This window comes from Brenneria rubrifaciens (assembly GCF_005484945.1).
GTDB classification, from domain to species: domain Bacteria; phylum Pseudomonadota; class Gammaproteobacteria; order Enterobacterales; family Enterobacteriaceae; genus Brenneria; species Brenneria rubrifaciens.
This window is the reverse complement of the sequence record NZ_CP034035.1, coordinates 288,358-749,730: the sequence shown is the minus strand read 5'-3', so window position 1 is coordinate 749,730 and position 461,373 is coordinate 288,358. Positions and strand designations below refer to the sequence as shown.

The following is a 461,373-nucleotide window of genomic DNA, read 5'->3' as shown; positions in this document are numbered from 1 at the left end:
TTGAGGAAACGCGCATTATGCAAGGATACCGTGGTTTAGCAAGCCCGCCGCCTCGGAAAGTTCCGGTTTACAGCACATTCACTCTGTGCTGGAATCGCTGTCAGACTTTTTACCTGTCGGATAGCGATCCCTTTTATGATGCAAGCGCAACAGTTCGCGCACCAGGTGCTGAACTGGTATCAGCGTTATGGCCGCAAAACCCTGCCCTGGCAGCTTGAGAAAACGCCGTATCAAGTATGGCTGTCCGAAGTGATGCTGCAACAGACGCAGGTCGCAACGGTCATTCCCTATTTTCAACGTTTCATGGCCCGCTTCCCGGATGTGAGCGCATTGGCGCAGGCGTCGCTGGACGAAGTGCTGCACCTGTGGACCGGGCTGGGCTATTACGCACGCGCCCGTAATCTGCATAAAGCCGCACAGATTGTGGCTACCCGACATGGCGGCATGTTCCCCGCCACATTCGATGAAGTGGCCGATTTACCCGGCGTAGGCCGTTCTACCGCTGGCGCAATCCTGTCCCTGTCGCTGGGACAGCGCTACCCGATTCTGGACGGTAACGTAAAACGCGTGTTGGCACGCTGCTACGCCATTGACGGCTGGCCGGGTAAAAAAGAGGTCGAAAAACGGCTGTGGGCGTTAAGCGAAGAGGTCACGCCAGCCGAGAGCGTCAGCCAGTTCAATCAGGCCATGATGGATCTCGGCGCGATGGTGTGTACCCGTAGCCGACCTAAATGCGAACTGTGTCCGCTGAATACCGGCTGCATTGCCTATAACAATCATAGCTGGGCGCAGTATCCCGGCAAAAAGCCCAAACAAACGCTGCCGGAAAAAACCGGCTGGTTCCTGCTGCTGCAACAGGGGTCGAAGGTATGGCTGCAACAGCGCCCTGCCGTCGGTTTGTGGGGCGGACTATTCTGCTTTCCGCAGTTCAGCGAACGCCGTGAATTGGAACTCTGGTTGCAACAGCGCGGTCTGAACGCTGATGGATTGCGGCAGCTCGTGGCATTCCGCCATACATTCAGCCATTTCCACCTGGATGTCGTCCCGCTCTGGCTGGATGTTTCAGCAATGGATATCTCACAAAAAGGAGCCTGCATGGATGAAATCGCGGGTCTCTGGTATAACTTAGCGCAGCCGCCTTCTGTCGGATTGGCGACCCCGGTTGAACGCCTGCTGCGGGAACTAGCCCGGCCGCAATCAGCACAAAGATACTCCCGCGCGATTAATGAGGAACAAGCATGAGCAGAACGATTTTTTGTACTTTTTTACAACGTGATGCTGAAGGACAGGATTTTCAGCTTTACCCAGGCGAGTTAGGCAAACGCATTTATAACGAGATCTCAAAAGAAGCCTGGGCGCAATGGCAAACCAAACAAACCATGCTGATTAACGAAAAGAAACTCAGCATGATGAACGTCGCCGATCGCAAATTGCTGGAACAGGAAATGATCAAATTCCTGTTTGAAGGAAAAGACGTGCATATCGAAGGCTATACGCCGCCGAGTCATTGATACCGCAGGGTCAGAGGATCCTGTTACGTCTTTATTCCGAAACGGCTTTTTATATGAAGAAAATTTTAGCTCTGCTGGTTATCGCACCGTTACTGGTTTCCTGCTCAGGAAGCAAAGATGTCGCTGACAACGAAGAATTTATCAAGGATACCAACGGTTTTGATATTCTGATGGGGCAATTCGCCCACAATATCGAGAATATCTGGGGCATGAACGAAGTGCTGATTGCCGGGCCGAAAGACTACGTAAAATATACCGACCAATACCAGACTCGCAGCCATATCAACTTTGATGCCGGCACCATCACCATTGAAACCATTTCGGCGACAGACGCTACCACAAGTCTGCGTCAAGCCATTATCACCACGCTGCTGATGGGCGACGACCCCACCAACACCGACCTTTACTCCGACGCCAATGATATTCAGATCAGCCGTGAGCCGATGCTGTACGGTCAGGTGCTGGATAACACCGGTCAGCCGATCCGCTGGGAAGGCCGCGCCGCCAGCTTCGCGGATTATCTGCTCCAGAACCGTTTGCAGAAACGAACTACCGGGCTGCATGTTATTTGGTCCGTCACTATTCAGTTGGTTCCCAACCATCTGGACAAGCGGGCGCATAAATACCTGCCGCTGGTGCGTAAAGCTTCCGAACGTTATGGTATTGAAGAGTCATTGATATTTGCCATCATGCAGACGGAATCCAGCTTCAACCCTTATGCGGTCAGCCGGTCCGACGCCCTCGGTTTGATGCAGGTGGTTCAGCACAGCGCGGGCCGCGACGTGTTTAAAATGAAAGGGAAATGGGGACAGCCAAGCCGCAACTACCTGTTCGACCCGGAAAACAATATCGATGTGGGCACCGCCTATCTGTCGATTCTGAAGAACAGCTATCTGGCGGGCATCGCGAATCCCACCTCGCGTCGTTATGCCGTTATCACCGCCTATAACGGCGGCGCAGGAAGCGTACTGCGGGTGTTCTCCAGCGATAGAAATCGTGCGGTAAATATTATCAACGGCATGTCGCCGGGCGAAGTATACGATATGCTGACCACCCAACATCCGTCAGGCGAGTCGCGCCGTTATCTGTATAAAGTGAATACGGCGCAGAAAAACTATCGCCGATAGCCTCCGCCGGGCTTCTGGTATGCATTTCCAGCGGCCCGGCCTTCATGCTTTTACTGTTCGATCACATAACCGTACAGGCGTTTGGCGCCATCCTCTTCGGCTACGCTGTAAACGCCCTGTAGCTCTGGCGAGAATCCCGGCAGCAGGTTAATCCCCGCTTCCAGCGCCAGGAAGTAGCGCTGAACCGCCCCGCCCCAGATTTCCCCCGGCACCACGCACAACACGCCCGGCGGATAAGGCAGCGCCCCTTCCGCCGCGATGCGCCCCTCGGCCTCAGAAATGGGCACCAGCTCGATATTTCCACGGACAAACGCACTGTTTGCGTCTTGCGGCAACATCTTCACCCGCGGGAAAGAATCTTTACGGAACATCGCTTTTTGCAGATCTTTCACATTATGGCTGGCATAAAAGTCATGTGCTTCCTGACAGAGTTGACGCAACGTATAGCCGCGATAACGCTGTTCATGCTTTTGATACAGGCTAGGCAATACTTCGCTCAGCGGCGCGTCACGGACAATCATTTCCTCGAAATAAACCAGCGCGTCCACCAGACGCTGCATTTTCAGACGGTCTTCCGCAGGCGTCAGCAGGAACAGGATCGAGTTCAGATCGCATTTCTCAGGAATAATGCCGTGTTCACGCAGGTAATTTGCCAGGATGGTGGCAGGAATACCAAAATCGGTATACTCGCCGCTGATCGCATCAATACCCGGCGTCGTTAACAGCAATTTGCACGGATCGATAACATACTGATCCTGCGCATACCCCTCAAACGAGTGCCATTTTGCGCCCGGCTCGAAGTTAAAGAAGCGCACATCATGAGCAATCACATCGGTATCATGCTCCTGCCAGGGAAGCCCCGCCACCGTGGTGGGAACAAACGGCTGGATCAAAGAACAGCGCAACAGCAACTGTTTGCGCGCATCAATACCTTGTTTCACACAGTCCAGCCACAAACAGCGTCCGCTATGGCCTTCATGCATTTTGGCATTCACGTCCAGCGCCGCGAACAGCGGATAGAACGGGCTGGTGGACGCGTGCAACATAAATGCGTTATTGAAGCGTTTATGGTTGCAAAAACGTTTTTGCCCTTTGATGTGCGTATCTTTTTTATGCACCTGCGAAGTCTGGGAAAATCCCGCCTGCTGTTTATGCACCGACTGAGTAACAAAGATCCCCGGATCGTTTTCATTCAGATCCAGCAGCAGCGGCGAGCACTGCTCCATCATGGGAATAAACTGTTCATACCCCACCCACGCGGAATCAAACAGGATGTAATCACACAGATGCCCGATGCTGTCCACCACCTGACGCGCATTGTAAACCGTGCCGTCATAGGTGCCGAGCTGAATCACGGCCAAACGGAATGGGCGTTGTTCGTCGGCCCGCTCCGGCGCGACTTCACGCACCAGATTGCGCAAATACGCCTCATTGAAACAGCGCGCATCAATCCCGCCGATAAAGCCGAAAGGATTACGTACCGTCTCAAGGTAGACAGGCGTGGCGCCAGCCTGAATCAGCGCGCCGTGATGGTTGGATTTGTGGTTGTTGCGATCGAATAACACCAGATCGCCGCGGGTCAGCAGCGCGTTTGTCACCACCTTATTGGCCGCCGAAGTGCCATTCAGCACAAAGTAGGTTTTATCGGCGTTAAATACGCGCGCGGCAAACTTCTGCGCCTTTTTTGCGGCCCCTTCATGGATCAGCAAATCGCCCAGTTTGACGTCGGCATTGCAGATATCCGAACGAAAAATATTTTCGCCATAAAAATCAAAAAACTGCCGCCCTGCGGGATGCTTGCGGAAAAACTGGCCGCCCTGATGACCCGGGCAAGCGAACGTTGTATTCTCCATCTCGACATATTTGATCAGCGTATCGAAAAACGGCGGCAGCAATGCATCCTGATAGCCTTGCGCAGTACGCTCCAGCACATCCGCATGTTCACCGGCATCATCCAACAGTAACCACTCGCTGCCCGTCGGCAACATTTCAGACAGTAAATCCGAGTCATTAACCCTGACAACAAATGCAGGAATGGCAAAGCCGGTATGATGAAGTATCGACAGAATCCCGCTACGGGCTTCCTCGACCGAAACCACCACTACCGCCACATCAGTAAAGTCAGTCTGACTCAGCGCAACAATTTCGCGTGTCGTGATTAAACGGCCGGCAACCGCCCCATTAGCCGCAATTTTTAACTGTTTCATTTAACCAAATCCAAGCGGTTAAGGATGAGTGAACGTGCCCGGAAGCACAACGCAGGGATAACTATCCCGACAAATTACAATATCAATCAATATCGACAAGCCTATGACTCCCACAATCATGACTGTAGGCTAAGAATGGAGAAACTGGCGCCAGCACCATCCGATAGACATCAGTAAAATCAGAGGAAGACTCTATTTTTACTCATGCCTAACAGCGAGCGTACGAACGCCTCACCGCATGGCGGCAAGGGATAATTGACGGGAAAATGCACGCACAACGAGGCTAAAACGTGAAAAAAGCCATGACATCATCAAAGATCCGGCGCAGTAGTTTTGCACCATGAACAATGAATCCGACATATCAGCAGTCCTCTTTAACCACAGGTGAACAGGGAGTTCAGGTGAGCTGTAAAGTTAAAAACCGCGCAATATTGGCATTATTTTTCATCAAATTCAAGAAACGTCAGGCCGCCTTTTTATAGCAAAATGTGACTCAGGGCAAAACCGCGGCGCGAGTCAAATGATAGCCATGCTGATAAGCGGAAAGGAGAGGCAAAACGGCTCAAGCGCACCACTTCTGCCTGAAAATAGAGCAAGCACGCGGGTTTATGACAGAAAGCCGTTGACGGCACACAACCAATACGGTTTAATGCGCCCCGTTGCCCGGATAGCTCAGTCGGTAGAGCAGAGGATTGAAAATCCTCGTGTCCTTGGTTCGATTCCGAGTCCGGGCACCACCTTTCCTTTTTTATGCCTCCTTATAAATCCCTATGTGTATGTAATTCAATAAGTTGGCGTAAAAATCTTTCCCGATGCGTTTTGATTTATCCCTTCGTATCCGGAAAATTTGGGGTCAGATTGCGGGTCGTTCAGTTCGATGAACGGGAGTGACCCTCACATGTTAACTGACAGCAAAGTCCGATCCGCGAAACCTCTCGCAAAATCTTACAAGCTCACTGACTCGCAAGGCCTATACCTGACGGTATCCACCAGCGGCGCTAAGCTATGGTATTTCCGCTATCGCCTCGGCGGTAAAGAAAACCGTCTGGCCTTTGGCCCCTACCCGCAAACTACGCTGGCGGAAGCCCGTGAAAAGCGCGATGCAGCGCGTAAGCTGTTGGCGTCCGGCATCAGCCCTTCTCAGCTTCGTAAATCGAACAACCCCGCCGTTGAGGAATCCCGCACCTTTCAGTATATCGCTCAGGCGTGGCACACCAGTAGCCTGAAACTCTGGTCGGACGCGCACGCCGATAAAATTCTTACCTGCCTGAAACGCTACGTTTTCCCCGCCATTGGCGCGATGGATATCGCGCAGGTTGAAACCCACCATCTGGCACAGTTGGTTAAGGCCATTGACGACAAAGGCGTGCATGACGTCGCCGGACGGGTACGCCAGCATCTGACCAAAATCATGCGTCATGCCGTCCAGCAGGGCGTGATTAAATATAATCCGGCTTACGATTTGGATGGCGTCGTGACCCCGGTCGTGACCCAACATCACCCCGCCCTGCCGCTGAAACGCCTGCCTGAGCTGCTGGAGCAGATGGATAACTACAAAGGCCGGGTGCTGACCCGTCTGGCGCTGGAGCTTAATCTGCATGTCTTTCTGCGTTCCAGCGAGCTACGGCTTGCCCGCTGGGATTGTAGTCCCCCCTGAATTTAGTCTTACTGCTTAATAGAGTTCTCTGGTTAAAATACAACCAGCGGAGGCTCATCATGAAGAAAGCGCGTTCCACTGAAACTCAGATCCTGCGGGTTCTAAAAGAAGTTGAAGGGGGTCGGCATGTGAAGGATGTGTGCCGCGAAAACGGTGTGTCGGAAGCCAGCTATTACAACTGGAAATCTAAATACGGCGGCATGGAGTCCTCTGATATCAAACGAATGAAAGAGCTGGAAGAGGAAAACCGCCGATTAAAGCAAATGTATGCCTCCTTGAGCTTAGATCATGAATTCTTAAGGATGTTGTTTCAAAAAAACTTTAACTGTGCCCGAAAAGCGTGAGTTGGTGCGTTACGTCATGACGGAACATCAGGCCAGCGAACGACGTGGGTGCCGGATTATGGGTATAAGTCGAAGCCTGTTGCATTATTTGCCCGAACACGGCACGGGATCTGCCCGTGGTCGAGGCACTGCAAAAATTGGCGCATCAGTATCCGGCCTATGGTTTTTGACTTATGTTCAATAAGTTACGCCAAGCAGGATTACTGTGGAATGCAAAACGGGTTTGCCGGATCTATCGATTGTTAAAACTGAACCTTCGGCGTAAAGGGAAAAAACGCTTACCTAACAGGTATCCACAGCCGTTGGTTATTCCGCATAAAATGAACCACTGTTGGTCAGTTGATTTTATGAGTGATGCCTTGATCGACGGGCGGCGATTCAGGTTATTTAACGTAGTCGATGATTTTAATCGGGAAGCGCTGGCAATCGAGGTTGATTTGAATATACCGGCTCATCGCGTTGTACGCATCTTGGAGCGGTTAAGTGCTGAAAGAGGCTATCCGGCTTTAATACGCAGTGATAATGGGCCAGAACTCACTGCCGCTGCTCTAGCCGAGTGGGCAGAATTGCACGGTGTGATACTCGATTTTATTCAGCCAGGCAGGCCGATGCAGAACGGATTGATTGAGCGATTTAACAAAACGCTACGAACAGAAATACTCGATATGTATCTGTTCGGAACACTGTCAGAAGTCCGCGTGCTAACAGAAGACTGGCGCGCAGAATATAACGAAGAACGTCCGCATAGCTCACTGGGTGATATGCCACCCGTTATCTATGCGAGGCAAAAACTGGCCGGAGATCCTCATTGGCGGTGGTACTAAAAACCGGAGGGACTACACAATGCCCCGGCAACCCTTTAACCAGCGCCAGATTGCGATCAGGCGACATCATCATTTCTGTCGCCAAGGTATGCCTGAATCGATGAGGACTCACCTAAAACCACACGCCTTTGTCAGTCTGGCGAAGAACGAACCGGCTGTATAGCAGGTTCGGGGCCGACTTCGCCTGATGGATTCGAAATCTTGCCACATCAAACAGGTAGCTTTCGCGTTCGGCGCCTAGCGCTATGGCGCGTTCAACCAGTATCCGCATACGCTCGCGGACAAAACTGAAGATAGGGAGCAGCCACTCGCGATGGGTGTAGTGGATCGGTAATTCAGGACACCTCCAAATCCTGTTAATGTTAAAACAGTGAACATGAGCCGCTTTATTATCAAGCCGGTGATCGCGTGGACGCTCACTTCTGAGAAAAAGCATTTAGTCGGATAAGAGAGCCACATTTCTGCACACCCTCTCCTCAGAGCCGTGCGCACAACTTACTACATAATTTGTTGGCTTTGGCTATACTCCGCGATTTAAAATCCAGTACCCATCCGACACCCACGTATCACGTGTGGTGGCAAACAGGTTTTTTTCAAGGGTTTCTTTTTTTAACGCCACACAGTAGACAGGGCGGTATCGTTCGAAACGCCAGCTATCCTTTAATAGACCTGCATCAACCGTATCGAAACCTAGTCCATGAATGAACTCAGCGACTTTCAGCTTCGCCGCTGCATTATCACCAGCTAGAGGGATAGCACGACGATCCTGGGCCCCTTCAGGCCGTGCATCACACCGTAAATCCTCAACCGTGATAGAGTTGAATGCCTTAACAATAATTGCCTCAGGTAAGTACCTCGCTAACAGTTCGCTAGTAGTCAGCACACCGTTTTTGAGATCAGCAATATTTCCATCCCGGTGGGGGAAATAATTGAGTGGATCTATGACCACTTTATCTTTTAAATACTCTTTAGGTAAGTAAGGAGCAGCATATAATGGCACAGCGACTATTACAATATCACCAAATATTGCGGCTTCGCTGGGAGTACCGGCCTGACATTCCAAGTCTCTAGCAATATAAGAAAGAGATCCTGCACCACGAGTGTTACTAAGCATAACACTGTGCCCCGAACGAACAGCATTAAGAGCAATAGCCTGCGCCATAGCACCAGCGCCAATAATTCCAATATTCATTTATATTCCTTTAGTTATTTGCAACGAAGAAACACAACCTACACTGCAATCACACCAATGACATTATGTTCATACTCGATGGGTAACAAATGCCAGATTTGAAAACCATCTTCATTACTGAACTGTTTGTATGCTAAAGAACTTTCATCTTTCAATGGAACTTTTATTTTTTTTGCATCGCCTATAAATCCGCAGCCGATGCATTTCAATACGGCTTCTTTTTTCGTCCATGCACGTAAAAAACAGTATTCCCAATCATCTTGCTTGATTATTTCATCGACTTCATCATTGGTAAAGATATAGTCAGTAAAATCTTGGGGGATAGGGCGTCCCTTTGATTCAATATCAATCCCAACTGGTTTGATGAATGAGAAAGCAATAGCAATGACATTACCCGTATGTGAAATGTTAAAATGAATATTTATTTTATCATTAGCAACATAAGGTTTACCAAATACATCCCTTTCCAACATACCTTTATATGGGCCTGAGTTTAGCATATGCCCAAGGGTCCTACGTAGAAATGCCCGCCCCGCCTGATAGCGGTTACGCCCCTTACTGCTTAAAAAAGTACCTGCCTTTACTTTTTCTTCTTCAGAAAGAAGTTCTATATCCTGAATAGTAAAATCTTCGTAATTTCCGAAAAAAACAGTTATATCATTATTATATTGATCTTTAAGGTGATTAATATCGCGCCAACGCATACATCTCTCATTCTTGTATGTAAAAAATGGAACTAGGCCCGATGCACCGGGCCTGACCGCTTTAACAAACAATAGATTGTTGAGCAGAATCTACTTTAAGGTTAATAAATGACAGCATAGAACCAAAGGTTTTAAAGGGTGACTCCTGAAAAGAAAGATCTTGCTCACTCGCTAGTTTTATTTTAATCCCCAGGGTTTCAAATAACTGCCGTTCAATATCAGCAATAATCGTAATTAAACTTAATGAATCTAATTGTCCAGCTGAAGAGTAAAGTTCTGTATCATCTCCTTCAGACCAATCTAATGGTTGATCCATAAAGGGCTCTTGCCGACAAATGGCACTAGTTAAAACATCTCTCAATTGATATCCCATATTTACCCTCAACATTTGTTAAATTAACTATTTTTATTCATAGTTATAAATATCATATCTAATAAGACAATTTCCGCATTTCAAAAAACTGACCACTGATTAAGCCAGCACAATGCTGCTCCACAATCAGCTGGTAAATTCCTTGCGCTCGCACTTCGGGGCTGACAACATAACCAGGTTGGGAAAATCTCTCCTTTAATTTTATATGCTCAGGAAATTCTGAAATCCGTGAATTTGATACTATCGCCTGAGATAAATTAGTTTGAACATTACACATTCCAAGCACAGCAAAGAAAATATCTGTATTCTCCCGAGAGTATACCCCACATAATGCATTTAGCGCTGCTTTAGACAGGCTGTATGGCAACATTCCAGCGCGGTAACGGATAGCAGCCATCGAAGATGATGCAACGACTATATCCGGACGTATGTCAAATGCCAGCAAGATATCCAGAATAGTCTTATTCACTAACGCATTAATAGTCAACGTCTGGAGTATATCAGTATCTGAATAATCCTCAGCACGGGCAGGTGCATTCGCTGACACCCCTGCATTCAGATGAACAATTGACACGCCCAGTGTCTTAATAGATGAAAACTCATCCTCAAATAATTGCTCTATATTAGATGTATTAATTAAATCACAGGATTTAAAAATAAATTTTTCATACTGGGATAATGCAACGGGCTTATGCCTAGCAGTACCATACACCGTCCAACCTTTAGATAAATAAAGAGTAGCAAGAGCTAGACCAATGCCATTACTGACCCCGGTAATAAATACTCGCTGCAGAGAGATCTTTGGGGGCATCTGTTCCGGGAGTTTTATAGTATTCATAATCGGTGTCAGAATTTACCGGCAGAAAATCCACCATCAACAGAAAGTAAAGTGCCAGTAACGTAGGAAGATTGTTTACTTAAAAGCCAAAGTATTGCTGCAGTGATCTCTTCAGGATTAGCAAATCGCTTCATAGCGGTTGACTGAATTTTCTCTGCAGTCGATGCTGGGTTAGCACGAAGGCGCTCTTCAGTATTCATCCCCCCCAAAGTTGGTCCGGGACAAACAGCATTAATACGCACCACATGCTCTCCTTCAGGAGGATTAGCACATTCGATAGCCGTAACCTGAGTGAGAGTATTTAATGCGGCTTTACTTGTAGAATAAGCACTCTGGCGCGGTTGCCCCAAAACGCCGCCACAGGATGAAACGTTGACAATTGATCCCTGTTCGCTTTGTGCCATCAATTGTATTTGATGTGACATCAATAGCAAGGGACCAACAAGGTTAATATTCAATACACGTGTCCATTCTTGCAAATCCAGTTCGCGAACTGAAGCCCTTTTCGTTGTCACGCCCGCATTATTTACTGCCAGATTTAACTGCCCGTGCTGAGTCTGAATAAGACTAAACAACTTATTTACTGCGTTCTCATCGGTGACATCCAATTGTACATAACGCGCGTTACGACCAAGTGTTTCTTGAGCACGTAAACCATCTTCTTTATTACGTCCCGTGATATAACAAAAAGCTCCCATTTCCACCAAGCTTTTACTTACATTAAATCCAATACCGCGAGTACCACCTGAAACTAATGCCACTTTTCCGCTATAAATCATTTTTCACTTCTCCTGATGTTTTTTCTGAATATGCTGAGGCCGTAAGTAACGGGGGTTTACACAGCAAAATACACGATCTGCTAGAGGCTCTTTCTTATCCAATAAGCAGTATGAATCCCAACGACAACGATGAATCTCATGAGAACGTCCAGATAATTCTTTACTTACGAAGTGATGATCTGCAACAATTGCTCGACCAAAACCTACAAAATCAGCATCTCCGCTATCCACTATTTCATCCGCTAACGTCAAACTATCTATATTTGCAGCAAAACCTATCGGTATACTAGTCCTCTGTTTAAAAAAACGACCGGCTTCACGTGATTTATTAATGGTATACGTTTTATCCCCTAGAAATTTAGCATATGTCTCTGCGATTCCTGTTGCACCAATAACAGCATCGGCTCCTGCTTCTTCAATGGCAATAATGACATCACTTAGCATGTCAATATGAATGCCTTCTTTACTAAGTCCATCATCAATTTGTAAACGAACAAAAATAGCCATCTGTTCTCCTACTAAGGTACGTATCCTCCGGATCACTTCCAGCAATATTTTCGCTCTTTTAATCGGTGAACCACCCCACTGATCATTTCGTCGATTAGTCCTCGGTGACAAAAATGAGCTCAAAAGATAACCATTAGCTGCATGTATTTGCAAAGCCGGAACACCAATTCTCAGCGCCTGGAGTGCTGCATTGTAGAATTGCTTTATGTAGCCTTCAATCTGATCATTAGACAAAAAAGTAACATCACCAGAGACTGCTGAACTAGTTGTTTGATCTGAAGCGGTTATATTACCATTAACCTTTACACCATAATGCTGTAATTGAACGCCTAAAAGAACCCCCTTCTCCTTAGCACTCAGAAAGGCTGGCAGCAAATCATTTGCATGGTCCTCCGATACCAGTTTCATACTCCGGTCAGTATATTGCGATTGAGGATCAACAGAAGCATTTCCAAGAAATCCAAAACCGCATCCTCCCTCCATTATGGAGTTATAAATTTCAAAAAACTCTGGTAAAGGTTTTCCCATAGAATCACAGAGATCAAAACCAATCGAAGAAAAATACATACGATTACTCGCGAATATATTCTTCCCAAAAGATATCGGTTGCTTCAAGCTGAAATAATCAGGCATATGTATATTCTTTTATTTCCTATTTGAAGGATTGTTAGATGCAGTAAATCCGCGTTTAATCATCTCTTTCAGCTTTTCCAATTCTTCGTATTCAATTCTTTCAAAAGACCAACAAATACCTTCTTCTACATTTCCAATTCTATAAATTGATGTACTGAAGCAAATCGATTTATCGTAAATAAAAGTGATAATTGCTTTTTCTATATTCTGTTTTTTAGGCTCTGTCGTCACACAACCAATAGAGCTAACCTTCTTTAAATTAACAATATTCTGACTTAAATCTTGCCCAGTAATCATTGTCACCAACGGAGATTTATGCAAAGGTTCAAAGTCTCCATCCCCAAGAAGGAATACATTCCGAGCTAGTTTAAATTTGTCAATTGAAATGACAGGTGCCCTGGTTGTGATTCTTGCAATAAGTTTACCCTGTTGATAAAAAGAAGTTGCATAAAATACTTCACCTGGCAGAAGAGAATCTGACTCTGTGAGGTCGTCAATAACTACTTCTATTGGGTACATCAACTCTCCATAGGTATAAAACTTGGCCTGCATTTCACTCAAGCTTACAGTAACCCTCCCCAATTTGTGATGGGAATAGGTATATAGTTGATAATAAATAGCCTGCCGTGCAGCCTCCATAAACATAATACCAGGAACATGTTCATGTTGTTTTCTATAGAAAAAATAATGATCTGCATTATTCACCAACTGGAAACTTGTCGAACAACGACTTATGTTATTAGACCGCAGAAAAAAATCCACTTCTTCATCATCAATGTTACCAGTCGGTTCCTTTTCCATTTTATCAAATGCGGAAGCCATATCCAATACTTGATAAGGAACGCCAAAACTTTTATCCTGAACTCGGCTTAACAATAACTTATCAAAAGATATTCTATTCTCATTCTTCTCTTTTGATATCTTGGATAGTTGGTATACTCCGTCTTTATTGATGCTATACAACTCTGCTAACCGGCTTTTTGTATTGAAATTATCTTTATTAATCCCCGTAAAAAACACTCTTGCAGGTAACGCTTTTCGTGGATGTGTCAGTAATACGTCGTCTACTGAATCTTTATGCAGTAACTTAGGCGTAATCACATTGTAATTATTCATAGCGGCTCCTGTCATACTGCCACAGACACTTGGTATTCATTCATCCATCTATTCATCCATAGCACCATTTCAATGCTACCACGATTATAAGGTTGACTGATTTCCGATGATTCTCTATTCAGCAAGGCGATAATTTTCTGTCGATCGATCAAGTCATAAACAGGGGAACGGTTGTTTTCAGCGATAACCGCAAGTTCCGCTCGCAGTCCCTTTTCGTACGCCCCATCCTGGGTAGCTGGATAAGGTGTTTTAATACGGTTAATAATACTTTCCGGTAATAAGCACTGCGTCGCGGCACGAAGTAAGCTTTTTTCTCGGCCATCAAAGCTTTTCATACTCCATGGCGTATTGAATACATATTCAACTAAACGATGGTCACAAAATGGAACGCGCACTTCCAATCCCACGGCCATACTCATCCGGTCATTTCTATCCAGTAATGTTGGCAGAAACCGGGTGATGGCCAGATACGAGATTTGGCGCATGCGCCGGTCATCAGCTGATTCTCCCTGAAGTAGTGGAACTTCCTGTAAAGCCTCCTGGTATCGTTCAGCCCTATATTTTTCTCGCTCTAATGAAGCAAGTAGATCACGGGAAAGTAACTGAATCCCGCCAAAATAGCGTGAAGAACCTGCAGTAAGCCATGGAAACGTTTCGGCATCTCGTGCGGCAGGGTTTCTGAACCACTGATAGCCACCGAAAATCTCATCAGCCCCTTCTCCAGATAATGCAACACTTGAATGCGTCTTCAGTTCACGAAATAGCAGATAAAGTGACGGCCACATATCCCCCCAATATGCAGGAGGGGCATCTACCGCTCGCAATACACTGTGTCTGATGGAGCCATGAAGCATTTCCTCGCTACGTAGCAGCAACTCAGTATGCTGTGTGCCAGCATACTCGGCCAACAGTCTGGCAAAAGGAGCGTCAGGAGCACCACGTACACCATCAGCCTGAAATAACTCAATATTATGAGTAAAATCAACAGAGAATGATGGAAGACTTCCTTGAGTCAGTTCTTTAGCCGCCATCGCAGTGATAGCGGAAGAATCCAAACCTCCTGACAACAAAGAACAGACAGGAACATCAGAAATGATTTGTCTCCTGACCGTATCAGTCAGTAAGTTTTTTACAGTATCAATGGTTAGGTCCAAACTATCATGATGAGCTTGCGCCTGCAGAGCCCAATACGTTTCTTTTCGCAGACCATTGCGATCAAAAATCAGCATGGAACCGGGACGAACCTCGAATACACCGTCATAAATAGTGCGCTCAGGTGTTTTGACCATATCCAGCAACTCACAAAAGCCATTCCTAGTCATGCGTGGTGCAACCATTGAGCTAATAAATAAGGCCTTCGGCTCTGAAGCAAACACGACCCCTGTCTCTGTCAGCGCATAATACAGCGGCTTGATACCCATGCGATCACGGAATAGAAGTAGCTGGCTATGCTTACAATCCCAAATAGAGACTGCGTACATACCATTAAGGTGATGCACAACATTCTCTCTCCAGTGCAAATAACCTTTAAGCAGAACTTCAGTGTCACTATTAGTATCGAATTGGTAACCAAAATTTTTAAGTTCTTCGCGCAATTCTTTGAAATTAAAAACTTGTCCGTTAAATGCAATCACAACATGGTTGCCAGCATGGTTTCTGGCTTCCATGGGTTGAGCACCATGTTCAATATCAATAATTGCCAGACGTTGATGCCCTAATGATGCGTATTTGTCATTCCACATCCCTTGCCCATCTGGACCACGATGCGCCAAAGAATGTGTCATAGCCTTAACAAGCTCTGTTCTTTCAGTATATTTATTTTTAAAATCCACCCAGCCACAAATACCACACATATATCATCCCTTGAATAAAGTCAAAAATCGTTATAGATAAAACACACTATAAATAATAAAAATTACAGACAGGTGACAATATAATTCAATCCCAAAAAATCAAATTACAAATTAAAATAGAATAAGAATAAGAATAAGAATAAGAATAAATCATTAGATCGCAGTATTATGGGTATACAGAAAAATATTTAAACTATAATCTCCATCGGTTCAATCATGATCGTATCATTAAGATTCAGCAACATTGAATTCCAAGAGAGACCAACACCAAAACCACAAATTAACACATTATCTTTTCGGCTATTCCATTTTTTTCGACATAAAAGTAACGGAATCGAGCTTGAGTTGGTATTGCCAATGCCATCCACGTCAGCTGGTAGTTTTTTATCATCCAGTTCGAGTATATCTCGGAGATAACCTAGTATAAACTCATTCGGTTGATGAAGTGCATATAAGTCTACATTCTCTTTTTTCACCTGTGTTTCTTCTAATAAAGTGTTAATTACTTCAGGTACACGTTTAAGCGCAAAACTCATTACTGCCGCACCATCCATCTTTAAGAATCCGATGCGACCCGATGTAAGATCATTTTTCTCATAATTTAGATTAGTACCCAGCAGCTCTCTCCCACTGCCGTCGGAACCATAAATAAAACTTATATTATCACTGCCTTTTGTGACTAACGATACCGTAGCCGCATCACCGAAGAGCATTCTGATTTGATAGTCTTTATCACTGATTAAACGGGTATTTATATCTCCTGTGCATACCATTACATTCTTGCATACATTTGAATTTATCAGTGCTGCTGCTTGAATAATTCCATTGGCATACCCCGAACAGCCTGAGTTTAAATCAAGTAGAAAACAATGCCGTGGTAACTCCAGTTTCTGATGAATACTAAATGCCGTACCCGGGCTCCAGTCATCTGGCGTTTGCGTAATCACAATCACCCCATCAATCTCACTTTTATCGAAATCGATATTTTTTGATAAATGTTCAATTGCGGATGATATCATATCGCTGGTTCGTAGCCCTTGTGCTACTCTTATAGACCTTATCCCGGTACCACGAATAACACGTGAAGTATTTTTTTCACCATATAATTCGACAAAGTCTTTTTCCCCCATAATAGTAGAAGGTATTGCCGCTGTTATCGCCTTAACACTAATCCCTGAAATAGATTTTGTATACATTAAAATATATCTCTTAAGCTTTTAAAAAAGCCACCAAGTCACCAACATTTGTTATTTTTTTCATTTCATCCACTGTCATTTGCTTTCCTGTATGCTTAGTCACTAATGCGACAGCAGCAAGAATAGCAAAAGAATCCCACTTTTCATTTTCTTTTAAATTTGTTTCAAGAGTAATATCTTTTTGATCCATATCTAAAACCAGTGAGATTTGCGGACGTACAACTTCAAGACTATTTTCCATATTATTCCCGATATTATAGAGCGAGATAGCGTGTCGTATTATTGTTGATATACGTGGTCACTATCTCGCTGTTTATAGAAAGAAGATAAAATATAATTTTATTTAAAATAACATAATCAACTTGAGATTTAAGTTAATCAGCAACAGAAAGTTTAGAGGACTGCTTTTCTGCAATAAACGAAGCCAACAATCCAATAATAACTGGTGCTAATGTTCCATATAATGTTACCCAACCTATACCATGTACAAATGCAGCATGAGCTGTATCTACAGTTATCCCATGAAGCTGTTCCTGATTAAAATTACCAGCCGCCACAGTATTTGCGATCCCAGCCAAAGTATTCCCTGGTACGGAATTGATCAAGCTAGCTGTAACACCTGAAATCAATATAAAGCCCATCACTGCGATATTAATTGCTAATGAGATCATTCTGGCACTAAATTCCATGCCTGAAGCCATTCCAGCACGCTCGGGAGGCAGAGAGCCGGTTGAGGTGTTGGTTACCGGGGTATTGGTCAACCCTAAGCCAATGCCAGCGATCAAGCATCCTGGCAGCAAAGTTAACCAACTTGAATTGCTTGAAGTAATTACAAAATGCAACAATGCGAAACCTACCCCAATAGTAAACAGACCAACTGGAATAACAAAGCCTGGTCCACGCTTTTGTAATAGACGCTCGGCGTAAGGTGGAATAACAATAGTAGGCAATGTATAAGCCAGCACAATCAGCCCTGCCGCCACGCTGCTGTAACCAAGCACAGACTGCAGATAAATCGGAAAATAGATAACGAATGGCCAGAAAGAGAAGTTCATCCCACTCGCCCCCAGCAAAGCAACAGAGAAATTACGAATGCGGAATGCTTTGAAGTCAAAGATTGGACGTTTGCTTTTTAACTCAATAAAAACGAACAGCAACAAACTGGCAACACTTATAGCGAGAATCCCTTTGCCTACGGAGGATGTTAGGTTCATCTCATTCCCCTGGGTTATCAGATAGACAAAGCCAAACACCGCAATAGGCAAAGTAATGATGCCGCCAAGATCAATTCTGACAACATGCGGGTCACCAGATTCCACTACCCCTACACGTGCTGCGGTCACTGTCGCAATAGCTATAACTACGTGGATGAGAAACACCCAATGCCAACTCAATATTGCAAGAATGGCACCACCAACAATCGGACCGAAACCCAATCCGAGGCCAAACATAATTCCCCACCAACCAAAGGCGATCCCCCTTTCTGGCCCATCCCTAAACTGATGCGATAGCACGGCAACCTGACAGGAGAGCATCGCTGCCGCACTGGCACCTTGCAGAAAACGAGCCCCTATCAATAACGCTGCACTAGTAGCCAAACCACAGATTAACGAGGCCACACCAAAAATGGTAATACCGACCATGAAAATGCGCTTCCGACCAAAGCGATCTGCTAATGCCCCCATTGCAACTAGGCTAGAACACATGGCAAGGGTATAGGCATTCATTATCCATTGTAATTGTCTGAATTCAGCGGGAAGCGTCTTTTCCAATGTAGGTAAAATTGAAGGAATACTGGTTATTTCTAAACCCAGCATTATCGCCGATAAGCACACCGCAGCAAGCGCTATCTTATTTTTCGATGATATGGTCGCGACCATTTACATTTCGCTCCGTAGTTCTGATGAAATGACACATTTATAAACAAACACTTATTGCAAGTAACAGATTGAATTTATTAAGTGTTCTAAAGGGAAGTAAAATGTAACATTTTTCTCGCTGTCCAGATATGGTGTAATGTCGTATATCTATGACAACAAAACGGAATAGATGACAACAAAACGGAATAGTTGAAATGATCTCTCTGGATATTGATGCCGTTAGGGTATTTGTCAAAATAGCAGAGTCTAAGAGTTTTACCCGAGCCGCCAGTGAATTGGGTTCAACGCAAGGTGCTTTAAGCGTTAAACTTAAACGCTTGGAGGACAGGTTAGGGCAAAAATTGATTGAGCGTACTCCTCGTCAAGTGCGCCTTTCGGTCTTTGGTAGAAGCTTTATCGAATCAGCTCAAGACCTCCTCAACTCTCATGAACGAGCTATTTTAAGCCTAACGACAACAGTAGATAGAAAATTCAAACTAGGAATTTCATGCTATGTCATGGGACCGGAAGTTCCGGAGATTTTCGCCAAGTTGAGATCACTCAATCCTTCACAGTTAATTGAGGTTAAAGTTGATAGTTCGCATGTGCTTATGCATGAGTTTGGTAATGACCAACTTGATGCGGTGATCGTGCGTAATGATGACGACAGGCGCGATGGCTTGGTTTTATGTCCAGAGCGCTTCGGATGGTTCGCCACCCCTGATTTTGCGCTATTCCCTAGTCAGCCTTTGCAACTAGCCAGTCTTTCTCCTGAATGTGGTATCCGTGATCAGGCTACACGACTGCTGCGCCAGTCAGGTATCGACTTCCAAGAAGTTTTTGTGGGCGTAGGTGTTCCTGCGGTAATTGCGGCTATATCAAGTGGAATTGCTGTTGGTGTATTACCCTATCGTCTGGCACCACCTCACTTAAACGAAGTGAGCGAAAAATTTGCCCTCCCTACGCTTCCTCCATTGGATATTGTTTTGCATTCTGCGTTATCAGACCAAAAAAGTCGTGCCACTATTCAGGCGATTGCGAAAGTTTATAAAAATTATCATCAAAAGAGTTGTGGTATATGAGAATATCGCACTGTTTTACGAAGTTAATGAGTCGCGGTCTTATGTTGGTAGCAAAGTAAATGTTCGCCAGAGGTACGCCACCGCATTCGAATGATATCTGGCAAGTAGCCCCTCCACCTACTCTGCCAGACGCATCGGGTTATATTCCAGCGTTGCATAACCCCCCTCGCGCATTGCACTAGTAGCTGTCTCAGGTTTTAATCTCCCCGTTTGCTGATACCCATCAGCGTTGTTTTTCCGCCGGTGCTGTACTGACGGACGGGAAACCTGTCCTGTCGATGATGAGGCAAACCCGCGGCTGCTGGCGTAGTTTTGCCCATCTCATCACCTGTTCGCAGAGGTAAACATAATGCCAGTGAAGTCAGCACCCCTTCTGTCAGCAACTGTCTTGAACGATAATTTTACATTGCCATTTGATGGTAAGACGCATCCCATTTCTCATTCTTTCTTACTATGGCATTCAGGATAATCAGAAGTTTGCGCATACAGGCAACCAACGCTACTTTTTTAGGCTTTCCGACTGTAGTGGATCACAAAATCAAGACACCGGAATAACCTGTTTCCATTTTTCTTCATGTAAGCAAGGGGATAAACCACCATTGTTCGTATGAGGGCGGTATGCGTTGTAATAACCATTTACCCACTGGTTTATATCGCGTACCGCATGGCTAAAATCACCATACCCGCCTTTTGGAAGCCATTCACTTTTAAGGCTACGAAAGACTCTTTCCATCGGCGAGTTATCCAGGCAATTCCCCCGGCGACTCATACTTTGCATTACCCCATAACGCCAGAGTAACTTTCTGTATTTATTGCTTTTATATTGAACCCCTTGATCTGAATGAAACAGCAGACGACCATCACGCGGTCGTGTTTCCAAAGCATTACACAACGCCCTGCACACCCAATCAGCATCAGCGGTTGATGAGAGGGCTGAACCGATAATCCGGCGTGAATATAAATCAACGACAAGCGCGAGATAGCACCATTTATCCTGCAGACGAATAAAACTGATGTCGCCGCACCAGACGCGATTTGGTGCGGCAGGGTTAAACTGCCGATTCAACAAGTTTGGCAATGGCGGACTGTTGTCTTCGTTTACCCGGTAGCGATGTTTAACCGGCTGGCGACTTGTCAGTCCGCATTCCTGCATCAGTCGTCGCGCCAGCCACCGGCCTGCATCAACGCCACTCTGTCGCAGCATCTGGCTGATTGCCCGACTACCCGCAGCGCCACGACTGAGAGAATGAAATGCTCTCACCCGACTTCGTAATTCAATTCTTTGCACATTAACAGGGCGCCTCAGGCTCTAAGAGGGACTCAATATCGTACTTAACCATTAAATAATATTATGAAACAAATAATCACGCTAACTATCGATTCCGAGTCTGCCACTCATTTAGAAATGGACATCTACTGACGTCCGTTTTGCTTTATAGAGCCAACAAGTTATCCCGTTCTGCCTGTCTACTACTCTCCGCGGCGAAGCCAGATCCTATGAACGCGACTGCTTTACGCTTCGCCAGGGGAAAATCAATACAACAAACGGCCTGATGGTCGTTTAATTGATTGATATATGAGGAGTTGGTAATCTGGTTGCGTCAAAATCGCTGGGTAATTATACCGTCAGTATCCCTTGGTAATCACAGATAGATTCTTTTTCGCCAATATCTCTCCGGGCCGTCGTAAGCAATGTTGAACACGACTCGCGGTGATTTTTTATTCAGCACAGTCGACTTCACTCAGCATTCTGACCCGGCTCATCGCCTGGGTGCGGCTGGTCACCTCCAGTTTGCCGTAAAGATTCTTTAAGTGCCATTTAACCGTATCAACCGAGATCGCCATGGTACGAGCGATCTCTTTGTTCGAACGGCCCTGAGCGATCAGCAGCAGCGTCTGGTTTTCCCGTTCGGTCAGGGGGGGCAACGGATTCCAATCGGCGATTGGGTCTACCTCAGCCCGGGGCGCATCGCCTAGCAAATTGGCGATATAGCTCCGATCGCCGATGGTCACTTTCCCTTGAATATGGTGAAGTATCGGGTAGATTTCGTCCCCGGCATCCAACAGGCTGCGTTTCAGATTTTGACTTTTTGCCAGCTTCATAACCGGCAACAGCACATCGCCGGCCCGCTGCCGATCTCCGTCCCGCCACCAGGCTACTGCGCACAAAGCCCGTTGCCTTAGCGCTTCCAGTATGCAACGGCGTTTTTCCAGTCGTTGCGCCAGCGACCACAGCAGGCGGGCCGCCTTACCAGCATGGCCGTCATCGATGAGCATCTGGGTCTGTGCGGTGATACGGCTGGTGTACAGGTAGTTGGCGAGTGGAAACGTTTGTTGGTTTTTTTCACTCAGCTCGATTAACTGGCACATCAATTCCTGTGCCTGACATCTTTGGTTGTGCAACACGGAGACTCGGATCTGTTCCGCCAGCAGCATCCCTTGCAGCCGCGGCCAACCACGGCCGATAACCACCTGTTGCGCGTGTTCCAGCAGCACTTTCGCCTGTCCCGCATCGCGCAGCAATTCCCGCCGGACCAACGCCCGATAGGCGCTCAGCAGGGCATCCGGCGGCGCGATAATATCGATTTTGGCTAAATGGGGGGCGACCTGCGAATCCAGCAGCAGGGTGTTATCCTGTTCGTAATGGATCTCCGCGAGCAGGGCTTGCAGCGTCGCGCTGCCGCAAGAGCCCGCGCCGGTCAGACGTTCGGCCTGGGTTAACGCCTGGCGGTAGTAAATTTCACCGGTGCGTAAATCCGCCTGACGCACATGATTGAGTCCCAGAATAAAGGCCCGGTAAACGCTAACGAACAGATGGTCCTGAGGAGTGGAAGGCTCAGGCATATGTTGTTGCACCTCGGCGGCTTCCTGGTAGCGATCCTGAGCCAGATAATTATAGCTGAGGACATTACACACCAGACCGTCCACCCAACTATCTCCGCAGGGGATCTGACTCAGCAACGGCCTGGTCAATGCTTCACTTGCCATGATATCTTCAGCGAAAGAAGCGGAAATCGCGCTGATAACCTGCCATTTAATGCGTAAATGCTTGCTTAATTGATGACGAGTGAAATAGGACTGTAGCCGGTTCAGCAGCGTTTGCGCTTCATCTAAACGAAAGTAGTGGGCCAGCGCCCAGGCCAGATTCAACTGTAGATCGATGTGCTCTTCGTGCGCCCCTTCGGTTAACGGCAACTGCTGTAGCCAGCGAACCAGCGTATCAAGATCGCCTTCTTCGGCCAGTGATTGCGCGCTTGGCGCGGCGTAGGCGGCGCTGTTGTCCAGCTTGCCCGCCGCCAGAGCGTGACGGATGGCTTCCGCCCAGTGACCATTGGCCGCCAGCCAGTTGCTGGCCCGTTCGTGCAGTTCGGCGATCTTTATCGGCCCGTTGACCAGCCGTTCATACTGCGCCTCGGCAAACAACACATGGTAGCGGAACCAGCCTCCTTGTTCGTCCAGCGGTGAAATGAACAGGTTATGCTGTTCGATGAAGGTCAGCATCTGTTTACCGTCATTACGCAGCGTTACCGCATTACACAGCTCCGGCGTGAAGCGATTGAGAATCGAGGTTTGTAGCAAAAACTGCTGTATTTCCGGCGGCAGCGGATTCAGCACGACTTCCTGCAAATAATGCGCCATCTGTTTGGTGCCGGCCGGACCTTCGAGCGTTTGAAATAATGCGTTGCCGTCGGCGGCGGCCGACGACAGGGCGGCAATCTGGATGCCGATGATCCAGCCTTCGGTGATATTCAGCAGCCGTTGAACCTCGGCCTGATCGAGATTCTGATGGGTGGTTTCGGTAAAATACGCCAGAATCTCCGACGGATTAAAGCGCAGATCGTTGATATCGATAATAACCATCTGATTGCCCGCCCGCATACGCGCCAGCGGCAGCGCCGGCAGGCTGCGGCTCCCCAGCAGCAGATGCAGACAGGCCGGGGCGTAGTTCACCAATTCGTTGATATCTTGCAGAATCACCGGATTACGAATCAGATGAAAATCGTCAAGTACCAGATACAGCGCGGTTTGGCGTTGGCTCAGGCTATTGATCAGGTTACGCATAAAGCCGTCCTCCGTGCAAAGCGAGGCGCCCGGCGATATGGGTTCAAGTTGACTGAACAGCCCGCGGCAGTATGGATGCAGGGCGGCTAACAGATAACGCCGGAAATCATGCAGGGCGTTGTCTTGTTCATCCAGACTCAGCCAGGCGGCGCAGTGGCCCTGAGAAATCAGCGCCCGATGCCATTGGCTGAGCAGGGTGGTTTTGCCGAACCCTGCGCCGGCACAGACCAGCGCCAGGCTGCGCTGATGAACCCAATCCAGACGTGACAGCAGCCGTTCGCGACGTAAAACGACCTCCGAGGTGCGCGGTGGACAGAGTTTCGTTGCTATCAGCGGCAAGCCGTGGCTGAGTGTAAATGATTTCTGGCGATAATCGACGACTGACGTTTGTGTCGGATACAAAAGGTTCTCATTCATGGGGCATCATCCTCATGTGGTCCTGTTGTCATCAGATTGTGATTCCCCGGCGTGACGGCTGTGCTTTTTATCCCCCCGATTTAGTGGCCTTACCCACCCGTAAGGGTAGTTACCCCCGCCGTTTTATCCCCCTATCTTAATCTCTGACGAGGGTGGATCCCGTGATAGGGGTCACCGTTAACAGCGGTAAACCAAGTGAGTGAGGGCAAAAACATGTCTTTAAGCAAGCAGGCATTATTGCAGGCCTATCGCAAAATGCGTGAGATCCGCGTTTTTGAGGAGCGGCTGCATCAGGAAAATACCACAGGGGATATTCCGGGGTTTATCCATCTGTATAGCGGTGAGGAAGCAATTGCTGTCGGCGTTTGTCAAAACCTGAGCGATCGGGACTATATCGGCTCCACCCACCGCGGACACGGACATTGCATTGCCAAAGGCTGTGATATCCACGGCATGATGGCGGAAATTTTTGGCCGGGATACCGGTTTGTGCCGGGGGAAAGGCGGTTCGATGCATATCGCCGATCTGACCAAAGGGATGCTCGGCGCCAATGCGATTGTCGGCGGGGCGCCGCCGCTGGTGATCGGGGCGGCGCTGACGGCCAAAACGCTGGGTACGAAGGATGTGGCCGTCTCCTTTACCGGCGATGGCGGCTCCAACCAGGGGCTGGTTTTCGAAGCCATCAATATGGCGGTGGTATTACAGTTGCCCGCCATCTTCGTGTTTGAAAATAACGGTTTTGGCGAAGGCACCGGCCATGACTATGCGGTGGCGGGACGGGATATCGCCGGTCGCGCCAGCGGTTTCGGCTTGCCGGCGGTGCGGGTGGACGGCACCGACTTTTTTGCCGTTTACCAGGCCGCCGAAGAAGCGGTGCGGCGTGCGCGCAGCGGCGGAGGACCCAGCGTCATTGAAGCGGTGGCAACCCGCTGGCACGGGCATTTCGAAGGCGACCCGATGCTTTACCGTCAGGAAGGCGAAGTCGACCGCCTGCGTGAAGACAAAGATCCTTTGAAAATCTTCAGTGAGAAAGTGAAAGGGAAGATTTCCGCCAGCGATCTGGCCGCCATCGATAGCGATGTTCAGACGCTGGTGGATGATGCGGTACTGAAAGCCCGGGCGGCGCCTCTCCCGACTGTGGAACAAGTACTTACCGACGTTTATGTCTCTTACTGAGGGCACGGCAATGGCAATCAAAACGTATCGTGAAGCGATAAGAGAAGCGCTGGCGCATGAAATGGAACGGGATGAGCGCGTGGTGCTGATTGGCGAAGATGTGTGCGGCGGTCAGGCCGGTACAGCGGAACTGGGATCCCGTGGCGAAGCGATGGGCGGAGTACTGGGCGTCACCAAAGGGTTGTGGACCAAGTTCGGCTCCTCCAGGGTAGTCGATACCCCGATAACCGAGTCCGCCATCATCGGCATGGCCGCTGGGGCGGCGCTGACCGGGCTGCGGCCGGTGGCGGAGCTGATGTTTATGGATTTTTTCGGCGTCAGTCATGACATGCTTTACAACCAGGCGGCGAAATTCCGCTATATGTTCGGCGGTAAGGCCAGGGCGCCGCTGGTGGTGCGCGGCATGATTGGCGCGGGCTTTTCGGCGGCGGCCCAGCACTCGCAATCCCCCTACAATATTTTTGCTTCCACGCCCGGTCTGAAAGTGGTGGTCCCGTCGTCGCCCTATGACGCCAAGGGCTTGCTGATCCAGTCTATCCGCGACGACGATCCGGTGGTGTTCTGCGAGCACAAGGTTTTGTACGACAGCAAAGGCGAAGTGCCGGAACAGGATTACACGATCCCGTTTGGCGTCGCCAACTACACCCGCGAAGGCACGGATGTCACCATTATTGCGCTGGCGGCGATGGTGCATAACGCCAATCAGACGGCGGATCAGTTGGCCAAAGAGGGGATCTCGGTGGAAGTTGTCGATCCGCGTACCGTTTCGCCGCTGGATGAGGACGGTATTCTTGAATCCGTTGCCGCCACCGGCCGTGTGGTGATCGTTGATGAGTCGGCGGCCAGATTTGGTTTTGCCCACGACGTCGCCGCGCTGATCGCCTCTAAAGGTTTCTACCTGCTAAAAGCGCCGATTGTGATGGTGACGCCGCCCCATACGCCGATTCCGTTCTCTCCGGTGCTGGAACAGGCCTGGATACCCAGCGTCGATCGCATCAAGACCGCGGTTCGCAAAGTGATGGAGGAGTGATTATGAGCGCCATTCGGGTAATCGAAGTACCTAAGTGGGGACTGTCGATGGAGGAAGGAACGCTTAATATCTGGCTGATTAACCTAGGGGAAAGTTTTACCGCCGGGCAGGAGGTTTGCGAGATTGAATCCAGCAAGATCACCAACGTGCTGGAAGCGCCCTTTGCGGGCGTGCTGCGACGTATTCTGGTACAGCCGGGCGAAACGGTGCCGGTCGGCGCGCCGTTGGCGCTGGCGGCTGACGCTGAGGTCGGCGATGACGAGCTCGATCGTTTTCTTGCCGACCTGACGGGTGGCGATAGCGCCGTGAGTCCGCCGCCGGCCGCCGCGCCGGTCGAGGTCGCCGCGCCGGTCGAGGTCGTTCCGGTCGCCAGTGTCAAAAAGACAAAGACAGAGACGCCGGTAGAGGCGTCCGCCGCTTATCAGGTGCCGGCGGCGCTGCTTGGCGACGGCGGAGCGGATAGCTTCGCCACGCCGCATGCGCGGCGTCTGGCAACGTCTTTGGGTATCGATCTGAGCAAGGTTGCCGGCAGCGGACGGGACGGGCGCATTTCGATCACCGATATTGATGCGGCCATCGTTCAACATGGCGGTAAAGTTAAAGCGCCTGAGCGTCAGGTACGGGCGACGCGCCAACCCGCTTCACGACAGGATGACAGTCAGGTAGCGGCGACGCCGGTTGCCCGCCGTCTGGCCGCCGGACTGGGGATCAATCTGCACGACTGCCGGGCCACGGGGAGCCGGGGGCGAGTGTGCCAGGCGGATGTCGAACAGGCCGCCGCGCGTTTGACTATCCCGCTGGCGGCGGACAATGCGACGGACGGAAACGTGCCAACGCCGGCCTATGAGGTTAGCGCCATGAGCGGCATGCGCCGGGCGATTGCCTCTCGTTTGCAAGAGTCGAAACGCAATGCGCCGCATTTTCGTCTGCAAATGGATTTGGCGCTGGATCGTCTGCTGGCGTTGCGTAAAGAGATCAACGGGGCGGTACCGTCGGTCAAATTATCGGTCACGGATATGCTGATTAAAGCCTGCGGTCTGGCATTGATTAAAGTGCCGGGCGTTAATGCGCTATTCGATCAGGATCGCCAGGAGATCCAGCATTACCACGACGCGGATATTTCGATTGCGGTGGCCCTGCCCGCGGGTTTGATTACCCCGATTATCCGGGCGGCGAATCGCAAGACGCTGGCTGAAATCGCCGGGGAAATGTTAACGCTGGTGACCAAGGCCAGAGCGGGAACCCTGAAGCCGGAGGAGTTCCAGGGCGGCACGTTCAGTATTTCCAATCTCGGGATGCATGGCGTGCGTCAGTTCGACGCCATTATCAATCCGCCGCAGGTCGCTATTCTGGCGATCGGCGCCGGTGAGCGCCGTGTGGCGGCGGATCAGGATCAGGTACTGGTGCGCACGTTGATGAGCGTCACGCTGTCCTGCGACCATCGGGTGGTTGATGGCGCCAGCGGGGCCGAATTTCTTAACCAACTGAAGCATCTGGTGGAAAATCCCACCGCGCTGCTGGTATAGGAGCGGAAATGAAAGATAACTATGACGTTTTGGTTATTGGCGGCGGACCGGGCGGCTATGTCGCCGCCATCCGCGCGGCGCAACTGGGACTCAGCACTGCGCTGGTGGAGAAGCAACATTTGGGGGGCGTATGCCTCAATTGGGGCTGTATCCCCACCAAGGCGCTGCTGCGCGGCGCAGAACTGGCCCATCAACTGGCGCATATGGATGAGTTCGGATTCAGCGCGGACGCGGTTCGTTTCGATATCGGTAAACTGGTGGCCCGCAGCCGCAGCGTGTCCGCCGGGCTGACCGCCGGCATTGCCTCGCTGCTGAAAAAAAACGGCGTTACCGTCATGACCGGTACGGCGACGCTGACCGGCAAAGGGGAAGTCAGCGTGAGAGCCGGCGGCGATGAACGGGGTTATCGCGCCGATCATATCATTCTGGCTACCGGTTCGCGGCCGCGCGGGTTGCCCGGCATCACGCCGGACGGCAAGCGCATCTGGAACTACATTAACGCCTTGATCCCCGAGGCGGTGCCGCCCTCATTGCTGATTGTCGGCACCGGCGCCATCGGCGTCGAGTTCGCCAGCCTGTATAACGATCTGGGCTGCGCGGTGACGCTGGTGGAGATCGCCGATCGCATTATGCCGCTGGAGGACGCCGAGGTTTCCGCGCTGGTTGCCCGTCAGTTTACCCAACGCGGCATCACCCTCCTGACCAATGCCGGCGTTACCGCGGTGGAAACGGATGCCGAGCGCGCCAGATGCGGTATTCGACTGGCGAACGGCAACCAGCAAACGGTCGATGTCAGCCAGGTGCTGCTGGCCGTCGGCGTGCGGGCCAACTATGAAGATCTTGGATTGGAAGCATTGGGGGTTGAGATCGAGGGCGGCTACATTAAAACCGACCCATGGTGCCGCACCAACGTTTTCGGCCTTTATGCCATCGGCGACGTCGCCGGCGCGCCCTGTCTGGCGCACAAGGCCAGCCATGAGGCGGTGATCTGTGTGGAAAAATTGGCAGGCGTTGCTCATGTCGCTCCGCTGGATAAGCGCGCGATCCCGGCCTGCACCTACTCCCGGCCGCAAGTGGCCAGTTTCGGCCTGAGTGAAGCGGCGGCGCGGGCGGACGGCCGGGCGATTTCAGTCGGCCGTTTCGACTATCGGGCCAACGGTAAAGCACTGGCGATGGGAGAAGCATTGGGCTTTGTGAAAACCATTTTTGATCGGGACAGCGGCGAACTGCTTGGCGCGCATATGGTGGGACCGGAGGTGACCGAACAGATCCAGGGATTCGGCATCGCTCATTATCTTGAAGCCACTGAAGAATCGTTGAGTCAGGTTATTTTCGCCCACCCGACGCTGAGCGAAGCGATGCACGAGGCGGTGCTGGCCGCCGGCGGCAAAGCATTACATCAATAATAAAGAAGGGGTTAAGAAGGGGCCGGCGCGATCTTCCCGTATGGTTGTAGCACAATAGCGCCGAGGTCTGTCGAATGATGCGCGCCAACTTGAATTGCGACGCTGCGCGTAAGCTACTGGCATCCGGCCTTTGCCCTTCCCTACCCCGCGAATCAGAAAAAACCACGTTTGCGACCCGCCGGGATCGAGAAGCATCGCAAGAATTCACGATGTCAGAAGGCGTGCGCTCAAGTAGCTGTCAATACCGATCGAACTGCGACCCACCGGGGGCGAACGAAAACCTGGACTGCTTGAATTCAGCCACCGCAACAATCATCTGCATCGTCATTTTCCAACTTAATAGAAAGCTGAATGATCCCGAGTCCGGCACCACCTTTCCTTTTTTTCGCCGCCTTGTAAATCTCTTTGTTTATGTCATTTAATAAGTTGGCGTAAAAACCTTTCCCGATACGTTTCGATTTATTTCTTCGTATCAGGAAAATGGCGTCAGATTACGGGTCATTCAGTTCATTCATGAGCCTTATATTTCATTCTTAACGGTAATCCCTGTTCGGCACGGATAGAGTTTTCAGATGGCTTTCCCGTTTTCGAATAACGGTAATCCCCAATCCCCACGGCTCTCAATTCTTCTTTCCCTGCACGACTACTCGGATCATAACGGTCTCCTTCCGCTCCGAAAGAACTGCCATTTAGCATATGCCTGGCATGAACCAATTCATGAGCCAAAACGGTGATATTATCATCACTGTCAGTTCCCACACCGGTGGGAGAACCATTCTGATTTAACCGAATACTGGCGTTATCCGGCGACCAGCCAACAATAGCGCTGACACCTGTTCCTTTGAATAACCTGCCTTTTCGCGATAACTCGCCAGCGATATTGGTATTTTCCGTAAAGGAGGAAGGGTCGTACTCCTCAATCTGGCTACGGGTGAGCACGGGGTTAGTATAAGCCTTTGCATTAATCTCAATTTCCCTCAATGTCACCTTTCTGTCATTACTGCTACTAAGTTTGGAAATTTTTGCCAGCAGTTTTCCACCTGAAGGGCCGGAATTAATTCTATCAAGCGCTTCTTCTGCTCGTTCTTTATAAGCACTGGCGCTGCTTGGTTCATCGCTCAGAGTGGAAACATAGATACCGGAATAATGGGTTGAGATTATCATTTGAAAGATCCTTCATAATGTCCACATGACAAATAAGCAATTATGTATCGAAAAACGCAATTCAGTTCCATCTACCCGCCGACACCTGTGCAAATAACCCGCCACTGAACGCTCATCGTCGAATTTAGGGAAGCGAAAATATCGACATTCAACGCGGTCATACCGTTAGGTTGAAAATCCGAAAAATTGGTTGAAATCTGTGAGAAATTTTCCCGATAAAGATGTTTAAAATTTATCCATGCTTTTGTAGCAATGACGCTTGTTCCGTGTATCGAACAGGGGCAGTGAGGAATGGCGGTTGCATAAAACTGATTTATTCAACGAAGCCTCATTTACGGTTTAAATTATAAAAAAACATTCACAGATAGCCAAAAAATATAAACCCAATGATAAAAAAATCATCTGGGATGGAACTAGAAACCTATTCATCTCACAAACACATAATTTTTTAAAACTGACGCAATAAATTAACAGCGTTCACACCCACTATTACGTCTAACCTACAGATCTTAGCCTTTATCAAAATGCCCTAAAGCATATATCGCTACAACGTCAAAGAAAAGAAACTGGCGTTTAGGCCGCTGTCTCTCTAGGGCTGGCGCAAACACGCGAACAGCGAAATAATGCCAAACCACGCTGAGTCAGGGAATTGGCAATCTGAGTTCCAAAAAGCTGACATAGTTCAGATTTTTTCTTTATTTTGAGTATTAGACTGATAATGTGACTATTTATTGCCTCACGTCTTGGTTTATTCACCTAAAAATATCAGTTAGCTCATTATAATATTTCTTAGCCTGGGAACTAATCCTGCCAATTAACCACTATTACTACTAACAACGATTTATGTTGCAAAACGAAGTAAAGCTGCTCGTTACGGTTGTTCCATCAAATCTGACATGTAATTTTTCCGCATACCCAGCGGCTGACGCTTAAAGTCTTTCCCTACTCAAATATGAGGTGTTCAATGCCCAAAATCTCTTCAACTGAGATTGCTCCGGTGCCCGTCCCCCAACATTTGGATTCAAACGAGCCAGCGTCTACGTCTTCGCAATATCCGTCTCCCGCACAATTTTTTTCACCCTCGCCCGCTGGGGCTGGCGCGGACTATGACCGGGGATTGGAATTACGCCCTCTTTCATTTCGCGCCGGGGAAAATGCTCGCACCCGCGGCAGAGGCGCATTGAGCGCAAACGTCCAGGCGATGGAATTACATACCCGCCCATCACGTGACGGAAGGCATATACGTATCCGCAACAATACTGATGCGGCTGCCGCCATCAATGCATGTCTGTCGAGACGTCCGCCGGTTCAGAGCGAATCCAGTCTCGATCATGGGGGTAAACTCGTCCGCTACGCTGCGGTGGCGGCCGAGCCGCATGCACCGCGCAACGAAGCCTTTTTTACCTCTGTACCCGGCATGCTATTGGCGGCATTAACCATCCATCCGGCCGTTGAGCAAGGCGCTGGAACAAACCTGACCGCCGACCATATAGCCGCCCGGCTTGGCGAGCCGCCGATCGGGCTGTTGACCGGCATCTGGCAAGCTTCCGATGGTCAGGCATATCTGGAACGCAGCGGCGTTGTGCATAAGGCGGGTATGGAAAATCAGTGGACGCCGATGGCGTTGCCGAGTGCGGATCCCCATGCGTTCGTGCGCATGATCGGGCGACAGGCCGATGGTGGCGTCTACCTTCATAATGGCGAGCAACTTTGGCGAGCCAACGGCACGAGCGGCGTGCCGTTGGAAACCGGTCCGCTCCCGAAAGGCGCGACACTCCGCGTCGATGCAGACGGTAAGGCGCAGGTACTGCATGATGGAGCAATTATTGCCGACGGCGCCGCACGTCCTGTCGAACTGTGGAGACCGACGGCCAACGGCCAGGGCTTCGAACAAAGTCCTGCCCGGCCTGTTGATCTGCTCCCGCTGCCGCACACCGATGCGGCGCTGATTCTGGACAATAGAGGACGCGTTTATCAAGCCAACCTACGCGGTGACGGACCGGTTGAAGCGCAGCGACTGACGCTGCCCGCCGACCTGGGGCAAAGAGACGGCTGGGCCGTGACCGCGATGGGGCTGGCCGGGGACAACACCGTCCATCTGATGCTGGAGGATCGCGGCGGGCGACGCATGAGCTTACAGCGAGCGGAAGAGACAGGAAGATTCCAGCCCGCGTACCTGCTGGATCGCCCTCTGTTGCTGATTCATACGGAAGGTCTGCATACCCCTTTGGAGATGGCGGTGCAATCGCGCATTCCGCTTGACGGACACGCGCAAGTCGGACACATCAATGGCGTTTTGCATTATCAAGCCGACCCCACTCAGCCCTGGGAACGATTAAAGCTTCCGGGGGGCGAGCCGTTGACCGGCGTTACCGAACTTCATTCCAATCCATCAGGTTTCATCGACCGGCGTCCGGTTTTCGCCTTCCTGGGCGATTCACACCAATTGGTCGAACTGAAACTGGAAGGCCGCACCTCATGGTTGCCAGCGGACGCTGACGCGCCGCGTCACCCGCCGGGGGGACCGCTCGCGATCGTGCCGGATACGGTTGAGGTACGCACCCAGCCGATCGCGCACTTCGATGAGCCTGTCAAGACGCTGGCTGTGCACAGTAATCGCCAAAGCGTCGCATTGACTGAAACGGGACAATTGATTAAGACAGGCGCGAACGGAGAACCGATCAAACTGCCTCAATTGGCGCGTCCGCTGGCGATAGCGATCGGGCTGGATGACCGGCTGCATGTACTGCATCAGCCCAATAACCAACCACCTCAATTAAAGCGCCTGAACAAAGAGGAGACCTGGGAACCGGTGCCCATCGTATTGCCCAGCGGCGCTCAGCCCACGGATTTGCACGCCACCCGAACCGGTCAGATTCAGTTACGGCTGGGAAACGACTGGCATACGTTGCTGCCGTCAATGACCGCATCCGATGGTCACCGTTTACCGGCACGCGTGGCGCCTGAGCCGACGAACGGCGAACCGGCATCGGCAGACTTTCTCTTCGGGACCGATGCTCAAATCAACCGGCAACAGGCCAGTCGTATCAGTACGCCACATCATGACGCCCTGGTGTCCACAACATTGCTGGGTACGACAGCGAATGATCCTTTAACGCCGACCTCAAACATACGGGCCGTCGCCACCACGACGCGTGCTCAGGCAGGCGCGCTGGCACGGGAGATTTTAGGCAAAGTCGCCGTGGAAACCCTATCGACGGTGGCAAGAAAGCTTGGCGTCCCGCTGCCGCCAACAGCGCAGGAAAAGCGTCTTTCCAATTTCCATGATGAGGCCAAGCAGACATACGGCATGGCCAAGGCACTTTTTCAGGCGCTGCCGACGCTGGCCGAAGTCCGTATCGCCTCAACGGTCGGGCCTGGCGATTACGAAAGGTTCGAGTTGTCACGGGAACAAGGAGACCGCTTACTGACGCTGCGTGAGACGAAGTTGGAAGCGATGCTACGCGACCTGCGTAAGATTGGCTTCCATGAAGGCGCAATTATGGGGGATCTGGGGTTTGGCGATAAGCTGGATGAACCCACCTCTACCACCTCTACGCCCACTTTCCATCTGGCTGAGCAGTGGCGACGTCAGCGTTCGAACATGGAAAAAACGCTCACAAACATCGGCCTGTCCAAAACGGAAGACGTACTGCCCGAAATGAGTCGCAGTCTGCAAGCCTTGAGCAGTGCCGCAACCCTCCATCCTGAGCGTCTTGGCGCCCGCGAAGCCGAATTGCTGAGTGTTTTGTCCGAGGTCAGCGAAAAAATGAAGCGTGCGGGCATACGTCTGCCCGCCGATGACGGACATGCCGGCAATGCCAACGCGGGCGCGCCGCATGGCCTGCGGACGGCGGGGTTGGTCGCCGGATTGGTCGAGTACGATGCGTTGTTGCGCACCACGGGCAGCGAGACGTTGGATCAAGTTGATCAGTCCCAGCAAGGATCGAGACTCTCGGCGTTGAGTAAGTTAGGGTTGTCCTCCTGGACCCAATTAAAGGCCTTCGACGATGTCGTGTCGACCTTCCGCGAACAGATAACGTTACCCGGCTCCGCGCGCCGGACACAGTTACTCAAGAACATGGAATTGCCGCAGGACGCGGTGCCAGACCAGATGGCCTCACGCATGTCTGAATTGCTGTTCGACCTCTTCAACCGCAGCACCTTTTTCTCTACGCAGACCCGCGGGCTCGAACTGCGCGGCTCACTCGGTTCATCCGCGTGGACGCACCTCAACGCAATAAGCGTCGGCATTACCGGCGAGGCGCTACACGTGCTCGGCGTGGAACGAATCGGCGACGGCAAGGACGCCGACGCGGGGCTGGTGGCATTTTTTGTCCGCCATGCAAAAGCGAGTTCGACTACATCCACCGGGGTGGGAATCGACTTCAAACCGGGTTCCGGCACCGGCACGCATAGCTACAACGAACGCCCAGGCCGTTCCATGATAGCGAGCTGGGGGGGGTCAGGCAATGCCTCGCTATCTGGCGCCTACCAACACGGCCAGGGCGCGGCGGTGATCATTTCGCCATCCACCATCCCCGATTTCGTGCGCCTGTTATTTGATGTTCACGCCCCAGACACCACTCAGCTTCTTCGTGCCGGCGTGAACGGCGGTTCCATTGGGCTGGATCTGTTCGAAACTAACCTGAACGCGTCGATGGGGTTGAGTGTAAACGTCTCGCCGTTCAACATCGGTCAGCGCTATGGCTCGCAGCAGCCATCGGCCAATTCCGCCAATGCTGAAGCGCCCAGCGCCAGCAATCGGCGCAACAACGCATCGGGTTTAGCAAGCGCGAACGGGACGTTTCAGGCTGGCGCCCACTGGGGGCAAATGGAGTTGCATCTGGATCATGCCTGGCAAGAAGCCATTGGTCTGGAATTCCAGGGGCGCACCGACTTTAACCTCGAGTTTAATTCCGGTCTGAACATAGGGGGCGCCTTGTCTTCGTCGCTCGGCGATAGACCCGCACGGCTGATCAACAGCGCCACCAACAGCGGCAACCTGCAACTGGCTGGCATTCGCGTAGCTTCCAGCGACGTGCAGTTGCCGACCGACGCCGCGGTGGACGACACGCACCGCGGGCCTTTCCTGTCGACAGCCAGCTACAAACGGACCTTCGATACGCTGGCCGCCAAGCCGATCACCACCCAGGAGTGGGATCAGATGCATAAGCAACTGGCCCACGTGTTCCCTCATCATATTGAAGAGTTCGGCGCACTGGATTATCCCTCCACGCCTACCGACCGTATTTCGACGATCACACGGCTGCTCGATCGCATCCAGAGTCCGGTGGCCCGCGCGATAGAAGCCGGCGGCGCCATGGAGGGCTCGACATTAAGGCATCAGCGTTTCCTTGCCGCCAGGGAGATGCGCTCCGCAGGGGCCAGCGTTTGGCAGGCCAGTTCTGAAATCGACCGTTCGTCCTCGGTAGAAATGCTGCATCAGTTGCGTCAGCAGGAACAGAGCGCTGCGCAACATCGCGCCAGAGTCATCCCCGGCGCGCGCGTGGAGTTCAACTTGTTCGGACGTGAATCGCTGGAAACCGTGGTGTTCCATGCGATCGGTCATCTGGGACTTGGCCGCAAACTGAACGACCTCGCCGATCTACGCCGAAAAGTGCCCGGCCTCGATCAAGTGATGCGAAATTTCCAGCACCTTCCCAAAGTCAATCAGGTGCGTTATGTCTTTGAGATGCGGCCACAGGCGAGATTCGCGATCAACGATGCATTGATGGCCAGAGAACATCAGGCCGCGGCTCGCTCGTTTGGATTGCCTGAACCGCAAAACAGTCTGGATTGGCGCACTGTGCTTGATAAAATCCGTACCACGCCTGACCTGTACCGGCTGGCGGCGATTGCGGTTCACAATACCGACGAAAACCCGGTGACCACCCGTTTGGGACTGCCGCTGCTGAATCTTACGTCCACTGGCGCCACCTCTCACCAGATGTTTGAAGCAGAGGTTCAGTTCCGCTACGGGCTGTATGACGACTTACAAGGCGTCGAAGTGCTGGAGGCCGCGAACAGGGCTCTGCAAATGCCGCTACGCACGCTACAGCAGGCCGGCATTCAGGCGCTTGGTCAGCGGACCAGCGCCGGAGAAGTGCCATACGGTCCGCCATCGCCGCGTAAAGAAACGGCGGAGCACGCCGGCATCCAGGCGTTTGGACAGCCGAGCAGCGCCGAAGCAGCGCCATCCACCCGGCCATTGCCGCCTATAGAAACGCTGAAGCAGGCCAGAGAGTTGGAACTCAGCCAGAACCAATCACTCATGTTGAAAGATAAAGTCCAGCGCATGCAATCGCTGCGCGCACATGAGACGAACGCGATGTCTACGTTCCAGAACTCTTATGTACGGGCGTCTGCACAAGCCGATATCGTGATGAGCAAAATCCCGACGGTACCGGAGATCAACTATGTCGACAATGAAGATGCTCCGTGGTCGGTGCAGAGAGCCCTGACGACCTTTAGGGAAATCCGGGGAATGGTGGACAAAGCGGCTGAATCAGTGCGCCAAACCGAAAAGAAATTGCATGAATTATCAAAGCAACAGGGGGGTAACCTGGCACGGGATCACCTCAATTCCCTGGATACGATCGAACAACGCCGACGTTCTCTCGGCCAGGCGATGATGCTACTGGCTAGCAAAGGGGCGGAAGCCTGTGAGGAAACCGAACGCGAGCTGGGCAACATATTTCAACGCGTGGATGAACTGAACACCCGCCGGGACGGGCTGTTGGAAAATATGAAACACAGCGCCGGGCATAGTGATGAAAGTAACCAGCAGCTCCATCACATCGACGCGGTCTTTCAACGTCTGCGCAACGGTTTGATCGGCGAAAAGCAGGCAATGCAAACGCTCGTCGAGGAGTTGAATGAGGCCAGCAAAGCTTCGGTCGTGGGCGATGTATGCTTCAGCGACGCAGTTCATGACGCCACCCAGAATCTGTTCGAAAAACATTAGGAGGCACCTATAATATAGGCATGCCGTCAGGCATCTGCAGTTGACCGACGTAGGCACTGGCGAACTTCGTCAGACTTCGTTGTTGCCGTTCGCTACGTTATAGATGTAGGGAAAGCCAGCTCCCGTACGTTTCCGCTCTGCGCCGTCTCTCTCCTTTCATACTGAAGAGAGGTGGGGTTAGCACCAAGGGAGCCAAAACGGGCCTATAGATTGAGCAGCATGACGATGGGCAATTTTACCTGGACGTTACCATCAAATAACGGTGAATTAACGTAAAGTTTGGAGAATCGAGGCCGATACTGAAACCATAGCGGATAAAAAACCCTTGTCGGTAACATGCAGCTTGATAAATAGAGAAGTTCATCTTTCTATTCAAGATACTAATCCGTTACATCATCCACCGTTGGGAGAGTACAATGGATGTTTCACAGATTGCATCACTCGCCACCAGCCTCAGTGATATGCAAACGCACAATGAGGTCGGCACCCTTGTGCTAAAAAAAACGCTCGACAATCAGGCTGCTGTGGCCACCAGTCTTCTTCAGGCGCTGCCGCCGCTGCCAGCCAACCCCGCTATCGGGCGCAACATCAACACCACCGCATGAAACACCCCGCCCGCGAAGATTTCGGGCGGGATTTCGTTTACATCGATATAAACACGTTTTCCCCGCGTCTCTTGCCCTTATCCAACGCCATGAAACCGCTTCTTCTGCACATTGCCGTCACAACCCAAGCAATTTATCCAGCATGACGTTTAATTGCAGCCAGAACGTATAGCCATTCTCAGACTTGACGCTGGCGTAAGGATACTGCCAGTTGCTGTTATTCCAGGTGCGGGCGCCGGTCATCTGCAAATTGACCTCCGGCGTCAGCATGATGGAGGCGTCGATGCTTAGCTGATACTCGTTGCGCGGCACTTGCCACCCCGTCCCGCCCAGCGAGTCGAACATATCTTGCAGGTAGCGTTGCTCATCGCCGGTCATCTTGCCCCAGCGGAAAGTCAGGCCGTAGCTGTCGTGAGGACGGCTTTGCCACGGACCGGACCAGATCAGCCCGACATCGGCCAGCGTGGAAATGCCGGTGTAGGCATCTGATTGCAGGGTCTGCGTCACGCTGCCGTGCAAACTGATGGCGCTGGGCGCAGGGTTTCGGGGATCGGCGCCGCCGTCGCGTCGCCACAGCGCTTTCTTGGCGGTGAGATAGATGCCGGAAACGCCCTCGTGGGTGCGCACCGCGGCGGCGCTGTCGTACACCTTGGAGGTGCCGTTCACCGTGTAATAGACGTCGTCATATTCCAGGTAGTTATGAAACGCCAGCACCTCCCAATTGAGGGGATAGAGCGCCTGTTGCCAGTTGACGCGCTGTGCGACATTGGCGACCAGCAAGGTGTTGCCGCTCTCAAAGTCATCGTCCCACCGTTCCCAGCCGTTGGTAAACGGAAACGCCTGATAGGTGCGCCAGACGCCAATGTTGGACTCCAGCACCGGCGTGAAACGGTAACCGACGCGTGCGCCCCAACCCGCATAGGGCGCCGGGGCGAACACCGCCGTTTTGTTCAGCACGGTGTTTACGCAGGACGACTGCACATTGCAGTTGGTGAAGCCGAAGAACGCGCCGGGGTTGCTTTTGCCGACCTCGATCGACAGCTTGTCGTCAAACAGCTTCTGCTCGTAGGTGAATCGCAGCAGGTGCGCCGTCTTGGGGATATAGGGCGGCGGGTCGCCGGCCAGCATCCCGCCCGCCTGATTGCCATAATCCAGATTATGGGTGAAGGGCACCCACAGTTGCATGAAGTGGATGCTTGCGCCGGGGATCAACCCCATGCGATCCAGATCGAAATCCGCGCCGGCGAAAAACATCGTCAGCGTTTCATGTTGGTCGGTGTTGGTCCCGGCGCTGGGGTTGCCCAGCCAATGCTGGGTGGCGAACAGGTGCGGGGTGACGCCATGCTCCGCCAGCCATGCCCCTGCCTCGGACAGCGGGCGCCCCGACGCTGGCGCATCGGCCGCCGCCGCGCCGTTCGCCAGCACCATGCCGGACATGACAACGCCCGCGGACAGCATGCTCGCCCACCGATGATGATGTGTAATTTTCATTGTTTTATCCCATCAAAAGCAATGAGACGGTTACCGCTGTCATTGAATGACAAAAAACGACAGAGCGAGCGCTCGCCCTTCAACGGGCGTTGAATAAGGTTTTACTCACACTCTTTTCAGTCATAAATAAACTTTAATGACGGCGCGGCGGTAATTATTCCGCTGGTGGTCAGCTTTATTATTTTTACCGCGTTGTTTCCGCCTCTGGTTTTCATGAATGCGGCACACGCTTCCGATGCCGCAGGGTTTATTATCAACAGCGATTTATTATTTTTTCAGAATATATTGCGCCGCGTGTTCACCGGCGATCCGGCCGGAGTTCAGCGCAAAGCCATTCGCCAATCCCTGATAGGGCGGATAACCCGGTACGCTATAAAAACCGGCCGCATTGTTTCCGACTGCATACAAACCGTCGATGGGTTTAAGATCCGCGTTGGTGACCTGCAAGTCGGCGTTCACCCGCACGCCGCCCAGCGAGCTCAGGCTGACCACGACTGCTTTAAATGCATAGAACGGCCCTTTTTCAACGCCGTATGCCAGATATGCTTTCTTCTTGCCGAAATCCTTATCCTGTTTGGTCTTCACATGGCCGTTATAACGATCAACGGTGGCTTTTAAACGCTCAGGCGCGATCCCCATCTGCGACGCCAGTTCGGCAATGTCCTTGCCTTTGAATAGGGTATCGCTCTTTCCGCCTTTGGTGCCCGCATCCGCCAGCGCGACAAAGTCGCCAGGTTTGGGGGGATTGGCCGGGCCAGCGCCCGACAGCGGGAACGGCATGGCGTTGGCGGTAAACGATTTCAGCGTGGGCGTATCGACGATGATGTAATAATGCCCGCCGACGGAATAGGCGACGTTGGCCCAGAACGCGGTATCGTAGATATGGCCTTCGTCGGCAAAACGCTCGCCGACGACATCCACCCACAGCAGCGGCGATTTCAACAACCAGATTAGCGGGCTGTCGCCTTTCGCCTCATCGCCGCCGCCATGATGCGCCGCCTCCGAAGGCTCGATCCCTACCAGTTGGGCGGCGTGAATCAATGCGGACTGCATATCCCATTTCGCGCCGCCGGCAGCCCAGGCCATTTGTAGCCCTTCACCCATGTTGGGCCATGCCAGCGGGAAAATGTTCGACGTCAGCATCACTTCATCCATCATCTTCTTGTTCGCCCCAAAACCGCCGCTGGCCAGAATGACCGCTTTGGCGTGCACGGTTAATTGACCGCCGTCCTCTTTTTCCGCGATCAGCCCTATCACTTTTCCGTTTTCATCCTGGATCAGCGATTTGCCGACGGTTTTGGTCATCACTTTTCCGCCCAGCTTATCGAATGCCGCATACAGCGTTTTGTAAGCCGCCTCCCCCCCGTTTTTGATACGGTGGTACACATCCGATTTGATCGGATCGTCAAGGTGCGCCTGCTGTACGGAACTTTTCTTGGCGTCACGCGTGGTTTCCATGATTTCCAGCGCCACGCCATGCTTGATCATCCAGTCGACGGTGGATGCCGATTTGTCGACGATCCGTTTCGTCAACGGCCCGTTGGACAGATACTGGTTATATTCCAGCAGCCGTTGCGTCAGCTCGGCGGCGGTATACTTCATGCCTTTCGCTTTCTGCAACGACGACTCCACCGCGGTAAAGCCGCTGGCCATCCGGCCCGCTCCCCCCAGCACAGGCATCTTCTCTATCACCAGCACGCTGGCGCCTTTTTCCGCCGCCGCCAGCGCAGCGGCAGTACCGGAGACGCCGCCGCCCATGACGACGATATCGACGCGGGTTTCTTCATCCTGCCCTTGCCTGACGACCTTGCCCTGATAGCGCGCCAGATCCGCCCCCGCCTGGCTCAGCGCGCTAGCAACGGCTTTTTTTACCGCGTTGCTGGTCATCGTCGCGCCGGTCACGCCGTCCACGCCCAGGCTTTGATGCTCGGCAATCGCCTTGCCCACCGCCGGGCCTGCCTCGCCGCCCAGTTCCGGCGTTTCCTGGCTGGCATCCACCGCGATATCCTTGATGACCCCGCCCGCGTCGACGGTGACCGTCACGCTGACCATCCCCTCGTTGCCTTTTTCCGTCGCGCTGTACTGACCGGCGGTAATCGCGGCCTGAACCGAACCGATCATGCCGCAGGCCAGCAACATCATGGCAAGCCGCCATTTATCGGTGCGCCCTCTCTTTTTCGTTATCATGATTTCACCTTTATAGAGATATTTTCATTATGTTCGCGTCTGTAGGGTGACCTTTTCCCACGCATCCTCCGATACGGCTAAACGCGCTCGACGATCGCCGCCACGCCCTGGCCGCCGCCGACGCAGAGCGTCGCCAGCCCCAGTGTTTTATCCCGCTCGGCCAGCGCATGTAACAGCGTCACCAGAATCCGCGCGCCGGACGCGCCAATCGGATGCCCCAGGGCGATGGCGCCGCCGTTGACGTTGGTTTTATCCCTATCCAGTTTCAGTTCGCGGCTGACGGCGACAAACTGGGCGGCGAAGGCCTCATTAGCTTCAACCAGATCGAGATCCTCCACCGTTAATCCTGCCCGGCTTAATGCCTGCCGGGTCGCCGATACCGGGCCGATGCCCATCACAGCGGGATCGACGCCGGTGGCGGCATAGCCGCGGATGCGCGCCAGCGGTTTAATCCCCTGCCGTTTCGCCCATGCCTCGCGCATCACCACCAGCGCCGCCGCGCCGTCGTTAATGCCTGATGCATTGCCTGCCGTCACCGAGCCTGCGGGATCAAAAGCCGGTGACAGTTTTGCCAGACTCGCCGCCGAGGTATCCGCCCGCAGGTGTTCATCCACGTCAAACACCCTGTCGCCCTGTTTGCTTTTCAGCGTGACCGGAATGATCTCCCGCCGGAATAGGCCGCGCTCAATCGCCGCCGCCGCTCGTTGCTGGGAAAGCAACGCCACTTCATCCTGCTCCCGGCGGCTGATATGCCAGCGCTGCGCGACATTTTCCGCGGTGACGCCCATGTGATAACGGTTGATGGCGCAGAACAGTCCGTCATTGACCATGCTGTCCGTCGCCGTCTGATCCCCCATCCGGTATCCCCAGCGCGCCTGCTTAAGCAGATAGGGCGCCGCCGACATATTTTCCATACCGCCTGCCAGCACCACATCCGCATTACCGGCGATAATGCTTTGCGCCGCGAAAATCACGCTTTGCAGGCCGGAGCCGCAGACCATATTGAGGCTGGTAGCCGGCGTGGCGTCCGGCAGCCCGGCGTGCAGCAGCGCCTGGCGAGCGGGATTCTGCCCCAGCCCGGCCTGAAGCACGTTGCCAAAAATCACCTCGCCGATCATCGAAGGTTCCAGCCCCGCCCGGCGCACCGCCGCCTCCATCACCAGCGCGCCCAGTTGTGGCGCGCTAAAGGTGCTCAGGCTGCCGCCGAATTTGCCAATCGCCGTACGTACCGCACTGGCAATAACAAGTGATGTCATACCTGCCTCTCATCGTTGAAATTAACACCTTGCCTACCCCGGCCCGCCGCCCACCGTCAGGCGTTTTATTTTCGATCGCCGGGAACCATCGCGCCCACGTTGACCGGCGTTACGTCGATCAACCAGATCAGCGCCAGCGCGACCACCCCGACGCCGATCAACAGCAGATAAGCGCCGGTGTAGCCGCCCAGATACGCCAGGCCGAAAGCCAGAATGGAAAAGGAAAAGCAGCGCACCACGGATTGAATCGGATGCACAATGCCGATGGCGCGAACATAGAGACGCCGGGGAAATTTAGAGGCAATCAGCGCGGTGCTTAAATTGGTGGCGCCCGGCAGACTAAAGCCGATCATCAGCAGCGAGATCCACAGCATGGCGCGCTGATGGGCGAACAGATTGATCGCCACGGCCGCCATCCACCAGAGGGTGTAAACCAGCAGCGCCCGCTTGACCCCGATCCGGTGATTGAGCCAGCCCCAGCCATACGCCCCCAGCGTGCCGAACAGCGCCGACAAGGTCATATAGAAGATGGCGGTCTTCAGCTCATAACCCATTTCCATCAACCGGGGAACGATCTGGCTGACCACCCCCACCAGCATGATGTAAATCGCGCCGGTGGCGATCCCCATGAACCAGACATCCCGCATGCGCAGCAATTGCCTGACGTCAAGCGGTCCCGCATCGTCGTCATGCGTCCGCTCGCCCGGTTCAGTGACGGAAAGCCGCGCGTTATCCGGGGCCAGGCCGACATCCTCGGGTTTATTGGCGACAAACAGCCGCACCAGCACGGCCATGATGAACATCATGACCGAAATGCCCCAGAAGCCATGCCGGACCCCCAGCCAGACGAACAACGCCGCCAGCGTGGGGACGAAAAACGCGCTGGAAAACGTCTGTCCCACCGTGCACCACCCCAACGCCAGCCCCGCCTTGCGAACAAACCAACTGGCCATGATGGACGTGCCGCCCACGTAGGCAAAGCCGGTGCCGAAGAAACACACGCCGGCGAACAGCAGGGTAAACCCGAGCAGCGAGCCGCAGTATCCCAGCAGACCGAAACACAATCCGCAGGCCACCAGACAGAATACGATGTTGAATCTGGCGCCTCGCTTCTCGCACAGCCAGGCGCACGCCGGGCCTGCGGGAATAGAAGCCCAGGAAGCCGGCGTCGCCAACGCCAGCAGCGCGCTGTAGTCCAGAGCGTAGGTCTGCGACAGCGCGGGCAACATCACGTTCAGGCCGTGGGTCACCGCGCCGGCGGCGATCCAGAACATCACCGCCTGAAAGACGATGATAGTCCAGCCGCGTACGCCGAAACCGTTGCCGCCGCCGACGGCGAGATCCACCGCCCCCTGGATAGAACGATTTGTGGTCTTATTGAGCGCCATATTATTTTCTTGCCCAGTCATAAGATATTGCTCCCGCGGCGCCGGTACTAGGCCTGCATGGTGACCAACTGTTCGGCGACGATCAGCCGGGGTTCGACCTGTCGTTGAATATCCTCCGGCGTCAACCCGTCCAGTACTTCGACCAGCATCAGCCCGTCGCGCGTCACGTCGATCACACACTGTTCGGTGACGATATGGTCCACACAACCTTTGCCGGTCAGCGGATAACTGCATGCATTGACGATTTTGGGTTTTCCATCCCGGGTACACAGCTCCATGGTGATAATCACTTTCCGGGCGCCGTTAACCAAATCCATCGCGCCGCCCATGCCGAACACACGGCCAGGCTGCGCCCAGTTAGCGAGATCGCCGTTTTCCGCCACCTGCAACGCCCCCAGCACCGACGCGGCCAGTTTGCCGGCGCGCACCAAAGCAAAGGATTCGGCGCTGTCAAACGCGCTGGCGCCGGGCACCGGCGTAAAACGCATGGCGGTGGCGTTGGAAAACCCCTCCACCGCCAACATCCCGGATACCAGCGGTCCCATGCCCACCAGACCGTTTTCGGTATGGAACATCACGCCGGACGGCGCGTAGTCGCTGCACAGACTGGGAATGCCGATCCCCAGGTTGACCACGTCGCCTGCTGAAAAGTATCCCGCGGCGCGGCGGGCGATTCTGTCACGCGCATTCATTGCCGTTCTCCCCGCATCGTCAGGATCTTGTCCACATACACGCCGGGCGTGACGATGCGATCCACGCCAAGCTCATCAATCTCCACCAGCATATCGGCATCCACCAGCGTCAAACGGGATGCTTTAGCCACCAGCGGATTGAAATTGCGCATTGTGCCGCGATAGGTCAGATTCCCCAGCGCATCGGCGGTACGGGCGCGCACCAGACCAATCTCCGCCTGCAACGCCGTTTCCAGAAGATAGCGCTCGCCATCGACCATGACGGACTGCTTGCCCTCTTCCACCACGGTGCCGATGCCGGTTTTGGTCAGCACGCCGCCCAGCCCGGAGCCGCCGCAGCGCATGCGTTCGGCCAGGCTGCCCTGCGGCACCAGTTCCAGTTCAATCTTTCCGGCGGCGACCAGCGCCACCGTTTCGGTATTGCGCCCGATATGCGAGGCGATCAGCTTGTCCACCAGACCGTGATGGATCAGACGGCCGACGGTGAGATCCGCGTCGCCGCTATCGTTGGCGATCAGGGTAAAGTGCCGCGCGCCGCTGTCGATCACGCATTGAATCAGGCGATTAGGTACGCCGTGGTTGGCAAAACCGCCGCACATCAGCGTTTGCCCATCCTGAAACAACCGGATGATTTCATCTGTTGAGGTGAATTTTCCCGACATCATCATTCCCTCGTCAGCAGGACCGCAACCCCCTGACCGCCGCCGACGCAAAAGGTAACGACGGCGTTGTTCAGATGACGGCGTTGCATGTCATAAACCGTTTTAGTGGCCAGAATCGCGCCGCTACCGGCCAGGGGATGTCCCAGCGCGATGGCGCCGCCGTTCGGATTAACGCGATCCGGTTCCATACCGATATCCCGAATACAGGCCAGCGACTGGGCGGCGAAAGCTTCATTCAGCTCCCACAGGTCAATGTCATTCACCGTCAACCCGGTCTGTTGCAGTAATTTGGCCGTGGCGGGCACCGGCCCCAGTCCCATGAAATGGGGGTCCACGCCGACGGCGGCATAACCGCGAAATACCGCCAGCACCGCCAGTCCCTGCGCTTTGGCCAGCGAACGCTCCATGACGACCAACGCGCCCGCGCCGTCGCTCATCGGCGAGCTATTGCCCGCAGTGACGATCCCGTCGTCGCGGAAACAGGGACGCAAAGAGGAAAGCGCCTCCAGCGAGCAGTCGGGACGCACCGACTCATCCTGCCGGACCTCGATCGCCTGTCCCCGGCGATCCGGCAGCGAAACCGGCACCACCTGCTCGTCAAAACGCCCCTCACGCCAGGCCGCGGCCGCCAACCGATGGCTGCGCAGCGAAAATTCATCCAGCGCTCCGCGGCGCAGCCCATAATGCCGGGCAATGTTTTCGGCGGTTATCCCCATGGAAGGGTTGCCCAGTCGATCCGGCGAGGTATGGATATCAACAAAACGCGGCGGCTGTACTGAGTATGCCGTTTCCGTTTTCTCCAGCGACCAGGTGCGCCTGGAATCGCTTTCCACGCCGCCAACCACCACGGTTTCGGCAAACCCCGCCATAATCTGGATCGCGCCATAGGCCAGCGCGTTAAGCGAGGCGGCGCACTGACGATCGAGCGTAATGCCCGGCACCGAGACGGGCAGCCCTGCTTCCAGCGCCACCATCCGCCCCATGTTGTTGATTTCATTGTTCATTAAATTGGCAAAGATAACGTCATCGATGCTTTCAGGGGCGATCCCGGCCCGGCGCACCGCTTCTTTCACCGACAGCGCGCCCAGCACATGCGCCGGCACCGGCGCCAGCGTACCGCGACACTTGCCGATCGGCGTGCGAGCCGCCGACACAATGACTGCTTCTTTCATAATCGTTTCCCGATGTGACCGCTTAGAGAGGGGACAATTACAGCGGACGGAGTCCCAGTATTTTCCTGGCGCCGGCAGGGGTGGCCACCTGTTTACCCGCCAGCCGGACGGCCTGCGCCGCGCGTTGCACCAGTTGCGGATTGGTGGCTTTCACGCCTTTGCTGAAATAGACATTGTCTTCCAGGCCCACCCGCACGTGTCCGCCCAGCGCCAGGGCAGCGAACAGTATCGGCAGATGATGCTTGCCGACGCCAAAGGCCGACCAGGTGGCGTCGGCAGGAAGATGCGAAACCAGATAGTTCAGATTCTCCACCGTGGCGGACATTCCCCCCGGCACGCCGAGACAGAATTGATAATGCAATGGGGACGGCAGTTTGCCCTGCTCGACAAAATAGCCGGCAACGCCCAGCATGCCGCTATCGAAGATCTCCACTTCCGGCTTAATCGCCCGCTCAGTGAGGATCTCACCCAATTTGCCGAGAAACTGCGGGGAATTGACGAACACGCCGCCGGGCATCCAGTTAAACGAGCCGGCATCCCAGGAGGCCATTTCAATCCCTTCCAGCCGGGAAACAGGTTCCATGCGTTGCGCGTCGCTGGCCCGGTGATCGCCGGACGTCGTACAGTTGATAATCACATCGCAGTCGCGGTAGTCGCGCAGCAGGCGGATGGTTTGGGCAAACTTGTCGCAGTCCATCGTGCCCATACCCCGATCGTCGCGCATGTGGAGATGCACGATGGCCGCGCCCTGTTGCCAGCAGCGATAAGCGTCCGCGGCAATTTCCTCGGGCGTCAGCGGAATATTTTCATTGATCTCTTTCGGTGTAACCGCACCGGTCAGGGCGGCGGAAATAATGACGTCGTTGCCTGTGCTCATGGACTTACCCCACTCACAGTTTATTTTTTTGATTTTTATTTGAATCAATGTATTACCCGATATCACTCACCATGCCGAGCAGCGCGCGGCCGCTGGCGATGAACCGTTTTATCATCAGGTTCGGTGACCGTTCGAACCGTCACCGCTAACCAAAACCGCTTACACTGAATCAGTTGAGATCGGCAGGCCGGTTACTTTATTTCGTCCTCTTCCTGGCCGCCGCCGATCCGCGGGCGTATCACTTTGCCTTTTTTCTCCGCCGCCTTGACCAGCTCAGCCTCTTCACATGCCCGGTTCCAGTAGTTGGCCTCGTGGGGAGAGTGCTCGGTGGCGGTCACGAACATTTCGGCGGCGAAGGCGTTGCGGAGTTCGTTGGCGATATCTTCCTTCCAGGCTTTGCGCAGTTGCTGAGTGGTGATGCGGCGGGTGACGCGCGTGCCGGTGCGCATGATAAGTTCGGCGATCTCCCACGCCCGGTCGTAACAGGATTCCGTATCGGGGCAAATTTCGTTGACCATGCCGAGGGCAAGCGCCTTACGGGCGGTGATGATCTCACCAGTCAATTCCGCGTAGGCGTAGCGCTTGCGGCCCATCAGTTCCCGCCACGCGATCTGGATACCATCACCGGGAACCATATTGACCCGGAAATGCATCTCCGTTGTCCACGCATCTTCGGTACACAGGGTGATATCGCTGAACAGGACGAGGTCGGTGTGAAAAGCGGCGCCGTTCCATACGCCGATGGTCGGCACCTCAATATCGAAGACCTGGCCCTCTATATCGTTCGTGCCGTCGTAATACTGATATTCATACATTTTCCATGCTTGTTCCGGCGCAGACGTAAACTCGGCGGCAGGCTGCCAATCGCCCTTATCATCAAGCCGGCCAATCCCCCGCATGAAATCCTTGCCCGTACCGCCCAGAATAATAATTTCATTGTCCGGGTCCCTGCCGGCCCAGTCGAAGAAGTAGTGAAGCGCCTGATGCGCCGGCGCGCCCCATTGCAGACTCTCGCCGTTGGTATGAAGCCGGGCTTCGAGAATGCCGTTCTTCCGCTTCATGGTGAAACAGTGTTTGAGCTTTTCTGAATATTCTTCAAACGGCATAGGGGGGATGGTTCCCAATTCCTTATGCGGCACTTCTTTACGCTTATCGTGATCGGACTCATAATTGGCTTTAATCACCATGAGTGACTCCTTTATTTCTTTTCTGTAATTTATGGAAAAAGATATTTTCTTAAATAGGATTCGCATTTCTTCTTTTTTTCCGACAAAAGAAACCTATCACCCCGGCAAAACCGGGAGAAATTCTTTTTATTTTTTCTATTATGCATTTTCAACATAACCCTGCTGAAACAGCGTTTATGGGTTATAAATCAATAATAACTGTGTTCGACAGTCTGGCAGATAAAATAATGACGAGTTAGTTCAGGGGGGTACTCTTTAAAAACACTTTAAAGGCATTCAGAAATAAGGTAATACAGGGATTGGTATTTTTATTATCCCACACCAGTTCCAGATTAAACCAGTAATCATCTTCAATCACTTCCAGTAATACACTGTTGTTACCCAGTAAATATTCCCGATGCTTCGGCATAAGTAATGCTACCCGGTCCCTGAACTCAAGATTAAAACAGCAGGTCTTAAGATTGGGGTACTCCTTGACCAGGGTAAACGGAATGTTGTAACAATCGAAGAATCGGGTACTGTATTCTTCGGATAATAAAAATTCACGGGGATCGACGCGGATAATCGGCCACTCGCTGACTTCCTTTAGCGACACGCGGCCTCGTCCGGCCAATGGGTGATGCTTGTTCACCGCGACGCACAGCGGATCGGTTTGAAACGGCAGGGAACAAAATTGTTTATTCTCCAGAAAATTAGGGCGAATCAAAAAACCCAAATCGCATTGGTGCTCTTCCAGAAAAAGCAGTGCTTCACCCAGTTCACTGTCACGGCATTCCACAATGATATCGGTATTATCCTGCCGAAATTGGGTTAAAAACTTAATCAGGACATGCTGAATAGCCTCGCCCAGAAAAGTAATGGCCAACCGGCGCCGGCTTTTGCCGGTAAAAGCGTTAACCACGGATAAGGAACTTTCATACTGATAGATTATTTTACGCGCTTCTACAGAGAGCAATTTTCCGGTAGACGTCAGTTCCACGCTGTGCGTATCACGTCTGAACAATTCCACGCCGAACAGTTCTTCAAGATATTTCATATGGCGGCTTAACACAGGCTGAGTGATATTCATTTTCTGTGCCGCCCTGCTGAAATTAAGCAATTCCGATAACAGAATAAATTCGTATAGAAGCCGTATTTTCATCATCATGCTCATTATGCTTATAAAGAATCTTATGTCTTTCCCACACTATAGCGGCATTGCGCCACATGAAATGTGAAAGCTATCAAATAGCGTTTATATTCATGGGGGGTTAAAAGGCTGCAAAGCGTTAGCCGTCCGGCTTATGCGTGGATGTCAAAAACAGACGACCAGCCGCTGTCTCGTTTGCAAAGAAAGGGAGTAAAGCGTCATATAAAGTATCGCGTTACTCCACTCAAGCGCTAAAGCTTGCAGGCTATAAAAGGAAGGCGTTCCCACAAACCGCCATCGCTTTTACGGGTGAACAAGAAAGAGAAACCGGCAAAATAGCGTCCATAGTCAAAAATTGAAGATAGCGTTAATAAACAATGCATTAGAATTATATTTACTTCCTGTGACAACAAGAGACCGCTTGTTTAGAGGGTCTTCGCCACATTTTCCCTGATGATGGCGATATTCACTTATTTTTGAGTTCCACATTGTGGAATGTATATAAAAACCTTTTTCTAATCATAACACAATATTTTTCTGTAAAAAAAGGTAAATTTACCTCTTGCCTGAGGGGAAAGTTTATATTCAAAAATGAATATTTGCATTAAAGAGATATTAACAAGCTAATAATAAGTAAGATATCATTAAATAAGCCTAAATATTGCCACGTAATCTAATCAGAGCACTTAAATTGATATCTTTTCCGAAAAATTGCCGACAGACACCACATATTAAAAAGAGACGCTAAAATATGGCTGGCACGAATGAACCACACTTTTTTTGTTAACCATCAAGGAGGAGGAATGCCATCATCAAGAAACGCGGCTAATTATATCCGTAGCCTGATCACTATGATGGAATACTTAAATGAACCATGGGGCATTAAAGATTTAGCGTCACGACATATTTATATGAACAAAACGGCGTACCTTTATACCAACACGCCCGCGCGATTCGATATTGAAGGTCGGTTTGATGCTGAGTTTCCAGCCAGTTGGAACGAGCTTTCCGACGATCTGAAAGAGCATGACAGACTGACGGAAAACAGCGAAAAACGCGTTATTGTCATTGAAACGCATTACTGGTATGGCAAGAAAACGCTGACGCCCTTTGTCAGCGAAAAGACGCCGATCTTTGACGAAAACAAAACCTGTATCGGGACGATGTGGAATGCCAGACTGCTGGATACCCTTTCCCCACTGTTGTATATCGATCAAAAAAAGCCAACTGTATTACAGACGCAAATAACCACGGATATTTTCACTCAGTCGGAACTCGATATTGTCTTTCTCATATTACAGCGTTTTTCTAATAAAGAGATCGCAAGAAAAATGAACTTATCACCTAAAACAATTGAGAACAGAGTTTACAACATGTTTCAAAAAGCCGAAGTCCATTCCCTGTCTCAGTTTGAAGAATTCTGTCGGCAGCGGGAAATAGACGGTTATATCCCCGAATCGCTTATCGGAAAAGGCATCCAGTTTATATAGGAGATGATCTCAATGGAAAGAGTAGAGGACTATCCGGTGAACCGCGTTCCTATGAATATGCGCCAGCCCTTTTTCAATGTGGCGTTAGTCCAAATCGGCATGCTGACCGCGCTGGATCAATTCATGCTGGGCGCCGTTCTGGGCAACGCGATGACATTAACCGATGCGTTTTTATCCATATTCATCGGCAGCGCGATGTTTGGCGTGGTGACATTGGGTCTGGGATATGCTGGGATGAAAGAGGGACTGTCGGGTAGCCTGCTGGCAAGGTGGTGCGGATTTGGACGCTTAGGCTCGGTGTTGCTCGGTGTTGTGATCGCCGTCAGTCTGCTAGGCTGGTTCGGGGTACAAAACGCGGTTTTCGCCAAAGCGCTTAACTTCGCACTGGGCGAAAAGCTGGGTTTTGGCTGGTCAGCCGCCCTCTCAGGCACCGTGCTGACAATCCTTGTCGCCTTCGGCTTCAACGCCCTGAAATTTACCGCAAAAATAGCGGTGCCAATGTTTATCCTGATCGTCGGCTTTCTCTCGTTCATGACCCTGACCGGGCATAATATCGCCGAACTCCTCCGTTCATCGCCGACAGAAAAAGCACTCTCAATCAGCGCCGGGGTCACCATGGTCGTGGGCGGTTGCATTGTGGCAAGCCTGATCACGCCAGATATGACCCGCTACTCCAGAAAAGGCCATCATGTTTTCTGGATTATCATCATGTCGATCCTCGCCGGTGAGTTTATCGTAAACGTTCTGGCCATATTGATTGCGCGGGCGCTGAATACGGCTGACGTGGTGACCATCATGTCTCAGATGTCAGGCGGTATCGGCCTCATCGCGGTGATTTTCTCCACATTGAGGATCAATGACATCAACCTATACTCTTCGTCGCTGGGTATCGCCAACGCCATCGAAGGGGTGTCCGGCAGAAAGCTCCGTTATCGGTCAATCACGCTGGTGAATGGCTTTATTGGCACCTTTCTTTCCGTGATTGGCATTCTGGACAGATTTATCGATTTTCTGACCCTGCTTGGCGTGCTGTTTCCCCCCATCATCGGCATTATGTTGGTCGATTACTATATTTTGCGCACCCACAGAAAACTGCTCGATGATAGCCGACGCGAAGGTAAGCTGCCGGAAGTGGAAGATACGCCATTTATCGGCTGGGCCGCGATAACAGTAAGCATTGCCGGCGCTCTCGTCGGTTTTACGATCGACTGGGGCGTACCGTCCATCAATTCGTTGCTCGCTGCCAGCCTGATCTATTGGCTGGTTAACGTCGTCTATAAACCTGTACGCCAGTTCGCCTGAATTTGGTTGTTTTTGCAGGGTATTTTTATATAAACCACAATTCATCACATGCCCAGCGGATGGTCTCCGGTGGACATGCGATATAAATTAATTAATACAAAAATACATAATAAGACCAAATAAATATAAAGCTCATTACCAATGCTATTATGCAAAATAAAATATCGGTTATGCATAAAATAATTGATGCGCAATAAAAATGAAAAATTCCTCGCCCCTCAGACAGACAACGGGCAGGTATATTAAATCGACAGGTGTTTTACAGAGAGAGTCAAAGAAATAAATGTGACTAAGAGCACAACGGCATTCCAGTCCCTATGGTCAAATAAAACTTCAATAAGAATACTGCCTTTAAGTCAATATGTTGTCTGAAATGCAATATTTTCAGTCAATATTCCCGTTCAAATTTCAAGGTACAAGACACCTGCGATTTGAAAGCTGACGGGAATAAATGATTTCTTATGCCAGGTGCCGTTTCAGTACGGCTACCCTTTCAATGTGAAGGTGATGTTATGGATGGATTTTCTCGCCGTCGTTTTATTGCTTACATGGGAAGTGCGATTGTCGTCACCGGGAACGCCAGCCTGACGCGGGCACAGGAAGAACCCGCGAAAACCGCCGGGTCAAGCGCGGTTAAATATGGACTATTACACAACGAACAACGCTGCATCGGCTGTAATGCCTGCATCGGTGCCTGTAAAACAGCCAATAGCGTGCCCGATGGCGTTACCCGTCTGGAAATACTGAAAACCGTCGAGATCCCCGCGACGGGAAAATCACGCGCATTCAAGCAGTATTTTCGTAAATCCTGTCAGCACTGCGAAAATCCGCCGTGTGTCACGGTCTGTCCGACCGGAGCATCGTTCAAGGACGCATTAACCGGCATCGTCGATGTCAACGACAAATGTTGTGTCGGCTGCCGTTACTGTATTGCCGCCTGCCCTTATCATGTTCGCTTTATCAACCCGGTCAGCAAGACGGCGGACAAATGCAACTTTTGCCGGGAAACCAATCTGGCCGCCGGAAAACAGCCTGCCTGTGTGGAAATATGCCCGACCAAAGCGCTGGTGTTTGGCGATCTGAACGATCCCGACAGCGATATTTCAAAAATGATCAAAAGCAATTCAACCTACCGGTCAAAAGTCTACCTCGGCACCGAACCGCAACTTTATCGTATTCCGGGTAGACGGGGAGAAATCGATAATGCATAGCGCCTTTGAATTCGACACCCTCGTCTGGGATTGGCCCATCGCCGTTTATCTCTTACTGGTGGGCATTTCAGCAGGCATGGTATCGCTGTCGATGCTGATAAAGCATTACGTCCCCGCCGAGTACAACGGCGGCAACATCATGATTAAATCCACCGCCATCATTGCGCCGCTGGCGGTCATTATCGGTCTGGTCATTCTGATTTTTCACCTGACACGGCCGATGACGTTCTGGTATCTGATGGTGTTTTACAACCCGATGTCCATCATGTCCCTTGGGGTGATGCTCTTTCAGGTTTATTTTGTGGTCATCCTGCTATGGATCGTCAATCTTTACCGGACAGGTTTACTCCATCTGATCGAAACCAAACTGCACCGCACGGCGTTGACGTCACTGGCGCGAAAAATAACGGCCGTCATTGCCGGAAAATCCGGTTTGATTGAAAACGTGCTGCTGGTGCTTGCGATCCTGCTGGGTTGCTATACCGGTTTTCTGCTCTCGGCGCTGAAATCCTTCCCGCTGCTGAACAACCCGGTTCTCCCGGTACTGTTTTTGGTCTCCGGGACAACGTCGGGCATTGCCGTGATGATGCTTACCGCCGCCCTGAGCAGCCAGTCTTCTGCCGACACGGCGACCCTGCGCTTCATTCATCGAATAGAAAACCCGGTTATCTATGCGGAACTGTTTCTGCTGTTTGCCTTATTTACCGGTTTGTTACTGGGGGGCGGACAGAAAACCGTTGCCGCGCATGCGGCGCTCAGCGGGTTCTGGGGGGGCGTCTTTTGGATCGGTATCATCGGCGCGGGCATTGTGGTCCCGCTGATTGCCCGTGTTATGCGCAATAAAAATGAGTGTCCCGGCAAGGCCAATCTCACTGTGATGGCGGCGTTGAGTCTGGCGGGCGTATTTCTGTTACGCCTGTTCGTGCTGTATGCCGGACAAATGACGGTGGCCTAGCCGGTGAATACGTCATGGACCTTATTCTGGATCGCCTCCGTCACCTTTTTTATGCAATCTCTGGATACCACCATGCTGTATATCGCTATTCCGGCTATCGCGGATTCACTGCATCAACCGGTGCTGCGTATGGAAACCATCGTGATTGCCTATGTCATTACCGTGGTGGCGTTTACGCCGGTTAATGGCTGGCTGGCGGAGCGTTTGGGAGAAAGGAAGACCTATTCACTGGCGATAGCCGTCTTTATGCTGGGTTCACTGTTATGCATTACGGCGAATACCGTTATCAGCTTAAGCGCCGCCCGTTTTATTCAGGGGATCGGCGGAGCACTGATGCTGCCCATCATCAGAACCGTGATATTGAGAACGACGCCGCAGACCATGAAATTGATCTTTCTCAATCGGATCACCCTGCTGGGTTTACTGGGAACGGTGGTTGGGCCGGTATTAGGCAGTCTTCTGGTTAATCTTTTTTCATGGCGGGTTATTTTTATAGCCAATATTCCACTGTCGCTGATGTGTCTTTTTTTAGCGGGAAAATATATTCCCGACGAAAAAACGGCGATTGAACGCCGTACCGATCCTTACGGCTTGATCCTGCTGGTGCTCATGTTATTTCTGGCTGCCTTCATCCTGACCGCCATGCCGAAAAACATGATTCCAGCACCCGTCGCCCTGTTACTCTGTTTATCCGCCGTCGGTTTAGCCTTTCTTTATTTTAAACAGGACATCACGAAAAAAGAGTCGATATTTCCCGCCTCGCTGTTTGAAATAAAAACATTCTCCATCGGCATGTTTGGCGGCATGTTAACCCGGATTCTATTATCGTCTATACCGGTGCTGCTCTCATTAATGTTGCAAACGACGCTGGCCTGTCAGCCGGTTGAAACCAGTATGATTCTGCTGTTGTTCTCCGCGGGGGCGTTGCTGTCAAAAGCGCTATTTGAACCGATGGTCAAGCGTACGGGCTATCGGCGTCTGCTGATGCTGACGACCGGGTTTACCTCACTATGCATCCTTGCCCTGAGTGTCGCCGTGCAGGAAAAATCAATGATGCAAATCGGGCTGATTGCGGCCATTTTGGGAATATTGATTTCAACATTGCATTCGGCGGAAAGTACGCTGGCCTTCAGTAATCTGAATAATGCCACCTATAACAGCGGCAATAATATGTTGACCATCACGCAACTCATTGCCGTTATGGTCAGTATGGCGCTAACGTTTCCGGCATTACGATTTCTTTCTCAATTTGAAGTCACTTTCAAATTAAATTGCTTCAGCCTGTTGTTCTTATTGCTGGGTTTCAGCCTGCCAATCTGCTGCCTGCTATTTAACGCCCTGAATGACGACGATGGTCATCATTTTATTCATGGGAGATAAGAGCGACGATCATCCCGCTTTACGGAACGTCAAATTAAAACGGTGTTCTCCGGGTACAAAATCTGGCACGGTTCCGCTTTTCAGCGGTAATACCCCATGGAAACGCCGCCGTGACTCACCGCCCCACACAACCACATCGCTGTGCAACAGTGAACAGCGTTGGACTTGATCACCGCGCTTCATCCCGCCGAATAAAAATGTGGCCCCCAGCCCCAGTGAGAGAGAGACGATGGGTTGCCTGAAATCGCACTCGTTCTTATCCTGATGCAGCGACATCCGCGCGCCAACATCGTAACGATTGATCAGGCAGGCGTCAGGCGCAAAATTCGCGAAACCGGCGGCGCTGGCCGCACGTTTCGCCAGGTCAGAAAAAACGGCCGGCATCGCGGGCCACGGCTTCCCGCTAAGCGGATCACGCGGTGAATAGCGGTAGCCGGACTCATCGGTGATCCAGCCCAGCGGCCCGCAGTTGCTCATCGCCACCGACATCACATACCCGCCCGGCGTCGTCATATGGCGAAACGGCGCGCGTTCCACGATCTCTATGATTGCCGACATCAACGCCTCTGCCTGTGGATAGGCAAATCCACGCAGGATAACCGCCCCCGGCGCCAGCGTTTCCGTCAGTTGCTGCGGTGTTTCGTGTGCGAATAAATCAAGATTCATGACGTTCAGATCCCTCGTCCTCCGTCCTCAAACGCTTTCTATCCGGCGTCGCGGCGGCCTTGAGTAATGTTTCTCTGGTCAACAAGGCTTGCTTGCGCTCAACGCCCCAACGATAGCCCGATAATGTCCCATCCCGGCGCACCACCCGGTGACAGGGAACTGCCACCGCCAGACGGTTTGCCGCGCAAGCGCCCGCGACCGCCCGGACAGCGGCGGGCGCGCCAATTTGAGCCGCAATAGCCTGATAGCTGGTCGTCTCGCCTACAGGAATATCCCGTAGCGCCTGCCATACCCGTTGCTGAAAGGCCGTGCCACGGATATCCAGCGGTAATGTCAGCCCGATATCCGGCGCATCAACAAAACCAACGACCTGGGCCACGCGTTGCTCAAAGGACGCGTCGCCGCCCACCAGCCGCGCCTGGGCGAACATATCCTGCAATTCATTCACCAATTGCTGCGGTTCGTCCCCTAACAGAATAGCGCAGATCCCCCGCTCACTTTCAGCCACCAGAATGTCACCCAGGGAACAGATACCCACGGCAAAGTGGATCGTCATGCCTTTTCCTTGGTTCTGAAACGCCGTCGGCGTCATGCCCAGCCGCGCATTGGCTTGCGAATAAAAACGCCCGTTGGCGCCAAAACCGGCGGCCAATACCGCCTCCATAACCGAACCATTTTCCGTCAGTGGCCGACGCGCCTGCTGGCGGCGGTAAGCGGTGGCATACTGTTTCGGCGTTACGCCCGTTATCGATTTAAACAGACGGTGAAAATGAAAAGTACTGACCCCCACCATCTTTGCCAATACCCCCAGCGCAGGCGCATTCTCTGACTGTTCGATGATACGGCAGGCGTGGGCAATCTGCTCCGTCTGCTGAGCCTCCCGCGAAATCCGTCTCTGACGGCACCGCTTGCAGGGACGAAACCCGGCGGCCTCCGCCTCGTCGGGCGTGTCAAAGAACACCACGTTTTCGCGCCTCGGCTGGCGCGAGGCGCAAGAGGGAGAGCAGTACACCCCGGTCGTTTTGACCGCATAAACAAAGCAGCCATCCGCCTCTTTGTTCCGGGTGCGCAGCGCCAGCCAGCGAGGAGCCTCATACTGACAGGGTTGATCGGCAGGTTCCATATTTCACCTCACGCATAACAATTAGCAGAAAGACTCTCACCTTAAGATAAAGCGTTATCGCGAACACGCCCAATGCTTGCTTTTTAATTCGATGAGCAGGGATGACGCCGCATAAGGTATGGCAGATCGTCATACGATCGCCTATGCTCGGACTCCCAAAATGTTATTTTACTACCGGGCAGGTAAACGCATTTATGACATCCGTTCGTCAACAAGATTTTTACCATCAGGCCAGATCGCACCTCAGCGCAATTAACGATCGCTGGGCCGGCCTGATCGCGCAAGTTGGCGACTGCCGTCTGCAAACCGCTCCGCACAGAGAACCTTACGAAGCATTAATTCGCGCCGTAGCTTATCAACAACTCACCTCCAAAGCCGGTGACGCTATGGTCGCAAAACTCCTGCGCGCACATGCCGATACCTTTCCCAGCGCGGCGCAAATGGCCCTCTGTTCAACGGATACGCTGCGGCAATGCGGCTTTTCCGCCCGCAAAGCAGAAACCCTGCTTGCTATTGCCCAGGGCGCACTTAGCGGGTGGGTTCCCAGCCTGCAACAAGCAGCGGCAATGGACGATGAAACCCTCATCGAGCGACTCTGTTCGTTAAAAGGCATTGGCCGCTGGACGGTGGAAATGTTTCTGATTTATTCGCTTGAGCGCACTGACATCATGCCGCTCGACGATCTGGGTATCAGACAGGGACTGCGCTACATCTACAATCTACCGACGATGCCGACTCGTTCTCTCCTGCGCGAACTGAGTGAACCTTGTCGCCCTTATCGCACGGTTGCATCGTGGTATTTATGGCGGGCGCTTGAACTGCCGGACTTTCAGGCGTTCAAGCTGACAATCCGGCCTGCTTGATTACAATCGTTTTACTTTTCTCCATCAAGACCCTGAGAGGAAGATAATCGCGTTATTTATTGTCAATTATGTGATGTACCGAAGTAGCACTGCCGATTACAAAACCATACTATCTATAAGGACTATTGCTTTTGTTTTTGCGCCGCAATAATAAAGAACCACGCCCGAGAGCCCTCGCAGGATAGATGTTCGGCCCGATACAAAAGTCATTTAATAGAGAATTGATCTACACAAGATGCAAACCTACTAATAATACGTAAGCGAGTGAAAAAATGTCGAATAAACCCTTTTATTACCAAGAGCCTTTTCCGCTGGGCCAAGATGACGCCGTGTATCGTTTGCTGAGCAGTGACTTGGTTTCTGTCACACAATTTGAAGGGGAGGATGTTCTCAAAATTGAGCCGGAAGCCCTTACCCTCCTTGCTCAACAAGCTTTCCATGATGCCTCCTTCATGCTCAGACCCTCCCATCAACAGCAAGTCGCCGACATCCTCCACGACCCGGAAGCCAGCGAAAATGACAAATACGTCGCCCTGCAATTCCTGCGCAACTCTGAAATTTCCGCCAAAGGCATTCTGCCAACCTGTCAGGATACCGGCACGGCGATTATCGTCGGCAAGAAAGGCCAGAAAGTCTGGACCGGCGGCAATGACGCCGAAGCCCTATCCCGCGGCGTGTACAACACCTTTATTGAAGATAACCTGCGCTATTCACAAAATGTGGCGCTGGATATGTACAAAGAGGTGAACACCGGCACCAACCTGCCGGCGCAGATCGACCTCTACAGCACCGACGGCGACGACTATAAATTCCTGTTTGTCTGCAAAGGCGGCGGTTCCGCGAACAAAACCTATCTGTATCAGGAAACCAAAGCGTTATTGACGCCAGAAAAATTGAAAAGCTTCCTGATTGAGAAAATGCGCTCGCTGGGTACCGCGGCCTGCCCGCCGTATCATATTGCGTTTGTCATTGGCGGCACCTCCGCTGAAACCACGCTCAAAACCGTCAAACTGGCCTCCACCAAATACTATGATGCCCTGCCTACCGAAGGGAATGAGCACGGTCAGGCGTTCCGCGACGTCGCGTTGGAGCAGGAATTAATGGAGGCGGCTCGCGATCTGGGGCTGGGTGCGCAGTTTGGCGGCAAATACTTTGCTCACGACGTGCGAATTATCCGCCTGCCGCGTCATGGCGCCTCCTGCCCGGTAGGAATGGGCGTATCCTGCTCGGCCGACCGTAACATCAAGGGTAAAATCAACCGTAAAGGGATCTGGCTGGAGCAACTGGAACAGAATCCTGGCAAATACATCCCTGAACATTTGCGTGAAGCGGGCGAAGGCGACGCGGTCAAAATCGACTTGAATCGTCCGATGGCGGATATTTTGAAAACGCTGTCTCAATATCCGGTGTCGACTCGTCTTTCCCTGACCGGCACCATTATCGTGGGTCGTGACATTGCGCATGCCAAGCTGAAAGAGCGTTTGGATAACGGCGAAGGTTTGCCGCAGTACATCAAAGATCACCCGATCTACTATGCTGGCCCGGCCAAAACCCCGGCAGGCTATGCATCCGGCTCGTTAGGCCCGACAACCGCCGGTCGAATGGACTCTTATGTTGATTTGCTGCAAGCCAACGGCGGCAGCATGATCATGCTGGCAAAAGGTAATCGCAGCCAGCAGGTGACCGACGCGTGTAAAAAACACGGCGGTTTCTATCTCGGCAGCATTGGCGGCCCGGCCGCTATTCTGGCTCAGAACAGCATCAAGAGCCTGACCTGCATTGAATACCCGGAACTGGGTATGGAAGCCATCTGGAAAATCGAAGTGGAAGACTTCCCGGCCTTTATTCTGGTGGATGATAAAGGGAACGATTTTTTCCAGATCATCCAGAACGCCAAATGTACGCAATGTGCATAACAACCTACCCCGCCGCGCCGAGGCGGGGGATTGCACTCATCGGTTAGCATTATTAGCCGCCGCCATGTCGATCGATGACTAACCATCCCCTCTCTTTGACCTTTAAAACGGCTGGCCTGGGAAAAGGCGCACTGGGAATGACAAAGGGTCGAGAATCTCGACCCTATTTTACAGGCGTTCAGGCAAGGTCAATCAGCTTGCTTTACGCTCCGCCACTTGACGGTAAACCACCAGATCTTCGATGGTTAACACCGGCATATCGTGTTGTCTGGCAAACGCGATCACTTCCGGCGCACGGGCCATAGATCCATCGTCGTTGGTCAATTCGCACAGCACCCCGGCTGGCTTCAGCCCCGCCAATGTCGCCAAATCGACCGAGGCTTCAGTGTGCCCGCCACGCGTCAACACGCCGCCCGGCTGCGCACGCAGCGGGAAAACATGCCCCGGATGATTCAGATCGCTTGGTTTCGCATCGTCCGCAATGGCCGCGCGGATGGTGGTGATACGGTCTGCGGCGCAAACTCCGGTGGTGACCCCTTTTGCTGCTTCAATCGAGATGGTAAAAGCCGTCTGGTAAGGGCTGGAGTTATTCGCCACCATCATCGGCAATTCCAGTTGTTGGCGACGTTCTTCGGTCAGGCACAGACAAACAATGCCGCTACCGTGGCGAATTGTCAGCGCCATTTGTTCTACGGTCATGTTTTCAGCCGCAAAAACAAGGTCACCTTCGTTCTCACGATCTTCATCGTCCAGTACCAAAACACCGCGGCCTTGACGCAACGCGTCGAGTGCACGTTCCACACGCTCGATGGGGCTGCCAAATTCAGAAAGTAATGTCTGATTCATGGTAAAAAACCTCAATATTTTTATGGATTACCAGAATCAGGGCGAACTTTGAGGAGTAACCATTACCACTGGTTCATGGCAATAGTTAACAAAAATAACGCGAGCGGGCAAACGCCCGACAGGTATCGTTACTCTCTCCCATCCGGACTATCACCGTCGGCCCCGGAATTACACCGGATCTGCTGACCTCATGTTGAAAAACCCGATGGTTTCGCCGGTAAATCAAACAATGAGCGCTCGCGGGCTTACCCGTTCATATACGTTATATACGACTGGTTTACCGCCGGTGGGGAATTACACCCCGCCCTGAGAATAAGCGGAATAACTATAACGCTAATAAAGTAGCAGGGCAATTGATTAGCCACAGGAAATGTGACAGGGGAACAAGGGATCTCAACGGTGCGGGAAGATGTTTTAGTTTATCCAATACTCAACTAGCATTACACTTACCAATATGATCATTCGACATAACGTATCAGGAAAGCGCCATGATTGACCCGAAGAAGATTGAGCAGATTGCCCGACAAGTGCATGAGTCCATGCCCAAAGGTATCCGGGAATTGGGCGATGATGTGGAGAAAAAAATCCGTCAGGTACTACAAACCCAGTTCACCCGGCTTGATTTGGTTAACCGCGAAGAATTCGACATCCAAACCCAGGTGCTGCTGCGCACCCGTGAGAAAATCGCGCAGTTGGAGCAACGTCTGAGCGAACTGGAAGCCAGACTGCCCGCGACAGAACAACCGGCCGCCGCGCCGGACAGCGAATAACCGCCTTGTCTGCGGCATCTCCAGCAGGCCGTTGGTTAGCGCGGCGCAGGTATATACGGTAATTAATAGAATCCGATAAAAAAAGCCTCCACGGTTGGAGGCTTTCGTTAGCGATCACATTATGATCATCAGGCATTGGCTTTCAGCACATCCCGAATGCGGGCCTTGTACGATTCCACTTTCTGCGGCGTCATCATCCGGCGTTCATCATCCAACACCACGCCGCCGACATCATCCGCGATACGCTGTGCGGATTGCAGCATCAACTTGAAATTCTGGTTGGCATCGCCATAGGACGGCACCATCATGAAAATGGACACGCCCGGCGTAGAAAACTCAGACATCTCATCCGGGTCAAACGAGCCCGGTTTCACCATATTCGCCAGACTGAACAACACCGGCCCGGTACCGGCAGGATTCACATGGCGATGGAAGATATTCATTTCGCCAAACTGGAAGCCTGACTGCAATACGCTTTGCAGCAATAACTCACCGCCTATCACGCCACCATGATGCGCGGCAACGTGCAGAACCAGAACCGCTTCTTTCGGCGGCGCATGTTCAACGGAATCAGTTTCAACAGGCTCCTGAGCTGGCTTCGCTTCTTCATGCGGACGCGCTTCTTCAGCGGGGGGGGCCTTTGAAAAGGCAGAGGGCTCGTGCACCGGTTCCGTTTTCAACGGCGCGGGACGAGAAGCGGACTCCGTACTCACAGGAGCAGACGGCACATTGTCCGGCGTCATTTCACCCAGCAACGGATCGTATGAAGACGGTGGCTTAACAGGCCGCTCCTTAAACGAAGGCTGAGATTCAGAACTCGCGTTTTCTTTCACGTCATAAGGCCCAAGCGAAGGCTCATCTTGCGGACGCGCGCTTCTGACACGCACCTCACCAACGCCTTCGTCCAACTCTTCAAGCGGGGTTTCATCACGCTCTCTTTTCAAACGCTTAACCGGGCGATCACGAAAAAGGGACGAACGCTCTTTGCGGCCGGTCCACAAGCCGTGCAGCAACAGCGCAATTATAGCGATCGCGCCAACGACGATTAATATCAGACGCAAGTCCTGCATCATTGCTATCCCAATGGTTTCAATACATTGCCACCACGGCAAATACTTATATATCACTAACTCTATTTGCCTGCGTACACAAGTGCAAGTCTGCACGGTATTTTATGACAATAAAGATAGATACAACGCATTTTTTTGCTGTTTTTTCATTCAAATGCAGACTGGTCAGTCTAAAATCATCCCGATATGATGCAACACACCACCAAACAATCAGGAACAATCACGATATGCCTTACTCAAAGCCCAGGAATAAATCGCATAGCGGAATACACTATTTTGTTGAGGGATGGCGTCTGATTTCGCTACCGGGTATCCGGCGTTTCATCATCCTGCCGTTGCTGGTCAATATTACGCTGATGGGCGGCGCATTCTGGTGGTTGTTCACCCGTCTCAATAACTGGATACCACAGTTGATGTCTCACGTCCCGAATTGGCTTCAATGGCTCAGCTATCTCATTTGGCCGCTTGCCGTGGTGTCGATCCTGCTGGTTTTCGGCTATCTGTTCAGCACTATCGCCAACTTTATCGCCGCGCCGTTTAACGGCCTGTTGGCGGAGCAACTGGAAGCCCGTTTGACCGGACAAACGTTGCCGGACAGCGGTATTTTCGGCATCGCTAAAGATGTACCGCGCATCATGAAACGCGAAGTCCAGAAACTGGCCTATTATTTACCTCGCGCCTGCGTGCTGATCTTGCTGTATTTTATTCCCGGCATCGGACAAACGATCGCACCGGTGCTTTGGTTCCTGTTCAGCGCCTGGATGCTGGCCATCCAATATTGCGATTACCCTTTTGATAACCATAAGGTCAGTTTCCCCACCATGCGCCAGGCATTGCGGCAGCATAAAGCCACCAATATGCAGTTTGGGGCTTTAATCAGCCTGTTTACCCTGATTCCTTTCCTCAATCTGGTGATTATGCCGATCGCCGTATGCGGCGCCACAGCTCTGTGGGTAGAGCGTTATAGGAACCTGTCCGCGACCCTACCCAAATAAATAGTGAGCGCGGGTTCACGGGAATGCATTCTGTCTATTGTAATGAAAAGATATTTCTTAAGAACATAACGATATAGCAATTCTTTACTTCACTGCCGGATGTGAACGAGTATTCTCTCTATGTTCGCAAAAATTTCATACAGTTATAAGGACAGGCTATGAGCAAGATCTACGAAGACAATTCTTTTACAATCGGCCATACGCCGCTGGTTCGCTTGAATCGCATCGGCAGCGGACGCATTCTGGTTAAAATTGAGTCTCGCAACCCCAGTTTTAGTGTTAAATGCCGTATCGGTTCCAATTTGATTTGGGATGCGGAAAAACGCGGCCTGCTAAAACCAGGCGTTGAACTGGTTGAGCCTACCAGCGGCAACACGGGTATCGCACTGGCGTATGTCGCCGCCGCCCGCGGCTATAAACTCACGCTGACCATGCCGGAAACTATGAGTATCGAACGCCGTAAGCTGCTGAAGGCGCTGGGCGCGAAACTGGTCCTGACCGAAGGTGCCAAAGGCATGAAAGGGGCGATTGCCAAAGCAGAAGAAATTGTCGCCGGCGATCCCGAACGTTTCCTGCTGCTCCAGCAGTTCAGCAATCCGGCCAACCCGGAAATTCACGAAAAAACCACCGGCCCGGAAATCTGGGAAGATACCGACGGCGCCGTTGACGTATTCATTGCCGGCGTAGGGACAGGCGGTACGCTGACTGGCGTCAGCCGTTACATCAAAAACACCCAAGGCAAAGCGATCACCAGCGTAGCGGTGGAACCGGCCGACTCTCCGGTCATCACTCAGGCACTGGCGGGTGAAGAACTGAAACCAGGCCCGCACAAAATTCAGGGGATCGGGGCCGGGTTCATTCCAGATAACCTGGATCTCAAACTGATCGACCGCGTTGAAAGGATTACCAACGAAGATGCCATTAGCACGGCGCGTCTTCTGATGGAAGAGGAAGGCATTCTGGCGGGCATTTCTTCTGGCGCCGCGGTAGCGGCCGCGCTTAATCTTCTTAAGGAAAGAGAATTCGAAGATAAAACCATCGTGGTGGTTCTGCCGTCGTCTGGCGAACGCTACCTGAGTACCGCGCTCTTCGCCGATCTCTTTACTGAACAGGAATTGCAGCAATAACCGCACTGTCATTATCGGATTAAAAAGTCGCCGCCTTGTCGAAAAAGCGCCTGTTAAGGTGCTTTTTTTGTGGCTTACGTCAAACTTTCCACCACATAAACATTGCATTTCCGGAGTAGGTTTAGTATTTAACCGAACAATTATTTTGATGCGTGAAATTAATATTCACCAAATATCACGGTCCCTCTTGCTCGTTTAGTTGAAACTGGCACAAGGTGGATCAATCATCGTTTTTCGTACCGGATTGGAACAATGATGCGAGAACATCGTGATAATTGATGGTATTTTATTCGGGAAACACGGTTCACCGTTTCTTTGCCGCATCCCGGCCCGGCCCTGTAATATGAACGCCAGGTGCTAACCGAACAGGTTGAAGTTCAGTGAATAAACTAAACTTTAGCTCCACAACATTAATTTAATCCATAAGTTGGGGAAAACAGAATGTTCCAGCAAGAAGTGACTATTACCGCTCCGAATGGCCTGCACACTCGTCCCGCCGCCCAGTTTGTCAAAGAAGCCAAAGGCTTTACTTCAGAAATCACTGTTACGTCCAACGGGAAAAGCGCCAGCGCCAAGAGCCTCTTCAAATTGCAAACCCTCGGATTGACTCAGGGAACCGTCGTCAGTATCGCCGCAGACGGCGAAGACGAACAAAAAGCCGTGGAACATCTGGTTAAGCTGATGGCAGAGCTTGAGTAACAGACAAGCCTTTTGAGTGAGCATCAGAATCGAGTAAGGTAGGGTTATGATTTCAGGCATATTAGTATCACCGGGTATTGCTTTTGGTAAGGCTCTGTTACTGAAAGAAGATGAAATAGTCATCAACCGGAAAAAAATTTCTGCAGATCAGGTAGAACAGGAAATTGAACGTTTTCTGACTGGCCGGGCCAAGGCCTCCAAACAGTTGGAAGCCATCAAGACCAAGGCTGGAGAAACGCTGGGCGCAGAAAAAGAAGCCATCTTCGAAGGCCACATCATGTTGCTTGAAGATGAAGAATTCGAGCAGGAAATCATAGCTCTGATTAAAGATGAACACGCTTCCGCTGATGCTGCCGCATTTTCAGTCATCGAAAATCAGGCTAAAGCACTAGAAGAACTTGATGATGAATATCTGAAAGAACGTGCGGCAGACATGCGCGATATCGGTAAACGTCTGCTGAAAAACATTCTGGATATGGCGATTGTCGATTTGGGCGATATTCAGGACGAAGTCATCCTGGTCGCGACCGACCTGACGCCGTCTGAAACCGCGCAGTTGAATCTGGACAAGGTTCTGGGCTTTATCACCGATCTTGGTGGTCGGACTTCCCATACCTCCATCATGGCCCGTTCGCTGGAATTGCCCGCAATCGTCGGCACAACCGACTGCACCAAACAGATCAAGAGCGGTGATTATCTGATTCTGGACGCGGTTAACAACAAAATTTATCAGAACCCGCCTCCTGAAATCATTGACGAACTCAAGGCCGTTCAGAAGCAATACAATTCTGAAAAACATGAACTCGCCAAACTGAAAGATTTACCCGCGGTCACACTGGACGGCCATCAGGTCGAGGTGTGCGCCAACATCGGTACAGTACGTGATGTTGCCGGCGCGGAACGTAATGGCGCTGAAGGTGTGGGCCTGTACCGAACCGAATTCCTGTTTATGGATCGCGACGCCCTGCCTACCGAAGAAGAGCAGTTCCAGGCTTACAAAGCCGTGGCAGAAGCCGTTGGCGCTCAGGCCGTCATCGTCCGTACCATGGATATCGGCGGCGACAAAGACCTGCCTTACCTGAATCTGCCGAAAGAGGAGAACCCGTTCCTTGGCTGGCGTGCAATCCGTATCTGTATGGATCGCAAAGATATTTTACATGCGCAGTTGCGCGCCATCCTGCGCGCGTCCAGCTTTGGCAAGCTGAGAATCATGTTCCCGATGATCATTTCCGTAGAAGAATTTCGTGAGCTGAAAGCCGAGCTGGAAATGCTGAAGGCGCAACTCAGAGAAGAAGACAAAACCTTCGATGAGTCTATCGAAGTCGGTGTAATGGTTGAAACGCCCGCGGCGGCGGCCATTGCCCATCACCTGGCGAAAGAAGTCGACTTCTTTAGTATTGGGACAAATGACTTAACCCAGTATACTCTGGCCGTTGATCGCGGTAATGAGCTGATTTCTCATCTCTATAACCCGATGTCCCCGGCAGTCCTGACCCTGATCAAACAGGTCATAGACGCATCCCATGTCGAAGGTAAATGGACAGGAATGTGTGGTGAGCTCGCTGGAGACGAACGTGCTACACTACTTTTATTGGGAATGGGTCTGGACGAATTCAGCATGAGTGCAATCTCTATCCCGAGCATCAAGAAAATTATCCGTAATGCAAATTACGAAGATGCAAAGGCGCTGGCGGAACAGGCTCTGGCCCAACCGACCGCCGAGGAATTGAGTAACCTGGTGAGCCGATTTATTGAAGAAAAAACGCTCTGCTGATTCAGCGCTACCCGATAAGTTTCAGGATGCAGCCAGGTGGCAAGCGAACAAATCCCCGGAAGTTTGATATCCCTTCCGGGAAAGTAAGGGAAGCCAACGTCGCGGCGACTTGAAAATAACGGGTGGATGCTGGCCCAATATTAATGCTTAGGAGAAAATCATGGGTTTGTTCGATAAATTGAAATCTCTGGTTTCTGATGACAAAAAAGACACAGGCAGCATCGAAATCATTGCTCCATTGTCCGGTGAAATCGTCAATATTGAAGATGTTCCTGATGTTGTATTTGCTGAAAAAATCGTGGGTGACGGTATCGCGATTAAGCCAACCGGTAACAAGATTGTTGCGCCAGTCGATGGCACCATCGGCAAGATTTTTGAAACCAACCATGCTTTTTCCATCGAATCAGACAACGGCATTGAATTATTTGTTCATTTTGGTATTGATACCGTTGAACTGAAAGGCGAAGGTTTCAAACGCATTGCCGAGGAAGGCCAGCGGGTTAAGAAAGGCGATCTGGTTATTGAGTTCGATCTGGCAGTGCTGGAAGAAAAAGCCAAGTCTACGTTGACGCCTGTCGTGATCTCTAATATGGATGAAATCAAAGAATTGACTAAGCTGAGCGGCACCGTTGTCGTAGGCGAAACCCCGGTTATCCGTATCAAGAAATAAATCACACACTGTTATTGATGTTTGACGATCGCTAGTCTTAAACGGCGCCCTCGGGTGCCGTTTTGAGTAATGCGATTCTAACCTAAATCAAATAACAGATTAGCGTGGCCGGAAACGCGGCACGCCCAGACGAATAGTCAAACCGCCCTGCTCTCCGTTTTCGGCTTCGATATTACCGCCATGCGCCAATATCACCTTGCGGGCAATCGCCAATCCCAGACCATATCCTTTCCCGGACAGCGGTGATTCGATACGAATAAAGGGATCAAAAATACTGGATAATTTGCCTTTCTCGACCCCCGGCCCCTGATCGGACACCCGGATCGTCCATTCATTGTCGTCACTGGTCAACGTCACGCGTACTTGCTGGGCAGGCTCAGAAAAACGCAGCGCGTTACGCACAATGTTGTCGACGGCTCGGCGCATCAGCTCCGCATTGCCCTTGACCGTGTAATCATCGTTCTCATCAGCCTGTAACAGAATCTCCACGCCAGGCACCTGCGCCTCGTAGCGGGCATCATTCACCACCGCGGTCACCAGCCCCAACAGGTCGAAATATTCCTCTTCGACGCCGATGTTTTGCGTGCGTGACAACGTCAGCAACTCACCGATCATCTTATCCATACGTTCCGCTTCCCGCGCTATCCGCAGCAGCGAGTTTTCAATGTTATCCGCATGCTGACGCGCCAGCCCAATCGCCAATTGCAGCCGAGCCAGCGGTGAACGCAGCTCATGGGATACATCGTGCAGCAGTTGTTCGCGAGCGCTCACCAATACATCCAACCGTTCCACCATCGAGTCGAAATCACGCGCCACCGCACTGATTTCGTCGTGCCGCCTGCGCATCGCCGGAAATAACCGCACGGTTAGATCGCCCTGCGCCACCTGTTCGAAACCGGCGCGCAGTTGACTCAACGGCCGCGCCAGATTCCAGGCCAGTAACCAACTGAATAGCAGCCCGCCAACCCCCGCGATCCATAGTAAAGGGGCCGGAACATTTAGAAACTCCATCGGACGCGGCGGCCGAAATTGGCTGCGCAGCCGCTCCACATCGTATCGAATCTGATACCACTCGCCATCCGGCCCACGCAGCCGCTCAACCCTATCCCTGGCGCGCTCCCCGGGACGGCCATTCGGCCCAACGAAACCGGAAGGCGGCATGCCAGGTTCGGTGCGCGCCTGCTCTGACTCCGGTAGTGGCGACATCGTGACCGAGATATATTGCCGTTCACGCTCTGGCAGCAGCAACATCACTTCACTAGCCTCAGGCAAACCGCCATGTTGCAATGCCGTCGACACCATTGCTATCTGCATGCTCGCAATCCGCATCACCGCCACTTCTTCCACTGGCTTCTGATGCATTCCATAGAAAGAAAACGTCAGCCACAGCAGTTGTGAAATAACAATAAACGTCAGCCAGAATCCCAGCAGTATTTTCCAGAAAAGCCGCCCGCGCATCATCATCAACGGATTCGGTATCCCACGCTGCGAACGGTTTCAATCGTCATAAAGTTGCCTTCCAGCGCACTGAGTTTCTGGCGGATATTACTGATATGCACATCCACACTGCGGTCGTAAGCTTCGCGCCGACGGCCCAGGCATTTTTCTGACAGTTCGTCCTTCGATACCACGCGATCCGGTGAGCGCAGCAGCAATTCCAGCAAATTGAATTCGGAGGCCGTCAGATCAAAAGTCTTGCCACGCCACTCGCTGGTGCGGGTTGCCGGATTGAGCAGCAGATCGCCCGACACCGCCAGGCTTTCATCCACCTTTTTGCTCGGCTGATCGTCATAACGGCGCAGCACCGCCCGCAGCCGGGCCACCAATTCCCGCGGATAACAGGGTTTTGGCATATAGTCATCCGCCCCCATTTCCAGTCCGATCACACGATCGATATTGTCCCCTTTCGCCGTCAGCATAATGACCGGCAGTTGCTGGTTTTTTCTTATCTGCCGCAGCACATCAATACCGCTCATGTCCGGCAGCATAATATCGAGAATAATCGCCGTGTATTCTCCTGACATCGCGCCATCAATCCCTTCTTTGCCGGTCAGTGCCCTCGATGTCGCAAACCCTTCGGCGCTCAGGTATTCGCCCAGCATATTTCCCAGCTCAACGTCATCATCGACCAGTAAGATTTTCATATCCTGTCCCCATTCTCGGATCTATCGTGTATTCTCAGTGCTGCAAAAAATCTTCGCAGCCGGATTTACCGAATCCTTACCATTTCTTTCAGTAAAGATTACCGATAATTGTATGTACTCAGAGTAGATTAGCCTTTTTGATATTCACGCTGACTCTGATGCATTTTTTAAGGACGATGACCCCCTGATGCAATCACAATTTCTAACAACCCGTAACGTTATTATTATGGTTGGCGTTGTTGCTATCGCCGTGCTCATATATTGGTTTATATCGCGGCCCGCTCCCGGATTAAACTATATCACCACAACGGCGGAAGTCGCCGATCTCGAACAAACCGTGTTGGCGGACGGTACGATTGAAGCGCAAAAGCTGGTTAGCGTTGGTGCACAGGCTTCGGGGCAAATCAAAGCGCTGCACGTCACATTAGGGGATAAAGTCAAAAAAGGTCAGTTGATCGCGGAGATCGATGACCTCACTCAACAGGATACGTTGAAAAACAGCGAAGCCGCATTGAAAAACGTCCAGGCGCAGCGGACAGCCAAACAAGCCGAATTACGCAATTACACCGTAAGCTGGCAGCGCCAGCAAATGCTGATGCAACGGGGCGTTGGCGCACAGGCCGATTACGATAGCGCCAAAGCGACGCTGGACGCCACCAAAGCCAACATCGACGCGCTGGACGCACAAATCGTACAGGCTCAAATTGCCGTCAACACCGCCCGGGTCAATCTGGGCTATACCAAGATCCTCGCCCCGATGGACGGGACGATCGTTTCCATTCCGGTGGAGGCAGGGCAAACCGTTAACGCGACGCAAAGTACGCCAACCATCGCCAAAGTCGCCAATTTGGACACCATGACGATCAAAGCCCAAATTTCAGAAGCTGATATCGTCAAAGTCAAAACCGGTATGCCGGTCTGGTTCAGTATTCTGGGAGAATCCAATAAACGCTATGAGGCAAAACTTAGCTCAATTGAACCGGCGCCAGACTCAATCGATGATGATGACACCAGTACGTCATCATCCAGTTCGAGCAGCAGCACCTCATCCAGCAACGCGATCTACTACAATGGCCTGTTTGATGTGCCAAACATTGACGGCGTACTGCGCATTTCAATGACGGCCCAGGTCTACATTCTGCTGTCGTCCGTTAAAAATGCCGTTGTCGTGCCGGCTACCGCGCTGAGCACGCGCGACGGCAAATGGGTTGTTCAGGTGGTTGACGCCAATAAAAGGGTTGAAGCACGGGCCGTTACTGTTGGGCTGAACGACAGTGTCCGAACCCAGATCCTCTCGGGCGTCAGCGCTGGCGAACAAGTGATTATCGGCCAGCAATTCGGCGACGCGGCCTCAAGCCGCCACGACTCGCCAATGGGGATGTAACGCATGTCCACACCATTACTCAAGCTGACCGATATCTCCCGGCGCTTCGCCAACGGCGAACAAACCGTCACCGTACTGAAAAACGTCAACCTGACGATCAATCAGGGCGAAATGGTGGCGATCGTCGGCGCATCAGGTTCAGGCAAATCCACGCTGATGAACATCCTGGGCTGCCTGGATAGACCCTCGTCAGGCACCTACCTGGTCGCCGGGCGCGCCGTCGGCAAACTGAATAGCGATCAACTGGCTGAACTGCGCCGCGAACATTTTGGTTTTATTTTCCAGCGCTATCACTTGCTGAGCGATCTGACCGCACAGGGCAATGTCGAAGTGCCGGCGATTTATGCCGGAAAAGATCGTGAGGCCAGACGCCGGCGGGCAACGGAGCTGCTTTCGCGGCTGGGGCTGGAAAATCGTCTCGATTACCGCCCCAATCAGCTCTCGGGCGGCCAGCAACAGCGGGTAAGTATTGCCAGAGCTTTGATGAACGGCGGCGGCGTCATGTTGGCGGATGAGCCCACCGGCGCCCTGGATACGCAAAGCGGCAACGAAGTGCTCAACATATTGGGCGACCTGCATGCGCAGGGCAACACGGTCATTATTGTGACGCACGATATGCAGATTGCGGAGCACGCTCAGCGGATCATTGAACTGCGCGATGGCGAGGTTATCGCCGATCGTATGATAAAACCGGCGATCGCCACCCGCTCACGGCAAGAAACCGCCACCCCGCCGGCGACCTCTGAGTTGAACCAATTTAAGGATCGCTTTGTTGATGCCTTCAAAATGGCGCTGCTGGCCATGAACGCCCAGCGGATGAGAACCTTTCTGACCATGCTGGGGATCATCATTGGTATCGCGTCAGTGGTTTCGGTGGTAGCGCTGGGCAAGGGATCTCAGGAGCAAGTGCTTGCCGACATCAATGCCATGGGCACCAGTACGCTGGAAATTTTCCCCGGTAAAGATTTTGGCGACATGGACGCCAGCGCGATTCAGACATTACGCGCCAGTGATATTTTACCTCTGGCGCAGCAGCCCTATGTTCACAGCGTGACGCCATCCATCTCAACCAGCGCCACGCTACGCTACGGCAATATCGCGGTATCGGCGAACGCCTCTGGCGTAGGTGAACAGTTCTTTACCGTGCGGGGATACACGCTGGATCGCGGCATCACATTTCCCCGCAGCAGTATCGACAATCTGACGCAGGACGCCGTGATCGATAACAACACCCGCGACAAACTCTTTCCGCATGGAGAAGATCCCATCGGCAAGGTGATTCTGCTGGATTCGCTTCCCTGCCGGATTATCGGCGTAGTCGTCAAGAGTCAAAGCGGCTTCGGCAGTGATGAAAATCTCAATGTCTGGGTGCCCTATACGACGGTCATGAAACGCATGGTCGGGCAGTCATACCTGAAGAGCATCACTATTCGGGTGAAAGACAACATCGACATGAGCGTTGCAGAGCAAGGCATTACGCAACTTCTGACGCAACGGCACGGCACAAAGGATTTCTTTGTCATAAATACCGACAGTATCCGCCAGATGATAGAGAAAACCACCACCACTTTGACGCTGCTTATTTCTATGATCGCCCTGATTTCCCTGCTGGTTGGCGGAATTGGCGTGATGAATATCATGCTGGTTTCGGTCACCGAACGCACCAGGGAAATTGGCGTACGCATGGCAGTCGGCGCCCGCACCAGCGATATCATGCAGCAGTTTCTCATTGAGGCCGTGCTGGTTTGTCTGTTTGGCGGGGTGTTGGGGGTCGCGCTTTCTCTGGCCATCGGCGTGCTATTTGGTCAGTTCAGCAACAGCTTCACGATGGTGTATTCCAACCTATCCATTGTGGCGGCCTTCCTGTGCTCCAGTCTGATCGGCGTCGTCTTTGGCTTCTTCCCTGCCCGCCGCGCCTCACGCATGGAACCCATTCATGCATTGGAAAGGGAATAATCGCATATTGCCCCTGAACGCCATAACAATCGGGGGCAGAGCGCGTTTAATCAAACACGCCGGTCGATAAGTAACGATCGCCGCGATCGCAGGCTATCGCCACGATCACACTACCGGGATTTTCAGCCGCCAATCGTAACGCGCCGGATACCGCGCCCCCCGTGCTGACGCCGCAGAAAATGCCCTCCTTACGGGCCAGATGGCGCAGCGTATTTTCCGCTTCGCCCTGCGAGATATCCATGATGCAATCGACGAGGTCGGCCCGGAAAATTCCCGGCATATAGTCCGCGTCCCAACGCCGGATGCCGGGGATATGGCTACCCTCCGCAGGCTGTAACCCCACCGTGCAGATTTCATGATTTTGTTGTTTCAGATAGCGGCTGACGCCGGAAATCGTGCCGGTCGTGCCCATGCTGGAAACAAAATGCGTCAGTTTTCCGGCGCTCTGTTGCCAGATTTCCGGGCCGGTAGTCAGAAAATGCGCCAGCGCATTGTCCTGATTATTAAATTGATCGAGGTTTTTTCCTTCGCCCGAACGCGCCATTTTCTGCGCCAAATCGCGCGCGCCTTCCATTCCCGTCTGTTGGTCGACCAGCACCAGTTCGGCGCCATAGGCACGCATCGCCATCTGGCGTTCATGGCTCATGTTCTCCGGCATCAGCAAACGCAGGCGATAACCTTTTACCGCCGCAATCATGGCCAGCGCAATACCGGTATTTCCGCTGGTCGCTTCAATCAACCGGTCGCCGGGAGCGATCTCGCCGCGTTTTTCCGCCTGCGTGATCATGGAAAGCGCCGCCCGATCTTTGACCGAACCCGCCGGGTTATTGCTTTCCAGCTTCAGCCAGATCTCACTGTCCAACCTTTGCGTCAAACGCTGTAACTTCACCAGCGGGGTATTGCCAATGCAATGTTCAAGAAAACAATGTTTAAGCGTTGTCACGAATGGAATCCTAGAAAGCAGCCGATGCCTGCACAAGCCAGCATCAGGAAACGCGCATTACGGATTACAGCGCCAGCAACCGGGTCAGGGAAGGCGCAAAGAAATAGCTGCCGCTCACCGCGCGGGTAAACCGCAGCATATCGTCACGTTTGCCATCCCGCTCGCCAAACATGCTGAGCAATTGCTGCTCAATGTTGTGCAGACGAGCACAATAGGCAATGAAGTATAACCCATGCTTACCGCTGGCCGTGCCATAGGGCAGGCTTTGACGCAGAATCTTCAGTCCTTTTCCGTCTTCTTGCAAATCGACACGGCTGAGATGCGAAGTCATAGGACGCCGATCGGCCTCCAACTCTTCATTATCCTGCTTCGTACGCCCAATCATCTGTTCCTGCCGCTCAACGCCAAGACGCTGCAACTGCTTCAGATTATGCTCCCAGCGCTGAACAAAAACATAGCTACCGCCCGCGTCGGGCTGCGCCTCGGGAATAATCGCCACGGCCCGGCGCGCTTCACCCTGCGGGTTTTCCGTGCCATCGATAAAGCCGCTCAGATCGCGCCCCTCTATCCAGCGGAAACCATGCGTTTCCTCTTCAACGTGAATGGCGTTGCCAAAAGCCGCCAGCGCCGCCAACGCCAGACTAAAATTGACGTCATGACACAGCGACTGAATATGGATCAGCAGGTCGCGCTGAGTCGCCGGCGCCAGCCCCTTGCCCAGCGGGGTGAAAGACTTAAGCTCAGTGGCGCTATTTTGGCAATCCAGATCGCGCCAGATATCATTGCCAAACGCCACAACCGCTCCCAGCCCGGCATCAGGAAACTGTTGCTGCAACGCCGACAGCGTCTGGCAAAACTTTTTGCATCCCTGGCGGATGGCATCAAATTCCCCTTGCACCATCGCTTCAATAAAAATGGCAAAACGGCGATGCTCCAGCAAAATACCGCTTTGAATTTGTGTCATTTCAGTTCCCTCAATATCAGATTCTTCTTTTGTTGTTGTTTTTAGTACAGTTGCGGCGTATGTCGACGCAGTACGGCTATCATACCGGAAGAAATCTGATTTTTATTTTGCGTGAAAACAAAATTAATCGCGTGCCTGCGCATGCCAGACAATTTTGCTCACCCGCCATGTTTTGAGAACATCGTCAGACGGCATCAGACCTTCCGGGCCGCGCCATTCGCCGCTGTACAGGTAGCTGACATGTTTACTCTGCGGCGCCGCACACTCGACGCTTTGCGCATCCTCACCCCGTCCCCGTTGGCAGGCGTCAAACGCCTTGCTGTAAGTGTCGCTGAATGCATCCCCGATCTTCACGCCCCATACGCTATCGATCGCCGCGTCCATCACCTCGACTTTCTTAACGCTGCTTTTAGGCTGGCCGCTGATCACTAGCTTCACCTCCCCGCCGTCCAACGCCTGAAAAAACGCCACCAGATCGCCATTGGACGTCCCCATGCCGCTGCGGAGTTGATAATCGCCGTTCAGCGCGCTTTGCAACGCGCTTTCCGATAGCGGCGTCCCGGCATTAATACCGCCGACACCCGCGTCCGATACCTGCAACGCCCTACCGAACCCGTCAAAAGGCGATAGGCTGGACCAGGAGAAATCGGACAATGTGCCGCACCCGGTCAGTAGCAGCGGTAACCCCAGTAACAGCGGGCGAAACTTCATGACATCTACTCCTCAATATTGAACGGCTTCCGGCGCCAGACACGACAAATTCAGTACTCCTGATCCTCGATCAGCCGTTTTCCCAGCGTCACGCAGTCGACGATTTCGTAATCCAGCTTTTCGTACATGCTAATCACCGCGTCGTTGTCTTCACGCACCATCAGGTGAATCTTCGGACAACCGCGGGCAATGAGCTTTTTTTCCAGTCGGCTGATCAGCGCGTTGGCAATACCGCGGCCACGGTAATCCGGGTGAACGCCCAGATAGTAGGCAGACCCGCGATGCCCATCGTATCCGCCCATCACCGAGCCAACCACTTCGCCACTCACTTCGGCGACCAGAAACAAATCAAGATCGTGATTCAGCTTACGTTCAATATCCATTTCAGGATCGTTCCACGGGCGCAATAAATCACAACGCTCCCACAGAGTGATCACTTCCTCAAAGTCATCTTGCCTGAATATGCGGATTTCCATCACGTTTGCCACTTTGTCATTAGATCTGTTCTGATTATCGCGTGATTTTTGCCAGACGCAATCTCAAATTGTCGCTCACCGACAGGCGGCAATCAGAGTCAGACGCGGTGGCCGTCTTTATTGCGCGTCAATAATCGTTATACTGGCCGCATTGTTGCCTTACCTTGTGCCCGATAAAAGGACGTACGCATGTTAAACATCAGCGCTGTAAAACAATTTCTTCTTAATATGCAGGATGAGATCTGCCGGCAGCTTGCAAAAACCGATGGCACAACCGATTTCGTTGAAGATATCTGGCAGCGGGCAGAAGGCGGCGGCGGACGCAGCCGCGTGTTATCCGGCGGCGGTGTCTTCGAACGGGCCGGGGTCAATTTCTCCCATGTCACCGGCAGTTCGCTTCCCTCTTCCGCCAGCGCCCATCGCCCCGAACTCGCGGGCCGGAATTATCAGGCGATGGGCGTATCGCTGGTTATTCACCCACAGAATCCCTATGTTCCCACCAGTCATGCCAACGTGCGCTTTTTTATCGCGGAAAAACCGGGCGAAGATCCCGTATGGTGGTTTGGCGGCGGCCTTGACTTAACCCCATTCTATGGCTTCAAGGAAGATGCGGTGCACTGGCACCGGACGACCCACGATTTGTGCCGTCCGTTCGGCGAAGATGTCTACCCGCGTTATAAAAAATGGTGTGACGACTATTTCTTCCTGAAGCATCGTAGTGAGGCGCGTGGCATTGGCGGGCTGTTCTTCGACGATCTGAACACACCCGATTTTGATAGCGCTTTCGCCTTTACCCGCGCGGTTGGAGAAGGCTTTCTGGATGCCTATCTGCCGATTGTCGAGCGCCGCAAAGCGTTGCCGTGGGGAGAGCGGGAACGCGAATTCCAGCTTTATCGCCGCGGGCGTTACGTGGAATTCAATCTGGTTTGGGACCGCGGGACGCTATTCGGCCTGCAAAGCGGTGGACGTACTGAATCGATCTTAATGTCCATGCCGCCGCTGGCGCGCTGGGAATATCAGTATCACCCTCAGCCTGATAGCCCGGAAGCGGCGCTGTACCGGGATTTTCTGCCCGCCAAAGACTGGCTGAGCGAAGATGACAGCCCTGCCGCCGAAACGGAGTAACACATCATGCAGATTTGGGTCGATGCCGACGCCTGTCCCAATGTCATCAAAGACGTGCTGTACCGTGCGGCAGAGCGCACGGAAACACCGACGACGCTGGTTGCCAATCAATCGCTGAAAGTGCCGGCGTCGCGTTTTATTCACACGCTGCGCGTTTCAGCCGGATTCGATGTCGCCGATAACGAAATTGTCCGCCGCGTCTCACCGGGCGATTTAGTGATAACCAGCGATATTCCGCTGGCAGCCGACGTAATCGAAAAAGGGGGCATCGCCTTAAATCCCCGCGGTGAACGCTACACGCCCGACACCATTCGCGAGCGGCTGAACATACGGGATTTTATGGACACCATGCGGGCCAGCGGGATACAAACCGGCGGGCCGAACGCGCTGAACCAGCGCGACCGTCAGCAGTTCGCCAATGAACTGGACAAATGGTTGCGGCAAAACCGGTGATGTCTTTTAAAGACGCGGTGGTTAAACAAAGACGGCGACGCCGGTTGAATCTTCGCAAAATAACTTGAATTTTACCCTGATGACAAAAAAACCCGGTAAAACAGACTTGCTACCGGGCTTTTTCTTATATTGGCAGAGGATTACAGCGGCTGCGTTTGCGCTTCCACCACCGCCAGCGCCACCATGTTGACGATACGGCGTACCGACGCGATCGGCGTCAGAATATGTACCGGTTTGGCAACTCCCATCAGTACCGGCCCAATCGTGACGCCTTCGGAAGAAGAGACACGCAGCAGGTTATAGCTGATACGCGCCGCTTCCATATTCGGCATAATCAGAATATTGGCCGAGCCTTTCAGCGGGCTGTCCGGCATTTGCTCGCGGCGGATCGCTTCGACCAACGCGGAGTCACCGTGCATTTCACCATCGATTTGCAATTCCGGCGCCAGTTTATTGACCCGCGCCAGCGTCTCGCGCATTTTCTGTGCCGTCGGCGAATCGGACGTGCCAAAACTGGAGTGGGACAGCAGCGCCACTTTAGGTTCAATACCGAAACGACGTACGGTCTGCGCCGCCATCAGCGTGATCTCCGCCAGTTGTTCCGACGTTGGATCGGCGTTGACATAGGTATCGGCGATGAAAGTATTACCGCTTGGCAACATCAATGCGTTCATGGCGCCGGCAACGTGAACGCCGTCGCGATAACCAAAGACTTTTTCCACCACGTCGAAATGTTCTTCGTACGTCCCGATGGTTCCGCAAATCAGCGCGTCTGCCTCACCGCGCAACACCATGATGGAGCCGATCAGCGTCGGATTGCCGATCACCGCGCGCTGCGCTTGTTCCTGCGACACGCCACGGCGTTTCATGAGATTGAAATACTCACTCCAATACTCCTTGAAACGCGGATCGGATTCATTGTTGACCACTTCAAAGTCTTTACCGATGGTCAGTTGCAGCCCCAGCTTTTGCAAACGCATCTCGATAACGCTGGGACGGCCAATCAGAATCGGGAACGCCAGCCCCAGCGTGACCAGCTCCTGCGTCGCGTGCAGCACGCGCGCGTCTTCACCTTCCGCAAACACAACCCGTTTTGGCTGCTGGCGCGCCTGAGAAAAAATCGGCTTCATGAACAGGTTGGTCTTGTAGACAAACTGCGTCAGTTTTTCGATATAGGCATCGAAATCCTCAATCGGACGCATTGCCACGCCGGATTCCATCGCCGCTTTCGCCACAGCCGGAGCAATTTTGATAATCAGACGCGGATCGAACGGTTTCGGAATCAGGTATTCCGGGCCGAATGACAGTTCCTGATCGCCATAGGCGGACGCCACCACTTCACTCTGCTCAGCCAGCGCGAGATTGGCGATAGCGTGAACGCAGGCCAGCTTCATCTCTTCGTTGATGGTGGTCGCTCCCACATCCAGCGCGCCGCGGAAGATGAATGGGAAGCACAGTACATTGTTCACCTGATTCGGATAGTCCGAACGACCGGTGCAGATAATGGCGTCCGGGCGTACCGCTTTCGCCAGCGGCGGCAGGATTTCCGGTTCCGGGTTCGCCAGCGCCATAATCAACGGACGCGGCGCCATGGTTTTCACCATATCCTGCGTCAACACGCCGGGGCCGGAGCAGCCAAGAAAGATATCGGCGTCAGGAATCACATCCGCCAGTTTGCGGGCGCCGTTATCCTGAACGGCATAAGCGGCTTTGGTTTCTTCCATGTTTTCGTCACGGCCCTGATAAATCACGCCGCGAGAATCGCAGACCACAATGTTGTGCTTCTGAAGGCCCAGCGCCACCAGCAGGTTCAGACAGGCGATCGACGCCGCCCCCGCGCCGGATACCACCAGACGGACATCGGAAATATTCTTTTCCACCACCCGCAACCCGTTAAGCACCGCGGCGGTACAGATGATGGCGGTGCCGTGCTGATCGTCGTGGAACACCGGGATCTTCATGCGCTCGCGCAGCTTTTTCTCAATGTAGAAACATTCCGGCGCTTTAATGTCTTCCAGGTTGATGCCGCCAAACGTCGGCTCCAGCGCGGCAACGACGTCGATAAGTTTATCCGGATCGAGTTCATCCACCTCAATGTCGAATACGTCAATGCCAGAGAATTTTTTAAACAGGACGCCCTTGCCTTCCATAACCGGCTTACCGGCCAGTGCGCCGATATTGCCCAGGCCAAGAACGGCGGTCCCGTTGGAGATAACCGCGACCAGATTGCCACGCGCGGTATACTTGTATGCGGCCAGCGGATCTTCAGCAATTTCCAGACAGGGTGCAGCCACACCGGGAGAATAAGCCAGCGCCAGATCGCGCTGAGTCGCCAGCGGCTTGGTTGGCGAAACCTGAATTTTTCCAGGAACCGGATATTGGTGAAAATCAAGCGCGCTTTGCTTTAGTTGTTCATCCATCTTTTAATCCTTTATCGGTTTTTGTTGTGTCGTGCATGTAGAGTCAGGAGTGCTCAGTATGAGTGTTTACTTATTGAGAAACTATGAAGAATGGCAAAAACAGGAAGTGAATACCGATTAATATAGTTATTTTATTGATTGCTTTTTATACCGGTGGCGTGTCGCTATTTAGACGCTATAGTTATGCGCATAAACATGCGCCAGCGCGTTAGAACGTCGGCGTTGCGGATCAAAATCATTACGCGCGGAGGCACGGAATATCGGTACTGAGCGGACAACAGAGTCCGTTTCTGTTTGGCGACTGCCTGCCCCCCGGCCTGTGACAGCCTTCCGGCCGCCCATCCGTTCTCACGATTTTTATCCGATCGTCGTAATCAGAAAAAGCGTATGTCATTTTGATCGTAAGTAGTGCAGTGTGGTGTCCTGCGTTACGGGCGCTGATTTCGCTTGTTTCCTCCTCTCTTTCACTTCTTATTACAAGGAGCTCAACCATGAATCAATTAGAAGCCCTTAAACAGTTTACCGTGGTTGTCGCCGATAGCGGTGATATCGACTCCATTCGCCAGTTTGCGCCGCAGGACGCCACCACCAATCCGTCTCTGATCTTGAAAGCCGCCAGTCTGCCTCAGTATCAGCCGCTATTCGATGAGGCCCTTGCCTACGCCCGGCAACAAGGCGGCGGCAAAGAAACTCAGCTCATCAATGCCAGCGACAGGCTGGCGGTGAACATTGGGGCGGAAGTGCTGAAAAGTATTCCGGGACGTATTTCCACCGAAGTGGATGCCCGACTCTCGTTCGATCGCGGGATGTGCGTCGCAAAAGCTCGTAAGCTCATTGGGATGTATCAGGAAAAAGAGATTCCGCGCTCGCGCATCCTGATAAAACTGGCCGCCACCTGGGAAGGCATCCGCGCCGCCGAAGAACTGGAAAAAGAAGGCATCAACTGTAACCTGACGCTGCTGTTCTCCTTTGCCCAGGCCCGTGCCTGCGCTGAAGCGGGCGTCTATCTGATTTCACCGTTCGTCGGACGCATTTATGACTGGTATCAGGCCAGGCAGCCCGCCGGTGATTATCAGGTCGAGAACGATCCCGGCGTTGAGTCGGTGCGCAATATTTATGCTTATTACAAGCGCTACCGTTATCCGACCGTGATCATGGGCGCCAGTTTCCGTAAAGTTGAACAGATTCTGGCGCTGGCAGGCTGCGATCGTCTGACCATTTCTCCTGCTCTGCTCGAACAGTTGAAAAACAATAATGACCCCGTAGAACGCCAGTTGACGCCGTCAACAGAAGCCTTCCATCAACCGCCGCCGTTATCCGAAGCAGAATTCCGCTGGGAGCATTACCAGGACCCGATGGCGGTGGAGAAACTGGCTGAAGGCATTCGTCTGTTCGCCGCTGACCAGCAAAAACTGGAAGCGATGCTGGCGCCTAAACTGTAATTTTCGGCGTAAGCGCAGGCGTTACCGCAGTCATTGCCTGACGCTAACGTAACGCTATGAAAACCGCCGCACGCATTACGGCGGTTTTATATTTCCTCCCGGTAAATCCCTATTGCGCACAGTATGATCGACACCGCTATAGAACATTTTCAGATTTGCTTTTCCATAATTCATCTTTGTGTTTTCCAGCAAAAAACAATACCTTTTATGATAAATAACCAATTGTTTTAAATAATAAAAAAGCAAATACAGGGATTCCTTGCGCAATTACTAAAGTAACAATATTCAACGGACATAAGATATAGCCTTTTTTTATTTGTCCTGTTTTAACAAGATGATTAAAAGGGGGAATACATCTGAGCGGCATTATCTGCCAGTCACACACAGCAGCTATCCGTTTTCTTTCCATAAGAAAAAACGATTTATTTTTTCAATGCCTTTTTAATAAAGGTGTTTTGGCTAACCCAGGTAAAGACAATGAAAAAACATCTATTCGCCTTTCCGTTATTGATGCTAGGCCTATTGCCGTCCGCATTCTCCGCTGACCAAAATGTTCCCACGACCCGAACGATTCAGGTACAGGAAGACGCCGCGTTAAAAGCCAAAGTACCGGAGTCAATCATCAAAAGAGGCTTTATTGTTGCGGGGACGAACCCGAATACGCCGCCCACGACATTTTATCAGGAAGATAATAAAACATTGGCAGGTCGGGAAATTGACATCATGAACGCCATCGGCGACCGTCTGGGCGTGCCGGTCAACTGGCGTGATACCGGCGGGTTTGACAACATTATTCCCGGCCTGAAATCCGGCCGTTACGATGTGGCGCTATCGAATATCAACGCCACGCAAAAACGGCTGGCGCAAATCGATTTCATCGGTTATTTCAACTCTACCAAACTGGCGATCATTTCCCTCAAAGATACGAAAGTGACGCCTTTTACGTCGCTAAGCGCGGTGTGCGGTAAAGAAGTGGGCGCCGGAGCAGGCACCACCCAGTTGCTGCGCTTGCAGGAAGCCGATAAAGCGTGCGTCGCGGCACAGAAACACCCCATCAAGATTGCGATCTTCCCGGATCGTCCGGCAGGCGTGCAGGCCGTTATCAGCGGACGCGTGCCGATGTTCTTCGGCCCTTATGAAGGATTGCGCTATCAGGTCAGCCAGGTGAAACGGTTGGAAATCAGTGGTGATATCGCCGTCAACGACGCGCCAGTTTCCATTGCGTTTCCTAAAAATTCTGAATTGGAAGACGCCGTTCAGGCCGCACTCAATTCACTGATCAAAGACGGCACCTATCAGAAGATCCTGGATAAATGGGATATCGGTTATGGCGCCGTTAACGAAGCGAAACGTAATGCAGAGATCTTCGGATGAGCAAGCCAACCCCTAATCAGGAACTGCACATCGTTGCCAACAGGCACTACGGGCGCTGGATAAGCGCCTTGCTGGTTGTGTTGCTGATGGGCGCGGTCGTGCATTCCGTTATGAATAACCCGCGCTTTGAATGGCAGGTGGTCGTAGACAGTTTCACGGAAGAGTCCATCATTCAGGGCGTGCTCATGACGCTGAAACTCACCGCCATTTCGGTGGTGCTGGGCTTCGGCGGCGGCACGATTCTGGCGCTGATGCGCCTGTCCAGTAACCCGGTGCTGGCCGCGGTGAGCTGGGGCTACACCTGGTTTTTCCGCGGTGTGCCGATGCTGGTGCAGCTGTTTCTCTGGTATAACATTGCCGCGCTCTATCCCACCATTTCGCTCTCGCTGCCTTTTTTCGGTGAGATATTCAGCGTGCCGGGCAATACGCTGATCAGCCCGTTCAACGCGGCGGTGATCGCGCTGGTTATGCATCAGTCCGCTTATGCGGCGGAAATTGTGCGTGCCGGAATCCAAAGCGTAAATCCCGGACAGATCGAAGCGGCCAAAGCGCTGGGATACCGTAAACCCCAGATTTTCTGCTACACCGTGTTACCGCAGGCCATGCGCGCCATCCTGCCTCCCGCCGGGAATGAGGTCATCGGCCAGCTCAAAACCACCGCTGTCGTTTCCGTGATCTCACTTCAGGACGTGCTTTATTCCGCGCAGATTATCTACCAGCGCACCTATGAGGTGATCCCGTTACTCCTGGTGGCGACAATCTGGTATCTGCTACTGACTTCGGTTCTGTCGATAGGCCAATACTACGTGGAACGTTATTTCAGCCGGTCAACGCTCAGGCGGAAAAAACCGGCCAAGATGCGCAACAAACCCGCCGCGTTAATCGCCGCACGTATTCAACCCTCAGAAAGACGGCAACCGAGCGAATCTCCCGGCGTTTAGCCGGCAAGGTAACCGCGGGCAAAAACAGCGCGCATCAACAAAAGAAGATAAGGCGTTATGCAGAGTGTTAACGTAGGAAAAATCAGCAATGGGTGAAGCGATCAAGCTGCAAAATGTGCGGAAATCTCTTTCGGGCAACATTATCCTGGATGATATCGATCTGGAGATGGAGGCAGGCTCCGTTACCGCGATCCTTGGGCCGTCAGGCGCGGGAAAATCCACGCTGTTGCGCTGCATCAACCATCTGGAAAAACTTGATGGCGGCACCATCTGCGTCGGCGATACGCTGGTCGGGTATCGTCAAAAGGGCAACCGGCTCTTTGAGCTGAGCGACAGCCACGTGGCGGCGCAGCGCTGCAAGATCGGCATGGTTTTTCAGCATTTTAACCTTTTTCCCCACAGAACGGTGCTGCAAAACGTCACGGACGCCCCTTTGCGCGTCGGGAAAAGAGACAAGCAGGAAGTGTATGCTCAGGCGTTTTCGCTACTGCAACAGGTCGGGCTGGCAGACAGGGCCGATGACTGGCCGCATCAGCTTTCCGGCGGTCAGCAGCAGCGCGTCGCCATTGCCCGCGCATTAGCGATGAATCCACAGGTCATGCTGTTTGACGAACCGACCTCGGCGCTGGACCCGGAACTGGTTGGCGAAGTGTTGCAGGTGATCAAAAAGCTGGCGCATTCCGGCATAACCATGGCCATCGTGACGCATGAAATCGGTTTTGCCAGAGAAATCGCCGATAACATCGTCTTTATGGAAAACGGAAAGATCGTCGAAACCGGCCCAGCCAGACAAGTGTTGGATGCGCCGCGCAACCCGCGTACTCAGGCGTTTTTTTCAACGGTGCTGTGATGTCCTCCCGCCGTTCTTCCCGGCTTAACGCCGATATTGTCCACTAGCACGAGATCGCCATGCGAGCCCAAAAAACACATAGCGCGCACTGGGGTGTATTCAGCGCCAACATGGAGGGCGCGCGCCTACACATCCGGCCTTTTGACCAAGATCCCGACCCTAATCCGCTGACGGATAATTTTCTCAATGCGCTGGATCATCCGGCGCGCATCCGCACGCCAGCGGTACGCCGGGGCTGGCTGGAGAACGGCCCTGGGCCGGACAACCAGCGCGGAGCCGATGAATATATCGCCATCAGTTGGGATAAAGCATTTCACCTGCTGACGGCGGAACTACAGCGCGTCAATACCCGTTTCGGCCCGGAGGCGATCTTTGGCGGCTCGTACGGCTGGTCGAGCGCCGGTCGCTTTCACCACGCGCAGAGCCAGGTGCATCGCTTCCTGAATATCGCGCTGGGCGGCTATGTTCGATCGGTGAATACCTATAGCTCCGGGGCCGCGTCGGTGCTGTTGCCCCATATCATCGGCGATCTGAACGAAGTGGCGCGCCGGGGCGTTAACTGGGAGCAAATAGCCCAATATACCGATGTGGTGATCGCGTTCGGCGGGATGGCGCTGAAAAACTCCCGGGTCGCGAGCGGCGGCATTAGCGAGCACACGGAAAAAGGCTTTATGCGGCAAGCCGCTGCCAGAGGCGCGCGGTTTATCAATATCAGCCCGTTGCAAAGCGATATGCCCGCCGAGTCGCGGGCCGAATGGATCGGCATCCGTCCCGGCACGGATAGCGCCTTAATACTCGCCATACTGCACACGTTGGTAAGCCGCCGATATTGTGACGAACATTTCCTCGCCACCTACTGTGTGGGCTGGGAACGCTTTCTTGATTATCTGCTGGGCGAAACGGACGGACAACCGAAGACGCCGGAGTGGGCATCGGCCATTTGCGGCATAGACGCCTGCCAGATTGACGCGCTGGCCGCCAGCCTGCACAACAAGCGAGTACTGGTGACGGTCGCCCATGCGCTGCAACGCGCCGAACATGGGGAACAGCCCGTCTGGCTGGGTATGGTGCTGGCCGCCGCGTTGGGGCAGCACGGTCTGCCGGGCGGCGGCTATGCATACGCGCTGGGGGCGCTGGGGCATTATGGCAAACACCATAATCAGGTCGCATTTCCGGCGCTCCCGCAGGGTGTCAACGGCATTAACCGTTTTATCCCGGTGGCGCGTATCGCGGATTGTCTGCTCCATCCCGGCGAGCCGTTCGCGTTCAACGGACAGACGCTAACCTACCCCGACATTAAGCTGGCCTACTGGGCGGGCGGCAACCCTTTTCACCATCATCAGGATTTAGGGCGTTTAAGGCGGGCCTTCAGTCGGCTGGATACCTTGATCGTCCATGAAATCGCCTGGACCGCAACCGCACGCCATGCCGATATCGTGCTGCCCGCCACCATGACGCTGGAGCGGGAAGACATTGGCGGCACGCCAACCGATCCGCATCTGGTCGCCATGCATCGCATCGCCGAGCCCTTTGCCGAAGCCAAAGACGACTACGCAATTTTTACCGAGTTATCCCGTCGTCTGGGAAAGGAGGAAGCCTTTACCGAAGGACGTACCAGCCGAGAGTGGCTGCAACATCTCTATCAGCAGATGCGGACTAAAATGCAGGCGCAGGGTGAGGCATTTCCTGACTTTGATGCGTTCTGGGAACAAGGCATCATACGTTTACCACAATGTAAAGACGGCGGTCGCCTGCTGAGCGCATTTCGTCACGATCCCATACGGCATCCGTTGCCGACGCCCAGCGGCAAACTGGAAATCTTTTCTGAAACCATTGCGGGTTTCGGCTATCGGGATTGCCCCGGCCACCCCGTCTGGCTTGAGCCGGAGCAGCGGCCGACGGCGGCGTTTCCGCTCTATCTTATCGCCAACCAACCCGCGACGCGGCTGCATAGCCAACTGGATTTTGGTTTGCACAGCGTCGAGGGGAAACGGCGTGAACGCGAAGTGTGCCGCCTTCATCCTGAGGATGCCCGCCGCCGGGGAATCGGCGATGGCGATATTGTCCGGCTGTTTAACACCCGCGGCGCTTGTCTGGCCTGCGCGCAGCTCAGCTCGGAGATTGTGCCGGGCGTCATCCAGCTACCGACCGGAGCATGGTTTGACCCGGACGATCCGCTGGCCGAACTGCCTTTTTGCCGTCACGGCAATCCTAACGTGCTGACGCTCGATAAAGGCACCTCAGCGCTGGGTCAGGGGTGCTGCGGCCAGATTACAGTGGTCGAAGTCGAACGCTTTACCGGGCCGATCCCGCCGGTTACCGCTTTTGTTCCCCCACCTTTTCGTCAGGATGGCGCAACTTGAACCATCAGCCCCCAGGGGCTGATTATTTCGCAAACCATCCCTGAATTTGCGCGTGTTGCAACAGCATGATGGTCTTGGCGTCTTTGATCCGGCCATCTTTGATCATTGCCATTGCCTGCGTGAACGGCAGTTCCAACACTTCAATGTCTTCATCTTCCACGCCGCCCCCCGCATTATCACGCAAAGATGCGTCATACTCAGCCGCGAAGAAATGCAGCCGTTCGGTAATACCGCCAGGCGACATGTAGGCATCGAACAGCTTCTCGACCTTGCCGAGCGCATAACCGGTCTCTTCAATTGCTTCATTGCGGATACACACTTCCGGCGAGTTATCATCCAGCAACCCGGCGCAGGCTTCCAGCAGCATGCCGCTTTCATTACCGTTGACATAAGTGGGAATGCGGAACTGGCGCGTCAGCACCACCGTACCATTCTCACGGTTGTACAGCAGAATGGTCGCGCCATCGCCACGGTCGTACACCTCGCGGATCTGACGTACCACACCACCATTCTTTCTTTTTAAATCAAATACATATTTATGAAGAATAAACCAGTCATCGGACAGAAGTTTCTTTTCGATAAGCGTAATTGGCGACGACATAACTGAACCCCATAAAGGAAGAATCAGTGCCTGATCATAAGGCGACGTGCGCAAAAATTCACCTATTGCCACCTTCCCAGCGCAGTACTGATTAGCAGATAAAGATTGAGTGAGACAACAATGAAGACAATGGCTTTGCCCATGTTCTGTACCAGACGGCTATTCACCATCTCTCCCATCAAAGCCTTATTGCCGGTAAAAGCCAGCAGAGGAACCAGCGCCAGCGCGATACCGAAGCTCAGCACCACCTGACTCATGACCAGCACACGGGTAGGCTCCACGCCAGAAAGAATAACGATAAACGACGGCAACATCGTCACGGCACGCCGCACCCACAGCGGAATATGGAAATGAACGAACCCCTGCATGACCACCTGCCCGGCCAGCGTGCCGACCACGGTCGAGGACAAGCCCGCCACCACCAGACTCAAACCGAAAATGGTCGCCGCCGCCTGACCTAACAAGGGTTCCAGTGTCAGATAAGCTCGATCCAGATCGGCGATATCCTGATTACCACTGAAATGAAAAGCGGCGGCAGCCGTCGCCATCATCGCCAGATTGACAAACCCGGCGACGATCATCGCAACCGCAACATCGACTTTGGTGGCGGCGTAACGTTCCGCGCGAGTATGTTCACCCTCCTGCTGCGTCAAAGAGGAATGCAGGTATATCACATGCGGCATAATGGTCGCCCCCAGCACACCGGCGGCCAGTAACACGGCGTCAGCAGTCGGCAGGCTGGGGATCGCCATACCTTTTGTCAGCGCGGCCAGCTCGGGACGAGAGAACACCAGCTCAACAATGTAGGCCGCCGCGACAAAGAGCAGCAACCCGCCGATCACCATTTCCAGCGGCTTTTGCCCGCGTTTTTGCAGCATCAGGATCAGGAAAGTGGCAATGCCGGTCAGGATCGCGCCTTCAAGCAACGAGACGCCCAATAACAGTTTGAAACCGATCGCCGCGCCGATAAACTCGGCCAGATCGGTCGCTATGGCGATGATTTCGGCCTGAACCCAGTAAGCCCAGACAGCAGGCCGAGGAAAGCGATCGCGGATCAACTCCGCCAGGTTTTTACCCGTGGCGATCCCAAGTTTGGCGGACAGTAATTGAATCAGCATCGCCATGATATTGGCCCACACCACCACCCACAGCAGCGTATAGCCATAGGCGGCGCCGGACTGAATATTAGTCGCGAAGTTACCCGGATCGATGTATCCAATCGCCGCAATAAACGCCGGCCCCATCAAAGAAAGTTTTATCTTTCTTGAGGTACGACTGGTTGACTCGACGACACGGCTTCCCGACATAGTATGACCCTTCTAACGCTGTTGTTTTATCAACTCTCACACAAATGATAATGATTATCAAGTGCATCCACGGCGGGAATACCAATACTTCTGATAGCTAAAGATGATGATTTTTGGTGAGAATAAAAATACGGTCGAGTTTTAATTAACAAATATTAACAAAATATAAACAAAAAACCCCACGCCTGAGCATGGGGTAGATGTTGACGCCAGGTCAACGAGCAAAACGTATGAAAGGATTACTCTTTCGCTTTGGAAACGGCCACCATCGCCGGGCGCAGTAGGCGGCCATTCAGCGTATAGCCTTTCTGCATTACCATCATCACGTGGTTAGGCTGATGATCGGCGGATTCCAACATCGTCATCGCTTGATGCACCTCTGGATTAAACGGCACGTTCACCTCCCCTACCACTTCAATGCCAAACTTACGCACAGCATCCAGCAGGGATTTCAACGTCAGTTCGACACCTTCAATCATAGACGCCAGCGCTTCATTGGATTTGTCCGCCATATCCAATGCGCGCTCAAGATTGTCGATCACTGGCAACATTTCACCGGCGAATTTCTCCACCGCGAATTTATGGGCCTTCTCAACATCCATTTCCGCGCGACGGCGGATGTTATCGGCTTCGGCGCGTGCGCGCAGCACATTGTCTCGTTCGCGCTGCTGTAGTTCACTCAACTGCGCTTCCAGCTCGGCAATACGCTCATCTCGCGGATCAGCTACGTCTGTTGTCTCTGCCGTGGCTTCCCCTTGATGCTCTTTTTCTGTATCCATCTGATCCAAGACTTGCTCATCAGGCGTGTTCTGTTCTTTACTACTCATGAAATTCTCCGCGTTTTAGCATTAATCCCGCTAGTTGCTTATTATGGGGATCAAAACCGGGGTTTCAAGGGAGCCAATCACAGATACCCAATAGATTTTGAGTTACAGGATGTCGGCCCATCACGCTGAGGATAATACAGCAATGAATAAACCGTTTAATTGTATTGGTATCGTCGGTCATCCGCGGCACCCCACCGCGTTGGCCACCCATGAAATGCTTTATCATTGGCTGGTCGGCAAAGGTTATTCGGTGCTTCTTGAGCAGCAAATTGCCCGCGAACTGAATCTGCAAGACATCTCTACCGGTAATCTGGCGGACATCGGACAATATGCCGATCTCGCCGTGGTGGTGGGCGGCGATGGCAATATGCTCGGCGCCGCACGCGTTCTGTGCCGCTATGATATCGACGTTATTGGCGTTAACCGCGGCAATCTCGGGTTTCTGACCGACCTTGATCCAGACCATGCCCAGCAGCAGCTTGCGGATGTTCTCGACGGCCATTATCTGAGCGAGCGACGTTTTATGCTGGAAGCGCATATTTGCCGCGCCAACCAGCCGAACAGCATCAGCACCGCCATCAACGAAGTGGTGCTCCACCCCGGCAAAGTCGCGCACATGATCGAATTTGAAGTCTATATTGATGATAAATTCGCGTTTTCACAGCGCTCGGACGGCCTGATCATTTCTACCCCCACCGGCTCTACCGCCTACTCGCTCTCCGGCGGCGGCCCGATCCTGACACCTTCGCTCGATGCCATTGCGCTGGTGCCGATGTTTCCCCACACGCTCTCGGCGCGTCCGCTGGTAATCAACAGCAGCAGCACCATTCGGCTAAAGTTCTCCCATATCACCAACGATCTGGAAATCAGCTGCGACAGCCAGATCTCACTACCTGTCCAGGAGGGAGAAGAAGTCTTCATCCGCCGCAGTGAACATTACCTGAATTTGATTCACCCAAAAGACTACAATTATTTCAATACGTTAAGCACAAAACTTGGTTGGTCAAAAAAATTATTCTAAAATTTTCACCCGCCACTTTACTGTATATAAAACCAGCCTATACTGTATGCAATTACACCTTGACATTACATACAGGAAAACCATCATGCTGGCGCAACTCACTATCAGTAACTTCGCCATCGTGCGCGAATTGGAAATTGATTTTCAGGCGGGAATGAGCGTGATTACCGGCGAAACCGGCGCCGGGAAATCCATTGCGATCGACGCCCTCGGCCTGTGCCTGGGAAACCGCGCCGACGCCAGCATCGTCAGGCCGGGCGCTGCGCGCGCCGATATCTGTGCCCGTTTTTCACTGGCGGATACGCCCACTGCGCGACAATGGCTTGAAGAAAATCAACTCGATGACAGTAATGAATGCTTGTTGCGCCGGGTGATTGGCGCAGACGGACGTTCGCGTGGTTTTATCAATGGCACGCCCGTACCTTTGTCTCAACTGCGTGAACTCGGCCAATTGTTGATCCAGCTTCACGGCCAGCACGCCCACCAGTTGCTGCTCAAACCGGAGCATCAAAAACATCTGCTGGATGCCTATGCCGATGAACCCAAGCTGCTTGGCGCGATGCAGCAAATCTGGCTGCAATGGCATCAAAGCTGCCTTGAACTTGCCCAATTGCAGCAGGCGGCCATTGAACGGGAAGCCCGCCGCGAACTCCTGCAATACCAATTGAAAGAGCTGAATGAATTCGCACCTCAGTCCGGTGAATACGAACAGATTGATGCCGAATACAAACGGCTGGCGAACAGTGGCCAACTGTTGGCATTGAGTCAGCAGACACTACAATTGCTCAGCGAAAATGAAGAACAGAACATACTCAGCATGCTGCACAGCGTAAAACATCAGCTTGATGAATTGATCGGCATGGATGAAAAACTGTCTGGCGTGCTCACCATGCTGGAAGAGGCCGGTATCCAAATCAGTGAAGCCAGCGATGAGCTGCGCCATTACAGTGACCAAATGGATCTCGATCCCATCCGGCTATACGAACTTGAGCAGCGATTATCCCGTCAGATGGCATTGGCCCGTAAGCACCACGTCGCACCGGAAGCCTTACCGACACTTTTTCAGCAGCTTTTGGAAGAACAGCGCTTGCTGGAACAGCAGGAAAGCGACCATGACACACTCAGTGCGGCTGTCAGCGCCTATCATCAACAGGCGTTGCATGTCGCGGAACAGTTACATATGCGCCGGCAACACCATGCCGGCGAACTGGCCCAGTTGATTACCGCCAGTATGCATGAACTCGCCATGCCACACGGACATTTCAGTATTCAGGTGAAATTTACGCCCGAATGCCTGACCGCCAGCGGCGCTGATAACATTGAGTTTTGCGTCACCACCAACCCCGGTCAACCCCACCAGCCACTGGCTAAAGTGGCATCAGGCGGAGAGCTATCGCGTATTGCGCTGATTATCCAGGTCATCACCGCACGTAAAATGGATACGCCGGCGTTGATTTTTGATGAAGTCGATGTGGGGATAAGCGGCCCTACCGCTGCGATTGTCGGCAAAATGCTGCGCCAGCTTGGGGAATCAACGCAGGTCATGTGTGTCACTCACCTGCCGCAAGTCGCCGGTTGCGGCCATCAGCATTTCTTTGTCAGCAAACAAACCGACGGCGCAGCAACCGAAACGCTGATGCAGCCGCTTGATAAACGTGCCCGTCTGCAAGAACTGGCACGGTTGCTCGGCGGCAGCGAGGTAACCAAAAATACGCTGGCAAACGCCAAAGAGTTGTTGGCGGCATAAGACAGGTGGCCCCTGCGGTTTGAAAAGCAGACGACAGGTAAAAAAGCTCAACTTTTTTGTCTTCCCGGGGTCATACTGGGGGCTTGCCGGTTTTCAAGTCCGGCAAGGTCTATTATCATCGGCAACCTATGCCCTTAAGGAATGTAATCACTATGCGCTGTAAAACGCTGACTGTCGCCGCCGCGGTGGTTGTTGTTATGTTGACTGCCGGTTGTTCCACGTTGGAAAAAGTGGTCTATAGGCCGGACATTAATCAGGGGAACTATCTCGCACCGGGTGACGTTGCAAAAATTCATACCGGAATGACCAAACAACAGGTTGCTTATACGTTAGGTACACCCATGATGCAGGACCCGTTTGGCAGCGATACCTGGTTTTACGTATTCCGCCGTCAGCCTGGACATGAATCCGTGAAACAGCAAACGTTGACGCTGACTTTCAGTGGTGACGGTGTACTAACCAACATCAATAACAAACCGGCACTGGACTGATTTGACACGGTTTATCGAGACAACGCCACACTGACAAAGTGAAATGCCTTTGGCTTACAAAAGGTTTTTATTGTTCGAAAAGTGGTGACAAAAATAAGGCACACGGTGCCTTATTTTTTTGAACGTTCAGCACGCTGGCGACGCAATTCCTTCGGATCGGCAATCAATGGGCGGTAGATCTCAACCCGGTCGCCGTCATTGAGGACATCGGTTAATTTTGCTGCCCGGCTGTATATGCCGACCTTATTGGTCTGTAAATCAATTTCTCTTCGCAATTCAAGCAGACCCGACGCAACGATGGCTTGCTCGACCGTGCTGCCCTCCTCCAGTGTGAGCGTACGCAGGTACTGCCGTTCCGGTAGTGCATACACCACATCCACGTTGATATCAGGCACTGTAGACCTCTTTGGCCCGCTGCGTGAATGCCTGTACCATATTTCCGGCCAGTTCCTTGAAAACCTTGCCAAAAGCGAGTTCGATCAGAACATTGGTAAATTCAAAATCGAGGTCCAGTTCCACTTTGCAGGCATCCGCACTCAGCGGTGTAAAATGCCAGTCGCCACTCAACTGACGGAAAGGGCCATCAACCAGTTGCATATTGATATTTTGATTATTGGTCAGCGTATTGCGCGTAGTGAATGTTTTACGAATTCCCGCCTTGGCGACATCCACCGCGGCTGTCATTTCATCAGGCGTCGATGAAATAACCCGACTGCCCGTACATCCCGGCAAAAAAGCAGGATATGAAGAAACATCATTAACCAACTGATACATCTGCTCCGCACTGAAAGGCACCAGAGCAGAACGACTTATTTTAGGCATAAAATTTTCCGTGATTCTTAAACGCGCAAAATAATAGCATTGATAGGCCGGCAGACAAAAATTCTGCGAGCGCTATCGCACGATATCATCAACACGCGTTTTGACGCACGGCGGGGATTTCATTCCCTTTTACATCCAGTATAATGACGGCACTATGACAAAGAAAAAAGCGTACAAACCCGGTTCCGCTACCATTGCGCAAAACAAGCGTGCTCGCCACGAATACTTCATTGAGGAAGAATTTGAGGCCGGGCTGGCATTGCAAGGTTGGGAAGTAAAATCACTGCGTGCGGGCAAAGCCAACATCAGCGACAGTTATGTAACATTCAGGGATGGAGAGGCATTCCTGTTCGGTGCCACCATCACACCGCTTAACGTTGCATCTTCACATGTCGTGTGTGACCCTACGCGTACTCGTAAACTATTACTTAACAAACGAGAATTAGACTCGCTGTTCGGGCGTGTCAGCCGTGATGGATATACAGTTGTGGCCCTATCCATGTATTGGAAAAATGCCTGGAGCAAAGTCAAAATCGGCGTAGCAAAAGGTAAAAAAGATCACGACAAACGTGACGACATCAAAGAACGTGAATGGAAATTAGACAAAGCCCGTATCATGAAGAACGCCAACCGCTAAGTGTGGCTTAAGTGGTATGAGTTCGGGTATACTGGCGACAGTTTCTTGGGGCTGATTCTGGATTCGACGGGATTTGCAAAGCCCAAGGTGCATGCCGAGGGGCGGTTGGCCTCGTAAAAAGCCGCAAAAAAATAGTCGCAAACGACGAAAACTACGCTTTAGCAGCTTAATAACCTGCTTAGAGCCCTCTCTCCCTAGCCTCCGCTCTTAGGACGGGGATCAAGAGAGGTCAAACCTAAAAGAGATCGCGTGGATACCTTGCTTGGGGTTGAAGCGTTAAATCCAATCAGGCTAGTTTGTTAGTGGCGTGTCTATCCGCAGCTGGCAGGCGAATGTAAAGATTAGACTAAGCATGTAGTGCCGACGGTAGAGTAATTCCGGACGGGGGTTCAAATCCCCCCAGCTCCACCAAATTTTGTTCTATAGAACGCCAAAGAAGTCCACTAAGCCCGCATGGCACAAGCCTTGCGGGCTTTTTTACGTCTGCTGCTTGCTGTGGCGATCTTGTGGCTTCCACAACTTTTAGGTACCTTCTTAGGTACCCGAAAGGCAGGTACCCATCCAGCGGGTACCTAAATGATGGAGGTACCTATGGCACGGTTAACAAAACCCCTCACCGATACGGAGATCAAAGCCGCCAAACCACAGGAGGCGGATTACACACTGCATGACGGCGACGGTCTGCAACTGCTAATCAAAAGCAGCGGCAGGAAAGTTTGGCAAATGCGCTACTACCGGCCTTTAACCAAAAAACGCGCAAAACTGACTTTTGGGCCTTATCCCGAAGTTACTCTGGCCGACGCCCGGCAACGCCGTACAGCGGCTCGCGCCCTGCTGCTAAAAGATATTGACCCTTATGAACACCAGCTTTCATTGCGCAAGCAAGCGCTGGAAACCCAATCCAACACCTTTAAGGTCATTGCCGAACGCTGGCTACAGTTAAAAAAGAGCAGCGTCACCGCCGACTATGCCTCCGATATCCAGCGCTCCCTCGAAAAGGATATCTTTCCCGCCATCGGCGATATCAGCATTATGGATATCAAAGCGCGCACGCTGGTGCAGGCTATTCAGCCGGTGCAGGCCCGAGGCGCGCTGGAAACGGTAAGGCGGTTATGCCAGCGGATTAACGAGGTGATGATCTATGCCATGAACGTTGGCCTGATCGATGCGGCGCCCAGCGTCAATATCAGCAAAGCATTCGAGAAACCGCAGAAAAAGCACATGCCCAGCATCCGCCCGGATCAACTGCCGCAACTGATGCAAACGATGCGGCTGGCAAATATCGAGTTACCGACCCGCTGTCTGTTTATGTGGCAGCTTCTCACCCTCACCCGCCCCGTCGAAGCCGCTGAGACGCGCTGGCAAGAGATCGATCTGGACGCTAAAGAATGGCGCATTCCGGCCGAACGCATGAAAATGAAGCGGGTACATATCGTTCCGCTGTCAGAACAGGCGTTGGCGATTCTGGCGCTAATGAAGCCCTTAAGCAGCCATCGGGAATATGTTTTCCCCAGCCGCATTAAGCCATTACAGCCAATGAATAGCCAGACGGTCAACGCCGCGCTGAAACGCGCCGGATTAGGCGGCATTCTGGTATCACACGGCATGCGCTCCATTGCCAGTACCGCGCTCAATGAGCAAGGCTTTCCGCCTGATGTCATCGAAGCCGCCCTCGCCCACGTAGATAAAAATGAAGTACGCCGGGCCTATAACCGCAGCGACTATCTGGAACAACGTCGCCCCATGATGCAATGGTGGGCTGACTTTGTGAAAGCAGCGGACAACGGCAGTGTGCTGGAAGGCGGGATCCGGGGACTTAAGGCGATCGGGTGATTGTATGCAGCCGTGTTTTTCTCCCGCCTCACACCATAAGCAAGTGATGGTGTGAGGCGGGAGACGCGTTATTTTTCGCTCATCGTCAATGGACAGGTACTCAATCCCGCGTCTTTAGCAACTCTTAAGATAAAGTCACTTAGCGGATGCTAAAAAGGAAGAAATTAAAAATATGCCTTAGTCAGAACAAACGATTTCATCGCCTCTGACGGGCATCAACCTAGGTGACTTCGTATGATTGAACAAGACTGGCATCCGGCAGATATCATTGCTGGTTTAAGAAAGAAAGGCACAACGCTGGCTGCGGTTTCCAGAGAAGCGGGACTCGCCTCTTCCACTTTGGCAAATACACTGACGCGCCATTGGCCTAAAGGAGAACGCTTAATCGCCGAAGCCTTGCATAAACGCCCCGAAGAGATCTGGCCTTCGCGTTATAACAGCGGACAGCATCAACAATACAGAGATGGAACCTCGGATTAGCCACTAAAAATTTACAAAATTTTTTTTCATCCTGTTGGTGGATTTAGACGCTCCTTACCGGATTTCTATGGAATAGAAATCCAGTAAGGAGCCAACAAGCGCAGCGCGTTAGCCGCTTGATATAGAGATTTTGGCGCAGTAGATTGTCAGTGCTATACCGCTGCTGCAAGCAGCGCTCCACGTTGCCACGACCTTCAAGGCAACGCGCAGGCCCAGCCTGTGTGGTCGACTCCCAACCCGCCCTGCTACCAGTTTGCGGGTGATCGCTGCGGCGATGGTAGCTAACTTATCCCAACGCCTTAGGGCTGCATCCTGTTTGCTCTTCGTGAAGCAACTGCTTTTTGCATACGCACTGATGCGTACAACACCCTTTATAGCTGGCGCAACCGTCTGCGGCCTTTTGCTGCCTCAGCGAATGCATCCATGAGGCAGCGGCGTCACTTCATACGGCGCAAAGCCGTTGCAAGTGACGCCGCGAACGGACTCTGCGCCAACCCTTACGCCACAGCGCTTTCTGGCGCGACCTGTCATCTGACGCATATTTTCTGCGTCAATTCTCATCAACCCGCTTATCAGAGGAGGACTGAACCGATACCGAGGCAGGCTTTCAGCCTGAGGGGATTACCCTGCTGATGCAGGCGGCTGCACCGAGTGCATAACCGATATCCCCGCCATACCTCAACCGCTGCCGCTCCGGCGCGCAGGTATTGTTCAGTGCGGCACGGTATCCCCGTGTCGTAAATCGCCGTGCGCCGGAGAACAGAGGTTATTGAGAATGGGGGGATAGCATATGTCACGATTAAGCCGGGAGATGCAGACGCTGGAACGACAGGCTGGCGGCAGCCATAAGACGGTACATGACCGACTAAAAATTGCAGAGCGGCTTGTCAGTCATCTGCTATCTTTGAATATTCAGATCCGCACGGTGCAGCATCTGAAAGCAAAACATATCGAATGCTATATCGCCGGGCGATTAGAACAGGGAATTACTCTGCGCACGCTGCATAACGAGATGGCAGCAGTACGGGTGATACTGCGCACCGCCGGGCGGGCTAAACTGGCTGATGCGGAACGGCTGAGCAACAAGGCTCTAGGTTTGGGTGGCGCCAGCCGGGACGGGACGCGGAAAGCGATTACACCGGAACGCTATCAGGTGGCGCTGGCAACCCTGCAGCAGAAAGATGCAGGGTTAGCACTCACGCTGCAACTGGCACGAATGATGGGTTTGCGCTCACAGGAAGCGGTGCAGTGTTCGCAGTCGCTCAAGACATGGGCCGAAGCGCTCGAACGAGGCGACGAACAACTGACGGTGATATTTGGCACCAAAGGCGGACGGCCCCGGCAAACGCGGGTGCTGGATCGGGAAGCGTTAACGCAGACAGTGAATCAAGCGCTGGCGATAGCCGCTACTCGCAACGGTCGGCTGATTAATAAACCGGATCTGAAAAGCGCAATCAACCGCTGGCGCTCGCAAACTGCGCTGGCAGGACTAAAGGGGCAATACTCGCCGCACAGCCTGCGTTACGCATGGGCTCAGGATGCCATGTGCTACTACCAGCAGCAGGGGTTCAGTAACCGGGAAGCCAGCGCGCTGGTATCAATGGATTTAGGGCATGGCGATGGGCGTGGACGGTACATTCAGCAGATATATGGAAAAAGCACGACATGATAACAAGGTAGCTAGCTATAGTAGTTTTATCATCACATATTCAAATAGGAATAGGTTGGAAGCGTTCAGATTACCAACACCAGCCATAACCACATCGGAGAACCTCTGTGATTACAATGGAGAGTCCAATTTGTCACCACTGCATACATAGTCAGGCCAGTTTAGCGTGATGATATCGCTGCAAATAGATTCAGCCAACCAGTCAAGAGGGCTACCACCATCTCTGAAACCACACTCCCATAGTTCAAATACACGCCACCCAGCGTCATACAATTTCATTTTAACTTCAATATCTCTGTGTTTATTAGCAACAAATTTCTTCATCCAAAATTCATAGCGAGTCTTTGGTGTAGTTGCATACTTACAGCCATCGTGTCGATGCCAGAAGCAGCCATGAACGAAAATACACAATCCATGTTTCGGTAAAACGATATCAGGTCTACCAGGCAAGTTGTTAACATGTAGCCTGAATCTAAAGCCTTGAGCATGCAAATATTTCCGTACGATCAATTCTGGTCGTGTATTTTCCCCTTTTATACCAGACATCATGCGAGACCGCGTCTTCTTATCAACAATGTCCATCAGGTTTACCTTCCCGTTTTCGCCACTTCCTGGTATCTTGGCAACCGACAAGAACCATTGATATATAATATGAGCACCGTTTTGTTACAGATTCCCATAGTAGACCTTTTTGCTGGCCCTGGAGGGCTGGGAGAAGGATTTTCTTCGCTTGCTGCTTTCCGTATCGCTATCTCTGCGGAGATGGAACATTCCGCACATGCAACGCTTCGACTGCGAGCCTTCTACCGTAATTTGAAGAGATTAGGCAACGATGCTGTTGCCCCTTATTTTTCGCTATGTAACGGTAAAAGCTGCATCCCTAAAGATGCTACCCCACTTCCAGAATGGGATGAAAAAACAAGCAATGCTTGGGTAGAGGCATGCGATGAAGCCTTGATGCTGACACTAGGTAAAGCAGATAGCAACCTTCGTCTTGATCAGGCAATCAGGGAAAAAGGGATAAACTCGAAAACGCCTTGGGTTCTGATTGGTGGCCCGCCTTGCCAAGCATATTCTCTAGTCGGTAGAGCCAGAAACAAAGGTAACGTCAATTATAAAGCAGAAGAAGACCCCCGCCATTTCCTTTACAAGGAATATCTACGCATCATTGACAAGTATAAACCGCAGATTTTCGTAATGGAAAATGTTAAGGGTATTCTCTCATCTAAAATTAATGGTTCGAAAATATTTCAAAGTATTCTAAAAGACTTGGTAAGCTGTGGCTATAGCATTTTTTCATTAGTTACAGATACATCTTTTGGTCAGGGAGATGACCCTAAAAATATTGACGCTCGTGACTTTATTGTACGTGCGGAACATTATGGTATACCTCAAGCTAGACATCGGGTGATTCTATTAGGCATAAGAGATGATCTGTGCCGTGACAAAGGGTCTGGATGGCGACCGAACGTACTCAAACCAGCTTTCGCACCTATCAGCGTAAGACAGGTTATTGGGGATCTTCCCTCACTTCGCAGCAAGATATCCAAAGGTGAAGATTCTGCTAAACGATGGGCAGACCTTCTTACCAAGCATGCTCGTGAACTCGCAGAAGAGGCCCGTAAGGAAAAGAATGAACTGGAAGATGTCGCTGATATTCTGGATATAGTTGCCATAGCAACACGTTTACCACGTGACTACGGTATGCAACGAAAAAAATATCGTAACCCTCAAAAATGTTTCTCTGAATTAGCCCAATGGTATACAGGGTTGGCATCAAAGCATCTCAATTTTTTTATGAATCATGAAACCAGAGGGCATATGGAGAGTGACCTGCGTCGTTACCTATTTGCCGCAGCATTTGCTCAAGCAAAAGGTATTTCCCCTAAAGGCCATAAGGATTTTTCTTTGGAGGGATTAACTCCGGCTCATAAAAACTGGAAGAGTGGAAAATTCGCTGATCGCTTCCGAGTACAACTGGAAGATCAGCCATCAACTACAATTACCAGTCATATAGCCAAAGATGGACATTACTTTATTCACTATGACCCATATCAGTGTCGCAGCCTGACGGTAAGAGAAGCGGCTAGGTTACAGACTTTCCCAGATGACTATTTTTTTCAAGGAAATCGGACCCAGCAATTTCATCAGGTAGGAAACGCCGTACCGCCATTCCTTGCTTTTAATATAGCCAAGATCGTTCTTTCAATATTGGAAGATACCCCAAAAAACGGTCACGAAATCATAAAGTGATTGAGCAAATCATAGTTAAGATTTGCACACAACAATGCCTTCCTGCCGTCCTTTATCAAGAACTTCCAGCAAAACCAGACTCTGCCTCTCTGTTGGAATCTTGTTAGGAATCTGCATAGCCACCTTCAGTACGCCTGCTTCCTTTGGCGTGAGTAGACTTCTTTCAAGCAGAGACCGATGGATGCGGGTCCAGTCCGCAGCAGGAACAGCCAGAACTTTTCGCTGTGCCTCAATGCCATTGTCGATTCGCTGCGTCTGCTTCGCGGAACGCACGGTCGCCGTCTGATCTTCAAGAGAAACAAGGCGCTCATAGAACTCGGGCGCAAGGAGATTGGCAATGGCTTCGGTACGAGCCTGTATCCTCGTCCAGCACGCTTCCTTCTTGCACCACTCCGAAATGTTCGAGATACCGTGTGGTGGCTTGGTGATGTCATCGTTCACCACGCCCGACACGATAGCGATGGCATCCTCCAACACGGCATCAACCATCTGTGCATTCCAGACTCCCAGAAAATCGATGCTCTCCTTTCTTCGCTTCGTGATCTCAGCCAATACCGCCAGCGTGTAGGCCACGATGTTTGCTCGATACCCACCGTTGTACCAAGGTTGCGCAGAAACAATGCGCTCGGTGGCACGGAAGATCAGCCCGCGCGCGACGGCTCTCTTGAAATAGAACTCGTTGAAAGCGTCGGACGATTTTCCCCACTCGCTGCCGATTCGTGCAGCGTAGCGCGCAAAGTTCTTCTGGGAGCCAAGGTTGACCCATCTTGGATGGTCATCCCAGACATTCTCGAACTTCGCCAGATCCGTCTTCGTGAACATCTGTGGCTTGGGATGCTCGGCCTTGAAGCGACGCTGCTCTGCCGGTGTCATTTTTGACTGTGCATCGGCATACTGACCGCGTGCCCGCTCATAGAACCAGCGCGTCTCGCGGGGGGCTCCCTTCTGCGCCGGCGCCCATATGCGCCGCGAGAACCCTTCCATTCGGACATGGAACGGATGATTCGAGAAGAAGTCGGCAGCATTCACCCGATTCTGGGTGTTCGCATACTCCGATATCTTCGGCACAACCATCTCGCTTTGCTGGCTGTCGATGACAGACAGCTTCATCTGAACGAATATCTGGGAAAGGTCCGCCTTGTCCCGCTTCCGCGTATGGAACAGGGATGCGGTGGTTTGCCCACCATTGACGATCTGAAGATCGACAATCCTTGTGATCGCCAGACCGGAATCCGTTGCCTCGGTCTCGACACTCTGCGCGGTGGCCGTGATCCCGTTATTGTAGGCAAAGAACATCCCCGGCTCGTTCATGATCGTTGCCCGCATGCCTTGGTTTACATTACCACGAGCCTGCAGAAATGTTCGAACGTTCTGCTCCAGCAGGCGCGCTCCGAAACTTCCGTACAGGGTCGCCAGCACATCTGCTGGCATGACCATGAGGTAGGACTGATAGGCATCGGTTGTCAAGTGAGCAGGAAGGCAGGCGATGCCTTGGCCGAACATCTGCTCGAAGTCGAGATCGAGTGGTTCCTTGTGGCTGCGTGAGCTTCGCTGACGATGAAGCCGTGAAATATCCCATACGTGATAACTGGTGGGAACGCCAGCAACTTCTCCATCCGGAAGGCTTTGCACCGCCCCGCTGAGCGTGCGTTCGGAGAAAAGAATAAGGTTGAGCGAGTTGATGGCACCTCTGCGATCGACAATCTGTCTGGCAATGCCGTATTCCGGCGAAGTGACTTCCAGATCGTCAGCCAGATTCCTGTCCATACTCGCATCGAAGAAGTTGGCAACGCGCTTGAATGCAGCATCCACGTCCGTCCTGGTCAGGGACGCCAGCTCGTTGCGGGAGTCGAAGTCTGCAATGAATAGGTTCAGGACTCCCTCATCATTGAACCAGTAGCCGTCCACGCGCACTCCGCGGTGCGCCCGAAAATGACAAAGTTCGAAGCCTTCCGTGAAGCCTGTTTCGACAAGCTCTGCAGCGATGGTTTCCATGAACTCGTCGAGCTGAAACCTGCCATTGGCTTCGGCTCCTGCCAGCAGTTCCTGTCGGAAGTCGTGGAAGAACTCTTCGCCGGTTTGCTCCATCACTCTCCTCCGAAGACGGCGGCACCGTCGCACTCGTATTGCGCAATCGTTTCCAGTCTGATGTCGTAGGCTACCTTGGTAATCCCTGCCGGCAGTTGCGACCGCATGAGACGCGGAAAATCGTCGGCGACCTGATAGCTGCGCACGTCGCTGACGACAAAACGTTGCTCATCATAGTTAGGGAGCGGAGCGTAGCCGTGTGCAACCAGCTTCCGGTCAAAGGCCTCGATGGCCTCTGCCTTATCGAGCCGCGCCTGGACGGCAGTGACAAGCTCGTTGAGCGAGCGGGCACCTGCCGCGTCAGCCAGATTGCTTAGCCGGTAGACGCGCAGGAACAGTGCGTCGTTCAGGGATTCAAGCTGGTCTTCCGACGAAATGCGGATACTGCTCCGCTCGGCGCCCGAGAGTGACTTGACCTCAACAGCCGTATTGCCGAAGATGAAATCCTGATGTGATCGTTCCGGACCAAGCCAGGCTTCAACAGCGGCATTGCTCGGCATTTGCCGATCGATCAGTTCCATCAGAAAGACGATTTCAGCGAAGAGACCACGGACTTCCTCGGTGGAAAGATGCTGACTTCGGCCCGAGAGGAAAGTCTTCCAGCGACGGATGTGTGCCAGCGAGACTGCCAGAGAGCTGGCCGAATCGGTGGCGTGTTCCAGTGCGAATGCAAGGGTTTGGCACAGTCCTTCGAAGAGATCGCGATCGACCTGTCTTTCAAGAACGAGGACTAGGTGTTGCTGCCCCCGAGCGCCGGCACGAAGATCGACATCGACGCCGTTCACCGTGACCGCATTCTTCCGGTACTGGGCTGCGTGGTCGCCCTGAAGTTCCACAATGAACAGGCAGGCACCACTGTCATCACGTCCCCAGAAGCAGGGCACGGCTGTTTTTGCCGCAACTTGGCGGACATTGAAGTCCGTGCTAGGAACGGCGATTTCGTCCCAAGGTGAGGAGTCAGTCATCATAGTCCTCCTCGGCATCTGGGTCGTCAGGCGTTCCTTGCATCCTTTCCAGCCACACTTTGTTCGCCACAACTTCGATTTCGGTTTTGTAGTGGCCGGCAGGAAAACTGACACCAAACGCGGCAACGGGGCCTTTCACACGGGAATCGCCGTGGGGATCCAAACTATGAATCATCAGTAATGGCTTGTTTCTGATCTCGCGATAATGGGTGTCCGATGGTGCAGCCGGCTTGTCTCCGGACGCAGCCAGCTCCACTGCCGCAGCTTGCTGCTCTGGAGATAGGCCCAGCTTTTCGTCTCCCCGTGAAGCCACACGATCCTTGTTCAATTGCCAAGCGGAGCCTTGGAGATTGGCAACCACACGCGACTGTCCGTTGAGGCTATACGGCCTGTCGCTACCCCCAGGTGAGATCAAAAGAACATCACCGGAAGGATGCTTCTCGGAGAGTGCACGCAGATAGGCAACAGTATCGTCTTTTCGATCGGAAAAATGGCTGTGTGCTTGAAAAGCAATCAAGAAATCCTCGATTATCTCGACTGGCACGTCCTTGAATATGACGCCCTTCCCGGTGGGCTCTTCTGCCCTTTCTCCAAATTGCTCACGCCAAAAACCTTCGATCAGCGCAAAGTTGTGCACATTGACGTCGGGATCAGTCGAGACGATATAGCTCTCCAGCATTCGACCGCTGAAGTTCTGTCGAAACTTCACCTTTTCTCCGCTTCGCATCTTATTGGTTGCCGTGATCAAGAGGGGGCTGTCTGGGTGAGACATGACATAAAGACCGAACTGGCGCGGGCTCAACCCGTCGCGTCGCATGCGCTTGACCTGCTGTACAAGTTCTTCGGCCGCATCGGCGATGTGGGAGTACCAGTTGATCGAATCGCGCGATAGATGGACGCGACATAGATCCTCGAAGCCCGGCCGGTAGCCGAACCAGCGACCCATCTGCATGAGGGTGTCGTACATCTTCGTGTTGCGGTACATGTAGCTGACGGTCAATCCCTCGATGGTCAAACCTCGCGACAGGCTCAGGCCACCGACCGCGATCGCCGTCAGCCCGATGCCTTCCTTCTCGTACCGGTTGTAGTCGAGCACCTCGTCACTCTTGCTGTTGATAACATAGAGGTGAAGATGCTCGAAGACGCCATTGAGGGCAGTCTTCACTTCAGCCCATGTGACGCCAACGTCGGCATATTCGGCATCGAAAGCCTCCTTTAGGCCTTTCATGTACATGTTTCTTAACGAAACGTCTTCCGGCATCGCGTAGTTGGCGAGAACTGCTTCTCTGATCTTCTTCTCCCTGAGACTCAGGAAATCGCGCACAGCCTTCTGCACCGGCACAAAGCGCGACACATTGACCATCATCGAGCAATGCTTGCCGGCCTGTCCGCGCAGGTTCCGAATGGCGCGGGCGACGATGAACTCGTCGAGTGCGCGATAGAGACTGGGAGGCAACTCGTGGACGGGATCGTCGCGTTTGTGCGAGTAGGGAATGAGATCCTCGCAATCATCGATCGGCCTGATGATCAACTCGCTTGTCGCCTCATTGAGGAATACCTTCTCCGCACCGAAATAGGTTGTGGGTGCATCCAGGCAATAGATGAAGTCGCGAGGGAATAGCTCTTCCTGCACATCATCGTCATAGGCATCCGGATTGATGAAGATGTTGGCGAATGGGGTTGCCGTATATCCGACGTAACAGGACTTCGCGAACAATCCCAAGATGCGGCGAATCATGGCATTCGTCTTGGTCGGGTCCAGATCCTCCTTGTTCGTGTTAATGGATGCGTTGTCGGCTTCGTCGTCGATCAGCAGCATGGGTACATCGGAGATGCGGTCTTTCCCTTCGGCGTTCAGTTCTTTCAGCCATTTATGCAACGCAGTGAGCGTCGTGACGTTCTTCTTGATGATCAGGATGATCGGCTTGCTGAAGTCGTTGATCTTCCAGCCGCTCTTGGCCGCTGTGTTCTTGTTGAAGTCCTCGTTGATGTTAGTGAGTGTTGCCGCACCGGGATAGTCTGGATCAAGGCCGACGCCAATTTTCCGACGATCCTCCGGATCACTCGATCGACCGATGAAGGCCTCGTCAATGCGTTGCTGTGTCTGCCTGCGCAGGTTGTTGTGAATGCCCGCGATGACGACGATGAACTTGTAGCCCGCATCGGCTGCACGTGCTATCAAACCCGTGTAGTTGGCCGTTTTCCCCGACTGCACATGGCCGATGACCAGGCCACGACGGTTCCAGCTCGAGCCTTCGCTCAGTGGATCCTGAAGGTGACCAAGAATGCGGTTGGTCACATCGCTCAGCGACTGGACCATCTGAGGAGGCCAGCCCTCGTTGCGAAGGAACTCCTCATATGCCTTCGCATAGATCCAATTAACGTCCTCGCGCTTGTGAACCCATTGATCGTTATGCTTCGCATTGACATCAACCAATGAGGTGCCTGCTCCCATGCGGGTCACAACCGATTCCATGGCCTCGGTGACAATGTTGCGGAGGTCTCCTGTATAGCCGAAGATTGAAGCAATCTGCCTTGCCTTTTCCTCCACCTGATTGCGCGTTGGCGTTTCCGCCATGTTGGCGAGGCCCGAGATGAGAGCGTTGGCAATGTTCCGTTCTTCCGTGATGGCTGTAATGCTCATGCAAAGGCCTCGCTGATGAATTTTTCGGCCAGCTCGATCTGGCCATCGAAAAGATGCGTGGAGCGCACGATCTGAAGAAACGCCTTCGCATCGCCCGGCCCGTCACCGTACAGAACCTGACGCAGGCTCCTCAAGCGCTCCATGGTCTGGCTTTCATCCACCGATCGCTGATTGATCTCGCGCGGGTGGGTCGAGTAGTCGGAATAGATCATCTCTACTGGAAGCGAGGCAGCAACTGAATCAAGCAGCGTGCGAAGCAGATCGGCATCCTCTGGCGAGAGTCTTCTTGCCAACGAGGCGATGATCGGGTGCTGGTCGTTGATCGTGAACCGGATGCCATCGTGATCGGCATAGCGCTCCCAGAACGGAGCTTGGGTTTCCTGAAACAGCTTCTGTCCACGCCCCCGATGCACCGTCACGCTGCGGCTGGCAATCTTAGATATTATCTGACGCAGGCGCTCACGCACCGCGTGGGGCGGGCGGGCGCGCGACTTCTTGATATCGATCGTCCAAGCTTCGTCCAGAGTGTTGGGAAAGTCGATCTGCACCCGTGCCAGTTTGGTGGCCTCACCCTTCGGTACCAGCCGGAACCAATCTCCCCACGCCATCAGGCGCCCGTTCCGATAGACATAGCCTCCCTGGTTGGAGATAAAGTCACTGCGATCCTGGTAGTAGTCGTACTCGGACGCGGGAAGACGGCTGTGGTGTGGCAGCACATAGGGTTGCAGGCGCACTTCCGCATCGCCGATGCGGACGATTTCCTCCGGAAGAACCTGAGTGGCCGGATTCTTTCTGCAAAAAGGATCGAATGCGGCAATGGGGTGACCGTTGATGGCAAGCGTGATTCTGGGATGCCCCTTGACCTCGCCCGAAAGGAAGCGATGGAAGACGAGGGCGAGATGTCGCCCCACCACCTCAAGCTTCTCGTTCACGATTTCCTGCCGCCGATCCCCGACTTCGTCTTCGAGCATGCGATCGAGTTCTCGCCAGAGGACTGCGGTGCCGTTCCTGCCGAGGCGATCGACATAGGGCAGCGCCTGGATGTCGGTCTCATCAAGAATGCTCAGAATCCAGTCGTCTGCTGCATCGATGCGATCCAGGTTCCACTCGGCACCACAGATGGAAGCATCACTTGTGCTGACCACTGTCAAGGAACGGCACTGCGAGAACGACGCCGTCTTCAGTCCAAGACCAAAGCGCCCCAGATCCCGCGGCGAACGATGCTGCTTGGGATTACCAGTTCCATGTCTCATCGCGTCCATCAATCCGTCTTCCGACATCCCTGTCCCGTTGTCAAGAATTGCGACAACAGGCACCTTACCTGACACATCACAAATAATGTCGATAATATCTGCACCAGCAGAAATGCTGTTGTCGATCAAATCAGCAATTGCCGTTTCGAGCGAATACCCAAGATCCCTCATCGAGGCCGAAAGACATGCTGCGCTTGGTGGATGCCTATGTTCCCGAGCCATAATTCCCCCACAATCTTCGGAGAACAAGCTAAAATCATATAAAATTTGTTTATAATAAACAAATTACATCGTTATTTTTCATCGCAGACTCCCATCTGTCAGCGTCATACAAGAAAGATAACTACCTCTTCCTGTATTGCACTCCTCAAGATTTTTTACACCAGCATTACCTAACTTTTATTTTCTAATAGATAGGCTCAAGTGAACATTCACCAGCGCATTAGTGAAGAGCTTAATATGAAATGGACCATTGTACTTCGTTCACCTTACCAGCCATCACAGGGACAGGATCTAATGTGAATAAACTTTTAGGCCCACTCTTGGGCCCATAATCCTAAATAAAAATCATTAATATATTTTAAAATTAAATAATTAAATGACAAATTCAAATCCCCCCAGCGCGAAGCTACTCGTTATGGCACCCTTTTTGGGACCCAACGCAAAGGGTCCCAAAATCGAGGGTCCTAAAATGGCAAAGATCGCTAAGAAACTTACTGACACTGAAATCAAAAATACTAAGCCAGCAGAAAAGGAGATCAACCTTTTTGATGGTGACGGCCTGATGCTACGAATCGCCCCTCTCTCTGTAGGCGGCAAGAAAAATTGGTATTTCAGGTATGCGGTGCCAGTAACCAAAAAGCTAGGACAAACCCTTATTGAGGCAGACTTACAGCTAATTGATTAAAATAGTGACCCATCTGGTTTTGCGAAGACTGAATATTGATGACATAAAAGGCCTGACGGCCTGATGAAAACCTGAATTCAATAATGGCTCAATGAAGCCGACGGCTTTTTAAGGTTCATCAGGCGCGAAACTCATCAAGGCGCAGGCATGTTTGCTCACCGTGACGCCGAATAGATTAAAGCAAGCCAACTTGTATCAAATTCAGTAGTTGCAAAAAACGGGGTGACCATAGATTGTTGAATAAATCATTTTCGAGGTGCAGCAAAGCCCATTATAAATCAAAAAATACATCATAGCTTACAGAGACCCCAGCTATTTATTTAACCGCAGTTCGGTGAGCGAACTGGCAATGCTCTGAAACGCAGAGGATAGATGGTCCACGTTGCTGGCATCAAAATAGTTGCCCGTGCCGCTAGAACAGTTTTGCATCATAGATTTGGTTCTGTCATTGGTGCCGCTGCCCAGCACCACTGTGTAGATTTCGATATTTTTATTTTTTTCCTGGTATTCGTTTTTAATGTTTTCACACAGCTTGGTGGTCAGCGTATTAAGCGTATTATTACCGACCAGCCAATCAGAGTCGTTACCACTCGGCTTCTGAAATAACAGACCAAAAGGATTTATTTTTGTACCATTTTCAGTCCCCCCTGCCTTTAATTCATCAGGAGAGCCTATTCGTAACGAATTAAAATCAGAGCTATTAGCATAGAATCTATTTAAAAAGTTACTATCATCAGATATTTTCAGCGGTAAATACCGTTTCGACCAGGCATCACCTTTATTTAACCGATATTTAAAACTTAAATTAACACTCTTTTCACCATCATTCTCGCCATCGATAATAACGCCTACATCTTTCAATTTAAAGGGGACGGTAGTGCCTACGACAGGATCGAGGCCATTATTGCCATCGGTCAGCAGAACAATAACTTTCTTCAAGCCGATCGCGGGATCGCGGGGTTTATTACTATCCCCCCAACCGTCAGCGCCACGCCAGTCTGCGTCAAGCATACGCCATGACCATAATAAACCTAATGGAATAATAGTACGACCACCTATCTCCATTGCATTAATCTTACGCTTTAGATCGGGTGCATTATTGCTGAGAAAAATCATTTTTCGGTCTGACAGACAATTATTCAACCAGCCTGTATCACCATATTGCCATTGGCGATGATAAGAATTAAAAGCGAAGCTGACTCGGATTGTATGATTATTTTTCAAATCAGGATCGTTTATTCGCTTATCAATGTCCTGGCCGCTAATTTCTAAAGAATTGCCATCAATTTCATAATAAGGGACGTTTTCAACTTTTTTCATGTCGATTTCTTTTGTCCCAACCGTCATCAGCGGCTCAAAATTGCCTGGTAACCCCGGTTTGGCCTCGAAGGTGTTATTGACGTAAGGTTCTACCAAACAACCGCCCCAATGCTTGCCTGCTTCGATGTAGCGCATCTGCTGCGCCCTTGGTGACAGCCAATGTACTTTCTCTTGGCCAACATACACCGTATCGGCAAAAGGCACGACACCGATGAATGATTGGCTGGCGACCTTGCCGGCCTGCGCCGCGCTCAGCAATGTATCCACCAGTTTCGTAGCAGCGATTTTCAGCTTGCCAATCCGGTCTTCATGCCCCATAGAACCGGTATTATCCAGCGCCAGCACCATTTCCACATCGCTGCGGGTACGGCGTACCGCTTCGTTTGTCGCCATCAGTGTAAAAGCGGTTCTTTCCATCATGCCGGTTGACAATAATGGCAAGGTGCCACTTACGGACATTCGCACCAGTTGCCCGGAGATAGCGCCCTGTTCATTGTTTTCAGTGCCGTAAGTTATCTTTAAATTTTCCAGCGGGATGTGGCTGCCGAGAAAATTCTCCGGCATATTGCTGCGAAAATAGCGGCTGGCGTCGGTGCGCCACTTGGTTTCATCGTCAGAACCTTTATCTGGTGTGAATTTGTCCAGATTACGCCCGGCGGAAATCACCGCCGCATCCAGCGAGTTCTGCAACTTGTCCTGCGCCATGCTGTAACGGATAAAATCAATCGACCCCAGCAGCGCCAGCAATATCACAGGAAAACAGAGCAGATAGGTCATTGTTACCGCGCCGCGCTGTTCCCGCAGCAGTGTGATAAGGAACAGCCAGTGCGTACTCATCATTCTTTTCTCCATCGTGTTATCTCCCCAACACCTTTAAGGCGCCAAAACGTGGGCGATAGAATACCCGGCTGACAATTTGCCGCTCGCCGCCCAGTTTCGGCCAGAATGTTGAAGCGATGGTAAACGGGGTGTAGTGATAGAACGCTTCCACCACGATCGTGGTGTCGTCAATCGTCGCCTGCGGGAAGCCGGCAGGCGGCGCCAACAGGGAAACCAGAGCACGTTTATTGCCGCTGCCTCGATAAATTCTCCGCCACCCCTCCTTATCTGCCTCTTTGGACGTCCAGACCAGGGCACCTCTTTTATCCGGTTTCGCGGTATAAAGACTAATGATGAGGCCGCCGTTATTTTTATAATCGAGCGGGGTCATCAGATCTTGGGCAATGGCGTTATAAGTGCAGACATCATCGGCCAGAGAGCATTGATTACCGTCTTTCAATTCACGCTGCATAGACAGGCTGTTTGCCACCAGAAACGCCGTGCGTTCCACTACCGCCGCAGCTCTGTAATAGCTATAGAGTTCCCAGGCGCCAAAGATAAGAAAGACCGCCACTGGAATAATCAGCGCCGCTTCGACCGCCGCCACGCCGTTGCTGTCGCGCCCGACACGCCACAATGCGGTCTGTGCCAAACGCCGCCGCAGAGAATACCCGATCTTCATCATACGCTGTCTCACGGTTCGTTCTGGATCAGGATCACGCGTTCAAAACGCATTTTGGTGTATCCCAGCCAGGCGATAAACCCTGTCAGACCGGGACGGTCAAAAGCCAGCCGATAGATCACCATATCGCCCCGCCCGCCAGCGTTACAAACCGGCTCATAATTTTTATCACCCGGATCGTTGAAATCATTATCCCCGCCCGGCGTGTAAATTTTGGCGTCCGCATACATTTCATTCTCGTTGCGAACCCAGGCGGACAATGTGTTGTTCATGACGCCCCGCACAGCCTGTTGACAATTCCCTTGAATGCCGATACGCCCCATACGCGCCACCCGGTTGGCCGCAATATCCAGATGCGCGTCGGCCAGCATGATGAAAGCCACTTCCAAGGCAACAAACACCACAGCAAACAGTAATGGCGCGACCAGCGCATATCCCAGCGCGGTGACACCGCGCTGATTGCGGCGCAGAGACGTTGCAACGTTAACTTTCACACGGTCACCTCATGTTGTTGCGCAGGTAGTGATAGAACTCCAAATTATCCTCTACCGCGCTCCGCGACTGGCTGCTCATCAGAATTTCTTCGGCAGCATCGTCCCGCCCCAACATGCCATATGCCAATGCCAGGTTATCCCGCGCCTGCGGCAGTTTGCCGGATACGCCGGAGTTTCCCAGCAGAACATTAACTGCTTCGCGGGGTTTCCCGCTCAACGCCAGCGATAGCCCGAAATTGGTACGCAGTGCCGCGTCATCAGGGTGTAACTGTAACCCGCGGCGATAAGTGCTCTGCGCCTGGTCAGGATCGCCAGACAGATCGTAGCTGACCCCTAGCCCGGACAGCGCCAGCGGATGATTGGGAAAACGAGTGAGAATAGACTTAAAGCGGGCGATGGCCTCCGTCAGATTGCGATTCCGCACCAAAATCCGGGCCTGTCCCAGTTGGGCGTCAATATTTTTCGGGTCAAGCTGCTGCATGGTAGCGTACGCTTTATTGGCGGCGTCCAACTCGCCCATCATGAAATGGGTATCCGCCAGTCCTAGCCAGGCGTTGACGTTATCGGGCTGTTGTTTAACCAAACGGCCATAGATTGACTGGGCGACATTGAAATCTCCACTCTGTAACGCACTGGCGGCAATGCGCAGATCGCTTTCCCCAACAAGAGATTTTCCCTGTACCTCTTTTTCCTTATGCGCTGGCGCTGAACCACAGCCCGCCAATAAAACCGCTATACAAAGCATCAGAACTAATCGATATTTATGTTCCATCACCACCATCCTTCATGTGATATTTTTATTGTTGCTGTGTCGCAAAAAAAGCCATCAATCCTAGTACTGCCGGCCCCGCCGCCACAATTAACACCGTCGGCATAATAAACAACATCATGGGCAGGGTGATTTTCACCGCAAGCTTGGCGGCCGCTTCTTCCAGCCGCATCATGCGGGCGGTACGTTCGGAGCGAGCCAGAACACGCAATGCCTGAGTAATCGCCGTGCCATACTGACGTGATTGCAGCAGCGTGTTCACCAGCGTACGGATGGAATCCAGCCTGGTGCGTTCAACCAGTCGGTTGAGTACCGTTTCGGTATCGCTACTGATTTGCAATTCGCCAGAGGTTAAACGCAGTTCATCCCCCAGCGCCGGGCAGACCATTTCCATTTCTTCGGCCACCCGCTGAAGGGCGCTGTTTAAACCCAGCCCGGCATTGGTGCAGATCACCAGCAGATCAAGTGCGTCCGGCAGGCTTTGCTGGATTAGCCGCTGACGCCGCAGCACCATTCGGTCAAGCAGCAGACGCGGGAATAACGTACCCAGGTAGATTGCCAGTAGTATCAGCGCCAGCGCATATATCCAGTTGCCTTCCAGATATGGCCAGGCGAAAAACGCCACCAGCAACCCCAGAGAAACCATCGACAACAGTGACAAAGCGGCGACAATAATCAGCGCTTGAGGACTGCGGAACCCGGCCGACACCAGTTTTCCCGCAATTTCTGTGCGCTGGGCCGCGCTGAACAGCGGCGCAAAGTGACCAATACGCTGTAATATCCGCAGCACCCGCTGAGGTAAAGCGTGGTGCCGCCACGAATCAACCTGCTCCTGAAGTTGGCTACGCTTACGTAATACCTCGGCTTGCAACCGTTCAGCCAGCCTGGCGCGGCGTCCGACGCGGGCATACAGATATAACGCCACGCCGGTTACCGCGCACAACAGGCATGTGACATAAAGTAAATCCACTCAAACCTCCATTTTGGCGATCTTGCGAATCGACATCACGCCCAGCGCCAGCATAATACCCGCGACCCAAAGCAGCTTTTGTCCGTTAGGGGTATCGAACATGATGCCGATGTACGTCGGATTAAGCACGAACAGCGCGCCCGTGATGCAAAACGGCAACACTGCGAGGATCAAACCGGACAGGCGCCCTTCGGCCGTCATCGCTTTGGTCTTCAGCCGTAAATCGCGCCGTGAGCGGATTATGGTGGAAAGATTATCCAGCGCTTCCACCAGCGATCCGCCGGTATCACGTTGTAAAGCAAGGCAGACGGCAAAAAAGGCAAAGTCAGGTAATTTGACACGCAATACCGCTTCGTCCACCACCTCCTGAATTTCATTACCTAATAACAGCCCGTCGCCCATCTTGAGGAATTCCGGCCCGAGTGGCGCCGTGACATGGTTGCCGACATTACGAATGGACTGTGTAATCGGTATCCCGGCCTGACTAGCGCGGGTAATCAGATCCATCGCCTCCGGCAACTGATTAAGAAACTGAATCTGGAACCGCTCAACCTGTTTTTGGTAGACAAAGATGGTGACGGCCAGCGGAGCGGCCAGCAGCGCCAGCGGGATACTCCACCAGGTAGCCGGTATCAGACCAAGCGCTAGCAGAGCGATGCCAAACAGAAGTGTCGCCGCCGTGCATACGAACAGCATCCGCTTTCCTTGTTTCCCGCCCACGGTATCCAACCGGTTAAGGTAGTACCCCAGCGTTCCCATCGCCTGACGCCGACGACGACGACGCGCTTCCGACTGAGCGCGCTCCAGTTCCAGCAGAATTTTCTGCCGTGACGCATTGCCCGAAAAGCCGGTAATCGCTTTCAAACGTTGCCGAATACGCACGACGGCCCGCTGACTCAACGCATTGCTCAATACGATGATGGCGAGCCCGGCCAACACGCTGGCGGCAAAGGCCAGCAGCATCACCACATCAGCCTGGCTCATGGGCGCATTGCCTCCAACAGTGCAATTTCCATACCGTAATAACGCGCGCGCTCGGCGAAAATAGGTCGCATGCCGCTACTGTCAAAGGTTCCCTTCACCTCATCATCAAAAGCGCTGGCATCGTAACTGAAGCGGAACAGCTCCTGGGTGACAATCACTTCACCTTCCATCCCCGCCAATTCGGTAATACTGGTGACGCGCCGGGTACCGTCGCGCATCCGCTCAACCTGTACAATCATGTGTACCGCACTGGAAATCTGGCGACGAATGGAATACAGCGGCAGGTTTCCGTTCGCCATCAACACCATGCTTTCCAAACGGATCAGCGCATCACGCGGGTTGTTGGCATGCAGGGTTGTCATCGAACCGTCATGGCCGGTATTCATCGCCTGCAACACATCCAGCGCCTCCACGCCTCGCGTCTCACCCAGGATGATCCGGTCAGGCCGCATACGCAGCGCGTTGCGCACCAAATCCCCCTGAGCCACTTTACCGCTCCCTTCCATATTCGCCGGCCGCGTCTCAAGTCTCAATACATGAGGCTGCTGTAGCTGCAATTCGGCCGCGTCTTCAACGGTGATAATACGTTCATTCACAGAGATAAACCGCGACAACGCATTAAGCAGCGTGGTCTTCCCCGACCCCGTGCCGCCGGAAATAATGATATTGAGCCGGCTGGCGGCCGCGATCTCCAACACCCTGGCCATGGCCGGCGAAAGGCAGTTTCTTGCTATCAGCCGCTGTAGCGTCAGATCCCGGCGGGAGAACTTACGGATTGAGATCGACGCGCCATCAATCGCCAGCGGCGGTAAAATCACGTTAACCCGGCTACCGTCGGACAGCCGAGCATCCACCATGGGGCTACTCTCATCCACCCGCCGCCCCACTGACGAGGCGATACGCTGGGCGACGCTGATAACATGAGCGTTATCGCGAAATTTAAGCGGCGTTAATTCCAGCTTGCCGAAACGTTCCACATAAATCTGATCCGGACCATTAACCATAATGTCGGACACCGTTTCATCCTGTAACAATGGTTCAATCGGCCCTACACCAAACATATCGTTAAGAATCTCCTGCCCCATCAGCCGCTGTTCGGTCTGCGTCACCGGCATACCTTCCATCACCACCGTTTCGGCGATAATGGTTTCGACATCATGCCTGACCTCTTCACGGCTGCGATTGAGCGCGCTGGAGACATCAATGGTGGAAAATACCGTCTGGCGGATGCGGAGGTAGTTTTCGGAGCGCACCACCGTATCCTCGCCTTCCGGCAGGCGGTAAGCCACCGGAGATCCCGCATCGGGGGACGCGGTTTTCACTACGGACGCGGCGATCGATTTTTTCTCTTGAGCGCTATCACTTTCTGGCGGCGAAGTTTCCTGCGGCGGCGTCACCGATTCGGGCGCCACTGTCAATTTGCGTCCGAAAATCATGCTGACCCCTTCATTAACAACTTCTGCAACCACGAGGCCTGCTGCCCGCTCTGAACTTCACCCGTCAGGATATTGGCAAGCTGTTTTATGCCCTGCGCAAACTCACTTCGCTCCGGCAGCGCCTCTGCCAAATTTTCCGCCAGCGACAACGATTGGGCGTCATAGCCGATTTCCACCGCAACAGGCAGATCTACCGCTTTGACGAAATCATCTATATTGGCTTTATTACGGTTCAATGGCTGTGGTTGATTGACGATGTTATACACCGTCGCCGGATTGGGGTGCGCCTCGATATGACGCACCAGCCTGACCAGCGATCTGGCCGAATAAACCGACCGATCCGTCACCACGCAGGCGAGGCTGGCATGAGAAAATGCTTCGGAAGCCAGCTCGCCGCCACGCAGGGGAATATCCAACACCACATAGTGGAAATGCTGACTGAGCGTCGCCAGTAGCGCCTCCAGCGCGCCTTCCGCCTGCTTATAGTCGTCCATATAATCCAGTTCAGCACCCAGGGCATACAGCCTGTTGTCCACCGTAGACAGCGTACGCTCCAGATACTGCGGGTCCAGACGGTTTACATTCCCCAGAATTTCAAGCAGGGCGCTCCCGCCCGCCAGCCCCAGCATACTGGTGCCGCTGCCGCCATAAAAATCGAGATCGATATACACAACGCGTCGATGCGCACCGCCAACAGCAAGCTCTCTGGCCAGATGCGTCGCCACGCTGGTGGTGCCGACCCCACCACGCGTGCCAACCACCGTGATAACTTTGCCAAGACGCCGCTGGCGCACGCTATTAGTGCCATCCGATTCCAGCGTACGGCGCAGTAATTCGGCGCCCAGCGGCTTCACCAGATAGTCTTGCACTCCGCGTTGCAGCAAATTGCGATACAGCCCGACATCGTTGCGATCCCCCACCACATAGACCTGTACCGATGGTTCACAGGCATTGGCGAGCCGATCCAGCTCATCCAGCGGTCCGCTGGAGCCCGAGATATCCACCAGCAATCGCTGTGGTGAACGGCCTGTTTTTTTCAGCCAGGCGATCACATCATCGATATTACCGCGCTCGACCCGGCTATCAGTTAGGGTGCTCGCCTTCAGGAAACGTGTTATTTCCTCTTTACTGCTCGCATCTTGAACAAATGCAGCGAAGTTTACCGTACGCTGTTCGCTACGATCTTTCTCACCCAGTACGCTCATATGTCCCTATCCGCTTATTCACCTGTTTTCGAAGTCGACTCGGTCTGTCGTAGCGGCTCGACCTTATTCTGCCGATAGCGCGTTATCGCCAAAGCCGCCGCGTCCGCTTGCATACCGCTATAAACACGCGGTCGGGATAAATCCTGTGGCCGCGCCAGACTGATCGCCAGATTGGTATAGGTAGCGCAGCCAAACGCTACCTGCTTGCGTCCTTCAAGGCTCCAGTGGTAGCCAGGTTGCAGTAATTTGTAGCAGTCTGGCGGAACCGCAACCCAGCGTCCGCCGCGCTGATGCAACGTTATTGATGAAACATCCGGCATACCATCGTCATCCCGTTGCCATGAAGCACAGCCCGCCAACAGCATGGCCGCGCCAATGATGACCAGTAAAGCGAGACTGCGGCGCGGCTCGGTGGAAATAGTCATCCTCACACTCCTTTTGCGCACAAATCACTAATAAACAAAACCTGCCGACCCGGTCAGCCGGGGCACTTCATTTAGCAACGGGTCATAACCGAGCTTTTTATTCACAATAAACTCGATATCGGTATTGGCCCGCATGCTGTCCAGCGGGGTAGCCAGTTGACTGGCAGCGGCGGGCCGCACCAGATACGGCGTGACAATCACCACCAGTTCGCTTTTATTGTTTTGAAAATTTGAAGAAGAAAACAGTTTTCCCAACACAGGCACCGAGCCCAGCCCGGGGACTTTTGAGAGCATGTCGCTGACGTTGTTCTGTAACAACCCGCCGATAGCGAAGCTCTGGCCGCTCGCAAGCTCGACGGTGGTTTCGACGCGCCGCACAGAAACACCGGGGATCGTCAGCCCGTCCATCACGATGCTGTTATTAGGGTCGATCTCGCTGATCTCAGGCCGGACTTTGAGGCTGATGCGGTCGTCGCCCAGCACCGTGGGGGTAAAATCAAGCGCAACGCCGAATGGTTTGAACTCGACGCTCATCGAATCCGATTCCTGTTTGATTGGCACCGGAAACTCCCCGCCCGCCAGAAAGCTGGCGGTCTGACCGGACACCGCGGTCAAATTGGGTTCAGCCAGAATACTGACCAGTCCTTCTTGATCCAGCGCGTCAATCATGGTTTCAATCGACGTGTTGCCCGTCTTGAACCCACCTACGATGCCATACGCGCCGGGCGCCCTGGTATAAGTGGTCCCCGTGCCCGAGCCGGATGTAAAATCACGTATGCCGCCCAACCCAAGCATAAAGTTTCCCGGACTGGACATAACTTCCCAGTTCACCCCCAGTTGCTGTATGACCGAGCGCGAAACTTCCGTCACCCGCACCCGCAGATGCACCTGCACCGGGCTGGCGATCGTCAACTGGTTGAGTAATTGCTCCTTTTCCGTCAGATAAGGACTAATCGTCTGGACAATCGCTTCGGCGGTTTCGGCGTTGGGAACCTGACCCGCCACCATAATCGAGCCAGGCGCCGACGTCAGCCCCAGACGCAGTTTCGGAAAACGCTGGCGTAATGAGCTTTGCACCTCACCCAGATTATGGCGAACCACCACCGTGCGCTGTAGCAGCGGTTTGCCCGCTGCATCCAGCACGTACAGCGATGTAGTGCCTACCCGTTTCCCCAACACCAGCACCGCCCCCTCAGCCGGCGACTGCACATCGGCTATCTCCGGGTCCGCAACAAATACCGTCGTCATCTCAGCGGCGACATTGATTAACTTCCCAGCGCCGACAGACAGCGCCAGCGGTCTCTGCACCAGCGGTGCCCTCGCCAGCGGCGTCTGCACCAGCGGTGCCCTCGCCAGCGGCGTCTGCACCAGCGGTGCCCTCGCCATCGGCGTCTGCACCAGCGGTGCCCTCGCCATCGGCGTCTGCACCAACGGTGCCTTCGCCAGCGGCGTCTGCACCAGCGGTGTTTTCGCCAACAGTGTCTGCATAAGCGGTGTTTCTTCACGCTGGATCTGCGCCAGCGGCGTTTCCTCCTGCGACGTCTCTTCACGCTGGGTCTGCGCCAGCGGCGTTTCCTCCTGCGACGTCTGCGCCTGCGATGTCTCTTCACGCTGGATCTGCGCCAGCGGCGTTTCCTCCTGCGACGTCTGCGCCTGCGGCGTCTCTTCACGCTGGGTCTGCGCCAGCGGCGTTTCCTCCTGCGACGTCTGCGTCTGCGGCGTCTCTTCACGCTGGGTCTGCGCCAGCGGCGTTTCCTCCTGCGACGTCTGCGTCTGCGGCGTCTCTTCACGCTGGATTTGCGCCAGCGGCGTTTCCTCCTGCGACGTCTGCGTCTGCGGCGTCTCTTCACGCTGGATCTGCGCCAGCGGCGTTTCCTCCTGCGACGTCTGCGTCTGCGGCGTCTCTTCACGCTGGATCTGCGCCAGCGGCGTTTCCTCCTGCGACGTCTGCGCCGGAGGCGTCTCTTCACGCTGGATCTGCGCCAGCGGCGTTTCCTCCTGCGACGTCTGCGCCGGAGGCGTCTCTTGACGCTGGGTTTGCGCCAGCGGCGTTTCCTCCTGCGACGTCTGCGCTAGCGGCGTCTCTTCACGCTGGGTCTGCGCCAGCGGCGTTTCCTCCTGAGAAGTCTGCGCCGGAGGCGTCTCTTCACGCTGGGTTTGCGCCAGCGGCGTTTCCTCCTGCGGTGTCTCCGCCAGCGGTGTCTGCGCCCTGGCCGCCATGGTCAGCGATAAAGCGGACAACGCCAGCGTAAATATCAAAGTGCGCAATGAAATACTAGCGAGCATAGGTGCCAAACTCCTGTTCCTGACGTTGACTGCCCCGCATAATGATCACCTGGCGTGGCTTAAGCGGGGTCGCCTTCTCTTCTAATGGCTTCGAGACGGTATTCCCCAATGCACGGGAGACATCGCCGCCCCATATAGGCCGGTTTTCTTTCCCGACTGTGTTGTCCCACGCCACAACCGATGCCGTTGCATATTGCGGATTATCACGATTGAGCGCATCCCGATCGTCCACCGCAAAACTGCGCAACGCCATTGATAAGCTGCCCAGTTGCGCCGCCACGGTCACCGCTTCCGCCGCACGGGGCGCCACCTCAATGGTGACCGTATTGGCGCGAATAGCTGTGCCATTCTCCTCCGTTTGACGCTGTATACTGGAACCCACGGCAATAATGCGTACTCGTTCGACAACCGTTTCACTCACTACCAACGGTGCGTTACCGTTATGATTGTTCTCCGCCTGCCGCATCCGCTGAGTAAGGATGATATCGACAAAATCACCCGGCTGAATCAGCCCCGCATTACCAGAAACGTCATCCACCGGCACGGAAACCGCACGCATCCCCGGCTTTAGCGCCGCAGCAAGAAAACCAGGCGCATCCGGGCGGATCACATCACTCGCCAGAATTAGCGCCCCTTTATTCATCTGTTTGCGTACCAGCGCACCGTTAAGGTTGGCTTCGGCGCTACCTTCAATCAGCGCCCCTTTCGGGACGTCGTTTTCCGCGTAGGCTTTCCAGCCCAGATCACCCTCGCGCAGCAGCAATCCTTCCGGCAATACCGCAGCGGCGATCCGCACCTGCACCGTCTGTTCCGGCGGGGGGCTGACTGCTGACTGCTGACTGCTGACTGCTGACAAACATGATGCGGGCGATCCCGGCCAGCAATGCAGCCGCCAGCAGAATCAAAGCCAATTTCAATACCGAAGACATCAACAGCTCACTCCCGACTGGATTAGCAACTCGCTGAAAAGCTGAAAAACAGGATGGCGGCACGGGTTAAATCACACGTGTAAACCCTGACTAATAATCAGCACGGTCATCCCTCCTGCGACCAATGCCACACCGTAGGGTACGCCGCGCCGGGCCGAAATCGCATAACCCAACGTAGAGGCCATTCCGCTGACAGCCGCTTCCGGCGGTTTTATTATTCTGTCCGCCAGCCAGCCCGCGATACCCAACAGTGCACCAACCACACTAATGACGACCAGAGCTGGCGCCGCGTAAAGCGGCCCAGCCCAGAGCATCACCACTGCGCCTAATTTGACATCACCCCCGCCGACGCCGCCGCGAATAAATAACAGCAGCAGCAGCGCAAAAGTAATTAAGCCTATTAAACAATGCGTGGCGAATAGCACCCAATTAGTTCCCTGATAAAAAAAATAAAAGGGAAATAATAGGGCGTAAAACAATATCCAGCGATTAGGCAGGCAGCGACGGGTTAAATCGGCATGTATTAACAGCCCAAATAACACCAGCAGCGGCGCAAAAATCATTAGCCGCCGGTACCTTTGCCAGCAGTGGTAGATTCACTTTTGGTTGCCGCCTCTTTAATAGCAGAATCCGCACTCTTAAATAGTGTTTCAATATTGCCTTTGAATCCTCCCACTCCGGCAGCAACCACCACCACAATAACCCCGGCCAGAATGGCATATTCCAGGGCAGATACACCACGCTCATCTTTCTGTAATGCTTTAAATAATTTACGCATCATTGTTTCTCCTTGAGAATAATTTAACTGAATAAATGAACGATATGATTCCATCGCCAAATAAATAGCGTGCTAAGTATTGCAACTAAAATGCACATGCAATGGCGACATTTCTAAGTGACTTAGAAATTCTTTCTCTACAAATATAACCAAATTAAATATTTCACAATAGCATCATTAACTTGGCATTTGATAACGCTAACTTTTAAAATTACTGTTTACTCTATGCTTTTACTGGTTCAATTAGCAAAGAAAATTTATATCAATTGATTTCTTAAACAGACTCAGCCAGTAAAAAGAACCGTTAAAACAACAACCAACATTTCAACCTACTTTAAATGAATCTAACTATAGCTTGCTTGAATAAAATAATTTTAAATTAATAAAATAGTTATAACCTATCAGCTTCCAGACCACTTTCCGCAAGGATCTTATTAATTTTCTGAAGATATAAAATAGTTTTGATGAGAGAAAGCAAACGCCAGGCGATCCCAACACCTGTGCGCTATACTATTATCATTGATGATTTCGTGAATATGAATTACAGAGTGCTATCCAAAACGTCCATTTTCAGACCCTCTTTTCTTGAAGATATAAAGATATCCATCTAAATTCAATTTAGAGTGATGCCGTATCTCGAACTCACTCTAAACAAAAAAAAATTCATTACAAATCATTTATACCGATAGATTTAATCGTTTTTGATAGCCTGAGCGTATCAAGACATATATAAAGATCTTTTACAACGGTTATTATTTTCTGCACAAAAATGTCCTTTTTATATGATCCCATTTTCCTGAAATCTGGTTCAATGACTTCTCTAAGCGGAATTAGCCAGATCAAACAGATCTGGATTTAAACCTCAAAAACAACAAAACCACATTTCATATTTTTCTTTGCAGTCCGGTTAAAAACGATAATGAATCACATTAAAGTGAAGTCAAGAATCATAAACTAATAAAAGGGTTTTATGACAATATGATTAAAAAAATAATAATTATAAAAAATATAATCAAAAAATCGAGAAAGAAGGGGCAAGGGGGAGTAAATGAAAGGCCAATCGCGCGATATTCAAACAGTTCGACGATGTACGGTAGTGTGGTGCAGAATACTGGGACAGGCGCTCACCCAGATCATTGCCCTCTGGTTTGGTTGATATCTTACGATGCTCCCCGGTAATGTGTGCCCTCCTACCGCAGCCCGGCCTTAAAGCCACCACGGTTTGTGTTACAGGCATTATCGCGCCACGACCGCCGTATTGGGCGGCTCCATTGCTGTTCTGACGCTAAGTAATCCCGTAGTGGCTCACGCCTGCCGATGCATGCTCTACGATGGTGCGGTGCGCCTTATCAGCGCAGTTCAATCAGCGTCAGTGGGCCACCGAACACCGCTCCCGTATCGATGTAAAGCTGGTTAAAAAATATCAAGGGTTTGTTAAGCGGCGTATGACCGAAGATAAACAGATTAGCGCCGGAGATATTATCGCCCTCTCCTGCCATTGCGCGCGTGATGCGGGTACGCCCCCAAACAAGCTCGTCCTCGTCAATGACCTTGCCGAACACATACTCGTTCGCGGGATAATCCGCATGGGCAATCACATAATGTCGGTGGCCGAGGCTGACCTCGATAACCAGCGGCAGGTTTGCCGTTTGGACGATGCGTTTAGCTGCTATTGTTTTATCCGCGCCATCAAGCGCGGAATACCATGAACCGCCGTTACGCGCCCAAAGCCAGCCGCTGACGCCCTTCAGCGCTTCTTGCGCCATTTTCTCATGATTGCCGCACACAGCGGTAAACCAGGGGTCGTTTAGCAACGCCAGGCAGGAGGGGCTGTCTGGCCCGCGATCGATCAGATCGCCAACCGAGATCAGCAGGTCTGTCTCACGGTTAAAATGCCGCATGCTCAGCCCCTCCAGCAAGCGCTGATAACAACCGTGAATATCGCCGACGACAAAAACTTTGCGATAGTCATCACCACTGATTCTGCGATACATGAATACTTCCCCCCTACGCGGCCGGGTAATCGTCTGAGGCGGATCTTCCCGGCTGGTTTCAGGGTAAAACTAAGCCCCTTTTTCCCCATCGCCGGGGCGGGAAAGCTCAGGAAAGAAAGAACGTAACGCACCGGCCACAGCCTGCCGGTCATAACCCAGGCGGTGCAGAATGATGGCGATTTGCCGGGCGGACACAGCATCCCGATACACCGTGAGCAGCACATCGGCAATCAGCCCCGGCGTAATCACGGAAATCGTCGAGATCTCTCCGGCACGTCCCCCGAAAGAGTGAAGGATATGCTCGACAGCCTGTTCCGGGGTCATACCCTGTGTCTGTAGCGCAGCCAGCACGGAAACAAGCTTGTCTTTTAATTCATTCGCCACCATTCGGTTCCTTCATGCAATCAGCGCCTCTCACATGATGGATTATGGGGACAAAAAGACGCCACAACCCGCATCTGAAGTATATGTGTATAATAATGCCAAATTGACTAAAACACATATTGATACAACTCCACGCCAATCGATTCATCATCTTGATACCTAAGATTTGCGATAATCTTCCGAATAAAAATCGTATTTACGTTTATGCCCGATAAATTTCAGTATACAGGCAGAGCAAAAGCAACCAACACGCCTTAACCTGAAAGATGAAGGACTTTGTGAGCAAAAGGTTAATCATGATCACCACTGACGGTAACAACGCAGTCGCCTCTGTCGCCTGGCGAACCAATGAGGTCATCGCCATCTACCCCATTACCCCCAGTTCCACCATGGCGGAGCAGGCTGCGGCCTGGTCCAGCGACGGCGGGTTAAACATCTGGGGCGATACGCCGCGCGTTATTGAAATGCAGTCGGAGGGAGGCGCGATCGCCACCGTGCACGGCGCACTGCAAACCGGAACGTTAGCGACCACCTTTACCTCATCGCAGGGTTTGCTGCTGATGATCCCGACGCTGTATAAGCTGGCGGGCGAACTGACGCCCTTTGTGCTGCATGTCGCCGCCCGTACGGTCGCCACGCACGCGCTGTCGATTTTTTGCGATCATTCCGACGTCATGGCCGTCCGCCAGACTGGTTGCGCCATGCTGTGCGCCAGTAACGTGCAAGAGGCGCAGGACTTCGCGCTCATCTCACAAATGGCCAGCCTTAATAGCCGCCTGCCGTTTATTCATTTCTTTGATGGTTTCCGCACCTCGCATGAAATCAACAAGATTGAACCATTGAGCGATGACGTTATCCGCCAGTTGTTGCCCCAGCAGGCTATTGCCGCACACCGTGAGCGAGCACTTACACCTGAGCGTCCGGTGATCCGCGGCACCGCCTCAAACCCGGATACGTTTTTCCAGGCGCGCGAAGCCACCAACCCGTGGTATAACGCCGCCTGCCAGCATGTTGAACAGGCAATGAACGACTTTGCCCAAGCAACGGGACGCCAGTACCGGCCATTTGACTATTACGGCCACCCGGAAGCGGCCAAAGTTATCGTTCTGATGGGCTCTGGCGTAGGGACGTGTGAAGAGGTCATCGACACCCTGCTGACTCGTGGAGAAAAGGTTGGCGTGGTTAAGGTGCGTCTCTATCGTCCTTTCTCAGCCCCTCATTTACTGGCCGCCATTCCGCAAACAGCGCAACGCATCGCCGTGCTGGATCGCACCAAAGAACCGGGCGCGCCGGCAGAACCGCTGTATCTGGATGTCATGACCGCGCTGGCCGAGGCGTTTTCCATCGGTGAGCGCTCATCCATGCCGCGAGTAATTGGCGGCCGTTACGGTTTATCGTCGAAAGAATTCACGCCGCAATGCGTACAGGGCATTTTTAATGAGTTAGCGCTTGCCAACCCGCGTCCCCGCTTCACCGTTGGTATTTATGATGACGTAACCCATCTTTCCCTGCCGCTGCCGGAACAGCGCCTGCCGACAACCGCCTCGCTGGAAGCCTTGTTCTACGGGCTGGGCAGTGACGGAACCGTCTCGGCAACCAAAAACGCCATCAAGATCGTAGGTGAAACCACGCCGATGTTTGTACAGGGCTACTTCGTTTACGATTCCAAAAAAGCGGGCAGCCTGACCGTTTCCCATATGCGCGTGGGGCCGCATCCGATCAATTCCGCTTACCTGATCGATCAGGCGGATTTTGTCGCCTGCCATCAATGGCAGTTCATCGATAAATACAGCATGGTGGAACGATTGAAGCCTGGCGGTATCTTCCTGATCAACTCACCGTATGCCGGCGACGATATCTGGCACCGTCTGCCGCAAGAAGTGCAGGCCGGCCTCAGGACGCGCAGCGCACAGGTGTACTGCATCAACGCGGCGAAAATTGCCCGTGAATGTCAGTTAGGCGCCCGCATCAACACCGTGATGCAAATGGCCTTCTTCCACCTTTCACAAATCCTGCCGGGGGATCTCGCGCTTGAAAAACTGCGCGCCATGATTGGCAAAAGCTACGGCAGCAAAGGTCAGGAACTGGTTGAACGCAACTGGCGCGCCCTGGACGCCACATTAGATGCGCTTTGCGCCGTGCCGCTGGAAACGGTCAACCCAGACAGCCCGCGGCGCCCGCCGGTGGTTTCCGACGCGGCCCCGGATTTCGTAAAAACCGTTACCGCGACCATGCTGGCGGGTCTGGGCGATACCCTGCCAGTTTCCGCATTGCCCCCTGACGGCACCTGGCCGACCGGAACGACGAAGTGGGAGAAACGCAACATCGCGGAAGAAATCCCGCTGTGGCAGCCTCAGTTGTGTACCCAGTGCAACCACTGCGTCGCCGCCTGCCCGCATTCCGCCATCCGCGCCAAAGTGGTGCCCGCCGATGCGATGGCGGCGGCCCCGGAATCATTGCAATCGCTGGATGTCAAAGCCCGCGATATGCGCGGACAGAAATACGTCTTGCAAGTGGCGCCGGAAGATTGCACCGGCTGTAATCTGTGCGTGGAAGTCTGCCCAGCGAAAGATCGTCAGAATCCAGCGTTCAAAGCCATCAATATGGCATCTCGTCTGGACAACCTGAGCGTTGAAAAAGCGCACTTCGATTTCTTCCTGCAACTGCCGGAAATCGATAAATCCCGGTTGGAACGCATTGATATTCGGACTTCTCAACTGATTTCACCGCTGTTCGAGTATTCCGGCGCCTGTTCCGGTTGTGGTGAGACGCCATACATTAAGCTGCTGACCCAGCTTTACGGCGATCGTCTGCTGGTGGCGAATGCGACAGGCTGTTCTTCCATTTACGGCGGCAACCTGCCGACAACCCCGTGGACCACCGATGCCAATGGCCGCGGCCCGGCGTGGGCCAATTCGCTGTTTGAAGATAACGCCGAATTCGGCCTCGGCTTTCGCTTGAGCGTCGATCAACACCGTCAGCGCGTCATCCGCTTGCTGCACACGCTGGCGCCGCAGTTACCGGCAGATCTGGTCGCCGCCTTGCAGGAAACGTCGATCGCGCCGGAACTGCGCCGTAGGCAGATTGAACAATTGCGGATGCTGTTGGCGGATATGGGCGGTGATGAGGCCAGTACGCTGGCCTCTGAAGCCGATCATCTGGTGGATAAATCCATCTGGCTGATTGGCGGCGACGGTTGGGCGTATGACATCGGCTATGGCGGTCTGGATCACGTCATGAGCCTGAGTGAAAACGTCAACGTGCTGGTGCTGGATACCCAATGTTATTCCAACACCGGCGGTCAGCAATCCAAAGCCACACCGCTGGGCGCAGTCACCAAATTTGGGGAAAAAGGCAAACGTAAGGCGCGTAAAGATCTTGGCATCAACGTGATGATGTATGGCCATGTTTACGTCGCGCAGATTTCGCTGGGCGCCCAGCTCAACCAAACGGTAAAAGCCATTCAGGAAGCCGAAGCCTGGCCGGGGCCGTCGCTGATTATCGCCTACAGCCCCTGTGAAGAGCACGGCTACGACCTGGCGTTGAGCCACGAGCAGATGCGCCAGCTCACCACGACAGGCTTCTGGCCGCTTTATCGCTTCGATCCGCGCCGTACCGAAGAAGGCAAAGCCGCGCTGGTGACCGACTCCCGTCCTCCGTCAAGCAGCCTGAGCGAAACCTTGCTGAAAGAGCAGCGCTTTCGTCGCCTGAACAACCAGATGCCGGAAGAAACGGCGCTGCTGTATGAAGAAGCAGAGCTGGATCTGCGCCGCCGCTTTGATTTCCTGACCATGATGGCGGGTAAATCAGAAAAGAATCCTCAGGAGTAGAGAGGCTGACAACGCGAGAATTACCCTATACTTTATACGATTACTCGCTCATTATGGTGTCAATAGGGTCATGCATTAGGAGAAAGAGAGATGAAAGGAAAATTCGCATCACCGCAAATCGCGCTGCACTGGCTGGTTTTTGTGTTGCTCGTCGTGGCTTATGCCACAATAGAACTACGCTGGATCGCTGAACGCGGTTCGCTGCTGCGAACCGTCATGATGGTCACCCACTTTAGTTGCGGCGTGCTGGTACTGGCGCTAATGCTGGTACGCCTGTTTTTACGTACGCGTTATGCCTCACCCGCCATTACCCCGCCGCCACCGCGCTGGCAAACCGCGCTGGCGACGCTGACACACACCGTGATCTATCTGCTGTTTATCTCCCTTCCCATACTGGGCACCATTTCGCGCTATTACAGCGGCCGGGACTGGATGCTCTTTGGTATTGGCATGCCAATGTCCGCCACGCCGAATACTGAACTCGCCGGTAGCTTGATGGACTGGCATGAAACCCTCGCGCCGCTCGGTTACTGGCTCATCGGCCTGCATACCGTTGCCGCCTTGTTCCATCATTATGTGTTGAAAGACAATACGCTGCTGCGCATGATGCCAGCCAGACGTGGATAACCGCGTCTAAACCGGGTCCGCACCGACGGTTTTATCCTGAGGCGGAGATGGCATGATCATTATCAAACGGCCCGTTCAGGGCCGCATTATGCATTAGGAGCGTGGATGAAAGTCGCACTGGGGCAATTCGCGGTGGAGCGTGAATGGCAAAACAACGTCACGACAATATCGGCATTGATGTCGGCAGCGCAGAAAAACGGCGCCGACCTGCTGGTGCTGCCCGAAGGCGTACTGGCCCGCGACATTACTAATCCCAATATGGTGCTGACCGCCGCTCAACCGATTGACGGCCCCTTTATCACTCAGTTGCTTGCCGCCAGTAAAGGCGGCGCCATGACGACGATGCTGTGCGTCCATATTCCGAACGGCCAGGGAAAAGTCTGGAATACGCTGCTGGCGTTTCGCGACGGTAAAATCGTTGCTCAATATCGGAAACTGCATCTGTATGACGCTTTTTCCGTGCGGGAGTCGGAAAATGTGTTGCCCGGTGAGGAGGTTGCGCCGTTGCTGACCATCGCCGGGATGAAGGTGGGGCTGATGACCTGCTACGACATCCGTTTTCCCGAACTGGCGCGACGTCTGGCGCTGGACGGCGCGGACGTCCTCGTTCTTCCCTCCGCCTGGATTAAAGGCCCGTTGAAAGAAATCCACTGGGAATTGCTGGTACGCGCCAGAGCATTGGAAAACACCGTCTATCTCGTCGCCGCCGGTGAATGCGGCGTCAAGAATATCGGTAACAGTATGGTCGTCGACCCTTTAGGGGTTGTCGTGGTTCAGGCGCCGGAGGTGCCTGCTTTGCTTTACGCCGATATCCAACCGGAACGCCTGACCTATGCCCGTCAGACGCTGCCGGTATTGGCCAATCGACGCTTTAAAAAACCCTTTCTGGACGGCGAATGCTAAGCGCTGGCAGCAACGCGTTCACCGGAGAGCAAAAAATGTGATTTGTTGCACATCTCGTTTCCCTCAAAGCCGGTTCTGAACATATAATGCGCATCCGGTCATTTTCGACCCAAAAACCGCCCCATTACCGCTGGTATGGCATTTAGCACTCAACAAAGACATGAACATGAGTATTCGCGCGATCTTAACCTTAATTGTGGCGGCCGCGGCATTTAGCCAGGCCGCCCTTGCCGTTGTCTATCCACTCCCGGCGGCCGACAGTCGTCTGGTTGGTGAAAATATGGAAATCACTATCCCAACCGACAGTACATTGCCACTGGAAGATTTCGCCGCCCGATACCAGATGGGGCTGAGCAACCTGATGGAAGCCAACCCGGATGTGGATGTTTATCTGCCGCAGCCTGGCAGCAAAATGATTATTCCTCATCAGCTCATTCTGCCGGACACGCCGCGCGAAGGTATTGTGATCAACAGTGCGGAAATGCGCCTGTATTACTACCCGAAAGGCACCAAAACCGTCATCGTTCTGCCAATCGGTATTGGTGAGTTGGGTAAAGATACGCCGATTAACTGGACCACCTCCGTTCAGCGTAAAAAAGCCGGCCCGACCTGGACGCCGACGGCCAAGATGCACGCGGAATATGCCGAGCGCGGAGAGACATTGCAGAAAGTGTACCCGCCCGGCCCGGATAACCCGATGGGGCTGTACGCACTGTATATCGGCAATCTCTACGCTATCCACGGCACCAACGCCAACTTCGGTATCGGCCTGCGGGTGAGCCACGGTTGCGTACGTTTGCGTGCGGATGACATTAAGTATTTGTTCGACAACGTCCCGGTAGGTACGCGCGTCCAATTCATTAATGAACCGGTTAAAGCCACGGTGGAACCAGACGGCTCACGCTATGTGGAAGTACACAATCCGCTGTCTCGTTCCGTAGAAGAATTCCAATCTGATTCTCCGGCGCCCATCAGTATTACGGCAAAAGTCAACAAGGTGCTGGCCGATGCCAGTGTTAATACCCGTGAAGTGGATCAGGCGATCAGATCGCGTTCTGGTTCGCCGGTCAAAATCAACGGTCTGATCGAAGAAGCGGCGCCCGCAATTCCGCTTGAATCCGCCGCCACGCCAGAAGCGCAATCTCAGGACGATGCTATACAGGACTACGCCGAACAGGAAAATATCCCACTGGACAACACCGTTCCGTCGGTTGATACGGCTGCGCCAACCGCGGATGCCCAGTCCACGGAGGAAGCGGAGGCTGACCGTTCGTAATCGGCTTTTCCGGTTGGAAGCGAACTACCGCTTCCAACCGTTTTTCCCGCCTCACGCGCGACGGGCGCGTATTAACAGCGCAGTGACGCTATTGATGAAATGACGGAACAATTTTCATCACACTGACTGGAACCGGATGTTCGTTTTCTTACACGCAGAATGCCCCTGTCTATCCTCAAGACAGGTCATCACAATGCGAACTCCCTCCGTCACTCCACGCTTAACATTCAGCATCCTAATGCGGAGAATTCAAGGCGTTCGCCAGAGACGCTGTGGCAAGGCTGTAGCAGAAATAACATCTTGGCCGCCTGTCACTATTGAGCATTAAATCAGGGCCGCTTCTTTCAGTTCGCTCTTCAGATAAGCGTAATAGATTGGCGCGGCTATCACGCCTGAAATCCCGAAAGCGGCTTCAAACACCAGCATGGCCAGCAGAATTTCCCACGCGTTGGCTTTAATCCTGGTGCCGACGATCTGTGCGTTCAGGAAATATTCGAGCTTGTGGATCAACATCAGATAGACTAACGCCACCAGAGCGATCGGCAGGGAAAGAGATAACCCGGCAATAAAGACAATAGAGTTAGAGATCAAATTACCGATGACGGGCAATAAGCCAAACACAAACGTCAGTATCACCAGCGTTTTGGAAAACGGCAAATGAATGCCAAAACCCGGCAACACCCCCAGAATGAAAATCCCGGAGAGCACCGTATTGACCGCGGAAATTTTAACCTGAGCAAAAACGATGTTGCGGAATGATGCGGACAACAAAGCCACCCGCCGCATCAGCTCCGCTTTGAGCAAGGGTCTTTCTTCATCGTTATCAACATTATATAAAGAAATAATCGCACCCAGCACCATACCAATCAACATCGTGACGAAGCCATGCAGAAAACTTTTTCCCATGTTCTGCAAAATGGCGATGTGCTGCTGAACCCATTGCAGGAACTCCCTCTGTAGCTCTTCAACGCTGACCGGCAGGTATCCCGGTAGATAGAACATCACCTGCCGTTGGATCTCATTAAGGATATAGGCAATGCGCATGTTAAAGGCGGTGGTATCTTTCATTTCCTGCATCAGTAAGCCGACCAGACTCCCGAACAACAGGCTCAACAGGCTGACAACCAACGTACTGATAATCGCCACGACGATCCAACGTGCGCGTTTACCGCCGATCACCTTTTGAAAATAGGGCGTTAGCAGATTCACAATTTCGTAGACGAGAAAACCGGCAATGAAACACGTTAACAAGCGCAACGGCAGCAAAATCAGCAGGCTGCCCATAATAAAGAAAAAGCTCAGAAATCGGGCTTGTTTCAAATTCAGTAACTGCATAATGACGTCCTGTATTCGTAAGATAATGCTGAATAAACATCTGCCGCCCTTCTTCGTGAGTCTCTGGCCGGGGTAAGAAAACGATTTTTTCTAAAAAAACTGTTCAGACAACAAACGAACGGGGAAAGGGGTATTTTTAGCGTTTTACTCCAGAAACACCAGCGGGTTTTAACGTGAACTGATATCAATCCACCAGGCAAAACGTTTTGTCACCTTGACGGGCAGCGTGCGTACCAGCGCACCAAGCAGGCGATCGCGATCGTGCAGCGGGAATACGCCGGAGATCCGTAACGCGGCCACCCGCTCATTCACATGAAAATAGCCACGATGATAGCGGGACACTTCGTCGATCAACTGTGCCAGCGGCATGTTATCCGCCACCAGCACCCCTGAACGCCAACTCTGCCGGAAATTTTCGACGGGTATTGGCGCATCGCACCGTTCGCGCGTAAAGGAGACTTGCTGACCTGACATCACCCGCAGTGACGGCGTTGTGGTACGCAACACCGCTTCGCCGCTGAATACGGATAAAAAGCTCTGCGCAGGCGTGTAACGCAACGCGATTTGGCAGGGTTGCGGCACATCGATCTCGCCATGCGCCGTCTTCAGGCTGACCGGCTGTGCGGTTCGGTTCTCTAGCACCAACTCGCCCTGAACCAGTTTAAACACCCGCTGCCCGTTCCCGATGTCCTGCTGATTCAAGGCCGAATCCGTGTTCAGCCACACGGTCAAACCATTGGCGATCGTTAACGCGCGGGTTTCCCCCTTCCCGGTTCGATAATCGGCGGCATAGCTTTCCCACGGCAGGCTGAAACCGACGCCGCCAGTGATGCTGGCGAACACCAACAGTTTGAGCATGCGCCTGCGCTCGGCGCCGCGCTGGTTCAATACCGAAGAAACCAGTTGGCTATCGACCGCTTGAAAACGCGCATGAATCTGTTCCACCTGTCGCCACGCCAGACGATGAGTTTCATCACGTTCCAGCCACTGCCGCCAGCTCTGCCGATCAAATTCCGTGCAATCGTCATCGTAGAGTGTGGCGTACCACGCTGCCGCAGCATGAAAAACGTCTTTTGGGATATCGGATTTGACAGCGGAAATCATCGATTCTGACAAAGCAAGCAGTTGAGCATCGCCTGCGCCATATATTTTTTTACCATCCGCTCAGAAACCGCCAGACGCTCGGCGACCTGTCTGTAAGACAACCCGTCAAAGTGAACCCACAGAAACGCCTGACGAACCTTGACGGGCAACGTTGCCAACAGACGGTCAATCTCAAGCAAGGCGTCAATGGTCATTGCCTGCTGTTCGAGCGAGGGAGCAACGGCAGGCGCCTGCTCTGCCAATGCTTGCAGGTAGGCGTTTTCAATATCTTTACGCCGCCAGTGATTCACCACCAGACCGTGCGCTACCGTGGTCAACCAGGCGCGGGGTTCGCGGATATTTGCGGCCTGGTGCTGGCTGATAAGACGTAAAAAAGTGTCCTGCGCCAAATCAGCCGCCTGTTGTGAACAGCCCAAACGCCGGCACAACCACGACTGCAACCAGGAATGATGTTCATGATAAATCTGCTGAACCCGTAAAGACTCAGTCTGATTTACATCGGCAAACGCGGGACTATTCACGGGAGTGGCTCATTATGATAACAATGAAATGATTTTCATTATCGTTAATACTAAAGTCAATGACTATTCGCCGTGTCCGTCCTCTGTGGCGTGGGTTAACGATAAAAACAGGATTCCTGACACAGCCAGCGCGTCGACAGCCCCAGCAGGACGTCGCGCTGCTGTCTTGATGGCGGCCGATCGCTGACGATATAGTGGAAATCGGCAATAGTGCCATTCTGACACAGGGCCGGGCGGCCAAACTTGGCGCTGTCCACCACCAGCACCTTAACCATCGCCCCGGCCAACAGCGCCTGACGCGCCATCACCTCGTCATCGTTGAAATCGTAGAGTTCTCCCGCTTCCCCCATGCCCCCGACCGACACCACGCCGATTGACACCCGATAGCGGCTGAAAAACGCCAGGGCATCGCCGCCGATGATATCCAAATCCCGTTTGCGCACTTGCCCGCCGGCCACGGTCAATTCGCAACCGGGCAAACGGCTGAGCGGCTCCGCCGCATGCAGGTTATTGGTGAACACCGCCAACCGGGTGTCAGCAGGTAAGGCACGCGCCACCATTTCAACCGTGGTGCCTGTTCCCAGAAAACAGCTTTGATGCCCGCCAAGCAGCCCGGCAACGTGTTCACCAATCCAGCGTTTACCGCCGACATTGACAATTTCCCGCTGCTGATAACCAATATTCTCCCGCGCAAAAGGCGCCACCAGACCATGCCGGCGCAGCAACAGCCCCTGCTCGGTCAACGCCCGCACATCGCTGCGTACGGTCTGGAGCGATACGCCGAAATGTCCGGCCAGTTGCTCGATACTGCGTTCCCCTTGCTCCGTCACCATAGTGGTAATCGCGCGGCGGCGTGATTCCGGCGTCATCATTCTCTCCTTGTATTGATGCGATGAAGGAATGCTATAACGAAAACATTAAATTATTACTACGAAATTAACTGGTCATATTTTTGTCAGACTCCCCTGTTTTAATCATCAAAACGAAAACCAGGGGATACACAGCATGTGTAAAAAAATAACGCTCGCCACCTTGTTACTGACGATATTCGGCACTTCGGCCATGGCAAAAACCACACTGACGCTTTACACCAGCCAGCCCAATGAAGACGCTCAGATGACCGTCACCGCCTTTGAGCGGGCGCATCCAGATATCAAGGTCAATTGGATTCGTGACGGAACCACTAAACTCACTGCGCGGTTGCAGGCCGAGCTCGCCGCTGGCGGCAACTCGCCGGATGTGTTGCTGATCGCCGACAGCGTGACTATGGAGGCGTTCAAACAGCAAGATCTGTTAGCGCCGTACAAATCCCCTGAAGCCGCCCGGTACGATCCCTCACTCTATGAAGCCGGAGGCTATTACTACGGCACCAAGCTGATTACCACGGGGATCGCCTATCACCGTCAGGCGCCGGTTAAACCCGCTTCATGGCAGGATCTGCTTAAGCCGGAGCTGAAAAATATGACCGCCATGCCCAGCCCGCTCTATTCCGGCGCGGCCCTGATTCATCTGGCGACGCTGACCCACAATCCGCAGCTTGGTTGGGACTACTACCGGCAGTTAAAAGAGAACGGCGCCATGCCCCAGGGCGGTAATGGCGCGGTGGTGAGCGCCATTTCATCCGGCGGCAAAGCTTACGGCGTACTGGTGGACTTCATGGCTATTCGTGAAAAAGCCAAAGGCGCGCCGATTGAGTTTGTGTTTCCACAAGAGGGCGTGAGTATCGTAACGGAGCCGGTCGCCATGATGAAAAAAGCCAAGAATCCTGACGCCGCCAAAGCGTTTATTGATTTCATACTGTCAGAGCAGGGGCAACAGTTAGTGCTGAAGCAAGGCTATCTGCCAGCGCGGGCAGACCTGCCAGTGCCGGACGGTTTTCCCCCGCGCGACCACATCAAGTTGATGGCCTTTGACGCCAGCAAAGCGTTGGCCGAGGCCGAGCAGAATAAACAGCGCTTTAGTCAACTTTACGGAACCCACTAAGCCATGAAGGTTCTTGCCCTGCGTTATCCTTCCAGCGGCAATCCGCCAAGAGGATTACTCTGGCTGTTGCTGGCTCTGGTGACGTTACTCAGCCTGCTGCCTAGCCTGCGGTTGTTGATCTCGGCGCTGATTGACTGGCATCAGGGCAGCGGCAGCAGCCTGTGGCGGGTGCTGTCCAGCCAATCCACCTGGCGCGCACTGTATAACAGCTTCTACACCAGCGGTCTGGGGACCTTGCTCTCCCTGCTGCTGGGCAGTCTCTTCGCCTTCTGCCTGGCGTTGACCGATATCCGCGCCAAACAGATCTGGGTCTTTCTGTTTATGCTGCCGATGATGATCCCGCCGCAGGTTACCGCGCTGAGTTGGTTGCAACTGTTTGGCCCCAGCAGCATCCTGCTGAATAGTCTGGGGATAGCCCCCGCTTTCGGCAGCCACAACCCGCTTTACTCCGCCGAAGGGATTGCCCTGCTGCTCGGCATTCAGCACGCGCCGCTGGTATTTCTGGCTTTACGCACCCAGTTGCTTTGCCTGCCCAAAGAGCAGATCGAAGCCGCTCGTCTGAACGGCGCCTCACTGTGGCGGGCGTTCTGTGACATCGTCCTGCCGCTGTGCCGGCCCGCGCTGTGGGCAGGCGGCGCCATTACTTTTGTGTCGGCGCTGGGCAACTTCGGTATCCCCGCCATGCTGGGTATTCCCATTTCCTATTTTGTGCTGCCAACGCAGATTTATCAGACCATGGCCAGTTTCGGCCCCACGATGCTCAATCAGGTGGCGGCGCTGTCGGTACTGATGGGCGTGTTGGCCGTAGGGATTGTTATGTTGCAAGGGCGATTACAGCAACGCCACGCGTTGCCGCTTATCGGTATGGCCGGCCGGGCGCTGGCGTTTAGACTCGGCTCATGGCGTTGGTTAAGCGAACTGGTGCTGGGCGCTGTCCTGTTTATGATTCTGGTCACGCCCCTGCTGGCGTTAATCGCGACATCGCTGGTGCCGACGCTGGGCGTGCCGCTGAACGGCGATACGCTGACTTTCGCCGCCTACGGCGCCATGCTGGAAGGACAAAGCGCGACCTGGCGCGCACTGACGAACAGCATGCTGTTATCGGTTTCGGCGGCGCTGGCGCTGATGTTGCTGAGTTTGCCGCTGGGCTATCTGCTGGTGCGTTATCCCAGCCGCCCGCTACGCTGGCTGCACAACGCCATCGACATTCCCTACACGTTGCCCGGCGTGGTGCTGGCGATTGCTTTCATTCTGCTGTTCGCGCGCCCGCTTCCGATCGTGGAGATCACGCTGCACGGCACGCTGGCGATCATTTTCCTGGCTTATCTGGCCCGCTTTCTCACGGTCAGCCTCAAGCCGGTCCACAACGGCATGTTGCAGTTGGACCCGGCAATGGAAGAGGCGGCCAGCCTCGCGGGCGCCAACTTTTCACAACGGCTGCGCCATATCGTAATACCGTTGCTGGCGCCGGCAGCCTTCGCCGGCGCGCTGCTGGTATTTCTGACGGCGGTCAATGAGTTGACCGTCTCGGCCCTGCTGTGGAGCGTGGGCAACGAAACCCTCGGCGTCGTGATTTTCAATCTGGACGAGAGCGGTAACAAGGTGTTGGCCTCCGCGGTTTCCGTGATGGTGGTCGGGCTGATCGCGCTGGTCATGCTGTTGTTGAACGGCCTGGGCCGTTATCTTCCCAAAGGAGTTATCCCGTGGCAGAGCTGAAACTGGAGCGGATAAATAAACAGTTCGGCGAACAAGTCGTGGTGCGCGATCTAAGTCTAACCATTCCCCAGGGGGATTTCACCGCGCTGCTCGGTCCCAGCGGCTGCGGCAAAACCACGACCCTGCGCATTCTGGCCGGACTGGAACAACTTAGTCAGGGACGGCTGTTACTGGGCGACAGAATTCTGGCGGACCGACAACGCCATCTGCCGCCGGAAGAACGCAACATGGGCATGGTATTCCAATCCTATGCCCTGTGGCCGCATATGACGGTGGCGGAAAACGTGGGCTATCCGCTGAAGTTGAAGAAGGTCAACGGCGCTGCCCGACAAAAACGCGTTTTAGAAGCATTGGATGCCGTCGAACTCGGCGCCTGCGCCGACCGTTCTCCGCAGGCGCTCAGCGGCGGACAACGTCAACGCGTCGCGCTGGCGCGCTGTCTGGTATCCGAACCACAGGTGATGCTGCTGGATGAACCACTGGCCAATCTGGATCGCCACCTTCGCGCCACCATGGAACAGACCTTCCGTGATTTTCACCGACGCACTGGCGCCACCTTCATCTACGTCACCCACGATCAGGCCGAGGCAATGGCGCTGGCCAGTCATATCGCGGTAATGCATCAGGGGGAACTGATGCAATGGGGCTCCCCTCAGCAGTTGTACCAATATCCGCAGAACGCCTGGGTAGCGAGCTTTATTGGCAAGGGCAGCATATTAACATTGCCTGTGTTTACCGACGCCGAGCGGTTGGATGGCGCGCAACTGCATCACGGACTGGAACAGGCGCCCGACGCCCATCCGCCGCGTCAGCCAATCCTCATCCGTCCCGAACATGTGGAAGTCGCCGCCGATGGGCTGGTCGCGCAGGTGGAGAGCTGCATTTATCAAGGGGAGCGCTATCTGCTGCAACTGCGTCTGAAAGACGGTCAGCCGCTCACCGCTTATCACTACGCCCCGCTGAGCGAACGACAGCCAGTGGCGGTGCGGCTGCATCAAGGCTGGCGGCTGGCGGTCAGCCAGTGACCGCCCTAAACGCCGGACACCTCGAATGACCGGCGTTCACCGCCAGGCTTTCTTCTCTGCACTTTATATAACGGTCGGATTACCAGCGATAGCTGATATTCGCGCTGAGGTTGCGCCCTTCCCCGTAGTAACACCAGTAGTTACAGGCGCTGACGTACTCATGATTTGCCAGGTTGGTGGCATTGACCTGTAGTCGCCAGTCTTTGCTGAAATCATAGGCGATCATCGCGTCCCACAGCGTGTAGGCGGGCACTTTCATACTGGCGGTATTCGCAATATCGCCGTAGGAACTGCCGACATAGCGAATACCGCTGCCAACCGTTAATCCTTCCAGCGCGCCCTTGAAGGCATACGCCGCCCAACCGGAAACAATCTGCTCAGGCAAGCCGGGCAAACGTTTCCCTTTCTCTCCGACCGTACCGGACTTGGTGGTTTCCACTTCGTTATAGGTATAGTTGGCGGTCAGCGTCAGCCCAGAATACACTTCGCCGCTAAACTCCAACTCCACGCCGCGAGAGCGCGCCTCACCCGCCTGAATCGTCAGGCTTGGATTGGCCGGGTCGGTTGTCTTAACGTTTTTCTGATCCAGGTCAAACAGCGCAAGAGAGGCATAGCCATTGAATCCTTCCGGCGTATATTTCACCCCAACCTCCGTCTGCTGCCCTTCCTCGGGAACATAAGGACGATGATACCCATCACGCCCAGACACCGGCAGGAACGACTCGGAGTAACTGATATAGGGTGAGAGACCGTTATCAAATAGATACATTACCCCGGCGGTTTTGGTGAATTTCGAGTCATCCGTACGCGTATCCTCCCCGGATGTCAGGTTGCGATCGCGGGATTTCGCCACGTCGTAACGCCCTCCCAGCAGAAAGATGAGCCGCTCGTTATATTTAATCTGGTTCTGAAGGTAGTATCCCGTCTGATGGCGTCCCGAACGGTGATCGAACAGGTCGTTATTCCCCGGCGGCGTATAGTTGCCATACACCGGGTTGAAAATATCGATCGGCGACCCGAAGGAATAGAGATTCGCATCGCGGCTCTGGGTATTGGCGCGACGATAATCCATCCCTAACAGCAAGGTGTTTTCGATGTCGCCGAACTGCCACGCGCCGACCAGACGATTATCCGTCGCCCAGTTTTGCGCAAAGCCATCCCGGTAAGTCAGACCGCGGTTGGCCAGACGATCGCTGCCGTCCACCATCCCCAGCGCGTAGGCGCCGCGCAAATCCATATTCAGATAGGTGTAATTCAGGTTTTGATGAAACGTCCAGGTATCACTCACACGGTGCGTCAATTCATAGCCAAGATTAAACTGACGGGTATTATGGTGATTAATGCCGGGTTCGCCCAACGAGGTTTTATAACCGACTTTGCCATACGGCGTATTCTGTAACGTGCCATAGGGCAGTTTGAATCCGTTGGTCATACCGGACCGCGTATCCATATAGCTCGCCAGTACCGTCAGTTCCGTATCTTCCCCCAGAAAGGTCACGCTGGGCGCCAGATAGAAACGTTTGCTGTCGGCAAAATCCACTTCTCCGGACGTATCCCGCGCCAGCGCCACCACGCGATACAGCACGGTGCCGTCATCATTAAGCGGGCCTGCGCTATCAACCGCCAGGTGCCGATAATCGTCAGCGCCGTATTCCACTTCGATCTGTCCTTGCGGCAAACGCGTGGGGCGTTTTGTAATCACGTTGATCAACCCGCCCGGCGGATTTTGCCCGTAAAGTACCGAAGCCGGACCTTTCAGGACTTCAATACGTTCAACGCCAAACGGCTCCATCTGTTGTCCGTAAAAACCGTCTTCATTAAGCGTCGCTAATCCATTTTGAAAACGGGACTGATCGCTAAAGCCACGAATAGTAATCCATTCAGCCTTATTGTCCGGGCCGTAAGGCGTCGCCAGAATGCCGGCGCTATACCGCAACGCCTGATCGATCTTTTGCGCCCCTCGCGCCTGAATCTGCGACTCCGTCACCACCGAAACCGACCGCGGTGTTTCCGACAGGGGAACATCCAGCTTCAATGCCGTATTTGGCGGCGCCGTCACCACGATCTGCTCGTTTTTAAGCGGCGTCGACGCTGAAACAGGCACGGGCGCACCGCTAGCCTGCGGCGCCAGCGTTACGCCTCCATCGGCACTGTACTGCGCGGCCAGTCCACTGCCGTCAAGAATATGCAAAAACCCCTGTTGCACGCTGTAATTGCCTTGCAAGCCCGTACTGTTTTTGCCCGCCGCCAATGCCGGATCATAAGCCAGCAGCACGCCCGCCTGTTGCGCAAACTGGTTCAATACCTGGTTAAGCGGCCCGGCCGGTACAGCATAGGATTGAACGGTTGCCGCCGCCGCGTACACCGACATGACTGGCTGCGTCACGCCGAAAGCCGCCCCCAACACCGCAACTCGCAGGGCGCGGGCCAACACGTGAGTACGAAATCTCGCCATGCAATTATCCCCTTTATCTTGATGAATGATGTTTTTCAGAAGATATGCCAACTAAGCAGGCGGCAAGGGGAACCACAAATCGAAAAAAATTGAGAAACTTAAGTGAAATTTCCCTAATACAGCAGATCGGTCAACGAAACCGCCGGCAAGAAATAGCAGATCAACAAGCATGAAAAACAATAAACATACATAATAATAACTACATGCAATAAAAATTACTTAATAAACAAATATATCAAGAAGCATAAAACGCGATTCAGAGAAATAACACCTCGAAACATCCATCATTATTTTTCAAGCTAACCATCTCGTGAGCGCTGGAAATATCCATACTCTTTCTAACGTTAAGCGAAATAATGGCAGAAACGGGCACTCAAGGCGGAAAAACGTCATGAAAATATTATAAATTATCCGATCAATAATTCAGGTCGCAATATAGCGAGGAATTACCCGGTAATAACACACGATCGATTAGCATTGATATCATCGCCTCGCCGGGCGCGGCTTGCGCCCTATTCAAGAAGCCAGGTTCGTCGTGGAATCCGGCGATTCCTGATTCAGGATCAGCAATGACATTACGCGGTTTTCGACATTCAATTTGGAAAAAGACAACGTACTCAGTTGAGTATTGGTAAAGCCATCAGACAGCAAATCCGATACGACACGCGTACTTATCGCATCAGAATTCGTCATAAAATCCTGATAAGCAAATTTCACGTTAATTGGGAGAACGTCATCAATAGAAACCGATGCATTATTTTCAGAACGCAGTCCAAAGCGTGCATTAAATGCTGAATTGGCACACACCACCTTACACTTTTCATCAATGACAGCCACAGCACGCCGATCGTTCTCAACAGGTTGGCTTAGTATGCCGATGATCTCATTTTTGCCAAATATCAGACTCATCATTTCCTCTGCTTCATGCTATATAGTAGTTATCGTTCAGCAATGCGGAATCAATGCTCGCCCACGGCACATTATTGATAAGCACCACGCTCACCGTAACCTGCGGGGCATCCAGCACGCTGAAGGTATCTAATACCGTTTAATTTTAAAACCCGGATTTTCTGAATAAGATAACAGTCAGCCTTTTCATCTGTCTGACGCGGTAAACTGTTTATACGCTCCAAGGTGCGGAAAACGTTACCGCACGACCGTCTTCCTTGTTCATAGATTATCCCCGTCTATTTTCCCGTTGATAATCAGAAATATCTATTTCATTAACCGCTTACACCAACATAACATTTAATACAAAAATGCAACACCCCAACTCAGTGATGTAGTCAACTACCTGAGTTTGATAAGAATATACTCTGAACTATTTGTCACTATCGGCTGAATAAAGGGGATCTTTATGGTTTTTGATCGCATATGGCGATCAAAAAACAAATAACAATAGGCTTAACCTATTGAAAACAATATATTGATCGTTTTGAACCCCATTAACAGATAATGTGTTCCTCTGATTTCTAAATTGTGACATTTATCACTTGTCGTTAGCAGGTTCGACGCACTAAAGTGATTTTTTTTGAGCAATTTAAAGATCATTTAATTAACAACTCACTACTTTCCCTACATTGCGTGATCTATTACGCAAAAAAGAAACAAACCTGACCTGATAACCACAGTTAACTATTTATTGACATATCCTTAACATGTTTAAGGAGAAGCCTTTATGACCCAACATAATAAACACACAATACCCGCTGCAATCGCGGAAAATGCCCTGATAAATGCCGCTCAATATAAAAAAATGTATCAGCAATCCATTGACGATCCTGCCGCATTTTGGGGGGAACAGGGAAAAATCGTTGAATGGATAAAGTGTTACCAGCAGGTAAAGAATACATCTTTCGATCCCGGCCATATCCGTATTCGCTGGTTTGAAGACGGCACATTGAATGTAGCCGCCAATTGTCTGGATCGCCACCTTGCCGATCGCGGCGATCAAACGGCGATCCTCTGGGAAGGCGATGACGCGAAAGAAAGTCAAAAGCTCACCTACCGGGAACTGCACCAGTCTGTTTGCCGCTTTGCCAATGTCCTGAAGTCTCAGGGCGTCAAAAAAGGCGATGTGGTCGCCATCTACATGCCGATGGTGCCGGAAGCCGCCATCGCAATGCTGGCCTGCACGCGCATTGGCGCTATCCACTCGGTCATTTTTGGCGGTTTTTCGCCCGAAGCGATCGCCGGGCGCATCATCGACTCCAGCGCCAGACTGGTGATCACCGCGGATGAAGGCATCCGCGCCGGGCGCGTTATCCCGCTTAAGAAAAATATTGATGAAGCGCTGAAAAATCCTCGCGTCAACACCATCACCAAGGTCATCGTTTTCCGTCGCACCGGAACATCAGGGGAGTGGGCAGCGGGCCGCGATCTCTGGTGGCACGATCTCATCGGGAAAGCCGACGATCATTGTTTACCGGAAGAGATGAACGCCGAGGACCCGCTGTTTATTCTTTATACCTCCGGCTCGACCGGCAAACCCAAAGGAGTACTGCATACCACCGGCGGCTATCTGGTTTATGCCGCCCTGACGTTCAAATACGTCTTTGATTACCATCCCGGCGATGTCTACTGGTGTACGGCGGATGTCGGCTGGGTGACCGGCCACAGCTATCTGCTGTACGGTCCCCTGGCCTGCGGCGCAATTACGCTGATGTTTGAAGGCGTTCCCAACTGGCCGGACGCCCGCCGCATGGCGCAGGTGATCGACAAACATCAGGTTAATATTCTCTATACCGCGCCAACGGCCATCCGCGCGCTGATGGCGGAGGGCGACAAGGCGATTGGGGGCACCTCGCGCGAATCGCTGAAGATCATGGGTTCCGTCGGCGAACCGATTAACCCGGAAGCCTGGGAGTGGTACTTCAACAAGATCGGTAACGGGAAATGCCCGATCGTCGATACCTGGTGGCAGACAGAAACCGGGGGGATAATGATCACTCCCCTGCCCGGCGCGATCGAAGCCAAAGCCGGTTCCGCGACGCGTCCTTTCTTCGGCGTTCAGCCCGCGCTGGTGGATAATCTCGGCACCCCGCAAGAGGGCGTCTGCGAAGGCAATCTGGTGATCACCGATTCCTGGCCCGGACAGGCGCGCACCCTGTTCGGCGATCACGATCGTTTCGAGCAAACCTATTTCTCGACCTTCAAGGGGATGTACTTCAGCGGCGACGGCGCACGCCGGGACGAAGATGGCGACTACTGGATCACCGGCCGCGTTGATGATGTGCTCAACGTTTCCGGCCACCGTCTCGGCACGGCGGAAATCGAGTCCGCGCTGGTCGCTCACCCGAAAATCGCCGAAGCCGCGGTGGTCGGTATTCCGCACAACATGAAGGGCCAGGCGATCTATGCCTATATCACGCTGAACCACGGCGAAGCGCCTTCCAGCGAGCTCTACGCCGAAGTCCGTGACTGGGTTCGCAAAGAGATTGGCCCGATCGCCACACCCGACATTCTCCACTGGACCGACGCATTGCCAAAAACCCGATCCGGCAAAATTATGCGCCGCATTCTGCGCAAAATCGCGGCGGGCGACACCAGCAATCTGGGGGATACCTCCACGTTGGCCGATCCTGGCGTCGTCGAAAAGTTGCTGGAGGAAAAGCAGGTCATGAGCACGTCATCATCATGACCATCAAACCCACGATCGTTCGACTCACTGCTCACCTCCCGCGATGATCGTGGTTCCGAGGCGGGACATCGCCCCGTGTCGTCTCTCAGACACTAAATAAGCCGATTCAGCAGCAGACAGCCGATCAGACCGCAAACCGCAATAATGGTTTCCAGCACCGACCACGACTTCAGCGTTTCAACGATGGTCAGATTAAAATACTCTTTAAATAGCCAAAAACCGGGATCGTTGACATGAGAGAAGATCACGCTGCCGGAACCCACGGCCAGCACCATCAGTTCAGGGCTCACGCCGGTGATGGTCAGCAGCGGCGCGACAATCCCGCCGGCGGTCATCGCCGCCACGGTTGCCGACCCCAACGCCAGACGCAGCGCGGCGGCAATCGCCCATCCCATTAACAGCGGCGACAGCGTGCTGCCCGCCATCAGCGTCTCGATATATTTCGCCACCCCGCCATCGACCAGAATCTGTTTAAAAGCGCCGCCGCCGCCGATGATCATCAACATCATGGCGATAATCTTGATCGAATCGCCGATGGTATCCATCACCTGCTCCATCTTGCGGCCGCGGTTAAGACCGAAGGTAAAGATGGCGACCAATACGGCAATCATGGTCGCCATCACCGGATCGCCTAGAAATTCGGCGTAAGACAGCAACGCGTGACCTTTGGGCAACGTCATTTCAGCAATGGCGCGGCCCGCCATCAGAATAACCGGGATCAGGGTAGTGACCACGCTAATGCCGAAGCCTGGCATTTCGCTGTCGGTAAAGACTTTCGGGTTGTGCAATCCTTCCAGGATCGGCTTATCAATCCCCCGCAGGAAGCGGGCATAAACCGGACCGGCCAGAATCACCGTCGGGATAGCGATTATTGTGCCGAACAACAGGGTTTTGCCCATGTCGGCTTTAAAAAGAATACTGATGGCGGTCGGGCCGGGGTGCGGCGGCAGCAAGGCATGAGTGACCGACAGGGCCGCCGCCATTGGCACGCCGATAAATAACAGCGGAATACGCGCGGCGGCGGCAATAGTGAAGACCAGCGGCAATAACAGCACGAAGCCGACTTCATAGAACAAGGCGAAACCCACCACAAATCCGGTCGAGAGCACAGCCCATTGGATGCGTTCCTTACCGAACTTATCGATAAGCGTGGTAGCGATTCGTTGCGCGCCGCCGCAATCAGCCAGTAATTTGCCCAACATGGCGCCGAACCCCATAATCAGGGCCAGACTGCCCAATGTGCCGCCGACTCCGTTTTTGATCGACGTAATTACCCCATTGACGTTGAAGGCGCCCTGAGTGGTATAACCGAGGGCAAGCCCGACCAACAGTGAAACCAGTATCAGTGAAATGAAACCGTTCAGCTTGCAACGGATCATCAGTAGCAGCAGCAGGGCTACGCCAATCGCTACAATGATTAATGGCATAATAGTTCTCCGATATCGGTATCGAGTAGGATAAGCAGATACAAAATCGAGTCTTTGTCATAACGATGGCGACGTGTTTTTATGGCTCAACGCAATGCGCCGTGAAAAAACATTTCCGATATTTTATCTGCAATAACCATGATGATTGCTCTCATTTCTCTTTGTGATACTTATCACATCGTTGTTTGTTACCGGTATCATGATACCGGTAACGTGATAAAATAAGGAATGGTCAAAAGGCTTAAATATTTATTCTGGGATAGCGATCAAACTTATGGCGGGACAAAGCATCATCATCATGGGCGTGTCTGGATGCGGTAAATCCAGCGTGGGTGCGGCCATTGCCAACGCATTGGGCGCGAAATTCATAGACGGGGACGATCTGCATCCACGGGCCAATATTCAAAAAATGGCCGTCGGGCATCCATTAGACGACGATGATCGCGCACCGTGGCTCGAACGCCTGAATGATGCGGCCTATAGTCTACGCCACAAAAACGAAGTCGGCCTGATCGTCTGTTCCGCGTTAAAACGCCGCTACCGCGATCGTCTGCGCGAAGGCAATCCTGAAATGATTTTTCTGTATATGAAAGGCGATTTTGAGGTAATTCTGGCGCGTCTGAACGCGCGCGCCGGTCATTATATGCCAACCAGCCTGCTGAAAAGTCAGTTTGAAGCCCTGGAAGAACCGGCGGCGGATGAAACCGACGTATTCTCCATCGATATCAGCGGCAGTTTCGATCAGGTCGTCGACCGGGGCGTCGCGGCCTTACGCGGCGCAGGGGTGATATCCCGCCGATAACGCGTTCAAGTACTTCCGCCGTGCAAGAGGATAAACCCCAAATCAAGCCGCCGGGGAGTCACTGTTTCCCCCCGCAAGCGGGCAAGGAGCCGTTCCGCGGCAACCTGCCCCATTTTCTCCCGCGGGGTCAACACGCTGGTCAGTTTCGGCACCATCGACTGGCCGATATCGTGCCCATGAAAACCGGCAATGCCCATATCTTCAGGTATACGCAGCCCCTGGCGTTGACACTCAAAGACGGCGCCGATGGCGATATCGTCGTTGGTGCAGAACAGGCTGTCGGTGTCCGGGTAACACTCAAGCGCCTCCTTCATCAATTCACCGCCCAGGCTGTAGTAAGACGAACGTTTCGTACAGACGCTATGGGGGGTCAAACCGCGATCGCGCATAGCCTGCTCATATCCCTGCATTTTAATCACGGTACGCTCATCCTGCCGGGCGCCAAGATAAACCGGATGGGAATACCCAGACTCAAGTAGGGTTTTGGTCATCTGATAAGCCGCATCATGGTTATTGAACCCGACGGCCAGATCGATACACGGCGACTCGCTGTCCATAATTTCAATCACCGGGATACCCGCCACCTCAATCATTTTCTGCGTTCGTTTGGTGTGGGAACGTTCGGAAAGAATCAGTCCGTCGATATTGTAAGAGAGCAAAGACATCAGGCGCATCTCTTCACGTTCGACGTGATAGCCGTAGTGTGCGATCATGGTCTGATAGCCATGAGAGTCGGTAACGCTTTCAATACCGCGCAACACTTCAGCAAACACCTGATTGGTGAGTGAAGGCAACAAAACGCCAATCGCCCGGCTGGTGGCGTTGGATAAGATTTCAGGCGCCCGGTTGGGAATGTAGCCAAGTTCATCCAGCGCCGCCGCTATCTTGCTGCGCAAGCCTTCTGAAACCCTAAGCGGATCACGCAGATAACGGCTAATGGTCATTTTCGTGACGCCGACTTGGTTGGCCACATCCTGTAACCCAGGTCTTTTCTTCTTCATTTTCAATTAATTAAAAATTCTTTGGCGGGTGGCTTAGTGTAACAAAGAAAACCAGCCCTGTCTGTGACGCGGGCGAACCGGCGAAACCCGCCAATCGCGTTTGTTGAGCAAACGCTACGGCGCTCAGTCGCTCGCCGCGTCGCCGGCGAAAACAGATCCCCGCCGATGCGAGGACCACGGGAAACCCCTTGATTTTTGCGGCGGCGACTACACTTTATTTTCATCCAGATAGCGACGTCGGCAGGAGAATATGCCCCAACAACTCCGGTATTTTTCGTTGAAAGTGCTCACCATCAACACACACAAAGGCTTCACGGCGTTTAATCGCCGCTTCATTTTGCCTGAGCTGCGTGACGCGGTACGCACCGTCGGCGCGGATATCGTCTGCTTACAGGAAGTGATGGGCGCCCATGAAGTTCACCCGCTGCATGTAGAAAACTGGCCGGACACCACGCATTACGAATTCCTCGCCGATACCATGTGGAGCGATTACGCCTACGGGCGCAACGCGGTCTATCCCGAAGGCCATCACGGTAATGCGGTGTTATCGCGTTTCCCCATTGAGTATTATGAAAATCACGACGTCTCGGTGGGCGAAAGCGAGAAGCGCGGATTGCTGTATTGCCGGATTACGCCGCCGAAGCTGGCTTTTCCCATTCATGTGGCCTCGGCGCATCTTGGTCTGCGGGAAACGCATCGCCGAGCACAGCTAACGATGATAGCGAAATGGGCCAATTCACTGCCCGATGGCGAACCGGTGATCGTGGCGGGCGATTTCAATGACTGGCATCAGCGCGCCAACCCTATTTTGCAAGCCGAGGCCGGACTTGAGGAGATCTTCACCCGCACCCGCGGCAGACCCGCGCGCACCTTCCCGGCGGGCTTTCCCCTGCTGCGCCTCGATCGGATTTATGTGAAAAACGCCCACGCCAGCAGCCCGACCGCACTGGCTTTGCGCCGTTGGCGTCATCTGTCCGACCATGCCCCTTTAAGTGCAGAGATATACTTATGAAATGTTCATGGCGAGAAGGAAACCGAATCACGCTACTGGAAAATGGCGACCATTTTTACCCGGCGGTGTTTGACGCCATCGACAATGCACAAAGCAAAGTGATCCTTGAAACGTTTATCTGGTTTGAAGATAACGTCGGCCGTCGGCTTCATGACGTGGTATTGCGAGCTGCTCAACGCGGCGTGAAGGTAGACGTTTTACTCGACGGCTACGGTTCGCCGAATTTAAGCGAGGCATTCGTCAATGCGCTCACCGCTGCCGGCGTGGTGTTCCGTTATTACGATCCGCGCCCTCCTCTGTTCGGGATGCGCACCAATGTATTCCGCCGGATGCACCGCAAAATCGTGGTGGTGGATGATACGGCGGCGTTTGTCGGCGGGATTAACTATTCCGACGAACATATGACCGACTACGGCCCGCAAGCCAAGCAGGATTACGCCGTACAAGTTGAAGGGCCGGTGGTGCAGGACATTCTGCTGTTTGAACTGGAAAATCTGCCCGGCCAGGCCGCCGCGCGCCGCTGGTGGAAGCGCCGCCATCGCCCGGAAGACAACCTGAAGCCAGGCGAAGCGCAGGCGTTGTTCGTCTGGCGCGACAATGAAGAACATCGCGATGATATTGAGCGCCACTATCTGCGAATGCTGGCTAACGCCAAACGCGAGGTGATTATCGCCAACGCCTATTTCTTCCCCGGCTATCGCCTGCTGCACGCCATGCGCAATGCGGCGCGGCGCGGCGTGCGGGTGAAGCTCATCGTACAGGGCGAGCCAGATATACCGATCGTAAAGGCCGGCACGCGTCTGCTTTACAACTATCTGGTGCAAGGCGGCGTACAGATTTATGAATATCGCCGCCGCCCGCTGCACGGCAAAGTGGCGCTGATGGACGATCACTGGGCGACGGTCGGCTCCAGCAATCTCGATCCGCTCAGCCTGTCGCTCAATCTGGAAGCCAACCTCATCATTCACGATCGTGCCTTTAACCAGACGCTGCGCGACAATCTCAGCAAGATTATCGTCAACGACTGCGTGCGCGTGGATGAATCGATGGCGCCGAAACGTACCTGGTGGAACCTGACCAAAAGTGTGCTGGTGTTCCACTTTCTGCGCCATTTCCCGGCATTAGTCGGCTGGTTGCCCGCCCATACGCCGACGCTATCGCAGGTGCCGGCCCCGGTGCAGCCGGAGATGGAAACCCAGGATCGGGTCGAAGCGGAAAACAGCGGAGTGAAGCCCTGATGTCAAAATCCCATCCGCGCTGGCGTCTGGCAAAAAAAATCCTTAACGGCCTTTTCTTTATCGCCGTCGCCGTCCTTCTGGTTGTTTATGCGCAAAAAGTCGACTGGGAAGCGGTATGGAAGGTCATTCGCGACTATAACCGCACGGCGCTGTTGAGCGCCGTAGGTCTGGTAATGCTGAGCTATTTAATTTATGGCTGCTACGATCTGCTCGGCCGCGTCTATTGCGGGCATAAGCTGGCGAAGCGCCAGGTGATGCTGGTGTCATTTATTTGTTATGCCTTTAATTTAACGCTCAGTACCTGGGTTGGCGGCATCGGCATGCGCTACCGGCTCTATTCCCGGCTGGGGCTGTCCGGCGGCGATATCACGCGTATCTTCTCACTGAGCATCGCCACCAACTGGCTGGGGTATATCTTGCTCGGCGGCGTGATTTTTACCGCGGGCATCGTGCGATTGCCCGAACACTGGTATATCGGCCCGGAGGCGTTGCGCATTTTAGGCATCGCGTTGCTGCTGGTTATTGCAGTCTATCTGTGGGCCTGCGCCAAACGGCGCCGTATGACGATCAAAGGACGAAAGCTGGCGCTGCCGTCGTGGAAATTCGCGCTGGCGCAATTGGCGCTTTCCAGCCTCAACTGGATGGTGATGGGGGCGATTATCTGGTTGCTGATGGGGGAAGCCGTGGGCTACTTCTTTTTGCTCGGCGTCCTGCTAATAAGCAGCATTGCCGGGGTTATCGTTCATATTCCCGCGGGCATCGGCGTGCTGGAGGCGGTGTTTATTGCACTGTTGGCAGGCGAACCGGTTTCTCGCGGCACGATTATCGCCGCCCTGCTCGCTTATCGCACGCTCTACTACTTCCTGCCGCTGTGCCTGGCGACGATTGGCTATCTGATACTGGAGAGTCGGGCGAAGAAACTGCGGACCAGGCAGGCGCGCGGAAGGGAAATGCCAAAACCGCGACCAAAAACCACAATGTGATGGGAGTCATGAGGCTGCGCCTGCCGGGTTCGTCATTTGTCTATCCCGATATTCCGCTACGCCACGCCTTGACCGAGGACACCGCGCGTCCATCCCTAATCAAAACGACAGTTCCCGGATCAGCACCGCCGACACCACTTTCCAACCGCGCACCAGCAGGCTTTGCGCCTCGCCATCCATCACCACCGTTCCGCGTAATATCTGCCGCTGGCCGCGGCTGCCGTCAGGCAGGCTGAGCACCACCCGGTAAACGGCCTGCTCAGGGTGGAGTTTACGCTGCGAATCGCTCAGCGTGGCGATATCTCCGCCGTAAGTCGAGGTCAGTTCCGGCGCGGCGCTCAAATCACGGGTTGCGGTATGGTCGATATCCACGATCGTCACAGGCAACGCCGGGCTGCTGGCATCAAGAGGATAAAAATGCCCCCGCCCCCCGGTTTGCAGCCGCTGCCAGTCTTTTTCCGACACAAAAGCTTCCACCAGCCCGCCTGCCGGTTTGGTAATCACCGCCAGCCATTCGCCCTGCGCCAGCCATTCGCCGACCGCCAGCGGTACAGCCATATCCGCCACCACGCCGCTTATCGGCGCGCGTACCGTCAATTGGGCCGACTGGCGTTGCAGTACGCTGAGCTTTTGCTGCGCGGCGTCTCGTTCCTGTTTCACCCGCAGGTGTTCAGCCGCCGCTTCCTTGTTGAATACCTGAAACGCCCCCTGCCAGTTCAGCGTGGCGATTTGCCGCTCCAACTGCCGCCGCTCGTGCAGCAGCGCGTCCGCCTCCAGCGTAAATAGCACCTGACCCGCCTGCACCGTTTGCCCGATCCGCGCATCAATGCTGTTTACCATCGCGGGCAGCGGCATATATAAACTGCTTTGCTGTTCGGCGCGCAACAGCGCAGGCGCGTAAACGCCGCGCTGCCAGGGAATAACCAGCAACAGCAGCAAAATACCGCTCAGCGTCAGCGTAACAAGCATATTCCGGTTCATACGATAATCCTTGCGGCGTTTACGCCATTCACTCAGTTCGTTTACCACCGGCAATACCACGAAATAACCGATTTCAACGGCGAACAGCAGCATACCCAGCAGCTTGAACGTCATGTGATAAACCAGTAGCGCGATGCCGGTAAACAGAAAAAAGCGGTAGATCCACACGCAGAAGGCGTAGCCCGCCAGCGTGCGCTGTAGCCAGCGCGGGAACGGTTCCGGCGGCTCGTCACCCAGCCCGAAAAGCCATTCGCGCAGCTTCCAGCGCGCCACGGCAAATCCCCGGTGTTGCAGATTCGGAACCTGAAGCCAGTCCGACAACAGAAAATAGCCGTCAAAACGCATCAACGGACTCAGGTTGATCGCCAGCGTCATGATCCAGGTGGTGGTCGCCAGCATAAACGCCGCACTGCGCAGCATGCCGTCCGGGAGGAAACTCCAGGCCAGCGTCGCCCAGGCCGCCAGCGTCAGTTCGGTCAACATCCCGGCGGCGCCGATCGCCATCCGCTGCCGACGGCGGGTGAGCGTCCAGGAGCCGGAAGTATCGGTATACAGTACCGGCATCATCACCAGAAAAGCGACGCCCATGCTGGCAACCTTCGCGCCAAAATGTTTACAGGCGTAGGCGTGCCCCAGCTCATGCAGGATTTTGGTGAAACACAGCGTAATGCCTGCCAGCGCCGCCCCTTCCAGGGTAAAAAAATGCAGAAACGTGTTTTTAAAGGTCTCCCACTGACGCCCGGCCAGAAACAGTCCCAACACCGCCGCAATGAGCGTGAGTGTTAAACATAAACGGCTGAAAAAAGGTTCCGCCCACGGCAGGGTGCGGTGCAGAAAACGATCCGGGTGCCACAGCGGAATACGGAAAAACAGATAGTTCTTCAGGAGTTTACGCCACAACGAAACCTGTGTTTGCGCTAACTGCCGCCCAAATTGCGCCAGCGCCTCATCGCCGGATGCCCGCGTCAAGCTATTGGTCTGCAAAAAGCGGCTGAAACACTGCACGTCGCTATCGTCGATGGTCAGCGGCAGCGTCTGGTTTATCTGCGCCACAATTTTCGCCGGTTCCCCCAACGACCAACGCGACAGCATCGCCATTTCCACCCAGCCGATGCGGAAAAACAGGCCGCGCAGCGGATCTTCCAACGTCCAGCTTGGCGATCCGTCACGGTTGGCGGGCCCGGCGTGCAGGATCAGTTCGTCCCGCAGCGGAGACAACCGGGATGTCGCCGGACGCTGGCTTAGACCGTTGATGGCGGAGGCCGACAAGCCCGGCATCATCACACCCCCAGCCATACGCGCAGCGTGGCCAGTGGCTTACGCAGCAGGTAAACGAACAGCACCGTACGCTGACCATACAGTTTCGCCGTGCCCTTCAACCCCACGCGCAATTGCGGATCGTCCTGGGTAAACCTGGCTCTCAGCCGATAGGCCATAATGTTGTCCGGCGTGAGCGCCGAACGGTAGCCGATATGCTCCAGCCGCGCCGACTGCGCGGAGTTTGGGGCCACATTCAGAAATAACCGCACATCAGCCCCTTTCTCCAGCGCGATGGCATCGGCGGCGGGCAACTGGATTTCCAGTTCGACATCATGCGGATCGGCAATCATCATAATACGTTCGCCAATCGCCACCGAACGGCCGATCCAGTCGCTGGCATCGTCAAAGATCGCCACCCCGTCACGCGGGGAAACCAGTTGCATACGCGCCAACTGTCGTTGCAGAAAATCCATGTCGCTCTGCGCCTGCTCCCGCCGACTTTGCAGTACCACCAGACTGGCTTTGCTATTGGCGTCGAACAGCGCCTGTTGCTGCGCCTGCCGGTACTGGGCGTCGGCCGAGGCAAACGCCTGGCGCGCCGACTCCAGACGGTTTTCCAGCTCGCGGGCGTCCAACCGCACCAGCGGTTGATTCGCCGCGATCTGCTGATTGGGGCGAACCAGAATATCGTCCACCACCCCGGCCACCGGCGCGCGCACCATCACCGGACGGTACGCCACGATCTCCGCCGGGGCCAGTACCGATTGACGTACCGGGAACAGCATAACCAGCAACAGCGCGATCGCCCCCGCCAGCATCAGGCGGCGGCGGTTGGGACGGCCGCCGGTATTGACGCGGCGGTTTTTGCGTAGGCCAATCCAGGCATGAGAATAGGCGTCGGCCAGTTTTTCCAGCAGCACCTGTTCCGCGGGTTGCCACGCGCGGTCACGCGCCAGAATCAGCACCAGCGGCGTTTCGCCCTGCGGACGCCGCAAAGGTAGCCAGAGTAAAAACTCGGGCAGATACGCCTGCCACAACAATTGGTCATTGACGGGAAGATCCTGCCAGCGCAGGGATTGGGTCTGCCGCCCCTCCTGCTGCCACTGGCGGCACAGACGGCTGAACTCGATGCAGAACGGCGCATTATCGTCAATCGACGCCAGCCCGGAAGCGGTGCGCAGACGCTGTTTTTCACAGTCCCACAGCAGCGCCTGACGATATTTCACCAGATTGTGCGTATCATTGACGATTAAAAACGCCAGTTCATCCTGCGTTTCCCGCGCTCTGGCGCGGCTTTGCAACTGCAATAACTCCGCCAGCAGCGCCAGCCGGGGTTCCTGTTCGCTTACGGTTTGGCTCATGGCGCGCCGACGCCTGCCGCGGGCGGCGCGATCTCCGCCACGCCGCTCATTCCCGGCAGCAGCCCGGCGGTGGATTGCGTGATGCGCCCAAACACTTTGACCGACTGGCTGACCGGCTCCACCGCGGAAGAGATGCGGCTGATTTCAGCCGGATAACGTAGCCCGGTTTCATCCAGCGTCACCTGAAAGGGGTTGCCCTGTTTTAACCACACCAGCCAGCGGGACGGCACGATCATTTCCAACTCGAAGGCGCTGTCATCGTAAATCGACAGCAGTTCTTTACCTTCCGGCACCGACTCCCAGCGCTTCACTTTCGTTTCCGTCACCCGGCCGGCGAACGGCGCTTTGATGGCGCAACGTTGCAGCATGGCGCGGTTCACGCCGTTTTCCGCCTGCGCCATTGAAGCCGCCGAACGCGCCTGATCCACCTCCGACAAGCTGATCGAGTTGAGCTTATCCAACCGGTTGGCGATAGCCAGTTTTTTACGGGCGGCATTTTCGGCGGCGGTGGAATAATTCAGTTTTTCCTTTAGTACCGTACAGTCAAAGGTCAGCAGCGTATCGCCCTGCTTGAAATGTTCGCCCTCTTTCACCGCGATATCCGTTATTTTGGCCGAAATTTCACTGGAAAGCGTGGTGTAACGCACCGCACTGAGCTGTACGCGAACATCGCCGTCACCGCCCGCCCGCACCCACAGGGGCGTCAGCAACACCCCCGCCAGCAGCCACTGCCGTGCTTTCATCAATGGGTTCCCCCGGCTTGCAGTGATTGCAGGTTATCCCACATATCGGCGTTGACCGTGCGATAGGGTTTTCCGGCCACCGTATCGGGCGTCGCCGCGACCGCCACCGGCGGCGCGATCGCCGGCGTTACCGTGGCGACTACCGCGCCCGGCGTCGCCAGCGACAGACGCGGCACAGGCACGCCGCCGGTTTCAATATTGCTGGCGCTGCGGGCAATGGTGTTGCTCAACGCCGCCAGACTGGTATCGCTGACCTTGTCGGGCAGCACATCCAGCCCGGCGGCCTGATACACCGCGCCCAGCGCATTCTGTACGTCGGCAAAGCTGCGGTCGCGGGCACGGGTGGTCAGAATGGTTTCCGTGCTGACGCGTACCTGTTCCATCTGCGCCGCCGCCTGATTACGCACGCTTAACGCAGTCTGATTGAGAATGCCGCGCTGAATGCGCGCCAGTTCCTGATAGCGGTTGAACATGCGGGTGCTTTGCTGATACTCCTGCCAGGCGACGTTCACCTGCGTCAGCACCGCCATGCGCAGCGCCTGACGCCGCACTTCCGCCAGTTCCTCGTTGCTTTGTCCGGCGCGTTTCACCGATGACCACGACAGGACGTTAAGCAGGTTGCCGCTCACCTGCACGCCCGCGTTCGCCCACTGGCGATTGACCAGATAGCTGTTGCTGTCGCCGTTGATACCAGCAAACAGCGACACGCCCGGCAACAGCCGCAACAACGATTTACGGGTCTCCAACACCGAGTTACGCGCCAGATAGCTCTCTTCGCGCACTTCAGGACGTTTTACCATCGAGAAGTTTTCCAGATCGTCGAGGGTGTAGGCCATTTTCGGCGCGATCAGGCGACTTTCACCCGGCACCACCACATCAAATTTGCTGGCGGGCGGTAAGTTCATCAGCGAGGCCAGACGGGACTTCGCCACCACCAGATCGCTATCGACAATCTCCAGTTGACGCACCATTTCCAGCATATTTTTCTGGAAACGCAGCGCCTCCACCGGCGCCAGCAGCCGCTGTTGCTCGGTCTGGCGGGCATATTCCAGCGCCTGACGCGCATCCGTCAGCGCCGCCGTCACTTCCGGCCGTAGGCGCTGCGCGGTGGCCGCTTCCCAATAGGCGGTACGCACCTGCCGGGTAATGTCCGCCACCACGCGACGGCGACGCTCTTCGGCGGCCAGCGATTTATTCGCCTGCATCTTGGCGTTGAAATAGCTGATGCCGAAATCCAGCACGTTCCAGCTCAGCGACAGGTCCGCCGTGCGCAGCGTTTTATCCTGACTGGTGGACGCTTCCAGCGATTCCTCGCCGGTAGTCACCGATTGACTGCTGGACCCGGCCACGTTGTCACGGGTTTGCAACCCCGCCCTGGCCGCCAGTTTCGGCAACATATCCAGGCTGGCGACGCCGACCAGGTTATCCTCCATCGCCTGCTCCATCAGCGCCACCCGCTGTTGCAAATTGTATTTCAGCGCGCGGGCAATCGCCTCATCCAGCGTGATGGCGCCGCGTACCGGTTCCTGATTGGCAAACATCTGTGTCCGATCGCTCAATGCCTGCTGAACCTGCTGTTCCGTCGTCACCGGTTCAGGCTTTACCGCACACCCGCCCAGCCCCAGACAGGCCAGCGCTACCGCCAATTTTAGAGCCTGGGAACCGGCAGATTTTTGCTTGCTGTCCCAGAGTTTCGCTATGTGCTGAGTCACCAGGGTTCTCCCCCTCTAATGTAATGTCGTGTGTTGATGTTGTTATACGTTGCTGCGTGAAATTCGCGTTACTGGCGCGTCACTCCGCCGACGACGCGTTCTTTTCCGTTAACTGATCCAATGCGGTCAGTAACTCGTCATACGCCGCCTGCGCCTGTTGCAACTGCGCGGAGAAGGCGACTTTGGCGTCCGGTCCGTCCGGCTGCGGCATCCGCAGGCCAGCCGGCGCGTTCTCCGGCGTGGCGGCGACGGCGTTAGCCGCCCGCAATGTTGAAAAGTCCACCTCGTCCAGCACCGGCATCAGCGTTTCCATCATCGGCGCCAACCGCCACGGGGTTGCGGCGTAGTCCACCGCGCCGCCCGCCAGCGGATAGTTATCCCGCGACAGCTCATTGCCGAACGATGGCGCGGCCCCCGCCGCCACGCGGGTTGCCGCCGACGACTCTCCCCCACGGGGCGCGGGGCGCATCACCTTGTCCGGCCGTTCCAACTCGTCCTGACGCGCATCCAGCCACGCCGCCATCATGCCGCCCGGCATATCAGGCATAGTGGAGACTACCGGCATGACTGGCTGTTTGTTGATCGCCAGCGTCAGGGAGCGGGAGGCCGTTCCGCCCTGACCGTCATTTACCGTCAGCGTCAGATCAAAACTGCCGACGGCCAGCGTTTTTCCGCTGATGGTTAACGTCGCGCCATCAAAGCTCAGGCCGTCCGGCAATCCCGCCATGCTCCAAGTCAGGGTGTCGCCATTGACGTCGTGGAACAAATCGGACGAGAGCGTGGCGCGGTATGCCGCCGACTGAGTGGCTTGCGGCAACGCCGCTTCGCTATCCGTGGCATAAGGCGCGCTGTTGGCGATGCTGACCACCGACGCAATGTTCGGCGCGCCGGTATCCGTGCCGTTATTGGCGCTACCGCCGTCGTCCCGGATAGCGACCAGGGTGACGACGCGTTCGCCGCTGGTGACGGTAGCGCTGGTGTTGGCATAGGTCAGACCGTCGACCAGCGCAGCGGCGGTGGCGGCATCAATGCTCCCACCGCTGCCGATGGTCAGCGTGGCGGTGCCGTTGTCGAGCGCGACCGCGACGCTCAGGCCGTTGGCGGTCGTGATGGCGGCGCCATCGGTCAGCATAATGGCCGTACCGTCGACGATCAGGCTCTCAGCGCTGTCGACGACACCGAAGACGGTGACGGTCAGCGCCACAATGGACTGACCGCGCTCTATCGTGGAAACACTCGCGCCGTCGAATAGCGATACCGCAGCGTCACCCGCCGTGTAGCCAGGATCGGCTGGCGTCGCGGTCAGTAGCGGCGCGTTGTTGACCGCCGCGACGTCAACGGCGGCGGAGACGGCAAGCGCCGTCGCGTCTGCGCCGCCGTCGGCCGTACCGCCGCTGTCCCGAATGGCGGTCAGCGTAACGGTGCGCGTACCGACCGTCGGATCGTCGCTGGCGTTGGCGTAAGCGATACCGTTGACGAGGGCAGCGGTGTTTGCGGCGGTCATGCCTGTACCGCCGGAAATCACAACGGTGGCGGTGTCGCCGCTGACAGACACGGTATAACCGTAGCCGCTGGCGGTGGCGCCGGAACCGTCGACCAGGACGATTACCGTGCCGTCGATGGTCAGCTTTTCACTTGAACCGTCGCGCAAACCGGAAACGCTCAGCGTCAGAGCGCTAAGGGTCTGATCGGCTTCCACGGTGGAGACAACCGCGTCGCTGAACAGTATGGCGGCTTCGCCGCCTTCCGTGTAGCTGGGGGTAGCGGCGGTGGCGGTCAGTACCGGCGCGTCGTTAATTCCGGTAACGCTCAGCGCCAGCGTAGCGCTGGCGGTGGCGCCATAGGCGTCGGTCACGCTCAGCCGGAGACGCACGCCGGCGCCCGGATCGTCGCTGCCGTTGGTATAACTGATCTGTTGCAGCACCCGGTTGGCGGTGACCGTGTTGACCTCGGCGGTGAAGGTGAGCGTCAGCGTGCCGCTTGCGCTGCTGAAGGTAGCGATAGCCGCGCCATCCAGATAGAGCGTATCGTCCACCCGCGTCAGGCCGTTACCGTCATTGAAGCCATAGCCATCGTCGCTACTGCTCCCACCGTCGCGCACCAGCGTGATCACCGCGCCGTTGTAGTTGCCCGCGCCATCGGCCAGCGCGTCGTAGTCGGCGTCCCTGAGCGTGATGACCTCCGCCGGCAGTACCGTTCCCTGCTCGGTGTAATCCATGGCGATTTCCGTCAACGTATCTTTAAAACTGACCAGACCGGCGCTGCCAGTGACCACCACTGCGCCCTGAGCGCCGGTCACCACGTTCCGGGCGCCGGCCAATGCCGCCGTGGTATCGCGGGTGACCGTATCAATAAGCGTCAGCGTCCCGCTGTCGGATTTGTAGCGGCTGAGGCTGCCGTCCGAAGCGGTGACATACAACGTACCGTCGTCATCGGACAGCGCGACGGCAGTCACATCGGACAGGCCGCTGACCGCGCCGAGGTAGCGCAACGCGCCGCTCTCGGCGTCAAAGCCGAACGCGGCTATGCCATCCTCGCTGGCCGCATAAATCGTGCCGCCATCGCCGGCGACGGCGATGGCCACCGGGCCGGACATATCAATAGTGCTTTCGCCCGCGGCCGCGCCGTCACGCTGCCAGGCGACAGCGCTGAGCGTACCGTCCGCCGCCCGTTGATAGACGATCAGGGTATTGGCGACCGACGCAGCGGCCGGATCGGTGACCACATAGACATAGTCGCCCACCGCCTCGATACCGACGGCGGTGAACAGATAGGGTTCGTTGCTGGTGGAAGCCGTAATGGACTGGCTCAGCACATACTGGCCGCTGTCCGCGTTCAGGGCGTAAACCAGCAGGCCGGAGTAATTGCCATCCACCACATAGAGCATGCTGCCGTCATCGGACATCGTCAGGTCGGCGACGTTTTCCGTGGTCAGCGTCTGTACCCATGTCAGGTTGCCGCCGATGTCGTCACGGCTGAACACCGTCACGCTGTCCCCGCCCGCGCCAAGCATGTACACCGTACCGCCGTCGTCACTGACTTCGATACGCGAAACGGACGCAATGCCGCTGTCCTGGGTCTGCAACAGCATCAGTTCGCCAGTGTTGGTGTTGCGGCTGAAAATGGCGATGTTGCCGCTGCTGTCGACGGCATACAGGTAATCGCCCGACGCGGTCAGCGCGCTGGCCGCGATATCGGCAAGACCGCTGATGGCCGTCAGGCTGCCAACCGCTTCCAGGCTGGTGTAATCGGCGCCGGCGCTGAGTGCCGGCACTGAGTTGTTCACCACGGAGAGAGACGCGGTCGCTTCCAGCGTGGCGGTATCGTTGCCGCTGTTTTCTCGACCGCCGCTGTCCTGCACGCTGAGGCTGATGATGCGTTCGCCGGCGCTTTGGGCGTTGCTGAGATTGGCATAGCGGGCCTGTTCGATCAGGCTTGCCGCGGTATCGACGGCAATGCCGTCCGCACTGGCGATGGTCACGGTGGCGGTATCGCCGTCAAGCCTCACGGTATATGTGTCGCCACTGTCAAGCGTGCCGCTGCCGGCAACCAGCGCAATGCGCGTACCGGCGACGGCGAGCGTCTCTCTGCTGCCGTCAAGCAGGCCGGAGAGGGTGAAGGTAATGCTTGAGAGGGTCTGGCCGTTTTCCACCGTTGAGATGGCGACGTCGCTGAACAGCGCGGCGCTGCTGCCGGAAGTGGCGTAAATGACCTCCGCTGGCGTGGCGCTGACGACCGGCGCGTCGTTAACCGCGGCCACCGCCACGTTCGCCGCAATCGCCAGTGAAGCGGTATTCGCGCCGCCGTTGGCCGTGCCGCCGTCATCCTGGATCGAGGTCAGCGTGACGGTGCGCGTGCCCGCCGTGGGATCGTCACTCAGGTTGGCGTAGGTCAGCCCGGCAATCAGTGTGGTGGCGTCGGCCACGGCGATACCGTCATTGCTCTTGAGGTATACCGTGGCGATATCGCCCGCAAGGGAAACGTCGTATGTGTAGCCGTTGGTGGTTTCCCCAGAAGCGCCCGCCGTCAGGGAAACAGTGGTGCCGTCAATGACCAGCGTTTCGCTTTTACCGTCACTAAGGCCGGAAACCGCCAGCGCAATGTGGGTGATGGCCTGGCCCTGTTCGCCCGTTGACACCGCAACGTCGTTGAACAATCCCACCGCCTCACCGTTTTCAACATAGCGCGTCGCGGCGCCCGCGGCCGTGACCGAAGGCGCGGCGTTGGTCAGACTGACGGTGACCGTGGAGCTGATTGACAGCGCGGTGGTATCTATGCCGCCGTTAGCGGTGCCGCCGTTGTCCTTAACGGCCGTCAGGGTAATGACGCGCTCGCCGGTGGTGGGCGCTTCAGCATAATCGGATGAGGTATTGATGTAGGCGATATTTTTGACCAGCGCCGTGGCCACCTCCGCCGGCAACCCGCTACTGCTGCTGACCGTCACGGCGGCGGCATCGTCCGTCACGCTGACCGAGATGGTGACGGCGTAGCTGTAGGTATTGGTACTGCCGTCGCTCTCCACCACATCGACGGAAACCGAGCCGCTTACATTCGCGCCATCGACCAGCGTCACGTTGGCGCCACCGACGATCAACACTTCTTTTTCGCCGTCCTTTAGACCGGAAACGCCCAGGGTAAAGCTGCCGATCGCCTGATCGTCCTCCCCGGCCGATACGCTGACATCATCGAACAGCTTCACACCGCTGCCGCCGCTGATATAGGTTATCGCCTGCCCGCCGGCCTCCACTATCGGCGCGTTATTGATCTGCGTAACCGCAAGCTGGAGGGCGATCGAACCCGAGGCGTACTGATCCGCCACCGATAACTTAAGCGCGATGCTGCTGCCCGGCGTACTGCTGCTATTGCTATAGCTGATTTGTTGCAACACCAGATTGGCGGCGGCGGTGCTCACCTCGGCGGTAAAGGTGATGGTCAGCGCGCCGTTCTCGCTCAGCAGCGTACCGATGGCCGCGCCGTTGAGGGAGATCACCCCCTCGGCCAGCGTCAGGCCGTTACCGTCGGTGAAGCCGTAGCTGTCGTTGCTGTCGGCCCCCCCGTCGCGCACCAGCGTGAAGGTCGCGCCGTTATAATTGCCGACGCCGCCATTCAGCGCGTCGTAATCGGTATCGGACAGCGTCACGGCGGCGGCGGGACTGATGGTGCCGCCTTCAGTGTAGGCCACGGACACGCCGGTGGCGCTAACCATGCTGAGGCCGGGGACGAAATACAGATGCTTGCCGCCGTAAATGAACCGGCCATCGTCGCTGACAACCAGCCGTGACAGGGCGCTGGCTGTCGTCACCGTGCCAGAGAGGGTCGGATTGCCGTCTTCACCGAGGGTGTAAATGGCTATCTTGGTGCTGGCGGCGCTCACCACATACAGGGTCGTGCCATCTGCCGACAGGGTAAGGCCATGCGGATACTGGCTCAAAGGATTATACGCATCCTGGGCATTGACCAGATTCAGGGTGTTGGCCGTGGCGTCGTATTGCAGCGTTGTCAGGAAGCCGTTGCTGGTGGTCAGATAGAGGTAGCCGGCGTCGGACACCGCAAACGCGTTGGCGCCATTGAAGGCGTTGCCATTACTGACAGTTCCCGCGGCGGCGGCAGTGCCGTCGGCGTCGGTCCAGGTCAGCGTGGTGCCGCTGCGCGTCAGTTGACCGGCGTAGGTCAGACCGCCATCGGCGGCGGCGGTGTAAATGGTCAGGCGTCCGCCGCTCAGCACGTAGACCGTGCCGTCGTCATCGATTTGCATGGCGACGGCGGTACCGAAGCCGCTGTCCGGCGTGTAGGTATCTATTGCCGTCAGCGCGCCGTCGTCACCGATGCGGTAGGCATAAACCGTGGCGGATGAAAGGGCGTAAAACGTCCCGCTGTCTGGTGCAACGGCAATCTGCAACACTTTTTCAGCGATATTGGCCACTTGACCAACCAGCGCTAACGCACCGTCGTCACCGACGCTGAAAACGCTGATCGAATAGGCGCTGCTGCTGCCGGCGGAGGCATAACCGGACAGGTAGAGCAAGCTTCCGTCTTTTGAATAGGAAACGGAGGTGATACCTGACAAGCCGTCAAGCTCAACGCCGTTGGCAGCGTCGCCATCGTCTTTGTCGCCCTGCGTGAAGGTCTGCAACAGGGCCAGTTCGCCGCTGGCGGTATCCCGGCTGTAGACGTACAGATAGCTGGCGCCATTGCCGTTGTTATTGTCGCTGGCGGCGATCACCAGCGTACCGCCGTCCTCGGACAGCGTGATGCTGTTGACGTACTTGCTGAAACCGCTGAGCGAACCGTCGCTGGCATAAGTCAGGGTGCTGGCGTCGGCCACCAGCGACGGCGCGCTGTTGTTGGCCTCGGCCGTGCTGATCACCCGCAGCGTCAGATCGGCGCTGGCGGCGGCGCCCGATTCGTCGGTCACCGTCACGGTAACGGCGTAGTCGCCGGATGCGCCGGATACGCCGGAAATGGTCAGGGTGGCGGCATCAAAAGTCAGGCCGTCGGGCAGCCCGCTGACGCGCCAGGTCAGGCTGTCGCCGTTGTAGACGCTGTCGGCGTCGCTGAACAGGCCCGCGTCCAGTGCGGTGCTGTAGGCGACATTTTCGGTCGCCGCAGCCAGCGTGGTGGAAGCGTCCGCATTCACTTCCGGCGCACGGTTGGCGATCTGCTCAACCACCAGATCCAGCGCGACGGAGGCGCTGGCGCCGGAAGCGTCGGTCACCGTCACGGCGACGGAAAAGGAGCCGGTTTCGGTGGCGGAACCGGAGATGGTGCGAGTCGCGGCGTCGAAGCTCAGCCCCTCCGGCAGCCCCTCGACGCGCCAGATCAAGGCGTCGCCGTCGGCATCGCTGAACAGGCCGGAGAACAGGGTAAAGCTGTAGGCGGTTTCGCTGGTGGCGGAGCCCAGACTATAGCCGGTAGCCGCATCGGTATTGACCTGCGGCGCCGTGTTGACCCGCAAGGTGAGCGACGCGGCGCTGCTGGCCAGCGCCGCGTCGCTGGCGATCACGCTGAGCCGGATAAAACTGCCGGCCGTGGCGTCGGCGTTGGTATAGGTGAGCTGTTGCAGCACCTGATTCGCCACGGCAGCGGCGGTGTCCGCCGTGAAGGTCACGGTTAACGCGCCGTCGCTCACGCTCAGGGTGGCGATGGCGCCGCCGTCAAGGGAAATCACGCCGTTCGACAGGGTCAGCCCGTTGCCGTCGGCGAAGCCGAAGCTACCGCCCTCGGTGCTGGCGCTGACGCTGATGCCGGCGCCGTTGTAATTACCCGCGCCGCCGTTCAGCACATCATAGTTGCTGTCTTTCAGCGTCAGTCCGCCGGCAAAGGTCAGCGCCTCCCCCAGATCCAACGTCTGCACGCGGGTGTAGCGGTTCACGCTGCCGCCCGCCACCAGAATCGACAACCCGTCGCCGGAAACCGCGATATCGCTGCCGCTTCCGCTGCCGGCAATCGTGCTGCTCAGGGTCAGGGCGCCGTTGCCGGCGACCGTATAAACAGCGATCGCGCCGTCGGGCGCGGCGGCGTAGAGCAGGCTGCCGTCGTCGCTCAGCGCGATACTCGCCACGCCGTTGGGGAAGAGGGTATCGAGCTGGGTGAGCGACGTGCCGCTGAACTGGAAGGCGAGGATCACGCTGTAATCAGGATCGGCGAGGTACAGATACTGGCCGTCCGCCGATACCGCCAGCGTGTCGTTGCCGACGCTGCTGTCGATGTCGCGGGTGCTCAGGCTGGCTACCGTGCTCAACGTGCCGTCGTCGTTGCGCTGATAGACGGTCACGTTGGGCGGGACGGCGATACCGGCGCCGGAGTAAACCACATAAACATAGTCGCCGGACGTGGCGATCACGCCGTCACGACTGTTGTCGTCCGGCGCGCGCGCCACATAGGTAAGCGCGCCGGTGGTGACGTCGCGGGCGTAAATCACCACGCCGTTATACGCGGTGCCGACATAAACCCAGGCGCCATCGTCCGAAATGGCCAGACCGCCGGTGGCGGGGCCGTTTTCGGTGGAAACGGTATCTGTATGGCTGAGCGAACCGTCTTCGGCGACGCTGAACACATAGATATTGCTGGCGTCGTACTCGCTCTCGTTGTTGCCAATGCCGTCAATGGCGTAGATCGAAGCGCCGTCCGCGCTGATCACCATCTCGGTGGCCGTGGTCATGTCACCGACAGTCAATGTCTGCAACAGCGTCAGACGGCCGCTGCCGTCGACGGAGAAGACCGAAAGCGCGCCCTTCCCGGCGGCATAGGCGTAGCTGCCGTCGCTGGAATAGGCGACCTCGGCGCCGTCGCCAAGATCGGCGACGGTGAAGGACTCGGCAGGCTCCAGTGCGCTGTCATCGGACAGCGTCGGCGCAACATTGATGTTGCTGGTGATGGCGATGGTGGCGCTGATGCTGCTCAGATCGGCTTTCTCGCCGCCTTCATCGCTCAGGCTGGTCAGCGTTACCGTGACGGCGCCGCTTTCCACGGTGTTGTCCAGCGTCCTGTAGGCGATGCCGTCGATCAGGCTGGCCGCGCTCGCGGCGGTGTAACCGGTGCTCGAGGAAGCAATGCTGAGCGTGATGGTGGTGCTGTCGCCGCTGACCGATACCGAATATGTGTAACCGTTGTTCGTGGTGGTGCCGGGCGTCGTCGTGGCTGCCAGCGCGATGGCGCTGCCGTCGATCACCAGCGCCTGATTACCGCCGCTGCTATTCACGGTGATCGTCAGATCGGTCAGTTCCTCGCCGCCGCGGTCGGTAGAGACGGTCACGCCGCTGAACAGATCCACCGATTGCGCGGTTGAGTTGTCATCAATGCTGATGGTGGCCTCCGCGCCGCTGGCGGTGACGCCCGGCGCGGTATCGGTAGCGGCCACCGCCGCTTCCGCCGTCGCAACGGCGGCGGCGTCGAACATCATACGCGGCTCCAGCGCCCATGCCTGTTGGGGAAGACGCCGGTGCGCCGTGCGCGATGCGGAACGAGAATAGGTCATGGTGTCGTATCCTGTCAGTCAAAAGGCTCATGGGCCGTTATTCAATCAGCCGGACGAAACCGCTTTTCTGATGCAGTTCGTCGTTAATTTCACTCAGGCGATTTCTGATCTTGCTTTCCGAGGCGACGAAATCCGCGCCGTTGTAATAAGTGAGATCGGTGCTTTTCTCGGCGCAGCCGCCCAGTCCCGCATCGGCGACCTCACGGAACGCCGATGCGCTGGCAATGGTTTCGTCGTTCGATTCGTTCTCGGCCTCGTCATTGCCGGTCGCCACCATAAAGAAACGGATGTTGCGCTCACGGAAGCTGGCGCACAGATTGGCGAAGCGCTCGGTAATCAACTGTTCGTCAGTACAGCCGTCATTCGCCGTTGTGGTCCCTGCGCTACAGCCGTCGATTGTTTTACCCACGTACGCGTTGTAGGAATCGCTGTCGAACCACAGCATGTCGCTGGAGTTGACCAGCATCACGATGGCCTTGGTGCGTTCGCCGTTGCCCTCGTCAAAGTCTTTGGGCAGATCGTCGTCCAGATCCCAGCCCTCGCTGCCGCGAAAGTTCGGGGCGAGCGCCATCGCCGCCCAGCCGATGGCAATGGCGTAGTTGACGTTAAAACCGGTGCGCATTTCATCGAGCCGCGCGGCAATTTTGTCTAGATCGTTGGTCAGCGGCAGCAAAGGCGCGTAGGGGCAGCCCATATCCACAACCAGCGAACGCGTGTCGTTAACGCCGTTGGCCTGGCCGAAATTCGGGTTCGGGCCGATCCAGGAAATGGAATAACGTTCAAAGGCGTTCGAGACATTGACGTCATACCGGTAGTAGATACGAAACTGCCCCGTCGGCGCCTCATCCCAGAAATAGTTGTCGCCCCGGTTCAGCCCGCGGTACATGCACAACAGGTCGTAACGGCGATCGGGCATGCGGCGGTCGGCCAGGCTGCCGTAGCCTGACTGGAACAGTGAAGTCAGTTCCACCGGATTAAGCGCCCCCGATTCGGCCCACTGACGAACCCGGTTGGTATGTTCGGCGTCGTAAACGCTAACGGCCTGACTATGGGGCACCAGCGCCAGCCAGATATTTTCGCGCGCGCCGATCAGGTTTTCTGCGAATTCGTTGCCGATACGCCGCAGAGCGGCCAGATTGGAACGATCCTCTTTCGCCGTGTTAGGCAGTATCAGCGCCACCTCCGTCGAACGGTTCAGCACCTCGACGGTGGAGTAAACCTCTTGTTCGGATTCCCCCAGTTGGAGCAATGCCGGCGCGGTGGTAAAGCTGGCGGTCACGGTATAGGTCGGATAATCATTATCGCTGCGCCCTTCGCTGAGGCTGACCTTGTCAAACGTCAGCTTTTCGGCCAGCTTGCTGTTCAGCCCCAGATTGGCCTTCACATAGTCGAACGCCAGTTCACGCATCTGCTCCGGGTCGTACGCTTTGTTTTCATTACCGCTGATGACCACCTGATGCCCAACCGCCAGCGCCGCCGCATCCGTCGCGCGCTTAATTTGCGTCGCATCGCCGGTCGAGGTTGAGGTATCGACAATAAACGCGGCGCTGACCAGCAGCGCCATCGTGCTCAGCACATAGAAAGCGGTGCCCGCGCCGCGCTCCTGACGCAGAAAACGGCTGGCGGCTATCCGCCCTCCGGCGAGACGAGATTTCATCATTCGATAAAGATTATTCATCATCTTCCGGCAAGCCCGCTTCCTGCATCAATCCTGGGTCAAGCGCGACAACGCCCCTGGCCACGCGATTTACCGAGGTAACGTGCAGCAGGTTGCTAAGCGACAATCCACCGAGCAGGCTGATGTCTTTACCTTCACGACACAGTTCCACCACCACCATAGAAATGTCCTCTTTGCCGTCTTCCGTCTCTTTTTCCGGTAAATCACCCGGATAGGTTTCCCCGTAACCGGCCTGATTGTCGGTGCACAGATCGTCAGAATTGCCGCGATTAAGCTGCCAGTACAGCACCCCGGTCTGGCGCACGTTGCTGATGAGCAGTTGGTAGTTCCCCAACCCTTCTTCCTCCGGCAGCACCGTGTCCAGCAGACCTTGCAGCCCTTCCTGCGTCAGTTCCTGCTGCATGCCCAGAATCGATACGATGGCGCCGGCACGCTGCTCCAGCCTTTCGCGCTCCAGACCCACGGTATAGATATCCGCGCACAGCATCCCCACCGCCAGCACGATGGGGAGCGCCAACGCCGTTTCAACCGCGGCGGAAGCCAGGCTGTCGCCCCCAAAGCGGCGTAGCCGCGATAAGCGTTCACTCGTCACTACGCCGCTCCGTGCCAAATACATGTTTATACTGATAGCGGAAGGTGTCCCCCAACGTCAGTACTTCGGGCAGCGGGGTAATGAACGCCTTGGTGATTTGCACCGTGACCGACCAGACCGGCAGCGTACTCAAATTTTCCCCCTCGCCTTCTTCGTCGCTTATCGTCAAGCCGCCAAGCTGGTTCAGGTTGTCGAAATGCAACACGCTGACGGTCAAATCATCCTCTTGCAGATAACCGTATGACGCGCCGATCATCCGCTCTTTCAGGTTCCGCCCCATCTGTTCGGCGCTGTCAGTCTGCAAATCGTCGCGACGAAATGTCTGAACCGCCTTATCCAGCGCCGCACTGCCTACGGCGATCACCAGCCCGATACGCGCCAGCTCGAACAGCATCATCACGCCGACCAGCACCACCGGCACCAGGAACGCCACCTCTACGGCGATCACGCCGCGGGTGCCTCGCCAATCCACATTGCTACGCCGCCACATGTCCATCACTCAGGATTGCTAAGCTGCAAGCGTTGACGGCTGGATAACAACAGCGTTTCGCCGCGGTTGTTCTCCTGCCGCATCTGTTCCAGACGCTCGGTGAGCGCCGCCATCAGTTCATCAATACGTTGCGGCTGCGCGATGGTCGCCAGCGTGCTGCGCGCGTCCTCCTGACGATCGCCATAGAGGTAGGCCAGCGCCAGATTCAGTTTGCCGGTCGGGTTGTTGTTCTCCACCGAACGCAGTAAGCCAATGGCTTTATCCGCCTCTCCGCTCATCAGCCAGGAGAGAGCCAGATTGTTCATGGCCGCCACATCCGCCGGGTTAACCTGTAGCGCTTTCTCGAACAGTTGACGCGCTTCGCCGTGCCTGCCGGCCGCGTCCATCACCACTCCCATACCATTAAGCGCGCCCGCGCTATCCGGCTGCGCTTGCAACGCACAGGCAAAGTCTTTCTGCGCCATCGCCTGACGCCCCAGCGCCAGTTGCGCGCGCCCCATGCCTAAACAAATCGCCAGCGCTTCCTGGGGTTTCAGGCTGGCGCTGTCGCCGCCCAGCCCGCGCCGGGCGCGGCCATACAGCGCCAGCGTTTGCTGCGGCGGACGTACCAATGCCGCTACGCTGGCATATTCCAGCAGTTCGGCGCCTGTCAGTTCGCCGCGGCTATCAATGCGGGCATAGACTTCCGTCGCCGCTTCAAGCCGGCCCTGATCGCGCAGTAAGCGGGCCAGCCGCAACCCTTCGTCTTTAGTGCCTTTAATCGCCAGGGAACTGCCGCATCCCGCCAGCAGCGCGCTCATGACCAGCAATGCCGCCAGCGGCAGACTACGTCTCTGTTTTGCCATCAGACCGACCCTCGTCGAAAACTTCATGCGTGGTTACCTTTTTAGTTACGTCCAAGTTAGTTAGAGGCAATGTGCCGGGAAAACCTCTTTACTGAGTCAGCAACCGAATCACGCGCACCAGCGCCGGCGAAGCCATAATCGCGACAATCGGCGGCAGGATCAGCGCCATCAGCGGCACGCTGAGCTGCGCGGGTAATTTGCCCGCCTTCTCTTCCAGTTCCAGAATCAAGGTCTTACGGCTTTCGTCCGCAATGGTGCGTAACGCCTGAGACAGCGGCGTACCGTAACGCTCGGCCTGGATCAGCGTGGCGACCATACTTTCTATTTCACCGACCCGGGTTCTTTCCGCCAGATGCATCATGGCCAGCGTACGATCGGAGAGGATCTGCAATTCGGCGGCGGTATAGTGCAGCTCATCGGCCATTTCCGGCGACGACAGCCCCAGCTCTTTCGATACCACCTGTAAGACACGGCCAATCGGCAATCCGGCTTCGGCGCAGACCACCATGAGATCCAGCGCGTCCGGTACCGCCCGCGCCAGCTTCTCGCCGCGGCTGGCGGCCCGCCACTTCAGCCACCCTTCCGGCAGCATCGCGCCGACAAAAAACCCGATCAGCCCGGCGGCAATGCCGGTCATGCTCAGTCGATCGGCGGGCGGCAGCCAGCTCCACACCAGCGTCACGCCGCACAGCAAACCCACGGCGAATTTGCCCATCACCAGCCAGCCAACCGCTTCGTTACGGCGGAACCCGGCCAGATCGAGCAGGCGGCGTAAGTTAAGACGATCCCGATCGGACCCAGAGAGGCGATAGCCCTGCTGCGCTATCGGTAAAAGAATTTTTTCCAGCCAGGGAGTGATTGTTGTTCCCTGGCCTCTCAGGATAGTATCCTGAGAGGCCGCCCCTATAGGGGCGCTCGGCAGATGCGCCTGCATCCGCGCCAGCAGTTGTTTGTACTGCCGCTGACTCTGGTGAAAACGCGCAAGGTAGATCCCCGCGCCAATCAACCCCAGCGCCAGCAGTAATAAGGGGTCGCTAAATATCGTCATGTCGGCCTCTCCCTCGTCCTTAACTTATCCGCTTGACCATAAAGTGCGTCACCAGCATGCCGAGCGTGACGCTGCACAGGGCGTAGATCAGGACCGTTGTCCCTACCGGATCGGAAAACAGAAAGCTGAAATCGTCCGGGGAGCGCATGTACAGATAAGCCAGACAGCAGGGGAACAGCGCCGCCACAATTTTGGCGGACGCCCGCGCCTCAGAGGTTTTCGACTGCACTTTGAGCAGTAACTCACGCCGGGCGCGCAGGGTGGCGGACAGCCGCTCCAGCGTTTCGCCCAGCCGCCCGCCGGCTTCCTGGTTGATAATCAGGATCACCACGAAGAAACGGTACTCCGACATCGGCACCCGGCCCGCCGAGGTCTGGATCACCTGACGCAGCGGTATCCCCAGCTTCAGCCAGTGATCGATGGTTTTGAATTCATTCGCCAGCGGCCCGGTGAGATGTTCGGCCACAATCGCAAACGTGTTCGCTACCGGCACCCCCGCCCGACAACTGCGGGTAATGGCGTCAATGGCTTCCGGCAGGCTTTCACGCAGCGCTTTCAGGTGTTTTTGCAACGCGGAACGGAACAGCAACGTCCCTATGCCGATAAACAGCAGCAACGAGAAAACCAGCCCCAGCGTCAGCGGCAATAAGGTTCGCTGCCCCAGGATCATGCCAAGCGTCAGGCACAGCGCCGCCAGAATCAGCGCCCGCTGGCGCAGGTTCTTTTTCCAGCCGATAAACGCCAGTTGCGACCAGATCCCGGCCAGCCAGCGCCCCAGCAACGGCACTTTCATCAACGGCGTTTTTATCTCATCACGCAGAATGGAATCGGAAAGCGCTTGCACCGGCTGCGGCGCCACATCCGCTAAAATCCGCTGCCAGCGCTGTTCACGCTGTGCACGGCGCTGACGCGCTTTTTGCCAGGCATAAAACGCAAAGCACAGCAGCAGCACGCAGCAAAACACCAACAGCGTAATCAGATTCAGGCGTAAATCGGTCACTGGCCTCTCCTCGGTTCATTACTGCGCATCAAACAGATGCGCTTTGTCGCTGTAGAACTGCGGACGCGGGATGTGCTGGACGTAGTCGCCGGTCAGCATGCCCTGCCCGTCTTTGCCGGTGATCTGGAAAGTGAACAGATCTTGTAGCTGGATCACCTCATTTTCCATGCCGCAGACTTCGGTGATGGAGACCACGCGGCGCATGCCGTCGCGCATACGCTCGATCTGCACGATCAGGTGTACCGCGCTGGCGATCTGGCGGCGGATCGCCATCAGCGGCAACTGCATGTTGGCCATCATCACCATGTTTTCCAGACGCTGTATCGAATCACGCGAGGTGTTGGCGTGGACGGTGCACAACGAGCCGTCATGACCGGTGTTCATCGCCTGCAACATGTCGAAACTTTCCCCGCCGCGCACTTCGCCGAGGATGATGCGATCGGGACGCATACGCAGCGCGTTACGCACCAGATCGCGCTGATCCACCCGTCCGGTGCCTTCGGCGCTGATCGGCCGGGTTTCCAGCCTGATCACATGCTCCTGCTGTAATTGCAGCTCCGCGGCGTCTTCAATGGTGATAATGCGTTCGTCGCTGCCAATCTTTTGCGACAGCGCGTTCAGCAACGTGGTTTTACCGGCCCCGGTGCCGCCGGAGACAATCACGTTAATCTTCGCCTGCATCGCCTTATTCAGCACGTCGGCCATGGCGTATGACATGCAGCGGCTTTCCGCCAGCGCTTCCAGCGACAGGTTGCGGCGCATGAATTTACGAATGGAGATGGTGGTGCCGTCGATCGCCAGCGGATAGGTAATCACGTTGACGCGGCTGCCGTCCGGCAGACGGGCGTCCACCATCGGGCTGGCTTCATCGATCCGCCGCCCCACCGCCGCGGCGATACGCTGCGCGGTGTTGAAGACATGCTCTTCATCGATAAAGGTGATCGGCGAGAGCTCCAGTTTGCCGAAGCGTTCGACGAACACCTGATTGGCGCCATTCACCAGAATGTCGTTAACCGTATCATCGGCCAGCAGCGGTTGGATCGGACCGATACCGGTCATCTCATCCAGCATTTCCGCCGCGATGGTTTCTTCTTCCTGACGGGAAAGCTGCAAGCGCTGCTCGTCGCAAATCCGGCGGATCACGGTTTCGATCTGCACCAGCAGCTTATCCCGCCCCATCATGGCGGCTTTGCCCGCATCGATCTGATCGTAGAGCTGCGCGCGGATCAAACGCCGCTGGCTGGTGCGACTATCCGCCTGTCGCGTAATCGGCGCCGATGCCGCAGCCGCGCTCGGCGCGGGTTGCGCCCGGTTTTCGACCGCCGCGCGCGCTTTCAGTTCGGTCACCTTGGCGTCGGCGGAAGAGTGCGGCGCATTTTTGTGCGCCTCGCCTTTTTGCAGATTATTTTTACGAATCAGCATAGTGTGTTAACCCTTAGATCGACTGAACCGCTGGACGATGTTTATGCCCGTTTCAACCAGCGGAAAAACCAGCGTTTTTCCGCCGGGCGGGCGCGTACGCCGCAGGCCAGATCGCACAACTGGCGTAATCCTTGCTGGAAAGCCGGGGCCGCGGCAAAATTCAGCGCGCCCAGCGTTAAGCTATGCGCCAACGCGTGACCGGCGTTCGGCAGCACGGCGTCTATTTTGCGGCCGGTGAATTGCTCGAACTGCTCACGGCTCAACGGCGGCGTCCCGGCAAACCGGCTTTGGTTATGCACCAGCAGTAGCCGCTGTCCTTCGCTTTCATCGCCGATCTCATGCAATACGCGCCGAATATTACGGGCATCCTGTAACGTCAGTTCGGTCACGATGATGCGCAAATCCGCGTAGGTCAGCACATCCAGCGCGCCCGGCGGATAGCTGCTGGGTAAATCCCAAATCACCTGATTAAACATGCGGCACAGCGCGCCGCCGAGATTCAGTACGTTATCCACCTCAATCGGGCTGAGCTCGCCGAGTTCGGGCTTTTGCGCCAGCAGATGTAAACGGGGATCGATGCGCAGCATGGCGCGCTGCAACAGCCGGGTATCCAGCTCCTGCGTCGCCAGCACCGCGGCCAGCCCCGCATCGGCGCTTTGTCCCTGCAACAGCAGTTGATCGCCGTTGCGACGGTCGAAATCCACCAGCGCCACCGGTAAATGCCGCTCGCCGGACAATAGCCGGCTCAATCCCATCGCGACCGTACTGCCGCCGCAGCCGCCGCTGGCGCCAACCACCGCAATGGTGCGCCCCATGCGGGCATACTCTGGCCCGGCCTGCTGGCCTTCGCATTTCGCCAGCGTCGACGCCAGTAAATCCAGCGTGAACGGCTTGACCAGATAGTCCGCCACCCCCACCTGTAACAGCGCACGATACAAACCGACATCCTGCGCCTTGCCCGTGGCGATCACTTGCGTCGTGGGACCGCAAATGCCGAGCAACGTTTCCAGTTCAGGCAACGGCCAGTGCGCGCCTTCCAAATCCACCAGCAGGATGCGCGGCGGAACCGTCTGTTCGCACCACTGGCGCGCCGCGGCGACGCCCCCCGCCATTACCGGCACATCCGGCTGTTTCAGGCGGGTAAACTGATCGCTGAGCTCGGCGATATCCTCCCTGGCATGCACAAACGCCACCAGCGGCGCGGCCAGTTCTTCGTTGTCAACCAGGGTAATTTCGCTCATCAAATGCCACTCCCTTAGTCTTCAAAGTCAATATCGATGAGTTCCGTCACGTCATTGGCGTGGTAACGTTCGATGCTGTTCACCGCCGCCACGCCGTCCGCGTCATCCAAAGCTTTCGCTTGAATCAAATCCCGCGGTTCCGCCACCATCATCGCCAGATTGTTTTGGGTCGCGCAGCCCAGGTATCCCATGCCTTCAAACGGTTTCACCATCAGCAAATCAGGATCGTTCACCTGGCAGCGCGTGGTTTTTACCGCCAACGCTTGCGAAATCACCTCCAGATCGCCGGGCTGACCTCCGGCTGACGAGGTACGCATCAGTTTTACTTTCTGCGCATCGGCGCCGGCGTTCTTCAGCACGCTGACCAGCCGCCCCGCCATCTGTTCGCCGCGAACGGTACGCGGGATCAGCGTCAACGTTTGTTTGGCCAGCCGTCCCTGATCTTTAAGCATCACGTTGAGCTGCTTGAGCGATTCGGGCGTAAAGCCGTGTCCGTTGGGGGCCACCTGCAACGTCACCGCCAGTGAGGTGGGGCGCACTTCAATCGGCGCCAGCGCGGGCTGCTCATAACGCTGCAAACGCTGGCTGTTAACGGCGCTATCGCCGCAGGCCGCCAGCAGAAAAGCGAGGGCGCAGAGCGCCAGGCTGAATAGCGGACTGACTGACGATTGCATTGCGCTGTGTTGATTGTTCATTTTTTCACCCTTTCATCATCAGGTTCAGTAGAGGTAGCCCACAGCGCCGTAACTTGGCATCACGGAGTCCAACGTTTTGACCCCCTGCCCCGGCACCTGAAGGTCGCCCGCATTTACCGGCTCCACCACGTAAGCGGTGGCGATAATCACCAGTTCGGTTTCCTCATGACTGGCTGATTCATTTTCAAATGCCCGTCCGATAACCGGAATGCGGCTTAACCCCGGCACGCCGGTCACCGTCTGGCTGTTAGAGCTGCGCAACATGCCCGCCAGCGCAAAGCTCTGGCCGCTGGCCAGCTCCACCGTGGTATCGGCGCGGCGTACGGTCAGCGCCGGGATGGTCGATCCCCCTTCCAGCTCGACGGCCCCCACCGAGGTCAATTCACTGACTTCCGGCGCGATATGCAGGCTGATACGGTTGGCGGAGAGCAAGGTCGGCGTCATACGCAGGATCACCCCGTACGACTTGTAATCGATATTGACGTTGTTGTTGGTAATGATGACCACCGGCACTTCACCGCCGGCGGCAAAGGCGGCGGTTTCACCCGACATGGCCGTCAGGTTCGGTTCCGCCAGTACGGAAGCCATGCCCTGTTTGTTCATGGCGGACAGAAGCCCGCTGAGCGAACCTTCACTGCCGCCGACATTGGCGCCAAAGAAACTGCTGCCCTCAACACCGGTAAACGCGCCGGTGCTGGAATCATAAAAGCCGCTTACCGTACCGGTACCCAGACCGAAGTTGGCGCTGCCCCGATTCAGCGAGGCTTCCCAGTTGAAACCCAGTTCGTGCGTCAGGTTGCGGGACACTTCCACCACCCGCACGCGGATATTGATTTGCGAAGGGGTTTTGATTTTGAGCTGGTTGATGACTTTGCCGGACGTTTCGCTGCTGCCGGGCAGACCTTGTCCGCCGCCACCGCCCGCAGCAGATGAGGAGGACGCGGCGATATAGGCCTGTACGCTGTCAATCACCCGTTTGGCATCCTGCGGGGTATCGACGCTGCCGCGCACAATGACGCCGCTGGGTATCCCTGCTTCCAGTTGGATATCCGCGTTGGGGAATTCCCGCTTCAGACGTTCGCTCAGGGCTTTCAGGTCATGTTCGGAAACAATACGAATGGCATTGATGACATTGCCGTTTTCATCCATGGCATACAGCGTGGTGGTGCCGACGTTCTTGGCATAGATAAACAGATTGCCCGGAGAAGGCAGTTCGAAACTGGCGATTTCCGGATCGGCCACCAATACGCTGTCCGGTAAAGCGTCCAGTTGTAATAGACGCCCCTGATGCACCGTCATATGCACCACGTTCGTTTCAGCGACTTCGGAAATACCCGCGGCGAAAACCGTCGCAGGCATCAACATGGACAGCCAGCAGGCGGCCAGCAATCGTTTACGTGTATCCCAAAAGTCCGATTTCAAAAACAAGGAAAACATCGTCATTTACTAATTTCCGTAATGGGCTTTATTTTTTCCATGAGCAACCGTCTGGTTATTCACAGGCTGCCGGGTGAGTGGTTCCGCCCTATCGGGAGGGAAACGTCAATACATCTTTCTGTGCGCCCCGGAACACCTTAACCTGATGACCACTATCGGACAGGCCGTTAAAGATGCTGGTGCTTTGCGATAACGTGGTAACCCGCCGCGCCGCGTCCTGACGGATATCGTCCTGCCCGTCCGGCGTTGAACTGCGTAACGCCAGATGCAACATGCCGACTTCTTTCGCCACCGCCAACACCTCGGCCTGCTGCGGCGTGACCTCGACCGTTACCGTCTGGTAGCTGACAGCGCGCGATCGGCTGTTGGCGGCAGGGGTACGGCTTCGGGCTGAAGCCTCTCCCGCCGCGCCCTCTTCCAGCGCCACGTCCTGCCGGGGACGGACGTCGGTATCCGTTTGATTATTTAGCGCCAAAACGCGTAAATCGCGCACGATGGTTTGCGATGCCAGCAGCGGGAGGGCAATCGCTTGCGTACGGCTTGCCTGCAATTCAGGCTGGTCGTCTTTTTTCAGACTGAGAATGATGTCCACGCGATCGCCCGCCGCCACTAGCCCCGCGTTGCTGGCCACCGCGTTGGTGGGAATCGAGATGGCGCGCATCCCTTTACGCAACACGGCGGCGACAAAGCCCGGTTCATTGGGCTTCACCACCACATTGCTGGTCAAGGGCGCGCCTTCGGTCACCGTTTCGCGCAGCGTGGCGCCCAGCAGCAGCGTCTGGCTGTCTTTGCCGCGAATGAAATTAAACGTGCGGGATACCGGCTCCTCCGTTACCTGCCAGCGCAGCGAGGAGGCGTCCAGAAAATCGCCGGGATGCAGATCTTTGGCGGCGACCAGAACGGCTACCGGTTCCGGCGCTTTCACCGCAACCTGCTGCGGCGCAGGCGGGGGAGAGGACAAATGACTGCGCACCATCAGCGCAACAATGCCTGCCAGGATTAATGCGCCTGACAGTACATACGTAGAGTTAACTTTCATTTCAACTTGCCTACCCTATTAGGTGCGTCTTAAAAACGGCGATAGCATTAAAACAAGGGAAAAACCAGGACGTACATCGCGCCGAACGCAATCGCGATACCGTAGGGGATACCCTGTGAAAGATCGGCAGGCAATGCGGGCGGAATCGGTAACCGGCTTTTAAATATCCGGTTGGCGGTTTGAATACCTATAGCGATCGCGGCCGGTACGGTATTGAGCAATGGCAGACCCAGCGCCAGCACGCCCCCCGCCAGAGCGGTTATCATGACGAAAACGATCTGATGCCCATGTCCCACCCACAGACACAACACGCTCATCAGTTTTACGTCGCCCGCGCCGAGCCTGCCGGTGAGGAAAATTAAAAAACCGACCACCAGCACGACAACGGCTCCCGGCAACGCCCACAGCACCTGATGCAGTTTCACCACATCAATCCGACCGGACTGCAACACATCCAGTACGCTGAAAGCCAGCCAGCCCAACAATAAAATCAACACCGCCTGATTGGGGATCTTTCGTGCTAACAAATCGGTACTGACGCACCACAACAGGCATCCTGCCAGTAACGCTGTTTGCACTCCCTGCGCGTAATACACCATCACTGGCTTTATTTCGCCGTCCCTGATGCATTGGAACCACTGGTGCCGGCGCCGGTAATCTGATCGGCGATTTCACTGAATTTTTCATTCAGCGCCTGAACAAAGATCCCGTCACTGCCAAAAATAGCGCCGATCGCCGCCGCCATCGCCGCGGCAAGAATGCCGTATTCAATTGCCGTCACACCGCTTTCATCGCGCAGGAACGCGCGCAATTTAGTTTTCATCGTATCCATGGGAGGGTCTCTTATCTCTAGCCAAATGAACCATGGCAAACACCGGGCGCCATGATGCGAATAACTGAAATAATGAGTCTTATTATCAGCTACTACAAGGCGCGGAACATTAATATTCGTTAATCTTTCCATACAGAAAATTACCATTGAAAATCAAATAGTAATATATCCAACGTCTGAGGATGGCAGGGATTAATATGCAGGATTTAGGTAGGGGTATTCGTCCTCGTTAACAACGGGTCAGACACAGATAAACATTGAGCCCGGGATAAGAGGATTCCAGAGTGAGCCTTCCGTTATGCAGATCGGCAATCGCCTGTACCAGGGACAAACCGAGTCCATAGCCCGACTGCTGCCAGGTTTCCAGCCGCTGAAATCGCTGTAGGGCTTTCTCATGCTGGGTCGCCGGAATACCCGGCCCGCGATCGGCGACGCTGAGGGCAATCCAGCCACGGTAGAGCGTAACGCCCAGGGTGACCTCTTTTCCCTGAGCCGCGTACTTGAGGGCATTTTCCACCAGATTCGCCAACGCCTGAAACAGCAAGGCGCGATCACCGAACAACTGGATACCCGCCTTGATTTCCACCTTGATCTGACAGCCGCGCGCTTCCGCCAGCGGCTGATAATATTCGGCGACTTCTTCCAGCAACTGTCGCGCTTCAATGTGTTCGAACTGATGCACACAGCGCCCGCTTTCAATTTCACCAATGCGCATCACCGTGCGGAACAGGCCGAGAATTTTGTGGACTTCCTCAACCGCCAGATTCAGCTCTTCACTCACTTCGCCATCCAGTCCGGCGCGTTCCGTCAGATTGAACAGACGGTTTTGCAAATGGGTCAACGGAGTTCGCAGCTCATGGGCGATATGACTGGAGGTACTGCGAACCTGCTCCATCAGGCGTTCAATGCGTTCCAGATTCTGATTGATATCTTCACTCAGCTTGTCGAAGTCATCGCCGTAAGGTGACAACGGCATGCGCACCTGCTGCTCGCCGGTGCTGTAACGGTGCAGCGCGGCACGGATTTTCTCGACGCTGCGCAAGCTCCTCAGGCTGAAATGACGGCTGACAAACAGGCAGAACAACAGCACGACGAACAATCCGGCCCCCGCCACCAGCGGGATGGTTCGCACCCGCTCCAGCATCGGCTTGATATTGTAAGCGGTAAACAGCACGGCGCCATCGTCCAGCTTGACGGACAGACCAATCAGATTGGCGTCGCTTTTACTCGACAGCACCGCTTTCAGGCAGGCCACATCCATCCGGCACTGCGTGTTTTGCACATTATTCAGCGGATGGTTGCGATATAAAATATCGCCGTTTTTATTGGCCACCAGAAATAGCGGTAATTCATCGTTTTTAGCCAGATTGTCCTGCCGAAGTTGAGTGATCAGGTTATTTGCATTACTTAAACGCGATTGCATGGAGTAATCATAAATATTACCCAGAATAACTTCACGGACATGCGTTCTGACTAACGTTTCACTCAATGAACTGAAACCGATAATACACATCAGCATCATCAGCAAAAATAAAAAAACAATGGTAATCGCCTGCCGGAAATTAGAGGTGCATAAAAAGCCGGGATATTGGCTTGCCCCTATTAATTGCCGGTGTTTTATTTTTATCTGCCAGCGACGCCCCAGCTTCTTTATTTTTATTTTATTCAGCGTGGCTGCCAACATCTGTTTTATCCTTATCAATAGAGCCTAACGCGTACCCCATTGATCTGAGCGTTTTAATCAACGGTCGCGGGAAACCTTTATCAATTTTCGCACGCAGTTTTGACATGTGTACGTCAATCAAATTGGTTTGCGGATCGAAATTGTAGCCCCATACCCGCTCCAGCAGCATGGTGCGGGTTATCGCCTGACCGGGATTTTCCATAAGAATGATCAACAACTTGATTTCTTTATCCGTCAGATCGATACGTTGACCGCCGCGCCATGCCACCCGTTGCAGGCGATCAAGTTGCAGGTCTTCGAATATCAGGAGAGAGGAGTCGTCCGTATGGCGTTTACCGCGCCGCGCCATAATATCCAGACGCAGTCTTAATTCATTAAAATTAAAAGGTTTGCCCAGGTAATCTTCCGCGCCGAGTTCCAACCCCATTACCCGATCAACATCCCGGTCTAATGCGGAAAGCAGCATAATCGGCGGATGACGCGATCCCTGTAATTCACGCAATACGGTAAATCCGTCCATAATCGGCAACATTCTATCCAGCAGAACCACATCATAAACTTCATCTTTTATGGCTTTTAATGCGTGTTCGCCATCATGAACCATACGGCATGAATGACCGTGCGAATGTAATTTAGAACCCAGCCAATGGCACAATACAGAATCATCATCAACCACCAGTACGCGCATAACTTTCCCCTACCAGACGTGGCCTATTCACAGATTTAATATATGGTTAATTTATTATTTTCAGTCCGTCCTTGCACGCTGCGAAATGTCGCAGGCGAAACACAAGCAAGAAATTAGTATCAAAGGTTTTTTATTTGGATAATAACAATCATTATCATTTAGTGACAAGTCATTTACAATCAAGGCAGCGGTTTTGACCGTGTAAGGATTTAGAAAAGCGCCCCACCGTCTGTACGATGGGGAAGCAACAGGAAATAAAAAAATCAATAAAATGCTGGAGTAAGGATTCAACGCGCCTACTCCCGCTCGATCAGCACCGCCTCCAGCAAATCCAACTCGCGCAGCATTTTTTGCAACGTTTCATTGCTGATTTGCTGGGTGGCGCGCAGGTGATACAGCTCCGCACGCTCCGAATTCAGCGCCGTCAGGCGAAAACGCCGCTCCAGATTTTCAATCAGCAAACTGTTTTCCAGATTGTCTTTATCCACCACCCGCCGCCGCAGGTTGCCGATGACGCGAGCGCTGACTTCTTTCAGCACCTGCTCATCAATATTTTCCTCGCGATCCGCGGCCAGTCGTTCTTCCATTTTATGCAGACTGTTGATGGCTACTTCCGCCGTGGCGACCCGCGCCATGCGCTCCTCTTTGGCATAAGCCGCTTTATCCGCCACCACCATCCCCCGCAGCAACAGGGGTAACGCCAGTACGCCGCACAACAGGGAGAACAGGATAACGCCGGTGGCAATAAACACCAGTTGGTAACGTGACGGGAACGCGGTGCCGTCGGTCAATAACAGCGGGATAGAGAGCACGCCGGCCAGCGTAATCGCCCCGCGTACGCCGGCGAACGAGGCAATCCACAGTTCACGCGTCGTGAATTCGCCAAACACCATCGGCTTTTTTTTCTGAATATGCATACTGTATCTTTTCATCACCCACAGCCAACTGAAACGCAACAGCAGCAGCGCGACGTAAATGATGGCAATGTCGGTAAACAGCATCCAGGTTTCAACGGTGGGGTCCAGCTCCGCCTGCGTCACCGAGGTTTCCAGTATGCCCGGCAGTTGCAGCCCCAGCATGATGAACACCATGCCGTTAAACACAAACTCCAGCATCGACCAGACGCCGTTCGCACGTAATCGCATCGCCAGCGGCGCATGGCGGATCACCCCGGCCTGGCCGATAGTCATCCCGGAGGCGACGGCCGCCAAAATGCCCGATACGCCAATGTGTTCCGCAATCAGGTAGGCGGCAAAGGGCAACAGCAGCATTAATACAATTTGTGTGGCCGCGTCACCGCCGCTCCAGCGGCTGATGATGCGTAGGGATTTACTGTACAGCCAGGTGACGGCGACACCGGCCAGCAAGCCGCCTGCCGCCACCTGAAGGAACGCCAGTGTCGCGCCAGACACCGTGAACACCATCGTGCCCATCGCAATCGCTACCGCAAACTTCAGCGATACCAGGCCAGAGGCGTCATTCATTAACGCTTCGCCCTGAAGAATACCCATTAGCTTTTTCGGAATACGATCTTCACCCACAATGCCGGACAGCGCCACCGCATCGGTCGGCGACAGTACCGCGGCCAGCGCGAAGGCGGCAATCAACGGCATGCCCGGCACCATCCAGTAGATGAAATAACCGATGCCCACCACGGTAATCAAGACCAGAACCAGCGCCAGACCAAAAATCTCCCGGCCATGTTTCAGAAATTCGCGGGTCGGTGTTTTCCAGCCATCCGCAAACAGCAGCGGCGGGATAAACAGCACCATGAACAACTCGGGGTTGAAATCGACATGCAAACCAAACTGGGGCCAGGCGAGTATGGCGCCAACGGCGATTTGCATTAATGGCAGAGGTATTTGAAAAGGTAAAATTCGCGTAACCACACCTGATAGAGAAACCATCAGGGTTAGAATAAGAATAGTAAAAAAGATTTCCATGCTTTCCTTAGACTATCTCCTACAGCATTAAAAAAAGACAGGTTATCTCCTCCCGTCATACCTTAAAACGCTCTCCCATATTTAACGCGTTTACCAAGGCATTAAAATGAATTTTTTAACGGAAAAAGATGAAATTTTTGAGTAAAAATCGGGAAAAGCGCTGGGATAATACAGCCTTCGGGACGATACCCGAAGGCCCGTCAGGTTACAGCGCCCAACCACCGACGTAGAACACCGCCAGCGCGATGGCAATAAGCACCGTCCCGACGTTCAGTTTGCGCCATTCGCCGGAGAAGAGACGGCCAAGCACCAGTGAACCAAAACCCAGCATAATACCGGTCACGATGTTACAGGTCAGTACGATAAACACTGCGCACACCAGGCCGGACATCGCGTCAACAAAGTCATCAAAATTCAGTTTGGACACGTTGCTCAGCATCAGCAGGCCAACATACATTAGCGCTGGCGCCGTCGCGTAGCCCGGCACCAGATAAGACAGCGGGGACAGGAACAGGATCAACAGGAACAGCACGCCGACCACGGTAGCGGTCAGGCCGGTTTTGCCGCCGGCGGCCGTACCCGCAGCCGATTCAATATAAACTGCGGCGGGCGACGTTCCCACCAGGCTGGAGAAAATGCTGCTGACGGAGTCAGACGTCAGCGCTTTGCCGCCGTTGATGATCTGTCCGTCTTTATCCAGCAGATTTGCCTGACCCGCCACCGCACGGATTGTGCCGGTCGCATCAAACACCGCCGTCATGACCAACGCCAGTACGCTTGGCAAGACCAGCGGCTGCAACGCGCCCATGATATCCAGACTGAAGATCAGAGACGTGCCGTCCGCGCCAGTCAGACTCGGCAATGCAAAAAACCCCTGATATTTCACATTGGGATCGAAAATCAGCCCCAAAATGGAAATCACAATAATAACCAGCAAGATACCGCCGGGGACGTGACGTTTTTCCAAGCCGATAGTCGCTGCCAGCCCCAACAACGCCATCGTGACCGGAAACGAGGTAAAATCCCCCAGCGCGACGGGCAGACCATCGATGGGATTTTTTACCACCAGACCAATGCCGTTGGCGGCGATAATCAACAAAAACAGGCCGATACCAATACCCGTACCGTGCGCTACCCCAAGCGGAAGATTACGTAAAATCCAGGTACGGACCCCGGTGGCGGAGATGATGGTAAACAACACCCCCATCAGGAAAATCGCCCCCAACGCGACCGGTACGCTAATCTGCTGGCCCAGCACCAAGCTGAAGGCGGTAAACGCGGTCAGGGAGATGGCGCAACCGATGGCCATCGGCAGATTGGCCCACAAGCCCATCAGTAATGAGCCCAAACCGGCAACCAGACAGGTTGCGACAAATACCGCGGTCGGCGGGAAGCCCGCTTTCCCCAGCATGCCCGGCACGACGATAACCGAGTAAACCATCGCCAGAAACGTGGTCAACCCAGCCAGCACTTCCTGCCGCACGCTACTTCCCCGCTGCGTGATTTTAAAAAATGCGTCAAGCGCGCCATGCGGACGCGCCGCACTATCAGCCAGACGTGTGGTATTTGACATGGTGGTATCCCCTGATAGGTCATAAGGTAAATCGTGACGGTTCACGCTGCCTCAGCGCGGCTGATGCGCCGTGAAACCCTGCGGTCGGACGTGCAAACGGCTCGCTCGCCGAATGCCAAACCACAAAATGTCGCCGGGTCAGTTGAAGCCAACGATTATCCTGCTTCACCCGCGATTATTTCAACAGCTAATAAGAACTATTTACTTCTGTCGCCTTCATCATGGCGATACGGGCAGGGCGGCTTGTCTCTTCCGCGCGGTGACTGAACCAGAGCAGGGTCTTGATAAGGATGCTGCCGACACCAGTGTTCCGCAATATCCTGGCGACGACAAATCCATACCCGATCATGCTGCTGAATATAATCGAGAAAACGTTGCAACGCCCGAAAACGCCCAGGCCGTCCAAGTAAACGGCAGTGCATGCCGATTGATAACATTTTCGGCGACGTTTCCCCTTCGGCATACAACACATCGAAACTGTCTTTCAGGTAGGTAAAAAACTGATCGCCACTGTTGAACCCCTGCGGTGAGGCAAAACGCATGTCGTTGGTTTCCAACGAATAGGGAATGATGAGATGCGGTCGGCTCTCCCCATTGGCGAGTATTACCGGCATCCAGAAAGGCAAGTCGTCCCCGTAATAGTCACTGTCATACAAAAATCCCCCCTGCTCCACCACCAATTGGCGGGTATTGGGGCTGTCGCGGCCGGTGTACCAACCTAGCGGCGGTTTACCGAACAGTTCCGTCAACGTGTCCACCGCACGTTGCATATGCTGCCGTTCGGTTTCGATAGCCATATTCTGATAGTGAATCCAACGCCAGCCGTGGCTGACCACATCGTAATTCGCGGACATCATGGCTTCCACAACGGCGGGATTACGCGCCAACGCCATCGCGACGCCAAACACCGTCAACGGTAATTCACGACGTTGAAATTCCTGATGGATTCGCCAGAAGCCTGCCCGCGAACCGTACTCGTAGAGCGAATCCATCGACATGTGGCGATCGGGATAGCTGGCTGCCCCGATGATATCGGAAAGAAATTGCTCTGAACCGGCATCGCCATGCAGAACATGATTTTCCGCGCCCTCTTCATAGTTCAGCACGAACTGTACCGCGATCCGCGCCTGCCCCGGCCAGTTGGCATGCGGCGGCTTACCGGCATACCCCAGCAAATCACGTGGATAGCCGCTATCCATTCCCGATTGTTTTTTCATCACTCGCTCCTTATCACGGCGCAATGACGGCGACTGAACCGTACATTGTGACGTCGCCTAACGTAGTGGGCTGAACATACCGCTCAGCGGCTTGGCGAGAGGATAATCCAGATCGCCGCGTTTACTGGTCGTAAGTCCCAGCGACACCAAAGATTCGATCAGTTTGACGGCGGCGCTGACGCCATCAATCACCGGCATACCCAATTCTTGCGTAAGTTCCCACGCTAGATCGGCCATGCCGCCACAGCCCAGTACGATAGCGCCGGTATCGCACCCACGACTGGATTGTATACAAAAATCCCGCACTTTGTGTCGTGCCGTACCTGCCCCCTCCTCCAACGCCAGTACCGGCAGATCGATCGCATGCAGCCCGGCGCAGTGATGCTCAAAACCATAACGTTGGAGTAGATGGCGGGCAATAATCAGCGTGCGCGGGAGCGTAGTGACAATCGAAAAACGCGTCGCCACCAGCGTCGCCATATGCATGGCGGCTTCTGCGATCCCCACCACCGGCGCACTGGCCAGTTCACGGGCCGCCAGCAGGCCCGGATCGCCAAAACAGGCGATCACATGCCCCTGAACGCCCCGCGCTTTCCCCTGCTTCACCTGCTCCAGTACGCCAATCGCCGCAATCGCCTCATCAAAATGCCCCTCGATCGATGGCACGCCTTGCGATGGGCTGACGGCGATAATTTCCGTCCCCGGCGCCGCAACGCGACGGGCGGCGTCGCCGATCCTCTCGGTCATGGCGAGGCTGGTATTCGGGTTGATGACCTGAATGACGCACGCACTCATGCTTTACGCTCCTTTAGGTGCCCAAACAGACGAGCGAAATCAGGCTCGGCCTCTTCATCCCGATCAAAACGCAGACTAGAGACAATATCGGCAAAGTGGCGCCGCATATGGCTCGACAGGGCCTCGACCTTTTTCTCTCGCAGTAAAGTGAGAAGATCGTGATGATCGTAACAGCGGCATCCCTGCTGCCACGGCGCGCCATAGGCGGCAATGACCAGCGAAGAGCGCAGGGTGAGCTGCGACACCATTGCCGTCAGCACCGCATTACCGGAGATAGCCTGTAACTGAATATGAAAGGCGGCGGACAGACGGATCGCCTCCGGGCCGTTTTGATCGCGATGGGCCTGCTGTTCCAACTGTATCAGTTTGCCCAGCGCCGCCAGATGAGGAGGCTGGCAGCGCTCGGCCACCTGCGTCAAGTTTGCGCACTCCAGTATGCTGCGCGTTTGGAAGATATCCTGCGCTTCTTCCACCGATGGCGTGGCGACATGCGCACCACGTTTGGGCGTTAAGGTGATCATTTGCACCGTGGCAAGACGTTGCAGCACTTTTCTGATCCCGGTGCGGCTGACGTCAAATACCTCTGCCAGCGCCTCCTCCGGCAATTTTGTTCCCGGCAATAACTGATGTTCAACCATCGCATTTAACAGAGCGTGATAAATAACTTCATCTTTTTGTTCAATAAATGCGGCTTGATCAAGTCCATAGGTATAGTTCATCGTTTTTTTTTCTCATCGTCATATCATTATCAAATCGTATACATGAAAAATATAAATTGTATACAAGAAATAAATTCTGGCCTGGTTCATGCAACACCTTTTGCATACATCAGCATCATTTATTTTCGACGGTCATCAAAAGGAGCAGATTCCATGCCAGAAAATAGTACGGTAGATAATGAGGCACAGGCGCATTACAGCCCCCGGTTATGTAATGAAGATCTGGCTCCTACCCGCGTCCAAACCTGGTCCTGGTACAACATTTTTTCGTTCTGGATGTCTGATGTCCACAGTATGGGGGGCTATGTCGTCGCCGCAAGCTTCTTCACACTAGGGCTGGCGAGCTGGCAGGTGCTGTTATGCCTGTTGGCGGGAATCTGTATCGTACAACTGTGCGCCAATCTGGTGGCGAAACCCAGCCAGATCAGCGGCGTGCCTTATGCGGTGGTTTGTCGTCAGGCTTTCGGCGTCTTCGGCGCCAACATCCCGGCGGTTATCCGTGGCCTGATCGCCTTCGCCTGGTATGGCATTCAGACCTATCTTGCTGCCAACGCGCTGATGCTGGTGCTGCTAAAGTTCTATCCCTCGCTCGTACCGCTGACACAAAGTCATTGGCTCGGCCTCTCCGCGTTGGGGTGGATCTGTTTTAGCGTGATGTGGCTCTTGCAAGCCATGGTGTTCTGGCATGGCATGAGCGCCATTAAACGCTTTATTGATATCGCCGGACCGGCGGTCTATGTCGTGATGCTGGCGCTGGCCGGTTGGATCGTTTACAAAACCGGACTGGAAAATATTTCGTTTACCCTCGGCAGCAAAACGCTGACTCCCGGTGAGCAGACGTGGCAGATGATCACCGCAACGGCGTTGGTGGTTTCCTATTTCTCCGGTCCATTGCTCAACTTTGGCGATTTCGCGCGCTATGGCAAAAGTATGCAGGAAGTTCGCCGTGGCAATCGCTGGGGGCTGCCGTTTAACTTCCTGCTGTTCTCAATCGTTACCGTGGTGATCGTTTCCGGCACGCAGTCGCTGTTTGGTCAAATGATTACCGACCCGATTGAAACCGTCAGCCGCGTAGGTAACAGCGTTGCGGTCGCCCTGGGCTTGCTGACCATGATTGTCGCTACTATCGGGATCAATATCGTCGCGAACTTTGTGTCTCCGGCGTTTGATTTCTCCAACTGCTCACCACAGCGTATCAGCTTTCGCACCGGCGGGATGATCGCCGCCGTCGGCTCCGTGCTGCTGACACCGTGGAATTTGTTTCAATCACCGGAGCTGATTCACTATACGCTTGATGTGCTGGGCGCTTTTATCGGCCCGTTGTTCGGTATTCTGATGGCGGATTTCTATCTGATAAAAGGAGGAAAAATTCATGTGAATGATTTATTCGACGCCACGTCAAAAGGACGTTACTGGTATCGCGGCGGCTTCAATCCAAACGCGGTGATGGCGCTGTTGCCATCCGTCGCCATCGGCCTGTTCATCAGCTTTACTCCCGGATGGAACGCCGTAGCGAACTTCAGCTGGTTTATCGGCGCTTTTCTTGGCGCGGGTTGCTATCGCTATCTGGCGCGCCGTGAGAGAGTCGCGGCGCCCGAACGCACCACAATGCGCGAATTATTACTGCGCAAAGATTAAGGTTGTCCGCACTGTTTCTGCACACCTTATCTGCCTGACTGAGAGTGTAAAGGGGGGCGGACCAGCTTGAAATCATGCTCAGGCGTAGAGCGAACCATCCCCTGACGGGCGGGTTTTAAAACGACGGTGCAGCCAGAGATATTGTTCCGGCGCACGCATGATTTCACGTTCGATGACCTTATTCATATAACACGCGGCTTCCTGCTCATCGTGATAGGGGTAACCCTGAAGTTCCGGTTGTATTACCAGTCGATAGCCAGAGGCATCGGGGTTACGTATCAATACCGTGGTGATCATGGCGGGGTTTGCCAGACGAGCTATTGTAAACGTCCCGCTGGTCGTCGCCGCTTTCTTGACTGCAAAGAACGGCGCGAACACGCTGCCTTTAGGACCGTAATCCTGATCGGGAGCAAACCAGACCGCTTCGCCGCGTCGCAGCGCGTGCACCATGCCGCGCAGATCCTTGCGGTCGATCATCGCTTTGTTGGAGCGGGAACGTCCCCAGGTCTGAACCCTCTCCATCACTTTATTGTTGTGTGGGCGATACATCGCCATCATCGGCTGACACAGCCCCATCACCCTGCCGCCCAGCTCCAGCGACATGAAGTGAATACCGATAACCATGACGCCACGATCTTTGGCACAGGCCTGCTGTAAGTTTTCCAACCCCGATACATCAAACCATCGGCGCACGCGGCGATCAGGCCAAAACCAGGCCATGCCGGTTTCAACCAGCGCCATTCCCAACGAGGCGAAATTGCTGACAATCATCGCTTCACGCTCTTCAACAGAAATCGTGGGAAAACAGAGTTCAAGGTTGCGCCGTGCGATGGACGCGCGTCGTTTCAGAACAAAGCGTGATAAGCGTCCCGTACTACGGCCGACTTTCATCAATAGCGGGTAAGGCAGTTGTACCAGCAGGAACAAAAAGCCAAAACCGAGCCAGGTAAGCCAAAAGCGCGGGTGAAATAATGACCGGGTAAATCGTTGTTTAATCTTCATGAGGCTCATCTTTAAATGGTCAACGTAAGTACCGCAAAAAGAATCGCTCCGCTCCTATCGCGCTACGTCTATGTGACACTCTCTAATCATTATCGTTGCAAAGGTATATGTAATTAACTTTGATCGGCGCAATTGCAGGGTTAACACCAGGATGAAGCTGCGGATCATTATGAGGGGATCATGGATAGTACTCGAACCGACCAGTCTGAAGGGCTGAAGAGTCGCACATCCATACCCGAATTCACAGGAGGAAAGAGTGATAAACATGCAAATAATTAAGCCCCTCAGAATCTCTGAGGGGCTTAACACATAATCAGTTATCTTCTGTGACGATCGCTGGCAAAAGCAACAAGGCCGGCTCAGCACTCATCATCAAAAGAGGATTAGATTACGGAAACGTTCACCGCTGATGGGCCTTTCTGACCGCTTTCAACGTTGAATTCAACTTTCTGGCCTTCGTCCAGGCTTTTGTAATCGTTACCCAGGCCTAAAATGGCAGAGAAGTGAACGAAAACATCTTTGCTGCCGTCAGTCGGGGTGATGAAACCAAAACCTTTACCAGCGTCAAACCATTTTACCAATCCAGTCATTTTATTAGACATAGAGAATTTCCTTTATATATTTAGATAGCCACTATAGGGCGGAACGGGTCTGTTACAGTGATTACTTATGGGCGCTTATAAGAAGGAAATTCGTCGGATAAGAGACTGGGTGCATCGCTTGAACTAGGAACTGCTTAATTACAATGTCTTTCATAAATAGGTCTGTATTTCAGGCCGATGGAGCTATTAACGCATGAATGATTTCCTATAGCAAGCCTTTATTTCAAAGAAATGAGGATAGCCAAAAAAACAGCGATGACATTTGCGGTTTCTGCGTATTTTATCGGACGAATACAAAAGAGAACGTCCTCTTCCACTGTGATGATAAATATCACTTTATTTCATTTTCGCTCGTTTTTTATTTTCTGAAATCAGCGCCATCAATTCCCATTATTACATCTGAAAGATGCTATGATGTTTCATCAGAAAAGACCGGAGAAAGACAATGAATATTCATAATTTAACCTGGTATCCGGCACAACGGTCACGCGTCGAAGCCATTATCGGCCTTGCTGTCGTGCGAGTTTGTGAACAAGGCAGACCGGTGAATGCCCGCACGTTGCTTGATTTTATGTATGTGAAATTAGGCGAAATGAAAAAAAAATCCGACAGAGAAGGGATGTTGACCGCCATTTCCATTCTGGAAAAAAACCAGGATGCTTACGCCAAAGAATAACGGGATGATTATTCAGGGACGGCTGACTTGCTGCAATGTGTCGTTCCCCGATAGCCGTTGGGGAACGACACGATTTTTCATCATAATACACAACGATAGCGATATTATTTTTGCGTAGCCAGAATCACGCTGGAGGCTTTAATCAAGGCCATCACTTCGCTCCCATCAACAATCGCCATCTCATCAAGACTCTCATTAGTAATGCTAGAGGTCAGCAATAAACCATTGCCAGTCTTAACATGCACAGTGGAATTTACCGCGCCTTTAACAATGCTTTTCACCCTACCCACAAACTGATTACGCGCTGAAAAATTCAGCCCGCAGTCTACCGATGCCAAAATAACCCAGGGCGCTTTGACTAACGCAACCACCGATTTACCTGGAACCAATCCCAGAGAATCACTGCTTGCCCTGGTAATGACGGTTGTCAGTTGCTCTCCGCCGTCCAGTTTTAAAACAACTTCATTATTAACCGCCCCATCAGTAACGCTGGAAACAATACCAGTTAATTGATTTCTTGCAGAAACTGACATAGCCCCCCCTTTCACTTTCAGATTAAGTGCCCCATCATCTCGTTCAGCAACAATACGACTACAGAACATGCCCGGTATCCACATAGAAAAAATGGTTAATACCGCACTATGATAAATAAAACAATGCTTGTAGTAGAGAACTAAGTAAAGTAAGGGAGAATGAAACCGTTAAACCGAAATCGAATTCATACTTAAACAGAATTTAAAGATAAACTTTTCGCCTAAAACATTAACAAAATTAATTTATCCCACGTCATAATAAATATTTATTCTTTATAATTTTCTTATAATTTAGATATATTTCTCAACAGAAAGGCGGTGACATATTCAAAATTAATTATCATCGATAATCTAATATCTGTTCAACCGGGCCATCAACGTCAATATGCGCTATCAGCACTATTTCGGAAATGCCTAACCTTGCTTGCGCCAATAGGCGCACTTTGCAATCATCTCCCGCTTCCCGACAGTCGGAAAGGCTATTGGTATAGCGCTATGATTATTTTGTGAAACAGATATCATCAATAAATTTTAACCATAATTAACTTTAAATTATTCATTTTCATCTATTAAATAAGTGATATGTAATTTCATGATGATTTCCCAAATGGTTTTGTCTATTAAATCAGCCAGATCGATCGGTAGATATACCATTTTTATTTATTGATATAAAAATATTGATCTATTTTACAGGTCGATCAATAATGCAGGAAATATTTCTCAATTGAGATGCATGATGATTGTTAAACCAATCTCAGAGGCCAGCAGACACTATGTTATGGAGCCTATCTATAACTGTCAGAACACTATGTTTGCCATGGAGCTATTGACACGGTTTGATGGAGGCATAAGTACAGAAGAACATATCCGAAATATGAATCCTTCTGAAAAACAGCGGCTGCTTATCGATCAACTGGAATGTGTTGCTAAGAAAAGGTCATATTTTATCGATAACAATTTACTGCTTGCGATTAATATCGATTATTCTATGGCGGTATTTTTATTGCAGAATCACCATATCGAACATTTACTGGATGACTTATCTTTTATCCGTTTCGAAATAAACGAAAGATTTCCTAATTTAAATGATGGGAAGCGTAACCCACTGCTTTCAAAACTTTATAACCGCTACCCACTGTGGCTGGATGACTTTGGCAGCGGAAATGCAAATATTTATGCCGTTAGCCAGTCTCTGTTTAATTATGTGAAATTAGATAAAGAATTTTACTGGGAAATGCTAAGAAATAGAAAAGGTCATCTGCTGCCAGCTTTAGTATCAAACATTAAAAAATACTGTCAGGGCGTCATTGTTGAAGGCGTACAAAACCAATCCGAGTATTTTCTACTGAAAAACTGCGGAGTAGACGGTATGCAAGGGCACATTTACACAACCTATGCGCTCGATAAAATCCCTCTATATCCCAAATGAAAACATTAATCTTAGGATTATTATTACTTCTAGTAGCGGTTTATTCGTTCAATAAACACATTGAGAACATTCAAAAGAAAAAATTAATCATCACGCGAAAAACCAAAAAAAGACACACTACAAAAGAGAAATTAACGATCTTTCATTAACGATAAAACGCGGGATAATAAATACGGCTTTAGCCTGCGATAACATTTATTAGGGGGCCATCAGGAAACGTTTATTGCCTGTCGCATCAAGACTGTAATGTAAATTGTGTAATTTATTGTTTTTGAAGAAAAAGATGGATCGGAAACGCGGTAGCTGTCAACGAAGTTGACACCCTTATTCGTTTTTATGCTGCCGTTTTCAGCCCAGTTTCTGGCTTCTCTGGATTCAACATCACCACCTCGACCCGCTGCCATTGACGGCATGAGGTTGACCACCGTTCCGGTCGGGCTTTTTGAGCCGTCTCATACAAGGCTTTTCGTTTTGCCAGCAGGCTTATATCTTCCCCTCTATGCCGTTGGCCCGGGGTCACATAACCGATAGCGCTATGCCGGTGCTCTTCGTTATACCACCGCCTGAACTCCTCGACCCAACGCCGCGCTTCATCCAGATCCAGGAAGCCTGATGACGGCCACGCCGGAACATATTTTAGCGTCCTGAACAGCGACTCCACATAGGGATTATCGTTGCTGACTCGTGGGCGACTGTGCGAGCCGGTGATCTTCAGTTCTTCCAGTTTCGCTTTCAACGTCTGGGATTTCATTGGAGCACCATTGTCGGCATGAAGCACTAACGGATGTCGGTAGCACCCTTCACGTAATACCGTGCGGTGCAGGAGCGCGGCGGCCTGCTCGCCGTTTTCCTCTTCATGAACCTCATAACCGACGATTTTTCGGCTAAAAATATCTTCTATTAAATACAGATAAAAATAGCGATCACGAACCCGTGAGGCTAACCAGGTGACGTCCCACGTCCACACCTGGCGTGCCTCGAGAGCCTGATAACTGGTCGGTTTATTCACTTTCAGTGGTGCCCGACTGCGGCCTCGATGATGTACCTGACCGTGTCGCCGGAGCACCCGATAAAACGTCGACTCACTGGCCATCTACTCGTTTTTGATACCATTCTCTGGCAATCACCTCAAAGGTATTGCTAAGACGACCTTCTTTAGCAAGTTTCACCTCTTTACGCACTTCGCTGGGGTTGATTGCCAGCAGCTACCAGTTTTTTGCCTTCATCGCGTTTCTGTCTTGCTTCAGCTAAAGAAATCGTTGGGTAGGTGCCAAGCGACAACAGTTTTGCTTTACCATCGAAACGGTAGCGATAGCGCCATCCCTTCGATCCGTTAGGTTCAATCAGTAGTGAAAGGCCATTACCATCGTTTTCGGTGTGAGGCTTGTCCTCTGGCTTGGCACGGCGGATCTCAAGGTCTGTAAGCAGCATGTGTATAGTTTCCTACCTGTATTGAGGGCGAATGTGTATAGGATTTCGGATGTCATCATGTCCTATACACATAACTATTCACACTGAGGTGTAGATTTAGATAGATGCGGGTTTTCCCTGAACGACTGAAAAATAGCGCGACGCCTTGTGGTTACTGGTTTTAATGGACTTGGGTAAACGTTGAGAGGGGTAATTGGAGCGAGTGAAGGGAATCGAACCCTCGTATAGAGCTTGGGAAGCTCTCGTTCTGCCATTGAACTACACTCGCATGGATAAGCGCTTGGCATTATAGCGCTATCCCGTTGCCGGGCAAGCAGAAAACCCGACAAAGTGATGTTGTTTTAACCGATCACACATCACCACGAAGTCTGAACCGGTGCGGGCGGCACCGGCTTATAACTACGCTCAATAAGGTGAGAGTATTATTTCTGTGGCCGCATCGCCGGGAACAGAATGACATCGCGAATGGTATGGCTGTTGGTAAACAGCATAATCATACGGTCGATACCAATACCCAGACCGGCGGTTGGCGGCAAACCGTGTTCCAGCGCGGTTACGTAGTCTTCATCGTAGAACATCGCTTCATCATCACCGGCGTCTTTTGCGCTCACCTGCTGGGCAAAACGTTCCGCCTGGTCTTCCGCATCGTTCAACTCGGAGAAGCCGTTGCCGATTTCACGTCCGCCGATAAAGAATTCAAAGCGATCGGTAATTTCCGGGTTGTTATCGTTACGACGCGCCAGCGGCGACACTTCCGCCGGGTATTCGGTAATGAAGGTCGGCTGAATCAGGTTGCTTTCCGCCGTTTCTTCAAAAATCTCGGTCACGATACGGCCCAACCCCCAGCTTTTCTCGATCTTGATGCCCAAAGACTCGGCAATCGCCGTGGCTTTAGCCAGATCATCCAGATCGGCGACGTTGGTTTCCGGGCGATATTTGCAGATGGCTTCACGCATGGTCAGCTTTTCAAACGGCTTACCAAAATCGAAAGTCTGGTCGCCATACTCAACCGTCGTGGTGCCCAGCACCTCCTGCGTCAGCGTGCGGAACAGATTTTCCGTCAACACGATCAGATCTTTATAATCGGCATACGCCATATAAAGTTCCATCATGGTGAATTCCGGGTTGTGGCGGGGGGAAACCCCTTCGTTACGGAAGTTACGGTTAATTTCAAACACCCGCTCAAAACCGCCCACCACCAGACGCTTCAGATATAGTTCCGGCGCAATACGCAGGTACATATCGATGTCCAGCGCATTGTGGTGGGTGACAAACGGACGCGCCGCCGCGCCGCCGGGGATCACCTGCATCATCGGCGTTTCCACTTCCATAAAACCGTTTTCGACCATAAAGCGGCGGATCGCCGCCATCACTTTAGAGCGAATACGGAACGTATGGCGAGATTCGTCGTTGGCAATCAGATCCAGATAACGCTGGCGGTAGCGGGTTTCCTGATCGGCCAGGCCGTGGAATTTGTCCGGCAGCGGACGCAGGGCTTTGGTCAGCAATCGCAGTTCAGTGCAGTGAACAGACAGTTCGCCCGTCTTGGTTTTGAACAGCTTGCCGCGCGCGCCAAGGATATCGCCCAGATCCCATTTTTTGAACTGTTCGTTATAAACACCTTCCGCCAGATCGTCGCGGGAGACGTACAGTTGAATACGCCCGCCCACATCCTGTAGCGTGACGAACGAGGCTTTACCCATGATACGGCGGGTCATCATACGACCGGCAACCGTCACGTCGATATTCAGCGCTTCCAGTTCTTCATTTTCTTTGCCGTCATAGGCGGCGTGCAGCAGATCGGCAGTGCTGTTACGGCGGAAGTCATTCGGAAACGCAATGCCGCTTTCACGCAGCGCCGCCAGCTTTTCACGACGCGCTTTCAATTCGTTATTGAGATCCTGCGCCTGATCGGTACCCTGTGAGTGTGATTCTGCCATGTGAATTCCTTATAACCCCGCTTTTAAACTTGCTTCAATAAATTTATCCAGATCGCCATCCAACACTGCCTGGGTATTACGTGTCTCCACCCCGGTGCGTAAATCCTTGATGCGCGAATCATCCAACACATAGGAGCGGATCTGGCTTCCCCAGCCGATGTCCGACTTGTTGTCTTCCATCGCCTGTTTCTCAGCATTTTTCTTTTGCATCTCAAACTCATACAGCTTGGCTTTCAGCTGTTTCATCGCCTGATCTTTGTTTTTATGCTGGGAGCGGTCATTCTGACACTGCGTCACGATGTTGGTCGGAATGTGGGTAATACGCACCGCGGATTCCGTGCGGTTAACGTGCTGACCGCCCGCGCCCGAGGCACGGTAAACGTCAATACGCAGGTCGGCGGGGTTGATTTCGATATCGATGTCGTCATCCACTTCGGGATAAACGAAAGCGGAACTGAACGAGGTATGGCGACGACCGCCGGAATCAAACGGGCTTTTACGCACCAGACGATGCACGCCGGTTTCGGTGCGCAGCCAGCCAAACGCGTAGTCGCCGATAATCTTGATGGTGGCGGATTTGATGCCCGCCACTTCGCCATCGGACTCTTCGATAATTTCGGTCTTGAAGCCTTTGTCCTCAGCCCAGCGCAGGTACATGCGCAGCAGCATGCTGGCCCAGTCCTGGGCCTCCGTGCCGCCGGAACCGGCCTGGATATCCAGGTAGCAATCCGCGCTATCGTATTCGCCAGAGAACATACGGCGGAATTCAAGCTGGCCTAATTTGTTTTCCAGTGTGTCCAGCTCTGCGCTGGTTTCGTTGAAGGTATCCTCGTCATCTTCTTCTACCGCCAGCTCCAGCAAACCCGTGACATCTTCCAGCCCCTGAGTCAGTTGGTCGATGGTATCGACGATGGCTTCCAGCGAGGAACGCTCTTTACCCAGCGCCTGCGCCCTTTCCGGCTCATTCCAGACGTCCGGCTGTTCCAGTTCGGCGTTTACTTCTTCGAGGCGTTCTTTCCTGGCATCATAGTCAAAGATACCCCCTAAGGACGGCTGTACGCTCAGACAGATCCTGAATACGGTTTTTTACCGGATTAATTTCAAACATGATTTTTATATTCTTACGTTAAGTCGTTGACAACGGAATAGTGTAAACCCGCCATTCTAGCGGATTAAACGCACGGTTTACACTCTATTCATCAGCCTGATTACAGCGGCCATAAATGCTGAATCAGCAGTTGCACCGAGCGCTTACCGCGAAACTCATTCACATCCAGCTTATACGCCAGCTCCGCCTCGCGCACGCTGCTGTCCGGCCACAACAGCGTATCCACATTAAACGCAATACCATCCAGCAGCGGGCCGCCGTTTACCGGCTCCACCATCACTTTCAGATGCCGCTCGCCGACCAGTTTCTGTTGCAGGATACGAAAACGGCCGTCGAACGTCGGTTCAGGAAACGATTGCCCCCAGGGTCCGGCGTCACGCAGCATCTCCGCCGTGGATAAACACAACTCCGGCTGCGCCAGTTCGCCATCCGACCAGATAACCCCCTCAAGTTGCGAGGCATCCAGCCATTCGCCGACCAGTTCGCCAAAGCGCTGACGGAAACCATCAAACTGTTCTTCCATCAGTGTTAACCCCGCCGCCATAGCGTGACCGCCGAATTTCAGCATCATCCCCGGATACAACGTATCCAGACGCTCCAGCGCATCGCGCAGATGCAGGCCGGCGATGGAACGCCCCGATCCTTTCAGCATGCCGTCGCCCGCAGGAGCAAAGGCAATGACCGGACGGTGAAACCGCTCTTTGATGCGTGAGGCCAGAATGCCAACCACCCCTTGATGCCATTCAGGGTGATACATCGCCAGACCGTATGGCAGTTGGTCGCGGCTGCGCTCCAGCGTTTCGCACAGGCGCAGCGCCTCCACTTGCATCCCTTGCTCTATTCCACGGCGCGTCTGGTTAAGCGCGTCCAGATCGCTAGCCAGCATACGCGCCTGAGCAATATCATCGCAGAGCAGCAGCGCCACGCCGACCGACATATCGTCCAGCCGCCCGGCGGCGTTCAACCGCGGCCCAAGCGCGAAACCAAGATCGCTGGCGACCAGTTGTCCGCCCTCACGGTTCGCCACCTCCAGCAGCGCTTTGATGCCCGGACGGCATTTTCCGGCGCGAATACGGCTCAGCCCCTGCGCCACAAGAATACGATTATTGGCGTCCAGCGGCACCACATCCGCTACCGTCCCCAACGCCACCAGATCCAGCAATTCAGCCAGATTCGGCTCCGCCAGCGCTTTCGCGGTAAACCAGCCGATGTCACGCAGATGCGCCCGTAAAGCCATCATCAAATAGAAGGCGACCCCGACGCCCGCCAGCGATTTCGACGGAAACGCGCAGTCGCGCAGACTTGGGTTAATCATGGCATCGGCGGCGGGCAAGGTTTCACCCGGCAAATGGTGGTCAGTCACCAGCACGGCAATGCCGCGCCGATGCGCGTCATCCACGCCGGCGTGGGAAGAAATGCCGTTATCCACCGTGACAATAACGTCAGCCCCCAGCGCCGCCGCCTGCGCGACGACTTCCGGGCTTAGCCCGTAGCCATCCTCAAAGCGGTTCGGCACCAGATACTTTACGTCAACGCCGCCCATGCTACGCAGCGCCAGCACCGTCAGCGCGGTACTGGTTGCGCCGTCGGCGTCAAAGTCGCCGACAATTACGATGCGGCGCTGGTCCGACAGCGCCCGGTGCAGAAAATCGACGGCCCGCCCGATACCGCTCAGCAAGCGGTAATCCAGCAGGCCGCGCAAACCGCGCTCCAACTCCTGTGCGCCTTTAATACCGCGTTGCGCATACAAGCGACGCAGCAAGGGCGGCACTGTCGCGGGTAAATCAATATCCTCCGCCCGCGGACGCCGGCGGAGTTGTGTTATCCGCTCCACGTTACGTCAATCGCCCGTGTTCAACGATGCTTTGTGTTCATCCAGCATCGCCAGCATCTCTTTCGGTCCCTGATAACCGGGCACCACCGTGCCATCGTCCAACACAATGGTCGGGGTTCCCTTCACGCCGAACTGCACGCCAAGCCGGAAGTGGGCGGCGATATCGGTTTTGCAGGTGGCAGGCGAAATCTCTTCGCCTTTCAGCGCGGCATCATACGCGTTGTTGCGGTTAGCCATACACCAGATGGATTGCATGTCTTTTTTCGCCGGGGAGTCCAGCCCCTGACGCGGAAAAGCCAGGTAGCGAATGGTGATCCCCAGCGCGTTGTACTCTTTCATTTGTTCATGCAACTTGTGGCAATAGCCGCAGGTGATATCGGTAAACACAGTAATGACATGTTTTTCCTGCGCCGCTTTATAGACAATCATCTGATCCTGCAACGCATCCATTTTTCCCTTCAGAATCTGATTCGTCAGGTTCAGCGGCGTTTTACCGCTGACGTCATACAGCGGCCCCTGGATTAAATGTTTGCCGTCTGCGCTGATATAGAACACGCCGCTGTCCGTCAGCACGGTTTTCATTCCCGCCACCGGCGCGGGCTGAATTTGCGCGTCCTGCATTCCCATCCGGGTCAGCGTCTGTTTGATAGGCGAATCATCAGCGTGAGCAAAGCCTGTAGCCGTTGCCACCAGAAGGGAAAGCAGTAATAGCCCTTTTTTCATTTCATCGTTCCTGTTTTAGTTTATCCGTAAATATTCCGTATTGATCCGGTCGTGACGCGCGTTCACCTATCATCTTGTGTTACGCCCGCGGGTGATGCCGCTGGTGAAGCTGTTTCAGGCGCTCCGTTGCAACATGGGTATAAATCTGGGTGGTGGAGAGATCGCTGTGGCCCAACAGCATCTGTACGACCCGCAAATCCGCACCGTGGTTCAATAAATGGGTGGCAAACGCATGGCGCAACACATGCGGGGACAGCTTATCGCCGTCAATGGATGCCAGGATCGCATAATGCTTAATGCGATGCCAGAAGGTCTGCCGCGTCATTTGCTGCGCCCGGTTACTGGGGAACAGCACATCCAGCGTCTGGCCGTTCAGCAGCCACGGCCGACCGTGTTCGAGATAATACTCAATCCAATACACCGCTTCTTCGCCCAGCGGCACCAAACGCTCTTTGTTTCCCTTGCCGATCACCCGCACCACCCCCTGACGCAAACTGACATCGCTGATGGTCAGCCCTACCAGTTCAGAAACGCGCAACCCCGTGGCATACAATACTTCCAGCATCGCTTTATCGCGCAATTCCAGTGGCTGATCAATACTCGGCGCATTCAGCAAGGCATCCACCTGCGCTTCGCTCAGATCTTTCGGTAAACGCTGCGGTAATTTAGGCGATGAGAGCACGGCGCTGGGATCGTCACTGCGGATTTTTTCCCGGTAGAGATACTGGAACAGCCGACGCATGGCACTCAGTAAACGCGCCGAACTGGTGGCCTTATATCCCCCTTCAACCCGCTCGGCCAGAAACGATTGCAGGTCGATGGCCTGCGCATGCAGCAAATCATTGTCATGGCGCGTCAGCCAGCCAGCCAGGGCGTGTAAATCCAACCGGTAAGAGGCCAGCGTATTTTCCGCCAGATTGCGCTCCAGCCACAACGCATCAAGAAATTGCTCAATGAATGCATGATCCTGTGCCTGCATCGCGGTGTCCTCTTTCACTCATGCCCCCTATTATGCCTGAGCAATCCGCTAAGGCGTTAATCGTCGCGATATCGCCAATAAATTGCAAGACTCACCCACGCGGCGGCGATTTGGAAGATGAAGGAGATAATAATCGCAGAGATTGCCGGATCTCATATATCCCGTTATATCTCACATCGCAATAACATTCTGCGGTAAAAACTTCATGCGATAAGATTATATTTTACGTATGCTCCCTATGCCGGAATAGGCTCCAGACGCCGGTTCCATGTGCACTATCCCCCTACGGAATCTCCGTTGAAAAGCGATTTTTTCTATGCATAGAATAGCCGTTCGTGTTGTTAAAAAGATAAATCACCATGCAAGCCACCATCACTCCCGCTATCGACGCAGAGGCCGACGTTTCACCGGTCAACTCCAGAAATAAAGTTATTGTTGCCTCTCTGGTGGGAACAGCTATCGAGTTTTTTGATTTCTATATTTATGCCACCGCCGCCGTGCTGGTGTTTCCGCATATTTTCTTTCCGCAGGGTGACCCGACGGCCGCCACGCTGCAATCTCTGGCGACCTTCGCCATCGCATTTATCGCCCGTCCGATTGGCTCGGCGCTGTTTGGTCATTTCGGCGATCGCGTCGGGCGTAAAGTCACACTGGTGGCCTCGTTACTGACTATGGGGATTTCAACCGTTCTGATCGGGTTGCTGCCCAGCTACGAAACCATCGGTATTCTTGCGCCCATCCTACTGGCGCTGGCCCGATTCGGGCAGGGGCTGGGGCTGGGTGGCGAATGGGGCGGCGCGGCGCTGCTGGCGACCGAGAATGCGCCGGCGCACAAACGCGCGCTGTACGGTTCGTTCCCGCAACTGGGCGCCCCCATTGGCTTCTTCTTTGCTAACGGCACCTTCCTGCTGCTGTCGTGGCTGCTGACTGAGGAACAGTTTATGTCGTGGGGCTGGCGCGTACCGTTTATCGCCTCCGCCGTGCTGGTATTGATCGGTCTGTACGTCCGGATTTCTCTGCATGAGGCGCCGGTATTCACCAAAGCGGTCAAAACCGGTAAACAGGTTCGTATCCCAATGGGCACGCTGCTCAGCAAGCACCTGAAAGCCACGATCCTCGGCACGTTCATTATGCTGGCCACCTACACGCTGTTCTACATCATGACCGTTTACTCCATGACCTATGGCACCAAGCCGGTTCCAGACGGCCTCGGTTTCTCCCGCAACAGCTTTCTGTGGATGCTGATGGTGGCGGTCATCGGTTTTGGCTTGACGATCCCTGTGGCGGGCTATCTGGCGGATGCGTTTGGACGCCGTAAAACCATGATTGTCGTCACCTGTATCATGCTGGCATTCTCCATGCTGTTCCCGGCTCTGCTGGGTTCCGGTAATCAGGCGCTGGTCATGGGCTTCCTGGTACTCGGCCTGAGCCTAATGGGACTGACATTTGGTCCAATGGGCGCGTTATTGCCGGAGCTGTTCCCGACGGAAGTACGCTACACCGGCGCGTCGTTCTCCTATAACGTGTCATCTATTCTGGGCGCGTCTGTCGCACCTTATATTGCCGCCTGGCTGACGGCGAATTACGGCCTGTTCTACGTTGGCGTCTATCTCGCAGCAATGGCGTCGCTGACGCTGATTGCGCTTCTGGCGACCAAAGAAACGCGCCATCAGCCTCTGGGCTAATGCCTGCCGGTGAGGGCGACAGTCCTCACCGCGCTTCCTTTCCTGGTGTCCTCATTCTAGAATACCCGTTTCCAACATCGTCATTTACATTAACCCGACACTTACTCTACCGCTTATGAAAATTGGTCTGTTTTACGGCTCAAGTACCTGCTATACCGAAATGGCGGCGGAGAAGATCCGCGACATTTTGGGTGAAGATCTGGTGGATCTGCACAACGTTAAAGACGTTGCTCCGCAACATATGGAAGATTACGGCGTACTGATCCTCGGCATCCCGACCTGGGACTTTGGCGAAATTCAGGAAGACTGGGAAAAGATATGGGAACAACTTCCGACGCTTAATCTCAGCGGCAAGATCGTAGCGCTATATGGCATGGGCGACCAGTTAGGTTACGGAGAATGGTTTCTTGATGCGCTGGGCATGCTGCACGAACAACTTTTACCGTTGGGTGTGAAATTCATCGGTTACTGGCCGACGGAAGGTTACGACTTCACCAGCCCCAAACCGCTAACCACCGATGGCAAACAGTTTGTCGGTCTGGCGCTGGATGAAGTTAACCAATACGATCTGAGCGATGAACGCATTGAACAGTGGTGTGAGCAAATTCTGCTGGAAATGGCGCCACTGCTGTAAACGCGGATCACCGCTTCTGTAACCATCTGGCGCGGGCGCCGCCGTCAAAAAAGCTCCATGCCACAAAGCGGCTCTGTTTCTGCCCCTGCGCCATGTTGATGGTTCTGATCTTTTCCGCGCCGACCTCTTCCAGCACACGATAAAGCTCAGGCAGATTTTCCTTGCGCGATACCAGCGAGGTAAACCACAGGCACTGCCGGGCAAAGCTGGCGCTCTCTCCGATCAGCTGGCTGATAAAGGCCATCTCTCCCCCTTCACACCAGAGTTCATCCTGCTGGCCACCAAAATTGAGCGGCGAATGCCTATCCAATCCCAGATTATGCAACTTACGTTGTGACCCCTGACGCGCTTGTGCGGCGGAAGCATGAAAAGGCGGGTTGCAGAGTACAGCGTCAAAAGTTTCATTCTTGTGAATAACACCGCTCAAAATGGCTTTGCTGTTTTTCTGACGGCGCAGGCGAATGGCACGATTCAGGCCGGGGTTGGCCTCGATAGTGGCATTGGCCGCCTGCATCGCCTGTACATTGATTTCACTGCCGGTAAAACGCCAGCCATATTCACGATGACCAATCAGCGGATAAACGCAGTTGGCGCCGCAACCGACATCCAGCACCGACGCCTCACGCGGTATGACCGAGCCATTATCCTCCGCCAGCAGGTCGGCAAGGTGGTGAATATAGTCGGCCCGGCCGGGCACCGGCGGGCAGAGAAAGCCTTCCGGGATCGTCCAGTGTTCAATCTGGTAGAAATGACGCAGCAACGCCTGATTCAATACTTTCACCGCTTCAGGGTCCGCAAAATCCATCGACTCATCGCCGTAGGGATTCACTTTCACAAAGGGTATCAGTTCCGGGTAGGTCTGCTTTAGCGCAGTAAAATCATATCGACCACGGTGGCGGTTGCGCGGGTGCAGTTCGTTTTTTTGCACAGCATGTTTATCAGCGGGCGTCGTCATCAGTTTCTCTCTTATTGAATGGCGCGTAAGATACCTGCTGCGTCAATCCCCGTAAATCGCCGCTGGCGTTTTTCTTATCTTACCCAGCTTTTAGGCTGCAACAGCAACTGGCGCAAATGACGCCATTCGTCGTCTCCCATGCTGTCGGACGCCAGCCACAGCCTCTGCCGCGCTTTCCCATCGGACGCTTTCAAAGAGAGCAAAATGCCATTATTCAACACCCAGGGACGTTTGACGATTTGCCATTCCTGTTGCTGCCAGCGCAGATTCGTCTCGCTGCGTAGTGAAATTTCCCCTTGCCGGGATTTAATATTTCGTTGACTACGAATAAAGCCGAACACCACCAGCGTAACCAGTCCCAGCCACACCACGGCGTAACCATCCGGCCAGGGAGCCAGCAGGATCAGCAACACCAATAGCCCATGCACGATCAGTGAAAAAAGCTGCATGCGCCAGGAAACACGCAGATCACATTGCCACTGGGCCACGGTCTTTATTTCGCATCTGGATAAGGGAAACCATGCGCTTTAACGCCTGATCTTGCGGTTCGCCGTGATTCATCAGCCAGTTAAACAGATCGGGATCGTCACATTGCAACAGACGCACAAACGTTCGTTTGTCATCATCGCTCAATGCGTCATACTCATGCTCAAAAAAAGGCATGATAGAAAGATCCAGCTCACGCATGCCACGGCGACATGCCCAGTGAATCCGAGACTTATTATCGATTTCCATGCTTCTTATCCACCTTGTTATCGATGCTTGCCGCTAGTGTAACCCGATTTCAACGACAGGCATTAAACTAATAGTAACACTTTGACATATTTTACCGGTGCAAGGCAGCGCTATCACGTCGCGCTGCGAAGCTGTGCGCATAATTACCGGTTGCAAACAATTAATAAGAGCTTGCAAACCTTCGCGGCTATTTTACCATTAGGTCATTCAAATACTGCACCAAGCAGCAGGATCGTAATATGGCTAACCCATTTCCTTTTGCATCACAGCGCCCGTTTGCTTCAGCCCGGCTCCCCGCAACGCTTATCTCTCTGGATGATTGGGCGCTGGTGACGCTAACCGGCCCTGACACCATCAAATACCTGCAAGGTCAGGTGACGGCCGATGTTGCCGCATTGCCTGCCGACCAGCATATTCTTTGCGCGCACTGCGACGCCAAAGGAAAAATGTGGAGCAGCTTGCGCCTTTTCCAACGCGGCGATGGTTTCGCGTTTATCGAACGCCGTAACTTACGAGACACCCAACTCGGCGAGCTGAAAAAATACGCTGTTTTTTCTAAAACCACGATAGCAGCGGACGACAACGTCATTCTACTGGGCGCCGCCGGCGCGCAAATTCGCGAACTGCTGTCTGCCATGTTCAGCACGCTGCCGGATGCCGAGCATACGGTCGTTCAACATGAGGGGGCGACCCTGCTGCACTTCTCCTTACCGACAGAACGCTTCCTGCTGGTGTTGTCTTCTGAACAATACGCGTCACTGCTGGAACTGCTTGAAGGAAAAACCGGCTTAAATGACAGCCGTCAATGGCAAGCTTTAGACATTGAATCCGGCTTGCCGATTATTGACAGCGTAAACAGCGTGCAGTTCATCCCGCAAGCGACCAATTTACAGGCATTAAACGGCATTAGCTTCAGTAAAGGCTGCTACGCCGGACAGGAAATGGTGGCGCGGGCCAAATACCGCGGCGCCAACAAACGAGCGCTTTATTGGGTGGCGGGCCGGGCCAGCCGCGTTCCCGAGGCGGGAGAGGATCTGGAACTGCAATTAGGGGAAAACTGGCGGCGTACCGGCACCGTGCTGTCGGCATGCCGTTTACAAGATGAAAGTGTGTGGGTTCAGGTGGTCATGAATAACGATCTGGACGCCGACAGTCTGTTGCGCGTACGGGAAGATGCCGACAGTCAGTTAAGAATTCGGCCGCTGCCATATGAAATAGTCGACTGAGCGAGATATACGATGCCGCACCCAGGGAGGAGGACGCGTAACCAAACGGCGCGCTTGAGTCATACATACAGATAAATCGCCAGAAAGTGGCACACGCTGCCCCCGAGCACAAAACCATGCCAGATGGCATGATTGTAGGGAATACGCTCACTGGCGTAAAAGATCACCCCCAGCGTGTAAACCACGCCGCCTATCGCCAACAGCGTGATGCCTGCCACAGAAAGCGTCATGGCAAGCTGATAAATCACCACCAGCGACAGCCACCCCATCACCAGATAAGTGACAAGCGACAGCACTTCAAAACGATGGGCAAAAGCCAGTTTAAAGACAATGCCCGATAGCGCCATACTCCAAATCACCACCATCAGTCCATCCGCCAGCGGTGAATCAAGTCCCACTAGCAAAAACGGCGTATAGGTTCCGGCAATCAACACATAAATTGCACAGTGATCGAATTTTTTCAACCAGTGTTTGATCCGAGGGGAAGAAATGGCGTGATAGAGTGTCGAAGCGAGAAACAGAAGAACAATGCTGCCACCATAAAGACTGTAACTGGCGATGGCGACGCCATCCGCACCACTATTAACCGCCTGAACCAACAGTAACACCAGCCCAACGATACCAAGAACCAGACCAATTCCATGGCTTACGCTATTCGCGATTTCCTCTGCCAGCGAATATCCTGGCTCACGTATACGCTTTGACATGTTTACCTTATTCAGAAACAGCCTATCCGCGCCTGCCGCTGAAATGACGCCGACCGGCAAGCCGTGGTGTTTAACCTTTGAACAGCTTAACCGAGAATAGTTTCAGTGTACATGTGTAAGCTATAATAATTACGCAACTTAACATTTCATTTTTCAAAATAATCATTCATGTAAATCTTCGGTTACTTCCCCTACAATTATCCACTTCACTACCCACGGCACCTTCCCCCGGTTTTAACTGCAAGAGGTGGTTTTAATGTCGTCTGCCCCATCTGTTCTGAATTTCGGTCCCCTGACCGACGTGATCGGCTTTTTGATGGAAATTGATAAGCTAAAGCATGTACAGCGCCGCTCAAAAATCATCGGCAGCGATCGCCATGAAGATTCTGCCGAACACAGCTGGCATTTTGCAGTCGCGGCAATGGCGTTAGCGCCCTACGCGGGCAAAGACGTGGATATGCCGCGGGTGATCCAAATGGCGCTGATCCACGATATCGTCGAGATCGATGCCGGTGACGTCATGGTTTACGATCTCCCTGCCCGCCTTGCCGTTCACGATCGGGAAGTCGCTGCCGCGGCGCGGATTTTCGGCCTGCTGCCGGAACCGCAGCGCCGGCAATTCCACGCGCTATGGCTGGAATACGAAGCGGGCGAAACCGCCAGCGCCCAATTTGCCCTGATGATCGATCGCATCATGCCGATGCTAATGAATTTGCATAACGGCGGACAAAGCTGGGTGGAAAACGGCATTCGTTTGGAGCAGGTATTAGGCCGCGCCGATTTCATTGCCAATATCAATCCTGAGCTGTGGCGATACCTGAAACAGCACCTGGAAGAGGCGAAAGCCAAAGGATGGTTATTGTAAGGAAATCGCGCTTTTAGACGCGTAAGTGGTGCTGATGGACCGCGAAACGGCTGAACTTCTCGTGAAAAACCGAGGACACGGGGCGGCGATTCGCCACCCCGTGTCGGACGTGGCATATTCCTCTATTTATCACGCCCGAAACCCGCATCGAACCTGAATGATGCAGACGTCAGCACCCCCTGCTATTTCGGCAAGCTGAGCGCTGTTTTCTCCACATAAGGCTTCATGATCGTATCCGCCTCCTGCTGAGCGGCGGCGGCAGCTTTATCCACGTTCAGCGCCGGATCATTCAATAACGCGGCAAGCTGGTTTTCCATCGCCTTGCGCACCGCCACCGTTTCATAGGTGGCGTACCACGGGTGCGCATATTGCAACTGCGAGAGCGCGATCGCCGCTCGAGGATCTTTAGCCAGGTAATCTTTCATTTCCGGCAGATCATACGCCGCCATACGCGGGGCGAAATAACCGGTAAATCGGCTCCAACTGCCGCTCACTTCCGGGCTGACCAGATAGTTCAGGAATTGCCAGGCCGCTTTCTTCTGCTCTTCGGAAATCCCTTTGAAGCTCACCAGACTGGCGCCGCCAATGGTCACGCCGCGCCGTTCTTCTTCCGGCATCATCGCCACGCCCAGTTGGAAATCCTTAGTATTTTCACGCATAAAGCCCAGCGCGCCGGTACTTAGCATCGCCATCCCTAACTTGCCTGAAAAAAAAGCGGCGCTGATTTGCTTGGAGTTCAACACGCCGCCCGGCATCACTTTGTCGCGGTGAACCAAATTGCGCCAGAACTGTAACGCCCCTTTGGTTGAGGCCGTGTTGTAATACACCTCGCCGGGATAGTCAGCGTTGTAATAGGCGCCGCCGTTGGCACGCGTCAGCGCCGACAGCATCCAGCCGCCATAGTCATCATTGGTGGACGGGATCATGATGCCCCATTGCCCTTTCGCCGGATCGGTGAGTTTTTTCGCGATCGTGACCACTTCATTCCAGTTTTTCGGCGGTTCATTGAAGCCAGCCTGCTTCAACATATCTTGGTTGTAATAAAGAATCGGCGTCGAATTATGAAATGGAATGGCGTAGGTCACGCCCATTACCTGTGCGTTCTGATGCAGCGCCGGCCAGAAGTTTTTGGTCAGGAACGGCGTGGCTTTTTCATTGCCGTATTTGAACAGCTCATCCATCGGCAGAATTTCATCCTTGATGACCAGATCGGCAGTGAAATTCGCGGACATGATCACCAACGCCGGCGGATCGCCCGCTTTGGCGGCGGCTTCAGCTTTCACTTTGGTGGTATCGTAGCCGCCGGTAAAAATGCCGCGCACTTCTACCTGATCCTGGGACTGATTGTACTCTTTGATGATGCGCTTCATCTCCATCGTCAGTTTGCCGTCAACCGGAGCAGGGAACATGAAATCAATACTCTGCTTCGCCAGCGCCGGGCCAGACATCAGCAAGGCCAGCGCCAACGCAATAATACGGGGCTTATGCATCTATTTTCTCCTGGGATAAATTACGGGCGGTCTGCCCGGAAAACCAATGACAATCCTGCGGTGAAAAATTAAGGGTAAGGGGCGTTCCTACGCCCGGAACGCCATCGCGATTTGGCCGGCGATAGCGAATCCTCCCCAACGGGGTATCCACATGAATCAGGTACTCAGCCCCAAACAATTCCCGCTGCGTTACCGTGCCCGGCAACTGCAATCCGCCGTCTGATGCGGCCTGTTCGCTAATATGTTCAGGGCGAATCCCCAACAGCACACCCGTCATCTCGCGGGCTTCCTCAGTGGCGGGCAGCTCGATAACCTGCTCCAGCAAAAAAGCGCTACCGTCCGCACAGGGCAAGGTGATCATATTCATCGCCGGCGTACCGATAAACCCCGCCACAAACACATTGGCCGGATGAGAATAAAGCTGTTCAGGCGTGCCAACCTGTTGCAAGACGCCGCGATCCAGAACAGCAATCCTGTCCGCCATGGTCATGGCTTCAATCTGGTCGTGCGTGACATACACGGTGGTGGTTTTCAACTGCTGGTGCAGCGCCATAATGCCGTCCCGCACTTCGCTGCGCAGACGGGCATCCAAATTCGAGAGCGGCTCGTCCATCAGAAAAAGCCGGGGATCACGTACAATCGCCCGTGCCATCGCCACCCGCTGACGCTGACCGCCGGAAAGTTTTCCCGGTTTACGCCTGAGTAGCGGTTCAAGCTGCAACAGGCTGGCAACCCGCTGCACGCGCTGGGGATAGTCCGCCTTCGGCTCGCCGCGCATCCGCATCCCGAATGTGATGTTTTGCTCCACCGTCAGGTGAGGAAATAGCGCATAATTCTGGAAAATCATCGAAAAATTACGCTGTTTCGGGCTCCATGCGGTGATGTCCTCTTCGCCCAGCAGGATTTGCCCCGCACTCACCGTTTCCAAGCCGGCCAACATGCGCAGCAGTGTGCTTTTACCGCAGCCGGACGGCCCCACCAACACCAGAAATTCGCCGTCGGCGATGTCCAGCGACAGCGAAGACAGCGCCTGCGTTTGTTCGAACTGTTTACTGATATTACGTAACTGGATCACGGTCATGACTCATCCACCGGGCAGCTGATACGAGGGTCATAGAGATAGGGACCGGCGAACGGCGTAAGCAACTGGCTGTAGCTGACCAGTCCTGTATGCGGGACATAGCGGTGCATTACCACGGCGGCGGGTTCAAGATTGTAGTAAGGCGCCTTGTCATGGTGAAAATAAGGCACCTGATGCACCGTACCGGGCACCGTGGCAATAATGGCCTGACGACACTGCGTCACGATCAAACGATGAGTGTGGCCGCAGAATACCCTGGTCAGTTGCGGGAAGCGTTCGATCAATACCAGCAACTCATGGCCGTTCTCACAGGCGATGGGGTCCATCTGCGCAGAACCGAGCGGGATCGGTGGATGGTGCATAAAAATGGCCGTTTCGCGATCCTGATGATCGGCCAGTTGCTTCTCCAGCCAATCCAGCGTGGAGGGCGTCAACCATCCTTTCGATTGCCCTGTCAGGCTGGAATCGATAAACAGCAAACGCAGAGGAAAATCGTCCACCACATAATGGATATTGTCCGGGTCATCCCCCAACAGCGGGCAAAGCGGGCGCATGGCATGCAAAAAATGACGTTTATCATCATGATTTCCCGGTATCACATACAGCGGATAATCCAGCATCTGCAACACGCGCTGTGCGACCTGATACTCCTGCGGTCGGCCGCAGTTGACGATATCACCGCTTATCACCACCGCATCCGGGCGCTCACGCAGCGAATTCAGTTGATTAACAACCTCGGCATTCGCTCCATTTACGTCAATAAACTCATAGAGCTTGCGGCCTTCACTGCGAAAATGCAGATCGGAAATCTGTGCCAGTAACATAACTCCTACCTCTTTGTGCTTCTTGAAAGGCAATCACTTGATGCCTGAAAAACCAAAACTGCTCAGAAACTGCTTCTGGAACAGTACAAACGCCACCATCAGCGGCAGACACACCAGCAGCGTGCCGGCACAAATCAGTCCCCATTGCCCCCCGGATTCCGCGCCCATGGCGAACGACACCAGACCAATGGTCAGCACCTGTTTATCAGGATCGTTCAGAACCATCAGCGGCCAGAGATACTCATTCCAGTGATAGGTAATACTGACGGTGGCAAAAGCCAGAATAGAAGGCCAGGTCATGGGGATAAGGACGTGAAAGACCACCTGCCACCAGCGGCACCCTTCCATTAGCGCCGCTTCCTCAATCTCTTTGGCGATGTTGAGAAATGCCTGACGCATCAGGAACACGCCGAACGCCGAAGCAAAGTACGGCATCATCACGCCCGTCAGCGTGTTCAACAGCCCCAACTGCTTCAGCGTCATCATGTTTGGCACCATCATGACAACCGGCATGATCATCAGTTGGATCAGCAGCAGATAAAACAGCAGCGTTTTGCCGCGAAACTGGTGATAGGCGAAGATGTATCCGGCGGTGGTGATCGTCACGAGCTGCACCAGGAAAGTTCCCAATGAAAAAATCAGCGTGTTGGCATAGAGACGCAGCCAATCCGCGCTATCCCATGCATCGCGGAAATTATCCAGCGTCAGCGGCAAACGCGGCAAAAGCGAGGCCATGTCGCTCCCGAAACTGCTGGTGCTAACGGAAGACGACAGCATCCAGATAAACGGACTTATCCACAGTAAGGCCGCGCAAATCAGCAGCAGCGGCAGCGTAAAACGCGAGGTCACGCGCAGCGGATGTTCAGCGTTCATAATGCGCCCCCTTTTCCAGCACTTTCAGGTTCATGATGGAAAATGCAAACAGCAACGCCAGCGTCAGAAAAGTCGCGGCAGAGGCTTTGCCAAGATCGTGAGTATCGTTCGCCAGATCCTGAATGTAGTAGAGCAATACGGTGGTGGCGTTATTCGGTCCGCCGCGCGTCATCACCGCGACGTGGTCAATCTGGGTAATGGCATAAATAAAGGCAATCGTCACCACAAATGCGATAGTCGGTCGCAGTAACGGTAAAGTGACATAAAAAAAGACCTGGCGTCTTGACGCCCCTTCCATCAACGCGGCTTCCCGCGCCGAGGAGGAAATGGCTTGCAGACCGGCGAGGAAGAACAGCATGTAGTAACCGGCAAATTTCCAGATGCCAATCACGCTCACCGCCACCAGCGCGCTGTTGCTCATGCCGAGATAGTTGTTGTTCATCGGACCGAACAGCTTCGCCAGATAGTAATCCATCAGGCCGAGTCCTGGCATGAAAATGAACAGCCACAACGTTGCCGCGCTCACCAGCGGAATAATCATCGGAAAGAAAAACGCGGTACGCAGCCAGCGGTTGATCCGCGTATTTTCCCACAGCATCACGGCCAGCAGCAGCGCCAGTGATACACCAGGGATCACCGTCATCAGGATATACAACACGTTGTTCAGCAACGCCTGCCAGAACACATCATCCTGCAATAGACGGATAAAGTTATCCATTCCGACGAATAACGGCTGGTCGGCGTTCATCCGGGTATCATAGAGACTATCGATGGCTGAACGCAGCAGAGGAAAATAGGTAAAAGCAAAAAGGAAAACCAGCGTTGGCATTAGCACAAGGTAAGGAAAGCATTTTGCACGCATAAACAAATTAGTCACAGAAGTGAAACATGGAAGGGACACCATAAATACGTTACATGTCAGAGAAACGGCAGTTCAGTGACAGTTTATTTGCAGTGAAATATTTTTAATGATCAAAATAAGCGTGCTATTAAATACACTCTGTTTTCTGCCGAATTCGTCTCATCCATCAGCACCGCTTCCAGCGCCTTCATCTACAAGGGGACTTTTCTGTCAATATTTTCGATCACGATGGCGTCAACGGTTGAGAACCGCAGAGGACCAGACTTGAAGAGCGTTTGAATCACTGTCAGGCGGGGGGAGAGCGCGATAGCATCCAGCATAGAAATCAGCCCGCCTCACAACTGGCGGGCCAATTTCTCAGGGGTGATGGATTACAGGTAATCCGCCATCGGTACACATGAACAGAACAGGTTACGGTCGCCGTAAACATCGTCCAGGCGTTTCACGGTCGGCCAGTATTTGTTTTCGCCGCCCGCCGGGAACACCGCTAATTCGCGGCTGTAAGGATGCGTCCAGTCGGCAACCAGTTCAGCCTGAGTATGCGGCGCATTCACCAGCGGGTTATCTTCCAGCGGCCATTCACCGCTCACTACGCGATCGATTTCCGAACGGATCGCCAGCAGCGCATCGATAAAGCGATCCAGTTCCTCCTGACTTTCTGATTCCGTCGGCTCGACCATTAACGTTCCCGCCACCGGGAATGACATGGTCGGCGCGTGGAAGCCATAGTCAATCAGGCGTTTGGCGATGTCCATTTCACTGATGCCGCTGCTTTCTTTCAGTGGTCGGATATCAAGAATACACTCGTGCGCGACGCGTCCATCACGTCCGGTATACAGCACCGGAAACGCCGATTTCAGCCGCGTGGCGATATAGTTGGCGTTGAGGATCGCCGTCTGGCTCGCCTGTTTCAATCCTTCCGCACCCATCATGCGGATATACATCCAGCTGATCGGCAGGATAGAGGCGCTGCCGAACGGGGCGGCGGACACCGCGCCCTGACCGGTCAGCACGCCGTCGATTTTTACCACCTGGTGCCCCGGCACAAACGGCGCCAGGTGCGCTTTTACCCCAATCGGCCCCATGCCCGGACCGCCGCCGCCGTGCGGGATGCAAAACGTTTTATGCAGGTTGAGGTGAGAGACATCCGCACCGATATAACCCGGCGTGGTAATGCCGACCTGCGCATTCATGTTGGCGCCATCCAGATACACCTGGCCGCCGTACTGATGCACGATCTGACACACCTCGCGGATGGTTTCTTCATAAACGCCGTGGGTTGAAGGATAGGTCACCATGATACAGGAGAGCCGCTCGCCCGCCGTCTGCGCTTTTTCACGCAAATCGTGCAGATCGATATTGCCCTGCTTATCGCAGGCTACCACCACTACGCTCATTCCCGCCATCTGCGCCGACGCCGGGTTGGTTCCGTGCGCAGAACTTGGGATCAGGCAGATATCACGCGCCGCGTCATCACGACTTTCATGGTAGCGGCGAATCGCCAGCAGCCCCGCATACTCCCCCTGCGCTCCCGAATTGGGCTGCATGCAGACCGCGTCATAACCCGTCAGTTGCACCAGCCAGCCGGACAGCTGTTCGATCATCTGCCGATAGCCAAGCGCCTGCTCCGGCGGGCAAAACGGATGCAGTTCCGCAAACTCCGGCCAGGTAATCGGCAGCATTTCCGCCGCCGCATTAAGCTTCATAGTACAAGAGCCTAGCGGGATCATCGCCTGATTGAGCGCCAGATCTTTACGCTCCAGACGATGCAGATAGCGCATCATCTCAGTTTCACTGTGATAACGATTGAAAACCGGGTGCGACAAAATCACATCGTCACGCAACAGCGTTGATGGAATGGACGCGGCATGCTGATTGAGCGCCGTATCCAGCACCTCAATATCCAGCCCGTGCGCGTCGCCCAACAGTACGGCAAACAGCGCCAGCACATCTTCGCGTGTGGTGGTTTCGTCCAGCGTAATGCCGATCGCGCCATCCAGATCGTCTCTCAGGTTAATGCCAAAACTCAGCGCCCGGCTGAGCGTCGTCGTCTTATCCGCGACATCGACGGTCAGGGTATCAAACCAGGTTCGGTGGCGCAGCGTCATGCCGCCCTGACGTAAGCCGAGCGCCAGAATATCCGTCAGGCGATGAATACGTCCGGCAATACGTTTCAGACCTTCCCGGCCGTGGAAAACGGCATACAGACCGGCGATATTGGCCAGCAGCACCTGTGAGGTGCAAATATTGGAGTTGGCTTTTTCGCGGCGGATATGCTGCTCGCGCGTCTGCATCGCCATACGCAGTGCGGTGTCCCCTGCGGCGTCTCGCGACACGCCGATAATTCGGCCCGGCATCGCGCGTTTATGCTCATCACGGCAGGCGAAAAATGCGGCGTGCGGACCGCCGTATCCCATCGGCACGCCAAAGCGCTGGGCGGAGCCGAAAACGATATCCGCCCCTTGCTTGCCCGGTGCGCTCAGCAACACCAGCGCCATGATATCGGCCGCCACGCAGCTAACGACTTTACGATTTTTCAATTCCGCCATCAGGCTGCCATAGTCGTGCAGTTCGCCGGTGGTGCCCGCCGGTTGCAATAGCACGCCGAACACGGCGTCATCATTCAACGCCGCTTCCGCTTTTCCCACCACCACCTCAAAACCAAACGTCCGGGCCCGCGTGCGCACCACATCCAGCGTTTGCGGGTGGACATCGTCCGCCACAAAGAAGCGGTTAGCCTGTTTCAGCTTACTGATACGCTTTGCCATCGCCATCGCTTCCGCGGCGGCGGTCGCTTCATCCAGCAGCGAAGCCGACGCCAGTGCCAGCCCGGTCAAATCCTGCGTCACCTGCTGAAAATTCAGCAAGGCTTCCAGACGCCCTTGCGACACTTCCGGCTGATACGGCGTATAAGCCGTGTACCAGCCAGGGTTTTCCAGCACATTACGCAGGATCACCGGCGGCATCAGCACCGCGCTGTATCCCATGCCGATAAAGCTTTTATAGCGCTGATTACGGCTGGCAATCGCCTTCAGCTCAGCCAGCGCCTGATGCTCTGTTACCGCTTCTCCCACCGCAGGCGGGCTGGGCAGTTGAATATCAGCCGGCACAATTTGCCGGATCAACGCCTCCAATGAAGCCGCGCCGACCACAGACAGCATGTGCTGCTGTTGACTGGCGGAAGGACCGATATGGCGTTCAACGAAAGCGCCGTCATGTTCAAGTTGGCTGAGAGTCTGAGTCATTACGGAAATTTCCTGCGTAATACATGCTTTTGCCCCGGCTTATCGCCGGGCAAGGGAATAAAAAACGCCGGGAGCGTTTTTCAACGTCGCTCGCGACGGCCCGAAAAGGGGGGCAGGCAGGATAGCCCGCCATAAAAAACGCCCTGGCTCAGCAGAAACCAGAGCGATGTCATTACTCGTCTTCTTCAAGCGTGGCCTGATAGCTTTCCGCATCCAGCAGGTCATTCAAATCAGACTCGTCAGACGATCTGATCCGAAACAGCCAGCCATCGGTATAGGGCGCGCTGTTTACCAGTTCAGGGGCGTTTTCCAGCTCTTCATTGACTTCGATAATCTCGCCGCTAATCGGCGTGTAAATATCGGAAGCCGCTTTTACCGACTCGGCAACGGCGCAATCATCACCCGCCGCGACGATGGCGCCCACTTCCGGCAGATCAATAAACACCATATCGCCCAACAACGACTGCGCGTAGTCAGTAATCCCCACACTGTAAATTCCTTCGCCTTCAGACAGCACCCACTCATGCGAAGCGGTATATTTTAATTCTGCTGGTACATCGCTCATTGCCACCTTCTCCTTAACCTTCAAAAATTAATAATGAACAATCGGTTTTCCGGCACGGACGAAACCGGGTTGGGTGACATGCACAGGCAGTTCGCGGTTGCGGATCTGGACGATGGCCTGTTTGCCAATGCCCACAGGCACACGCGCCAGCGCAATGCTCAACCCAAGGGTAGGTGAAAACGATCCGCTGGTAATGACGCCCTCCTGCATCACACCCTCACTATCAGTAAAGCGCACAGGCAATTCATTACGCAATACGCCTTTTTCAGTCATCACCAATCCAACTAATTGCTCGCCCCGAGTTTCACGCTGTTTTTCCAGTGCTTCGCGGCCGATAAACTGGCGATCCTGCGGTTGCCAGGCGATGGTCCACCCCATGTTGGCGGCAAGCGGGGACACGCCTTCATCCATATCCTGGCCGTAGAGGTTCATCCCCGCTTCCAGCCGCAGCGTATCGCGGGCGCCTAATCCACAGGGCTTGACCCCCACTGACAACAGTTGTTGCCAGAAGCTCGCCGCCTGTGCCTGCGGCAGCGCAATTTCGTAACCGGCTTCGCCAGTGTATCCCGTGGTGGCAATGAAAAAGTCACTCGCCTGAGCGCCGAAAAATGGCTTCATCGCGGCAATCTGTTCAATCCCGGCAGCATCCAGCGAATAGCAATCTTTGAGCACAGCCCGGACTTTTTCCTGTGCGGTCGGCCCCTGAACGGCAATGAGCGCCAGATCGTCACGCTCGCGAATGTCGATGGCGAACGGTTTGGCGTGCTCGGTGATCCAGGCCAGATCTTTTTCCCGCGTGGCGGAGTTCACCACCAGCCGGAAATACGTTTCCGTCAGGAAATACACGATCAGATCGTCGATCACGCCACCGGACGCATTCAACATGCCGGTATACAGCGCCTTGCCCGGTTGAGTGAGTTTGGCAACGTCATTCGCCAGCAGGTAGCGCAGAAACTCGCGCGTTCCGACGCCGTGCAAATCCACAATCGTCATGTGGGACACATCGAACATGCCGGCATCACGGCGCACGATGTGGTGTTCGTCCAACTGAGAGCCGTAATGCAGCGGCATCATCCAGCCGTGAAAATCAACCATTTTGGCGCCATCGGCCAGATGCTGCTGATACAACGGAGTCTGCTTTGCCATCTTTTCCCTCTATTCAGAGCACTGCGTTCAGGAGATCGAAACTCGTCACGCAAACGTTACCTTGCTACTGAACTTACCATCGAAGCGCCGGCTAAACCACACCCGTAAACATAAGTTAAACTATATAGAAAGCTTAAAAAGGCGATTTAAAAAACATAAAAGCACAAGAATAAAAATTCTATTTTTAAAAAAATAAAGCATAAAAATCCTATAAATTAGAGTTAATCATCAATTAATGATATTTAAACTGAATAAAATAGATAATCACACCGGTGTGGTTTTGCAATTCGGATTAGTTAAAATAATGATAAAATCATACTGAAATTAGATTATTTCACTCAAACGCCAGTCGGCTGCGCTGGTTGAGCTACTAGGGTATTTTCTCGTCAATCCGTTGCATCAAATAGGGGAAAAAAGGCTTTGAGGATAAGCGCAGCAGCGTATCCAGATCGACCACCAGCACTGAACGCTCCCTGCGGGCTGTAATCACCCCCAGCGGCAAACCAAACTTCCGGGGATTTTGCGAGAAACATCCGTACGGGGAATCCGTATCCGGGAATGGCAATGCCACATGCGATAACGAGTAAACATCCGGGGGATAATCCATGCCCAAATCGCGGGTGTTCTCCTGTTTCATTCCCGCATCAACATCAAACGCGAGGGCATGAGCGCTGTCAGGGGCCGCATTGGTGATCACCGTGGTGTCATAATGGCGCGGCGCGGGGGGAAGCCACTGGTTCACCGCGCCGTTGGCGGAATCACGCAGCAGCGGCCCAAAATTGATCGTACGATTGACATCAAACAGCACCAGTTGGCTGCCGTTGGCAGGCAGTAGATTATAAAACGCCGAAATGACCGCCCGGGTACTGACGGTAAAATCCATCACCGACTGAAACGTCAGTACCGGCGGTAGCGCCGCCAGTGCCTGACTCTGCGCCTTGCGGGTCAGTTGACGTTGCAGTTGGTGCGTGAATAGCCATGACTGACGTGCGCCGTTCACCGAAAACGAATTATATTTGAACGGGTTGAATTCGGGCAAAACCCCCAGCCACCCTGGTTTGGCAAACGCCGGGAAGATGGCGGGCAACCCCGCCAGACCAGCAAAACGCGCGTAGCGGGTGATACCAATCATCGGGGAAATCAGTATCAGTTGATCAGGTCGAATCAACGTCGCGTCGTCCAGCGAATCCAGCGCATATTTCAGGGCCAGCGCCCCGCCATTGGAAAAACCCACAATATGCAGCGGCAGGATGTTCCCGGAAGCCGAAGTGATATGGCACTGAGCTTCCCGAACCGCCAGACGCGTCGCTGCCAGCCAATCCCGCCAGTGCACATCCGTCAACGCGGCAGGCACCGTGCCGTGTGCCGGCGAACCGATCCCCACCGCCACAAAACCGCGCTGACGATAACGCTCAGCGACATGCCGCAGGCTATAAGGTGAATCGGTCATCCATGCAAAAACACCACCGCCCCTTTGGGCGCGCCGTCGGGCATCAGTTCATAAGAACGGTTCCAGTCATGCAGAAAGTTGCCGGGATAAACCGGACTACCGGAAAAATAGCGATTGATTGGCCGTTTTTCATCCGCGTCCAGCGCCTGCGTCACATTCTGGTTTACCTGCCGGAAATGGCCTTCTTCTGCCCGCAAATACGCCGTCCAGTCAGCGTTATTCAGCTATTCCACTGAAAGTTCATTGGGAATATAGGTGTGCCAGGGAACCAGTGCGGGACCACGCTGGGTATCATAAATACGAATAGCCAGCAGCGTTATCGCCACCACGACAAGAATAATGATACCCCGCCTAATCGCCCGTCAGACAGATTTGCTTGCTATATCAATTTTCCGTTTCGAGTCCCTGCGAGAGTAGACTTTTATCGCGCTCCCGCTAACACTAAGGAAAGCTTAATCATATCAACAAGGCACCGGGTGATACTGTCAGGAGAACCGACGGCGCAGGCAGGCGCTCGCGTTTTCTCATACCGTGTTCAGCGTACAACTCGGGCATTTCTCCACGCCGGGAATACGATAACGCTGGCAGCAACTGCGACGTTGAATCACCCCTCCCCGAGGGATTACCGTGCGGTATAAAGGATTCTCGCGACCGTCCAGCAGCGTACGGGAAAAGAACAGTTCGTTTTTCAAATGAATAATCTCGTCAGCGGGCAGCAGCGCCGCTATCGTTCCCAAAAACCAGTGCATCAGGTAGCCGGTATTGTTCCAGATCAGTTTAGCATTCAACACGCCAAACTCATTCAGCGTGGTAACCACCGGCGTAATACACTGGGTTAACAAAGTTTCCAGCCGTTCATGCCGGGATACCGGCGCATCGGTCATCGGCTGCGTGACGATATAAAACGCCGCGGCCCGCCCCGTATGATGAAATTCGACATAAATATTTTCCGGCGCAAAGTCCGGCGCGACGGAATGCATCAACAATGCCAACATCAATGGCGGAACCAACAACCCTAAATACCACTGCGACCAGAGCGATTGCAGCGGTTTCTCTTCCCGCGCGCTATTCGGGTGTTCCCGATATCGCTCATCACTGTAACGCCGCACCAATGCGTGAAACACCGCGGGACGCGACCACTCCGCCAGCGTTAGGCTTCCCGCAGGCGGCACCTCGCCAAATTTGATCGTATCAAGGCGATGAGGAACATGCTGATGCAACAACGCACGTAACGCAGCCGCCAGACGTGGTTCACAACGGGAAAATATCGGATGCTCAAGCGCGTTGATAACGGTGTTCGGCATAGGGGATGTTCCGCCAGAAACTCGATTAAAAAAGAAATGAGAATTATTAACAATAGTAATTATATTTACCCGCGATAACAAACCGCTGACAAGAAATTAACACTAACCTCCTGTTATAAAATAAAATATTTTTACTCTGCCCACTTCGCTCCCACAGATATCGCACCTCATTGGAGCCGTCACCCGCTTGAAAGCCCCCGCCATGACGTCATTTCATCGCCAAAAAATTGGCAACTAATATAAATTCTTATATGATATTAATTATCATTATCATATTGACAGGTAAAAAAATGCTGACCGCGATGATTACCGCATGTGGTTTGTGGAGCGTAAGTTGGTGTATAGGGAAACATCTGTCCAGCGTCTGGAGCCTGTTACTGCCTTGCGCCATCATGCCGCTTCTGACAATGCTCGATCTTAACCTGACGCATCTCAAAGTGATTATCGCCGTCGCCCTGTTGACAACGTTATTCATGCTGCTTCATCAGCGTCTGCGGCACTATCTGTTACTGCCATCGTGCGTGGTGCTGGCAAGCGGACTGGCGGCGCTGTCGGTTATGTTTAATGTCACGCTGGGTTAGGTTAAGTAGCGTGTATGAGGAAGAAATACTATCAAAGCGGGATTCAATGGCTGCAAAGAGCGGGGGCTGAAAAGGCGTGGTGCGAAGAGAGGGACTTGAACCCTCACGCCCGTTAAGGCACTAACACCTGAAGCTAGCGCGTCTACCAATTCCGCCACCTTCGCACTGGGAAACCTGTTTTATCATCGTGCAATGCGTATCACCGCCCAATCCGGGCCGCAACGTGGTGCGAAGAGAGGGACTTGAACCCTCACGTCCGTTAAGACACTAACACCTGAAGCTAGCGCGTCTACCAATTCCGCCACCTTCGCGTGGATGCTCTGCGATACGACTGATACAACGATAACGTTACTGCCATCAGGCCGCGGTTTGCAACCATGATGTCTGTGGTGAGTTTGGTGCGAAGAGAGGGACTTGAACCCTCACGCCCGTTAAGGCACTAACACCTGAAGCTAGCGCGTCTACCAATTCCGCCACCTTCGCAAGCCCGTCACACCGCGCCTGGCGATGCCACCACGGGGGCGAATTCTAGAGGTTTTACCGTTAAGGTCAATGATTATTTCCTCTGGCATGCCGGGTTTGTTGCAAAAATCGTCACCTCGCCGCGGCATGGCGGGAAAAGAGTTCATTCAGCCATTCAATGAATACCTGGATCCGCGGCGCAAGGAAGCGTCCGGGCGGGTACATCACATATAACGGCATATCCGGCGGCGGCGTGTCTGGCAATATTTCCACCAGTTCGCCGCTGTCCAGCCAGCGCAGCAGGCCATACCTCGGCGCCTGAATCAGCCCGAACCCGGCGCGGCAGGCCGCCACGTAGGCATCGGTGCCGTTCACCTCCAGCTTGCCGGGTATCATAGAGGTAATGCATTCCCCACTATGCATAAACTCCAGTGGATAGCGCTGCCCGGTGCGTAGCGAAAAATAACCCACCGCCTGATGCGCAGGCAGATCGTCCAACGACAGCGGGATACCAGACGCGGCCAGATAACGGGCTGAGGCGCAGGTTATCTGCGGTATTGAAGGTAAATGGCGGGTCGCCAGCGAATCACTCTCTGACTGCCAGGCCCGCAGTACGCAATCCACGCCTTCCCGCCGCACGTTAATTGCCGAATCGTTGGCGCTCAGCGACAGCGTAATCTGCGGATAGCGCTGGTAAAACTCGCTCAAAGCAGGGATCACCACCCCACGCGCCAGCGAGTGAGGCATATCAACCCGCACATTGCCCACCGGCTGCTGCCGATGTTGCGTGAAGAGCAGGTCCGTTTCTTCAATTTCCGACAGTAACTGGGTACAACGCTGATAATAAATCTGGCCTTCCGTGGTGATCTGCACCTGGCGGGTGGTCCTCTGCAATAAGCGCACGCCCAGACGAGCCTCAAGCTGTTTGAGGGTATGACTGACCGTGGCACGCGGTAGCGCCAGCCTTTCGGCCGCACGGCTAAAGCTTCCCAGCTCCGCAATTCGGACAAAAACGCGCATCGCCTGAATTTGATCCATCACGTCTCCATTGTTGTTGTTTTTTGAATAGTGTTGCATGAATTGGGGGCTTTATCTTTAAGCGATAAACAACCAAACTCATGTTACTCGCCATACCAACATGAGGACGACACAATGTTACAGCGTCAATTAAGTATTAATGGCCCGGCGGTTTCCGCGCTTGGGCTGGGTTGCATGGGCATGAGCGACTTTTATTTTACCGCGCAGGATGAAAAAGAGTCCGTCGCCACGCTGCATCGTGCGCTGGAACTGGGCATCACCCTGCTCGACACCGCCGACATGTACGGCCCTCACACCAATGAACTGCTGGTCGGTAAAGCCATCAAAGGCAAACGCCGGCAGGTCTTTCTTGCCACCAAGTTTGGCATCGTACGTAATTCGGCCAATCTCGATGAACGTGGCGTCTGCGGTAAGCCGGAATACATCCGCCGCGCGATTGAAGGCAGCCTGCAACGGCTGGGCGTAGAAGAGATTGACCTCTACTATCAACATCGTGTCGATCCTACTGTGCCGATTGAAGAGACGGTCGGCACGTTGGCCGATTTGGTTAAAGAAGGAAAAATCCGCTATATCGGATTAAGTGAGGCGTCCGCCGACACGCTGGAGCGCGCCCACCGGGTGCATCCGATCACCGCCCTCCAGAGTGAATACTCGCTGTGGACGCGGGATGTGGAAACCGACATTCTCCCCGCATGCGAACGTCTCGGCGTGGGTTTCGTACCTTACAGTCCGCTAGGCCGCGGTTTTCTGACCGGCGCCATCCGCAGCCCGGACGATTTGGCCGCCGATGATTTCCGCCGCAGCAATCCACGCTTCGTGGGGGAGAACTTTGCTAAAAACCTGCAACTGGTCGAAAAAGTTCATCAGTTAGCCGCACAAAAAAGCATCACCCCCTCGCAGTTGGCGCTGGCCTGGGTTCTAGCGCAGGGTAAGCACATTGTTCCTATTCCGGGAACCAAGCGACGTCGTTATCTGGAAGAGAATGTCGCCGCGCTGGATGTCACCCTGACGGCTGACGATCTGGCGGAAATTGAAGCCATTTTTCCCTTCAATGCCGCGGCAGGCGACCGCTACGGCAAAGAAGGCATGGCAACGATTAACGTTTAGACACTAATGGCGGCCTTTAGCGGCAGTGCGCGGCGGACGGCCGACCGTGGCCTGATATACCTTGAAGCGCCCGGTCTGCGCCAGAACTTCATGGCTGCCAAAGGCCGCGTCCAGCAAAGCCGGGTACGGCAGGAACGCATTGGCGACGATGCGCAACTGCCCGCCAATCGGCAGATGCGCCACCGCCCCTCGAATCAGCAGTTCCACCGCTTGCAGACTGGTTTGCAAACCATCATGGAACGGAGGATTGGATACGATCATGTCAAAACGACCGGTAATGTTCGAGTAAACGTTGCTGGCGATGACCTCGCCCTCCAATTGGTTGGCGGCCATCGTCGCTTTACTGGATTCAACGGCGCCGGCGCTGACATCGCTCAGCGTCAGACGGATTTTCGGGGATTGCTTCGCCAGCGCCGCGGCCAGCACGCCCGCGCCGCAAGCGATATCCAGCACGTTGCCTTTTATGTGCGGTTCAAAAGTGGACAACAACAGTTGGCTGCCCGGGTCCAGTCCGTCACGGCTGAATACGCCGGGCAGGGTTTTTACGGTCACGCCATCGTAAACATACTCGTCCCACCATTCATCAAGATCGAAGGCAGTCTGTTTATCGATACGTCCGTGATAAAGCCCGCAGCGGCGGGCGCTGTCGATTTTCATCAGCGCGGCAACATCGGCCAGCATGTTTTCCGCGCTACGCACGCCGCTGCGGTTCTCGCCCACCACAAAGATTTCAGTGCTGACAGGCAGTAACGACAACAGATTGAACAGTTGGAATTCCGCTTCCTGTTTGCTCTTCGGCCAATAATAAATCAGGGTATCGCAATCCGCCGCCAGCGCAGCATCCGCCAGCAAACCATACTGAACGCGATCGCCCAATGACCGGTTTAACTGCTGCCAGTGATGAAACTGCGTGGCGTGGACACGCACATCAGACGCTTCAAACTGCGCTGGCAAAGTGTCTTGTAAATCACCGGCAAACAAGACCCGGCGTGAGACGAATTCGTCGCTATGGCGCAGTATGACTTCACTGGCTGGGGTTAATACGGACATCAGACTATGGCTCCTTAATAATTGAACCGGGATTATAGAGCTTTGTTGGCGCATGTACGATGGGTTTGCTAGCATAGCGCGGCATAATCGCTATCCAGACAGGATAAAGCATGGAATCAAGACGTGACTGGCTGCTACAACAACTGGGTATTACACAGTGGACGCTGAAGCGCCCGGCTGCGTTGCAGGGAGAAATCGCCGTCAGTCTGCCCGCACAAGTCCGTCTGGTTATCGTGTCCGCCGAGCCGCTGCCTGATGACGCCCCGCTGCTGAACGATATTTTACGCAGTTTGGTGCTTACGCCGGAGCAAACCTACCGTCTGACCCCGCAGCAAACCGTGATGCTCCCCGAAAAAACCCGCTGCCACAGCTGGCGTTTGGGTGTGGAAACGCCGCTTGCGTTGGAAGGCGTCCAGCTAACCAGCCCGGCCTTGGCCGAGCTTTCTCAGAGTGCCGCGGCCAAACGGTCGCTGTGGCAACAAATTTGCGAACATGAACACGATATCTTCTCTGACACCCACCGATCTGGCGCAAGCCTTGCTGATTGAACAAGCCAGTCACGCCTTTCCGTGGACGGAAAAAACCTTTGCCAGCAATCAGGGAGAACGCTACGTCAACCTGAAGCTGAGCCGCCACGGGCGCATGGCCGCCTATGCCATTACCCAAGTGGTGCTGGATGAAGCAACACTGTTCAACATCGCCGTGCACCCGGATTATCGGCGTCAGGGTCTTGGCCGGGAGCTGCTCGAACACGTCATCCGGGAAATGGAAAAACGCGGTATTCTGACGCTGTGGCTGGAAGTGCGCGCATCAAATCACCGGGCCATCGCGCTATACGAAAGTCTGGGCTTTAACGAGGTATCGTTGCGGCGCGACTACTACCCCAGCGCCACAGGCCGTGAAGATGCCATTATCATGGCGCTGCCGCTGGGATAAAAGTCGCAGATCTCTGCTCTCCCGCCGTTCGCCAGCGTCGGAAAAAAGCGGAAGCGGAGATAGGGCTGAAAAGCCTATCCCCTGGCAGAACCTGAATATCATCCGTCGCCGACCGTAATTTACTCGCTATCGCCTAGCAGAACGGACTCCAGCGCGATTTCGATCATTTCATTGAACGTGGTCTGACGTTCCACGGACGTGGTTTGTTCGCCCGAACGAATATGATCGGATACGGTACAGATGGCCAGCGCTTTGGCGCCGAATTCGGCCGCCACGCCATAAATACCGGCCGCCTCCATTTCCACGCCGAGAATGCCGTACTTTTCCATCACGTCGAACATATGCGGGTCCGGCGTATAGAACAGATCGGCAGAGAAAATATTGCCGACGCGAACCGGCACGCCGCGCGTTTGCGCCGCATCCACCGCATTGCGCACCATGTTAAAGTCGGCGATGGCGGCATAGTCATGACCTTTGAAACGCATACGGTTCACTTTGGAGTCCGTACAGGCGCCCATGCCAATCACCACGTCACGCAGTTTCACATCGCTGCGTACCGCGCCGCAGGAGCCGACGCGAATAATTTTTTTCACGCCAAACTCGGTGATCAGCTCTTTGGTATAGATCGAGCAGGAAGGAATGCCCATGCCGTGGCCCATTACCGAAATCTTGCGGCCTTTATACGTACCGGTGAAACCCAACATGCCGCGCACATTGTTCACTTCGCGGGCATTTTCCAAAAACGTTTCCGCAATATATTTGGCGCGCAGCGGATCGCCCGGCATCAGTACGACATCCGCGAAGTCACCCATTTCAGCATTAATATGTGGCGTTGCCATGCTCTTCTTCCTTATTCATCAACATAAAAAGTCATTTCAAACCGCTGCGGTTACAGGATAGATGTCCCATAATCCATCGGCGACAGGCCAAAGTACTTCGCTACCGTCTGACCGATATCCGCGAACGTTTCACGGTGTCCATACGAACCCGGCTTCACCTTCGGTCCATAAATCAACACCGGCACCTGTTCGCGGGTATGCTCGGTGCCATGCCAGGTGGGATCGCAACCGTGATCGGCGGTCAGGATCAGAATATCCTCTCCCGTCACGCGCGAGAGCATCTCCGGCAGACGACGATCGAACCGCTCCAGCGCGGCGGCGTAGCCCGCCACATCCCGGCGGTGACCGTACGCGGAGTCGAAATCAACAAAGTTGGTAAACACGATGGTGTTATCCCCCGCGTTGTCCATTTCTTTCAGCGTGGCGTCGAACAGCGCATCGATACCGGTGGCCTTCACTTTTCGGGTAATCCCCGCCTGCGCATAAATATCGGCGATTTTCCCCACCGACACCACTTCGCCGCCCTTCTCATCCACCAGTTTTTTCAGCATGGTCGGCGCGGGCGGTTCGACGGCCAGATCGCGGCGATTGCCGGTACGCTCAAAGCGGCCGGGCTGCTCGCCCAAGAACGGGCGCGCGATCACGCGTCCGATGTTATAACCGCCGTCAGTCAGCGCGTCACGGGTGATTTCACACAGTGCGTACAGTTTTTCCAGGCCGAAGGTTTCTTCATGACAGGCAATCTGGAACACGGAATCCGCGGAGGTGTAGAAAATCGGCTTGCCGGTTTTCATATGCTCTTCACCCAGTTTATCCAGAATCACCGTGCCGGACGCGTGGCAGTTGCCCAGATAACCCGCTAAGCCGGCGCGCTCGACCAGCAGATCCAGTAGTTCCTGAGGGAAGCTGTTTTCTTCATCCTTGAAATATCCCCAGTCGAACAGCACGGGCACACCGGCAATTTCCCAGTGACCCGACGGCGTGTCTTTCCCCGAAGAAATTTCGCTGGCATGGGCGTAAGCGCCAATAATGTCGGCCTGCGCATCCAACCCTGCCGGGAAAGTACCGGTGGCGGCCTGCGCCGCTTTTCCCAACCCTAACCGGCTCAGGTGAGGCAAATGCAACGGCCCTTTACGGCCTTGATCCGCTTTGCCTGCCGCACAAGCTTGCGCAATATGGCCAAGCGTATCCGAACCTGCGTCGCCAAAACGTTCCGCATCGGCACTGCAACCAATACCAAATGAGTCGAGTACCATAATATATGCACGTTTCATTATTCATCTCCTGCGCGGTTAAGCGCTGCAAACCTAGTCTGCCGGCGTTGGAAATATCAATCTTCAGCACTCATCCGACGATAAATCATCGGGGGCGTTTCGAGGGCAACATCGCCGAGCGTGATGGCGCTGCGCACGGCTTCCGCCGCCTGTTGCCATTGCGCTTCCGTATTGGCGTGGATCACCGCCAGCGGTCGCTGATGATCGACGCGCTCTCCCAGACAGGCCATCTCACCCAGCCCGACGCTATAATCGATGGTATCACTGGCCTGCCGACGTCCTCCACCCAATGACACCACCGCCATGCCTAACGCGCGGGTATCCATCGCGCTGACGATACCTTCACGATCGGCAAACACAGGTTTGCTTAACAGCGCAACCGGCAAATAACGCGCATAGTGATCGACAAAATCCGCCGGGCCGCGCTGAGCGGCGACCATCCGCCCGAAGACCTCGGCCGCTTCACCGTTATCCAGTACGGCCTGCAACCGGGCTCGGGCGTCCGCGGCGGAGTCGGCCAGCCCGCCGGCCAACAGCATTTCTTCGCACAGCGCCATAGTGACTTCATATAAACGCGGGTTGCGGTGCTCGCCGGTCAGGAAGCGCAACGCTTCGCGTATTTCCAGCGCATTACCGGCGCTGGAGGCCAACACCTGATTCATGTCGGTCAACAACGCGCTGGTGCGGCAGCCCGCGTTATTGGCGACACCGACGATGGCCTGAGCCAACTGTTCGGAGAGCGCATAGGTCGGCATCAACGCGCCTGAGCCGACCTTGACGTCCATCACCAGCGCATCCAGCCCTTCGGCCAGCTTTTTCGCCAGAATGGAAGCGGTGATCAGCGGTATCGAATCCACGGTGGCGGTAATGTCCCGCGTAGCATAAAAACGTTTATCCGCCGGGGCTAAAGAGCTGGTCTGTCCGATAATCGCCACGCCGACACGCTGAATAATTTGCCGGAAGGTATTGTTATCAGGGAAGACATTCAATCCGGGGATCGCCTCCAGTTTATCGAGCGTGCCGCCGGTATGTCCCAGCCCCCGGCCTGAAATCATCGGCACATAGCCGCCACAGGCGGCGACCATCGGCCCTAGCATCAGCGAGGTGACATCCCCGACGCCGCCGGTCGAATGTTTGTCCACCAGCGGGCCATTCAGGTTAAACCCTCTCCAGTCGAGTACCGTGCCGGAATCGCGCATCGCCAGCGTCAGCGCCACACGCTCCTCCATCGACATATCATGGAAATAGATGGTCATGGCCAGCGCCGCAATTTGCCCTTCAGACACCGTGTTATCGCACACGCCGTTAATGAAAAAGCGGATTTCTTCGGCACTCAACGGGTTGCCGTCACGCTTTTTACGAATAATTTCCTGAATCAGAAACAAGGCTTGCACTCCTGAAATAAGGGAAGATGCAATGAGAGCGTCATGCGGTGATCTTCCGCTGTCGCGCGCTCAATAGCCGCTCTGCCGGCCTGCCGTCTGATGGCCTAACACCGTCAGCAGGCTGGCTAACAAACTGGATGCGCCAAAACGGAAATGCTGCGCCGTGGCCCAGCCCGCGCCCATGATGTCATCCGCCAGTTGCAGATAAATAGCGGCCTCCTCAACATTTCGCACGCCGCCCGCCGCCTTGAAGCCAACCCGATCGCCCACGCCTTTATCGCGAATCACTTTCAGCATGATTTCCGCGCTCTGCGGCGTGGCATTAACCGGCACTTTACCGGTGGAGGTTTTAATAAAATCCGCCCCCGCGTCAATAGCGATCTCGCTGGCCTGCCGAATCAACGACGGCCGCTCCAGTTCACCGCTTTCAATGATGACCTTCAGCACAACATTGGCGGCCTGACATTCCGTTTTGCAGGCTTTGACCAGCGTAAAACCGGATTGCGCATCGCCAGCCATCAACGCACGGTAAGGAAACACCACGTCGACTTCATCCGCCCCGTAAGCAATCGCCGCCCGGGTTTCCGCCACCGCGATATCGATATCATTATTGCCATGAGGAAAATTGGTGACGGTGGCAATACGGATCGCTGGCGTGCCCTGCTCGCGCAGCACCTTGCGAGCCAGGGGAATGAAACGCGGGTAGATACAGATGGCGGCGGTATTCCCCGCCGGACTATTGGCCTGATGACACAGCGCGATCGCTTTCTCGTCCGTATCGTCATCATTAAGGGTGGTTAAATCCATCAGCCCCAGCGCACGCTGCGCCGCGGTAATTAACGTGGTCATACAACACTCCAACTCGTCAGGGAAACATCAACCGAACGCTCTCAATATCAGTACATTTGGCGAGCGGACTTGGTTCCTTGAAGATAGCGCTCAGGGGAAATCACCGGGAGCGACAACCGAAATCCCTCTCACCGCAGCTAGCCTTCCTCTACACCCTGTGGCGATTCAACACCGGGAACCTCTCACGTATTAAACCACGCCACATCAGGCCATTTTGTGCCTTTATTCACATTTGATGTCAAAAGCAGTGTAACAACGTGGGGTTACATGTGATTTAAATCACATGTAACCCAGACTTCGCACCCTATCGTACCCGTTAATCATAGCGTTTTCTCCCGGTAAACACCGGGAGCGGGATGTAAAACGGATAACGCGAGAGAAGAAAAATCAGCAGGGAAAAGAAATGTTAGCCTTAGCGACGATATTGATTTCAACCGTGATGTGAACAAGTTCTTCATGGATGGCTAATTGCCGCTTGTAGTAATCGGGAGGAACCACCCGATCGGTTGTCAAACTCAGAATACAGGCATACTTTGCCGTTCCCACCCGCCACACATGCAGGTCCGTTAATTCGGCAGGAATCGAACTGGCGTCAATGACTTCCCGAATTTCCTGCACCACCGGCGCATCCATTTCCGCATCCAGCAAAACTTTACCGGTCTGGCGAATCAGGCCATACGCCCACACTGCAACCATAATGGCCCCAGCCATGCCCATGACCGGGTCCAACCAAGCGGCTCCCCAGAATTTACCGCAGATCAATGCCACAATAGCCAGAACGGATGTCGCCGCATCAGCAATCACATGCAGGTAGGCAGAGCGCAGATTCAAATCCTGATGCCCACTATGTTGATGGGAAGCCGACGTAGGATGATCATGATGATGAGCATGGTGATGGGAATGATTGTGGGCGGAGTGATCACGCAACAACCAGGCACAAGTCAGGTTAACCAGTAAACCAACGGCGGCGATCGCAATGGCCTGATCGTAGTAAATTACTGCCGGATTCAGTAGCCGGTCTACTGATTCATACATCATCACAAAGGCGACAATCCCCAGTAGAATCGCGCTGGTAAACCCACCCAGAATCTCAATCTTCCAGGTGCCGAACGTAAAACGGCGGTCCGACGCCAGCCGCCTGGCCGCCGCATAAGCCACGGCAGAAAGCCCCAGCGCCAACGCATGCGAACTCATATGCCAGCCGTCCGCCAGCAATGCCATAGAGTTGAAATACCAGCCTCCCGCAATTTCAACCACCATCATGACAGCGGTGAGCAGGGTAGCGTATCGAGTGTTCCTTTCCGCCAGCGGGTTGCCCTCGTCAAAAACATGACTGTGGGGGTGGGCACCATTTATCTGTATCAGTGACATCCGTTATTCCCTCCTTGTTATACTCCCCCCCAGTATATTACATTTAAGAAAATCATAAAGGTGATCCGGGCAATATCATCGGCACATCCACTTTCTTTTATTCTGCTGCCCCGTCATAGCCCAAACCGGCGATAACGAACGGAGACAAATATGATTACTTCAGATAAGAACGAATAACTGCAACAATCTCTTCCAAATCGTCGCTACGCTCTTGTGATGAATGGCTTTCATCCATCAGATGTTCACGAATATGCCCTTCCAGCACTTCGGTCATCAGGCCATTGACCGCGCCACGGACGGCCGCAATCTGCTGGAGGATATTCAGGCAGGCGGTTTCCTCTTCCAAGGCTTTTTCAACAGATTCCATCTGACCTTTGATACGCCTAACGCGCGCCAGCAGTTTCTTTTTACTTTTAATGGTGTGTGACATACCGACTCCAACTTATGTCAAAAATACTGGGGGACAGTATAAAGAGTGGCGCAAATATACTGTAGCGCCTTCTTCAAACGTCATGTCCGGGCCGGACCTGGCAGGGAGCGCGCGATTAAAAAACAGGTATGCGCTTCAATACGCAGAGTAAGCCCCGTAGAATGAAGCCAGCGCGATTACGGGCTCACGATGATCGGAGTCGAGACTCACTGTTACATCACAGGTTGTCTATGCCATTCATGCATGAAAATCTCACCGGACCCTGTTGGCATCTTTATATCCTGAGAACGCCGACAGGGCTGCTCTATACCGGTATCACCACGGATGTGGCACGGCGTGTGGCCCAGCATCAGGCGGGAAAGGGGGCAAAGGCGTTGCGGGGAAAAGGCGAACTGACGCTGGTCTTTCAGTGTCTGGCGGGTAACCGTTCGAGCGCCTCAAAGCTTGAATATCAGGTAAAACAGTTGAGTAAAAGTCAAAAAGAAAGGCTGGTGCGAGATCAGCCTCAGTCTTTATCCGAATGTTTTCGTTAGAGAAAACGATCAAAAGGCGCGGCATACTCCACCAGCCCGCTCGCCCCTTCAAAATGATTATCCGCCAGCGGATAAACCTGGAAAGCGCTCTCACTGTCCGGCCAGCGGCAACGGAGCTGCTGCTCAATGGCAGGCACAAAACCAAAACGCGAGTAGTAAACAGGATCGCCCAGTACCACAACGGCGGCATAGCCGAACTCGTTAAGTGAATCCAATCCTGCGTACACCAGTTGTTCACCCACCCCTTGCCGCCGCAGGTTTTCTTCCACCGCCAGCGGCGCAAGCCCCACCCATTGCCGATCTTCTCCTCCAATCAGAACCGGGCTGAAAGCGGCATAGCCCACTACGCCGCCTTCATCATCCGTTGCAACCATCCCCAGCGTCAGTTGCCCATCTTCACGCAGCTCATGAACCAAATCGGCCACGTCGCCCGTCGGGAAAGCGCGGCGCAAGAGACTGTCAATACCCGCGGCATCAACCGGAATTTCAACGCGAACTAGCATGAGACAGGCGCGCGATCGCTAGTCTGCACCACGCCCTCATGCGATCCCGCCTCAACAAAATCAGCCAGTTGAATCAGCCCGATGCGCAGCGCGGCGGGCAGATTTTCCAGTTCGATCGCGTCCATCAGGTTTTTCACATACAATCCAAGCTCGGTATCCCCTTCGATACGCAAACGGCGCTGGAAAAACAGCGTATCGGGATCTTCCTTACGCGCCGCGATCAAAATGAGATCGTTGGCATCCGCGCTGAAGCTGACATCCGGCGTTTCTTGCTGGCTGACCACCAGACGATTATCGCGCAACGTCATAAACCATCGCAGACCAACATCGCGCACTTCAATTTTTAACCAGCGCCCCGCCAGAAATTCCAAATCGCCGTCATCCAGCGCCTGACGAAACTGCCAGCGCAACATCTGTTCCAGAACCTGGCGCTGTAAAGAAAAAGGAGTGAACTTTAGCGGCTTACCCAACAAGCCCGGCCCTCGGCGCACAATCTGCGCCCGTAGTTTTTTCAACACTGGCGTACTCCTCTTAAAGCAATCGGACTCTTCAGACAATCTGAAGGTATTTTGCCACATCCATTAAAAGCGGCAGCGGTCTATGTCAATAATTTAGTCGGTTCTCTACAGATACCCAACAGATTTCACATTGCGCCCTGTATTAACACAATAAACTGGTTTAAATCAAAGTCCCCGCACAGTGGGTTAATTAATATTCTCTATCGTTAAAAACATTCACCGACTGATAAAAAATCTCATTAGTCTGCAAACATCATTGATCGTATCGGATCGTTTTTCTCTGCGATGCTTTGATTAATGAAGGATAGGGTATGGAACTGCTTTGCCCCGCCGGTAATCTTCCGGCACTGAAAGCCGCTATTGATAATGGCGCAGATGCGGTCTACATCGGACTGAAAGATGACACCAACGCACGTCATTTCGCCGGACTCAACTTTACCGACAAAAAACTTCAGGAAGCGCGTGAATATGTACAGCGCCACCGCCGTAAACTTCACATCGCCATCAATACGTTTGCCCATCCTGATGGTTACCAACGCTGGCGGCATGCGGTGGATATGGCCGCGCAAATCGGTGCTGATGCGCTGATCCTCGCCGATTTAGCCATGCTGGAATACGCCGCTGAACGCTATCCCGATATTGAACGCCACGTTTCCGTACAGGCTTCCGCCACCAATACGGAAGCGATTCGTTTTTACCAGCGCCATTTTGCTGTTTCCCGCGTGGTGTTACCGCGCGTGCTCTCAATCCATCAGGTAAAACAGCTGGCGCGAACTACGCCCGTTCCGTTGGAAGTGTTTGCGTTCGGCAGTCTGTGCATCATGGCCGAAGGCCGGTGTTACCTCTCTTCTTACCTGACAGGCGAATCGCCCAATACCGTGGGGGCCTGTTCTCCGGCACGTTTTGTCCGCTGGCAGGATACCCCCCAGGGTATGGAATCCCGGTTGAATAATGTGTTGATCGATCGCTATCAGGATCATGAAAACGCGGGTTATCCCACCTTATGCAAAGGACGTTATCTGGTCGACGGTCAGCGCTACCACGCGCTCGAAGAACCCACCAGCCTGAATACGCTGGCGCTATTGCCCGAACTGCTGGCCGCCAACATTGCCTCGGTGAAAATAGAGGGGCGGCAGCGCAGTCCCGCCTATGTCAGTCAGATCACCCGCGTCTGGCGACAGGCGATCGACCGCTGTCTGTCCAGTCCTGAAACATTCAGCCCGACGCAAGCGTGGATGGATGCGCTGGGTTCAGTAGCGGAAGGCACACAAACCACCCTGGGCGCCTACCATCGTCAATGGCAGTAGCAGGAGAAAATATGAAATACGCATTGGGTCCCATCCTCTACTACTGGCCCAAACAAGATATCGAAACGTTTTATCAGGCGGCAATCAACAGCCGCGCCGAGATCATTTATCTCGGTGAAACCGTGTGCAGCAAACGCCGACTGATGAAGGTCAACGATTGGCTTGAACTCGCCAGACAAATTGCGGACAGCGGTAAACAGGTGGTGCTCTCCACATTGGCATTGCTTCAGGCGCCTTCTGAATTGAATGAGCTGAAACGCTATGTAGAAAACGGGGAATTTCTGCTGGAAGCCAACGATCTCGGCGCCGTCAACATGGCAGCGGAACGCCTGCTGCCCTTCGTCGCCGGGCATGCCCTGAATTGCTATAACGCCTATACGCTGCGTTTGCTGTATAAACAGGGCATGATGCGTTGGTGTATGCCGGTCGAACTTTCGCGCGACTGGTTGCAAAATCTGCTCTATCAGTGTGACGAACTGGGATTCCGCCATCAGTTTGAAGTTGAAGTACTGAGCTACGGCCACTTGCCGTTGGCTTACTCGGCCCGTTGCTTTACCGCTCGTTCGGAAAACCGGGCGAAAGACGAATGTCAAACCTGCTGCCTTAAATATCCACAGGGACGTAAAGTGCTGTCGCAGGAAAATCAGACGGTTTTCGTGCTCAACGGCATACAAACGCAAAGCGGCTATTGTTATAACCTGGGTAATGAACTGGCCTCCATGCGGGAATTGGTGGACATCGTCCGGCTTTCGCCGGACGGTATGGATACCCTATCCATGCTGGACAAGTTCCGCGCCAATGAGCAGGGTAAATCCCCACTGGAGCTGGCGAGTCAGGCAGATTGCAACGGTTACTGGAAACGCGTCGCCGGGCTGGAATTGATCCAATAGCGCGTTTTCCCTTTTCGCTGAGACGGGCAGATGCCTCTTTCCGCCCGTTTCCTCTTCCTGAAAATTGTGTAATTGTGCGTAATAGCATATTACTGGTAGGTACTCTCATCATTGGCTGGCATGATATTTCTGCCAGTCGCAACGACAAAGTGAGCAGAGTCATGTCCCTATCCCATTGTCCGGCTAAGTTTTCCATCCTCGATCTTGCGCCCATTCCGCAAGGAGCCAGCCCACGGCACGCCTTCCACCACTCGCTGGATTTGGTCCAGCATGCTGAAAACTGGGGCTATCATCGCTACTGGCTGGCGGAACACCATAATATGACTGGCATCGCCAGCGCCGCAACCTCGGTGCTGATTGGCTATCTCGCCGCCGGCACGCAGCATATTCGCATTGGTTCAGGCGGCGTAATGTTGCCTAATCATGCGCCGCTGGTCATTGCGGAGCAATTCGGGACGCTGGAGTCACTCTATCCGGGCCGTATCGATCTGGGATTAGGCCGGGCACCAGGCACCGATCAGCGAACCATGATGGCGCTGCGGCGTCATCTGAATGCTGATATTGATGATTTCCCGCGGGACGTACAGGAATTACAGCGCTATTTTGCGGATGTCCAACCCGGCCAGACCGTCCAGGCGGTGCCCGGTCAGGGGCTACAAGTTCCTATCTGGCTGTTGGGTTCCAGTTTATATAGCGCTCAGTTGGCCGCCGCATTGGGGTTGCCTTTTGCATTCGCCGCTCATTTTGCTCCAGAGATGTTACTCCAGGCGTTAAACATTTATCGCGAAGCGTTTAAGCCCTCCGCCGCACACCCTAAATCTTATGCGATGGTGTGCGTCAACGTGGTCGCCGCCGACAGCGAACGTGACGCCCGTTTCCTCTTTACCTCAATGCAACAGCAGTTTGTAAACCTGCGCCGCGGTGCGCCAGGACCACTTCCCGCACCGGTGGAGAATATGGACTCTCTCTGGTCAACCGCAGAGCAATTTGGCGTAGAGCGGGCTTTGCAACTGTCGATCGTAGGCGATCGGGAAAAGGTCAGACATGGCTTGCAGCGTTTGCTACGTGAAACTCAGGTGGATGAAGTGATGATCAACGGCCAGATATTTGATCACCAGGCACGCTTGCGTTCATTTGAGATCGCCATGAGCGTACAGCAAGATATGGGGAGTTAGGTAAAAGCAAAGGATGCCTTTTTCCGCATCCTTACACCGCCACTATGATTTGGCGCCGACTGCCGTTGCCGGCAGGCTATCAAACGTTCTCAGCCCTTTTTTATCGTAAGGATTGCCAATCCAGCGTTCTGTCTCTTTGAAATTCGGGTTTACCAGACTCTTGGAGGGCTTATAAAAATCATAACTCAGACCCGCCAAATCAGACCAGGTATGAATCAGGTATGCGCTGCTGTACTTGCGATCCACATAAGACGCAAAATTGAGCGAGTGGTTTTTCTGCCATTCGGGCGATATCCAGACGATAAAGGGAACGGTGTACATTGCCCGGGTTGGCGCGGCTTCATTACGCCCCAGAACAGCATGCGGCGGCGTTTCATAAACATCCTCACCATGATCGGAGAAATAGAGCAGAAAGCCATTCGGTTTATTTTTCGCGAACATCTTAATCAGGTTTTCTACAATATAGTCGTTATATAATTCCGCATTATCGTAGTGGTTATAAACATCAACTTCCCGATCGTTTAATTCCGGTGGCAAACCCACTTTGTCATTAAATTTGTTGAACGCCTCGGGATAACGATATTTATAGTTCATATGCGTCCCCAATAAATGGACGACAATGAATTTTTTCGGCGCAGGATCGGCCATGACCTCCTCAAACGGCGGTAAAACAACATCATCGTATTGCCTTGCGCTTTGCGTTCGCTGATTATTCAGATAAAACTGTTTATCCGTCTGTTTTGAAAAAACCGTCAGCATCGTATTACGTTTAGTCATCGTCTGCTGATTGGTGATCCAGAAAGTTTTGTAACCTGCTTGCTTCATCAGATTCATCAATGACGGCTTGGTCAGATACAGGTTGGGATTTTGTTCATCCGCAAACGTCAGCGCCTGTTGCAGAATTTCAATCGTATAAGGGCGTGACGTCACGACATTGTTGAAGACCACCAGATTCGGATCAGATTTTCTCAACGCATCCAAACGTGGCGTAGTCTGGCGTGAGTAACCATACAAGCTCATACGGCTGCGGGTCGTTGATTCACCGATAACCAGCACCAGCGTGCGAGGCGTATCGCCATTCGCATCTTTTAGATTGGCAAGCGGCGGCAACGCAGCATTTTGCTGCAACATGGCTTTCATGCTGGTCAGTTGTTGGCGATATTCAAGATAGCTGCTCAGAAACTGCCAGGGCGCCGTCGTCGCCATGCGACCGGCCAGATATCCAAGAGTATCTTCCGATGACTGCTTGCCGACGATCATCTTTTTATAGATGGGTACGCCAAAAAGAACAGTTAAGATTAACAGCGATACAACCGCTTTATATTTCGTCACCAAATTGACAGGACGCAATTTTTTCCATAGCAGAAATGCCACTAACGTATAAGCAAGCAATATTCCCACTGCTTTCAAACTAAAATACTGGCTTAAATATTCACTTGCTTCCGCTGAGTTCGACTCAAACATCACGAACAGAACGCTTTGAGAAAATTCCTGTTTATAAATGGAATAGTAGCTCAGCGCCGTTGCTGATGAAGCCCACAGTATAACGCCTATGACACCGGCAATTGTACGGGTTCTATCAGGGAACAATAAAACGGGAATAAGCCAAAATAAGCTATAAAGCAATGCGTCGCGTAATCCGTTCGTACCGTTATGACCGGATAATAAAATTAATAGCTGCAATGAGCAGGAAAAAAACCAGAAAAATAGTAACAACCATCCCGCCCCTTTCCAGTCGGGCTTTATTTTCTTTAAAAAATTTGACATTTACTTAAATCCAGCGTGCGTTATTTTAATTTAGTCTTTTCAAAAAATGCTGAATGCAGCCTTTTCTGATAGCGTCTGTTTTTTAATAACTTGGGCATACAAAGCTATTGTTTGCATAACGATGAGTAGCCATTAAAAAACAAAATCATTAAGCGAAACTTAATTCGGTTGAATTAGACTGTTTTATTTTGCTTCTTCAAAAAAAAACGACCCTCGAAAGGGTCGTTTCAGACTGTTGATAAACCTATCACGGAACCAGAACGGTGAGAATGGGATAGAAGAGTAAAGCGCCCGCGCCAGGGATGGTGCGGCCCGAGCTTACAGGGACGTACTTGCAGCGTCTTTACGATCTACCCATTCTCACCGCTCGACGCACTTTGTCATCAACCTCAAACGACCCTCGAAAGGGTCGTTTTCACATCGGAAAAAATCAGGCTATGAAATAGCTACGCTTTATTTTCTGGCCTAACCGTATTAAGCGTCCACAGGACGACGACGTGGAGCACGCGGCGCCGCATCACGGTTGAAAGAACGGCGCGGGCCACTGTCACGACCCGCAGGACGACCACCACGACGCTCGCCGCCCTCACGACGTTCATGCGGCTGAGCATCGCCAAGTAACTGCATATTCATCGGCTTGTTCAGAATACGAGTACGAGTAAAGTGTGATAACAAATCACCCGGCATGCCTTTTGGCAGTTCGATGGTCGAGTGAGAAGCAAACAGTTTAATATTGCCGATATAGCGGCTGCTGATGTCGCCTTCATTGGCAATCGCCCCCACAATATGGCGAACTTCGACACCATCATCACGGCCCACTTCAATACGATACAGCTCCATGTCACCCACATCACGGCGCTCACGACGTGCTGGACGCTCTCCGTCACGGCTGTCACGTGGCTCACGGCGACGATCACCACGACCCGCATCATCACGATCGCGGAATTCACGACGCGGACGACGATCAAATACCGGGTCAGGCGGCAGAATCAAAGGACGCTCACCTTGCGCCATCTTCAACAACGCCGCGGCCAACGTTTCAATATCAAGCTCTTCCTGAGGTTGCAGTTTTGCCAGTAGTGCACGATACATATCCAGATCGCTGCTTTCCAGCTGTTGCTGTACTTTAGCGGCAAACTTGGCCAGACGGCGTTGCCCCAGCAGTTCCGCATTTGGCAATTCCACTTCGGGAATCGTCAATTTCATGGTGCGTTCAATGTTACGCAGCAGGCGACGCTCACGGTTTTCCACAAACAGTAATGCACGGCCGGCACGACCGGCACGGCCAGTACGACCGATACGGTGAACGTAGGATTCAGAATCCATCGGGATATCGTAGTTTACCACCAGGCTGATACGCTCAACGTCCAGACCACGGGCGGCAACGTCGGTGGCGATCAGAATATCCAGACGGCCGTCTTTCAGACGCTCCAGCGTCTGTTCACGCAGTGCCTGGTTCATGTCGCCATTCAAGGCCGCGCTACTATAACCGCTGCGTTCTAGCGCCTCTGCCACTTCCAGCGTTGCATTTTTGGTACGCACGAAAATAATCGCCGCATCAAAATCTTCCGCTTCCAGAAAACGAACCAGCGCTTCATTTTTACGAACGCCTTGTGCGGTCCAGTAGCTCTGGCTGATATCGGGGCGCGTCGTCACGCTTGACTGAATGCGAACTTCCTGAGGATCTTTCATGAAACGACGGGTAATACGACGAATCGCTTCCGGCATGGTTGCAGAGAACAGCGCGGTCTGATGCTGAGCCGGGATCTGCGCCATGATATTCTCTACATCTTCAATAAAGCCCATACGCAACATTTCATCGGCTTCATCCAGTACCAGACCACTCAGGTTAGACAGATCCAGCGTACCGCGCTTCAGGTGATCCAGCAGACGCCCCGGCGTACCGACAACGATCTGTGCTCCGCCGCGCAAGGCGCGCAGTTGCACGTCGTAACGCTGGCCGCCATACAGAGCAACCACATTGACACCATGCATATGCTTGGCAAAATCATTACAGGCTTCAGCCACCTGAACCGCCAGTTCGCGTGTCGGGGCCAGCACCAGCATCTGCGGCGCTTTTAACTCAGGTTTTAAATTATTAAGTAATGGCAGAGCAAAAGCCGCAGTCTTACCGCTGCCGGTCTGCGCCATGCCCAGCACATCGCGACCGCTCAGCAGATGGGGAATACATTCAGCCTGAATCGGCGATGGTTTTTCGTAGCCCAGATCGGTCAGGGCATTAATAATCGGAGCAGACAGCCCCAAATTAGCAAAAGAAGTTGATAAATCAGTCATGTACACGTGCCTCATTGTATATGGCGGCCAGTCTACATAACTCGTCGAGAAAATTTTCAGTCATTTTCATTGAAAAGTGTGAACCGGCTCAAATTGGATTAATAAGCGAACAAGAAAGCCCTCACCCGCAAAGGTGATAACCATAGTGTTAGGGCTGATATCGTTGTTCGTCAGCTATTGCTGGTCCGATCCTGATAGGTCGTCTTGCTCTTGGCCTAAAAGCGCCAATTCCAACAATGCATAGCGGTGCTCAACAAAGTTATGAACATTGTTAGCAACCGTCAGCTTGAACAGCGCCAAGGCGGTGTTCTTGTCCCCCAGACTTAGGTAATGCTTACCTAAATAGAAGTCAGTTTCACTGAGATGCTCAGCGAGCGAAGTGTTATCCGTAGCTTCTTCCTGTAGTCGCTGCATCAGTATTTTTTCACTGATACTGCCCAGGTAGAATTCGACAATTTTCCATCCCCAAGGCCCTTTCTGTGCTCTGTCATAACGTTTTTTCAACGCTACCCTGGCCGTCTCTGGATCGATTTCTCGCTCCACAAGGTATAGCCATAACGAACGGAAAGGATCATTTGGATCGTCTCGATAAAACGCCAGCAGATCATCCTGCGCTAACAAGTAACGACCGCCATAATACAAAGCGATGCCCCGGTTTAAACGCGCGTAATTGTAAGTTGGATCAAGCTCTAGTACAGAATCAAACGCCTCATAGGCAGCATCAAAATTGCCTGCCTGCGTTAAGTAAATCCCCAGATAGTTAAAAACCTCTGGTATATCAGGGCGGATCGTCAACGCTTGTGAAAAATCATTTCGCGCCAATGCCCGCAACCCTAAGCTATCATACAGCACTCCGCGCTCATATAATAGCTGTGCGCGTTCATCATCGGTCAATGCCCGGCTCGCAAGGATCTGTTCCATACGCGCCAGAATCACTTCCTGCTGCAAAGTTGGCTGTAACGGAATTGCCAATACCGCATCTTTGCGCCAATCCGTGTTGCTGCATCCTGCCAGCATAAGTGCTGTTGCAACATAACACCAGCGCAAGAAAGGCTTCATTTCCCACTCCCGAAGACGAACATTGAATGAACATCCTGTCCCGGCCTGCTTAATATAAGGATATCCCTATCCTTATAATACATGCAGCACTAAATCGTTAATGCAAACGATCCGCAACTGACAACTGTATAACAGTTATTCTTCCTCAGAAGACGGCACCGCCGCTTCCTGAGGCTGAGTATTTGCTTCTTTAATACTCAAACGAACCCGGCCCTGGCGATCAACTTCCAATACCTTGACCGGCACTTCCTGACCCATTTGCAGATAGTCAGTCACTTTCTCAACGCGCTTGTCAGCAATCTGAGAAATGTGTACTAAACCTTCTTTACCACCACCGATGGCAAAGAAAGCGCCGAAATCAACAATACGCGTCACTTTACCCTGATAGACACGGCCCACTTCGATTTCAGCGGTAATCTCTTCAATACGGCGAATAGCATGTTTAGCTTTTTCACCGTCTGTAGAAGCAATCTTCACTGTACCGTCATCTTCGATCTCAATGGTCGTACCGGTTTCTTCCGTCAACGCACGAATAACCGACCCGCCCTTACCGATGACATCTTTGATTTTGTCAGTACTGATCTTGATGGTATGGATACGCGGTGCGAATTCAGAGATGTCGCCGCGTGGCGTACTGATAGCCTGTTCCATCACACCCAAAATGTGCAGACGAGCACCCTTGGCCTGATTCAAAGCAACCTGCATGATTTCGCGGGTAATGCCTTCGATTTTGATATCCATCTGCAATGCGGTGATACCTTCGCGGCTACCGGCCACTTTGAAATCCATATCGCCCAAGTGATCTTCATCACCCAGAATATCGGACAGAACCACAAAATTTTCGCCTTCTTTTACTAATCCCATCGCGATACCCGCGACAGCGGCTTTAATCGGCACACCCGCATCCATTAGTGCCAGTGAAGCACCACAGACTGACGCCATGGAGGAAGAACCGTTTGATTCCGTGATTTCAGACACCACGCGCACGGTATATGGAAATTCATTCGCTTTAGGCATAACGGCCAGAACGCCACGTTTTGCCAAGCGGCCATGACCAATTTCACGACGCTTGGGCGAACCTACCATTCCGGTTTCACCCACGGAGTACGGAGGGAAATTGTAGTGCAGCAGGAAGCGATCGGTACGTTCGCCGGTTAATTCATCGATCGACTGTGCATCACGCTCGGTTCCCAACGTTGCGGTAACCAGTGCCTGAGTTTCACCACGAGTGAACAATGCAGAACCGTGGGTACGCGGTAATACACCGGTGCGCACGTCAAGACCACGAATCATGTCTTTTTCACGACCATCGATACGCGGCTCACCACGCAATACGCGGCTACGCACAACGTTCTTCTCAATGTTGCCCAACACTTCCTGGATTTCGCCCGCATTCAGCGTTTCGTCTTCCGCCAGCAGTGCCTCTTCCACCTCGGCCTTGATGAGGTCAACCTGAGCATAACGCTCTTGTTTTTCAGTGATGCGGTAAGCGTCACCCAAACGCGTTTCAGACAGCGCCTGTACGCGCTGGTGCAAATCGGCATTCACTTCCGGCGCGTGCCAATCCCACTTGGGTTTTCCTGCTTCAGCAACCAGTGCATTGATGTTTTCGATAACAATCTGCTGCTGCTCGTGACCAAATACCACGGCGCCCAGCATTTGATCTTCACTTAACAGATCGGCTTCAGATTCCACCATCAGCACCGCGCCTTCCGTACCGGCAACCACCAGATCCAGGCGACTCTGTTTCAGCTCGTCAATCGTCGGGTTCAGTACGTACTGGTCATTCAAATAGCCAACACGAGCGGCGCCGATGGGACCGCCGAACGGTATACCAGACAAGCTCAGCGCGGCAGACGCACCAATCATGGCAACAATATCGGGGTTAACCTGCGGGTTAACGGAGACTACGGTGGCAATAACCTGAACTTCATTCAGGAAGCCTTCTGGAAACAGCGGGCGAATCGGGCGGTCAATCAGACGAGAAATCAGCGTCTCACCTTCGCTTGGACGGCCTTCACGACGGAAGAAACCGCCTGGGAAGCGCCCAGCAGCGTAGGTACGCTCCTGATAGTTGACCGTCAGAGGGAAAAAACCCTGACCTGGTTTAGCTTGTTTGGCACCCACAACAGTAACAAATACAGCAGTATCATCCATGCTAACCATCACAGCCGCGGTAGCCTGGCGTGCCATCATACCGGTTTCTAACGTGACGGTATGCTGACCATATTGGAACTTACGAACGATCGGATTCAACAAAATAATATCCTTAACTGAGGCGTGTCACTCTGACTCTGGATAGACACGCCGGTGAACTCCCGACCTTTACACTACATCCTCACGACTAATGACAACCCTTACCCTGCTCATGCAGATAAAGCCTCTCATTAGCCGCGCGAACCTCTGTAATGAAAGATCAATAATTAAAACAACATTACATTACTCTGTTTTACGAGCGCTTCCTATTCTAGAAGAAAGGGGCCAAAAGAGGCCCCTTCCTACTGAAACTCATAAGAATTAGCGACGCAGACCCAGACGTTCAATCAGGCTGGTGTAACGCGCGACATCTTTACGCTTCAAATAGTCCAGCAGCTTACGACGCTGAGAAACCATACGCAGCAGACCACGACGGCTGTGGTGGTCTTTCTTGTGCTCGGCAAAATGACCTTGCAGATGGTTGATCTGCGCAGTCAGCAAAGCGACCTGAACTTCGGTAGAACCACTGTCGTTAGTACCACGACCGAATTCCGCTACGATTTTAGCTTTAGCTTCAACACTTAGAGACATGATAATACTCCAAACATTATAGATAAAAAAAACAGGCGCCGATCTCTAATTCAGCCACCCAATAGTCAAGCCGCGTTATTCTACTCTTAGCATCTTGCGATAGCAAGGTGACAACAGACAGGACGGCTTAGTCCTGAAACTCAACGACTAAACGACGCGGCGCAACACGTCCGTCGTCGTCAATTTCACCCATACCGATAAATTTATGCCCTTCACCTTCGGTAATACGCACCATGCCATTCAAAGAAATGCCCGGTGTATTAACCGCCTGTCCCAGTTTCAGGTAACCGGCAACCACGGGATTCAAATTGACTTCGGGGAAACCCATTACCGGGCTGTCCATCGGCATCAGAAGTGGATCAAGACTTAACGCAGGCGCTTGCTCATCAATCTGTGACTGCGCCAATAGTTCGTTCAACTGATCGAGCGTCACCATCTTTTCAGTAGGATAGGTTGAAACCTGTAGACGGCGCAGATAAATCACATGTGCGCCACAACCTAATTTCTCACCCAAATCATCAACAATGGTGCGAATATAAGTCCCTTTAGAACAGTGAATTTCCAGTTCCAGCTCATCAACTTCATAACGGATAAATCGTAGTTCATAGACGGTAATTTCACGCGCTTGCCGCGGAACAACCAATCCTTGACGCGCATATTCGTATAGCGGGCGTCCCTGGTACTTTAACGCCGAATACATAGAAGGAACTTGCTGGGTGGTCCCGCGGAAGCCTGTAATTGCCTGTTCCAGCTCAGTCTGTGAAAAGTTCACCGGGCGCGTTTCTATGACATTCCCATCGGCATCCGATGTGTCTGTCCGCTGTCCGAGCCTGGCAATCACGCGATACCGCTTGTCTGAATCCAGCAAATACTGAGAGAACTTGGTTGCTTCGCCGAGGCAGATCGGCAGCATACCGGTCGCCAACGGGTCCAACGCGCCGGTATGACCCGCTTTATTGGCGTTAAAAATCCGCTTTACTTTCTGTAAAACGTCATTAGACGACATGCCTTGAGACTTATCCAACAATAAAACGCCGTGTACATCACGGCCACGGCGGCGAGGACGGCTCATTAATCCTCCCGATCTTCGCCCGCGGCAGAACGACGCTCTACATCATTCCTGACAGCGTTGGTGACCAGATTGGACATTCTCATCCCTTCGACCAGGGAGTTGTCATAAGCAAACGTCAATTCCGGCACCACACGCAAACGCATCGCTTTGCCTAATAGCACGCGGATAAAACCAGACGCATCTTGCAACGCTTTAACTGCCGTCTTCACCTGCTCCGGCTCATTATCATTTAGGAATGTCACGAAAACTTTTGCGTAAGCCAGATCGCGGGAAACCTCAACGCCGGAAACGGTCGCCATACCAATCCGCGGATCTTTCACTTCACGTTGAATAATAATGGCGATTTCTTTTTGCATTTCCTGCGCGACACGCTGAGTGCGGCTGAATTCTTTTGCCATATTAAATCCTCAATTAAAAATCGGGGGGCACTAAGGCCCCCTTACAAATCACTCACCTCATCGCTTAAAGCAGAATTAAACGATGCTGCGTTTGATCTCAATTGTTTCAAAGACTTCGATCACATCGCCAGTACGAACGTCATTGTAGTTCTTCACGCCGATACCACATTCCATACCGTTACGAACTTCGTTAACATCGTCTTTGAAGCGACGCAGAGATTCCAGCTCGCCTTCGTAGATCACCACGTTGTCACGCAACACACGGATCTTATTGTGACGTTTGACCACACCTTCCGTGACCATACAGCCCGCGATCGCGCCAAATTTAGGCGACTTGAACACATCACGAACTTCTGCCAGACCGATGATCTCTTGTTTATATTCCGGCGCCAACATACCGCTCATGGCCTGTTTGACTTCATCAATCAGGTCATAGATGACGGAGTAGTAACGCAGATCCAGACTTTCCGCTTCAACAATACGACGAGCAGACGCATCTGCACGGACGTTAAAGCCAAGAAGAATCGCATTTGAAGCCGCTGCCAGTGTCGCGTCGGTTTCTGTGATACCGCCCACACCAGAACCCACAATCTTCACTTTCACTTCATCAGTAGACAGTTTTTGCAGCGAATCAGAAATCGCTTCACAAGAGCCCTGAACATCGGATTTAAGTACGATATTCAACTCAGAAACTTCACCTTCCGTCATGTTGGCGAACATGTTTTCAAGTTTGGATTTCTGCTGGCGAGCCAGTTTAACCTCTCGGAATTTACCCTGACGATAGAGAGCTACTTCACGCGCTTTTTTCTCGTCACGAACCACGGTTGCCTCATCACCAGCGGCTGGCACGCCCGAAAGCCCCAGTATCTCAACCGGGATGGACGGACCTGCTGCAACAACTTCTCGTCCCAGCTCATCACGCATGGCACGAACACGACCGTACTCAAAACCACATAGAACGATATCGCCTTTATTCAGCGTACCTTCACGAACCAGAACGGTCGCAACCGGACCACGACCTTTATCCAGGAAGGACTCGATCACCACGCCGCTTGCCATACCGCTGCGAATGGCTTTCAGTTCAAGGACTTCAGCTTGCAGCAAAATCGCGTCCAATAGTTCGTCGATACCCGTACCTGCTTTTGCAGACACATGAACAAACTGGGACTCACCGCCCCACTCTTCCGGCATAATACCGTACTGAGACAGTTCAGTTTTAACACGATCCGGATCGGCTTCCGGTTTATCAATTTTGTTTACCGCAACAACAACCGGCACCTGAGCGGCTTTCGCATGCTGAATGGCTTCAATTGTCTGTGGCATCACGCCATCATCGGCCGCAACGACCAGAACCACGATGTCCGTTGCCTGTGCGCCACGAGCACGCATGGCGGTAAACGCGGCGTGTCCCGGCGTATCCAGGAAGGTAATCATGCCATTGTCGGTTTCAACGTGATAAGCGCCAATGTGCTGGGTAATCCCGCCGGCTTCGCCAGCCGCAACCTTGGTTGAACGGATATAGTCCAACAATGAGGTTTTACCGTGATCCACGTGCCCCATAATGGTAACGACAGGCGCGCGCGATTCAGCTGCCGCACCGGTATCACGGTCGCTCATGACCGCTTCTTCCAATTCATTCTCACGGCGCAGAATCACTTTGTGACCCATTTCTTCCGCGACGAGCTGTGCCGTTTCCTGATCGATAACCTGGTTGATGGTCGCCATCGCCCCCAGTTTCATCATCGCTTTGATAACCTGAGAACCTTTCACCGCCATTTTATTGGCTAATTCCGCGACGGTAACGGTCTCACCAATCACGACATCACGGTTAACCACCTGAGCAGGTTTGTTGAAGCTCTGCTGCAGCGTGCTTGGTTTTCGCTTGCCTTTACCGCCGCGGGTAACGGCGCGCGCCTCTTCACGATCGGCTTTGGACTCAGACAGGCGATTACCTTTCTTCTGCTTGGTGACCTTGCCTGCGCGACCACGGCTGCGGCGTTCGCCCTCTACCTGACGGTCATTCTCGTCTTCTGCTTCACGGGCATGATGAGACGTAGTCACATGATAATCTGCAGCGTCTTCAGGTTTGGCGCTTTCCGCTTCCCAGCGCCCGGCATTTTCTTCCGCCATGAGGCGAGCCTCTTCAGCGATGCGCCTTGCTTCCGCCTCAACCTTTAGGCGGGCAGCTTCTTCTGCTTTACGCTTAAGTTCGGCAGCTTCCGCCTCGCGCTTCGCTTTTTCAGCCTGAGCCGGCTTAGTCATAATTTCGTTTTGTTGATTCGTCACTTTCTCTTTTTCCGCTACATCACGCTTAGCTTTTTCAGCGGCCTCACGTTTGGCTTGCTCTCCGGCAGCACGTTTAGCTTTCTCAGCAGCCTCACGCCGGGCTTTATCTTCAACCTCGCGTTTAGCTTGCTCTTCAGCAGCGCGTTGTGCCTGTTCTTCCGCTTCACGCCGCGCCAACTCTTCCTCTTCAACCTGTTGAGCATCCATAGGATCGCGTTTTACATAAGTGCGTTTTTTGCGGACTTCGATCTGCACTGACTTACTTTTACCGCCCGTGCTTGGAATATTCAACGTGCTGCGCGTTTTGCGTTGCAGCGTCAGTTTACCAGGAACACTACCGCGATCGCGATTGAGGTGCGCCAGTAAGGTTTCTTTTTCGTGCTGAGTCACAGAATCCGATGCAGACTTGGTAATTCCCGCATCAGCAAACTGCTGTATCAGGCGGTCAACCGAAGTCTGAATCTCTGTGGCCAGCGATTTTACGGTTACATCTGTCATGCTGTTCCTTTCCTGCTACAGTTTGTTATTCGTTGTCGTCGCCAAACCAACAGATATTACGGGCCGCCATGATCAGTTCACCCGCTTTTTCATCATTCAGCTCTTCAATATCCGTCAGGTCGTCAACGCCCTGCTCAGCAAGATCTTCCAGCGTACAAACACCGCGTGCCGCAAGCTTGAACGCCATCTCACGCGACAGGCCAGGTAAACTGAGCAAATCGTCTGCGGGTTGGCCGTCACCGCGACTTTCTTCGTGTGCCAGCGCCAGCGTGGTCAATGCGGCTTTAGCACGTTCACGCAATGCTTCAATGGTCTCTTCATCAAGACCTTCGATAGCCTGTAATTCTTTAATTGGCACGTAAGCTAATTCTTCAAGTGAAGAGAAGCCCTCTTCAACCAGCACCGTGGCGAACTCTTCGTCAATATCAAGGTGCTTGGTGAACACATCGATCGCGGCATGCGCCTCAGCCTGATGCTTGGCCTGAAGATCTTCTATCGTCATCACGTTCAGTTCCCAGCGGTCATCTGAACGATGTTGTTTTAACAATTGGGAAGCCAAACGTACGTTCTGGCCATTACGACCAATAGCCTGCGCCAGATTGCTCGATTCAACCGCGATATCCATAGTACAGGTATCTTCATCAACGACGATGGAAACAACATCAGCCGGGGCCATGGCATTGATAACAAACTGAGCAGAATTGTCATCCCACAGAATGATATCGATACGCTCGCCCCCCAATTCGCTGGATACCGCCTGCACACGAGCACCGCGCATACCAACGCAGGCGCCAACCGGGTCGATACGCTTATCATTGGTTTTCACCGCAATTTTCGCACGGGACCCCGGATCGCGGGCGGCAGCTTTAATCTCAATGACTTCTTCACCGATTTCCGGTACTTCAATACGGAAGAGTTCTATCAGCATTTCCGGGCGGGAACGGCTGACGAACAGTTGTGCGCCACGAGCTTCGGGACGAACAGAGTACAATACGCCACGGATACGATCGCCAGGACGGAAATTCTCACGAGGCAACATGTCTTCACGACCGATGACCGCTTCAGCATTATTACCCAAGTCCAGCGAAATATTGTCGCGGTTAACTTTCTTCACGACACCGGTGACAATCTCGCCTTCCTGCTCACGGAACTGGTCAACAACCATTGCACGTTCAGCTTCACGAACTTTCTGTACGATGACCTGTTTTGCTGTTTGCGTGGTGATACGGTCAAACGTTACCGATTCAATCTGATCTTCCACATAACCGCCCACATCGAGCGAGGGGTCTTCAAACTGGGCCGCTTCCAATGTAATCTCACGCGTCGGCTGGGTTACTTCATTTACGACCAACCAACGGCGGAACGTATCAAAGTCACCTGTCTTGCGATCGATACTGACGCGGACATCAATTTCCTGCTCGTATTTTTTCTTAGTTGCTGTCGCCAGTGCGGTTTCCAGTGCTTCAAAAATCTTCTCGCGCGGGACGGCTTTTTCATTGGAAACGGCTTCAACAACAGCCAGAATCTCTTTATTCATCCTAGTTGCCTCATCCAAACTTTAAAAGTGGGGTACCAGGTTCGCTTTCTGGATATTGCTCAGCGCGAACACTTCGTCTTTGCCTTCCACTATTATGGTGATCATTTCGCCATCAACGGCTTTAATAACGCCCTGCCATTTACGGCGATTCTGGACTGCCATGCGCAGTACCACCGTCGCCTCTTCACCGATGAAACGCACATAATGTTCTACCGTGAACAAGGGACGCTCAAGCCCTGGAGACGATACTTCCAGGTTATAAGCGACAGCGATAGGATCCTCAACATCCAGTACCGCACTGACCTGGTGGCTGACATCAGCACAATCATCAACAGTGATCCCATCTTCACTATCAATATAAATACGCAGCGTCGATTGGCGACCCCGGATGAACTCAATACCGACCAATTGATAGCCTAATGCTTCGACTGGTGCTGAAATCATCGCTGTTAATTTTTGCTCTAATGTGGACAAGCCCACCCCCAAGACATAAAAAAAGGGCTTAATAGCCCAGTAGTTCTGTTGCCAAATAACAAAAAACCCCGATATATCGGGGCTTTATGCAACTGGACCCTAATACCGCTAAAAAACGCGGCACAACTTTCAGTTAAGGATTTTTTCAAAAAATCACTGTAAAAGCGATATCGATTTATTGAACAGTTTATTTGAAAAAACACTCTACTGAAAAGTTAAATGGTTGCGGGGGCCGGATTTGAACCGACGACCTTCGGGTTATGAGCCCGACGAGCTACCAAGCTGCTCCACCCCGCGTCCGAAAACGTGGCAAATACTACGCCGACAACCGCTAAAATGCAAGTCATCAATAGGATTGGTACCGAGGACGGGACTTGAACCCGTAAGCCCAATCGGGCACTACCACCTCAAGGTAGCGTGTCTACCAATTCCACCACCTCGGCATCACAAACAACTTCTTTCAACAGCAATGCAAGCATTGCTGCGATAAAGCTTTACTCTTTCATTTCAAACAATTATTCAATTATTTCGGAATATCGCTAGTCGGTGCAGCAGGTTCGGCAGGCATTGTAGTCTGCTCTGTATTCTCTGGCTGGCTCAGATTATCCCAGACACCGCCTTTCTTCTGCTGCGAACTCATGTTCCCCAAGACGAGACTGATAATGAAAAACAGTGCCGCCAGTATCGCCGTCGTGCGAGTCATAAAGTTACCGGAACCGCTCGAACCGAACAAAGTGGCGGAAGCACCTGCTCCGAACGAAGCGCCCATATCAGCACCTTTACCTTGCTGTAGCATAATCAAAGCAACAAGCACGATCGCGACCAACAGGAAAATGACTAAAAGAGCTTCGTACATAGTTGTACCTATAACCGTTTTCACCATCATTGATGGAGAATTCTATATTCTTGCGGCAAACCGCGTCTGATCCACGCATTAGGATGAGTCATTCATCCCCTATTAAGCGGGTCTGAATACTAACCAAAGGCTGTAGCGTACGCAAGGGTAATTTGGCAGTCATTTGCTGATTGAAGAAAAAAACAGCGGCTTTCAATGTGCAATCATAACTGAAAGCCTTATCTGCTTGATTGACAGGGTTTAACCGTCGTTAACCTACCGTCTTTACGGCCTCCGCAATTCGATTCGCCAGGCCGATAACCGTTGCTTCATGCTCCCCTTCAACCATGACGCGAATCAGCGGTTCAGTACCCGATTTACGCAACAGAACCCGTCCGCGACCGGTAAGCTCTTTTTCGACAGCTTGTGTCACCTGTTGGACTGTTTTGTCTTCAAGAGGGTCATGCTCACCGGAAAAACGTACATTAACCAGAATCTGCGGGAACAACGTCATACCACTGCATAAATCATGCAGGCTCATGTGGTTTCTGACCATCGCCGTCAGCACTTGCAGGCCAGCGATCACGCCATCACCTGTGGTGGTTTTATCCAACAGAATAACGTGACCGGAGTTTTCAGCACCGATACGCCAGCCTTTTGCCTGCATCATTTCCAACACATAGCGATCACCGACTTTCGCACGGGCAAAGGGAATACCTAGTTGCTTCAATGCAAGCTCCAGCCCCATGTTGCTCATCAAGGTGCCAACAGCACCGCCGCGCAATTGTCCCTGACGCAAACCTTCACGGGCGATGATATAAAGAATCTGATCGCCATCCACCTTGTTGCCAAGATGATCCACCATGATCAAGCGATCACCATCTCCATCAAATGCCAGTCCGACATCCGCTTTTTCAGCCAAAACACGAGTCTGCAACTGTCTGACATCCGTCGCGCCGCAATCTTTATTGATGTTCATACCATCCGGCTCACAGCCGATGGGGATTACTTTAGCACCGAGTTCGCGTAACACACTTGGCGCGATGTGGTATGTGGCGCCATTCGCACAGTCAACCACGATTTTCAGTCCGCTAAGGCTAAGCTCGCTCGGAAACGTCCCTTTGCAAAACTCAATATAGCGTCCTGCTGCATCAACAATACGATTTGCCTTACCCAACTCCGCTGATTCCACACAGGTCAGCGGTTTTTCCATCTCGGCTTCTATTGCTTCTTCCACATCATCAGGCAACTTGGTCCCGTCGATAGAGAAGAACTTAATGCCGTTGTCATAATAAGGGTTGTGTGAAGCAGAGATAACAATTCCCGCTTCCGCTCTGAAGGTACGAGTAAGGTAAGCAACCGCAGGTGTGGGCATTGGGCCGGTAAAAGAAGCAGACAAACCAGCCGCCGCAAGACCAGCCTCGAGGGCGGACTCCAGCATATAACCGGAAATTCGGGTGTCTTTACCGATAATGATTTTACGCGAACCATGACGCGCTAAAACCTTACCTGCGGCCCAGCCAAGTTTCAGCACAAAATCAGGCGTAATGGGTGTATCGCCAACCTTGCCACGCACACCATCCGTCCCAAAATATTTGCGGTTACTCATAATCGTTTCTATTCCTTCGCTGCAAGAGTAGCTTCAACAATGCGCATAGCATCGACTGTTTCTTTCACATCGTGAACCCGGATGATTTGTGCGCCCTGCATCGCTGCAATGACCGCACACGCCACGCTGCCCTGGACACGTTGTAATGGGGGGACTTTGAGTAATTGTCCAATCATAGATTTTCTGGACATCCCAACCAGCAGGGGTAGCCCAAAACGATGCAATTCCCCCAAACGAGCCAGAAGTTCATAATTATGAGCCAGATTCTTACCAAATCCGAATCCAGGGTCCAGTAATAGCTTACTTTTCTGAATATTGCCGTTCACACAACGATCAATATGCCGCTGTAAAAAATCCCCAATTTCTAACATCAAATCGTCGTAGTGTGGATTATGCTGCATGGTTTTCGGCAATCCCTGCATGTGCATCAGACAGACAGGCAATCCCGTTGCCGCCGCCGCCTCTAACGCACCAGGCTCCTGCAACGCTCGAACATCATTGATGAGGTATGCCCCAGCCTGAGCGGAAGCAGTGATAACTTCAGGTTTTGAGGTATCGACAGAGATCCATGTGTCAAAACGCTTAGACAACGCTTCAACCACTGGCACCACTCTTTCCAGTTCCTCTTCAGTACTGACTTCCCCTGCGCCAGGCCGAGTCGACTCCCCGCCAATATCGATCAATGTGGCACCAGCGGCAATCATCTCCTGAGCATGACACACAGCAGTATCTACGGTATTGTGCTTACCGCCATCAGAAAATGAGTCGGGTGTGACATTGAGAATCCCCATCACATTAGGGCGAGAAAGATCTAAGGTTGATCCTCTGGCGATCAATTGCATGACGTTTCCCTCAGCATTGCGGGCTTACCTTAAAAGCTATCAAATAAGATTATGCAGTAAAAAACCCCGGCCAAAGCCGGGGTTTGCAGAAACAATTATATTAAGTATGAAATAACTTCTGGCGCGTTATTTATCGCTCAGTTGTTCTGACATCGTATTACCTGGATTTGGGGTATTAGGCTCGTCAATAGGCGTGGGAGCCTTTGGCGAACCGCCGTTACCAGAACTGCTATCCGAGCTAGACTCTTCCCAGCCTGCGGGCGGGCGAACATCTTTACGCGCCATCAGATCATCAATCTGAGGAGCATCAATGGTTTCATATTTCATCAACGCATCTTTCATTGAATGCAGAATGTCCATGTTTGCCATCAGCAACTCACGCGCACGTATGTAGTTACGCTCAATCAGAGATTTGACTTCCTGATCAATGATTCTGGCCGTTTCGTCAGACATGTGTTTGGCTTTAGCAACAGAGCGTCCCAGGAATACTTCACCTTCTTCTTCGGCATACAGCAATGGCCCCAGTTTTTCGGAGAAGCCCCACTGTGTAACCATGTTACGTGCAATAGACGTTGCTACCTTAATGTCATTTGACGCACCGGTTGAGACTTTTTCCACCCCATAGATGATTTCTTCAGCCAGACGACCGCCGTACAGTGTAGAAATCTGGCTTTCTAGTTTCTGACGGCTGGCACTGATAGCATCGCCTTCCGGTAGGAAGAACGTCACACCCAACGCGCGACCGCGCGGTATGATCGTCACTTTATGCACAGGGTCATGCTCAGGCACCAGTCGTCCAATAATCGCATGGCCTGCTTCGTGGTAAGCCGTTGACTCTTTCTGCTGCTCAGTCATTACCATGGAACGGCGCTCTGCGCCCATCATGATTTTGTCTTTCGCTTTTTCAAACTCGACCATGGACACTACACGCTTGTTACCACGTGCGGCGAACAAGGCCGCTTCATTGACCAGGTTAGCCAAATCTGCACCAGAGAAGCCCGGCGTACCACGTGCAATCACAGATGCATCAATGTCTGGAGATAAAGGCACGCGGCGCATGTGTACTTTCAGAATCTGTTCACGCCCACGAACGTCTGGTAAACCAACCACCACCTGACGGTCAAAACGCCCCGGACGCAATAAAGCAGGGTCAAGCACGTCTGGACGGTTGGTTGCCGCGATGACAATAATGCCCTCATTGCCTTCAAACCCATCCATTTCAACCAACATTTGGTTCAGCGTCTGTTCACGTTCATCATGACCACCGCCCAGCCCAGCACCGCGCTGGCGTCCCACGGCATCGATTTCATCAATAAAGATGATACAAGGCGCCGCTTTCTTGGCCTGCTCAAACATGTCACGCACGCGAGAGGCACCGACACCGACGAACATTTCAACGAAGTCAGAACCAGAGATAGTGAAGAAAGGAACTTTCGCTTCACCCGCGATGGCTTTTGCCAGCAACGTCTTACCCGTACCGGGAGGACCAACCATCAGAATGCCTTTCGGTATCTTGCCCCCCAGTTTCTGGAAACGGCTTGGTTCTCGCAAGTACTCAACCAGTTCGCTGACTTCTTCTTTTGCTTCATCACAACCAGCCACATCTGCAAAAGTCGTTTTGATCTGATCTTCCGTTAGCATCCGGGCTTTGCTTTTGCCAAAGGACATGGCGCCTTTACCGCCACCGCCCTGCATTTGACGCATGAAGAAGATCCAGACACCTATTAGTAACAGCATTGGGAACCAGGAAATAAAGATCGAAGCCAACAGGCTTGGCTCTTCCGGCGGCTCACCAACGACTTTCACGTTCTTCGTTAGCAGGTTATCCAGTAACTTGGGATCGTTGACAGGAATATAAGTCGTATATCTGTTGCTGTCTTTTTTGACAACACTGATCTCACGCCCGTTAATACGTGCTTCACGAACCTGATCCTGATTTACTTCAGTCAAGAAGGTTGAATAATCCACCCTACGGCCATTCGACTCGCTGGGCCCGAAGCTCTGGAAGACAGACATCAGCACTACCGCGATGACCAACCAGAGAATCAGGTTTTTCGCCATGTCACTCAAGGGATTAACCTCATATTACAACTGTGTTAAAAAACAGCGTTAGGGTACTACAGTTTGCGCCCTGTCGCTACAATATACACTTCACGAGACCTGGCACGCGAAGCGTCTGGCTTACGAATCTTAACCTTCATAAACAGGGAGCGAATTTCCCGCAGGTATTCATCAAAACCTTCTCCCTGAAACACTTTAACTAGGAAACTTCCGCCTGGCGCTAATACATCACGACACATTTCAAGCGCTAATTCAACCAGATACATCGATTTCGGAATATCAACCGCCGGTGTACCACTCATGTTCGGAGCCATGTCTGACATCACCACCTGAACCTTGTTATCCCCCACTCTCCCAAGCAGCGCTTTAAGGATCAATTCATCACGAAAATCCCCTTGGAGAAAATCGACACCGACGATAGGATCCATCGGTAAAATATCGCAGGCAATGATACGGCCTTTTCCGCCGATCTGCGTTACCACGTATTGAGACCAGCCACCAGGCGCCGCTCCCAAATCGACAACGGTCATACCCGGTTTAAACAGGTTGTCACTCTGCTGTATTTCATCAAGTTTAAACCAAGCCCGCGAGCGGAGCCCTTTTTTCTGCGCCTGCTGCACATATTTATCGCTAAAATGTTCTTGTAACCAGCGACTGGAACTCGCAGAACGCTTTTTATTCGCCATCTATTTTCCAACTATTATTGTAAGACGCTCCCGGTAAGACGAAACTTCTCATTTGGCCCCAATCAGCACAGCCAGATTGGTTATAATCATGAGATGGCGCTAGAATGGCCCGTTTTCAATCCCAACCGAAGCAAAAAAGACAATGAACCTAAGTAATAAACAAAAACAACACCTGAAAGGCTTGGCACATCCGTTAAAACCGGTTGTCATGCTGGGCAATAACGGCCTCACCGAAGGTGTTCTGGCTGAGATCGAACAGGCATTGGAGCATCACGAACTGATCAAGGTAAAAGTCGCGACAGAAGATCGTGAGACTAAAGCTTTGATTATTGAAGCTATTGTTCGAGAAACCGGAGCCAGCGACGTTCAGGTAATCGGCCACACGTTGGTACTTTATCGTCCCTCGAAAGAACGTAAAATTGTGTTGCCAAGATAACATTTTTATTTCAGCAAACTCTGTTTTAACGAAAAGGTGCCATGCCTGCCCGTTAGTGAAAAGGCCGTAAGTGGCCTTTTTCTTTTCTTTACAAACTTTGCCGTTTTAATCGCCAGCACAGCTAAAATCACAAATATTCAACTTTGATGATCTCATATTCGACATCGCCACCCGGTGTGCAGATGACCACAACGTCCTCTTCTTCTTTGCCAATCAGACCACGGGCAATCGGTGAGTTAACTGAAATCAGATTTTGTTTAAAATCCGCTTCATCATCTCCCACGATGCGATACGTCTGCTCTTCTTCGTTATCCAGATTCATGATTGTCACCGTCGAACCAAAAATCACACGACCGTTCGCGGACATTTTTGTCACATCGATAACCTGGGCATTAGAGAGTTTGGCTTCGATGTCCTGAATTCGACCTTCACAAAATCCCTGCTGTTCACGCGCAGCATGATACTCCGCATTTTCTTTCAGATCGCCGTGCTCACGGGCTTCAGCAATCGCGGCAATAATCTCGGGCCGACGAACTGACTTTAAGTAATCGAGCTCTTCGCGTAATTTTTCAGCACCACGCAGCGTCATCGGAAATTGTTTCATATTGTCTATACCTCTAAAAAAATCCGTACGACTCAAAAAGTAGTAGTCATCCTGACAAGTTAAAAATCAAATACGACGTCGTACCCACGCACGCCAGCTTTTTCTGAACATTAAACAAAACAAAAGAAACCAGTCCCGGAACAAAATTTCCAGGCCAGTATTGTTTTGCATTTTGATACGCATTTTAACTCAGAGTTCCATAGGGGTCATCGTTTACTTTAGACCGTATTGCGCCGTAGTATGACCACACGTTACCCTGTTGTTAGCTGAGATTATGCGTTTTTCATCGATTGTTATCGGACTTGCCTGCGCTTTTGTTCTGCATGCCAATGCAGAAACCATCGAAGATCACATCCAATATTTACCTGATGGCGCTAATTTAGCGCTGGTCGTTCAGAAAATCGGGGCAACCACACCGACAATGGCTTTTAACAGCCAGCAAATGGCATTACCTGCCAGTACACAAAAAGTGATAACCGCATTGGCGGCACTACTCCAGTTAGGTCCAGACTACCGTTTTGTTACCACAATGGAAAGCCATGCACCCGTCAGCAACGGTCTATTACGCGGAAACCTGATCGTTCGCTTCCGTGGCGATCCCACCCTGAAGCGGCAGCAAATACGCAATATGGTTCAGGACTTGAAAAAACGCGGCATACAGGAAATTTCAGGGGATGTTTTGATCGACACGTCTGCGTTCACCAGTCATGACAAAGCCCCAGGATGGCCGTGGAACGACATGACACAGTGTTTCAGCGCCCCGCCTGGTGCGGCAATTGTCGATCGTAATTGTTTCTCCGTTTCTCTCTATAGCGCCCCCACAATCGGCGATAACGCGTTTATCCGCGTTGCTTCTTATTATCCGGTACAAATGTTCAGTGAAGTACGCACACTGGCAAAAGGCTCCCCCGACGCACAATACTGTGAGCTGGATGTCGTGCCGGGAGAACTGAACCGTTTTACGCTCACAGGTTGCCTGGCTCAACGACCTGAGCCTCTTCCGCTCGCCTTTGCCGTTCAGGATGGCGCCAGCTACGCTGGGGCCATCGTAAAAGACGAGCTTCAACAGGCTGATATCATAATCAAAGGCAGTTTGCGCCGTCAGACTCAGCCAAACGCCGCCGGTACTGTCTTATCGCAGACACAATCCGCACCGCTGCACGATCTACTGACTATTATGCTGAAGAAATCGGATAATATGATTGCCGATACAGTGTTTCGTACTATCGGGCATGAGTACTTCAATGTACCAGGAACCTGGCGTGCAGGTGCTGACGCAGTACGCCGAATATTGAGTCAGAAAGCCGGGGTCGATCTGGGGAACAGCATCATTGTCGATGGTTCAGGCTTATCACGCCACAACTTAATCACCCCAGCAACCATGATGCAGGTATTACAATATATCGCGCAGCACGATCAGGAACTGAATTACATTGCGATGCTCCCACTCGCAGGCTACGACGGAACGTTGCGGTATCGGGGGGGATTGCACGAGGCAGGTGTGAACGGTAAGGTTTCAGCAAAAACTGGCGCATTGCAGGGCGTTTATAATCTCGCTGGTTTCATTACTACGGCGAGTGGTCAGCGGATGGCGTTCGTTCAATTCCTTTCCGGTTATGCCGTTCCGCCGGAAGATCTGCGTTCTCGCCGGGTTCCACTGGTGCGATTTGAAAGCCGTTTATACAAAGACATTTATCAAAAAAATTAGGCCGAAACAAATAAGTACAGCGCATTACCGCGCTGTACTTATAAAGGGTTCATTGCCTGATAGGAATTTTTCATTAGGCTGGATTGGAGCCCATATCACCATCAGCGCTGATAAATGATCTCGACACCTTCTTCGTCCTCATCGTCCCAATCATCATCCCATTCTTCTTCTGCTTCACTTTCAGCGGCCGCTAGTTGTTCACGGTGATAATCATCCCACATGAATTCAACTTTTTCCGGCGCGCTTGTTTCAATAGCCATCGCTTTAGGCTGCACCTTCAGGAAATTCATCACATCCCAGCACAGCGCATTGACACCCTCACGGTTGGCCGCAGAAACCAAGTAATACTTCTCTTCCCAGCCCAACGCTGCTGCGATCGCTTTCGCACGTTTTTCCGCTTCTACTTTATCGATCAAATCAATTTTATTAAAAACCAGCCAGCGAGGTTTTTCAGACAAGCCCGCGCTATATTGCTGCAACTCATTGATGATCACTTTGGCGTTCTCTACCGGATCGGATTCATCAATTGGTGCCAAATCAACAAGATGTAACAGAACCCGGCAACGTTCCAAATGCTTAAGGAAACGAATACCCAGACCGGCGCCTTCAGAAGCGCCTTCAATCAGGCCAGGGATATCGGCAACCACAAAGCTTTGTTCGCTGTCCATTCGGACAACCCCAAGACTGGGAACCAGCGTGGTAAAGGGATAATCGGCCACTTTAGGCTTGGCTGCTGAAACAGCGCGGATGAATGTCGATTTACCCGCATTCGGTAACCCCAACATCCCCACGTCAGCCAGCAACAGGAGTTCAAGCATCAGTTCCCGCTCTTCACCCTGTGTACCGTTCGTTTTCTGACGCGGCGCGCGATTGACGGAGGATTTAAACCGGGAGTTTCCCAATCCATGCCAGCCGCCTTTGGCAACCATAAGACTCTGCTGATGGCGAGTCATATCGCCCAGCACCTCGCCGGTTACCTTGTCCAACACACGAGTGCCGACAGGCACTTTAATCGTGATATCTTTACCGCGCTTACCGGTACAATCCCGGCTTTGACCATTCTGTCCGCGCTCGGCACGAAATGATTTTTCGAAACGATAATCAATCAGTGTGTTCAGGTTTTCATCAGCCAGCAGATATACGTCTCCGCCATCGCCGCCGTCACCACCGTCTGGACCACCGTTGGGAATATATTTTTCTCGACGGAAACTGACACAACCATTACCGCCATCACCTGCTACCACCAGAATGGTCGCTTCATCTACAAACTTCATTGACTCTCTCCGCAAAAAACCAATAGAAAATATCTACTTGTTTTCAGCTTATTATTGGTTCTCTTTGGCGTAATTTTTTGATTTAAAAGCCTATGACTCTTTACCATCTGCCATAAGAAAACTGACGCACCAGAACCTGTTCCGGCAAGGGGGCGAATTGTACCCGCTTATCTCAATATTTTCATCTGTATTAAAAATAAACAGTCCACAAGGAATGTCAAAACGTCATTTGACACAAATTTTCCTTCGCTTACTTTGATACAATGATCGGCGAACTCTTTTTCCGTCCAGGGAAGAAACGATGTCCAATCGCCGAAAACATCGCACCCGATACGACAATTAAGGCGCCCAAATATCCGATCCAGTTAAGCACCGGAGCGGTGAAAAAATCCGGCCAGACCAACGCTAACAGATCGGAAAACAACAGCGTAAACAGTGGAGTAAGCGTGATCACCGCGCTGACCTGAGCAGCCTGCCAACGTGACATGGCTTCGGCCAGCGCACCGTAACCGATTAGGGTGTTCACCCCACAAAACAACAGACAGGTTAGCTGCCAGCCACTGAGTTGCAAAATAGTTTTAGGATTAGCAAAAGGTGTAATGAACAAAACGCAGAGCACATAAAGCAGGAACAGAATTTGCTGTGATGTTAGGCGTCGTAAAAGTACCTTCTGAGCCACGCCATAAGAAACCCATACGACCGAGGCACACACCCCCAGCAGAACCCCCAACGTGTAATCTGTCAGGCGGGTGAAAATCTCAATCAGGCTAGTGTTAAAAAACAAAATCAGACCACAAATCAAGGTTACTGCTCCGATGATTTGAGTAGGCCGCATCTTTTCCCTCAGGATTAAGACGCTGGCAAACATCATACCGACAGGAGAAAGTTGACCAATAACCTGAGACGCAGTCGGACTGAGATATTGCAGTGATGAGCTGAAAAAAACAAAGTTTCCCAGCAGCCCACCGGTTGCAATCAACAATACAACCCACCACCGATGACGCCGGAAAATTCGCATCGGAGGAAGCTTATTACGTGAAAAAAGCACTAATCCAAGTCCTATTGATGCAATAAAAAACCTATACCAAACAATGGTGTAAGGTTCCATAACCACCAGAACCTGTTTCATGGCTATTGGCAAGGCGCCCCAGCATATTGCTGCCGTTAGCGCCAGACACAGACCAATACCAGTCTGTTGTTTAGTGTCCATGCTTTTCTCTGGTTAATTGCTCAGAATCAGAAATGTAAAAAGCCCCGCAATGAATTGCAGGGCTTGAATCTGTATGACCTAACGCTAAATATTATTCAGCAACAATACTGATGTATTTACGGTTTTTCGGGCCTTTCACTTCAAACTGAACTTTACCGTCAGCCAAAGCGAACAGAGTATGGTCCTTCCCGCAGCCTACATTGCTGCCAGCGTGGAATTTAGTTCCGCGTTGACGAACGATGATGCTACCAGCCAAAACCGCTTCGCCGCCGAAACGTTTTACGCCAAGTCGTTTACTTTCTGAGTCACGGCCGTTACGCGTTGAACCGCCCGCTTTCTTGTGTGCCATTAATCCGCTCTCCTAAATCTTAAGCGCTGATGCCAGTGATTTTCACGTCAGTGAACCACTGACGATGGCCCGCTTGCTTACGGTAGTGTTTACGGCGACGGAACTTAACAATCTTAATTTTCTCGCCACGACCGTGAGCAACAACTTCGGCTTTAATCTTACCGCCGTCGACGAAAGGAACGCCGATTTTGATTTCTTCACCATTGGCAACCATCAGAACCTGGTCAAACTCAATAGCTTCACCAGTTGCGATGTCCAGCTTTTCCAAGCGAACGGTTTGACCTTCGCTTACTCGGTGTTGTTTACCACCACTTTGGAAAACCGCGTACATAAAAAACTCCGCTTTCCGCGCACTCAACGTATGATTATCCAGAGTGCGCTATAAATATTCACAATAGGGCGCGAATTCTACGCAAAAAACCTGACGATGACAAGAGCATAATCGAAGGATGTGAAGAAAAAGAATACAACCTATTAACTGCCGTTTATCTCTCTCATTTTTCAAGTACAATCGACTCATTAAGTTCCATCAAATGCCGATATGACGCAGTAATCTTACGGTAATGCGAAGAAAACAGCTGGCACACACAATGAATCTAGAACAAATTACAACGTTGACCGCGCAGGACATGAAAGCTGTTAATGAAGTCATTCTTGAACAACTGACCTCCGATGTCGTTCTTATTAATCAGCTCGGTCATTATATCATCAGCGGTGGGGGTAAACGTATTCGTCCCATGATCGCCGTGCTTGCCGCAAGAGCGCTTGCCTACGAAGGCAACAAACATATTACCGTCGCAGCACTGATAGAATTCATTCATACCGCCACGTTGTTGCACGATGACGTAGTGGATGAATCTGACATGCGCCGTGGCAAAGCAACCGCAAACGCGGCGTTTGGCAATGCCGCCAGCGTGTTGGTCGGCGATTTTATCTATACTCGCGCCTTTCAGATGATGACTAGCCTGGAATCATTGCGCGTGCTGGCGCTGATGTCGGAAGCGGTAAATGTGATTGCGGAAGGCGAAGTGTTGCAATTAATGAACTGTAACGATCCCGATATTACCGAAGAAAACTATATGCGGGTTATTTACAGCAAAACTGCTCGATTGTTTGAGGCCGCCGCTCAGTCATCCGCTATCCTTGCCGGGGCCACCGCAGAGCAGGAAACCGCGTTGCAGGTTTATGGCCGTTATCTGGGAACCGCGTTTCAGCTTATTGACGATCTGCTGGATTACAACGCTAACGGCCAAACCTTGGGCAAAAATACTGGCGACGATCTTAACGAAGGTAAGCCAACGCTACCGTTGCTGCATGCCATGCGCTATGGAAATGCCGAGCAAAGCGCCATGATTCGTCAGGCCATAGAAGAAGGCAACGGGCGTCATCTGCTCGACCCAGTACTTACCGCCATGCACCAGTGTGGTTCGCTCGACTACACCCGTCAGCGTGCGGAGGAAGAGGCAGATAAAGCTATTGACGCATTGCGCCAACTTCCAGAAACCCCATTCCGAACCGCACTTGAAGGTCTTGCTCATTTAGCTGTGCAACGCAATTTCTGACCGCACACCCCGCGGCACCTTCACCCTATCGGTTACGCTGTCTGGTCATCCATCACATTATCCAGACGAGACAGCATGACTCGCGTCCCTTCCCGCAAAATAAAATTAATTAGTCGCGATTGTTCACTTTCTGACAACTGACCGAAAATATGTATCCAAGACGCCAGTAGCGCGGGCTCTTTTGCTACCCGATATTCCGGTGGCATCCTCTCCTTCATAATAAGAGAGCTTTTCACCTCATCCGGTAAACTGCGTATGGAATACTCAACACCGCGTCCTTGAACACCTTTGCGCCGCCGTTTCTCCCAACCATCATCACGAGCCCGTTTATTTAGCCCCTGAGGCGATTTGGGCAATCCACCAATACCAACCAATTCACTCGTTGAAAACCACTCTTTGTCCATAATCATCACTCCCTTGCCTGTCCTATGCGGGCAGCATTAGAATCCGCCCCAAAAAGTTTCCATATAATAGACTATAACTCCCAAAACATCTAACGTTAACGCGTTATTAGTAACACCAAAGCAAGCGGAATTCACCCCTATCGGCCAAAATCAAACAAAGTGCATGAGGTGATGGTGCAGTGAGTCACACAGAGTAAAACAAAGAAAAGCGCTTCACCGTCATTTTTATGACACTTGGTCATCAATGTGCAAAATCCAGGCAAGTGACTACTCTGCTATTTCGTTCGAATCGGGATCTTTATTTGACGATGAGATGCCCAGTTGGTTCAAAGTGGCAGAGACACCAACACGCAGAATATAGGAAATGAGAGAATTTCTTTCTTTTTCAGTCAGCTGTGAATAAATCTGCATCCAGATCGTCAGCGTCGCAGGCTGCCTTATGGAATATGACGGAGAGTCACTTTCCTGTAATAAGGATTTTCTGACGGAATCAGGCAGGCTGTGAATAGAATATTCTACGCCCCGCCCCTGAACCCCTTTACGGCGGCGTTTTTCCCATCCATCCTCACGCGCGCGTTTGTTCAATCCTTGTCTTGATTTCGGAAGGCCGCCAACGCCAACCAGCTCGCTGGTCGCAAACCACTCTTTTTTCATAGCCTTTCATCCTAATAGTGCTACTCCTAACAAAATCAACTTATTTGGAAATTAATTGGGAGTATTTTAGAAAAATAATGCTATATTATTTCCAAATAATAATGTCATGTTAGTTTGGCATATAACTAACACGCGTTATTTATACCACTAATACACAGTCGTCTTATAGCAAATAAGGGAAGGATTATGAGTTTAAGGAAACAAGACTGGCACCACGCTGATATCATTGCTGCTTTGCGCAAGAAAGGCACGACGCTGGCGGCGGTATCACGTGCTGCCGGGTTGAGTTCATCAACACTCGCTAATGCGCTATCACGGCCCTGGCCTAAGGGTGAATGGCTCATTGCCGATGCATTGGGAATTCATCCATCAGAAATTTGGCCTAGTCGATATTACGATCCCGAAACCAATCAGCTTATTGATAGAAAAAAATTAATCCGCCCCAATTAAATAAAAAAACCGGAGATACAAATCTCCGGCCTCACGCTTACATGGATATTAAATCCAGGGTGTGTGTCATCAGCTATTGATGAATGACTCGCCCAATGCAATATCCTGATTCAACGTATCCAGCATATTCTTCAGTGCTTGCTGTTCAAAAGCACTCAGCGTACCAATAGACTTACGCTCAACAATGCCATCTTTACCTAGCAGGACGGGCTGTGCAAAGAAGCGCGCATACTCGCCGTCGCTTTCAACGTATGCACATTCCACCACCCCACTTTCACCTTGCAATGCACGAACCAGAGACAGACCGAAACATGCAGCCGCCTGCCCCATGGACAATGTGGCCGATCCGCCACCGGCTTTTGCTTCTACGACCTCCGTACCCGCGTTCTGGATACGAGTTGTCAGACCGGCGACTTCCTGTTCACTGAAGCTCACACCAGGAATTTGCGACAGCAAAGGCAGAATCGTTACGCCAGAGTGCCCGCCGATAACAGGAACATCGATATCCTGCGGCTGTTTGCCTTTCAGTTCAGCCACAAAGGTATTGGAACGAATGATATCCAGCGTGGTTACGCCAAACAGTTTGTTCTGGTCGTACACGCCCGCCCTCTTCAACACTTCGGCGGCGATAGCGACAGTCGTATTCACAGGGTTGGTGATAATACCAATGCAAGCTTTAGGACATGTACTGGCAATTTGTTCAACCAGATTACGTACAATCCCGGCATTCACATTGAACAGATCTGAACGATCCATGCCCGGCTTACGGGCTACCCCCGCAGAGATAAGCACGATATCCGCGCCTGCCAGCGCTGGTTTGGCGTTTTCACCACTATATCCTTTGACTTTCACCGCAGTGGGAATATGGCTAAGATCAACAGCGACGCCCGGCGTCACCGGCGCAATATCATAAAGAGATAATTCTGAACCTGAAGGAAGCTGGGTTTTGAGGAGGAGTGCGAGGGCTTGACCAATACCACCTGCTGCACCGAGAACTGCAACTTTCATCCTAAACTCCTTATTATCGTAAAATACAAAAGTGCTGTGAATTTATTTAGTTATAAACACAATGCGAGGAAAAGAGAGTTACACCAGCTACCCACTTCTCAGCATGAGTCGTAAGAAACGAAAAAATGCACTATGTTACTAATAATAAATCAAAAGCGGCAACGTATTTTAAAGGTAAGTAAAGTTAATGGACTTTTGGATTAATAACTCACTGCACATTTACTACTGATTAACTGGACATCTACATTACAACCGTTGACGATATTTAAACACCATCATTTTGATAACATTTTATTTACTTTTATGTGATGAGCGACACATTTCTCAGACCGTCTGCGCAATGTATTTTAATTATCTCATGAAATGATGTCGACTGAGGTCAATCAATGAAGTTATAGGCATTTTTATTGCATAAAAATTCACTTATCTGCATAATGGCAACACCAACAATTATCCTAATCCGGTGCAGAATGCGCAATTCGACAAAACAAGAAGATTTAGTTAAAGCGTTCAAAGCGCTGCTGAAAGAAGAAAAATTTAGTTCTCAAAGTGAAATTGTGCAGGCTTTACAAGATGATGGATTTGAAAATATTAATCAATCCAAAGTCTCACGCATGCTGACTAAATTTGGCGCGGTTCGTACCCGTAACGCCAAAATGGAAATGGTGTACTGTCTGCCAGCGGAATTGGGCGTGCCAACCACGACCAGTCCGTTGAAAAACCTGGTACTGGATGTTGATTACAATGACGCCGTTGTGGTGATCCATACCAGCCCGGGCGCAGCTCAACTGATTGCCCGCCTGCTCGATTCCCTGGGGAAGTCAGAAGGCATTCTGGGCACGATTGCCGGTGATGACACCATATTCACAACACCAGCCAGGGGCTTCAGCGTTAAGCAACTCTACGAAGCGATTCTGGTTTTGTTCGAGCAAGAATTATAACGTGCTTAATCACAGGAAACCGCCGCAGCCCTCCACAATTTTTTTCTAAATCAACGCTGTTACATCATCAGCAACACAGGTTGCTGGTGATAATCGTCTACACGGCAGGCAGTTCAGCCAATGACCAGCGAGGGCGTACAGAAACACTGAGATCGCGGCTTTGTCCATGCTGCAAACGCACAACACCGGCATACGCAATCATCGCGCCGTTATCGGTACAAAATTCAGGCCGTGCATAAAATACCGCACCGCCGCGCTTCGCCATCATTTCCCCCAAACGCTGACGCAGCGTACGGTTGGCACTCACTCCACCGGCTATAACCAGACGTTTGAAGCCGGTTTCATCCAGCGCCCGACGACACTTGATTGACAGCGTGTCCACAACCGCATCTTCAAATGCGCGTGCAATATCCGCACGCGTCTGCTCATTATCAACGTTATTTCGGACGGTATTAGCGGCAAACGTCTTGAGGCCGGAGAAACTGAAATCCAGGCCAGGTCGATCGGTCATTGGCCGCGGGAACGTAAAACGCGAGGCATCGCCAGCCTGCGCCATTTTCGACAACATCGGCCCGCCGGGATAATCCAGCCCCAGCAACTTTGCCGTTTTATCGAATGCCTCCCCCGCCGCATCGTCGATCGACTCGCCGAGCAGTCGATACGCACCAATCCCTGTCACACTAATTAATTGTGTATGACCACCAGAAACTAATAGTGCCACGAACGGAAATTCAGGCGGGTTATCTTCCAGCATCGGCGCTAACAGGTGTCCTTCCATATGATGAACCGGAACCGCAGGCACATTCCAGGCAAACGCCAACGCCCGTCCCACGGTTGCGCCAACCAGCAATGCGCCAACCAACCCAGGGCCTGCGGTATACGCCACACCATCAACATCGCTGGCCTTTAACCCAGCCTCAAGCAACGCCGCCTGGATCAACGGCACGGTTTTGCGCACATGATCGCGTGACGCCAGTTCAGGCACTACGCCACCATAGTCGGCATGCAGTTTTACCTGGCTATAGAGTTGATTGGCGAGTAAACCGGACTGAGTATCATAAATGGCGACCCCGGTTTCATCACAAGATGTTTCGATGCCCAATACACGCATTGCTATTCCCAACTTTTATTACGTAAAAACTCTCGTTTGATGCGGCTTGCTTCATGCCGCAGATAGTCTACCATAAGCGCCCTGGTTTCTACGCTGACGAAGCGCCGGGTATTTTATAGTCGCCACGGCGCTTTACAAAGGCATCCCATTTGCAGTAGAATTCCGCACCATTTTGAAAAGGCTGGCACAAGGCCAGCGGCAAACCGAATTTATTGAGGTGAGAGGCACATGCCGGTAATTAAAGTACGTGAAAACGAGCCGTTCGACGTAGCTCTGCGTCGCTTCAAGCGTTCCTGTGAAAAGGCGGGTGTTTTGGCAGAAGTTCGTCGTCGTGAGTTTTATGAAAAACCGACTACTGAACGCAAACGCGCTAAAGCTTCCGCTGTAAAACGTCATGCGAAGAAACTGGCTCGAGAAAACGCACGCCGCACTCGTCTGTATTAATTTTCAGGAGGTTTTCCTCCATCGCGTGATTAATCCGCAGACTTAGCAGTTGCATACGAAGGCCGTGCTTCCGAAAGGAATGCGCGGCTTGTTGTCGTTTATAAACTGTATTTTATAAGTTAAAAAACAGGGGCTTATGGCTGGACGAATCCCACGCGTATTTATTAATGACCTGCTGGCTCGCACCGACATCGTCGATCTCATCGACGCACGCGTCAAACTGAAAAAGCAGGGCAAAAATCACCATGCGTGCTGCCCGTTTCACCACGAAAAAACCCCTTCATTCACCGTCAACGGTGAGAAACAGTTCTACCACTGCTTTGGCTGTGGCGCACATGGTAACGCAGTCGATTTTTTAATGAATTACGATCGCCTCGAATTCGTTGAAAGCATTGAAGAATTGGCCACCATGCATGGTCTTGAAGTGCCGTATGAAAGCGGTACAGGGCCAACCCAGATTGAACGTCACCAGCGACAAAGTTTATATGCTCTGATGGAACAGATAGGTGCGTTCTATCAACAAACATTAAATCAATCCGTTGGCGCCCCTGCGTTGCAGTATTTACAGCAGAGGGGATTAAGCGCCGAAGTGATTCGCCATTTTGCGATTGGGTTCGCGCCAGCAGGTTGGGATAACGCGTTAAAACGTTTCGGCCGCAATAGCGACGATCGCAGTACATTGAACGATGCGGGCATGTTGGTGACTAACGATCAGGGCCGCACCTACGACCGTTTTCGCGAACGTGTCATGTTTCCTATTCGCGATAAACGCGGGCGGATTATTGCATTCGGAGGCCGGGTATTGGGCGACGGTACGCCAAAATATCTTAACTCGCCCGAAACAGAGATTTTTCATAAAGGCCGTCAGCTCTATGGTCTGTATGAAGCGCAGCAAAACCACCCCGAGCTCAAACGATTACTCGTGGTTGAAGGATATATGGATGTGGTTGCCCTTGCACAGTTTGGTATTGATTATGCGGTCGCCTCTCTGGGGACATCCACCACGGCCGATCACATTCAGTTACTATTTCGTGCCACAGACCAGGTCGTCTGCTGTTATGACGGCGATCGTGCGGGACGTGAGGCAGCCTGGCGTGCGTTGGAAACCGCGCTACCCTATTTGAATGATGGCCGTCAGCTACGCTTTATGTTCCTGCCGGACGGTGAAGATCCCGACACGCTGGTTCGTAAAGAAGGCAAGGACGCTTTTGAACAACGGATGGAGCAGGCATTACCGCTGTCGCAGTTTCTTTTTGAGACGTTGCAGCAGCAGGTGGACATGAGCTCGCCTGACGGACGAACCAAACTCAGCACTCTGGTACTGCCCTTGATTGGTCAGGTTCCCGGGGAGACGTTGCGTTTGTATTTACGTCAGCAGCTTGGCAATAAACTTGGGATTCTGGATGACAGCCAGTTGGACAGGCTGTTACCAAAAGTGGCAGAACAGGCTCCGTCCTATCAGCCACCTCAGCTAAAAGTCACAACTATGCGTATACTTATAGGGCTTTTAGTGCAGAACCCCAGGCTTGCGGCGGAAGTGCCGGAACTGGCTCTGGAAGGTATTGAAGAAAGCAAGATAGCAGGTTTGTCTCTGTTTCAGGATTTGGTGAAAACCTGTAACGCCAGTCCCGGTATGAGCATGGGGCTGTTACTTGAGAAATACAGAGACAGTAAATACCGCAAGCAGCTTGAAACCATGGCTTCCTGGAACCATATGATCGAAGAGGATGAACTGGACGACAAATTCAGAATAAGTCTGGCGGAACTCTACGATCAACTGCTAAAACAGCGTCAGGAAACATTGATTGCCCGTGAGAGAACGCACGGGCTTAACGCCAAAGAAAAAAAAGAACTTTGGTCGTTGCAACTGGCTTTGACCAGAAAAAACTGATTACCGAGGCTTAATTGCCGATAAATAGCAGAGTTGAGCTCTGCAAAGAGCCGCTACAAGGGCCGCGGCGATAAGAAAAATACCCTAATGCTATTGTTGGCGAACTACGCCGACCGACACCAACCCAAATACTCTGAAGTGTGGATACCGTCTTATGGAGCAAAACCCGCAGTCACAGCTAAAGCTGCTTGTCACCCGTGGTAAGGAGCAAGGCTACCTGACCTATGCTGAGGTCAATGACCATCTGCCGGAAGATATCATCGACTCCGACCAGATCGAAGACATCATCCAGATGATTAATGACATGGGCATCCAGGTGATGGAAGAAGCACCGGATGCGGATGATCTGTTGCTGGCAGAAAACACCAATGACGCAGATGAAGATGCGGCAGAGGCTGCTGCTCAAGTGTTATCCAGCGTTGAATCGGAAATCGGCCGCACCACCGATCCGGTGCGCATGTACATGCGTGAAATGGGTACGGTTGAACTGTTGACGCGTGAAGGCGAGATCGATATTGCCAAGCGCATCGAAGATGGTATCAATCAGGTTCAGTGTTCCGTTGCTGAGTATCCAGAAGCGATTACCTACCTGCTGGAACAATATGATCGTGTCGAAGCGGGTGAAAGCCGCCTGTCAGACCTGATTACCGGATTTGTCGATCCGAATGCGGAAGAAGATATCGCGCCTACTGCGACTCATGTCGGCTCTGAGCTTTCGAGCGAAGAAATGGACAATGACGATGATGAGGAAGATGACGATACCGAAGACGATAACAGCATCGATCCTGAGCTGGCCCGTGAGAAATTTACGGAATTGCGTCAGCAATATGAAACGACCCGTCAGATCATCAAAGCCTATGGCCGTAATCATGCAAAAGCGGCACAAGAGATTCTGAATCTTTCGGAAGTTTTCAAGCAGTTCCGTTTAGTTCCTAAACAGTTTGATTTCCTGGTTAACAGCATGCGTTCCATGATGGATCGCGTACGAACTCAGGAACGTCTGATCATGAAGCTGTGCGTTGAACAATGCAAAATGCCGAAGAAAAACTTCGTCACATTGTTCTCCGGCAATGAAACCGATGAAAGTTGGTTCGCCGCCGCGATTGCCATGGCAAAACCCTGGTCAGAGAAACTGCATGATGTAGAAGACGACATCAAGCGCAACTTGCAAAAACTGCGTCAGATCGAAGAAGAAACCGGCTTGACCATTGAGCAGGTCAAGGACATCAACCGTCGTATGTCGATTGGTGAAGCAAAAGCCCGCCGCGCGAAAAAAGAGATGGTTGAAGCAAACTTGCGTCTGGTCATTTCTATCGCCAAGAAATACACCAACCGCGGCTTGCAGTTCCTTGATTTAATTCAGGAGGGTAACATCGGTCTGATGAAAGCGGTAGACAAGTTTGAATACCGTCGTGGTTATAAATTCTCGACGTATGCGACCTGGTGGATTCGTCAGGCGATTACGCGTTCTATCGCCGATCAAGCTCGTACCATCCGTATTCCGGTGCACATGATTGAGACTATCAACAAGCTCAACCGTATTTCACGCCAGATGCTTCAGGAAATGGGCCGTGAACCGACGCCGGAAGAACTGGCTGAACGCATGCTGATGCCGGAAGACAAGATCCGTAAAGTGCTGAAGATCGCTAAAGAACCGATTTCGATGGAAACGCCGATTGGTGATGATGAAGATTCACATTTAGGCGACTTTATCGAAGATACGACGCTGGAGTTACCGCTGGATTCCGCCACTTCGGAAAGCCTGCGTTCTGCAACACACGACGTACTGGCGGGGCTGACCGCGCGTGAAGCGAAAGTACTGCGCATGCGTTTCGGTATCGATATGAATACCGATCACACGCTGGAAGAAGTGGGTAAACAGTTTGACGTAACACGTGAGCGTATTCGTCAGATCGAAGCCAAAGCGTTGCGTAAACTGCGTCACCCAAGCCGTTCCGAAGTACTGCGCAGCTTCCTGGATGATTAATTAATTCGCCGCCAGTGACGCTGTTATATGACCCCGGCCTCTGCCGGGGTTATTTTTTTACTTTCCGCATTCCTTCGGGCTGACGCAAGTGGTACCTGTCTGCTTTAAATGCAGTGCCTGATAAAGCGCCTGATAAGACGATACCAGCGATTCCAGCGTTGCGCGGTTCAACCCGCTGGGATTGGGAAGTACCCAAACCTGAGTTTCGCCTATCGTCAACGTCTGGCGTCCCCACGCTACCTTTTTAGTGGCAAATGCCAGACTAAATGCCTGCTTACCCAAAACGGCCAACGCCCGTGGCTGGTAGCGAGTCATTTTTTCAATAACGGCCTCACCGCCCTGCAACAGCTCATCTTTCGCCAACTCCGTTGCTTCTATAGTCGGGCGCTCAACCAGCATCGTGATACCACATCCGGTATCCAACAAATGCATTTCTTCCTCGGGCATCAGTAAACGCTCGGTGAATCCGGCCTGATGGATAACTTTCCAAAAACGGTTGTTGGGGTTAGCGAAATGATAATCATGATGGGCCGTCGATAAGCCTGGGTTAATACCACAGAAAACCACCTGAAGATTGGGTGCCAAAATATCCGTAATCATACTTACCCTTGATGCCGTGTTTACCGCTGTTATCGCAAAATCTAACAATAATAACAACAAGCTATCCTGAGTAGAAAACAGCCATACAGTTGAACAACTATAGACCTTGCCCTGAACATTACCGTATAATCGTCGCCCAGCCGGCCCCTTAGCTCAGTGGTTAGAGCAGTCGACTCATAATCGATTGGTCGTTGGTTCAAACCCAACAGGGGCCACCAAAATTTCACTTTAAAATCATATGATTAAGCCACTTTTAAACAGGTGGCTTTTTAGTATCTAAATGCCAGTGGCAGCAAAGCCAAAATTTACTAAAACAATCATAGGCCAAATTCTTGCTAAAAAACACAAGGACACAACTGTACTATGGAAATTGCAGAGACATGCTTTTGCTCGCAGGTTTAAGTCTTCCGAAATTGCTCGGCTCGGCGTTCTAACTCGGCGAGAAATGATGTTCTTGCCAGTTCATGTGCATTGGGCTTCATTATTCTTATCACTTGAAAACTATCTGGATTGAGCCAATGGCGAGCATAGGCAAGATAGCTGTTCGACTTTCGCGCGGCTTGCGGAACACCTCTCTTCCACTGTGGCTCATCGGGTAGTCTGATATGCATCTTAAAAACATAAGAATCACATAGTTTGGGTTATCTTCCTGTGCCCTTCGCTTCCAAGAATTGACGGTAAAGCTTTGCTATTCATCCACTCTTGCAAGGCAGAAGCATATTGCTTCGCAATCGTTGGATGCTCCACTTTCAAGTGAACTGAAACAGTCGCCATTACGAAACCCGATCAAATTCCGGGATGTCTAGTCCTAATGATTTGTGCTCTGCTCGGATCATTGCCTTAACTTCATCAGCACTGGCTTTAATCATTTCAGAGCTAGTTTTCTTTGGTGAATGAGTTTGGTTAATGAATGACAAAAAGTCTTCGGCGGTGTATCGCAAGCTTGCAGCAGCACGTCCAAAGGAAACTACTTTCCGCGCAGATCATCTTCACTGATTTCATTTAACGCCAGCCTTACCGCATCAACAAACTTTGTTGCAATAGTAATGCGCTTTTGTAACTCGCGCTCCAGATGCTTCTGTACGAACGGGCTTTGTTTTTCCATGGCGATGGGTATCTGCTTTTATTCCCATTCCAAGCGGATATTTCTTAAGTGGAAGTTCAGACGGTCAGTGATTGCCTTAAGATAGGCCGTCGCATCACCGATCGGCAGGTATACAACCGATCCAGGTAATACTTGTAATAATGTAGTACTGGTATCAGCATGGGTTAATGCAATGTCGCTATACCCCAACGTACTGGCAGGAACTGGCGCCATGGCTATCGCCATAGCGTTAGCCATATAGGTGACTTTTTTTGGGGGGCCTGCTCATATTATGAATTTCATAGATTATGCAGCCATTCTAGCTTACAGAATAGTCAGCAGCAAACAGCTATCCGTTATCAGCCTCACTCCAACTGGCGCAACATTTTTTCAGTTTCATAATGTCTATGACGGTCATATAACATACTGTAATACATAGGTTTTTAACCATTCTTCAATACATGGTGTAAATTCAGCGATTAGATAAACCTACTCAACAAAATTTAAATAAACTGTTATTTTTCTGTTGGTTATGTTTTTCTTTCGATCCTCTTTAGATACCAAAAACTGAAAAATGTTTATGACTCGGAAACCGCAGGCGGGTACGGTGTAGCGCCGATTTTGTCATGTGGGTGATTGTGTCGTATAACCCTAAGATGCACTGGTGTTGACTAGTCTGCTATGGATATAAACGGGGAACAGGTCAGTTCGCGTGGATTTTTATAAATTAATACAGCGGGTAATTGAGGTAACTAACCGCATCGGCCAGCACCTCCAGTGACGACAAAACGCTAATCTTGCAATACCCGTGATCATTACCGGCCTCGCGTTGCGCGGGAGTCTGAGATAAAAAGCTGTTCACGGCATCATCAGCAGCTTACAGCCATATTTCTGGGTTATGTTGCATCACTATTTCCCCCTCACACTAAACCCGGCATAGCGCACGAACTCATTACATCCACGGCTGCAGCCATCATCGGGGTTAATTAGAACCGGGCTTCAACAGAAAGCGCAAGCAGCATCAAAATGTGGGTGTTTAGAGATTTGATAATCAAACATGGCAACCCCCTGTTATCTCTCTCAGAATCGCAATCAGACAGTAAGTACAATTTTGCAATCTGCCAGGATTTGAACAGTGAGTGCGGCCATGTTGATTTCTACTAAGCCTTTTTCATCACTTTTATATTTGATAGGCATACGGCCATCTTTAATCATTAGGAGGCGGGCAGTTGACTTATCCATTGTAGTACGGCGGAAATACTCAGCTAAAGGCAGGTAAGGTTCAGGAATGGTGATTGTAATGTTAGGTCTCATAATGCAATATCCTATATGTAGTGATATTTGGTGGTACTTGTTCGATTTGGGAATCTTTGCAGATACCGAGATTGCTTTTGGAATCACATGAATTTTACTAACGGCGGGCGTGGCGCTATTGAGCGTCTTGTAGAGGCATATGGCTTTAGTACCAGACAAGCCTTATGTGACACTTAGGAAGATCGAAAAGCATTTTAGCCACGCGCTACATGCGTGACATTTTTCCTTGTGACTGGGTGATACTGGGAGTCTTAGAAACCGAGGTATCCCTACAGTGGCTAACAACTGGTGAAGGCTCTATGTATGAAGATGGGAAAAATGACGTTGTTAACATTCCCCGCCAGAAGCTGATTAATGGAAAATTTTACGATTCAAACTATTATATGTTTGATAAGGCGTTCCTGCCCGATGACCTGCAAGACCCGATCGTTATCCTGGATGGGGATATCATCTACACTGCCGATCGTAAGGTTTGATGAAGTAACAGATGGTAAATAGCTGGTGAGATGGAAGGTGAAGTCAGCGTCCGCGATCTGCCCCGTACCCCCGTGGGAAAAGTGCGTGTTAGCGGGGTTGTTATGGCGTTTGATTGTGGGTTGGATGAAATTAAAATTCTCTCGAAAATTCAAGTTGAAATTAAAAATATCTAGTCTTACAAGGAATTACATTATGAAAAAAGAACCTGATCCTCAAGACATAATAAAAAGATTAAAACATTTACAATCCGTAAAAGAAAAAGGGTTAATTTCTCAGAATACAATAAATGATTGTACAAACATGTTAATCAAAAGTGAATATGATCAATTCGACTTAATGTTATCGCAAGCTGAAGTATTCGGCGCTAGGCAAGAAGCTATGGATAACTTATCTAAAAACAATAAAAATGAGATTATAAAACCTAATGAACTAACAAATTTAGTTCGAGATATTGAAAAGTTAAAAAGAGAATTAATTCATAAAGATAATACAATTAACAAACAGCAAGAGGAAAATAAAACATTAAAAGGTTCATTACAACAAACAAGAATTGATGAAAAAATCCCTAACTATGTAGAAGAAGTAAAACAAAAATTAAACGATGATGATGGTTTCTTTATAAAAATGTCAAATAGATGGTCTATATTTGGTGCCATCTCTTGTGCTGGTGCTATAATTGCCGCCTTCTTTACTTTCAATAATGGGTTAAATTTTTTATTAAACAATGAAAATATAAATAAAGTATCTTTGTTTTACCTATTTATTCGTGGCCTATTAGGTATTGGGCTATTATCATGGCTTTCTTACCTATGTTTTAGTAATGCCCGTAGGTATACACACGAATCAATTCGCAGAAAAGATCGCCAACATGCTTTGATGTTTGGCCAAATTTTCTTACAGATATATGGTTCTACGGCGTCTAAGGAAGATGCCATAAATGTATTTAAAGATTGGAATATGTCTGTCGACTCTGCATTTTCAGGAAATACAGCACAACCACCGAGTATTCAATCAATTATTACTCATTTTAAAGAGATGATTCCTTCTAAGTGTCATAAAGAAAATGAATGATAGAGGAAATTAGGGTAATTGATTATAGCGAGTTATCCCTGAACTTAATCACCTTTAACATAAATACAAAGCCTATGTTTATTTCTAATACTTACAAATGTTGACCACTGTTTTTATATACAGAAAAAATACAGTTTTCAGCTAACAGGGGCTACATGGCAATAAGTAAACAACCATCAGGAAAGTGGCTATTACAGTGTTTTCCCAATGACCGTGATGGTAAGCGCATACGCGAGCAATTTACCACCAAAGGTGAAGCGCTGGCCTATGAGCGCTACATCAAAGACGAATCAGAGAACAAACCTTGGCTGGGTGAAAACAAGATAAAAGAACCCCGGCCGATCTGGTTGATATCAAATTTCGTGCGCATGGCGTTACTCTCAAAATGGGGAAACCCGAAAAAGTGCCATGACCTACGCCTAAAAAAATGGGAAAACTATTAGCAACAGAATTCAATGGCCGGTTATTTTCTATCTACCGCGAGAAACCTTTAAGCGGAGAACTTGCCCGTTCTGAAACCGTAAGACAGGTTACACCTCGCACGATGAATCCGGAATTAGCATACTTCCGCACCATATTTAACGAACTTTTACGCCTAGATGAATGGAACGCCCCTCACCCTCTGGCAAAGATCCGTCTTTTCAAAACAGAAAAACGTGAAATGGCTTTTATCAGCCTAAATGAAATAGAAAAATGATCTTGCCCGGCAACAATGAACACAGCCCTAAGCGAGGTTTCTTTCCTTAAATTGCACCGGGCCCAGCCCGCCATTGGCACTATGTCGCCGATGCCGGTTGTAATCAATCTCAATATGTTCAAATATCGCCGATTTCATCTCCTCCCGCGTGTTGAATTGATCCTACCCACATAATGTGGACACGACCCTAAGCGAGGTTCTGATTTTCAAGTTGTTCCGGGTTTAGTCCGCCTCAAGCACTGTGGCGACACCAGCGATTGTAATCGCACTCGATATAATCAAACACTGCTGTTCGCATTATTTCCCGGTTGGCAAAGTGCTCAACGTGGAAACATTCTACTTTCAGCGTAGGAAAGAAGCCTCCTGCGCAGGCATTGTCTTTTCCCAAGCATAAAGACCGTGGGTGGTGGTATCAAGGCGTGCTGCCACACTGGAAACCGAATGGCCGCGATCAACAATCTGTTTGACCGATTCAATTTTGAACTCTTAAGGAGGGCGCTTACCGCTCTGGGCACTTCTTTTTAAGCTAAAAAAATAACTCTGAGGTGTCTGTTAAACCTGTGGCGATCCAGATTAGGGATTTTCATGTTTTTTATGGCGATTGACCGCAAAGTTAATGTGATCGCTTGGCACCAGAAACCGCGTATCCTGAATTTCAATATTCAACATATGGCGCGCCAGCGCCTTGAGTTTTTTTCTTTGGTGCCCAACAACGCCCCGGATCGAGCGAAGGCTGACGGATTAGGCTAGATACCGACAGGTCCGATAGTCATCAGCGGTGCCAGCAGGTAAAAAACTCAAAAGAACCGGGATCAAACAGCGGGTGACACGCTGTTTGATCCCGGTTTCGCCCATAAAATTCTGGTAGCCCCATTTCTAACAAGCCCATGCGGGGGAAAGCTGTCGCTGAATTTTATTTTGTGAAAAATGTCACTAAATTTTTTCTGAAGGTAAAACCCAATCAGCCAGCCACAGAATGAATTAGGGCTTATTGTGCTTTTCCAACCAGGCCTGCATTTGATCGATTTCCGGCTGCTGCGCTTTGATAATCGCCTCGGCCAACTTACGTAGCGCCGGGTCTTTGCCATATTCGAGCTCGGTCTTCGCCATGTCAATCGCCCCCTGATGGTGGGCTATCATGCCTTTGGCGAAAGCAACATCGGGATCACTGGACTGCATCCCCTCCATCATCCGGGTATGCATCTCATCCATCCCTTTCTTGTAAGCCTGTTGAGATGACGCCGTATCATCCCCGGCGCCATGCCCACTGTGAGCATTATCCGCAGCAAAAGCCCAGAGCGGCGACAGTAAGGCCGCCGTAATTAACAGATTCACTTTTTTCATCGCAACCTCTTATTCGCCAGTCAAATTTCTCTTTGAGAGTAGACGTTCCAGTAAGGGGAAGGTCAAGATAGGGATGAAAAATCCGCGCACGAAGCGCTCACGCGGTTTTTGCCGCCAGCCAGGAGTCTTAACCAACAAAACCGCCGAACCTCTCCATCGCAGTACAACACGAAGCAAGGGAGAGATCCGGCAGTCTTTAGCAATGAGAACAATTTACTCGACAGGCGGTTTTTCCATACCACCGCGTTTAGGCTGTTGAGTCAGTCGTTTTTCATAATTCTCATTGTATTGTTTCTTCTGCTCAGGCGTCAGGATGTTATAAATCTTATTCTGCGTTTCCAATGCGCTCAGCATGTTGGCTTTGCGCGCTGCATCCGCCTTATCCAGTTGCGCCTGCGCTTTTGCCGCATCAAAGGTATCCGATGTAACCAAGCTATGCAGTTCGCGGCGTTCATCCTGCATGGCTTTACGCCTGTTTTCGTGAGCCGCATCTTTAATTTCCTTAATCTGCTGTTTCTGCGCCTCGGTCAGATTCAGCCCGTTGAACATCTTTTCCATTTCCATACCATGATGTGCTCTTCCGTCTTTCATCATTCTGGCGTCCGGCATTGGACCTTTAGGCGCTTCATTCGCCTGGGCAATACCCACCGTACTCAACGCCAGAGAAGAAGCCACCAACATCGCGGTTAATTTACGCATCATTATATCCCTCACTCAGGTTTGACTTATTGACGACCGTTGTCGTGCTATCGGGATAAAGTATAGGTCCGGCAATTTCAGTTAATTAGAGCAAGGGTAAATCTCTGCAAGCAATAACTTCACATTTGCGGCAATTGTGGAGGGTTCGATGGAATTGTGTAAGGGAGAGAGAGAATTACGTTAAACCGGTGATGAGTTACTTCACAGCAGAACCTGAACCGCCGCGCCACCCAGTTAAAGCGGGTTATGGCAGCGAACGGTTGAATGCCTCGGCGTCCCTGGCCAAAGCGTCAAGGTGGGCGCCGATCATTTTGACTTTTTGCAGCAGCGGATTACGTTCCGGCGAGCTATCAATCGCGTTCAACTGCGCCAGCAATTGCTCAACCTGGGAAGAAAGTTGTGCTTCACGCTGTTTAGCCAGTAACAGTTGCTGCTGCAATTCCTGGCAGTCGTGTCGCCACTGATATTGCTGCTGTTGAACGCTTTGCTCCAGCGTCTGCAATGCATCTTCCAGCCGCGTTTCCAACTCTTCAATCCACATAAAAGATACCTTCGATTGATTATCGGGCGAATTATAATGACATACGCCCGCGACAACAAACAATCCGGCGACCTCTTATCCGCGCTTGGCCGCGTCCCGTTGACAATATGATTTAACCAGACGCCGCCGTTTTCACCGCCCGCAGCACCACAAACTTGGGGTTGCTGGCGATGGTCTCAACGTTGCCAAACAGACGTTTCAGTTTATGGAAGTAATCCAGATGGCGATTACCCACAATGCGTAATTCGCCCCCGATCTGAAGGCAACGACGGGCATCAAGAAACATCTGCCAGGCAATTTCGTCTGTCACCGCCTGCTGCTGATGGAACGGGGGATTGCACAGTACCGCCTGTAATGTCTCGCGCCCGACACCCGCCAGCCCGTGATTCACGGCGAAACCGCAGCGGTCTTTATCTTGCGGGCGGTTAACCTCGACATTCCTTTCGCTGGACGCCACCGCCATATAGGATTCATCAAAGAAACTGACAAACGCTTCCGGGTTGACCGACAAGGCCGTCAGCCCGATAACCCCATTACCGCAGCCTAAATCAACGATTTTCCCTTGCAGTCGCTGTGGAAGGTGCTGCATGAAAAAACGCGCGCCAATATCCAGGCCACCGCGTGAAAAGACATTCGCATGGTTATGGATGCGATATCCGTACTCTTCCAAATCCCAAACAAAAGTCAGTGGTTGCTCACTTACTGTCAAATCAGCGAATACACAGTGAATCAAACGCGCCTTTTTCCAGGCCAACGAGGTTTTGGTCGGCCCCAGAATGCGTTCAAACAGCTGTAATGTTGATGTATGAATATCACGGGCTTTCGCTCCGGCAATAATACGCGTCTGCGGGGTAATCACCTTACGCAGCATGCGCAGTTGATGTTCTAACAGCGCCGTGGTTTTCGGAATTTTGATCACCACCAGCGCTGGATCGGCAGGCAACGTCTCCAGACTATTCAGCAGTTCTACCGAACTCTCCCGAAAACCGTTCAGCGCCAGATTGTGACGCGTCGCCAACTGGCTGACGTAAGAATCGCTGATGCTGACAGGTGATTGCGCCTGCAAACCACAAGCCAGCGCGCCAAAAGCGTCATTAAAAATCAGACGCGGCCCAGGAATGATTTCCATCATGGCGAGTTCACGCAGCAAGAATTCATCCGCGGCTTCCCACGCCTGTAGCGCAAAGTTATCCGCCACCTGAGGATAACGCACCAAAGTCAGACTACGCGTTTCCAGTTCGAGTTGGCTCATTCGCCTCTCCTGAGTCATCGGTTTTGCGCTGTTTATCCCCTAAAATAGCGCACCAGTAAATGTTTTTCTCGGCGCGCTTTGAAACAGGCGCCCTGCCGGTAGCGTGACGGCGGAAAGAGCGACACACCAAGCGCCGGGATAATTATTTGACCGGGATCAGGTTTTCACCTATCTTTTGACGGGCAAAGGGGAGTAACTTTTCCGCCGGTTAATCGTCATTACGGTGCGTAACGCACCCGGTTACCGGGCAACTTGAAATGAAACGATTTCATTTTCGTTGTAAGTGAGACCTTGCCGGAAGGCGAGGTTCATTTGTGGCTGAATGATAAAGCGGCCAGCGTCTTCCGATGTTGGCCGTTTTTGTTTCATTTTCAAAGGATAATGCTATGCACACCATTGGCACGCCATGGTTATGGGGCAGCTTCGCTGTCATTGTTATTGTTATGCTGGCCATCGATCTTCTCTATCAAGGTAAGAAAGGATCGACGGTGATGACATTCAAACAAGCGGCCGCATGGTCCGTTGTTTGGGTGACGCTCTCTTTACTGTTCAACGCGGGCTTCTGGTGGTATCTGGATGAAACGATGGGACGCGAGGTTGCCAACGCCCAGTCTCTGGCCTTCCTAACCGGTTATTTGATTGAGAAAGCGCTCGCCGTCGATAACGTCTTCGTCTGGCTGATGCTCTTCAGCTATTTCTCCGTTCCGCCGCAATATCAGCGGCGCGTTCTGATTTACGGCGTGCTGGGGGCCATTGTGCTGAGAACGCTGATGGTGTTTGGCGGCAGTTGGCTGGTCACCCAGTTCCAGTGGTTGCTGTATGTCTTCGGCGCTTTCCTGTTGTTTACCGGCATCAAGATGGCGCTGGCCAGTGAAGACGACAACTCGATTGGCGATAAACCGCTGGTCCGCTGGCTGCGCGGGCATCTGCGCATGACCGACAATATCGAAAACGACAGATTTTTCGTCCGTCGCAACGGACTGCTTTACGCCACGCCGCTTTTTCTGGTTTTGATTCTGGTGGAAATCAGCGATGTGATTTTTGCCGTTGACAGTATTCCGGCCATTTTTGCCGTCACAACCGATCCCTTTATTGTCTTAACATCTAACCTGTTTGCAATTTTGGGATTGCGCGCCATGTATTTCCTGCTGGCGGGCGTGGCCGAGCGTTTCTCTCTGCTGAAATACGGTCTGTCCGTTATTCTGGTCTTTATCGGCATCAAGATGATGTTGATTGATATCTTCCACATTCCGATTGCCGTGTCGCTCGGCGTGGTTGCCGGTATTTTGGCTCTCACCCTGTTGATTAACGTTTGGGTTAACCGACGCGCCGCTCAATAAACTCGCTGTTCGCGCTCTCCGTGCCCGCATCATCGGGGACGGAGAGACTCATGCATGAATGAATCCCGACCTGCGTGATAAAAACGGCTTCCGCCCTTTTCCAGATTTCATTTTTCCCTGTACTGATGCGCGCAAACACATTTGGATACGGAATGGAACATAACCCGGTGTTCAGTGAGCGTCATCGGTAATGCATTTGTAAAACACAGCCACATCTCAGAAATGGTCACGCCGTCAAAATTATTAAAACAATAATCAGTCACATTTTTTGCAGTACGTTACTCAAGGCAGTCTGGTCCAACAAATTTCTTCTGGGACTCGTCGCCGGTATCATTCTGGCGTTGCGCTCCACGCCGGCCGCGCTCGCCGCCGGGTTATCGGGCTCTTTGTTCGTTGGCGCGCGGAAAGCCGTGGCCCCGGTGCCAGTTCTGATGTCGGTCATGGCCTCCATCGCCAACCACCAGCAGGGAAAAAAGCCAATAAATCCTGATCCGCCGGTCCTTCGCTGTCTGCGGGAAAGCGGCGTGACCGCCTTTTTTACCCGTAGTTCCGCCGCCAACATCCCGGTGAATATGGAACTGTGTCGTAAATTGAATCTGGAGGAAGATACTTACTCCGCCGCTATTCCTCTGGGCGCCACCATCAACATGGCTGGCGCGGCCATCACCATTACCGTACTGACGCTGGCGGCGGCCAATACGCTACCGAGCATTGATGTCGATTTGCCGACGGCTCTGCTGCTTAGCGTGGTCGCTTCCAGCGTGGCATGCTTATCCCGCTGGCATGCCGTCTGTTTGGCATTTCAAACGACATCGCCAAGCAGGTTGTGGCGGTGGGTTTCATCATCGGCGTACTCCTCCAGGATTCTGCGGAAACCGCCGTAAACGCCTCAACGGATGTGATCTTTATTGCCGCGGTTTGTGACGCGGAAGACGCGAAGTGGGTGGAAAAAGAGCGCCTGGATATGCTGTAACGGCTTGAGGGATAGCCTGATGCGCTATCCCTCATACTCACTGCCAACAGCGGATTTCACGCTTTACTTGCTCAACATCATCGAGACGGCAAGCCACCCAGCGAGGCGACTCACAACAAGGTTACAGCTCAATGGCAAAATAGTTTTTGGCGTTATCGAAACAGATATTTTTCACCATTTCGCCCAGCAACGGCAGATCGGCCGGCGCTTCACCCTCTTCCACCCAGCGGCCAATCATCTGGCACAGGATGCGGCGGAAATACTCATGGCGGGTGTAGGACAGGAAGCTGCGGCTATCGGTGAGCATCCCGACGAAAGTGCTCAGCAGGCCAAGCTGCGCAAGCTGAGTGAGTTGACGTTGCATGCCGTCCTTTTGATCGTTGAACCACCAGCCGGAACCGAACTGCATTTTTCCCGGCATGCCTCCGCCCTGGAAGTTGCCAATCATGGTGCCGATCACTTCGTTATCACGCGGATTCAGGCAGTACAAGATGGTTTTCGGCAACAGATTTTCTTCATTCTGTTTGCTGAGCAGGCTGGAAAGCGCCTGCGCCAGCGGCCGATCGTTGATGGAATCAAAACCCACATCCGGCCCCAGCAGTTTAAACTGACGCAGGTTGTTATTGCGCAGCGCCCCAATGTGATACTGCTGGACCCAACCGCGACGCGCATATTCCGTTCCCAGCCATACCAGCACCGCCGTTTTGAACTGTGCGACTTCGTGTTCATTCAGCACTTCCCCGGACAGCCGCCGAGCCAGAATGCTATCCAGCGCGGCGTCGTCCGCATCGGCGAAAAGCACCACATCCAGCGCGTGATCGGAGACTTTACAGCCGTGGGCCGCGAAGTGATCCAGACGTTTGACCAGCGCCGCTTGCAGATCGCTGAAACGGCGAATATCGGTATCGGACGCCTCACCCAGTTTCGCCATATAGTCGTTGAAGGCCGCCTGTTCGATGTTGAACGCCTTGTCCGGGCGCCAGCTCGGCAACACCTTGATATTGAAACCGCTATCCTGCGCGATGGCCTGGTGATGACGCAGATCGTCAATCGGATCGTCGGTGGTTCCCGCCATTTTCACCTTCATCTGCCGCATAATGCCGCGCGCCGTGAATTCATCACGTTCCAGCATCGCGTTACAGCGATCCCAAATATCCTTTGCCGTAGACGGCGACAGCAACGTGCCTGTAATCCCGAACGGGCGTCGCAATTCCAGATGAGTCCAGTGATACAGCGGATTACCGATAGTGTGGGGAACCGTTGCCGCCCAAGCTTCAAACTTTTCCCAATCGCTGGCATTCCCTGTGCAGAAACGCTCCGCCACCCCATTGGCGCGCATTGCACGCCACTTGTAGTGATCGCCTTTCAGCCAGATATCATACAAATTTTTAAACCGGTAGTTTTCCGCGATCTGTTCTGGTGGCAAATGGCAATGGTAGTCAAATATCGGCCGATCGGCGGCATATTCGTGATACAACCGACGGGCAAACTCACTGTTCAACAGAAAATCCTCACTGAGAAACTGGGGCATGTTATTGTTCCTTACCGTGTCGCTTGTGCGCCATATGGCGTGATCGCCTAAAGATGTCACACCAATTATCTTCTCTCTCCCTCCCGATTAGTGAGGCTACGATCGCAAAAACCTTAATTAGCGGTACGATATTGTGACAATGGCGCTGATTGCAGTTAAGATTAAGTGGTATAACAAGTCGTTACTCAGAGAGTAACAAGATACCACTTTGGCCCTGACGTCGCGCACAGCCCCGCATCTCTCTACGAGCAAATATCATGGAATTCACAGAACCCCGACGTTTATACCGGCAGCTGGCCGCGGAATTAACCCAGCGTATTGAAAGCGGTATTTATCAGGTTGGCGGAAAATTGCCGGCGGAACGCTATATTTCAGAAGAAATGAATGTCAGCCGTACCGTCGTTCGTGAAGCGATCATCATGCTGGAGGTCGAAGGATATGTTGACGTGCGTAAGGGGTCGGGCATTCATGTCATTTCCAACCAGCAGAAAAATCGGCTGCCTCATAACGAAGATATCGAATTTGCCGCCGCCGGCCCGTTCGAACTGCTTCAGGCCCGCCAACTGATTGAAAGCAATATCGCCGAATTCGCGGCAACGCAGGTTACCCGGCAAGATATTGTGCGGTTGATGGAAATTCAGGAGCATGCCCGAAAGGAAAATCACCTCCGTGATTCACAATGGGATCTGAAATTCCACGTACAGCTCGCGCTGGCCACGCAAAACTCTGCCATGGCGACCATCGTCGAAAAAATGTGGAGTCAACGCATCCACAACCCCTACTGGCGTAAGCTGCACGAACATATCGACGATAAATCGATTGAAGGCTGGTGCGACGAACACGATCAAATTCTCAAGTCGCTGATTCGCAAAGACCCTTATGCCACCAAGCTGGCTATGTGGCAACATCTTGAAAATACAAAACAAATGCTGTTCCGCGCCACCACGGATGACTTTGAATTTAATGTAGATCGCTATATGTTTGCCGAAAATCCGGTCGTCCATCTGGAACAGATGGATATCCGCAAACTGTAGCGTTTTTCCCGTTATTTCCCGCCGCGATGAACGGGAAAAAGTCAAAAAGCGTCGATTTCTGTCAGTGAGTGTAAAATGGGGCGAAAACAGCAATAATTCTCCTTCAAACCGCCTGAATTCCTCAAGTTACTGTGATATTTCTCTGTCTCAACCACACCTATTTTGTTACAGTTAGAGCGCTTTTCTTACGCTTAATTCTTGGCTTCGAGTGCAAAACCCCTAACGAAGGACAATTCGTTAACGGAGAGCTTCGCCCGCGATTCAGATGACGCGAACACAGAAAGAAATCAGGCCCCGCACCCGCCCAGTAAGGATTCGGGTGACAAATCCGCCGGGAGCGGATTTGACGCGGCTTGCAACGGTATTGAAAGGGTGAGGCCCAGGGAAGGACCGCGTATAATTGAGAGCAGCCAACAAACCTGCAACCTGAAATATAACGGGTATCATTATCATAACAATGTGTTGGAATGTACCACCTGGTGAACCTTATCCACACTTAATCATGAACGGACGCTTCTCATAGATCTGGGTTTAATGAAATGCCGCAGTATTAGGATACCGGATGGATATTATTAAAGAATTGTTGAACGCGCTCTGGCATCAGGATTTCGATATCCTGGCCGATCCCAAACTTGTCTGGACCATCTACATCTTGTTGTTTTTAATTATTTTTTTAGAAAATGGTCTTTTACCCGCAGCCTTCTTACCCGGTGATAGCCTGCTCATTCTGGTGGGGGTTCTGGTAGCCAAAGGCACCATGAATTTCCCCTTTACCATCGTATTATTGACGACCGCCGCCAGTCTGGGATGCTGGGTCAGCTATATTCAAGGTAAATGGCTGGGCAACACACGAATAGTGCAAAGCTGGTTATCACACTTGCCGGCACACTATCATCAGCGTGCGCATCAGCTTTTCCACCGTCATGGCCTTTCCGCCTTGCTGATAGGACGTTTTCTGGCATTTGTGCGTACATTGTTGCCAACCATCGCCGGCTTATCGGGCTTGAACAATGCCCGTTTCCAGTTTTTTAATTGGATGAGCGCGTTGCTATGGGTATTGATTCTGGTTTCACTGGGTTTTGCTTTGGGAAAGACCCCCGTATTTCTGAAATACGAAGACGAGCTGATGCTTTTCCTTATGATGCTGCCATTAGCGCTGCTGTTTATCGGTCTGTTTGGCTCGTTATTTGTACTTTGGCGTAAAAAACGTAATGCAAATGCAGAAAAAGGAAATTAACCATGCCGATCCGCTGGTTGTCCCATAAAAAAACGCAGAAACGTTTTTCAACATCACAAAGTGACGGTCCGAAAGCAGGCGGCTGGGGTAGCCTCGGGCGCCTGCTGCTGTTAGTCATGTTGCCGATTCTCGCGCTCACCCAGTCCCCGTGCCGTTATCAGAACGATACCATGCTGCATATCAAGCCGCTTTATCAGGGGGCTGCGTTGCCGGACGGATTCTATATTTATCAACAACTCAATGAACGCGGCATCGCCATAAAAAGTATCACGCCTGGACAGGATAGCCTGGTTGTCCGACTCGCCTCTCCAGAACAGAGCATCGCCGCCAGAGATGTATTACGCCTGTCGCTGCCCAAGGCAAACATCACCACGTTGCAAGAGGTTAAATCCACACCATTCTGGCAGCAAAAGCTCACGCAGAAACAATCAAAACTGGGGTAAGGATTTGAAAATACGTGCACTGAGTCTCACCCTATTTTTCGGCATGTCGCTGGCGCATGCGGAAACCATTCCAGGGAGGTGTTTGCAAAAAGAGCAGGCGATCCAGCGTCAGATCGACAACGCCCGCCAACATGGAAACGCCCAACGCATCGCCGGGCTGGAACAAGCGCTGGCTGGCGTTAAAGCCCATTGCACCGATGAAGGTTTAGCCGCCGAGCGGCGGGAAAAAATCGCCGAGCAGCAACAAGAAGTGGCTGAACGACAGCATGAGCTGAACCAAAGCAGGCAAAAAGGCGACGCCGAAAAAATCCTGAAGCGAGAGAAAAAACTGGCGGAGGCAGAACGAGAATTGCGCGGACTGCAAGGGAAATAATCTTCGCGGTTTTGTTTTGGTCTGAGCGTATGATTTTTTTGCGGCATCGCTATCGTCCATTTTATAACCACAGCATAAATCAGTAAAATTTACAATACGTTATCAGAATTATCCCTGTCACGTTTTACAAGCACAAATCAAAACTTCAGCTATAGTTAATACTCCGGTTTAAAATATTAAGGGTTATTTAATATGGCTAAAGATCAAAATTCTGAGTTTTTACGCGCTGAATTAAAATCGTTGGCGGACACGCTAGAAGAAGTATTAAGCTCCTCCAGCGATAAATCCAAAGCAGAATTGGACAAACTGCGCAGCAAAGCAGAAACAGCCTTGAAAGAAACCCGGTCCCGCCTGAGCGATACTGGCGAACGCATTGCCAGCCAGACTCGTGAAGCCGTGGGATATGCCGATGATTATGTTCGTGAAAATCCGTGGACAGGCGTTGGTATCGGCGCAGCAGTGGGTGTTGTGCTTGGTGTTCTTCTCTCACGCCGTTAATTAACCTGAAACTATGACTGATAAAAAACGGCAAGGCCCCGCAAGCGGGGCCATCGCGTCTGCCCAACGCATTATCTCCATCCTTGTCAGTATGGTGGAAACACGAGTCCGCCTGGCTGTCATTGAACTGGAAGAAGAAAAAACCAATCTTATCCAATTACTGATGATGGCTGGGCTAACGCTGCTTTTTGCCACCTTTGGTTTAATGACGTTGATTGCGTCGATCATTTTGGGGATTGAGCCCCAAAATCGTCTGTTTGCTCTGGGATGTATTACCGCCATACTGCTTGGATTAGCGCTGATTATCGGTATCTGGACACTGGTGAAAGTCCGTCAATCCACGCTGCTCAAGGCCACCCGTAAGGAGTTGAAAACAGACCGCGACTTGCTGGAGGACGAATCGAAATGAGTCAACAGCAACGCAACCGAGAAAAGGCGCAACTGCTGCGCACAATACAGCAACAGCGGCTGGATCTATCCGCCAGAAAAAGTGAGTGGCTGGCTTCAACCGCGCGTTACGATCGTTACTGGCAGAATCTGGTGCAGTGGCGTAAATATTGGATCGTGGGTTCCAGCCTCATCGCACTGTATGGCGCTCGGCACCCACTCCGTTTTATTCGTTGGGGCAGACGGGCCATCGGACTGTGGGGCACCGCAAAACTTCTTCGTAAAACCTTTTCTCACCGTTGATTCTCATCCCTCTCAACCTATCCGCGCACGCCTGGATAGGCTTTCCGCACCCCATCGTCACAAGGAATTTTCTCTCACGATAGCGGAGAAAACGCGGTTGGCAGCCAACATTACCCGCCCAAAAGAACATCAATTTTTCTGAATTAAACCAACAATTATACTTACTGGCACGCCATGCGGCGCCTCTATATTATCTGCCCATAAGTTGATGACAAGGCAGATAGTGGCGTCAAGCCTGTCACCAGAACACAGCGGGTCAGAAAACCTTATACAAAGATTGATTGGAGACATGATGAAAAATTTAGAAAGTACCGCACTGCTGATTGCACGTATTTTAATGCCGATTCTGTTCATCTTTGCAGGATATGGCAAATTGGGCGATGGCTACGCAGGAACCCAACAATACATGCAGGCAATGGGGGTTCCAACTTCCCTGCTGCCGCTGACCATTCTGTTGGAACTGGGTGGTGGTCTGGCCGTGTTGTTTGGTCTGCTGACCCGCACCGTTGCGCTGTTCACCGCAGGCTTTACGATACTGACCGCGCTGATTTTCCACACCAACTTTGCCGAGGGCATGAACCAGTTGATGTTCATGAAAAACCTGACCATCACAGGCGGCTATATTTTGCTGGCGGTAACCGGACCGGGCGCATACAGCCTCGATCGTATTCTGAATAAAAAGTGGTAAGACAAGGGATTCCCTGACTGTACTACACTTAATATCCCTATAAACGACGGCAAAGGTAAAACTTGTCGTCGTTTTGCCACGATTCGATTAGCGGGAGGATTTATGGGACAACTGGTTGACGGCGTCTGGCATGATACCTGGTACGAAACAAAATCTACCGGCGGGCATTTCAAACGTTCAGAATCGCATTTCCGCAACTGGATTACCCCGGACGGTCAACCGGGCATAACCGGCAATGGCGGCTTTCAGGCAATGTCGGACCGTTATCACCTGTATGTTTCACTGGCCTGCCCCTGGGCGCACCGCACTTTGTTAATGCGCCAGTTGAAAGGACTGGAAACACGGATTCCGATTTCCGTCGTGCATCCCCTGATGCTGGATCATGGCTGGACCTTTGGTATCGATTTCCCGGATACAACGGGTGACTCGCTTTATCAGCACGAGTTCCTCTATCAACTCTATCTCCATGCCAAGCCGGATTACAGTGGTCGGGTCACGGTGCCGGTGCTATGGGACACGGCGCAACATACCATCGTCAGCAACGAATCTGCCGACATCATCCGCATGTTTAACAGCGCCTTCGATCAGGCTGGCGCCAAACCGGGAGATTATTACCCGGCCGCGCTGCGTCCCCAGATTGACGAACTGAACGGTTGGATCTATGACAAAGTGAACAACGGCGTCTATAAGGCTGGCTTTGCCACCAGCCAGTCGGCGTATGACAAAGCGGCGACGGAGGTCTTTGCCGCGCTTTCCCGGCTGGAGTCTATCCTCGCACGGCAACGTTATCTGACAGGTTCCCAACTGACGGAAACTGACTTGCGGCTGTGGACAACGCTGATACGGTTTGATCCGGTCTACCACACCCATTTCAAATGCGATAAATACCGCTTAAGTGATTACCCGAATCTGTTTGGTTTTTTGCGTGACATCTATCAGATGCCCGGCGTCGCGGATACGGTAAACATGGCGCACATCCGCCATCATTATTACCGAAGTCATGGCACGATCAATCCACATGGCGTGATTTCGCTGGGGCCGGAACAGGATCTGCATAGCCCTCACGAGCGTGACAGAAAATTTGCGGCATAACCGGCGGAAGGCAAAAGGGGAAGCCCGGCCTCTTTTTTTATCCGCCAGGGTATCAGCGGCCGGTTGAATCTCAGGCCAGATTAAGCAACTTTGGAATTTCCCGTAAGCACCAGGATTTCGCCTCGCCCATATTATCTCGCCGCCAGGCCATGATAATTTGGCTCTCCATTGAATATTCGGGACTGACGACACGCAACCGGCCTTCGGCGATATCCTGAGCAACCATAGGATAAGGCATGGTCGCCACCCCGAGTCCTGCCAGCAAAGCACGGCGTTTATCATCCAGAGAACTTACCGTCAGCCGCTGCTGTTTATCCAATAATTGTACGGTTAACACCGGACGTTCACGCGCGGTATCAGCAACGGCAATTCCACGGTATTTTACCCGGGTAACATCTGATAGCGGTTCCGGCTCCTGATGAATGGGATGCTCCGGGTTGGCCACATAAACGCTCTTCAGCGTATAAAGTTTGCGCGTATTAATTTCAGAAGACGCGCGGAAATGCATATCCGGCGCGATCACAATATCTGCCCGTCCCTGTTCCAAACGCTCCCAAGCCCCTGCCAGTACTTCGGTCAGAATGGAAACCTGCGTATTGGCCTTCTGGGATAATTTATCGAGCAACGGAAAGAGCCTTTGGCTTGGGATCAATGCCTCGGTCACAATCGTCAGGTGTGTTTCCCAACCGCGGGCTAATGCTTCCGCATCCGTGGTGAGTTTATCCGCCGCTTCCAGTAGAATACGCCCACGCTCCAGCAGCATACGACCAACGTTCGTGAATTTGGTACGGTGCCCGGAACGGTCGAACAGCACCACATCCAACTCCTCTTCCAGCTTTTGCATGGTGTAACTCAACGCGGAAGGCACGCGTCCCAACGCATCCGCCGCCGCCGCAAAGCTTCCCCGGCGATCAATGGCGTCCATGACCCTTAGGGCTTCCAGCGTCAACGCTCGTTCTTTAGCCATTTTTGTACTCATTCAGGAATTTTGAATATGCCGACCAGATTAACTAGCTAACAATCCAGCGTCCACTTAATTACTATCTGTGTAAGAAATGATTACTCAGGGCAATACCATGATCATAAGAAGAGCGGCGGAGCAATGCGGTCAGGCGGACTATGGCTGGTTGCAAGCACGTTATACGTTCTCCTTCGGCCATTACTTCGATCCTCAGTTACTCGGTTATGCTTCACTGCGCGTGCTTAATCAGGAAGTGCTGACGCCAGGCTCTTCATTCCAGCCGCGCACATACCCGCGCGTGGATATTTTAAATATCGTTCTCCAGGGTGAAGCGGAGTACCGCGACAGTAACGGTCGCTATATCCACGCCAAAGAAGGGGATGTTTTACTGCTCGCGACCCAGCCGAACATCAGCTATAGCGAATATAATACCAGTGGTTGTAGCCCGCTGACGCGTATGCAACTGTGGCTTGATGCCTGCCCAACGCGAGAAAACAGTCCGCTACAGCGCCTGTCGCTGAACAAAACCGGCCATTGTTTAGTGGCCTCGCCAGAGGGGGAACAAGGCAGCCTGCAACTCCGCCAACAAGTGTGGATTCATCATTTAGAATGGCAAAAAAATGACCAACAAACCATTACATTGCATGGAAATCGGGCTTACCTTCAGTTGATTCATGGTTCGATGAGTATTCAGGAACCGTCTGGCCGTCAAGTGCTGCATTGTGGTGACGGTGCGTTTATTCAGCAAGAAACCCGCTTGACCTTACAGGCTGAAACAGCCCTACGCGCCTTGTTAATCGATCTGGTCGCCTAACGCTCTCCCTTTCCTTTTCAACGCTCTGGGTGAGCCAGCGTCGCTCGCTCGGCGTTTTTCTCCCGCCGTGGTAAGATATACGATATTTTTCTCTGCGTCGGGGTGATATGGCATGACAATAGATTTAACCACTCAGGACAGACTACTTGCTCAGGCTGAACAAATTTGTCAGCAGCGCGGCGTTCGTCTGACGCCACAGCGACTGGAAGTGTTGCGTCTGATGGCGCGGCAGTCCGGCGCCATAAGTGCCTACGATCTGCTCGATCTTTTGCGAAAATCAGAACCGCAGGCCAAACCACCGACAGTCTACCGCGCGCTGGATTTTTTGCTGGAGCAGGGGTTTATTCATCGGGTTGAGTCAAATAACAGCTATGTGCTTTGTCATCGTATCGAGGATCATAGTCACACTTCCGCGCTCTTTATCTGTGACCGCTGTAGTCAGGTTACCGAGCGTAAGACGGAAGGAGTGGAAGAAACATTGCGTGAATTGGCGCAACAGGCGGGTTTTACCCTGCGTCAAAGCGTTATCGAAGCGCGTGGGCTTTGTGGAGCGTGTCAGGAAGTCGCGGCATGTAAACAGACGGATCGATGCGATCACGACCACAGCATACCGATCAAAAAACGCTAGCCCTCACGTAAATCGCAAGGGCTAATCAAACATTTCCCTTGTCTCCCGGCGCACTTAGCCTCCCTTGACATCCCAGTTTATCCTGATTTAACAAGCTGGATTGCCACGCCGCCAAGCCTTATCTGCCTTCCTTACCAGAAGTATTTGTTATGGCTTTCCCAATCTTTTACTTCTTTCTCGGCGGCTTCTTTCTTGTATCCATAGCGTTCCTGAATCTTGCCAACCAATTGTTCACGTTTACCTTCGATAACCTTCAGATCATCGTCAGTCAATTTACCCCACTGTTCTTTCGCTTTACCTTTAAACTGTTTCCAGTTACCGCCAGCTTGATCCTTATTCATAATTATCTCCACACCTTAGGTTTAAGATGGCATAAATGAATAGTGATTTATGCGCATTACGTTAGTTTCAGATAAGCCATTCAGTAAGCGTCATCACAGGCATTCTCTTCTCTTTCAATACCAGCGACGTTCACTGGATCTGACTCAGATTGTCGTGAAATGGCCTGATGAGTTGAAAAGATAATAATGCTTATCCTCAAATAAATTATAGACGATAGTTCCGGTTATTTTATTTAAAGCAGACCCTAAGTCTAAAAAAACGCTCATATAGATGACGGAATCGCTTAAAAAAATATAAAGAACAGCAAGTAATAGCCGCCTTTTATTTGTCTCGTTAAATGTAAATAAATGTATCAGCAACAGATTGCAACGCGGTTTCTGCAAGCAAAGCGCAGTGAATGAAGAAAGTGTATAAACCACATCGCCCCTGAACGGGGCGATGTGTGAAGAAAATGTCAGAGCAACAAGCTTAACTATTACGCCTGGCTAGGGTGGGAATCAGCTCCAGTCTCCGTTGCGAATTACGCCAACGGCCAGACCTTCGATAGAAAAACTCTGTTCGCGCAGATCCACAACGATGGGTGAAAACGCTTCGTTTTCAGCCAGCAAATAAACCATATTCCCCTGTTTTTTCAGTCGTTTCACCGTCACTTCATCTTCGATGCGGGCAACGACGATCTGGCCGTTATGAACATTCTGCGTTTTGTGTACGGCCAGCAGGTCACCATCCATAATACCGATATCTTTCATTGACATGCCATTTACACGCAGCAAGAAATCCGCACCAGGCTTGAACATGGCCGGGTCAATCTGGTAATGACATTCAATATGCTGCTGCGCCAGAAGCGGTTCCCCGGCGGCAACACGTCCCACCAACGGAATGCCAGTCTCTTCTTCCATCAGCAAGCGAATACCGCGCGATGCGCCAGATACGATTTGAATCACGCCTTTGCGCGCCAATGCTTTTAAATGCTCTTCAGCAGCATTCGGCGAACGAAACCCCAATTGCTGGGCAATTTCTGCACGTGTAGGCGGCATACCGGTCTGCACAATATGATCGCGGATCAGGTCATAAACCTGTTGCTGTCTGGCTGTTAATACTTTCATTCCGCCCCCCTGGTTGTTTATACAGTCTTGCTGTGAGTATATACAGGTCATCTGCGATTGGAAACCAGGATGTGTGTAAACCTCGGTTTTTCATTAATTTCTGCAAGCCCTTACGCAAAATGCTGCCAAAGAATACTGCCCCATACCACAGCCGCCAGCAGAATAGCCACCAAGACCGACGCCGAGCCAATGTCTTTCGCCCGACCAGACAGTTCATGATGTTCAGTACCCACGCGATCCACTACGGCTTCAATCGCGCTGTTCGCCAGTTCAAACAGCATGATCAACACGACCGAGCTAATAAGCAGTAGCCTCTCAACCAGGGTGACAGGCAGAAGACAGGCAATAACCACCCCGACAATCGTCAGCACGGTTTCCTGCCGAAAGGCCGCTTCATGCCGCCATGCCTGTCGCAGTCCTTTAAGGGAATAGCCGGTTGCCTTGATAATCCGGGTCATCCCCGTTGATTTATTCATTTATGCTCCCAATTTATAAGCGATAGCTCGGCATTTTAACGCTGAACCGTTGTCTCACCACCACAGATCTCCAGCGCAGTTTCTGGTATCCTTGCGACGCGTTGCTAACAAGAGGCTTCAAGTTGTTATGTCAGGTTGGCGTAAAATTTACTATAAATTATTGTGTTTCCCACTCAGGCTGTTGGTGAAAAGTAAAGTCATACCCATAGATCCTGTGACTGAACTGGGCTTAGACCCGTCGCGTCCGATTCTCTATGTATTGCCTTACAATTCTAAGGCAGATTTAATAACACTGCGGACAAAATGTCAGGCGTTTGGCCTGCCCGATCCTCTGCAACCCGTAGACGTTGGCGGAGTGGAACTGCCTAGTCATGTCTTCATCAATGATGGCCCACGCGTTTTCCGCTACTACGTTCCAAAGCAAGAATCGGTAAAGCTGTTTCACGACTATCTGGATTTACACCGCGCCAATCCCGATCTGAATGTGCAGATGGTGCCGGTTTCCGTTATGTTTGGCCGTTCGCCTGGCCGTGAAGGGCAAAATCAGGCCACCCCGCATTTACGGTTGCTGAACGGTATCGAGAAATTTTTCGCCGTGTTGTGGTTAGGTCGGGACAGTTTTGTCCGCTTTTCCAGCCCTGTGTCATTACGCTATATGGCGACTGAACACGGCACGGACAAAACCATCGCTCACAAGCTGGCACGCGTCGCGCGAATGCACTTCTCGCGCCAGCGTCTGGCGGCGGTAGGTCCGCGTCTGCCGGTGCGTCAGGAGCTGTTCAATAAACTGCTTAACTCTAAAGCGGTCACAAAAGCCATTGATGACGAGGCGCGCAGCAAAAAACTCTCCCATGAAAGAGCGCAGCAAAACGCCATTGCCCTGATGGAAGAAATTGCCGCCGATTTTTCTTATGAAGCCATCCGTTTATCCGACCGCATATTGGGCTGGACCTGGAACCGTCTCTATCAGGGGATTAACGTCCATAATGCCGAACGGGTACGCCAACTGGCGCAGGACGGGCACGAAATCGTCTATGTTCCCTGCCATCGCAGCCATATGGACTATCTGCTGCTTTCCTACGTGCTCTATCATCAGGGGTTGGTTCCTCCGCACATCGCCGCCGGGATCAACCTGAATTTCTGGCCTGCCGGCCCGATCTTCCGACGCCTGGGCGCGTTCTTTATTCGCCGTACTTTCAAAGGCAATAAACTGTATTCCACCATTTTTCGCGAATATTTGGGCGAGCTTTTTGCCCGGGGCTACTCGGTCGAGTATTTTGTTGAAGGTGGCCGCTCCCGAACAGGACGCCTGCTGGAGCCGAAGACCGGCACGCTGGCCATGACCATTCAGGCCATGCTGCGCGGCGGTACGCGCCCCATTACGTTGGTGCCCATCTATGTCGGCTATGAGCACGTCATGGAAGTCGGCACCTACGCCAAAGAGCTGCGTGGCGCGACAAAAGAGAAAGAAGGCTTTATACAGATGGTGCGCGGCTTACGTAAGTTGCGCAACCTCGGACAAGGCTATGTGAACTTCGGGGAACCGCTGCCGTTAACCACCTATCTGAATCAGCATGTGCCGCAATGGCGTGACGCCATTGACCCGATTGAAGCGCAGCGCCCAAGCTGGTTAACGCCGACGGTGCAGGATATCGCCACGGATATTATGGTGCGCATCAACAACGCCGCGGCAGCAAACGCCATGAACCTTTGTTCGACAGCATTACTGGCGTCACGCCAGCGTTCTTTGACCCGCGAACAAATGTATGAGCAGTTGGATTGCTATCTGCAACTCCTGCGTAATGTTCCTTACCATAAAGATATCACCGCGCCGAAAAAGACGCCGTATGAATTGCTGGAACACGCGCTGGGCATGGATAAATTTGAAGTCGAGAAAGACAACATCGGCGACATCATTATTCTGCCGCGGGAACAGGCCGTGCTGATGACCTATTACCGTAATAATATTCAGCACCTGCTGATACTGCCTTCGCTCATCGCCAGTATCGTGATCCACCATCGGCATATTACCCTGACCGAACTGGTCCGGCAGATTACGCTGATTTATCCTCTGCTTCAGGCAGAACTGTTTCTGCACTACACCAGAGAACAATTGCCGGCCGTGTTATCCGCATTAATAGCGGAACTCACAAGGCAGGCGTTGCTGTTCAGCAAAGAGGATGAGCTGCTTATCAACCCGGCGCGGATTCGCACGTTGCAACTCCTGGCCGCCGGGGTGCGCGAAACACTGCAACGCTATGCCATCACGCTTTCGTTGCTGGGAGCAAACCCCGGCATCCATCGCGGGACGCTGGAAAAAGAGAGCCGCAATATGGCGCAGCGGTTATCGGTTCTGCACGGTATCAACGCGCCGGAGTTTTTCGATAAAGCCGTGTTTTCAACGCTGGTTGTCACCTTACGCAATGAAGGCTATATCACGGATAGCAGCGAGGCGGCGCAGGGAAACATCCTGGAAATCTATCACATTCTGGGCGACCTGATCACCCCAGAGGTACGGCTGACGATTGAAAGCGCCAGTTCGCCTGCCGAGGCGGGCAGCGAAAGCCTGAACGCAAAAGACGCGCCCTCTCGAGAGTAACGCTAAAAGAATAAAGGCGGCGAAAAATATCGCCGCCTTTGTTTGTCCGTGTGGTTAGCTTACAGACTGAATAAAACGCCGATAAACAGCGCCATTCCAACATAGTTATTATTTTTGAATGCCCGGAAACAGGCATCCCGCCCGCGCCCGGCGATCAATTTCTGCTGATAAACAAATAATCCGGCGGCCACCAGCAGCGACACGTAAAATAGCGGGCCTAATGACGTCATATAGCCTAGCGCCGCCAGCAGCAGCAATACGCTCAGTTGCAGCAGACCGATAATCAACGTGTCAAAACGTCCGAAGAGGATAGCGGTGGATTTGATACCGATCTTGAGATCATCATCCCGATCGACCATGGCGTACTGCGTATCGTAGGCGACCGTCCAGCAGACATAAGCCAGAAACATCATCCAGCAGGTTGCTGGCAGCGTCTCACTCACTGCGGCATAGGCCATCGGTATCGACCAGCCAAACGCCGCGCCCAGAACAAACTGGGGCAGATGGCTGACACGCTTCATAAACGGATATACCCAGGCAAGCGCTAGTCCGGCAACGGAAAGCCAGATGGTTATTCTGTTCATCGTCAGAACCAAGCAGAACGCCAGCAGCACCAACACCACAAACAATAGCTTGGCAGACTGCTCGCTGACCAGTCCGCTAGGCAACGGGCGTGAAGCCGTACGCTTCACATGCCCGTCAAAATGACGATCGGCAAAATCATTGATAACGCAGCCTGCCGCCCGCATCAAAAAGACCCCCGCGACGAAAACAAATAACGTCCACGGTTCCGGCGCTCCCCGTCCCGCCAGCCATAACGCCCATAAAGTCGGCCACAGTAGCAGCAGAGAGCCTATCGGTTTATCAATGCGCATCAACCGACAGTAAGCCAGCCATTTCCCCGCTGTTACACTTCTTTCCAACAGACTCATCTCCTCGGTAATGATCGGTTAGCCTTTACAGCTATCCATAAAATAAAGCGGTGCCTCAGGTAAAAACAGCTCGGTCAACAATAGCGGCTGACCGGAAAGGCACAAACGGGAACGACGCGCCCACAAACTGCCGCCGGCCCCGGTGTGTATATAATCGCGCGTCAGGGCATCATGTTGAAACAGATAACGCCCCAGCGGCGTATTACCGATTTTCATTAAAGCGGCGCCTGTGCCATCCAGTGTTTGTTGCGGAACCAGGGTTCGACCGAATAACCAGGGACGCCCGTCGCCATAGAGCACGACCTCACGCAGCCAATAACGCTCGCTGACGGGCAGATGTCCATGTTCATCATTTAACAACTCCCCCGGCAAAATAAAGCATTCCTTGCAAACAATTACCGTCAGTTGGACGCAACAGTCATCAAGACGCTGCGTCATTGACCCTGTTTCCATCAGCCAGTCTTCAATGGGCGCAGGCATGATTGCCGGCTGTTCGGAAAACCATTCAATCGCACGCAGGGAAACTGGCGCCTCATCAGACATTGTCCCCACTCCAGGTTGGCTCTTAATCATGTAAACGTCTCATATTGTAGCGCAGAATAGCACCCTGATAACACGTTCTGAACGCAGGGTTAACGATAAGTATGCTTTTTATACAAGGGGGTTTTCTGAGTGATGCAGGGTTCAGAGCGGATAATAACTATAACGGTGGTGGGTTGGCTGGTGATGGGCCAGTGGACTGAAGTTGGTTAAAAAGCCGCTGCCCTTTCTTGATTTCATTCACCAGTTCCTGACTGGAAAAACCATCAAAGCGGTTGGGATCGCGTATAATCGCAGGGCTAAAGGCATTTTCGAGCAGAAGCTGATTGACCAGCAAAAAGCCAAGCGTTCTGGAGTTACCATCAGTAAAACAGTGTGCTTGCTCCAGGTTACGGCAGATACGCACGATTGACGAAAGTTTGTCATCATCGTTTTTTGCCGCCGCAATATCCTGACGATAAAGATCATACTGCGCTTTAGTATAAGGGGCAGGCCGCAACGAATCAGGAATTTCCTCGAAGGAGCGGCTGTAAAGCCCAACGCTCGCCGTTTCAAACGATGCGTTTTCCATATCATCCTCGCTACTTTCATCATAATTCCAAAAACCAAATGGCAGTTCATTGGCTGACGAACGATAGCGTTCCAACAGTTCTTTAAACCCCTCCTGGGAACAGTTTTTCCCTTGATTCAGGCTGAAAATTACTGACTGCGTTCTGTACCCTTTATCTAAACACTTCAACACATCGCTGCTCGTACCACTTGTTATGTTCGGCACATCAGTGAGTTTAACGGTATTGGTAAAGGAAGCGACATGTGCCAATAGCCCCTTCGCTTGCTTAGAGCTGCCCGACATGGCCAAAACCACCGCCCTCTTGAGTCTATCGGAATCAATAACCCCCCCAATGGCCTTATCATGTAATCGCTCGATCATCACCTCACCGGACACATCACCATCTGGGCGCAAATCGTTACGCAGGACTTCAGCCAATCCTCTATACATACCGGCGATATAGCCTGGTTCATTTTCATAACGCAGGCCATTATGCCTGCCATCGTCATGAGCCGAACTGTCAATCAGCATCCGCCAGACATTATTGATACTTACCGAGTTGAATGTCGGATGCTCGGCCATCACCGCTGCAAGCTCATTCTTTGCCAACTCGGTTTCTCGTATCGAATACAGCGCCAACATCATGCGAATTTTATTCTCCGGCTTCGACCTCGCGCCGAAGTACCCTGTGTCTATGGCCTTACGCATCTGTTCAGCGGCAATACTCTTGTCCACCCCCGTCTTATCCGCCAGCATCGATACATCGGCATCCACCATTGCCATAAATTGGCCGAATGCCGGGCCGCGGGGAGGAACAGGCGACGATGGGACATGACTAAAGCAATTTAATGCTGACAGAAATCGCCCTCCCGAAGGAAGTTGTTCTAATCGACTCAGTGCCGCTGTTTTAGTCAGCGCCTGCCTGAAACTGATTTTTTCAACATGACGCGTGCCGGACGAAGAAGCAGACCCGGCCGCCTGGCCAGCCTGACCCGATGCCTGTGGCGAATGGGAATGGGAGGCGCGATCTTCCTGAGCACCTGACTCGATTTGAGTCGATGGCAGTGGGCCTGTCCGAAAAATAGTCCGCATAAACAATGTCCTCGAAAGACCTTACCAATTCGCTGTATTTAAAAGAAATCATTAACTTAAATACCGCTTAACAACTTAGATAAACCATCGGCCGCTCAGCTAACCTTCTATCCTAAGTAAGTGCTGAGAGGGAAGAATAAGTTCCGATAACTCGGCGTCAAACCAGACACAAAAGCGTGCTATCCGCTGTTACAAACAACAGCAGGAAATGCATACCTCCAGAGAAAATCGCGGACAAATCTCTTAGCAAAAAAGGTCGGCGCTCCAAAATAAAGAAACCCGGCATTCCTGCTCGGAACACCGGGTTTTATCACCTATCTGCTATTTTTGCGGGAGAGGCGTAAACACTAAAAAATAACAGTATTCATGATGGGCGTGCCCCGCCAGGCTAGCGACCCGCGCGACTCTCGTCGCATTACATCATGCCGCCCATTCCACCCATGCCGCCCATTCCACCTGCGGCGCCTAAGTCGGCCTTATCTTCTTTCGGCAGTTCGGTGACCATACACTCGGTGGTGATCATCAGGCCAGCGATAGAAGCCGCATATTGCAAAGCAGAACGGGTCACTTTGGTCGGATCCAGAATACCGAAGTCCAGCATGTTGCCGTATTCTTCAGTTGCCGCGTTGTAACCGTGGTTACCTTCACTCGCTTTCACGGTGTTGGCGATAACAGAGGCCTCTTCACCAGCGTTGACCACGATCTGACGCAACGGCGCTTCCATCGCGCGCAGCGCAACTTTGATACCGACGTTCTGATCTTCGTTATCACCTTTCAGACCTGAAGTAGAGATAGAAGAAGCGGCACGGATCAGTGCAACGCCACCACCGGCAACCACGCCTTCTTCTACTGCTGCGCGAGTCGCGTGCAGCGCGTCTTCAACGCGTGCCTTCTTCTCTTTCATTTCAACTTCAGTCGCGGCGCCAACCTTGATTACGGCTACGCCGCCAGCCAGTTTAGCCACACGCTCTTGAAGTTTTTCTTTGTCGTAGTCTGAAGTTGCATCTTCGATCTGCTGACGAATCTGTGTAACACGCCCCTGGATTGCGCCTTCGTCACCCACGCCATCAATAATGATGGTGGTGTCTTTGTTGATCACAACACGTTTGGCCTGACCCAGATCTTCCAGCGTCGCTTTTTCCAGCTCCAGACCGATTTCTTCAGAAATCACCGTACCCGCAGTCAGGGTAGCGATATCCTGCAACATGGCTTTACGACGGTCGCCAAAGCCCGGCGCTTTAACCGCAGCCACTTTCACGATGCCGCGCATGGTGTTTACCACCAGCGTTGCCAGCGCTTCGCCTTCAACGTCTTCTGCGATGATCAGCAGGGGTTTACCGGCTTTGGCGACGGCTTCCAGAACGGGCAGCATTTCGCGGATGTTGGAGATCTTTTTGTCAGCCAACAGAATGAACGGGCTTTCCAGCTCAACAGAACCGGTTTCCGGTTTGTTGATGAAGTAAGGAGACAGGTAACCGCGGTCAAACTGCATACCCTCAACCACGTCCAGTTCGTCTTGCAGGCCAGAGCCTTCTTCAACGGTGATAACGCCTTCTTTACCCACTTTTTCCATCGCTTCCGCAATCAATTTACCCACGGTTTCGTCGGAATTGGCAGAGATCGTGCCAACCTGTGCGATAGCTTTGAAATCAGAACAAGGTACTGATTGTTTCTTCAGTTCTTCAACAGCGGCGATAACAGCTTTGTCGATACCGCGTTTTAAATCCATCGGGTTCATGCCCGCCGCGACGGCTTTCAGACCTTCAGTGATGATGGACTGCGCCAAGACGGTTGCCGTGGTAGTACCGTCGCCCGCCGCGTCGTTCGCTTTAGAGGCAACTTCTTTTACCATCTGCGCGCCCATGTTTTCGAACTTGTCTTCCAGTTCGATTTCACGCGCGACAGAAACGCCGTCTTTAGTAATAGTGGGCGCACCGAAGGATTTATCCAACACCACGTTACGGCCTTTCGGGCCCAGGGTAACCTTCACTGCATCAGCCAGTACATTTACGCCGCGCAGCATTTTTGTGCGGGCGTCATTACCGAATTTTACGTCTTTAGCTGCCATTGGTGTATTTCCCTTAAATTCGTTCAGTTCAGATGATTACACGCATTACGCTTCAACAATTGCGAGAATGTCGCTCTCGGACATGATTAACACTTCTTCGTTATCAATCTTCTCAGCCTTCACGCCATAGCCATCATTGAAAATAACGATATCGCCTACTTTCACATCCAGCGGCTTGACTTCGCCGTTTTCCAGGATGCGCCCATGGCCGATGGCCAGAACTTCACCACGGGTAGACTTACCTGCGGCGGAGCCGGTCAGAACAATACCGCCAGCAGATTTGGACTCAACTTCTTTGCGCTTGACGATCACGCGGTCATGCAATGGACGAATTTTCATTGATAGCTCTCCTTTGAGATAGTCCATATCAGTTTTAGGATGAATGCCGGACATGCAGTCATATCCGACCTTGTGGTCTTCTAAATGGGGACGTTTCCAATCCCTTCAAGGGAGGAAATGCATTTTTTTTTGCACCCGCCATCTTTTTTATATGCCAAAAATAAAAAACATTTATTATCAACAAGATAAGGTTTGTTTAATATTCAACCGATCTCACTTTCACCGATCGTCTCGTTCATCTTTATGCTCAATATTTCTGCGACCGTCCTCTTTACGTTGATACTCGCCTTCAAAGGTCTTCCCATCTGAAGAAGCCGCACCACCCGGCCCAGAACGCCAGATATGCAAATGCGGCATCAGCTTAAGGGTTAAACGCTTCTGCACCGGCGGCAACAGTAGCAATAGTCCGAGCAAATCGGTAAAGAATCCCGGAATCAAAAGCAGGAAGCCGGCCAGCACCAGCGAGACGCTTTTCACCATCTCTGCCGCCGGGCTTTCACCCAAGGCCATTTTCTGCTGCATCTGAACAATGGTTTTCATGCCCTGATTACGCACCAGCGACACACCGACACAAGAAGTGAAGACCACCAGCAACAGGGTTATCGCTACGCCAAGAACCGCTGCCACCTGAATGAACAGCGATATCTCAATGTAGGCAAAAAGAAAGATTAATAGCAACGGTAACCAGCGCACCTGACTCTCCTGTTTTTTTCTTGAAAACGACTGCTGTTAAAAACAAACGCAGTTGTTGTAAACAAATTATGTTATTGAAAACAAATATGACCAGGCATCGCTGCGCTGCACATTATAATTCACTGAGATGGTGGCGTAGTCAGCTATTTTCAAGCTGCGGCAGCACCATTTATTATCTGAAAACCATTATGCGTGACGACTATCACAGTTCATTCCTCTATGCATGATGGACAAATCAGAAGGTGATCCAGACGACTATTTTTGTTGGTTTTACAGCATATCATCATGACAACGGATGCGGTTATGGTTAAACATCCTGCGACTGTTGCCGATGGTAATACAATTAGTTCCCATAAGTTCTATGTCAGCAGCAGAAGAAGAGAAGGCTCTCATGTCAGATAACATTCGTATTGAAGAAGACCTGTTAGGTACTAAAGAAGTTCCCGCAGATGCTTATTATGGCGTTCACACACTACGGGCTATCGAGAACTTTTATATCAGCAACAGCAAGATAAGCGATATCCCGGAATTTGTGCGTGGCATGGTGATGGTCAAAAAGGCCGCGGCTATGGCGAATAAAGAACTGCAAACCATCCCCCGCCAAATTGCCGATGTCATCATCCGGGCCTGTGATGAGGTTTTGAACAACGGCAAATGCATGGATCAATTCCCGATCGATGCTTATCAGGGCGGCGCGGGAACGTCGTTAAACATGAACACTAACGAGGTATTGGCCAATATCGGTCTGGAGTTGATGGGACACCAAAAAGGTGAATATCAATACCTGAACCCGAACGACCATCTGAACAAGTGTCAGTCCACCAACGACGCCTACCCTACGGGATTCCGCATCGCGGTATATGCATCGATCCTGAAGCTGATCGATGCGTTGACGCAGCTTGGCGATGGCTTTGAGCGCAAAGCCAAAGAATTTCAAAACGTCCTGAAAATGGGACGGACCCAGTTGCAAGATGCGGTTCCCATGACTCTCGGGCAGGAGTTCCATGCTTTCAATGTGTTACTGAAAGAAGAAAACAAAAACCTGCTGCGTACCGCTGAACTCCTGTTGGAAGTCAACCTGGGTGCGACGGCTATCGGCACCCGGCTGAATACGCCGGACGGCTATCAGCAACTAGCGGTACAGCGGTTGGCGGAGGTAAGCGGGCTGCCATGCGTTCCGGCCGAAGACCTGATTGAAGCGACGTCAGACTGCGGCGCTTACGTGATGGTTCACTCCTCGCTGAAGCGTCTGGCTGTCAAGCTGTCAAAAATCTGTAACGACTTGCGACTGCTCTCTTCCGGGCCGCGTGCCGGACTAAATGAAATCAATTTGCCAGAGTTGCAGGCAGGCTCATCAATTATGCCAGCCAAAGTCAACCCGGTTGTGCCGGAAGTGGTAAATCAGGTGTGTTTTAAAGTTATCGGTAATGACACCTGCGTCACGATGGCGTCTGAAGCCGGACAGCTTCAATTAAATGTGATGGAGCCGGTCATCGGCCAGGCCATGTTCGAGTCCACCCACATCCTGACTAACGCCTGTTACAACCTGCTGGAAAAGTGCGTTAACGGCATTACGGCTAACAAAGAAGTGTGCGAGGCTTATGTCTTTAATTCCATCGGAATCGTTACGTATCTGAACCCGTTTATCGGCCACCATAACGGCGATATCGTTGGCAAAATCTGTGCGGAAACCGGCAAGAGCGTACGTGAAGTCGTACTGGAGCGAGGTTTGCTGACGGAGGCGGAACTGGATGACATTTTCTCCATTCAGAACCTGATGTACCCGGCATACAAAGCCAAGCGCTATACCGACGAGAACGATCTTTCCTAAAACCACCGTCTCATCCACATCAGGCACGCTCATTCCCAAAGCGTGGCGTGCCTTTAATTAATCTTCATATAAAACGTCCTGATTCTTATACCGCTGACGGAGCGATCCGCATCATTCCCCTTATGCTGCAAAGCAAGGTATAGTGTCCTTTAGTACGTCTGGGATTTTGTTTATCTGACACTGAGGATACGATGTCTGACCGCCCTGTTTGCGATGCTGTCGTCATACTTTGTACCGCACCTGACGAGCCTTGCGCGCAACGGCTTGCCGGCCAGTTGCTTGAAACGCGGCTTGCAGCCTGCGTAACGCTGTTGCCTGGCGCCCAATCGCTTTATTATTGGGAAGGCAAACTTGAGCGACAATCTGAAGTGCAAATGCTAATCAAAAGCGACGCCTCACATGAGCAGGCTTTGCTGAGCCATCTAAAACACCACCACCCTTATGAAACGCCCGAACTGCTGGTATTACCGATACTCGGGGGCGATAGCGATTATCTAATATGGCTCAACGCATCTTTACGCTGATTTTCCTGCTATGGTCGTTCAGCATTAACACCGTTATGGCAACGCCGTTTGGTCAAAAATTGCTTGGCGACAGCCAACATTCACAGTTTTTACCTGCTGATCGGGCATTCGCGTTTGATTTTCAGCAGCGAGATAAACAACTGACCGTACGCTGGGAAATACCACCGGGCTACTATTTGTATCGGCAGCAGATTAAGGTCGAAGGAAATCGGGCGGTTATCGGTAAAGTCGATATCCCGACAGGTCTTAAACACCGGGATGAGTTTTTCGGTGAGGTTTTCATCTTCAAGCAGTCGCTGGCGCTGAATATTCCGCTTGTTCAGGCAGATGATCCGGCAACCGTTCAAGTGACTTACCAGGGCTGTGCCGATGCGGGTTTCTGCTATCCGCCGGAAACGCGGACTATCCCGATAAGCCGGATTTTACCGGCATCTGGCGAAAACACGATGCCGCATCAGCCCCCGCAGGACGCAACATTGCCATTCTCTCCCTGGTGGACGCTGTTCATCGGCATTGGCGTTGCATTTACTCCCTGCGTACTACCGATGTATCCGCTGATAGCCAGTCTGGTTCTCGGCAGAAAAAAGCCACTCTCGCTCCGTCGGACTTTTCTGCTCGCCATGACCTACGTTCAGGGGATGGCGCTAACCTATACTCTGCTTGGCTTGATCGTAGCAGCGGCGGGGTTGCGTTTTCAGGCCGCGCTACAGCACCCGTATGTGTTGATTGGCCTGTCGGCCATGTTCGTGGCGCTGGCGCTTTCCATGTTCGGCCTGTACACATTGCAACTGCCCTCTTCCCTGCAAACCCGGCTGACAGAATGGAGCAATCGCCAGCAAGGGGGATCGTTGACGGGCGTATTCAGCATGGGCGCACTGGCAGGATTAATCTGTTCACCCTGCACCACGGCGCCGCTCAGCGCGATCCTGCTCTATATTGCCCAGAGCGGCGATATGCTGGCGGGCGGCGGTTCGCTATATCTCTACGCATCTGGCATGGGGTTGCCGCTGATTCTGGTGACCCTGTTCGGCAATCGGCTGTTGCCACGCGGCGGGCCGTGGATGCGGCATGTCAAAGAAGCATTCGGGTTCATCATTCTTGCCCTGCCAATCTTTTTACTTGAACGAATACTGGGTGAGAACTGGGGGATAAGGCTGTGGAGCCTGCTGGGGGTCGCCTTCTTTGGCTGGGCGTTTGTCCTGAGCCTGCGCAGTCACAAAGGGGGGATGCGCATTATTCAGCTACTGCTGCTGGCAGGTGCGCTAGTCGCCGCACGACCGCTACAAGACTGGGCATTTTCCCCTGACGACTCACGGCTGAAACAAAGCGCGTCCACACTGACATTTAGGCCCATCACTAACATGGCCGGGCTAAATAGCGCGCTGGCGTCAAGCCGCCAGCCTGTCATGCTGGATCTTTACGCTGACTGGTGTGTCGCCTGTAAAGAGTTTGAAAAATATACCTTTAGTGACAACCGGGTACAGCGCGGCCTGGCACACGTCACGCTATTGCAGGCGGATGTGACCGCTAATCAGGCAGAGCATAATGCCATGCTGAAAAAATTGCAGGTGTTAGGACTGCCAACCATTCTATTTTTTGACACTCAGGGAAAAGAGATTCCCGGCTCGCGTGTCACCGGTTTTATGGACGCGGAGAAATTTCAGGCGCATTTGCAGAAATATGTTCCTTAAACGACACTTCTTATCGGTTAGTCGCTCTTCTGGAGGAGCTCCAATGCAACGGGAAGAGGTTCTTGAACATGCACTCACTCTACTAGAGCAGCATGGCTTCGCCATGACGACATTGGACATGCTGGCGAAAAAGCTGAATGTCCCGGTAGAGGAATTACAACCATTCTGGCCGACCCGCGAAGCTCTGCTTTACGACAGCCTGCGCTATCACAGCCAGCAGGTGGACATTTGGCGGCGTCAGCTATTACTGGATGACACCAAAAGCATCGAGCAAAAACTGCTTGCCCGCTATCAGGTACTGAATGAAGGGGTAGCCAAACAGCGTTATCCTGGCTGCCTGTTTATTGCAGCCTGTAGTTTTTTTCCTGACATTAATCACCCTATTCATCAGATTGCCGAACAGCAAAAGCAGGAATCCTATCGCTACACCCGCGAGTTGCTTGAAGCGCTGGAAACCGACGATCCAGAAATGGTGGCGCAACAGATGGAACTGATTTTAGAAGGCTGTCTCAGCAACCTGCTGGTCAAACATCAGTCTTCCAGTATTGCTACCGCTCAGCGGTTGGCTGAGGATGTTTTACGCTTTGCGGTATGCCGTAAGAACGGCGCATTGACCTGAGGTCAGGTACAACAATCGCGGCGTTACGTTCTTTGGCTGAAAAGTCGTCAGTCAGCGTGCTTTCGCAGATAAACCCGTTGACGACGCGCAGCCAATACGGTTTAATTCGCCCCGTTGCCCGGATAGCTCAGTCGGTAGAGCAGAGGATTGAAAATCCTCGTGTCCTTGGTTCGATTCCGAGTCCGGGCACCACCTTTCCTTTTTTATGCCTCCTTATCAATTCCTATGTGTATGTAATTCAATAAGTTGGCGTAAAAATCTTTCCCGATGCGTTTTGGTTTATCCCTTCGTATCCGGAAAATTTGGGGTCAGATTGCGGGTCATTCAGTTCGATGAACGAAGGAGACCCTCACATGGCCCTGAATGACAGTAAAATCCGCGCAGCCAAACCTCTCGCAAAATCCTACAAACTTACCGATTCGCAAGGTCTGTACCTGACGGTATCCGCCAGCGGCGCTAAGTTATGGTATTTCCGCTATCGCTTCGGCGGTAAAGAAAACCGTCTGGCCTTTGGCCGCTATCCTCAGATTACGTTGGCGGAAGCCCGTGAAAAGCGCGATGCGGCGCGTAAGCTGCTGGCATCCGGCCTCAGCCCTTCTCAGCGTCGCAAAACGAACAACCCCGCCGTTGAGGAATCCCGCACCTTTCAATACATCGCCACCGCATGGCACACCTGTTGTCTTAAGCTCTGGTCGGACGCTCACGCCGATAAGATCCTCACCTGCCTGAAACGCTACGTTTTCCCCGCGATCGGTGCGATGGATATCGCTCAGGTTGAAACCCGCCATCTGGCACAGTTGGTTAAGGCCATTGACGACAAAGGCGTGCATGACGTCGCCGGACGGGTGCGCCAGCACCTGACCAAAATCATGCGCCACGCGGTACAACAGGGCGTGATTAAATATAATCCGGCTTACGATCTGGACGGCGTCGTGACCCCGGTTGTGACCCAACACCACCCCGCCCTGCCGCTGAAACGCCTGCCTGAACTACTGGAGAAAATGGAAAACTACAAAGGCCGGGTGCTGACTCGTCTGGCGCTGGAATTAAGCCTGCATGTTTTTCTGCGCTCCAGCGAGTTGCGACTCGCTCGCTGGGATGAATTCAACCTGAAAGCCCATATCTGGACGGTGCCTGCAAAGCGTGAAACCGTAAAAGGCGTAAGGTTCTCAGAGCGTGGCGCAAAGATGAAGGATGAACATCTGGTGCCGTTGTCACGGCAGGCGGTCGCCCTATTGAAACAGATTCAGGTGATTTCCGGCGAATCGGTATTCGTTTTTCCGGGCGCACATACGTTGAACAAGCCGATGAGTGAAAACACCGTCAACAAGGCGCTGCGCGTAATTGGCTATGACACCAAAACCGAGGTGTGCGGCCACGGCTTTAGGACCATGGCCTGTAGCGCCTTGAACGAGTCGGGACGCTGGTCAAAAGACGCTATTGAGCGGCAGATGAGCCACAAAGAGCGCAATGGTGTGCGGGCGGCCTACGTGCATAAAGCGGAGCATCTGGAAGCCAGAATCGAAATGATGCAGTGGTGGTCGGATTATCTGGACGTAAACCGCGAAGGATATGTCGCGCCGTATATTTATGCGCGGCAGCATAAGGCCGCGGGTACAGCCTGACCGTTAATTCTCTGACAGGAGCAGATCCTGACGAGCGGGATCTGCTTCTTTGCTTTCTGAAAGGTTTTACCTTCGTATTTTTAACGATCAATCGGGGAACGCCTAAAATTATTCCGGCAGAATATTTTTAGGTCGTTACCTATCAATAAGGGTAATTTTTGAGGTAAAGCTTATCGTCATTGCGACGATAAAAATCTGCACCATAGGATGGTTTTTCTGCCGACACGACACTTCGCCAGAACCCGCTATTCCGGCCAACTGCACCAGTATCCCGCCGCAGGAAAAACACAAAGCTGCACCAGATATCCGTTGAACAAACATCGAACTGCGCCGGTTACGGCCTTTTCAGCCCTTTGGCCCTTTCCGGTTTGGCGCTGTTACCCTTAGCATCCTTTACCCTTTAGCCCTTTTTCCTTTTGGCTGACGCAATGATCGAACATTCATCAACGGCTGCACCAGCACGGAAACTCACTCCTCTCCCCGCCGTCCGTAAACCTGCGCCACATAGCGCCCGCGACCGTCGCCGTGGCCTAAATCCATCGCTACCAATGCCAGCGCTTCTTTTTCACTGAATCTCTGCGCCAGGTAATGGCGAATGGCATCCTTCGCCCAGGCGTAGCGCAATGAATGCGGGGAATATGCGCCGGTCAAGCCAATGCGCGACGCCTGACCGTGCCAGTATTTCATCGCAGTTTTCAGGTCGGGCCTGTCAATCAACTTGCCATTGCGCTGTTCCGCCACAGCCAGCGCATTTTCCAACGCTTTTCTGACTGCGCCAGCATTCAGAATTATTGTCTCGCGAGGTCGTCCGCCTTTCGTGCCAAAAACCACGGTGAGCCGGATTTCACCACGCTCCAGCGCCTGTTTCCATGTTCTGAGCGATTGCGCACACTGCACCGCTTCCTGAGAGCGCAATCCCATCAACCTTGAAAGCTCCAGCGCCGCCGCCATTCCCGCGTCTTTTGCACGAACGGTTTCCAGCACCTGCCGATAATGCTCTGCCGTGATAGCCTGCCGGGTGCCGTTGCGGGATGCGCCGGACAGCCCCAGTGAGCGGTTACTTAGCCGCTCACTGGCTGCAAGCCTGCTGCGTCCGGCCTGCTTCAGCAGACAGCGGATCGCCGCCATTTCGTTTTGCAGGCTGCGTTTCGTTATGCCCTGTTCCAACCGTTCACGAACGTAACTCTCAATATGTCGGGCTTTCAGTTGCTCCACCCGCCGGATCTGTACATTCTGCCCCAGTAAGCGCTCACAAAATCGCTGAGCCAGCGCCATACGGTCATGAACGGTTTTATGACTGCCGCCCGCCTGTCGCGCCAGCGTTTTCATTTCCTGCTCCAGAAGACTCATTTTTGCATGTCCACCTTTCATGATTGCCGCAAAATCCAAAACAGATACAACCTTCCCCGGCGCGTAGGCCGATAGCCCTGAATGATGGGTCGGGGCTGCGAACGATACCTGAGCGCCGGGGCGGCAGCCGTTGAGGTGTTGCGAGGCTTCGGTTGTGCTCTCTGAGCAGCCGCCCGCCTGCGCGGGTTATCCCCCGGATCGTCCTGATCCCCCTCCGGTATCGGTTCAAGTTCTCCTGTGAGTGAAAGTGGGTGAAATCACGGTGTCAGAATCCCGCCGTGCGTTGGCGCAGCTGAATTGTCTGGTGCAGTGAAAGGGCGTTGGTGCGTCACTTTCCCGCTCGGCGCGGTTAAAGTGACGCACTGGACTGGCGCAGTGATTAAAAATTGAAATTCTGGTGCAGGATTGCGGCCACGCGACAGCAAAGCCGCTGTCTTGGCAGGTCGCAGTTCATAAAGGTTAGAGGTGCTGATAATCAGCAGGTCCGGAAATGTCCGGCAGCGTTAAGCAGTGGCAATAAATTGTCGTGTGTAACGTATGACCCCGACCGCGATGCGGTTCGGCAGTTTTCAGGGGCATTGCCGTATCCGGCGACCAGCCTGCATGTCAGGCCGCTTCTTGCAGGTCATGAAGCGTAGGTGTTGTCCGCAGACAACCTATTGCATGGCAGAGCCTATATCGTCGCCACGATTGCTGAAAGTAAAAACTATCTTGAGGAAGAAAAGGTTATTCGCTGCCGGGACATCATTCCGCCCAAATAAGCAAGGGCGCTATTGCAGCGCCCCCGTTCAGTTAACATAAAACGCCATCAGCTAAGGATTGTCCCCAGTCGGGCCAGTACCTCGTTTACGATACTGTCCGGGATACGCTCCAGCCTTCTGCCGTTTCTGGCTGCCATATCAATGGTTCTGGGCTGGTCACAGCGAACAACACCTGTCGTTTTCGTTCCCGCGCCATCCAGTGAAACGGCAAAACCAGCCGTTCGGGCAAAGTTTCCACCACTGGTGACAGGAACAACCACAGGCAACCGGGTGATCTTGTTAAACGGTGCCGGTGAAACGATAAGCACCGGGCGTTTTCCGCTTTGCTCATGCCCGGCAGTGGGATCAAGCGACACGAGCCAGATTTCCCCTCTGTCCATTTACAGGATCTCCTTCCCTGTGGCAGGCGCGTCAATCCATTCCCGCTCTTCATCACTTATTTCGGCATGTGGATCGCACTGCGCCAATAGTTCGGCAAGCGAATAGTGAGGCCGTTTTTGAGGCTCAATAATCAGGCAGCCATTATCAACGGTCACACCGACCTCACTATCCGGCGACAAATCCAGCGTTTTCAGCACGGCGGGAGGCACTGCCAGCATGACAGATCCTCCGACTTTTTTCAGACGAGTGGTATACATAGAACACCTCCGGATATTATATTTTAATATAACACCACTAACTGGCGATGTACAATTATCAATCAGATTCATCATAATCTCCTTAACGTCACGAATAACGAAGCATCAGCGGAATGCACCTGTTGGTTGAAGAGTGGGTTTAAATGCGGGGTTGATTACAAAGTAATGAAGTATGAGGAAGCCTTAATCCATCCAGCGACAGACCCGGCAGTTTTCAAAGGCGGCATTGCCGGTAAAAGGCGACCATCATGATATATCAGGCGCTTCTTGCAGGTCATGAAGCACGGGCTGTCCACAGACAGTGTGTTGCGGGAGGGACATTACGCCAACAGCTCGGGCACAGAAACAAAAAACTAAAAATGAGGCGGGGAGAATGTTTGTTGACTAATCCTCTTCCTGTGAGTGAGAAACCATGCCGCAGAAACAAGATGTTGTATGGATTATCGGGAGAATCGCAACGGGAAAGCCACATTGCCGTAGGACAAAGCCCGGTTTTTTGAAAAACGCAACGCTGAATGAATGATTTATATTAAACAGTATCTTGTTGATCTTTATGCCAAAGAATAAAACATCTATCCATACCAATATCTTATAAATCAACTATTGCGGAGTAATCAAAAGCGTTGAATTAGGATTAGTTTTCTTATAACGATGGTACTGCAAAATTAACGTCGCCAGATCATCGTCCACAGCATAGAAATAGGCTTCCGGTACGTCCAGCACCTCTGCGAACCGGCAGACCAGACCAAAATCCGGCGAACTGACTTCTCTCTCGTATTGACTCACGCGAGAACTTGCCGTTTCCTCATCCAGTCCAGCGAGGCAACCGAGCTCCGCCTGTTTTAATCCCTTATTTACTCGGGCTAACCTTAATCGCTTACCAATCACGATGTTACCTGCTTCGCTGACTAACATAAGCCGATTATCGCCGCTCCCTATACTTGCTTCATGAAGCATTTCTTTTCTGAATGAACTTTAAATTTAATTTGGGTTGTTTTTTACACAAAAATAGAGAAATAATTTATTCGGAGAAGTAATAATTAAATTAAAGAGAGAAAACGCATAAAGATTGAACGCCGAGAACCAGTTGGGATATCAACCTCACAGAGGTGTGATTAGTAGAGTGGAGTTAGGGTTGGCTTTTCTGAAACGGTGATATTGCAAAATCAATGTAGCAAGATCGTCATCGACGGCATAGAAATAAGCTTCCGGCACGTCCAGCACCGCCGCGAACCGGCAGACCAGACCAAAATCCGGCGAACTGACTTCCCTCTCGTATTGACTCACGCGAGAACTCGCCGTTTCTTCATCCAGACCAGCGAGGCAACCAAGCTCCGCCTGTTTTAATCCCTTGTCCACTCGGGTCAATCTTAATCGCTTACCAATCACAGCGTTATCCACATTACTGATCGACATAGAACGATTATCGCCGCTCTTGATAAGGCTCTCTTGAATGATTTCTTTCCTTAGTAAATTTTAACTTTATTTTTGGTTGTTTTTTCATCTAAAATAAAGTTATCATTTACTAGAGGAAGTAAAGTTTAAATCTAAGAGGGGAAGAAGTATGAACATTGCACAACAAGATCAGCGAATGGACTGGCATCCTGCCGACATCATTGCAGCTCTTCGCAAACGTAATACTACGCTGGCAGCCGTATCACGCGCAGCTGGGCTTAGCTCATCAACACTGGCAAATGCGCTTACCCGACCATGGCCGAAAGGTGAACTGCTCATCGCAGAAGCGCTGGGGATCCCAGCCAGTGAAATCTGGCCGAATCGTTATTTCGATACGCAAGGACGGTTAATCCCTCGAGAAATTCGGACGAAAAAACAATTAGATGACTAACAATTACTACTGAGTTCAAGTGCCAACAACAGGGAAAAACCAGTTTCGATTTCTGATCGATTCAGCCATCCAGTTAGTATTGCTATCGTTGGCTCGATATTTCTAACGAGCCAACAGATATCAAACCTGCCAGATTACTGACTAGTCACGTACCCCGGAATACAACGCTACCTCTTGGTTAATTGCTGAATACTCACCTGGAGTATATACTCAAAGTATACACAAAAGAGGATCTCTATCATGAAACACCGCGTTAGCGTTACCGTGGACAAAGACAATTATCAGGTTCTGAGTGCTGCCGGAGTCAACATTTCTGGTCTGGTAAATGACGTCATTGGCAAGGAAGCCCGCCGTATAAAGGCTGAGGAATGGAAGAAGGAAAACCGCGAAGGGATGGAAGAAGTCGCCAGATTTATCGCACAGAATGGTTCCTTTTCGGATGAAAACAGGAACTGGTGATCATGCAATTCATTGTTTACCAATACAAACGCGTCAGTCATTACAAAATGTTTGTTGATGTGCAAAGTGATATTGTCGATACACCAAAACGGCGCATGGTCATTCCGCTTATCGAATCGCATCACATGTCTGAGAAAGTGAATAAGACACTGTTCCCTCGACTCCGCATCAACGGCGAAAATTATCGGCTGATGACCACTGAACTATCAAGCGTTTCCGTTGAAGTCATGGGTGAAACTATCGCGGATCTTGGCGAGTATGCCGATGAGATTAAGGATGCTATTAATCTTATGTTTTGGGGGATTTGAAAGGCATCAAGTGTATTCGTATAGAACCCTAAACATAGCGCTGCTCGCCCCCGACTTGAAGTGGCACACTGAATTTGGCCACCTGAACAGAGGTGATATGCTCACCTCAGAACAACACAGGTGCTCCAATGAAAAAAAGAAATTTTAGTGCAGAGTTCAAACGTGAAGCAGCTCAGTTGGTTGTCGAGCAGAGCTACACCGTTGCTGAAGCAGCAAAAGCAATGGATATTGGCCTTTCAACAATGACCCGATGGGTCAGACAATTACGGGATGAACGACAGGGAAAAACACCGAAAGCTTCCCCCATTACCCCGGAGCAAATTGAAATACGTGAGTTGAAGAAAAAACTACAACGTATTGAAATGGAAAATGAAATATTAAAAAAGGCTACCGCGCTCTTGATGTCAGACTCCCTGAACAGTTCTCGTTAATCGGAAAACTCAGGGCGCGTTATCCCGTGGCTACACTCTGTCACGTATTTGGGGTTCACCGCAGCAGCTATAAATACTGGAAATGCCGTCCTGATAAGCCGGACAGAAAGCATACAGAGTTACGCAGTCAGGTTCAGGAACTATACAACATTAGTCATGGCTCAGCCGGGGCAAGGAGTATCGCCGCAATGGCAACGCTCAGAGGCTTCCGGATGGGGCGCTGGCTTGCCGGCAGACTCATGAAAGAGCTGGGGCTGGTCAGTTGTCAGCAGCCCATCCATCGGTATAAACGCGGTGGCCATGAACACATCGCTATCCCGAATCACCTTGAGCGTCAGTTCGCAGTGACAGAGCCTAATCAGGTGTGGTGCGGCGACGTGACGTATATCTGGACAGGTAAGCGCTGGGCATACCTTGCCGTTGTTCTCGACCTGTTCGCGAGGAAACCGGTGGGCTGGGCAATGTCGTTCTCACCGGACAGCAGGCTGACCATCAAAGCGCTAGAAATGGCGTGGGAAGTTCGCGGCAAACCAGCCGGGGTGATGTTCCACAGTGATCAGGGCAGCCATTACACAAGCAGGCAGTTCCGGCAGTCACTGTGGCGGTACCGGATCAGGCAGAGTATGAGTCGTCGTGGAAACTGCTGGGATAATAGTCCGATGGAGCGCTTCTTCAGAAGCCTGAAGAACGAGTGGTTGCCGATGACTGGTTACACAAGCTTCAGCGATGCTAACAGTGCAATAACGGACTATATCGTTGGGTATTACAGTACGTTCAGGCCACACGAATATAACGGTGGGTTACCACCAAACGAATCGGAAAACCGATACTGGAAAAACTCTAAAGCGGTGGCCAGTTTTAGTTGACCACTTCAACTAGGGAACATTAGCATGCCAAAAAATTTCTAAAAATTAATGGGCTGGTTTACCGAGATACATACACCAAGGCTGTGTGTAGCACGAAGCAGTGCAATGAAGAAACAAGACTTTGAAAATCTATCGTAAGTCCATCTGACATGGCAGTACCATCATTAGTAATGGTTGACAATTGATAAAGCGATGCTAATGAGTTAGATTAAATAATGAACCAAACACATAATTAGACTTAACTTAGCGATATTTGCTCGTAAAGGTGCAGCAATGCTTGAAAAATTAGAATTAACCAAAAATGTTCAATTTTATAAAATTAAGAATGATGATCCTCTACGATCCGCGAATGAAAATGTTATTTTAGATATTTTCAACGTAGCTGACGATAATATAGAGCCAGAACACGGCTACATTTTAAATAAATTTAGAGATATTCGTACATTTATTGACAACGATATTCAGTATCGATATTCCATTAAGATATTCCCTACTATAAGACCAGTTTACTTCATAAGAAAAGAGATAGAAGAAGAAGGGTTATATGATCGGATCTATGCTTTCATAATTATTTTCGAGTTTGATGACCACATTTGCATAATTAAAAAAAGCTGTGCAAATATCACTGATAAAATTGAAATGAACTTTGATCTAATTACGAGTGCAATGATCGCTGATACTTTCAACGACTCTGATGTATCTTTCCAAAGAATATCTATGAGAAACATGACTGTATCAGAAAAAGCTATTAGAAACCGTTCTTACGAAGCAGCAGATCTTAAGGGCACTTTTTCAACTCATGCTGCTGGTAGATCTATACCCTTATTTTTAAAGTATCGTCAAGGTTCTATTGTAAGGACTATATCTGGAACAGGAAGGCTAGTTGAATCTTCTCATAGAGTGAATTTTGATGATTTAGCTTTGTGGGTTTACAATCAACTATTGCTAATAAAAGATGGCAGCGGTGAAAAAGATTTTCTTGATGCTTTTGCAAAACAAAAGAATCTTCAGGATGTTTTGGAGGTCACATCACCCAATGCAATTTTAATCGAGAGCGCATCCTTATATGATCAGCTTATCGAAGATAGCATTCAAATTAAATATGTTAATAAGAAAGGGAAAGATACAGTTCTTAATGCTAGCCAGATGAATATGTTATTTAAGCATCTTGAGCGAGTTTACACTATAAATTCAGACAAAAGAATCTCGAAAGTTTTAGGGAAAGCATTCATCAGAGTTAATAATAAAACATTGACGTTTGACTCATCCTTTTTGAGATCACTCAAAGTCAATATCTCAGGCAGTGACGTAACATTACAAAGCTATATAATAAAGAATGGTTTTTACAGCATTACTTTTAATGATCCTCGATACATGTATTTCATAGGTAACTGTTTTCAAGATGATTCAGGAATTTCTGAGATAAATAGCATACTTGATATGTTAACCCCAGTGAAAAACATGAGCCTAGTGAAGACCGAAAAAGGTAGTTTCAGAAGAAATAGTGCTAATTTTTCAAGAGATTCAATGTTTTATTTAGTTGAAAATAAACATAAACATGATGATTATGTTTTCTGTGATGATTTGGGCACTGAGTGGGCAGATCATATAACCTTTAATAAAAAAGATTCTTGTATTAATTTCATTCATTCTAAACATGGTCCGAAGAGCACATCAGCGAGCAATCTTCATGATGTTATAGGTCAGGCGGTTAAAAACTTAGGTTATCTTAACTTTAGCCAAGCGGATTTGACTAAAAAGATACATGACAAGCTATCGTTAAATTACAACTCTACCAAGGGTCCTACGCAGATAAAAAGAGCCCGGAAAGGAAATATTGTTGTCTTTGATGCATATATGACGGAAATGCTTAAAGACTATAAGCTACACAGGAAATGCATTTTGAGTTGTTCTTTTATTTCGAAAAGTGCAATAACTACAGAATTTAAAAAGATACAGAAAGGAGAGAAAGTGAATGGTCATATCACGCAGCTTTTATGGATACTTTCATCTTTTTCACATGCAGTAAAGGAGACAAATGCTATCCCTTTAATTTATTGTGAAGATTGATATATTTTTGAATAAAGTCAGTCATCGACTTTGAAGCCCTGAAAAATATCCATATCCTTCAGGTCCGTCTCGATAACCTTTATCGTATCCGCACCAACAAGAAAATGTTTTATTCGGGTGAGCATGCATACCTCGCTCGTCCCCTTCAAACGTAACCGTGTCGGCGTCGTTATTCCCCGGCATAACCTGGCGAGCAGGAATAAATACTGCGGGAATGGGGACGGTAGCGTCATCGTGATGATGTTTGAGCCAGTAATAAAAGGTGGCCGGGTTCAAATCGTGTTGCCGGCAATAGTGTTGTTTAGTTAACCCGCTCTGTTGCCAGGCGTCGAGATGCTGTTGCCGTTCACTGTGAGAATACCGTTTTGCCATATTTGACCTCAGGTTCATTTTATTGAGTGAGGGAAGCATGTGGCAGCTGAGTTTTGTTAACAATATGAGTTCGCCAGACGCTTACCGCTCTGTTGCCAGGCATCGAGATGCTGCTGCCGTTCACGGTGAGAATACCGTTTTGCCATATATTACCTCAGGTTCGTTTTATTGAATGAGGGCAGCGTGTGGCAGCAGAGTTTTGTTAGCAATATGAGTTCACCGGACGCTTCGTATACAGTTCCACCGAATGAAGCTTCTGGCACATCGACGACTACGGCTTTACATGCTTGAAAGCAGTATCCCTTGCTTCCTGAATTTTTTGAATGATCGCTTTTCTTACCTGATTTTTACTTCCTTCCTCTAGTCGCGATAGTCGTTCGATACTGAAATCGAATGTGGTTCCAGAGTAATCGTCATCTCTTGAAGTTTTTCCTGAAAATGAAAATTCAACACCACAGTCGCCAGTATTTGCGCCAAATTTGAAAGCATATGTAGCTGTCATTTTTATCAAATAGTAATATTGGTAGTAGCTTGGTTCATGGAGAAGGAATATTTTCCCAAGATCACTACCTTTTATCTGTATTTTGTTGACATGACCTTCCATCCACTCAATTCGTTGTTCTTTCGGCAGTGCCCCGGCCTCCTGATCTCGAATGATCTCGAAGTTACCGATCTCCTTGAAAGAGAAATCAGGAGTATTAACAGATGTCAATTGCAGAAAGAAACGGATACGTTCACTGTTCGTGAAGTCATTAAAAAAAATAGATTCAGGTTGTTCGTTCGATGTTACACCTTTTGATTTGTAGAATTTACCGATGGCCCCAGTAATGGCATCGTTAAGCTTATTGGTGTCCTTGGATGTTCTGAATCTGTTGACCTCAATTTCCAAACCGCTACCAGATTGTTTAAGCAGTATTTCCCCCGGATAAACAACCTCCTGCTCTATCCAGTCTTTGCTGAAATCTAGCACTCGTAAGGAATATGAAATCAGGACATTTCCATCAGGGTCAACCGAAATAGAGGGTTCGGAAGCAAATTCACGATCATCTTCAATTTTAATGCCCCCAATAGCTGAATCGAAGTTATTAAGAATTTCCGACTTCCAGTCGGCACTTGGAGATGTCAGTTTAAAATTGCAAGACGAATACTTTTTTCCTGATTCTCGAGTAAAGGACTTTTCAACAAGCATCTTGAATTCGGCCGGAGTTAACAAAGAAGCACTCAAAAGTGGTACAGTATCCGATTTGTTGGTGCTGCCTATAAATATCCCTTTCTCCTTGAGTGTCTCTGTGATTTCACCATTACTAATGTGCTCGCTATTGAGCAGTACTCTCAAGCGATCCCCCCATAGCATGGCTCGCTCATAATCAAATTGTTTGGCAGGGGCTTGTCTGCTCGGTGTGTTCATAATCCGTACTCCAGAAGATCAAGGAGAGATTTTTTATAGCAAAACACTTTAATACGTGCTTTCCTCTCTTGGTAAGCCATCAGAACAGCATCTTTTGCTTGCTTGTCATCCGCAGGGTGGTAGCTTTCTAGGCCAATAAATATGTCTTCAACCCATCCGTCAGCGAAGTCGAAAGCCAGACTGCAAATTTTCTTGAGGGATTCTTCCGAGAAAGCTTGTTTGACATATAGACACAGAGAAGGCCTTTCTCCCAGAGTGAATCTAATGGGAATGAGATCGGAAGCTATGAGTTCTATTGGTAGTACATCACCATATCGTTCATCTGGAGAGGCAATCACATTCCCAAGTTTTGGATAATAAAAACTATACTCTTTCCCCTGCTTGATGGCCCTGAAATGGCTAATTGCTTCTTTAATGAACGAGGCGCGTGACATATCTAATAGATAGAGTGGGCAATTTGAGGATAAGTCAAGCTGTACGTTGCTTAAGGCCGGTTTGATGTCTTTTTCTAAATTTTCGCTGTCCCCATGCAGCCAAACAAGAAGGCCCACATGTTTTTTCTGCCTGCGGCCTTGGAAGGTTTGTAGTTTCTGTGAGATCTCAGCGCTTATTTTTGAGCAGGAGACAATCTCATCAAGCTCGGACAAGTGTTTTTTGAATGCCGTCCTGACACCTTGATCCCCTTTAGGGTAGCCTTTTTTTGCATTTTTAGATGAGATATATACAACATCAGTCCGACTATCATGAAGTGGATTGTCATAGATAAAAATAAAGTCATTTCCGTGAGTTTTCTCTCGGTTATGAGATTTATTTATGCAAGGTACGCTGACACCTTTCAACAGATTGTTCCATCCAATCAACCTCAAGAGTTCTTCTGTGATTTTTTCTCCATTCTCACCAGAGGTTTTCGACGGCTCACCCATTTTTTCTCTCCAAAGTTACATTTATTTTTATGGATTTGCCATCGAGCTTGAACTCCACGTCACTAAATGAAAGGTCGCCAGGGATTATCAAGCTAATATCGTTACCTAAGTTGATGCGATTGAATATTCTATTCAACTTGGTCTGAAGGCTTTTTGCAGATACACTCATGTCTTTTGTATCAACCAATCCTTTGCGTTCAACCAGTCGGTCTAATTCCTTGTCCCATACATCAGGAGATACATATTTTTCAGACACTTCCCTGATTTCTTCACCCAGCACATTGTCTTTGTCTGAGCACAAGGCAATGACTTCCCGACAAAACTCTTGTCGCGCTACAGGGCTTTCAATATTTTCACGAACCTTCTCTATCAATCCGGTAGCGACGGCTGACTTAGTGCTTTCATTGGGAATCTGCTTTGCCTTCAAAAAGTCATCAACCCAGTATTTTGTTCGACTACTGAGCCTATCAATGGCATAGATAATATCGGTACCATCAACAATCAGAGCCCCCTTGTCAATCAAATCGGGATTTATGCCGCTGGAGACTTCGAGTTGCTGTATTTTTCCGTCTATGCGGGCTGACAAATACTGCTGCTTTGATTCTGACTTGTAGATTCCAATTGCAGAACGATATACATCACCCACTTTAAGCTTATCAAACAGAATCACAAAAAGATCGCCAGACGCAATGTTGGGGTGATGGGCAGAGGAATATAAGTGAGTGGCCAGATTTTTCGACAGATCTTCAAAAGATATTTTTTTGCTAAAAAATCCCGAGGCATGATGTGCCACATCGTTTAGCGCCATATCACTCTCGTGGCTCAGCACATATTGATTCTTGTCGCTGACTATTCCACGTAAGTAACCGCCAAGTATGACGTTAGAAATGCTATCTGTAATGGCGAAGCATTTATCCGCCAAAACCAAAGATTCCTCTCTCAAGCGGTTTCCAACCTGATGGAGTATGACTGCTTTGACAACCGACTCACCAATTTCCATTAATTCTCCCCTTTAGATCCAACACCCACGGTGCCAGGTAGTGTGCTCGACTACTCTAAGTTTTCCTCAGTTTCTACTTTCAATTCAAGCTATGCAAGCAGTAGGCTACGACATCGGCGCAACGAGGAAGAAGACCCGCGGGGTTTGGCGGGACTACCTGTTCGTGCCCCTCGACAATCCTTCGTTCCCGGCGACGGTCTATACCTTCCAGATTGAAGGCAAGGACGGTGCAAACGACTTGCTCTTGTGCGCAGCAAGCCCAATAGCTACCAGCCAGCATTCAGAAAAATGTTGTCTAGATCCAGACCGTAATGAGAAATTACACTCCGTTTCTGGCGGATTTGATGTCGAGAAGATTAATCTGGTCGATCTGAACCGCCCCGGTTTTCCGGGGCGGTTCATAAAGTCCCCCTCTCCTTTCTATAGTAATGGCGATGTCACTCGATACTTCTTGCAGGCTTTTGATGCCGAGGTCCATTTTTGTGTCCTTTCTAAGAGCCCATACATTCGTCTTTTTGTAAGCATCCCGGCAAACCGGACCATCATTTTTCGATATTCACTTGCACAACATCAATTTCAAATTGATAAACTCCCCACCAAATCCCCCAACGTCACCATCAACATCATCGGGTCAATCGGTGAAGGCTCAAATCCCACACGCAGGTAAAATTCCCGCGCTTCATCAGACAGCGTATGAACCAGCATCCCACGAATGCCAATAGTATCCGCCACCTGAATCACCCGCAGCCCCGCATCCCTTACTAGCGCCCGACCAACGCTCTGACCATGCAATGATTTATCTACTGCCAGACGTCCCAGCACTACTACCGGGATCGGATCGGGCATATTGCGACGAAAACGTCCGGGGACGGCATTCGTTGCTACAGCGCTGGAGGCCAATGAGTAATACGCCAGCACTTTTGAGCCATCGCAACTGACAAAAGTTCGTGATGCGCCAGTGACCTGATTTTTCATCGCCCGCTGTTTCAGCCAGTTGTCCATAGACTCCACGCCGCAACAGAATAAAGATAGTACATGTTCGGCGCGGAGTGGCTCAGGGGCGGAAATCATTTTTTCTGTTCCCACGGTGCAGGCGTTTGCATGGTTTTTCGCAGCGCGGCATTTGGTGCAGGAGCCTGATCCAAACGAGCAAGGAATTCCTGATAAGCATCGGGATCTGCCATGATGATGCGCTGATCGATCAACGCTTCCTCTGCGGCAGCACGAGCGGCCTCAAGGACAAAATCAGTACGATTTTTCCCTCTGGCCTTCGCTGCACGATCGATCAGATCGCGTTCAGCGGGCTTGATGCGTAAATTCAATGTTTCGCGTTTAACAGAAACGTTGTTCGTCACTGGCATGATGTTATCCTCCGGCCTACTCTCTGGATATTAATCATACAGCAACCGTAACGCTAATGTCATTACGATTTATCGGTATCATAGGGAATCGAACCAAAGAAACGAACCGGGCATTTCTTTATCGCATGTGACCCATCATTCTGATCTATCTATTAAAATACGGGTCAATCCACGGGTCTTGACAATAGATGCGGTTAAAATTTATGCTGTATTTCAACTTAATAGAAAGCTGAATGATCCCGAGTCCGGGCACCATATTTTTGTTTTGGGACGTTCCTATGCGTCCGGGAACATAGAAAAATCAGTAAGTTGATGAAAATCTGGAGTACCTCAAGGTACTACCAGATTTTTTGACATCCGTAGTTTTTGGGGGCTTAATTGGGGGCCTGTCGGTTCGATAAACTACGGAGCCCCCGCCATGCCTCTGACTGATACCGCCATCCGCAACGCCAAGCCGCTCGATAAACCTTACAAACTCAGCGACGCGCAGGGCTTATACCTGCTGATCAAACCTAACGGTTCCAAGCTCTGGCATCTTAAGTACCGCTTCGGCGGCAAGGAGAAGAAGCTGGCGTTTGGCGCTTACCCGACTGTCTCGCTGGCAAATGCCCGTAAACTGCGTGAAGAATCCCGGACTATTCTCAGCGCGGGGGACGATCCCGGCTTAAAAAAACAGCACGACAAACAGGCGAAGAAAAACGGCAATACCTTTGAAGCCATTGCCCGTCAGTGGGTGGCCGCGAATATTCGCTGGACTGAGGCACACACCGCCAAAGTCTTGCGCTCACTGGAATTGCACGTTTTCCCGCTCATCGGCAATACCCTTATCACCGACCTGAAAACCGCAGATCTCCTGATCCCGCTACGGGTAGCGGAGAAAAAGGGCTGTCTGGAAACGGCTGCACGGATACAGCAACGCACGACAGTCATCATGCGTTACGCCGTACAGGAAGGACTGATTGCCAGCAATCCGGCCAATGACCTCTGCGGCGCTATCACCCCACCACCGAAAAACCATTACCCTGCCCTGCCGCTGGAAAAATTGCCGGAACTGCTGGAACGAATCGAAGGCTATTCCGGCAGGCTGCTAACAAGGTTGGCGGTACAGCTTAATTTGCTGATCTTTATCCGCTCCAGTGAATTGCGTTTTGCCCGTTGGACGGAGATCGATCTGGATAACGCCATGTGGACACTTCCCGCACAGCGTGAGCCTATAGCTGGCGTGCGTCACTCAGAGCGGGGCGCAAAAATGAAAACGCCGCATCTGGTGCCGCTGTCAAAACAGGCGGTAACGGTACTGAAGCAGCTAAAACTGTTGTCCGGCAACGGGGATTTACTCTTTCCCGGCGATCACGATCCACGTAAGCCAATGAGTGAGAACACCATCAACAAGGCGCTGCGCACGATGGGCTATGATACACAGGTGGACATTTGCGGACATGGCTTCCGCACAATGGCCTGTAGCGCGTTGATTGAATCAGGTCGCTGGTCAAAAGATGCCGTGGAGCGGCAGATGAGCCATCAAGAGCGTAACCACGTTCGCGCCGCCTATATCCACAAGGCGGAGCACCTCGACGAACGCACGCAGATGATGCAATGGTGGTCGGACTATCTCGACGCCTGCCTGCATCAGTTCATCCCGGCTTATCGCTTTGAGAAGTCGATTAAGGTTGCCTGAGCCAGACTGATGCACCAATGGAAATAGAATAAGCCGCGGCAAAATATTACTTTGTAACGGCTTATATAATTTTTTAAAAATTATTTTTTCTCTAACCCTTTAATTTTATGAATGATGTTTTTAACATCGCCATGTTTTGTATTTGAAGGAAGATTGTTTTTTAACAATGTTCTGTTTGCTGCTGTCTCGCGATAGCCATGCTTGCTTAAAAGATCATTTAATTCATAGTCTTGATCTTTGTTTACAAAGTCCCAGTCTGATTTAGACATTCTTTCTCCTTTTAAAATATTAATAATGTCAGAGTAATCAATTGACCTGCCCCCAGTGTTAGATACAACGATCAGTTAGTAATATCGGTTTGTTTACCTTCTAATTTTCCATTTCTCCAGCCTGCTGCAAATTCAGACGGTGTCTGGTAGTTCAGCGAGGAATGAGGTCTGCACTCGTTATAGTCCTGCCGCCAGTCATTGATAATTTTCCGGGCATGAAGAATATCGCTGAACCAGTGCTCATTCAGGCACTCATCCCGAAAGCGACCGTTAAAGCTCTCAATAAATCCGTTCTGAGTTGGCTTACCTGGCTGGATTAATCGCAACTCAACACCATGCTCAAAGGCCCATTGATCGAGAGCGCGGCAGGTAAACTCCGGGCCCTGATCGGTTCTTATCGTCGCAGGGTAGCCACGAAACAGCGCAATGCTGTCCAGAATGCGTGTCACTTGCACGCCTGTAATCCCGAATGCTGTGGTGATCGTCAGGCACTCCTTCGTGAAATCATCCACACAGGTAAGGCACTTAATCCGGCGACCGCTGCAGAGTGCATCCATGACAAAATCCATTGACCAGGTCAGGTTCGGTGCATCCGGGCGCAGGAGCGGAAGCCGCTCAGTCGCCAGCCCTTTACGACGCCGTCTGCGTTTTACGCTCAGGCCATTAAGGTGATAGATGCGGTAAACCCGCTTGTGATTAACGCAAAGACCTTCACGCCGCAGAAGCTGCCATATACGCCGGTAACCAAAGCGGCGGCGTTCAAATGCAATCTCAGTGATGCGCAGGGATAGCTGCGCGTCAGCAGCCGGACGCTGGGCCGAATAACGGCAGGTTGACAGGGACAGGCCTGCCAGCCTGCAGGCACGACGTTGCGACAGACCCGTTGTCTCACACATGACTTCCACGGCTTCCCGCTTCTGGTCTGTCGTCAGAACTTTCGGCCCAGAGCCACCTGAAGCGCCTCCTTATCCAGCATGGCTTCAGCGAGTAGCTTCTTGAGACGGGCGTTCTCCTCTTCAAGGGACTTGAGTCGCTTTACTTCGGGGACTTCCATGCCGCCAAACTTCTTGCGCCATGTGTAAAAGGTGGCGTCTGAAATAGCATGCTTGCGGCAGAGTTCCCGGGCAGAAACCCCGGCTTCGGCCTCGCGGAGGATACTGATGATCTGTTCGTCGGAAAAACGCTTCTTCATGGTGACGTCCTCATGTGACTTATGAAGACATTACTAACATCGGTGTGTATTAATCAACGGGGAGCAGGTCACAATTAATGGGCCATTAACACAACAAATGACTCATACTGTATATAGATGAAGATCTGAATAATTCAAGTATTACAGAACGTTTCTTTCGACATGGCAGAAACCATACTAACGTACTGGGCGTGTTTTTATGGCTTTTCAATTCCTGTGCCATTCAGGAATTGAAAAGTGGCGTGAGGCGAGTAAATGCCATTTCGCAGAAATGGCTAATTTGCGTCGCCCGAACCCACCCGCGAGCGTTCGCCCCCAGGGGAACCGAGCAGGCCGGGGGGAGCCGAATAAATTTTGCCGCCCCAGCGAGCAAAAAGACGCGCCCACGCGTCGGTTTATTTGGGGGGCTTGCCCCGCATACCGTCGCCGCTAAGTCTCCGGCCACAAGCCGGTAGCGTGGCGCGACCAACCCATTTAAAGCCGCGTTTCCCGTTATTTCGCACCGAGCTTGCGAGAAAGAGAAATAACAGGCTAAAACGCGCGTCTTAAAGGGGTTGGTCGCGCGTAGCGGGCGACGGTGTGCCGCCGTTGACGTTGGGGGTTTTGGCGCGGCGTCCAGCCGCGACATTACCCCCATGCGACAGTCCATAAGGGCGTCCAGCCCGCGTGAACTGGCGCACGCCGTTCGGGCCGGGAGGTAGACTTCCCGGCGCATGCCCGCAACGCGGCTACCTCACGAGCCCCATGCTTTCGCCCCGCCTTTTCGCCCAACACTGTGGGGCGAATTGATGGGGCGATGCTGTGGGGCGAGATGCAGACAAAGGAGGCAACATGATTTAAAACACGCTTGTCGCTTCACTATCGTCGATAGTAACTGGCGCGCTGACCTTGATTGATGTTATGCAACAACATCAAGTGATGCAAACTGGGTTAATCAATTCACGCGTCGATAGTGTATCGGAGTCGCTATAGAATGCTGTGCTCCTCGCCATACCACATCTGAGAGCGTGATAGATCCACGAAACGATGCTCATCCTCACTGAGTGCTTGTAATGCTTTCACGCCATCCACCCTTTTTCTGGCGGCAATATGAGCGTCAAAATCGTCCGCCCCCCATTGCGGATGCTCTCCTTTAACCTAATTAACAACGCATTACGGTTGATCAGAAAAATACCGGCCCGAAGGCCGGTACTATTGATGAAATACAAACGAGCGCGGCTTATCACTCCGGGTAAAAATCCGGGCTCATAATTTGTTCTGCGGTCCAGAGACAGGAAGCCGGAAATTTTTCCAGACCGATGCCCGTTTCTTTTGATGCTAACGCCAATGCATCAAACCAGGTATCTTCCAGCCACTCCGGATCAACCAAAGTCGCTTTCAGACTGGGAGTTTTCTTAAGGCGGCGTTCAATCAGGCCACGTTGCCCCTGAATCGTCAGTTCCCAACTCACACCACGATGAGTTGACTGGAATTGCCATTTCAGAAGATGAGCCAGTAAAACCGCCATCCGGCTAGCCAGTTCGCGTTTTTCACTTTTGCCCACGTCTTCTATCTCCTCGGCAATGTTTTCGATATCAAGCTGACTGAGTTTACCGGCACGGAGTAGCGCAGCCTGTTCATTAGCCCAGGCCACCACGTCGGTATCATAATGAGTTCCCATGGAGCCTCCTGTGAGTTAACTGAAAAAATACGAACAGAACAACATCGTATGTCGAAGTATACCATACAGACTTTCGCAGAAAGCATGGATAACTGATTTCAGCATGTCGTAGCCGCATGCAATCAGTGCAAGGATGACGATGATCTTGTAAAACAAGTCCTCCTGTTAAAATAGCAGGTACGATGAAGTGTATCACGATGGAAAACGATGGTGTCGCTGTGAATATGCTGCATCCGTGCCGGGGCACGTTGTCCGCCATGTGATGCGGAGCGGACCGGATCTGCGTGTGAAAGCACGCCGCAGCCCTGAAGATCCTGGCTGCCTGGGTGGGCTGATAACATCAGCGTCAACGGCACCATGCTGCCTGACGATTTGTCGGCAATCACCTGACAATAAGGTGCGTGATCTCACCGCTTTTATGGAAGGACAGCTGGCTGATTTAGCGTGGGGAGATGCGGGTTCGCCGACTTAATTTATGCAAGAGATCCCTATCCTGGAATTTACTGACCGGTGGAAGAGGTGTTGTTTCAGTCGAGGGGCTAACTGATGGCGGGCAAAACAGACATTTCCGGCGACGCGCAGGCGACAGGCTAAACGGAGTACAAACCACCCGGTACGCCACCGGAAATGCCCGAACACATTTTTACCTGAATGCCGTCACACAGACAAGACCTGATGCTGCTATGCGTAAACAGAATGCAAATCGCCTGGGCTAAATCACTCCTGTTCAAGACTGAAGGACAATTCGTCCTCGTTTGCCTTTAAATAGCTCCGGGTAGGGCGTGTGTCACTGGTTTACTCAAGCCCTACCCGGATAACAAGCGAAGCGCGTTAGCGTCGTGTCAATTGTGGGCAATGCTTGCGCCCGCCGCCAAATGGTTGTATAAAATTCATGCGAAACGCTGTTTGTTGACAGCACCCCAGGCAGCCCAGGTCTTTAAGGCTGCGCAGACCGGTCCCCCCGGCTGTGACCTCTCCCCGGCCTGCCCACACACCGTTAACGCAGGCGCATGCGTTGCCGCATGGGTGTGATGTTGTTAGCCGGGCTTACTGCCCCCCTTGATTTCACCTCAGGTGCTCATCTGGCTTTTTTCAGGGCAATCGACTCCGCTTGCCCACTTTTTTATCTGCTCACTGCACCTTGCCACCGTGGCCTCTGCCTGGCGGCGCCTTATCCTTATGCGGCAATCACTGCTCCCGGCCCACTGCGGCAATACGCCTTTTCACCGGCCCGCGGGCGGGACGGTCACTTTAAAGCGACAGCGCAAAGTGACCGTCTCCGCACTGCCGCAGCCCGCCCTTGTCCGCGCGGCGTCTGCCGCAACCGTCACCATCTGACAGGCCTCTCAGGCCTGCGATTATCCCCGTCAACCATCGACTACTAAGGAGGAAAAAGACCGAATACCGAGGCAGGCCGGAAGGCCTGGGGAAATATCCTGACACGCGTCAGGCGGCCGCACCGAGTGCGTCACCGTACCCCGCAATACCTCACCTGACACCCCGCCCCGGTGCAGGTATTCGTCTTCAGGACCGCGTCACCGGGGAAAGGTCAGTACCACTACCCATTGCCATTGGGTAATGGCGTGTATGAGTACCTGAAACAGACGGACAAGGTATGGGAGACATTTTTATGTCGACGCTACAACGGGAATTAACCCGGCTGGCTCGCCAGGCGGGTGGCAGTTACAAGACGGTGCATGACCGCACCGGCATGGCCCGGCGGTTTGTGCAACACCTGCGCGCCCTCAACATCCAGTCCCGCAGCGTGGAGCAGATTAAAGCCAGACACATTGAAAGCTATATCGAGGCCCGTAAGGCCGAGGGCATCGGTGCGCGCAGCCTGCAAAATGAAATGGCCGCCATCAGGACGGTGCTCCATACGGCCGGACGCGACCGGCTGGTGGAAGACCACCGTCTGAGCAACGCAACCCTGGGTATCAGCGGGGCCAGCCGGGCGGGGACCAAAGACCCGCTGCCGGACACCGTGTTTGACCGCGTTTATCAGAACGCGCTGGCGCGCGACGCCGGACTGGCGGCCACGCTGCAACTTCAGCGCCTGCTGGGGCTACGGGCCCAGGAAGCGGTCCAGGCCGTGCTGTCGCTGGACACCTGGCGACATGAGCTGGACGCCGGGAAATCCCGGCTGACAATCACCTTCGGCACCAAGGGGGGACGCTTGCGGGAAACCAGCGTCATTTACCCGCAGCAGGTCAACGCGGCCATCGACACCGCCCGGCAGATTGCCGCGCAGCGCCACGGTCGGCTGATTGACCGCCCGGCACTCAAAAATGCCATGGACTACTACCACTATCATCTTCGCCAACTGGGACTGACCGGGCGACAGGCCTCCCAAAGCCTGCGCTATGCCTGGGCGGTGGACAGCCTCAGTTGGCACCGCCAGCAGGGTGCCGGCCATAAAGACGCGTTGGCGCGGGTGGCGATGGACCTGGGGCACGGTGACGGGCGCGGGGAGTTTGTGAAACGGGTGTATGCCCAACAGCCCGCAGGAGGAAAAACATGAGGCCAGCCAGGGGAAAGGCCCACAGAGACGCCCGCCCGGACGGGGAGGTATTGCCGTCCGGGCGGCGCTGACATTTTTCTGCCAAACGCTGTTAGATGACCGTGGAGGTCCGTATGAAGCCACCCTTGCTGGTTGACCAGCAGAAGTCCCCCTTCACCACCACCCTGCCTTTGCATCCTGGTTCGCAGGGCTACGACACCCGCCAGGATTACCTTATCAAGGGGCATTTACCCAGTTTACGGCCCCAGCGGCTCGTACAAGTCCTTCCTGGCGGTGTCCTGGGCCTGCCATATCGCCACCGGCATGCCCTGGGCGGGACGGCGGGTCACGCAGGGCTCGGTGCTGTATATTGTCGGAGAAGGCGGTATCGGCGTACCGCGGCGCATTAAGGCCTGGGAAAACACCTTTAATGGCGACAGCCCGGTCAGCAGCCTGTGGCGCATTGACTGCCCGGTTTTCCCGGCCAGTCCGGAAAGCGCGGAGCTGGTCGTGATGGCCGCACAGGATGTGCAAAGCCAGACCGGGATGGCGGTCCGGCTGATTGTACTCGATACGCTGGCGCGTTGTTTTGGCGGCTCGGATGAGAACGCCGCCCGCGATATGGGCGCATTTATTCAGGGCTGTGATTATTCAGGGCTGTGATTATATCAAGGCAAAAACCCGCGCCACGGTGCTGATTATCCATCATTCCGGCAAAGATGAGGACAAAGGAACACGCGGCTCCAGCGCCTTCCGGGCGGCATTGGATGCGGAATTTAACGTCCGGCGCGAAGAGTCAGGGCCGGGGCTGGTGCTGAGCTGCACCAAGATGAAGGATGCGGAGGAGCCGCCGCGCCAGGCCTATGCGTTAAACCGGGTGCCGCTGTACGCGGATGATGACGGAGAGGAGATTGTGTCCCTGGTGCTGAACGATGAAGGCCACCGCCCGGACCGGCCCTCGGAGCCCCGATACATCGCGGCGTTGCCGCGCTAACGGGGCGAGACGTACCTCGGCCCAGGACATTGCCGGTCAGGCCGCATGGCTTTGCAGGGCGTGCGGGGTTCCGTGGATTTTGCTAATCCTCAACCGGCTTCGCCGGGTCCCGGCGGCCAGCAGCCTTGCCACCCTCTGCAACGTTCTTTGCCGCCTGCCATGCGCTGGTGCGCATTACCATCCCAGGAACACGCTTTGCGGAAATGAAGCCTTTTCCGTCGCGAGTAGCCAGAGTATGAGGTGGGGGACTCCGGGGGAAAACCAAAAAAAATGGCTAATCTCCCCACTTTACGGTTGTCTAGGCACAGAGTAAGTGGGGGAATGAAAAAATATTTTAAAATCAATAAGATGACCATTCCTGGACAGACGTAATGAGGGAGGATGTGGGACGGTATTATTTTGGGGGAACATGGGGGATTGCTTTATGATGTCGCGAGGTTCTTGAATCTGTACTGTATCAAGCTCAACCGATGCCGCGCAGAAGCTATTTTTAAATTGTACTCTGGCTCGACAGGAACGTACTTAAGAAAATAACGTTAACTGCCTGTTAACTCTCCTGAGAATGTCAATGAACACTGATAATGATATTGCAGTATTGGCTTCAAATATTGCCATAATGGAACCCTCTGATGGGCTTGAAAAGAAGCTTGCACTAGCCGCAAAAGAAAATCGTAGACTGGTCATTAAGCTTGGATTCGACCCTACTGCACCTGATCTTCATCTCGGGCATGCTGTTGTATTACGTAAATTGAGGCAGTTTCAGGACGCTGGTCACAGTATTGTCATTATTATTGGTGACTTTACTGCCTCTATTGGTGATCCGACGGGTCGCAACAAGCTTCGTCCACCATTAAGTGAAGAACAAATAGCTATTAATAGTCAGACCTATATCGACCAGCTCGGCCGAATTATAGATATTTCCCGTATAGAAGTACGCCGCAACTCCGACTGGTTCAGAAAAATGCCTTTTTCTGAAATCATTGGGCTTGTTTCCCGCGTCACGCTGGCACAAATGATGCAGCGTGATGATTTCAAAAACCGATATGCCGCATCCTCCCCTATTCATCTACACGAGCTCCTGTATCCAGTGCTTCAGGGATATGACTCTGTGATGATTAACGCGGACATTGAGCTTGGTGGTACGGATCAGCTCTTCAATAACATGGTAGGGCGTATGCTACAGGAGTCCTTCGGAAGTGAGGGACAGTCGGTCATCACTATGCCTTTGCTCGAGGGGCTGGACGGCAAGGATAAAATGAGTAAATCGAAAGGGAACTATATTGCGTTAACAGACAACCCTGAGGATATGTACGGGAAAGTCATGTCGCTGCCCGATCATCTCATTTTCAGTTATCTCAGCCTGGCCACGAATGTGCCTGCAGAACACATCATTGAGGCCAGAGAGCAGGTGGAACGGGGAATGAATCCCATTCTTTTAAAAAAGGATCTGGCACACAAGATAGTTGCAATCTACCATGGTGGCGAAGCGGCTGACACTGCTGGCAATCACTTTGAGCGGGTATTTCAACAACACAATCCCACCGAAGAAGACCATCTTCCCCTCAATCTTGAAGGACATGCGCACCTGTCACTGATTGATCTCTGCAGCCAGGCCCTTGCCGAAATGAGCCGCTCTGAGATCCGGCGGCTTATCCGTTCGGGGGCAGTAAGGATCAATGCCCACAAAGAGACCGATGAACTGGCAACGATTTATCCGGAGCCAGGCATGCTCCTTTGGATGGGTAAACGTCACCGTTTTATCGTCAGGTAGGCGCAGACATCTATTCCGTAAAAGGCCGGGTGATTTTTATCAGCTTGCCTTTCCTTATACCTTCAAGAATGGGAGGCTCAGTTTTCAGTTCCTCCCGCCAAAACTGTTCATCCTCCAGCAGTTCCAGAATAAGTGGAAGATGCCCATCCTGTGAGTAAATATTCCCTCCTGGCGCGAGACAGGGATAGAGGCATCGCAGGCATTCGCGGGTTGAAAGCAGCAGGTCCACATCCAGAAATGCCGTGGCAACAGGCCTGGACCAGTGATGCATGGTCTCTGAAAACCATCCAGGTACAAACTCGCATATTGTTATGTCACCATACTTTTCAACGTTTGCCTTCACTTCTTCCAGCGAGCCGCAGAACTCACCTTCACGAAAAACAACCTCACGGCCTTCAATACTCATACCGTGTTCCTCGTTATGGGCGGGCAATCCCATAAATGAATCAAAAACCACTAACGGTCTCCCAGCAATAGCGGCGGCCAAGCTGAACTTGGCGGTGCTTGAACCTTTGAAACACCCCGCCTCAACCACACATCCTGGACGGCTTTGCGTAAGCGAGAGAATTTCGGTGCAGAACGAAAGAATATCTTGCGTACTATGTGGGCTGATGAGTTCATTAGAGATATGATAGTGACTTTCCACAATAGCGCGTCGCTGTTCACTGGTGGCATGTATTGCGGTATTTGTCATAAACAGTTCAACCAAATCCTTGTGGGGATCTTTTCCTTCACGCAGCATCGCCTGTATCTGCTCAGGAAAGCAGGGAACATAGCTACTTGCGAACGACTTGGTGTTCATGCGGAATCCCTCATTTCATATTCAGATAACAATCCTCTATTCTCGATAAATTGAGAAAGCCGCTTTGCTCGCTGCCTGACCTCTGGAATAGTAGCGCCACTGGCAAGCTCCCTGACTCTTTGTCGCTGCAGGGAACACCAGGATAATGCTTCGTTAAGGCGGGTGGGATAAACATAGCGGTGGACTCTTTCCAGCAGTTCTGGCCGGAGTATGAACTCACAATTGACCATCGCATACAGTTCATTAAGCTGATCTTTGGTTACGGCCTCCGCAACAGTTGGAAGCCCGTAGGGAGCAGACGCGCCAAAGAGATCAGGCCGGGGCCGAATGTTCATTTTTGTTCCCCCGTCACCCAGTTCCTGCAGTAATGGGATTCGCCTCAATGCACGTTTGTACTCTGTTGTTCCGATATCCGGCGTCAGTATTGCTGTTGCCAAGAAGAAAATAGGCAGTTTCAGCACCCGATCCAAGTCATCCAAAATACTGGTTATAGTGTCATGAGGCGCACCGATGATATAGCCGCAGACAACACCTATGCCGGCGGCATCCAAGACAGTGACCGCATTAATGTTCATCTCCACCGTGGTGGCCTTGTTGTAATAGTCGAGGCTTCGCTGGTCCATAGATTCCAGGCCCAGAAAGACCTTGCGGCAACCAGCGCGGTACATGCGCGCGGCGAGATTGGCATTCATCACTTCCGAGCGGGCATTGCATGTCCATAATATATTGTAATTTGATAGCATTTCGAGCAGCTCATCCAGGCTCTCGTGCTGAAGAAGATCATCATCATGAAACTGAATAGAGTCGTTCCCGAATTGCAAGAGATACCTGATGTCACCTTCGATTAATTCAACCGGTCGTGAAACAAGCTTGCCATGAATGAGATAGGTTGAGCAAAAGGTGCATCGAGCTCTACAGCTTTGGGTACAGATATAAATCTGCTGGGACTCACCAACGGCCTTCCACCATCGCTCGCGAGACTCGCCGGCCAGAGTGGTGTCATCCTGGATAAGCTCATAGGCAAATGCTGGCGAGGGAATACTAGCCAACGATTTATCAAAAACGGTGGCGCCCATGGTGACTTTCCCATCACGCACAAAACAAATGCCCCGGGCCTCTTCTCCTTCGCCAAAGTCGGGCTTAAGAAACGTGGAGAGTGTATGCCTGAGAGCACCGCCCCCTTCACCTCTCACCACTAAATGGGCAAAATCTATTTCTGGTGCAACCGTAGGATGTGCGCCGCCAACCATGATACAAAATTCTTCGGGGTCCATGAGGGAAACCATGGCTCGAGTACGTTCAAACGCAAGTGAATAGAGGCTAATAAGCACAAAGCGAGCACAGGCGGGTCTCAGCCACTCGGAAATAGCGGTGGCCAGCTCCGCATCTCCGCTGTAATTATCCTCATCAAAATATTTTATGTAAGGTTTGAAAGGGATTAGCCCGTGCTCAGCGTCCACTTGGGCAGAGCGGGCTAGATTTAGCAGGCCCAGGGAGGCATAACGAGCGGCAAATTTATCCTGACGTTTATCCGCCGCACCTAGTTGGGTAGTCCGAAATCCATGATGCACCAGTGCCAGCCTCGGTGGACCCTCTGAGACAGAAAAAGTACCTGATTTTTCGAGCATAGAGATATCAAACATCTTTACCTCCTAGGCGCAAAGCGGGCTGCGATCATGTTTATCCCAGCGATCAAACTTGGGATGTGGCTGACCGGCCAGCGCGAAGCGGGCGTTATGCCAAGCTTGTACCCAGGATGCATGATCTTTGAGCTCAGACACTGGATTATTTCGGCTTCTTGCCACAAACCCGGGGAACCATTCTCTGCCCGTTGGTTGGCCAGTCGGGCAATATCGTAGGTCGAAACTCCACCGTCCTCCTCGACTTGCATTGGCCAGAGACGCATGCATGGTCAAGGGGTGAAGAAAAATCGCATCACCCGGCCTGACAGGAAGAGCGACAAAATCTTCACCGACGAGTTCGTCAGGTATCCCCTGGAGGTGTGGTTTATCGCAGTGATGTACCAATCCGCCTTTGTGACTGCCTGGTACCACAATAAGGCAGCCGTTCTCTTCGGTCGCCTCGTTGATAGGCAACCAGACACCCAACATGGACGTTCTGTCTGCATCCGGGGTTACGACTGCCAGGTCCTGATGCCAAAATGTTTTTCCGGTTAGTGTGAGTGTATGGCTGCGCGTTTCCTGGGTGATATTTTTCTGGGGTGGCTTGATTCGCATGTGCTGCACCGGGACGGAATAAATCTCAGGCCCGATGATTTGCTCTATGGCATCCAAAAGCCGGGGATGGCGAAGCAATCGGAAAATGGTTTCATCCAGATAAAGTGGTGAGTCCTTACGGATAGTGTCTTCAACAGGCAGTGTAATATCGAGACTCTGAAAGCAATTACCATCCGTCTGGCGCATCAGTGAAAGCATCTTATTTTCAGTTGTATCATGCGGTTCATAAGTACCGATGGTGCCATCCGCCAGCCATTTTTCCGCCAGGCTGTCGCAGTATGCATCATAGGCAATCATGACTGGGTTTAAGACCTCGTCCGGCGAAAAGACATTTTTTAGAACCGCATAGCCGTTTTCGTGATAGTCGGCAGCGATACGGTTAATACCAGTCTGTGACATAAATCAGCTCCGTCGGTTAGTGTGGTTCAGCTCTGGCTCAGTGCATCACGGGATGCATCCTGGAGTTCATAAAGTGATTTGGGAATGTCTTTCGGGGTGTAAATATCTGGTGCTGGCCCGCCGAAGCGGGCTGTTTTCTTTCGCTCACCTCGTAAATGATGGGCACAGGCTTCCATAGAAATCAGTTGAGTCCCGGTGTAAAGCGGAAAAGCGTCCGTTGCACGATATTCAAATATCAATGTGCTCCGGGGAGCATCTGACGTATTTGGTGCTGAGCGATGAGGTGTGAACGGATGCAGAAAAATCACACTACCTGCGGGAGCGGCCAGGCTCACGGGTCTGCCATAAATGCGCTCGTTCATATCTTCAGTTATCATGCCGGCAAAACTGCCATCCGCAAGCGCATGATCAAAGGTTCGGGTATGCAACCCCGGAAGCACTTCGAGGCAACCGTTTTCAGCGGTAGCGTCATCCAGGTAGATGAGTACACCCGTCAGGCTGTCATTTGTGTGCGGGAAGTAGGTATAATCCTGATGCCATTCAACAACAGAGCCGACTTTGCGCGGTTTCATATTCAACTTACTGTGTTGTAGGGCGATATCCGGGCCTATCAGCGCCTGCACATATGCCATTATACGGTCATCAACCGCCGCCAGACGAAAAGACTCATGTTGCTCATACGGATTGAAAATACGACGAGGGACTTGATGGCCATCCACCGTACCTTTTTCGAATTCAAGTACATGCTCATACTTGCCGGAGCGCAGCGAATCCTCGGTTAACTGGTGAATTACACTGTTGAGGTCCTTAACCCAGGTCGGGTCCAGCAGTGATTCTACAAGCAGGTAACCATCCCGGAGGTACTGTTGTTTCCGGATATCATTGACATGGAGAAATGCAGGATCGTTCATAACGAGTCTCCTGATAAAAAAGAGACAGCATACCGATCACTGTCGTTACCAGTACGCTGTCATGGATGAGGATCAGGAAACGGTGGTGCCCAGAGTCAGTGTCACGCAGCGAATAAATTCAGTGGTCACACCGCGGCGCCCTTCAAGATCAATAACGGAGCTAGTACCGTATTTCGGGCAAATTTCATAGAGAAGATCGGGGGAGATATTTGCTCCGAGAGATTTCAATACAGCGGCGGCGGTTTCAGGTTTGAAATTCATGCGCGCAGCATGCTCCGGCAGGGCGTTGCGGATGCGCTGGAAGGTATCTTGGTTATCATTCAGCAGTTGCTGGAGATTACTGTCATTGACGTGCGAAAGAGCATTATCGAAATCCGTCACGCCACGCAGAGCCAGCAGGCTGACATCCGATGCATGATAGGTCGCAATTGAAGCGGGGCCTGCCATTGATTGGGTTTTAGCATAACCCAGTGAGCGAATTTCATTATGGATGTTCTCAGCCACTTCGGGGGTGAACCCCAAAGCGAGCGCGATGCGCTCCAGATCTTCGGATGGAAGCGCAAACATGACTCCCTCCCAGGAATCAGTGAGTTCCATTGCTTTCGCTCGGATTGCATCTGCATTTTCAGAAATTCGGCTGAGCTCATTCTTGCTGACAATGGCGGCATTGAGAACGCGTGTGGAGATGGCTGATTGACCGGTAACGTTTTGCATAATCTTCTCCTGAACGTATGTTCACTTAGGAAATAATGTTTTCGGATAACGAACTGCTGACGTAGATCGTGGGACCGAAGCAGATAAAATAAAATGGCTGACAGTAATAATAACCATTAGTTATTATTACAGTATTACCTTGATGATTATTTCAAGACAAATAATGCCCTGGCAGAATAGGAAAATATTCTGTCTGCTTAGTATTAGACCTGCTTCGTTCACAAATAATTAACCTCATACAAAGGTTTCAAGTCAACACTATTTCTTATTTTTGTTGTTTATTTGTAATTTTGATGTTAAGAATTTTCTTATTATGGAACCAGTAACATTTTGATTTATTGATTACTCTCCAATTGTTGTGTTAGGAAAATGGGCTTTAGCAATTTGTGCTATTTATTTTATCTTACTGATAAAATGAGATTTAATAAAAAACCTTTTATTTTTAAGCAATTACGAACAAAGGAAAGAGTAAATTGCGAAATCCTAAGGATCACGCTACTCATTATTATGTCTCCTGGCCTTCTCGTACCGGCCTGTTTATTTACATTATAAAAACAGTATCTCTCAGAACGAATGTATCTATTGATGAGGTTTTTTATGCATAATCCTGATAATAAGAAAAAAATCGCAGATCTTGCCAATAAAGATAATGAAAGTTATTTTAAAGAAATCATAATAATACTCCTTCACTCCATCGGGATTATCTACGGTTTTCATGACGGAATTAACATTAATCTTTATCCCGAAAATAGATCGAGCGATAACGATAAATTGACAGTCAATAAAGTGGGTATCGATGAAATTAAGCGTAACAGTGACAAGAGGTAATCCGGTTGTTTCGTTTTTCCTTTTTTCCTCGTTTCTTCTTACTATCGCTCGCGGTGCGGTCATCCCGTTTTTGGCGGTGTACATGACTGCTGCCTTCGGTGAAAGCATCACTTCTGCCGGTTTTGCACTATCGTTGAGCTCCATTGCTGGCATTGTTTTAAGCCTTTACGCGGGCAGGCTTGCCCGCGCTGAAAACGCATGGCTGACAGTATTCGTTCTGCTGCTATTGTTTCTTCTCTCGGTGTTTTTGGGCGCTTTGTCAGGTGAGTTTGTCACGCTTACAATTTTACTTATCGTGATGAATTTCGCTTATTCCTGCATCGAAATCCTACTTCGAACTTACATCTCCGGTCAGAAGGATATCGTCGATAAAAAGAAGATTTTTTCGGCCAATTATTTTGCAGTTAATATGGGATGGGCTCTTGGGCCGTTGCTTGGCGCTCTGGTCCAGAGTTGGCAACTAAATGCGATTTTTTACGCAGGTGCATTTGCGTCACTTTTCCCGCTTGTCTGGCTAATTATACGGACTGATGTTCTCAGAGGGTTTAGTATCCAGCAAGCAGAAAATAATGATGCGTTATCGACTGATAGCAAAACTATACCCCGCCCGGAGGATCTCTCTTCAGGAAATCTGTTTCTGTTAACCCTAGCTTCATTTTTTGGAGCATTCGTATACGGAAATCCCGTTGCCTATCTTTCGCAACATCTGGTGCAGCACTACAGTGCACAGACAGCATCCAGCATAGTCGCACTGATGATGTTCACTAATGCTGCAGTCGTGTTGCTGTTTCAGCATTATATTATCAGTAAGATAACTCAGAGCAATATGCTTAAGTTTCTTATGATTGCAACAGGTTGCTTTGTAGTTGGCCTTATTATTTTTTTTCATGCTAACGAGTATCGTCCAGCCTGGATCGCTGGCATGTTCCTCTTTGCACTGGGCGAGGTTATTTTTGTTCCTGCGTTATTTTTAATAACCGATCTGATAGCGCCAGCATACGCTCGTGGAAGCTATTTTTCGGTACAAAACCTTGGAGCAGCGGGTGCGGCCGTGAGCCCATTCGTTATGGGTTATATTCTTAGCACAACGGACTCGATTATTGCATTTGGCTTCTTAGGCATGGCTATCTTTTTTAGTTTTTTATTAATTTATTGCATGAGAATCAATCAGCCAAGACTCAACGGCAGCTAATAATCCCCCAAGATAGTGGCGATTAATTCCACGGTGGCTGAGACAATTGAAGGTGTGCGCTATGCCGAATTGGACTGTGCGCGCTTGGCTCTACTGGAATGCTCCTATCTGTTCGTGCAATTAGCGACGGAGTTCCTGCCCGTTAGCTTACCTGCCCCAAATTAATTCATTGATAAATGAGCTCTATCGACTACCAGACGCCGGGAAACCTGGAGCGTTCCCAGATAGCCCAACTGAGTCAAAACAAGTGGGGGCAACAAAGACCGGCTGATAACGGGTCCGAGTGGTTGCGGCAAAAGCTACGTGGAGTGCGCGCTGGGTTATAATGCCTGTCAGCAGGACCTACAGCGTGCAATACTGGCGGCAGCCAGTTGCTGACTTCGGATAATTTCTGTCGGAGTCAATAGAGCGTTTATTATTCAACCTGTGGCTCTGATGAATAGCCACCTTCTGGAAAGAGTAATGAAAAATTCTGATATTTATGCGATATATCTCAAAAATGAAGTCATCTGGCCTGGGGGCTTTAAGAGGGGCTTAATATCGCACTTAACCATTAAATTATATTATTAAACAGCGCATTACGATTACTATCGATTCCGAGTCCGGCACCACTCATTCTTTTTTTATGCCTCCCTATGAATCCCTATGTTGTTGTAATTCAATAAGTTGGCGTGAAAATATTTCCAGATACGTTTTGCTTTATCCCTTCGTATCCGGGAAATTTGGGGTCAGATTGCGGGTCATTCAGTTCGATGAACGAAGGAGACCCTTACATGGTCCTGAATGACAGCAAAATCCGCGCAGCCAAATCCCGCACAAAATCCTACAAACTTTCCGATTCGCAAGGTCTGTACCTGACGGTATCCGCCAGCGGCGCTAAGCTATGGTATTTCCGCTATCGCCTCGGCGGTAAAGAAAGCCGTCTGGCCTTTGGCCCCTAACCTCAGACTACGCTGGCGGAAACCCGTGAAAAGCGCGATGCGGCACGTAAGCTACTGGCATCCGGTATCAGCCCTTCTCAGCTTCGCAAGGCGAACAACCCCACCGTTGATGAATCCCGCACTTTTCAGTATGTCGCGATGTCGTGGCACACCAGTAGCCTTAAGCTCTGGTCAGACGCGCACGCCGATAAAATCCTCACCTGCCTGAAACGCTACGTTTTCCCTACTATTGGTGCGATGGATATCGCTCTGATTGAGACCCGGCATCTGGCGCAGTTGGTTAAGGCCATTGATGACAAAGGCGTGCATGACGTCGCCGGGCGGGTGCGTCAGCATCTGACCAAAATCATGCGCCACGCCGTACAGCAGGGCGTGATTAAATATAATCCGGCTTACGATTTGGATGGCGTCGTGACCCCCGTGGTGACCCAACATCACCCCGCCCTGCCGCTGAAACGCCTGCCTGAACTACTGGAGAAGATGGATAGCTATAAAGGCCGGACGCTGACCCGTCTGGCGCTGGAATTAAGCCTGCATGTTTTCCTGCGCTCCAGTGAGATACGTTTTGCCCGCTGGGATGAATTCAACCTGAAAGCGCATATCTGGAGTGTGCCCGCCCAGCGCGAAGCCGTAAACGGCGTGCGGTTCTCAGAACGCGGTGCCAAGATGAAGGATGAACATCTGGTTCCGCTGTCACGGCAGGCAGTCGCCCTGCTGAAACAGATTCAGGCGATTTCCGGCGAGTCGGTCTTTGTTTTTCCGGGTGCACATACCCTGAACAAGCCGATGAGTGAAAACACCATCAACAAAGCGCTGCGCGTGATTGGCTATGACACCAAAAGCGAGGTGTGCGGCCATGGCTTCAGAACCATGGCCTGTAGCGCCCTGAACGAGTCCGGGCGCTGGTCAAAAAGGATGCCATTGAGCGACAGATGAGCCACAAAGAGCGCAACGGCGTGCGGGCTGCCTACGTGGGTAGGATCACATCATCTCGGTCGGGAGCTATTTCGATCACCCAACTCTGCAAACCTACTATCAAGACAGCAACGGACATGCCCCACAAGGCCATTTCCAGCCATGTCCAAATCTCCGCTGAATTTAGAAGCTGTGTATGGCGGCCTGGCTAGAAGCAACTCCTACAGTTGCAAGCAAGGCCATGACGAACGGCGTCAATGAAAGCCAACCATGTTCCCATTGCCCCGGCAACTCCAAAAACCATCAATACAAGTGCATGATGCGCTTCTGGAAGATGGGAGACCCCATTCAAGACAGGCACGACATAGGTGTACCCTACGAAATGCGCTGTCACCGCCGCCACGGAAACAAGAGCGGCCATATAGAGTATGGCCGTACCTTGCATTGATCCTTGCATCAGGCGAGGTGAAAAATCGCTCTCCAATTTCGGCAAAAATCTATATCCGAAGCACAACGTCGCACCACCCAATAAGAAGTAGGTGGAGAACGCAAAGTGCCAACCAAACCATTGACCGATCGCTGTTGCTATGGGGACGCCGACAACAAGGGCCAGAGAAATACCTCCCAGCGCCCAGGCAGTCGCCCGACTTGTTGACATGTCGGGGCATAAACGAACTGCATAGGCGGCAATCATCGACCAGGACATGCCGTGCGTTGAGGCAGTTACCAGACGCAGGAATACCAGCATCGGAAACGTTGTGGCGAATGCGGCCAGCGTATTGGCTGTACTTATGATCCCAAGCAACCCGAGAAACAGGGTTCGCCGGGGCACTCTTTGCGTGGCGATAGTAAACGGTATTGCCGTAAGTGCCGCGATCCAGACGTATCCCGTTACCAGTGCTCCAGCTCTGGCCTCGGAGACCACCAAGTCCGCGGCAATTTGTGGAAGTAACCCAATGGGTAGATATTCTGTGGTCTGGGCAACAAAAGTTCCCAGCATCAATACCAGAAGCCGGTGCATTCACCGTTCTCCGGTGCTCAGAAAATCTATCACCAGTTGAGCGAACTCATCAGGGCGCTCCAGCGGGGCCAAATGTCCGCTGTCGAGTTCCGCATAGCGTGCACCGGGGATCGCCGCCGCCAGTGCACGCGCATGGGCCGGTGGCACCATGTGGTCATGGGTGCAGCCGATTACCAGCGTAGGCTTCGCGATGCTCTTGATTTGCTCGCCTACATCCAAGGCGAGATCAAGCTCTACCTGGCGCCCCATGCCTTCCCATTGGTTACCAGCGATGATCGCTTCGATGTTTTCCTCGATCTGTTGATGGCTAAGACTGGCCAGGAAATCAGGACGGAAGCCGGTCAACAGCACGAGACGGGCCATTGCTCGACGATCACTGTGGATCAAATCTCGCCATAGGCCGAATTCCAGTTGCATGCGACCGTCTTCACCGGACGCGAATCCAGCCAATAGGACGACGGCGCGCACATCCCCTGGATATTCGGCTGCGATATATGCAGCCAGACTCGCCCCCAGCGAGAAACCGACAAGGTCGAATGGTGTTGCATTCGCGTCCCGCGCAGCCGCGATCACTTGTGCGGCCAACTCCTGGATGAGCAACGGCTTCCCAGCATCCTCTGTTTTTCCAGACCCAGAGTAGTCGGGTCGTACCACTTTCCAGTATGGTGTGAAGCGTTCGACCAGATGCCCCCAGTTGCTTTCCCCGTCGCCGCCCGTACCATGCACCAACACCAGACCAGGGCCATCTCCATCGACCCGATAAGCGACTTTCGCCCCATCTACTTCAACCACTGCCATGATTTCAAACCTCACTTTCATCAAAGAAGGCTTTAGGCTAAACTTTGACAGTGCTGTTAAGGTCAAGCGGAAATGCGAGGTTTGTCATGTTGATTGGAGAATTGGCGCGCCGCACCGGCGTCAGCGAGCGGATGCTGAGGTACTACGAGCAGGAAGGCCTGCTGCAACCAGCGCGCACGGATGCGGGCTACCGAGACTATGGCAATGCAGAAATGCAGGTTGCACAACGCATACGCATGCTGAGTGCGGCCGGACTGAAGATCGAGACCATCCGTATCCTGCTGCCCTGCATTCTGGACAATCAGCCACGCTTTGAACCCTGTCAGGAAGTGCGGGCCGCATTGCGGCAGGAAGTCGGGAAGCTGGACGAAAAGCTGCGCGACCTGAGTGAGAGCAGAAGGATAGTCACCAGCTTTTTAAAGGATGTCGAGGCCGACAGTGGTTGCAGACTTAACCTGGATACAAATCACTGATATATCCCCCTACCGTAACGTAAAACGGTCAAGTCAACCGCGACTTGATCACCAACCGCCACAGCGCCTCCTTAAATCCCATTCTGTCATCGACGCATGGCCCGACCTGAGGAAGTTTCCTGGAGCAGAGTAGTCAATAACCGCATATGCTGAACTACCTTCCCGCACAAAGCGTAATTCCCTGCATCCCTTCCAGACTCTGCCGACGACTAATGCTCTGCCCTGCCATCATATCCAGTACACGCCAGGCTGAAGTAGTTACTGTAGTGGATCGGTAATTCAGGACACCTCGAAATCCTGTTAATGTTAAATCAGTGAATATGAGGTGATGCATGATCAAAACTCGTCGGACTAAACGCACATTTTCTCCAGAGTTCAAACTCGAAGCTATCGAACAGGTTGTTAAGTATCAGCGAGATGTTCGGGAAGTCGCCCAGGCGCTCGAGCTCAATCCTGACCATTTGCGCAAATGGATACGGTTTATAAACAGGAACTTCAGGGTATTGAGCCCACTGGCAATGCTATTACACCTGAACAACGTGAAATTCAGCAGCTTAAAGCGCAGATAAAGCGTCTTGAGATGGAAAAAGAAATACTAAAGCAGGCTGCCGTGCTGATGAGCGAAGTCCCCGGAAAACTATCGCGCTAATCACACGGCTGAAAGCAAAGTGGCCTGTGTTGGTTCTTTGTCATTTATTCGGTGTTCACCGCAGCGTTTATTACGCGCAGGTGAGGCGCCCTGTTAATGTGCAAAGAATTGAATTACGAAGTCGGGTGAGAGCATTTCATCCTCTCAGTCGTGGCGCTGCGGGTAGTCGGGCAATCAGCCAGATGCTGCGCCAGAGTGGCGTTGATGCAGGCCGGTGGCTGGCGCGACGACTGATGCAGGAATGCGGACTGACAAGTCGCCAGCCGGTTAAACATCGCTACCAGGTAAACGAAGACAACAGTCCGCCATTGCCAAACTTGTTGAATCGGCAGTTTAACCCTGCCGCACCAAATCGCGTCTGGTGCGGCGACATCAGTTTTATTCGTCTGCAGGATAAATGGTGCTATCTCGCGCTTGTCGTTGATTTATATTCACGCCGGATTATCGGTTCAGCCCTCTCATCAACCGCTGATGCTGATTGGGTGTGCAGGGCGTTGTGTAATGCTTTGGAAACACGACCGCGTGATGGTCGTCTGCTGTTTCATTCAGATCAAGGGGTTCAATATAAAAGCAATAAATACAGAAAGTTACTCTGGCGTTATGGGGTAATGCAAAGTATGAGTCGCCGGGGGAATTGCCTGGATAACTCGCCGATGGAAAGAGTCTTTCGTAGCCTTAAAAGTGAATGGCTTCCAAAAGGCGGGTATGGTGATTTTAGCCATGCGGTACGCGATATAAACCAGTGGGTAAATGGTTATTACAACGCATACCGCCCTCATACGAACAATGGTGGTTTATCGCCTTGCTTACATGAAGAAAAATGGAAACAGGTTATTCCGGTGTCTTGATTTTGTGATCCACTACATTTCATTCAAGTCATGTAAACCGATTGGATATATATCTGTATGTAACGCCAGTTTTTTTCAACGTCCCTCCCACTATCTTCACATTCAGATCAATGTATTTCATCCTCGTGCTCACACTGCAATGCCCAAGCAAATCCTTGACCAGTTAAAGATTATGTTCTGTCGCCCTCATCAACTCGGTAGCCAGCGTGTTGCTAAATCATTCGCTGGCGGCTTGAACAGTTTCAGATAGGTACATGCATAACAGGGAACGTTGACAACATGTAGAAGCCTGGACCTGGCGAAAATAGAGACGGGGGAGATCCCGTCCCGTCGGGCGGTCATTTTAACGGCTGCGGCAACCTCAGCACCCAAAGCTCACTCAGCGACTCCGGCTGTTGCAGCGGCTGTAGTTCGATGCGGGCATCGGTCTTGTCACCGTCCAAACTCAACCAGCCCTGCTTCTCCAACCGGTAGTCGCTGATTTTCTTACTCTTCGATGACGCGTCGACCAGCTTGGCCTGCAAGCCGAAATCATTATCATTGATCACCACCAGTGTGCGATCGTCGATCAACGCAAGTCCCTCGACTTTTTCCTGACGCCAGCCCAGTTGACGCAGATTCGCCACTTCCCGTTTCTGCGCCAGCTTCACGCCGCGTTTGGCGAGATCTTTCTCATCGTAGAACTCCAACGCCTTGCCCTGAACGTCAAACGCGCTCAGATCGCTGGCCTGCGCGAGATCCACAAGGTAGATCTTGTTGATCATCCGTTTGTCTTTATCGCCACCCTGCTCGACCAGCAGGATGCGCTGGTTATCCAGCGCCACGATATCGCCGACCTTGGCGTCCTTGGCTTTTTTATAGCTGTCGACATCGATCGGGTAGCCGTACATGACGGTTCTGCCGTTGCTCGGATCAAAGCTCACCAGCCGGGTGAACTGCGCCTTATTCTTGCTTTTGCCGTCCACGTCCAGCGTACTCTGCACCGCCGCCAGTAGCCGACCATCCGGCATCCGGGTCACCCCCTCGAAACCGCGGTTGGGCTGACGCCATTTAATGATGTTCGGCAGACCGCTGGCCACCGCCTGTTCGCCCGCCTGCGGCGTCGGGCCGTATTTGGCGAGGATCTTGCCTTTGGCGTCGATATGGATCAGGAACGGTCCGTATTCGTCGCATAGCCAATAGCCGCCGTTGCCATCGCTGGTAATGCCTTCGGTATCCAATCCGCGACGATCGCCGGACAGGGGCTGCAACGCGTCATTCAACGCCACTTCGTTAGTGGAGCCAATCAAGTCGCCTGGCAACGGTAGACCGCTGATCGGCCCTTGTTCGTCATGCAGCGGCCGCGGATTACCGGCGACAGCCTTACCGCCGCCGATGCGAATATCCATCAACTGAGGGACGAACCGCGGATTGGCGAAAATTTTGGCCTCTTGCTCGCCCACACTGGGCGCGTCGGCATTAGGTCCGCGATCGGTCAGCGTGGTAAACAGCAGTTCATCACCCTGTTTACCGTTGAAGGTCAGGCCGGAGCCGATCCCCATCGGCAACCCCTGCGGGAAGTTGTTGGCGAACTTGCCCTGATAGGCGACGCGCTCACCGTCGGGGAAGCTGACGACATAGCGCGCCACCTCAACATCTGCGGCAAGAGAAAAGACGGGGGACAGCGAAGCAAACAATAGCGAAAGTGATTTTATTTTCATGGTTTTTGCCCGAGGGTGAAGAGAGGGAAATTCCTGATCCAACAGGATATTAATTTAACATGACACTTAGATTACAACCACCATTTCGCCAATGCCAAGACGCAATGACTCTGGTTGGCAAAGAGGGATTAATCAGCAACGTCAATGAATCGAACGGATGAAACCGCTGGAAAATATACGCCAAAACAGTGCGCCTACTCGCTAGGGTTAATTCTTATAGGAAAGATAAAAATCGGCAAACGCGCGTTAGGAAAATGAGGTCACTATGGCAAGACAACAATATACTCCAGAGTTCAAGCGCAGAGCCGTGGCGTTGCTGCCTGAAGCGGCAAATCCATTATCCGTATGCCGCAGGAGCTTCATATCTAAGAGAACACGCTCTACAACTGGAAAAAACACGATCAGTATAAGGCGGATGCCGCTCAGCAAAAAGGGAGTCAACGCTTGAATTCATAAGCTCTGGTTCAAAGTAATTAAATTGAGCCATGATGTTTTGTTATCTCAAAGCCCATCAATCCAACCTATCAAATTTACGTTTAAAAGATGTTCAACATGCAAGGTAACACGCCGTTGCCGGCATAGAATGGGCGTTCTATCTCGATCTTATTGATGGGGAAGGAACGGAAACCTTAACACCTGCTATAGGTGGAGCTTTAAGCGTTATAGGTCGACCCGACTCCGGGAATAACGAGAGGGTTAACCACAGGAAGATACATCGAGGGGCGGCATTAGCCGCCCCATATGATGATTATTCCACCGTCACATCAATCATAGGAGGAATATAGCCGTAGTCATACTCTCCGACCACAAATGTCTGCGCCCCTTTCAGTTTGATCTCTACCGTCGGGGCTTCCGTACCACCGATACGAAAGGCCTCATCCCCCATGGGAACCGAGTCAATGAACGACGTCACCAGACCGTTAGGCATAACGAAGTGCGAATAAGTCTGGTAAGGCTGGGAAGGCGGGTTGCCCAGCACCAGGCCGGAGCCATTTAGCGGCACGTACGGCCCGAACAGATCGTCGCTTACAAAGCCATACACGCCATCAGGCCCGGTCAGCCCATCGCCATAGGTATATTTGTGACTGATGGTGAACAGATAATACTTTTCATCCTGAAAAACAAAATGCGGCCGCTCAGTCTGATCGTTCACCCCTACCGCCGTCAGCAGCGGTGGCAACATCTCCCAGTCATCGCCATCCTCATCGCGACAGATGGCGATCCCGACACACCCTGCCTGGAAGCGTGAGCCGCCGACATCCTCATAACCAGGAGGAACATCGCCGATTTCTTCCTTGCCGACGGCATGAGAACCGCGCTCGCCGCCGACATTGCCTTCAAACAGCATATACAACTGGCCGCTTTTCGGATCGCGGAACGGGCAGGGATCGCGGAAGGCCCAGAACGAATTCTGCTTTTGGGTCTGATACATTTTCCCATCCGCATCGAATAGCATTTTGACTTTCTTGAATCCCACGAGTTCCACCCCATCTTCGGTGGTTTCCACGCGTCCTCGCACTTTTGCAATGGTCGCATTCGGCGTCATCGATTCGTACGCCACTGCCGTGTAATAAAGATCCACTTCACCGCGTTCGTTCAACAGGATCGCCGTTCCCGCCCATTCACGCACTGTGGGCGAGACGCTCGGTTCCATTACGCGTCCGCCCAAAATCCAGTCTTTGCCGGTACGGGAAAACCAGTAGTATATTTTTGCCCGTCTATGACGTTCTTCCCAGTCGCGGGTCAAGTCGTAGTTACCATTTTCGTCCTGGAATGCAGGATCGGTTTTATTACGTTTAGCCGTTAATGTGAAAATCACCGACCAGCCGTTAACGGAGGCGATATTACCGTCCATGTCACGTAATGGCATGGTATCCCAGATAAAATATTCATCGCTCATGATCGGGAAATCACTACGAACCAACGGCTGCGTGGTGGTTGGATCATTTTCGTTAACCTTCAGCGCATCAGCTCGCGTCCAAATAGTGGGTTTATGCGGCAGAGAAGCTTTAAGGGAAGATTTAATGGAAGGTTTGTTACTTTGATTGATAGTACTCATAATATGTCTCTCTTTATAAAAAAAATAAAACCCGCCCGAGCAAATAAGAATATTTACTCGGTTTCGGGTTATTTGGATGGTAGAATTACGTTTATAAAACACAGACGCAACATCTTATTTTTTAGTAAAAAAGATGCTATCGCCATAATAATGAACAACAGAAAACAACAATTAAAAACAACTTACTTTTCTAACTACTACATGCCCTCCTTTAAAAACAGGTTAAAGATGATATAAACCTATAAGAAAAAACGCGTCAAACGTTTAAAATTATTTGTTTATTTTCTTATCATTATCACTACGGCCATTAATAAATCTCAATATACCGTAACGAATTTGCTTAACGCCGATAAAGCCAATTATTCCTCCCAGCGCGGGCGTCAGCGTTTTTGGCAAGGAATAATATTCAAACGACGCAATCGAAGTCAGCGTCAATGCCCCACACAGCGCGGATTCCAGCAACATTCTCCGCCAACTTCCACCCGTGTAGGCTACACGTAGTATCGCGATTAAAATAGCCAACAACACGCCGCCAGTGGGCACATCTCCACGCCACCAGGACAATATTACCTCATAAGCGTCTGCCCAGCTGAAGATATTGATTTGCATGCTTACCTTCCGAAAAGCGAGTAATGTAATAAGACAATTTTTACTAAGAGTGTTATTTAAGCCAAAAAAAAGCCCCGAAAAAAAATTTCGGGGCCCCAAATAAAAAAACCTGCCAATGGCAGGTTTTTTTACTCTCTGCCGGAGAGAAACAAATCAGTAAATCTCCAGCATGGAAATTAATCTAACCATTTTCAGACACGAATGCAAGACTTAATTTAAAAAAAATTGATCTTATTTTTATACGTTATCGTGACGATGAAGTGATCGCTGAAAATAACTGTTCCGCCTCGCCAGCTTCCTGATGACAGCGCGAAACCAGCGCGTCATAAAACACTTTCCAATTCCGCGACCAGGTACGCTGGGTTAATTCAGGTATCAGCGTTTTTATTACTTTATATACCGTCGACGATGTCGGTGGCTTTAACCCTGAGCCCCCGCAGCGGGGGCAAATTTTTTTTACGGTCTCCCCGCGGGCTTTTGACGCCGCTAGGTCGGTGACCTCTCCTCTGCCACCACAGCGGCAACGATACTGCGGATCATCTGCGGTTCTGCAATATTGTTCCACCGCCATTTTAGCCAGCAAAACCATGCAATGCGCCTTCTGGCGGCCCGCCGCTTTCCCCACCAACGCCGGCGCCTGTTTTAGCGCAAACCGGGCGATGCCTTCTATCGCCTTTTTACGCTCTTTAGGATCTTTGTCGTAACGGGCCAGAATCAGGCTCAGACCTAACCCCTCGCGCGATTGCACCACTCCTAGCGCCAACAGAATATCGCTGTGGCGGTTCTTCGCCGCAGCCGTTGGCGCACCTTCTCTTCGAGCCTGGCTGACAGGTTTTCGGTCATCGCTCTGCCGGTATCCATAAGTTGGTACCGCTTCCCGGCAGGTGAACGCTGCCGATGCCGATTTAGGGCCGCACAAGCTAAGCGCATATTCAATGTCCATTGTGCGAACCTCCTGTAATAACCGATACTGCCATCTCCGATAAGCGGCCCGAACGCCGCGAATAGGCCGACCGCATTGCCGTCCCTTCGGTTCCGTACCGCCGGAACAGGCGCGACGCCGTTCCTGCCGGGCACGTTATGCCGGTTTGGAGTGGCAACGGAAGTGTTGTTGATTGACATTCCATAGCATCATTCCTTTATGTCTTGCGGTTGAATCATGCGGAATCGCTCACAGGGGGGCGATTCCGCTTATGTATCTTTACTGTCACAGTCAGAGAACAGGTAATTTTTGTTGATTTTATTCTCTTTAAAGTCGACTATAGACAAGGAAAATCAACACTGCAATGAATAAATCAACATCATGTTTATTTTTAGGTTGATATAAAATGACAGAGCTTACCGAACGCCTGCGCTACCTGATGCGCGAAGAGAAGATGAAGCAAAAGGATTTGGCGGAAATGATCGGAACCTCACCGCAGACGGTGAACAACTGGCTAAAACGCGGCGCGCTGAGTCGTGAATCCGCACAGGCCATCAATGAAAAAACCGGCTATTCACTGGACTGGCTGCTTAACGGCACCGGTCAGCCGAAACCGGAAAGCAGTAATATCAAAGCTTCCCGCTTGCATGTGACTGAATGGGAAACCACAGACAACGATGACGACGAGTTTGTCGAAGTCTCGTTACTGGGCGTTCGACTTTCCGCTGGCGGCGGCGCGTATGATATTGATGAGGATGAAGTCTACGCCCTGCCTTTTCGCGCGCATACTTTGCGGCGGCTGGGAATACGGGTCGAAGATACCCGGGTGGTGACGGTCATGGGCGATAGCATGGAACCTAAACTGTCGGATGGCGATAAAGTCGCCGTCAATCTCGCGGATCGCCAAATCCGGGACGGCAAAATGTACGCCATTCGTATGGGAGAATTGCAGCGCGTTAAAGCGCTCATCAGACGTCCTGACGGCAGCATCATTGTGCGTTCCTACAATCAGGCATACGGCGATGAGATTGTCACCAAAGAGCAGATTATCAATGGTGAACTGGCCGTGATCGGGCGGGTATGGTGGGTATCCGCGCTGGTATAAGTCATGGAAGCCGGTATTAATCGGTCCTGGCTAATTTAGACGTTGGGATGTCCTTCCTAAAAACTTAACCGGAATAAATCTCGCGGTGATTTATTCCGGTTAATTAATACGTATGCCAGATCCGCATGGCAGGATAAAGAACGTGACAAAACACACAACGGCGTACCGTTGTTATGTTTTGTCAAGCGGGAATCTTCCCGGCATACTGGCTCCGTGACCACACACGATGTTTGCCAAGCTGTTGAATAAAGTCCTCCAGCATTTTTTTACTGACGACATCTCCGCTCACGATGCCTGCCTGCGCCGAGTCTTCCTGTTGCCAAAGCGTCTGCCACTGTCTGGCATCCCCGCTTAATCCAATCACTTTCAAATGCTTATAGGCTTCCAGCAAATAGTGTTTTGCTTCACCGCAGCCAGACAATGCCGTGTAAGTCCCCGCCGGAACAATAACCGCATCGACCGTAATGGAAGGCGCACCGGCAAAGGTGGCGTCAATTTTAACTTTCGAACCGTCATCTGCTTGAATCATGCCCATTTTTTGCGCCAATAATTTGGTATGAATGCCCCTTTTGCGTAGCGCTTTCATCATCAACAACACATCATCCGCCTTCGCGCCGTCGCTTAGCAGAATGGCGACAATACGTCCTTTTACCACGCCCTCAGAGTCCGCATATAAACTCAGGCTGGGCGCAGACGATAAGCCGTTCACCGCATGGGGCGGCGGCGTATTACGTACGTCAGCGGACAGTTCGATGCCAAGATTCTCCGCCACCTTTGTCGCCAGGGAAACATCAATACTGGCGAGCTTGTCGACCACTCGTTCACGGATATAAGGCCGGGCGACTTTCGCCAGCTCAAAGCTGAAAGCATCAACGATATGCTGCTGCTCTGTGGCTGTCTGACTCAGCCAGAACAGACGTGGTTGAGAATAGTAATCGGCAAAAGATTCACTACGCTCGCGGATTTTATGGCCGTCAATCCGTTCGGCATAACTTTCAAAACCGCCGCCAGAGGGTGACGGGGGCGTTTCTCGCGGCCAGTTATTACTGATGGAATTGGGCCCGTAACTGGCCGGATTACTATCGATTTCCTGCCGGTGCATACCATCTCGTTGAAAATTGTGGTAAGGGCATGTCGGACGATTAATCGGGATCTCATGAAAATTAGGCCCGCCGAGGCGACTGATTTGCGTATCGGTATAAGAAAACAGACGGCCTTGCAATAAAGGGTCGTTACTGAAATCAATACCAGGAACAAGGTGACCCGGATGAAAAGCCACCTGCTCCGTTTCAGCAAAAAAATTATCCGGGTTGCGGTTGAGTACCATTTTGCCTATTCGCTCAACCGGCACCAACTCTTCGGGGATCAGTTTCGTGGCGTCCAGCAGATCAAAATCAAAGGCGAATTCGTCCTCTTCCGCCACCCGTTGAATCCCTAGCTCGAATTCAGGATAGTCGCCCGCTTCAATGGACTCCCACAGATCACGGCGATGGAAGTCAGCCTCTTTACCCGCCAGTTTTTGTGCCTCATCCCACAATAACGACGCTTTTCCCGCGACAGGCTTCCAGTGGAAACGAACAAAAGTCGATTTACCTTCCGCATTAATAAAGCGAAAAGTATGAATGCCAAACCCTTCCATCGTGCGGAAACTACGCGGGATGCCCCGATCGGACATCGCCCATATCACGTTATGCAGCGTTTCCGGCTGTAAAGACACGAAATCCCAAAATGTATCATGCGCGGACGCGCCCTGTGGTATTTCATTGTGGGGTTCGGGTTTAACGGCATGGACGAAATCAGGGAACTTATGTGCATCCTGAATAAAGAAAACGGGCGTATTATTACCAACCAGATCGAAAATACCTTCGTTGGTATAGAATTTAGTGGCGAAACCGCGAATATCGCGCACGGTATCTGCCGATCCCTTCGCGCCCTGCACCGTGGAAAAGCGTACGAAAACCGGTATTTTCTCACCAGGATGCTGTAAAAAATCCGCTTTCGTCACCTGGGATAAACTTTTATACGCCTCAAAATAACCGTGAGCTGCCGATCCCCTGGCATGAACGATTCTTTCCGGTATGCGCTCATGATCAAAATGCGTAATCTTTTCACGCATAATGAAATCTTCCAACAGCGTCGGCCCACGGCTGCTGGCTCGCAGAGAATTCTGATCGTCGGCAATCCGGGTTCCCTGATTGGTGGTTAATGGCTGTTCAGCGGATACACGCTTGCGATTGGTATCCAGATCCTTGCTTTTTGCGGTTGGCGCGCCGGTATCTTTATCGCTGCCGGGCACAGTGGGATAGGCTCCCGGCGGAGAGGGCTTACGCTCCGCCAGATGGGACCCATCCTCCGGTGCGGTATCGCCCAAATGAAGTGAGTCATTTATGTTGCCTTTCACAGCATCAGACTGTTTATAGGGCGATTTTTTACTTTTTTTTTCAGACGTGGTTTTTTTTATCGACATTGCTATTCACCTAAAATTAAATTATAGAAATAATTATCCGTTTTATTGTTGAATAAAGCGTAGACCATGCAAATAAATCCAACAAATTCCAGCAGGCAAGAAGATTAAATGAATATAAAAATTAATAAGATGGCAACTTTTGGCATGAATAAGACATTTTATAAAAGAAAGTTTGCTTATTTTATACTGCGGGTATTAATTTTCAGGGGATAATATTGACGTAAGAATATTTTATAAACCGAATTATTTTATAAACAGCAAAATATTTAGAAAATAATAGATATAACCTAATTCCTCTGTATTGCAGCAAAGCAGCGACACAGCGGATCCAGGCCGTTTACATCAGTAAATGATTGGGGTGGGCAAGGAAGCCAACGCACACGCAACTTGAAGTATGACGGGGATAGAGGCGGATTATCCCTCTGCGCAGGGGGTTCCCTCAGCCGATCAAACGTCGGCCAGCCGCTTACGATCCACTTTGCCGCTGCCGGTTTTCGGCAACCGATCCAGCATCACCAGACGACCGGGCACCATATAAGCGGGCAAGAACCGATGCAGTTGTTTACGCAGGATCAACTTGGAAACATCCGTTCCCGGTTTCAGTTCGATATAACCCACCAGCACCGCCTCATCGCCCTCCCCTTGCAGTTTTACCGCCGCATCCTGCACCTGCTCAACCCGTTTTAGCTGCGCCTCGATTTCCCCCAGTTCAATACGAAAGCCTCGCAATTTTACCTGATCGTCGAATCGTCCCAGATACTGGTAGCGATCGCCGGAAAGCAGACGAACCTTATCCCCGGTGCGATACATGCGCTGGCCCGATTCCGCCTGCACAATAAAGCGATCGGCGGTCAGGTCGTCACGCAGCCAGTACCCGCTGCTCAGCGCGCCGCCCAGAATACACAGTTCGCCGACCATGCCTTCGCCGAGCGGGTGCAAATCTGCATCGACGACCAGATGCCGATAACCAAACAGCGTATGTCCAAGCGGCACAATATGTTGGTTTTCCAGCGCCAATTCGTCTATCCGGGCCATTTGCGACCACACGGTCGCTTCTGTAGGCCCATAACAGTTCCACAGCGATTGACTGTGCTGGCTTAAGCGCTGCGCCAGACTGAAATCCAGCGCTTCGCCGCCGCACAGCGCCACCAGATCCCGTTTGCCTTGCCAACCGGCCTTGAACAACATACGCCAGAATGCAGGCGTCGCCTGCATGTGATTGATTTCCGGGTGCTGTTGCAGGTAGCTCAACACCGCCTGCGGATCTTTATACTCTTGATGCGTCGTCAGATGCAGAACGCCGCCAACCCACAGCGGCGCAAGCAACTCCAGCATGGAGATATCAAACGCCAGCGTGGTGACCAGTAGCCAGTGAACCTTCGAGCTCAGCGCCAGTCTTGATACGCTGGCATGCAAAAACGTTTGCAGCGCCCGCTGGCCGATCACCACGCCTTTAGGTTTGCCGGTCGATCCCGACGTAAACATCATGTACGCCGGTGTCTCAGGGCCGCGCTCGCGCACCAGCCGAATGTTTCTGCCCGTCGGCAGGGCCGAAAGCAACAAGCCCGGACAGGAAAATGTCAGCGTATCAACGGTTTTTTCATCCTGTAACACGGCGGCGAGTTGCGCTTCCTGCTGGATGGCTTGTAAACGCTCGGCCGGGAAATCGGGCTCCAGCGGAACGAAGGCCACTTGTGAAAACAGACAGGCGAGAATAGCGGCAAGGGTATCGGGATGGCGGCTCAGATGCAGACCCACACGCTGCCCCGCCTCAATTCCGTTCTCATCCATAAAACGCTGAATACCGGCTACACGCTGCATCAACTCCCGATAGCGTAACGTTTGCCGTTGAAATCGGACGGCTATCTGTTCCTGCCGGGATGGGCGCATCAGTTGATTTAACAGTTCATCATTGAACGGGGCGGTGAATATCTCATCCGGCAACGGCTCCACTGGCGCGCTAAGCCTAATCTGTTTTAACCGTTCCCAACGCCCGGTCGTCAATCCTTCCAGCAGCGAAGCGAGATCGCGTGCGATCCGCCAAAGCTGGTGGATATCCAGTTGCCCATTCGTGGCCGTCAGCGTTAGCCGATCGTCCTGCACGTCCAACACCAGCGCCATTTTCTGCGTTACTTCGGGCAGCGGCCGCACTTTTCCCACTGTCAGCAGACTACTGAACAAATCCGGGTCAACGCGTTGCGACACAGGCCGCCCGGCGGCGTTGCCAACCGACGACAGCCATTGGCTGACCGGTATTTCACGCTGCCGGAAATCTACGATTAACGGCGATATCTCCCGCGGCGCATCCCGCGTCTGTAAGATGGCGCCAACCTGCTCTTCCCCACTGTATTTGTACAGCAGCCAACTCCATGCAGCGGCCAGCAACGACACCGGATAAGCCCGATACAACCCGCAGGCGTAGCGCTGCGTCCCATCGGCCGCGCCCGTCCGCTGTCCAAACGCCGTTGGTTGTTGGATATCCTCCCGTTGCCGGTTGAATTCATCGGCGCACATCGTCATGTGGGGGTTTCCTCATCGACCACCACAGCGTGCTGCGCCAGATGCTGGCTCAGTAAACAGGGAGAGGGATATTGCAGCAGTTGCGCCAATGTTACCGGCTGTTGCAATTGCTGGGTCAATGCGCGTGCCAGCGCCATCCTTCGTAATGAGTCCACCCCCGCGTCACTCAGCGTCTGCCCCCAGACGCCCGTTTCCGCAACGCCCAGCGTCTGCGTCCATACCTTAACCAACTGGCGGTCAAAGGCGCTATCCGGCGGGCTGTGGCGAGCGGCCGCCGCACGTTCAACGACCGGCTGTTCAGGCAAGACAGCCTGCCGCCCCGTCAGTTCCGCAGGCTGGTGCGGTTCGCTGTTGACAATGCTCACCACCTCGTCATGCCAGCGTTGCAGTACGTGACGAACCTGAGCGCTGTCCAGCACATCGGCATCAAACTCGAAACGCAGCAACATGCATCCCGCCTGTTCTCGCACCACCAGATTCAGCGGCAGTTCGACTTTCTCATAGGTTGGTCCGAACTGCGGCTGCAACGACTGCGGGTTGCCCGCTGCCGCGCCCTCTTTCGCGCCCGGATAATTTTCATAGACAAACAGGCTGTCAAACAAACGCGAACGTCCGGCGGTCAGGGTGCTCAACGACTGCGTTGCATGCTGATTCATCGCCATCAGTTCCCCCTGCAACTGCAACAGATGCTGTCGCAGTGAAACAGGCTCTTGCCAGCTAAGCGCCAGCGGCAGGCTGTTGATATACAAACCGACGCTGTTGTCCACCTCGGCGATCGGGCTTTCCCGCCCGGACAACACATTACCCACAATGCTGACCGTCTCTCGCGTGGCGCGGATCACCAGCCGGTGCCAGGCATACTGCGCAATGATGCTGCTGGTGACGCCGATTTCACGGGCAAACGCCGTAAGCCGCGCCTGCTGAACTTCATCCAAACTGATGCTGCTCACCTGCGGCTGCGTCTGCGTCACAGACCGGCTGAAATCAGGGCGCGTGTCGGCCGTGGCGAACAGCACGGCCAGATCGTTGGGTTTGCCGAGCAGCGGCTGCCGCTGCCGCCAGAACGCCTCGACATCCTGCTGATGCCGTACCGCATGCAAAGCATAATCCACATAGGCGCGGTCCACCTGCACGACGGGCTGTTCTCCACTCACCAACGCCGCATAATCCCGATGCACCGCTCCCAGCAGTTGCGGGCCGCTCCAGCCATCAATCACACTATGATGACAGCTAAACACCACCTGATATTCTTGTTCATCAATCCTGAAACAAGCGATTCGCAACAAAGGCGCACAAGATAAATCAAAACCGTGGCTCAAATCATGTTGTCGATACTGATCGATAACCGTTTGCGGACGCGTTTCCTGCCTCAGATCGCGGTAGGTGAACGGTAATTCAGCATGCTGTTGAATGACCTGCACGCCCGCGACCGAATCATCCAACGCGGCGCGAAGCGCCGGGAAGCGCTGTACCTGTCGCTGCCAGGCCCGCTGATAAGCGTTGATATCCATCGCATGCATATAACGGGCAGACGTTTGCAAATGATAGGCATCATCCTGCGGGCAGCGCAGACGGTGATACAGCATCGATTGTTGCAGCGACGAAAGCGGTAACAGTGTCTCTATCTGATAGCGCTGCGCCAGCCGATCGAGCTGTTGCTGATTGAGGGTTACCGCCGGGAAATCACTGGGCGTAAAGGCCGTTCCCTGCCGTAACTGCCGCTGGCAGGCGAGGATAAGCATTTTCAGGTTATCGGCCAACCTGACCATTAGCCGTTCGCTATCCTGGGGGTTCAGGCAGCCGACCTGACGCAAGGTAAGCCGGCCGCCAGAGACGCCGCCGTGAATACTGATGAGTTCGGCAGGCTGGTTGTCCGGCGCGACACAACAACCGGGCGCGATATCCAGCGGATGCCACTCCCCAGCGCCGCCGCCGGATGACGATCCCAGATAATTGAAGACGATGGGCGACAGCGTAAGGCGGGAACCCTGTGCATGATAATAGCGCAGCGGATTGAACCCCACGCCCTTGTCCGGCACCCGCCGCAATTGCTCCTTACAATGTTTGATCAGTGCCGCCCAGTCAGCCTGATCCGCCAGACAGACCGGATAGGCGCTGGTGAACCAGCCGACCGTACGGCTGACATCCAGGCGTGGATCAATCGCTTCGCGGCCGTGTCCTTCCAGCATGATACGCGACTGTCGCCCCCAGCCGAGCTCGCTCAGGGTGCGGGTCAACGCCGACAGCAGCAAATCGTTGACTTCGGTGTTGAATGCCCCGTTCACTTCGCTCACCAGTTGGCGGGTGGTGTCTTCATCCAGCGTCATAGCGACCGCGCTGGCGCGCCCCTGGGGATCTCGCGCCGCCAGCAGCGCGCCGTTATCCCCGTGGTTCTGTTTCAGCCAGTAACCCAGTTGATCGTGATGCGCGGCGGCGTAAGCTTGTAGCGCCGCCCCCCATTGGCGGTAGCTGGACGTTTTCCGAGGCAGCGTTTCGCCACGAAACAGACGAGCCAGATCGTCAGCGATCACCCGCCAGGAAACCGCATCGATCACCAGATGATGGAAGGCCAGAAACAGCGCGTAATCGGCCTGGGGATGATGACGCACCAGCGCATAAGCCATTGTTTTCCCGGCGGCAGGCTCCATGCCGCTTTGCAATTCGCTGAAAGCCTGTTGCAACCCCTCATCGCCCAACGCACGGTAATCCAACTGGCGCAATACCGGCAGCATCAGTCTGGATTGATACGCCTGTCCGTTAGCATCACAGCGCAGGCGCAGCGCGTCATGGTGTTCGGCCAGCGCCTGTAGCAACGGAGGCAGTTGCGCGATATCCAGCGCAGGCAGTTGAATGACCGCAGCCTGATTCCAGTATTCCTGCCGCGCCAGTTGCTGCTCAAAGAACCACTGCTGAATGGGCAGCAAGGGAAAACGGCCTTCCAGTACGCCCTGTTCAGCGATAAGCGTCGGCGCCGTTTTCTGCTGATCCCATACCCGACACAGACGGCGCACGCTTTTCGCCTCAAAGACATCCTTCACCGCACAGGCATAACCCGCATCGCGCAGGCGGGTCGTCAATTGAATACTGAGGATGGAATCGCCCCCCAGCCGGAAGAAATCATCTTCGACGCCCAGCGGCCTATTCAGTACGCTGCGCCAGATCGCCAGCACCTCCGCTTCCCGCGGATTTTCGGCTTCGCCGCTGCCGGTCTGATGTTCAATCACCGTCGGCAGTTTTTTGCTATCCAGTTTGCCATTCGGCGTCAACGGCATCTCATCCAGTACTATCAGCCGGAAAGGCACCATGTATTCCGGCAAATGTTTCGCCACATCAATCAGGACCGCCGCCGGGTCCGGGCGCTCAGCCCCCGGTTTCAGCGTGGCATAGGCGGTCAGCGCCTGGCTGCCGCCGATGTTGGCGACCACCGCTTTCACCTGCTTGAATCCAGGGTAAACCCGCGCCAACTGGGATTCGATTTCGCCCGGTTCAATACGGTAACCGCGCAGTTTGATTTGCTCATCGATACGACCGCAATATTCATAGTTACCATTATGCAAGCGTCTGGCTTTGTCGCCGGTACGGTAAACCCGCAGGGAGAGCGGCGTTTTCAGCCGTTGATCATCCTGGCGCATCCCCGAGACAGGCTGATTGAGTACGATCTCCACAAAGCGATCGGCGGTCACCTCCGGCTGGTTGAGATAGCCACGCGCCAGCCCAAGACCGGCCAGACACAGTTCGCCCGGCACGCCGACCGGACAGAGTTGACCGGCTTCGTCGAGAATCAATGCCTGCATATTGGCAATCGGCCGACCAATCGTCACCGGCTGTCCTTTACGCAAGCGGGTACTGAGCGCGACCACCGTGCATTCGGTCGGGCCATACAAGTTGTGCAATTCAACGATGTCGGCCCAGTTTTCAACCACTCCGTCCGGACAAGCCTCGCCGCCTATGCCTATCACCCTGATCCCCTCGACCTGCCGCGGATCAAGAATCGACATCAGCGCCGTCGGCAGAATCAGATGCGTTGCCGACGCCTGCTCCGCCTGCATTATCGCCCGATCGTTAGGATCGCCGAACACCAGCGTGCCGCCGCTGCTTAACGGCAGCAGCGCAGTCATGTTCCCGGCATCGAACGAAAGCGACATACAGTTAAACATGGTGCTTTTCGCACTGAATCCGATGCGCTTGCGATGGTCGTCCAACAGATTCACCAGCGAACCCTGCTCAATCATCACGCCCTTCGGTTGACCGGTCGAACCTGAGGTATAAATTACCTGCGCCAGTTGCTGAGCGTGGCGGGGTATCGCCGGTGGCGTCTCACCCGGCAGAGAATGCAGTGATTCGGTCAACGCCGGGGCTGAGATATCAACGAGACGCGCGGCAGGCCAGGCGGCCAGTTGTTTAGCATCGCCGCCGAGGATAACCGACAGACCGGCATCCGTCATAATGTGTCGCAACCGCTCCGGCGGATAGTCAGGGTCCAGCGGAACATAGGCGGCGCCGGCTTTCCACACCGCCAGCAGCGCAATGACAAAATACCGATCACGCTTCGCCAGCACGCCAGCCAGCGACTGCTCGCCAATACCCTGCCGATGCAGCCAGTGGGCCAACTGGTTCGCCTGCCGATCCAACTCGGCATAGGTTAAAGACACCGACTGCCGTTCGCCGTCAAAGGCAATCGCCTGGTGCTGCGGATAGCGTTGCGCCATCCGTTCGATCAGATCGGTGCAGGTCAGTGATTGGGGATAACGGCCTGGCAGCGCCAGAGTCTCGGCAAGCGTGGCGGCAAAACTGTCCGCGTCCATCAGCGGCAGATGCCAGATATCGGCGTCAGGTTTTTCCACCACCGCTTCAATCAGGCGAATAAAGCGATCGGCGTAGTCCTGAATGGTCGCTCGCTCGAACAAGGCGGTGGCAAACAGCCAATCAAGCCGAACTTCGCCGATAAGCTCTGTCGCTTTGACCGAAAAATCCGTGATTGCAGGCAGTACCGAAGAGGTTTCCTCAACGGCGCCGCAACCTGGGATCAGGTCGTTAAAATCGACTTTCGCCTGATACACCAGCATTATCTGGAAGATCGGGTTGATCGCCGTGCTGCGATCGGAACCGATCGCCTCGCTCAACGCTTCAAAACGATAGAGTTGATGATCAAACGCCGAGAGATCCTGCTCGCGACAATATTGCAGGTAATCGACAAAGGTCTGTTGATCCTGTAGCTGGGTGCGCAACACAATGGTGTTAACAAAAAACCCGACCACATCTTCAATTTCCGGCCGTTCCCGGTAGGCCAGCGGCGAACCGATAACAATGTCCTTCTCGCCGCTGATCCGCGCCAGCAGCAGGGAAAACACCGCATGCAGCCCGATAAAGCTGGAGGTGTTATAACGCTGACACAGGCGTTTGAATTTATCCCACAGCGCATTGTTGATGGCGGAGGAAATCACCTCGCCATCGCTGTTTTGATGCGCGGGGCGGGGCTTGTCCAGCGGCAGGCTGTGCACTTCGGGAATACCCGCCAGCCGCGCTGCCCAAAACGGCTTGAACTCATTGTGGTAATCAAGAAATGCCGGAGAGTTGAACCAACTGGCATAATCGATGTAGTTCAACCGGGGCCGCGTCGCCTGATAGGGTTGGCGATTCTGATAGGCCAGAAAAGCCTGTCTTAAGTCCGCGAACAGGTTTTTCACCGACCAGCCGTCGGAAATAATATGGTGCTGCGTAATCATCAGCACATGCACCTGTTCGCTCATCCGTATCAGTTTCACGCGGGTCAAATCCCCCTCGGCGAGGTCGAACGGGCGGCCGATGTCATCGCGTAACCGCTGTTTCAACTGTGCCTCGCGCTGACTTTCCGGCAGCGCGGAGAGATCCTCATGTTCGATGACAAACGGGCGGTGCGCGGCAATACACTGCTCGCCTTTGCCCTGTTCGTTGACGATAAAACGGGTGCGCAGGCTGGCATGTTTTTGCGCCAGCGCATCAAAGGCAAACGCCAACGCCGCCACATCGAGTTGACCGGTCAGCCGAAAATAGACCGGCATATTGTAGAGATGAGAACGCGCTTGGTATTGTTCGATAAACCACAGGCCGCTTTGCGATGAAGAGAGCGGTCCCCGCGTTTTTCCCAGCGGCGCAATCGGGCGTTCAAACGCCTGCTGAGCGGTTAAACAACGGACAATCGCCTTCTTGTTTTCTTTGATAAGCCGGCCGATTTCCGCCGTGACAGCCTCTTTGCTGGATTGTGAAACCAGTTGCCCCTGCGCATTCAGCGCCAGCCTGATCCCTTGCCGTTCCAACTGCTTCAACAGCGTTACGATATCTTTCATCATTTGTCACTCCCTTAAGCAAATCAGGCCGTTAGGGTCGCGCCGCCATCCACCACCAGATCCTGCATGGTGATATGGCTGGCCAAATCGGAAGCCAGAAAAACCACGGTATTGGCAACCTCTTCCGGCCGGGCAATCTTGCCCAACGGGATACCCAGTTTGTACTGGCGGGGAAAGCCTTCGATGGTGCGCTGTTCCGCGTCCTCGCTTTGCCACATGCCGCGCTGCATGGGCGTGTCCGTCGACCCCGGCGAAACCAGATTACAGCGCACGCCGAACGGCGCCAGTTCCAGCCCGGCACAGTACGTCAGGCTGGTCAACGCCGCCTTCGATGCGCAATACGCCGCCATTTGCATCCGGGGAACATGGGCCGCATTCGATCCTACGCAGACAATCGCGCCGCGGCGCTGCCGTTTGAAATGCGGAAGCAGCGCGTGCAGCAGGTAAAACGCGCCGGACGCATTGACGTTGATACATTGATGCCAGTCCTCCACGCTTAGCGCGTCAATCTCTCCCAGCCGCAAAATCCCCGCCGCATTGACCAGAACATCAAGCGCCGCCGACTGCGCCAGTTGCTGTCGGCAAACCGCCGCAACCCGCTCGGGCTGGCTGATATCCAGCGTGACGCAGGCAAAGGGATAATCCTGACGGTGGAATTCACGGTCGAAACCGATAACCTGAGCGCCAAGCACGACAAAATGACGGGCAATCTGTTCGCCAATGCCGCGGGCGGCGCCGGTCACCCAGACGCATTGACCGCTGAAATCAAGCTGCAACTGCGGGGAACTCATCATGTCCGCTCGCCCTACCACACCATTTCGACGCTGCTTTCATCCTGCAACAGCCTGTTGTCCAGATAACGACAGAAATCACTGAGCCTCGGATGATCGAACACATCGGATACCTTGATGCTGATGTCGAACTCCACCGTCAGACGGTTAACGATCTGAATGGTCTGCAACGACTGCCCGCCCAGTTCAAAAAAGTTATCCTCTGACTGGATAACCGACACGCCGAGGATCTGTCGCCAGATGGCGCTGACGCGGTTTTCGGTTTCGCTGGCTAATGCCTGCGTGGACGCGGCATCCTGATATTCCGCCAGCAGACGTTTGCGATCCACTTTGTTGGCGCTGGTCTTCGGCAGTTGCGGAAAAGCGCGGTAATCGGTTGGGATCATCGCCGCGGGCAAGACCTTGCCCAGATATTGCTTCACTTCGCGCGGTTCAATCGTTCCATCAGCGGTAGCGACAAACGCCACCAGACGGCGCACGCCATGGGGATAAACCACCCCCTGAACGCAGGCTTCATCCACCTTCGCCATGGTCAGCAGATGGGCTTCCACCTCGCCCGGCTGAATCCGGTAACCGCTGACCTTGAACTCGTTGTCCATGCGTCCCAGATAGACCAACTGTCCCTGCTTCAGACAAACGCGATCGCCGGTGCGATAAACCGGTAAGCGCCGGGCTCCCACATCCAGCATGCTGAAGGCGCCATGCTCAAGGCCGATGTAACCGTCAGCCAGCGTCGGCCCCAGCAGCACCAGCTCTCCCTCCTGCGCCGGACGATCGCCCGCCGTCAAAACCAGCGCCCCAACGCCGGCCAGCGGCAGGCCAATGGGAAGCTGCGCCACATTGCCCGGCTGCATTTGCAAATCGCAACTGGTGGCGACAACCGTGGTTTCGGTAGGGCCATAGGTGTTGATTAAACGCAGCGTGTCCGGCGCGTGGCGCTGCCACTGCGCCAGTTGTTCGGGATAAATCGCCTCGCCGCCGATGATGACGGCGCGCAGTGCGGACGGCATGATCAGCGCGCCGGATTTCATCCCCACGACCCACTCGTTCCAAAACGCCGTTGGCAGATCGAGCAGCGTGATACGGCTATTTTCGATCTGCTCCACAAAGGTCGGGATCGACGCCAGCATGTCGTCGGTGCGCAAGATCAACGTCGCGCCGCTGGTCAGCGTGACAAAGATCTCCTCAATGCTGGCGTCGAAGTTGAACGGCGCAAACTGCAAAACGCGATCGTTCTCCGTCACGCCGTAACGCTGCCGGGCCGCCGCCACAAAATGATCCAGCGCCCGACGACCGATCGCCACGCCCTTCGGCGCTCCGGTAGAGCCGGAGGTAAACATCACGTAAGCGGTCTGTTCAGGAAGGGTTTGCTCATCAATGGCTTGCCGGTCCGCCGGGGCCGTTTCCATCGACTGAAGGTGGCCCGCCAGTATGATGTTGCCGGAAAAGAGCGCCGCCAGCCGATGCTGATAATCCGCTTGGGTAATGATGTGATGCAGTTCGGCAATCTGAATAATGTGTTGCTGACGCGCATGCGGCTGTTCGGGATCAAGCGGCACATAAACCGCCCCGCAGCGCATCACCGCCAACAGGCAGAAAAGCGTTTGCGGGCAACGGTTCATCATCACCCCGACCGGCTCGCCAGGCCGCACCCCCAGTTTGCGCAGCGCCGCCGCCATCTGAACGCTCTGTTCAACCACCTGCTGATAGCTGTAGTGCCGATTGCGTTGCGACAGGGCGATGTTGTCCGGGGAGTGCCGCGCCTGTGCGTCAATCGCCGTCAATACGGATGTGATCGCACATTCAGGTTCATAACCGGCGATCAACGCCTGTTCACGCTGTTCACTCAGCCACTGCTGTAAAAGTTGTGCGCTGGTTTGCCAGGGCTCAGCCAGCCAGCGGCGCAGCAGCGCAAACAGCGTTTGTTGCAGTTCGGCCAGTTGTTCCGCGCTGTAACAGCCAGGGTTGGCGTCAAAATCCAATACCGGCGTGCCGTCCGGCTTGAAATGGATCTCAATGGTCAAATCTTCGACCGGCCCCGCGCTGAGGTTTAGCGTACGGGAGGAGAGCGCCCCATAATTCAGCGGATGGTCGAACGGCATAATATTAATCAGCGGCCCAAACAGACGCTGTTCACCGCCCACGCGGTTCAAATCGCGGCGCAAATGTTCGTAACGATAGTGCTGATGGCGGCGCAACGTGCGTTTGGTTCGCGCCACCTGCCGTGCGACGGAGATAAGATCATCCCGATCCGCCACCTGGATGCAGAGCGGGACAATATTCATTTGCATGGAGGGCACCGTCAGCGAAGCCGAACCGATGCGGTTCATCACCATCATGCCGAACGTCAGGCTGTCGCAGGCGGAAACCAGCTTCAGATGCGTCGCCAGCGCAGCCAGAAATAAGTCCGGCCAGTTGATTTTGTTGCCTTCGCACAGCGTATTGAGCCGCTGCCAGATATCGGTTGGCATATCGCCGCTCTGCCGCAAAAAACGGGCGGTGATTGGCGCTTTTTTATCGCTAAAGCTGACCGGTTCGGGCCGGGAACTCAGCGTTTCCAGCCAGTAATCCCGCGCCTGTTGGTTCTGACCCGTTTGTTCACGCCATTGTTCTTCAGCCAACACCTCGCTGAACGCCCCGAATTCCGCCTCGGCCACGGGCGCGCCTGCCGTCAGATCCGTGTAGATCTGCGCGATACGCTGAAACAGCAGGGTGGTGCCGAAACCATCCAGCGCGATGTGATGGACGCAGCTATACAGAAAATCGTTTTTTTCCCCGCGCAGCAACGCGAAACGGCAGGGCAGACCCTTGATCAGATCCAGCGGCTGCGCGATTTCCTCACGCGCCCACTGCCGCAGGGTGCGCTCTTCATCCTCATATGCGGCCGGCAACAGTTCCTTAATCGGTAAGACGCTTATCGGCACGGGAAGCCGCGATGCAATGAATCCGACCTCGGGTGGCCCCGAACGCTGGCCCGGCTTCTCCACAAACTGGCAATACAGGCATTCGCATTCCATGACCGCCTGGCGAATGGCCGTCAGCATCGACGCCAGGTCCACTTTACCGCTGAATGCGATGCACTCCGCCGTATTGAAGGTCGATTTGTCATCATTCAGGACATGGCCCAGCCACAATCCCCGCTGAGTGACACTTAACGGTTTCATCATGCGTGGCTCCCCTGCTGTTTTTCAATTTGCGCCCACCAGCCATTCAGAGTCGGATTGCGGGCCAGGTCGACGAAACTCAGCGCGATCCCCTGGTGACGCCATTCAGTGAGCAACGCCATCATCCGCACCGAATCCAACCCATAGTCGATCAGGTTTTCATTGTCGTCGAACCGATCGGCGTCTTCATCAATCAGCGTCAGCAGATGCGCTTTCAGCGCGGCCCTGGTTAACGGCGCCGATTTTTCTGCCGCGCCGATCAGGTCTGCGGTACTCACCACGCGTCCGGCGCGCGTCGCCACGTACTTCAACGCCATGAGATGATCCTGCGCGGAGAAATCGGCAATGGCATCGCCCACCACAAAAGCCTTGATGTCACGCATGAAGGCGTCCGTCGCCGTGATCATGCAGCCGATATGACCATACACCCCGCAGATAACAAGCTGATCTTTATCCATTTCTTTCATCATCGACTCCAGCGGCGAGCGATGGAACGCACTGTAGCGCCATTTCACCAGTACGGTGTCATGTTCATCCGGCGCCAGGGCGCTGACGACCCCCTGTTGCTCCGGGCAGGCATTTAGTCCGGCACCCCATATGTCGTTCAGCAGCGCGCGATCGGCCGGACTTTGTTTTTTCGGCTGGACGCTATAGACCACCGGAATCTCATGCCGTTGACAATACGTCCGCAGCGCGGCGATGTTCTCAATCAACTGACGAACAAGCGGACTGTCAGCGCCATAAAAATTCACAAAGTAATCCTGCATATCATGAATCAGCAGCACGGCACGTGACGGGTCAAAAGCCCAGGCGACCTTACCGGCGGGAAAATCGTGCGTCTGGGGCATGGGATAAGAAACGATTGGAGGGATTGCCATAACAAAGTCCTTATTCGTCGTGGATGCTAAGTTGATTCTGGATGCGCAAACGGAGATGTTTTTTATCGATTTTGCCGACGGGGGTAACGGGCAGGAGGTCGATCATCTCGAAGCGATCCGGGAGTTTGAATTCAGCAATACCCTGACTGCGCAGATATTTTCTCAAACCCACGGCTTTCAGAGAGGGATCGCTGACGACCAGAAAAGCACAGCTTTTTTCGCCCATGACCGGATCGGGCATGGAAACCAACGCGGCATGGATAATGCCCTCATGTTTGAGCAGCAGGTTTTCGATCTCCTCGGCGGCAATTTTCTCGCCACCGCGATTAATCTGATCTTTTTCACGCCCGACCACTTTCAGGTAGCCGTCATGCGTCATCCGCACCACATCGCCCGAATGGTAAAAACCGTCGCGATCAAAGGCGCTGGCGTTGTGTTCCGGGCTACGATAATAGCCGCGGATGGTATAAGGGCCGCGGGTCAGCATCAGGCCGGCTTCTCCCGGCGCCACCGCATTTCCCTGCTTATCGACGATCCGAACTTCATCGTCCGGGCTCATTGGCCGGCCCTGAGTGGTAAAAATGTGCTCGTCGTCGTCATCCAGACGGGTGTAATTGAGCAACCCTTCCGCCATGCCCAGCACCTGTTGCAAACGGCAGCCCAGCGCCAGAGGAATACGCCTTGCGATGCTCTCGCTCAGCTTGGCGCCGCCGACCTGAAGCACTTTCAGACTGCGCAGCGCCTCGCCAAACTGCCCGGCCGCCTGTAGCCACAGTGCCGCGGCGGGCGGCACCAGCGACGTGATATCAATTTGATGACGTTCGATCAACGGGAAGCAAGTCATCGCGCCGGGATCGGTGGCCATTACAACGCGACCGCCGGCATAAAACACGCCCAGCGCGCCCGGTGAGCTCAGCGGGAAATTGTGCGGCGCGGGGAGTGCGCACAAATAGCGGGTCCGCGGCGTCAGCTGACAAATTTCAGCACTAAGACGTACGCTGTAGTAGTAATCATCATGGGTACGGGGGATCAGTTTAGGCGTACCGGTGCTGCCGCCGGAAAGCTGGAAAAACGCCACCTCGTCGGCCGCCGAAGGTTGAAATTGCTGCGGCTTGTCGGGTGGCTGCAACCACAACCCCAGGGCGTTTCCAAGCTGACTCTCCCCCTCCATCACGACGGTGGTCAGGCCGGGTGTCTGCGTTTGTAGCTGATCGAGAAACGCCGCCGAACCGAACAAGGGATGCTGGGCCGAGGCAATCAGCAGACGCGGCGAGATTTGCGCCGCATAGGAAAGCAGTTCCAGTTTACTGTGGCTGAACAGCGCATTTACCGGCACCACACCCATTTTCAGCAGGGCGAAAAACGACAGATAGAACTCCGCCACATTGGGCAACTGCACCAGCGCGGTATCGCCGCGTCGGATGCCCGCCTGCGTCAGATGCGCGGCTAACGCTGACGATTGCTCGTCCAGTTGCCGATAGCTCCAATGACGCTCGCCGCATATAAGCGCAATGGCGTCAGGCCGCGTCATGGCGTGTCTTTGCAGTACATCGGTCAACGGTAGCCCAATCCAATAGCCCTTTTTCCGATAGCGCTGCGCCAGATCGTCTGGCCAACGGGTAAATTCTATGCTCATAACGCGTTCACGCCTGAATTCAGCCCAAAGGCATTCAACATGGTATTTAACTTCGCCGCCGTTTCTCCCCACTCTTCTTCAGGCACCGACGCGGCAACAATGCCCGCCCCCGCAAACAAGCGAACATGCTGCCGGCGAATCGTTCCACAACGGATAACGATCGCCCATTCGCCATCGCCATTGGCGTCGCACCAGCCGACAATACCGCTGAACACACCGCGTTCATGCGGTTCAAGATCGGCGATAAGCCGCCGCGCCTCTTCGGTGGGGAAACCGCACAGCGCCGGCGTGGGATGAAGCTGACAGGCAACCTGGAGCGCCGTCATATCCGGCCGGGCCAGTTCGCCGTTGATGGCGGTCGAAAGATGCCACATTGATGCCGTACTCATCAGCGAGGGTGCGTCGGGAATGGTCAAGGCCAAGCACAGCGGCATCAGGCGCTGGCGGATATCATCAACCACCAGTCGATGCTCATGCCGGTCTTTGCTCGAACGCAGCAATTGCTGGCTGTTCAGGTGATCCAGATGCGGATCATTCATCCGACAGGCCGAACCCGCCAGCGGGTTGGAATATATCATCTTGCCCTGTTTGCGCAGCAGCAGTTCCGGGCTGGCGCCCAGCAATATCGAACCATCAGGCAGCGGCAGAGAAAAATGGTAACCGCCGGGATTCTGCACCATAAGATTATTCATAATTTTATGGGCGTTTATCGGCTCAGCCAGTTCGATATCCAGAATGCGGGACAGTACCGCTTTGCTCAACTTGCCGGCCTGAAAGTGCGCGACCGCTTCCGCCACCGCAGCCTTGAACTGCGCTTCATCGGGCACGCTTTTGATCCCCACGACGCGTGATGGCGCATTCTCCTGTCGCCGCGCTTGACTCATCAAGTTCGACTTCGTGGTGACCCGGTAATGCTCAGGGATATAGAGGCAGGAAGGCCGGCGGGTATCAAAGGGGATCGCCCCCACTACAACAGGTAATGTCTGTCCTGCGCTGCGCGCCCGTTCAAAAGCCTGTGCCAACGTCGAATGCAATCGCTTTTCCTGATCCTCCTCTCCGCTGACGGGAGAAGAGAGGCGCTCAAAGAAACCGGAAGCCAACAAACTTCGATGCTCCGACGCATACAAAAATGTGGACTGTTCTGCATAGGAAAGGCCGCTAAACGTGTCTGTTTCTATGATCAATGTGTCCACAAAACAACTCCTTCGCTTATATGTTGAATAATAATTATTATCATAATAATTGTTATTCGCACATTTTAGAGTTAAATTATAATGAACTTTTTCTCGCGGTCAATCTTTATCCATGCATACCAATTAATCCTGATTAAAGAGGTAGATAAATTGATTTAAATCAAATTTAACCTCTCTTTTCCATACGGAAAAACAATTAACATCAGGAATGTATTGAACATAAAATAGACATTACAAATGATAATAAAAATGCTTATCATTTGTTGTCAATGTTTTTAAGCCGCACTAAACTGCGCGAATATTTTTCCAACCATTTCTGAATGTGAGCTTGCTATGGAAGAAAGCATGGGCGCCTCCCGCCGGCACCTCAATCTCGTTGTGCATCTGGCGCTGCTAATCAATATGCTCTCCATCGGCAGCCTGATGATGGTTATGCCTCTGGGACCTGACTTCGTTCGGGAACTGGGGATGGATGCCAAAAATATCGGCTACATCAGCGGCGGCGCAACCTTTGCGTCCGCCATCGTCGGCTTTCTCGCCGCCCCTTATCTGGACCAATTCAACCGTAAATATGCGCTGGCGCTGCTGCTGACATTACGCTTCGGTCTGACAATTGCTTGCGTGCTGGCGACCAATCAAACGCAGTTGCTGCTGATATTCATTCTGGCCGGCTGCATCGCGGGACCGGCCGCCGGCGTTCTCATGGCGGCCGTGGTCGATATTGTGCCCGTCAAGGAACGCGGCAAACGGCTGGCTTATGTCGGCATGAGTTTTTCACTGGCGGCGATTGTCATCATGCCTCTGTCGTTGGAACTGGCTCACCACATCAACTGGCAGGCGCCTTTTTATATCCTGGGGATCAGCGGGTTATTGACCGCACTGCTGGTTGTCTGGCGATTCCCATCAATGCCGGCAATCGTGTGCGGCCGGGATGCTCCGCAGAAGCAGCGCCCAGAATCGAACGTACTGAAAGCCCGCCTGCCTTCACCACTGTTTTGGATGGGACTGGCTGCTATATCACTGCAAATGTTCGGGCATTTCCTGCTCATTCCCCACTTTTCCAACTATTTCCAGTTCAACCTCGCTTTCCCACGGGATGACATTTCCCTGCTCTATCTATGCGGCGGGTTGGGGAGCATGGCGTCCATTCAGTTATGCGGGCATCTGATTGACCGGGGTTATGCCTATCAGACGATTGTTACCACCACGCTGCTGCTGACGGGGGTGATTATCGGCGGTTTTGTGCTGCCTTTTTCCTTTTCGCTGTATTTGATTTTTACCTTGTTCATGGCGTTGAGCGCGGCTCGTTCCAGCAGCACGCTGGCGATTACCGCAGGTATTCCCTTCCCCCATCAGCGGGCGGCATTTATGTCATATCAGGGAACCGCAGCCAACGTGGCATCCGGGATCGCCAGCATTGCATCGGCGGGTTATTTGAGTACATCGGCACAGGGAAAAATTCTGGGATTTGAGCATCTGGCGCTCGTCAGCACCACCTTCGCGCTGTGCGCCATGCTGCTGACAATGCGGCTGATACCGCGGTTGGCCGCTCGCAACCGTCTGCTTGCCTCATGGCGACTCCGCCAGACGGCAGAGAACTGAACCGATGACGTTTCGTCTCAACGGATGAAGCCGCCAGACGGGTAACACAGTAAGAAATTTAGGGGTTGTTTCCTTTTTCCACTATTCTGACGGAGTTTTTGATATGCAGCAAAAACAAAAAAAACACGCGCCACTCAATAAGCTTTATCGCTCAGTGATGCTGACGGGCCTTCTGGCGCTCCCCGCCGTAGCGCCGGCGGAAAACGCAACGGATGATGAAACCATTGTGGTCACCGCTACCCAGACCAAACATACCGCGCTCAGCGCGCCAGCCAGCGTGTCCGTGGTGACACGCGCCGATCTGGAAAAAATGGCGGTCAATAATATTTCCGATGCGGTCAAAAAGCTGCCGGGGATTAATCTCAATCCGTCAACCACCTACGGCCGTCAAGAGATCAAAATCCGCGGCATGAGGGCCGACTATACCCTGCTGCTGGTTAACGGCCGCCGCATCAATGCGCGGGAAACGCTGGCCAGCAATATGGGCAACGATTTCGATCTCAGCTCGGTCCCGGTATCCGCCATCGATCGCATTGAAGTTATCCGTGGCCCGATGTCATCTTTATACGGCGCCGATGCGCTGGGCGGCGTGGTGAATGTCATCCTGCGCCAGCCGGGGAATGATGCCGAAGGTGAGATTGGCTATAACTTTGAAGTCCCGACAGAGGGCTCAGGCGGCGATCACAACCGGTTAAACGGTTATGTCAGCGGCCCGTTACTGGAAAATAAGTTACTGGGCAGCCTGATTGTCGATGGCGGAAAACGCGACGCCTGGCGCACCGACCAATCCCTCAATCAGAATACGGATGCGCTGGAACAACGCGACTACGTCAACGTATTAGGTAACCTGACCTGGCTTATCGACGGGCGTCAGAGTCTGGATTTCGATGCGACTTATACCAAAGATGACCGCGACGTTTACTGGAATAACTACGGCAGCGCCACACACAACCTCCAGGAACTGGAACGTCTTGGATTAGGTTTAACGCATAACGGCAGTTGGGACAACATTGATACCCGACTGCGCTACTACTACGAAGATATTGAACTGATGGACAATTCTCAGCTCAACGGCGGAGCGGCCGATATTACCCAGGATAACCACACGGTGGACGGACAGATTTCCGGTTATCTCGGCGATCACCTGCTGACCGGCGGCGGTGAATATCGTCTGACCTCGTTAAAACACAGTATGAACCTGACAGACGGCACGGTCGACGTGAATCAGGGCGCCGTTTTCCTCCAGGATGAATTTAAACTGGGCGATCTGGCGTTAACATTTGGCGGCCGCGTGGACAGCCATGAAACCTATGGTACGGAGTTCAGCCCGCGCGCCTACGCCAACTACAGTCTCACCGACAACTGGGTGGTAAAGGGCGGGGTGAGCAAAGCGTTTAAAGCCCCGACCATTGCCCAGTTCTACAAGGGTTACGCCGTTGCAGCCTGCCGTGGCCGATGCCAGGTCGTGGGCAATCCCGACCTGAAAGCCGAAACCTCCGTCAGCTATGAACTGGGAACCGCGTATGAAACAGCACGTTTCGGCGCAGGCGTAATGCTGTTTAATAATGATATCAAGGATATGATCCAGGTTCAGACCTGGGACCGGGTCGCCAGGGAGCTGACGTATGAGAACGTGAGTAAGGCCCGAATTCAAGGACTCGAAACCTCTCTCTGGGTGGATCTGACAGAAAGCCTGAACTGGACGACGAACTGGACGATTGTGAATGCTGAAGACCGTGACACCAAAATGCGGCTGAAACAAACGCCGAAAAATACCGTTAATACCCAGCTAAGCTGGCAGGCGCTGGAAAATCTGTCGGCCTATGTTTCCTACCAGTACACCGGCAATCAGTACCTGTTTGATAAAGAAGTCAGCAAAACTCGCGGGTTTAATACCGTCGATGTCGGCGCAGCCTATGCGCCGATCAAGAACGTTAATCTGAAACTGGGCGTGAACAACGTAACCAACGAGAAACGGGATTACGTCGCAACGGCTAATGATTACTTTCTGTCAGGTCGTACCCTTTATGGCGGTGTCAGCTATAAGTTCTAAAACGCCCGAAGAGTGGCGGGTAGAAGGCCCGCCATAAAAAAACGCCGCGCACGTTTTTCAACGTTGCATAGCAACGGCCCGAAAGGTGGCGGGCAGGAGGCCCGCCATAAAAAAACGCCGCGCACATTTTTCAACGTTGCATAGCAACGGCCCGAAGGGTGGCGGGCAGGAGGCCCGCCATAAAATTCAGCAATATATAAACGTCGTGACATCGTGCGGCCTGAGCATATAGGTGCCTTTGAAGCGACGCCCGGCATAGAACTGCGGCGTCAGGTCAGTCAGTAATTCCAGCTCAAAAACCTGTTTCGCGCAGTCTAACGCCACCATTCTGGCATCGAGAAAATCAAAATAGCGTTTAATCTGCGGATAGAGTGCTTTAAACAGGCTCTCTTTGGCAGAGAAGCTCAGCGTCAACAGACAGCAAAACGTCTCCTCACGTTCTTGAAACCACTGATATTCCTCATCATCAATAATACCCGGCCAGAGGGAATACGCCCGCTCATCGGATATGTACGCCTCAATATCCACCCCCACACAGGGCAGCGCGCCATTGCAAAGATGCGCAGCACACAAGACGCTATCCCTATTGTGGCTCAACGAACCGGCAACATTGTCAGGCCACACCGGAGAGCGGTCCTCGCCGACGTTCAGAATGAAATCCGCGTATCCCAGTTTACGCAATACCTGCATGGCCAAACAGCGCCCCGCCAGATACTCGGCACGGCGTTTTGGCACCGAGCGTTCAAGGACATCACAAAAAGGGATACCGGCCTGAGAGAACAAGGCGTCAGAATAAGCAGACAAATGAAAATGACAGCGAGCGCCAATACCAGGATATACGGTGCCATCCATTGCCTGCGGAAAGGTTATCCATTCAATATCATCAATAAAAGCAGAAAGCATGTCGTGTTACTCTTGAAGGAGAAATTATTCTCAGGGCAATCCAGCACCTCAACCTTCAACAAATAATGGGAAACTCCCGCCCATTATCACTCGCCGTTAATCACAGCGCTAAAAAAAAGCCTGCAATACTGGCGCTCATCAGGTTTGACAGCGTGCCCGCCGTTACCGCTTTCAAACCAAACCGGGCAATATCCTGACGTCGATTCGGCGCCATACTGCCCAGCCCCCCAATAAGAATAGCTATCGATGACAGGTTAGCAAACCCACAAAGTGCGAATGAGATAACGGCTTTGGTATGTTCGGACAATAACGCTAAGCCAGCGGCGGCAACCTCATCGTCCGTTTTCAGATACTCGCTAAAATTCATGTAGGCAACGAATTCATTGACGATCAGCTTCTGGCCGATAAACGAACCGGCAATGGCGGCCTCATCCCAGGGAACGCCAATCAAAAACGCCACTGGCGAGAAAAGCCAGCCTAAAATTAACTCCAGCGACAGTTGAGGATAATCAAACCAGCCGCCTACCCCGCCGAGAATACCGTTAAGCAAAGCAATCAGCGCGATAAACGCCAGCAGCATGGCGCCCACGTTCAGCGCCAGTTGCATACCGGACGCCGCCCCGCTCGCCGCCGCATCAATAACGTTGGCCGGTCGTTCCTCTTCGTCGACAAATCCGCTGATCTTCTCGCGATCATGCGTTTGTTCGGTTTCCGGCACCATCAGTTTGGCAAACAACAGCCCGCCGGGCGCGGCCATAAAGGAAGCTGCGATCAGGTATTCCAGCGGCACCCCCATCTGCGCATAGCCGGCCATGACCGAACCCGCGATAGAGGCCAGTCCGCCACACATGACGGCAAACAATTCTGACTGCGTCATATTGGCGATATACGGGCGGACCACCAGCGGCGCTTCTGTCTGTCCAACGAAGATATTCGCCGTAGCGGAAAGCGATTCCGTGCGCGATGTCCCCAGCAGTTTCTGTAACCCGCCGCCAAGCAGCCGAATGACCCATTGCATCACCCCCATGTAATAGAGCACGGCAATCAGTGATGAGAAAAAAACAATAATCGGCAGTACGCGAAATGCGAAAACAAACCCGCCGCCGCCAAACACTTCAAACATTTTGTCGGACGTGAGGCCGCCAAACATAAAAGATACGCCCTGATTACCGTAGGAAATGATGTTAGCCACGCCTTGCGTCATCCCCCCTAAAACCCGGCGTCCCAATGGCACATACAACACCAGCGCACCAATACCAATCTGAATAATAAAAGCACCCAGTACAGTGCGTAATCTGATCGCTTTACGATTACTGGAAAGCATAACCGCGAACAATATCAGTACAATCATGCCGATAAGACTCATGATAAGTTGCATGTGTCATTCCCTATAGTGCGTCTGTCAGTAATCATTTTTTTGCAAAAGTGTGATAACCGGGCTGATGATAGAAACCGCCGTTGGACAGTAGCCAACTTATGTCACAAATAGATACAACATCGAATAAGTCAAAATAGCAAATAGAGACATGGACCACACTTTTGTTACCATTATATGAAAAAAAAATGACACCCGCGCGAGGATACGGACGAAAAATCAAGTTAAATCACATGATTCGCTGGGGAAAAACGCGATCATGTTTTCAGCCGAGGGCAAAAAGTCGGAGGGTGTTTTGATATATCGCCGCCGCCAGTTTCTCGGCAGGCTCCGGTCGCAACTGACAAAGTGACTGGAATACGTTGATAACCCGTTCCGGGCGATTGGGTTGTCCCTGATAGCCGCTGACCGGCATATCCGGCGCGTCAGTTTCCAGCAGCAGGCGATCGAGGGGAAGGCGCGCAATCGCCTGACGTGTTTTATTGGCTCTGGAATAGGTGATCGTTCCGCCGACGCCAATGTAGTAACCCAGCCGGATAAATGCCTGCGCCTGTTCCAGACTGCCGGCAAACCCATGGACGACGCCGGTACGCGGCACATCAACGCGCCGCAACAACTGCGCCAGCTGATCGTGGGTACGGCGCGAATGGAGGATAACCGGGAGATCGTACCGTTTCGCCAGTTTCAACTGCGTCTCAAGCATCCGGCATTGGCGCTCAAAGTGCGGCGCTTGCATATAAAGATCCAACCCGACCTCGCCCACCGCCACCAGCTTTTCAGGTTTCTGACGCAGGTTCGCCTCCAACCGTGTCAGATCGGCGTCGGCATGCTGTGAAATATAGAGCGGATGGAGCCCCAGGGCGCAATAAAGGGGAGAATGGGCACGAACCAGCGTCAATACACGCTCAAAATAGTGTGCCGCCACAGCAGGGATAATGATACGTTCCACACCAGCCGCCGCCGCCAATTGAAGACTTGCGAAAGCATTATCGTAAAACAGCGGAAAATCAAAATGACAATGGGTATCGATAAAAGAGGATGAAGTCGCAAGCGCGGGGCTTCCGACAGAGGGTAATATCGACACGCTTCCTTACTTCCTCAGTGTAATACTTTCTCTTCGGAGGATACTTGTTTATTGGCCTTTCCGTAACCTTCTTGCATCACACCGGATAAATAATCGTTGTTCCCTTCCAGCCAAGCGCAGTCACTGTCAAACCATTCAGCCCACAGCGCCCAGAAGTTTCCTTTCCATTGTTTCCATTTGCCTAAAACGATATCGCTATTCATCATCTACCCCCTGATAAAAGATCGAAATTCAGCAAATACCGCCGACAGTGTTTCAGCTAAATATGACAGCCATGCGGCATGGCCGCCACATTAAGTGATATTACGTTACGAGGGTTTAAATCTAAGGCCGCTTGCGGCCAAGAAACAAGCTCACCAGGAAGATAATAATCCCGACAACGAAAACGATCTTAGCCGCACTTGCCGCAGTGCCAGCCAAACCACCAAAACCCAGCGCCGCAGCGATCAATGCGATAACTAAAAAGATAATTCCCCAACGAAACATAGACTCTCCTTACCCGAAAATTAAAAATCGTGGTGGTGCTGTGTTTTGCAGGTTAGAGAGGGTTATCCGACAGCGCGAACAACCCACCTTTATAAACTGTTATCCTTTAATCGTTAAATCATTCTTGACGCTTTTTACACCATCAACGGCTTTGGCAATACTTTCAGCTCGTGCCGACTGAGCCTGATTATCGACTTCACCGCTCAACAACACGATGCCTTCATGTGTTTCAACTTTCACCTTACGGGACGGAACAATGTCATCCGCCAGCAATTTGGCTTTGATGGTACTGGTGGTCATGGCATCACCCGCATAAGCACTGACTGACTGTGATGCACCGTCTTTGACCTGTAGCTTGTCACTAACGGACGTAACGCCTTCAACCTGGGTGGCGATTTCCACGGCACGAGCCGCTATTTCCTGACTACCGATGAAACCGCTTAACGTGACCACCCCGTTGGACGTCTCGACGGAAATGTCGCCGCTGGTAATGGTTTTATCCTTCAGCAGGGCGCTTTTTACTTTTGCTGTGGTTGTGCTATCGCTCACGTAGCCTGAAGCTTTATTTACCGAGCTATCTACTTTCTCACCTGTGGTATCTGCAATACGTTGCATTTTCTGCCCCACTGAATCTTCAGCAATGGCGGTACCACCGGCCAGGATTGAACCCAGAATGACAGCGATCAGCGATTGTGTGAGTTTGGTCTTTTTCATCCATTTCTTCCTTTATGTTTTCTCTTTCAATGCCCGAAAAAAAACCCTCGGACCACATTAACGCAGGGAAATAACGCGTGCGTTCCAAGCCTGCAATCAGCGCCATAAAGCCGCGTATGATAACGACACAAAATGACGCGATCATTAGAGCTTTATCTCTTTGAAAACAAGCAAGTCAAAACAACACACTATCCATAATCACGTTAACAGTTAAACAAACTAAGCACTTAACACGTTGTTAACTATAGACCACTGACTGTAAATTCACAGGGCGATTGGATGAAAAGCATTGGAACTGGCGGGAATTCAGATTTGTCTGTGGTAGAAAACAAGCATGTCTTGCTGAGCGCTTTAAATACAATGGATTGATATAGCATAGAAAACGCGAACCCATAGACGGTAAAACTTTATCGGTTCGCGTTATTTGAAAGGCAAAAAAATATTAAAAAACAAGGCGGTTATTTGAGCGATGGCAATTAATGCTCACGCGTTTTATGGAACTCAATATCAGGATAACGTTCCCGCGTCAGGTTCAGGTTGACCAGCGTCGGCGCTATATAGGTCAGATTATCGCCACCGTCTAACGCCAGATGCTGTTCATTCTTGCGCTTGAACTCTTCAAATTTCTTCACATCACGACATTCAACCCAGCGGGCAGTGGAAACGTTAACGGATTCGTAGATGGCCTCCACGTTGTACTCGGTCTTCAATCGCGCCACAACCACATCAAACTGCAACACACCGACGGCTCCAACGATCAGATCGTTGTTGGTCAGCGGGCGGAAGACCTGTACCGCGCCTTCTTCAGAAAGCTGTACCAACCCCTTCAGCAATTGTTTCTGTTTTAACGGATCGCGCAACCGGATACGGCGGAACAGTTCAGGCGCAAAGTTAGGAATACCGGTGAATTTCATCTCTTCACCCTGGGTAAAGGTATCCCCAATCTGGATCGTGCCGTGGTTGTGCAAGCCAATGATATCGCCCGGCCAGGCTTCCTCGACGTGAGAACGATCGCCCGCCATAAAGGTCAGCGCATCGGAAATCACCACATCTTTGCCGGTCCGTACCTGACGCAGCTTCATCCCTTTCTCATATTTGCCGGAAACCACGCGCATAAACGCCACGCGGTCACGGTGTTTCGGGTCCATATTGGCCTGAATCTTGAAGACGAAACCGGTGAATTTCTCTTCGGCCGCCGCCACTTCGCGCTTATCGGTCCTACGCGGCATCGGCGCGGGCGCCCAGGCAACCAACCCATCCAGCATATGATCAACGCCGAAGTTTCCCAGCGCCGTACCAAAGAATACCGGCGTCAGCTCGCCGGACAGGAACGGTTCCCGTTCAAACTCGTGCGAGGCGCCTTTCACCAATTCCAGTTCTTCGCGCAGTTGCGTCGCCAGCTCTTCGCCGACGGCAATGTCCAGCTCCGGGTTATCCAGCCCTTTCACGATACGAACTTCCTGAATCGTGTGCCCTTTACCGCTTTGATAAAGGTAGGTTTCATCTTTATAAAGATGATAAACCCCTTTGAACAGCTTGCCGCAGCCAATCGGCCAGGTGATGGGCGCGCAGGCAATCTTCAGTTCGTTTTCCACTTCGTCCAGCACTTCCATCGGATCGCGGATATCACGATCCAGCTTGTTCATAAACGTCAGGATCGGCGTATCACGCAGGCGCGTCACCTCCATCAGTTTGCGCGTCCGATCCTCGACCCCTTTCGCCGCATCGATGACCATCAAACAACAGTCCACCGCCGTCAGCGTACGGTAGGTATCTTCGGAGAAGTCTTCATGCCCTGGGGTATCCAGCAGGTTGACCAGACATTCCCGATAAGGAAACTGCATGACCGAGGTGGTAATGGAGATACCCCGCTGCTTCTCCATCTCCATCCAGTCGGATTTCGCATGCTGACTTGAACCACGCCCTTTAACCGTACCGGCCGTCTGGATTGCCTGTCCGAACAACAATACTTTTTCTGTAATCGTCGTTTTACCGGCGTCAGGGTGGGAGATGATGGCGAATGTTCTTCTTTTCGAGACTTCGCGGGCGTATTCACTTGGAGACATGATTTTCAGGTTTCTTCTGTTAGCCACCCGGCGTCAGCATCGAGTCAAAAACACACCGATGTCTGCGTCAGGCAAAGCGGGAATAAATCGTAAGCCGGGTATTTTCCCTGATTTAGCGTTCATACACAATTGGCGGCTGAAAGATCGAACGGGCTAGATTTTCTTCTTTTTGTCCGCCTTGCGCGCGTCAGTATCGTCCGCAAATGCATTTCTGCTCTCTTCGCTGCCATCGTCTTCTTTAACCGGCTTTCCGGCCGTGAGTAAATAAGGCGACTGCTGCCAGTGGGTGCGATGGTTCTGCAACAACGTTCGAGTCAGGATGATGCCGATCGCCAGCGACAGCAATATCATCAAGCGCAGAATATTGGTGGTGTTATCCACCTGTCTGGCCTCGGTCGCCAGCACATGCGTATCAAGGGTGATGCGCAGGAATCCTATCGGGCCGTCTTTGCCCTCAATGGGCTGCACCCGTTGATGATTGTAATAGCTGCCGACCCGATTGCCGTCCAGCGCCAGCCGATCCCGCAGTTGAACCTGCTCCCCCGCACGGGCGACCAGCGAACCATCCTGCTTATAAATCCCGGCATCCAGAATCCGGCTATACTCCGTGAGCTGCTGGAGTATGTCATTCATTTTCTGGTTGTTATCATCTGTGTCGTCCATCAGCGGAGCAACGCTGTAAGCCACCTGTCTGGTCAAGGTTTGCGCCAACTCCTCAACCTGTTCCGAACGGGCCGCCTGGTGGCTCAAACTGAAATAGGAAGCGCCCTGCATTAGCGCCACCAGCAGCGCCAGGCAAATGAGCACAATGACTGTACGATGAAGGCGGAATTTTACCCGAGCCTGAACCATGATAATCCTTACGCGATTTGGATACTTTAATGTTGCCAGAAGCGCCGACGATAGGATAGCTTGTTGCCCAGTTTTCGGTGGATATGTTTGTGGTTGCGATCCTGTGGCAGTGGCAGATACCCCGGACAGCTCCCCCATTCTATGCCACGTAATAACCGCCACTAGAGGATTTGCCCCATGTCGAATAGTCTGACCTATTGTGATCTCCCGAATGAGATTAACTGTTGGCCGGGACTGCCGCTATCACTGAGCGGTGATGAAGTGATGCCGCTCGATTATCGCGCCGGGGACACCGGCTGGCTGCTATACAGCGGCACACTCGACAAAAATCGGCTCTCCCGCTATCAGCGCGAACTGGGCGTGGCAATGGTGATAGTCAGCGCCTGGGCCGTGGGCGATTATCAGGTGGTTCGGCTGGCGGGTACGCTCACGCCCAGGGCATCAAAGCTGGCGCATGAGCTGGGGATGGATGTCGCTCCGATACGTAACGCCCCGACCCTTCGCGCCCCCGGCCTGCTGGTGATGGATATGGATTCCACCGCGATTCAGATTGAATGTATCGATGAAATTGCCAAACTAGCGGGAACGGGAGAGTTGGTCGCCGAAGTCACCGAACGGGCGATGCGCGGGGAACTGGATTTCTCCGCCAGTCTGCGTCAGCGTGTGGGCACCTTAAAAGGCGCCGATGCCAACATTCTTCATAAAGTGCGTAAAAATCTGCCGCTGATGCCGGGTCTGACCAACATGGTCAGCCAGCTTCAGGCGGCGGGTTGGCATGTGGCGATTGCCTCGGGCGGGTTTACCTATTTCGCCGATTATCTGCGTGAAAAGCTAGGGCTGGTTGCCGCCGTCGCCAATGAAATGGGCATGTGGGATGGTAGACTGACTGGCGAAGTCATCGGCCCGATTGTCGATGCGAAATACAAAGCCGCCACGTTGCGTGCGCTGGCGGAAAAACTGGATATTCCCTTACAGCAGACGGTTGCCATCGGTGATGGCGCCAACGATCTGCTGATGATCAAAGCTTCTGGTCTGGGCATCGCCTATCATGCCAAACCAAAGGTCAACGAACAGTCCGCTGTGACGATCCGTCATGCTGACCTGACCGGGGTATTGTGTATCCTCAGCGGCAGCATGAGACATGAAAAACGCTAATCAGACTTGAGGTAATCCGTGGCAAAAGCCGTCAAACGCGCCTTTGTGTGTAATGAATGTGGAGCAGATTATCCTCGCTGGCAGGGACAATGCAGCGCCTGTCATGCCTGGAATACCATTACCGAAGTTCGTCTGGCGGCGTCCCCTTCCTCCTCACGCGCCGATCGCCTGACCGGTTATGCCGGTGAAAGTGCGGGCGTCAGCCGGGTGCAAAAACTCTCTGAAATCAGCCTTGAGGCGCTGCCCCGTTTTTCTACCGGTTTTCAGGAGTTCGACCGCGTGCTGGGCGGCGGCGTGGTGCCGGGCAGCGCGATCCTGATCGGCGGTAATCCGGGTGCCGGGAAAAGCACCCTGCTGCTGCAAACGCTGTGCAAACTATCCGAGCACATGAAAACCCTCTACGTCACCGGGGAAGAGTCGTTGCAGCAGGTGGCGATGCGGGCTCATCGTCTCGGGTTGCCCGCCCACAACCTGAACATGCTGTCTGAAACCAGCATCGAACAGATTTGCCTGATTGCCGAACAGGAACAACCAAAGCTGATGGTGATTGACTCTATTCAGGTTATGCACCTGGCTGAAATTCAATCCTCCCCCGGCAGCGTCGCGCAGGTACGTGAAACCGCGGCCTACCTGACCCGCTTTGCCAAAACCCGCGGCGTCGCCATTATTATGGTCGGCCATGTCACCAAAGATGGTTCGCTGGCGGGCCCGAAAGTGCTGGAACACTGTATCGACTGCTCGGTATTGCTGGATGGCGACGCCGATTCACGTTTTCGCACCCTGCGCAGCCATAAAAACCGCTTCGGCGCAGTCAATGAGCTGGGCGTTTTCGCCATGACCGAACAGGGGCTGCGCGAAATCAGCAACCCTTCGGCGATTTTCCTCAGCCGCGGTGACGAAATCACTTCCGGCAGTTCGGTGATGGTAGTGTGGGAAGGCACCCGTCCGCTGCTGGTGGAAATTCAGGCGCTGGTGGATCAGTCAATGATGGCGAACCCTCGCCGGGTCGCGGTGGGGCTGGAACAGAATCGTCTGGCGATCCTGCTGGCGGTACTGCACCGCCACGGCGGGTTACAGATGTCGGATCAGGATGTGTTCGTTAACGTGGTGGGCGGCGTCAAAGTGACGGAAACCAGCGCCGATCTTGCGCTGCTGCTGTCGCTGGTGTCCAGCCTGCGCGATCGTCCTTTGCCGCAGGATCTGGTGGTGTTCGGCGAGGTCGGACTGGCGGGTGAAATCCGTCCGGTGCCAAGCGGTCAGGAGCGTATTGCTGAAGCCGCCAAACACGGTTTCAAGCGGGCCATCGTTCCCCACGCCAATATGCCGAAAAAGCTACCGGCCAATATGCAGGTTTTCGGCGTCAAAAAGCTGGCTGACGCGCTAGATATTCTCAACGATCTATAAAAAATCGCCGGGAGCGATTTTCAACGTCGTACAGCGACGGCCCGTAGGGTGAGCCCCAGGGATGGGGCGAATAAAAAATCGCCGGGAGCGATTTTCAACGTCGCGCTGTGTTATCTTGTTTAGTACGCTAAACAAGAGTGTCGGATTATGTCACCATTCGAGTATTTAAAATCCGCCATCCGGCAAAAGGGATGGACCTTACAACAGGTCGCGGATGCGACGAATATGACTAAGGGCTACCTCAGCCAGTTGCTCAACGCCAAGATCAAAAGCCCCAGCGCGCAAAAATTGGAAGCGCTGCACCGCTTTCTCGGTCTGGAATTTCCCCGCCATGAAAAAAAAGTGGGCGTCGTCTTCGGCAAGTTTTATCCGTTGCATACCGGTCATATCTATCTGATTCAGCGCGCGTGCAGTCAGGTGGATGAGCTGCATGTCATTCTGGGTTATGACGAACCGCGTGACCGCCTGCTGTTTGAAAACAGTTCCATGTCGCAACAGCCAACCGTCAGCGATCGCCTGCGCTGGCTGTTGCAAACCTTTAAATATCAGAAAAATATCCGTATCCATGCGTTCAATGAACAAGGGATGGAGCCGTACCCGCACGGCTGGGACGTTTGGAGCAAAGGCATTCATGATTTTATGCGGGAAAAAAACATTGCGCCTAATTTCGTCTATACCAGCGAAGAGCAGGACACGCCGCAATACCGTAAACACTTAGGTATCGAAACCGTTCTCATCGACCCGCAGCGCTCGTTCATGAGCATCAGCGGAACGCAAATCCGCCACGATCCTTTCCGCTATTGGGAATATATTCCCACGGAAGTCAAACCGTTCTTTGTGCGTACGGTGGCGATTTTGGGCGGGGAATCCAGCGGGAAATCCACGCTGGTGAACAAGCTGGCCAACATTTTCAACACCACCAGCGCCTGGGAATATGGCCGTGACTACGTATTCTCCCATTTAGGCGGGGACGAAATGGCGTTGCAATATTCCGACTACGATAAAATCGCGCTGGGCCAGGCGCAATACATCGACTTTGCCGTTAAGTACGCCAACAAAGTGGCTTTTATCGATACCGACTTCGTGACCACGCAGGCCTTTTGCAAAAAGTACGAGGGGCGCGAACACCCGTTTGTTCAGGCGCTAGTGGATGAATACCGATTCGATCTGGTCATTCTGCTGGAAAACAATACGCCGTGGGTGGCCGACGGGCTACGCAGCCTGGGCAGTTCTTCCGCGCGTCAGGAATTCCAGAACCTGCTGAAAACCATGCTGGCGGAAAACCATATCCAGTATGTGCACGTCACAGAATCAGACTATGACTCGCGTTTTCTGCGTTGTGTGGAACTGGTGCAGCAAATGCTGGGGAATGGCACGTAGACCGCACTGTTTAATCGTTGTTGAATCTGTTGGCCCATCAACATAATTTAATGGGCATTGACGCTGACCGATTCAACAACACCTTCAAAAAGCCCCGTTTGATCTTCAGTCACAGATTAGGTCAGTTATTCCCCTAGCGGACTTGATAACACGCTTTTCTTAACATGCATTGCATGCTGACAAACAAAACCCCCGTTAAAAGTAATACCGCAATCAGCCCGTCATAACCATAAAACGCAATGACCGCACCGGAAAGAAGAGGGCCGGTGATACTGCCAGCAGACCAAAACAATCCCAGCAGTGAATTCATCACAATCAGTCGCTGACCGGCAAAAATCTGACCAGCCCGGACAAGGGAAAGCGTGTAAAGTCCCCCTGCCACCGCACCAAGAATGATACAAACTGAAGCCAGAAGCGCTGGGGAAGAGAATGAAAATGTGATTAAAATCAGCATAAAACAGAAAAGAACGCCACAGCCGATATGCGTTTTTATGATGCCGCATTTGTCCGCCAGCCATCCAATCGGCGTCTGGAATAAAGCATCCCCCAGAAAGATAAGCGTTACCATTAATATCGCAGACTTTTGGTCTATACCTTGCGCCACGCCATAGAGAGGAAAGAGCGAGAGTATGCTGGCATCAAAGAAAGCAAAGCAGAATACGCCTGAAGCAATCGCAGGTAGAAATGGTACAAGGCTCCTGTAAGAGGCAGAAGACTTTTCCTCCGCCCGGATCATATCAGCGCAATTTTTCAACATGAGCGCACAAGCGCCAGACACGCCGCAAATCAGCCATAGCGCATATGCTTGAATATTCTCCCCGGCGGTAATAAGCAGCGGCCCCATCAACTGACATCCAGTGAAAACTGAGGTATACAACCCAGTCAATGTCGCTCTGTGTTTATTTGAAGCGCAACTGGTGATCCAACTTTCCCCCAGTACAACCAGGAGCCCCGACGCCAGCCCCGTTAGCAATCGAGGTAAGATTAATAGCATGGGGTGTGACAGCAGGTATGAAGCAACGGTTGACGCTGCAAGGATAATAAGACTACCCGATAAAAGGTATCTTGCATGTAGGCGACGACTGAGCAATGGCGTAATAAAAGAAGATAACATCATTCCAGCGGCGGGTAGCGCTGCCAGAATACCGAGCGTCGCGGTGTTGTGTCCTTGTTCCGCAAGCTTCAGACTGATCAAAGGCAATGTGTACCCAGTGACCAGCCCTACCAGGGATGCTGCAATTATCATGTTCAGGGTCGTAAAGCGGGATCTCCAAGCGTTTTCTGTCATTGCGCTTCCAGTACGGGTTTAACCAGGTAGTTAAAAATATCTCTTTGAGGAAGCGTACTGCCGTTGATTCTTTGGCCGTTTATCCAAAGGCATGAGGCTGCCGTTCCTTGCCCACCATAGGGAAGAAAACCACGCTCTTCAATATGCAGGTCTGTATTACGTAGTATGCTTTCCGGGCGATGTAGCGTACCACTGAGCCCATTATCAATAAACCTGCTCGAACCAAACAGTGAAATGTACATCGCATTACCAGAATATTGTGAGTGAGAAAAGTATGTTTCAAGCTCATCATCATGGTCATATTTCTGTATAAAAAATACTGGTGCGAAAAACTCACGGTAATTACCGCCTTCCATTAACGGCTTCGAAAATACAGTGGGTTTAATCATTCCAGTAACGGGGTTGGTTTCTCCTCCATAGATACAGTATTGACGATGGGTACGAAACTCATAAGCCATTTTTATGCAGTGGTCTATATCACTGTTAGGGCCCACAATCACATTGTTTTCTCTATAGTGTCCAACTTGATGCTGGCGGGCCTTCAGTGCCGCTATCAGCATGTCAGTAAATTGTTTATGTATATCATGATGAACAAGGATAGCGTTCGGTCCTGCGCAATCTTGTCCCTGATTGTAAAGTACTACCCTTAAAGTGGAATCCAGAGCATTGTTAAGGTCTGCGTCATCGGAAATTATCAGCGGATTATGACCCGCACCATTCAGGATGAAGAGCGCATCTCGCCTGAAATGTTTTCTGACCTTTCGGGCGTTCTCAGGCGTTCCGGTAAAAATCACCGCATCAGTAACATTTACCCGCTTACTGAGAAAAATATCTTTATCTTCAAATGATATTTGTAAAGCACTTGAAAAACTCGGTAGATCTAATGCGTTCATCAGATATCTGTAGTGTTCATGCATCGCTGTCGGTGGGCGAATACAAACATCATCCGCCATCAAAGACGGAATGAATCCAAAGCACACAGAAGCATAAATGGGCTGATTAAGGGGAAGGAATGATGTTACTCCATTTATTCTTTTGACGAAATATTCTTTGTTCGCAGAAATATTTTCAAGAAAATCACAAGAACGTGAAATTTCATCCAACGTAACGTTCTTGCACTGGTAACCGGAAAGTGACTTCACAATACTCTCTTTTCTCTCTCGAAGTGAAGACACCAGAATATTACAATGATTCTGAACTTCATCCATTCTTATCTCTGTTGTTAAGGCAGGCTTACGCATTCTTTTTTCTCCTTTAATAACTGCGTTGCTTCTAAGAGATGGAAAGAAATTTTTTTCTGGATTAGCATGCTCCGCTCTATATGGATTATTTAGCCGAAATACTATCTCTTTGTGTGAGTGCATTGTTATCCAGGTTTTGAGTCGTGGTCCGCTATCAGTACCTAAAAGGCCACGGTATAGAAGTTGATAGCGTTCATGACGCGATTTTCCGGGAAGGTTTTCTGATAGCGTTTCGAGTATCGAATCACAAATTTCGCAACGGGGTTGATTATGTAAAGCCTCAATTCGCTGCGCTAACCTGTAAAAAATATAAACTTCATCTTCGGTAAGTCCGAAAACCGGTTTATTATTTATATTAACTCTGAAAAATAATTCAATACAACGTTCGACTTTGTCTTTGTCGTTGAGTAATAAAGGCACTTTGCTTTCTAGAAATGTTCTTGCCGCGGTTTTGCTCAGAGGGTTAAAGGCAGTAAGAATACGAGATAACTTATGATGACTAATTATATTTTGGTTGTTATGATCAGCGATATCATTAAGACGGGGGGACATCGCGGGATAAAAGCGACGAGAACGCTTTGGGTCGGTAGAAAGAAATTTATTGATAGCGGCATGAGAAAGCAGTAGTTGAGCCTCTTCCAGAGAGAATCCATTACCTTTTGATTTTGATATTTTCTTTCCTTTTACATCTAGAAAAAGGCCATATGAATATAATATGGGAGGTTTGTAGTTGAGGGTTTCCGCTATTTTTCTGACCACAGATGCTGAAGCGCGTAAATCCTCACCATGCATTTCGAAATCAATATTTCTTACAAGTTGTCGCATGGCCCAATCCGCTTTCCACTGAAGTTTACATTCACCATTAAGCGCCGAAATTTTCATTTCACGATCCAGGACTTCGTCTTTATAAAATTCAGCCAGAGAAACACCATACTCAAAACCTGGTTTGTTAACCACTTCATCTGAAGGTATGAAGTAAGTAATCTCACCTCGTTTGTGATCAATTTCAGTAATTTTTATGTGCTCAAGAACATTACCTGTTATTTTAGATAATGGCATTATCATGCTGTAAGTTCTCTGCCTTAACGCTCCAGTAGACATACGGCACAACTCATTTATCTCATCGTATTTTTCTAAAAAAAATTTAATGGTTTTATTATAAAATCCACTACGATATGCATCTGAACTTCTGATAAGTTGACATTCTATACCGTAGTCTTTTACCAGTTTCATGAGTCGGTCTTCAGCCATATTCGAGAATGAATTAAATTCATGAAATGGATCAGGAACCATGCAAATAGGCTTACCAAGAAAAGGTGTGAATGTATCTGCTTCAGGAATATTAGAAGGAACCTTTCTAAAGGGGTCGAGATCATCAGATATTAGGAAAAAATTAACCTTGTACCCTAAGTCAGTAAAATATTTATTTATAATGTCCGTTCTTAACACTTCACATAATGTACCAATATGGGGTAGCCCTGTAGGACCGAAACCAGCTTGGATATTTATTACATTTTCTTGACTCTTTCCGATAATATCAGCAGATATATTTTTACACCACTTCATCATCATCTCCTTGTGGACAATTAAATTATAGACATAAAAGTTTCCCTAAGTGAATAAGAGTATGGTTGGCAGTATAATGATTTAATTAGTAAGATAAGAAAAAGATATATCTGGCTTTTATATTTGTCAATTTTATTTATCCTTTTTACCAGGCATGTTAATTAACATGCTTAATACATTGAACTTTTACGATAGAAATTTCTTGATGAAAGAACATATATTTCAAATTAACTTGTTTTTAATACTAAATCATTTAACAGATAATGATTATCTAATTTATTATTAGGCAATCATTATCTGTATTTTTTATTATGCTTTTAATATTTTCCCACGTATTCATTTTTCTTCATGCATACGCCAATTCAATCGATCCATTAAAAATATTACGCACTTTGATATTCTCTTCTCCTTGTTGTGTTTCTTTAACAGGCGCTCAAACAAACCAAATCACCATCGCCAACAACGTGAAGGCGTAATGATTTCCGGCAACGGAATGTCCCAATGCTCGCTGGGTAAGCCATCAACCTGCTGGCAATCATGGGCCAGACCTATCGGATAAGGCCCGCGCCGCGGCCAATGCTGTAAGGTGCGATCATAGAAACCGCCGCCCATCCCCAGCCGTTGTCCCAGATGGTCAAACGCCACCAGCGGCGTCAGCAGCACATCCAGCTGTTGCGTCGGCAGCACCTGCCGCACATCCAGCCGCGGTTCCAGAATCTTCAGGCGATTCATCACCAGTTCGGTATCCGGCGCGTAACGCAGGAACAGCAAATGCCCGGCGCTGAACGGATGGAGTACCGGCAAATAAACCTGCTTCCCCAACAGCCAAAATTGCTGAATCAGCGGCTGTGTATCCAGTTCGCCATCGAACGAAAGAAATGCCGCCACGCGCTGCGCTTGTTGTATTTTAGGATGAAGAGAAGCCCGATCCGCCGCCTGTTGAGCGAATAGCATCTGCTGTTCCGGCGTGATCTGACGACGGCGCTGGCGCATATCCTGGCGGATTTGCTGACGATGTCGAGCGGATGAAAGGGACGATACGAATGATGATGTAGGCTGCATACGAAAACGGAAACGATAGCCAAGACGATCGTGCGTGAAAGAAAGGGAATCTCCGAGATGCCGCCGCAGGCTGTAACCCTTGAACCCTTGGTTCAAGGTGAATATAGCGTCGCAGTCTTAAGGCTTCTCGGACGAACCGAGCATGCTCACCAACCACGGAGCGCTACATTCTGTTGGTTTGAAATATCGGCTCAGGGGACTGGCCCGCTGACGAACACCTCAGAGAAATTTTAATTCGTTACTCGTTAAAGACCTTATCACGTCTTATTGCGCAAAAACACCGGACTTTTGTCAAAATTCAATGTTACTCAAACTGCGGTCCCTGGCGTTCCGTAATACGTCCTTGCTCCAACAGCGCCTGTTCAATCGTCTGTTGCAGCATACGAATACGCTGTTCCATGTTCGCCGCGTAATCCCGGGTTTTACCCCGCTCCTGCGCCAGTTCATGACACACGTTCAGCGCGGCGATAAACACCAGTTGCTCCGTATTTGTGACTCTAGTGCGTACTTTGAGATCTTGCAACCGCTGGTTAAGATCTTCCGCAGCCTGATTCAATGCATCCTGTTGTTCTGGCGGACAGTTGACTCTTAACGAACGGCCAAAAATCTGAATATCTACGGGTTGTGCAGACATGCCACCTTCCTGCCTTATTTCGTTTTCGCGCCCGCATGGAATAGATCCTGAGCTCTCTGGCGTCGGGCCAGTTAAAGCGGGCGCCACTATATATACCCCTAATATAAGATACAAGCCCTTTCTGGTATCCCCACCGGGCTTGGTGGTAGCATAACACGAACTAATCCTGCCAACGATGACGAATCCGCATGTCTATAGAGAATACGTTTCCTGGCTATGAAGCCCTCGACCAACTGCTCCACCAGCAGCAAATCGCCCTAACCGCCGCAGAAATGCATGGCTTGATCTGCGGCATGCTGTGCGGCGGCAACCACGATGACAGCTGGCGTACGCTGGTTTTTGAACTGACGAACGAAGGGATGGCCTTTCCGCACACGCTGTCTCAACCGATCCAGCACCTGTATCAGGTGACGCGTGAAACGCTCGAAGACGAAGGTTTCATGTTTCAGCTATTCCTGCCTGACGACGGCGACAAGGCGAACACGGTATTTGACCGTGCCGATGCGCTGGCGGGCTGGGTAAACCACTTTTTGCTGGGGTTGGGGGTGGTTCAACCGCGTCTGAACAAAGCCGAGGGTGAACTGAAAGAAGCCATTGATGATTTACGCAACATCGCCCAATTAGGCTATGACGAAGATGAAGATCAGGAAGAGCTGGAACAATCACTTGAAGAAGTGATTGAGTATGTTCGTGTATCGGCCATTTTGTGTCATAACGGATTTACCAGCCAACAAGTTGTCGCGCCGGTTCAGAAGAAACCGACGCTGCATTAATTCGCTGCGGTACAAAAACAGGTATCGCAAGGCTGCACGGTATATTTTCAGGAGCAGGTGATGAATCCACAAGAATTCCTTCGTCGTCGTCGGACACTGCTGGAGAAAATGGCGCCCGCCAGCGCCGCGATCATTTTTGCCGCACCCGAAACGACGCGCAATGCGGACAGTGTCTATCCTTATCGTCAGAATAGCGACTTTTGGTATTTTACCGGATTTAACGAGCCGGAAGCGGTGCTGTTGCTGATTAAAAGCGACGAAAAACATCACCATAGCGTGCTATTCAACCGTGTGCGCGATCTGAAGGCCGAGATCTGGTTCGGCCGGCGTCTGGGTCAGAACGACGCGCCCGCCAAACTGGGCGTCGACCGGGCGCTGCCGTTTAATGAAATTGACGCCCAGCTACATCTGCTGCTCAACGGTCTGGACGTGATTTATCATGCGCAGGGACAATATGACTACGCCGACAAGCTGCTCTTCGCCTCGCTGGAGACATTGCGCGGCGGCGCCCGTAAGAACTTTTCCGCGCCGCCCACCCTCACCGACTGGCGTCCATGGGTGCACGAAATGCGGCTGTTTAAATCACAGGCGGAAATTGATGTGATGCGCCGCGCCGGGGAAATCACCGCGCTGGCGCATACCCGCGCTATGCAGATTTGTCGCCCCGGCATGTTTGAATACCAGCTTGAAGGGGAGATTCATCATGAATTTACCCGTCATGGCGCGCGCTATCCCTCTTACAACACCATTGTCGGCAGCGGCAATAACGCCTGTATTCTGCACTACACTGAAAATGAATCCCAAATGCGCGACGGCGATTTGGTGCTCATCGACGCCGGATGTGAATACCGCAGCTACGCCGGGGATATCACCCGTACCTTTCCGGTCAATGGCAAATTCACCAAACCACAACGCGCCATTTACGACATCGTACTGCGCTCGCAACTCAAGGCGCTGGCGCTGTTTGCTCCCGGCCGCAGCATCCGTGACGTCAATGATGAAGTGGTGCGCGTCATGGTCAGCGGGCTGGTCAAACTGGGTATTCTGCACGGTGAAGTCGATGCGTTGATTGCTGAACAGGCGCACCGTCAGTTCTTCATGCACGGGCTTGGCCACTGGCTGGGGCTGGACGTACACGATGTCGGCGATTACGGTTGCTCCGATCGCGGCCGCCCGCTCGAACCCGGCATGGTGCTGACGGTCGAACCCGGCCTGTATATCTCGCCCGATGCCAAAGTGCCGCAGCAATATCGGGGAATTGGGGTGCGTATTGAAGATGACATTCTGATCACCGAGGCTGGCAACGAAAACCTGACGGCCGGCGTGGTGAAAGACGCCGACGAAATTGAAGCGATCATGGCGCAAAGACATTCTGCCTAGCCGCCGCCCGAAATTAAGTATCAGGATAAAACCATGACGATAATGATTGTCGGCGGAGGGATGGCAGGCGCAACGCTGGCGCTGGCGATATCCACACTTTCACAAGGAGGCGTTCCCGTAGCGCTGATCGAAGCGAAATCGCCGCTCGAACGCCAACATCCGGGCTTTGACGCCAGAGCGATTGCCTTGTCGGAAGGCACCCGCCAGCAGTTGGAAACCATCGGCATCTGGCAAACGCTGGCCAGTTGCGCCAGCGCGATAACCGACATTCACGTCAGCGATCGCGGCCATGCCTGCTTTGTTAAGCTGACTGCCTCGGACTATCACGTGCCCGCGTTGGGGCACGTTGTGGAACTGCATGAAGCGGGCCAGCGGCTGTTCTCTCTGCTGAAACAGGCTCCGGGCGTACATCTGCACTGTCCGGCAAGCGTGGTTGCCGTTGTCCGTACGCAAAGCGAGGCGAGGCTGACGTTGGATAACGGTGCGGTACTGACCGGACAACTCATGGTGGCCGCCGATGGTTCCAGCTCAACGCTGGCGGAATCCTGCGGGATTCGGTGGCAACAGCGCGACTACGGCCAAATCGCCGTTATCGCCAACGTGACGACGGCCGAAACGCATCAGGGGCGCGCATTCGAACGTTTTACGCCGCACGGCCCGCTGGCGATGTTACCCATGAGCAAAGGGCGCAGTTCGCTGGTCTGGTGCCACGATCGCCGCCAGCAAACTCAGGTTGATAACTGGCGTGAAGACGAATTTCGCCGGCAGTTACAGCGGGCGTTTGGCTGGCGTCTGGGCGCGATCGCTCACGTCGGTGAACGCCACAGCTATCCGTTACGATTACTGACTGCCAGCCAGCATATCAGCCATCGTCTGGCGCTGGTGGGCAACGCGGCGCAGACATTACACCCAATCGCCGGGCAAGGCTTTAATCTGGGCCTGCGGGATGTCATGTCGCTGGCGGAAACGGTGGTCGAAGCCGTTCAACATCATCGGGACCCGGGTCACTACAGCGTACTCAGCCGTTACCAGCAGCGCCGCCGACCCGATCAGCAGACCACCGTGGCGATTACCGACGGGCTGGTCAGGCTTTTTGCCAACCGCTATACCGCATTGGAAATCGGCCGCAATCTGGGGCTGATGGCCATGAATAATCTGCCGTTGATGCGTGATGCGTTTGCCCGCCGCACGCTGGGCTGGGTCGAGCGTTAATCGCATTCGGCAGCAGGACAAAACAGGAAAATACGTGTATGCAATCATTCGATGTGGTTATTGCCGGTGGCGGTATGGTAGGCCTGGCGCTCGCTTGCGGTCTGCAAGGCAATGGTCTGCGCATCGCCGTCCTCGAAAAACAGCCGGTTGACATACGACCGCCCGAAAACGCGCCTGCATTGCGGGTTTCCGCCATCAACGCCGCCAGCGAGAGTCTGCTTCGTCATCTGGGCGTCTGGGAAAGCCTGGCCGCACAGCGCGTCAGCCCCTATAACGTCATGGAGGTCTGGGATAAAGACAGCTTTGGCAAAATCCGCTTCAGCGGTGAAGAGTTTGGCTTTTCACATCTCGGCCATATTATCGAGAATACGCTTATTCAGCAGGCGCTGTGGCAGAAAGCAAGCAGATCCGGCGACATTACTCTGCTGGCGCCAGCGGGGTTAAAACAGGTCGCATGGGGTGAAAACGAAGCCTTTATCACATTGCAGGATGACAGCATGCTGACCGCTCGTTTGGTCGTCGCTGCCGACGGCGCGCACTCCTGGCTGCGCCAGCACGCGGATATTCCCCTGACCTTCTGGGATTACGATCATCATGCGTTGATCGCCAACATCCGCACCGCGTCTCCCCACCACGCCGTGGCGCGTCAGGTGTTCCACGGCGACGGAATTCTGGCGTTTCTGCCGCTGAGCGACCCGCATCTCAGTTCGATTGTCTGGTCGCTCTCTCCGCAGCAGGCTCAGGCCATGCAGACGTTACCCGAAGACGCGTTTAACCAACAGTTGTCAATGACTTTCGATTTGCGCCTGGGGTTATGCAAAGTAGAAAGTGAACGACAAACGTTCCCGCTGACGGGACGCTATGCCCGCAGTTTCGCGGCGCATCGTCTGGTGTTGGCCGGCGATGCGGCTCACACGATTCATCCTTTGGCGGGTCAGGGCGTGAACCTCGGCTTTATGGACGTGGCGGATCTGATTGCGGAACTGAAGCGCCTACAGGCACAGGGCAAAGACATCGGCCAGCATCTGTATCTCAGGCGCTATGAACGCAAGCGAAAACACAGCGCCGCCGTCATGCTTGCCAGCATGCAGGGCTTCCGCGAACTTTTCGCGGGTCAAAACCCGGCGAAAAAACTGTTGCGCGACCTGGGCCTGGTGCTGGCAGACTCGCTCCCCGGCGTGAAACCGACGCTGGTACGTCAGGCAATGGGGCTACACGATCTACCCGACTGGCTGAGTGAGGCTAAGTGAACGGTCGTTCGTCCGTAGAAGCATAATCAGACTCTACGTTTTTCGATGCGCCGTGTTCACTATGGAAAACGCAAAATCGCGCCCGCCGATAATGATCACCCCGTAAACTGGCGGTAGGATGTTTCCACCTGTAACTTTGTGGAGATAGACATGAAGAAGATAATTTTTGCGGCGTTGTTTCTGGTTTCTGGTGTGTCCGACGCTGCCACCACTTACACCAAAGAGCAGTTAAACGACATGGCTTCATCTGGGACATATCCAGAACAGGAGGCGGCAATAACAAAAAGTGCAGAAACGATGTCGTTTGAACAATGCAAATCAGGTGCTCTTTCAATGTACAGTCAAGTTGCTGCCAACTATCCTGCAAGGGTTGTTGTTGATACCGGCCTCCTGTACATGGTCAAACTATGGACAAATGATGGTGCCATAACCGTTTCATGCTCAGATCCAGACAAAAAACGGGTCATAACGCAGGCTAATTATCAATGATAGGAAATAAATAATGGATGGTGTAAACGCACTGGCGGAAGAAGTGGCTAAAGCCGACTTGCGCCACCTGAAGCAAGAAACTGGCTCCGATATTGTCACTATTGGCGGGGTGTCATAGCACGTAACGCTCGAACAGTTAACTTTCGGTTTGGCTGGCGTTGTTCATTACAACTCGAAGAAACTTCCAGAAAATGAACCGTTGAAAGATCCGCAGCGGCACCTTCACAGCATGATTAATGTATTCACAAAACCTTACACGATTACGGCATATGGACTCACGGTGATCAATGCCATGAATACGCGCTCCATTAACAGTGCTGAAGGTAAACCGATATGAAAATGCCAGGTATCTATGTAGTTGTGGCTATTCCATTTTTATTAGTCGGGTGTAATCCATCTCAAGATGATGCTATCAGTTAAACGAAAAAGGAAATTTCTTCTGGATTAAAAGACCCAGATAGCGCTAGGTTCGAAGGCCTCTGGTTCTCTCCAGATATTGATAACAATAATGGGGTTGTAAGTGGCTATATTTGCGGAAGTGTTAACGCGAAAAATCTGTTTGGCGGATAGTAAGCAAAAACAATTTCAGAGTAATCACTGCTGTTGTTATTTTCTTATAGCGAGTTTCAATCAGATTTTATAGATGTTAAATATTTCTCTGACTCGACATTTTCAAATCCAATACCAGTGATTTTTTCTTCCTCAGTAATGCCTTGTTATCCGTCGGGATCCTTTTTTTCAACCGGACAAATCCAGAACCTTCGCCTTTAAACTCGCCGCTGGCGCGGCGAGTCCGGCGGGCTACGAATCCTCTCCTACCCGTACCACTAATTTGCCGAAGTTGCGTCCTTGCAGTTGGCCGATAAACGCCGCTGGCGCATTTTCCAGGCCTTCGACAAGGTGTTCCCGGTATTTAATCTTCCCTTCCGCCACCCATGGGGAGACGGCTTGCCTGAATTCGTCAAAACGATGGCCGTAGTCATCAAAAATAATGAACCCCTGCATCCGGATGCGTTTTTGCAAAATGATCGCGGTCAGTAACGGCAGACGATCCGGGCCGTCAGGCAAGCCGGTCGCGTTGTAACCGGAGATTAACCCGCAGACCGGAATACGCGCGGATGTATTCAACAACGGCAATACCGCATCAAACACTTTCCCACCGACGTTTTCAAAATAGATATCAATCCCTTTCGGGCAGGCTCTTTGCAACTGATCGGCAAAATCCGCCGCATGATGATCGAGACAGAGATCAAATCCCAACACCTCAACCGCGTAGCGGCATTTCTCCGCGCCGCCGGCGACACCCACGGCATAACATCCCTTCAGCTTAGCGATCTGCCCGACCGTCGCCCCCACCGGCCCCGTGGCGGACGCCACGACCAGCGTTTCACCCACTTTAGGCTGACCGATATCCATCAATCCCATATAGGCAGTAAACCCCGGCATCCCCAGAATCCCTAGCGCATGGGAGGGATTGGACGGGGACTGTCCCAGACTTCTTAATTCCTTGCCGTCGGAGACAGCGTAATCCTGCCAGCCACCATAGCCCAGAACCCAGTCACCGACCTGATAATCCGGGTGTTTTGACTGCACGACTCGGCTGACGGTCGCGCCAACCATCACCTCCCCCAGCGCTACCGGTTTGGCATAAGAAGGGGCATCGCTCATACGGCCGCGCATATAAGGATCAAGGGAAAGAAAGACTGAGCGCAGCAGCACTTCACCCGCTTCAATCTTGGGAATGGCCTGCTGTTCCAGGCGAAAATTATCTTGCGTAGGAACACCATGCGGACGTTGCGCCAGCACGATGCGCCGATTGTAGCGATCGGTTTGCGACATAGTTTTCTCCTTTCAAGGCGTTCACACCACTATACTGAACTAAGCATAGTCCACGCAGCGGAACTTCCGGCTCCGCCGCTGGCTTAAATCCGCCGTGGAGAACGTCAGAGTCATGGCGCGAACGTTACGGTTTAACCTTCTCATGGCGTGACACGCTATCCAGATAACCCATAACAAAAGCAGACAGCACAAATGTCAGGTGGATTATCACATACCACATCAGCTTGTTATCCGGGATATTACGCGCATCCATAAAAACACGCAGCAGATGGATAGAAGAGATGGCGACAATCGATGCGGCAACTTTGTTCTTCAGCGATCCCGAGTCCATCTTGCCAAGCCAGTTCAGTTTTTCCCTGTCGCTGGAGATATCCAATGCCGAAACAAAATTCTCATAGCCAGAAAGCATCACCATGACGAGCAGGCCGCCCACCAGCGTCATATCGATCAGCGACAACAATGTCAAAATCAAATCGGATTCGGCAAGGGCAAAAATATTGGGCAGGACGTGGTACACCTCCTGGAAAAACTTGATCAGCAGCGCAAGCAGCCCCAGCGACAACCCCATATAAATGGGCGCCAGCAACCAGCGCGACGTATACATCATATTTTCAATAAAACGTTCCATAACTCATTAGACTCAGGTGAAATAGCCGGGAATAATAGCGAAAAGTCTCTCCGCAGTGTTAAACAATTATAGAGTAGACCGCCCTGCTTCCCGACCTTCATCTATCCGCCCTCCCCCACAGCCGGAGAAAGATGCATGAATAATCTTATTACGCGGGCGCGCTTCAAAACGTCATCACCGACTGTAACAACTGCTGGGCGTAAGGTTGCTTAACCCGCCCCAGTTCAGCCATCTCGTCCACCCGTTCAATCACGCTGCCTGCCTGCAAGAAGATCACCCGCTGGCACAGATAGGCGACGGCGGCCAAATCGTGGCTGATAAACAGGTAGGTCAACCCCAGACGTTCACGCAGCCGCGCCAGTAAATCCAGCACTTGTACCTGAACAGACATATCCAGCGCGCTGACCGCTTCATCCAACACGATGAACTGAGGCTGGCTGGCGATGGCTCTGGCAATACAGACGCGCTGCATTTGGCCGCCGCTCAACTGATGGGGAAAACGTTCGCACAGATCCTCCGTCAGTCCGACCTGCTCCAGCAACGCCGCCACCTGCCGGCGCAGCGTGTCGCGACGGATTGCCCCCTGCGCCAGCAGCGGTTCAGACACAATCTGCACTACGCTCATACAGGGGTTGGCTGACGAGGTGTAATCCTGAAAAACCGCACTGACGCGCGTCTGCTTTTTTCGCCTGCTCTGCCAGAAACGCAGCGGCGTATAGAGTGGCCGCCCAGCCAGCCGAACCTGCCCGCTTTTCGGCGCCTCCAGCCCCAACAGAATGCGCCCCAGCGTACTTTTCCCGCTGCCGCTCTCGCCGATAATGCCCAGACACTCGCCCTCGCGCACGCTAAACGAAACATCATGCAGCACCGGCAACCACTTCCCGCCGTTCTCCGCACGGTAGCCGTGGCTCACCCGTTCGACGTCAACCAACACAGCCATACGCCACCTCCCGGTATTCATCGTCGCGCTCATGCGCCGGGGCGCCCACTAACGCCTGATAGCGATGCTGTAACGCCTGACGGGACGCCACCAGATAGCGCGTATGTTCATGCTGGGGATGGCGCAGTACCTGCCGCACCTCGCCCTGCTCGACCGCTCGCCCCTGATGCATCACCAGCACCTGGTCGGCAATGCGATTCACCACCCCGAAATCATGGGAAATAAAAATCATTGTGGTGCCCAGACGTTCGCGGATGGCGCTGAATTCCCGCATGATATCGTGCTGGGTAACCGAATCGAGCGCCGTGGTCGGCTCATCGGCAATCAGCAATTGCGGTTCCAGCGCCAGCGCAATGGCAATCATAATGCGTTGCAGCATCCCTCCGCTGATCTGGCCAGGGTATTTATCAAACAGCGCCGCGGCATCACGCAACCGCACGCGTTGCATCATCGCCAGCGCCAGCTCGCGCGCCTCACGCCGGTTCAAGGGCAAATGCGCCGCAAACGTCTCCATCATTTGACTGCCGACGGGTTGTAAAGGATCAAACGCGCTCATCGGATGTTGCAGTATCATACCGATGGTTTTCCCACGTAGCCGACGCATCGCCTCCGGCCGCTGCGCCAGCAAATCGGTTCCGTTCAACCAGGCTTGCCCCGCACAGGTAAACTGCCCGCCCAACAGCCCCACCAACGCACGGCAGGTCAGGCTTTTTCCGCTGCCGCTTTCGCCGACCACGCCAAGACAAGCGTGACGAGGCAGCGAAAATGCGATATCGCTCAGCAGCGTCCGTTCCCCGGCTTTTAGCGCAACCTGCAAATTCTCAACGCGTAATAACTCGCTCATTGGTGAGACTCCCGTGGGTCCAGCGCATCGCGCAGACAGTCACCCAGTAAATTGAAGGCGGCCACCACCAGCAAAATAGCCAGTCCGGGGGCCAGCATTTGCGTCGGGTGGCTCATCATGACTTTCTGCGCCTCGCTTAACATCGTCCCCCACTCGGCTGTCGGCGCCTGAACGCCAAGACCGAGGAACGACAACGCAGAAATATTCAGAATGACCCAGCCGGTATCCAGCGTGGCCAGCACCACAATCTCGGACAGCGTATTCGGCAGCAAATGACGCCGCAGAATAAACCACAGCGGCGTACCGCTGGCCCGTGAAAACAGAATGTAGTTTTTTTGACTGTGTTTGATCACAATGCCGCGGATCATGCGGGTATACCACGCCCACTTCACCAGGATATTCGCCAGTATCACATTCATGATGCCCACGCCGAGGATACCGACAATCGCCAGAATCATAATCTGGCTGGGGAAGGACAACATGACGTCACAACAGCGCATCATGATTTCATCCAGCCGGCCGCGAAAATAGCCGGAGAGAAAACCAAACAGGCAGCCAATCGCGATAGTGATCGTCATCGTAAGCAACGCCAGAAACAGCGTGGTCTGAACGCCGAACATCAGGCGCGATAACACACAGCGCCCCAGATGATCCGACCCCAGCGGGAAACGCGCGCTGAAATCGGCAAATTTACGGGCAATATTGATTTTGTTTGGATCGTTAGGCGCCAGCCACGGGGCGAAGATACCGATAGCCACAACGCTGGCAATCAACAGCAGACAGAGCAGTGCGACCTTATCGCGCAGCAGCTTGTGTGAAAAACTCATATTATCCCTCTTGCCTTAACGCAGGGTCCATCCAGCGCTGAAGGATATCCACCAGCAGATTGCACATCACGAACAGCACCGCCATCATCAGGATATACGCCTGAATCACCGGGTAATCGCGGCTGAAAATCGCCGAAATACACAGCCGTCCCACGCCCGGCCAGGCAAAAATGTTTTCGATAATCACCGTGCCGGCCAACAGTTGCGGAATACTCATGCCCAACGCGGTAATGCTGCTGTGCAGCGAGTTTTTCAGTACGTGGCGCAGAATTATGCTTTTTTCCGATAGGCCGCGGGCACGGGCGTAATAGACGTAATACTGCTGCATATTTTCCAACATGTTGTTACGTATCAAACGGATATAGATAGAGATATAGACCATCGCCAGCGTCACGGCAGGCAAAATGAGGTGGGCGAAGGTGCCGCTGCCGCTGGTCGGCAGCCAATCCCACGCCAGCGCGAACCACCAGATCAGCAGCAGCCCCAGCCAGTAGCTGGGCATGGCGGTCCCCAAAAAGACCAGCGTACGAACCAGACGGTCAAACAGACTGTTTTTATACACCGCGCTCAGCACCCCCAGCGGGATACTGATACACAGGATCAGCAGCAGCGCGGTCCCGGCCAGCGCCAGCGTCGCAGGCAGACAGCGGGCGATTTCATCGAGCACCAGCCGGTTGTTGACGTACGAGTAACCAAAGTTCAGGCGCACGGCATCGAACAACCAATAGACATAGCGGAGCAGAAAGGGACGATCCAGCCCCAGTTGCTGACGCATCTCGGCGATGGATTCCGGCGTCGGAATAATTTCATTTACCCGTAACGCCACCTCCGCCGGATCGGCAGGCACCAGGTTTAATAACAAAAACGACAGAAACGAGATCCCAAACAGGATCGGCAACGTCAGCAACAGACGGCGGCAAATATATTTTTTCACATCACTACCTGTAATTACGCAGCTCCATCCGCGACGCGGAAAGCATGAAACAGAGAACAAAACACACGCTTGAGCGACTGCCTCCGGCTTACCCGCAAGGAAAAGCGGAGGCTAACATCAGTGCGTTAACGCCACAGGCGCGCCAATTATCTGATCAGCGGCAGCATTACTCGCGATACATGCGATCAAACGGGATCTCAAACTGCGACGGATTAAAGCCCACACCTTTCAGACTCCCCACATAAATCGCCCGATTACGCTCATAGGTCAGCGGAATATAAACCGCCTCTTGATGCAGCGTCGTTAGGACATAGCGGTACAATTCCTGCCGCTCTTTTTCATCCGTGGTGATCAGCGCCCGTGCGATGCTGTCATCAATCCGCTTTTTCTGCGCCAGGCCTTGCTGGGCGGCATAGTCGCCGTAAACCGGCAATTTCATGCCAGACAGGAATGACTGCGGATCGTAAGGGGTGCCCCAGGAGATGTTAAACACAATATCGAATTTGCCGGCTTTCTGGCGGTCACGGTAAGCCTGCTCCTCCTCGCCGTTCAGTTTGAGTTCAACCCCCAGCCCGGCCAGTTCATTTTGCAGATATTCGGCGATCACCTTCTGCGAAGCGGTATTGCTGTCGTAGTAAATGTCAATGGAGAGCGGTTTGCCATCTTTCTGACGCCACATTTCACCGCTTTTCCGCTCCCAGCCCGCCGCATCCAGCAGCTTTCCCGCCTGCGCCACATCATAAGCATAGGGTTTCAGGTCAATATTGCTGTAGGGCACGTTCTTTGCCAGCAACGTATCCGCCGGTATCTCGCTGCCGTTGAAAATCCCTTCCGCAATATCGATTTTATTGACCGCATGCTGCAACGCCTGACGCACGCGCACATCCTTCAGGTTTTCCGACTGCGTATTGATTAACAGCATCCGGGTTGAAACCGGCTCAGAGAGTTGCGCGGCGAATTTTTTATCCTGACCCAGACGGGCAAACGCATCGGCATCGATCATGTTTTTACCGTAGATCAACTCGATTTCGCCTTTTTGTAGCGCCAGCAAACGCGTCTGATTGTCCGGTATCACTTTCATCACCACGCGTTCCAGCCGCGGTTTCTCGCCCCAGTAATGGGGATTTAAGGTGAACACCGCATATTCATCGGTTTTATGCTCGCTCATCACGTAAGGGCCGGTGCCGATATAGGCCGTTACGCCCTGTTTCGTTCCGCCGTCTTTCATCGCCGCCGGTGAAATAAAACGCATCGGCCGGGTCACCGCCAGTTCAATCAGGAAAGGATAGTAAGGCTCTTTCAGCGTAAAGCGCAGTTGTCGTTCATTCAGCGCTTCGACCTTATCAATGACGCGCACCATTTCCAGCCAGCCGTGGCGTTCACGGTTAGCCAGCACCGCATCGATATTCTGTTTCGCCGCCTGAGCGTTAAACGGCACGCCGTCACTGAACTTCACGCCGTCGCGCAATGTAAAGGTGTATACCTTGCCATCGGCGGAGGTTTCCCATTTTTCAGCCAACCAGGGCTCAATGCCTTGCGGCGTCACTTTCACCAGCGATTCATACAGCATGTTCTGCGCCCAGATCTCGCCAGAATAGATATGCGGGTTGAGATCGCGGGTATCACGGAAATTGGCGAAGGTCAGCGACGCTGGCGCCTGCGCTATCGCCGGGCTGATTAATAATGGGGAAAGGCACAACAGCAGAGAGAGAAGGAAACGGCAGTTTTTTTTCCGGCCCTGCGCTATATCTGGTAATGCGGACATCATCTTTAACATGAACATAGTAATTTTCCATTTACTTAAAATCGTAAGCATGAAGAAAAAACGACCTGAAACCGGTGGTTATTTTAGCAAAAAAATCAGAAGTGATAATAATTATCGTTTATAAAGCCATGACCTGGCGCAGAGAAAACAGAAAATAGTGATGCACTCGCCCTCGTTCCTGCTGCGACAGCCAGGTTTGGCGCGTTGAGATCACGTTTAGGAAGCCGGGTTTGCAGGCGAAAGCCGCACGGGATCAGGGTGATAGCTCACACCGGTTTTTTGCTGAGGATAGCGTTATTGGACAGCCTGAGCGATCTGCTGCCTTTCTCGATCCGCCGAAAGAGAACAACGCCTTACCCGCTGTGTTAAAAAAGAATAACGGTACATGCGTCTATTTAATTAACTAATTTAACTGAATGAATAGCAAGCAATGTATTATTGGAAGAAGTGCTGTCAGACAATGAAACGGTCGATAAACACAATATAAGTGCAACATTAAATAACCAAAGGCTTATAGAACCCATTGGCATAGTTTTTCTGATCATGAATAAGAAAACATGCATGACATTGATTTTAAATCAAAAAAAAGATTAAACGTTTCATAGCAAATACCATAAATAATAAGAATTATCCTAATACACGCCATTTTTTAGAAAAGACCAGAACTAAATTTAATTGCGCTGAACCTAATTAAGTGAAGGCTAAAATGAATAGTTCCCATACCCTCTTAAATTGGAAATCGAAATTGAGAGGAAAAGACCACTGTGTTTTCTAAAGAGAGAGTTTTGATTTGACGACTTTAAAACCCCTGTTAGCTAAAAACCGCAGTTGGGCCACTCTGCGTCGCCAACGCCACCCGCACTATTTCAGAAAACACGCACAAGGACAGCAGCCGCATTCTCTGTGGATCGGCTGCTCAGATAGCCGCGTACCTGCCGAAGTGTTGACTGGTTCCAACCCCGGTGAACTCTTTGTCCACCGTAATATCGCTAATATGGTGCTGACTGACGACGATAACTTCATGAGCGTTCTGCAATACGCCCTCGAATACCTGCAAGTCTCCCGTATCGTCCTATGCGGTCACTACGGATGCGGCGGCGTACAGGCGGCCGTAAGCCTCCCCGAGATGGGGCTTGTCAATGAAGATTCGGCGCTTTCCCGCCGTATCGCCGCGCTTCGTCAGGCGCTTTCGCCGCATATTGCCGCGTCGCAGGCCAGCGGCGCCGATGAAAACACACGCCAGAACCAACTGGTCGAAGCAAACGTGCTGGCGCAGTTCGCTCATCTGATCGCCAGTGCGCCCGTGCAGAAAGCCTGGAGAAATGACGTCGAGCTTGACGTTTTCGGCTGCGTATACGACCTGCACACCGGCCACCTGAAAGAACTCATTCACCGTCACGCACAGGAACAGGAGGAACACCCATGAACCTGAGCACACTTCGGCATGATATCCCCGCAGGGCTGGTAGTCTTCCTCGTCGCCCTGCCGCTGAGCCTCGGCATTGCGCAGGCCAGCGGTCTTCCCCCTTTTGTCGGCTTACTGACCGGCGTAATCGGCGGTATCGTCGTTACCTTGTTCAGCCCGTCACGTTATGCGGTTAGCGGCCCCGCCGCGGGTCTGGTTACTATCGTTTCCGGCGCCATCACCAGCCTGGGATCGTTTTCGGCATTGCTGCTGGCGATAATGCTTGCGGGGGTACTGCAATGCATTCTAGGCGCGCTGCGCGCCGGGCGTTTTATTACCCTAATCCCCGGTACGGTGATCAAAGGGATGCTTTCCGCCATCGGTATTCTTTTGATTATTCAGCAAATACCGCTGGCCTTTGGCTCCGATGGCGAAGATGACCTGAAATCACTCTTCGGCTCATCCGAGTCCAGATTCTCAGCCGGTGCGCTGACGGTGTGTCTGGTTGGGTTAGCGATTCTGTGGCTTTGGACCACGAAGCCGGTGCAGAAAATCAGTGCGATCAGTTGGCTGCCCGGTCCGCTGGTCGCCGTGCTGTTTGGCGGATTATTTACGGTCTATGGTGACCGTCTGTCCGCCGACATGGTCAACAACCTGCCGCGCATCACCCTGCCGGAATTTAGCAGCATGGAACTGATGATGGGAGAAATGGTACGTCCCGACTGGCAGGCGTGGAAAAACCCGGCGGTCTATGTCGTCGCCGTCACGCTCGCGCTGGTTGCCAGTCTGGAAACCTTACTCAGTCAGGAAGCGCTCAAGAAAATCCGGCCGCAACACCCCGCCCCGTCACCGAATAAAGAGATGCGTGCACAAGGCATCGGTAACCTGCTCAGCGGCTTCCTCGGCGGCTTACCGATTACCGCGGTGATTGTTCGCAGTTCGGTCAACGTGAACGCCGGCGCGCGCACCAAATTTTCTATCCTGCTCCACGGCGCTCTGCTTCTTCTATGCGGCCTGTTTATGGCGGACTTATTGAATGTCATCCCACTCGCCAGCCTCGCGGCGGTCCTGCTCTATACCGGCTATAAACTGGCCTCTCCCCGGCAATTCCTGCTGCTGTGGCGTCAGGGTCTGCAACAGTTTGTTCCTTTTGCCGCCACCGTCTTCGGCATTATCGTCTTCGGCATGCTGGCGGGTATTGGGATCGGGATCGCCACTCAGTTGGCATTTAGCATCTATAAAAGCCACCGCAACGCGATGCAACTGACGCGCTACAGCGACCATTTTGTGCTGAGCTTCCAGCAAAATCTGACATTTGTGCATAACCCGCGTCTACAAGGTCTGCTGAACAAAATTCCGGCTAACAGCGTCGTGATAGTTGAGCACGACAACGCGGACTATATCGATCCCGATGTGCGCACGGTGCTGGAAGATTTCCGGGAAAACGCGGAAGAACGCGGTATCAAACTCAGCCAGTGGCCGGTCTGACGCGGGATTGCGATTCGCTATTACGCGCGGGGCATCATTGCTCATCGCCAGTCGACTATCCGCTCGGCAGATCGCAACATTACCCTCGGCGATACGGAAGAAATTTTAGAAATAGAAAATTAAGGGGAAAAGAAATGAACGCGCGCCGAGGGTCTACAGCACCGGTTTCCAGTACATCAGCAGATCTTCGCGCAAGGCGCCCAGTGACTGTTGCTGTGTTTTGGTGTCGGCAGAGAAAAAAGCGGCGTCGAACACCTCGCCCATACGTTGCCGACTGGCCTGCGCCTGTTCTTGCATCAGTTTTGCCTGTTCCGGCTTGATATCCGAAAAACTGAACACCGGCAGCATATTGCGGGTCCAACTATCCGGCAGAGGCTGATCGGCTGCGAGCAACGCCCCGGCGTAACATTCCGCCAACTGTTGAGAACCACGCAACTGCCCGGCCAGCCAAATCTGAGACTCCGTACGCTGCGAGGCGACCTGGGGATAAACCTGAGCGGCGGCGGTCGATACCTTACTGATGGCGCTGCTGTCGCCGCCGAAAAACGCACGCAGCAGCGTGTCTTCACCCACTTTACTTTCCACACGCTGCGCCGCCTGAGGCCATGAATCCCCCGAAGGCAGTTTGAAACGGTGGTATGCGTCTTTACCAAAATTCCAGAACCTGGCCGCGCTCGGCATCTTTTCCGTCAGGTGGGTGGTAAGCCCTTCGTTCATCGCTCTCCAGAAGGGGTGCTTTTCGTTGCGCGTTTTAAAATCCGGGTGGGTATAGCAATGGACGAATTCATGCTTCGCCACGTCGGATGGGTGATTTAAAAGCTGGATGTTGGCGCCCAACTCAACCAGCGATGTCTTATAGGTCCAGCGGCCCTGAACGATAGACGGAAGATTGTGCGATATCTCCGCCCTGGCGCCAAAACAGGGGCTATTGTCAGGGATATATTTGCCGTAGTGTTCGAGAACGGAATGGTTGCCTGCCCGTAAGTTATCCGGCGTCGCACGCTGCGCCAGATTCATTACCCCCCACAACGTGCCGCCGGGATCTTTAAGGAAATCCCCCGGATGGGTCAATAGCCGATGTCCGGCGGAAAGCGTCAAAATACCTGTCATTATCTTGATGCTGAGTGTGATTGGGTTGATGGGCAGTGAGTCAGACTCACGGGAAGACGGGGGCGAAACGCTGGCAACGGACTGCCGGGCCGATGTTTCCGGCACATTGGCGGCGGCCTGCAACCGCACCGTTGACGGTGCGTCCATCGGTGGCTGTGCCCGCTGGCCGCGGGCTGCATTCATACACATCGGCGTCGGACCGGCATCTTTAATGGCATCCGGGGACGTTATTTTGGCGGTTGAATCGAGTTTGTTCAGCACGGTCGCCCTTTAGCCCAATCTCAGCCGTTGCGCCGCCAGGCAGAGTTCCGTTGCCGTCTCTGCGAAATTGGCCAGCAGGCTTTCAAACCGCGTTTTGGTCAGCATGGTCAGGTTCTGTTCGTAGGAAAAAACCAGATTATTTTCTTCGGAATTGATCGTCAAAGCGCCGCCTCGCAACCTCAGACCGGGGAAAGCATAAGCCAGCATTTTGCGCAGCAGCTTGTCGTCCTCCGGGTCATTTCGCAACGGCAGGATCTCGGCCAGAAACGTAACGGTCGAACCATTCACATAAAGCGTAAGGGTGATGCCGTCATGCGATTGAACGGCGTGTACCCCCGTGCCGCCGTGTCCGCTTTGGCTGAGTTCGTCAAAAAGTTGGCGGGACGTGAGATTCAAGGCCATGATTGACCATTCCTTGCTAGTCGCTTTTTATGGTGAGTAGCGTTGAGCGGTGAAAGGTTCCGTTTATCAACACGTCTGCATATGGCGTTCCGCGCCGCTATCCGAGTTCCATTGTCGGACCATATTCCCGTTGTAATTACAGGATCACGTTTTAACTCTTTTTCCAGTAAACAAAATGCGTCACATGTGAGTACACCTTGGCGAATGACGCATTTCTCCAGGGCGGATTCCTTGCGTGTATCTGTCAAAAACCAATCTGTTTTGCAATTAGGTTGGCCACACGACCATAGGCCAGACCATCCACAACGCCGGTCACTGACCCCTTACCCCGACTATTGCGCGCTGGCCATGCACCGCTTGCGACGCTCGTCAACCCGCTTGGCAAACCACGCCGTGGTTAATTTACGGGTGATCTTCGGGCTTTCCAGGGCAATACCCGGCAAAATTTCGCGCGGCGCTTTACCGCCCGTCGATTGATCAGCCAACGCATAAACCCGTTCGTACAGCGCGGTTTCTTCAAAATCCAGACTGTCTCCTTTTTCCAGCGCGCGCCGGATCGCCGCATTGCTTATATTCAGAGGCTTACCCAGCGAACGCACCGCCAGTTCGGTCGAACCCGGCTTATCAGAAGCGTAATTGATCAAATCGCCATCCAGCGCCAGCGAAATGCCGCTCAACCGACTGACGGCACGCTGGAACGCCGCATTACGGCTGGCGTACCAGCCAGCGTTAAAGTCCGCAAAACGGTAGAGGGACTGCGTGTAATTCGCACGATAGCCAAGCAAATGCATAATCCCGAAGTACATTCCCCCGCGTCGGCTGAACACTTCACGCCGGATGGTGCCGTCAACGCTGTACGGATAGCCTTTGGCGTTGGCCTCGGCGAACGCAATGCTCACCTGCATCGGCCCGCCGGTATGCACGGGATTCAGACGGCCAAACAGCCTTTGACCCATTGGGGCCATATTGATGAAATCATCAAAGATCGCGCTCAGCGCTTTCTCGGTACGCACCTTGTCCAGTCGCTCGCTATAACGCTTACCGTTAGGAGATTTAATCAGCAGCGCGGTGCGCACCAGAAAAGCCGGGACATGTACCTTTTCTGCCCGGCGTTCAATCTCCTGCCAGGCAATTTTTGACAAGCCCGCCACCTGGGGATCGGCTTTAAACGTGGATTCCTGCTCCGTCACCGCCAACACCGAACACAGGTTTTCGTTGCTGGGATCGATGCCCTGCGCGGTAAAGGCAGCGGCAATGTCCGTCGCCCATCCCTGACGATCGCTGACATTGGCGGGCAATAGCTTCAACAGTTGCGCACGGACATCCGCCGGACGCGGTTCCGGCGTCTGCGAAGTTTCACTGGCGCAGCCAGCCAACGCCAATAGGGCTGCCAGACACAGCGGGCGAACCCCGAAAATTGGATAATGTGACATCTCACCTCTGGCTATTCTCACTACAAACAGCCAAGACGTTAGCTCAGGCAGGGAAGATGATCCAGCAAACCCAGAGACGCTGGCACGCTTTTTATCCTACGCCTGTCATCATGCCCGCTTCGCATCCCACCCGGCTCCGCGTGGGGTAACTGCCCCATATTGGCGCAGCACTGCCCGCTCGTCGTGCACCTTCATGCAGGTAATAGATTGAAAAGCCATTAAAAACAATAAATTAAAAAATGGCATGCTCTTCGCTTTATGGAGTTCAATCTTGTATACAAAATAGGATTCAACTCATGTTATCAGTGGCAGGCTTTACTGTTCAGGAATGGCAGCAACACGCTCGGTTGCATGCTGATACGATCGGCGAAATATTGGAAAATCTGCGCGCCAGTTTGTCTACAAACGATCCGGCCTGGATTTATCTGGCGACGCCCGCACAGTTACGCGAACAGGTCGAGGCGTTGCGGACAAAACATGACGCCCCCCTTGAAACATTGCCGTTATTTGGCGTGCCTTTTGCGGTAAAAGACAATATCGATGTGGCGGGCTGGCCCACCAGCGCCGCCTGTCCGGCGTTAACCTATGTGGCGGAAAACGATGCCACCGCGGTAGCAAAGCTGAAAGCGGCAGGCGCGGTGGTCATCGGCAAAACCAACCTCGATCAGTACGCCACGGGGCTGGTCGGCACGCGCTCGCCATTCGGTGTGGTTCCCAATACCTTCAATGCCGACTATGTCAGCGGCGGCTCAAGCTCAGGCTCCGCCTCCGTGCTCGCCCGCGGTCTGGTCGGTTTCTCGCTCGGCACGGATACCGCGGGTTCTGGCCGCGTGCCGGCTGGCTTTAACAACATCGTGGGTCTGAAGCCAACCAAAGGATGGCTGTCTACCGGTGGCGTGGTGCCCGCGTGCCGTCTGAATGACACGATTTCCATCTTTGCCTTAACCGTGGAAGACGCGTTCACCGTTGCCTGTCTCGCGGGCGGATACGACGCCACGGATGCCTATTCGCGCATTAATCCGGGTCTGGCGCCCGCGGCATTACCGCAATCCCCATGCTTTGCCGTTCCCGCCCAGCCCACTTTTTTTGGCGACAGGCTGGCGCAGCAGGCATGGCTAAAAGCCCTCGACGCGCTGGAAGCGGAAGGGGCGACGCTGCGCCCGATTGATTTCAGCGTCTTCCAACAGCTTGCCGAACAGCTCTATTCCGGCCCCTGGGTTGCCGAGCGTACAGCGGCCATCGGTGACATGCTGCAATCGCCGGAACGCATGGATCAGGTGGTCTACCGCATTATCGCCAGCGGTGAGCGCTATAGCGCGGTCGATACTTTCAAGGCAGAGTATCTGCGCGCGGAATTAACCCGCCGGATTCAGCAGACACTCAGCCAGTTTGATGCGCTGGTGGTGCCGACTTCACCAACCATTCACACCCTTGAAGAAATTAAACAGGAGCCGATTCGCTATAACTCACGGCTCGGGACTTACACCAACTTCACCAATCTGGCGGATCTGTCGGCACTGGCGTTGCCCGGCCCGTTTCGCGATGACGGTTTGCCTGCCGGGATCACGCTGATTGCGCCCGCCTGGCATGACCGGGCGCTGGCGACCTTCGGACAGCGCTGGCAGGCGCGGCAGGCGCTCAGCTTGGGCGCGACCGGCAAGTCGCCGCTATCACAGCAACAGCCGCTGCCCGCTTCATCGCTGCACGTTCGTCTGGCGGTAGTGGGCGCACATCTAACGGGCATGCCGCTCAACCATCAGTTAACCAGCCGCGATGCGGTCTGGGTTGAAGAAACAAAAACCGCCGCCTGCTATCGCCTTTATGCTCTGTCCAACACCCATCCGGCGAAACCCGGTCTGGCGAAAAGCGATAATGGCGCCGCCATTACCGTCGAGCTATGGGATATCCCACTGGCGCGTTTTGGCGAATTTGTCGCTGAAATTCCCACGCCGCTGGGGATCGGTACATTAGAACTGTGCGATGGCCGATGGGTGAAAGGTTTTATCTGTGAACCCCTTGCGTTGCGGGACGCCACGGATATCACTGAATTTGGCGGCTGGCGCAACTGGCTTGCCCGCCAATAAACGCACTGCGGCTGACACCGGCCGCCGTATCAATCACAGCGCGGACTTCTTGAACGTTGCCGCGATCGCGCACATCATGTGGAAGTCGTTGGCGGCGGATAGACGAGTCATTGTGTCGGATGAGGCATATTCGCCGCCTGCCGGATCGTCCGGCGATACGCTGCTACGGTTGGAACAGGAGAGATAACATGCAGGAAGGTTCTCAGAAAAAAAGCAAGCGCAAAGATCGCCCTGAAGCGCTGGCCGAGCGCGTCTATCAAACGCTTAAAAACGACATCTTTGATTTTCGCCTGATGCCAGGCGATCGTTTCAGCGAGAGCGAGATTGCCGAACGCATGAGCGTCAGCCGTACACCGGTGCGTCAGGCACTGTTCTGGCTGGAGCGGGAAGGCTATGTCGAAGTTTACTTCCGCAGTGGCTGGCAGGTCAGGCCGTTCGATTTTGAATATTTTGAAGAGCTTTACGATTTTCGCACCGTGCTGGAGCGGGAAGCCGTCCGCCGCCTGTGCAGCCTGCCCGTCGAACGCAGCAGCGCCCTGCTGACCGAATTGAAGCAATTCTGGATTGATGATCCGCGTCTGGCAGACGGAAAAATCGTCTCCCGCTATGACGAAGCCTTTCATATGAAAATGGTGGCAGCAGCCGGAAATCGTGAAATAGAACGCGTTCATACCGAACTGACGGAGAAGATCCGCATCATTCGCCGCCTCGATTTCACCCGCGAGGATCGTATTGATGCGACCTATAACGAACACGCCCGCATATTGCTGCTGGTATTACAACAGCAGACGGAGGAGGCGCAACGTATTTTGACCGCGCATATTGCCGAAAGTAAGGCCGAGGTGAGAAAAATCACCCTGCATATGTTGCAGCAGGCCAGGCGCTCGACGGCGACGCACGGCTAACGCGATATGCTTGAGTTTGATGACAAAACCGACGGGTTCCCCCCATCCTCCCCGGCCACAGGGAGGAAGGAGCCGGGTTTACGACGCCATTTCGCGTTTGAATACCGCCAGCGTATGGGCTTTGACCCGGATAAACTCAGGGTCGCTCATCGCCTCGGCACCGCGCGGCCGCGGCAGATTGAAGGGAACCACCTCAGCGACCTGCGTCGGCCGCCGGGTCAGTAGCAGGATCTCGTCCGCCAGAAATACCGCGTCCTCCAAATCGTGTGAGACAATCAGCATGCTTACCCCGGTGGCAAGCTGCACTTCCTGCAACTTATCGCGGATAAACAGCGTCATCTCAAAATCCAGCGCCGAAAAAGGCTCATCAAGGAACATCACTTCCGGCTTCGGCCCCAGCGCGCGCATAATGCACACGGTCTGCTGCTGGCCGCCGGAAAGCTCGTAAGGGTAACGCTGTAGATCGAAGCGGATCTCGAACATGGCGATCAGTTCTTCTACCCGCTGTTTCACCTCCGCTTTCTTCATCCCGCGGCGTACCAGAGGATAAGCGATATTCTCGTACGCGCTCATCCACGGAAACAGTGCGTCGCGGTAGTTCTGAAACACATAACCAATGGTGGTTTCCGACAGCAGTTTACCGTCAAACAGGATTTCACCTTTATCCAACGGTATCAGCCCGGCGATCATATTCATCAGCGTCGATTTACCGCAGCCGTTAGGACCGAATATCGAAACAATTTTACCGCGGGGCAAATCCAGATTCAGGTTGCTGTAGAGTGGCTGCCCGGCAAACGACTTATAAAGCCCGCGCAGGGTAACGTGCGTATCCGCCGGCGGATACTGCTCCAACTGCGGCCCGCGGTAGTCGGGCTGTAATACGTTAGATGTCGTCATGCTTTGCCGCTCCAGTGAACAATTCTCTTCTCGATCAGTAAAAAAAGCAGGTTCAAAAGATAACCCAACGCGCCGGTAATCAGGATCGAGGCATACATATCCCGGATATTAAAAATTTGCTGGGCGTCGATAATGCGGTGACCCAGCCCGTTTTCCGAACCGATAAACATTTCCGCGACGATCACAATCACCAGCGCCATTGACACGCCGGTGCGCAGGCCGACGAACGTTTGCGCCAGGCTTTCCATCAACATGATGTCCTTAAAAATATGCCAGCGGGAAACGCCCATCACCTGTGCGGCCATTACCCGCGTCTTCTTGGCGTTCATCACGCCATAGGCGCTGTTAAACAGGATCACCAGTACCGCGGCAAAGGCGGCAATGGCGATTTTATTCGCGTCGGTAATACCGAAAATCAGCAAAAATAACGGTATAAGCGCGGAAGAAGGCGTTGAGCGGAAAAAATCAATCAGAAACTCCACGCTGCGATACACCGTCTCGCTACTGCCGAGAATGATGCCGAGCGGTACGCCGATCGCCGCGGCAAAGGCAAACGCCATCAGGGTACGGTAAAGCGTCGAGGCGATATCCTGTCGCATCCCCGCGTCGCCAAAGGCGTGGAACAGATAACTCAGCGTCTCCGTCGGTGAAGGAAGCAACACCGGATTCAACCATTTCGCGCTGACGGCAAGTTGCCATAGCAGAAACAGCAGAATGGGGCCAAGAAAAGGCAACAGCTTACGGCTCATAGTGTCTCCTGGGGGTTAAGCTGAATACATCAGCGCCGCGACGGAAATGCGGTCACGGAAAATCTTACGCTCGGTAAAAATATCGTAGTACTTCTGGAAGTAACCGATATCCTGAGCGCTCATAGTGTTGTGCATTACAAAGTTCGGCAGCGGCACCTCTTTCAACAGTGCGCTGTCGATACCGGTAAAATTGCCGATATTTTCCCGCGCGGCATCCGGCTGGTTTTGAATAAATTCGACGGCGCGGGCATAGGCGTCGATAAAACGCTTGGCTTTATCTTGATTGGCGCCGATAAAGCTGCTGGTCAGCGCCGCCGCGCCGCCAAACCAGGGGGCGTCTGCATCGTCGAGCACATATTTTGAAATCACGCCGGTTTCCAGCGTACGCGTCAGATTTTTCATCCTGCCGACGGTGCCGGTCGGCTCCAGCGTATAGACGCCGTCAATCTGTCCGGCGGCGAGGGAAGGAACATGTTGTCCCACAGGCAGTTCAATCACCTGGGGATCGGTAAAGCCGTTTTTCTCCAGAATGATTTTAGCCAGCGTCACATTCTGGATGCCGGGACCGGTGGCGATACGTTTGCCCTGTAGCTCAGCAATGCTTTTTACCGGGCTATTCAGCGGCACCAAAAACTCGTCCAGTACCCATTTATGATTGGACGGATTGGTACAAATAAATTTGAACAGTTCAGGCATGGTTTGCGCCCCCAGCCCCAGCGCGCCCGTCGCAGTGCCATTGGCGCAGCCATGAATCCGGTTAGTGATCATGCCTTCAACAATCTGCTGCGGGCTGGCGAACTTCACCGCCCGCACGTTCAGTCCCGCCGCCTTGAAAAAGCCGCGCTCAACGGCGACATACAGCGGCAACCCGCCGACGATAGGCCAGTAGCCGATGCGGATCTCATCATCCTCAGCCGCCTGCGCCGGGGAAAGCCCCAACATGTCGCCAGCGACGACCGCCCCAAATGCCAGCGCGGATAATCTGATCAAGCGCCGGCGGTGGGGATTGGCGGGAGCGGATATGGCTTTATGAGTGACGCGTTTCATCGTTAATCCTCCAGAGGGTGCGCCCGGCGGCCACACCAAATAAAAAACCGAAAGTTGTACAGCAACTAAAAAAAGTGAATTCAAACTTGTATACAAGCCTGGAGAGATAGCAGAAGTTATGCCAATTTTTACTGCTTTGAATTCATAACGATTTTATCGGGCTGATGAGAAAGGCGAGCATTTATAGTGCGTATAACCGCCGCATTTGCCCCTCCGTAGTGCAGTGGCTCTGATTGGCTTGTCATGAATGACTCGCTTAGGTATCGGGTTCGGGATTAGGCTGCCGATGCGAATAACGGTGCTGATGGTCATCGGTGAACAGTCAAAGAGCGCCCTATTCCCCGGCTAATTTCAGCTTAGCTACAGCTAGTTATAAGAAAACATTAATCAGTGTCACGCCCTATATTTTTTCTGAGATTGACTCACTAAGCTGGCGTCAGTTACCGCGCCTGCCGACAAGGCATTATGGGTTAAACTGTCCGCCTATTTGAGTGCTCAATAACCCGGCATCCTTGCAACGCAGGCAACACCCTATGGTTAAACGAACAATGTCAGCCAATAAATTAATTGATATGTATGCCGTCCACGTCTTCGTGACGATGGCGGAGGCAGGAAGCATGACCGCAGCCGCGGCGCGGCTGGGCCTGACGCCATCCGCTGTCTCACAAACGATCAGGTTATTGGAGGACGATTTCGGCGTCGTGCTGGTTAATCGGGCAAGACGCCCTTTTGTGCTGACGCCCTATGGCATCGCCTTAAAAAACCGCGGGGACGTGCTGACCGAGGAGATCGCGAACCTCAAAGCGCAAGTGCTGGAGGCGGGAAAAGGCATCAAGCCCGACCTGCGGATCGGTCTGGTTGACTCCTTCGCCATTACCTGTGGTTCAGTGTTCACCAAGCGCCTGTTGAAAAGTTCATCGCAGTTGTTGATCCGCACGGGGTTAAGCCCACAGCAAGGCGAAGCGCTGATGCGGCGTGAACTGGATCTGATCGTGACCAGCGATCCGTTGATGGATACGGATAGTGTGGTGCGTTACCGCCTGTTTTCCGAAGGCTATTTCATCATCACGCCGCCGGAATATCGCAAATGCATCAGGACGGTCGACGATATTCGCGAGCTGTCCGCCGCGTTACCGTTGGTAAGGTTCAATCGCAACTCGCAGATTGGCATGCAGATCGAACGCTACCTGCGCAGGATAGATATCCGCGTCCCGAATATGCTCGAGTTTGATAATGCGGATACGTTAACCTCCATGGTCGCGGCGGGGATCGGCTGGGCCATGACCAGTCCCATCAGCTTTCTGCAATCGGAAACCCATTCCCGGCAAGTTTTGACCCACATTCCCGAACAACTGAATATTAAACGTTCACTTTATATTGTCGGCCACCGTGATGAATACAGCGCGTTTTTCGATGAAGCGAGCGATGTAACGCGTGAAATCATCAAAACCCTATTTATTCCAAAACTGGAGAATCTTAATCGAGGAGTAGCAAAACTGGTTTCCATTAATTCAGATTACACGGAATAGTGGGCCTGCAAAATTTCAGCTATGGCCGAATCACCGCCAAAATAAAGAGCGGTACGGTGAGATAAACGCGTTACCGCGTGCGGATCGCGAACGCGTCATCCTTAACTCATTATTCCATCCTGATTGGATAAAATCGTGATGGTCACCTATCGCCTCATTCATTCAGTGAGCCGTTTTTTTTAAATATGGTCAGATACTACCGAGCATGAGAAAGGAATAAGGATTATGTCAAATAACATTCGTATCGAAGAAGATTTGTTAGGCGCGCGTGACGTTCCCGCTAATGCGTATTACGGCATTCATACGCTTCGTGCTATGGAAAACTTTTATATCAGTGACCATACAATCAGTGATATTCCAGAATTCGTACGCGCCATGGTTATGGTGAAAAAAGCGGCGGCGCTGGCTAACCGTGAACTGCAAACCATTCCACGTAAAATTGCCGATACGATTATTCTGGCTTGTGACGAAGTGCTGCATAACGGCAAATGTCTGGACCAGTTTCCTGTGGACGTCTATCAAGGAGGCGCGGGTACGTCGGTCAACATGAACACCAACGAGGTACTGGCGAACATCGGTCTGGAACTGATGGGGCATCAAAAAGGCGAATATCAATACCTTAACCCAAACGACCATCTGAACAAATGCCAGTCAACCAACGATGCCTATCCGACTGGTTTCCGTTTGGCGGTGTACAGCGCCATCCTGAAATTGGTGGATGCAATCACTCAGTTGGGTCAGGGCTTTGAGCGCAAAGCCAAAGAGTTTGAATCGATTCTGAAAATGGGCCGCACCCAGTTGCAGGATGCGGTTCCTATGACGTTGGGCCAGGAGTTCCATGCGTTCAACATCCTGCTAAAAGAAGAAAACCGTAACCTGCTGCGCAATGCGGAACTGTTGCTGGAAGTGAATTTGGGGGCGACCGCGATCGGGACGCGTCTAAACACACCTGATGAATATCAGCATCTGGCCGTACAGTACCTGGCGCAAGTCAGCGGCCTGCCGTGCGTACCCGCCGAGGATCTGATCGAAGCCACCGCCGACTGCGGCGCCTACGTGATGGTACACAGCGCCCTTAAACGTCTGGCGGTGAAACTATCCAAGATTTGCAACGATTTGCGCCTGCTTTCTTCCGGCCCGCGTACCGGCCTGAACGAAATCAACCTGCCGGAGTTGCAGGCAGGCTCATCCATCATGCCGGCGAAGGTTAACCCGGTGGTACCGGAAGTGGTGAATCAGGTCTGCTTCAAGGTCATCGGCAATGACACCTGCGTGACAATGGCGGCAGAAGCAGGCCAGCTCCAGCTAAACGTCATGGAGCCGGTGATTGGGCAAGCCATGTTTGAGTCCATCCAGATTCTGTCGAACGCGTGTTACAACCTGCTGGAAAAATGCGTCAATGGCATTACCGCCAATAAAGCGGTATGCGAGGCGTATGTCTTCAATTCCATCGGTATCGTGACCTACCTGAACCCGTTCATCGGTCACCATAACGGCGATATCGTGGGGAAAATCTGCGCCGAAACCGGCAAGAGCGTGCGTGACGTGGTGCTGGAGCGCGGTTTGCTCACCGAAGAGCAACTGGACGACATCTTCTCTATCCAAAACCTGATGCATCCGGCCTATAAAGCACAGCGCTACATCGACGAAAAAGAATCCGTTTAGTTATCGTCTTTCAATCATTATGGTCAGGCACAGGGTTATCCACACCCTGTGCCTGCATGCCAAAAACGAAAACCATAAAATCAAAATAATATTTATACCCGGCTGATTTCGGCCGCCTTCTCGCCACTCGAATTATCTAAAGGATCAAGCATTTCTCGTATTTATAGACGAATAATGCTTCCCACATATTTAATATTTTCAAGAAGGCGACATAACAAATAAGCGACAATAAGCACCACGAAAGAATATATCAAGGTATAACCGTAGGGCGTGAGAAAAGTAAAGTATTTAGCAATCCTGTCATGAATGACCTCAGGATATATTTCAATAACAAAAATATTGTGAATCAGATAGATACCGAAGACTTTATCGCTTATTTTAGCGATAAAGTCTTTAACAAAATCACTGTGAAGCTCTACATTAGCCAGCGAATAAAAGAATGCAAAACAGACTAACTGCAATGGGAAAATATAAAATTTCATATAATAGAAATTGTGCCCCCAATATCGACGAAAATAGGTAAGCGCTAGATAACCAATAAAAGCAATTATAATAACCATGAAGACTTTTTCTCTCGATGCACGCTTGCCAGAATATATTAACCCCAAGTAACCACCGAGAATAAAATTAAAAAGCCCTGTTACTTGAGTTGAAAGAAGCAGCGATGGTGTGATAAATGGTGAAACACCGAACAGGCTATTTAATACCTTTTCCAGAATGCTTAGGTTCGACACTAATAAAAATAAAATAAGCGTCTTTTTTATTGCTGATCGGTTTTCTTCAATAAATGCTGGCCGTATCAATGGGACAAGGAGATAAAGACCGATCATACAAGGCAGAAACCACAAGTGGCTTGCTTCGCTGAAATGGCCCATCACATTCAAATAACGAGAGAAGTCAACTATTCCTACATCTGTAAAAGCAGAAACAACATATTTATCATACAAATAATATATAATCACCCATATCAGAAAGACCTTAGCCACATTTTTGATTTTTTCAAACATGTAAGCGAACAGATCTTGCTTATTATTATTTAAAATGAAATATCCACTGGCGGTAAAAAAAAGCACCACCCCCAGCATACCAAACTCACTAATAAAATACATACCAAAGTCTTGAGGGTACATATGCATATAATAAGGTGCGACATGTGAACATATCACAAAATAAATTGCGAGCATTTTGATCAAATCTATTCCATGATTCCTCATAACTACCTCTCAAAGAATCTCAAAGAAAAATAAAAACCTCAAAGAATAAAATCATCACAACATTTCCCTAGTGGTCTGATAAATATAGATAATACCCAATCTGTGTCCGGTAACTATTTACAGTGCCGATGCTGGTCACGACGCGGTAAAAGGCGATATGCGCACTTAACAGCCCAGATGCATCCGCCTGCATTTTAATTTTACCTGAACTATATAATTATTCTGATAATTATATAAATTAGTCTCTATTAAGTTGTTTTCTAAATAATTTGAATTGTAGGAAGGCGAAGCCCCTCAGAAACGAGACTCAGGAAAGGACCGAGTTATGAGGAAAGCCAGCGCACCTGCAACTTGAAGTAAGATGAAGATATACATCCTTTATATTGTTAATACAGATAGTTATATTTGTAAAGATGAATCTAAACTCAATGATTTATTCCATTGCACCGCTCATAAGCAGGTCGGTAAAAATAGTTGAGTTTAGCATTTCAGAAGACGTAGTGCGTTTCCAGCTTCAGCCAGATGTGCGCCGTTCACGATCATCGGCGACAAATTAGATTAAAACTAAAACTATGACAATATCATTACAATCCCAATATTTTTAAACCAGAGCTGACGCGTTTTCCTCTTTAAATATCACGGCAAACCGAACCCTTCGCTTTTTGAGATTTCCGGTTTTTTTCAGCCATCAGCGGATATTCTTCCTGCGTCACATTATTCATGTGATTCATGGGGACACACGCTGTGATATTCATATAGCCAGCGCGCCGTGATCCCCCTAACTTCATTCAGTGTTCTAAACAGGTATAAACCCAGTATTTCCGTCCGGTACGTCCGATTAAAACGTTAGATAAAAGCATTTGATGGTGCTTTCTGGTTAGCGAATAATCATAACGCATAACGCACATTGGTCTGGTTAGGTTAACTTGAATAAAAATTGCAGACAGGGCTATGATTAAAATGCTTGCGGTTGGCCCGTTGAGGATGTTATGTAAAATCTACGGGGCAAAAACGAATCTTTCCAAACTACTTGATAATGTAGTGAAAACAGGAGAGCTATTCCTGATTGCGCGTGATGGTGAGAGTTTGGTAAGGGTCGTGGCTTACACGGAAGATAAGCCTAAGCGTCGGCTAAATTTTCTAAAGGGAATGTAAGTATCCCGCATAATCGTGCCATTCACATTTAGAGATCTTCCGGCATACTCATTTTGCCAACGAAGGAGATCGCTATGCGTAAAGCCCGTTTTACTGAGCATCAGATCATCACGGTGATTAAGTCAGTTGAAGCTGGACGAACAGTGAAAGATGTCTGCCGCGAGGCCGGAATCTCTGAAGCCACTTATTACAACTGGAAGTCTAAATACGGTGGCATGGAAGCATCTGATATTAAAAAAATAAAGGATCTTGAGGACGAGAACCGTCGGCTCAAGCAGATGTTTGCCGACCTCAGTCTTGAGAATCGGGCATTGAAAGATGTTATCGAAAAAAAGCTCTGAAGCCAGCCTTTAAGCGTGAGCTGGTGACGCACCTGATAACAACGTTCGGACTGAGTATCCGTCAGGCCTGCAGGAGCATGAACCTGAGCAGAACGGTTTTCCATTACCGTCCGGACAACACGCGTGACGAACCCGTTATTTTCGCATTGCAGACGGCTGCGGAAAGATATCCACGATACGGCTTCCCGAAGCTGTTTCAGGTTCTGCGGCGGCAGGGATACCAGTGGAACCATAAACGGATCCACCGTATTTACTGTCTGCTGAAACTGAATTTTCGTCGCAAAGGCAAACAGCGTCTGCCGGTACGTAACCCATCGCCGCTGACCACACCTGAAGCTCTGAACCAGAGCTGGTCTGTTGATTTCATGCATGACGCGCTGATTTGCGGCCGTCGCTTTCGCACATTCAATGTCGTCGATGATTTTAATCGCGAGGCTTTGTCGATCGAAATAGACCTGAACCTGCCGGCCCAACGAGTGGTTCGAGTGCTCGACAGGATCGCAGCAAACCGGGGATATCCCGCGATGCTTCGCATGGATAACGGCCCGGAATTTATTTCACTGACTCTGGCTGAGTGGGCAGAAATGCACGCAGTGAGGCTGGAATTTATCAAACCGGGTAAACCGACTCAGAATGCATTTATTGAACGCTTTAACCGGACATACCGCACTGAAATACTGGATTTCTATCTGTTCAGGACGCTGAACGAAGTACGAGAAATCACAGAGCGGTGGCTTTCAGAATATAACTGTGAGCGTCCACATGAATCGCTGAGCAACCTGACACCGGAGGAATACCGATTACAACACCATCTGGCCGGGATCTCAAAAAGTGCGTGGAACTAAAACGGGTCTATTTACAGTTATAATGTTCAAAATACTCAGGTTACAAATAATCGAATCATCAACAATCATTATACAAAAGAAAATTCTAATAGTGATGGTGATGCAGGTGCTTTTATGGCGGGAGCGGTCATTTTAACGATAGGAATAGGATTTGTTATCTGGTCGTTTTTCACACATTATCAAGAAATTTATCCTATTTTAAAAACAGGTGCTTTATTCTCTCCTGTATTCTCAATAATAGGGATTATAGCTTTGGTTCTTAGGGAAGAGGTTGAAACGACAGATTTTGTCAGATTTATTTTCTTAGTCTTAGCTGGAGGTTCTGTTTTTTTATTAAATGAATATTTGAATATAAATGTTCCACTAGAAATTATAGACTTATCAAAACGAGCCGTATCAGTTTCAGGCTTTTGGAACGGATTAAATGAATATGGTAAAAATCTTTCTTTGTCGTTGATATCTTCGAGTATCTTGATTGGTGTATCAATAATATTAATAATTTTCTCTGCGTTCAGAGAATTATCATACTCCTTAGCTAACAAAAACATGTCTGGATTTTGGTTTGCAAGCCTTAAATTAACTAATTTATTCCGTATTCAAGCTCTTGGTAATGGCGGAATCATAACCTTAATGTTGATACTAACGTTTCTAACACTAAATGGATATATCTTCCACTTTGATTGGAACTAATTTTACATGGGCCTTTTGGCCCTTACTTTTTAATAACGAAACTTAATCTTACAGCTTGTTGAGACATGCATCTCAACCTCCATTTTTTATGATTGGGGATTTATCACATTCACTAACCAACCTATTTTTAATCAATCACCCATTCTTATTTAATACGTAACACACAAATATTAACTCACGCTTAATATTGACAAACAATAATAGTTCACTATAACAATAGAGAAAGTTAGTTGATTACTTTAAAAACATGACATATAAAAGGAGTTTATATGGAAAATGAACAATCGCAGTTTTTAGCTGCTAAGGATGCAAAACATTCATCCCCAAAGTGTAACTTACTACCAAAGGAATTACGAATTCACTGTGTTAGTGTTCGTCTTAACAACTCTGAATTAACCAAACTTAATACATTAAGGAAGCATCATTCGAAAGGAGAGTGGCTTCGTATGGCTTTTCTTCAAAAATTGCCTCCTATTATACCAGCGATTAATACTGAAGCCTGGAAAGCTTTAACCGACATATCGCAAAAACTAAATCGCATTGCTGCCCACATAGATGGTAAGAGCAAAGATAGTCACCTTACTCATACTGAAGTGGCACACTGAATTTGGCCACCTGAACAGAGGTGATATGCTCACCTCAGAACAACACAGGTGCTCCAATGAAAAAAAGAAATTTTAGTGCAGAGTTCAAACGTGAAGCAGCTCAGTTGGTTGTCGAGCAGAGCTACACCGTTGCTGAAGCAGCAAAAGCCATGGATATTGGCCTTTCAACAATGACCCGATGGGTCAGACAATTACGGGATGAACGACAGGGAAAAACACCGAAAGCTTCCCCTATTACCCCGGAGCAAATTGAAATACGTGAGTTGAAGAAAAAACTACAACGTATTGAAATGGAAAATGAAATATTAAAAAAGGCTACCGCGCTCTTGATGTCAGACTCCCTGAACAGTTCTCGTTAATCGGAAAACTCAGGGCGCGTTATCCCGTGGCTACACTCTGTCACGTATTTGGGGTTCACCGCAGCAGCTATAAATACTGGAAATGCCGTCCTGATAAGCCGGACAGAAAGCATACAGAGTTACGCAGTCAGGTTCAGGAACTATACAACATTAGTCATGGCTCAGCCGGGGCAAGGAGTATCGCCGCAATGGCAACGCTCAGAGGCTTCCTGATGGGGCGCTGGCTTGCCGGCAGACTCATGAAAGAGCTGGGGCTGGTCAGTTGTCAGCAGCCCATCCATCGGTATAAACGCGGTGGCCATGAACACATCGCTATCCCGAATCACCTTGAGCGTCAGTTCGCAGTGACAGAGCCTAATCAGGTGTGGTGCGGCGACGTGACGTATATCTGGACAGGTAAGCGCTGGGCATACCTCGCCGTTGTTCTCGACCTGTTCGCGAGGAAACCGGTGGGCTGGGCAATGTCGTTCTCACCGGACAGCAGACTGACCATCAAAGCGCTAGAAATGGCGTGGGAAGTTCGCGGCAAACCAGCCGGGGTGATGTTCCACAGCGATCAGGGCAGCCATTACACAAGCAGGCAGTTCCGGCAGTCACTGTGGCGGTACCGGATCAGGCAGAGTATGAGTCGTCGTGGAAACTGCTGGGATAATAGTCCGATGGAACGCTTCTTTAGAAGTCTGAAGAACGAGTGGGTGCCGGTGACTGGTTACACAAGCTTCAACGATGCTACCAGTGCAATAACGGACTATATCGTTGGGTATTACAGTGCGCTCAGGCCACACGAATATAACGGTGGGTTACCACCAAACGAATCGGAAAACCGATACTGGAAAAACTCTAAAGCGGTGGCCAGTTTTAGTTGACCACTTCAATACCATCAGATACCAACTTTTTGGCTTCATCTCGCTTCCTGCGAGCTTCACCAAGAGAGACCATTGGATAAACACCCAATGCTAAAACTTTCTGTTTGCCCCCGAAACGGTATTGGAGTCGCCAGTATTTTGAACCATTGGGATTGATCAGCAGGTACATACCCTGCCCATCTGTGAGTTTGAAGGGTTTGTCGGAGGGCTTGGTAGTCCTAACTTTGATATCGGTGAGAGCCATCAGTTGATACCTCCAGTGTTGGTACCAAAATCAATCGAACCGGGAATACCATCAGTTATACCATCATCGGTTGGTATATGTTCAAGGAATTGAGTAGACGTGGACAGACTAAGAAAAGCTAGAAGCCCGCTTAACTTACTGTTTTTATGGACTAAAGTAGACGTTAGTAGACTAAAAAAATGCTTTGTATGGTGCCGAAGGCCGGACTCGAACCGGCACGTATTTCTACGGTTGATTTTGAATCAACTGCGTCTACCGATTTCGCCACTTCGGCACTGAAGTAGTATGCGGAAAACGGGTGCATTATACCGTTTGCCGACCTACACGCAACTCCAATCCTTCTTGCGTCAGGTTAAGTGCTGAAAAAATCATCTTTGGCAAAGTGTTAACGTTGTTTAAATGCTCAACGCACGTTTTTACCAGCGGTTTATGAACGCCGATCTTCCGTAACTCTCAGCGTAAAAAGGCGTTACGCGGTTTCCCGGCAACGCCTTTTTATTAAGGAATAGAGCAAGGGAGGCTAGCGACGCTTTAATAGCAACACCACGCTGATGACCAGGAATACCGCACTTGGCAGGATAGCGCCCATAATAGGAGGAATGCCGTATACCAGGCTCAGCGGCCGGAAAATTTCATTGAGCAGGTAGAATAGAAAACCAAAGCTGATGCCAATTACGATACGCGTCCCCGCGGATACGCTGCGCAGCGGTCCAAAAATAAAGGACACCGCCATCAACATCATCACCGCGACAGATACCGGTGAAAATATCTTGCTCCACATATTGAGCTGATAACGGCTCGCTTCCTGCCCACTCTGTTTCAGGTAGTTGGCGTAATCATGCAGTCCGCGAATCGAGAGCGAATCGGGCTCCAGCGCCACCACGCCCAGTTTGTCTGGCGTCAGATTGGTTTTCCATTCCCCGCTCAGCGTCTGACTCCCTCCAATCTGCTTGCCGTCGCTCAGGTCGGATTCATCAACCTGCGAGAGTTTCCAAACGCCGTTATCGAAGGTCGCCGACGCGGCATAGCGTACAGACAGCAGTTTGTTTTTATCGTCAAAATGGTAAATATTGACGCCAGACAGTTCGCTGTCACCAGCGACCCGTTCTATATAGATAAAATCATTGCCGTCCTTTGCCCACAGCCCCCCCTGCGCGGAAATCATCGAACCGCCGGAGATCATCTGCGAGCGGTAGTTGCGCGCTATCTGTTCGCCCTGAGGCGAGACCCACTCGCCAATCGCCATGGTGAGCAACACCAGCGGAATCGCGGTTTTCATCACGGCTCCCGCAATCTGTAGGCGGGTAAAGCCTGAAGCCTGCATCACAACCAGCTCACTGCGGGTCGCCAATGTGCCCAACCCGAGCAACGCGCCGAGTAATGCGGCCATTGGGAAGAAGATTTCGATATCCTTTGGCACGCTGAGCAACGTATACAGTCCGGCGCCCAACGCCGAATAATTTCCTTGCCCAACCCTGCGCAACTGGTCGACAAATTTGATAATGCCGGATAGCGATACCAGCATGAATAACGTCGTCATGATGGTATTGAAAATGGTTTTGCCGATATAGCGGTCTAATACACCATACATCAGGCCACTCCTTGTGTTTTAAAGGAATGCGCTTTTAGGCGGGAACGCGCTTTGCGCATCGGAACGCTGTCCCAAAGGTTGAGAACCACCGCGATACCGAAATAGACCAGATTGGTCAGCCAGACCCACAACATCGGGTCGATTTTTCCTTTGCTCGCATTAGATCGCAGCGAGCTTTGCAGCAAGAAGAAAATAAGGTAGAGCAGCATGGCGGGCAGCATGCTCAGCACCCGCCCTTGCCGGGGATTGACCGCGCTGAGCGGCACCACCATGAACGCCATAATGAGCACCGAGACAATCAGCGTCAGTCGCCAGTGGAACTCGGCCCGCGCGTCATTCTCGCTGGAGCGCCACAAGGTTTGCATATCCATCTGTTGAACATCTCTGTTGCTCAGCGTGACCGTTTGATAACCAATTACCGCCTGATAATTGGTGAAATCGGTAATACGAAAGTCGCGCAACAGCGCCGTTCCTTCATAGCGGGAGCCGTTATCCAGCGTCACCACCTGAGAACCTTCGCTGTTCTGAGTGACATGACCACGATCGGCCACCACAACAGAAGGCCGGGCATTGCCGCTCGTGCGCAACTGCGCCAGAAAGACGTGTTCGAACTTCTGACCTTTTACATTGCCAACGAACAGCACCGCGTTGCCGCCCTGAGCGGACTGAAACTGCCCTTCGACCAATGACGCCATGCCGGGATTGGCTTTCGCCTCCGCCAACACCACTTCCTGATGCCGTGAAGACCAGGGGCTAAGCCACAACACATTGATGGTCGCCATCACCGCCGTCAGCACCGCCAGTATCAGCGCCGCTTTCAGCAAAACGCTTTTACCCAGTCCGCAGGCGTGCATGACCGTGATCTCGCTTTCCGCATACAGGCGGCCAAGCGACATCAATAAGCCAAGGAACAGACTTAATGGCAGGATAAGCTGCACCATCTCCGGCACACCCAATCCCAACAGAGAGATGACCAAGTTTGTCGGAATTTCACCATCAACCGTGGCACCCAGAATCCGCACTAATTTCTGGCAAAAGAAAATCAGTAACAGAATGAAAAGGATAGCCAGTTGGCTCTTAAAGGTTTCCCGTACCAGATATCGAATGATGATCACGCTTAATACGCCTGTGAAAACTTGTCTTTTTGCAGGAAAATCGATAGTTTCTTCGCTAACTCGCCATTTATACTCATTTGTGGCAACCTTCATAGCTAAAACTGTATTACAACATACCGTATTTGCACTGTTGTATCAGAACCTGCTTAGGTCATCGTCACCAAAACAGATTTGTTACGTCGTTAAGATTAACACAGGTTATGTTAACGCAACGGCGGGAAAATATTACGGAGTGTTATAGTCTATCCGTTGATCCCGCCTTTGTCTTTAAGATTCAGGAGAGTACATGGAGTTCAGCGTAAAAAGCGGTAGCCCGGAGAAACAACGCAGTGCCTGCATTGTCGTCGGCGTGTTTGAACCGCGCCGCCTGTCCCCGATTGCCGAACAGCTCGATAAAATCAGCGACGGTTACATCAGTGCGCTGCTTCGCCGCGGCGAATTAGAAGGCAAAGTGGGGCAATCATTGCTATTGCACCATGTACCCAACATTCTTTCAGAGCGTATTTTACTGATTGGCTGTGGTAAAGAGCGCGAGCTTGACGAACGTCAATACAAACAGGTTATTCAGAAAACCATCAACGCGCTGAATGAAACCGGCTCGATGGAAGCGGTCTGCTTTTTGACCGAGTTGCACGTCAAAGGCCGCAATACTTATTGGAAAGTGCGTCAGGCCGTCGAAACCGCCAAAGAGTCGCTCTATACCTTCGATCAGCTAAAGAGCAACAAAGTCGAACTGCGTCGCCCGTTGCGTAAAATGGTGTTCAACGTGCCGACGCGCCGTGAGCTGACCAGCGGCGAGCGGGCTATTCAGCACGGTCTGGCGATTGCCGCCGGCATTAAAGCGGCGAAAGATCTCGGCAATATGCCGCCGAATATCTGTAATGCCGCTTATCTGGCTTCGCAGGCCCGTCAGTTGGCGGATACCTACAGCCAGAACATCACGACCCGCGTCATCGGCGAGCAGCAGATGAAAGAGCTGGGCATGAACGCTTATCTGGCCGTGGGTCAGGGCTCGCAGAATGAATCCCTGATGTCCGTCATCGAGTACAAGGGCGATTCATCTGCCGATACCCGCCCGATTGTGCTGGTCGGCAAAGGTCTGACGTTCGATACCGGCGGCGTTTCCATCAAACCTGCCGACAGCATGGATGAAATGAAATACGACATGTGCGGCGCCGCCACCGTTTACGGGGTGATGCGCATGGCGGCGGAACTGGCGCTGCCGCTGAACATCATCGGCGTGCTGGCGGGCTGCGAGAATATGGTCGACGGGCGTTCTTATCGTCCCGGCGACATCCTGACCACCATGTCAGGACAGACGGTGGAAGTACTTAATACCGATGCCGAAGGCCGTTTGGTGCTATGTGACGCGCTGACCTATGTTGAGCGTTACGAGCCGGACGTGGTCATTGACGTTGCGACGCTGACCGGCGCCTGTGTAATCGCCCTGGGCCATCACATTACGGGTCTGCTGGCGAACCACAATCCGCTGGCGCATGAATTGCTGAGCGCCTCCGAACAATCTGGCGACCGCGCCTGGCGTTTGCCGTTGACCGATGAGTTCCAGGAACAACTGGAATCTAATTTCGCTGATATGGCGAACATCGGCGGACGTCCCGGCGGCGCCATTACCGCAGGCTGCTTCCTGGCGCGCTTTACCCGTAAGTACAGTTGGGCGCATCTGGACATCGCCGGAACCGCTTGGCGCTCAGGCAAGGCCAAAGGCGCGACAGGTCGTCCGGTGGCCATGCTGTCACAGTTCCTGCTCAACCGCGCCGGACTGAACGACGTAGAATGATCGGCGCCTGTCCTGCGCCATCACCCGCGCCTGACGCAATCAGCCATAATGGGCCGGTCTTTCCGGCCTTTATCAACAGTGTAAATAATGAAAAACGCAACGTTCTATCTTCTTGAACACGCCAGCAGACACGGTGAGCTCAGCGCCTTAGAGACGTTGGCGTGCACGCTGGCGGCGGAACGTTGGCGCGCGGGAAAGCGCGTGCTGATCGCCTGCGAGAATGAGCAACAGGCCATGCGGCTGGACGAAGCTTTATGGCAACGCGATCCCCACGCTTTTGTTCCGCACAATCTGGCAGGCGAAGGACCACGTCAGGGCGCGCCGGTCGAACTGGCCTGGCCGGAACGACGGGGGAATGCGCCACGGGATCTGCTGATCAGCTTGTTGCCGCATTTTGCAGATTTTGCCACCGCTTTCTATGAAGTGATAGACTTTGTCCCTTACGAAGAATCCCTGAAACAGTTGGCGCGCGACCGCTATAAAGCCTATCGCAGCGTCGGCTTTCAATTGACTACGGCTAAGCCGCCAACTCACTGAATTTTGAGCATAATGGAAACAAAATATAACCCGCAAGATATCGAGCAGCCGCTCTACGAGCGCTGGGAAGAACAAGGCTATTTCAAGCCGAACGGCGATACGAGTAAAGAAAGCTTCAGCATCATGATCCCGCCGCCCAACGTCACCGGCAGCTTGCATATGGGCCATGCTTTCCAGCAAACCATCATGGATACGATGATCCGCTATCAGCGTATGCAGGGTAAAAACACGCTCTGGCAGGCGGGCACCGACCATGCCGGTATCGCCACCCAGATGGTGGTGGAGCGCAAGATTGCCGCCGAAGAGGGCAAAACCCGCCACGATTACGGTCGTGACGCGTTTATCGACAAAATCTGGCAGTGGAAGGCCGAGTCTGGCGGCGCCATTACCCGTCAGATGCGTCGTCTTGGCAACTCCGTTGATTGGGAGCGCGAGCGTTTCACCATGGATGAGGGTCTGTCCAATGCGGTGAAAGAAGTGTTTGTCCGTCTCTATAAAGAAGACCTGATTTACCGCGGCAAGCGCTTAGTGAACTGGGACCCGAAACTGCGCACCGCGATTTCCGATCTGGAGGTGGAAAATCGTGACGTTAAAGGCGCGATGTGGCACCTGCGATATCCGCTGGCCGACGGCGTTAAAACCGCTGAAGGCAAAGATTATCTGGTTGTCGCCACCACCCGTCCCGAAACCATGCTGGGCGATACCGGCGTGGCGGTCAACCCGGAAGATCCGCGTTACCAGAACCTTATCGGTAAAGAGGTGATCCTGCCGCTGGTGGGTCGCCGCATCAAGATTGTCGGTGACGAACATGCCGATATGGAAAAAGGCACCGGCTGCGTGAAAATCACGCCTGCCCACGACTTCAACGACTATGAAGTGGGCAAACGTCATCAGCTTGCGATGATTAACATCCTGACGTTTGAAGGCGATATTCGTCAGCAAGCCGAAGTCTTTGATACCCATGGCGAGGCCAGCACCGCCTACAGCAGCGATATCCCGGGATCCTTACGCGGTCTGGAGCGTTTCGCCGCGCGTAAAGCCATCGTTGCCGCCTTTGATGAACTCGGCCTGCTGGAAGAAATCAAAGCGCACGACCTGACCGTCCCTTACGGCGATCGCGGCGGCGTGGTGATTGAACCGATGCTGACCGACCAGTGGTACGTTCGCACCGCGCCGCTGGCCAAAGTTGCCATCGAAGCCGTGGAGCAAGGCGAGATTCAGTTCGTGCCGAAGCAGTACGAAAACATGTATTTCAGTTGGATGCGCGACATTCAGGACTGGTGCATTTCCCGCCAATTGTGGTGGGGCCATCGCATTCCTGCCTGGTACGACGCGCAAGGCAAGGTATACGTTGGCCGTGACGAGGCGGAAGTTCGCCGTGAAAACAATCTGGCTGACGATGTCGTTTTGAATCAGGATGAGGACGTTCTGGACACCTGGTTCTCGTCTGGGCTGTGGACGTTCTCCACACTGGGCTGGCCGGAACAGACGCCGGAGTTGAAAGCGTTCCACCCCAGCAGTGTGATGGTCAGCGGTTTCGACATTATTTTCTTCTGGATTGCCCGCATGATCATGCTGACCATGCATTTCATCAAAGATGAAAACGGCAAACCGCAGGTGCCGTTCCATACCGTGTACATGACCGGCCTGATCCGTGATGAAGAAGGCCAGAAAATGTCAAAATCCAAAGGGAATGTGATTGATCCATTGGATATGGTGGACGGCATTTCGCTGGAGGCGCTGCTGGAAAAACGCACCGGCAACATGATGCAGCCGCAGTTGGCGGAGAAAATCCGCAAACGCACCGAAAAACAATTCCCGAACGGCATTGAGCCGCACGGCACGGATGCCTTACGCTTCACACTGGCGGCGCTGGCTTCCACCGGTCGTGATATCAACTGGGATATGAAGCGTCTGGAAGGTTACCGTAACTTCTGCAATAAGCTGTGGAACGCCAGCCGTTTCGTGCTGATGAATACCGAAGATCAGGATTGCGGCTTCAATGGCGGCGATAACGTGCTCTCGCTGGCCGATCGCTGGGTATTAGCGGAATTCAACCGCACGGTGAAAGCCTACCGTGAAGCGCTGGACGGTTACCGTTTTGATATTGCCGCCAACATCCTGTACGAGTTCACCTGGAACCAGTTCTGCGACTGGTACCTGGAGCTGACGAAACCGGTAATGAACGGCGGAACGGAAGCGGAACTGCGCGGTACGCGCAATACGCTGGTGAACGTGCTGGAAGCCTTGCTGCGCCTTGCTCATCCGATCATACCGTTCATCACGGAAACCATCTGGCAGCGGGTGAAAGCGCTGAAGGGGGTGACTGCCGACACGATCATGTTACAGCCTTTCCCGGCATTCAACGCAGCGCAGGAAGATACGCTGGCGATGAACGATCTGGAATGGATCAAGCAGGCGATTATCGCCGTGCGTAACATTCGTGCTGAGATGAATATCGCGCCGGGTAAACCGCTGGAAGTGTTGCTGCGCAATGTCAGCGCCGAAGCACAACGCCGGGTAGAAGAGAACCTCAGCTTCATTCAGACGTTGGCGCGTCTGGAAAGCATTACGCTGCTGCCTGCCGGTGATAAAGGGCCGGTTTCCGTGACTAAACTGATTGAAGGCGCAGAGCTGTTGATTCCCATGGCGGGACTGATCGACAAAGCCGCGGAGCTGGCGCGCTTGGCGAAAGAAGTCGCCAAAATCGAAGCTGAAATCGGCCGTATCGAGAGCAAACTGTCCAACCCAGGTTTCGTTGGACGCGCACCGGATGCCGTTGTTGCCAAAGAGCGCGAGAAACTGGATGGCTATGCCGTCGCCAAAGCAAAATTGTTGGAACAACAGACGACCATCGCCGCGCTGTAACCTCTCACGCCATACCCTGAAACCAAGCCCTGACAGCAATGTCGGGGCTTTGCTTACCGAGTTCCCACCTCATGTTTCAGACCAGTCGAGACGATGGCCCACGCTTTTCGTTTAATGTTGCTATATTCAATATATCCAACAGTTAAACCCATACCATGAACGGTCAGAGGGTTAATAAGGGAGAATAAAATGGAGTATTACGGATATATATTATTAAAATTCATCATCGGATTTATTATTGTTATCGCTCATTTAAATTTTTCGGGTAAAACGCAACTGTCACAAATGACGCCAGTGGATTTTATTGGCAACTTTGTACTGGGTGGCGTGATTGGCGGCGTTATCTACAGCGACAGCATCCCGCTTTATCAATATATTATCGTACTATTTATCGGCGTTGGCTTGATTACTCTGCTCAATGCCATCAGCAAACATTTTTATTTCTTTCGTTCACTCAGCATTGGCGACCCAATCCCAATTATCAAAAAAGGGCGTTTCCTGATGGAAAATATCCTGAGGAAAAAAAATAAAATCGACATTATCAACGTCGCCTCGCAACTTCGTACCAAGGGGATCTACTCTTTTCAAAAAATCAGTTACGCACAGATTGAACCAGACGGACAATTGACCGTTGTCTGTGATGACAAAGAAATGCCATCAGTGATCGTAATTAAAGAGGGGAAGCCCAGACATTACGAATTAAACGAAATTGAAAAAGATGAGGCCTGGCTATCCGCCGAGATAGCGCGGCATGGCATTGAACTGGAAAACATTTTCCTGGGTGAATTTTGGCAGGGAAAACTGATGTTTATATTAAAAGATGGTTCAGTGGTGAAATGAAGATTTGACGCCGTCGAGCGCCAAAGAAAGGGACGATACCGGAACGGAATAATCTTGCCGTGATCTTGATACGCCCGTTTGACAACATGAGTTCGAAATGCCTGTTTCCGCGATCTGGATGCTCTTGGCGAAAACAGGCATAAAGCGATTTAAAGCATTAACGGGCATCCACCAGCGCAATGTTTTGGCGTAACCCCGGTACAGGGTATTCCGCCCCCATTCTCTCTCTCTCTATCTGGAAACGCGCCACGGACTGTTGCAGGTTGATAACCTGCTCTTGTAAGGAACCGGCGGATGTTGCGACTTCCGCCACCAGAGAGGCATTTTGCTGGGTCACCGTATCCATTTGATTAATGGCGACATTGATCTGTGAGATCCCCCTGCTCTGTTCGCTTGAAGCCAGCATGATCTCATCCATGATATCCACGACTTTTTTCACATCCGTCAACACTTCATCCATGGTTTTACCCGCCAACTCAACTAAACCGGCGCCTTTCTCAATCCGGCTGAGAGAAGCATCGATCATCGTGCCAATCTCTTTCGCCGCCGTCGCACTGCGCTGTGCCAACGTTCTCACTTCCGAAGCGACCACGGCAAATCCTCTTCCGAACTGACCGGCACGGGCAGACTCCACCGCGGCGTTCAGCGCCAGCAGGTTGGTCTGGAAAGCAATACCGTCAATCACGCCAACAATGTCAGAAATTTTGGCGGAGCTCTGTTTAATCGAGCGCATGGTATCAACCACTTCTGTTACCACATTGCCGCCGCGGGACGCGGAGTGAGAGGCTTGCTGCGCCAAATCGTTAGCCTTGCGCGTGTTGTCTTCGTTGTTCTTCACCGTCGCCATGATCTGTTCCATGCTCGACGCGGTTTCATCCAGCGAGGCGGCCTGCTGTTCCGTGCGGCTGGAAAGGTCAACGTTACCCGATGCAATCTCCTCCACCCCGATGGTAATGGCATCCGTCCCATTACGCACCACCAGCACCATGTTTTCCAGCCCGTCACGCATGCGTTGCACCGCCGCGAACAGTTGGGCAATTTCATTTTTCCCGCTGCTATCGATTTCGGCTCTCAGATCGCCTTCGGCGATGCGGTCAAAAACCGAGATCGCCTTATTCAGCGGATTCACCACCAGATGAGTCATCACGAACCAGGCCATCACCGCCAGCAGCAAGGCACACGCGATGGCGCTATACAGGATAACTTCCATGCGTTTAACACCCTCGTTAGAGTCAGCATAAGCGCCATCGATACTTTGCTGTTTGAAGGCCACCAGCGCTTTGGTCGATTTATCAAACCCGGCGTAGAGTACCGTGGATTTTCCCGCTCGCTGGCGATATTCATCCAGGTTCCCGGCCTCAAGCGCCATCAGAGCAGGATCAATAAACGTTTTCATCAGGGCTTCCCGCTTCTCGGCCATATCAGCCGAAATCACTTTCTCCTGCTCAGACTGCGGGTACTTCAGGTACTCCTGCCACTTTCCATTGGCGCCATTAATTTTGTCTTTGGCGCGTCCCAGCGCGACTTTGGCCGTTTCGACATCGCCTTTTCCCATCAGCGATTCGTACAGACGTAAATCCAACCGGGCGCGCAGCAATAATTCGGAACTTTCGTTCAACGCCACCAATCCGGGCAACACGACTTTATCGACCTGACCGAACGATTTATTGCCCGACTGTAGGGCCACTAATCCTAAAACACCGACGAAAAACAATAACGCCGCTAACGAAAAAACCATGAGGCTGAGTGCAGTACGGATCTTTATCTTACGAAACATAAATTATCCCTGTAGCCTAATAATAAAAGATAAACACTGGCTCCCGACTGAAGCCATACGTTGTTCATGTGTTAAACCGTAATAAAAATCGGAACAGATTATGAAAGAAGATAATAACCGGCAGAAAGCGTACTTTCTTACCGGTCGGCACCAATTATTCAGCTTCTTTATAAGATTGGGTATTTTCTAAAAAATATTTCAATTTATCTTTATATAATTTCGCTGACATCGTCGTGCCATGTCCGCTGGTTTCTTTACTGCCGGGGATCAGCAATAACTCGGCCTGTTTTATTTTTTTCAATTCACCATCCAGTATTCCCGTTTCTACAGGATTACGTTCATCATCCGCGGAATTAATCACCAATACCGGCGCCTTAATCCGGCCTAATTCCGCTGCTGCATTATAATTGGCAGACGATCCCCAGAGATAAACAAAGTCATTGGCATCGCTGGTCAATGGCGCAGCCAGACGATCATCCACCAGTTTGTCCGCCAGAGCGCGGGTCGATGCTTTGTTTTGGTATGCCAATGTTCCGCCGGTGGTGGCGATACTGAACATAATGCTGGCGGTTTTCAGCACTGGCGGCTGTTGTGTGTAATTACCATTATTCCAGGCCGGATCACGCTTGATGGATTCAATTAATATACGCCGCATCATCCAGTTACGACCGGATAATTCATTCGGCAACGATGCCATCGGCACCAGCGCATCCATCATGTCAGGGTATTTTTCGCCCCATAGCCAGGTTTGCATGCCGCCCATTGAATAACCCATCACCAGCCGCAAATGTTTAATACCCAATCCTTCTTTTAACAAACGATATTGCGCCTCAACCATATCGTTATAGTCATATTCAGGAAATTTCATCCTTAACCCATCAGAAGGTTTGGATGATTGTCCAGACCCAATACTCTCCGGCATAATGATGAAATATTTATTACTGTCCAACGCCTGTCCCGGACCAAATAATTCTCCGCCAAAACCCTTCGCTAATAACGCTTTAATTGGCTGATTTGTGCCATGCAATAATAAAACAGCGGGCTTATTTCTATCGCCGATCGTGTAATAATGAATTCGAAGGTCTTTCAGTTTTTCACCACTATTAAACGTAAATTCGGGTGCAATCCAGTTGCCTTGCTGAGGCGTCGGGAAAGTGGTTTGTGCGTTCGTTAACGGTGACAACATTAACAGAAACGCCCCCACTAACCCTGATGCTATATGGTTAGTCATGAAACAGCTCTTTGGTGATCGCGAAGTATGAGTGCATTGATGTTAATGTTTATTAGGAAAAATCCCAATAAGCTAAGCATGCTAATAATAAAAAAAATATTTTTCCCCGATATTTTTATTTATGACAAAATATTACCCAACCAGTTTTTGTTACCACAACATATCTTGATATCCGCCTGGACGCTCAGGTCAAAACATCCGCGCTATCAACCTGATATTGTCGCTCACCGTTAATGAATGAGCGCTCGATGACCACGAACGCCTCTCCCTGTCACCTTCAATCTCTCTTTCTTATTTAGGCTGATTTATGTCCTTGATAAAACCACGTGTAGATTCAGATGCCGCGGCGCCGAACGAGTAAAGCCGGCGACTGAATTTCATTACCGCGTAAAATGGTATTACAATCTGCCTGAAACCTATTCGATCGGCCAATACCGTAACAACAAGAGCGAACATTATGACAACCGCAATTCCTGTCAGCCTTCGGCTGCGCCCGATTAAAGCACAAGACGACGCTGCCATCGCCCACGTCATCCGCTGCGTATCGGCTGAATTCGGTTTGACGGCTGACAAGGGCTACACCGTAGCCGATCCGAATCTGGATAACCTGTTTGCGCTGTACAGTCAGCCCAACAGCGCCTATTGGATCGTGGAACATGCAGGTGAAGTGGTTGGCGGCGGCGGCATTGCGCCGCTGCCGGCAGGTGATGAAGATGTCTGTGAATTGCAGAAAATGTATTTCTTACCCGTCGCACGCGGCAAAGGGCTGGCAAAACAACTCGCCATGCAAGCGCTGGCGTTTGCCCGCCAGCGCGGTTTTCGCCGCTGCTATCTGGAAACCACCGGCCATTTGACCAGCGCCATCCGGCTCTACCAATCATTGGGGTTCGAGCATATCCCGCATTCCATGGGCAATACCGGTCATACCGACTGTGAAGTGACCATGTTGAAAATGCTCTAAGCGCAACGTCCTGACCAGAAAAATACAAAGCCGCGGATGTTTTCGCATCTGCGGCTTTGAACGAGGCAGGGTATTAAAAATTAATGACGCTTCCCGTCATCGTCTTCGTCGTAAAAATCTTCGTCTTCCCCTTCTTCACCGTCTTCGCCATCGGGGTCTTCAAAATAGGTTCCCCAGCCGTCGTAGTTCACACCATGACGTTCCGCCAGATCCAGCAGTTGCTCAACCTGCGCGTCGATCAATTCGGCGTTCAAGGCCACTTCACTGATCGCATCACAGCACATCAGCAAAACGCCGTCTTCCACTTCCAGCTCTTCCGCATCCGTCACTTCATAGCCCAGCTTGAACGCGGCGACGGCGACTTCTTCCAGCACCTCAAACTTCTCCGCTGAAAAATGATGCTCAATGGTGTAAAGCGCATCAGGATCGCTGCCATCTTCCAGCAGTTCTTCGATAATCAGGCGTGTCTCTTCACGTTGTTCTTCCAGCAATTCGCGGTTTGCCATGCCTCAGTCCTCACTCATCGACGTAATTACTTCGCCATTGTCCCACAGCGCTGCGGCTGTCTCCACTACAAAGTTTGACAACGACACTTGAAATTGAATAATTACACATATAAAGTGAATTTTAATTCAACCGCCGGTGTTGAGCCGTATGGAGATGTAGGTCATGAAATCGTTTTATAAGCGCCATTTTTTAAGGTTAATGGATTTTACTCCCGTAGAAATCGCCAATCTTTTAGCGCTGTCAACCAAACTGAAAGCCGATAAAAAAAGCGGCAACGAAACCCGCCACCTGCAAGGCAAAAACATCGCACTCATCTTCGAAAAAGATTCGACCCGTACTCGTTGCTCTTTCGAAGTTGCTGCATACGATCAGGGAGCGCAAGTCACCTATCTCGCTCCCAGCGGCAGTCAGATCGGCCACAAAGAATCCATCATAGATACGGCCAGGGTGCTGGGCAGAATGTACGATGGCATTCAATACCGCGGCTACGGCCAGCAAATTGTTGAAACGCTGGCGCGCTATTCCGGCGTCCCCGTCTGGAACGGGCTGACCAATGAATTCCACCCGACCCAGTTGCTGGCAGACCTGATGACCATGCAAGAACATCTGCCCGGCAAACCGCTGTCACAGATAAAGCTGGCCTATGTGGGCGATGCGCGCAACAACATGGGCAACACCATGCTGGAAGCGGCGGCGCTGACCGGGCTGGATCTGCGTCTGATCGCGCCAAAGGCATGCTGGCCGGAAGACGGATTAGTGGCCGAATGTCAGGCCGCCGCACAACAAACCGGCGGCAATATTACGCTGACGGAAGAGATCGCCACCGGCGTGGCCGATGTCGATTTCATTTATACCGACGTATGGGTTTCCATGGGCGAACCGAAAGAAACCTGGCAGGAGCGGATTACGCTGCTGAAACCTTATCAGGTCAACATGGCGATGATTGCCGCGACCGGCAATCCTCAGGTGAAGTTTCTGCACTGCCTGCCTGCGTTTCACGATGACCAAACCACGCTTGGCAGGCAAATGGCGGAGCAATACGGTCTGCACGGCGGGATGGAAGTCACGGACGAGGTCTTTGAATCCGCACACAGCATCGTATTCGATCAGGCGGAAAACCGCATGCACACCATCAAAGCGATCATGGTGGCGACGTTAAGCCAGGGTTAGCATGCCTTGCCCCGCCCTCTCCCCTGATCGGGAGAGGGCACAAAGCCGTCAGCGCCAATCAACGCAGCAATGACGCATCAATCTTCACCACGGCTTTGCGCACGTGCGCAGGTTCGCCGACCGCACACAGCGGTTTGTGTACCTCGCCGGGGAAGAAAACCACGAAATCCCCCTCCCGCATCACAAACTGTTTTTCCTGTTCGCCGGACGGCAGAAAAGCGATGTCTTTATCCGCCAGCCAATCGGTATCCGGCTTACCTGCGGGCACATTGCTGAACGTCATGCCTTCCACGCCGGACAATATAATCTGAATATCCAGATACCTGGCGTGATACTCGGCGCGACGATTTGCCAGCGCCTCGGTGCTGTCGTTGGAAATCAACACAAACGCGTTGTCACCGTCAATGTCATGCTTACCCAGCGGCGTATCCGCCGTGATGTGCCGTTTAACATACTCGATGGCGTCACGCAGTTTGGCAGGCAGGTAAGGAAGCAGTTCAAGATGATGGATATTGCCAGCGATCATAATTATTCCTTTTTTAAAATAAAAGCGTGCTTTAGAAACCGTCGTTTAACCCAGCTTTATACTCGCCAAACAGGATACCCGCCAGTACGTCATCCTGAAAAGGCGACGTGAATGGAACGCGTTCATTTGCCGTCAGTCGGATGCGCTTGTTACCGGCGGGGAGAGTCATGGCGCAATCGATTGCTATGCGTAAAAAATCACGTTCTTCGCTTGAATAAGCGTCATCGGCGCGTATAATTTCCGACAATTTGCCGGGAGGGGTTATGCGCCGCTGCACAGATAAGATCGTCGCTGCTGATGTTGGTTACCAGCCACAACTGCCATCCGGCAGCCAGCCGGCGTTTTCCTCTCCGTTGCTCAACCGATCGTTCAAAAAAGCCCCTCAACCGAGGGGTTTTTTTTTGCCTGTCATTAATGGCAGTCCAAACGCAACATTCGTTTACCCGCACCGTGTTTACCGGGCCAACCGTTAGGAGAAAAACAAAAATGGTCAATCCGCTTTATCAAAAACACATCATTTCGATTAGCGATCTCAGTCGGGAGGATTTGGAACTGGCTTTGCAGGTTGCCGCCAGCCTGAAAGTCAAACCCCAGCCGGAACTGTTAAAGCACAAAGTGATTGCCAGCTGTTTTTTCGAGGCATCCACGCGGACGCGTTTATCCTTCGAAACCGCGATGCATCGCCTGGGGGCATCGGTGGTTGGATTTGCCGACAGCAACAACACGTCGTTGGGCAAAAAAGGCGAGACGCTGGCCGATACCATTTCAGTCATCAGTCAGTACGTCGATGCAATCGTCATGCGCCACCCGCAGGAGGGGGCTTCCCGTCTGGCGACGGAATTTTCCGGCGGTATCCCGGTGCTGAATGCCGGCGACGGCGCCAACCAGCACCCGACACAAACGCTGCTCGACCTGTTCACCATTCAGGAAACGCAGGGCCGTTTGAACAGCATCAATATCGCGATGGTCGGCGACCTGAAATACGGTCGTACCGTGCATTCGCTGACGCAGGCGCTGGCGAAATTCGACGGCAACCGTTTCTATTTTATCGCCCCGGATGCGCTGGCCATGCCGGATTACATCCTGGCCATGCTGGAAGAGAAAAACATCCCTTATAGCCTGCATAACAGCATAGAAGAAGTGGTGGATGAGCTGGACATTCTGTATATGACCCGCGTACAGAAAGAGCGTTTGGACCCGTCCGAGTACATCAACATCAAATCCCAGTTCATCCTGCGGGCCGCCGACTTGCAGCATGCCCGCGCGAATTTGAAAGTTTTGCATCCCCTGCCGCGCGTTGATGAAATCACCACCGATGTGGACTCGACGCCCTACGCCTACTACTTTCAGCAGGCCGGCAACGGCATCTACGCGCGGCAGGCGCTGCTGGCGCTGGTCCTGAATAGCGAACTGGTTCTGTGAGAAAAAGAGGAACAACCATGACTCACGATAATAAATTACAGGTAGAAGCCATCAAACGCGGCACGGTAATCGACCACATTCCCGCTCAGGTCGGCTTTAAGCTCCTGACGCTGTTCAAGCTGACGGCGACCGACCAGCGCGTCACCATCGGTCTGAATCTGCCTTCAAACCATCTGGGCCGTAAGGATCTGATTAAAATCGAAAACGTGTTTCTGACCGAGCAACAGGCGAATCAACTGGCGATGTATGCGCCGCAGGCCACCGTTAACCAGATTGATGATTATGATGTGGTTCGCAAACTGACGCCGACGCTGCCGGAACAGATTGACGGCGTACTCACCTGCCCCAATAGCAACTGCATCAGCCGCAGCGAACCGGTGTCGTCTTCGTTCAGGGTCAAACAGCATCAGGGCGAAGTGCATTTGAAGTGTAAATATTGTGAAAAAGAGTTCGAACGTCAGGCCGTTTTGCAGGATCGCTGAGCCTCACCACCGCGCCTGCCGTTCGGCTTTCTTTCATCGCCCTGCTCACAGACATTGCCTGATGCGGGGCTTTTTTGAATAATGGCAGCGTTCGCGTTTTTTACGTCTTAATCAGGAGATACCATGTCACGCATTATCAGCACTGAGCACGCCCCAGCCGCCATCGGCCCTTATGTACAGGGTGTCGACCTCGGCAGCATGATCATCACCTCCGGCCAGATCCCGGTAAACCCGAAAAACGGTTTGGTTGCCGACAATATTACCGCCCAGACGCGCCAGTCTCTGGAAAACGTTCAGGCCATTGTGGAAGCTGCGGGCCTGAAGGTTTCCGACATCGTCAAAACCACCGTTTTCGTTAAAGATCTAAACGACTTCACCCTCGTCAACACCGCCTATGAAGCCTTCTTCAACGAGCACGACGCCTCTTTCCCGGCGCGCTCTTGCGTTGAAGTCGCACGTTTGCCGAAAGACGTAAAAATCGAGATTGAAGCGATTGCCATTCGTCGTTAATCCCTGTCCGTGGTCATAATGTCAAAAGGCGCGCCTCTGGCGGCGTCTTTTTTTATGCCGGACACGCACTTTGTTAAATAGCGCATTTATATCCTCAGCCTGTTTAACACCCGCATCGAGACGCAGCTTCCACCCAATCGGCAATGGGTAATGAGATCCATGATTCAACACCCCTGCCAAAAAAACGGTCAGCCGCTTTCAGATATTTCTGCCTTTAACGCATTTGACGATAAAAACCTTTCCGAAAACCGCCACACCGCGCACCGCAAGTTCACGCGAAGAGGCTGTCTTTTTAGGCTGATTTTTATGCAAGCGTGATTTATCCGCGACACGAGAATTTCTTTGCTCTACGTCAATTTTACGGCAATAAAAGCGTGACCCCTCCTATGCAATTTCAATATATAGTGTCTATCCTATAAACATAACCCACATGTAGTGTTTATCCACTAAATCATCCACACCCCCCGCGGCCCTTGCGCACTGCGGCTGTTGCTTGTGGATAACATTGACAGAGGAATAAAACGTGAAACCAGTAGTGATTAAACGGGACGGTTGCCAGGTGCCTTTTGATGAAGTTCGCATCAAAGAGGCGGTTGAGCGCGCGGCGCAAGCGACGGGTATCAGCGATGCGGATTACTGTGCGACCGTAGCCTGTGCGGTCGCTCAACAAATGCAGGGTAAAGCGCGCGTGGATATTCACGAAATCCAGAACGCGGTTGAAAACCTGCTGATGTCCGGCAACTACAAGCAGTTGGCCCGTACCTATATTGAATATCGCCATGACCGCGATGTCGCCCGTGAGCGTCAGGGCCGTCTCAATCAGGAAATCCGTGGTCTGGTTGAACAGAGCAATATGGCGCTGCTGAACGAAAACGCCAACAAAGACAGTAAAGTGATCCCGACGCAACGCGATCTGCTGGCCGGGATCGTCGCCAAACATTACGCCAAGCAATACATTTTGCCGCGTGATGTGGTGTTGGCCCATGAGCGCGGCGAAATTCACTATCACGACCTCGACTACGCGCCTTTTTTTCCGATGTTTAACTGCATGCTGATCGATCTGAACGGCATGCTGACTAAAGGGTTTAAGATGGGGAATGCGGAAATCGAGCCGCCGAAATCGATTTCGACCGCCACCGCGGTGACCGCGCAAATCATCGCGCAGGTCGCCAGCCATATTTATGGCGGCACCACGATTAACCGTATTGATGAAATTCTGGCGCCGTTCGTCGCCGCCAGCTATGCCAAACATCGGGCGATTGCAGACGAATGGCAGATCCCCGATGCCGACAACTACGCCCGCACCCGAACCGAAAAAGAGTGTTATGACGCGTTTCAATCGCTGGAATATGAGGTCAATACGCTGCACACCGCCAACGGCCAGACGCCGTTCGTCACTTTCGGCTTTGGGTTGGGCACCAGTTGGGAATCCCGTCTGATTCAGGAATCCATTCTGCGTAACCGCATCGCCGGGCTGGGTAAAAACCATAAAACCGCCGTGTTCCCCAAACTGGTGTTCGCCATCCGTGACGGCCTGAACCGCAAGGCTGGCGATCCGAACTACGACATCAAACAGTTGGCGCTGGAGTGCGCCAGCAAACGCATGTATCCCGATATCCTGAACTACGATCAGGTGGTTAGCGTCACTGGGTCATTTAAAACCCCAATGGGCTGCCGCAGTTTCCTGGGGGTCTATGAAGAGGACGGTCAGCAAATTCACGACGGTCGCAACAATCTCGGCGTGATCAGCCTCAATCTGCCGCGTGTCGCACTGGAAGCCAACGGTGATGAAGTCCGCTTCTGGACATTGCTCGACCAACGGCTGGTGCTGGCGAAAAAAGCGCTGATGACGCGTATCGCCAGGCTGGAAGAGGTGAAAGCCCGCGTGGCGCCTATTCTTTATATGGAAGGCGCGTGCGGCGTGCGTCTGAACGCGAACGACAATATCGCGGATATCTTCAAGAATGGGCGCGCGTCTATTTCACTGGGCTACATCGGCATTCATGAAACCATCAACGCCCTGTTCGGCAACGAAGCGCATCTCTTCGACCATGAACGCTTGCGGGCGAAAGCCGTGGCGATCGTCGCGCATCTGAAAGCCGCCACCGAGCAGTGGAAAGCGGAAACCGGCTACGGCTTCAGCCTGTACAGCACGCCGAGCGAAAACCTGTGCGACCGCTTCTGTCGTCTGGATACCGCCGAATTCGGCGTCGTGCCGGGCGTCACCGACAAAGGTTATTACACCAACAGTTTCCATCTGGACGTGGAGAAAAAGGTCAATCCTTACGAGAAGATCGACTTTGAAGCGCCCTATCCGCCGCTGGCGACCGGCGGGTTCATTTGCTATGGCGAATATCCTAACCTGCAACACAACCTGAAAGCGCTGGAAGACGTCTGGGATTACAGCTACGCCCGCGTCCCGTACTACGGCACCAACACGCCGATAGATGAATGCTACGAGTGTGGCTATACCGGTGAATTCGAGTGTACCAGCAAAGGCTTCACCTGCCCGAAATGCGAAAATCACGACTCATCCCGGGTTTCCGTCACCCGACGCGTTTGCGGCTACCTCGGCAGCCCGGACGCCCGGCCGTTTAACGCCGGTAAACAGGAAGAGGTCAAACGCCGGATCAAGCACCTGGGCAACGGACAGTTGGGTTGATTTATCAGGCCGCAGGGAGGTGCCTTCACCTGCATCAAATGGCGCTACACCCATGAATTATCACCAGTACTACCCGGTTGATGTGGTCAACGGACCTGGAACGCGCTGCACCCTGTTTGTCGCTGGGTGCGTGCATCAATGCGCCGGGTGCTACAACAAAAGCACCTGGCGGCTCAATTCCGGTCAGCCGTTTACCCAGGCGGTTGAGGATCGGATCATCGCCGACCTACAGGATACGGTGATCCCGCGGCAGGGCATTTCGCTTTCCGGCGGCGATCCGCTCCACCCGCAAAACGTACCGGAAATCCTGCAACTGGTTCAGCGAATACGGGCGGAATGCCACGGTAAAGATATCTGGGTGTGGACAGGCTATGTGTTGGCGGAACTGACGGCCGAACAGCAGCAGGTGGTGGATCTGATCAACGTACTGGTTGACGGAAAATTTGTGCAGGATCTGAAAAATCCTTCGTTAATCTGGCGTGGCAGCAGCAATCAGGTTATTCATTACCTGCGCTGACGCCGCCTCTTCGCCGTTACAAACGCCGCTTTTTCGTCTGGCCTCACTATTGCAGCGCGCGCTGATTGCCCAATCTGTACAGTTGATCGGAATTCAGCACTGTAACGCGCGCTTTCGGCTCAGGCGAAAATGCCAGATTCAACAGCGCCTGGGCCACCGTTCTCCCATCGATGGCCCGCCACCTGGCCGGAAACAAGCGAAACAGCGGCGCCGCCAGACTTTCCATCGGACGGCGCTCATCCCTGTTCCCCAACAACAACGACGGCTGTGCCAGCGTCAGGTGTTGCCAACCCTGCCGGCGTAAGGATTTCTCCGTTTCGCCCTTCACTCTGGAGTAGAAGAAAGGCGAAGCCGTATTCGCACTCAGTGCGCTGACCACTAATAGGTGTTTCGCCCCTAATGCTAATGCCGCTTTTGAACTCTCCACCACCAGCGTGTAATCCACATAGCGGAAAGCCTGTTTGCTTCCTGCCGTTTTGATCGTGGAGCCCAGGCAGCAAAAAGCGATATCGATGGGGGAACTCAACTGGGAAAGCGCCATAGAGAGATCGGCGTTGTGTGGGTTCACCACTTTTTCAGACGGAGGTAACGGTTTACGAGTAGGGGCATAAATCGTTTCAACCCGATGATTGGCCTTTAGAAGTTGCAAAAGCTCATTGCCCACCAGCCCTGTTGCACCTAATAGCAATACCCGGCTCATACCTTTTCCTCCGGTTACCTGTCTTTTAACATCGTGACGTCATACGCCGGTTCGCTTCCAGTGGCGTTTTTTTCCAAATCCCAGGGAGTTGTCAGTCATTTTCAGTTCGGTTAACTGTAAACACCATACCGGCGCCTTTGTCGCGCTGGCGATCGGAAAACGTGCGTTATAACGCGCTCGTGCCTGTCCCGCCTCTTTACCCAGCAACAGCTCGGCCCGCGCCCGGAACTGCACCCCTTTTATCTGCATCACACTTTTCGGCTGGCCGCTTACCGTACCGGCAACCCACGGCTGTCGGCGCATCAGCTCACCATGACGGGTGGATAACTCCGTCATCAGGTAAAAGGCGACCTGCTGTTGGTCATAAGTATAGAAGCAACTTGCACACCATAAATCCGAATCATCACCGACACAGAGGGTCAGTACGTGCAGCTTCTTCAGATAACGGGAAATAACATCAAGCGCGTTTTCCGTTTCCATCGGTTCTCCTGGGTAACGGGGCGATCGTCAAAAACATCACCAATAATCAAAAGCGGTCAGCGACATTAGACCGGTTTTTCGCCTCAGGGAACAGGCTTTCTGCGGCCAGACTTTTTACCCGCTTTGCCATTTTCAGCTTTAGCCGGACGACCTGATGCGTCTGGTTTGCCTGATGAATTGCGAGCGGCTGTCGGCGTCGTAAAACGGGTCAACGCAGGGCGGCGGAATGAAGCGCTCTTTGCTCCAACGCGCGGCGTCGCACGCTCTCCCGGCGCTTCCGCCGGGATCAGGCATTCAGGCCGGTTGCCAGTCAGCCGTTTCATGCCCATTGCGTTCAGCGCGTCGCGGATTAGCGGCCAGTTCGCCGGATCGTGATAACGAAGCAGCGCTTTATGCAGGCGGCGCTGACGCTCTCCCCGCGGGACAACGACATCCTTGCCCTTGTAATTCACCTTGCCGAGCGGATTTTTGCCGCTGTAATACATGGTGGCGGCGTTCGCCGACGGCGAAGGATAAAAGTTTTGCACCTGATCCAACCTGAAACGGTTTTCTTTCAGCCACAGCGCCAGATTAACCATATCTTCATCCCGGGTTCCCGGATGCGCGGCGATGAAATAATGCGTTGGCGCACCCCGGATTGGTTTCATGGTGCAAAATCCGCGACGCATGGGCGTACATCACTTTGTCGCCTTTCACTTTCTCGAAGGAGGGCAGAAGCACATAGGTTTTTCCCCCACAGCTTAGCGTCAGGCGCACGCACGCTAATCGGCTGAGCCGCATCCGGGGCGGGGCGCTCCCTTGTGGCACAGGATCAATCTTCGCCATAAGGATTCACCCTCGGTTCGATGCGACCGGGCTTATCGAGCCGGGTCGCATCAACCCCGTGCCAGCCAACGCCGCTTTACGCATCACGGCGGTGTTGCGCACTTCATGAATATCGCCTATCGCTTCACCCGCCGCCAGTCGGTGCGCCACTTCCGCCAACGGGCGCTCACCGTTTCCGTAGATCAGCATATCCGCCTTGGCGTCCACCAGCACCGAACGCCGCACGGTATCAGACCAGTAATCGTAATGCGCAATATCCGCAGGCCGCCACGTCAAGACAATGGTAAGGCAACAGGTGATAATCGTCGCCGCCCGGCAAATCCTGCGATTGACGGGCTTTTCCCCAATAACGAAAATAACGCTGGCAGGCCGCTTCTTTATTCGCCATTTGCCTTCACCCCGACACGATTACCCCATCAACTTTACTTATGCCAACGGACCATTCTCCACCAGCGCCATGATATTCCCGCTTTCAGTCAGGTCGTCCGTCTTTTCCGCGTAAGCGAGTGTTTCCTGACCACGCGGCTCCGGCTCCAACGGATTTGACTGACCGGTAAATATACCGCCTTTCTCAATGGAGAATTCATGAGAGAAAATATTCCCCACCACTTTCCCCTGCGCAAGTATAGCGACACTGCTGGCGTATATGCGCCCTTCAACGTGACCGTTGATAATAATCTGTTGCGATGTCAATTCGCCCGTCACTTTGCCGGTATGTTCCACCTTGATGGTGTTATTACACTGCACATCACCTTCGATATCGCCTTCCACGGTAATATTGCCGTCTGCCGCCAAGCTGCCTTCCAGACGCGTGCCTTGAGAAATAAAGGTATCTTTCCTGACGCGCGCAGGGCTTACCGAATTAACCAACTCAGCCGGGCTGTTTAATTCGCTACGCTCTTGCGGTTCTGCCGAGGATTTTTTGTTCCTATTGAATGAAAACATCACGTGACTCCTTTTAACTTTATAAAAAAACGCCATCAGCGCGCCGGTACCGAGCACAGTTGCCAAAGCCCGGCTATAGGTCTGGAGGGGGGAATCGCTGAGGATATCAACAAACCAGGCAATCACCATGAAGGCCCATATCGCCCACAGAATCCAAAGCAGATTGTAATTACGCACCGCGGGAAATCCGAAAAAAGGCGGAGTGACTCATCTCTTTCTCCTTAATACGTCATCGATCCTGTTCGCGAGCCGCAACCCGCCCACGTTCCTAAGGTATCGGACACGCGGCCGTTTTATTTAGCCTGCCGAGACAGACGATAGAAGGGGGAACCGCATACCTTTTCAGCTTGCTGAATGAGGTAAAAGTGCCTTTTTTTTAAAGGCGCCCAATATCATTCCAATGAATGATATTGCACTGCTAAACCGATTCTTCTATTTTAGCAAACAGTTTCAACATTCTTGATAAGAGTACTTTTATGGCACATAAAATTTGGGTGATGGGTGACGCCGTGGTCGATCTCATCCCGGAAGACTCAGAGCGTTATCTCAAATGTCCTGGCGGCGCCCCCGCCAACGTCGCCGTCGGCATTGCCAGACTGGGAGGCCGCAGCGCCTTTATTGGTCGCGTGGGTGATGATGTATTTGGTCACTTTCTGCAAGACGTGCTGTTCCGGGAGGGCGTGGACATTCGCCACATGATTCGGGATGGCCGTTACCGCACCTCGACCGTGGTGGTCAATCTGGACCAATTTGGCGAACGATCTTTCACGTTCATGGTACGTCCCAGCGCCGATTTATTCCTGCAAACCGAGGATTTACCCACTTTCAACCCCGGTGAATGGCTGCATCTGTGTTCGATCGCTTTATCGCAGGAACCTTCACGCGACACCGCTTTCCAGGCCATGCGACGTATCAAATCCGCACAGGGCTGGGTGAGTTTCGATCCCAACATTCGCGAAGATTTGTGGAGCAGCCCGCAAGCCTTGCAGGATGCGCTCTCCCAAGCGCTGGCGCTGGCCGATGTAGTGAAATTGTCTCGCGAAGAGCTGAATTTTCTCAGCGCCACAGATGAACTTGAACAGGGCATCGCACAGTTGATGCAGCGCTTCCCCATCAAACTGTTGCTGGTTACGCTAGGCAGCGAAGGGGTGTGGCTGCATGACCGCCGCCAGCTTCAGCACTTTGCCGCGCCTTACGTCACCCCGGTCGACACCACGGGAGCAGGCGATGCTTTTGTCGCCGGCCTGCTGCATGGACTCGCCGAACATAACGACTTGTCGCAACCAGGCTCGTGGGAAAACGTGCTTGAACAGGCGCAATGGTGCGGTGCGCTCGCCACCACAGCAAAAGGCGCCATGACCGCGCTGCCTTATGCCCAACAGCTTGAGTCGATATCGCTCGCCAAACACTAACTCTTTTCTTGTTGAGACAGGTTAATGGCCTGTTTTGTCGTCAGGATCACAGTTACAGAACCGGGTTGGTAAAATTCCTTGCCAACCCGGTTTCCCCCCTTTATTTTCCTTGAAAAATCGGTTTAGCCATTAATTTAGCAAATCTGATGCTGACACAGCAAAGTACTACCAAAGAAGAGAATGCAACATGAAGCAAAGCCGTTATGCCATAACATTAGGATTATTACTTTCATCCCCTCTCTGTGTCTCTGCGGCCAGTTCAGACAGCATCGAAGCACGCCTGAACGCCCTTGAACAACGACTACAGCAAGCCGAAGCCAGGGCCTCGGCAGCCGAAGCCCGCGCTGATGCAGCAGAAAAACGAACACAAGAACTCGCGACCAGAACGGCACAGACTGAACAAAAGACCCAACAGGTTGAACAACGCACGACCGATCTCGCCAACAAAAAATCGTCCGCGGACGGTTTTGAATTTCACGCCTATGCCCGCTCGGGCCTGTCCATTAATGATTCCGCCACCAGTTCTCAAACCGACATTGGGCCAGGGATGTCTCCCGCAGGCCAAACCGGTGGATATGTTGGCCGTCTGGGCAATGAAGATGACACTTATCTCGAGTTGAAGCTGGAACATAAACAAAAACTGGATAACGGCGCCACTACCCGATTTAAAGTCATGATGGCCGACGGTCAGCGCACCTATAATGATTGGACAGCGGATACCAGTGATTTGAATGTGCGTGAAGCGTTTGTCGAACTGGGTTCGCTGCCGACGTTCACCGGCATATTCAAGGAAACCACGCTGTGGGCGGGCAAACGTTTTGATCGCGACAACTTTGACATTCATGAGTTGGACAGCGACGTCATTTTTCTGGCCGGCACCGGCGGCGGGGTTTATGACGTGAAGTGGACGGAGGGTTTTAAAAGCAACTTTTCTCTTTACGGTCGCAGCCTGGGTGAAATCACCGCGCTGGATAACGACATCAAAAACTATGTTTTCACCGCCAATAACTTTGCGGGTCCGTTCCAGTTTATGCTGAGCGGGTTAAAAGCGAAAAACAATGACGTAAAAGAAAATACCGGAACCCGCCGCGACAACATCACTGTCACCAACACCAATGCTGGCGATAAAGGTTATCACGCCATGGCCGTCTGGCACGGCGACGACTTCTATGGCCTGCGTGAAGGCAGCGCGAAGGTGGCCGTTCTTTACGGTCATGGTTTAGGCGCAGAGGTCAAAAGCGTCGGTTCGGACGGAAACCTGAGCAATGATGCCGACACCTGGCGTCTGGCCACTTATGGCGATACGCCATTGAGCAATCGCTGGACTTTTGCCCCTTCTATTTTCGCTCAGACGAGTCAGGACCGTTATGTGAAAGGTGATGATTATCAGTGGGTCATCTTCAATGCGCGTCTGGTTCAGGAAATCACCGAGAATTTCGCCCTGGCTTATGAAGGCAGCTACCAGTATATGGATCTCGATCCGCGTAACTACCGGGGTCTTAACCAGGTCAGCGGCGGCTTCTATAAGATGACGCTCGCACCCACCTTTAAAGTGAGTGAGATAGCAAACATCTTCAGCCGCCCCGAACTGCGTTTGTTCGCCAGCTATATGGACTGGGATAAACGGCTGGATAACTATTCCAGTGAAGACACATTCGGCTCCACCGGCTTTACCGCCGGCGGAGAATGGAATTTTGGCGTCCAAATGGAAACCTGGTTCTGACAGTCAGCACGATCGCCGGTCGTCACCTCCGGTGACCGGCATTGAGGATACCGTGTATCCGAATCATAATAGAGGAATAAAATGGACATTAACGCCATAGCGACAGCGCTTATCCCCTTGTTGGGCGGAAAAGAAAACATCGTCAACGCCGCCCACTGCGCCACTCGTCTGCGTTTGGTATTGAACGATGATAGTCTGGCCGAAAAAAAAGCGATTGACCGGATCGAGGGCGTCAAAGGCTGCTTTCAAAACGCCGGGCAGATTCAGATCATCTTCGGCTCCGGACTGGTAAATAAAGTTTACGCCGAGTTCATCAAGGTCGCCGGTATCAGTGAATCCAGCAAATCCGAAGCCGCAACACTGGCCGCACAGAAACTTAATCCGCTGCAACGTCTGGCACGTCTGCTGTCGAATATCTTTGTTCCCATCATTCCGGCTATTGTGGCGTCCGGTCTGCTGATGGGGCTGCTCGGGTTGATCAAAACCTACGGCTGGGCCGATGCCGGCAGCGCGATTTTCATCATGCTCGACATGTGCAGTTCCGCCGCCTTTATCATCCTGCCCATCCTCATCGGCTTCACCGCCGCACGGGAATTTGGCGGAAACCCTTATCTCGGCGCCACGCTGGGCGGTATTCTCACCCATCCCGCGCTCACCAACGCCTGGGGAGTTGCCAGCGGTTTCCAGACCATGAACCTGTTCGGTCTGGATATCGCCATGGTGGGCTATCAGGGCACGGTATTCCCGGTGCTGCTGACCGTCTGGTTCATGAGCACGGTGGAGAAACGCCTGCGTAAAGTGGTGCCCGATACGCTGGATATCATTATTACCCCGTTCCTGACCGTGATCATTTCCGGCTTTATCGCTTTACTGATCATCGGTCCGGTGGGCCGTATGCTGGGCGACGGCATCTCTTTCGTATTGAGTTCATTGATTACCCACGCCGGATGGCTGGCCGGGTTGCTGTTTGGCGGCCTCTATTCCGTCATCGTCATTACCGGCGTTCACCACAGTTTCCACGCGATTGAAGCCGGCCTGCTGGGAAATCCGAAGATCGGCGTAAACTTTCTGCTGCCGATTTGGTCCATGGCGAACGTGGCGCAAGGCGCCGCGTGTCTAGCCGTGTATTTCAAAACCAGGGACGTGAAGATCAAAGCGATTGCTCTCCCATCCGCATTTTCTGCCCTGCTCGGCATTACCGAAGCGGCTATATTTGGTATCAACCTAAGATTCGTTAAACCGTTTCTGGCGGGATTGGCTGGCGGTGCGCTGGGTGGCGCTTGGGTCGTGCTTAATCATGTCGGCATGACAGCGGTTGGTCTGACTGGTATCCCCGGACTGGCTATCGCACAGTCAGGCTCAATGCTGAGCTTGCTGATTGGTATGCTGATCGCCTTCAGTACGGCGTTTACCATCGCTATGTTACTGAAATATAAAACGGGTAGCGAATAATGAAGGAAATCCACTTATTGAAGCGCATGGCGCATGCCCTGATGTCGGGTTATAGCCTGGCTCATAATGATCCTTACCGCCCGGCCTGGCATCTGTCGCCGAACGTGGGGTTGCTCAACGACCCGAATGGATTTATTCATCACAATGGGCGTTACCATCTGTTTTATCAGTGGAATCCTTTAGCCTGCGCCCACGGAGCAAAATTTTGGGGGCACTGGAGTTCCGCCGATCTGGTTCACTGGGAGCATGAACCTGTCGCGCTGATTCCCAGTGAAAGCTACGAAACTCACGGTTGCTATTCAGGCTCCGCCGTAGTGGATAACGGGGCTATCACGCTGATTTATACCGGCAACGTCAAATATAAGGATGGTTCGCGTACCGCTTTCCAGTGTGTCGCCCGTGAGAACGGCAACGGCGAATACGACAAACTGGGGCCGGTACTGACGCTGCCCGAAGGGTATACCGGCCATGTCCGCGATCCGAAAGTCTGGAAACATGACGGCAGTTGGTACATGGTGCTGGGCGCGCAGGATAACGCGCTACAGGGAAAAGTGCTGTTGTATCGTTCCGACGATTTGTTCAATTGGGAGAAAATGGCCGAAATCGCAGGTTCCCGGCTCGGCGGACTCGGTGATTTCGGCTACATGTGGGAATGCCCGGACTTATTCCCTCTCAGCGGACGAGAAATCCTCATTTGCTGCCCGCAAGGTCTTCCGCCGAAAGGAGACCGTTGCCTGAATACCTTTCAGGCAGGCTACTTCGTTGGTTCTCTGGATTACCAGCGCGGCCATTACCAGCATCAGGCGTTCCACGAACTGGATCTTGGTTTTGAATTCTACGCGCCGCAAACCACAGAGAGTGAGGATGGTCGGCGTCTGATGTTTGCCTGGATGGCGATTCCCGACGAAAACGAGTTTTTTTACCCAACGATAGCACATGGCTGGCTCCACACCATGACCTGTCCGAGAGAGCTGACGCTGCGTGGCGATAGGCTTTATCAACAGCCAGCCCGTGAACTACAACAGTTGCGTACACAGCATTATGCCTGGCAGGGTACTGCCGACTACTCGCCGTCTCTTCCCATTCACAGCGCGGAAATCTTGCTGACGTCGCAGGGCGAATTCCAGTTGGATTTCTCTTCTCTGCTGGTGCTTTGCTGGGATGGCGAATGCCTGAAATTAAGCCGTCGTAACCTGCGCACGGGCGAACCCGAACACCGCTACTGGTGTGGGGAACTTAATCAGTTGCAGATCCTGTGCGATCGTTCCAGTATCGAAATTTTCATCAATGAAGGCGCCGCGGTGATGTCTACCCGCTATTTCCCGGAGCACGATGCGACGCTTTCCTTCCGCGGACCGGGACGACTGACGCTGCAACACTGGCTGTTGGCGTCATGCATGATAAAATAACACCCCTTTTTCTCACAGTAGACGCCCCGGTGAAACAGACTAAACGCGTAACAATCAGCGATATCGCAAAATTGGCCGGCGTATCAAAATCCACCGCGAGTTTGGTACTCAATGGCCGCAGCAAAGAGTTCCGCGTTTCTGATGAAACCCGCGATCGTATTCTGGCCATTGCCCGCGAACAGCGCTATCAACCCAGCATTCATGCCCGTTCGCTGCGTTCTTCCCGAAGTAATACGTTAGGGTTGGTGGTGCCGGAAATGACCAACTATGGCTTCGCCGTCATCTCGCGTGAGCTGGAATGTTTATGCCGCGAAGCGGGATTACAACTGCTGATCGCCTGTACGGATGAAAATGCCAGTCAGGAAATCATGGCCGTCAACAGTCTGATACAGCGTCAGGTGGATGGACTGATCGTGGCTTCCAGCCTACTCAACGATAGCGAATACCAGAAGATCAATCAGCAGTTGCCGGTTGTTCAGTTTGACCGGATGATAGGCGATTCCGCATTGCCGCTGGTCATCTCCGAAGCCGTGGAATCAACGGCGGAACTGGTGGAGCGCATCGCCCGCCAGGGCCAGGATGAGTTCTATTTCATTGGCGGTCAATCGCGCATTTCTCCTACTCGTGACCGTTTGGCAGGGTTTCAATTAGGATTACAGCGAGCAGGTCTGGCGTGCCGGCCAGAGTGGATTATTCATGGCAGCTATCATCCCAGTTCAGGCTATGAAATGTTCGCGCAGCTATGCGCGACGCTAGGCCGCCCGCCTAAAGCGCTGTTTGTCGCCGCCTGTGGCTTGCTGGAAGGGGTGTTGCGCTACCTGAATCAGCATAACCTGATGGAAAGTGACATCCGCCTGTGCAGCTTTGACGACCACTATCTGTTCGATTGTTTACCGCTGAAGATCGATACCATCGCACAGGATTGTGAAACGCTGGCAAGAAACAGCTTTGAGATGATCACGCGTTTGATCGACCAACAACCGCTGGACGAGGACAAACGCTATATACCGACCCGGATACACTGGCGGCACCCTGATTCACGTCGGTGAATCAGACGCCACCGCGAATGATTGACTTCTCCATATTGGATTATTTGGCGGCGGATTCCGCCCCAACCAATCCAATCTTGAGATAACCGGCTTTGCGCAGCGCATCCATGACATTCATCATGGTTTCATAATCCACGCTTTTATCTGCCTGAAAAAAGATGGTGGTTTCTTTATTCGCATTGGTAGCGGCATCCAGTACCTGAGCCAGCGACTGCTCACTCACCACGTCATCGCCGACATATAATTGCCTATCGGCTTTCACGGTCAGGTAAACCGGCTTTTCCGGGCGCGGCTGAGGGGCGGCGGAAGATGCAGGCAGGTCAACGCGAATGTCTACCGTCGCCAACGGCGCCGCCACCATAAAGATGATTAGCAGAACCAGCATGACATCAATAAACGGCGTCACGTTGATGTCATGCATCTCGCCATTGTCACTCACATCATCGTTCAAATGCATCGCCATGACACTTATCCCACTCGCAGTTTATGCGCCGATGACGACACGCGATTATCATTGCTGGCGGCAACGTCCAGATCGCGGCTCAACAGCAACAGCACCTGTGCGGCAACATCGCCCAGCAACGCTTTATAGCCGGCAATCCAGCGGGCGAAAACGTTATAAATCACCACCGCAGGGATGGCCGCAATCAAACCGATTGCCGTGGCCAGCAACGCTTCGGCGATCCCCGGCGCGACAACAGCCAGATTGGTGGTCTGCGTTTGCGCGATACCAATGAAGCTGTTCATAATGCCCCACACCGTACCAAATAGCCCGACAAAGGGAGCGACCGCGCCCACCGTCGCCAGATAACCGTTGCCACGCCCCATATGACGCCCTGCCGCCGCAACGCGACGTTCCAGACGAAAAGCGGTACGCTCTTTGATGCCGTTGTTGTCGTCAGAACGGGCGGATAATTCCTGTTCATTCTGCGCATCAACCAGCAGTTGCCGCGCCACACTGCCC

At 52.5% G+C, this 461,373-nt stretch carries 389 protein-coding genes, 10 tRNA genes, 2 other RNA genes, 23 pseudogenes and 1 riboswitch (1 of these 425 only partly in view); of the genes and pseudogenes, 161 read left to right on the top strand and 263 right to left on the bottom strand.

The window, feature by feature from the left end; translation table 11 throughout:
- Window positions 1-135: 135 nt before the first annotated feature.
- The 3 genes from mutY to mltC are packed head-to-tail and all read left to right on the top strand — an operon-like array spanning window position 136 to window position 2,638.
- The gene (gene mutY, locus EH207_RS03505) at window positions 136-1,242 is read left to right on the top strand and encodes an A/G-specific adenine glycosylase (RefSeq protein WP_137712754.1); all 1,107 of its coding nucleotides are present in this window, start codon (window positions 136-138) and stop codon (window positions 1,240-1,242) included.
- Window positions 1,239-1,511, top strand: a complete 273-nt coding sequence (locus EH207_RS03500; protein ID WP_137712753.1) for an oxidative damage protection protein — start codon at window positions 1,239-1,241, stop codon at window positions 1,509-1,511. Before mutY ends, EH207_RS03500 begins: the two co-directional genes overlap by 4 nt.
- A 53-nt stretch (window positions 1,512-1,564) precedes the next feature.
- Window positions 1,565-2,638, top strand: a complete 1,074-nt coding sequence (gene mltC / locus EH207_RS03495; protein WP_137712752.1) for a membrane-bound lytic murein transglycosylase MltC — start codon at window positions 1,565-1,567, stop codon at window positions 2,636-2,638.
- 50 nt (window positions 2,639-2,688) lie between these two features.
- Here mltC and EH207_RS03490 read toward each other — a convergent pair whose 3' ends face one another.
- Entirely contained in the window at window positions 2,689-4,845 is a 2,157-nt protein-coding gene (locus tag EH207_RS03490) for an ornithine decarboxylase (protein ID WP_137712751.1), read from the bottom strand.
- 661 nt (window positions 4,846-5,506) lie between these two features.
- Between EH207_RS03490 and EH207_RS03485 the strand changes: the two genes are divergently transcribed.
- The 3 genes and pseudogenes from EH207_RS03485 (at window position 5,507) to EH207_RS03475 (ending at window position 7,670) form a co-directional block, all read left to right on the top strand.
- Window positions 5,507-5,582 (top strand) — tRNA-Phe (locus EH207_RS03485).
- Between the two features lie 161 nt (window positions 5,583-5,743).
- Window positions 5,744-6,487, top strand: a pseudogene (locus EH207_RS03480) (tyrosine-type recombinase/integrase); the annotation flags it as partial.
- A gap of 74 nt (window positions 6,488-6,561) precedes the next feature.
- Window positions 6,562-7,670 (top strand): annotated as a pseudogene (locus tag EH207_RS03475) (IS3 family transposase).
- A gap of 520 nt (window positions 7,671-8,190) precedes the next feature.
- Here the strand turns inward: EH207_RS03475 and EH207_RS03465 are convergent.
- The 11 genes from EH207_RS03465 to EH207_RS03415 all read right to left on the bottom strand — a co-directional run bounded on the left by EH207_RS03465 (window position 8,191) and on the right by EH207_RS03415 (window position 18,741).
- On the bottom strand, window positions 8,191-8,862 hold the full coding sequence (locus EH207_RS03465) for an NADPH-dependent F420 reductase (RefSeq protein ID WP_137712750.1): 672 nt from the start codon (window positions 8,860-8,862) through the stop codon (window positions 8,191-8,193).
- A gap of 38 nt (window positions 8,863-8,900) precedes the next feature.
- Complete coding sequence (locus EH207_RS03460; protein ID WP_137712749.1) at window positions 8,901-9,566, bottom strand: 4'-phosphopantetheinyl transferase family protein; 666 nt, start codon at window positions 9,564-9,566, stop codon at window positions 8,901-8,903.
- A 61-nt stretch (window positions 9,567-9,627) separates the two neighbouring features.
- A complete protein-coding gene (locus EH207_RS03455; RefSeq protein ID WP_137712748.1) occupies window positions 9,628-9,882 on the bottom strand; it encodes a hypothetical protein in 255 nt (84 codons plus the stop codon).
- Window positions 9,883-9,997: 115 nt separating this feature from the next.
- Window positions 9,998-10,777 (bottom strand): SDR family oxidoreductase, encoded by a 780-nt coding sequence (locus EH207_RS03450; RefSeq protein ID WP_137712747.1) that lies wholly within the window; start codon window positions 10,775-10,777, stop codon window positions 9,998-10,000.
- An 8-nt stretch (window positions 10,778-10,785) separates the two neighbouring features.
- The gene (locus EH207_RS03445) at window positions 10,786-11,556 is read right to left on the bottom strand and encodes an SDR family NAD(P)-dependent oxidoreductase (RefSeq protein ID WP_137712746.1); all 771 of its coding nucleotides are present in this window, start codon (window positions 11,554-11,556) and stop codon (window positions 10,786-10,788) included.
- 3 nt (window positions 11,557-11,559) lie between these two features.
- Entirely contained in the window at window positions 11,560-12,696 is a 1,137-nt protein-coding gene (locus EH207_RS03440) for an oxidoreductase (protein ID WP_137712745.1), read from the bottom strand.
- Between the two features lie 12 nt (window positions 12,697-12,708).
- Window positions 12,709-13,812 carry an AfsA-related hotdog domain-containing protein gene (locus EH207_RS03435; RefSeq protein WP_175413632.1) on the bottom strand — a complete coding sequence of 368 codons (1,104 nt, stop codon included), beginning with the start codon at window positions 13,810-13,812 and terminating at the stop codon, window positions 12,709-12,711.
- 11 nt (window positions 13,813-13,823) lie between these two features.
- Window positions 13,824-15,665: an asparagine synthase (glutamine-hydrolyzing) gene (gene asnB, locus EH207_RS03430; protein WP_137712743.1), complete on the bottom strand. Its 1,842-nt coding sequence runs from the start codon at window positions 15,663-15,665 to the stop codon at window positions 13,824-13,826.
- 188 nt (window positions 15,666-15,853) lie between these two features.
- On the bottom strand, window positions 15,854-16,861 hold the full coding sequence (locus tag EH207_RS03425) for a 3-oxoacyl-ACP synthase III family protein (RefSeq protein ID WP_137712742.1): 1,008 nt from the start codon (window positions 16,859-16,861) through the stop codon (window positions 15,854-15,856).
- A gap of 13 nt (window positions 16,862-16,874) precedes the next feature.
- Complete coding sequence (locus EH207_RS03420; RefSeq protein WP_137712741.1) at window positions 16,875-17,102, bottom strand: acyl carrier protein; 228 nt, start codon at window positions 17,100-17,102, stop codon at window positions 16,875-16,877.
- A 133-nt stretch (window positions 17,103-17,235) separates the two neighbouring features.
- A complete protein-coding gene (locus EH207_RS03415; protein WP_217496119.1) occupies window positions 17,236-18,741 on the bottom strand; it encodes an MFS transporter in 1,506 nt (501 codons plus the stop codon).
- 194 nt (window positions 18,742-18,935) lie between these two features.
- Here EH207_RS03415 and EH207_RS03410 point away from each other — a divergent pair, with 194 nt between their 5' ends.
- Window positions 18,936-19,802: a LysR family transcriptional regulator gene (locus EH207_RS03410; RefSeq protein ID WP_175413631.1), complete on the top strand. Its 867-nt coding sequence runs from the start codon at window positions 18,936-18,938 to the stop codon at window positions 19,800-19,802.
- Between the two features lie 120 nt (window positions 19,803-19,922).
- Here the strand turns inward: EH207_RS03410 and EH207_RS18075 are convergent.
- The 4 genes and pseudogenes from EH207_RS18075 to EH207_RS03390 form a co-directional block, all read right to left on the bottom strand.
- A pseudogene (locus tag EH207_RS18075) lies at window positions 19,923-20,123 on the bottom strand (transposase); the annotation flags it as partial.
- 80 nt (window positions 20,124-20,203) lie between these two features.
- Window positions 20,204-20,320 (bottom strand): annotated as a pseudogene (locus tag EH207_RS03400) (IS110 family transposase); the annotation flags it as partial.
- 20 nt (window positions 20,321-20,340) lie between these two features.
- Window positions 20,341-21,108: pseudogene (locus tag EH207_RS03395) on the bottom strand (IS3 family transposase); the annotation flags it as partial.
- Between the two features lie 413 nt (window positions 21,109-21,521).
- A complete protein-coding gene (locus EH207_RS03390; RefSeq protein ID WP_137712739.1) occupies window positions 21,522-24,281 on the bottom strand; it encodes a winged helix-turn-helix domain-containing protein in 2,760 nt (919 codons plus the stop codon).
- A 213-nt stretch (window positions 24,282-24,494) separates the two neighbouring features.
- On the opposite strand from EH207_RS03390, the gene EH207_RS03385 reads away from it, so the two are divergent.
- From EH207_RS03385 to EH207_RS03365, 5 genes are all read left to right on the top strand, one after another.
- Window positions 24,495-25,457, top strand: a complete 963-nt coding sequence (locus EH207_RS03385) for a thiamine pyrophosphate-dependent dehydrogenase E1 component subunit alpha (RefSeq protein WP_137712738.1) — start codon at window positions 24,495-24,497, stop codon at window positions 25,455-25,457.
- A 10-nt stretch (window positions 25,458-25,467) separates the two neighbouring features.
- The gene (locus EH207_RS03380; protein ID WP_137712737.1) at window positions 25,468-26,487 is read left to right on the top strand and encodes an alpha-ketoacid dehydrogenase subunit beta; all 1,020 of its coding nucleotides are present in this window, start codon (window positions 25,468-25,470) and stop codon (window positions 26,485-26,487) included.
- 2 nt (window positions 26,488-26,489) lie between these two features.
- Entirely contained in the window at window positions 26,490-28,013 is a 1,524-nt protein-coding gene (locus EH207_RS03375; RefSeq protein ID WP_137712736.1) for a 2-oxo acid dehydrogenase subunit E2, read from the top strand.
- An 8-nt stretch (window positions 28,014-28,021) separates the two neighbouring features.
- Window positions 28,022-29,419 (top strand): dihydrolipoyl dehydrogenase, encoded by a 1,398-nt coding sequence (gene lpdA / locus EH207_RS03370; protein WP_137712735.1) that lies wholly within the window; start codon window positions 28,022-28,024, stop codon window positions 29,417-29,419.
- A 74-nt stretch (window positions 29,420-29,493) separates the two neighbouring features.
- Window positions 29,494-29,841, top strand: a complete 348-nt coding sequence (locus EH207_RS03365; RefSeq protein WP_137712734.1) for a hypothetical protein — start codon at window positions 29,494-29,496, stop codon at window positions 29,839-29,841.
- A gap of 85 nt (window positions 29,842-29,926) precedes the next feature.
- On the opposite strand, the gene xopG is transcribed toward EH207_RS03365, so the two are convergent.
- Window positions 29,927-30,583: a XopG/HopH/AvrPtoH family type III secretion system effector gene (gene xopG, locus EH207_RS03360; protein ID WP_137712733.1), complete on the bottom strand. Its 657-nt coding sequence runs from the start codon at window positions 30,581-30,583 to the stop codon at window positions 29,927-29,929.
- A 1,180-nt stretch (window positions 30,584-31,763) separates the two neighbouring features.
- Between xopG and EH207_RS03355 the strand changes: the two genes are divergently transcribed.
- Both EH207_RS03355 and EH207_RS03350 read left to right on the top strand, forming a co-directional pair.
- Window positions 31,764-37,550: a PspA/IM30 family protein gene (locus EH207_RS03355; protein ID WP_217496118.1), complete on the top strand. Its 5,787-nt coding sequence runs from the start codon at window positions 31,764-31,766 to the stop codon at window positions 37,548-37,550.
- A gap of 416 nt (window positions 37,551-37,966) precedes the next feature.
- On the top strand, window positions 37,967-38,155 hold the full coding sequence (locus EH207_RS03350) for a YjfB family protein (RefSeq protein ID WP_137712731.1): 189 nt from the start codon (window positions 37,967-37,969) through the stop codon (window positions 38,153-38,155).
- 117 nt (window positions 38,156-38,272) lie between these two features.
- Here the strand turns inward: EH207_RS03350 and EH207_RS03345 are convergent, their stop codons facing one another.
- The 10 genes from EH207_RS03345 to EH207_RS03300 all read right to left on the bottom strand — a co-directional run bounded on the left by EH207_RS03345 (window position 38,273) and on the right by EH207_RS03300 (window position 50,208).
- Entirely contained in the window at window positions 38,273-39,646 is a 1,374-nt protein-coding gene (locus tag EH207_RS03345; RefSeq protein ID WP_246048933.1) for a carbohydrate porin, read from the bottom strand.
- 267 nt (window positions 39,647-39,913) lie between these two features.
- Complete coding sequence (locus EH207_RS03340) at window positions 39,914-41,833, bottom strand: FAD-dependent oxidoreductase (protein WP_137712730.1); 1,920 nt, start codon at window positions 41,831-41,833, stop codon at window positions 39,914-39,916.
- 77 nt (window positions 41,834-41,910) lie between these two features.
- Entirely contained in the window at window positions 41,911-43,089 is a 1,179-nt protein-coding gene (locus EH207_RS03335) for an acetyl-CoA C-acetyltransferase (protein WP_137712729.1), read from the bottom strand.
- Window positions 43,090-43,154: 65 nt separating this feature from the next.
- Complete coding sequence (locus EH207_RS03330; RefSeq protein ID WP_137712728.1) at window positions 43,155-44,498, bottom strand: MFS transporter; 1,344 nt, start codon at window positions 44,496-44,498, stop codon at window positions 43,155-43,157.
- 26 nt (window positions 44,499-44,524) lie between these two features.
- Window positions 44,525-45,169, bottom strand: a complete 645-nt coding sequence (locus EH207_RS03325; protein WP_137712727.1) for a 3-oxoacid CoA-transferase subunit B — start codon at window positions 45,167-45,169, stop codon at window positions 44,525-44,527.
- The gene (locus EH207_RS03320) at window positions 45,166-45,831 is read right to left on the bottom strand and encodes a CoA transferase subunit A (RefSeq protein WP_175413630.1); all 666 of its coding nucleotides are present in this window, start codon (window positions 45,829-45,831) and stop codon (window positions 45,166-45,168) included. Before EH207_RS03320 ends, EH207_RS03325 begins: the two co-directional genes overlap by 4 nt.
- 2 nt (window positions 45,832-45,833) lie before the next feature.
- A complete protein-coding gene (locus EH207_RS03315; RefSeq protein WP_137712725.1) occupies window positions 45,834-47,003 on the bottom strand; it encodes a thiolase family protein in 1,170 nt (389 codons plus the stop codon).
- 37 nt (window positions 47,004-47,040) lie between these two features.
- Window positions 47,041-47,880 carry a beta-keto acid cleavage family enzyme gene (locus tag EH207_RS03310; protein WP_137712724.1) on the bottom strand — a complete coding sequence of 280 codons (840 nt, stop codon included), beginning with the start codon at window positions 47,878-47,880 and terminating at the stop codon, window positions 47,041-47,043.
- Window positions 47,881-48,071: 191 nt separating this feature from the next.
- Window positions 48,072-49,067 carry an enoyl-CoA hydratase/isomerase family protein gene (locus EH207_RS03305; protein ID WP_137712723.1) on the bottom strand — a complete coding sequence of 332 codons (996 nt, stop codon included), beginning with the start codon at window positions 49,065-49,067 and terminating at the stop codon, window positions 48,072-48,074.
- A 235-nt stretch (window positions 49,068-49,302) separates the two neighbouring features.
- A complete protein-coding gene (locus tag EH207_RS03300; RefSeq protein WP_137712722.1) occupies window positions 49,303-50,208 on the bottom strand; it encodes a LysR family transcriptional regulator in 906 nt (301 codons plus the stop codon).
- Window positions 50,209-50,999: 791 nt separating this feature from the next.
- Here EH207_RS03300 and EH207_RS03295 point away from each other — a divergent pair.
- From EH207_RS03295 to EH207_RS03275, 5 genes are all read left to right on the top strand, one after another.
- Complete coding sequence (locus EH207_RS03295; RefSeq protein WP_137715249.1) at window positions 51,000-51,686, top strand: helix-turn-helix transcriptional regulator; 687 nt, start codon at window positions 51,000-51,002, stop codon at window positions 51,684-51,686.
- Window positions 51,687-51,698: 12 nt separating this feature from the next.
- The gene (locus EH207_RS03290) at window positions 51,699-52,988 is read left to right on the top strand and encodes a cytosine permease (RefSeq protein WP_137712721.1); all 1,290 of its coding nucleotides are present in this window, start codon (window positions 51,699-51,701) and stop codon (window positions 52,986-52,988) included.
- A 512-nt stretch (window positions 52,989-53,500) separates the two neighbouring features.
- The gene (locus tag EH207_RS03285) at window positions 53,501-54,199 is read left to right on the top strand and encodes a 4Fe-4S dicluster domain-containing protein (protein WP_137712720.1); all 699 of its coding nucleotides are present in this window, start codon (window positions 53,501-53,503) and stop codon (window positions 54,197-54,199) included.
- Window positions 54,192-55,154 carry a cytochrome c nitrite reductase subunit NrfD gene (nrfD, locus tag EH207_RS03280; RefSeq protein ID WP_137712719.1) on the top strand — a complete coding sequence of 321 codons (963 nt, stop codon included), beginning with the start codon at window positions 54,192-54,194 and terminating at the stop codon, window positions 55,152-55,154. The genes EH207_RS03285 and nrfD overlap by 8 nt, the downstream gene beginning before the upstream one ends.
- Before the next feature lie 3 nt (window positions 55,155-55,157).
- Entirely contained in the window at window positions 55,158-56,534 is a 1,377-nt protein-coding gene (locus tag EH207_RS03275; RefSeq protein ID WP_137712718.1) for an MFS transporter, read from the top strand.
- Between the two features lie 9 nt (window positions 56,535-56,543).
- Here EH207_RS03275 and alkB read toward each other — a convergent pair whose 3' ends face one another.
- Together alkB and ada are read right to left on the bottom strand one after the other, a co-directional pair.
- On the bottom strand, window positions 56,544-57,200 hold the full coding sequence (gene alkB / locus EH207_RS03270) for a DNA oxidative demethylase AlkB (RefSeq protein ID WP_137712717.1): 657 nt from the start codon (window positions 57,198-57,200) through the stop codon (window positions 56,544-56,546).
- On the bottom strand, window positions 57,190-58,323 hold the full coding sequence (gene ada / locus EH207_RS03265; protein ID WP_137712716.1) for a bifunctional DNA-binding transcriptional regulator/O6-methylguanine-DNA methyltransferase Ada: 1,134 nt from the start codon (window positions 58,321-58,323) through the stop codon (window positions 57,190-57,192). Before ada ends, alkB begins: the two co-directional genes overlap by 11 nt.
- 194 nt (window positions 58,324-58,517) lie before the next feature.
- Here ada and EH207_RS03260 point away from each other — a divergent pair, with 194 nt between their 5' ends.
- Together EH207_RS03260 and fumA are read left to right on the top strand one after the other, a co-directional pair.
- Window positions 58,518-59,186: a DNA-3-methyladenine glycosylase family protein gene (locus EH207_RS03260; protein WP_137712715.1), complete on the top strand. Its 669-nt coding sequence runs from the start codon at window positions 58,518-58,520 to the stop codon at window positions 59,184-59,186.
- A gap of 272 nt (window positions 59,187-59,458) precedes the next feature.
- A complete protein-coding gene (gene fumA / locus EH207_RS03255; RefSeq protein WP_137712714.1) occupies window positions 59,459-61,102 on the top strand; it encodes a class I fumarate hydratase FumA in 1,644 nt (547 codons plus the stop codon).
- Between the two features lie 192 nt (window positions 61,103-61,294).
- Here the strand turns inward: fumA and ribB are convergent, their stop codons facing one another.
- Window positions 61,295-61,948 carry a 3,4-dihydroxy-2-butanone-4-phosphate synthase gene (ribB, locus tag EH207_RS03250; protein WP_137712713.1) on the bottom strand — a complete coding sequence of 218 codons (654 nt, stop codon included), beginning with the start codon at window positions 61,946-61,948 and terminating at the stop codon, window positions 61,295-61,297.
- Window positions 61,949-62,074: 126 nt separating this feature from the next.
- A riboswitch (FMN riboswitch) is annotated at window positions 62,075-62,266 on the bottom strand.
- A 170-nt stretch (window positions 62,267-62,436) separates the two neighbouring features.
- Between ribB and ubiK the strand changes: the two genes are divergently transcribed.
- Window positions 62,437-62,718, top strand: a complete 282-nt coding sequence (ubiK, locus tag EH207_RS03245; RefSeq protein WP_137712712.1) for a ubiquinone biosynthesis accessory factor UbiK — start codon at window positions 62,437-62,439, stop codon at window positions 62,716-62,718.
- 128 nt (window positions 62,719-62,846) lie between these two features.
- Here the strand turns inward: ubiK and zipA are convergent, their stop codons facing one another.
- Window positions 62,847-63,791, bottom strand: a complete 945-nt coding sequence (gene zipA, locus EH207_RS03240) for a cell division protein ZipA (RefSeq protein ID WP_175413719.1) — start codon at window positions 63,789-63,791, stop codon at window positions 62,847-62,849.
- A gap of 224 nt (window positions 63,792-64,015) precedes the next feature.
- Here zipA and cysZ point away from each other — a divergent pair, with 224 nt between their 5' ends.
- From cysZ to crr, 5 genes are all read left to right on the top strand, one after another.
- Window positions 64,016-64,783, top strand: coding sequence for a sulfate transporter CysZ (gene cysZ, locus EH207_RS03235; RefSeq protein ID WP_137712711.1), 768 nt, complete (start codon window positions 64,016-64,018; stop codon window positions 64,781-64,783).
- 158 nt (window positions 64,784-64,941) lie between these two features.
- Window positions 64,942-65,910, top strand: a complete 969-nt coding sequence (gene cysK, locus EH207_RS03230; protein ID WP_137712710.1) for a cysteine synthase A — start codon at window positions 64,942-64,944, stop codon at window positions 65,908-65,910.
- Window positions 65,911-66,351: 441 nt separating this feature from the next.
- On the top strand, window positions 66,352-66,609 hold the full coding sequence (ptsH, locus tag EH207_RS03225) for a phosphocarrier protein Hpr (protein WP_137712709.1): 258 nt from the start codon (window positions 66,352-66,354) through the stop codon (window positions 66,607-66,609).
- Window positions 66,610-66,655: 46 nt separating this feature from the next.
- Entirely contained in the window at window positions 66,656-68,383 is a 1,728-nt protein-coding gene (gene ptsI, locus EH207_RS03220) for a phosphoenolpyruvate-protein phosphotransferase PtsI (RefSeq protein ID WP_137712708.1), read from the top strand.
- Between the two features lie 160 nt (window positions 68,384-68,543).
- Window positions 68,544-69,053 (top strand): PTS glucose transporter subunit IIA, encoded by a 510-nt coding sequence (crr, locus tag EH207_RS03215; protein ID WP_137712707.1) that lies wholly within the window; start codon window positions 68,544-68,546, stop codon window positions 69,051-69,053.
- Between the two features lie 99 nt (window positions 69,054-69,152).
- Here crr and EH207_RS03210 read toward each other — a convergent pair whose 3' ends face one another.
- Window positions 69,153-70,517, bottom strand: a complete 1,365-nt coding sequence (locus EH207_RS03210; RefSeq protein ID WP_137712706.1) for an ATP-binding protein — start codon at window positions 70,515-70,517, stop codon at window positions 69,153-69,155.
- Window positions 70,517-71,197, bottom strand: a complete 681-nt coding sequence (locus EH207_RS03205) for a response regulator transcription factor (RefSeq protein ID WP_137712705.1) — start codon at window positions 71,195-71,197, stop codon at window positions 70,517-70,519. The genes EH207_RS03210 and EH207_RS03205 overlap by 1 nt, the downstream gene beginning before the upstream one ends.
- Window positions 71,198-71,384: 187 nt before the next feature.
- Between EH207_RS03205 and EH207_RS03200 the strand changes: the two genes are divergently transcribed.
- Together EH207_RS03200 and EH207_RS03195 are read left to right on the top strand one after the other, a co-directional pair.
- Window positions 71,385-72,581, top strand: coding sequence for an efflux RND transporter periplasmic adaptor subunit (locus EH207_RS03200; protein WP_137712704.1), 1,197 nt, complete (start codon window positions 71,385-71,387; stop codon window positions 72,579-72,581).
- 3 nt (window positions 72,582-72,584) lie between these two features.
- Window positions 72,585-74,537 carry a MacB family efflux pump subunit gene (locus tag EH207_RS03195; protein WP_137712703.1) on the top strand — a complete coding sequence of 651 codons (1,953 nt, stop codon included), beginning with the start codon at window positions 72,585-72,587 and terminating at the stop codon, window positions 74,535-74,537.
- A gap of 46 nt (window positions 74,538-74,583) precedes the next feature.
- On the opposite strand, the gene cysM is transcribed toward EH207_RS03195, so the two are convergent.
- The 4 genes from cysM to EH207_RS03175 form a co-directional block, all read right to left on the bottom strand.
- Complete coding sequence (gene cysM, locus EH207_RS03190) at window positions 74,584-75,480, bottom strand: cysteine synthase CysM (protein WP_137712702.1); 897 nt, start codon at window positions 75,478-75,480, stop codon at window positions 74,584-74,586.
- A gap of 64 nt (window positions 75,481-75,544) precedes the next feature.
- Window positions 75,545-76,444 (bottom strand): Dyp-type peroxidase, encoded by a 900-nt coding sequence (locus tag EH207_RS03185; RefSeq protein ID WP_137712701.1) that lies wholly within the window; start codon window positions 76,442-76,444, stop codon window positions 75,545-75,547.
- A 123-nt stretch (window positions 76,445-76,567) separates the two neighbouring features.
- Complete coding sequence (locus EH207_RS03180; protein WP_137712700.1) at window positions 76,568-77,155, bottom strand: RpoE-regulated lipoprotein; 588 nt, start codon at window positions 77,153-77,155, stop codon at window positions 76,568-76,570.
- 50 nt (window positions 77,156-77,205) lie between these two features.
- Window positions 77,206-77,631, bottom strand: coding sequence for a GNAT family acetyltransferase (locus EH207_RS03175; RefSeq protein ID WP_137712699.1), 426 nt, complete (start codon window positions 77,629-77,631; stop codon window positions 77,206-77,208).
- A 189-nt stretch (window positions 77,632-77,820) separates the two neighbouring features.
- Between EH207_RS03175 and hemF the strand changes: the two genes are divergently transcribed.
- Both hemF and EH207_RS03165 read left to right on the top strand, forming a co-directional pair.
- The gene (gene hemF, locus EH207_RS03170; RefSeq protein WP_137712698.1) at window positions 77,821-78,756 is read left to right on the top strand and encodes an oxygen-dependent coproporphyrinogen oxidase; all 936 of its coding nucleotides are present in this window, start codon (window positions 77,821-77,823) and stop codon (window positions 78,754-78,756) included.
- A gap of 6 nt (window positions 78,757-78,762) precedes the next feature.
- A complete protein-coding gene (locus EH207_RS03165) occupies window positions 78,763-79,209 on the top strand; it encodes a YaiI/YqxD family protein (protein ID WP_137712697.1) in 447 nt (148 codons plus the stop codon).
- Between the two features lie 140 nt (window positions 79,210-79,349).
- Here EH207_RS03165 and maeB read toward each other — a convergent pair whose 3' ends face one another.
- On the bottom strand, window positions 79,350-81,629 hold the full coding sequence (gene maeB, locus EH207_RS03160) for an NADP-dependent oxaloacetate-decarboxylating malate dehydrogenase (protein ID WP_137712696.1): 2,280 nt from the start codon (window positions 81,627-81,629) through the stop codon (window positions 79,350-79,352).
- A 491-nt stretch (window positions 81,630-82,120) separates the two neighbouring features.
- Between maeB and tal the strand changes: the two genes are divergently transcribed.
- The 5 genes from tal (at window position 82,121) to EH207_RS03135 (ending at window position 88,599) form a co-directional block, all read left to right on the top strand.
- Window positions 82,121-83,071: a transaldolase gene (gene tal, locus EH207_RS03155; protein WP_137712695.1), complete on the top strand. Its 951-nt coding sequence runs from the start codon at window positions 82,121-82,123 to the stop codon at window positions 83,069-83,071.
- A 477-nt stretch (window positions 83,072-83,548) separates the two neighbouring features.
- The gene (locus EH207_RS03150) at window positions 83,549-84,445 is read left to right on the top strand and encodes an ABC transporter substrate-binding protein (protein WP_137712694.1); all 897 of its coding nucleotides are present in this window, start codon (window positions 83,549-83,551) and stop codon (window positions 84,443-84,445) included.
- Window positions 84,442-85,386: an amino acid ABC transporter permease gene (locus tag EH207_RS03145; protein WP_137712693.1), complete on the top strand. Its 945-nt coding sequence runs from the start codon at window positions 84,442-84,444 to the stop codon at window positions 85,384-85,386. The genes EH207_RS03150 and EH207_RS03145 overlap by 4 nt, the downstream gene beginning before the upstream one ends.
- Before the next feature lie 88 nt (window positions 85,387-85,474).
- Window positions 85,475-86,236 (top strand): amino acid ABC transporter ATP-binding protein, encoded by a 762-nt coding sequence (locus EH207_RS03140; protein ID WP_137712692.1) that lies wholly within the window; start codon window positions 85,475-85,477, stop codon window positions 86,234-86,236.
- 59 nt (window positions 86,237-86,295) lie between these two features.
- Window positions 86,296-88,599 carry a molybdopterin guanine dinucleotide-containing S/N-oxide reductase gene (locus EH207_RS03135; protein WP_137712691.1) on the top strand — a complete coding sequence of 768 codons (2,304 nt, stop codon included), beginning with the start codon at window positions 86,296-86,298 and terminating at the stop codon, window positions 88,597-88,599.
- A gap of 22 nt (window positions 88,600-88,621) precedes the next feature.
- Here the strand turns inward: EH207_RS03135 and nudK are convergent, their stop codons facing one another.
- The 3 genes from nudK to grpE form a co-directional block, all read right to left on the bottom strand.
- On the bottom strand, window positions 88,622-89,200 hold the full coding sequence (nudK, locus tag EH207_RS03130; protein WP_137712690.1) for a GDP-mannose pyrophosphatase NudK: 579 nt from the start codon (window positions 89,198-89,200) through the stop codon (window positions 88,622-88,624).
- Between the two features lie 62 nt (window positions 89,201-89,262).
- Window positions 89,263-90,507, bottom strand: coding sequence for an Nramp family divalent metal transporter (locus EH207_RS03125; RefSeq protein WP_137712689.1), 1,245 nt, complete (start codon window positions 90,505-90,507; stop codon window positions 89,263-89,265).
- A gap of 239 nt (window positions 90,508-90,746) precedes the next feature.
- Window positions 90,747-91,334 (bottom strand): nucleotide exchange factor GrpE, encoded by a 588-nt coding sequence (grpE, locus tag EH207_RS03120; RefSeq protein ID WP_137712688.1) that lies wholly within the window; start codon window positions 91,332-91,334, stop codon window positions 90,747-90,749.
- Window positions 91,335-91,476: 142 nt separating this feature from the next.
- Here grpE and nadK point away from each other — a divergent pair, with 142 nt between their 5' ends.
- The 3 genes from nadK (at window position 91,477) to bamE (ending at window position 94,593) form a co-directional block, all read left to right on the top strand.
- Window positions 91,477-92,355, top strand: a complete 879-nt coding sequence (gene nadK / locus EH207_RS03115) for an NAD(+) kinase (RefSeq protein WP_137712687.1) — start codon at window positions 91,477-91,479, stop codon at window positions 92,353-92,355.
- Window positions 92,356-92,440: 85 nt separating this feature from the next.
- Window positions 92,441-94,102, top strand: coding sequence for a DNA repair protein RecN (gene recN, locus EH207_RS03110; RefSeq protein ID WP_137712686.1), 1,662 nt, complete (start codon window positions 92,441-92,443; stop codon window positions 94,100-94,102).
- A gap of 152 nt (window positions 94,103-94,254) precedes the next feature.
- Window positions 94,255-94,593 (top strand): outer membrane protein assembly factor BamE, encoded by a 339-nt coding sequence (bamE, locus tag EH207_RS03105; protein ID WP_137712685.1) that lies wholly within the window; start codon window positions 94,255-94,257, stop codon window positions 94,591-94,593.
- A 110-nt stretch (window positions 94,594-94,703) separates the two neighbouring features.
- Here the strand turns inward: bamE and EH207_RS03100 are convergent, their stop codons facing one another.
- Together EH207_RS03100 and EH207_RS03095 are read right to left on the bottom strand one after the other, a co-directional pair.
- Window positions 94,704-94,988, bottom strand: coding sequence for an RnfH family protein (locus EH207_RS03100; protein WP_137712684.1), 285 nt, complete (start codon window positions 94,986-94,988; stop codon window positions 94,704-94,706).
- Window positions 94,981-95,415, bottom strand: a complete 435-nt coding sequence (locus EH207_RS03095) for a type II toxin-antitoxin system RatA family toxin (protein WP_217496117.1) — start codon at window positions 95,413-95,415, stop codon at window positions 94,981-94,983. Before EH207_RS03095 ends, EH207_RS03100 begins: the two co-directional genes overlap by 8 nt.
- Window positions 95,416-95,569: 154 nt before the next feature.
- Between EH207_RS03095 and smpB the strand changes: the two genes are divergently transcribed.
- The 5 genes from smpB (at window position 95,570) to EH207_RS03065 (ending at window position 100,034) form a co-directional block, all read left to right on the top strand.
- Complete coding sequence (smpB, locus tag EH207_RS03090) at window positions 95,570-96,052, top strand: SsrA-binding protein SmpB (RefSeq protein WP_137712682.1); 483 nt, start codon at window positions 95,570-95,572, stop codon at window positions 96,050-96,052.
- A gap of 47 nt (window positions 96,053-96,099) precedes the next feature.
- Window positions 96,100-96,463, top strand: a transfer-messenger RNA (tmRNA) gene (gene ssrA / locus EH207_RS03085).
- Between the two features lie 180 nt (window positions 96,464-96,643).
- Window positions 96,644-97,885, top strand: coding sequence for an integrase domain-containing protein (locus EH207_RS03080; RefSeq protein WP_137712681.1), 1,242 nt, complete (start codon window positions 96,644-96,646; stop codon window positions 97,883-97,885).
- Window positions 97,886-98,119: 234 nt separating this feature from the next.
- Entirely contained in the window at window positions 98,120-98,365 is a 246-nt protein-coding gene (locus tag EH207_RS03075; protein WP_137712680.1) for a helix-turn-helix domain-containing protein, read from the top strand.
- Window positions 98,366-99,155: 790 nt separating this feature from the next.
- Window positions 99,156-100,034 (top strand): integrase domain-containing protein, encoded by an 879-nt coding sequence (locus EH207_RS03065; RefSeq protein WP_137712679.1) that lies wholly within the window; start codon window positions 99,156-99,158, stop codon window positions 100,032-100,034.
- A 111-nt stretch (window positions 100,035-100,145) separates the two neighbouring features.
- Here the strand turns inward: EH207_RS03065 and EH207_RS03060 are convergent, their stop codons facing one another.
- Window positions 100,146-100,616, bottom strand: coding sequence for a very short patch repair endonuclease (locus EH207_RS03060; RefSeq protein WP_137712678.1), 471 nt, complete (start codon window positions 100,614-100,616; stop codon window positions 100,146-100,148).
- A gap of 69 nt (window positions 100,617-100,685) precedes the next feature.
- Between EH207_RS03060 and EH207_RS03055 the strand changes: the two genes are divergently transcribed.
- On the top strand, window positions 100,686-102,287 hold the full coding sequence (locus EH207_RS03055; RefSeq protein ID WP_137712677.1) for a DNA cytosine methyltransferase: 1,602 nt from the start codon (window positions 100,686-100,688) through the stop codon (window positions 102,285-102,287).
- Window positions 102,288-102,302: 15 nt separating this feature from the next.
- Here the strand turns inward: EH207_RS03055 and EH207_RS03050 are convergent, their stop codons facing one another.
- The 4 genes from EH207_RS03050 to EH207_RS03035 are packed head-to-tail and all read right to left on the bottom strand — an operon-like array spanning window position 102,303 to window position 109,459.
- On the bottom strand, window positions 102,303-104,375 hold the full coding sequence (locus tag EH207_RS03050) for an AIPR family protein (RefSeq protein WP_137712676.1): 2,073 nt from the start codon (window positions 104,373-104,375) through the stop codon (window positions 102,303-102,305).
- On the bottom strand, window positions 104,375-105,343 hold the full coding sequence (locus tag EH207_RS03045) for a PD-(D/E)XK motif protein (protein ID WP_246048932.1): 969 nt from the start codon (window positions 105,341-105,343) through the stop codon (window positions 104,375-104,377). Before EH207_RS03045 ends, EH207_RS03050 begins: the two co-directional genes overlap by 1 nt.
- Window positions 105,333-107,984 carry a Z1 domain-containing protein gene (locus EH207_RS03040; RefSeq protein WP_137712675.1) on the bottom strand — a complete coding sequence of 884 codons (2,652 nt, stop codon included), beginning with the start codon at window positions 107,982-107,984 and terminating at the stop codon, window positions 105,333-105,335. The genes EH207_RS03045 and EH207_RS03040 overlap by 11 nt, the downstream gene beginning before the upstream one ends.
- A complete protein-coding gene (locus tag EH207_RS03035) occupies window positions 107,981-109,459 on the bottom strand; it encodes an ATP-binding protein (protein WP_137712674.1) in 1,479 nt (492 codons plus the stop codon). The genes EH207_RS03040 and EH207_RS03035 overlap by 4 nt, the downstream gene beginning before the upstream one ends.
- Window positions 109,460-109,928: 469 nt before the next feature.
- On the opposite strand from EH207_RS03035, the pseudogene EH207_RS03030 reads away from it, so the two are divergent.
- Window positions 109,929-110,099: pseudogene (locus EH207_RS03030) on the top strand (integrase arm-type DNA-binding domain-containing protein); the annotation flags it as partial.
- Window positions 110,100-110,456: 357 nt separating this feature from the next.
- Here the strand turns inward: EH207_RS03030 and EH207_RS03025 are convergent.
- The 16 genes from EH207_RS03025 to EH207_RS02950 form a co-directional block, all read right to left on the bottom strand.
- Window positions 110,457-112,316 carry a TadE/TadG family type IV pilus assembly protein gene (locus EH207_RS03025; protein ID WP_137712673.1) on the bottom strand — a complete coding sequence of 620 codons (1,860 nt, stop codon included), beginning with the start codon at window positions 112,314-112,316 and terminating at the stop codon, window positions 110,457-110,459.
- Between the two features lie 4 nt (window positions 112,317-112,320).
- Complete coding sequence (locus EH207_RS03020) at window positions 112,321-112,968, bottom strand: TadE/TadG family type IV pilus assembly protein (protein ID WP_137712672.1); 648 nt, start codon at window positions 112,966-112,968, stop codon at window positions 112,321-112,323.
- An 8-nt stretch (window positions 112,969-112,976) separates the two neighbouring features.
- Window positions 112,977-113,459, bottom strand: a complete 483-nt coding sequence (locus tag EH207_RS03015) for a TadE/TadG family type IV pilus assembly protein (protein WP_137712671.1) — start codon at window positions 113,457-113,459, stop codon at window positions 112,977-112,979.
- Window positions 113,460-113,463: 4 nt separating this feature from the next.
- A complete protein-coding gene (locus tag EH207_RS03010; RefSeq protein ID WP_175413629.1) occupies window positions 113,464-114,231 on the bottom strand; it encodes a tetratricopeptide repeat protein in 768 nt (255 codons plus the stop codon).
- Window positions 114,232-114,256: 25 nt separating this feature from the next.
- The gene (locus EH207_RS03005; protein ID WP_137712669.1) at window positions 114,257-115,198 is read right to left on the bottom strand and encodes a type II secretion system F family protein; all 942 of its coding nucleotides are present in this window, start codon (window positions 115,196-115,198) and stop codon (window positions 114,257-114,259) included.
- Complete coding sequence (locus EH207_RS03000; protein WP_137712668.1) at window positions 115,199-116,182, bottom strand: type II secretion system F family protein; 984 nt, start codon at window positions 116,180-116,182, stop codon at window positions 115,199-115,201.
- Window positions 116,179-117,618 carry a TadA family conjugal transfer-associated ATPase gene (locus EH207_RS02995; protein WP_137712667.1) on the bottom strand — a complete coding sequence of 480 codons (1,440 nt, stop codon included), beginning with the start codon at window positions 117,616-117,618 and terminating at the stop codon, window positions 116,179-116,181. Before EH207_RS02995 ends, EH207_RS03000 begins: the two co-directional genes overlap by 4 nt.
- The gene (locus EH207_RS02990) at window positions 117,615-118,823 is read right to left on the bottom strand and encodes a CpaE/TadZ family protein (RefSeq protein WP_137712666.1); all 1,209 of its coding nucleotides are present in this window, start codon (window positions 118,821-118,823) and stop codon (window positions 117,615-117,617) included. The genes EH207_RS02995 and EH207_RS02990 overlap by 4 nt, the downstream gene beginning before the upstream one ends.
- 14 nt (window positions 118,824-118,837) lie before the next feature.
- Complete coding sequence (locus EH207_RS02985) at window positions 118,838-119,248, bottom strand: CpaD family pilus assembly lipoprotein (RefSeq protein WP_175413628.1); 411 nt, start codon at window positions 119,246-119,248, stop codon at window positions 118,838-118,840.
- 27 nt (window positions 119,249-119,275) lie between these two features.
- The gene (locus tag EH207_RS18240) at window positions 119,276-121,534 is read right to left on the bottom strand and encodes a type II and III secretion system protein family protein (protein ID WP_217496116.1); all 2,259 of its coding nucleotides are present in this window, start codon (window positions 121,532-121,534) and stop codon (window positions 119,276-119,278) included.
- On the bottom strand, window positions 121,524-122,336 hold the full coding sequence (cpaB, locus tag EH207_RS02970) for a Flp pilus assembly protein CpaB (protein WP_246048931.1): 813 nt from the start codon (window positions 122,334-122,336) through the stop codon (window positions 121,524-121,526). The genes EH207_RS18240 and cpaB (EH207_RS02970) overlap by 11 nt, the downstream gene beginning before the upstream one ends.
- Window positions 122,278-122,463: a hypothetical protein gene (locus EH207_RS18300; protein WP_246048930.1), complete on the bottom strand. Its 186-nt coding sequence runs from the start codon at window positions 122,461-122,463 to the stop codon at window positions 122,278-122,280. Before EH207_RS18300 ends, cpaB (EH207_RS02970) begins: the two co-directional genes overlap by 59 nt.
- 71 nt (window positions 122,464-122,534) lie before the next feature.
- Window positions 122,535-123,026, bottom strand: coding sequence for an A24 family peptidase (locus EH207_RS02965; RefSeq protein WP_137712664.1), 492 nt, complete (start codon window positions 123,024-123,026; stop codon window positions 122,535-122,537).
- Window positions 123,026-123,244 carry a Flp family type IVb pilin gene (locus tag EH207_RS02960; RefSeq protein ID WP_217496115.1) on the bottom strand — a complete coding sequence of 73 codons (219 nt, stop codon included), beginning with the start codon at window positions 123,242-123,244 and terminating at the stop codon, window positions 123,026-123,028. Before EH207_RS02960 ends, EH207_RS02965 begins: the two co-directional genes overlap by 1 nt.
- 1,346 nt (window positions 123,245-124,590) lie before the next feature.
- Window positions 124,591-125,235 carry a metallophosphoesterase gene (locus tag EH207_RS02955; RefSeq protein ID WP_137712663.1) on the bottom strand — a complete coding sequence of 215 codons (645 nt, stop codon included), beginning with the start codon at window positions 125,233-125,235 and terminating at the stop codon, window positions 124,591-124,593.
- Between the two features lie 69 nt (window positions 125,236-125,304).
- A complete protein-coding gene (locus tag EH207_RS02950; RefSeq protein ID WP_137712662.1) occupies window positions 125,305-125,619 on the bottom strand; it encodes a hypothetical protein in 315 nt (104 codons plus the stop codon).
- 296 nt (window positions 125,620-125,915) lie between these two features.
- Between EH207_RS02950 and nifJ the strand changes: the two genes are divergently transcribed.
- The 4 genes from nifJ to EH207_RS02930 all read left to right on the top strand — a co-directional run bounded on the left by nifJ (window position 125,916) and on the right by EH207_RS02930 (window position 132,255).
- Window positions 125,916-129,449 carry a pyruvate:ferredoxin (flavodoxin) oxidoreductase gene (nifJ, locus tag EH207_RS02945; protein ID WP_137712661.1) on the top strand — a complete coding sequence of 1,178 codons (3,534 nt, stop codon included), beginning with the start codon at window positions 125,916-125,918 and terminating at the stop codon, window positions 129,447-129,449.
- Between the two features lie 90 nt (window positions 129,450-129,539).
- Window positions 129,540-130,076: a cytochrome b561 gene (cybB, locus tag EH207_RS02940; RefSeq protein WP_137712660.1), complete on the top strand. Its 537-nt coding sequence runs from the start codon at window positions 129,540-129,542 to the stop codon at window positions 130,074-130,076.
- Window positions 130,077-130,181: 105 nt separating this feature from the next.
- Window positions 130,182-130,979, top strand: coding sequence for a deaminated glutathione amidase (locus EH207_RS02935; RefSeq protein ID WP_137712659.1), 798 nt, complete (start codon window positions 130,182-130,184; stop codon window positions 130,977-130,979).
- A 166-nt stretch (window positions 130,980-131,145) separates the two neighbouring features.
- Window positions 131,146-132,255, top strand: a complete 1,110-nt coding sequence (locus EH207_RS02930) for a L,D-transpeptidase family protein (RefSeq protein ID WP_137712658.1) — start codon at window positions 131,146-131,148, stop codon at window positions 132,253-132,255.
- 324 nt (window positions 132,256-132,579) lie between these two features.
- On the opposite strand, the gene EH207_RS02925 is transcribed toward EH207_RS02930, so the two are convergent.
- From EH207_RS02925 to EH207_RS02910, 4 genes are all read right to left on the bottom strand, one after another.
- Window positions 132,580-133,590: an AI-2E family transporter gene (locus tag EH207_RS02925; RefSeq protein WP_137712657.1), complete on the bottom strand. Its 1,011-nt coding sequence runs from the start codon at window positions 133,588-133,590 to the stop codon at window positions 132,580-132,582.
- A 168-nt stretch (window positions 133,591-133,758) separates the two neighbouring features.
- Window positions 133,759-134,694, bottom strand: coding sequence for a DUF4880 domain-containing protein (locus tag EH207_RS02920; protein WP_137712656.1), 936 nt, complete (start codon window positions 134,692-134,694; stop codon window positions 133,759-133,761).
- Window positions 134,691-135,215: a sigma-70 family RNA polymerase sigma factor gene (locus EH207_RS02915; RefSeq protein WP_137712655.1), complete on the bottom strand. Its 525-nt coding sequence runs from the start codon at window positions 135,213-135,215 to the stop codon at window positions 134,691-134,693. Before EH207_RS02915 ends, EH207_RS02920 begins: the two co-directional genes overlap by 4 nt.
- Window positions 135,216-135,310: 95 nt before the next feature.
- Window positions 135,311-136,087: a DeoR/GlpR family DNA-binding transcription regulator gene (locus EH207_RS02910; protein ID WP_217496114.1), complete on the bottom strand. Its 777-nt coding sequence runs from the start codon at window positions 136,085-136,087 to the stop codon at window positions 135,311-135,313.
- Between the two features lie 133 nt (window positions 136,088-136,220).
- Between EH207_RS02910 and EH207_RS02905 the strand changes: the two genes are divergently transcribed.
- The 3 genes from EH207_RS02905 to EH207_RS02895 are packed head-to-tail and all read left to right on the top strand — an operon-like array spanning window position 136,221 to window position 139,939.
- Complete coding sequence (locus tag EH207_RS02905) at window positions 136,221-137,198, top strand: ABC transporter substrate-binding protein (RefSeq protein WP_137712654.1); 978 nt, start codon at window positions 136,221-136,223, stop codon at window positions 137,196-137,198.
- A gap of 3 nt (window positions 137,199-137,201) precedes the next feature.
- Window positions 137,202-138,914, top strand: coding sequence for an ABC transporter permease (locus EH207_RS02900; RefSeq protein ID WP_137712653.1), 1,713 nt, complete (start codon window positions 137,202-137,204; stop codon window positions 138,912-138,914).
- Window positions 138,902-139,939 carry an ABC transporter ATP-binding protein gene (locus tag EH207_RS02895; protein ID WP_137712652.1) on the top strand — a complete coding sequence of 346 codons (1,038 nt, stop codon included), beginning with the start codon at window positions 138,902-138,904 and terminating at the stop codon, window positions 139,937-139,939. Before EH207_RS02900 ends, EH207_RS02895 begins: the two co-directional genes overlap by 13 nt.
- A 79-nt stretch (window positions 139,940-140,018) precedes the next feature.
- Here EH207_RS02895 and EH207_RS02890 read toward each other — a convergent pair whose 3' ends face one another.
- Both EH207_RS02890 and EH207_RS02885 read right to left on the bottom strand, forming a co-directional pair.
- Window positions 140,019-142,394 (bottom strand): TonB-dependent siderophore receptor, encoded by a 2,376-nt coding sequence (locus tag EH207_RS02890; protein WP_137712651.1) that lies wholly within the window; start codon window positions 142,392-142,394, stop codon window positions 140,019-140,021.
- A gap of 516 nt (window positions 142,395-142,910) precedes the next feature.
- On the bottom strand, window positions 142,911-143,303 hold the full coding sequence (locus tag EH207_RS02885) for a transcriptional regulator (RefSeq protein WP_137715242.1): 393 nt from the start codon (window positions 143,301-143,303) through the stop codon (window positions 142,911-142,913).
- A 769-nt stretch (window positions 143,304-144,072) separates the two neighbouring features.
- Here EH207_RS02885 and acs point away from each other — a divergent pair.
- A complete protein-coding gene (gene acs, locus EH207_RS02880; protein WP_137712650.1) occupies window positions 144,073-146,034 on the top strand; it encodes an acetate--CoA ligase in 1,962 nt (653 codons plus the stop codon).
- Window positions 146,035-146,126: 92 nt separating this feature from the next.
- On the opposite strand, the gene gntT is transcribed toward acs, so the two are convergent.
- A complete protein-coding gene (gene gntT / locus EH207_RS02875; RefSeq protein ID WP_137712649.1) occupies window positions 146,127-147,461 on the bottom strand; it encodes a gluconate transporter in 1,335 nt (444 codons plus the stop codon).
- A gap of 274 nt (window positions 147,462-147,735) precedes the next feature.
- Between gntT and EH207_RS02870 the strand changes: the two genes are divergently transcribed.
- Window positions 147,736-148,263, top strand: a complete 528-nt coding sequence (locus EH207_RS02870; protein ID WP_137712648.1) for a gluconokinase — start codon at window positions 147,736-147,738, stop codon at window positions 148,261-148,263.
- A 5-nt stretch (window positions 148,264-148,268) separates the two neighbouring features.
- Here the strand turns inward: EH207_RS02870 and gntR are convergent, their stop codons facing one another.
- A complete protein-coding gene (gntR, locus tag EH207_RS02865) occupies window positions 148,269-149,264 on the bottom strand; it encodes a gluconate operon transcriptional repressor GntR (protein ID WP_137712647.1) in 996 nt (331 codons plus the stop codon).
- A 250-nt stretch (window positions 149,265-149,514) separates the two neighbouring features.
- Between gntR and EH207_RS02860 the strand changes: the two genes are divergently transcribed.
- The 3 genes from EH207_RS02860 to EH207_RS02850 are packed head-to-tail and all read left to right on the top strand — an operon-like array spanning window position 149,515 to window position 152,497.
- Window positions 149,515-150,276, top strand: coding sequence for an endonuclease/exonuclease/phosphatase family protein (locus tag EH207_RS02860; RefSeq protein WP_137712646.1), 762 nt, complete (start codon window positions 149,515-149,517; stop codon window positions 150,274-150,276).
- Window positions 150,273-151,514, top strand: a complete 1,242-nt coding sequence (gene clsB / locus EH207_RS02855; RefSeq protein ID WP_137712645.1) for a cardiolipin synthase ClsB — start codon at window positions 150,273-150,275, stop codon at window positions 151,512-151,514. Before EH207_RS02860 ends, clsB begins: the two co-directional genes overlap by 4 nt.
- Window positions 151,514-152,497: a lysylphosphatidylglycerol synthase domain-containing protein gene (locus EH207_RS02850; RefSeq protein ID WP_137712644.1), complete on the top strand. Its 984-nt coding sequence runs from the start codon at window positions 151,514-151,516 to the stop codon at window positions 152,495-152,497. Before clsB ends, EH207_RS02850 begins: the two co-directional genes overlap by 1 nt.
- A 99-nt stretch (window positions 152,498-152,596) precedes the next feature.
- Here the strand turns inward: EH207_RS02850 and EH207_RS02845 are convergent, their stop codons facing one another.
- The 25 genes and pseudogenes from EH207_RS02845 to EH207_RS02725 form a co-directional block, all read right to left on the bottom strand.
- Window positions 152,597-154,756 (bottom strand): HlyD family efflux transporter periplasmic adaptor subunit, encoded by a 2,160-nt coding sequence (locus EH207_RS02845; protein WP_137715241.1) that lies wholly within the window; start codon window positions 154,754-154,756, stop codon window positions 152,597-152,599.
- A gap of 2 nt (window positions 154,757-154,758) precedes the next feature.
- The gene (locus tag EH207_RS02840) at window positions 154,759-156,099 is read right to left on the bottom strand and encodes an efflux RND transporter periplasmic adaptor subunit (RefSeq protein ID WP_137712643.1); all 1,341 of its coding nucleotides are present in this window, start codon (window positions 156,097-156,099) and stop codon (window positions 154,759-154,761) included.
- A complete protein-coding gene (locus tag EH207_RS02835; RefSeq protein WP_137712642.1) occupies window positions 156,096-156,842 on the bottom strand; it encodes an efflux RND transporter periplasmic adaptor subunit in 747 nt (248 codons plus the stop codon). Before EH207_RS02835 ends, EH207_RS02840 begins: the two co-directional genes overlap by 4 nt.
- Window positions 156,842-158,554 (bottom strand): TolC family protein, encoded by a 1,713-nt coding sequence (locus EH207_RS02830; RefSeq protein ID WP_137712641.1) that lies wholly within the window; start codon window positions 158,552-158,554, stop codon window positions 156,842-156,844. Before EH207_RS02830 ends, EH207_RS02835 begins: the two co-directional genes overlap by 1 nt.
- 79 nt (window positions 158,555-158,633) lie before the next feature.
- Entirely contained in the window at window positions 158,634-167,531 is an 8,898-nt protein-coding gene (locus tag EH207_RS02825; RefSeq protein ID WP_137712640.1) for a putative Ig domain-containing protein, read from the bottom strand.
- Between the two features lie 37 nt (window positions 167,532-167,568).
- Window positions 167,569-169,212: a TadE/TadG family type IV pilus assembly protein gene (locus tag EH207_RS02820; protein WP_246048928.1), complete on the bottom strand. Its 1,644-nt coding sequence runs from the start codon at window positions 169,210-169,212 to the stop codon at window positions 167,569-167,571.
- Window positions 169,202-169,825, bottom strand: a complete 624-nt coding sequence (locus EH207_RS02815) for a TadE/TadG family type IV pilus assembly protein (RefSeq protein ID WP_137712639.1) — start codon at window positions 169,823-169,825, stop codon at window positions 169,202-169,204. Before EH207_RS02815 ends, EH207_RS02820 begins: the two co-directional genes overlap by 11 nt.
- Complete coding sequence (locus tag EH207_RS02810; protein ID WP_137712638.1) at window positions 169,791-170,291, bottom strand: TadE/TadG family type IV pilus assembly protein; 501 nt, start codon at window positions 170,289-170,291, stop codon at window positions 169,791-169,793. The genes EH207_RS02815 and EH207_RS02810 overlap by 35 nt, the downstream gene beginning before the upstream one ends.
- Window positions 170,292-170,296: 5 nt before the next feature.
- The gene (locus tag EH207_RS02805) at window positions 170,297-171,136 is read right to left on the bottom strand and encodes a tetratricopeptide repeat protein (protein ID WP_246048927.1); all 840 of its coding nucleotides are present in this window, start codon (window positions 171,134-171,136) and stop codon (window positions 170,297-170,299) included.
- 88 nt (window positions 171,137-171,224) lie between these two features.
- Complete coding sequence (locus EH207_RS02800) at window positions 171,225-172,184, bottom strand: type II secretion system F family protein (protein ID WP_137712636.1); 960 nt, start codon at window positions 172,182-172,184, stop codon at window positions 171,225-171,227.
- 19 nt (window positions 172,185-172,203) lie between these two features.
- A complete protein-coding gene (locus tag EH207_RS02795) occupies window positions 172,204-173,184 on the bottom strand; it encodes a type II secretion system F family protein (RefSeq protein ID WP_137712635.1) in 981 nt (326 codons plus the stop codon).
- Window positions 173,185-173,202: 18 nt separating this feature from the next.
- Window positions 173,203-174,606: a TadA family conjugal transfer-associated ATPase gene (locus EH207_RS02790; protein ID WP_137712634.1), complete on the bottom strand. Its 1,404-nt coding sequence runs from the start codon at window positions 174,604-174,606 to the stop codon at window positions 173,203-173,205.
- A 41-nt stretch (window positions 174,607-174,647) separates the two neighbouring features.
- Entirely contained in the window at window positions 174,648-175,847 is a 1,200-nt protein-coding gene (locus EH207_RS02785) for a CpaE/TadZ family protein (protein ID WP_137712633.1), read from the bottom strand.
- Window positions 175,848-175,861: 14 nt separating this feature from the next.
- Window positions 175,862-176,542: a CpaD family pilus assembly lipoprotein gene (locus EH207_RS02780; protein WP_246048926.1), complete on the bottom strand. Its 681-nt coding sequence runs from the start codon at window positions 176,540-176,542 to the stop codon at window positions 175,862-175,864.
- A 24-nt stretch (window positions 176,543-176,566) separates the two neighbouring features.
- Window positions 176,567-177,985 carry a type II and III secretion system protein family protein gene (locus EH207_RS02775; protein WP_137712632.1) on the bottom strand — a complete coding sequence of 473 codons (1,419 nt, stop codon included), beginning with the start codon at window positions 177,983-177,985 and terminating at the stop codon, window positions 176,567-176,569.
- Window positions 177,986-178,067: 82 nt separating this feature from the next.
- Window positions 178,068-179,018, bottom strand: coding sequence for a Flp pilus assembly protein CpaB (gene cpaB / locus EH207_RS02770; protein ID WP_137712631.1), 951 nt, complete (start codon window positions 179,016-179,018; stop codon window positions 178,068-178,070).
- A gap of 47 nt (window positions 179,019-179,065) precedes the next feature.
- Window positions 179,066-179,617 carry an A24 family peptidase gene (locus EH207_RS02765; RefSeq protein ID WP_137715238.1) on the bottom strand — a complete coding sequence of 184 codons (552 nt, stop codon included), beginning with the start codon at window positions 179,615-179,617 and terminating at the stop codon, window positions 179,066-179,068.
- An 8-nt stretch (window positions 179,618-179,625) separates the two neighbouring features.
- Window positions 179,626-179,850, bottom strand: coding sequence for a Flp family type IVb pilin (locus EH207_RS02760; RefSeq protein WP_175413626.1), 225 nt, complete (start codon window positions 179,848-179,850; stop codon window positions 179,626-179,628).
- Window positions 179,851-180,079: 229 nt separating this feature from the next.
- On the bottom strand, window positions 180,080-181,534 hold the full coding sequence (locus EH207_RS02755; protein ID WP_137712629.1) for a sensor histidine kinase: 1,455 nt from the start codon (window positions 181,532-181,534) through the stop codon (window positions 180,080-180,082).
- Window positions 181,512-182,222: a response regulator transcription factor gene (locus EH207_RS02750; RefSeq protein WP_137712628.1), complete on the bottom strand. Its 711-nt coding sequence runs from the start codon at window positions 182,220-182,222 to the stop codon at window positions 181,512-181,514. Before EH207_RS02750 ends, EH207_RS02755 begins: the two co-directional genes overlap by 23 nt.
- Before the next feature lie 296 nt (window positions 182,223-182,518).
- Window positions 182,519-184,165 carry a Na+/H+ antiporter gene (locus tag EH207_RS02745; RefSeq protein WP_137712627.1) on the bottom strand — a complete coding sequence of 549 codons (1,647 nt, stop codon included), beginning with the start codon at window positions 184,163-184,165 and terminating at the stop codon, window positions 182,519-182,521.
- 205 nt (window positions 184,166-184,370) lie between these two features.
- Entirely contained in the window at window positions 184,371-185,738 is a 1,368-nt protein-coding gene (locus EH207_RS02740) for an NCS2 family permease (protein WP_137712626.1), read from the bottom strand.
- 281 nt (window positions 185,739-186,019) lie between these two features.
- Window positions 186,020-186,955, bottom strand: a pseudogene (gene puuE / locus EH207_RS02735) (allantoinase PuuE); the annotation flags it as partial.
- 57 nt (window positions 186,956-187,012) lie between these two features.
- Window positions 187,013-187,750 (bottom strand): aspartate/glutamate racemase family protein, encoded by a 738-nt coding sequence (locus tag EH207_RS02730; protein ID WP_137712624.1) that lies wholly within the window; start codon window positions 187,748-187,750, stop codon window positions 187,013-187,015.
- Window positions 187,747-188,469 (bottom strand): GntR family transcriptional regulator, encoded by a 723-nt coding sequence (locus tag EH207_RS02725; RefSeq protein WP_137712623.1) that lies wholly within the window; start codon window positions 188,467-188,469, stop codon window positions 187,747-187,749. Before EH207_RS02725 ends, EH207_RS02730 begins: the two co-directional genes overlap by 4 nt.
- 153 nt (window positions 188,470-188,622) lie before the next feature.
- Between EH207_RS02725 and EH207_RS02720 the strand changes: the two genes are divergently transcribed.
- Window positions 188,623-190,107: an NCS1 family nucleobase:cation symporter-1 gene (locus tag EH207_RS02720; RefSeq protein ID WP_137712622.1), complete on the top strand. Its 1,485-nt coding sequence runs from the start codon at window positions 188,623-188,625 to the stop codon at window positions 190,105-190,107.
- A gap of 78 nt (window positions 190,108-190,185) precedes the next feature.
- On the opposite strand, the gene lpxP is transcribed toward EH207_RS02720, so the two are convergent.
- A complete protein-coding gene (gene lpxP, locus EH207_RS02715; protein ID WP_137712621.1) occupies window positions 190,186-191,109 on the bottom strand; it encodes a kdo(2)-lipid IV(A) palmitoleoyltransferase in 924 nt (307 codons plus the stop codon).
- 383 nt (window positions 191,110-191,492) lie between these two features.
- Window positions 191,493-191,711: a cold shock domain-containing protein gene (locus tag EH207_RS02710; protein WP_137712620.1), complete on the bottom strand. Its 219-nt coding sequence runs from the start codon at window positions 191,709-191,711 to the stop codon at window positions 191,493-191,495.
- A gap of 445 nt (window positions 191,712-192,156) precedes the next feature.
- Here EH207_RS02710 and EH207_RS02705 point away from each other — a divergent pair, with 445 nt between their 5' ends.
- A complete protein-coding gene (locus EH207_RS02705) occupies window positions 192,157-192,387 on the top strand; it encodes a hypothetical protein (RefSeq protein ID WP_137712619.1) in 231 nt (76 codons plus the stop codon).
- Between the two features lie 104 nt (window positions 192,388-192,491).
- On the opposite strand, the gene EH207_RS02700 is transcribed toward EH207_RS02705, so the two are convergent.
- Window positions 192,492-192,920, bottom strand: a complete 429-nt coding sequence (locus EH207_RS02700; RefSeq protein WP_137715237.1) for a TOBE domain-containing protein — start codon at window positions 192,918-192,920, stop codon at window positions 192,492-192,494.
- A gap of 733 nt (window positions 192,921-193,653) precedes the next feature.
- On the opposite strand from EH207_RS02700, the gene EH207_RS02695 reads away from it, so the two are divergent.
- A complete protein-coding gene (locus tag EH207_RS02695) occupies window positions 193,654-194,349 on the top strand; it encodes an EAL domain-containing protein (protein ID WP_137712618.1) in 696 nt (231 codons plus the stop codon).
- Window positions 194,350-194,683: 334 nt separating this feature from the next.
- Here the strand turns inward: EH207_RS02695 and EH207_RS02690 are convergent.
- The 8 genes and pseudogenes from EH207_RS02690 to xerD form a co-directional block, all read right to left on the bottom strand.
- A pseudogene (locus tag EH207_RS02690) lies at window positions 194,684-195,442 on the bottom strand (transposase); the annotation flags it as partial.
- Window positions 195,441-195,780 (bottom strand): annotated as a pseudogene (locus EH207_RS02685) (Arm DNA-binding domain-containing protein); the annotation flags it as partial. The pseudogenes EH207_RS02685 and EH207_RS02690, both read right to left, overlap by 2 nt.
- Before the next feature lie 194 nt (window positions 195,781-195,974).
- A tRNA-Gly gene (locus tag EH207_RS02680) sits at window positions 195,975-196,048 on the bottom strand.
- 154 nt (window positions 196,049-196,202) lie between these two features.
- Entirely contained in the window at window positions 196,203-197,720 is a 1,518-nt protein-coding gene (lysS, locus tag EH207_RS02675) for a lysine--tRNA ligase (protein WP_137712616.1), read from the bottom strand.
- A gap of 9 nt (window positions 197,721-197,729) precedes the next feature.
- Window positions 197,730-198,828 (bottom strand): peptide chain release factor 2 gene (prfB, locus tag EH207_RS02670; protein ID WP_137712615.1). Its coding sequence is split into 2 segments (ribosomal slippage): window positions 197,730-198,752 and window positions 198,754-198,828, totalling 1,098 coding nucleotides; the frame shifts between segments, so codons are not numbered across the junction.
- A 100-nt stretch (window positions 198,829-198,928) separates the two neighbouring features.
- Complete coding sequence (gene recJ, locus EH207_RS02665; protein WP_137712614.1) at window positions 198,929-200,662, bottom strand: single-stranded-DNA-specific exonuclease RecJ; 1,734 nt, start codon at window positions 200,660-200,662, stop codon at window positions 198,929-198,931.
- A 6-nt stretch (window positions 200,663-200,668) separates the two neighbouring features.
- Window positions 200,669-201,385 carry a bifunctional protein-disulfide isomerase/oxidoreductase DsbC gene (gene dsbC, locus EH207_RS02660; RefSeq protein WP_137712613.1) on the bottom strand — a complete coding sequence of 239 codons (717 nt, stop codon included), beginning with the start codon at window positions 201,383-201,385 and terminating at the stop codon, window positions 200,669-200,671.
- A 79-nt stretch (window positions 201,386-201,464) separates the two neighbouring features.
- Complete coding sequence (gene xerD, locus EH207_RS02655) at window positions 201,465-202,364, bottom strand: site-specific tyrosine recombinase XerD (RefSeq protein ID WP_137715236.1); 900 nt, start codon at window positions 202,362-202,364, stop codon at window positions 201,465-201,467.
- 359 nt (window positions 202,365-202,723) lie between these two features.
- Between xerD and EH207_RS02650 the strand changes: the two genes are divergently transcribed.
- Together EH207_RS02650 and fldB are read left to right on the top strand one after the other, a co-directional pair.
- Window positions 202,724-204,049, top strand: coding sequence for an MFS transporter (locus EH207_RS02650; protein ID WP_137712612.1), 1,326 nt, complete (start codon window positions 202,724-202,726; stop codon window positions 204,047-204,049).
- Between the two features lie 115 nt (window positions 204,050-204,164).
- Window positions 204,165-204,683, top strand: a complete 519-nt coding sequence (gene fldB, locus EH207_RS02645; protein WP_137712611.1) for a flavodoxin FldB — start codon at window positions 204,165-204,167, stop codon at window positions 204,681-204,683.
- A 7-nt stretch (window positions 204,684-204,690) separates the two neighbouring features.
- Here fldB and rlmF read toward each other — a convergent pair whose 3' ends face one another.
- From rlmF to sdhE, 3 genes are all read right to left on the bottom strand, one after another.
- Window positions 204,691-205,638 (bottom strand): 23S rRNA (adenine(1618)-N(6))-methyltransferase RlmF, encoded by a 948-nt coding sequence (gene rlmF, locus EH207_RS02640; RefSeq protein WP_137712610.1) that lies wholly within the window; start codon window positions 205,636-205,638, stop codon window positions 204,691-204,693.
- 74 nt (window positions 205,639-205,712) lie between these two features.
- The gene (locus EH207_RS02635) at window positions 205,713-206,126 is read right to left on the bottom strand and encodes a protein YgfX (protein ID WP_137712609.1); all 414 of its coding nucleotides are present in this window, start codon (window positions 206,124-206,126) and stop codon (window positions 205,713-205,715) included.
- Entirely contained in the window at window positions 206,107-206,373 is a 267-nt protein-coding gene (gene sdhE, locus EH207_RS02630) for an FAD assembly factor SdhE (protein ID WP_137712608.1), read from the bottom strand. Before sdhE ends, EH207_RS02635 begins: the two co-directional genes overlap by 20 nt.
- Before the next feature lie 239 nt (window positions 206,374-206,612).
- Here sdhE and ygfZ point away from each other — a divergent pair, with 239 nt between their 5' ends.
- Entirely contained in the window at window positions 206,613-207,599 is a 987-nt protein-coding gene (ygfZ, locus tag EH207_RS02625) for a tRNA-modifying protein YgfZ (protein ID WP_137712607.1), read from the top strand.
- Between the two features lie 59 nt (window positions 207,600-207,658).
- Here ygfZ and trhA read toward each other — a convergent pair whose 3' ends face one another.
- Window positions 207,659-208,306, bottom strand: coding sequence for a PAQR family membrane homeostasis protein TrhA (gene trhA, locus EH207_RS02620; RefSeq protein WP_137712606.1), 648 nt, complete (start codon window positions 208,304-208,306; stop codon window positions 207,659-207,661).
- Window positions 208,307-208,562: 256 nt separating this feature from the next.
- Between trhA and EH207_RS02615 the strand changes: the two genes are divergently transcribed.
- Window positions 208,563-209,171 carry an HD domain-containing protein gene (locus EH207_RS02615; protein WP_137712605.1) on the top strand — a complete coding sequence of 203 codons (609 nt, stop codon included), beginning with the start codon at window positions 208,563-208,565 and terminating at the stop codon, window positions 209,169-209,171.
- Window positions 209,172-209,353: 182 nt separating this feature from the next.
- Here the strand turns inward: EH207_RS02615 and EH207_RS02610 are convergent, their stop codons facing one another.
- From EH207_RS02610 to fhuF, 10 genes and pseudogenes are all read right to left on the bottom strand, one after another.
- Entirely contained in the window at window positions 209,354-210,661 is a 1,308-nt protein-coding gene (locus tag EH207_RS02610; RefSeq protein WP_137712604.1) for an ABC transporter substrate-binding protein, read from the bottom strand.
- The gene (locus EH207_RS02605; RefSeq protein WP_137712603.1) at window positions 210,654-211,742 is read right to left on the bottom strand and encodes an ABC transporter ATP-binding protein; all 1,089 of its coding nucleotides are present in this window, start codon (window positions 211,740-211,742) and stop codon (window positions 210,654-210,656) included. The genes EH207_RS02610 and EH207_RS02605 overlap by 8 nt, the downstream gene beginning before the upstream one ends.
- Window positions 211,739-212,566 (bottom strand): phosphodiesterase, encoded by an 828-nt coding sequence (locus EH207_RS02600; RefSeq protein WP_137712602.1) that lies wholly within the window; start codon window positions 212,564-212,566, stop codon window positions 211,739-211,741. The genes EH207_RS02605 and EH207_RS02600 overlap by 4 nt, the downstream gene beginning before the upstream one ends.
- Window positions 212,567-212,599: 33 nt before the next feature.
- On the bottom strand, window positions 212,600-213,439 hold the full coding sequence (locus tag EH207_RS02595) for a carbohydrate ABC transporter permease (RefSeq protein ID WP_137712601.1): 840 nt from the start codon (window positions 213,437-213,439) through the stop codon (window positions 212,600-212,602).
- Window positions 213,429-214,301 carry a carbohydrate ABC transporter permease gene (locus EH207_RS02590; RefSeq protein WP_137712600.1) on the bottom strand — a complete coding sequence of 291 codons (873 nt, stop codon included), beginning with the start codon at window positions 214,299-214,301 and terminating at the stop codon, window positions 213,429-213,431. Before EH207_RS02590 ends, EH207_RS02595 begins: the two co-directional genes overlap by 11 nt.
- 371 nt (window positions 214,302-214,672) lie before the next feature.
- The gene (gene gcvP, locus EH207_RS02585; RefSeq protein ID WP_137712599.1) at window positions 214,673-217,546 is read right to left on the bottom strand and encodes an aminomethyl-transferring glycine dehydrogenase; all 2,874 of its coding nucleotides are present in this window, start codon (window positions 217,544-217,546) and stop codon (window positions 214,673-214,675) included.
- Window positions 217,547-217,718: 172 nt separating this feature from the next.
- Window positions 217,719-218,111 (bottom strand): glycine cleavage system protein GcvH, encoded by a 393-nt coding sequence (gene gcvH, locus EH207_RS02580; RefSeq protein ID WP_137712598.1) that lies wholly within the window; start codon window positions 218,109-218,111, stop codon window positions 217,719-217,721.
- 27 nt (window positions 218,112-218,138) lie between these two features.
- Window positions 218,139-219,257: a glycine cleavage system aminomethyltransferase GcvT gene (gene gcvT / locus EH207_RS02575; RefSeq protein ID WP_137712597.1), complete on the bottom strand. Its 1,119-nt coding sequence runs from the start codon at window positions 219,255-219,257 to the stop codon at window positions 218,139-218,141.
- 370 nt (window positions 219,258-219,627) lie between these two features.
- Window positions 219,628-220,931: pseudogene (locus EH207_RS02570) on the bottom strand (alpha/beta hydrolase).
- A gap of 300 nt (window positions 220,932-221,231) precedes the next feature.
- Entirely contained in the window at window positions 221,232-222,011 is a 780-nt protein-coding gene (gene fhuF, locus EH207_RS02565) for a siderophore-iron reductase FhuF (RefSeq protein ID WP_137712596.1), read from the bottom strand.
- 290 nt (window positions 222,012-222,301) lie between these two features.
- On the opposite strand from fhuF, the gene EH207_RS02560 reads away from it, so the two are divergent.
- Window positions 222,302-222,592: a DUF1435 domain-containing protein gene (locus EH207_RS02560; protein ID WP_137712595.1), complete on the top strand. Its 291-nt coding sequence runs from the start codon at window positions 222,302-222,304 to the stop codon at window positions 222,590-222,592.
- Window positions 222,593-222,669: 77 nt separating this feature from the next.
- Here EH207_RS02560 and EH207_RS02555 read toward each other — a convergent pair.
- The 4 genes from EH207_RS02555 to EH207_RS02540 form a co-directional block, all read right to left on the bottom strand.
- Window positions 222,670-222,756 (bottom strand) — tRNA-Leu (locus EH207_RS02555).
- A gap of 60 nt (window positions 222,757-222,816) precedes the next feature.
- Window positions 222,817-222,903 (bottom strand) — tRNA-Leu (locus EH207_RS02550).
- A gap of 85 nt (window positions 222,904-222,988) precedes the next feature.
- Window positions 222,989-223,075: transfer RNA gene (locus tag EH207_RS02545), tRNA-Leu, on the bottom strand.
- A 111-nt stretch (window positions 223,076-223,186) separates the two neighbouring features.
- Window positions 223,187-224,092, bottom strand: coding sequence for a LysR family transcriptional regulator (locus EH207_RS02540; RefSeq protein WP_137712594.1), 906 nt, complete (start codon window positions 224,090-224,092; stop codon window positions 223,187-223,189).
- A gap of 114 nt (window positions 224,093-224,206) precedes the next feature.
- Here EH207_RS02540 and EH207_RS02535 point away from each other — a divergent pair, with 114 nt between their 5' ends.
- Window positions 224,207-225,199 carry an aldo/keto reductase gene (locus EH207_RS02535; RefSeq protein WP_137712593.1) on the top strand — a complete coding sequence of 331 codons (993 nt, stop codon included), beginning with the start codon at window positions 224,207-224,209 and terminating at the stop codon, window positions 225,197-225,199.
- A 3-nt stretch (window positions 225,200-225,202) separates the two neighbouring features.
- Here the strand turns inward: EH207_RS02535 and rsmC are convergent, their stop codons facing one another.
- Window positions 225,203-226,249 (bottom strand): 16S rRNA (guanine(1207)-N(2))-methyltransferase RsmC, encoded by a 1,047-nt coding sequence (rsmC, locus tag EH207_RS02530; RefSeq protein WP_137712592.1) that lies wholly within the window; start codon window positions 226,247-226,249, stop codon window positions 225,203-225,205.
- Between the two features lie 110 nt (window positions 226,250-226,359).
- Here rsmC and EH207_RS02525 point away from each other — a divergent pair, with 110 nt between their 5' ends.
- Both EH207_RS02525 and rimI read left to right on the top strand, forming a co-directional pair.
- Window positions 226,360-226,797 carry a DNA polymerase III subunit psi gene (locus EH207_RS02525; RefSeq protein WP_137712591.1) on the top strand — a complete coding sequence of 146 codons (438 nt, stop codon included), beginning with the start codon at window positions 226,360-226,362 and terminating at the stop codon, window positions 226,795-226,797.
- Window positions 226,742-227,185: a ribosomal protein S18-alanine N-acetyltransferase gene (rimI, locus tag EH207_RS02520; protein ID WP_137712590.1), complete on the top strand. Its 444-nt coding sequence runs from the start codon at window positions 226,742-226,744 to the stop codon at window positions 227,183-227,185. Before EH207_RS02525 ends, rimI begins: the two co-directional genes overlap by 56 nt.
- 119 nt (window positions 227,186-227,304) lie before the next feature.
- Here the strand turns inward: rimI and deoD are convergent, their stop codons facing one another.
- The 6 genes from deoD to EH207_RS02490 all read right to left on the bottom strand — a co-directional run bounded on the left by deoD (window position 227,305) and on the right by EH207_RS02490 (window position 233,333).
- Window positions 227,305-228,024: a purine-nucleoside phosphorylase gene (deoD, locus tag EH207_RS02515; protein ID WP_137712589.1), complete on the bottom strand. Its 720-nt coding sequence runs from the start codon at window positions 228,022-228,024 to the stop codon at window positions 227,305-227,307.
- A gap of 50 nt (window positions 228,025-228,074) precedes the next feature.
- Complete coding sequence (gene deoB, locus EH207_RS02510) at window positions 228,075-229,298, bottom strand: phosphopentomutase (protein WP_137712588.1); 1,224 nt, start codon at window positions 229,296-229,298, stop codon at window positions 228,075-228,077.
- A 56-nt stretch (window positions 229,299-229,354) separates the two neighbouring features.
- Window positions 229,355-230,683, bottom strand: a complete 1,329-nt coding sequence (gene deoA, locus EH207_RS02505) for a thymidine phosphorylase (RefSeq protein WP_137712587.1) — start codon at window positions 230,681-230,683, stop codon at window positions 229,355-229,357.
- Window positions 230,684-230,752: 69 nt separating this feature from the next.
- Window positions 230,753-231,532, bottom strand: a complete 780-nt coding sequence (gene deoC / locus EH207_RS02500) for a deoxyribose-phosphate aldolase (protein WP_137712586.1) — start codon at window positions 231,530-231,532, stop codon at window positions 230,753-230,755.
- A 387-nt stretch (window positions 231,533-231,919) separates the two neighbouring features.
- Complete coding sequence (gene dmeF / locus EH207_RS02495) at window positions 231,920-232,903, bottom strand: CDF family Co(II)/Ni(II) efflux transporter DmeF (protein ID WP_137712585.1); 984 nt, start codon at window positions 232,901-232,903, stop codon at window positions 231,920-231,922.
- Between the two features lie 154 nt (window positions 232,904-233,057).
- Entirely contained in the window at window positions 233,058-233,333 is a 276-nt protein-coding gene (locus tag EH207_RS02490; RefSeq protein WP_137712584.1) for a metal/formaldehyde-sensitive transcriptional repressor, read from the bottom strand.
- 239 nt (window positions 233,334-233,572) lie between these two features.
- On the opposite strand from EH207_RS02490, the gene EH207_RS02485 reads away from it, so the two are divergent.
- Window positions 233,573-233,866, top strand: coding sequence for a GIY-YIG nuclease family protein (locus EH207_RS02485; protein WP_137715235.1), 294 nt, complete (start codon window positions 233,573-233,575; stop codon window positions 233,864-233,866).
- Here EH207_RS02485 and EH207_RS02480 read toward each other — a convergent pair.
- Together EH207_RS02480 and ubiT are read right to left on the bottom strand one after the other, a co-directional pair.
- Window positions 233,863-234,369 carry a GNAT family N-acetyltransferase gene (locus EH207_RS02480; RefSeq protein ID WP_137712583.1) on the bottom strand — a complete coding sequence of 169 codons (507 nt, stop codon included), beginning with the start codon at window positions 234,367-234,369 and terminating at the stop codon, window positions 233,863-233,865. The two genes, EH207_RS02485 and EH207_RS02480, sit on opposite strands and share 4 nt — an antisense overlap.
- Window positions 234,363-234,887, bottom strand: a complete 525-nt coding sequence (gene ubiT / locus EH207_RS02475; RefSeq protein ID WP_137712582.1) for a ubiquinone anaerobic biosynthesis accessory factor UbiT — start codon at window positions 234,885-234,887, stop codon at window positions 234,363-234,365. Before ubiT ends, EH207_RS02480 begins: the two co-directional genes overlap by 7 nt.
- A gap of 311 nt (window positions 234,888-235,198) precedes the next feature.
- Between ubiT and ubiU the strand changes: the two genes are divergently transcribed.
- The 3 genes from ubiU to EH207_RS02460 all read left to right on the top strand — a co-directional run bounded on the left by ubiU (window position 235,199) and on the right by EH207_RS02460 (window position 238,259).
- Entirely contained in the window at window positions 235,199-236,194 is a 996-nt protein-coding gene (gene ubiU / locus EH207_RS02470; protein WP_137712581.1) for a ubiquinone anaerobic biosynthesis protein UbiU, read from the top strand.
- 11 nt (window positions 236,195-236,205) lie between these two features.
- A complete protein-coding gene (locus tag EH207_RS02465) occupies window positions 236,206-237,084 on the top strand; it encodes a U32 family peptidase (protein ID WP_137712580.1) in 879 nt (292 codons plus the stop codon).
- Between the two features lie 161 nt (window positions 237,085-237,245).
- Window positions 237,246-238,259, top strand: coding sequence for a luciferase-like monooxygenase (locus EH207_RS02460; RefSeq protein ID WP_137715234.1), 1,014 nt, complete (start codon window positions 237,246-237,248; stop codon window positions 238,257-238,259).
- A 42-nt stretch (window positions 238,260-238,301) separates the two neighbouring features.
- On the opposite strand, the gene EH207_RS02455 is transcribed toward EH207_RS02460, so the two are convergent.
- The 18 genes from EH207_RS02455 to rlmE form a co-directional block, all read right to left on the bottom strand.
- Window positions 238,302-240,026, bottom strand: a complete 1,725-nt coding sequence (locus EH207_RS02455; protein ID WP_137712579.1) for a phosphoethanolamine transferase CptA — start codon at window positions 240,024-240,026, stop codon at window positions 238,302-238,304.
- A gap of 474 nt (window positions 240,027-240,500) precedes the next feature.
- The gene (locus EH207_RS02450) at window positions 240,501-242,321 is read right to left on the bottom strand and encodes a DEAD/DEAH family ATP-dependent RNA helicase (protein ID WP_137712578.1); all 1,821 of its coding nucleotides are present in this window, start codon (window positions 242,319-242,321) and stop codon (window positions 240,501-240,503) included.
- A complete protein-coding gene (yrbN, locus tag EH207_RS18560; RefSeq protein WP_377805042.1) occupies window positions 242,314-242,385 on the bottom strand; it encodes a protein YrbN in 72 nt (23 codons plus the stop codon). Before yrbN ends, EH207_RS02450 begins: the two co-directional genes overlap by 8 nt.
- A 110-nt stretch (window positions 242,386-242,495) precedes the next feature.
- Entirely contained in the window at window positions 242,496-243,380 is an 885-nt protein-coding gene (gene nlpI, locus EH207_RS02440) for a lipoprotein NlpI (RefSeq protein ID WP_137712577.1), read from the bottom strand.
- Window positions 243,381-243,515: 135 nt separating this feature from the next.
- Window positions 243,516-245,639, bottom strand: coding sequence for a polyribonucleotide nucleotidyltransferase (gene pnp, locus EH207_RS02435; RefSeq protein ID WP_137712576.1), 2,124 nt, complete (start codon window positions 245,637-245,639; stop codon window positions 243,516-243,518).
- 258 nt (window positions 245,640-245,897) lie between these two features.
- On the bottom strand, window positions 245,898-246,167 hold the full coding sequence (gene rpsO, locus EH207_RS02430) for a 30S ribosomal protein S15 (RefSeq protein WP_009114440.1): 270 nt from the start codon (window positions 246,165-246,167) through the stop codon (window positions 245,898-245,900).
- A gap of 127 nt (window positions 246,168-246,294) precedes the next feature.
- Window positions 246,295-247,239, bottom strand: coding sequence for a tRNA pseudouridine(55) synthase TruB (gene truB, locus EH207_RS02425; protein WP_137712575.1), 945 nt, complete (start codon window positions 247,237-247,239; stop codon window positions 246,295-246,297).
- Window positions 247,239-247,637: a 30S ribosome-binding factor RbfA gene (gene rbfA / locus EH207_RS02420; RefSeq protein WP_137712574.1), complete on the bottom strand. Its 399-nt coding sequence runs from the start codon at window positions 247,635-247,637 to the stop codon at window positions 247,239-247,241. Before rbfA ends, truB begins: the two co-directional genes overlap by 1 nt.
- Before the next feature lie 75 nt (window positions 247,638-247,712).
- Window positions 247,713-250,421, bottom strand: a complete 2,709-nt coding sequence (gene infB, locus EH207_RS02415) for a translation initiation factor IF-2 (protein ID WP_137712573.1) — start codon at window positions 250,419-250,421, stop codon at window positions 247,713-247,715.
- Between the two features lie 25 nt (window positions 250,422-250,446).
- Entirely contained in the window at window positions 250,447-251,958 is a 1,512-nt protein-coding gene (gene nusA / locus EH207_RS02410) for a transcription termination factor NusA (protein WP_137712572.1), read from the bottom strand.
- Between the two features lie 21 nt (window positions 251,959-251,979).
- A complete protein-coding gene (gene rimP / locus EH207_RS02405; RefSeq protein WP_137712571.1) occupies window positions 251,980-252,432 on the bottom strand; it encodes a ribosome maturation factor RimP in 453 nt (150 codons plus the stop codon).
- A 220-nt stretch (window positions 252,433-252,652) separates the two neighbouring features.
- Window positions 252,653-252,729, bottom strand: a tRNA-Met gene (locus EH207_RS02400).
- Window positions 252,730-252,788: 59 nt separating this feature from the next.
- Window positions 252,789-252,875 (bottom strand) — tRNA-Leu (locus tag EH207_RS02395).
- A gap of 80 nt (window positions 252,876-252,955) precedes the next feature.
- Window positions 252,956-253,288 carry a preprotein translocase subunit SecG gene (gene secG, locus EH207_RS02390; protein WP_137712570.1) on the bottom strand — a complete coding sequence of 111 codons (333 nt, stop codon included), beginning with the start codon at window positions 253,286-253,288 and terminating at the stop codon, window positions 252,956-252,958.
- 250 nt (window positions 253,289-253,538) lie between these two features.
- Window positions 253,539-254,876 carry a phosphoglucosamine mutase gene (glmM, locus tag EH207_RS02385; protein WP_137712569.1) on the bottom strand — a complete coding sequence of 446 codons (1,338 nt, stop codon included), beginning with the start codon at window positions 254,874-254,876 and terminating at the stop codon, window positions 253,539-253,541.
- An 8-nt stretch (window positions 254,877-254,884) separates the two neighbouring features.
- Window positions 254,885-255,718, bottom strand: coding sequence for a dihydropteroate synthase (gene folP, locus EH207_RS02380; RefSeq protein WP_137712568.1), 834 nt, complete (start codon window positions 255,716-255,718; stop codon window positions 254,885-254,887).
- Window positions 255,719-255,844: 126 nt separating this feature from the next.
- Window positions 255,845-257,788 (bottom strand): ATP-dependent zinc metalloprotease FtsH, encoded by a 1,944-nt coding sequence (gene ftsH, locus EH207_RS02375; protein ID WP_175413624.1) that lies wholly within the window; start codon window positions 257,786-257,788, stop codon window positions 255,845-255,847.
- 47 nt (window positions 257,789-257,835) lie between these two features.
- Complete coding sequence (rlmE, locus tag EH207_RS02370) at window positions 257,836-258,465, bottom strand: 23S rRNA (uridine(2552)-2'-O)-methyltransferase RlmE (RefSeq protein WP_137712566.1); 630 nt, start codon at window positions 258,463-258,465, stop codon at window positions 257,836-257,838.
- A 142-nt stretch (window positions 258,466-258,607) separates the two neighbouring features.
- Here rlmE and yhbY point away from each other — a divergent pair, with 142 nt between their 5' ends.
- Window positions 258,608-258,901 (top strand): ribosome assembly RNA-binding protein YhbY, encoded by a 294-nt coding sequence (yhbY, locus tag EH207_RS02365; protein WP_137712565.1) that lies wholly within the window; start codon window positions 258,608-258,610, stop codon window positions 258,899-258,901.
- A 127-nt stretch (window positions 258,902-259,028) separates the two neighbouring features.
- Here yhbY and greA read toward each other — a convergent pair whose 3' ends face one another.
- Window positions 259,029-259,505, bottom strand: a complete 477-nt coding sequence (gene greA / locus EH207_RS02360; RefSeq protein WP_137715233.1) for a transcription elongation factor GreA — start codon at window positions 259,503-259,505, stop codon at window positions 259,029-259,031.
- A 274-nt stretch (window positions 259,506-259,779) separates the two neighbouring features.
- Between greA and dacB the strand changes: the two genes are divergently transcribed.
- On the top strand, window positions 259,780-261,213 hold the full coding sequence (gene dacB / locus EH207_RS02355) for a serine-type D-Ala-D-Ala carboxypeptidase (RefSeq protein ID WP_137712564.1): 1,434 nt from the start codon (window positions 259,780-259,782) through the stop codon (window positions 261,211-261,213).
- 101 nt (window positions 261,214-261,314) lie between these two features.
- On the opposite strand, the gene cgtA is transcribed toward dacB, so the two are convergent.
- The 4 genes from cgtA to rplU form a co-directional block, all read right to left on the bottom strand.
- A complete protein-coding gene (gene cgtA / locus EH207_RS02350) occupies window positions 261,315-262,487 on the bottom strand; it encodes an Obg family GTPase CgtA (RefSeq protein ID WP_137712563.1) in 1,173 nt (390 codons plus the stop codon).
- Between the two features lie 250 nt (window positions 262,488-262,737).
- Window positions 262,738-263,697 carry a DMT family transporter gene (locus EH207_RS02345; protein ID WP_137712562.1) on the bottom strand — a complete coding sequence of 320 codons (960 nt, stop codon included), beginning with the start codon at window positions 263,695-263,697 and terminating at the stop codon, window positions 262,738-262,740.
- 91 nt (window positions 263,698-263,788) lie between these two features.
- A complete protein-coding gene (gene rpmA / locus EH207_RS02340; protein WP_109491399.1) occupies window positions 263,789-264,046 on the bottom strand; it encodes a 50S ribosomal protein L27 in 258 nt (85 codons plus the stop codon).
- 19 nt (window positions 264,047-264,065) lie between these two features.
- Window positions 264,066-264,377 (bottom strand): 50S ribosomal protein L21, encoded by a 312-nt coding sequence (rplU, locus tag EH207_RS02335; RefSeq protein ID WP_113868393.1) that lies wholly within the window; start codon window positions 264,375-264,377, stop codon window positions 264,066-264,068.
- A 259-nt stretch (window positions 264,378-264,636) separates the two neighbouring features.
- Here rplU and ispB point away from each other — a divergent pair, with 259 nt between their 5' ends.
- Window positions 264,637-265,608, top strand: a complete 972-nt coding sequence (gene ispB, locus EH207_RS02330) for an octaprenyl diphosphate synthase (protein ID WP_137712561.1) — start codon at window positions 264,637-264,639, stop codon at window positions 265,606-265,608.
- A gap of 32 nt (window positions 265,609-265,640) precedes the next feature.
- Here the strand turns inward: ispB and EH207_RS02325 are convergent, their stop codons facing one another.
- Both EH207_RS02325 and EH207_RS02320 read right to left on the bottom strand, forming a co-directional pair.
- Window positions 265,641-266,012, bottom strand: coding sequence for a DNA-binding protein (locus EH207_RS02325; protein WP_137712560.1), 372 nt, complete (start codon window positions 266,010-266,012; stop codon window positions 265,641-265,643).
- A gap of 267 nt (window positions 266,013-266,279) precedes the next feature.
- A complete protein-coding gene (locus EH207_RS02320) occupies window positions 266,280-266,666 on the bottom strand; it encodes a DNA-binding protein (RefSeq protein ID WP_137712559.1) in 387 nt (128 codons plus the stop codon).
- Between the two features lie 186 nt (window positions 266,667-266,852).
- On the opposite strand from EH207_RS02320, the gene EH207_RS02315 reads away from it, so the two are divergent.
- A complete protein-coding gene (locus EH207_RS02315; protein ID WP_137712558.1) occupies window positions 266,853-267,116 on the top strand; it encodes a helix-turn-helix domain-containing protein in 264 nt (87 codons plus the stop codon).
- Between the two features lie 69 nt (window positions 267,117-267,185).
- On the opposite strand, the gene mdh is transcribed toward EH207_RS02315, so the two are convergent.
- On the bottom strand, window positions 267,186-268,124 hold the full coding sequence (gene mdh, locus EH207_RS02310) for a malate dehydrogenase (protein WP_137712557.1): 939 nt from the start codon (window positions 268,122-268,124) through the stop codon (window positions 267,186-267,188).
- Window positions 268,125-268,594: 470 nt separating this feature from the next.
- Here mdh and argR point away from each other — a divergent pair, with 470 nt between their 5' ends.
- Complete coding sequence (gene argR / locus EH207_RS02305) at window positions 268,595-269,065, top strand: transcriptional regulator ArgR (protein WP_013316302.1); 471 nt, start codon at window positions 268,595-268,597, stop codon at window positions 269,063-269,065.
- A gap of 97 nt (window positions 269,066-269,162) precedes the next feature.
- On the opposite strand, the gene tsaD is transcribed toward argR, so the two are convergent.
- A complete protein-coding gene (tsaD, locus tag EH207_RS02300; protein ID WP_137712556.1) occupies window positions 269,163-270,176 on the bottom strand; it encodes a tRNA (adenosine(37)-N6)-threonylcarbamoyltransferase complex transferase subunit TsaD in 1,014 nt (337 codons plus the stop codon).
- 228 nt (window positions 270,177-270,404) lie between these two features.
- On the opposite strand from tsaD, the gene rpsU reads away from it, so the two are divergent.
- The 3 genes from rpsU to rpoD all read left to right on the top strand — a co-directional run bounded on the left by rpsU (window position 270,405) and on the right by rpoD (window position 274,498).
- The gene (gene rpsU / locus EH207_RS02295; RefSeq protein ID WP_001144069.1) at window positions 270,405-270,620 is read left to right on the top strand and encodes a 30S ribosomal protein S21; all 216 of its coding nucleotides are present in this window, start codon (window positions 270,405-270,407) and stop codon (window positions 270,618-270,620) included.
- 136 nt (window positions 270,621-270,756) lie between these two features.
- Window positions 270,757-272,511: a DNA primase gene (dnaG, locus tag EH207_RS02290; protein WP_137712555.1), complete on the top strand. Its 1,755-nt coding sequence runs from the start codon at window positions 270,757-270,759 to the stop codon at window positions 272,509-272,511.
- A 154-nt stretch (window positions 272,512-272,665) separates the two neighbouring features.
- Entirely contained in the window at window positions 272,666-274,498 is a 1,833-nt protein-coding gene (gene rpoD, locus EH207_RS02285; protein WP_137712554.1) for an RNA polymerase sigma factor RpoD, read from the top strand.
- 57 nt (window positions 274,499-274,555) lie between these two features.
- Here the strand turns inward: rpoD and mug are convergent, their stop codons facing one another.
- Window positions 274,556-275,098 carry a G/U mismatch-specific DNA glycosylase gene (gene mug, locus EH207_RS02280; protein WP_137712553.1) on the bottom strand — a complete coding sequence of 181 codons (543 nt, stop codon included), beginning with the start codon at window positions 275,096-275,098 and terminating at the stop codon, window positions 274,556-274,558.
- Between the two features lie 142 nt (window positions 275,099-275,240).
- On the opposite strand from mug, the gene EH207_RS02275 reads away from it, so the two are divergent.
- Window positions 275,241-275,316 (top strand) — tRNA-Ile (locus tag EH207_RS02275).
- A 180-nt stretch (window positions 275,317-275,496) separates the two neighbouring features.
- On the opposite strand, the gene EH207_RS18530 is transcribed toward EH207_RS02275, so the two are convergent.
- The 4 genes from EH207_RS18530 to EH207_RS02260 form a co-directional block, all read right to left on the bottom strand.
- Window positions 275,497-275,709, bottom strand: a complete 213-nt coding sequence (locus EH207_RS18530) for a type II toxin-antitoxin system YafO family toxin (RefSeq protein WP_342774139.1) — start codon at window positions 275,707-275,709, stop codon at window positions 275,497-275,499.
- A 356-nt stretch (window positions 275,710-276,065) separates the two neighbouring features.
- A complete protein-coding gene (locus tag EH207_RS18070; protein ID WP_175413623.1) occupies window positions 276,066-276,203 on the bottom strand; it encodes a hypothetical protein in 138 nt (45 codons plus the stop codon).
- A gap of 18 nt (window positions 276,204-276,221) precedes the next feature.
- Complete coding sequence (locus EH207_RS02265; RefSeq protein ID WP_137712552.1) at window positions 276,222-276,428, bottom strand: hypothetical protein; 207 nt, start codon at window positions 276,426-276,428, stop codon at window positions 276,222-276,224.
- An 846-nt stretch (window positions 276,429-277,274) separates the two neighbouring features.
- Window positions 277,275-277,496, bottom strand: coding sequence for a regulator (locus tag EH207_RS02260; protein ID WP_137712551.1), 222 nt, complete (start codon window positions 277,494-277,496; stop codon window positions 277,275-277,277).
- A gap of 171 nt (window positions 277,497-277,667) precedes the next feature.
- On the opposite strand from EH207_RS02260, the pseudogene EH207_RS02255 reads away from it, so the two are divergent.
- The 4 genes and pseudogenes from EH207_RS02255 to EH207_RS02240 form a co-directional block, all read left to right on the top strand.
- Window positions 277,668-278,146 (top strand): annotated as a pseudogene (locus EH207_RS02255) (helix-turn-helix domain-containing protein); the annotation flags it as partial.
- Window positions 278,147-278,165: 19 nt separating this feature from the next.
- Window positions 278,166-279,044, top strand: a complete 879-nt coding sequence (locus tag EH207_RS18295) for a hypothetical protein (protein ID WP_246048924.1) — start codon at window positions 278,166-278,168, stop codon at window positions 279,042-279,044.
- Between the two features lie 155 nt (window positions 279,045-279,199).
- Complete coding sequence (locus EH207_RS02245; RefSeq protein WP_137712550.1) at window positions 279,200-279,487, top strand: hypothetical protein; 288 nt, start codon at window positions 279,200-279,202, stop codon at window positions 279,485-279,487.
- Window positions 279,472-279,741: a phage integrase gene (locus tag EH207_RS02240; RefSeq protein ID WP_137712549.1), complete on the top strand. Its 270-nt coding sequence runs from the start codon at window positions 279,472-279,474 to the stop codon at window positions 279,739-279,741. The genes EH207_RS02245 and EH207_RS02240 overlap by 16 nt, the downstream gene beginning before the upstream one ends.
- A 27-nt stretch (window positions 279,742-279,768) precedes the next feature.
- On the opposite strand, the pseudogene EH207_RS02235 reads toward EH207_RS02240, so the two are convergent.
- The 3 pseudogenes from EH207_RS02235 to EH207_RS02225 form a co-directional block, all read right to left on the bottom strand.
- Window positions 279,769-279,891: pseudogene (locus EH207_RS02235) on the bottom strand (IS3 family transposase); the annotation flags it as partial.
- A gap of 82 nt (window positions 279,892-279,973) precedes the next feature.
- Window positions 279,974-280,120: pseudogene (locus tag EH207_RS02230) on the bottom strand (IS3 family transposase); the annotation flags it as partial.
- Window positions 280,120-280,218: pseudogene (locus EH207_RS02225) on the bottom strand (hypothetical protein); the annotation flags it as partial. The pseudogenes EH207_RS02225 and EH207_RS02230, both read right to left, overlap by 1 nt.
- Window positions 280,219-280,326: 108 nt before the next feature.
- Here EH207_RS02225 and EH207_RS18065 point away from each other — a divergent pair.
- Entirely contained in the window at window positions 280,327-280,491 is a 165-nt protein-coding gene (locus EH207_RS18065) for a hypothetical protein (RefSeq protein WP_175413622.1), read from the top strand.
- A 231-nt stretch (window positions 280,492-280,722) separates the two neighbouring features.
- Here the strand turns inward: EH207_RS18065 and copM are convergent, their stop codons facing one another.
- From copM to rlmG, 4 genes are all read right to left on the bottom strand, one after another.
- Window positions 280,723-281,085 (bottom strand): CopM family metallochaperone, encoded by a 363-nt coding sequence (copM, locus tag EH207_RS02220; RefSeq protein ID WP_137712547.1) that lies wholly within the window; start codon window positions 281,083-281,085, stop codon window positions 280,723-280,725.
- Between the two features lie 213 nt (window positions 281,086-281,298).
- Window positions 281,299-281,784 (bottom strand): ATP-independent periplasmic protein-refolding chaperone Spy, encoded by a 486-nt coding sequence (gene spy / locus EH207_RS02215; protein ID WP_137715231.1) that lies wholly within the window; start codon window positions 281,782-281,784, stop codon window positions 281,299-281,301.
- A gap of 244 nt (window positions 281,785-282,028) precedes the next feature.
- Window positions 282,029-282,325 carry an MbeD/MobD family mobilization/exclusion protein gene (locus EH207_RS02210; protein ID WP_137712546.1) on the bottom strand — a complete coding sequence of 99 codons (297 nt, stop codon included), beginning with the start codon at window positions 282,323-282,325 and terminating at the stop codon, window positions 282,029-282,031.
- A gap of 112 nt (window positions 282,326-282,437) precedes the next feature.
- Window positions 282,438-283,577 carry a 23S rRNA (guanine(1835)-N(2))-methyltransferase RlmG gene (gene rlmG, locus EH207_RS02205; protein ID WP_137712545.1) on the bottom strand — a complete coding sequence of 380 codons (1,140 nt, stop codon included), beginning with the start codon at window positions 283,575-283,577 and terminating at the stop codon, window positions 282,438-282,440.
- Between the two features lie 386 nt (window positions 283,578-283,963).
- Between rlmG and EH207_RS02200 the strand changes: the two genes are divergently transcribed.
- Together EH207_RS02200 and EH207_RS02195 are read left to right on the top strand one after the other, a co-directional pair.
- Window positions 283,964-284,917, top strand: coding sequence for a TerC family protein (locus EH207_RS02200; protein ID WP_137712544.1), 954 nt, complete (start codon window positions 283,964-283,966; stop codon window positions 284,915-284,917).
- A 268-nt stretch (window positions 284,918-285,185) separates the two neighbouring features.
- A pseudogene (locus EH207_RS02195) lies at window positions 285,186-285,890 on the top strand (cation:dicarboxylate symporter family transporter).
- Between the two features lie 121 nt (window positions 285,891-286,011).
- Here the strand turns inward: EH207_RS02195 and uxaC are convergent.
- Entirely contained in the window at window positions 286,012-287,421 is a 1,410-nt protein-coding gene (gene uxaC, locus EH207_RS02190) for a glucuronate isomerase (RefSeq protein WP_137712543.1), read from the bottom strand.
- A gap of 257 nt (window positions 287,422-287,678) precedes the next feature.
- On the opposite strand from uxaC, the gene exuR reads away from it, so the two are divergent.
- From exuR to EH207_RS02145, 9 genes are all read left to right on the top strand, one after another.
- Entirely contained in the window at window positions 287,679-288,455 is a 777-nt protein-coding gene (gene exuR / locus EH207_RS02185) for a transcriptional regulator ExuR (RefSeq protein ID WP_137712542.1), read from the top strand.
- A 562-nt stretch (window positions 288,456-289,017) separates the two neighbouring features.
- Window positions 289,018-289,692 (top strand): DedA family protein, encoded by a 675-nt coding sequence (locus EH207_RS02180; RefSeq protein ID WP_137712541.1) that lies wholly within the window; start codon window positions 289,018-289,020, stop codon window positions 289,690-289,692.
- Window positions 289,693-289,808: 116 nt separating this feature from the next.
- Window positions 289,809-290,135, top strand: a complete 327-nt coding sequence (gene mzrA, locus EH207_RS02175) for an EnvZ/OmpR regulon moderator MzrA (protein ID WP_425456724.1) — start codon at window positions 289,809-289,811, stop codon at window positions 290,133-290,135.
- A gap of 4 nt (window positions 290,136-290,139) precedes the next feature.
- Complete coding sequence (locus EH207_RS02170) at window positions 290,140-290,508, top strand: DUF1090 domain-containing protein (RefSeq protein WP_175413621.1); 369 nt, start codon at window positions 290,140-290,142, stop codon at window positions 290,506-290,508.
- Between the two features lie 192 nt (window positions 290,509-290,700).
- Entirely contained in the window at window positions 290,701-291,006 is a 306-nt protein-coding gene (locus EH207_RS02165; RefSeq protein WP_137712538.1) for an ElaB/YgaM/YqjD family protein, read from the top strand.
- Window positions 291,007-291,019: 13 nt separating this feature from the next.
- The gene (locus EH207_RS02160; protein WP_137712537.1) at window positions 291,020-291,415 is read left to right on the top strand and encodes a phage holin family protein; all 396 of its coding nucleotides are present in this window, start codon (window positions 291,020-291,022) and stop codon (window positions 291,413-291,415) included.
- The gene (locus tag EH207_RS02155) at window positions 291,412-291,696 is read left to right on the top strand and encodes a YqjK-like family protein (protein WP_137712536.1); all 285 of its coding nucleotides are present in this window, start codon (window positions 291,412-291,414) and stop codon (window positions 291,694-291,696) included. The genes EH207_RS02160 and EH207_RS02155 overlap by 4 nt, the downstream gene beginning before the upstream one ends.
- A gap of 292 nt (window positions 291,697-291,988) precedes the next feature.
- Window positions 291,989-292,384 carry a DoxX family protein gene (locus EH207_RS02150; protein WP_137715230.1) on the top strand — a complete coding sequence of 132 codons (396 nt, stop codon included), beginning with the start codon at window positions 291,989-291,991 and terminating at the stop codon, window positions 292,382-292,384.
- A gap of 102 nt (window positions 292,385-292,486) precedes the next feature.
- Window positions 292,487-293,476 (top strand): glutathione S-transferase family protein, encoded by a 990-nt coding sequence (locus EH207_RS02145; protein WP_137712535.1) that lies wholly within the window; start codon window positions 292,487-292,489, stop codon window positions 293,474-293,476.
- A gap of 70 nt (window positions 293,477-293,546) precedes the next feature.
- On the opposite strand, the gene EH207_RS02140 is transcribed toward EH207_RS02145, so the two are convergent.
- Window positions 293,547-294,443, bottom strand: coding sequence for a LysR family transcriptional regulator (locus tag EH207_RS02140; RefSeq protein ID WP_137712534.1), 897 nt, complete (start codon window positions 294,441-294,443; stop codon window positions 293,547-293,549).
- A gap of 109 nt (window positions 294,444-294,552) precedes the next feature.
- Here EH207_RS02140 and EH207_RS02135 point away from each other — a divergent pair, with 109 nt between their 5' ends.
- Together EH207_RS02135 and zur are read left to right on the top strand one after the other, a co-directional pair.
- Entirely contained in the window at window positions 294,553-295,251 is a 699-nt protein-coding gene (locus EH207_RS02135; RefSeq protein ID WP_137712533.1) for a pirin family protein, read from the top strand.
- Between the two features lie 112 nt (window positions 295,252-295,363).
- A complete protein-coding gene (gene zur / locus EH207_RS02130; RefSeq protein WP_377804878.1) occupies window positions 295,364-295,879 on the top strand; it encodes a zinc uptake transcriptional repressor Zur in 516 nt (171 codons plus the stop codon).
- A gap of 131 nt (window positions 295,880-296,010) precedes the next feature.
- Here the strand turns inward: zur and EH207_RS02125 are convergent, their stop codons facing one another.
- The 3 genes from EH207_RS02125 to EH207_RS02115 form a co-directional block, all read right to left on the bottom strand.
- Complete coding sequence (locus tag EH207_RS02125) at window positions 296,011-296,220, bottom strand: CsbD family protein (protein ID WP_137712532.1); 210 nt, start codon at window positions 296,218-296,220, stop codon at window positions 296,011-296,013.
- A gap of 498 nt (window positions 296,221-296,718) precedes the next feature.
- Window positions 296,719-297,327, bottom strand: a complete 609-nt coding sequence (gene lexA, locus EH207_RS02120; RefSeq protein WP_137712531.1) for a transcriptional repressor LexA — start codon at window positions 297,325-297,327, stop codon at window positions 296,719-296,721.
- Between the two features lie 110 nt (window positions 297,328-297,437).
- The gene (locus EH207_RS02115; RefSeq protein WP_137712530.1) at window positions 297,438-297,803 is read right to left on the bottom strand and encodes a diacylglycerol kinase; all 366 of its coding nucleotides are present in this window, start codon (window positions 297,801-297,803) and stop codon (window positions 297,438-297,440) included.
- Between the two features lie 127 nt (window positions 297,804-297,930).
- On the opposite strand from EH207_RS02115, the gene plsB reads away from it, so the two are divergent.
- Complete coding sequence (gene plsB / locus EH207_RS02110; RefSeq protein WP_137712529.1) at window positions 297,931-300,402, top strand: glycerol-3-phosphate 1-O-acyltransferase PlsB; 2,472 nt, start codon at window positions 297,931-297,933, stop codon at window positions 300,400-300,402.
- 59 nt (window positions 300,403-300,461) lie between these two features.
- On the opposite strand, the gene ubiA is transcribed toward plsB, so the two are convergent.
- The 6 genes from ubiA to EH207_RS02080 form a co-directional block, all read right to left on the bottom strand.
- Window positions 300,462-301,334: a 4-hydroxybenzoate octaprenyltransferase gene (ubiA, locus tag EH207_RS02105; RefSeq protein WP_175413620.1), complete on the bottom strand. Its 873-nt coding sequence runs from the start codon at window positions 301,332-301,334 to the stop codon at window positions 300,462-300,464.
- 18 nt (window positions 301,335-301,352) lie between these two features.
- A complete protein-coding gene (ubiC, locus tag EH207_RS02100) occupies window positions 301,353-301,877 on the bottom strand; it encodes a chorismate lyase (RefSeq protein WP_137712527.1) in 525 nt (174 codons plus the stop codon).
- Window positions 301,878-302,034: 157 nt separating this feature from the next.
- Window positions 302,035-303,516, bottom strand: a complete 1,482-nt coding sequence (locus EH207_RS02095) for a Fic family protein (RefSeq protein WP_137712526.1) — start codon at window positions 303,514-303,516, stop codon at window positions 302,035-302,037.
- A gap of 415 nt (window positions 303,517-303,931) precedes the next feature.
- Window positions 303,932-305,584 carry a chaperonin GroEL gene (gene groL, locus EH207_RS02090; protein ID WP_137712525.1) on the bottom strand — a complete coding sequence of 551 codons (1,653 nt, stop codon included), beginning with the start codon at window positions 305,582-305,584 and terminating at the stop codon, window positions 303,932-303,934.
- A gap of 45 nt (window positions 305,585-305,629) precedes the next feature.
- Window positions 305,630-305,923: a co-chaperone GroES gene (locus EH207_RS02085; RefSeq protein WP_048636335.1), complete on the bottom strand. Its 294-nt coding sequence runs from the start codon at window positions 305,921-305,923 to the stop codon at window positions 305,630-305,632.
- A 219-nt stretch (window positions 305,924-306,142) separates the two neighbouring features.
- The gene (locus EH207_RS02080) at window positions 306,143-306,616 is read right to left on the bottom strand and encodes an FxsA family protein (protein ID WP_137712524.1); all 474 of its coding nucleotides are present in this window, start codon (window positions 306,614-306,616) and stop codon (window positions 306,143-306,145) included.
- 391 nt (window positions 306,617-307,007) lie between these two features.
- Here EH207_RS02080 and aspA (EH207_RS02075) point away from each other — a divergent pair, with 391 nt between their 5' ends.
- The 6 genes from aspA (EH207_RS02075) (at window position 307,008) to EH207_RS02050 (ending at window position 312,906) form a co-directional block, all read left to right on the top strand.
- Entirely contained in the window at window positions 307,008-308,447 is a 1,440-nt protein-coding gene (aspA, locus tag EH207_RS02075) for an aspartate ammonia-lyase (protein WP_137712523.1), read from the top strand.
- A 191-nt stretch (window positions 308,448-308,638) separates the two neighbouring features.
- Window positions 308,639-308,971 carry a divalent cation tolerance protein CutA gene (gene cutA, locus EH207_RS02070; protein ID WP_137712522.1) on the top strand — a complete coding sequence of 111 codons (333 nt, stop codon included), beginning with the start codon at window positions 308,639-308,641 and terminating at the stop codon, window positions 308,969-308,971.
- Window positions 308,947-310,662 (top strand): protein-disulfide reductase DsbD, encoded by a 1,716-nt coding sequence (locus EH207_RS02065; protein WP_137712521.1) that lies wholly within the window; start codon window positions 308,947-308,949, stop codon window positions 310,660-310,662. Before cutA ends, EH207_RS02065 begins: the two co-directional genes overlap by 25 nt.
- 43 nt (window positions 310,663-310,705) lie before the next feature.
- Window positions 310,706-311,281 (top strand): transcriptional regulator, encoded by a 576-nt coding sequence (locus EH207_RS02060; protein ID WP_137712520.1) that lies wholly within the window; start codon window positions 310,706-310,708, stop codon window positions 311,279-311,281.
- A gap of 116 nt (window positions 311,282-311,397) precedes the next feature.
- Window positions 311,398-311,473, top strand: a tRNA-Phe gene (locus EH207_RS02055).
- Window positions 311,474-311,634: 161 nt separating this feature from the next.
- Complete coding sequence (locus EH207_RS02050; RefSeq protein WP_137712519.1) at window positions 311,635-312,906, top strand: tyrosine-type recombinase/integrase; 1,272 nt, start codon at window positions 311,635-311,637, stop codon at window positions 312,904-312,906.
- Between the two features lie 468 nt (window positions 312,907-313,374).
- On the opposite strand, the gene EH207_RS02045 is transcribed toward EH207_RS02050, so the two are convergent.
- The 5 genes from EH207_RS02045 to EH207_RS02020 all read right to left on the bottom strand — a co-directional run bounded on the left by EH207_RS02045 (window position 313,375) and on the right by EH207_RS02020 (window position 317,071).
- The gene (locus tag EH207_RS02045; RefSeq protein ID WP_137712518.1) at window positions 313,375-314,256 is read right to left on the bottom strand and encodes an integrase domain-containing protein; all 882 of its coding nucleotides are present in this window, start codon (window positions 314,254-314,256) and stop codon (window positions 313,375-313,377) included.
- An 808-nt stretch (window positions 314,257-315,064) separates the two neighbouring features.
- The gene (locus EH207_RS02035; RefSeq protein WP_137712517.1) at window positions 315,065-315,397 is read right to left on the bottom strand and encodes a type II toxin-antitoxin system PemK/MazF family toxin; all 333 of its coding nucleotides are present in this window, start codon (window positions 315,395-315,397) and stop codon (window positions 315,065-315,067) included.
- Window positions 315,398-315,655 carry an AbrB/MazE/SpoVT family DNA-binding domain-containing protein gene (locus EH207_RS02030; RefSeq protein WP_121588677.1) on the bottom strand — a complete coding sequence of 86 codons (258 nt, stop codon included), beginning with the start codon at window positions 315,653-315,655 and terminating at the stop codon, window positions 315,398-315,400.
- 600 nt (window positions 315,656-316,255) lie between these two features.
- Entirely contained in the window at window positions 316,256-316,570 is a 315-nt protein-coding gene (locus EH207_RS02025; RefSeq protein WP_137712516.1) for a helix-turn-helix domain-containing protein, read from the bottom strand.
- Window positions 316,571-316,756: 186 nt separating this feature from the next.
- Window positions 316,757-317,071 carry a helix-turn-helix domain-containing protein gene (locus tag EH207_RS02020; RefSeq protein WP_137712515.1) on the bottom strand — a complete coding sequence of 105 codons (315 nt, stop codon included), beginning with the start codon at window positions 317,069-317,071 and terminating at the stop codon, window positions 316,757-316,759.
- Window positions 317,072-317,219: 148 nt separating this feature from the next.
- Between EH207_RS02020 and EH207_RS02015 the strand changes: the two genes are divergently transcribed.
- The 5 genes from EH207_RS02015 to EH207_RS01995 all read left to right on the top strand — a co-directional run bounded on the left by EH207_RS02015 (window position 317,220) and on the right by EH207_RS01995 (window position 321,635).
- Window positions 317,220-317,501: a helix-turn-helix domain-containing protein gene (locus tag EH207_RS02015; protein ID WP_137712514.1), complete on the top strand. Its 282-nt coding sequence runs from the start codon at window positions 317,220-317,222 to the stop codon at window positions 317,499-317,501.
- Between the two features lie 240 nt (window positions 317,502-317,741).
- The gene (gene ccdA / locus EH207_RS02010) at window positions 317,742-317,960 is read left to right on the top strand and encodes a type II toxin-antitoxin system antitoxin CcdA (RefSeq protein WP_121574722.1); all 219 of its coding nucleotides are present in this window, start codon (window positions 317,742-317,744) and stop codon (window positions 317,958-317,960) included.
- Window positions 317,961-317,962: 2 nt separating this feature from the next.
- Window positions 317,963-318,268, top strand: coding sequence for a type II toxin-antitoxin system toxin CcdB (ccdB, locus tag EH207_RS02005; RefSeq protein WP_121574721.1), 306 nt, complete (start codon window positions 317,963-317,965; stop codon window positions 318,266-318,268).
- A 128-nt stretch (window positions 318,269-318,396) separates the two neighbouring features.
- Window positions 318,397-319,565, top strand: a protein-coding gene (locus EH207_RS02000) for an IS3 family transposase (protein ID WP_137712513.1) whose coding sequence is annotated in 2 segments (ribosomal slippage) — window positions 318,397-318,646 and window positions 318,646-319,565 — 1,170 coding nt in all. Because the reading frame shifts where the segments join, the coding sequence is not laid out codon by codon here.
- A gap of 273 nt (window positions 319,566-319,838) precedes the next feature.
- The gene (locus EH207_RS01995; RefSeq protein WP_137712512.1) at window positions 319,839-321,635 is read left to right on the top strand and encodes a hypothetical protein; all 1,797 of its coding nucleotides are present in this window, start codon (window positions 319,839-319,841) and stop codon (window positions 321,633-321,635) included.
- A 21-nt stretch (window positions 321,636-321,656) separates the two neighbouring features.
- Here the strand turns inward: EH207_RS01995 and tnpA are convergent, their stop codons facing one another.
- The 7 genes from tnpA to EH207_RS01960 form a co-directional block, all read right to left on the bottom strand.
- A complete protein-coding gene (gene tnpA, locus EH207_RS01990) occupies window positions 321,657-322,007 on the bottom strand; it encodes an IS66 family insertion sequence element accessory protein TnpA (RefSeq protein WP_137712511.1) in 351 nt (116 codons plus the stop codon).
- Window positions 322,008-322,278: 271 nt separating this feature from the next.
- On the bottom strand, window positions 322,279-323,415 hold the full coding sequence (gapS4b, locus tag EH207_RS01985) for a GapS4b family protein (RefSeq protein ID WP_137712510.1): 1,137 nt from the start codon (window positions 323,413-323,415) through the stop codon (window positions 322,279-322,281).
- Window positions 323,412-324,338, bottom strand: a complete 927-nt coding sequence (gene gapS4a, locus EH207_RS01980) for a GapS4a family protein (RefSeq protein WP_137712509.1) — start codon at window positions 324,336-324,338, stop codon at window positions 323,412-323,414. Before gapS4a ends, gapS4b begins: the two co-directional genes overlap by 4 nt.
- Complete coding sequence (locus EH207_RS01975) at window positions 324,331-325,338, bottom strand: nucleoid-associated protein (protein WP_137712508.1); 1,008 nt, start codon at window positions 325,336-325,338, stop codon at window positions 324,331-324,333. The genes gapS4a and EH207_RS01975 overlap by 8 nt, the downstream gene beginning before the upstream one ends.
- Window positions 325,339-325,657: 319 nt before the next feature.
- A complete protein-coding gene (locus EH207_RS18060) occupies window positions 325,658-325,816 on the bottom strand; it encodes a hypothetical protein (RefSeq protein ID WP_175413619.1) in 159 nt (52 codons plus the stop codon).
- 98 nt (window positions 325,817-325,914) lie between these two features.
- A complete protein-coding gene (locus tag EH207_RS01965; protein ID WP_137712507.1) occupies window positions 325,915-326,409 on the bottom strand; it encodes a GNAT family N-acetyltransferase in 495 nt (164 codons plus the stop codon).
- Window positions 326,406-326,699, bottom strand: a complete 294-nt coding sequence (locus EH207_RS01960; protein ID WP_136155584.1) for a type II toxin-antitoxin system TacA family antitoxin — start codon at window positions 326,697-326,699, stop codon at window positions 326,406-326,408. The genes EH207_RS01965 and EH207_RS01960 overlap by 4 nt, the downstream gene beginning before the upstream one ends.
- A gap of 418 nt (window positions 326,700-327,117) precedes the next feature.
- Here EH207_RS01960 and EH207_RS01955 point away from each other — a divergent pair, with 418 nt between their 5' ends.
- Window positions 327,118-328,377 carry a tyrosine-type recombinase/integrase gene (locus EH207_RS01955; protein WP_137712506.1) on the top strand — a complete coding sequence of 420 codons (1,260 nt, stop codon included), beginning with the start codon at window positions 327,118-327,120 and terminating at the stop codon, window positions 328,375-328,377.
- 80 nt (window positions 328,378-328,457) lie between these two features.
- On the opposite strand, the gene EH207_RS01950 is transcribed toward EH207_RS01955, so the two are convergent.
- The 3 genes from EH207_RS01950 to EH207_RS01935 all read right to left on the bottom strand — a co-directional run bounded on the left by EH207_RS01950 (window position 328,458) and on the right by EH207_RS01935 (window position 331,498).
- Window positions 328,458-328,646, bottom strand: a complete 189-nt coding sequence (locus EH207_RS01950; RefSeq protein WP_009114544.1) for a hypothetical protein — start codon at window positions 328,644-328,646, stop codon at window positions 328,458-328,460.
- 71 nt (window positions 328,647-328,717) lie between these two features.
- Window positions 328,718-329,838 (bottom strand): IS3 family transposase gene (locus tag EH207_RS01945; RefSeq protein WP_137712505.1). Its coding sequence is split into 2 segments (ribosomal slippage): window positions 328,718-329,580 and window positions 329,580-329,838, totalling 1,122 coding nucleotides; the frame shifts between segments, so codons are not numbered across the junction.
- A gap of 1,222 nt (window positions 329,839-331,060) precedes the next feature.
- Window positions 331,061-331,498, bottom strand: a complete 438-nt coding sequence (locus EH207_RS01935; RefSeq protein ID WP_137712504.1) for a DUF29 domain-containing protein — start codon at window positions 331,496-331,498, stop codon at window positions 331,061-331,063.
- A gap of 1,179 nt (window positions 331,499-332,677) precedes the next feature.
- On the opposite strand from EH207_RS01935, the gene EH207_RS18235 reads away from it, so the two are divergent.
- The 4 genes and pseudogenes from EH207_RS18235 to tyrS all read left to right on the top strand — a co-directional run bounded on the left by EH207_RS18235 (window position 332,678) and on the right by tyrS (window position 336,763).
- A complete protein-coding gene (locus EH207_RS18235; protein ID WP_217496113.1) occupies window positions 332,678-332,836 on the top strand; it encodes a hypothetical protein in 159 nt (52 codons plus the stop codon).
- Between the two features lie 292 nt (window positions 332,837-333,128).
- Entirely contained in the window at window positions 333,129-334,019 is an 891-nt protein-coding gene (locus tag EH207_RS01930; protein ID WP_137712503.1) for an integrase domain-containing protein, read from the top strand.
- A gap of 113 nt (window positions 334,020-334,132) precedes the next feature.
- A pseudogene (locus tag EH207_RS01925) lies at window positions 334,133-334,965 on the top strand (helicase RepA family protein); the annotation flags it as partial.
- A gap of 595 nt (window positions 334,966-335,560) precedes the next feature.
- Entirely contained in the window at window positions 335,561-336,763 is a 1,203-nt protein-coding gene (gene tyrS / locus EH207_RS01920; RefSeq protein ID WP_137712502.1) for a tyrosine--tRNA ligase, read from the top strand.
- Window positions 336,764-336,773: 10 nt separating this feature from the next.
- Here the strand turns inward: tyrS and EH207_RS01915 are convergent, their stop codons facing one another.
- From EH207_RS01915 to EH207_RS01895, 5 genes are all read right to left on the bottom strand, one after another.
- The gene (locus EH207_RS01915) at window positions 336,774-337,565 is read right to left on the bottom strand and encodes a TylF/MycF/NovP-related O-methyltransferase (protein WP_137712501.1); all 792 of its coding nucleotides are present in this window, start codon (window positions 337,563-337,565) and stop codon (window positions 336,774-336,776) included.
- The gene (locus EH207_RS01910; RefSeq protein WP_137712500.1) at window positions 337,562-339,208 is read right to left on the bottom strand and encodes a B12-binding domain-containing radical SAM protein; all 1,647 of its coding nucleotides are present in this window, start codon (window positions 339,206-339,208) and stop codon (window positions 337,562-337,564) included. The genes EH207_RS01915 and EH207_RS01910 overlap by 4 nt, the downstream gene beginning before the upstream one ends.
- A gap of 9 nt (window positions 339,209-339,217) precedes the next feature.
- Window positions 339,218-340,201 carry a phytanoyl-CoA dioxygenase family protein gene (locus EH207_RS01905; protein WP_137712499.1) on the bottom strand — a complete coding sequence of 328 codons (984 nt, stop codon included), beginning with the start codon at window positions 340,199-340,201 and terminating at the stop codon, window positions 339,218-339,220.
- Window positions 340,202-340,227: 26 nt separating this feature from the next.
- Window positions 340,228-341,112, bottom strand: coding sequence for a phytanoyl-CoA dioxygenase family protein (locus tag EH207_RS01900; RefSeq protein WP_137712498.1), 885 nt, complete (start codon window positions 341,110-341,112; stop codon window positions 340,228-340,230).
- A 72-nt stretch (window positions 341,113-341,184) separates the two neighbouring features.
- Complete coding sequence (locus EH207_RS01895) at window positions 341,185-341,826, bottom strand: hypothetical protein (protein ID WP_137712497.1); 642 nt, start codon at window positions 341,824-341,826, stop codon at window positions 341,185-341,187.
- 597 nt (window positions 341,827-342,423) lie between these two features.
- Here EH207_RS01895 and EH207_RS01890 point away from each other — a divergent pair.
- The 3 genes and pseudogenes from EH207_RS01890 to EH207_RS01875 form a co-directional block, all read left to right on the top strand.
- Window positions 342,424-342,654: a hypothetical protein gene (locus tag EH207_RS01890; protein ID WP_137712496.1), complete on the top strand. Its 231-nt coding sequence runs from the start codon at window positions 342,424-342,426 to the stop codon at window positions 342,652-342,654.
- Entirely contained in the window at window positions 342,623-343,846 is a 1,224-nt protein-coding gene (locus EH207_RS01885; protein WP_137712495.1) for an MFS transporter, read from the top strand. Before EH207_RS01890 ends, EH207_RS01885 begins: the two co-directional genes overlap by 32 nt.
- A 773-nt stretch (window positions 343,847-344,619) precedes the next feature.
- Window positions 344,620-345,761: pseudogene (locus tag EH207_RS01875) on the top strand (tyrosine-type recombinase/integrase); the annotation flags it as partial.
- A 149-nt stretch (window positions 345,762-345,910) separates the two neighbouring features.
- On the opposite strand, the gene EH207_RS01870 reads toward EH207_RS01875, so the two are convergent.
- Both EH207_RS01870 and EH207_RS01865 read right to left on the bottom strand, forming a co-directional pair.
- Complete coding sequence (locus tag EH207_RS01870; protein WP_137712494.1) at window positions 345,911-346,723, bottom strand: MFS transporter; 813 nt, start codon at window positions 346,721-346,723, stop codon at window positions 345,911-345,913.
- Window positions 346,724-347,521, bottom strand: coding sequence for an alpha/beta fold hydrolase (locus EH207_RS01865; RefSeq protein WP_137712493.1), 798 nt, complete (start codon window positions 347,519-347,521; stop codon window positions 346,724-346,726). It abuts the gene before it with no gap.
- 86 nt (window positions 347,522-347,607) lie between these two features.
- Between EH207_RS01865 and EH207_RS01860 the strand changes: the two genes are divergently transcribed.
- Together EH207_RS01860 and EH207_RS01855 are read left to right on the top strand one after the other, a co-directional pair.
- Entirely contained in the window at window positions 347,608-347,994 is a 387-nt protein-coding gene (locus EH207_RS01860; RefSeq protein ID WP_137712492.1) for a MerR family transcriptional regulator, read from the top strand.
- Window positions 347,995-348,326: 332 nt separating this feature from the next.
- Window positions 348,327-349,491, top strand: a pseudogene (locus EH207_RS01855) (IS3 family transposase).
- 338 nt (window positions 349,492-349,829) lie between these two features.
- Here the strand turns inward: EH207_RS01855 and EH207_RS01850 are convergent.
- The 4 genes from EH207_RS01850 to EH207_RS01835 form a co-directional block, all read right to left on the bottom strand.
- Window positions 349,830-351,191 (bottom strand): esterase-like activity of phytase family protein, encoded by a 1,362-nt coding sequence (locus EH207_RS01850; protein WP_137712491.1) that lies wholly within the window; start codon window positions 351,189-351,191, stop codon window positions 349,830-349,832.
- 748 nt (window positions 351,192-351,939) lie between these two features.
- Window positions 351,940-353,250 (bottom strand): glycoside hydrolase family 68 protein, encoded by a 1,311-nt coding sequence (locus tag EH207_RS01845; protein WP_137712490.1) that lies wholly within the window; start codon window positions 353,248-353,250, stop codon window positions 351,940-351,942.
- 270 nt (window positions 353,251-353,520) lie between these two features.
- On the bottom strand, window positions 353,521-353,859 hold the full coding sequence (locus EH207_RS01840) for a phage holin, lambda family (protein WP_137712489.1): 339 nt from the start codon (window positions 353,857-353,859) through the stop codon (window positions 353,521-353,523).
- Between the two features lie 244 nt (window positions 353,860-354,103).
- Window positions 354,104-354,802, bottom strand: coding sequence for an antitermination protein Q (locus tag EH207_RS01835; protein WP_137712488.1), 699 nt, complete (start codon window positions 354,800-354,802; stop codon window positions 354,104-354,106).
- A 385-nt stretch (window positions 354,803-355,187) separates the two neighbouring features.
- Here EH207_RS01835 and EH207_RS01830 point away from each other — a divergent pair, with 385 nt between their 5' ends.
- Window positions 355,188-355,886 (top strand): LexA family transcriptional regulator, encoded by a 699-nt coding sequence (locus tag EH207_RS01830; protein ID WP_137712487.1) that lies wholly within the window; start codon window positions 355,188-355,190, stop codon window positions 355,884-355,886.
- A gap of 181 nt (window positions 355,887-356,067) precedes the next feature.
- On the opposite strand, the gene katE is transcribed toward EH207_RS01830, so the two are convergent.
- The 8 genes from katE to EH207_RS01790 form a co-directional block, all read right to left on the bottom strand.
- Entirely contained in the window at window positions 356,068-358,353 is a 2,286-nt protein-coding gene (katE, locus tag EH207_RS01825; protein WP_137712486.1) for a catalase HPII, read from the bottom strand.
- 447 nt (window positions 358,354-358,800) lie between these two features.
- Window positions 358,801-360,873 carry an amino acid adenylation domain-containing protein gene (locus tag EH207_RS01820; RefSeq protein WP_137712485.1) on the bottom strand — a complete coding sequence of 691 codons (2,073 nt, stop codon included), beginning with the start codon at window positions 360,871-360,873 and terminating at the stop codon, window positions 358,801-358,803.
- On the bottom strand, window positions 360,870-367,202 hold the full coding sequence (locus EH207_RS01815) for a non-ribosomal peptide synthetase (RefSeq protein ID WP_246048923.1): 6,333 nt from the start codon (window positions 367,200-367,202) through the stop codon (window positions 360,870-360,872). The genes EH207_RS01820 and EH207_RS01815 overlap by 4 nt, the downstream gene beginning before the upstream one ends.
- A gap of 20 nt (window positions 367,203-367,222) precedes the next feature.
- Window positions 367,223-367,993, bottom strand: a complete 771-nt coding sequence (gene dhbA / locus EH207_RS01810; RefSeq protein ID WP_137712484.1) for a 2,3-dihydro-2,3-dihydroxybenzoate dehydrogenase — start codon at window positions 367,991-367,993, stop codon at window positions 367,223-367,225.
- 11 nt (window positions 367,994-368,004) lie between these two features.
- Window positions 368,005-371,157, bottom strand: coding sequence for a non-ribosomal peptide synthetase (locus tag EH207_RS01805; RefSeq protein ID WP_175413618.1), 3,153 nt, complete (start codon window positions 371,155-371,157; stop codon window positions 368,005-368,007).
- Window positions 371,154-372,032: an isochorismatase gene (locus EH207_RS01800; protein ID WP_137712483.1), complete on the bottom strand. Its 879-nt coding sequence runs from the start codon at window positions 372,030-372,032 to the stop codon at window positions 371,154-371,156. Before EH207_RS01800 ends, EH207_RS01805 begins: the two co-directional genes overlap by 4 nt.
- 10 nt (window positions 372,033-372,042) lie before the next feature.
- A complete protein-coding gene (locus tag EH207_RS01795; protein ID WP_137712482.1) occupies window positions 372,043-373,668 on the bottom strand; it encodes a (2,3-dihydroxybenzoyl)adenylate synthase in 1,626 nt (541 codons plus the stop codon).
- Complete coding sequence (locus EH207_RS01790; RefSeq protein WP_137712481.1) at window positions 373,665-374,861, bottom strand: isochorismate synthase; 1,197 nt, start codon at window positions 374,859-374,861, stop codon at window positions 373,665-373,667. The genes EH207_RS01795 and EH207_RS01790 overlap by 4 nt, the downstream gene beginning before the upstream one ends.
- Window positions 374,862-375,194: 333 nt before the next feature.
- Between EH207_RS01790 and EH207_RS01785 the strand changes: the two genes are divergently transcribed.
- A complete protein-coding gene (locus tag EH207_RS01785; RefSeq protein WP_137712480.1) occupies window positions 375,195-376,463 on the top strand; it encodes an MFS transporter in 1,269 nt (422 codons plus the stop codon).
- 103 nt (window positions 376,464-376,566) lie between these two features.
- The gene (locus tag EH207_RS01780) at window positions 376,567-378,516 is read left to right on the top strand and encodes a TonB-dependent receptor domain-containing protein (protein WP_137712479.1); all 1,950 of its coding nucleotides are present in this window, start codon (window positions 376,567-376,569) and stop codon (window positions 378,514-378,516) included.
- A 186-nt stretch (window positions 378,517-378,702) separates the two neighbouring features.
- Here EH207_RS01780 and EH207_RS01775 read toward each other — a convergent pair whose 3' ends face one another.
- From EH207_RS01775 to EH207_RS01740, 8 genes are all read right to left on the bottom strand, one after another.
- Entirely contained in the window at window positions 378,703-379,419 is a 717-nt protein-coding gene (locus EH207_RS01775) for a 4'-phosphopantetheinyl transferase family protein (RefSeq protein ID WP_137712478.1), read from the bottom strand.
- A gap of 100 nt (window positions 379,420-379,519) precedes the next feature.
- Window positions 379,520-380,797 (bottom strand): NupC/NupG family nucleoside CNT transporter, encoded by a 1,278-nt coding sequence (locus EH207_RS01770; protein WP_137712477.1) that lies wholly within the window; start codon window positions 380,795-380,797, stop codon window positions 379,520-379,522.
- Between the two features lie 262 nt (window positions 380,798-381,059).
- Complete coding sequence (locus EH207_RS01765; RefSeq protein ID WP_246048922.1) at window positions 381,060-381,878, bottom strand: TatD family hydrolase; 819 nt, start codon at window positions 381,876-381,878, stop codon at window positions 381,060-381,062.
- A gap of 14 nt (window positions 381,879-381,892) precedes the next feature.
- A complete protein-coding gene (locus EH207_RS01760) occupies window positions 381,893-382,081 on the bottom strand; it encodes a CsbD family protein (protein WP_137715225.1) in 189 nt (62 codons plus the stop codon).
- A gap of 121 nt (window positions 382,082-382,202) precedes the next feature.
- Complete coding sequence (locus EH207_RS01755) at window positions 382,203-382,364, bottom strand: DUF1328 domain-containing protein (protein ID WP_137712476.1); 162 nt, start codon at window positions 382,362-382,364, stop codon at window positions 382,203-382,205.
- 99 nt (window positions 382,365-382,463) lie between these two features.
- On the bottom strand, window positions 382,464-383,078 hold the full coding sequence (osmY, locus tag EH207_RS01750) for a molecular chaperone OsmY (RefSeq protein ID WP_137712475.1): 615 nt from the start codon (window positions 383,076-383,078) through the stop codon (window positions 382,464-382,466).
- Between the two features lie 476 nt (window positions 383,079-383,554).
- Window positions 383,555-385,144: a peptide chain release factor 3 gene (prfC, locus tag EH207_RS01745; protein ID WP_137712474.1), complete on the bottom strand. Its 1,590-nt coding sequence runs from the start codon at window positions 385,142-385,144 to the stop codon at window positions 383,555-383,557.
- Window positions 385,145-385,297: 153 nt separating this feature from the next.
- Window positions 385,298-385,996, bottom strand: a complete 699-nt coding sequence (locus EH207_RS01740; RefSeq protein WP_137712473.1) for a YtjB family periplasmic protein — start codon at window positions 385,994-385,996, stop codon at window positions 385,298-385,300.
- A 177-nt stretch (window positions 385,997-386,173) separates the two neighbouring features.
- Between EH207_RS01740 and serB the strand changes: the two genes are divergently transcribed.
- The 3 genes from serB (at window position 386,174) to nadR (ending at window position 389,935) form a co-directional block, all read left to right on the top strand.
- The gene (gene serB, locus EH207_RS01735) at window positions 386,174-387,151 is read left to right on the top strand and encodes a phosphoserine phosphatase (RefSeq protein ID WP_137712472.1); all 978 of its coding nucleotides are present in this window, start codon (window positions 386,174-386,176) and stop codon (window positions 387,149-387,151) included.
- 18 nt (window positions 387,152-387,169) lie between these two features.
- Complete coding sequence (radA, locus tag EH207_RS01730; RefSeq protein ID WP_137712471.1) at window positions 387,170-388,555, top strand: DNA repair protein RadA; 1,386 nt, start codon at window positions 387,170-387,172, stop codon at window positions 388,553-388,555.
- Between the two features lie 147 nt (window positions 388,556-388,702).
- Window positions 388,703-389,935: a multifunctional transcriptional regulator/nicotinamide-nucleotide adenylyltransferase/ribosylnicotinamide kinase NadR gene (gene nadR / locus EH207_RS01725; protein WP_137712470.1), complete on the top strand. Its 1,233-nt coding sequence runs from the start codon at window positions 388,703-388,705 to the stop codon at window positions 389,933-389,935.
- A gap of 133 nt (window positions 389,936-390,068) precedes the next feature.
- Here the strand turns inward: nadR and EH207_RS01720 are convergent, their stop codons facing one another.
- The 5 genes from EH207_RS01720 to zapA all read right to left on the bottom strand — a co-directional run bounded on the left by EH207_RS01720 (window position 390,069) and on the right by zapA (window position 395,726).
- A complete protein-coding gene (locus tag EH207_RS01720) occupies window positions 390,069-391,223 on the bottom strand; it encodes an MFS transporter (RefSeq protein ID WP_137712469.1) in 1,155 nt (384 codons plus the stop codon).
- Complete coding sequence (locus tag EH207_RS01715; protein WP_175413617.1) at window positions 391,220-394,030, bottom strand: aldehyde dehydrogenase family protein; 2,811 nt, start codon at window positions 394,028-394,030, stop codon at window positions 391,220-391,222. The genes EH207_RS01720 and EH207_RS01715 overlap by 4 nt, the downstream gene beginning before the upstream one ends.
- A gap of 447 nt (window positions 394,031-394,477) precedes the next feature.
- Window positions 394,478-395,092, bottom strand: coding sequence for a 5-formyltetrahydrofolate cyclo-ligase (locus EH207_RS01710; RefSeq protein ID WP_137712467.1), 615 nt, complete (start codon window positions 395,090-395,092; stop codon window positions 394,478-394,480).
- A gap of 45 nt (window positions 395,093-395,137) precedes the next feature.
- A non-coding RNA gene (ssrS, locus tag EH207_RS01705) (6S RNA) lies at window positions 395,138-395,321 on the bottom strand.
- 75 nt (window positions 395,322-395,396) lie between these two features.
- The gene (zapA, locus tag EH207_RS01700) at window positions 395,397-395,726 is read right to left on the bottom strand and encodes a cell division protein ZapA (RefSeq protein WP_109053904.1); all 330 of its coding nucleotides are present in this window, start codon (window positions 395,724-395,726) and stop codon (window positions 395,397-395,399) included.
- 188 nt (window positions 395,727-395,914) lie between these two features.
- Between zapA and EH207_RS01695 the strand changes: the two genes are divergently transcribed.
- The 5 genes from EH207_RS01695 (at window position 395,915) to EH207_RS01675 (ending at window position 400,830) form a co-directional block, all read left to right on the top strand.
- Entirely contained in the window at window positions 395,915-396,499 is a 585-nt protein-coding gene (locus EH207_RS01695) for a YecA/YgfB family protein (RefSeq protein WP_137712466.1), read from the top strand.
- 60 nt (window positions 396,500-396,559) lie between these two features.
- The gene (gene pepP, locus EH207_RS01690) at window positions 396,560-397,879 is read left to right on the top strand and encodes a Xaa-Pro aminopeptidase (protein WP_137712465.1); all 1,320 of its coding nucleotides are present in this window, start codon (window positions 396,560-396,562) and stop codon (window positions 397,877-397,879) included.
- 33 nt (window positions 397,880-397,912) lie between these two features.
- Window positions 397,913-399,091, top strand: a complete 1,179-nt coding sequence (ubiH, locus tag EH207_RS01685; protein ID WP_137712464.1) for a 2-octaprenyl-6-methoxyphenyl hydroxylase — start codon at window positions 397,913-397,915, stop codon at window positions 399,089-399,091.
- A 38-nt stretch (window positions 399,092-399,129) separates the two neighbouring features.
- Window positions 399,130-400,341 (top strand): FAD-dependent 2-octaprenylphenol hydroxylase, encoded by a 1,212-nt coding sequence (gene ubiI / locus EH207_RS01680; protein WP_137712463.1) that lies wholly within the window; start codon window positions 399,130-399,132, stop codon window positions 400,339-400,341.
- Window positions 400,342-400,491: 150 nt separating this feature from the next.
- On the top strand, window positions 400,492-400,830 hold the full coding sequence (locus EH207_RS01675) for a hypothetical protein (protein WP_137712462.1): 339 nt from the start codon (window positions 400,492-400,494) through the stop codon (window positions 400,828-400,830).
- Between the two features lie 801 nt (window positions 400,831-401,631).
- On the opposite strand, the gene EH207_RS01665 is transcribed toward EH207_RS01675, so the two are convergent.
- From EH207_RS01665 to nikA, 7 genes are all read right to left on the bottom strand, one after another.
- On the bottom strand, window positions 401,632-402,669 hold the full coding sequence (locus EH207_RS01665) for an NADP-dependent oxidoreductase (RefSeq protein WP_137712461.1): 1,038 nt from the start codon (window positions 402,667-402,669) through the stop codon (window positions 401,632-401,634).
- Window positions 402,670-402,793: 124 nt separating this feature from the next.
- The gene (locus tag EH207_RS01660; RefSeq protein ID WP_137712460.1) at window positions 402,794-403,297 is read right to left on the bottom strand and encodes a TIGR00645 family protein; all 504 of its coding nucleotides are present in this window, start codon (window positions 403,295-403,297) and stop codon (window positions 402,794-402,796) included.
- Between the two features lie 163 nt (window positions 403,298-403,460).
- Entirely contained in the window at window positions 403,461-404,237 is a 777-nt protein-coding gene (locus EH207_RS01655; protein ID WP_137712459.1) for an ABC transporter ATP-binding protein, read from the bottom strand.
- Complete coding sequence (locus EH207_RS01650) at window positions 404,221-405,081, bottom strand: ABC transporter ATP-binding protein (protein WP_137712458.1); 861 nt, start codon at window positions 405,079-405,081, stop codon at window positions 404,221-404,223. The genes EH207_RS01655 and EH207_RS01650 overlap by 17 nt, the downstream gene beginning before the upstream one ends.
- Entirely contained in the window at window positions 405,078-405,908 is an 831-nt protein-coding gene (opp1C, locus tag EH207_RS01645) for a nickel/cobalt ABC transporter permease (RefSeq protein ID WP_137712457.1), read from the bottom strand. The genes EH207_RS01650 and opp1C overlap by 4 nt, the downstream gene beginning before the upstream one ends.
- Window position 405,909: 1 nt before the next feature.
- Window positions 405,910-406,842, bottom strand: coding sequence for a nickel/cobalt ABC transporter permease (gene opp1B, locus EH207_RS01640; RefSeq protein WP_137712456.1), 933 nt, complete (start codon window positions 406,840-406,842; stop codon window positions 405,910-405,912).
- Between the two features lie 166 nt (window positions 406,843-407,008).
- Window positions 407,009-408,625: a nickel ABC transporter substrate-binding protein gene (nikA, locus tag EH207_RS01635; RefSeq protein WP_246048921.1), complete on the bottom strand. Its 1,617-nt coding sequence runs from the start codon at window positions 408,623-408,625 to the stop codon at window positions 407,009-407,011.
- 772 nt (window positions 408,626-409,397) lie between these two features.
- Between nikA and EH207_RS01630 the strand changes: the two genes are divergently transcribed.
- Window positions 409,398-410,033: a carbonic anhydrase gene (locus EH207_RS01630; protein ID WP_137712455.1), complete on the top strand. Its 636-nt coding sequence runs from the start codon at window positions 409,398-409,400 to the stop codon at window positions 410,031-410,033.
- Entirely contained in the window at window positions 410,030-411,499 is a 1,470-nt protein-coding gene (locus EH207_RS01625; RefSeq protein WP_137712454.1) for a SulP family inorganic anion transporter, read from the top strand. Before EH207_RS01630 ends, EH207_RS01625 begins: the two co-directional genes overlap by 4 nt.
- Before the next feature lie 153 nt (window positions 411,500-411,652).
- Here the strand turns inward: EH207_RS01625 and EH207_RS01620 are convergent, their stop codons facing one another.
- The 3 genes from EH207_RS01620 to EH207_RS01610 all read right to left on the bottom strand — a co-directional run bounded on the left by EH207_RS01620 (window position 411,653) and on the right by EH207_RS01610 (window position 414,705).
- Complete coding sequence (locus EH207_RS01620; RefSeq protein ID WP_217496112.1) at window positions 411,653-412,870, bottom strand: type III effector; 1,218 nt, start codon at window positions 412,868-412,870, stop codon at window positions 411,653-411,655.
- A 9-nt stretch (window positions 412,871-412,879) separates the two neighbouring features.
- Complete coding sequence (locus EH207_RS01615; protein ID WP_137712453.1) at window positions 412,880-413,272, bottom strand: CesT family type III secretion system chaperone; 393 nt, start codon at window positions 413,270-413,272, stop codon at window positions 412,880-412,882.
- Window positions 413,273-413,604: 332 nt separating this feature from the next.
- Complete coding sequence (locus tag EH207_RS01610) at window positions 413,605-414,705, bottom strand: DUF1615 domain-containing protein (protein ID WP_137712452.1); 1,101 nt, start codon at window positions 414,703-414,705, stop codon at window positions 413,605-413,607.
- Between the two features lie 296 nt (window positions 414,706-415,001).
- Between EH207_RS01610 and atzF the strand changes: the two genes are divergently transcribed.
- From atzF to EH207_RS01595, 3 genes are read left to right on the top strand one after another with little or no spacing between them, the layout of a single operon-like run.
- Entirely contained in the window at window positions 415,002-416,789 is a 1,788-nt protein-coding gene (gene atzF / locus EH207_RS01605) for an allophanate hydrolase (RefSeq protein WP_137712451.1), read from the top strand.
- Window positions 416,776-416,976 (top strand): hypothetical protein, encoded by a 201-nt coding sequence (locus EH207_RS01600; protein WP_175413616.1) that lies wholly within the window; start codon window positions 416,776-416,778, stop codon window positions 416,974-416,976. Before atzF ends, EH207_RS01600 begins: the two co-directional genes overlap by 14 nt.
- 1 nt (window position 416,977) lies before the next feature.
- Window positions 416,978-417,694 (top strand): GntR family transcriptional regulator, encoded by a 717-nt coding sequence (locus EH207_RS01595; protein ID WP_137712449.1) that lies wholly within the window; start codon window positions 416,978-416,980, stop codon window positions 417,692-417,694.
- 78 nt (window positions 417,695-417,772) lie between these two features.
- Here the strand turns inward: EH207_RS01595 and EH207_RS01590 are convergent, their stop codons facing one another.
- From EH207_RS01590 to EH207_RS01580, 3 genes are read right to left on the bottom strand one after another with little or no spacing between them, the layout of a single operon-like run.
- The gene (locus EH207_RS01590) at window positions 417,773-418,591 is read right to left on the bottom strand and encodes an ABC transporter ATP-binding protein (RefSeq protein ID WP_137712448.1); all 819 of its coding nucleotides are present in this window, start codon (window positions 418,589-418,591) and stop codon (window positions 417,773-417,775) included.
- A complete protein-coding gene (locus EH207_RS01585) occupies window positions 418,588-419,340 on the bottom strand; it encodes an ABC transporter permease (protein ID WP_137712447.1) in 753 nt (250 codons plus the stop codon). The genes EH207_RS01590 and EH207_RS01585 overlap by 4 nt, the downstream gene beginning before the upstream one ends.
- A gap of 15 nt (window positions 419,341-419,355) precedes the next feature.
- Window positions 419,356-420,387 carry an ABC transporter substrate-binding protein gene (locus EH207_RS01580; RefSeq protein ID WP_137712446.1) on the bottom strand — a complete coding sequence of 344 codons (1,032 nt, stop codon included), beginning with the start codon at window positions 420,385-420,387 and terminating at the stop codon, window positions 419,356-419,358.
- A gap of 533 nt (window positions 420,388-420,920) precedes the next feature.
- Between EH207_RS01580 and EH207_RS01575 the strand changes: the two genes are divergently transcribed.
- Window positions 420,921-421,916 (top strand): LysR family transcriptional regulator, encoded by a 996-nt coding sequence (locus tag EH207_RS01575; protein ID WP_137712445.1) that lies wholly within the window; start codon window positions 420,921-420,923, stop codon window positions 421,914-421,916.
- A 225-nt stretch (window positions 421,917-422,141) separates the two neighbouring features.
- Window positions 422,142-423,581, top strand: a complete 1,440-nt coding sequence (aspA, locus tag EH207_RS01570) for an aspartate ammonia-lyase (protein ID WP_137712444.1) — start codon at window positions 422,142-422,144, stop codon at window positions 423,579-423,581.
- Between the two features lie 161 nt (window positions 423,582-423,742).
- Here aspA (EH207_RS01570) and EH207_RS01565 read toward each other — a convergent pair whose 3' ends face one another.
- Both EH207_RS01565 and EH207_RS01560 read right to left on the bottom strand, forming a co-directional pair.
- Window positions 423,743-424,765 carry an acyltransferase gene (locus EH207_RS01565; protein WP_175413615.1) on the bottom strand — a complete coding sequence of 341 codons (1,023 nt, stop codon included), beginning with the start codon at window positions 424,763-424,765 and terminating at the stop codon, window positions 423,743-423,745.
- Window positions 424,766-425,431: 666 nt separating this feature from the next.
- Window positions 425,432-425,641 (bottom strand): annotated as a pseudogene (locus EH207_RS01560) (integrase core domain-containing protein); the annotation flags it as partial.
- Window positions 425,642-426,024: 383 nt separating this feature from the next.
- On the opposite strand from EH207_RS01560, the gene EH207_RS01550 reads away from it, so the two are divergent.
- The 4 genes and pseudogenes from EH207_RS01550 to EH207_RS01535 all read left to right on the top strand — a co-directional run bounded on the left by EH207_RS01550 (window position 426,025) and on the right by EH207_RS01535 (window position 429,656).
- Window positions 426,025-427,136, top strand: a protein-coding gene (locus tag EH207_RS01550; protein ID WP_137712232.1) for an IS3 family transposase whose coding sequence is annotated in 2 segments (ribosomal slippage) — window positions 426,025-426,286 and window positions 426,286-427,136 — 1,113 coding nt in all. Because the reading frame shifts where the segments join, the coding sequence is not laid out codon by codon here.
- A gap of 114 nt (window positions 427,137-427,250) precedes the next feature.
- Window positions 427,251-427,826 (top strand): DUF2157 domain-containing protein, encoded by a 576-nt coding sequence (locus EH207_RS18055; protein ID WP_246048920.1) that lies wholly within the window; start codon window positions 427,251-427,253, stop codon window positions 427,824-427,826.
- A gap of 269 nt (window positions 427,827-428,095) precedes the next feature.
- Window positions 428,096-428,422 (top strand): annotated as a pseudogene (locus tag EH207_RS01540) (hypothetical protein); the annotation flags it as partial.
- A 65-nt stretch (window positions 428,423-428,487) separates the two neighbouring features.
- A protein-coding gene (locus EH207_RS01535) for an IS3 family transposase (RefSeq protein WP_137712441.1) occupies window positions 428,488-429,656 on the top strand; the annotation gives its coding sequence in 2 pieces (ribosomal slippage) (window positions 428,488-428,737 and window positions 428,737-429,656; 1,170 coding nt in all).
- 4 nt (window positions 429,657-429,660) lie between these two features.
- On the opposite strand, the pseudogene EH207_RS01530 reads toward EH207_RS01535, so the two are convergent.
- From EH207_RS01530 to lptF, 4 genes and pseudogenes are all read right to left on the bottom strand, one after another.
- Window positions 429,661-429,900 (bottom strand): annotated as a pseudogene (locus tag EH207_RS01530) (Arm DNA-binding domain-containing protein); the annotation flags it as partial.
- 189 nt (window positions 429,901-430,089) lie between these two features.
- Window positions 430,090-430,174, bottom strand: a tRNA-Leu gene (locus tag EH207_RS01525).
- Between the two features lie 246 nt (window positions 430,175-430,420).
- Window positions 430,421-431,491 (bottom strand): LPS export ABC transporter permease LptG, encoded by a 1,071-nt coding sequence (gene lptG / locus EH207_RS01520; protein ID WP_137712440.1) that lies wholly within the window; start codon window positions 431,489-431,491, stop codon window positions 430,421-430,423.
- Entirely contained in the window at window positions 431,491-432,606 is a 1,116-nt protein-coding gene (gene lptF / locus EH207_RS01515; protein ID WP_137712439.1) for an LPS export ABC transporter permease LptF, read from the bottom strand. Before lptF ends, lptG begins: the two co-directional genes overlap by 1 nt.
- Before the next feature lie 286 nt (window positions 432,607-432,892).
- Between lptF and pepA the strand changes: the two genes are divergently transcribed.
- The 4 genes from pepA to EH207_RS01495 all read left to right on the top strand — a co-directional run bounded on the left by pepA (window position 432,893) and on the right by EH207_RS01495 (window position 438,649).
- Window positions 432,893-434,404, top strand: coding sequence for a leucyl aminopeptidase (gene pepA, locus EH207_RS01510; RefSeq protein WP_137712438.1), 1,512 nt, complete (start codon window positions 432,893-432,895; stop codon window positions 434,402-434,404).
- An 87-nt stretch (window positions 434,405-434,491) separates the two neighbouring features.
- Entirely contained in the window at window positions 434,492-434,941 is a 450-nt protein-coding gene (locus EH207_RS01505; protein ID WP_137712437.1) for a DNA polymerase III subunit chi, read from the top strand.
- A 12-nt stretch (window positions 434,942-434,953) separates the two neighbouring features.
- On the top strand, window positions 434,954-437,809 hold the full coding sequence (locus EH207_RS01500) for a valine--tRNA ligase (protein WP_137712436.1): 2,856 nt from the start codon (window positions 434,954-434,956) through the stop codon (window positions 437,807-437,809).
- A 189-nt stretch (window positions 437,810-437,998) separates the two neighbouring features.
- Entirely contained in the window at window positions 437,999-438,649 is a 651-nt protein-coding gene (locus EH207_RS01495; protein ID WP_137712435.1) for a DUF421 domain-containing protein, read from the top strand.
- Window positions 438,650-438,806: 157 nt separating this feature from the next.
- On the opposite strand, the gene EH207_RS01490 is transcribed toward EH207_RS01495, so the two are convergent.
- Entirely contained in the window at window positions 438,807-440,426 is a 1,620-nt protein-coding gene (locus EH207_RS01490) for a methyl-accepting chemotaxis protein (protein ID WP_137712434.1), read from the bottom strand.
- Between the two features lie 154 nt (window positions 440,427-440,580).
- Window positions 440,581-441,657: an alpha/beta fold hydrolase gene (locus EH207_RS01485; RefSeq protein ID WP_137712433.1), complete on the bottom strand. Its 1,077-nt coding sequence runs from the start codon at window positions 441,655-441,657 to the stop codon at window positions 440,581-440,583.
- A 457-nt stretch (window positions 441,658-442,114) separates the two neighbouring features.
- Between EH207_RS01485 and EH207_RS01480 the strand changes: the two genes are divergently transcribed.
- Window positions 442,115-442,618, top strand: a complete 504-nt coding sequence (locus EH207_RS01480) for a GNAT family N-acetyltransferase (RefSeq protein WP_137712432.1) — start codon at window positions 442,115-442,117, stop codon at window positions 442,616-442,618.
- Between the two features lie 80 nt (window positions 442,619-442,698).
- Here EH207_RS01480 and rraB read toward each other — a convergent pair whose 3' ends face one another.
- On the bottom strand, window positions 442,699-443,124 hold the full coding sequence (rraB, locus tag EH207_RS01475; protein WP_137712431.1) for a ribonuclease E inhibitor RraB: 426 nt from the start codon (window positions 443,122-443,124) through the stop codon (window positions 442,699-442,701).
- Window positions 443,125-443,217: 93 nt separating this feature from the next.
- Between rraB and argL the strand changes: the two are divergent.
- Together argL and argF are read left to right on the top strand one after the other, a co-directional pair.
- Window positions 443,218-443,265, top strand: a pseudogene (argL, locus tag EH207_RS18555) (putative translational regulatory protein ArgL); the annotation flags it as partial.
- A gap of 22 nt (window positions 443,266-443,287) precedes the next feature.
- Window positions 443,288-444,295 (top strand): ornithine carbamoyltransferase, encoded by a 1,008-nt coding sequence (gene argF, locus EH207_RS01470; protein ID WP_137712430.1) that lies wholly within the window; start codon window positions 443,288-443,290, stop codon window positions 444,293-444,295.
- A gap of 58 nt (window positions 444,296-444,353) precedes the next feature.
- On the opposite strand, the gene EH207_RS01465 is transcribed toward argF, so the two are convergent.
- Window positions 444,354-444,821 (bottom strand): NanQ anomerase/TabA/YiaL family protein, encoded by a 468-nt coding sequence (locus EH207_RS01465; protein WP_137712429.1) that lies wholly within the window; start codon window positions 444,819-444,821, stop codon window positions 444,354-444,356.
- Between the two features lie 31 nt (window positions 444,822-444,852).
- Window positions 444,853-444,990 (bottom strand): hypothetical protein, encoded by a 138-nt coding sequence (locus EH207_RS18050; protein WP_175413614.1) that lies wholly within the window; start codon window positions 444,988-444,990, stop codon window positions 444,853-444,855.
- Window positions 444,991-445,307: 317 nt separating this feature from the next.
- Between EH207_RS18050 and pyrB the strand changes: the two genes are divergently transcribed.
- The 5 genes from pyrB (at window position 445,308) to nrdG (ending at window position 450,414) form a co-directional block, all read left to right on the top strand.
- A complete protein-coding gene (pyrB, locus tag EH207_RS01460; protein ID WP_137712428.1) occupies window positions 445,308-446,243 on the top strand; it encodes an aspartate carbamoyltransferase in 936 nt (311 codons plus the stop codon).
- A gap of 17 nt (window positions 446,244-446,260) precedes the next feature.
- The gene (pyrI, locus tag EH207_RS01455; protein ID WP_137712427.1) at window positions 446,261-446,725 is read left to right on the top strand and encodes an aspartate carbamoyltransferase regulatory subunit; all 465 of its coding nucleotides are present in this window, start codon (window positions 446,261-446,263) and stop codon (window positions 446,723-446,725) included.
- Window positions 446,726-446,848: 123 nt separating this feature from the next.
- Window positions 446,849-447,235, top strand: a complete 387-nt coding sequence (gene ridA, locus EH207_RS01450) for a 2-iminobutanoate/2-iminopropanoate deaminase (RefSeq protein WP_137712426.1) — start codon at window positions 446,849-446,851, stop codon at window positions 447,233-447,235.
- A 523-nt stretch (window positions 447,236-447,758) separates the two neighbouring features.
- Entirely contained in the window at window positions 447,759-449,897 is a 2,139-nt protein-coding gene (gene nrdD, locus EH207_RS01445) for an anaerobic ribonucleoside-triphosphate reductase (protein ID WP_137712425.1), read from the top strand.
- A 52-nt stretch (window positions 449,898-449,949) separates the two neighbouring features.
- Window positions 449,950-450,414, top strand: coding sequence for an anaerobic ribonucleoside-triphosphate reductase-activating protein (nrdG, locus tag EH207_RS01440; RefSeq protein WP_137712424.1), 465 nt, complete (start codon window positions 449,950-449,952; stop codon window positions 450,412-450,414).
- 46 nt (window positions 450,415-450,460) lie between these two features.
- Here nrdG and EH207_RS01435 read toward each other — a convergent pair whose 3' ends face one another.
- The 5 genes and pseudogenes from EH207_RS01435 to EH207_RS01420 all read right to left on the bottom strand — a co-directional run bounded on the left by EH207_RS01435 (window position 450,461) and on the right by EH207_RS01420 (window position 453,364).
- Window positions 450,461-451,114, bottom strand: a complete 654-nt coding sequence (locus EH207_RS01435; protein WP_137712423.1) for a Rossmann-fold NAD(P)-binding domain-containing protein — start codon at window positions 451,112-451,114, stop codon at window positions 450,461-450,463.
- Window positions 451,115-451,153: 39 nt separating this feature from the next.
- A complete protein-coding gene (locus EH207_RS01430; protein WP_137712422.1) occupies window positions 451,154-451,594 on the bottom strand; it encodes a YhbP family protein in 441 nt (146 codons plus the stop codon).
- 83 nt (window positions 451,595-451,677) lie between these two features.
- Window positions 451,678-452,671, bottom strand: a pseudogene (locus tag EH207_RS01425) (DUF3362 domain-containing protein); the annotation flags it as partial.
- Window positions 452,649-452,807 carry an HD domain-containing protein gene (locus tag EH207_RS18045; protein ID WP_175413613.1) on the bottom strand — a complete coding sequence of 53 codons (159 nt, stop codon included), beginning with the start codon at window positions 452,805-452,807 and terminating at the stop codon, window positions 452,649-452,651. The gene EH207_RS18045 and the pseudogene EH207_RS01425, both read right to left, overlap by 23 nt.
- Window positions 452,808-452,845: 38 nt before the next feature.
- The gene (locus EH207_RS01420; RefSeq protein WP_137712421.1) at window positions 452,846-453,364 is read right to left on the bottom strand and encodes a bactofilin family protein; all 519 of its coding nucleotides are present in this window, start codon (window positions 453,362-453,364) and stop codon (window positions 452,846-452,848) included.
- Window positions 453,365-453,840: 476 nt separating this feature from the next.
- On the opposite strand from EH207_RS01420, the gene EH207_RS01415 reads away from it, so the two are divergent.
- The 5 genes from EH207_RS01415 (at window position 453,841) to EH207_RS01395 (ending at window position 460,409) form a co-directional block, all read left to right on the top strand.
- On the top strand, window positions 453,841-454,776 hold the full coding sequence (locus EH207_RS01415) for an aminoimidazole riboside kinase (RefSeq protein WP_137712420.1): 936 nt from the start codon (window positions 453,841-453,843) through the stop codon (window positions 454,774-454,776).
- 187 nt (window positions 454,777-454,963) lie between these two features.
- Window positions 454,964-456,499, top strand: coding sequence for a carbohydrate porin (locus EH207_RS01410; protein WP_137712419.1), 1,536 nt, complete (start codon window positions 454,964-454,966; stop codon window positions 456,497-456,499).
- An 81-nt stretch (window positions 456,500-456,580) separates the two neighbouring features.
- Entirely contained in the window at window positions 456,581-457,951 is a 1,371-nt protein-coding gene (locus EH207_RS01405) for a sucrose-specific PTS transporter subunit IIBC (protein ID WP_137712418.1), read from the top strand.
- The gene (locus EH207_RS01400) at window positions 457,951-459,360 is read left to right on the top strand and encodes a glycoside hydrolase family 32 protein (RefSeq protein ID WP_137712417.1); all 1,410 of its coding nucleotides are present in this window, start codon (window positions 457,951-457,953) and stop codon (window positions 459,358-459,360) included. The genes EH207_RS01405 and EH207_RS01400 overlap by 1 nt, the downstream gene beginning before the upstream one ends.
- A 29-nt stretch (window positions 459,361-459,389) precedes the next feature.
- Window positions 459,390-460,409 (top strand): substrate-binding domain-containing protein, encoded by a 1,020-nt coding sequence (locus EH207_RS01395; RefSeq protein ID WP_137712416.1) that lies wholly within the window; start codon window positions 459,390-459,392, stop codon window positions 460,407-460,409.
- Window positions 460,410-460,449: 40 nt separating this feature from the next.
- Here the strand turns inward: EH207_RS01395 and exbD are convergent, their stop codons facing one another.
- Together exbD and exbB are read right to left on the bottom strand one after the other, a co-directional pair.
- Complete coding sequence (gene exbD / locus EH207_RS01390) at window positions 460,450-460,872, bottom strand: TonB system transport protein ExbD (protein ID WP_137712415.1); 423 nt, start codon at window positions 460,870-460,872, stop codon at window positions 460,450-460,452.
- Window positions 460,873-460,877: 5 nt separating this feature from the next.
- A protein-coding gene (gene exbB / locus EH207_RS01385; RefSeq protein WP_246048919.1) for a tol-pal system-associated acyl-CoA thioesterase crosses the window boundary here: on the bottom strand, window positions 460,878-461,373 show its end. The gene runs 527 nt beyond the window's last position; 496 of the gene's 1,023 nt are visible here — the last part of the coding sequence; its start codon lies off the right edge, out of view — the gene reads right to left on this strand; it ends in the stop codon at window positions 460,878-460,880.

What these genes read in the sequence shown, in the direction of transcription:
- osmY (WP_137712475.1), bottom strand. Translation starts at nt 383,078, where the DNA reads ATGAAAAAGACCAAACTCACACAATCGCTGATCGCTGTCATTCTGGGT.
- dhbA (WP_137712484.1), bottom strand. Translation starts at nt 367,993, where the DNA reads ATGATGAGTTCCCCGCAGTTGCAGCTTGATTTCAGCGGTCAATGCGTC.
- EH207_RS01565 (WP_175413615.1), bottom strand. Translation starts at nt 424,765, where the DNA reads ATGCTCGCAATTTATTTTGTGATATGTTCACATGTCGCACCTTATTAT.
- EH207_RS02045 (WP_137712518.1), bottom strand. Translation starts at nt 314,256, where the DNA reads ATGAGTCTTCTGGAGCAGGAAATGAAAACGCTGGCGCGACAGGCGGGC.
- trhA (WP_137712606.1), bottom strand. Translation starts at nt 208,306, where the DNA reads ATGTCAAAGCGTATACGTGAGCCAGGATATTCGCTGGCAGAGGAAATC.
- EH207_RS03195 (WP_137712703.1), top strand. Translation starts at nt 72,585, where the DNA reads ATGTCCACACCATTACTCAAGCTGACCGATATCTCCCGGCGCTTCGCC.
- fumA (WP_137712714.1), top strand. Translation starts at nt 59,459, where the DNA reads ATGTCGAATAAACCCTTTTATTACCAAGAGCCTTTTCCGCTGGGCCAA.
- EH207_RS02890 (WP_137712651.1), bottom strand. Translation starts at nt 142,394, where the DNA reads ATGGCGAGATTTCGTACTCACGTGTTGGCCCGCGCCCTGCGAGTTGCG.
- EH207_RS03500 (WP_137712753.1), top strand. Translation starts at nt 1,239, where the DNA reads ATGAGCAGAACGATTTTTTGTACTTTTTTACAACGTGATGCTGAAGGA.
- EH207_RS02730 (WP_137712624.1), bottom strand. Translation starts at nt 187,750, where the DNA reads ATGAGTGCGTGCGTCATTCAGGTCATCAACCCGAATACCAGCCTCGCC.
- EH207_RS18065 (WP_175413622.1), top strand. Translation starts at nt 280,327, where the DNA reads ATGTTTTTTATGGCGATTGACCGCAAAGTTAATGTGATCGCTTGGCAC.
- EH207_RS18295 (WP_246048924.1), top strand. Translation starts at nt 278,166, where the DNA reads ATGAAAAAAGAACCTGATCCTCAAGACATAATAAAAAGATTAAAACAT.
- EH207_RS01900 (WP_137712498.1), bottom strand. Translation starts at nt 341,112, where the DNA reads ATGAACGATCCTGCATTTCTCCATGTCAATGATATCCGGAAACAACAG.
- EH207_RS02540 (WP_137712594.1), bottom strand. Translation starts at nt 224,092, where the DNA reads ATGGATCAAATTCAGGCGATGCGCGTTTTTGTCCGAATTGCGGAGCTG.
- EH207_RS02325 (WP_137712560.1), bottom strand. Translation starts at nt 266,012, where the DNA reads ATGGACAAAGAGTGGTTTTCAACGAGTGAATTGGTTGGTATTGGTGGA.
- EH207_RS02485 (WP_137715235.1), top strand. Translation starts at nt 233,573, where the DNA reads ATGCATGAAAATCTCACCGGACCCTGTTGGCATCTTTATATCCTGAGA.
- EH207_RS02785 (WP_137712633.1), bottom strand. Translation starts at nt 175,847, where the DNA reads ATGAGCGAAATTACCCTGGTTGACAACGAAGAACTGGCCGCGCCGCTG.
- EH207_RS01715 (WP_175413617.1), bottom strand. Translation starts at nt 394,030, where the DNA reads ATGAAGTGGTGTAAAAATATATCTGCTGATATTATCGGAAAGAGTCAA.
- EH207_RS03260 (WP_137712715.1), top strand. Translation starts at nt 58,518, where the DNA reads ATGACATCCGTTCGTCAACAAGATTTTTACCATCAGGCCAGATCGCAC.
- EH207_RS02450 (WP_137712578.1), bottom strand. Translation starts at nt 242,321, where the DNA reads ATGACTGATTTATCAACTTCTTTTGCTAATTTGGGGCTGTCTGCTCCG.
- EH207_RS18240 (WP_217496116.1), bottom strand. Translation starts at nt 121,534, where the DNA reads ATGCTCGCTAGTATTTCATTGCGCACTTTGATATTTACGCTGGCGTTG.
- EH207_RS02775 (WP_137712632.1), bottom strand. Translation starts at nt 177,985, where the DNA reads ATGACGATGTTTTCCTTGTTTTTGAAATCGGACTTTTGGGATACACGT.
- EH207_RS03150 (WP_137712694.1), top strand. Translation starts at nt 83,549, where the DNA reads ATGAAAAAACATCTATTCGCCTTTCCGTTATTGATGCTAGGCCTATTG.
- EH207_RS02960 (WP_217496115.1), bottom strand. Translation starts at nt 123,244, where the DNA reads ATGATGCGTAAATTATTTAAAGCATTACAGAAAGATGAGCGTGGTGTA.
- nrfD (WP_137712719.1), top strand. Translation starts at nt 54,192, where the DNA reads ATGCATAGCGCCTTTGAATTCGACACCCTCGTCTGGGATTGGCCCATC.
- EH207_RS02465 (WP_137712580.1), top strand. Translation starts at nt 236,206, where the DNA reads ATGAAATACGCATTGGGTCCCATCCTCTACTACTGGCCCAAACAAGAT.
- EH207_RS02935 (WP_137712659.1), top strand. Translation starts at nt 130,182, where the DNA reads ATGAAAGTCGCACTGGGGCAATTCGCGGTGGAGCGTGAATGGCAAAAC.
- EH207_RS02595 (WP_137712601.1), bottom strand. Translation starts at nt 213,439, where the DNA reads ATGAACGCTGAACATCCGCTGCGCGTGACCTCGCGTTTTACGCTGCCG.
- pyrI (WP_137712427.1), top strand. Translation starts at nt 446,261, where the DNA reads ATGACTCACGATAATAAATTACAGGTAGAAGCCATCAAACGCGGCACG.
- EH207_RS01975 (WP_137712508.1), bottom strand. Translation starts at nt 325,338, where the DNA reads ATGGAAATTGGTGAGTCGGTTGTCAAAGCAGTCATACTCCATCAGGTT.
- EH207_RS03315 (WP_137712725.1), bottom strand. Translation starts at nt 47,003, where the DNA reads ATGAAAGAAGCAGTCATTGTGTCGGCGGCTCGCACGCCGATCGGCAAG.
- EH207_RS01610 (WP_137712452.1), bottom strand. Translation starts at nt 414,705, where the DNA reads ATGTCACATTATCCAATTTTCGGGGTTCGCCCGCTGTGTCTGGCAGCC.
- pepP (WP_137712465.1), top strand. Translation starts at nt 396,560, where the DNA reads ATGAATCCACAAGAATTCCTTCGTCGTCGTCGGACACTGCTGGAGAAA.
- EH207_RS02740 (WP_137712626.1), bottom strand. Translation starts at nt 185,738, where the DNA reads ATGTCAAATACCACACGTCTGGCTGATAGTGCGGCGCGTCCGCATGGC.
- EH207_RS03455 (WP_137712748.1), bottom strand. Translation starts at nt 9,882, where the DNA reads ATGGATCAACCATTAGATTGGTCTGAAGGAGATGATACAGAACTTTAC.
- EH207_RS03125 (WP_137712689.1), bottom strand. Translation starts at nt 90,507, where the DNA reads ATGTCGGGAAGCCGTGTCGTCGAGTCAACCAGTCGTACCTCAAGAAAG.
- EH207_RS01740 (WP_137712473.1), bottom strand. Translation starts at nt 385,996, where the DNA reads ATGGTTCAGGCTCGGGTAAAATTCCGCCTTCATCGTACAGTCATTGTG.
- EH207_RS03000 (WP_137712668.1), bottom strand. Translation starts at nt 116,182, where the DNA reads ATGAGCCAGGCTGATGTGGTGATGCTGCTGGCCTTTGCCGCCAGCGTG.
- exbD (WP_137712415.1), bottom strand. Translation starts at nt 460,872, where the DNA reads ATGGCGATGCATTTGAACGATGATGTGAGTGACAATGGCGAGATGCAT.
- ubiA (WP_175413620.1), bottom strand. Translation starts at nt 301,334, where the DNA reads ATGAGTCTGTTGGAAAGAAGTGTAACAGCGGGGAAATGGCTGGCTTAC.
- ridA (WP_137712426.1), top strand. Translation starts at nt 446,849, where the DNA reads ATGTCACGCATTATCAGCACTGAGCACGCCCCAGCCGCCATCGGCCCT.
- EH207_RS02695 (WP_137712618.1), top strand. Translation starts at nt 193,654, where the DNA reads ATGATGATTGTTAAACCAATCTCAGAGGCCAGCAGACACTATGTTATG.
- EH207_RS01850 (WP_137712491.1), bottom strand. Translation starts at nt 351,191, where the DNA reads ATGAAAATAAAATCACTTTCGCTATTGTTTGCTTCGCTGTCCCCCGTC.
- EH207_RS01410 (WP_137712419.1), top strand. Translation starts at nt 454,964, where the DNA reads ATGAAGCAAAGCCGTTATGCCATAACATTAGGATTATTACTTTCATCC.
- EH207_RS01835 (WP_137712488.1), bottom strand. Translation starts at nt 354,802, where the DNA reads ATGGACATTGAATATGCGCTTAGCTTGTGCGGCCCTAAATCGGCATCG.
- EH207_RS03380 (WP_137712737.1), top strand. Translation starts at nt 25,468, where the DNA reads ATGGCAATCAAAACGTATCGTGAAGCGATAAGAGAAGCGCTGGCGCAT.
- dnaG (WP_137712555.1), top strand. Translation starts at nt 270,757, where the DNA reads ATGGCTGGACGAATCCCACGCGTATTTATTAATGACCTGCTGGCTCGC.
- EH207_RS02155 (WP_137712536.1), top strand. Translation starts at nt 291,412, where the DNA reads ATGAGTCAACAGCAACGCAACCGAGAAAAGGCGCAACTGCTGCGCACA.
- greA (WP_137715233.1), bottom strand. Translation starts at nt 259,505, where the DNA reads ATGAAACAATTTCCGATGACGCTGCGTGGTGCTGAAAAATTACGCGAA.
- EH207_RS02140 (WP_137712534.1), bottom strand. Translation starts at nt 294,443, where the DNA reads ATGGCTAAAGAACGAGCGTTGACGCTGGAAGCCCTAAGGGTCATGGAC.
- EH207_RS01490 (WP_137712434.1), bottom strand. Translation starts at nt 440,426, where the DNA reads ATGTTTCGTAAGATAAAGATCCGTACTGCACTCAGCCTCATGGTTTTT.
- nrdG (WP_137712424.1), top strand. Translation starts at nt 449,950, where the DNA reads ATGAATTATCACCAGTACTACCCGGTTGATGTGGTCAACGGACCTGGA.
- EH207_RS02840 (WP_137712643.1), bottom strand. Translation starts at nt 156,099, where the DNA reads ATGAGCCAAACCGTAAGCGAACAGGAACCCCGGCTGGCGCTGCTGGCG.
- EH207_RS01760 (WP_137715225.1), bottom strand. Translation starts at nt 382,081, where the DNA reads ATGAATAGCGATATCGTTTTAGGCAAATGGAAACAATGGAAAGGAAAC.
- EH207_RS01660 (WP_137712460.1), bottom strand. Translation starts at nt 403,297, where the DNA reads ATGGAACGTTTTATTGAAAATATGATGTATACGTCGCGCTGGTTGCTG.
- EH207_RS03345 (WP_246048933.1), bottom strand. Translation starts at nt 39,646, where the DNA reads ATGAAAATTACACATCATCATCGGTGGGCGAGCATGCTGTCCGCGGGC.
- mdh (WP_137712557.1), bottom strand. Translation starts at nt 268,124, where the DNA reads ATGAAAGTTGCAGTTCTCGGTGCAGCAGGTGGTATTGGTCAAGCCCTC.
- EH207_RS03055 (WP_137712677.1), top strand. Translation starts at nt 100,686, where the DNA reads ATGAGCACCGTTTTGTTACAGATTCCCATAGTAGACCTTTTTGCTGGC.
- EH207_RS01995 (WP_137712512.1), top strand. Translation starts at nt 319,839, where the DNA reads ATGCTTGAAAAATTAGAATTAACCAAAAATGTTCAATTTTATAAAATT.
- EH207_RS01465 (WP_137712429.1), bottom strand. Translation starts at nt 444,821, where the DNA reads ATGATCGCTGGCAATATCCATCATCTTGAACTGCTTCCTTACCTGCCT.
- deoC (WP_137712586.1), bottom strand. Translation starts at nt 231,532, where the DNA reads ATGACCACGTTAATTACCGCGGCGCAGCGTGCGCTGGGGCTGATGGAT.
- glmM (WP_137712569.1), bottom strand. Translation starts at nt 254,876, where the DNA reads ATGAGTAACCGCAAATATTTTGGGACGGATGGTGTGCGTGGCAAGGTT.
- lpxP (WP_137712621.1), bottom strand. Translation starts at nt 191,109, where the DNA reads ATGAAGATTAAACAACGATTTACCCGGTCATTATTTCACCCGCGCTTT.
- EH207_RS02265 (WP_137712552.1), bottom strand. Translation starts at nt 276,428, where the DNA reads ATGGCGATAGCCATGGCGCCAGTTCCTGCCAGTACGTTGGGGTATAGC.
- EH207_RS02725 (WP_137712623.1), bottom strand. Translation starts at nt 188,469, where the DNA reads ATGAACTATACCTATGGACTTGATCAAGCCGCATTTATTGAACAAAAA.
- EH207_RS01665 (WP_137712461.1), bottom strand. Translation starts at nt 402,669, where the DNA reads ATGTCGCAAACCGATCGCTACAATCGGCGCATCGTGCTGGCGCAACGT.
- EH207_RS02815 (WP_137712639.1), bottom strand. Translation starts at nt 169,825, where the DNA reads ATGTATTTGGCACGGAGCGGCGTAGTGACGAGTGAACGCTTATCGCGG.
- EH207_RS01840 (WP_137712489.1), bottom strand. Translation starts at nt 353,859, where the DNA reads ATGCAAATCAATATCTTCAGCTGGGCAGACGCTTATGAGGTAATATTG.
- EH207_RS02920 (WP_137712656.1), bottom strand. Translation starts at nt 134,694, where the DNA reads ATGATTTCCGCTGTCAAATCCGATATCCCAAAAGACGTTTTTCATGCT.
- EH207_RS02210 (WP_137712546.1), bottom strand. Translation starts at nt 282,325, where the DNA reads ATGTGGATTGAAGAGTTGGAAACGCGGCTGGAAGATGCATTGCAGACG.
- gntT (WP_137712649.1), bottom strand. Translation starts at nt 147,461, where the DNA reads ATGCCATTAATCATTGTAGCGATTGGCGTAGCCCTGCTGCTGCTACTG.
- tal (WP_137712695.1), top strand. Translation starts at nt 82,121, where the DNA reads ATGAATCAATTAGAAGCCCTTAAACAGTTTACCGTGGTTGTCGCCGAT.
- EH207_RS18070 (WP_175413623.1), bottom strand. Translation starts at nt 276,203, where the DNA reads ATGGAAAAACAAAGCCCGTTCGTACAGAAGCATCTGGAGCGCGAGTTA.
- lysS (WP_137712616.1), bottom strand. Translation starts at nt 197,720, where the DNA reads ATGGCAGAATCACACTCACAGGGTACCGATCAGGCGCAGGATCTCAAT.
- EH207_RS02860 (WP_137712646.1), top strand. Translation starts at nt 149,515, where the DNA reads ATGCCCCAACAACTCCGGTATTTTTCGTTGAAAGTGCTCACCATCAAC.
- rplU (WP_113868393.1), bottom strand. Translation starts at nt 264,377, where the DNA reads ATGTACGCGGTTTTCCAAAGTGGTGGTAAACAACACCGAGTAAGCGAA.
- EH207_RS02085 (WP_048636335.1), bottom strand. Translation starts at nt 305,923, where the DNA reads ATGAAAATTCGTCCATTGCATGACCGCGTGATCGTCAAGCGCAAAGAA.
- EH207_RS01805 (WP_175413618.1), bottom strand. Translation starts at nt 371,157, where the DNA reads ATGATGAAACCGTTAAGTGTCACTCAGCGGGGATTGTGGCTGGGCCAT.
- EH207_RS01960 (WP_136155584.1), bottom strand. Translation starts at nt 326,699, where the DNA reads ATGCCAGTGACGAACAACGTTTCTGTTAAACGCGAAACATTGAATTTA.
- atzF (WP_137712451.1), top strand. Translation starts at nt 415,002, where the DNA reads ATGTTATCAGTGGCAGGCTTTACTGTTCAGGAATGGCAGCAACACGCT.
- EH207_RS03465 (WP_137712750.1), bottom strand. Translation starts at nt 8,862, where the DNA reads ATGAATATTGGAATTATTGGCGCTGGTGCTATGGCGCAGGCTATTGCT.
- copM (WP_137712547.1), bottom strand. Translation starts at nt 281,085, where the DNA reads ATGAAAAAAGTGAATCTGTTAATTACGGCGGCCTTACTGTCGCCGCTC.
- EH207_RS02050 (WP_137712519.1), top strand. Translation starts at nt 311,635, where the DNA reads ATGGCCCTGAATGACAGTAAAATCCGCGCAGCCAAACCTCTCGCAAAA.
- rbfA (WP_137712574.1), bottom strand. Translation starts at nt 247,637, where the DNA reads ATGGCAAAAGAATTCAGCCGCACTCAGCGTGTCGCGCAGGAAATGCAA.
- EH207_RS02755 (WP_137712629.1), bottom strand. Translation starts at nt 181,534, where the DNA reads ATGTTGGCAGCCACGCTGAATAAAATAAAAATAAAGAAGCTGGGGCGT.
- EH207_RS01580 (WP_137712446.1), bottom strand. Translation starts at nt 420,387, where the DNA reads ATGAAACGCGTCACTCATAAAGCCATATCCGCTCCCGCCAATCCCCAC.
- katE (WP_137712486.1), bottom strand. Translation starts at nt 358,353, where the DNA reads ATGTCGATAAAAAAAACCACGTCTGAAAAAAAAAGTAAAAAATCGCCC.
- EH207_RS02610 (WP_137712604.1), bottom strand. Translation starts at nt 210,661, where the DNA reads ATGCATAAGCCCCGTATTATTGCGTTGGCGCTGGCCTTGCTGATGTCT.
- cysZ (WP_137712711.1), top strand. Translation starts at nt 64,016, where the DNA reads ATGCCTTACTCAAAGCCCAGGAATAAATCGCATAGCGGAATACACTAT.
- EH207_RS02990 (WP_137712666.1), bottom strand. Translation starts at nt 118,823, where the DNA reads ATGAGCGTACTGGGTGAGAAAGATCGTAGCGAACAGCGTACGGTAAAC.
- argF (WP_137712430.1), top strand. Translation starts at nt 443,288, where the DNA reads ATGAAATCGTTTTATAAGCGCCATTTTTTAAGGTTAATGGATTTTACT.
- EH207_RS01435 (WP_137712423.1), bottom strand. Translation starts at nt 451,114, where the DNA reads ATGAGCCGGGTATTGCTATTAGGTGCAACAGGGCTGGTGGGCAATGAG.
- EH207_RS02460 (WP_137715234.1), top strand. Translation starts at nt 237,246, where the DNA reads ATGTCCCTATCCCATTGTCCGGCTAAGTTTTCCATCCTCGATCTTGCG.
- EH207_RS02600 (WP_137712602.1), bottom strand. Translation starts at nt 212,566, where the DNA reads ATGTTACTGGCACAGATTTCCGATCTGCATTTTCGCAGTGAAGGCCGC.
- EH207_RS03035 (WP_137712674.1), bottom strand. Translation starts at nt 109,459, where the DNA reads ATGGCTCGGGAACATAGGCATCCACCAAGCGCAGCATGTCTTTCGGCC.
- EH207_RS03040 (WP_137712675.1), bottom strand. Translation starts at nt 107,984, where the DNA reads ATGAGCATTACAGCCATCACGGAAGAACGGAACATTGCCAACGCTCTC.
- EH207_RS01870 (WP_137712494.1), bottom strand. Translation starts at nt 346,723, where the DNA reads ATGCACCGGCTTCTGGTATTGATGCTGGGAACTTTTGTTGCCCAGACC.
- EH207_RS01615 (WP_137712453.1), bottom strand. Translation starts at nt 413,272, where the DNA reads ATGGCCTTGAATCTCACGTCCCGCCAACTTTTTGACGAACTCAGCCAA.
- EH207_RS01495 (WP_137712435.1), top strand. Translation starts at nt 437,999, where the DNA reads ATGGAGTATTACGGATATATATTATTAAAATTCATCATCGGATTTATT.
- EH207_RS01505 (WP_137712437.1), top strand. Translation starts at nt 434,492, where the DNA reads ATGAAAAACGCAACGTTCTATCTTCTTGAACACGCCAGCAGACACGGT.
- EH207_RS03375 (WP_137712736.1), top strand. Translation starts at nt 26,490, where the DNA reads ATGAGCGCCATTCGGGTAATCGAAGTACCTAAGTGGGGACTGTCGATG.
- EH207_RS02165 (WP_137712538.1), top strand. Translation starts at nt 290,701, where the DNA reads ATGGCTAAAGATCAAAATTCTGAGTTTTTACGCGCTGAATTAAAATCG.
- EH207_RS03285 (WP_137712720.1), top strand. Translation starts at nt 53,501, where the DNA reads ATGGATGGATTTTCTCGCCGTCGTTTTATTGCTTACATGGGAAGTGCG.
- nudK (WP_137712690.1), bottom strand. Translation starts at nt 89,200, where the DNA reads ATGTCGTCGCCAATTACGCTTATCGAAAAGAAACTTCTGTCCGATGAC.
- EH207_RS03335 (WP_137712729.1), bottom strand. Translation starts at nt 43,089, where the DNA reads ATGACATCACTTGTTATTGCCAGTGCGGTACGTACGGCGATTGGCAAA.
- truB (WP_137712575.1), bottom strand. Translation starts at nt 247,239, where the DNA reads ATGAGCCGTCCTCGCCGCCGTGGCCGTGATGTACACGGCGTTTTATTG.
- EH207_RS03320 (WP_175413630.1), bottom strand. Translation starts at nt 45,831, where the DNA reads ATGTCGGGAAAATTCACCTCAACAGATGAAATCATCCGGTTGTTTCAG.
- EH207_RS02750 (WP_137712628.1), bottom strand. Translation starts at nt 182,222, where the DNA reads ATGCGCGTACTGGTGGTTGATGATGATTCTGTATTGTGCCATTGGCTG.
- EH207_RS02240 (WP_137712549.1), top strand. Translation starts at nt 279,472, where the DNA reads ATGGGAAAACTATTAGCAACAGAATTCAATGGCCGGTTATTTTCTATC.
- EH207_RS03290 (WP_137712721.1), top strand. Translation starts at nt 51,699, where the DNA reads ATGGAAAGAGTAGAGGACTATCCGGTGAACCGCGTTCCTATGAATATG.
- EH207_RS02065 (WP_137712521.1), top strand. Translation starts at nt 308,947, where the DNA reads ATGGCTCAACGCATCTTTACGCTGATTTTCCTGCTATGGTCGTTCAGC.
- rpsO (WP_009114440.1), bottom strand. Translation starts at nt 246,167, where the DNA reads ATGTCTCTAAGTGTTGAAGCTAAAGCTAAAATCGTAGCGGAATTCGGT.
- EH207_RS02160 (WP_137712537.1), top strand. Translation starts at nt 291,020, where the DNA reads ATGACTGATAAAAAACGGCAAGGCCCCGCAAGCGGGGCCATCGCGTCT.
- lexA (WP_137712531.1), bottom strand. Translation starts at nt 297,327, where the DNA reads ATGAAAGTATTAACAGCCAGACAGCAACAGGTTTATGACCTGATCCGC.
- EH207_RS01930 (WP_137712503.1), top strand. Translation starts at nt 333,129, where the DNA reads ATGTCGACGCTACAACGGGAATTAACCCGGCTGGCTCGCCAGGCGGGT.
- EH207_RS02850 (WP_137712644.1), top strand. Translation starts at nt 151,514, where the DNA reads ATGTCAAAATCCCATCCGCGCTGGCGTCTGGCAAAAAAAATCCTTAAC.
- ubiI (WP_137712463.1), top strand. Translation starts at nt 399,130, where the DNA reads ATGCAATCATTCGATGTGGTTATTGCCGGTGGCGGTATGGTAGGCCTG.
- EH207_RS02025 (WP_137712516.1), bottom strand. Translation starts at nt 316,570, where the DNA reads ATGTTAGTCAGCGAAGCAGGTAACATCGTGATTGGTAAGCGATTAAGG.
- lptG (WP_137712440.1), bottom strand. Translation starts at nt 431,491, where the DNA reads ATGTATGGTGTATTAGACCGCTATATCGGCAAAACCATTTTCAATACC.
- rimI (WP_137712590.1), top strand. Translation starts at nt 226,742, where the DNA reads ATGAACACGATATCTTCTCTGACACCCACCGATCTGGCGCAAGCCTTG.
- EH207_RS03210 (WP_137712706.1), bottom strand. Translation starts at nt 70,517, where the DNA reads ATGATGATGCGCGGGCGGCTTTTCTGGAAAATACTGCTGGGATTCTGG.
- EH207_RS01420 (WP_137712421.1), bottom strand. Translation starts at nt 453,364, where the DNA reads ATGTTTTCATTCAATAGGAACAAAAAATCCTCGGCAGAACCGCAAGAG.
- spy (WP_137715231.1), bottom strand. Translation starts at nt 281,784, where the DNA reads ATGCGTAAATTAACCGCGATGTTGGTGGCTTCTTCTCTGGCGTTGAGT.
- EH207_RS01575 (WP_137712445.1), top strand. Translation starts at nt 420,921, where the DNA reads ATGGTTAAACGAACAATGTCAGCCAATAAATTAATTGATATGTATGCC.
- EH207_RS02020 (WP_137712515.1), bottom strand. Translation starts at nt 317,071, where the DNA reads ATGTCGATCAGTAATGTGGATAACGCTGTGATTGGTAAGCGATTAAGA.
- EH207_RS03145 (WP_137712693.1), top strand. Translation starts at nt 84,442, where the DNA reads ATGAGCAAGCCAACCCCTAATCAGGAACTGCACATCGTTGCCAACAGG.
- EH207_RS03200 (WP_137712704.1), top strand. Translation starts at nt 71,385, where the DNA reads ATGCAATCACAATTTCTAACAACCCGTAACGTTATTATTATGGTTGGC.
- folP (WP_137712568.1), bottom strand. Translation starts at nt 255,718, where the DNA reads ATGCAATTGATCGCCAGAGGATCAACCTTAGATCTTTCTCGCCCTAAT.
- tnpA (WP_137712511.1), bottom strand. Translation starts at nt 322,007, where the DNA reads ATGGCAAAACGGTATTCTCACAGTGAACGGCAACAGCATCTCGACGCC.
- EH207_RS03450 (WP_137712747.1), bottom strand. Translation starts at nt 10,777, where the DNA reads ATGAATACTATAAAACTCCCGGAACAGATGCCCCCAAAGATCTCTCTG.
- EH207_RS03295 (WP_137715249.1), top strand. Translation starts at nt 51,000, where the DNA reads ATGCCATCATCAAGAAACGCGGCTAATTATATCCGTAGCCTGATCACT.
- EH207_RS03425 (WP_137712742.1), bottom strand. Translation starts at nt 16,861, where the DNA reads ATGTATACAAAATCTATTTCAGGGATTAGTGTTAAGGCGATAACAGCG.
- EH207_RS02030 (WP_121588677.1), bottom strand. Translation starts at nt 315,655, where the DNA reads ATGTATACCACTCGTCTGAAAAAAGTCGGAGGATCTGTCATGCTGGCA.
- EH207_RS03205 (WP_137712705.1), bottom strand. Translation starts at nt 71,197, where the DNA reads ATGAAAATCTTACTGGTCGATGATGACGTTGAGCTGGGAAATATGCTG.
- EH207_RS02095 (WP_137712526.1), bottom strand. Translation starts at nt 303,516, where the DNA reads ATGCGGACTATTTTTCGGACAGGCCCACTGCCATCGACTCAAATCGAG.
- EH207_RS02930 (WP_137712658.1), top strand. Translation starts at nt 131,146, where the DNA reads ATGAGTATTCGCGCGATCTTAACCTTAATTGTGGCGGCCGCGGCATTT.
- plsB (WP_137712529.1), top strand. Translation starts at nt 297,931, where the DNA reads ATGTCAGGTTGGCGTAAAATTTACTATAAATTATTGTGTTTCCCACTC.
- recN (WP_137712686.1), top strand. Translation starts at nt 92,441, where the DNA reads ATGCTGGCGCAACTCACTATCAGTAACTTCGCCATCGTGCGCGAATTG.
- tyrS (WP_137712502.1), top strand. Translation starts at nt 335,561, where the DNA reads ATGAACACTGATAATGATATTGCAGTATTGGCTTCAAATATTGCCATA.
- EH207_RS01795 (WP_137712482.1), bottom strand. Translation starts at nt 373,668, where the DNA reads ATGAGCATAGAATTTACCCGTTGGCCAGACGATCTGGCGCAGCGCTAT.
- ygfZ (WP_137712607.1), top strand. Translation starts at nt 206,613, where the DNA reads ATGGCTAACCCATTTCCTTTTGCATCACAGCGCCCGTTTGCTTCAGCC.
- EH207_RS18300 (WP_246048930.1), bottom strand. Translation starts at nt 122,463, where the DNA reads ATGTCTTCGGTATTGAAATTGGCTTTGATTCTGCTGGCGGCTGCATTG.
- EH207_RS02480 (WP_137712583.1), bottom strand. Translation starts at nt 234,369, where the DNA reads ATGCTAGTTCGCGTTGAAATTCCGGTTGATGCCGCGGGTATTGACAGT.
- EH207_RS18055 (WP_246048920.1), top strand. Translation starts at nt 427,251, where the DNA reads ATGGCGGGAGCGGTCATTTTAACGATAGGAATAGGATTTGTTATCTGG.
- EH207_RS02870 (WP_137712648.1), top strand. Translation starts at nt 147,736, where the DNA reads ATGGCGGGACAAAGCATCATCATCATGGGCGTGTCTGGATGCGGTAAA.
- EH207_RS03385 (WP_137712738.1), top strand. Translation starts at nt 24,495, where the DNA reads ATGTCTTTAAGCAAGCAGGCATTATTGCAGGCCTATCGCAAAATGCGT.
- rlmF (WP_137712610.1), bottom strand. Translation starts at nt 205,638, where the DNA reads ATGACGACGCCCGCTGATAAACATGCTGTGCAAAAAAACGAACTGCAC.
- gapS4b (WP_137712510.1), bottom strand. Translation starts at nt 323,415, where the DNA reads ATGAACACACCGAGCAGACAAGCCCCTGCCAAACAATTTGATTATGAG.
- mutY (WP_137712754.1), top strand. Translation starts at nt 136, where the DNA reads ATGATGCAAGCGCAACAGTTCGCGCACCAGGTGCTGAACTGGTATCAG.
- smpB (WP_137712682.1), top strand. Translation starts at nt 95,570, where the DNA reads ATGACAAAGAAAAAAGCGTACAAACCCGGTTCCGCTACCATTGCGCAA.
- rraB (WP_137712431.1), bottom strand. Translation starts at nt 443,124, where the DNA reads ATGGCAAACCGCGAATTGCTGGAAGAACAACGTGAAGAGACACGCCTG.
- EH207_RS01780 (WP_137712479.1), top strand. Translation starts at nt 376,567, where the DNA reads ATGCAGCAAAAACAAAAAAAACACGCGCCACTCAATAAGCTTTATCGC.
- opp1C (WP_137712457.1), bottom strand. Translation starts at nt 405,908, where the DNA reads ATGAGTTTTTCACACAAGCTGCTGCGCGATAAGGTCGCACTGCTCTGT.
- EH207_RS01500 (WP_137712436.1), top strand. Translation starts at nt 434,954, where the DNA reads ATGGAAACAAAATATAACCCGCAAGATATCGAGCAGCCGCTCTACGAG.
- EH207_RS02260 (WP_137712551.1), bottom strand. Translation starts at nt 277,496, where the DNA reads ATGAGACCTAACATTACAATCACCATTCCTGAACCTTACCTGCCTTTA.
- EH207_RS01585 (WP_137712447.1), bottom strand. Translation starts at nt 419,340, where the DNA reads ATGAGCCGTAAGCTGTTGCCTTTTCTTGGCCCCATTCTGCTGTTTCTG.
- sdhE (WP_137712608.1), bottom strand. Translation starts at nt 206,373, where the DNA reads ATGGAAATCGATAATAAGTCTCGGATTCACTGGGCATGTCGCCGTGGC.
- EH207_RS03435 (WP_175413632.1), bottom strand. Translation starts at nt 13,812, where the DNA reads ATGAATAATTACAATGTGATTACGCCTAAGTTACTGCATAAAGATTCA.
- EH207_RS02955 (WP_137712663.1), bottom strand. Translation starts at nt 125,235, where the DNA reads ATGTATCGCAGAATCAGTGGTGATGACTATCGCAAAGTTTTTGTCGTC.
- EH207_RS03365 (WP_137712734.1), top strand. Translation starts at nt 29,494, where the DNA reads ATGATGCGCGCCAACTTGAATTGCGACGCTGCGCGTAAGCTACTGGCA.
- EH207_RS01710 (WP_137712467.1), bottom strand. Translation starts at nt 395,092, where the DNA reads ATGCAGCCTACATCATCATTCGTATCGTCCCTTTCATCCGCTCGACAT.
- argR (WP_013316302.1), top strand. Translation starts at nt 268,595, where the DNA reads ATGCGCAATTCGACAAAACAAGAAGATTTAGTTAAAGCGTTCAAAGCG.
- EH207_RS02315 (WP_137712558.1), top strand. Translation starts at nt 266,853, where the DNA reads ATGAGTTTAAGGAAACAAGACTGGCACCACGCTGATATCATTGCTGCT.
- EH207_RS03390 (WP_137712739.1), bottom strand. Translation starts at nt 24,281, where the DNA reads ATGAATGAGAACCTTTTGTATCCGACACAAACGTCAGTCGTCGATTAT.
- ptsH (WP_137712709.1), top strand. Translation starts at nt 66,352, where the DNA reads ATGTTCCAGCAAGAAGTGACTATTACCGCTCCGAATGGCCTGCACACT.
- secG (WP_137712570.1), bottom strand. Translation starts at nt 253,288, where the DNA reads ATGTACGAAGCTCTTTTAGTCATTTTCCTGTTGGTCGCGATCGTGCTT.
- EH207_RS18060 (WP_175413619.1), bottom strand. Translation starts at nt 325,816, where the DNA reads ATGGACCTCGGCATCAAAAGCCTGCAAGAAGTATCGAGTGACATCGCC.
- EH207_RS01845 (WP_137712490.1), bottom strand. Translation starts at nt 353,250, where the DNA reads ATGAGTACTATCAATCAAAGTAACAAACCTTCCATTAAATCTTCCCTT.
- EH207_RS01905 (WP_137712499.1), bottom strand. Translation starts at nt 340,201, where the DNA reads ATGTCACAGACTGGTATTAACCGTATCGCTGCCGACTATCACGAAAAC.
- acs (WP_137712650.1), top strand. Translation starts at nt 144,073, where the DNA reads ATGACCCAACATAATAAACACACAATACCCGCTGCAATCGCGGAAAAT.
- ccdB (WP_121574721.1), top strand. Translation starts at nt 317,963, where the DNA reads ATGCAATTCATTGTTTACCAATACAAACGCGTCAGTCATTACAAAATG.
- EH207_RS02560 (WP_137712595.1), top strand. Translation starts at nt 222,302, where the DNA reads ATGCTGACCGCGATGATTACCGCATGTGGTTTGTGGAGCGTAAGTTGG.
- EH207_RS02900 (WP_137712653.1), top strand. Translation starts at nt 137,202, where the DNA reads ATGAAGGTTCTTGCCCTGCGTTATCCTTCCAGCGGCAATCCGCCAAGA.
- pepA (WP_137712438.1), top strand. Translation starts at nt 432,893, where the DNA reads ATGGAGTTCAGCGTAAAAAGCGGTAGCCCGGAGAAACAACGCAGTGCC.
- EH207_RS03300 (WP_137712722.1), bottom strand. Translation starts at nt 50,208, where the DNA reads ATGAAAATACGGCTTCTATACGAATTTATTCTGTTATCGGAATTGCTT.
- EH207_RS01695 (WP_137712466.1), top strand. Translation starts at nt 395,915, where the DNA reads ATGTCTATAGAGAATACGTTTCCTGGCTATGAAGCCCTCGACCAACTG.
- EH207_RS02925 (WP_137712657.1), bottom strand. Translation starts at nt 133,590, where the DNA reads ATGCAGTTACTGAATTTGAAACAAGCCCGATTTCTGAGCTTTTTCTTT.
- EH207_RS02650 (WP_137712612.1), top strand. Translation starts at nt 202,724, where the DNA reads ATGCAAGCCACCATCACTCCCGCTATCGACGCAGAGGCCGACGTTTCA.
- cysK (WP_137712710.1), top strand. Translation starts at nt 64,942, where the DNA reads ATGAGCAAGATCTACGAAGACAATTCTTTTACAATCGGCCATACGCCG.
- EH207_RS03095 (WP_217496117.1), bottom strand. Translation starts at nt 95,415, where the DNA reads ATGCCTAAAATAAGTCGTTCTGCTCTGGTGCCTTTCAGTGCGGAGCAG.
- EH207_RS02995 (WP_137712667.1), bottom strand. Translation starts at nt 117,618, where the DNA reads ATGATTTTCGGACGCAAATTGACAGTGGCGCCCGAATCGGTGACGCCG.
- EH207_RS03020 (WP_137712672.1), bottom strand. Translation starts at nt 112,968, where the DNA reads ATGATGAAGATCGGGTATTCTCTGCGGCGGCGTTTGGCACAGACCGCA.
- grpE (WP_137712688.1), bottom strand. Translation starts at nt 91,334, where the DNA reads ATGAGTAGTAAAGAACAGAACACGCCTGATGAGCAAGTCTTGGATCAG.
- EH207_RS01480 (WP_137712432.1), top strand. Translation starts at nt 442,115, where the DNA reads ATGACAACCGCAATTCCTGTCAGCCTTCGGCTGCGCCCGATTAAAGCA.
- EH207_RS02035 (WP_137712517.1), bottom strand. Translation starts at nt 315,397, where the DNA reads ATGGACAGAGGGGAAATCTGGCTCGTGTCGCTTGATCCCACTGCCGGG.
- serB (WP_137712472.1), top strand. Translation starts at nt 386,174, where the DNA reads ATGTCGAATAGTCTGACCTATTGTGATCTCCCGAATGAGATTAACTGT.
- EH207_RS02910 (WP_217496114.1), bottom strand. Translation starts at nt 136,087, where the DNA reads ATGATGACGCCGGAATCACGCCGCCGCGCGATTACCACTATGGTGACG.
- aspA (WP_137712523.1), top strand. Translation starts at nt 307,008, where the DNA reads ATGTCAGATAACATTCGTATTGAAGAAGACCTGTTAGGTACTAAAGAA.
- EH207_RS01755 (WP_137712476.1), bottom strand. Translation starts at nt 382,364, where the DNA reads ATGTTTCGTTGGGGAATTATCTTTTTAGTTATCGCATTGATCGCTGCG.
- EH207_RS02525 (WP_137712591.1), top strand. Translation starts at nt 226,360, where the DNA reads ATGGAATCAAGACGTGACTGGCTGCTACAACAACTGGGTATTACACAG.
- EH207_RS02705 (WP_137712619.1), top strand. Translation starts at nt 192,157, where the DNA reads ATGAATATTCATAATTTAACCTGGTATCCGGCACAACGGTCACGCGTC.
- EH207_RS02710 (WP_137712620.1), bottom strand. Translation starts at nt 191,711, where the DNA reads ATGTCTAATAAAATGACTGGATTGGTAAAATGGTTTGACGCTGGTAAA.
- ccdA (WP_121574722.1), top strand. Translation starts at nt 317,742, where the DNA reads ATGAAACACCGCGTTAGCGTTACCGTGGACAAAGACAATTATCAGGTT.
- EH207_RS01910 (WP_137712500.1), bottom strand. Translation starts at nt 339,208, where the DNA reads ATGTTTGATATCTCTATGCTCGAAAAATCAGGTACTTTTTCTGTCTCA.
- EH207_RS01820 (WP_137712485.1), bottom strand. Translation starts at nt 360,873, where the DNA reads ATGACGATGTGCGCCGATGAATTCAACCGGCAACGGGAGGATATCCAA.
- EH207_RS01430 (WP_137712422.1), bottom strand. Translation starts at nt 451,594, where the DNA reads ATGGAAACGGAAAACGCGCTTGATGTTATTTCCCGTTATCTGAAGAAG.
- zapA (WP_109053904.1), bottom strand. Translation starts at nt 395,726, where the DNA reads ATGTCTGCACAACCCGTAGATATTCAGATTTTTGGCCGTTCGTTAAGA.
- EH207_RS01895 (WP_137712497.1), bottom strand. Translation starts at nt 341,826, where the DNA reads ATGCAAAACGTTACCGGTCAATCAGCCATCTCCACACGCGTTCTCAAT.
- EH207_RS02060 (WP_137712520.1), top strand. Translation starts at nt 310,706, where the DNA reads ATGCAACGGGAAGAGGTTCTTGAACATGCACTCACTCTACTAGAGCAG.
- fhuF (WP_137712596.1), bottom strand. Translation starts at nt 222,011, where the DNA reads ATGCCGAACACCGTTATCAACGCGCTTGAGCATCCGATATTTTCCCGT.
- bamE (WP_137712685.1), top strand. Translation starts at nt 94,255, where the DNA reads ATGCGCTGTAAAACGCTGACTGTCGCCGCCGCGGTGGTTGTTGTTATG.
- EH207_RS02790 (WP_137712634.1), bottom strand. Translation starts at nt 174,606, where the DNA reads ATGCTGATTCGTAAAAATAATCTGCAAAAAGGCGAGGCGCACAAAAAT.
- EH207_RS01860 (WP_137712492.1), top strand. Translation starts at nt 347,608, where the DNA reads ATGTTGATTGGAGAATTGGCGCGCCGCACCGGCGTCAGCGAGCGGATG.
- EH207_RS02905 (WP_137712654.1), top strand. Translation starts at nt 136,221, where the DNA reads ATGTGTAAAAAAATAACGCTCGCCACCTTGTTACTGACGATATTCGGC.
- EH207_RS01595 (WP_137712449.1), top strand. Translation starts at nt 416,978, where the DNA reads ATGCAGGAAGGTTCTCAGAAAAAAAGCAAGCGCAAAGATCGCCCTGAA.
- cutA (WP_137712522.1), top strand. Translation starts at nt 308,639, where the DNA reads ATGTCTGACCGCCCTGTTTGCGATGCTGTCGTCATACTTTGTACCGCA.
- EH207_RS01785 (WP_137712480.1), top strand. Translation starts at nt 375,195, where the DNA reads ATGGAAGAAAGCATGGGCGCCTCCCGCCGGCACCTCAATCTCGTTGTG.
- infB (WP_137712573.1), bottom strand. Translation starts at nt 250,421, where the DNA reads ATGACAGATGTAACCGTAAAATCGCTGGCCACAGAGATTCAGACTTCG.
- EH207_RS02760 (WP_175413626.1), bottom strand. Translation starts at nt 179,850, where the DNA reads ATGGATACGATGAAAACTAAATTGCGCGCGTTCCTGCGCGATGAAAGC.
- gntR (WP_137712647.1), bottom strand. Translation starts at nt 149,264, where the DNA reads ATGAAGAAGAAAAGACCTGGGTTACAGGATGTGGCCAACCAAGTCGGC.
- EH207_RS03310 (WP_137712724.1), bottom strand. Translation starts at nt 47,880, where the DNA reads ATGAGCACAGGCAACGACGTCATTATTTCCGCCGCCCTGACCGGTGCG.
- EH207_RS03445 (WP_137712746.1), bottom strand. Translation starts at nt 11,556, where the DNA reads ATGATTTATAGCGGAAAAGTGGCATTAGTTTCAGGTGGTACTCGCGGT.
- EH207_RS01625 (WP_137712454.1), top strand. Translation starts at nt 410,030, where the DNA reads ATGAACCTGAGCACACTTCGGCATGATATCCCCGCAGGGCTGGTAGTC.
- ubiH (WP_137712464.1), top strand. Translation starts at nt 397,913, where the DNA reads ATGACGATAATGATTGTCGGCGGAGGGATGGCAGGCGCAACGCTGGCG.
- EH207_RS02745 (WP_137712627.1), bottom strand. Translation starts at nt 184,165, where the DNA reads ATGGAAATCTTTTTTACTATTCTTATTCTAACCCTGATGGTTTCTCTA.
- EH207_RS01865 (WP_137712493.1), bottom strand. Translation starts at nt 347,521, where the DNA reads ATGGCAGTGGTTGAAGTAGATGGGGCGAAAGTCGCTTATCGGGTCGAT.
- dsbC (WP_137712613.1), bottom strand. Translation starts at nt 201,385, where the DNA reads ATGAAAAAAGGGCTATTACTGCTTTCCCTTCTGGTGGCAACGGCTACA.
- EH207_RS01915 (WP_137712501.1), bottom strand. Translation starts at nt 337,565, where the DNA reads ATGAACACCAAGTCGTTCGCAAGTAGCTATGTTCCCTGCTTTCCTGAG.
- ubiK (WP_137712712.1), top strand. Translation starts at nt 62,437, where the DNA reads ATGATTGACCCGAAGAAGATTGAGCAGATTGCCCGACAAGTGCATGAG.
- EH207_RS02135 (WP_137712533.1), top strand. Translation starts at nt 294,553, where the DNA reads ATGATCATAAGAAGAGCGGCGGAGCAATGCGGTCAGGCGGACTATGGC.
- EH207_RS03340 (WP_137712730.1), bottom strand. Translation starts at nt 41,833, where the DNA reads ATGATAACGAAAAAGAGAGGGCGCACCGATAAATGGCGGCTTGCCATG.
- EH207_RS03415 (WP_217496119.1), bottom strand. Translation starts at nt 18,741, where the DNA reads ATGGTCGCGACCATATCATCGAAAAATAAGATAGCGCTTGCTGCGGTG.
- EH207_RS01650 (WP_137712458.1), bottom strand. Translation starts at nt 405,081, where the DNA reads ATGAGCGAGTTATTACGCGTTGAGAATTTGCAGGTTGCGCTAAAAGCC.
- EH207_RS01950 (WP_009114544.1), bottom strand. Translation starts at nt 328,646, where the DNA reads ATGTCTAAATCAGACTGGGACTTTGTAAACAAAGATCAAGACTATGAA.
- EH207_RS02455 (WP_137712579.1), bottom strand. Translation starts at nt 240,026, where the DNA reads ATGTCAAATTTTTTAAAGAAAATAAAGCCCGACTGGAAAGGGGCGGGA.
- gcvH (WP_137712598.1), bottom strand. Translation starts at nt 218,111, where the DNA reads ATGAGCGATGTACCAGCAGAATTAAAATATACCGCTTCGCATGAGTGG.
- EH207_RS02245 (WP_137712550.1), top strand. Translation starts at nt 279,200, where the DNA reads ATGGCAATAAGTAAACAACCATCAGGAAAGTGGCTATTACAGTGTTTT.
- EH207_RS01885 (WP_137712495.1), top strand. Translation starts at nt 342,623, where the DNA reads ATGAAATTAAGCGTAACAGTGACAAGAGGTAATCCGGTTGTTTCGTTT.
- nadK (WP_137712687.1), top strand. Translation starts at nt 91,477, where the DNA reads ATGAATAAACCGTTTAATTGTATTGGTATCGTCGGTCATCCGCGGCAC.
- EH207_RS02320 (WP_137712559.1), bottom strand. Translation starts at nt 266,666, where the DNA reads ATGAAAAAAGAGTGGTTTGCGACCAGCGAGCTGGTTGGCGTTGGCGGC.
- gapS4a (WP_137712509.1), bottom strand. Translation starts at nt 324,338, where the DNA reads ATGGGTGAGCCGTCGAAAACCTCTGGTGAGAATGGAGAAAAAATCACA.
- EH207_RS03060 (WP_137712678.1), bottom strand. Translation starts at nt 100,616, where the DNA reads ATGGACATTGTTGATAAGAAGACGCGGTCTCGCATGATGTCTGGTATA.
- EH207_RS03075 (WP_137712680.1), top strand. Translation starts at nt 98,120, where the DNA reads ATGATTGAACAAGACTGGCATCCGGCAGATATCATTGCTGGTTTAAGA.
- ribB (WP_137712713.1), bottom strand. Translation starts at nt 61,948, where the DNA reads ATGAATCAGACATTACTTTCTGAATTTGGCAGCCCCATCGAGCGTGTG.
- mug (WP_137712553.1), bottom strand. Translation starts at nt 275,098, where the DNA reads ATGATTACGGATATTTTGGCACCCAATCTTCAGGTGGTTTTCTGTGGT.
- tsaD (WP_137712556.1), bottom strand. Translation starts at nt 270,176, where the DNA reads ATGCGTGTATTGGGCATCGAAACATCTTGTGATGAAACCGGGGTCGCC.
- EH207_RS02125 (WP_137712532.1), bottom strand. Translation starts at nt 296,220, where the DNA reads ATGAATAAGGATCAAGCTGGCGGTAACTGGAAACAGTTTAAAGGTAAA.
- EH207_RS03010 (WP_175413629.1), bottom strand. Translation starts at nt 114,231, where the DNA reads ATGGAACATAAATATCGATTAGTTCTGATGCTTTGTATAGCGGTTTTA.
- nikA (WP_246048921.1), bottom strand. Translation starts at nt 408,625, where the DNA reads ATGTTCATGTTAAAGATGATGTCCGCATTACCAGATATAGCGCAGGGC.
- EH207_RS01890 (WP_137712496.1), top strand. Translation starts at nt 342,424, where the DNA reads ATGCATAATCCTGATAATAAGAAAAAAATCGCAGATCTTGCCAATAAA.
- EH207_RS01800 (WP_137712483.1), bottom strand. Translation starts at nt 372,032, where the DNA reads ATGGCAATCCCTCCAATCGTTTCTTATCCCATGCCCCAGACGCACGAT.
- EH207_RS02885 (WP_137715242.1), bottom strand. Translation starts at nt 143,303, where the DNA reads ATGAGTCTGATATTTGGCAAAAATGAGATCATCGGCATACTAAGCCAA.
- EH207_RS01675 (WP_137712462.1), top strand. Translation starts at nt 400,492, where the DNA reads ATGAAGAAGATAATTTTTGCGGCGTTGTTTCTGGTTTCTGGTGTGTCC.
- EH207_RS18045 (WP_175413613.1), bottom strand. Translation starts at nt 452,807, where the DNA reads ATGGCGAATAAAGAAGCGGCCTGCCAGCGTTATTTTCGTTATTGGGGA.
- cpaB (WP_137712631.1), bottom strand. Translation starts at nt 179,018, where the DNA reads ATGAAAGTTAACTCTACGTATGTACTGTCAGGCGCATTAATCCTGGCA.
- EH207_RS03350 (WP_137712731.1), top strand. Translation starts at nt 37,967, where the DNA reads ATGGATGTTTCACAGATTGCATCACTCGCCACCAGCCTCAGTGATATG.
- mltC (WP_137712752.1), top strand. Translation starts at nt 1,565, where the DNA reads ATGAAGAAAATTTTAGCTCTGCTGGTTATCGCACCGTTACTGGTTTCC.
- EH207_RS02145 (WP_137712535.1), top strand. Translation starts at nt 292,487, where the DNA reads ATGGGACAACTGGTTGACGGCGTCTGGCATGATACCTGGTACGAAACA.
- yhbY (WP_137712565.1), top strand. Translation starts at nt 258,608, where the DNA reads ATGAACCTAAGTAATAAACAAAAACAACACCTGAAAGGCTTGGCACAT.
- EH207_RS02800 (WP_137712636.1), bottom strand. Translation starts at nt 172,184, where the DNA reads ATGACGATATTTAGCGACCCCTTATTACTGCTGGCGCTGGGGTTGATT.
- EH207_RS18235 (WP_217496113.1), top strand. Translation starts at nt 332,678, where the DNA reads ATGCGGCAATCACTGCTCCCGGCCCACTGCGGCAATACGCCTTTTCAC.
- fldB (WP_137712611.1), top strand. Translation starts at nt 204,165, where the DNA reads ATGAAAATTGGTCTGTTTTACGGCTCAAGTACCTGCTATACCGAAATG.
- EH207_RS03140 (WP_137712692.1), top strand. Translation starts at nt 85,475, where the DNA reads ATGGGTGAAGCGATCAAGCTGCAAAATGTGCGGAAATCTCTTTCGGGC.
- zur (WP_377804878.1), top strand. Translation starts at nt 295,364, where the DNA reads ATGACAATAGATTTAACCACTCAGGACAGACTACTTGCTCAGGCTGAA.
- EH207_RS03175 (WP_137712699.1), bottom strand. Translation starts at nt 77,631, where the DNA reads ATGGAAATCCGCATATTCAGGCAAGATGACTTTGAGGAAGTGATCACT.
- deoD (WP_137712589.1), bottom strand. Translation starts at nt 228,024, where the DNA reads ATGGCAACGCCACATATTAATGCTGAAATGGGTGACTTCGCGGATGTC.
- EH207_RS02535 (WP_137712593.1), top strand. Translation starts at nt 224,207, where the DNA reads ATGTTACAGCGTCAATTAAGTATTAATGGCCCGGCGGTTTCCGCGCTT.
- nlpI (WP_137712577.1), bottom strand. Translation starts at nt 243,380, where the DNA reads ATGAAGCCTTTCTTGCGCTGGTGTTATGTTGCAACAGCACTTATGCTG.
- EH207_RS01415 (WP_137712420.1), top strand. Translation starts at nt 453,841, where the DNA reads ATGGCACATAAAATTTGGGTGATGGGTGACGCCGTGGTCGATCTCATC.
- EH207_RS03025 (WP_137712673.1), bottom strand. Translation starts at nt 112,316, where the DNA reads ATGGAGAAAAGAATGATGAGTACGCACTGGCTGTTCCTTATCACACTG.
- rpmA (WP_109491399.1), bottom strand. Translation starts at nt 264,046, where the DNA reads ATGGCACACAAGAAAGCGGGCGGTTCAACGCGTAACGGCCGTGACTCA.
- EH207_RS03410 (WP_175413631.1), top strand. Translation starts at nt 18,936, where the DNA reads ATGATCTCTCTGGATATTGATGCCGTTAGGGTATTTGTCAAAATAGCA.
- deoB (WP_137712588.1), bottom strand. Translation starts at nt 229,298, where the DNA reads ATGAAACGTGCATATATTATGGTACTCGACTCATTTGGTATTGGTTGC.
- EH207_RS02805 (WP_246048927.1), bottom strand. Translation starts at nt 171,136, where the DNA reads ATGGCAAAACAGAGACGTAGTCTGCCGCTGGCGGCATTGCTGGTCATG.
- dacB (WP_137712564.1), top strand. Translation starts at nt 259,780, where the DNA reads ATGCGTTTTTCATCGATTGTTATCGGACTTGCCTGCGCTTTTGTTCTG.
- EH207_RS18530 (WP_342774139.1), bottom strand. Translation starts at nt 275,709, where the DNA reads ATGCATATCAGACTACCCGATGAGCCACAGTGGAAGAGAGGTGTTCCG.
- crr (WP_137712707.1), top strand. Translation starts at nt 68,544, where the DNA reads ATGGGTTTGTTCGATAAATTGAAATCTCTGGTTTCTGATGACAAAAAA.
- EH207_RS03325 (WP_137712727.1), bottom strand. Translation starts at nt 45,169, where the DNA reads ATGAATGCGCGTGACAGAATCGCCCGCCGCGCCGCGGGATACTTTTCA.
- rlmG (WP_137712545.1), bottom strand. Translation starts at nt 283,577, where the DNA reads ATGAGCCAACTCGAACTGGAAACGCGTAGTCTGACTTTGGTGCGTTAT.
- EH207_RS02780 (WP_246048926.1), bottom strand. Translation starts at nt 176,542, where the DNA reads ATGAACAATCAACACAGCGCAATGCAATCGTCAGTCAGTCCGCTATTC.
- EH207_RS01830 (WP_137712487.1), top strand. Translation starts at nt 355,188, where the DNA reads ATGACAGAGCTTACCGAACGCCTGCGCTACCTGATGCGCGAAGAGAAG.
- EH207_RS02835 (WP_137712642.1), bottom strand. Translation starts at nt 156,842, where the DNA reads ATGAAAGCACGGCAGTGGCTGCTGGCGGGGGTGTTGCTGACGCCCCTG.
- EH207_RS02985 (WP_175413628.1), bottom strand. Translation starts at nt 119,248, where the DNA reads ATGACTATTTCCACCGAGCCGCGCCGCAGTCTCGCTTTACTGGTCATC.
- ubiU (WP_137712581.1), top strand. Translation starts at nt 235,199, where the DNA reads ATGGAACTGCTTTGCCCCGCCGGTAATCTTCCGGCACTGAAAGCCGCT.
- rpoD (WP_137712554.1), top strand. Translation starts at nt 272,666, where the DNA reads ATGGAGCAAAACCCGCAGTCACAGCTAAAGCTGCTTGTCACCCGTGGT.
- EH207_RS03065 (WP_137712679.1), top strand. Translation starts at nt 99,156, where the DNA reads ATGTCACGATTAAGCCGGGAGATGCAGACGCTGGAACGACAGGCTGGC.
- EH207_RS02825 (WP_137712640.1), bottom strand. Translation starts at nt 167,531, where the DNA reads ATGACCTATTCTCGTTCCGCATCGCGCACGGCGCACCGGCGTCTTCCC.
- EH207_RS02700 (WP_137715237.1), bottom strand. Translation starts at nt 192,920, where the DNA reads ATGTCAGTTTCTGCAAGAAATCAATTAACTGGTATTGTTTCCAGCGTT.
- EH207_RS01935 (WP_137712504.1), bottom strand. Translation starts at nt 331,498, where the DNA reads ATGGGAACTCATTATGATACCGACGTGGTGGCCTGGGCTAATGAACAG.
- hemF (WP_137712698.1), top strand. Translation starts at nt 77,821, where the DNA reads ATGTTAAACATCAGCGCTGTAAAACAATTTCTTCTTAATATGCAGGAT.
- EH207_RS01955 (WP_137712506.1), top strand. Translation starts at nt 327,118, where the DNA reads ATGCCTCTGACTGATACCGCCATCCGCAACGCCAAGCCGCTCGATAAA.
- EH207_RS01965 (WP_137712507.1), bottom strand. Translation starts at nt 326,409, where the DNA reads ATGATTTCCGCCCCTGAGCCACTCCGCGCCGAACATGTACTATCTTTA.
- EH207_RS03420 (WP_137712741.1), bottom strand. Translation starts at nt 17,102, where the DNA reads ATGGAAAATAGTCTTGAAGTTGTACGTCCGCAAATCTCACTGGTTTTA.
- cgtA (WP_137712563.1), bottom strand. Translation starts at nt 262,487, where the DNA reads ATGAAGTTTGTAGATGAAGCGACCATTCTGGTGGTAGCAGGTGATGGC.
- EH207_RS02200 (WP_137712544.1), top strand. Translation starts at nt 283,964, where the DNA reads ATGCACACCATTGGCACGCCATGGTTATGGGGCAGCTTCGCTGTCATT.
- EH207_RS02810 (WP_137712638.1), bottom strand. Translation starts at nt 170,291, where the DNA reads ATGTGGCGGCGTAGCAATGTGGATTGGCGAGGCACCCGCGGCGTGATC.
- EH207_RS02765 (WP_137715238.1), bottom strand. Translation starts at nt 179,617, where the DNA reads ATGGTGTATTACGCGCAGGGAGTGCAAACAGCGTTACTGGCAGGATGC.
- EH207_RS03490 (WP_137712751.1), bottom strand. Translation starts at nt 4,845, where the DNA reads ATGAAACAGTTAAAAATTGCGGCTAATGGGGCGGTTGCCGGCCGTTTA.
- ispB (WP_137712561.1), top strand. Translation starts at nt 264,637, where the DNA reads ATGAATCTAGAACAAATTACAACGTTGACCGCGCAGGACATGAAAGCT.
- EH207_RS01485 (WP_137712433.1), bottom strand. Translation starts at nt 441,657, where the DNA reads ATGACTAACCATATAGCATCAGGGTTAGTGGGGGCGTTTCTGTTAATG.
- groL (WP_137712525.1), bottom strand. Translation starts at nt 305,584, where the DNA reads ATGGCAGCTAAAGACGTAAAATTCGGTAATGACGCCCGCACAAAAATG.
- EH207_RS02820 (WP_246048928.1), bottom strand. Translation starts at nt 169,212, where the DNA reads ATGATGAATAATCTTTATCGAATGATGAAATCTCGTCTCGCCGGAGGG.
- pyrB (WP_137712428.1), top strand. Translation starts at nt 445,308, where the DNA reads ATGGTCAATCCGCTTTATCAAAAACACATCATTTCGATTAGCGATCTC.
- EH207_RS01770 (WP_137712477.1), bottom strand. Translation starts at nt 380,797, where the DNA reads ATGCAACTTATCATGAGTCTTATCGGCATGATTGTACTGATATTGTTC.
- maeB (WP_137712696.1), bottom strand. Translation starts at nt 81,629, where the DNA reads ATGGATGAACAACTAAAGCAAAGCGCGCTTGATTTTCACCAATATCCG.
- EH207_RS02605 (WP_137712603.1), bottom strand. Translation starts at nt 211,742, where the DNA reads ATGACCGTGATCCAGTTACGTAATATCAGTAAACAGTTCGAACAAACG.
- EH207_RS03305 (WP_137712723.1), bottom strand. Translation starts at nt 49,067, where the DNA reads ATGGTGATTAAAGCCAATTATGAGTCCGATCACGATAAGCGTAAAGAA.
- EH207_RS01815 (WP_246048923.1), bottom strand. Translation starts at nt 367,202, where the DNA reads ATGATGAAAGATATCGTAACGCTGTTGAAGCAGTTGGAACGGCAAGGG.
- EH207_RS03440 (WP_137712745.1), bottom strand. Translation starts at nt 12,696, where the DNA reads ATGCCTGATTATTTCAGCTTGAAGCAACCGATATCTTTTGGGAAGAAT.
- EH207_RS03165 (WP_137712697.1), top strand. Translation starts at nt 78,763, where the DNA reads ATGCAGATTTGGGTCGATGCCGACGCCTGTCCCAATGTCATCAAAGAC.
- EH207_RS03185 (WP_137712701.1), bottom strand. Translation starts at nt 76,444, where the DNA reads ATGACACAAATTCAAAGCGGTATTTTGCTGGAGCATCGCCGTTTTGCC.
- gcvT (WP_137712597.1), bottom strand. Translation starts at nt 219,257, where the DNA reads ATGGCAAAGCAGACTCCGTTGTATCAGCAGCATCTGGCCGATGGCGCC.
- EH207_RS03080 (WP_137712681.1), top strand. Translation starts at nt 96,644, where the DNA reads ATGGCACGGTTAACAAAACCCCTCACCGATACGGAGATCAAAGCCGCC.
- EH207_RS01590 (WP_137712448.1), bottom strand. Translation starts at nt 418,591, where the DNA reads ATGACGACATCTAACGTATTACAGCCCGACTACCGCGGGCCGCAGTTG.
- nifJ (WP_137712661.1), top strand. Translation starts at nt 125,916, where the DNA reads ATGATCACCACTGACGGTAACAACGCAGTCGCCTCTGTCGCCTGGCGA.
- EH207_RS01775 (WP_137712478.1), bottom strand. Translation starts at nt 379,419, where the DNA reads ATGCTTTCTGCTTTTATTGATGATATTGAATGGATAACCTTTCCGCAG.
- mzrA (WP_425456724.1), top strand. Translation starts at nt 289,809, where the DNA reads ATGTTGCCGATTCTCGCGCTCACCCAGTCCCCGTGCCGTTATCAGAAC.
- EH207_RS03050 (WP_137712676.1), bottom strand. Translation starts at nt 104,375, where the DNA reads ATGGAGCAAACCGGCGAAGAGTTCTTCCACGACTTCCGACAGGAACTG.
- nadR (WP_137712470.1), top strand. Translation starts at nt 388,703, where the DNA reads ATGTCACCATTCGAGTATTTAAAATCCGCCATCCGGCAAAAGGGATGG.
- asnB (WP_137712743.1), bottom strand. Translation starts at nt 15,665, where the DNA reads ATGTGTGGTATTTGTGGCTGGGTGGATTTTAAAAATAAATATACTGAA.
- EH207_RS02615 (WP_137712605.1), top strand. Translation starts at nt 208,563, where the DNA reads ATGTCGTCTGCCCCATCTGTTCTGAATTTCGGTCCCCTGACCGACGTG.
- ptsI (WP_137712708.1), top strand. Translation starts at nt 66,656, where the DNA reads ATGATTTCAGGCATATTAGTATCACCGGGTATTGCTTTTGGTAAGGCT.
- ubiC (WP_137712527.1), bottom strand. Translation starts at nt 301,877, where the DNA reads ATGTCTGATGAGGCGCCAGTTTCCCTGCGTGCGATTGAATGGTTTTCC.
- lpdA (WP_137712735.1), top strand. Translation starts at nt 28,022, where the DNA reads ATGAAAGATAACTATGACGTTTTGGTTATTGGCGGCGGACCGGGCGGC.
- EH207_RS02180 (WP_137712541.1), top strand. Translation starts at nt 289,018, where the DNA reads ATGGATATTATTAAAGAATTGTTGAACGCGCTCTGGCATCAGGATTTC.
- EH207_RS18050 (WP_175413614.1), bottom strand. Translation starts at nt 444,990, where the DNA reads ATGACTCTCCCCGCCGGTAACAAGCGCATCCGACTGACGGCAAATGAA.
- EH207_RS02965 (WP_137712664.1), bottom strand. Translation starts at nt 123,026, where the DNA reads ATGATTTTTGCGCCGCTGCTGGTGTTATTTGGGCTGTTAATACATGCC.
- EH207_RS02150 (WP_137715230.1), top strand. Translation starts at nt 291,989, where the DNA reads ATGAAAAATTTAGAAAGTACCGCACTGCTGATTGCACGTATTTTAATG.
- dmeF (WP_137712585.1), bottom strand. Translation starts at nt 232,903, where the DNA reads ATGTCACTGATACAGATAAATGGTGCCCACCCCCACAGTCATGTTTTT.
- EH207_RS03180 (WP_137712700.1), bottom strand. Translation starts at nt 77,155, where the DNA reads ATGAAGTTTCGCCCGCTGTTACTGGGGTTACCGCTGCTACTGACCGGG.
- aspA (WP_137712444.1), top strand. Translation starts at nt 422,142, where the DNA reads ATGTCAAATAACATTCGTATCGAAGAAGATTTGTTAGGCGCGCGTGAC.
- prfC (WP_137712474.1), bottom strand. Translation starts at nt 385,144, where the DNA reads ATGTCTCCAAGTGAATACGCCCGCGAAGTCTCGAAAAGAAGAACATTC.
- exuR (WP_137712542.1), top strand. Translation starts at nt 287,679, where the DNA reads ATGGAATTCACAGAACCCCGACGTTTATACCGGCAGCTGGCCGCGGAA.
- EH207_RS01400 (WP_137712417.1), top strand. Translation starts at nt 457,951, where the DNA reads ATGAAGGAAATCCACTTATTGAAGCGCATGGCGCATGCCCTGATGTCG.
- EH207_RS03045 (WP_246048932.1), bottom strand. Translation starts at nt 105,343, where the DNA reads ATGATGACTGACTCCTCACCTTGGGACGAAATCGCCGTTCCTAGCACG.
- EH207_RS02490 (WP_137712584.1), bottom strand. Translation starts at nt 233,333, where the DNA reads ATGTCACACACCATTAAAAGTAAAAAGAAACTGCTGGCGCGCGTTAGG.
- EH207_RS02015 (WP_137712514.1), top strand. Translation starts at nt 317,220, where the DNA reads ATGAACATTGCACAACAAGATCAGCGAATGGACTGGCATCCTGCCGAC.
- EH207_RS01720 (WP_137712469.1), bottom strand. Translation starts at nt 391,223, where the DNA reads ATGACAGAAAACGCTTGGAGATCCCGCTTTACGACCCTGAACATGATA.
- rpsU (WP_001144069.1), top strand. Translation starts at nt 270,405, where the DNA reads ATGCCGGTAATTAAAGTACGTGAAAACGAGCCGTTCGACGTAGCTCTG.
- rlmE (WP_137712566.1), bottom strand. Translation starts at nt 258,465, where the DNA reads ATGGCGAATAAAAAGCGTTCTGCGAGTTCCAGTCGCTGGTTACAAGAA.
- EH207_RS03460 (WP_137712749.1), bottom strand. Translation starts at nt 9,566, where the DNA reads ATGCGTTGGCGCGATATTAATCACCTTAAAGATCAATATAATAATGAT.
- xerD (WP_137715236.1), bottom strand. Translation starts at nt 202,364, where the DNA reads ATGCAGGCACAGGATCATGCATTCATTGAGCAATTTCTTGATGCGTTG.
- rsmC (WP_137712592.1), bottom strand. Translation starts at nt 226,249, where the DNA reads ATGTCCGTATTAACCCCAGCCAGTGAAGTCATACTGCGCCATAGCGAC.
- EH207_RS01655 (WP_137712459.1), bottom strand. Translation starts at nt 404,237, where the DNA reads ATGGCTGTGTTGGTTGACGTCGAACGGGTGAGCCACGGCTACCGTGCG.
- EH207_RS02115 (WP_137712530.1), bottom strand. Translation starts at nt 297,803, where the DNA reads ATGAATAAATCAACGGGGATGACCCGGATTATCAAGGCAACCGGCTAT.
- nusA (WP_137712572.1), bottom strand. Translation starts at nt 251,958, where the DNA reads ATGAATAAAGAGATTCTGGCTGTTGTTGAAGCCGTTTCCAATGAAAAA.
- EH207_RS02720 (WP_137712622.1), top strand. Translation starts at nt 188,623, where the DNA reads ATGCCAGAAAATAGTACGGTAGATAATGAGGCACAGGCGCATTACAGC.
- xopG (WP_137712733.1), bottom strand. Translation starts at nt 30,583, where the DNA reads ATGATAATCTCAACCCATTATTCCGGTATCTATGTTTCCACTCTGAGC.
- cybB (WP_137712660.1), top strand. Translation starts at nt 129,540, where the DNA reads ATGAAAGGAAAATTCGCATCACCGCAAATCGCGCTGCACTGGCTGGTT.
- EH207_RS01405 (WP_137712418.1), top strand. Translation starts at nt 456,581, where the DNA reads ATGGACATTAACGCCATAGCGACAGCGCTTATCCCCTTGTTGGGCGGA.
- EH207_RS02345 (WP_137712562.1), bottom strand. Translation starts at nt 263,697, where the DNA reads ATGGACACTAAACAACAGACTGGTATTGGTCTGTGTCTGGCGCTAACG.
- EH207_RS02590 (WP_137712600.1), bottom strand. Translation starts at nt 214,301, where the DNA reads ATGCGTGCAAAATGCTTTCCTTACCTTGTGCTAATGCCAACGCTGGTT.
- gcvP (WP_137712599.1), bottom strand. Translation starts at nt 217,546, where the DNA reads ATGACTCAGACTCTCAGCCAACTTGAACATGACGGCGCTTTCGTTGAA.
- zipA (WP_175413719.1), bottom strand. Translation starts at nt 63,791, where the DNA reads ATGATGCAGGACTTGCGTCTGATATTAATCGTCGTTGGCGCGATCGCT.
- uxaC (WP_137712543.1), bottom strand. Translation starts at nt 287,421, where the DNA reads ATGCCCCAGTTTCTCAGTGAGGATTTTCTGTTGAACAGTGAGTTTGCC.
- EH207_RS03330 (WP_137712728.1), bottom strand. Translation starts at nt 44,498, where the DNA reads ATGACTGGGCAAGAAAATAATATGGCGCTCAATAAGACCACAAATCGT.
- ada (WP_137712716.1), bottom strand. Translation starts at nt 58,323, where the DNA reads ATGGAACCTGCCGATCAACCCTGTCAGTATGAGGCTCCTCGCTGGCTG.
- clsB (WP_137712645.1), top strand. Translation starts at nt 150,273, where the DNA reads ATGAAATGTTCATGGCGAGAAGGAAACCGAATCACGCTACTGGAAAAT.
- EH207_RS02845 (WP_137715241.1), bottom strand. Translation starts at nt 154,756, where the DNA reads ATGCCGGGCTTGTCGGCCTCCGCCATCAACGGTCTAAGCCAGCGTCCG.
- EH207_RS03135 (WP_137712691.1), top strand. Translation starts at nt 86,296, where the DNA reads ATGCGAGCCCAAAAAACACATAGCGCGCACTGGGGTGTATTCAGCGCC.
- alkB (WP_137712717.1), bottom strand. Translation starts at nt 57,200, where the DNA reads ATGAATCTTGATTTATTCGCACACGAAACACCGCAGCAACTGACGGAA.